The 461,373-nt window shown below is 40.3% G+C and carries 385 protein-coding genes, 2 tRNA genes and 1 riboswitch (1 of these 388 cut by a window edge); of the genes, 208 read left to right on the top strand and 179 right to left on the bottom strand.

The features are described 5' to 3' along the window. Positions 1-225 precede the first annotated feature (225 nt). The 6 genes from htpG to AC570I_RS11475 all read right to left on the bottom strand — a co-directional run bounded on the left by htpG (position 226) and on the right by AC570I_RS11475 (position 9,170). The gene (gene htpG, locus AC570I_RS11500; RefSeq protein ID WP_497405540.1) at positions 226-2,112 is read right to left on the bottom strand and encodes a molecular chaperone HtpG; all 1,887 of its coding nucleotides are present in this window, start codon (positions 2,110-2,112) and stop codon (positions 226-228) included. Between the two features lie 157 nt (positions 2,113-2,269). Beyond that, on the bottom strand, positions 2,270-2,659 hold the full coding sequence (locus AC570I_RS11495) for a response regulator (protein WP_047798845.1): 390 nt from the start codon (positions 2,657-2,659) through the stop codon (positions 2,270-2,272). Positions 2,660-2,767: 108 nt separating this feature from the next. Next, the gene (locus AC570I_RS11490; protein WP_497405539.1) at positions 2,768-3,631 is read right to left on the bottom strand and encodes an N-acetylglucosamine kinase; all 864 of its coding nucleotides are present in this window, start codon (positions 3,629-3,631) and stop codon (positions 2,768-2,770) included. A 16-nt stretch (positions 3,632-3,647) separates the two neighbouring features. Beyond that, positions 3,648-4,970 carry a TolC family protein gene (locus tag AC570I_RS11485; protein WP_497405538.1) on the bottom strand — a complete coding sequence of 441 codons (1,323 nt, stop codon included), beginning with the start codon at positions 4,968-4,970 and terminating at the stop codon, positions 3,648-3,650. Continuing rightward, a complete protein-coding gene (locus tag AC570I_RS11480) occupies positions 4,960-8,070 on the bottom strand; it encodes an efflux RND transporter permease subunit (RefSeq protein ID WP_497405537.1) in 3,111 nt (1,036 codons plus the stop codon). Before AC570I_RS11480 ends, AC570I_RS11485 begins: the two co-directional genes overlap by 11 nt. A gap of 2 nt (positions 8,071-8,072) precedes the next feature. Then, positions 8,073-9,170 carry an efflux RND transporter periplasmic adaptor subunit gene (locus AC570I_RS11475; RefSeq protein WP_497405536.1) on the bottom strand — a complete coding sequence of 366 codons (1,098 nt, stop codon included), beginning with the start codon at positions 9,168-9,170 and terminating at the stop codon, positions 8,073-8,075. A 287-nt stretch (positions 9,171-9,457) separates the two neighbouring features. Here AC570I_RS11475 and AC570I_RS11470 point away from each other — a divergent pair, with 287 nt between their 5' ends. After that, the gene (locus tag AC570I_RS11470) at positions 9,458-11,239 is read left to right on the top strand and encodes a M61 family metallopeptidase (RefSeq protein ID WP_497405535.1); all 1,782 of its coding nucleotides are present in this window, start codon (positions 9,458-9,460) and stop codon (positions 11,237-11,239) included. 563 nt (positions 11,240-11,802) lie between these two features. Here AC570I_RS11470 and AC570I_RS11465 read toward each other — a convergent pair. Further along, entirely contained in the window at positions 11,803-12,267 is a 465-nt protein-coding gene (locus AC570I_RS11465) for a hypothetical protein (protein WP_047798840.1), read from the bottom strand. Between the two features lie 254 nt (positions 12,268-12,521). On the opposite strand from AC570I_RS11465, the gene AC570I_RS11460 reads away from it, so the two are divergent. From AC570I_RS11460 to AC570I_RS11450, 3 genes are all read left to right on the top strand, one after another. After that, entirely contained in the window at positions 12,522-14,297 is a 1,776-nt protein-coding gene (locus tag AC570I_RS11460; RefSeq protein ID WP_497405534.1) for an AMP-dependent synthetase/ligase, read from the top strand. Then, positions 14,269-15,990 (top strand): gamma-glutamyltransferase, encoded by a 1,722-nt coding sequence (gene ggt, locus AC570I_RS11455; protein WP_497405533.1) that lies wholly within the window; start codon positions 14,269-14,271, stop codon positions 15,988-15,990. The genes AC570I_RS11460 and ggt overlap by 29 nt, the downstream gene beginning before the upstream one ends. A gap of 119 nt (positions 15,991-16,109) precedes the next feature. Then, positions 16,110-17,432 carry a DUF6089 family protein gene (locus tag AC570I_RS11450; RefSeq protein ID WP_497405532.1) on the top strand — a complete coding sequence of 441 codons (1,323 nt, stop codon included), beginning with the start codon at positions 16,110-16,112 and terminating at the stop codon, positions 17,430-17,432. A 104-nt stretch (positions 17,433-17,536) separates the two neighbouring features. Here AC570I_RS11450 and AC570I_RS11445 read toward each other — a convergent pair whose 3' ends face one another. After that, complete coding sequence (locus AC570I_RS11445; RefSeq protein ID WP_497405531.1) at positions 17,537-18,505, bottom strand: hypothetical protein; 969 nt, start codon at positions 18,503-18,505, stop codon at positions 17,537-17,539. A 122-nt stretch (positions 18,506-18,627) separates the two neighbouring features. Here AC570I_RS11445 and AC570I_RS11440 point away from each other — a divergent pair, with 122 nt between their 5' ends. From AC570I_RS11440 to AC570I_RS11415, 6 genes are all read left to right on the top strand, one after another. Continuing rightward, a complete protein-coding gene (locus tag AC570I_RS11440; protein WP_497405530.1) occupies positions 18,628-19,062 on the top strand; it encodes a MarR family winged helix-turn-helix transcriptional regulator in 435 nt (144 codons plus the stop codon). 1 nt (position 19,063) lies between these two features. Beyond that, positions 19,064-21,469, top strand: a complete 2,406-nt coding sequence (locus tag AC570I_RS11435; protein WP_497405529.1) for a 3-hydroxyacyl-CoA dehydrogenase/enoyl-CoA hydratase family protein — start codon at positions 19,064-19,066, stop codon at positions 21,467-21,469. A 127-nt stretch (positions 21,470-21,596) separates the two neighbouring features. Then, complete coding sequence (locus AC570I_RS11430; protein WP_497405528.1) at positions 21,597-22,772, top strand: acetyl-CoA C-acyltransferase; 1,176 nt, start codon at positions 21,597-21,599, stop codon at positions 22,770-22,772. A gap of 65 nt (positions 22,773-22,837) precedes the next feature. Next, entirely contained in the window at positions 22,838-24,631 is a 1,794-nt protein-coding gene (locus AC570I_RS11425; RefSeq protein WP_497405527.1) for an acyl-CoA dehydrogenase FadE, read from the top strand. A gap of 242 nt (positions 24,632-24,873) precedes the next feature. Beyond that, complete coding sequence (locus AC570I_RS11420) at positions 24,874-25,320, top strand: FKBP-type peptidyl-prolyl cis-trans isomerase (RefSeq protein WP_047798831.1); 447 nt, start codon at positions 24,874-24,876, stop codon at positions 25,318-25,320. 181 nt (positions 25,321-25,501) lie between these two features. Further along, complete coding sequence (locus AC570I_RS11415) at positions 25,502-26,428, top strand: FKBP-type peptidyl-prolyl cis-trans isomerase (protein WP_497405526.1); 927 nt, start codon at positions 25,502-25,504, stop codon at positions 26,426-26,428. Here AC570I_RS11415 and AC570I_RS11410 read toward each other — a convergent pair. From AC570I_RS11410 to AC570I_RS11400, 3 genes are all read right to left on the bottom strand, one after another. Beyond that, positions 26,418-27,719: a cryptochrome/photolyase family protein gene (locus AC570I_RS11410; protein WP_497405525.1), complete on the bottom strand. Its 1,302-nt coding sequence runs from the start codon at positions 27,717-27,719 to the stop codon at positions 26,418-26,420. The two genes, AC570I_RS11415 and AC570I_RS11410, sit on opposite strands and share 11 nt — an antisense overlap. 26 nt (positions 27,720-27,745) lie before the next feature. Next, entirely contained in the window at positions 27,746-28,648 is a 903-nt protein-coding gene (locus tag AC570I_RS11405) for a TIGR01777 family oxidoreductase (protein WP_497405524.1), read from the bottom strand. 133 nt (positions 28,649-28,781) lie between these two features. Further along, positions 28,782-30,416 (bottom strand): DUF4139 domain-containing protein, encoded by a 1,635-nt coding sequence (locus AC570I_RS11400; RefSeq protein ID WP_497405523.1) that lies wholly within the window; start codon positions 30,414-30,416, stop codon positions 28,782-28,784. Positions 30,417-30,597: 181 nt separating this feature from the next. Between AC570I_RS11400 and AC570I_RS11395 the strand changes: the two genes are divergently transcribed. The 3 genes from AC570I_RS11395 to odhB all read left to right on the top strand — a co-directional run bounded on the left by AC570I_RS11395 (position 30,598) and on the right by odhB (position 36,162). Then, positions 30,598-31,872: a DASH family cryptochrome gene (locus AC570I_RS11395; RefSeq protein ID WP_047798827.1), complete on the top strand. Its 1,275-nt coding sequence runs from the start codon at positions 30,598-30,600 to the stop codon at positions 31,870-31,872. Positions 31,873-32,083: 211 nt separating this feature from the next. Beyond that, positions 32,084-34,882: a 2-oxoglutarate dehydrogenase E1 component gene (locus AC570I_RS11390; protein WP_497405522.1), complete on the top strand. Its 2,799-nt coding sequence runs from the start codon at positions 32,084-32,086 to the stop codon at positions 34,880-34,882. Between the two features lie 50 nt (positions 34,883-34,932). Continuing rightward, positions 34,933-36,162, top strand: a complete 1,230-nt coding sequence (gene odhB / locus AC570I_RS11385) for a 2-oxoglutarate dehydrogenase complex dihydrolipoyllysine-residue succinyltransferase (protein ID WP_497405521.1) — start codon at positions 34,933-34,935, stop codon at positions 36,160-36,162. 163 nt (positions 36,163-36,325) lie between these two features. Here the strand turns inward: odhB and AC570I_RS11380 are convergent, their stop codons facing one another. Genes AC570I_RS11380 through ileS form a run of 3 tightly spaced genes read right to left on the bottom strand, consistent with a single transcriptional unit; the run spans position 36,326 to position 40,743 of the window. Next, positions 36,326-36,928 carry a lipoprotein signal peptidase gene (locus AC570I_RS11380; RefSeq protein WP_497405520.1) on the bottom strand — a complete coding sequence of 201 codons (603 nt, stop codon included), beginning with the start codon at positions 36,926-36,928 and terminating at the stop codon, positions 36,326-36,328. Continuing rightward, positions 36,928-37,311, bottom strand: a complete 384-nt coding sequence (locus tag AC570I_RS11375; RefSeq protein WP_047798823.1) for a TraR/DksA family transcriptional regulator — start codon at positions 37,309-37,311, stop codon at positions 36,928-36,930. The genes AC570I_RS11380 and AC570I_RS11375 overlap by 1 nt, the downstream gene beginning before the upstream one ends. A gap of 30 nt (positions 37,312-37,341) precedes the next feature. Then, entirely contained in the window at positions 37,342-40,743 is a 3,402-nt protein-coding gene (ileS, locus tag AC570I_RS11370; RefSeq protein ID WP_497405519.1) for an isoleucine--tRNA ligase, read from the bottom strand. Between the two features lie 266 nt (positions 40,744-41,009). Between ileS and AC570I_RS11365 the strand changes: the two genes are divergently transcribed. Next, positions 41,010-41,276 (top strand): isoleucyl-tRNA synthetase, encoded by a 267-nt coding sequence (locus tag AC570I_RS11365; RefSeq protein WP_497405518.1) that lies wholly within the window; start codon positions 41,010-41,012, stop codon positions 41,274-41,276. An 84-nt stretch (positions 41,277-41,360) separates the two neighbouring features. Here the strand turns inward: AC570I_RS11365 and AC570I_RS11360 are convergent, their stop codons facing one another. Next, a complete protein-coding gene (locus tag AC570I_RS11360; protein ID WP_497405517.1) occupies positions 41,361-43,712 on the bottom strand; it encodes an efflux RND transporter permease subunit in 2,352 nt (783 codons plus the stop codon). Between the two features lie 117 nt (positions 43,713-43,829). On the opposite strand from AC570I_RS11360, the gene recO reads away from it, so the two are divergent. The 5 genes from recO (at position 43,830) to AC570I_RS11335 (ending at position 47,381) form a co-directional block, all read left to right on the top strand. Continuing rightward, a complete protein-coding gene (gene recO / locus AC570I_RS11355) occupies positions 43,830-44,555 on the top strand; it encodes a DNA repair protein RecO (protein WP_497405516.1) in 726 nt (241 codons plus the stop codon). A 63-nt stretch (positions 44,556-44,618) separates the two neighbouring features. Beyond that, a tRNA-Val gene (locus AC570I_RS11350) sits at positions 44,619-44,693 on the top strand. Between the two features lie 103 nt (positions 44,694-44,796). Beyond that, positions 44,797-45,708, top strand: a complete 912-nt coding sequence (locus AC570I_RS11345; protein ID WP_497405515.1) for a UbiA prenyltransferase family protein — start codon at positions 44,797-44,799, stop codon at positions 45,706-45,708. An 81-nt stretch (positions 45,709-45,789) separates the two neighbouring features. Next, positions 45,790-46,416 carry a class I SAM-dependent methyltransferase gene (locus tag AC570I_RS11340; RefSeq protein ID WP_497405514.1) on the top strand — a complete coding sequence of 209 codons (627 nt, stop codon included), beginning with the start codon at positions 45,790-45,792 and terminating at the stop codon, positions 46,414-46,416. Between the two features lie 68 nt (positions 46,417-46,484). Next, positions 46,485-47,381: an NAD(P)/FAD-dependent oxidoreductase gene (locus tag AC570I_RS11335; RefSeq protein ID WP_497405513.1), complete on the top strand. Its 897-nt coding sequence runs from the start codon at positions 46,485-46,487 to the stop codon at positions 47,379-47,381. A gap of 13 nt (positions 47,382-47,394) precedes the next feature. Here AC570I_RS11335 and AC570I_RS11330 read toward each other — a convergent pair whose 3' ends face one another. Next, the gene (locus AC570I_RS11330) at positions 47,395-47,562 is read right to left on the bottom strand and encodes a hypothetical protein (protein WP_156166703.1); all 168 of its coding nucleotides are present in this window, start codon (positions 47,560-47,562) and stop codon (positions 47,395-47,397) included. 205 nt (positions 47,563-47,767) lie between these two features. Continuing rightward, a complete protein-coding gene (locus AC570I_RS11325) occupies positions 47,768-49,222 on the bottom strand; it encodes an amino acid permease (RefSeq protein WP_497405512.1) in 1,455 nt (484 codons plus the stop codon). 324 nt (positions 49,223-49,546) lie between these two features. Between AC570I_RS11325 and AC570I_RS11320 the strand changes: the two genes are divergently transcribed. The 3 genes from AC570I_RS11320 to AC570I_RS11310 all read left to right on the top strand — a co-directional run bounded on the left by AC570I_RS11320 (position 49,547) and on the right by AC570I_RS11310 (position 54,048). Then, entirely contained in the window at positions 49,547-49,882 is a 336-nt protein-coding gene (locus AC570I_RS11320; RefSeq protein WP_047798814.1) for a PadR family transcriptional regulator, read from the top strand. A gap of 12 nt (positions 49,883-49,894) precedes the next feature. Beyond that, entirely contained in the window at positions 49,895-51,514 is a 1,620-nt protein-coding gene (locus AC570I_RS11315; protein WP_497405511.1) for a PspC domain-containing protein, read from the top strand. Between the two features lie 83 nt (positions 51,515-51,597). Then, entirely contained in the window at positions 51,598-54,048 is a 2,451-nt protein-coding gene (locus AC570I_RS11310; RefSeq protein WP_497405510.1) for a TonB-dependent receptor domain-containing protein, read from the top strand. 107 nt (positions 54,049-54,155) lie between these two features. On the opposite strand, the gene AC570I_RS11305 is transcribed toward AC570I_RS11310, so the two are convergent. Both AC570I_RS11305 and AC570I_RS11300 read right to left on the bottom strand, forming a co-directional pair. Continuing rightward, entirely contained in the window at positions 54,156-55,205 is a 1,050-nt protein-coding gene (locus AC570I_RS11305) for a glycoside hydrolase family 43 protein (RefSeq protein WP_497405509.1), read from the bottom strand. Between the two features lie 115 nt (positions 55,206-55,320). Beyond that, positions 55,321-56,586 (bottom strand): peroxiredoxin family protein, encoded by a 1,266-nt coding sequence (locus tag AC570I_RS11300; protein ID WP_497405508.1) that lies wholly within the window; start codon positions 56,584-56,586, stop codon positions 55,321-55,323. A 133-nt stretch (positions 56,587-56,719) separates the two neighbouring features. Next, positions 56,720-56,824: riboswitch (SAM riboswitch) on the top strand. Between the two features lie 352 nt (positions 56,825-57,176). Here AC570I_RS11300 and AC570I_RS11295 point away from each other — a divergent pair. The 6 genes from AC570I_RS11295 to AC570I_RS11270 all read left to right on the top strand — a co-directional run bounded on the left by AC570I_RS11295 (position 57,177) and on the right by AC570I_RS11270 (position 66,886). Next, entirely contained in the window at positions 57,177-60,350 is a 3,174-nt protein-coding gene (locus AC570I_RS11295; protein WP_497405507.1) for a SusC/RagA family TonB-linked outer membrane protein, read from the top strand. A 10-nt stretch (positions 60,351-60,360) separates the two neighbouring features. Beyond that, positions 60,361-61,794 (top strand): SusD/RagB family nutrient-binding outer membrane lipoprotein, encoded by a 1,434-nt coding sequence (locus AC570I_RS11290; protein WP_497405506.1) that lies wholly within the window; start codon positions 60,361-60,363, stop codon positions 61,792-61,794. 140 nt (positions 61,795-61,934) lie between these two features. Further along, positions 61,935-62,594, top strand: a complete 660-nt coding sequence (locus AC570I_RS11285) for a GDSL-type esterase/lipase family protein (protein WP_497405505.1) — start codon at positions 61,935-61,937, stop codon at positions 62,592-62,594. Between the two features lie 134 nt (positions 62,595-62,728). Beyond that, on the top strand, positions 62,729-65,053 hold the full coding sequence (locus AC570I_RS11280; protein ID WP_497405504.1) for a TonB-dependent receptor: 2,325 nt from the start codon (positions 62,729-62,731) through the stop codon (positions 65,051-65,053). A gap of 3 nt (positions 65,054-65,056) precedes the next feature. Beyond that, positions 65,057-65,854: a DUF4249 domain-containing protein gene (locus AC570I_RS11275; protein ID WP_497405503.1), complete on the top strand. Its 798-nt coding sequence runs from the start codon at positions 65,057-65,059 to the stop codon at positions 65,852-65,854. A gap of 72 nt (positions 65,855-65,926) precedes the next feature. Then, positions 65,927-66,886, top strand: a complete 960-nt coding sequence (locus AC570I_RS11270) for a 2-hydroxyacid dehydrogenase (RefSeq protein ID WP_497405502.1) — start codon at positions 65,927-65,929, stop codon at positions 66,884-66,886. Positions 66,887-66,974: 88 nt separating this feature from the next. On the opposite strand, the gene AC570I_RS11265 is transcribed toward AC570I_RS11270, so the two are convergent. The 6 genes from AC570I_RS11265 to mutL form a co-directional block, all read right to left on the bottom strand. Beyond that, positions 66,975-69,698: a carboxypeptidase regulatory-like domain-containing protein gene (locus AC570I_RS11265; protein WP_497405501.1), complete on the bottom strand. Its 2,724-nt coding sequence runs from the start codon at positions 69,696-69,698 to the stop codon at positions 66,975-66,977. Between the two features lie 180 nt (positions 69,699-69,878). Continuing rightward, positions 69,879-70,511 (bottom strand): nitroreductase family protein, encoded by a 633-nt coding sequence (locus AC570I_RS11260; RefSeq protein WP_497405500.1) that lies wholly within the window; start codon positions 70,509-70,511, stop codon positions 69,879-69,881. A gap of 124 nt (positions 70,512-70,635) precedes the next feature. Further along, positions 70,636-71,745 (bottom strand): endonuclease/exonuclease/phosphatase family protein, encoded by a 1,110-nt coding sequence (locus tag AC570I_RS11255; protein WP_047798803.1) that lies wholly within the window; start codon positions 71,743-71,745, stop codon positions 70,636-70,638. Beyond that, positions 71,745-72,599: a rhomboid family intramembrane serine protease gene (locus AC570I_RS11250; protein WP_497405499.1), complete on the bottom strand. Its 855-nt coding sequence runs from the start codon at positions 72,597-72,599 to the stop codon at positions 71,745-71,747. Before AC570I_RS11250 ends, AC570I_RS11255 begins: the two co-directional genes overlap by 1 nt. After that, positions 72,592-73,311: a rhomboid family intramembrane serine protease gene (locus AC570I_RS11245; RefSeq protein WP_497405498.1), complete on the bottom strand. Its 720-nt coding sequence runs from the start codon at positions 73,309-73,311 to the stop codon at positions 72,592-72,594. Before AC570I_RS11245 ends, AC570I_RS11250 begins: the two co-directional genes overlap by 8 nt. 6 nt (positions 73,312-73,317) lie before the next feature. Then, positions 73,318-75,153, bottom strand: a complete 1,836-nt coding sequence (gene mutL / locus AC570I_RS11240) for a DNA mismatch repair endonuclease MutL (protein ID WP_497405497.1) — start codon at positions 75,151-75,153, stop codon at positions 73,318-73,320. Positions 75,154-75,258: 105 nt separating this feature from the next. Here mutL and AC570I_RS11235 point away from each other — a divergent pair, with 105 nt between their 5' ends. Beyond that, positions 75,259-76,893, top strand: a complete 1,635-nt coding sequence (locus AC570I_RS11235; RefSeq protein WP_497405496.1) for an amidohydrolase — start codon at positions 75,259-75,261, stop codon at positions 76,891-76,893. Beyond that, entirely contained in the window at positions 76,865-78,697 is a 1,833-nt protein-coding gene (locus AC570I_RS11230; protein WP_497405495.1) for a serine hydrolase domain-containing protein, read from the top strand. Before AC570I_RS11235 ends, AC570I_RS11230 begins: the two co-directional genes overlap by 29 nt. 75 nt (positions 78,698-78,772) lie before the next feature. Here AC570I_RS11230 and AC570I_RS11225 read toward each other — a convergent pair whose 3' ends face one another. Next, entirely contained in the window at positions 78,773-79,735 is a 963-nt protein-coding gene (locus AC570I_RS11225; protein WP_497405494.1) for an isopenicillin N synthase family dioxygenase, read from the bottom strand. 253 nt (positions 79,736-79,988) lie between these two features. Between AC570I_RS11225 and msrA (AC570I_RS11220) the strand changes: the two genes are divergently transcribed. Both msrA (AC570I_RS11220) and AC570I_RS11215 read left to right on the top strand, forming a co-directional pair. Next, positions 79,989-80,588, top strand: coding sequence for a peptide-methionine (S)-S-oxide reductase MsrA (gene msrA / locus AC570I_RS11220; protein WP_497405493.1), 600 nt, complete (start codon positions 79,989-79,991; stop codon positions 80,586-80,588). A gap of 209 nt (positions 80,589-80,797) precedes the next feature. Then, complete coding sequence (locus tag AC570I_RS11215; protein WP_497405492.1) at positions 80,798-82,300, top strand: malate:quinone oxidoreductase; 1,503 nt, start codon at positions 80,798-80,800, stop codon at positions 82,298-82,300. Positions 82,301-82,389: 89 nt separating this feature from the next. On the opposite strand, the gene ytxJ is transcribed toward AC570I_RS11215, so the two are convergent. From ytxJ to AC570I_RS11190, 5 genes are all read right to left on the bottom strand, one after another. Then, entirely contained in the window at positions 82,390-82,722 is a 333-nt protein-coding gene (gene ytxJ / locus AC570I_RS11210) for a bacillithiol system redox-active protein YtxJ (RefSeq protein ID WP_047798795.1), read from the bottom strand. Positions 82,723-82,808: 86 nt separating this feature from the next. Further along, positions 82,809-82,931 carry a hypothetical protein gene (locus AC570I_RS11205; RefSeq protein WP_497405491.1) on the bottom strand — a complete coding sequence of 41 codons (123 nt, stop codon included), beginning with the start codon at positions 82,929-82,931 and terminating at the stop codon, positions 82,809-82,811. Positions 82,932-82,987: 56 nt separating this feature from the next. Then, positions 82,988-83,479, bottom strand: coding sequence for a 6,7-dimethyl-8-ribityllumazine synthase (gene ribH, locus AC570I_RS11200; RefSeq protein WP_497405490.1), 492 nt, complete (start codon positions 83,477-83,479; stop codon positions 82,988-82,990). 131 nt (positions 83,480-83,610) lie between these two features. Then, positions 83,611-84,285, bottom strand: coding sequence for a LytR/AlgR family response regulator transcription factor (locus AC570I_RS11195; protein ID WP_497405489.1), 675 nt, complete (start codon positions 84,283-84,285; stop codon positions 83,611-83,613). Between the two features lie 58 nt (positions 84,286-84,343). Beyond that, positions 84,344-85,852, bottom strand: a complete 1,509-nt coding sequence (locus AC570I_RS11190; RefSeq protein ID WP_497405488.1) for a sensor histidine kinase — start codon at positions 85,850-85,852, stop codon at positions 84,344-84,346. A 162-nt stretch (positions 85,853-86,014) separates the two neighbouring features. Here AC570I_RS11190 and AC570I_RS11185 point away from each other — a divergent pair, with 162 nt between their 5' ends. The 10 genes from AC570I_RS11185 to AC570I_RS11140 all read left to right on the top strand — a co-directional run bounded on the left by AC570I_RS11185 (position 86,015) and on the right by AC570I_RS11140 (position 94,311). Next, the gene (locus AC570I_RS11185; protein ID WP_497405487.1) at positions 86,015-86,362 is read left to right on the top strand and encodes a Spx/MgsR family RNA polymerase-binding regulatory protein; all 348 of its coding nucleotides are present in this window, start codon (positions 86,015-86,017) and stop codon (positions 86,360-86,362) included. Positions 86,363-86,430: 68 nt separating this feature from the next. After that, a complete protein-coding gene (locus AC570I_RS11180) occupies positions 86,431-87,171 on the top strand; it encodes a carboxypeptidase-like regulatory domain-containing protein (RefSeq protein WP_047798790.1) in 741 nt (246 codons plus the stop codon). Positions 87,172-87,268: 97 nt separating this feature from the next. After that, entirely contained in the window at positions 87,269-89,254 is a 1,986-nt protein-coding gene (locus tag AC570I_RS11175) for a M1 family metallopeptidase (RefSeq protein ID WP_497405486.1), read from the top strand. Positions 89,255-89,366: 112 nt separating this feature from the next. Then, the gene (locus AC570I_RS11170) at positions 89,367-89,588 is read left to right on the top strand and encodes a VF530 family protein (RefSeq protein WP_047798789.1); all 222 of its coding nucleotides are present in this window, start codon (positions 89,367-89,369) and stop codon (positions 89,586-89,588) included. Between the two features lie 446 nt (positions 89,589-90,034). Further along, the gene (gene rpsL / locus AC570I_RS11165) at positions 90,035-90,448 is read left to right on the top strand and encodes a 30S ribosomal protein S12 (protein WP_012780770.1); all 414 of its coding nucleotides are present in this window, start codon (positions 90,035-90,037) and stop codon (positions 90,446-90,448) included. Between the two features lie 17 nt (positions 90,449-90,465). Next, positions 90,466-90,933, top strand: a complete 468-nt coding sequence (gene rpsG, locus AC570I_RS11160; protein ID WP_047798788.1) for a 30S ribosomal protein S7 — start codon at positions 90,466-90,468, stop codon at positions 90,931-90,933. A gap of 130 nt (positions 90,934-91,063) precedes the next feature. Next, a complete protein-coding gene (fusA, locus tag AC570I_RS11155; protein ID WP_497405485.1) occupies positions 91,064-93,178 on the top strand; it encodes an elongation factor G in 2,115 nt (704 codons plus the stop codon). Positions 93,179-93,314: 136 nt separating this feature from the next. Beyond that, positions 93,315-93,620, top strand: coding sequence for a 30S ribosomal protein S10 (gene rpsJ / locus AC570I_RS11150; RefSeq protein ID WP_008244591.1), 306 nt, complete (start codon positions 93,315-93,317; stop codon positions 93,618-93,620). 96 nt (positions 93,621-93,716) lie between these two features. Next, the gene (locus AC570I_RS11145) at positions 93,717-93,947 is read left to right on the top strand and encodes a hypothetical protein (protein WP_497405484.1); all 231 of its coding nucleotides are present in this window, start codon (positions 93,717-93,719) and stop codon (positions 93,945-93,947) included. A gap of 121 nt (positions 93,948-94,068) precedes the next feature. Then, positions 94,069-94,311 (top strand): hypothetical protein, encoded by a 243-nt coding sequence (locus tag AC570I_RS11140; RefSeq protein ID WP_497405483.1) that lies wholly within the window; start codon positions 94,069-94,071, stop codon positions 94,309-94,311. 343 nt (positions 94,312-94,654) lie between these two features. On the opposite strand, the gene AC570I_RS11135 is transcribed toward AC570I_RS11140, so the two are convergent. Continuing rightward, positions 94,655-95,020, bottom strand: coding sequence for a hypothetical protein (locus tag AC570I_RS11135; RefSeq protein WP_047798784.1), 366 nt, complete (start codon positions 95,018-95,020; stop codon positions 94,655-94,657). Positions 95,021-95,176: 156 nt separating this feature from the next. Here AC570I_RS11135 and dgt point away from each other — a divergent pair, with 156 nt between their 5' ends. The 4 genes from dgt (at position 95,177) to AC570I_RS11115 (ending at position 100,396) form a co-directional block, all read left to right on the top strand. Continuing rightward, positions 95,177-96,520, top strand: coding sequence for a dGTP triphosphohydrolase (gene dgt / locus AC570I_RS11130; RefSeq protein ID WP_497405482.1), 1,344 nt, complete (start codon positions 95,177-95,179; stop codon positions 96,518-96,520). A gap of 241 nt (positions 96,521-96,761) precedes the next feature. Further along, the gene (locus AC570I_RS11125; protein WP_497405481.1) at positions 96,762-98,990 is read left to right on the top strand and encodes a beta strand repeat-containing protein; all 2,229 of its coding nucleotides are present in this window, start codon (positions 96,762-96,764) and stop codon (positions 98,988-98,990) included. A gap of 4 nt (positions 98,991-98,994) precedes the next feature. After that, a complete protein-coding gene (locus AC570I_RS11120; protein ID WP_497405480.1) occupies positions 98,995-99,501 on the top strand; it encodes a T9SS type B sorting domain-containing protein in 507 nt (168 codons plus the stop codon). Positions 99,502-99,505: 4 nt separating this feature from the next. Then, entirely contained in the window at positions 99,506-100,396 is an 891-nt protein-coding gene (locus AC570I_RS11115) for a PorP/SprF family type IX secretion system membrane protein (protein WP_497405479.1), read from the top strand. An 87-nt stretch (positions 100,397-100,483) separates the two neighbouring features. On the opposite strand, the gene AC570I_RS11110 is transcribed toward AC570I_RS11115, so the two are convergent. Continuing rightward, complete coding sequence (locus AC570I_RS11110) at positions 100,484-101,095, bottom strand: hypothetical protein (protein WP_047798779.1); 612 nt, start codon at positions 101,093-101,095, stop codon at positions 100,484-100,486. A gap of 171 nt (positions 101,096-101,266) precedes the next feature. Between AC570I_RS11110 and AC570I_RS11105 the strand changes: the two genes are divergently transcribed. The 33 genes from AC570I_RS11105 to AC570I_RS10945 all read left to right on the top strand — a co-directional run bounded on the left by AC570I_RS11105 (position 101,267) and on the right by AC570I_RS10945 (position 122,307). Beyond that, on the top strand, positions 101,267-102,523 hold the full coding sequence (locus AC570I_RS11105) for an NAD(P)-binding domain-containing protein (protein ID WP_497405478.1): 1,257 nt from the start codon (positions 101,267-101,269) through the stop codon (positions 102,521-102,523). Between the two features lie 77 nt (positions 102,524-102,600). Continuing rightward, complete coding sequence (locus tag AC570I_RS11100; RefSeq protein WP_047798777.1) at positions 102,601-103,434, top strand: sulfite exporter TauE/SafE family protein; 834 nt, start codon at positions 102,601-102,603, stop codon at positions 103,432-103,434. 3 nt (positions 103,435-103,437) lie between these two features. Beyond that, a complete protein-coding gene (locus AC570I_RS11095) occupies positions 103,438-103,827 on the top strand; it encodes a DUF1634 domain-containing protein (RefSeq protein WP_047798776.1) in 390 nt (129 codons plus the stop codon). A 173-nt stretch (positions 103,828-104,000) separates the two neighbouring features. Continuing rightward, complete coding sequence (gene rplC / locus AC570I_RS11090; RefSeq protein ID WP_047799068.1) at positions 104,001-104,618, top strand: 50S ribosomal protein L3; 618 nt, start codon at positions 104,001-104,003, stop codon at positions 104,616-104,618. A gap of 4 nt (positions 104,619-104,622) precedes the next feature. After that, the gene (gene rplD, locus AC570I_RS11085; protein ID WP_010599909.1) at positions 104,623-105,252 is read left to right on the top strand and encodes a 50S ribosomal protein L4; all 630 of its coding nucleotides are present in this window, start codon (positions 104,623-104,625) and stop codon (positions 105,250-105,252) included. Position 105,253: 1 nt separating this feature from the next. Then, positions 105,254-105,544 (top strand): 50S ribosomal protein L23, encoded by a 291-nt coding sequence (gene rplW, locus AC570I_RS11080; protein ID WP_047798775.1) that lies wholly within the window; start codon positions 105,254-105,256, stop codon positions 105,542-105,544. A gap of 20 nt (positions 105,545-105,564) precedes the next feature. Then, entirely contained in the window at positions 105,565-106,389 is an 825-nt protein-coding gene (gene rplB, locus AC570I_RS11075) for a 50S ribosomal protein L2 (protein ID WP_047798774.1), read from the top strand. After that, positions 106,389-106,655 carry a 30S ribosomal protein S19 gene (gene rpsS, locus AC570I_RS11070; RefSeq protein WP_010599906.1) on the top strand — a complete coding sequence of 89 codons (267 nt, stop codon included), beginning with the start codon at positions 106,389-106,391 and terminating at the stop codon, positions 106,653-106,655. The genes rplB and rpsS overlap by 1 nt, the downstream gene beginning before the upstream one ends. Before the next feature lie 7 nt (positions 106,656-106,662). Further along, entirely contained in the window at positions 106,663-107,022 is a 360-nt protein-coding gene (gene rplV, locus AC570I_RS11065; RefSeq protein ID WP_047798773.1) for a 50S ribosomal protein L22, read from the top strand. A 7-nt stretch (positions 107,023-107,029) separates the two neighbouring features. After that, on the top strand, positions 107,030-107,875 hold the full coding sequence (gene rpsC / locus AC570I_RS11060; RefSeq protein ID WP_047798772.1) for a 30S ribosomal protein S3: 846 nt from the start codon (positions 107,030-107,032) through the stop codon (positions 107,873-107,875). A 40-nt stretch (positions 107,876-107,915) separates the two neighbouring features. Continuing rightward, positions 107,916-108,338, top strand: coding sequence for a 50S ribosomal protein L16 (gene rplP / locus AC570I_RS11055; RefSeq protein ID WP_010599903.1), 423 nt, complete (start codon positions 107,916-107,918; stop codon positions 108,336-108,338). A 72-nt stretch (positions 108,339-108,410) separates the two neighbouring features. Next, positions 108,411-108,623, top strand: a complete 213-nt coding sequence (gene rpmC / locus AC570I_RS11050; protein WP_047798771.1) for a 50S ribosomal protein L29 — start codon at positions 108,411-108,413, stop codon at positions 108,621-108,623. A 13-nt stretch (positions 108,624-108,636) separates the two neighbouring features. Continuing rightward, entirely contained in the window at positions 108,637-108,891 is a 255-nt protein-coding gene (rpsQ, locus tag AC570I_RS11045) for a 30S ribosomal protein S17 (protein WP_010599901.1), read from the top strand. 1 nt (position 108,892) lies between these two features. Next, positions 108,893-109,261: a 50S ribosomal protein L14 gene (rplN, locus tag AC570I_RS11040; protein WP_010599900.1), complete on the top strand. Its 369-nt coding sequence runs from the start codon at positions 108,893-108,895 to the stop codon at positions 109,259-109,261. A gap of 1 nt (position 109,262) precedes the next feature. Beyond that, positions 109,263-109,601, top strand: coding sequence for a 50S ribosomal protein L24 (gene rplX / locus AC570I_RS11035; RefSeq protein WP_047798770.1), 339 nt, complete (start codon positions 109,263-109,265; stop codon positions 109,599-109,601). Then, positions 109,601-110,167, top strand: a complete 567-nt coding sequence (gene rplE / locus AC570I_RS11030; RefSeq protein WP_047798769.1) for a 50S ribosomal protein L5 — start codon at positions 109,601-109,603, stop codon at positions 110,165-110,167. The genes rplX and rplE overlap by 1 nt, the downstream gene beginning before the upstream one ends. Beyond that, positions 110,167-110,436, top strand: coding sequence for a 30S ribosomal protein S14 (gene rpsN, locus AC570I_RS11025; protein ID WP_010599897.1), 270 nt, complete (start codon positions 110,167-110,169; stop codon positions 110,434-110,436). Before rplE ends, rpsN begins: the two co-directional genes overlap by 1 nt. A gap of 153 nt (positions 110,437-110,589) precedes the next feature. Next, positions 110,590-110,988: a 30S ribosomal protein S8 gene (gene rpsH / locus AC570I_RS11020; protein WP_047798768.1), complete on the top strand. Its 399-nt coding sequence runs from the start codon at positions 110,590-110,592 to the stop codon at positions 110,986-110,988. Positions 110,989-111,007: 19 nt separating this feature from the next. Continuing rightward, complete coding sequence (gene rplF, locus AC570I_RS11015; protein WP_497405477.1) at positions 111,008-111,565, top strand: 50S ribosomal protein L6; 558 nt, start codon at positions 111,008-111,010, stop codon at positions 111,563-111,565. A gap of 5 nt (positions 111,566-111,570) precedes the next feature. Beyond that, positions 111,571-111,924, top strand: a complete 354-nt coding sequence (gene rplR, locus AC570I_RS11010; protein WP_047798766.1) for a 50S ribosomal protein L18 — start codon at positions 111,571-111,573, stop codon at positions 111,922-111,924. Between the two features lie 17 nt (positions 111,925-111,941). After that, a complete protein-coding gene (gene rpsE, locus AC570I_RS11005) occupies positions 111,942-112,460 on the top strand; it encodes a 30S ribosomal protein S5 (RefSeq protein ID WP_010599893.1) in 519 nt (172 codons plus the stop codon). Between the two features lie 4 nt (positions 112,461-112,464). Continuing rightward, entirely contained in the window at positions 112,465-112,644 is a 180-nt protein-coding gene (rpmD, locus tag AC570I_RS11000) for a 50S ribosomal protein L30 (protein ID WP_010599892.1), read from the top strand. 102 nt (positions 112,645-112,746) lie between these two features. Then, positions 112,747-113,193, top strand: a complete 447-nt coding sequence (rplO, locus tag AC570I_RS10995; protein ID WP_497405476.1) for a 50S ribosomal protein L15 — start codon at positions 112,747-112,749, stop codon at positions 113,191-113,193. Positions 113,194-113,200: 7 nt separating this feature from the next. Then, the gene (gene secY / locus AC570I_RS10990) at positions 113,201-114,541 is read left to right on the top strand and encodes a preprotein translocase subunit SecY (RefSeq protein WP_047798765.1); all 1,341 of its coding nucleotides are present in this window, start codon (positions 113,201-113,203) and stop codon (positions 114,539-114,541) included. Between the two features lie 88 nt (positions 114,542-114,629). Next, positions 114,630-115,415 (top strand): type I methionyl aminopeptidase, encoded by a 786-nt coding sequence (map, locus tag AC570I_RS10985; protein ID WP_497405683.1) that lies wholly within the window; start codon positions 114,630-114,632, stop codon positions 115,413-115,415. 71 nt (positions 115,416-115,486) lie between these two features. Continuing rightward, the gene (gene infA, locus AC570I_RS10980; protein WP_010599888.1) at positions 115,487-115,705 is read left to right on the top strand and encodes a translation initiation factor IF-1; all 219 of its coding nucleotides are present in this window, start codon (positions 115,487-115,489) and stop codon (positions 115,703-115,705) included. A 1-nt stretch (position 115,706) separates the two neighbouring features. Further along, positions 115,707-115,823, top strand: a complete 117-nt coding sequence (gene rpmJ / locus AC570I_RS10975) for a 50S ribosomal protein L36 (protein ID WP_010599887.1) — start codon at positions 115,707-115,709, stop codon at positions 115,821-115,823. Between the two features lie 70 nt (positions 115,824-115,893). Then, entirely contained in the window at positions 115,894-116,271 is a 378-nt protein-coding gene (rpsM, locus tag AC570I_RS10970) for a 30S ribosomal protein S13 (protein WP_010599886.1), read from the top strand. A gap of 155 nt (positions 116,272-116,426) precedes the next feature. Continuing rightward, positions 116,427-116,816 (top strand): 30S ribosomal protein S11, encoded by a 390-nt coding sequence (gene rpsK / locus AC570I_RS10965; RefSeq protein ID WP_010599885.1) that lies wholly within the window; start codon positions 116,427-116,429, stop codon positions 116,814-116,816. Positions 116,817-116,877: 61 nt separating this feature from the next. Then, a complete protein-coding gene (rpsD, locus tag AC570I_RS10960; protein WP_010599884.1) occupies positions 116,878-117,486 on the top strand; it encodes a 30S ribosomal protein S4 in 609 nt (202 codons plus the stop codon). A gap of 85 nt (positions 117,487-117,571) precedes the next feature. Then, positions 117,572-118,564, top strand: a complete 993-nt coding sequence (locus AC570I_RS10955; protein ID WP_047798763.1) for a DNA-directed RNA polymerase subunit alpha — start codon at positions 117,572-117,574, stop codon at positions 118,562-118,564. A 95-nt stretch (positions 118,565-118,659) separates the two neighbouring features. Then, positions 118,660-119,172, top strand: a complete 513-nt coding sequence (gene rplQ / locus AC570I_RS10950) for a 50S ribosomal protein L17 (RefSeq protein WP_497405475.1) — start codon at positions 118,660-118,662, stop codon at positions 119,170-119,172. A gap of 174 nt (positions 119,173-119,346) precedes the next feature. Beyond that, positions 119,347-122,307 (top strand): glycoside hydrolase domain-containing protein, encoded by a 2,961-nt coding sequence (locus AC570I_RS10945; RefSeq protein ID WP_497405474.1) that lies wholly within the window; start codon positions 119,347-119,349, stop codon positions 122,305-122,307. A gap of 106 nt (positions 122,308-122,413) precedes the next feature. Here AC570I_RS10945 and AC570I_RS10940 read toward each other — a convergent pair whose 3' ends face one another. Together AC570I_RS10940 and AC570I_RS10935 are read right to left on the bottom strand one after the other, a co-directional pair. Further along, entirely contained in the window at positions 122,414-123,046 is a 633-nt protein-coding gene (locus AC570I_RS10940; protein ID WP_497405473.1) for a gluconate 2-dehydrogenase subunit 3 family protein, read from the bottom strand. A 1-nt stretch (position 123,047) separates the two neighbouring features. Next, positions 123,048-124,784, bottom strand: coding sequence for a GMC family oxidoreductase (locus AC570I_RS10935; protein WP_047798759.1), 1,737 nt, complete (start codon positions 124,782-124,784; stop codon positions 123,048-123,050). 267 nt (positions 124,785-125,051) lie between these two features. On the opposite strand from AC570I_RS10935, the gene AC570I_RS10930 reads away from it, so the two are divergent. Further along, positions 125,052-126,254, top strand: a complete 1,203-nt coding sequence (locus AC570I_RS10930) for a class I SAM-dependent methyltransferase (RefSeq protein WP_497405472.1) — start codon at positions 125,052-125,054, stop codon at positions 126,252-126,254. Between the two features lie 69 nt (positions 126,255-126,323). On the opposite strand, the gene AC570I_RS10925 is transcribed toward AC570I_RS10930, so the two are convergent. Further along, complete coding sequence (locus tag AC570I_RS10925; protein ID WP_497405471.1) at positions 126,324-126,683, bottom strand: DUF1304 domain-containing protein; 360 nt, start codon at positions 126,681-126,683, stop codon at positions 126,324-126,326. A 305-nt stretch (positions 126,684-126,988) separates the two neighbouring features. On the opposite strand from AC570I_RS10925, the gene dnaK reads away from it, so the two are divergent. Beyond that, complete coding sequence (dnaK, locus tag AC570I_RS10920; RefSeq protein ID WP_497405470.1) at positions 126,989-128,893, top strand: molecular chaperone DnaK; 1,905 nt, start codon at positions 126,989-126,991, stop codon at positions 128,891-128,893. A gap of 199 nt (positions 128,894-129,092) precedes the next feature. Here the strand turns inward: dnaK and AC570I_RS10915 are convergent, their stop codons facing one another. The 7 genes from AC570I_RS10915 to AC570I_RS10885 all read right to left on the bottom strand — a co-directional run bounded on the left by AC570I_RS10915 (position 129,093) and on the right by AC570I_RS10885 (position 137,177). Continuing rightward, positions 129,093-130,169, bottom strand: a complete 1,077-nt coding sequence (locus AC570I_RS10915) for a phosphotransferase enzyme family protein (protein ID WP_497405469.1) — start codon at positions 130,167-130,169, stop codon at positions 129,093-129,095. Then, on the bottom strand, positions 130,160-131,059 hold the full coding sequence (locus AC570I_RS10910; protein ID WP_497405468.1) for a nucleotidyltransferase family protein: 900 nt from the start codon (positions 131,057-131,059) through the stop codon (positions 130,160-130,162). Before AC570I_RS10910 ends, AC570I_RS10915 begins: the two co-directional genes overlap by 10 nt. A gap of 135 nt (positions 131,060-131,194) precedes the next feature. Then, a complete protein-coding gene (locus AC570I_RS10905; RefSeq protein WP_497405467.1) occupies positions 131,195-132,766 on the bottom strand; it encodes a helicase HerA-like domain-containing protein in 1,572 nt (523 codons plus the stop codon). 95 nt (positions 132,767-132,861) lie between these two features. Further along, positions 132,862-133,167, bottom strand: coding sequence for a chaperone modulator CbpM (locus tag AC570I_RS10900; protein WP_497405466.1), 306 nt, complete (start codon positions 133,165-133,167; stop codon positions 132,862-132,864). A gap of 5 nt (positions 133,168-133,172) precedes the next feature. Then, entirely contained in the window at positions 133,173-134,069 is an 897-nt protein-coding gene (locus AC570I_RS10895; RefSeq protein ID WP_497405465.1) for a DnaJ C-terminal domain-containing protein, read from the bottom strand. Between the two features lie 151 nt (positions 134,070-134,220). Then, positions 134,221-136,638, bottom strand: coding sequence for an alpha/beta hydrolase family protein (locus AC570I_RS10890; RefSeq protein WP_497405464.1), 2,418 nt, complete (start codon positions 136,636-136,638; stop codon positions 134,221-134,223). A 122-nt stretch (positions 136,639-136,760) separates the two neighbouring features. Continuing rightward, positions 136,761-137,177, bottom strand: coding sequence for a DUF1801 domain-containing protein (locus tag AC570I_RS10885; protein WP_497405463.1), 417 nt, complete (start codon positions 137,175-137,177; stop codon positions 136,761-136,763). A gap of 333 nt (positions 137,178-137,510) precedes the next feature. Here AC570I_RS10885 and AC570I_RS10880 point away from each other — a divergent pair, with 333 nt between their 5' ends. The 3 genes from AC570I_RS10880 to AC570I_RS10870 all read left to right on the top strand — a co-directional run bounded on the left by AC570I_RS10880 (position 137,511) and on the right by AC570I_RS10870 (position 139,919). Next, positions 137,511-138,587, top strand: a complete 1,077-nt coding sequence (locus tag AC570I_RS10880; RefSeq protein WP_497405462.1) for a PAS domain-containing sensor histidine kinase — start codon at positions 137,511-137,513, stop codon at positions 138,585-138,587. A gap of 39 nt (positions 138,588-138,626) precedes the next feature. After that, a complete protein-coding gene (locus AC570I_RS10875; protein WP_047798749.1) occupies positions 138,627-139,277 on the top strand; it encodes a response regulator transcription factor in 651 nt (216 codons plus the stop codon). A gap of 123 nt (positions 139,278-139,400) precedes the next feature. After that, positions 139,401-139,919: an RNA polymerase sigma factor gene (locus AC570I_RS10870; RefSeq protein ID WP_047798748.1), complete on the top strand. Its 519-nt coding sequence runs from the start codon at positions 139,401-139,403 to the stop codon at positions 139,917-139,919. Positions 139,920-140,079: 160 nt separating this feature from the next. On the opposite strand, the gene AC570I_RS10865 is transcribed toward AC570I_RS10870, so the two are convergent. Continuing rightward, entirely contained in the window at positions 140,080-140,583 is a 504-nt protein-coding gene (locus AC570I_RS10865; RefSeq protein ID WP_053058330.1) for a hypothetical protein, read from the bottom strand. Continuing rightward, the gene (locus AC570I_RS10860) at positions 140,573-141,016 is read right to left on the bottom strand and encodes a hypothetical protein (RefSeq protein ID WP_497405461.1); all 444 of its coding nucleotides are present in this window, start codon (positions 141,014-141,016) and stop codon (positions 140,573-140,575) included. Before AC570I_RS10860 ends, AC570I_RS10865 begins: the two co-directional genes overlap by 11 nt. Positions 141,017-141,161: 145 nt before the next feature. On the opposite strand from AC570I_RS10860, the gene xth reads away from it, so the two are divergent. Next, entirely contained in the window at positions 141,162-141,935 is a 774-nt protein-coding gene (xth, locus tag AC570I_RS10855) for an exodeoxyribonuclease III (protein WP_497405460.1), read from the top strand. A 51-nt stretch (positions 141,936-141,986) separates the two neighbouring features. Here xth and gpmA read toward each other — a convergent pair whose 3' ends face one another. The 6 genes from gpmA to AC570I_RS10825 all read right to left on the bottom strand — a co-directional run bounded on the left by gpmA (position 141,987) and on the right by AC570I_RS10825 (position 147,453). Then, a complete protein-coding gene (gene gpmA / locus AC570I_RS10850; RefSeq protein WP_497405459.1) occupies positions 141,987-142,676 on the bottom strand; it encodes a 2,3-diphosphoglycerate-dependent phosphoglycerate mutase in 690 nt (229 codons plus the stop codon). Between the two features lie 99 nt (positions 142,677-142,775). Further along, entirely contained in the window at positions 142,776-143,051 is a 276-nt protein-coding gene (locus tag AC570I_RS10845) for a hypothetical protein (protein WP_047798744.1), read from the bottom strand. Further along, the gene (locus AC570I_RS10840; protein ID WP_047798743.1) at positions 143,051-144,166 is read right to left on the bottom strand and encodes a M42 family metallopeptidase; all 1,116 of its coding nucleotides are present in this window, start codon (positions 144,164-144,166) and stop codon (positions 143,051-143,053) included. Before AC570I_RS10840 ends, AC570I_RS10845 begins: the two co-directional genes overlap by 1 nt. Positions 144,167-144,207: 41 nt before the next feature. Next, positions 144,208-144,675 carry a GNAT family N-acetyltransferase gene (locus AC570I_RS10835; protein WP_497405458.1) on the bottom strand — a complete coding sequence of 156 codons (468 nt, stop codon included), beginning with the start codon at positions 144,673-144,675 and terminating at the stop codon, positions 144,208-144,210. After that, complete coding sequence (locus AC570I_RS10830; protein ID WP_497405457.1) at positions 144,659-145,828, bottom strand: MFS transporter; 1,170 nt, start codon at positions 145,826-145,828, stop codon at positions 144,659-144,661. The genes AC570I_RS10835 and AC570I_RS10830 overlap by 17 nt, the downstream gene beginning before the upstream one ends. 83 nt (positions 145,829-145,911) lie before the next feature. Beyond that, a complete protein-coding gene (locus tag AC570I_RS10825) occupies positions 145,912-147,453 on the bottom strand; it encodes an acyl-CoA carboxylase subunit beta (protein ID WP_497405456.1) in 1,542 nt (513 codons plus the stop codon). A 265-nt stretch (positions 147,454-147,718) separates the two neighbouring features. On the opposite strand from AC570I_RS10825, the gene AC570I_RS10820 reads away from it, so the two are divergent. Further along, entirely contained in the window at positions 147,719-148,063 is a 345-nt protein-coding gene (locus AC570I_RS10820) for a hypothetical protein (RefSeq protein WP_497405455.1), read from the top strand. Positions 148,064-148,188: 125 nt separating this feature from the next. Beyond that, the gene (locus tag AC570I_RS10815; protein WP_497405454.1) at positions 148,189-149,793 is read left to right on the top strand and encodes a SulP family inorganic anion transporter; all 1,605 of its coding nucleotides are present in this window, start codon (positions 148,189-148,191) and stop codon (positions 149,791-149,793) included. A 134-nt stretch (positions 149,794-149,927) separates the two neighbouring features. Here the strand turns inward: AC570I_RS10815 and AC570I_RS10810 are convergent, their stop codons facing one another. The 3 genes from AC570I_RS10810 to AC570I_RS10800 all read right to left on the bottom strand — a co-directional run bounded on the left by AC570I_RS10810 (position 149,928) and on the right by AC570I_RS10800 (position 153,246). Next, positions 149,928-150,179, bottom strand: coding sequence for a hypothetical protein (locus AC570I_RS10810; RefSeq protein WP_047798737.1), 252 nt, complete (start codon positions 150,177-150,179; stop codon positions 149,928-149,930). A 203-nt stretch (positions 150,180-150,382) separates the two neighbouring features. Then, positions 150,383-152,017: an L-glutamate gamma-semialdehyde dehydrogenase gene (gene pruA, locus AC570I_RS10805; RefSeq protein ID WP_497405453.1), complete on the bottom strand. Its 1,635-nt coding sequence runs from the start codon at positions 152,015-152,017 to the stop codon at positions 150,383-150,385. 89 nt (positions 152,018-152,106) lie between these two features. After that, the gene (locus AC570I_RS10800) at positions 152,107-153,246 is read right to left on the bottom strand and encodes a sterol desaturase family protein (RefSeq protein WP_497405452.1); all 1,140 of its coding nucleotides are present in this window, start codon (positions 153,244-153,246) and stop codon (positions 152,107-152,109) included. 196 nt (positions 153,247-153,442) lie between these two features. Here AC570I_RS10800 and lpxK point away from each other — a divergent pair, with 196 nt between their 5' ends. The 3 genes from lpxK to AC570I_RS10785 are packed head-to-tail and all read left to right on the top strand — an operon-like array spanning position 153,443 to position 157,299. Continuing rightward, complete coding sequence (gene lpxK, locus AC570I_RS10795; RefSeq protein WP_047798734.1) at positions 153,443-154,507, top strand: tetraacyldisaccharide 4'-kinase; 1,065 nt, start codon at positions 153,443-153,445, stop codon at positions 154,505-154,507. Beyond that, positions 154,479-155,294, top strand: a complete 816-nt coding sequence (locus tag AC570I_RS10790) for a purine-nucleoside phosphorylase (protein ID WP_497405451.1) — start codon at positions 154,479-154,481, stop codon at positions 155,292-155,294. The genes lpxK and AC570I_RS10790 overlap by 29 nt, the downstream gene beginning before the upstream one ends. Before the next feature lies 1 nt (position 155,295). Then, a complete protein-coding gene (locus tag AC570I_RS10785) occupies positions 155,296-157,299 on the top strand; it encodes a putative porin (RefSeq protein WP_497405450.1) in 2,004 nt (667 codons plus the stop codon). A gap of 63 nt (positions 157,300-157,362) precedes the next feature. Here the strand turns inward: AC570I_RS10785 and AC570I_RS10780 are convergent, their stop codons facing one another. Together AC570I_RS10780 and AC570I_RS10775 are read right to left on the bottom strand one after the other, a co-directional pair. After that, positions 157,363-158,100 carry an outer membrane beta-barrel protein gene (locus AC570I_RS10780; protein WP_497405449.1) on the bottom strand — a complete coding sequence of 246 codons (738 nt, stop codon included), beginning with the start codon at positions 158,098-158,100 and terminating at the stop codon, positions 157,363-157,365. Positions 158,101-158,345: 245 nt separating this feature from the next. Then, on the bottom strand, positions 158,346-159,527 hold the full coding sequence (locus AC570I_RS10775) for an asparagine synthetase B (RefSeq protein ID WP_497405448.1): 1,182 nt from the start codon (positions 159,525-159,527) through the stop codon (positions 158,346-158,348). Between the two features lie 236 nt (positions 159,528-159,763). Between AC570I_RS10775 and AC570I_RS10770 the strand changes: the two genes are divergently transcribed. Beyond that, on the top strand, positions 159,764-160,222 hold the full coding sequence (locus tag AC570I_RS10770) for a peptidylprolyl isomerase (protein WP_047798729.1): 459 nt from the start codon (positions 159,764-159,766) through the stop codon (positions 160,220-160,222). Between the two features lie 148 nt (positions 160,223-160,370). Next, entirely contained in the window at positions 160,371-160,910 is a 540-nt protein-coding gene (locus AC570I_RS10765; protein ID WP_047798728.1) for a DUF5606 family protein, read from the top strand. A gap of 235 nt (positions 160,911-161,145) precedes the next feature. On the opposite strand, the gene rlmH is transcribed toward AC570I_RS10765, so the two are convergent. Continuing rightward, complete coding sequence (gene rlmH, locus AC570I_RS10760) at positions 161,146-161,619, bottom strand: 23S rRNA (pseudouridine(1915)-N(3))-methyltransferase RlmH (protein ID WP_316799930.1); 474 nt, start codon at positions 161,617-161,619, stop codon at positions 161,146-161,148. Positions 161,620-161,808: 189 nt separating this feature from the next. On the opposite strand from rlmH, the gene AC570I_RS10755 reads away from it, so the two are divergent. Then, positions 161,809-163,623 (top strand): MutS-related protein, encoded by a 1,815-nt coding sequence (locus tag AC570I_RS10755; protein ID WP_497405447.1) that lies wholly within the window; start codon positions 161,809-161,811, stop codon positions 163,621-163,623. Here the strand turns inward: AC570I_RS10755 and AC570I_RS10750 are convergent, their stop codons facing one another. Further along, positions 163,624-166,164 carry a PKD domain-containing protein gene (locus AC570I_RS10750; RefSeq protein ID WP_497405446.1) on the bottom strand — a complete coding sequence of 847 codons (2,541 nt, stop codon included), beginning with the start codon at positions 166,162-166,164 and terminating at the stop codon, positions 163,624-163,626. It lies immediately after the preceding gene. A gap of 98 nt (positions 166,165-166,262) precedes the next feature. On the opposite strand from AC570I_RS10750, the gene AC570I_RS10745 reads away from it, so the two are divergent. The 3 genes from AC570I_RS10745 (at position 166,263) to AC570I_RS10735 (ending at position 168,129) form a co-directional block, all read left to right on the top strand. After that, positions 166,263-167,600 carry a GH1 family beta-glucosidase gene (locus AC570I_RS10745; protein ID WP_497405445.1) on the top strand — a complete coding sequence of 446 codons (1,338 nt, stop codon included), beginning with the start codon at positions 166,263-166,265 and terminating at the stop codon, positions 167,598-167,600. A gap of 89 nt (positions 167,601-167,689) precedes the next feature. Continuing rightward, the gene (locus AC570I_RS10740; protein ID WP_497405444.1) at positions 167,690-167,863 is read left to right on the top strand and encodes a putative signal transducing protein; all 174 of its coding nucleotides are present in this window, start codon (positions 167,690-167,692) and stop codon (positions 167,861-167,863) included. Further along, on the top strand, positions 167,860-168,129 hold the full coding sequence (locus AC570I_RS10735; protein ID WP_497405443.1) for a hypothetical protein: 270 nt from the start codon (positions 167,860-167,862) through the stop codon (positions 168,127-168,129). The genes AC570I_RS10740 and AC570I_RS10735 overlap by 4 nt, the downstream gene beginning before the upstream one ends. A gap of 93 nt (positions 168,130-168,222) precedes the next feature. On the opposite strand, the gene AC570I_RS10730 is transcribed toward AC570I_RS10735, so the two are convergent. From AC570I_RS10730 to AC570I_RS10720, 3 genes are all read right to left on the bottom strand, one after another. Further along, positions 168,223-170,502 carry an aconitate hydratase gene (locus AC570I_RS10730; RefSeq protein ID WP_497405442.1) on the bottom strand — a complete coding sequence of 760 codons (2,280 nt, stop codon included), beginning with the start codon at positions 170,500-170,502 and terminating at the stop codon, positions 168,223-168,225. A gap of 53 nt (positions 170,503-170,555) precedes the next feature. Next, positions 170,556-173,321 carry a bifunctional aconitate hydratase 2/2-methylisocitrate dehydratase gene (locus AC570I_RS10725; protein ID WP_497405441.1) on the bottom strand — a complete coding sequence of 922 codons (2,766 nt, stop codon included), beginning with the start codon at positions 173,319-173,321 and terminating at the stop codon, positions 170,556-170,558. 404 nt (positions 173,322-173,725) lie between these two features. Continuing rightward, positions 173,726-174,382, bottom strand: coding sequence for a polysaccharide deacetylase family protein (locus tag AC570I_RS10720; protein ID WP_497405440.1), 657 nt, complete (start codon positions 174,380-174,382; stop codon positions 173,726-173,728). Between the two features lie 19 nt (positions 174,383-174,401). Between AC570I_RS10720 and AC570I_RS10715 the strand changes: the two genes are divergently transcribed. The 3 genes from AC570I_RS10715 to AC570I_RS10705 all read left to right on the top strand — a co-directional run bounded on the left by AC570I_RS10715 (position 174,402) and on the right by AC570I_RS10705 (position 178,486). Continuing rightward, the gene (locus AC570I_RS10715) at positions 174,402-175,895 is read left to right on the top strand and encodes a TolC family protein (protein WP_497405439.1); all 1,494 of its coding nucleotides are present in this window, start codon (positions 174,402-174,404) and stop codon (positions 175,893-175,895) included. A 77-nt stretch (positions 175,896-175,972) separates the two neighbouring features. Then, entirely contained in the window at positions 175,973-177,310 is a 1,338-nt protein-coding gene (locus AC570I_RS10710) for an efflux RND transporter periplasmic adaptor subunit (RefSeq protein ID WP_497405438.1), read from the top strand. A gap of 177 nt (positions 177,311-177,487) precedes the next feature. Continuing rightward, positions 177,488-178,486, top strand: coding sequence for an NAD(P)H-dependent glycerol-3-phosphate dehydrogenase (locus AC570I_RS10705; protein WP_047798719.1), 999 nt, complete (start codon positions 177,488-177,490; stop codon positions 178,484-178,486). Here the strand turns inward: AC570I_RS10705 and AC570I_RS10700 are convergent. Then, a complete protein-coding gene (locus AC570I_RS10700) occupies positions 178,478-178,606 on the bottom strand; it encodes a hypothetical protein (protein ID WP_255352146.1) in 129 nt (42 codons plus the stop codon). The genes AC570I_RS10705 and AC570I_RS10700 overlap by 9 nt on opposite strands. On the opposite strand from AC570I_RS10700, the gene AC570I_RS10695 reads away from it, so the two are divergent. Further along, positions 178,605-178,949 (top strand): hypothetical protein, encoded by a 345-nt coding sequence (locus AC570I_RS10695; protein WP_047798718.1) that lies wholly within the window; start codon positions 178,605-178,607, stop codon positions 178,947-178,949. The two genes, AC570I_RS10700 and AC570I_RS10695, sit on opposite strands and share 2 nt — an antisense overlap. Positions 178,950-178,991: 42 nt before the next feature. Here the strand turns inward: AC570I_RS10695 and rimO are convergent, their stop codons facing one another. The 5 genes from rimO to rpmB all read right to left on the bottom strand — a co-directional run bounded on the left by rimO (position 178,992) and on the right by rpmB (position 182,119). After that, positions 178,992-180,323 carry a 30S ribosomal protein S12 methylthiotransferase RimO gene (rimO, locus tag AC570I_RS10690; protein WP_497405437.1) on the bottom strand — a complete coding sequence of 444 codons (1,332 nt, stop codon included), beginning with the start codon at positions 180,321-180,323 and terminating at the stop codon, positions 178,992-178,994. A 27-nt stretch (positions 180,324-180,350) separates the two neighbouring features. Further along, positions 180,351-181,313: a signal recognition particle-docking protein FtsY gene (ftsY, locus tag AC570I_RS10685; RefSeq protein ID WP_497405436.1), complete on the bottom strand. Its 963-nt coding sequence runs from the start codon at positions 181,311-181,313 to the stop codon at positions 180,351-180,353. A gap of 106 nt (positions 181,314-181,419) precedes the next feature. After that, positions 181,420-181,575 (bottom strand): DUF4295 domain-containing protein, encoded by a 156-nt coding sequence (locus AC570I_RS10680; RefSeq protein WP_010599808.1) that lies wholly within the window; start codon positions 181,573-181,575, stop codon positions 181,420-181,422. An 84-nt stretch (positions 181,576-181,659) separates the two neighbouring features. After that, positions 181,660-181,842, bottom strand: a complete 183-nt coding sequence (gene rpmG / locus AC570I_RS10675) for a 50S ribosomal protein L33 (protein ID WP_010599807.1) — start codon at positions 181,840-181,842, stop codon at positions 181,660-181,662. 43 nt (positions 181,843-181,885) lie between these two features. Beyond that, a complete protein-coding gene (gene rpmB / locus AC570I_RS10670; protein ID WP_010599806.1) occupies positions 181,886-182,119 on the bottom strand; it encodes a 50S ribosomal protein L28 in 234 nt (77 codons plus the stop codon). Between the two features lie 213 nt (positions 182,120-182,332). On the opposite strand from rpmB, the gene acs reads away from it, so the two are divergent. Together acs and AC570I_RS10660 are read left to right on the top strand one after the other, a co-directional pair. Then, positions 182,333-184,228, top strand: a complete 1,896-nt coding sequence (gene acs / locus AC570I_RS10665; RefSeq protein ID WP_497405435.1) for an acetate--CoA ligase — start codon at positions 182,333-182,335, stop codon at positions 184,226-184,228. 428 nt (positions 184,229-184,656) lie between these two features. Further along, a complete protein-coding gene (locus AC570I_RS10660) occupies positions 184,657-185,388 on the top strand; it encodes a M57 family metalloprotease (RefSeq protein ID WP_497405434.1) in 732 nt (243 codons plus the stop codon). Positions 185,389-185,708: 320 nt separating this feature from the next. On the opposite strand, the gene AC570I_RS10655 is transcribed toward AC570I_RS10660, so the two are convergent. Together AC570I_RS10655 and AC570I_RS10650 are read right to left on the bottom strand one after the other, a co-directional pair. Further along, the gene (locus AC570I_RS10655; protein ID WP_497405433.1) at positions 185,709-187,076 is read right to left on the bottom strand and encodes a RagB/SusD family nutrient uptake outer membrane protein; all 1,368 of its coding nucleotides are present in this window, start codon (positions 187,074-187,076) and stop codon (positions 185,709-185,711) included. A 17-nt stretch (positions 187,077-187,093) separates the two neighbouring features. Further along, positions 187,094-190,186, bottom strand: coding sequence for a SusC/RagA family TonB-linked outer membrane protein (locus AC570I_RS10650; protein ID WP_497405432.1), 3,093 nt, complete (start codon positions 190,184-190,186; stop codon positions 187,094-187,096). 196 nt (positions 190,187-190,382) lie between these two features. Here AC570I_RS10650 and AC570I_RS10645 point away from each other — a divergent pair, with 196 nt between their 5' ends. Continuing rightward, positions 190,383-190,568 carry a CsbD family protein gene (locus AC570I_RS10645; RefSeq protein WP_047798712.1) on the top strand — a complete coding sequence of 62 codons (186 nt, stop codon included), beginning with the start codon at positions 190,383-190,385 and terminating at the stop codon, positions 190,566-190,568. Positions 190,569-190,628: 60 nt separating this feature from the next. Then, positions 190,629-191,678, top strand: a complete 1,050-nt coding sequence (locus tag AC570I_RS10640; protein ID WP_497405431.1) for a glycoside hydrolase family 130 protein — start codon at positions 190,629-190,631, stop codon at positions 191,676-191,678. Positions 191,679-191,829: 151 nt separating this feature from the next. Here the strand turns inward: AC570I_RS10640 and AC570I_RS10635 are convergent, their stop codons facing one another. Beyond that, positions 191,830-194,763 (bottom strand): M16 family metallopeptidase, encoded by a 2,934-nt coding sequence (locus AC570I_RS10635; protein ID WP_497405430.1) that lies wholly within the window; start codon positions 194,761-194,763, stop codon positions 191,830-191,832. A gap of 439 nt (positions 194,764-195,202) precedes the next feature. Between AC570I_RS10635 and surE the strand changes: the two genes are divergently transcribed. From surE to AC570I_RS10520, 23 genes are all read left to right on the top strand, one after another. Next, positions 195,203-196,045 (top strand): 5'/3'-nucleotidase SurE, encoded by an 843-nt coding sequence (gene surE / locus AC570I_RS10630; protein ID WP_047798709.1) that lies wholly within the window; start codon positions 195,203-195,205, stop codon positions 196,043-196,045. Between the two features lie 3 nt (positions 196,046-196,048). Then, a complete protein-coding gene (locus AC570I_RS10625; protein WP_497405429.1) occupies positions 196,049-196,321 on the top strand; it encodes a stationary phase survival protein SurE in 273 nt (90 codons plus the stop codon). Positions 196,322-196,371: 50 nt separating this feature from the next. Then, entirely contained in the window at positions 196,372-197,481 is a 1,110-nt protein-coding gene (gene lpxB / locus AC570I_RS10620) for a lipid-A-disaccharide synthase (protein ID WP_497405428.1), read from the top strand. Positions 197,482-197,664: 183 nt separating this feature from the next. Beyond that, positions 197,665-200,844: a SusC/RagA family TonB-linked outer membrane protein gene (locus AC570I_RS10615; protein ID WP_497405427.1), complete on the top strand. Its 3,180-nt coding sequence runs from the start codon at positions 197,665-197,667 to the stop codon at positions 200,842-200,844. A 10-nt stretch (positions 200,845-200,854) separates the two neighbouring features. Beyond that, positions 200,855-202,525 carry a RagB/SusD family nutrient uptake outer membrane protein gene (locus tag AC570I_RS10610; protein ID WP_047798706.1) on the top strand — a complete coding sequence of 557 codons (1,671 nt, stop codon included), beginning with the start codon at positions 200,855-200,857 and terminating at the stop codon, positions 202,523-202,525. Positions 202,526-202,712: 187 nt separating this feature from the next. Further along, the gene (locus AC570I_RS10605; RefSeq protein WP_497405426.1) at positions 202,713-203,717 is read left to right on the top strand and encodes a LacI family DNA-binding transcriptional regulator; all 1,005 of its coding nucleotides are present in this window, start codon (positions 202,713-202,715) and stop codon (positions 203,715-203,717) included. 214 nt (positions 203,718-203,931) lie between these two features. After that, positions 203,932-206,376, top strand: a complete 2,445-nt coding sequence (locus AC570I_RS10600; protein WP_497405425.1) for a glutaminase family protein — start codon at positions 203,932-203,934, stop codon at positions 206,374-206,376. A gap of 117 nt (positions 206,377-206,493) precedes the next feature. Then, positions 206,494-208,761, top strand: coding sequence for a GH92 family glycosyl hydrolase (locus tag AC570I_RS10595; RefSeq protein WP_497405424.1), 2,268 nt, complete (start codon positions 206,494-206,496; stop codon positions 208,759-208,761). Positions 208,762-208,831: 70 nt separating this feature from the next. Beyond that, positions 208,832-209,707, top strand: coding sequence for an ROK family protein (locus tag AC570I_RS10590; protein WP_497405423.1), 876 nt, complete (start codon positions 208,832-208,834; stop codon positions 209,705-209,707). Positions 209,708-210,177: 470 nt separating this feature from the next. After that, positions 210,178-210,738, top strand: coding sequence for a discoidin domain-containing protein (locus AC570I_RS10585; RefSeq protein WP_047798702.1), 561 nt, complete (start codon positions 210,178-210,180; stop codon positions 210,736-210,738). A 125-nt stretch (positions 210,739-210,863) separates the two neighbouring features. Then, a complete protein-coding gene (locus tag AC570I_RS10580; RefSeq protein ID WP_497405422.1) occupies positions 210,864-214,064 on the top strand; it encodes a SusC/RagA family TonB-linked outer membrane protein in 3,201 nt (1,066 codons plus the stop codon). A 10-nt stretch (positions 214,065-214,074) separates the two neighbouring features. Beyond that, the gene (locus AC570I_RS10575; RefSeq protein ID WP_047798701.1) at positions 214,075-215,910 is read left to right on the top strand and encodes a RagB/SusD family nutrient uptake outer membrane protein; all 1,836 of its coding nucleotides are present in this window, start codon (positions 214,075-214,077) and stop codon (positions 215,908-215,910) included. Positions 215,911-215,969: 59 nt separating this feature from the next. Then, positions 215,970-216,941: a hypothetical protein gene (locus AC570I_RS10570; protein ID WP_497405421.1), complete on the top strand. Its 972-nt coding sequence runs from the start codon at positions 215,970-215,972 to the stop codon at positions 216,939-216,941. Positions 216,942-217,012: 71 nt separating this feature from the next. Next, complete coding sequence (locus AC570I_RS10565) at positions 217,013-217,993, top strand: basic secretory protein-like protein (protein WP_497405420.1); 981 nt, start codon at positions 217,013-217,015, stop codon at positions 217,991-217,993. 166 nt (positions 217,994-218,159) lie between these two features. Then, positions 218,160-218,828: a basic secretory protein-like protein gene (locus AC570I_RS10560; protein ID WP_047798700.1), complete on the top strand. Its 669-nt coding sequence runs from the start codon at positions 218,160-218,162 to the stop codon at positions 218,826-218,828. 20 nt (positions 218,829-218,848) lie between these two features. Then, positions 218,849-221,137, top strand: coding sequence for a GH92 family glycosyl hydrolase (locus AC570I_RS10555; protein WP_047798699.1), 2,289 nt, complete (start codon positions 218,849-218,851; stop codon positions 221,135-221,137). 80 nt (positions 221,138-221,217) lie between these two features. Next, the gene (locus AC570I_RS10550; RefSeq protein WP_497405419.1) at positions 221,218-222,627 is read left to right on the top strand and encodes a 3-keto-disaccharide hydrolase; all 1,410 of its coding nucleotides are present in this window, start codon (positions 221,218-221,220) and stop codon (positions 222,625-222,627) included. An 11-nt stretch (positions 222,628-222,638) separates the two neighbouring features. After that, positions 222,639-224,606 (top strand): hypothetical protein, encoded by a 1,968-nt coding sequence (locus AC570I_RS10545; RefSeq protein ID WP_497405418.1) that lies wholly within the window; start codon positions 222,639-222,641, stop codon positions 224,604-224,606. A 65-nt stretch (positions 224,607-224,671) separates the two neighbouring features. Further along, the gene (locus AC570I_RS10540; protein ID WP_497405417.1) at positions 224,672-227,020 is read left to right on the top strand and encodes a TonB-dependent receptor; all 2,349 of its coding nucleotides are present in this window, start codon (positions 224,672-224,674) and stop codon (positions 227,018-227,020) included. 170 nt (positions 227,021-227,190) lie between these two features. Further along, the gene (gene rpiA / locus AC570I_RS10535; protein WP_497405416.1) at positions 227,191-227,880 is read left to right on the top strand and encodes a ribose-5-phosphate isomerase RpiA; all 690 of its coding nucleotides are present in this window, start codon (positions 227,191-227,193) and stop codon (positions 227,878-227,880) included. 128 nt (positions 227,881-228,008) lie between these two features. Continuing rightward, the gene (locus AC570I_RS10530) at positions 228,009-228,392 is read left to right on the top strand and encodes a LiaF transmembrane domain-containing protein (RefSeq protein ID WP_047798694.1); all 384 of its coding nucleotides are present in this window, start codon (positions 228,009-228,011) and stop codon (positions 228,390-228,392) included. Between the two features lie 358 nt (positions 228,393-228,750). Further along, on the top strand, positions 228,751-230,070 hold the full coding sequence (locus AC570I_RS10525; protein ID WP_047798693.1) for an alpha/beta hydrolase: 1,320 nt from the start codon (positions 228,751-228,753) through the stop codon (positions 230,068-230,070). Positions 230,071-230,345: 275 nt separating this feature from the next. Next, positions 230,346-231,320: a YihY/virulence factor BrkB family protein gene (locus tag AC570I_RS10520; protein ID WP_497405415.1), complete on the top strand. Its 975-nt coding sequence runs from the start codon at positions 230,346-230,348 to the stop codon at positions 231,318-231,320. A 4-nt stretch (positions 231,321-231,324) separates the two neighbouring features. On the opposite strand, the gene AC570I_RS10515 is transcribed toward AC570I_RS10520, so the two are convergent. The 9 genes from AC570I_RS10515 to AC570I_RS10475 all read right to left on the bottom strand — a co-directional run bounded on the left by AC570I_RS10515 (position 231,325) and on the right by AC570I_RS10475 (position 240,146). Then, a complete protein-coding gene (locus tag AC570I_RS10515) occupies positions 231,325-231,747 on the bottom strand; it encodes a secondary thiamine-phosphate synthase enzyme YjbQ (RefSeq protein ID WP_497405414.1) in 423 nt (140 codons plus the stop codon). Position 231,748: 1 nt separating this feature from the next. Continuing rightward, complete coding sequence (locus tag AC570I_RS10510; protein ID WP_497405413.1) at positions 231,749-232,783, bottom strand: DUF2157 domain-containing protein; 1,035 nt, start codon at positions 232,781-232,783, stop codon at positions 231,749-231,751. A gap of 42 nt (positions 232,784-232,825) precedes the next feature. Further along, positions 232,826-235,039: a monovalent cation:proton antiporter family protein gene (locus AC570I_RS10505; protein WP_497405412.1), complete on the bottom strand. Its 2,214-nt coding sequence runs from the start codon at positions 235,037-235,039 to the stop codon at positions 232,826-232,828. Positions 235,040-235,549: 510 nt separating this feature from the next. Continuing rightward, a complete protein-coding gene (locus AC570I_RS10500; RefSeq protein WP_497405411.1) occupies positions 235,550-236,542 on the bottom strand; it encodes a bifunctional riboflavin kinase/FAD synthetase in 993 nt (330 codons plus the stop codon). 11 nt (positions 236,543-236,553) lie between these two features. After that, positions 236,554-237,414 carry a YitT family protein gene (locus AC570I_RS10495; protein ID WP_047798686.1) on the bottom strand — a complete coding sequence of 287 codons (861 nt, stop codon included), beginning with the start codon at positions 237,412-237,414 and terminating at the stop codon, positions 236,554-236,556. After that, positions 237,411-238,142 carry a tRNA pseudouridine(55) synthase TruB gene (gene truB / locus AC570I_RS10490; RefSeq protein WP_497405410.1) on the bottom strand — a complete coding sequence of 244 codons (732 nt, stop codon included), beginning with the start codon at positions 238,140-238,142 and terminating at the stop codon, positions 237,411-237,413. The genes AC570I_RS10495 and truB overlap by 4 nt, the downstream gene beginning before the upstream one ends. A 26-nt stretch (positions 238,143-238,168) precedes the next feature. Then, a complete protein-coding gene (locus AC570I_RS10485; RefSeq protein ID WP_497405409.1) occupies positions 238,169-238,963 on the bottom strand; it encodes an undecaprenyl-diphosphate phosphatase in 795 nt (264 codons plus the stop codon). 74 nt (positions 238,964-239,037) lie between these two features. Continuing rightward, positions 239,038-239,268 carry a DUF3098 domain-containing protein gene (locus AC570I_RS10480; protein WP_316799977.1) on the bottom strand — a complete coding sequence of 77 codons (231 nt, stop codon included), beginning with the start codon at positions 239,266-239,268 and terminating at the stop codon, positions 239,038-239,040. Further along, positions 239,268-240,146, bottom strand: coding sequence for a cell division protein FtsX (locus AC570I_RS10475; protein ID WP_497405408.1), 879 nt, complete (start codon positions 240,144-240,146; stop codon positions 239,268-239,270). Before AC570I_RS10475 ends, AC570I_RS10480 begins: the two co-directional genes overlap by 1 nt. 201 nt (positions 240,147-240,347) lie before the next feature. On the opposite strand from AC570I_RS10475, the gene AC570I_RS10470 reads away from it, so the two are divergent. Both AC570I_RS10470 and leuS read left to right on the top strand, forming a co-directional pair. After that, on the top strand, positions 240,348-240,773 hold the full coding sequence (locus AC570I_RS10470) for a lipocalin family protein (protein ID WP_047798682.1): 426 nt from the start codon (positions 240,348-240,350) through the stop codon (positions 240,771-240,773). A 122-nt stretch (positions 240,774-240,895) separates the two neighbouring features. After that, the gene (gene leuS / locus AC570I_RS10465; protein ID WP_497405407.1) at positions 240,896-243,682 is read left to right on the top strand and encodes a leucine--tRNA ligase; all 2,787 of its coding nucleotides are present in this window, start codon (positions 240,896-240,898) and stop codon (positions 243,680-243,682) included. 83 nt (positions 243,683-243,765) lie between these two features. On the opposite strand, the gene AC570I_RS10460 is transcribed toward leuS, so the two are convergent. Beyond that, a complete protein-coding gene (locus AC570I_RS10460; protein ID WP_497405406.1) occupies positions 243,766-245,073 on the bottom strand; it encodes a DEAD/DEAH box helicase in 1,308 nt (435 codons plus the stop codon). Between the two features lie 489 nt (positions 245,074-245,562). Between AC570I_RS10460 and AC570I_RS10455 the strand changes: the two genes are divergently transcribed. Together AC570I_RS10455 and AC570I_RS10450 are read left to right on the top strand one after the other, a co-directional pair. After that, positions 245,563-248,790: a SusC/RagA family TonB-linked outer membrane protein gene (locus AC570I_RS10455; RefSeq protein ID WP_497405405.1), complete on the top strand. Its 3,228-nt coding sequence runs from the start codon at positions 245,563-245,565 to the stop codon at positions 248,788-248,790. Positions 248,791-248,803: 13 nt separating this feature from the next. Next, positions 248,804-250,519, top strand: a complete 1,716-nt coding sequence (locus tag AC570I_RS10450; RefSeq protein ID WP_497405404.1) for a RagB/SusD family nutrient uptake outer membrane protein — start codon at positions 248,804-248,806, stop codon at positions 250,517-250,519. Positions 250,520-250,567: 48 nt separating this feature from the next. Here the strand turns inward: AC570I_RS10450 and AC570I_RS10445 are convergent, their stop codons facing one another. Both AC570I_RS10445 and AC570I_RS10440 read right to left on the bottom strand, forming a co-directional pair. Further along, positions 250,568-251,902 (bottom strand): MFS transporter, encoded by a 1,335-nt coding sequence (locus tag AC570I_RS10445; protein WP_497405403.1) that lies wholly within the window; start codon positions 251,900-251,902, stop codon positions 250,568-250,570. Between the two features lie 69 nt (positions 251,903-251,971). Then, positions 251,972-253,309 carry an APC family permease gene (locus tag AC570I_RS10440; protein ID WP_497405402.1) on the bottom strand — a complete coding sequence of 446 codons (1,338 nt, stop codon included), beginning with the start codon at positions 253,307-253,309 and terminating at the stop codon, positions 251,972-251,974. Between the two features lie 327 nt (positions 253,310-253,636). Here AC570I_RS10440 and AC570I_RS10435 point away from each other — a divergent pair, with 327 nt between their 5' ends. Both AC570I_RS10435 and AC570I_RS10430 read left to right on the top strand, forming a co-directional pair. Continuing rightward, positions 253,637-255,505, top strand: a complete 1,869-nt coding sequence (locus tag AC570I_RS10435) for a DNA topoisomerase IV subunit B (RefSeq protein ID WP_047798676.1) — start codon at positions 253,637-253,639, stop codon at positions 255,503-255,505. A 40-nt stretch (positions 255,506-255,545) separates the two neighbouring features. Continuing rightward, positions 255,546-257,684 (top strand): ATP-binding protein, encoded by a 2,139-nt coding sequence (locus AC570I_RS10430; protein WP_497405401.1) that lies wholly within the window; start codon positions 255,546-255,548, stop codon positions 257,682-257,684. 44 nt (positions 257,685-257,728) lie between these two features. On the opposite strand, the gene AC570I_RS10425 is transcribed toward AC570I_RS10430, so the two are convergent. The 3 genes from AC570I_RS10425 to AC570I_RS10415 are packed head-to-tail and all read right to left on the bottom strand — an operon-like array spanning position 257,729 to position 266,047. Then, complete coding sequence (locus tag AC570I_RS10425; RefSeq protein WP_497405400.1) at positions 257,729-258,757, bottom strand: YihY/virulence factor BrkB family protein; 1,029 nt, start codon at positions 258,755-258,757, stop codon at positions 257,729-257,731. 8 nt (positions 258,758-258,765) lie between these two features. Next, on the bottom strand, positions 258,766-261,066 hold the full coding sequence (gene tamL / locus AC570I_RS10420; RefSeq protein WP_497405399.1) for a translocation and assembly module lipoprotein TamL: 2,301 nt from the start codon (positions 261,064-261,066) through the stop codon (positions 258,766-258,768). Further along, the gene (locus tag AC570I_RS10415; protein ID WP_497405398.1) at positions 261,050-266,047 is read right to left on the bottom strand and encodes a translocation/assembly module TamB domain-containing protein; all 4,998 of its coding nucleotides are present in this window, start codon (positions 266,045-266,047) and stop codon (positions 261,050-261,052) included. The genes tamL and AC570I_RS10415 overlap by 17 nt, the downstream gene beginning before the upstream one ends. 145 nt (positions 266,048-266,192) lie before the next feature. On the opposite strand from AC570I_RS10415, the gene AC570I_RS10410 reads away from it, so the two are divergent. The 4 genes from AC570I_RS10410 to AC570I_RS10395 all read left to right on the top strand — a co-directional run bounded on the left by AC570I_RS10410 (position 266,193) and on the right by AC570I_RS10395 (position 271,788). Continuing rightward, positions 266,193-266,681 carry a cytidine deaminase gene (locus AC570I_RS10410; RefSeq protein WP_497405397.1) on the top strand — a complete coding sequence of 163 codons (489 nt, stop codon included), beginning with the start codon at positions 266,193-266,195 and terminating at the stop codon, positions 266,679-266,681. A gap of 92 nt (positions 266,682-266,773) precedes the next feature. Then, on the top strand, positions 266,774-269,647 hold the full coding sequence (locus AC570I_RS10405; protein ID WP_497405396.1) for a DNA gyrase/topoisomerase IV subunit A: 2,874 nt from the start codon (positions 266,774-266,776) through the stop codon (positions 269,645-269,647). 383 nt (positions 269,648-270,030) lie between these two features. After that, positions 270,031-270,654 (top strand): nicotinamide riboside transporter PnuC, encoded by a 624-nt coding sequence (gene pnuC / locus AC570I_RS10400; protein WP_497405395.1) that lies wholly within the window; start codon positions 270,031-270,033, stop codon positions 270,652-270,654. Between the two features lie 48 nt (positions 270,655-270,702). After that, the gene (locus tag AC570I_RS10395; protein ID WP_497405394.1) at positions 270,703-271,788 is read left to right on the top strand and encodes an acyl-CoA dehydrogenase family protein; all 1,086 of its coding nucleotides are present in this window, start codon (positions 270,703-270,705) and stop codon (positions 271,786-271,788) included. A gap of 26 nt (positions 271,789-271,814) precedes the next feature. On the opposite strand, the gene msrA (AC570I_RS10390) is transcribed toward AC570I_RS10395, so the two are convergent. The 5 genes from msrA (AC570I_RS10390) to AC570I_RS10370 all read right to left on the bottom strand — a co-directional run bounded on the left by msrA (AC570I_RS10390) (position 271,815) and on the right by AC570I_RS10370 (position 276,452). Further along, complete coding sequence (gene msrA, locus AC570I_RS10390; protein WP_497405393.1) at positions 271,815-272,357, bottom strand: peptide-methionine (S)-S-oxide reductase MsrA; 543 nt, start codon at positions 272,355-272,357, stop codon at positions 271,815-271,817. Positions 272,358-272,899: 542 nt separating this feature from the next. Further along, positions 272,900-273,949, bottom strand: a complete 1,050-nt coding sequence (locus AC570I_RS10385) for a hypothetical protein (RefSeq protein WP_497405392.1) — start codon at positions 273,947-273,949, stop codon at positions 272,900-272,902. Between the two features lie 98 nt (positions 273,950-274,047). Further along, the gene (locus AC570I_RS10380) at positions 274,048-274,929 is read right to left on the bottom strand and encodes an RsmD family RNA methyltransferase (protein WP_047798666.1); all 882 of its coding nucleotides are present in this window, start codon (positions 274,927-274,929) and stop codon (positions 274,048-274,050) included. 36 nt (positions 274,930-274,965) lie between these two features. Further along, positions 274,966-275,718 carry an ABC transporter ATP-binding protein gene (locus AC570I_RS10375; RefSeq protein WP_497405391.1) on the bottom strand — a complete coding sequence of 251 codons (753 nt, stop codon included), beginning with the start codon at positions 275,716-275,718 and terminating at the stop codon, positions 274,966-274,968. Continuing rightward, positions 275,718-276,452, bottom strand: coding sequence for an MlaE family ABC transporter permease (locus AC570I_RS10370; protein ID WP_047798664.1), 735 nt, complete (start codon positions 276,450-276,452; stop codon positions 275,718-275,720). Before AC570I_RS10370 ends, AC570I_RS10375 begins: the two co-directional genes overlap by 1 nt. Positions 276,453-276,597: 145 nt before the next feature. Between AC570I_RS10370 and AC570I_RS10365 the strand changes: the two genes are divergently transcribed. The 6 genes from AC570I_RS10365 to AC570I_RS10340 all read left to right on the top strand — a co-directional run bounded on the left by AC570I_RS10365 (position 276,598) and on the right by AC570I_RS10340 (position 282,924). Next, positions 276,598-277,287 carry an SDR family NAD(P)-dependent oxidoreductase gene (locus AC570I_RS10365; protein ID WP_497405390.1) on the top strand — a complete coding sequence of 230 codons (690 nt, stop codon included), beginning with the start codon at positions 276,598-276,600 and terminating at the stop codon, positions 277,285-277,287. Between the two features lie 21 nt (positions 277,288-277,308). Continuing rightward, a complete protein-coding gene (locus AC570I_RS10360) occupies positions 277,309-277,989 on the top strand; it encodes a PspC domain-containing protein (RefSeq protein ID WP_047798662.1) in 681 nt (226 codons plus the stop codon). 6 nt (positions 277,990-277,995) lie between these two features. Next, positions 277,996-278,961, top strand: coding sequence for a toast rack family protein (locus AC570I_RS10355; protein WP_047798661.1), 966 nt, complete (start codon positions 277,996-277,998; stop codon positions 278,959-278,961). Positions 278,962-278,971: 10 nt separating this feature from the next. Beyond that, positions 278,972-279,592: an RDD family protein gene (locus AC570I_RS10350; protein WP_497405389.1), complete on the top strand. Its 621-nt coding sequence runs from the start codon at positions 278,972-278,974 to the stop codon at positions 279,590-279,592. Between the two features lie 65 nt (positions 279,593-279,657). Then, positions 279,658-281,640 carry a (E)-4-hydroxy-3-methylbut-2-enyl-diphosphate synthase gene (gene ispG / locus AC570I_RS10345; RefSeq protein ID WP_497405388.1) on the top strand — a complete coding sequence of 661 codons (1,983 nt, stop codon included), beginning with the start codon at positions 279,658-279,660 and terminating at the stop codon, positions 281,638-281,640. A 12-nt stretch (positions 281,641-281,652) separates the two neighbouring features. Continuing rightward, positions 281,653-282,924, top strand: a complete 1,272-nt coding sequence (locus AC570I_RS10340) for a mechanosensitive ion channel family protein (RefSeq protein WP_047798658.1) — start codon at positions 281,653-281,655, stop codon at positions 282,922-282,924. A 36-nt stretch (positions 282,925-282,960) separates the two neighbouring features. On the opposite strand, the gene AC570I_RS10335 is transcribed toward AC570I_RS10340, so the two are convergent. Further along, entirely contained in the window at positions 282,961-283,785 is an 825-nt protein-coding gene (locus AC570I_RS10335) for an alpha/beta hydrolase family protein (protein WP_497405387.1), read from the bottom strand. Positions 283,786-284,014: 229 nt separating this feature from the next. Between AC570I_RS10335 and hemA the strand changes: the two genes are divergently transcribed. The 14 genes from hemA (at position 284,015) to AC570I_RS10265 (ending at position 298,281) form a co-directional block, all read left to right on the top strand. After that, positions 284,015-285,241 (top strand): glutamyl-tRNA reductase, encoded by a 1,227-nt coding sequence (gene hemA, locus AC570I_RS10330; protein WP_497405386.1) that lies wholly within the window; start codon positions 284,015-284,017, stop codon positions 285,239-285,241. A gap of 233 nt (positions 285,242-285,474) precedes the next feature. After that, positions 285,475-287,055 (top strand): hydroxymethylbilane synthase, encoded by a 1,581-nt coding sequence (hemC, locus tag AC570I_RS10325; RefSeq protein WP_197082376.1) that lies wholly within the window; start codon positions 285,475-285,477, stop codon positions 287,053-287,055. 105 nt (positions 287,056-287,160) lie between these two features. Then, positions 287,161-288,129, top strand: coding sequence for a porphobilinogen synthase (gene hemB, locus AC570I_RS10320; protein ID WP_047798654.1), 969 nt, complete (start codon positions 287,161-287,163; stop codon positions 288,127-288,129). A gap of 76 nt (positions 288,130-288,205) precedes the next feature. Further along, a complete protein-coding gene (gene hemL / locus AC570I_RS10315) occupies positions 288,206-289,576 on the top strand; it encodes a glutamate-1-semialdehyde 2,1-aminomutase (protein WP_497405385.1) in 1,371 nt (456 codons plus the stop codon). A gap of 45 nt (positions 289,577-289,621) precedes the next feature. Continuing rightward, a complete protein-coding gene (locus AC570I_RS10310) occupies positions 289,622-290,488 on the top strand; it encodes a sensor histidine kinase (RefSeq protein WP_047798653.1) in 867 nt (288 codons plus the stop codon). Between the two features lie 8 nt (positions 290,489-290,496). Then, a complete protein-coding gene (locus tag AC570I_RS10305; RefSeq protein ID WP_047798652.1) occupies positions 290,497-291,201 on the top strand; it encodes a response regulator transcription factor in 705 nt (234 codons plus the stop codon). Next, complete coding sequence (locus AC570I_RS10300) at positions 291,201-291,716, top strand: hypothetical protein (RefSeq protein ID WP_497405384.1); 516 nt, start codon at positions 291,201-291,203, stop codon at positions 291,714-291,716. Before AC570I_RS10305 ends, AC570I_RS10300 begins: the two co-directional genes overlap by 1 nt. Positions 291,717-291,863: 147 nt before the next feature. After that, complete coding sequence (gene hemE / locus AC570I_RS10295; RefSeq protein ID WP_047799051.1) at positions 291,864-292,889, top strand: uroporphyrinogen decarboxylase; 1,026 nt, start codon at positions 291,864-291,866, stop codon at positions 292,887-292,889. Between the two features lie 13 nt (positions 292,890-292,902). Beyond that, positions 292,903-293,457 (top strand): CopD family protein, encoded by a 555-nt coding sequence (locus AC570I_RS10290; RefSeq protein ID WP_497405383.1) that lies wholly within the window; start codon positions 292,903-292,905, stop codon positions 293,455-293,457. A 142-nt stretch (positions 293,458-293,599) separates the two neighbouring features. Then, the gene (locus tag AC570I_RS10285) at positions 293,600-294,757 is read left to right on the top strand and encodes a lipid A deacylase (protein ID WP_497405382.1); all 1,158 of its coding nucleotides are present in this window, start codon (positions 293,600-293,602) and stop codon (positions 294,755-294,757) included. A 201-nt stretch (positions 294,758-294,958) separates the two neighbouring features. Next, positions 294,959-295,528 (top strand): RNA polymerase sigma factor, encoded by a 570-nt coding sequence (locus AC570I_RS10280; protein WP_316800010.1) that lies wholly within the window; start codon positions 294,959-294,961, stop codon positions 295,526-295,528. Beyond that, positions 295,509-296,261 (top strand): hypothetical protein, encoded by a 753-nt coding sequence (locus AC570I_RS10275; protein ID WP_497405381.1) that lies wholly within the window; start codon positions 295,509-295,511, stop codon positions 296,259-296,261. Before AC570I_RS10280 ends, AC570I_RS10275 begins: the two co-directional genes overlap by 20 nt. 48 nt (positions 296,262-296,309) lie before the next feature. Further along, positions 296,310-297,122 (top strand): outer membrane beta-barrel protein, encoded by an 813-nt coding sequence (locus AC570I_RS10270; RefSeq protein ID WP_497405380.1) that lies wholly within the window; start codon positions 296,310-296,312, stop codon positions 297,120-297,122. Between the two features lie 166 nt (positions 297,123-297,288). After that, positions 297,289-298,281 (top strand): ABC transporter ATP-binding protein, encoded by a 993-nt coding sequence (locus AC570I_RS10265; RefSeq protein ID WP_497405379.1) that lies wholly within the window; start codon positions 297,289-297,291, stop codon positions 298,279-298,281. Between the two features lie 3 nt (positions 298,282-298,284). Here AC570I_RS10265 and AC570I_RS10260 read toward each other — a convergent pair whose 3' ends face one another. Beyond that, positions 298,285-298,698, bottom strand: a complete 414-nt coding sequence (locus AC570I_RS10260) for a hypothetical protein (protein ID WP_497405378.1) — start codon at positions 298,696-298,698, stop codon at positions 298,285-298,287. A gap of 135 nt (positions 298,699-298,833) precedes the next feature. On the opposite strand from AC570I_RS10260, the gene AC570I_RS10255 reads away from it, so the two are divergent. Next, the gene (locus tag AC570I_RS10255; protein ID WP_497405377.1) at positions 298,834-299,394 is read left to right on the top strand and encodes a DUF4230 domain-containing protein; all 561 of its coding nucleotides are present in this window, start codon (positions 298,834-298,836) and stop codon (positions 299,392-299,394) included. Positions 299,395-299,472: 78 nt separating this feature from the next. Here AC570I_RS10255 and AC570I_RS10250 read toward each other — a convergent pair whose 3' ends face one another. The 18 genes from AC570I_RS10250 to AC570I_RS10165 all read right to left on the bottom strand — a co-directional run bounded on the left by AC570I_RS10250 (position 299,473) and on the right by AC570I_RS10165 (position 318,811). Next, the gene (locus AC570I_RS10250; RefSeq protein WP_497405376.1) at positions 299,473-299,820 is read right to left on the bottom strand and encodes a cupin domain-containing protein; all 348 of its coding nucleotides are present in this window, start codon (positions 299,818-299,820) and stop codon (positions 299,473-299,475) included. Positions 299,821-299,865: 45 nt separating this feature from the next. Next, positions 299,866-301,116, bottom strand: coding sequence for a threonine ammonia-lyase IlvA (gene ilvA, locus AC570I_RS10245; RefSeq protein ID WP_497405375.1), 1,251 nt, complete (start codon positions 301,114-301,116; stop codon positions 299,866-299,868). Positions 301,117-301,214: 98 nt separating this feature from the next. Then, positions 301,215-302,375 carry a 2-isopropylmalate synthase gene (locus AC570I_RS10240; RefSeq protein ID WP_082120612.1) on the bottom strand — a complete coding sequence of 387 codons (1,161 nt, stop codon included), beginning with the start codon at positions 302,373-302,375 and terminating at the stop codon, positions 301,215-301,217. Positions 302,376-302,385: 10 nt separating this feature from the next. Beyond that, positions 302,386-303,477 (bottom strand): 3-isopropylmalate dehydrogenase, encoded by a 1,092-nt coding sequence (gene leuB / locus AC570I_RS10235; protein WP_497405374.1) that lies wholly within the window; start codon positions 303,475-303,477, stop codon positions 302,386-302,388. 95 nt (positions 303,478-303,572) lie between these two features. Next, on the bottom strand, positions 303,573-305,042 hold the full coding sequence (locus AC570I_RS10230) for an ATP-binding cassette domain-containing protein (protein ID WP_497405373.1): 1,470 nt from the start codon (positions 305,040-305,042) through the stop codon (positions 303,573-303,575). Positions 305,043-305,140: 98 nt separating this feature from the next. Next, the gene (gene leuD / locus AC570I_RS10225) at positions 305,141-305,722 is read right to left on the bottom strand and encodes a 3-isopropylmalate dehydratase small subunit (protein ID WP_047799048.1); all 582 of its coding nucleotides are present in this window, start codon (positions 305,720-305,722) and stop codon (positions 305,141-305,143) included. A gap of 59 nt (positions 305,723-305,781) precedes the next feature. Then, positions 305,782-306,468, bottom strand: a complete 687-nt coding sequence (locus AC570I_RS10220) for a class I SAM-dependent methyltransferase (RefSeq protein WP_497405372.1) — start codon at positions 306,466-306,468, stop codon at positions 305,782-305,784. A gap of 17 nt (positions 306,469-306,485) precedes the next feature. Then, positions 306,486-306,779: an antibiotic biosynthesis monooxygenase family protein gene (locus tag AC570I_RS10215; RefSeq protein ID WP_497405371.1), complete on the bottom strand. Its 294-nt coding sequence runs from the start codon at positions 306,777-306,779 to the stop codon at positions 306,486-306,488. Positions 306,780-306,854: 75 nt separating this feature from the next. Continuing rightward, entirely contained in the window at positions 306,855-308,261 is a 1,407-nt protein-coding gene (gene leuC, locus AC570I_RS10210; RefSeq protein ID WP_497405370.1) for a 3-isopropylmalate dehydratase large subunit, read from the bottom strand. A gap of 56 nt (positions 308,262-308,317) precedes the next feature. Further along, positions 308,318-309,799: a ketol-acid reductoisomerase gene (gene ilvC, locus AC570I_RS10205; RefSeq protein WP_497405369.1), complete on the bottom strand. Its 1,482-nt coding sequence runs from the start codon at positions 309,797-309,799 to the stop codon at positions 308,318-308,320. A 45-nt stretch (positions 309,800-309,844) separates the two neighbouring features. Beyond that, positions 309,845-310,306, bottom strand: coding sequence for a DinB family protein (locus tag AC570I_RS10200; RefSeq protein WP_047798635.1), 462 nt, complete (start codon positions 310,304-310,306; stop codon positions 309,845-309,847). Positions 310,307-310,315: 9 nt separating this feature from the next. Continuing rightward, positions 310,316-310,954 carry an acetolactate synthase small subunit gene (ilvN, locus tag AC570I_RS10195; RefSeq protein WP_047798634.1) on the bottom strand — a complete coding sequence of 213 codons (639 nt, stop codon included), beginning with the start codon at positions 310,952-310,954 and terminating at the stop codon, positions 310,316-310,318. Positions 310,955-310,984: 30 nt separating this feature from the next. Continuing rightward, positions 310,985-312,733, bottom strand: coding sequence for a biosynthetic-type acetolactate synthase large subunit (gene ilvB / locus AC570I_RS10190; protein WP_497405368.1), 1,749 nt, complete (start codon positions 312,731-312,733; stop codon positions 310,985-310,987). A gap of 152 nt (positions 312,734-312,885) precedes the next feature. Beyond that, entirely contained in the window at positions 312,886-314,568 is a 1,683-nt protein-coding gene (gene ilvD, locus AC570I_RS10185) for a dihydroxy-acid dehydratase (protein WP_047798632.1), read from the bottom strand. Positions 314,569-314,667: 99 nt separating this feature from the next. Beyond that, positions 314,668-315,558, bottom strand: a complete 891-nt coding sequence (gene ilvE / locus AC570I_RS10180) for a branched-chain-amino-acid transaminase (protein WP_047798631.1) — start codon at positions 315,556-315,558, stop codon at positions 314,668-314,670. A gap of 696 nt (positions 315,559-316,254) precedes the next feature. Beyond that, a complete protein-coding gene (gene atpC, locus AC570I_RS10175; protein WP_047798630.1) occupies positions 316,255-316,500 on the bottom strand; it encodes an ATP synthase F1 subunit epsilon in 246 nt (81 codons plus the stop codon). A gap of 86 nt (positions 316,501-316,586) precedes the next feature. Beyond that, entirely contained in the window at positions 316,587-318,089 is a 1,503-nt protein-coding gene (gene atpD, locus AC570I_RS10170) for a F0F1 ATP synthase subunit beta (RefSeq protein WP_047798629.1), read from the bottom strand. A 203-nt stretch (positions 318,090-318,292) separates the two neighbouring features. Further along, positions 318,293-318,811, bottom strand: coding sequence for a hypothetical protein (locus AC570I_RS10165; RefSeq protein ID WP_497405367.1), 519 nt, complete (start codon positions 318,809-318,811; stop codon positions 318,293-318,295). An 88-nt stretch (positions 318,812-318,899) separates the two neighbouring features. On the opposite strand from AC570I_RS10165, the gene AC570I_RS10160 reads away from it, so the two are divergent. The 3 genes from AC570I_RS10160 to AC570I_RS10150 all read left to right on the top strand — a co-directional run bounded on the left by AC570I_RS10160 (position 318,900) and on the right by AC570I_RS10150 (position 320,477). Continuing rightward, positions 318,900-319,814, top strand: a complete 915-nt coding sequence (locus AC570I_RS10160; protein WP_497405366.1) for an SDR family oxidoreductase — start codon at positions 318,900-318,902, stop codon at positions 319,812-319,814. A gap of 25 nt (positions 319,815-319,839) precedes the next feature. Beyond that, on the top strand, positions 319,840-320,304 hold the full coding sequence (locus AC570I_RS10155; RefSeq protein ID WP_497405365.1) for a redoxin domain-containing protein: 465 nt from the start codon (positions 319,840-319,842) through the stop codon (positions 320,302-320,304). Between the two features lie 99 nt (positions 320,305-320,403). After that, positions 320,404-320,477: transfer RNA gene (locus tag AC570I_RS10150), tRNA-Arg, on the top strand. Between the two features lie 105 nt (positions 320,478-320,582). Here the strand turns inward: AC570I_RS10150 and AC570I_RS10145 are convergent. Beyond that, positions 320,583-321,167 (bottom strand): Crp/Fnr family transcriptional regulator, encoded by a 585-nt coding sequence (locus tag AC570I_RS10145; RefSeq protein ID WP_497405364.1) that lies wholly within the window; start codon positions 321,165-321,167, stop codon positions 320,583-320,585. Positions 321,168-321,344: 177 nt separating this feature from the next. Between AC570I_RS10145 and AC570I_RS10140 the strand changes: the two genes are divergently transcribed. The 3 genes from AC570I_RS10140 to obgE all read left to right on the top strand — a co-directional run bounded on the left by AC570I_RS10140 (position 321,345) and on the right by obgE (position 324,257). Continuing rightward, a complete protein-coding gene (locus AC570I_RS10140) occupies positions 321,345-322,412 on the top strand; it encodes an SDR family oxidoreductase (protein WP_497405363.1) in 1,068 nt (355 codons plus the stop codon). Positions 322,413-322,616: 204 nt separating this feature from the next. Next, the gene (locus tag AC570I_RS10135) at positions 322,617-323,186 is read left to right on the top strand and encodes an adenylate kinase (protein WP_047798619.1); all 570 of its coding nucleotides are present in this window, start codon (positions 322,617-322,619) and stop codon (positions 323,184-323,186) included. A 75-nt stretch (positions 323,187-323,261) separates the two neighbouring features. Next, positions 323,262-324,257: a GTPase ObgE gene (gene obgE / locus AC570I_RS10130; RefSeq protein ID WP_497405362.1), complete on the top strand. Its 996-nt coding sequence runs from the start codon at positions 323,262-323,264 to the stop codon at positions 324,255-324,257. A gap of 17 nt (positions 324,258-324,274) precedes the next feature. On the opposite strand, the gene AC570I_RS10125 is transcribed toward obgE, so the two are convergent. Together AC570I_RS10125 and AC570I_RS10120 are read right to left on the bottom strand one after the other, a co-directional pair. Further along, positions 324,275-324,988, bottom strand: a complete 714-nt coding sequence (locus AC570I_RS10125) for a YdcF family protein (protein WP_497405361.1) — start codon at positions 324,986-324,988, stop codon at positions 324,275-324,277. A gap of 68 nt (positions 324,989-325,056) precedes the next feature. Beyond that, complete coding sequence (locus tag AC570I_RS10120) at positions 325,057-325,422, bottom strand: YtxH domain-containing protein (RefSeq protein WP_053058321.1); 366 nt, start codon at positions 325,420-325,422, stop codon at positions 325,057-325,059. A 138-nt stretch (positions 325,423-325,560) separates the two neighbouring features. On the opposite strand from AC570I_RS10120, the gene AC570I_RS10115 reads away from it, so the two are divergent. The 4 genes from AC570I_RS10115 to AC570I_RS10100 all read left to right on the top strand — a co-directional run bounded on the left by AC570I_RS10115 (position 325,561) and on the right by AC570I_RS10100 (position 330,218). Then, a complete protein-coding gene (locus tag AC570I_RS10115) occupies positions 325,561-325,941 on the top strand; it encodes an OsmC family protein (RefSeq protein ID WP_231582641.1) in 381 nt (126 codons plus the stop codon). Positions 325,942-326,026: 85 nt separating this feature from the next. Further along, positions 326,027-327,280, top strand: a complete 1,254-nt coding sequence (locus tag AC570I_RS10110; RefSeq protein ID WP_497405360.1) for a DUF2130 domain-containing protein — start codon at positions 326,027-326,029, stop codon at positions 327,278-327,280. A gap of 22 nt (positions 327,281-327,302) precedes the next feature. After that, entirely contained in the window at positions 327,303-329,456 is a 2,154-nt protein-coding gene (locus AC570I_RS10105) for a glycoside hydrolase family 97 protein (protein WP_497405359.1), read from the top strand. Positions 329,457-329,741: 285 nt separating this feature from the next. Further along, positions 329,742-330,218, top strand: a complete 477-nt coding sequence (locus tag AC570I_RS10100) for an acyl-CoA thioesterase (RefSeq protein ID WP_047798613.1) — start codon at positions 329,742-329,744, stop codon at positions 330,216-330,218. Between the two features lie 41 nt (positions 330,219-330,259). Here AC570I_RS10100 and AC570I_RS10095 read toward each other — a convergent pair whose 3' ends face one another. Then, positions 330,260-330,781, bottom strand: coding sequence for an NADPH-dependent FMN reductase (locus AC570I_RS10095; RefSeq protein ID WP_047798612.1), 522 nt, complete (start codon positions 330,779-330,781; stop codon positions 330,260-330,262). Positions 330,782-330,963: 182 nt separating this feature from the next. Here AC570I_RS10095 and AC570I_RS10090 point away from each other — a divergent pair, with 182 nt between their 5' ends. The 9 genes from AC570I_RS10090 to AC570I_RS10050 all read left to right on the top strand — a co-directional run bounded on the left by AC570I_RS10090 (position 330,964) and on the right by AC570I_RS10050 (position 343,305). Further along, positions 330,964-331,767, top strand: a complete 804-nt coding sequence (locus tag AC570I_RS10090; RefSeq protein ID WP_047798611.1) for a ParA family protein — start codon at positions 330,964-330,966, stop codon at positions 331,765-331,767. A 7-nt stretch (positions 331,768-331,774) separates the two neighbouring features. Continuing rightward, positions 331,775-332,683 carry a ParB/RepB/Spo0J family partition protein gene (locus tag AC570I_RS10085; RefSeq protein ID WP_047798610.1) on the top strand — a complete coding sequence of 303 codons (909 nt, stop codon included), beginning with the start codon at positions 331,775-331,777 and terminating at the stop codon, positions 332,681-332,683. Beyond that, positions 332,683-333,414 carry a DUF5683 domain-containing protein gene (locus tag AC570I_RS10080; RefSeq protein WP_053058320.1) on the top strand — a complete coding sequence of 244 codons (732 nt, stop codon included), beginning with the start codon at positions 332,683-332,685 and terminating at the stop codon, positions 333,412-333,414. Before AC570I_RS10085 ends, AC570I_RS10080 begins: the two co-directional genes overlap by 1 nt. Positions 333,415-333,418: 4 nt before the next feature. Beyond that, positions 333,419-334,153 carry a 4-hydroxy-tetrahydrodipicolinate reductase gene (gene dapB / locus AC570I_RS10075; protein WP_497405358.1) on the top strand — a complete coding sequence of 245 codons (735 nt, stop codon included), beginning with the start codon at positions 333,419-333,421 and terminating at the stop codon, positions 334,151-334,153. Positions 334,154-334,254: 101 nt separating this feature from the next. Further along, positions 334,255-335,451, top strand: a complete 1,197-nt coding sequence (gene lepB / locus AC570I_RS10070; RefSeq protein WP_497405357.1) for a signal peptidase I — start codon at positions 334,255-334,257, stop codon at positions 335,449-335,451. Positions 335,452-335,605: 154 nt separating this feature from the next. After that, a complete protein-coding gene (locus AC570I_RS10065) occupies positions 335,606-336,796 on the top strand; it encodes an ROK family protein (RefSeq protein WP_497405356.1) in 1,191 nt (396 codons plus the stop codon). Between the two features lie 111 nt (positions 336,797-336,907). Then, positions 336,908-340,174, top strand: a complete 3,267-nt coding sequence (locus tag AC570I_RS10060) for a SusC/RagA family TonB-linked outer membrane protein (RefSeq protein WP_497405355.1) — start codon at positions 336,908-336,910, stop codon at positions 340,172-340,174. 43 nt (positions 340,175-340,217) lie between these two features. Continuing rightward, a complete protein-coding gene (locus tag AC570I_RS10055) occupies positions 340,218-341,825 on the top strand; it encodes a SusD/RagB family nutrient-binding outer membrane lipoprotein (protein WP_497405354.1) in 1,608 nt (535 codons plus the stop codon). Positions 341,826-341,880: 55 nt separating this feature from the next. Beyond that, entirely contained in the window at positions 341,881-343,305 is a 1,425-nt protein-coding gene (locus tag AC570I_RS10050) for an alpha-L-fucosidase (protein ID WP_497405353.1), read from the top strand. Positions 343,306-343,369: 64 nt separating this feature from the next. Here the strand turns inward: AC570I_RS10050 and AC570I_RS10045 are convergent, their stop codons facing one another. The 4 genes from AC570I_RS10045 to AC570I_RS10030 form a co-directional block, all read right to left on the bottom strand. After that, a complete protein-coding gene (locus tag AC570I_RS10045) occupies positions 343,370-344,464 on the bottom strand; it encodes an Ldh family oxidoreductase (protein WP_497405352.1) in 1,095 nt (364 codons plus the stop codon). Positions 344,465-344,545: 81 nt separating this feature from the next. Further along, positions 344,546-346,132 (bottom strand): bacillithiol biosynthesis cysteine-adding enzyme BshC, encoded by a 1,587-nt coding sequence (gene bshC, locus AC570I_RS10040; protein ID WP_497405351.1) that lies wholly within the window; start codon positions 346,130-346,132, stop codon positions 344,546-344,548. Positions 346,133-346,466: 334 nt separating this feature from the next. Continuing rightward, positions 346,467-348,371, bottom strand: coding sequence for a DEAD/DEAH box helicase (locus AC570I_RS10035; RefSeq protein WP_047798601.1), 1,905 nt, complete (start codon positions 348,369-348,371; stop codon positions 346,467-346,469). A 140-nt stretch (positions 348,372-348,511) separates the two neighbouring features. Then, entirely contained in the window at positions 348,512-348,979 is a 468-nt protein-coding gene (locus AC570I_RS10030; protein ID WP_316800052.1) for a DUF4293 domain-containing protein, read from the bottom strand. 85 nt (positions 348,980-349,064) lie between these two features. Between AC570I_RS10030 and truA the strand changes: the two genes are divergently transcribed. From truA to AC570I_RS10015, 3 genes are read left to right on the top strand one after another with little or no spacing between them, the layout of a single operon-like run. Beyond that, positions 349,065-349,817, top strand: a complete 753-nt coding sequence (gene truA / locus AC570I_RS10025) for a tRNA pseudouridine(38-40) synthase TruA (protein ID WP_497405350.1) — start codon at positions 349,065-349,067, stop codon at positions 349,815-349,817. Between the two features lie 44 nt (positions 349,818-349,861). Then, entirely contained in the window at positions 349,862-351,625 is a 1,764-nt protein-coding gene (locus AC570I_RS10020; protein WP_497405349.1) for an ABC transporter ATP-binding protein, read from the top strand. A gap of 50 nt (positions 351,626-351,675) precedes the next feature. After that, complete coding sequence (locus AC570I_RS10015; RefSeq protein WP_497405348.1) at positions 351,676-352,701, top strand: isoaspartyl peptidase/L-asparaginase family protein; 1,026 nt, start codon at positions 351,676-351,678, stop codon at positions 352,699-352,701. Positions 352,702-352,748: 47 nt separating this feature from the next. Here the strand turns inward: AC570I_RS10015 and AC570I_RS10010 are convergent, their stop codons facing one another. The 3 genes from AC570I_RS10010 to AC570I_RS10000 form a co-directional block, all read right to left on the bottom strand. Continuing rightward, complete coding sequence (locus AC570I_RS10010) at positions 352,749-354,293, bottom strand: RagB/SusD family nutrient uptake outer membrane protein (protein WP_497405347.1); 1,545 nt, start codon at positions 354,291-354,293, stop codon at positions 352,749-352,751. Positions 354,294-354,303: 10 nt separating this feature from the next. Then, positions 354,304-357,711 carry a TonB-dependent receptor gene (locus tag AC570I_RS10005; protein ID WP_497405346.1) on the bottom strand — a complete coding sequence of 1,136 codons (3,408 nt, stop codon included), beginning with the start codon at positions 357,709-357,711 and terminating at the stop codon, positions 354,304-354,306. A 164-nt stretch (positions 357,712-357,875) separates the two neighbouring features. Then, entirely contained in the window at positions 357,876-359,066 is a 1,191-nt protein-coding gene (locus tag AC570I_RS10000) for a FecR family protein (protein ID WP_497405345.1), read from the bottom strand. Between the two features lie 151 nt (positions 359,067-359,217). Here AC570I_RS10000 and AC570I_RS09995 point away from each other — a divergent pair, with 151 nt between their 5' ends. Then, the gene (locus tag AC570I_RS09995; RefSeq protein ID WP_497405344.1) at positions 359,218-360,207 is read left to right on the top strand and encodes a hypothetical protein; all 990 of its coding nucleotides are present in this window, start codon (positions 359,218-359,220) and stop codon (positions 360,205-360,207) included. 2 nt (positions 360,208-360,209) lie between these two features. Here AC570I_RS09995 and AC570I_RS09990 read toward each other — a convergent pair whose 3' ends face one another. Beyond that, complete coding sequence (locus tag AC570I_RS09990; protein ID WP_497405343.1) at positions 360,210-360,806, bottom strand: RNA polymerase sigma factor; 597 nt, start codon at positions 360,804-360,806, stop codon at positions 360,210-360,212. A 186-nt stretch (positions 360,807-360,992) separates the two neighbouring features. Here AC570I_RS09990 and dctA point away from each other — a divergent pair, with 186 nt between their 5' ends. The 12 genes from dctA (at position 360,993) to fabG (ending at position 373,323) form a co-directional block, all read left to right on the top strand. Continuing rightward, positions 360,993-362,228: a C4-dicarboxylate transporter DctA gene (dctA, locus tag AC570I_RS09985; RefSeq protein ID WP_047798593.1), complete on the top strand. Its 1,236-nt coding sequence runs from the start codon at positions 360,993-360,995 to the stop codon at positions 362,226-362,228. 53 nt (positions 362,229-362,281) lie between these two features. Then, entirely contained in the window at positions 362,282-363,247 is a 966-nt protein-coding gene (rlmF, locus tag AC570I_RS09980) for a 23S rRNA (adenine(1618)-N(6))-methyltransferase RlmF (protein WP_497405342.1), read from the top strand. Positions 363,248-363,366: 119 nt separating this feature from the next. Next, complete coding sequence (sucD, locus tag AC570I_RS09975) at positions 363,367-364,239, top strand: succinate--CoA ligase subunit alpha (protein WP_047798591.1); 873 nt, start codon at positions 363,367-363,369, stop codon at positions 364,237-364,239. A gap of 148 nt (positions 364,240-364,387) precedes the next feature. Then, entirely contained in the window at positions 364,388-364,780 is a 393-nt protein-coding gene (locus AC570I_RS09970; protein ID WP_497405341.1) for a GxxExxY protein, read from the top strand. Positions 364,781-364,950: 170 nt separating this feature from the next. Continuing rightward, positions 364,951-365,454, top strand: a complete 504-nt coding sequence (locus AC570I_RS09965; protein WP_497405340.1) for a methionine-R-sulfoxide reductase — start codon at positions 364,951-364,953, stop codon at positions 365,452-365,454. 144 nt (positions 365,455-365,598) lie between these two features. Continuing rightward, the gene (locus AC570I_RS09960) at positions 365,599-365,979 is read left to right on the top strand and encodes a septal ring lytic transglycosylase RlpA family protein (RefSeq protein ID WP_497405339.1); all 381 of its coding nucleotides are present in this window, start codon (positions 365,599-365,601) and stop codon (positions 365,977-365,979) included. A 451-nt stretch (positions 365,980-366,430) separates the two neighbouring features. Next, positions 366,431-367,402, top strand: coding sequence for a ribonucleoside-diphosphate reductase small subunit (locus AC570I_RS09955; RefSeq protein ID WP_047799040.1), 972 nt, complete (start codon positions 366,431-366,433; stop codon positions 367,400-367,402). A gap of 146 nt (positions 367,403-367,548) precedes the next feature. Next, on the top strand, positions 367,549-369,933 hold the full coding sequence (locus AC570I_RS09950; protein WP_047798588.1) for a ribonucleoside-diphosphate reductase subunit alpha: 2,385 nt from the start codon (positions 367,549-367,551) through the stop codon (positions 369,931-369,933). A gap of 128 nt (positions 369,934-370,061) precedes the next feature. Further along, positions 370,062-370,283, top strand: coding sequence for a cysteine-rich CWC family protein (locus AC570I_RS09945; protein WP_082120610.1), 222 nt, complete (start codon positions 370,062-370,064; stop codon positions 370,281-370,283). Between the two features lie 235 nt (positions 370,284-370,518). Then, positions 370,519-371,394, top strand: a complete 876-nt coding sequence (locus AC570I_RS09940; RefSeq protein WP_497405338.1) for a carbon-nitrogen hydrolase — start codon at positions 370,519-370,521, stop codon at positions 371,392-371,394. A 12-nt stretch (positions 371,395-371,406) separates the two neighbouring features. Further along, positions 371,407-372,483 carry an agmatine deiminase family protein gene (locus AC570I_RS09935; RefSeq protein WP_497405337.1) on the top strand — a complete coding sequence of 359 codons (1,077 nt, stop codon included), beginning with the start codon at positions 371,407-371,409 and terminating at the stop codon, positions 372,481-372,483. Positions 372,484-372,579: 96 nt separating this feature from the next. Then, the gene (gene fabG, locus AC570I_RS09930; protein WP_497405336.1) at positions 372,580-373,323 is read left to right on the top strand and encodes a 3-oxoacyl-[acyl-carrier-protein] reductase; all 744 of its coding nucleotides are present in this window, start codon (positions 372,580-372,582) and stop codon (positions 373,321-373,323) included. A 55-nt stretch (positions 373,324-373,378) separates the two neighbouring features. Here the strand turns inward: fabG and AC570I_RS09925 are convergent, their stop codons facing one another. After that, positions 373,379-374,113, bottom strand: a complete 735-nt coding sequence (locus tag AC570I_RS09925; protein WP_497405335.1) for a L,D-transpeptidase family protein — start codon at positions 374,111-374,113, stop codon at positions 373,379-373,381. Between the two features lie 150 nt (positions 374,114-374,263). Here AC570I_RS09925 and AC570I_RS09920 point away from each other — a divergent pair, with 150 nt between their 5' ends. Both AC570I_RS09920 and AC570I_RS09915 read left to right on the top strand, forming a co-directional pair. Continuing rightward, positions 374,264-376,348 (top strand): hypothetical protein, encoded by a 2,085-nt coding sequence (locus AC570I_RS09920; RefSeq protein ID WP_497405334.1) that lies wholly within the window; start codon positions 374,264-374,266, stop codon positions 376,346-376,348. After that, on the top strand, positions 376,335-376,955 hold the full coding sequence (locus AC570I_RS09915; protein ID WP_497405333.1) for a trimeric intracellular cation channel family protein: 621 nt from the start codon (positions 376,335-376,337) through the stop codon (positions 376,953-376,955). Before AC570I_RS09920 ends, AC570I_RS09915 begins: the two co-directional genes overlap by 14 nt. Here the strand turns inward: AC570I_RS09915 and AC570I_RS09910 are convergent, their stop codons facing one another. The 5 genes from AC570I_RS09910 to AC570I_RS09890 all read right to left on the bottom strand — a co-directional run bounded on the left by AC570I_RS09910 (position 376,956) and on the right by AC570I_RS09890 (position 382,401). Further along, entirely contained in the window at positions 376,956-377,255 is a 300-nt protein-coding gene (locus AC570I_RS09910; RefSeq protein ID WP_047798583.1) for an FtsB family cell division protein, read from the bottom strand. It abuts the gene before it with no gap. 203 nt (positions 377,256-377,458) lie between these two features. Beyond that, positions 377,459-378,754 (bottom strand): phosphopyruvate hydratase, encoded by a 1,296-nt coding sequence (eno, locus tag AC570I_RS09905; protein ID WP_047798582.1) that lies wholly within the window; start codon positions 378,752-378,754, stop codon positions 377,459-377,461. 250 nt (positions 378,755-379,004) lie between these two features. Next, on the bottom strand, positions 379,005-379,838 hold the full coding sequence (locus AC570I_RS09900) for an alpha/beta hydrolase (protein ID WP_497405332.1): 834 nt from the start codon (positions 379,836-379,838) through the stop codon (positions 379,005-379,007). Positions 379,839-379,934: 96 nt separating this feature from the next. Next, on the bottom strand, positions 379,935-381,338 hold the full coding sequence (gene dacB / locus AC570I_RS09895) for a D-alanyl-D-alanine carboxypeptidase/D-alanyl-D-alanine endopeptidase (protein WP_497405331.1): 1,404 nt from the start codon (positions 381,336-381,338) through the stop codon (positions 379,935-379,937). 73 nt (positions 381,339-381,411) lie between these two features. Beyond that, complete coding sequence (locus tag AC570I_RS09890) at positions 381,412-382,401, bottom strand: aspartate-semialdehyde dehydrogenase (protein WP_047798580.1); 990 nt, start codon at positions 382,399-382,401, stop codon at positions 381,412-381,414. A gap of 49 nt (positions 382,402-382,450) precedes the next feature. On the opposite strand from AC570I_RS09890, the gene AC570I_RS09885 reads away from it, so the two are divergent. Then, positions 382,451-383,458, top strand: a complete 1,008-nt coding sequence (locus tag AC570I_RS09885; RefSeq protein ID WP_497405330.1) for a lamin tail domain-containing protein — start codon at positions 382,451-382,453, stop codon at positions 383,456-383,458. Positions 383,459-383,527: 69 nt separating this feature from the next. Here the strand turns inward: AC570I_RS09885 and AC570I_RS09880 are convergent, their stop codons facing one another. From AC570I_RS09880 to AC570I_RS09810, 15 genes are all read right to left on the bottom strand, one after another. Continuing rightward, entirely contained in the window at positions 383,528-384,397 is an 870-nt protein-coding gene (locus AC570I_RS09880) for a sugar phosphate isomerase/epimerase family protein (protein WP_497405329.1), read from the bottom strand. 5 nt (positions 384,398-384,402) lie between these two features. Beyond that, entirely contained in the window at positions 384,403-385,275 is an 873-nt protein-coding gene (locus AC570I_RS09875) for a sugar phosphate isomerase/epimerase family protein (protein ID WP_497405328.1), read from the bottom strand. Between the two features lie 10 nt (positions 385,276-385,285). Continuing rightward, positions 385,286-386,170, bottom strand: coding sequence for a hydroxypyruvate isomerase family protein (locus AC570I_RS09870; RefSeq protein WP_497405327.1), 885 nt, complete (start codon positions 386,168-386,170; stop codon positions 385,286-385,288). 3 nt (positions 386,171-386,173) lie between these two features. Next, positions 386,174-387,409 (bottom strand): nucleoside permease, encoded by a 1,236-nt coding sequence (locus AC570I_RS09865; RefSeq protein ID WP_497405326.1) that lies wholly within the window; start codon positions 387,407-387,409, stop codon positions 386,174-386,176. Between the two features lie 53 nt (positions 387,410-387,462). After that, positions 387,463-388,143, bottom strand: a complete 681-nt coding sequence (locus AC570I_RS09860; protein WP_497405325.1) for a 3-keto-disaccharide hydrolase — start codon at positions 388,141-388,143, stop codon at positions 387,463-387,465. Positions 388,144-388,227: 84 nt separating this feature from the next. Beyond that, positions 388,228-389,685 (bottom strand): Gfo/Idh/MocA family protein, encoded by a 1,458-nt coding sequence (locus AC570I_RS09855; RefSeq protein WP_047798573.1) that lies wholly within the window; start codon positions 389,683-389,685, stop codon positions 388,228-388,230. Positions 389,686-389,717: 32 nt separating this feature from the next. Then, on the bottom strand, positions 389,718-390,101 hold the full coding sequence (locus tag AC570I_RS09850; protein ID WP_497405324.1) for a c-type cytochrome: 384 nt from the start codon (positions 390,099-390,101) through the stop codon (positions 389,718-389,720). 31 nt (positions 390,102-390,132) lie between these two features. Further along, entirely contained in the window at positions 390,133-391,185 is a 1,053-nt protein-coding gene (locus AC570I_RS09845) for a sugar phosphate isomerase/epimerase family protein (protein WP_047798571.1), read from the bottom strand. Between the two features lie 6 nt (positions 391,186-391,191). Next, the gene (locus AC570I_RS09840) at positions 391,192-392,349 is read right to left on the bottom strand and encodes a Gfo/Idh/MocA family protein (RefSeq protein ID WP_497405323.1); all 1,158 of its coding nucleotides are present in this window, start codon (positions 392,347-392,349) and stop codon (positions 391,192-391,194) included. Between the two features lie 84 nt (positions 392,350-392,433). Beyond that, entirely contained in the window at positions 392,434-394,134 is a 1,701-nt protein-coding gene (locus AC570I_RS09835; RefSeq protein ID WP_197082374.1) for a GMC oxidoreductase, read from the bottom strand. Between the two features lie 26 nt (positions 394,135-394,160). Further along, positions 394,161-394,745: a gluconate 2-dehydrogenase subunit 3 family protein gene (locus AC570I_RS09830; RefSeq protein WP_047798568.1), complete on the bottom strand. Its 585-nt coding sequence runs from the start codon at positions 394,743-394,745 to the stop codon at positions 394,161-394,163. Positions 394,746-395,006: 261 nt separating this feature from the next. Then, on the bottom strand, positions 395,007-395,915 hold the full coding sequence (locus AC570I_RS09825) for a TIM barrel protein (protein ID WP_497405322.1): 909 nt from the start codon (positions 395,913-395,915) through the stop codon (positions 395,007-395,009). A gap of 44 nt (positions 395,916-395,959) precedes the next feature. After that, positions 395,960-398,890, bottom strand: a complete 2,931-nt coding sequence (locus AC570I_RS09820) for a TonB-dependent receptor (RefSeq protein ID WP_497405321.1) — start codon at positions 398,888-398,890, stop codon at positions 395,960-395,962. Between the two features lie 199 nt (positions 398,891-399,089). Further along, positions 399,090-400,103, bottom strand: a complete 1,014-nt coding sequence (locus AC570I_RS09815; protein WP_497405320.1) for a FecR family protein — start codon at positions 400,101-400,103, stop codon at positions 399,090-399,092. Positions 400,104-400,208: 105 nt separating this feature from the next. Next, positions 400,209-400,769, bottom strand: a complete 561-nt coding sequence (locus AC570I_RS09810; protein ID WP_497405319.1) for a sigma-70 family RNA polymerase sigma factor — start codon at positions 400,767-400,769, stop codon at positions 400,209-400,211. A gap of 200 nt (positions 400,770-400,969) precedes the next feature. On the opposite strand from AC570I_RS09810, the gene AC570I_RS09805 reads away from it, so the two are divergent. Beyond that, positions 400,970-401,917: an NAD-dependent epimerase/dehydratase family protein gene (locus AC570I_RS09805; protein ID WP_497405318.1), complete on the top strand. Its 948-nt coding sequence runs from the start codon at positions 400,970-400,972 to the stop codon at positions 401,915-401,917. A 131-nt stretch (positions 401,918-402,048) separates the two neighbouring features. After that, on the top strand, positions 402,049-402,777 hold the full coding sequence (locus AC570I_RS09800) for a YebC/PmpR family DNA-binding transcriptional regulator (protein WP_047799035.1): 729 nt from the start codon (positions 402,049-402,051) through the stop codon (positions 402,775-402,777). Between the two features lie 44 nt (positions 402,778-402,821). Here the strand turns inward: AC570I_RS09800 and AC570I_RS09795 are convergent, their stop codons facing one another. From AC570I_RS09795 to AC570I_RS09750, 10 genes are all read right to left on the bottom strand, one after another. Continuing rightward, positions 402,822-403,601 carry a carboxylesterase family protein gene (locus AC570I_RS09795; protein WP_497405317.1) on the bottom strand — a complete coding sequence of 260 codons (780 nt, stop codon included), beginning with the start codon at positions 403,599-403,601 and terminating at the stop codon, positions 402,822-402,824. A gap of 78 nt (positions 403,602-403,679) precedes the next feature. Then, positions 403,680-405,977 carry a beta-glucosidase BglX gene (gene bglX / locus AC570I_RS09790; protein ID WP_497405316.1) on the bottom strand — a complete coding sequence of 766 codons (2,298 nt, stop codon included), beginning with the start codon at positions 405,975-405,977 and terminating at the stop codon, positions 403,680-403,682. Positions 405,978-406,008: 31 nt separating this feature from the next. Then, a complete protein-coding gene (locus AC570I_RS09785; RefSeq protein ID WP_497405315.1) occupies positions 406,009-407,754 on the bottom strand; it encodes a discoidin domain-containing protein in 1,746 nt (581 codons plus the stop codon). 77 nt (positions 407,755-407,831) lie between these two features. Beyond that, entirely contained in the window at positions 407,832-409,199 is a 1,368-nt protein-coding gene (locus tag AC570I_RS09780) for a glucoamylase family protein (RefSeq protein ID WP_497405314.1), read from the bottom strand. A 13-nt stretch (positions 409,200-409,212) separates the two neighbouring features. Then, entirely contained in the window at positions 409,213-410,877 is a 1,665-nt protein-coding gene (locus tag AC570I_RS09775; RefSeq protein ID WP_497405313.1) for a glucoamylase family protein, read from the bottom strand. Between the two features lie 60 nt (positions 410,878-410,937). Then, positions 410,938-412,416 (bottom strand): RagB/SusD family nutrient uptake outer membrane protein, encoded by a 1,479-nt coding sequence (locus tag AC570I_RS09770; protein ID WP_497405312.1) that lies wholly within the window; start codon positions 412,414-412,416, stop codon positions 410,938-410,940. Between the two features lie 10 nt (positions 412,417-412,426). Then, a complete protein-coding gene (locus tag AC570I_RS09765; protein ID WP_497405311.1) occupies positions 412,427-415,468 on the bottom strand; it encodes a SusC/RagA family TonB-linked outer membrane protein in 3,042 nt (1,013 codons plus the stop codon). Between the two features lie 378 nt (positions 415,469-415,846). Beyond that, positions 415,847-418,732 (bottom strand): triple tyrosine motif-containing protein, encoded by a 2,886-nt coding sequence (locus AC570I_RS09760; RefSeq protein ID WP_497405310.1) that lies wholly within the window; start codon positions 418,730-418,732, stop codon positions 415,847-415,849. Between the two features lie 57 nt (positions 418,733-418,789). Beyond that, positions 418,790-419,722, bottom strand: a complete 933-nt coding sequence (gene trhO, locus AC570I_RS09755) for an oxygen-dependent tRNA uridine(34) hydroxylase TrhO (protein WP_047798557.1) — start codon at positions 419,720-419,722, stop codon at positions 418,790-418,792. Between the two features lie 105 nt (positions 419,723-419,827). Then, on the bottom strand, positions 419,828-422,272 hold the full coding sequence (locus tag AC570I_RS09750; protein WP_497405309.1) for a DUF5686 and carboxypeptidase regulatory-like domain-containing protein: 2,445 nt from the start codon (positions 422,270-422,272) through the stop codon (positions 419,828-419,830). Positions 422,273-422,484: 212 nt separating this feature from the next. On the opposite strand from AC570I_RS09750, the gene kbl reads away from it, so the two are divergent. From kbl to AC570I_RS09730, 4 genes are all read left to right on the top strand, one after another. Continuing rightward, the gene (gene kbl, locus AC570I_RS09745) at positions 422,485-423,672 is read left to right on the top strand and encodes a glycine C-acetyltransferase (RefSeq protein WP_047798555.1); all 1,188 of its coding nucleotides are present in this window, start codon (positions 422,485-422,487) and stop codon (positions 423,670-423,672) included. 148 nt (positions 423,673-423,820) lie between these two features. Continuing rightward, complete coding sequence (gene pheS, locus AC570I_RS09740; RefSeq protein WP_316800094.1) at positions 423,821-424,861, top strand: phenylalanine--tRNA ligase subunit alpha; 1,041 nt, start codon at positions 423,821-423,823, stop codon at positions 424,859-424,861. A gap of 1 nt (position 424,862) precedes the next feature. Beyond that, positions 424,863-425,270 (top strand): Rieske (2Fe-2S) protein, encoded by a 408-nt coding sequence (locus AC570I_RS09735; protein ID WP_497405308.1) that lies wholly within the window; start codon positions 424,863-424,865, stop codon positions 425,268-425,270. 1 nt (position 425,271) lies between these two features. After that, positions 425,272-425,847, top strand: a complete 576-nt coding sequence (locus AC570I_RS09730) for a TetR/AcrR family transcriptional regulator (protein WP_047798552.1) — start codon at positions 425,272-425,274, stop codon at positions 425,845-425,847. Positions 425,848-425,854: 7 nt separating this feature from the next. On the opposite strand, the gene AC570I_RS09725 is transcribed toward AC570I_RS09730, so the two are convergent. The 5 genes from AC570I_RS09725 to carA form a co-directional block, all read right to left on the bottom strand. Further along, the gene (locus AC570I_RS09725) at positions 425,855-426,286 is read right to left on the bottom strand and encodes an XAC2610-related protein (protein ID WP_497405307.1); all 432 of its coding nucleotides are present in this window, start codon (positions 426,284-426,286) and stop codon (positions 425,855-425,857) included. Then, positions 426,256-426,540: a hypothetical protein gene (locus tag AC570I_RS09720; RefSeq protein ID WP_497405306.1), complete on the bottom strand. Its 285-nt coding sequence runs from the start codon at positions 426,538-426,540 to the stop codon at positions 426,256-426,258. Before AC570I_RS09720 ends, AC570I_RS09725 begins: the two co-directional genes overlap by 31 nt. Positions 426,541-426,611: 71 nt before the next feature. Beyond that, the gene (locus tag AC570I_RS09715; RefSeq protein WP_497405305.1) at positions 426,612-427,721 is read right to left on the bottom strand and encodes an ABC transporter permease; all 1,110 of its coding nucleotides are present in this window, start codon (positions 427,719-427,721) and stop codon (positions 426,612-426,614) included. A 70-nt stretch (positions 427,722-427,791) separates the two neighbouring features. Then, positions 427,792-428,556 (bottom strand): ABC transporter ATP-binding protein, encoded by a 765-nt coding sequence (locus AC570I_RS09710; protein ID WP_497405304.1) that lies wholly within the window; start codon positions 428,554-428,556, stop codon positions 427,792-427,794. Positions 428,557-428,743: 187 nt separating this feature from the next. Then, on the bottom strand, positions 428,744-429,856 hold the full coding sequence (carA, locus tag AC570I_RS09705) for a glutamine-hydrolyzing carbamoyl-phosphate synthase small subunit (RefSeq protein WP_497405303.1): 1,113 nt from the start codon (positions 429,854-429,856) through the stop codon (positions 428,744-428,746). Between the two features lie 266 nt (positions 429,857-430,122). Here carA and panB point away from each other — a divergent pair, with 266 nt between their 5' ends. Beyond that, positions 430,123-430,938: a 3-methyl-2-oxobutanoate hydroxymethyltransferase gene (gene panB / locus AC570I_RS09700; protein WP_497405302.1), complete on the top strand. Its 816-nt coding sequence runs from the start codon at positions 430,123-430,125 to the stop codon at positions 430,936-430,938. Positions 430,939-430,990: 52 nt separating this feature from the next. Beyond that, complete coding sequence (locus AC570I_RS09695; protein ID WP_497405301.1) at positions 430,991-431,677, top strand: RluA family pseudouridine synthase; 687 nt, start codon at positions 430,991-430,993, stop codon at positions 431,675-431,677. 24 nt (positions 431,678-431,701) lie between these two features. On the opposite strand, the gene AC570I_RS09690 is transcribed toward AC570I_RS09695, so the two are convergent. The 17 genes from AC570I_RS09690 to AC570I_RS09610 form a co-directional block, all read right to left on the bottom strand. Then, complete coding sequence (locus tag AC570I_RS09690) at positions 431,702-432,178, bottom strand: hypothetical protein (protein ID WP_497405300.1); 477 nt, start codon at positions 432,176-432,178, stop codon at positions 431,702-431,704. A gap of 138 nt (positions 432,179-432,316) precedes the next feature. After that, positions 432,317-433,810, bottom strand: coding sequence for a glycoside hydrolase family 30 protein (locus tag AC570I_RS09685; RefSeq protein WP_497405299.1), 1,494 nt, complete (start codon positions 433,808-433,810; stop codon positions 432,317-432,319). A 68-nt stretch (positions 433,811-433,878) separates the two neighbouring features. Next, a complete protein-coding gene (locus tag AC570I_RS09680) occupies positions 433,879-435,294 on the bottom strand; it encodes a RagB/SusD family nutrient uptake outer membrane protein (RefSeq protein ID WP_497405298.1) in 1,416 nt (471 codons plus the stop codon). 10 nt (positions 435,295-435,304) lie between these two features. Beyond that, positions 435,305-438,217 carry a SusC/RagA family TonB-linked outer membrane protein gene (locus tag AC570I_RS09675; RefSeq protein ID WP_497405297.1) on the bottom strand — a complete coding sequence of 971 codons (2,913 nt, stop codon included), beginning with the start codon at positions 438,215-438,217 and terminating at the stop codon, positions 435,305-435,307. Positions 438,218-438,507: 290 nt separating this feature from the next. Further along, the gene (locus AC570I_RS09670; RefSeq protein ID WP_497405296.1) at positions 438,508-440,391 is read right to left on the bottom strand and encodes a 7TM diverse intracellular signaling domain-containing protein; all 1,884 of its coding nucleotides are present in this window, start codon (positions 440,389-440,391) and stop codon (positions 438,508-438,510) included. Between the two features lie 78 nt (positions 440,392-440,469). After that, the gene (locus tag AC570I_RS09665) at positions 440,470-441,774 is read right to left on the bottom strand and encodes a sensor histidine kinase (RefSeq protein ID WP_497405295.1); all 1,305 of its coding nucleotides are present in this window, start codon (positions 441,772-441,774) and stop codon (positions 440,470-440,472) included. Between the two features lie 54 nt (positions 441,775-441,828). Then, the gene (locus AC570I_RS09660; RefSeq protein ID WP_497405294.1) at positions 441,829-442,506 is read right to left on the bottom strand and encodes a response regulator transcription factor; all 678 of its coding nucleotides are present in this window, start codon (positions 442,504-442,506) and stop codon (positions 441,829-441,831) included. A 54-nt stretch (positions 442,507-442,560) separates the two neighbouring features. After that, positions 442,561-443,754 carry an aspartate aminotransferase family protein gene (locus AC570I_RS09655; RefSeq protein ID WP_497405293.1) on the bottom strand — a complete coding sequence of 398 codons (1,194 nt, stop codon included), beginning with the start codon at positions 443,752-443,754 and terminating at the stop codon, positions 442,561-442,563. A 69-nt stretch (positions 443,755-443,823) separates the two neighbouring features. Next, positions 443,824-444,261: a hypothetical protein gene (locus AC570I_RS09650; RefSeq protein ID WP_497405292.1), complete on the bottom strand. Its 438-nt coding sequence runs from the start codon at positions 444,259-444,261 to the stop codon at positions 443,824-443,826. Positions 444,262-444,265: 4 nt separating this feature from the next. Next, a complete protein-coding gene (locus AC570I_RS09645) occupies positions 444,266-444,916 on the bottom strand; it encodes a hypothetical protein (RefSeq protein ID WP_047798539.1) in 651 nt (216 codons plus the stop codon). A 33-nt stretch (positions 444,917-444,949) separates the two neighbouring features. Then, the gene (locus AC570I_RS09640) at positions 444,950-445,510 is read right to left on the bottom strand and encodes an RNA polymerase sigma factor (RefSeq protein WP_047798538.1); all 561 of its coding nucleotides are present in this window, start codon (positions 445,508-445,510) and stop codon (positions 444,950-444,952) included. 90 nt (positions 445,511-445,600) lie between these two features. Beyond that, complete coding sequence (locus tag AC570I_RS09635; RefSeq protein ID WP_047798537.1) at positions 445,601-446,557, bottom strand: transketolase family protein; 957 nt, start codon at positions 446,555-446,557, stop codon at positions 445,601-445,603. A 71-nt stretch (positions 446,558-446,628) separates the two neighbouring features. Further along, the gene (locus tag AC570I_RS09630) at positions 446,629-447,474 is read right to left on the bottom strand and encodes a transketolase (RefSeq protein WP_497405291.1); all 846 of its coding nucleotides are present in this window, start codon (positions 447,472-447,474) and stop codon (positions 446,629-446,631) included. Positions 447,475-447,531: 57 nt separating this feature from the next. Beyond that, complete coding sequence (gene bcp / locus AC570I_RS09625) at positions 447,532-447,996, bottom strand: thioredoxin-dependent thiol peroxidase (RefSeq protein ID WP_047798535.1); 465 nt, start codon at positions 447,994-447,996, stop codon at positions 447,532-447,534. 152 nt (positions 447,997-448,148) lie between these two features. Next, entirely contained in the window at positions 448,149-449,882 is a 1,734-nt protein-coding gene (locus AC570I_RS09620; protein ID WP_497405290.1) for a M23 family metallopeptidase, read from the bottom strand. A 3-nt stretch (positions 449,883-449,885) separates the two neighbouring features. Then, the gene (locus tag AC570I_RS09615) at positions 449,886-450,497 is read right to left on the bottom strand and encodes a fumarylacetoacetate hydrolase family protein (RefSeq protein ID WP_497405289.1); all 612 of its coding nucleotides are present in this window, start codon (positions 450,495-450,497) and stop codon (positions 449,886-449,888) included. Positions 450,498-450,569: 72 nt separating this feature from the next. Further along, on the bottom strand, positions 450,570-451,100 hold the full coding sequence (locus AC570I_RS09610) for a T9SS type A sorting domain-containing protein (RefSeq protein ID WP_082120609.1): 531 nt from the start codon (positions 451,098-451,100) through the stop codon (positions 450,570-450,572). A 177-nt stretch (positions 451,101-451,277) separates the two neighbouring features. On the opposite strand from AC570I_RS09610, the gene AC570I_RS09605 reads away from it, so the two are divergent. Together AC570I_RS09605 and AC570I_RS09600 are read left to right on the top strand one after the other, a co-directional pair. Continuing rightward, complete coding sequence (locus AC570I_RS09605; protein ID WP_497405288.1) at positions 451,278-453,236, top strand: KUP/HAK/KT family potassium transporter; 1,959 nt, start codon at positions 451,278-451,280, stop codon at positions 453,234-453,236. A 2-nt stretch (positions 453,237-453,238) separates the two neighbouring features. Beyond that, positions 453,239-453,388 (top strand): hypothetical protein, encoded by a 150-nt coding sequence (locus AC570I_RS09600; RefSeq protein ID WP_156166696.1) that lies wholly within the window; start codon positions 453,239-453,241, stop codon positions 453,386-453,388. A gap of 548 nt (positions 453,389-453,936) precedes the next feature. On the opposite strand, the gene AC570I_RS09595 is transcribed toward AC570I_RS09600, so the two are convergent. Then, complete coding sequence (locus tag AC570I_RS09595) at positions 453,937-455,883, bottom strand: amino acid permease (protein ID WP_497405287.1); 1,947 nt, start codon at positions 455,881-455,883, stop codon at positions 453,937-453,939. 270 nt (positions 455,884-456,153) lie between these two features. Between AC570I_RS09595 and AC570I_RS09590 the strand changes: the two genes are divergently transcribed. After that, positions 456,154-457,374, top strand: a complete 1,221-nt coding sequence (locus AC570I_RS09590) for an MFS transporter (protein ID WP_497405286.1) — start codon at positions 456,154-456,156, stop codon at positions 457,372-457,374. 125 nt (positions 457,375-457,499) lie between these two features. Here the strand turns inward: AC570I_RS09590 and AC570I_RS09585 are convergent, their stop codons facing one another. Genes AC570I_RS09585 through yihA form a run of 3 tightly spaced genes read right to left on the bottom strand, consistent with a single transcriptional unit; the run spans position 457,500 to position 460,705 of the window. After that, positions 457,500-459,203 carry a M3 family oligoendopeptidase gene (locus tag AC570I_RS09585; RefSeq protein WP_497405285.1) on the bottom strand — a complete coding sequence of 568 codons (1,704 nt, stop codon included), beginning with the start codon at positions 459,201-459,203 and terminating at the stop codon, positions 457,500-457,502. Between the two features lie 6 nt (positions 459,204-459,209). Continuing rightward, positions 459,210-460,067, bottom strand: a complete 858-nt coding sequence (locus AC570I_RS09580; protein WP_497405284.1) for a UbiA-like polyprenyltransferase — start codon at positions 460,065-460,067, stop codon at positions 459,210-459,212. A gap of 14 nt (positions 460,068-460,081) precedes the next feature. Beyond that, positions 460,082-460,705, bottom strand: a complete 624-nt coding sequence (yihA, locus tag AC570I_RS09575; RefSeq protein ID WP_047798529.1) for a ribosome biogenesis GTP-binding protein YihA/YsxC — start codon at positions 460,703-460,705, stop codon at positions 460,082-460,084. Positions 460,706-460,839: 134 nt separating this feature from the next. Between yihA and ubiE the strand changes: the two genes are divergently transcribed. Next, a protein-coding gene (gene ubiE, locus AC570I_RS09570) for a bifunctional demethylmenaquinone methyltransferase/2-methoxy-6-polyprenyl-1,4-benzoquinol methylase UbiE (protein WP_497405283.1) crosses the window boundary here: on the top strand, positions 460,840-461,373 show its 5' portion. 198 nt of this gene lie beyond the right edge of the window; only the first 534 of its 732 coding nucleotides appear in the window; its start codon is at positions 460,840-460,842; the stop codon falls past the right edge of the window.

Here is a 461,373-nt window from a genome sequence, read left to right as displayed (position 1 = left end):
TACGGCATTTGGGTTTTAATCACCATCTCAGGTTTCTGAGTCTGCGCTACACATTTTCTTTTCTATCAACACCTAAGGCACCTTAGCTTACCTGAGTTAAGGAATAGTAATTAATATTATGAAACTAAGTGTTCGTTGTCTAAGGTGATAAATTGATGTACTCATGCCGTAAAACAAAAAAAGAGAAGCGCTAGCTTCTCTTTCTTATGTTAAAAGTAGATTGGTTTAAATCAACTCTACGCTTCTGCTTACAAATGCTGTTAGCTCTGCACCTGTTAGCATTCCCTGAGCCAATAAAGCTAAATCAACAGCTTGCTTAGCCAGGTTGCTTTGTTCCTCGCCTTCAGTTTTCAAAATTTTGCTTACCAGCTTATGGTTTCCGTTAATCGCAACTTTATAACTATCTGGCATCTGACCATAGAAGCCCATACCGCCACCCATAGCAGCCATGTCTTTCATCCGGCGCATGAATTCATCCATGGTAATTGTTACCGGTAATTCGTCGGGGTTTAAGGCAACTACCTCTACCTGCATACCTGGTTTGGTAATGGCTTTTTCGAAAATAGTGGTTACTTCTTTTACCTGGTCCTCACTTAACACATGTTCATTAACTTCGTCTTTATCAATCAGCTTATCCGCAACACTAGAATCTACACGCTTAATAGTCGTTTTCTCTAGTTTTTGCTCCAGCTGATTAATGAAGTGATTGTCGATAGGAGAATCCAGCACCAGTACATCGTAATCCTTTTTATTGGCCGATTGGATGAAGGCATCTTGTTTCGAGGCATCATTAGAGTATAGGTAAACAACTGTTCCATTCTTGTCGGTTTGCAACGGTGCTACTTTCTCTTTGTATTCATTTAAAGTAAACAGCTCACTTTTGGTATTTCCAACCAAAGCGAAGTCTTTAGCTTTGTCATAGAATTTCTCCTCGCTGATCATACCATACTTTACAAACAAACCAATGTCTTTCCATTTATCTTCGAAAGATTTACGGTCTTGTTTAAAAAGTTCAGAAAGCTTGTCTGCTACTTTTTTGGTGATGTAGTTATTGATTTTCTTTACATTGCTATCAGCCTGTAAGAAACTACGTGATACGTTAAGTGGAATATCTGGTGAATCAATCACTCCATGAAGTAACATCAGGAATTCCGGAACGATGTCTTTTACCTCATCGGTAATGAATACCTGGCGTGAATACAACTTGATTTTGTTGCGCTGCATTTCAAAGTCGTTTTTCAACTTAGGGAAATACAAAACACCAGTTAGGTTGAATGGATAATCTACATTCAGGTGGATCCAGAACAACGGCTCTTCGCTGAACGGATATAATTCCCGGTAGAAGGTTAAGTAATCTTCGTCTGACAAATCTGCAGGTGCCTTTGTCCAGATCGGGTTTGTAGTATTGATGATGTTATCAACTTCTACATCTTTATATTGTTTTTTTCCTTCTGAATCTTCACCATCTTCTACCGATTCGGTTTTTGTACCAAACTGGATAGGCACAGGTAAGAATTTAGCGTACTTATCCAGGATTTCCTGAAGCTTCGAGGCTTCCAGAAACTCTTCAGAATCTTTGTTTACGTGTAGGATGATATCAGTTCCGCGGGTGGTTCTGTTACCTTCTGTAATTTCAAATTCAGTGCTTCCATCACAAACCCAACGGGCAGGTTCAGAACCTTCCTGGAAAGATAGTGTTTGAATCTCTACCAGATCTGCAACCATGAATGCTGAGTAAAAGCCTAAACCGAATTTACCAATGATTTCGTTGGCGTCTTTAGCATCTTTAAACTTTTCAACAAATTCGCTGGCGCCTGAAAATGCTACCTGGTTGATGTATTTTTTGATCTCCTCGGCAGTCATACCCAATCCATTATCGCTGATGGTAATGGTTTTAGCGTCTTTATCAACCGCAACCTTTACGAGTGGCTGGCCAACTTCGCCATTAAACTGACCTAATGACCCAAGTCTTTTAATTTTCTGTACAGCATCAACAGCATTAGAAACCAGCTCGCGAAGAAAAATCTCGTTATCCGAGTATAAAAACTTTTTAATTATCGGGAAAATATTCTCAGTGTGAATCGAAATATTTCCTTTTTCCTGTATGCTCATATGTAAATAATTATTTAATCTACACTTGCATATCAATGCCTGTTCCAAACAGTGTTATTTGTCAAAATGACAGAAAGCGGAAGGGAAACATAAACAGGGTAAATAAAAAAGCCAGGTAAACACTTTGGTTTCCTGGCTTTGTGATAATATATATGAACTAATTCAGTAAATGACTCTGGTCTTGTTCCAGTGAGAGGATTTTTGCTATTTTTTTCAAAAGCACATCCATTTGGAAAGGTTTTGAAAGGAAATCATCCTGTCCATAATTCAGTGTAGTAAAATCTTTCTGATCATATAAACCAGATATCAGCAGAATTGGGATTTTAGACGTACTTTCAATGGATTTTAATTGTTCACATAACACACGTCCGTCAATGTGGCCCAGGGAAATGTCCAGTAAAATGAGATCTGGATTAAAGCTTTCAATGCGGTTAAATACTTCTTCACCGTCATTAAGTGCGGAAACTTTAAATCCACCAATTTCAAGTATCAATTGAATAGTTTCTAAAACTTCAATATCATCGTCCACTACTAATATTCTCTTCATATGTTCTGCGCAATTGTTCTGCTTCCAAAATTATAACAAAATGTATGTGCTTATGTTTAAAATCTTAAGAATATTTTAACAATAAGTTTATACCCCAAAAACAGGTACCTAGCTGGCTTGCTTAATAATACCTTCTTTTTCGAGAATGAAGTTAAAAAGCTCATCTATGGGCTTCTGAAGTATTTTTCCGGGCTCGATCTTGTTTTCTTTCAAAACAGCAATAAGTTCATCCTGATAATAGTAGGCAATAGAACCTACAAAATGACAAGGAACATTTTTGTATTTAGGATAGTCTTTCACATTGGTATCTACAAATTCCTGGAAACCCGTTCTCAGTATTTCCTGGATAAAAGGATGATCCTTATGATTCGCCATAAAGCGGCTGAAGCCGGCAAGGTAAATATTAGGGAAAGACTTCTGGTACACATTGGTAATAATCTGCTCTTTATCTGCAGGGAATGCTTTTTTAAATTCAGCAGCCAGCAAAGCGGGCATTTTATTATATAAATAAGCCAATAATACCTTCTTACCAAAGAAAGTTCCTGATCCTTCATCTCCCAACACATAACCTAAGCCATGGTGCCCGTCGTGAATCTTCTTTCCATCAAAATAGCAGATGTTTGAGCCTGTGCCCAGGATGCAATTTAAACCTTCACTGCTGCCACAGGTAGCATATACAGATCCAAGTAAGTCATGGTCTACCGAGATGAATGATTTGGTAAATACAGCCGAAAGTCCGTTTGAAACTACTTCATGTTTATCGGGAGATGAACAGCCTGCCCCAAAAAAGTAAATTTCCTTCACCTGATCGGCGTATTGAACAACAGTTTCATTTTTCAAAATCAGCTTGCTGATGTCTTGCTCATTTAAAAAATAAGGATTTATTCCAGGGGTATTGAACTTAATGGTCTCACCATCAAGATAGCCCATCCAATCGGTTTTTGATGAGCCACTATCTGCAACAAGTATCATGCACTAAATATAGAGATTAATTGGATAAATCTATATTTCCACTGATTTCTTTCAATGTAGTTTCCGCAATTTTTGCCTGGTACTGCATTTCGATGAACCTGTTTTGCGCATCAATGGCATTGCGTTGTGCCTCTCTCAATTCCAGCGGAGCAATACTTCCCAGCCTGTATTTGGCCAGGGTAATGTCGAGATTCTCTTTTGCATTATCTACGTTACGCTGCTCCAGCTTAATTAAATCGAGATAGGTACTGTAATTCTGATAGGCTGTAAGCAGTTGTGCATTCACATCAAGCTTTGTTTTATTCAGGTTTAAACCCGCCGTTTCTATTTCAATTTTTGCATTTCTTTCCTGTTGCCTTTGCAAAAAACCGTTAAAAAGATTCAGGCTGGCGGTAACACCGTAGGTAAATCCATTCGCTGCGAATTTCTGGTTAAAGCCGGTAGGGGTGGTACTGTTAGACCGGCTATAACCCGAATTAAGGCTGATTGCGGGATATCTCGCCCCCCTGATTGATTTTAGATTTAATGCCGCGATGCGCTGATTGATGAAAGCGTACTGCACATTGGGATTTTGCTTTTCTGCCAGCTCGGCCTGGCTGGTGAATAAAATTCCTTTATCTACTTCTATGCTGTTGGCAACTGCAAAATTGGTGCTGATGTCTCTCACCATAATTTGATTCAGACGGACTTTTGCAACCTGTAAAGCATTTTTAACCTGAAGATAGTTTGAGGTATCGGTGTTGTAATCAACCTGGGCTGTTAACACATCTAATTTTGAACCTCTGCCCAGCTGAAGTTTCGTTTTAGCAATGTTAGTGCGCAATACTGAAACATCCATTGCACTATCGGCAGCAATTAACAGCTGCTGTTGCCTTACAATATCGTAGTAGGCGGTAACCACATCGGCAACCGTTGTTAATATGGCTAACCGTGAAGTAGCCTCACCCTGCTTTTGTAACTCCTTCAAGCGGTCGTAATTCGCAAACATGCTAAAGCCATCAAATACAGTCCAGTTTAAATCGGCCCCCAGATCGTTATTGGTACTCCTCGCACCGGTAATGACCCTTTCTGCACCAGTTGCCGGCGACTGCCGCGTATTTTGAATACTTCCTCCGTTTGAATATGTTCCGGTCAAGGTTGGCAACATCCCGGCATTGCCGATATTAGCATTATTCTTAGCTATCAAAACTTCATTTTTGCTTATTTTGATATCGTAGTTATTTTGCAGCGCGATACTAATTGCGTCATGCAGGCTAAGTTTCTCCTGAGCAAAACCCGAAAGGGATAAGCTTAAAATGAAAAGAAACATGCTTAATCTTTTACCCATCTTATTCTTCATTGTGTAAAGCCTCCTGTTCAAAGCGGTGTGCATCTTTCAATTGTTTGTTAGGTTTGTAAGGTTTTGCCCAGTAAGAGTAAATGGCAGGAATGACAAATAAAGTTAGTACGAGGGAAAACATGGTTCCACCCACAATCACAGTTCCCATACTCATTCTGCTTTTTGCGGCTGCGCCTAGCGCAAGTGCGATGGGTAGCGCGCCAATGGCAATCGCCAAACTGGTCATCAATATCGGCCGCAAACGTGAAACAGCTGCTTCCCTAATGGCTTCAGGGATGGGAATTCCTTTCTCCTTAAGCTGGTTGGCAAATTCAACAATTAAAATTCCGTTTTTAGTTACCAGACCAATTAACATAATGGTACCAATCTGGCTAAAGATATTCCAGCTTTGACCACATAACCATAAAGATAAAAAGGCACCGGCTACAGCCATCGGCACAGTTAAAATGATGATGATCGGATCTTTAAAGCTTTCAAATTGCGCTGATAAAATCAGGTAAACCAATAGTAGTGCCAAACCAAATGCAAACACTGTATTCGAAGAGCTCTCTTTAAAATCCCTTGATTCCCCGCTTAGATCGGTTGAGAAAGTTTCATCCAATACTTTTTTAGAAATGGCATCCATGGCATCAATTCCCTCACCGATACTTTTTCCTGGTGCCAGGCCTGCCGAAACTGTTGCAGCAATGAAACGGTTGTTCCGGTATAACTGAGGAGGACTGCTTTCTTCTTTTGCAGTAACCAGATTGTCGAGCTGAATCAGCTCCCCTTTATCATTACGTACATACACAGAACTCAAATCAAGCGGATCTTTTCTATCGGTCCGGTCGAACTGACCAATTACCTGATATTGTTTTCCGTTCATGAAAAAATACGAAAACCGCTGTCCGCTCAGGCCAAGATTTAAAGTCTGCGCAATATCAGCTATCGATACACCCAGATTTTTTGCTTTATCCCGGTTGATGGTCAGGTTAATTTCAGGTTTGTTAAATTTCAGGTTTACATCCGATACGGTGAAGGTAGGATTTTTCGCTACCTCGTCCATAAACAGAGGAACCTTCTCCCTAAGTTTTTCGAAGTTCTGCGCCTGAATGATATAACTTATCGGCAAACCACCGCGCCTGCCTACTGAGATTGTAGGTTGCTGATTTACGATTACTTTTCCTTCGGTATATTTTTTTGTGGCTTTGGTAAGCATATCAGCAATATCCTTCTGCGTGCGTTCCCTGTCTTCCGGATTAATTAATCCCATTCTTACGAAACCGGAGTTGGTAGAGCCTGCGCCACCAAAACCAGGGGAGGTAATCGTGATATTCACATTTTTCTCAGGAACGGAATCTATCACCAGCTGGTTCAGTTTCATGATAAACTGATCCGTTGATGTGAAAGAAGCACCCTCTGGCAATGTCGCATTAATGTTAATGGCACTCCTGTCATCATAAGGAGCGGTTTCCTTTGGTAATATTTTCCAGAACAGGAATATCAGTCCTACACAAATCACAATGATGGGAATGGAAAGCCATCTTTTGTCTAAAAACTTATTGAGGTTGGATTCGTAAGCATCGTTCAGTTTTACGAAATAAGGTTCAGTCCAGTTGTAAAACCTGGAAGGCTTATGTCCGCCTGGTTTCATTAAATAGGCATTGAGCATAGGGGTTAAGGTGAGCGACACAAACGCAGAAATTAATACCGCTGCACCGATTACAATCCCAAATTCCCTGAATAAACGCCCAACAAATCCCTGAAGGAAAATTACGGGAAGGAATACTGCGGCCAAGGTAATGGATATGGAAATTACCGCGAAGAAAATCTCATTTGAACCTTTAATTGCGGCCTCAAAGGGCGACATACCTTCTTCAACTTTCTTAAATATATTTTCAGTAACCACGATACCATCATCTACTACCAGTCCGGTAGCCAGTACGATGGCCAGCAGGCTGAGTACGTTAATGGAAAAACCAAAAGCATACATGATAAAAAATGTAAATACCAGTGACACCGGGATATCAATTAAAGGCCGGAATGCAATGGCCCAATCCCTGAAAAACAGGTAAATGATCAGAATTACCAGTACCAGTGATAAACCAATGGTTTCGGCTACTTCTGTAACCGATCGTTTAATAAATAAGGTATTATCTAAAGAAACATTTAGTTTAATGTCTTTAGGCATATCAGCCTTCAGCTTGTCAAAACGTTTGTAAAACTCTTTGCTGATGTCGAGGTAATTAGCTCCAGGCTGAGGAATAATGGCTACAGCAACCATGGGGCGGCCCGACTCCCTCAAAATTGTTTCTTCGTTCTCAGATCCCAGAACTGCATAGCCAACATCTTTCAGCTGTACCACCTGGTTGCTGTCGGATTTGAGAATCAGATTGTTAAATTCATCCTCATTGGTTAGTTTTCCGAGGGTTTTAACCGTTAGCTCAGTAGTTTGGCCAGTGATTTTACCAGATGGAAGTTCAACGTTTTCATTATCCAGTGCGGTAACAATATCCTGTGAAGTTAAACCGTAAGCACTTAGCTTATTGGGGTCCATCCAGATCCGCATCGAATATTTTCGCTGGCCCTGAATCTGTACACTACTCACCCCGGGGATAGTCTGGATCCGGTCGGCGATCACATTTTCAGCAAAATCACTCAGCTCAAGGGTATTTCTTTTATCGCTTTGGATGGTCATGGAAACGATAGGGTCGGAGTTTGCATCCGCTTTACTTACTGTCGGCAAGCCATCAATGTCTTTTGGAAGTGTTCTGGCGGCCTGCGAAACTTTATCTCTTACGTCGTTCGCAGCCTCCTCAATATTTTTATCCAGATTAAATTCGATTGTAATGTTGCTGGTACCCTGATTACTGGATGAGGATATATTCCGGATTCCATCAATAGAATTGATTGATTTTTCCAGTGGTTCGGTAATCTGCGATTCGATAATGTCGGCATTTGCACCCGGATAGGATGTTCTTACGGAAACTACTGTCGGATCGATAGACGGATATTCGCGAACACCAAGAAAGGTATAACCGATAATCCCGAAAAGGACAATCAGCAGGTTCATTACAATCGCTAGAACCGGTCTTTTAATACTGGTGGTGGAAATACTCATCTTTAATTTTTAACTAAATTAACTTTTACCGGAGCATCCTTTTTTAAAGCCATAGAACCCGTGGTTAAAACGGTGTCGCCAACTTTTAATCCCGATGTGATTACGATATTTTCGTCAGTACGTGTTCCGGCTTCCACCTTTACCTCCTGAGCTTTTCCATTCTTCTGAATATACACAATCTTGCCTTTTAAAACAGGAATAATGGCCTGATTAGGAATTAAAATGGCATTGGGTAAAGTATTCAGCGCTAGTTTTATTTTGGCAAATGCACCAGGAAGAAGCTTATTGTCGGCATTGGGCGCCAGTGCTCTGATTTGTAAAGTTCTCGTTGCTGCATTAATTCCCGGTTCGATAGCATAAACCTTTCCGGTATTCTGTTTAGAGACACCATCGGTAGTAAAATTAATTGATGAACCCATTTTAATCTGACCAGCATATTTTTCCGGAACAGAGAAAGTAATCTTGATGGGGTTTGTACTTACCAGATTGGCAATTACTGTTGCAGGGGTTAAATATGTACCTGCAGAAATACTCCTTAAGCCAATTCTTCCTGAAAAGGGTGCTCTGATGGTTGTTTTCGCCAGCTGTGCCCTGATGAGCTGGGATTGCGCCTGAAGCGACTTGAGGTCGGCAAGCGAGGTGTCATATTCTTCCTGACTTATGGCACCTTTTTCCAAAAGTTGTTTTGCCCTGTTTTCATTTGTGCCTGATAGCTTCTGTTTAGTCAATGCTTCCTGAAGTTGCGCCTGGATGTCTCGATCGTTCACTTTTACCAGAACACTGCCTTTGGATACATTTGTTCCCTCAGTGAAAAAGATTCCGGTAACCAAACCTGAAACTTCGCTTTTTAATACCACAGATTCGTTGGCTTCGATCACGCCGGTTACTTCCAGGTCGGTGTCGAAAGAAGTAGTTTTTACCACCATTCCATCTACCACCATGGGTGCAGGGCCACTTCCTTTTCCTTTATCGGCACCCTTACCTTGTCCGGATGAAGCACCGCCCTTGCCTTCTAATTTTTTATTCGCGTTAATTCTGTAGTATACTAAATAGGCGAGGCCTAAAGCCAAAACTGTATAAATGATATACCTTTTCTTCATGTTTATATTTGAGTTCTGCTTATCTGTGCATTAAAACTAAATTAACGCTACAGAATAGAGTGTAAAAATATCCAAATAGTTTAGTCCAAAATTTGTTGTATTTAAGATGTTACCATCCGGGATGGTACATGAAGCTGCATCGGGTCCTGAGCGAAACAACTATTTTACACCATAAGTATTAATTTTATGCTAAATCATCTTCAATAAATCTAAATTTGTGGCAAAGCACATTCAATATGTTTAATGAAAAATCAGTTTTAAGTTTAGTTTTACTACTAACGTGTATTATGGGAGCACAAGCACAGGTGAAAATTGGCTTCGAGGTTTCATTTAAGGAGCCGCAAGCGCATTATGCAGAAGTTCAGATGAATATTTCGGGCCTGACCAAAGATTACGTTGATGTTAAGATGCCGGTTTGGACTCCCGGATCGTATTTAGTGCGTGAATTTGAGAAAAGTGTTGAAGAATTCAAGGCTACTGCCGGCGGAAAAATTGCCAGAGTAGAAAAAGTAAGGAAAAATACCTGGAGAATTTTCTCAGCAAAGGCATCAAATATTCAGATCAATTACCGGGTTTATGCATTCGAAATTTCAGTGCGTACCGCTTTTATTGATGAATCGCATGCCTTCTTATCGCCAACAGGTATTTTTATGCATCCTGACGGGATGATCAAATCACCCAGTACGGTTAAGATTATACCATTTAATACCTGGAGTAAAGTTTCTACAGGTTTAGAGTCGGTTTCAGGTCAGGCTTTCACCTATAAAGCATCAGACTTTGATATTTTATACGATAGCCCTATAGAAGTTGGCAATCAGGATGTATTTGAGTTTACTGCTGCGGGTGTCCGTCATGAAGTGGCCATGTATGGTGGTGGAAATTACGATAAGGAAAAGCTAAAAGTAGATATGGCTAAAATTGTGGAAGAGCCCACTTCAGTATATGGCGAAAACCCAAATAAGCATTACGTTTTTATCGTGCATAACTTTCAACGTGGCGGGGGCGGTTTGGAGCATTTAAACTCTACAACCCTTGGCGCTTCCAGAAATGCCTATTCAACTGAAGCAGGTTACAAAGGCTTTTTGGCATTGGTAGCCCACGAATATCATCACCTGTGGAATGTAAAGCGCCTGCGTCCGGTAGCTTTAGGCCCTTTTGATTATGATAATGAGAATTATACAACCAATCTTTGGGTAGCGGAGGGTTTTACTTCCTACTATGAGAATAAATATATGCACAGGGCAGGTTTTAATGATGAAGCGACATTTGTAACTGATTTGGCGGGTGCAATAGGCACCGTGTTAAATACACCGGGTGCAAAATACCAGTCGGCTGCATCTTCCAGTTATGATGCGTGGATTATCGGCTATCGTCCGAATGAGAATTCAAAAAACAATTCTATCTCTTACTACAATAAGGGTGAGGTGATCGGGATTTTAATGGACCTGGAAATTATCAATGCCACCAAGGGTGCAAAAAGTCTGGATGATGTAATGAAGGCGATGTACTGGCAATGTAAAACCCTTAAACGTGGCTATACTGATGCTGAATTTAAAGCAATGGTTGAAAAGGTTTCAGGCATTAGTTTTACCAGTTTCTGGGCCAAGTATGTAAATGGTGTTGACGATGCAGAATATGTAAAATACTTTGGTTACGCCGGAGTAGATGTGACTACGGAAAATGCCACTCCAGGCAAACCCGTTACCGGAGCTGCGGGTCAGTTGAACAACAATGGCGCAATCACTGTAACGTCAATTACCCGGAATTCTGCGGCATGGGTTGCAGGTTTAAATGTGAACGATGAGATTGTGTCGGTAGATGACGTAACGATAAGCGATGCGCTGTCGACTGTAAAACTGAAAAGTCCGATGCTATCGTTAGAAACCCTACCATTGGTTGGAAAGAAAAACATCGGCGACGTACTAAAGCTTAAAATTAAACGGGATGGTTTAGACAAAGAGATATCGTTAAACCTGAAAGAAAATCCAAGTGTACGGTTGAAAGCCACTATCAATACCAATGCAACGCCTGCACAAAAAGCTGTTTTTGCAAAGTGGCTGGGGAAATAGGTATTCCATAAACAATAATTCAAAACCGTCAGTTTACCTGGCGGTTTTTTTGTTTAACCTTCTGAATTGATCCAATGGTGGAAATCCGGATGACAGCATAGGTGAATAAGCATTATCGTGTGTTATTCAGCTAGTTATTTAGTTTTACACCAGACAACTCCGGGACAACATTTAGGCAAGTTCGCCTAAACTTCGGGTAGGGTTCGTCTTTTGCTTTGGTCTCACCCGATGGCTGGCAGAACATTTCCCGAACTTGTCCAGAACTTTTCTGCATGTTGTCTGGGAGAATTCCCGAGGGCTTCCCGACCACTTCCCGACCACTTCCCGAACGCTTCCCGAACACTTCCCGAAGCTCAGTCGAGCGTTTCCCGAACAAACAAGGGGTTTTCCCGAACACTTCCCGAAGAGCTCCCGAACAACGGCTCAACGAAACAAATTTCATATGGATTTGTTAGTATCAGCCGATATCGGCTTTTATAATGCTTGCAAGGGCATTCCTAACCCTCAGAACAAAAAAAAACCGCTGCCTGAAAGGCAACGGTTCTAAATTATATTACTATTTCTTAAAAAGTATATCTGAAACCTAAGCCGAATCTTCCGGCGTTAAAGTCGCTGTCGTTATCGCCAATATAAAGTCTTGGTCTCCAGTCAAGAGCTAACGCCAAAGGCGCTCCTGAAAATTTATAATCGAGACCTACCATTGGTACAAGATAGAAACTTGATCCTCCGTCATACAGTTGAATTGATGGACCACCACCTAAATACCAGTCTAATCCTTTTGCTCCCGGAATAGCCGAATTGTATTGTAAGAACCCTTGAATAATGGTTGAGTTTCCGCCGAACAATACATCACCCTGAATGGCTGCTTTCGGACTGAAGTGGTGTCTGATTGAAGGACCTACCAATGTAGCGCCATCGCCAAAGTCAATTCCTAATCCTAGCCCAGTTTTGTAATTCTGCGCTTTAACTGTTGTAGCTGTTAATGCAAATAACGCGATGCATCCAAAAATTGTAAATAACTTTTTCATAATTTAAATGTTTTTGTAAATATCATCAGCCTAACAACTTTAATGCCGTTTCTGTTTTTTGGGTAAAAAGTTAATGAGATGAAAAAACAATGCTTGCATAGTAATTTTGTTATTGGTAAGTTTATTGCTGTAACTAAAAGACCTGCAAAAATTTTGGTGTTGGTTACCCTTACATCATTTTTAAATTAAAAAACATCAGGATCAGTACATCTTAATGTTGGATTTTTTAACTTAACCAAATATTATATCATCATATGGCGGCAGAAATTACAAGGGTTTTCGATTTATTGAAACACAACCTGGAAAAACCGAAGCAAGCGTTTATTAACGGAAAAATTAATGGCAAATGGGTTAACTACAGTACAGCTGATTTTTGTGTGAGTGTAGATAATTTAAGTCGCGGATTAATAAATGCCGGAATAGGCAAGGGCGGCCGTGTGGCAGTGATGTCGCATAACCGGCCGGAGTGGAATATTGCAGATTTCGCTGCCAATCAGATTGGTGCCTATCAGATCCCGCTATATCCTACACTCGCTGAACATGATATCCAGTTTATACTCAAAGATGCTGAAATCGCCATCATCTTTGTCGCTGATGAGGATTTATATAAAAAGATTAAACCTTGTGTAGATGAAGTAAACCCGGCTATCAAAATTTACAGTTTTAATACCATAGAAAATGTAGATTGCTGGACGGTACTTACCGAGAACGGAAAGCAAAGTAAAAATATTAATCTTGACGATCACCGGTCGAAGGTTACGCCGGAGGACATTTTAACAATCATTTATACCTCAGGCACTACAGGTACACCGAAAGGCGTAATGCTTACCCATCATAACCTGGTGGCTAACTTTATAAATTCTGCCGTGGTTATGCCCGGGGGTGTGAATAAAGGTTTAAGCTTCCTGCCGCTGTCGCATATTTTTGAACGCATGATTATTTATCTGTACCTGTTCAACAGGATGGAGATTTACTATGCCGAAAGCATGGAAACTATCGTAGCCGATATACAACATGTGAAACCAAATGCATTTTCGACGGTCCCCCGGCTGCTTGAAAAAGTCTATGATAAGATAATGGAGAAAGGTAAGGCGCTTACCGGGATTAAAAAGGGTATCTTCTTCTGGTCGCTGGCCGTTGCAGAGAGATATACTACTGATGCCGGTGCCTGGTATAACCTGAAGCTTGGAATTGCCAGGAAATTGGTCTTCAAGAAATGGCAGGAGGCCCTCGGTGGAGAAATTGTGGTGATTGTTTCTGGCGGTGCAGCTTTAAACCCGCGCCTGGCCAGAATTTTCTGGGCGGCGGGGATGCCCGTTTTTGAAGGTTACGGTTTGACTGAAACCTCGCCGGTGATTACGGTAAATCATTTTGGCGGAACCATGTTTGGTACCGTAGGTGAGGTGATTAAAGGTGTGGAAGTAAAAATTGCAACTGATGGGGAGGTATTAACACGAGGTCATCAGGTGATGAAAGGTTACTATAACCGGCCTGACCTTACTACAGAAGCCGTAGATGCGGATGGCTGGTTTCATACAGGTGATATTGGTGAGTTGATTGACGGCCGCTTCCTGAAGATAACCGACCGTAAGAAAGAGATGTTTAAAACGGCGGGAGGTAAGTATGTGGCGCCGCAAATGCTGGAGAACAAATATAAGGAATCTATATTCATTGAGCAGATCATGGTTTTGGGTGAAAACCGGAAATTTCCATCAGCGCTGATTGTGCCGAATTTTGAAACACTGAAAACCTGGGCCGGCCGAAAGGGAATTAGTTTTACCAGCAATGAAGAGATAATTAAAGATGCGCAGGTGCAGGCGAAATATAATGAGGTTATAGAGGCCGCCAATGTGGACTTCGGTAAGTGGGAGCAGGTAAAGCGATTTGCCTTATTGCCTAAAGAGTGGAGTATTGATGGCGGGGAGTTAACACCTAAACTAAGTTTGAAACGAAAAATTATAACGGAGAAAAATAACGATATCATAGAAAAAATATATAAAGATGCAGAAAACTATAAGGCCCCTAACTGATTTTAAAATTACCTCGATACTGATTGCGATAACTATTTTTTTTGCTGCTTGTGCCGGCGGACAGCTTGGTAAGAATAATAGCGGAGAATATAAAAACGGAATGGTCGTTTCGGCCCATCCGGAAGCATCGGAAGTTGGGGTGGAAATTTTAAAAAAAGGAGGGAATGCAGTTGACGCAGCGGTAGCTGTTCAGTTTGCATTGGCAGTAGTTTATCCGAATGCCGGAAATATAGGGGGCGGCGGATTTATGGTTTTCCGCTCGGCATCTGGCGAAATTAATGCCCTGGATTTTAGGGAAAAAGCTGCTGCGGGAGCCAGCAGGGATATGTATCTGGATGCTTCTGGCAACCCGATTGTATCGAAGAGTTTATATGGACATTTAGCCGCGGGGGTACCCGGATCGGTTGATGGCATGGTTGAGGCCCATCAGAAATATGGTAAACTGACCTGGGCACAGGTATTGCAACCTGCAGTTGAGCTTGCTCAAAACGGATTTAAAATTACTAAACGTCAGGCTACTGAATTAAACGGACTACATCGAAAGTTCATGGATTTTAACCCCAACGGTACGGCCTTTGTTAACCTGGAAAGTACCTGGAAAGAAAATGACTTACTGGTACAAAAAGAACTGGCCAATACATTAAAACTGATTCAGGAAAAAGGAAGGGCAGGATTTTACGAAGGTGCAGTAGCCGATTCGCTGGTTGCAGAAATGCAGCGTGGAAAAGGCTTGATTACCAGAGAAGATTTGAGGAACTATCACTCTGCCTGGAGAAAGCCCATTACAGGGAACTACAGAGGTTACAAAATCATCACCATGCCACCAACATCAAGTGGTGGTATTGCACTCGTTCAGCTGCTTCAATCGGTAGAGTCCTATCCTTTAAAAAGATGGGGGCATAATGCCGATTCTACAGTTCAGGTGATCGTGGAAGCTGAGCGCAGGGTATACGCCGACCGTGCAACGCATTTAGGCGATCCTGATTTTTACGCGGTTCCACAACCAGGTTTGCTGCATGCTGCTTACAATAAGGGTCGGATGGCAAATTTTAACTGGAATGCAGCTACACCAAGCAGCATGATTATGGCAGGAGAGGTTAAAGGCAAGGAACACGAAGAAACTACTCACTTTTCTATCGTTGATCATGATGGCAATGCCGTTTCAATTACTACCACACTGAACGGTTCTTATGGATCGCTTGTAGCGGTTAAGGGTGCCGGATTTTTACTGAACAATGAAATGGACGACTTTTCAGTGAAACCGGGTGCACCAAATATGTATGGTCTGGTTGGAGGAGAAGCCAATGCCATTGCGCCAAACAAAAGAATGTTAAGTTCAATGACGCCTACGATTATAGAGAAAGATGCAAAACTTTTCATGGTTGTGGGTACGCCAGGTGGATCTACCATCATTACTTCCGTTTTCCAAACCATTATCAACGTGATTGATTTTGATATGGGGATGCAACCTGCTGTTGCAGCCAAAAAATTTCATCATCAATGGCTGCCGGATGAAGTGTATATTGAAAAAGATGCAATCGACAGCATTGCTGTTGAGAAGTTGAAGGCAAAAGGCTACAAAATCGTTCCTCGTGGAGCTATTGGAAGAGTAGATGCCATTTTAAAAACTAAGTGGGGTTATTATCAAGGTGGTGCTGATCCAAGGGGAGACGATAAAGCAGTTGGTTATTAGATTTCGTTGGACAAATAAAAGCTTTCCACCGCTGTGGAAAAACTATTGAAGGGCCTTAATATTTTTGGTATAACAATTGTATATTGTGGATGACGCTTTTTCAACGTTATACAAAAATTATGAAAGTAAGTTTATTCAAAGCACTGCCAGTTGCACTAGCTGGTTTGTTTATGGGATCGGCCGCTTTAGCGCAGGAAACACCTTCTGCCACTACGGCTGCAAAATTCAGAACCTGGTCTATCGGTGTTAATGCCGGAGTTCTAACACCTGTTTCACCGCTGGGTGGCAGAAACGATTTTAGCAATAACAAATACAATTTTGGTTATGGCTTGTATATCAAAAAACAATTTACTCCATACTTCTCACTTCGTTTAGATGGAGTTAGAGGTAAATTAAGTGGTGATAATACGGAAGCTTTCGGAAGTGGCGCAGCAAATAATTCAGCTGTGAGGTCTTTTGAAACCCAGTTAGAGTACTCGGCTACTTTAAATGCAGTAGTAAACATGTTTAACATCGACATGTTTAAAAAAGAGAATGCTTTACAGCTTTATGCATTAGCCGGAGCTGGTTTCGCAGGTTATCAGCCAACCATTACTACCGCTAGCGGAACTACTGCTTTTGGTGGTGGAAAAACAATCAATGAATTGATTATTCCTGTAGGTTTAGGTGCTAAGTTTAAGATTTCTGATGCTGTAAATTTTGATTTAGGATGGACGTTCAATTATGTTGATGGTGATAATTTAGATGGTGTTTACAGAAACGGAAACGACAAATACAGCTATGCACATGCTGGTTTAGAGTTTGCTTTAGGTACTGGTAAACAACTTGCTTTCCACAACCCTGTTGCTGCAACTTACGATGAAGCAGTAGCGGCAAAAAACACAGCAAATGCCTTAAAATCTGATTTAGATGCGCAAAAAGCAGAAAATGCAAAATTGCGCTCAGAGATGGCTGATATATTAAAAGATACAGATGGTGACGGTGTTGCTGATAAATTAGATAAATGCCCTGGAACACCAGCTGGTACTGTAGTAGATGGTTCAGGTTGTCCATTGAAAACTCCTGAAAAAGTGGTAGAAAGAATCATCACTGAAGAAGATCGTAAAGTAGTTAAAGATGCGATTTCCAATTTAGAGTTTGATTTGGGTAAAGCTACCATCCGTTCTAAATCGTTTGCTACTTTAAATCGTGTTGCTGCTCTATTGATCCAGAAAAACTTCAGTTTGAAATTAGCTGGTCATACTGATATCACTGGTTCAAGAGAATTAAATTTACGTTTATCAAAAGAAAGAGCTGAATCAGTAAAGGCTTATCTGGTAACACAAGGTGCGAATGCATCCCGTATCGAAGCTACTGGTTACGGACCTGATCAGCCGATTGCAACCAATAAAACTGCAGCTGGTCGTCAACAAAACCGTCGTGTAGAGTTTACGCTTTACTAGGCATATCGAATTATCATTTTAAGCGAAAGCGCCCTGGCTGTTACCGGGGCGCTTTCGTTTTTTAGTGACGCCTGAATAGTTTTGTTCAGGGTACTTTTATATTTTTATTGGTTCGAGGCAATAGACTTGATTACCTGTTTAATTTTGTTCAGGTCGTTCATCTCCACATCAGGTTTTCCTGGTGATAACATCTGATAAATGATCTGGTTGTCTTTACTGTCGTATATACTGATTATTTTGTCGTTGTTACGCCTGGTATAGATCAGATATTTTAAACTGGATTGAGGTGCCAGTATTAGGCTGTCGAGTTGCTCACTGGTTACAAATTTGAGTTTGTAGTTATAAGGTTCCAGTTTTTCATCTGCGGGGGAGCTTGCCGTTTGCTGCGCAGAAAAAAGCTGACGGATGTATTCAGGGACATACAATGTTTCTTTGGTAAGCTCCGGAACACGGATCTTATTGTAAAACTGAAAATCGAGTGAGCGGCTTTGTCCAAATAAGAGGCCATCATTGATTTGTTTTAAATAGCCTGCTAAAAATCCTGGAGACCAGTTAAAAAATATAGATGAGTTATAAAAATCTCCAATCAGATTTCTTTTTACTGTTCTTGAGATTTCTTCCTTACCGCCACTTCGCTGTTGTGCATTTATGCCTGTATATAAATCTGGTGAAAGGGTAAGATAGGCCAGAGTATAGATATTTTTCTTTTTGGGTACATCAGAGGGGGTAACCAAAGCCAAAGAATAAATGATGTTGCTGGTCAGGACCTCGTCCATTTTAGTATTGAAAATATCAAAAGAAAAGAAGGAATACTGCTCAGCCGTTTGATATTTTGAAAGCTCTTCGGGCTTAATAATTTTATATGGGGTTACTGTCCATACTTTTTTGATGGCCTCATCGAATTGCTGCAGGTCCTGGTAGTTTTTGTATTGGAGGGTAAACAGCGTTGTTGTTTGTTGAAGTACCTGGAGTTTCTGACTGTTGAACAATTCCTTTCCATAGTAGGTCACCTGAGCTTTGGGAGCCATACCAAATGTTAATACCAGGGCCAGAAGGAGCCATAGTTTTCTCATAATCATCGTGATTTGTGTGTGGCTCAATATTAATAATCTTTTAACAATTATTTTCTTTTTTTCTATTGCAATAACAAAATACATTCATTAGCTTTGTTATGCAAGCATAATAAATTAACAAAATGAAACAACAGCAAACATTAGATTATCACGTGAAGTTTGCATGGCAGAACATGTTTAATAAATATAACCAGATGGCTGCCAGTTTTGGCATTACACAGGCTATCGGGTACATGTTGATTAACATTAATGATGATGAAGGAACTGCTGTTTCTAACCTGGCTGGGCTACTTGGCGTAAAAGCGACAAGTTTGTCGCGTATGCTGAATAATATGGAGGAGGCGGGACTGATTTATCGTGAAACCTCTGTAGGTGATAAACGTTCGGTAAAAGTGTTTCTAACCGATTTTGGTAAGGAGAAAAAACATTTGGCCAAAGGTGTTGTTCGAAAATTTAATGAATATCTCGACGAGCATTTTTCTAAAAAGGAAAAGGAGACATTCATTAATTTATTAATTAAACTAAATGATATAACTGTAGCATATACTGTTGATTAACATGAAAAGAAGCATAAACAAGGTTGCCGTTCTCGGCTCGGGGATTATGGGTTCGCGTATTGCATGCCACTTCGCCAATATTGGTGTAGAGGTTTTGCTATTGGATATTGCGCCAAAAGAACTGACTCCCGAAGAGCAGGCAAAAGGATTGACGCTGGATAAACCAGTAGTAAAAAACAGGATCGTAGATGCAGCTTTGCAAAGTGCTGTAAAAACAAATCCCTCTCCGGTTTATTCTAAAAAAGTATTGAACAAGATTAAAACCGGAAACTTCGACGATGATATGTCGAAAATTGCAGGTTTTGACTGGGTGATTGAGGTGGTGGTAGAAAATCTGGATATTAAGAAAAAGGTTTTTGAACAGGTAGAGCAGTTCCGTAAACCCGGAACGTTAATTACATCCAACACCTCTGGTATCCCTATTCATTTAATGGCGGAAGGCAGGAGTGAGGATTTCAAGGCAAATTTCTGTGGAACACACTTTTTTAATCCTCCACGTTACCTGAAGTTGCTGGAGATTATTCCAACACCACATACCAGGCCCGAAATTGTTGATTTCCTGATGCACTATGGTGATAAATTTTTAGGTAAAACAACCGTTTTGTGTAAAGATACGCCGGCATTTATTGCAAACCGGGTTGGGGTATATTCAATTATGGCACTGTTGCATCTGGTAGAAAAGCTTGACCTGACAGTAGAGGAGGTAGATAAATTTACCGGACCGGCATTGGGCAGACCAAAGTCAGCTACCTTCCGCACTTCTGATGTGGTTGGTCTGGATACCATGATCAAGGTGGCAAAAGGACTTTATGACAATTGCCCTGAGGATAAAGCACACGAGCTGTTTAAGCTTCCTGCATATGTGCAAAAAATGGAAGAAAATAAATGGCTGGGTGATAAAACCAAACAGGGTTTCTATAAAAAAACTAAAACGGCCGAAGGTAAAACGGAAATCCTTGCGCTGGATTTAAAAACGCTTGAGTATAAACCACAACAAAAGGTAAAATCTTCTACCCTGGAGATGACCAAGCCTGTTGAGAATCTACGTGAGCGAATGAAGATTTTTGCCAAAGGAAAAGATAAAGCTGGTGAATTGTTCCGCCATTCCTCTTTTGGATTATTCGAATATGTTTCAGACCGGATTCCGGAGATTTCAGATGAATTGTATCGCATTGATGATGCGATGCGTGCAGGTTTCGGATGGGAGTTAGGACCTTTTGAGCTTTGGGATGCTGTTGGTGTTAAGGAAGGGATTGAAGGCATGGAGCAGTATGGAAATAAAGCGGCTCCATGGGTTCAGGAAATGCTTGATGCAGGCCATACCACATTTTACAAAGTGGAATCCGGGATTAAAAAATATTATGATATCCCTAGCAAATCCTATAAAGCGCTGCCGGGTACAGACGAGTTTATAATTTTAGATAACATCCGTGAAAACAAAACGCTGTGGAAAAACTCCGGCGTTTCGATTATCGATCTGGGTGATGGCATCTTGAATGTAGAATTCCATACTAAAATGAATACCATCGGTGGAGATGTGATCTCGGGTATCAATAAGGCAATTGATATGGCCGAGAAAGATTACCGCGGTTTGGTTATTGGTAACGATGGCGCAAATTTTTCTGCCGGTGCAAATGTAGGGATGATTTTCATGATGGCTGTAGAGCAGGAGTGGGACGAATTAAATATGGCCATCCGCATGTTTCAGAATACTTCTATGCGCATTCGTTATTCATCCATTCCGGTTGTGGTTGCGCCGCATAATTTAACACTTGGTGGTGGCTGCGAGTTCAGCTTACACGCTGATCATGTGCAGCTTTCTGCGGAAACTTACATGGGGCTAGTAGAATTCGGTGTAGGTGTTATTCCTGGTGGTGGCGGAACAAAAGAGTTTGCTTTACGGGCCTCTGATGAATATAAAGACGATCAGATTGTACAAAATGCACTGAAGGAACGCTTCCTGACAATCGGTATGGCAAAGGTGTCGACTTCGGGTTATGAAGCTTACGAACTGGGTTATCTGCAGAAAGATAAGTTCTCGATTTCGATGAACAGAAACAGGTTACTGGCGGATGCGAAAGCGAAAGCCATTGAGCTGGCAGAGGCAGGATATACTAAACCTGTTCAGCGTACAGATATTAAAGTGCTGGGTAAACAGGGGCTGGGGATTGTGTACGCAGGGGCAAACAGCATGTATGCCGGACACTTCATTTCTGAACACGATAAGAAAATCTCAGAAAAACTGGGTTATGTAATGTGTGGCGGTGATTTATCCTACCCAACTGAAGTGAGTGAACAATATTTACTGGATTTGGAAAGGGAGGCATTTTTGTCACTGGCCGGAGAAAGAAAATCATTGGAAAGGATCCAGTCGATTATTACTAAAGGAAAACCGTTGAGGAATTAGAAGTTAGTACAAGGATACGACTATTAAGGTATGAGTATCGGGATTACTAACAGATTTAAAAAAAAAATGGCGATTTCAAGCTGAGCTTTGTCTTGATAATTGATACTCGCTACTAGATACAAAAACAATGGAAGCATATATTATAGCCGGATATCGTACAGCAGTGGGCAAGGCTCCACGTGGCGTATTTCGTTTTACAAGAGCTGATGATTTGGCTGCAGAAGTAATCAGAGCATTGGTTGCCTCGGTTCCAAATCTGGATAAGGAACAGATTGATGATGTAATTGTGGGTAATGCTACACCAGAAGCAGAGCAAGGTTTGAATATTGCCAGGATGATTTCGCTGATGGGCCTGGATACGGATAAAGTGCCTGGCGTTACGGTAAACCGTTATTGTGCCTCTGGTTTGGATACCATTGCTACCGCGGTTGCGAAAATTAAAGCGGGTATGGCCGATTGCATTATTGCCGGTGGAGTGGAAGTAATGAGTGGAATGCCCTTTGGTGGCTGGAAACTTGTACCCAATGCTGAGGTTGCCAAAAATAATCCCGACTGGTATTGGGGCATGGGATTAACGGCCGAGGCAGTTGCAAAAGAGTACAATGTAAGCCGTGAAGACCAGGATGCATTTTCTTTGAAATCTCATGAGAAAGCCATTCAGGCCATTAAAAACGGTCACCTTAAAGACGGGATTTTGCCTATCACCGTCAATGAAAGTTACCTGGACGAGAACCTGAAGAAGAAAACCCGTTCTTACGTGGTAGATACCGATGAGGGGCCCCGGGCAGATACAACACTGGAAAAGCTGGCTAAGCTTAAGCCTGTGTTCGATGCTGTCGGCAGTGTAACTGCCGGTAACTCTTCGCAGACCTCAGATGGTGCAGCATTTGTTTTGGTGGTTTCTGAAAAGAAAATGAAAGAGCTGAACGCAGAGCCGATTGCACGATTAGTGAGTTACGGCGTTGCTGGCGTGCCACCGAGAATTATGGGCATTGGACCAATTGAGGCTATTCCAAAAGCATTAAAGCAAGCGGGTTTAAAACAAAGCGATATCGATCTGATCGAACTGAATGAGGCATTTGCTTCTCAATCTTTAGCGATCATCAGAACTCTGGATTTGAATCCTGATATCATCAATGTAAACGGTGGAGCAATTGCATTGGGTCATCCACTGGGTTGTACAGGCGCAAAGCTTTCTGTGCAGATGTTAAATGAGTTGAAGAGGCAGGATAAAAAATATGGAATGGTTACCATGTGTGTAGGTACGGGACAGGGTGCAGCTGGAATATTTGAACTGCTATAGCCATACCGTACTGATTAAGTTTAAAATAAAGCGACTTTCAATACTCGCTATTAGATATTATAAAAATGGAAACAACTGCAAAAAAAACAATTAAAGGCGGAGAATTCTTAATCAAGGAAACCGTATATCAGGATGTATTTATCCCTGAAGAATTTGATGAAGAGCAACAGATGATTGCACAGACTTGTCGCGATTTTCTGGAAGCTGAAGTGTATCCTAACTTAGATAAAATAGACAAGCAGGAAGATCCTGAATTGATGCCGACACTTTTGACAAAAGCGGGTGAGCTGGGAATTTTGGGTGTTTCTGTACCGGAAGAATACGGAGGTTTTGGTAAAAATTTCAATACCTCGATGCTTGTGGCTGATGTGATCGGTGCCGGGCATTCATTTGCGGTAGCGCTTTCCGCCCATACAGGAATTGGTACTTTGCCTATCCTGTATTACGGTAACGAAGAGCAGAAAGCAAAATATATCCCTAAACTGGGTTCAGGAGAATGGAAAGCTGCTTACTGCCTGACAGAACCAAACTCAGGATCGGATGCTAATTCCGGAAAGACAAAAGCAAAGTTGAGTGATGATGGCAAACATTATATCATCAACGGACAGAAGATGTGGATTACCAATGGTGGTTTTGCGGATATCTTTATCGTTTTCGCTAAAATAGACGATGATAAAAACCTTACAGCCTTTATTGTAGAGAAAGATTTCGGTGGAATTACCATGAATCCTGAAGAGCATAAGATGGGTATTAAAGGTTCTTCTACCCGTCAGGTTTTCTTTAACGACTGTCAGGTTCCTGTAGAGAACATGTTAAGCGATAGAGAAAATGGTTTTAAAATTGCCGTAAATATTCTGAATATCGGCCGTATTAAACTTTCGGCTGCGGCAATTGGTGCATCAAAGGCAACACTTAATACTGCCATTAATTATTCAAATGAACGCAGTCAGTTTGGCCGTCCGATTTCAAAATACGGAGCTATCCGCTTTAAAATTGCAGAAATTGCTTCAAAACTCTATGCTGTTGATGCCGCTAACTACCGTGCCGGGCAGAATATTGACGATACTTATGATGGCTTGGTTGCAGGTGGAATGGAATCCGGCAAGGCAAGGCTGAAATCAGTTGAGCAGTTTGCCGTGGAGTGTGCCATTTTGAAAGTGTGGGGCTCAGAGGCTTTGGATTATACCGTTGATGAAGGCGTTCAGATTTATGGTGGAATGGGTTTTAGTGCTGATGCACCGATGGACCGGGCCTACCGTGATGCCCGGATCAACAGGATTTTTGAAGGCACGAATGAGATCAACCGTTTGCTTACCGTTGATATGATGTTGAAACGCGCCATGAAAGGTGAACTGGACTTAATGACTCCGGCAACTGCGGTTGCTGCGGAATTAATGAGTATTCCTGATTTTGGCGAGGAGGATACAACCTTATTTGCTGCCGAGAAAAAAGTGCTGGCTAACTTGAAGAAAGCGACTTTAATGGTGGCAGGGGCTGCGGTTCAAAAACTGATGATGACCTTAAGTAAGGAACAGGAGATTTTAATGAACATCGCCGATATGGCTGGTTATGTTTACGTATTGGAATCGGCTTTGTTGAGAACAGAGAAACTGGTAGCAACAAAAGGAGAGGATGCAACAGCGGGTCAGCTGGATTTATTAAGGATTTATATGGTTGAGGCTGTGGATGGGGTTGCGAAAGCCGGTAAAGAAGCACTATGGGCTTTTGCTGAAGGTGATGAGCAACGCATGATGTTGGTTGGCCTTCGCCGCTTTACCAAATTAGAGCCATTTAATGTTAAGGATGCCCGTCAACGTGTTGCACAACAGTTGATTGAAGCCAATAAATATATTTTTTAGGTTTTTGAAGTGAGGTTTTGTGGTTCAGGGATGGGTTTTATCAGCCTCTTCCCTGGACCTTTTTTTGTTTATGGCCTCAGTTGATTATTTTAACATATAAGACATTTAAGGCAAAATAAGGTTTGAATCAAAAATGTAACTTACATTCCTGATATGGTTGAACCTCACCCGCTTGAATAAAAAATAGTTATTTAGCAGTTTTGTAATGAAATTAATGTTTTTTAAAATCCTACTTTTGCGGCATGAATAAGTTTAAACTACTAACTGTTATCCTATTGTTTACAGCGACTTTTACAGCTTGTAAAAAAGATAAAGATACCGAAAAGCAGATTGCTGATTTTATTGCAGAAAATAATATCAATGCAACGAAAGACAACTCCGGATTGTATTACCAGATCATCAAACCTGGTAGCGGTACTTTCACCTATCCTGCAAATACCAGAATTACGATTAAATATGAAGGTAGATTACTGGATGGTAGTGTTTTCGATAACGGGGGCGGTAAAGAACAAACCTTCAATCTTGCTGATTTGATTCAAGGCTGGAGAATAGGTATACCCAAAATCCAAAAGGGAGGAGAAATCCGTTTGATTGTACCACCAAGCCTGGGTTACGGAAGCAGTTCTGCAGGACCAATTCCTGGAAACTCTGTACTTGATTTTACTATTCAGCTTTCGAATACACAATAAGCTTAAACACTAAGGTGAAAGCCTGGTGTAAAACGTTTCAGCTATAACTTGTTGATTTAGCTTTTTTGTTAAAATAGGTTAAAAATTGTAGCATCCGTATTAAAAGCTTATTTTTGCAGGTAATGTCTCTGCCAATTTAATACTCGATTTTACAATTACACTTACAGACGTACAATAATAAATGAACAATTTTACCAAACTTAGCCTCCTAACACTTATTGTGGCTTCAACAATTTTCAGCTCATGTAAAAAGGAGTATGATTCGATACAGACTGTTGATGATTCGGCTATAGCGGCTTATATATCCAAGAATAAACTGACTTCGATGGTACCTGATTCGCTCAAAACAGGTTTCTACTATCAGGTTACTAATCCGACTACTGGTTCATTGTTTGCAAATAGAGATTCGATATTATATGATGTTACAATCAAATCGATGAGCAGCGGAACACAGTACTTACAGTCGCCAACCTACGCTAATTTAGGGACGTATGTAGGATATCTTAACAGCTTTTATCAGTCATCATTGCTTGCCCCTGGTCAAAATACCGCGAGCGCCTGGAATATACCAGCTTTCCGCACGGCAGCATTGAAATTGAAACCAGGTGGTTCTGCACGCATTTTATTGCCTTCGTATTTAGCATTTGGCAGAAACGGAGCGGGAAGCATTCCATCAAACGAAAATCTTGATATTACCTTAACGAGTTATGCTTACGCAAAACAATGGCAGTTTGATGATTATAAAATAACAAATTATTTGACCACTAAAGGTTTAACGGCGACTAAGGATGTGTCGAGGGTATATTACATTACTACGACTACAGGAACTGGAGTGGATCCTATTAGCGAATCGAGTTCACTAGTTGTTAAATATACCGGGAGATTTATTGACGGAACTGTTTTTGACTCTTCTACAGACGGTACATACACGACTACCTTAGCTGAGGTGATTCTGGGTTGGGGGAAAATCATACCTAAGTTCACTGCAGGAGCCAAATTCAGAATGTTTATTCCATCTGATTTAGGTTATGGTACATCAGGTAGCGGCAGTGTTCCGCCCAATGCTATACTTGATTTCGACATCGAAATCGTAAGTGTTACGAACTAGACAAAGCTTCTTTAAAAACTTTAAGCACTCTTTCACGTGCAAATGTATGCTCAACCAATGGTTGGGCATATTTTTTTGTGCCATATTCCGGTACCCATTTTTTGATGTATTCAAATTTAGGATCAAAACGTTTGGTTTGCAGCTCCGGATTGAATACCCTGAAATATGGGGCGGCATCATTGCCTGATCCGGCTGCCCATTGCCAGCCCCCTACATTACTGGCCATTTCGTAATCCAGCAACTTTTCTGCGAAATAGGCTTCACCCCAGCGCCAGTCGATCAACAGGTGCTTCGATAGGAAGCTAGCCACCACCATACGCACGCGGTTGTGCATCCAGCCGGTTTCGTTTAGCTGTCTCATTCCGGCATCAACTATTGGGTAGCCTGTATTGCCCGAACACCAGGCTTTGAATTCCTTTTCATTGTTGCGCCACTTGATTTTATCATACTGCTTTTTATATGAATCAAATGCCGCATAGGGGAAATGCCAAAGGATCATCATGTAAAATTCTCTCCAGGCCAGTTCCGAAAGCCATACATTCGATTTAGCATCCAGCGCATCTTCTACAGCCTTTCGGATACTTAATGTGCCAAAACGCAGGTGTAATCCGATGTGGGTTGTTGAATCTAAAGCAGGAAAATCACGCTCTTTGGCATAGTCATCTAATTTATCTTTGTAGCTCAGTTTGGGAAACCTTAGCTTGCTTTCTTCGAAACCCATTTCGGCTAAGGCTGGGATAGGCAGGTGTTTTGTTTTCAATAAGTTGCTAAAATATTTTCTAGTGGGATAGGGTTTGGTATAAAAATCATTCAATTTAGCATGCCACTGCTTGTAAAATGGGGTAAATACTGTATAGGGTGTTTTATCTGCTTTAAGAATCTCTCTTTTTTCGAATATCACCTGATCCTTAAAAGTGTTGAACGAAATTTTTTCACTGGTCAGAAACTCAGCCATATTATCATCACGTTCACGGGCGTAAGGCTCATAATCGTGATTGGTGTAAACTTCTTTAACCTCGTAATCTTTCAGAATCTCTGCCCATACTTTTTCAGGTTTACCGTATTTAACCAACAAATCCGATCCATGTTTCTGAAGATCTTCTTTCAAATCCTGAATCGTTTGATAAATGAAGGTTACGCGGGCATCGTCTTTAGGAAGTTTGTCGAGTATATTTTTATCAAAAATAAAAACAGGCAAAACAGGATTTTCGCCTTTTAAAGCGCGGTATAAGGCAGCATTGTCTTCTAAACGTAAATCGCGGCGGAACCAAAAAATGGAAATGGTTTTCATAAGGAAAGGGTGATTTTTTTGAGCGGTTACCGATACAAATCGGCAAGTGCATCATTCAAATGGGTAAACTTAAATTTGAATCCGGCATCTAAAATTTTCTGCGCAGAGGTATTACTACTCATGAGTACGGCTTCGGCCCTTTGGCCCATTAGTAATTCAATGGCTTTTTTTGGAACTTTTAACGGCCAAAACGGTCGGTGAAGCTGTTTCGCAATTGCCCTGGTTAATGCTTCGTTAGTTTGCGGGAATGGGGCACAGGCGTTATAGGCACCTTCCATTTTTAAGTTGCTAATGGCTTCGATATACATGTCTACCATATCATCGATATGCAACCATGGCGTCCATTGTTTCCCGGTTCCCAAAGATGATCCCAAAAATAAACGCACTGATTGATCCAGCTGTGGTAAAGCACCGCCCTTGGTACTTAATAAAATACCTGTACGCAATTTTACAATACGCAGGCCCAACTTTTTACCTTCATCAACGGCATTTTCCCATAGTTTGCAGCATTCTGCCAGGAAGCCAAAACCAGCACGACTCTCTTCTGTTAAAATTTCATCACCACAATTACCATAATAACCAACTGCTGATGCGGATATGAAAGATTTAATCTGATGGTTGGGGTTGCCTTTGATGGTATTGAAAATTAATTCGGTGGATTTTACCCGGCTATCAATGATTTGCTGCTTTCGTTCGTCCGTCCATTTTTTTTCTGCAACAGGCTCTCCCGCCAGGTGAATGATCGCCTCTATACCATTAATGCACCCTGCATCTATTGTGCCTTTGTAAACATCCCAAACAAAATTATTTGGGTCGTTGCTTTGTTTTCGGGATAGTGTATTAACCTCGTAACCTTGCTTGAGAAGTATCTTCTTAAGTTCGGTACCCACAAGGCCGGTTGCACCAGTAATCAAAATCTTTCTTGCCATGCTAATTAAACAGTAAAGATAGGTTTTTGTTGGCAACCGTGTGGCTTATACTTCATATCTTAGCATGAAGTATAAGCACTGAGGTTTCAGTAATATCGCCACTTCAAGCACCAATAGCTGGGTTATTTACTTTTTACAAACCTGTTATAATTTTGCTTTTTGGCGCTTTAACTGAGTAGCTGAGTTTAATGGTTTTGGTTTCATTTGGTGCAATTTTTAGCTGCCAGGTGAGCATGCCAGTTTCCCTGTTTACCGTTGCTCCACTGTTTTCCAGTAGTTCGGTTTCGATGTCGCTATCACTTGACAAGGGATATTGATCTTTCAAATTCAGCTCAATGCTTTCTTTTTTGGTATTTCTGATCTTGATTAAGTAGGTGAAAACCTGTTTTTTATTGGAGCCTATCAGTTTACTACTGCTAAAATCTTCCTGTTTTTCTCTGGTAACGATGATCTTTTTATCCTTTCCCATGCTGAGATTTAAGGTGTCTGTGAGATTGGCCGGGTTGATATACGATTTACCGGTATACGTGCCTTCGAATATGATGTTCGCATCGCCTGCCTGGAGGTTTAATTTTTCCCAGTTTACCACTTCGGCAAGAAGATACGCTTCCCGGGTTAATTTTGGAGCGGCATAATATTTATAGCTTGCAGGTACCTCGTACTCTTTAAAAGCTACGGTGTGTGGCTTATTGTCGCTATTCACATCATATGGTATGTCGATATCGAAAGTTACACCAAGTTGCGTTTCATTAACGCTGGTGTAATTATTAATGGTTGATGGGGCAGCTGGCTTTTCTCTTTTTGCCTTTTCGTAACCCGTTACAACCACTTCTTTCAGCATTTTGTCTTGAGCCATGGACGATATTCCCCTAATTTGTATTCCTGCCGCTTTACCTGCCAGCGCCTGTTGAACAGGATTGTATACAGAAACAAACCAGGGATTTAAATTTGGTGCAGTAATTTTGTAATTTGGATTTCCAGTTGATAGAGAGAGTTTCACTTTTTTCCAGTCTAAACCCGTATTCTGTGTAATCTCAGCTTTGTAAATCATCGCCAGGGGTTGAGTTGTACTGGACGATTTGATATCATAATTTGCCAACCAGCCTGCGTTGGGTGTAACATAGTTAATGCTGTATTGGGCATCAGTATTTTCCTTCGACATCACCTGGATCACCAATTGTCCAAGTTGTTGATTGGGGTTATTTCTAAATTCTGCCAGTTGCTGCTGCAACTGGTTTAATTTCTGACTTTGTTTATCTTCAGTTTGGGCCAATAGCGCTATGGCGTTGCGAACTTCAGTATTTTTTGCCCTGTAGTATTCGGCAAGTTTCATCAGTTCAGTTACATTGGTGCCGGTTGTTGTTCCGCCCGATTTCCGGTTCTCATCCAGCAATACCAGGGTTTGTTCTTCGATGGTTTTGGCATTACGGGTTTTAATGAGCAGGCTGTTTATAAAGTTAATGCTGTCATTAAGCTTTTTAGTTTCCGGATTTGCTGCATCTGTATTCAGAAAATCGCGGTTAAACTGTACGGCCAGAATGGTAACGCCAGTGGATACGCCAACCTGGATAGAGCTTTCGTTTACACGGCCGGAAATATTATTAATGGTAATTTCTGAAGTACCTGCTGGCAAGGCAACCTTTCCTGAGTGAGAAAGCTGTGCGCCGTTGTTGTAAACCGTTACACTTTCCAACATGGCCTTTGATTTAATTTGTTGCTGGGCGAGGAGGGTGAAGGGGAGAAATAATGCGATCAGGAGAAGTTTCATGTTATCAGTTTAATGGTTTTTTATAATCTATAATTAAAATGAGGATGATCGGTTATTCCTGATTCCATAATCCACATTGTTTTTGTTGCCTGTTTGTAAAGAATTTATCATGTTTATGATGCCGAAGAAAAATAAGGTAAATTTGTTCTTCGCGTTCTTGATACCCTTTTCCGAATAAAACATGTCCAAAAAAATTTTAGTCTGGTTTAGAAATGACCTTCGTTTGCATGACAATGAAATGCTTGTTGAGGCAATTGCTAAGTCGGATTCGATTTTACCTGTTTATATTTTAGACCCCCGCCAGTTTGTAGAAACGAAATATGGTACACTAAAAACAGGCAGCATCAGAGCACAGTTCACCCTTGAAAGTGTTTTAGGGCTTCGTCATTCTCTGAAACAGATAGGCGGAAACTTACTGATTGTTACCGGTAGTCCGGAAGATATCGTTCCACAGCTGGTGCAGGAATATGAAATTACTGAAGTATATCACCACAGGGAAGTAGCCCGGGAGGAAACACATGTATCCGCATTAGTAGAGAATGCCTTGTGGAAACTTCGTATTAATCTGAAACATTTTATTGGCCATACGTTATATAACAAGGAAGATTTACCTTTCCCTATTAAAGATATACCAGATGCTTTTAATCAGTTTAAAAAGAAGATTGAGCGTGATTCAATTATAAAACCTTGTTTTGCTGCTCCCGATCGCATTAATGTTGCGGAGGTGATTGATTGGGGTACTTTACCCGAACTTGCGGACCTTAACCTTTTGCAGCAGGCACAGGATAAGCGTTCGGATCTTGAATTTTTAGGGGGTGAGGCTGAAGGGCTGGCGCATTTGCAAAAGGTAATTTTACTGATGCAGCAGGCGGCAACTTCCAAGAACCTTATTCTGGCATCTAAACTTTCTGCCTGGCTTGCGATGGGGTGCTTATCACCACGTAAGGTATATTGGGAAATTAAAAAGATGGAAGGGGTGCCTAACACCAAGGCGATGTTCAATCATATTTTACTTGGATTGCTTTGGCGGGATTATTTCCGTTTCATGTTCAAAAAATACGGCAATACCTTCTTCAGTCCGAATGGTTTTGGCAGTCAGGGATTGGTGGACGTGGAAAATGAACAGGAGAATTTTAGTAAGTGGAAGAATGCACAAACCGGGTTTGCTGTGGTTGATGCAGTGATGACGGAGCTGAACACCACCGGATTTATTTCAAATGTTGCCCGCCAAACGGCAGCTCTTTATCTGATCAATAATCTGGAAGTAAGCTGGGTTTTCGGTGCAGCATATTTTGAAGAAAAACTGATTGATTATAACCCTGCAAGTAACTGGGGCAATTGGGCAAATGTTGCTGGTGTGGGCAATGACCAGAAGTCGAAAAGCGTATTTGATCTGGATAAGAATATCAAGAATCTGGATCCAAAAGGAAATTACGCCTTAACCTGGAGTTCTTAGATTTACTCATTCACACTTTCTATAATTTCTTCAATTACTGGCTTGCATTTTGCTTTGTTTGTTTGCAAAGCTTTCTCCTGCATTCATTCAATTATTTGTACTGAATGTCAGAATGTTTCTAAATATATTTTTTTGTGCAATTAATCCAGTTTTTTACCATTTATATAAGGTAAAATTCTAATTTTGTAGGGCTTATAGTAAACAGTAAATAATGGATAGTTTATCTTATATTAACGGCGCAAACGCCGAATACATAGATTCTTTATATCAGTCGTATCAGCAAGATCCTGAATCAGTTGAGTTTGGTTGGCAAAAGTTTTTTGAGGGTTTCGATTTTGGAAGAAGTTCTGAAGCCCCGTCAGTAACAGTAGAAACTCCTGAACAATTTTTAAAAGAGGTTAATGTTCTCAACCTGATTGACGGCTATCGTAGTCGCGGTCACTTGTTTACACATACCAATCCCGTTCGTGAGCGGCGTAAACATTTACCGACTTTAGATCTTGCAAATTTCGGGCTATCGGATGCTGATCTGGAGACCGTTTTTAACTCTGGAGTTGAAATTGGTATTGGTGCAGCAAAGCTGAAAGATATTCTTGCTGTTTTGAAACAAACTTATGCTGGCTCTATCGGAGCAGAATATAAATTTTTACGTACCCCTGAAGTGCTGAACTGGATTCAGCAGAAAATGGAAAGTACACGCAATACGCCGAACTTTTCTATTGACGAGAAAAAACGTATCCTTAAGAAATTAAATGAGGCGGTAAGTTTTGAAAACTTCCTTGGTACGAAATTTTTAGGCCAAAAACGTTTCTCATTAGAGGGTGCTGAGGCACTGATTCCGGCTTTAGATTCGGTAATTGAAAAAGGTGCTGAATTAGGAATTGAAGAATTTGTTATTGGTATGGCTCACCGCGGTCGTTTGAACGTGCTGGCTAATATCATGCAAAAAACCTATAAGGACATATTTACTGAGTTTGAAGGTAAAAGCTACAATCCGGATACACCTTTTGGTGGTGATGTTAAGTATCACCTGGGTTACTCTACAGATGTGAGTACCATTTCAGGTAAAAATGTTCACTTAAGTCTTTGCCCAAATCCTTCGCACTTAGAAACTGTTGATGGTGTGGTTGAAGGCATGAGCCGTTCTAAAATCGATTTTAAATACGGTGGTGACAACAGCCGTTTAGCGCCGATTTTGATTCATGGTGATGCATCTGTTGCAGGACAGGGTATTGTTTATGAAGTGATTCAGATGGCAGGACTTGAAGGTTATAAAACCGGTGGTACCATCCACCTGGTAATTAATAATCAGATTGGTTTTACCACAAACTATAAAGATGCACGTACCAGTACTTACTGTACTGATATTGCTAAGGTAACTTTATCACCTGTATTCCACGTGAATGGTGATGATCCTGAAGCTTTGGTTTACGCCATCAACCTAGCAATGGAATACCGTCAGAAATATAAAAATGACGTATTCATTGATATTTTATGCTATCGTCGTTTTGGACATAATGAGTCTGATGAGCCTAAATTCACTCAGCCTTTGTTGTACAAAACAATTGAAAAACACCCTAATCCAAGGGAAATTTATATTGAGCAGTTAACTAAAGAAGGTAAGCTGGAAGCAGGTCTTGCTAAGGAAATGGAAAAAGATTTCCGTGGTATTTTGCAAGAACGCCTGAATGAGGCTAAAGAATTTGTAGCTGGAAATAATGAAATTAAATTTGGTGGTGCTTGGGCTGATTTGCGTTTAGCAACGCCTCAGGATTTCGAAACATCACCTGTTACGGCGGTAAAAAAATCTACTTTACTGGAGATTGGTAAACGCATTACAACTTTACCGTCGAATAAAAAGTTCTTCAAAAAAATTGAGAAGTTATTTTCAGAGCGGACCAAAATGGTTAATGAAACCAATGTGTTCGACTGGGCTATGGGTGAGCAACTGGCTTATGGTACCTTGTTATCGGAAGGCAAAAGGGTTCGTTTAAGCGGTCAGGATGTTGAACGTGGTACTTTCTCTCACCGCCATGCGGTACTTACACTCGAGGATAGTGAGGAAGAATATGTTCCTCTGGCAAACATTTCAGATCAGCAGGCTCCTTTTGATATTTACAATTCTCACTTATCAGAGTATGGTGTTCTAGGTTTTGAATATGGATATGCAATGGCTAATCCGAATGCCTTAACCATTTGGGAAGCGCAGTTTGGTGATTTCTTCAACGGTGCCCAGATTGTGGTTGATCAGTATATCGCCAGTGCAGAAACGAAATGGCAGCGTGAAAACGGTTTGGTGATGCTGTTGCCACACGGTTACGAAGGTCAGGGCCCTGAGCACTCGTCTGCACGTATTGAACGTTTTATGGAACTTTGTGCAGATTACAACATGCAGGTTGTGAATTGTACAACTCCGGCAAACTTTTTCCACGTATTGCGTCGTCAGTTTAAACGCGATTTCCGTAAACCGCTTGTAGTTTTCTCTCCTAAAAGTTTATTACGTCATCCCGCCTGTGTTTCTCCATTAGATGAATTTACTGAAGGTGGTTTCAAAGAGGTGATTGAGGATGTAAATGTTAAGGTTGATGATGTTACAAGAGTGGTATTCTGTAGTGGTAAAATTTACTATGAGTTGCTTGAAAAACAACAGGCTGATCAGGTAAAACACGTTGCAATAGTTCGTGTTGAACAATTGTATCCTACCCCTGTTGATCAGATGGAAGCGATCACCGCTAAATATACAAATGCTACAGAAATTTTCTGGGTACAGGAAGAACCGGAAAATATGGGTGCATGGCCTTATTTATTCCGCAAATTATATAAAACCGGCTTAAAAGGTATTGATGTAATTTCAAGAAAAGAGAGCAGCAGTACTGCAACAGGTTTTGCGAAACAACACGCCAATCAGCAGGCTTATATTCTGGCTAAAGCACTTGAGCTTCCCGTTAAAGAGTCAGAAGTGCAAGCGGAAACCAAGAAAGCAAGCAAGAAACTTGCAGCGGCCGACTAATACAAAACGATAAAGAAATTAGAAGCTAATAAAGACATATATTAAACATTATGAGTTTAGAAATAAAAGTTCCACCAGTTGGTGAGTCGATAACGGAAGTTGTTTTATCACAGTGGTTAAAACAGGATGGTGATGTTGTTGAAATGGATGAGGTTATTGCTGAATTAGAATCAGACAAGGCTACTTTCGAATTAACCGCTGAACAAGCCGGAACTTTAAGAACCATAGCTGCTGAAGGTGATACTTTAGCGATCGGCGCGGTAGTTTGTAAAATTGAGGATGGTGGCGCAGCACCTGCAAAAGCTGATGCTCCAAAAACAGAAGAAAAGGCAGTTGTTGCTGAGGATAAAGCTTCTGCTCCTGTTGCCGAGAAATCTGGCGATAGTTATGCTACAGGCACTCCATCGCCTGCGGCAGGAAAAATTCTTGCAGAAAAAGGTATCGATGCCGGAGCCGTAAAAGGTACAGGTATTGATGGACGCATTACTAAAGATGATGCTGTAAAAGCTGAAGCTGCTAAAAAAGCAGAAGCACCAAAAGCTGCTGCTGCACCTGCGGCGCCTGCAGCTCCTGCAGGTCCACGTTCTGAGCGTCGTGAAAAGATGTCGCCATTGCGTAAAACCGTTGCTAAACGTTTGGTTGCTGTAAAAAACGAAACGGCTATGTTAACTACTTTCAATGAGGTTAACATGAAACCGGTTATGGATCTACGTAGCAAATACAAAGACTCATTCAAAGATAAACATGGTGTGGGATTAGGTTTCATGAGTTTCTTCACTAAAGCGGTAACTGAAGCCTTAAAAGATTTCCCGGCTGTTAATGCACGTATAGAAGGAGAAGAAATTGTTTACAACAACTTTGCTGATGTATCTATTGCAGTATCTGCACCGAAAGGTCTGGTTGTTCCTGTGATTCGTAATGCAGAAAGCATGAGCCTGGCGGAGATTGAAAAATCAGTTCTGGCTTTGGCTTTAAAAGCACGTGATGGTAAATTAACCATCGAAGAAATGACAGGTGGAACCTTTACCATTACCAATGGTGGTGTATTTGGTTCAATGATGTCGACACCAATCATCAATGCACCTCAATCGGCTATTTTAGGCATGCACAATATTGTTGAGCGTCCGGTAGCAGAAAAAGGAGAAGTGGTGATTCGTCCGATGATGTATGTTGCATTATCTTATGATCACCGAATCATTGACGGACGTGAGTCTGTTGGATTCCTGGTTCGTGTTAAACAACTATTAGAAGATCCAGCCAGATTATTGTTAGGCGTTTAGGTCTTATTAAAATAATATTTGAAAGAAGTCAGGCATTAAAGTCTGACTTTTTTTTGTGCCTGGAATTTAATTTTCATAGAAGGGTTTCAAAAAAAGCGGCTACAAAAAAGCCCGTCTCAAACAGAAACGAGCTTTGGTACTGTAATATGATTTTGGTTGGAGGTTAATCCTCAACAATTTCACTGTTGATGCTTACTTCATCCTTTACATCTTCTTTAAAGTAGTTTTTCTGGAAAATGAGGATGAGTATCACGCCTACCGAAATAGCGGCGTCGGCAAGGTTAAAAACCGGTCTGAAGAATACAAACTCATCACCGCCCCATATTGGAATCCAGCTTGGGAAGTGTCCTTCGGCAATCGGGAAGTAAAGCATATCTACCACGCGGCCGTGAAACCAGGTTTCGTAACCATAAATCTTTCCATAGAATACCGAATCAATGATGTTCCCTAATGCCCCAGCAAAAATTAAGGCAACGTTCAGGATTAACCCGCGATGATATTTGTGCTTAATGAGATAATGTAATCCGTAACCAATTCCACCAACGGCAATGATGCGAAATAAGGATAGTGCCAGCTTTCCAAATTCCCCGCCAAACTCCATGCCGAAGGCCATACCATTATTTTCGGTAAAGTGAATGATAAACCATTTACCGATAATGTTAAACTCCTGACCAAGGTACATGTGGGTTTTGATCCACGTTTTTAATACCTGGTCGGCAAGTAAAACCAAAAAGATGACTAATAAAGGTTTTGTGTATCCTTTCATTAACTCTGCTTTAGTTTTGCTTCCATGCTTAAAGTAGCGTGAGGAACGGCACGTAAACGCTCTTTCTGGATTAACTTACCTGTTTCGCGGCAAATACCATAAGTTTTGTTTTCAATGCGTACCAATGCATTTTCAAGATTGTCGATAAATTTGCGCTGACGGGCAGCGAGTTGGTTAATCTGCTCTTTTTCCATTGTTGCAGAACCATCTTCCAATGTTTTGTAGGCACCCGAAGTATCTTCAGTACCATTTGCGTTAGGGCTACTTAATGAAGCGGTTAAAGAGTTTAACTCTTCTTTTGCCATGCGCAATTTATCTTGAATTAATACTTTAAATTCCTGAAGTTCACTGTCTGAGTAGCGTGTTTTGTTACTATTTTCCATGCTTTTAATTTAGTTTTCTAATATATGGATTTATATTTTAGTTACTGAAATGCTTAACTCAACATCGTCGATAACGATTTTGTTTGCATTTATTACAGCATCTTTTAATTCTAGTTCATCTGCTAAAATTTCTGCGCAAATGTAGGCCTTGTTATGGTTAACTGCAGTAGCAACAAAGTTATCATTTTGTAAAGCCACCTTAATCCTATCCGTTACTTCAAAGTTTAATTCCTTACGGAGATTTTGTATCCTGTTAACGAGTTCACGGGAGATACCTTCCTGCTTCAGGCCTTCGGATATAGTCACATCCAGTGCAACGGTTAAGCTACCTAAATTTGTTACCTGCCATCCCGGAATATCTTCAGCAAAGACTTCAACATCTCCATCCAGGTCTATTACATATTGAGCATCGTTGTTGCCTGATACGTTAATATGACCATCGTTTTCGAGGCGTTGGATATCATCCTGATTCAGGTTTTCCAAAGCTTCTTTAATCAGGCTCATATCCTTACCTACTTTTTTACCCAACGATTTAAAGTTTGGTTTTAACTTTTTCTTCACGATGCCATGCGTATCGGTGATGAACTCGATATGTTTAACATTTGTTTCTGAAAGGATATAATCGGCAACCTTCGAGATTTTTTGCTCGAAATCGCCATTCAGGGAAGGGATCAGGATTTTTTCTAAAGGCTGGCGGACATTGATACCTGATTTTTTACGCAATGATAATACCATTGAAGAGATATCCTGTGCGTAAACCATGCGTTCGTTCAAGTCAGTGTCGATTAAGCTTTGGTCTGCTGCTGTCCATAAGGTAAGGTGAACAGACTGCTCGGCATTTTTATCGTTTACGCTTAAGTTTCTGTATAACCAATCGGCAAAGAATGGCGCTACCGGACTCATCAGCTGTGCCAGGGTTTCCAGACAGGTATAAAGTGTTTCGTAAGCAGCACGTTTATCGGCAGTCATTTCGCCTTTCCAGAAACGGCGGCGGCTTAACCTGATGTACCAGTTACTTAAGTGTTCATCAACAAATGCCTGAATTGCACGGGTGGCTTTAGTGGGCTCGTAACTGTTGTAGCTTTCGTCCACTTCGTTAATTAAGGTTTGCAGTAAGGATAATATCCAGCGGTCAAGCTCCGTTCTTTCTTCAACTTTGCTTAAGTTATTTTTGTCGATTTCAAACTTATCAATGTTGGCATATAGCGCGAAGAATGCATAAGTGTTGTAAAGTGTTCCGAAAAATTTACGGCGAACTTCTGCAATACCCTCAATGTCGAATTTTAAGTTATCCCATGGATTTGCATTAGAGATCATGTACCAACGCGTTGCGTCGGCGCCATATTCGTTAATGGTTTGGAACGGGTCTGCAGCATTGCCCAGACGTTTGGACATTTTCTGTCCGTTTTTGTCCAGCACCAATCCATTTGACACTACGTTTTTGTAGGCTATTTTATCGAATACAAGAGTAGAGATGGCGTGCAAAGTATAAAACCAACCACGGGTCTGGTCTACACCTTCAGCAATAAAATCTGCCGGGAAGTCTTGATTTGCATCAATCGTTTCCTTGTTTTCAAAAGGGTAGTGCCATTGTGCATATGGCATAGCACCCGAATCAAACCATACATCAATTAAATCGCTTTCACGGCTCATTGGTTTGCCTGATGGAGATACTAAAGTGATCTGATCGACAACATTTTTATGCAGGTCTATCAGCTCGTAATTTTCTTCAGACATGTTTCCAATTTCAAACCCTTTAAACGGATTTTCCTTCTGGAAGCCTGCTGCTATAGATTCTTCAATGGCATTGTATAGTTCTTCGACAGAACCTATCAAAACTTCTTCTTTTTTATCTTCCGTTCTCCAGATTGGTAGTGGAATTCCCCAATACCTTGAACGTGATAAATTCCAGTCGTTGGCATTCTTTAGCCAATTGCCAAAACGACCCTCTCCAGTAGATTTGGGTTTCCAGTTGATGGTTTCATTAAGGTCGAACATTCTGTCTTTAACATCTGTTACTTTAATGAACCAGGAATCTAGCGGGTAATATAATAGTGGCTCATCAGTTCTCCAGCTGTGCGGATAACTGTGAACGTATTTTTCTACTTTGAAAGCTTTGTTCTCTTCTTTTAGTAAAATTGCAATTTCTACATCAACCGATTTTTCAGGTGCTTCACCAGCAGTGTAGTATTCATTTTTTACATACTTGCCTGCAAACGGGCCAACATGTTTTGTGAATTTACCTTGTAAATCGACCAGAGGAACCAGGATGTCGTTGTCATCCAGTACCAGCATAGGCGGGATCTCTGGAACAGCCTCTTTGGATACCTTCGCATCATCTGCCCCAAAGGTTGGCGCAGTATGCACAATTCCGGTACCATCTTCTGTAGTCACGAAATCTCCTGAGATCACTCTGAAGGCGTTCTCAGGGTTGTTGAAAGGTAAAGCGTAGGTTAAAAGTTGCTCATATCTGATTCCAACCAATTCCGTTCCTTTGCATTCGGCAAGGATTTGATAAGGTATTTTTTTATCTCCAGCTTTAAAATTTGTAAAATCTTCAGCTTCATTACTCTCAAAGAAAACTTTGCTGAATTGTTTACCAACCAGGTTTTTTGCCAGGATGACGTTTGTTGGAAGAAATGTATACTGATTAAAAGTTCTTACTAAGACATAGTCGATTTTAGGTCCGACAGTCAAAGCCGTGTTTGAGGGTAAAGTCCACGGTGTGGTAGTCCATGCCAATAAATACAGCTCACCAAACCCCTCTAGGAAGGATGGGAGTGTATCTGCAAGCGCCTTAAACTGTGCAACGATTGTGGTATCGGTAACATCGCGATAAGCACCAGGCTGGTTTACTTCGTGTGAGCTTAAACCAGTTCCTGCTTTTGGTGAATAGGGCTGGATGGTATAGCCTTTATAGATTAACCCTTTATCGTAAATCTGCTTCAAAAGCCACCAAACCGACTCCATGTATTTTGGTTTGTAGGTAATATACGGATCATCCATATCTACCCAATAGCCCATCTTTTCAGTCAGGTCGTTCCACACATCGGTGTACCGCATAACTGTTTTTTTGCAGGCTTCGTTATAGTCTTCAATAGAAATTGTTCTACCGATATCTTCTTTGGTAATGCCTAATTCTTTTTCCGTACCCAATTCAACAGGAAGGCCATGCGTATCCCAACCCGCTTTTCTCTTTACCTGGTAGCCTTTAATTGTTTTGTAGCGGCAAAAAATATCTTTAATAGCACGCGCCATTACGTGGTGAATACCTGGCATCCCATTTGCGGATGGCGGGCCCTCGTAAAAAGTAAACGGGTTAGATTTCGGACGGGATGAAATGCTTTTCTCAAAGATGTCTTCTTCTTTCCAAAAATCGAGTATTTCTTGCCCTATTTTGGCAAGGTCTAATTGTTTAAATTCGCTATACATCAATTCAGTACCTCAAAAAATTAAGGTTGCAAAGTTAAAGTATTTCGCTCAATATTGGTAGTTTTGATGTAAATACTTTGAGGTGAAATTATTTAATATAGGGCTTTTGCTCATGGTGATGGCAGTGGTTGTATTGCCCGTTGTTGCGTTGCTAAAACCTGCTAACGAGCATTTTGTGTTGTATTCATTTTATTTCTGCGGCCTGCTCGAACTAATTGGACTCGTCTTTGTTTTAGTACATATTGTCAAACTAAAAAATAAGGCCCATGATTAAGTTACTAAAGTTGCAAAAAGCAGTGCTGGTACTTGTTGCTGGAGTGCTCTCTTACGTTTTATATCTGATATTAGATGCTAATCATGTTGATGGTGCGCGCTATCTTCAAATGCTTGCCGGGGTGCTGGTGATGGTGGGTGCGTTATGGTTTCTGTATCCTATTCTTTTTGCCAAGGTTGATGGTGAGGGAAAAGCCGAGATTATTACTGATCCGACTGTGGAACTGCCTGAGGATGATGAAAAACCGGTTGTGCAATAGATACCCATATAAGGAAATTAAGCATTAAGTTATTAGGGAATATCTTTCTTAAATGCCTTATATGGTATCAGTATTTTATATTTTTTAATGGTCAAATTCATTGGCATTTCTTGCCGACTCTTCATCTGAAATAATGGTTCTCACCTTCTTTTTATCCAGCCACAAAACCAGTGCAGGCAACAATGTAAGGTTGAAAATCAGCGCGACAAATAATGTAATTGAAAGGAGTAAGCCTAACACTACTGTTCCTCCAAATGTTGACGCTGTGAATATGCCAAAGCCAAAGAACAGGATTAAGGCAATGTGCGTCATGCTTACACCCGTTTCGGTGATGGTGTCGGTAATCACCTTCGGGATACTGAAATTCGTTAGCGTGAGTTCTTGTTGATATCGGGTGAGGAAATATATGGTCTGGTCTGAGGCCAAACCAAATGCTATTGTGAAAATCAAAATGGTTGACGGTTTTAATGAAATCCCGAAATAACCCATAATTCCTGCTGTGATTATAAGAGGCACGATGTTCGGCAATAATGAGATGAACATAATGCCCAGACTTTTAAATTGTGCGAGTCTCAAAAGGGAGATCAGCACAATGGCCAGTCCGATGCTTTCAAACAGGTGTTCGAGCATATAATCGGTACCTTTTGAGAAGATAACGCTCGATCCGGTCAGTTCCACGTTAAATTTGTCTGGAGGCAGTATACTATCGATGCGGGGTTTTAATTCTGCCATGATTGCATCCAGGCGTTTTGAACCTACATCTGCCATTTGAAAGCTCATTCTGGTGCTTTGATTGCCTTTGCTGATGAAATTAGTTAGCAGACTGGAATTTCCTTTTCCTCCATTTGCAATATAGGCCAGAATAAAGTTTTTCTCCATATTATCAGGTAAGCGGAAAAAGCTCGTATCGTTGTTGTAGAAAGCCTGAGTTGCATATTTTAATCCCATATTAACGGAAATAGAACGCGAAAATTCCGGGTATGCAGCAATCATTTTCTCCATTTTCTCCATCCGCTTCAGGTTAGTTAAGTTAAAAACGCCATTCTTTTTCTTGGTGTCAACACTTACTTCGAGCGGCAGTATTCCCTCGAAATTTTTCTCGAAGAATTTGAGGTCAGTCAGGATTTCGGAGTTTTTGGGTAAGTCGTCTACAACATAGCCGTTTACATTAATCTTCATTACCCCAATAAAAGCGATAATTGAAATGATCAGCGTACCAACATAAATCAAACCGCTTTTTTGCTGAACCAGCTTATCTGTTTTAACCAGTAGTTTGTGTAGAAATCCTTCTTCAACGTGGGTTTGTGCTTTTAGTTTCGGAGCTGGCAAATAGCTGAAAATGATGGGGATCAGGCACAAACACATAAGCCAGGTAATCATTACATTGATTGACGCCACGCTTCCAAACTGCATCAAAAGCTCACTGCCAGTAAAATAAAGCACACCAAATCCTATTGCAGCTGTAATATTAGCGATTAATGTGGTTACCGCAATGCGTTCTATTGTTACGCTTAAGGCCCTTTGCTTATCACCGTCTTTCCTGAGTTCATTCTGGTATTTGTTGAGTAAGAGAATGCTGTTAGGGATACCAATGATAACGATGAGTGGAGGGATTAACCCCGTTAAAATAGTAAGTTCAAAACCAAATAGCACCAGGATTCCGATGCTCCAGATTACCCCCATAATCACCACCAGAATAGGGAAGAAAACGGCATAAAACTTTCTGAAGAAGATTAGAAGAATAAATGCTGAAACTAATATCGATAAGCCAAGGAACAGCACAAACTCATTACTAACCAGCTTGCTCACAGCCGTGCGTATATAAGGCAGTCCCGAAATATGGACCTGAATTTTGGATTTTTTCTGAAACGCTCTTGCCTTCTCTTCGATTTGTTTTAGTATCGGGTTTCTGGCAGCTGAATTCAGGATCTTCGTATCAAAAGTGATGGCCATTAACGTTGCATTTTTTCTGTTGAAAACCAATCCCTCGAAAAATGGGGTATTGTATAAAGCATTCTTAATTGAATCCATGGCTGCATTCGTTTGCACTACGCCATTTGGAATGGGCTTTAAAATAAACTTTTGCTCAACTGTATCTTTTTCCAGCTGAAAAATTCTGCCGGTTGAAAGTACTTGTTTTATACCTTTGAGTTGTTGGATGTCGTTTGACAGTTTCACCCATTCATTGTAAACTTCTTTCTTAAAAATGTCAGGCGATTGGATTCCAATGACCATTACGCTTCCATCCTCGCCAAATGTTTTCTTAAAATTGTTGTATTTTACGAAGGCGCTGTCCGTAACCGGAAGAATTTTGCTTCCTGTGTAAGAGAGTTTTACGTTTTTAGCCTGATAGGCCATGAAAATGGTGCCGAGTACGAAGAAAACGATAATGGCAATACGGTTCTGAAGAATAAACCTTGATAGCTTTACCCACATGTGTAATCTAGTTTTAAATGATAATGGCAAAACTAAACTTATTTATAAATGAGAATGTCTTTTTGCTCAAATAAATTTGCACAATTAACCTACTTTTGAAAAAATTGTTTTAGCGATATGTTGCACAAGGTCAGGGGAATTGTTTTAAAAACAACCAGTTACAGCGAGAGCAGTGTGGTGGTACAGGTTTTGACAGATAAATTTGGGATGCAATCGTATCTGATTAACGGTGTGAAAAAGCCACGGGCAAAGGTTAAGATGAACATGTTGCAGTCGTTGCATCTTTTGGATATGATTGTTTACCATAAGGCAAATACGAATATTCAGCGCATTTCAGAAGTCAGGCAAACACCGGTGTTCAAAACGATTCCTTATGATATTGTAAAGTCGAGCATCATTATTTTTTTAAACGAAGTACTCTACAAAAGTATCCGGCAGCAGTCTTCAGATGAAAGCTTATTTGATTATATATACAACTCGGTAGCCTGGTTTGATGAGAACGATGAATTGAATCCGAACTTCCATTTGTCTTTCTTGCTGAAGCTTACCCGTTTTTTAGGTTTTGCCCCTAATGAAAAAAGGAGAGGAGATCAGGTTTATTTTGATCTACAGGAAGGAGGATTTGTTTCAAGGGTACCCATCCATTCAAATTATCTCCAGCTGGATGATGCTTTATGCTTTATTTCCCTTTTTGAAACCTCTTTGGAAAAAATTTCTGAAATAAAAATGAGTAATGTGCAACGGAGATTTTTGCTGGATAAAATATTGGTTTTCTATACCTTACATACGGCGTCCTTTGGTGAGGTTCAATCTCATAAAATACTGGAAGTGCTCCTGAGCTGAAAAAAAATAAAAAATATTTGCGAAACAAGATTATAGCGCTATATTTGCATTCCCAAACGGAAAGGGAAATTAGCTCAGCTGGTTCAGAGCACCTCGTTTACACCGAGGGGGTCGGGGGTTCGAACCCCTCATTTCCCACACTAAGCCTTTCAGGAAACTGAGAGGCTTTTTTGTTAAAAAATATTTTACACCTATATCTAAATTTTAAACGCGAAATTGTCCCGGTATTATTTGAGTTAAAATGGTCAGTAAGATTATTCGCTTCATCTTCTTTGGGAACTACTTCGTGGGTATACTGGCGGTTGCACTAACTTTAGAAGCTACAATCCAGTTGCGTCTGCCGTTCAATTCAGTCAACTATTTTCTGTTATTGTTCCTGGCGCCGACCATTTACTATACCTATGCTTACAGTAAGGTTTCTACCCAACCGTCTGCAACAAACCCAAGAACACAGTGGTATTTTGAACATCAGAAACTGATCGGTTTTAGTCAGCTCATTTTATCTGTATTGTGTGCAATACTGGCGGTAAGCCTATTGTATGCTAATTTTTACCACATCTTAAATTTGCCACTGCTTTATTGGGTAGCCATTGGAGTTATACTGATTGCAGCTATACTTTACTATGGTTTACTGCCACGCTCTTTTCTGAATATTAACCTTCGGAATACCGGCTGGTTTAAGGCATTCGTAATCGGCTTTGTGTGGGCTTGTTGCGCCAATGTATTGCCCCTCATTATGCTGAAAATCGAGACGGGTATTAATTATCACGACTCGGTTTTGTGGACATGGTTGTTTATTAAAAATTGGATGTTCTGTACTGTTAACGCAATTATTTTTGACATCAAAGATTATCCAACCGATGCCAATAAGCACCTGCGGACTTTTGTTGTGCGTTATGGATTACGTAAAACCATATTTAATATATTAATTCCTTTACTCATTATTGGCCTGGTTTCTCTGGGGATTTTTGCCAGTTATAAAGGTTTTGGAATTCCGCAGGTATTGTGTAACGTACTACCATTTGTAGCAACCATTTATATCGCGTACTCCATGCACAAACGCCAGAATATCCTTTACTATCTGATGGTTATTGATGGCTTAATATTATTTAAGGCAGTCTGTGGTATCATTGGAATGCAGTTTGTTCAATGATTTGTTTTCAACCTGCAACAACACATGATATTCATTAACTTAGATAGAACATCATATTCCTGACCATTAAAACTACAAGTTTTGTTAAATGATTATAGTAAGATAGCTTCCCGATACGATTTTTTGAGTCGTTTGGTATTTTCCCGGTCACAAGTCAATGCACAGATCAATCAGTTAAAACAAATTCCGGACAATTCAACAGTGCTTATTGCCGGGGGAGGGACTGGCTGGATCCTGGAGGAAATAGCTAAGATACACCCTTCGGGACTGCACATCACCTATGTTGAGATCTCATCAACAATGCTTGTACTTTCTAAAAAAAGAAATTGTGGCGTAAATAACGTCGATTTTATCCACTCGGCAATAGAAGTATACATTGCAGATCATGTTTTCGATGTGATTATTACCCCGTTTCTATTTGATAACTTTTCTTTGCAACGAGCGGAGATTGTTTTTAATAAACTACATCAGCAACTAATAAATGGTGGTTTCTGGTTTATGGTCGATTTCAGTCTGCAACAAAAGCAAGGTATCTGGTGGAAGAAAATTTTCCTTAAGCTGATGTATACTTTTTTTAACATCATTAGTCATGTTGAGGCTAAAAGGCTGATTGATATGTCGGGTTATTTTCTAAGAGCCAATTACACTACTGTTGAAGATCAATTTTATTATGGAAAGTTTATCAGGGCCACCATTTATCAAAAATGACAATTATATAATGCAACTATATTGCATTTGTTCAATTAGTTTATGAATTTTACATCAAAAAAAATGATATGGATTTTGATGTAATAATAATCGGTGGAAGTTATACTGGTTTATCAGCTGCGCTAGCGCTTGGACGGGCAAGAAGGAATGTGCTCGTGATTGATGCCGGAAAACCCTGTAACAGACAAACGCCACACGCTCATAATTTTTTAACACACGATGGGGAGTCGCCAGCAAACATATCAGCGAAAGCTAAAGCCGACGTTTTAAAATATCCAACGATTAGATTTCTTGAAGGAATGGTCAGCTCAACTAAGAAAGAGCAGAATCATTTTTCCGTTCAATTGGAAAGTGGGAGGAGTTTCCAGGCGCGCAAACTGCTTATTGCTACAGGTTTAAAGGATGTTCTACCCGATATTGAAGGTTTTGCAGATTGCTGGGCCATATCTGTTATCCATTGTCCATATTGCCATGGATATGAATTTAAAGATGAGAAAATTGGACTGTTCATGAATGGGGACCATGCTTTTGAAATGGCACGTACACTATGGAACTGGAATAAAGACCTTAAACTGCTCACCAATGGAATATCTCAGTTAACGGTTGAGCAGACAGAAAGATTAAAGTCCAGGTCAATCCCTATAATTGAAGACGAGATTGTAGCTTTTGAGCATGAAAACGGTATGTTGAAAAGTGTAGTCTTCAGGGGTAATAAGAGATTGCCCTTAAAGGCGGTTTACGCCAGAGGGGAAATTATGCAGCATCTTGATTTCGAAACCCAATTAGGACTGTCGATAACAAACTTGAATACAATTAAGGTAGATGAGCAACAAAGGACTAATGTTGACGGTATTTATGCGGCAGGAGATTGCACCACGCTCATGAGAACGCTGTCTGTAGCGGCAGCATCAGGTACGCTTGCCGGAGTCATGATCAATAAGGAATTGACTGGAGAAGATTTTTGATCGATCACAGCAATTAGAATACTATTGCTGCTGCAATTGTTGCGATAAACATCGTTGCCATTACTATTCTATCGGCCGTTATCCACTGCTCTTTGGTTAAAGGAGTTACTGTTTTCTTTGTCGTTGTTTCCGCCTTCGGTCTTACCAGTCTGATTGCAGATATATCCAATTTAATAATCATATGAAAAGTTTTTATAGGTTACTTTTCACAAAACAAATCCTAAGCCAAAGCACTTAGGATTTGTTCAAATGTTGATAACTTGTATTTTTTTGTTAATTATTTGATATTTATACGGTTATAAACCACATCGCTTAATCGTAACAAGTTTTAAAGCTGTATGTTTATTCGAACAATCTGCTGTCCTATCGTTTTATTTATGAGTACATTAGCCCGGCGTTTCCTCTTGTGCAACACGGTTTAATTTACTGTTTTTCCTGCCGTATCCAAAATAAATGGCTAAACCAATAATCAGCCATACTGCTAACCTTAACCAGGTTTCCCAGGGTAGAAAAACCATCATGGCAATACATGTTAAAATACCAAGAATAGGTATCAGTGGTACAAAGGGAACTTTAAACGGCCGTTCTGCTTCCGGATTGGTTTTTCTCAGAATTAAAATTCCGGCACAAACCATCAAAAAGGCAAGTAGTGTACCGATGCTCGTCATTTCTCCTACAACATTCATCGGAACAAATGCTGCAAATAGGCCTATGAAAATGCAAAGGATTATGTTTGATTTCCATGGTGTTTTAAACTTGCTGTGCACATCGGAAAACATTTTTGGCAGTAACCCATCCTTACTAATGGAGTAAAACATTCTTGACTGCGCCATCAAGTCAATCAGAATAACCGAAGTGTAGCCGATGAGAATAGCGAGGATGATTGCCTGGCTCAGCCAGCCGTAGGGCGTTTTCTCTATTGCAATCGCAACAGGCGCGCCACTGTTTGCAAATTCTTTATAGTTTGCTAAACCCGTCATCACATGGCCAAACAACCCAAATAAAACTGTGCAAACTAAAAGGGATCCAATAATGCCGATGGGTAAATCCCGGGCTGGGTTTTTTGTCTCCTGAGCTGAAGCGGCTACCGCATCAAAACCTATAAACACGAAAAATACCAGTCCGGCACCACGTAAAACACCACTCCAGCCGAACTGACCGAACGTACCAGTATTTTCAGGGATATAAGGATGGTAATTTGCAGGGTTAATGTATTTCCAGCCTAACGCGATAAATACCAGTACTACGCCAACCTTTAGGAAAACAATGATGCCATTTACAATGGCCGATCCTTTGGTTCCGCGAATCAATATTGCTGTCATTAATACCACAACTAAAGCCGCGGGAATGTTAATCATACCGTGAACAACTGATCCATCAGCAAGTTTCCCTGTTTCAAAAGGAGATAAAGTAAGTTGTGGAGGTAGGTAAATTCCGAGGCTTCCCAGAAATTTTGTTAAATATTGCGACCAGCTAATGGCTACCGTTGCGCAGCCAACTGAATATTCCAAAACTAAATCCCATCCGATGATCCAGGCAAATAGCTCACCCATTGTGGCGTAAGAATAGGTATAGGCACTTCCTGCAACCGGGATCATGGATGCAAATTCTGCATAACATAATGCTGCAAAACCACAACCGAGGGCAGCAATTACAAATGAAAGCGTTACCGCCGGGCCAGAATGGTTTGCTGCCGCTAAACCAGTAATGGAGAACAGCCCTGCACCAAGCGTTAAACCAACCCCTATTAAAATGAGGTTTACCGGACCTAGTGTTCTTTTAAGTGTCCCTTCGCCACTTTGATTTGCCTCTGCAACAATGCTAACTATAGATTTTTTCATGAAAATAAGTTATGACGATGCAAAATTATCAAAATATATTAAATCTATCGTATTTATATGGTGGGGTTGTGTGGTGGTCTAACAAATAATCCTGATCCCGAAGGCGGTCGTCATCAAAGCATTTACACCCTGATTGTATAGTGTGATGCCAAAGGCCAAGTCAGGTAAATTCATCAATTCCTGGCTTTTTTTAAGGCTATTAAAGACCATCTAAATTTTATATATAAAATTAATTGCCTGTATAATAGTTAGTTATTCATTATTATTCATTTGATACAGTACTATGTATTGCATAGTACATTATAAAACATATATCTTTGTATTATGATAGCAGAAAATACGCAAACGCAAATGCGGAAGGGAATTCTGGAATACTGTGTTTTATCAATCATTTCGAGAGGAGAAATTTATGCCTCAGATATTATTGCCGAATTACGTGCGGCAAAATTATTAATCGTTGAGGGTACACTATATCCATTATTAACCAGGCTTAAGAACAATGGTTTATTAAGCTATAACTGGGTAGAATCTACCTCAGGCCCACCACGCAAATATTATGTCTTGACAGAAGAAGGCAGAGAAATATTATCAAAATTAGATCAAACCTGGCAGGAACTGGCTTATGCTGTGGGTGTATCTCAAACCGGAGCCAGCTCATAATAAGTAAACGAAATGGAAAAGACCATCATCATAAATATAGGAAACACCATCATTCATATTGAGGAAAGTGCCTACGAACTCTTAAAAGCCTACTTAAATGAGGTAAAGCAATATTTTGCCAATCATGCCGACGATCTCGAAATCGTAACCGACATTGAGAACAGAATTGCCGAATTACTAACAGAACAACTGGAAGCCCAGAAGAAACAGGTAGTTGACTCCGCAGATGTGAATGCTGTTATTGCTCAAATGGGAAAAGTCAGAGATTTTGATGCTACCGAAGATGCTGAGGAAGAGCCTGTTCAGGAAAGCAATTACCAGCATCAGTACACCGAAAAGAAATTGTACCGTGACATGGATGATCGTGTAGTGGCAGGTGTTAGTTCAGGCATTGCACATTATATCAATACTGAAGCACGATGGATCAGACTGGCCATGCTGTTGCTTACTTTTCTGGGCGGAACCGGGATATTACTTTATGTATTATTGTGGATCATTATGCCTAAGGCAAAGTCGCGGGTTGAGAGAATGGAGATGAAAGGAGAGACGGCTAACCTCGAAGGGTTTCAACGAAACCTGGATGAAGAATTGGAAGCGATTAAACGCGGGATGTCTTATGCAGGAAACCACACCGGTTCTATCTTTGCCAGAATAGGAATTTTTATAGGGGAATTTTTTGAATGGCTGGGTCGGTTCATATCCGGAACCGGAAAGGTAATTTTCAAGGTAATTGCAGGATTCATCATCCTCTTCGGGATACTTTTTTTGCTTGGTTTAATTATTGGTGTCGCTGCTTTTCAAGGTTTCCTCGATGCCAGCATTTACGAATATTTTCCTTTCTCCATCATCGATGAGAGCAATAGAGGTGTAATTCTGTTTTCGGCATTCATCGTAATGTTTATCCCGATACTGGCTCTTGTTCTCTTTTCAATCAGGGTTGCTTTTAATAAACAGGCCATTAACAAAACACTTTCTTTTGCATTACTGATTGTGTGGCTGGCCGGAGTAGCCACCGCTTGTTATCATGCAGCTAGAATTTCTTCTGAGTTTAAGCAACATGCAGAATTAACCGAAACTGTTGATCTGGAAATTACGCCTACTTACGTAATTGATATCGATAAAAGTAAGTATTTCAGTCATGAAGATAGTGTTTCCTACCACATTACCAATGGTAACCGCAACCAAATCGTAACTGATGATTTTGAAAACGGCCCTTTTGTATCGCCTAACAACATCAGAATTAACATTGAAAAAAGCGAAACGGGTACAGCGCGATTAATTAAAAAATACGAATCGCAGGGGAAAAACTTTCCAACAGCACTTCAGAACGCACAAAACATAAACTATACCTATGATTTAAAAGATTCGCTTTTTGTATTCAACCCACGATTTGAACTGAGAAAGGGTACCATCTGGAGAAATCAGGAAGTAACCTTAATCTTCGAAATTCCGGTGGGCACAAGGCTTATTTTAAAAGAAGATGCCTATAGGTATATCAATAACTATTGGGCATGGAGCTGTAATGATCATGAAGATGACCACAACAACTACAGCGTCTGGATCATGACCGAAGAAGGTTTGAAATGTAAGTATGATTTAGACCACCCTGAAGAGAATACAGAAAACCAATAACATGTTTTAAATATCGTCCCGATTCGCAGATTATCGAACCGGGACGATTGCCACCCATTAGTTTAAACCACACCTACCAGACCATGAAAAAATTGCTAATGCTTATGGCATGCCTGATGGCATGTGGGGTTTCCTTTGCCCAAAAATTACATCACCTATCGGGGAAAATTATCGATGAAAAGTCCGCCGGCGTGCCATTTGCAGTAGTAAGTCTGCATAAAATCGCTGATACCAGTCTGGTGAAGCGCATATCTTCCAACATCGATGGTCGTTTCGAATTTACTCAGTTAAAAGAGGGTAATTACATGATCTCAGTTTCAATAGTTGGCTTTAAACGAAAAACTACCAATCCGTTTTTGCTGGGTGAAGATGTAGAGTTACCCGCCATTGCGATCGAAAGCTTAACGAAGCAGTTAAATGAAGTAAATGTTTCCGGAAAGAAACCATTTATCGAGCACCAGATCGATAAAACAGTTTTAAATGTCGAAAACAGCATCACCGCGTCAGGGGGAACGGCATTGGAGGTTTTGGAAAAGGCTCCAGGCGTGCAGATCGACCGTCAAAGTGACCAGATCAAGCTGAATAACAAATCCGGGGTATTAGTCATGATTGATGGTAAGACAAACTTCCTATCGGGCGCCGATGTAACTGCCCTGCTCAGTAACATGAGTGCAGAACAGATTTCTACGATTGAACTCATTACCAATCCATCTTCAAAATATGATGCAGCAGGAAACGCAGGAATCATTAATATTAAGCTTAAAAGGAATAAAGCCTATGGGACTAACGGCACGGCTTCACTTAATACCGGTCAAGCCTTCATGCCCGATTCACCTAAAGACTTATACCGGGTTGGAATTAACGTTAACCTCAATCATCGTGAGGGAAAATGGAATGTTTTTGGAAATGGTGCTATAGCTACAAAATCAACATTTAATAACACCTATCTGGACCGGACAACATCGGCCAATGGTGTTGCCAGTCTGCTTACCCAGAATTTTGATCGTAAAAATAAAGGAACTGGTTTTCAAGGCAAATTAGGCGCTGATTATTACGCATCAGAAAAAACGGTATTTGGGGTAATGGTTGATGCCAATACAGTGAGTACAAAGCTTACTAATTTCAGTAATACCAATATTAGTGCCGTTCAAAACGGGATAGCTAACCTGAGTTCGATTCTTCAGGATGCCAATTCAACTTCGCCGGTAAGTAGCATCACCGCAAACTTTAATATCAAGCATGATTTTGATAAAAAGGGTAAAAGTTTAACCTTCGACGTGGATTATTCCGGTTTCGGAAACGAGAAAGATGAGTACTTTTTGGCCAGTTATTTAAACAGTGGGCGGGTTTTGACCAATCAAACTAATTTAAGGAATAATACAGATGCACAGATCAATGTTTACGCTGCTAAAACAGATTTAACATTGCCCTTATCAAAAACAGTTAAAGTTGAAACCGGGTTGAAAAGCAGCTATGTTGTTACGAATAACGATTTTCTTTCGGAGCAACTGATTAATGGCACCTGGCAGAATGATATTGGCAAGTCGAATAAATTTATTTACAAAGAAAATATCAATGCTGCTTATGTAAATTTTGGTAAAGAATGGAAGGTTTGGCAAGTACAACTCGGTTTAAGAGCAGAGCATACTCACTCGAACGGCAACTCGATTACAGAAAACAAGGAAGTCGACCGCAATTATCTCTCGCTTTTCCCAACAGCTTTTGTGAACCAGAAAATCACTGAAAACCATAATATCCGTTATTCGTATAGCCGAAGAGTAGATCGTCCGAATTATCAGCAGTTGAACCCTTTTGTTTTCTATTTGGATCCGCTGGCTGTAGATCAGGGTAATCCTTATCTTAAACCGCAGTTTACCAACAATTACGAAATCAGTTATAGTTATAAAGAGAATTCACTGTCGCTCAATTATTCCGATACGCGCGACATGATCACACAGGTTAGTCAGCAGGACGATGCCACTCGTGTTATCAGTGTAATCCGCCAGAATCTTGGTCGTTTTCAAAACTATTCCGCTGCAATCAGTGTGCCGGTTAAAATTGCTAAATGGTGGAATTTCCAAAATAATTTCAGTGTTTATTACAGTAAATTCAACGATCCGAATCTCGAAGGTGCAGCTTACAGTGCAGGCAAGGTTGCTTTTAATGTGTATAGCTCAAGTTCTTTTACTTTGCCTAAGGATTTTTCTTTTGAAATAAATTTTTGGTTGAATAGCCCGCGGATATCTGGTGTAGAAAGAACAACCATTACACAATACGCGCTAAATGCCGGAATGCAGAAATCCATGTTAGATAAAAAACTTAAACTGAGATTGAGTATGGATGATATTTTCTTAACCAATTACTGGGCAGGAAGCCTGGTGTACCAGAATGTTAATATGAATGTCGTTAACCATTATACCAGCCGACGAGCGAACCTGAGCATTAGCTACAATTTCGGAAACCAAAATGTGAAATCAGCAAGATCCAGAAGCACCGCAACCGATGATATCAAAAACAGGGCAGGAGGGAATTGATATCATGGTTATCTGAGGGTTAAATGATAATGGAAGGAATAGGCAAAAAGCTTACGGAGAAATAACATCATTCAGGTGGAAGATAATCAAAGCCTGAATTAATACCCTTATTTCCAGTAATCCGCAAGTTTTTCAGCCTCTTTTTTAGTTAAATGGATTACTGCTCCATGCTTTGGCGAGGGGAAATTTGTAGACCTCATTACTCCTTCGTTAAAACGACCCAGATTTTTGAAGTTAACAAAATCAGCTGTTTCGCTGAAGCCAAAATTGTGAGGGTTAATCCGGTAAATGTCGTAAATCAGCAACCATTTTTGCTGACCGATAATTTTATACACCGTAGGTGCTTCGCAGCCTTTGTCCTCCGGATCGTACCATTTATCGTCATATTGATAACCCGAATTGATTGTGCTGGAAACGGCCTGTTTCACCCCTGAAGTTCCATCATGAGGAACATAAAACATATGATACTTATTGCCAACTTTGGTAATGTCGGCATCGATGTAAGAGACATCTTTCGGATAGCTGAACAACAATTTAGGTGGAGTATCCAAACCTTTAAAATCCTTATTCATGTAAGAATAGTACACTTTATCTTTTCCGTTGCCAAAACGCATGGTGAAGTAAATCATCATTTTTTTCTGAGCTTCATCATAAATAAGCTCAGGCGCCCATGCGCAGCCAATATCAGCAAGTTCAGGAAAGGCCTGGTCTACTCTTAGAACCTGATGAGTCCAATGAATGAGGTCTTTTGACTTCATTAAAACCAAGCCACGGTTATTTCCCCAGCCGTATTTCTTTCCATCACGTTCCCATTCGGTACTTCTGTAGCCTTGCTTTTGAGCATATATGTGAAGGTCGGTTAGAGCCAGATAAAACATGCCATCCGGTCCGCGGCAGATGTAGGGATCGCGTATGCCCTTTTGCTCGGCAATGGTATCTCCGGCAATAATAGGCTTCGCCTGGTTAATATCGGTAAAACTATAACCGTCTTTACTTAGTGCCATGTAAAGGCCATGCGTATCGTCCTTGAAATAGACCATCAGATAGGCTGACATATCTTTTTCTGTAGGAATCTTTTGCTTTTTCTGTGCCTTTGCCATGGCGAAAAAGAAAATCATCAAGGAGGAGATAAATATTAATTTATACTGAAACTTCATTTGGTTCTATGTTGGTTAGAAATTGAAGTCCAAAATAACCAATAATCGTCAATTCAACGATTATTGGTCAGGAATATTTTATGTTAACCTTTACAGACGGGAACTTTAATGCAGGCTATTGTTTTAATAAGGCATCTATTTCCCCGTTAAATTCCTTTACAAATTCGGTATAGTACTTTCCGGTAGCCGGGCCACTGTATCCGGTATGGATCTGAGCAACCTCACCTTTTTTATTAATGATAATGGTAGTTGGAAATGATAAAAAGTTCTTTAAGGCGGGCAATGATTCTGCAACAAGTTGTTTATCCGGTTTCCCCGCGATAACCTGATCATATTCAATTCCAAACTTTTCACGAAACCGGCTTAAAGCTGTACGGACATATGCCGAATCGAGTTGTCTCTCATAGTGAATGCCTATAATTTCGACACCACGTTTACGGTTTTCTTTATACCAGGGTGCCAGGAAAGTTGCCTCGTCAACACAGTTGGGGCACCAGGTACCTGTTATGGTCAAAATCACAACTTTATTCTTGAACTTTTCATCATTAAGCGATATTTTTTTTCCATTCACATCAGGCAAAGAGAAATTAAGGGTTTTGTAACCATCTTTCAAAAATGTCAGTTTAGTTGCATCCGGTAAAGCCGCATTTTCATTTTTTATACCGTCAAAGGGTACGTTGCCACGTGCCGTAACAATCTCCCCATTGATGCTGCCCTCCTTTGTAAAAGTACCTTTGTAAAATGAGGGTCCCGATCCGATAAAGCTGGATAAATAAAATTTGTCGCCATCCACAACACCCTCCAGGTAACGCGAATCGCCTGTGATACGTAGAAATGTCCCGGTAAGTTTATTGCCTTGTTGTTTAAACAGGCCTACAACCTTTTCAGGATCTCCATTTGGCGATTTAAATGTCACATCGTAAGTTCCGGAAAAATCACCCGAGGCAGGTTTTCCGTCTGTTTTAAAACGATAGTTTTCACCCTTCCTGGCCGCTAAGACCGTCGGTTTCCCTGTACGATCTTGTTTTCTCAACACTCCGATCAACGAATCACCTTCCAGTTTTAACGCAAATTCGTTATCAAACTGGTTTAATTTAACCAAAACAGAATCTCCGGTCTGTGTTACAACACCTCCTTCGAAATGCTCGTCGGCATTTAAAAATACGAGATGTGCAGGGCCGCCATTTTTTGAACTGATCTCAAAATTAAAGGGTACCTCTACATCAGGCTTAATCTTAAAAACGCCCCTCCATTTGCCTGGTAATGAAAAAGTATTTGATTTTACACTTTTAGCATCCTTTTTTATACTGGTTTGTGCCTTTATAAGGCTTGCTGAGGATAAAAGAGATAAGGATAGAAATGCAACAGTTTTAATATTCATAATCGTGGGTGAATCTAAGGATTCAGGGCAAAGGTAACGATCTCAAGAGCTAAGAAGAAATTTTTTAAATAAATTCTAGGGATTTTATAGTCTATTCAATTATTGTACTATCTTTGCGCCAGTTATTTTAAAATACTTATCAAGAAAGGTGGAGGGAATGGCCCCGTGAAACCTTAGCAACCCGCCGTAGCTGGAAAAGGTGCTAATTCCATCCCAAAGTTTTTGGGGTAGTTAAGTCAGTTGATTGCAAATATGTATGATAATATATTGTAGCACTTCTGATTTAAGGAAGTGCTTTTTCATTTGGCAGTATTGCAATGTTGAGCGGTATTAAATCACAATAAAAAAGAAACGATGAAAAAAACTAACGAGCAGGCACCCTATCAAATTACCCACTTTAAAAAATACCTAAAGCTATCGCGAATGTGTAGCAGCGGTTGCTGAGACGCTAAAAAAGAAACGTAATCAGCGTTTCCTGTCTCAAATTAAATGTCATTTATTATTGTGTTAAAATTCGCCCAAAAGCGAAGTGGAATGGCTTTGCCCGGATTTTGACAATTTTTAAACTAATCATTAATCATATCTTATTTATGTTCAAGAAAATTAAGCTGTCTGCAATACTTTTTTTGCTACTGCTTTCACAGATCTCCCGTGCACAAAATATCACGGTTTCGGGTATTGTAAAAAGTGCATCAGGTCAAACATTGCCTGGGGTATCAGTTGTGGTAAAAGGAGCCAAAGAAGCGGCTACGACCAATAACAACGGATCATTTACCATTTCTGCAAATCCGAAAAGTATATTGTTAATCTCTTACATTGGATTTGATACCAAAGAGGTTGAGATCACAGAAAACACAAAAAATTTAGCAATTATTTTAACTGAAAGCAGTAACGCGCTGGATGAGGTAGTGGTCACTGCCCTGGGTATTTCGCGTGAAAAAAAATCTCTGGGTTATGCCGTTCAGGAGCTAAAGGGACAGAGCCTTACTGAAGCCCGGGAAAGTAATCTCGTAAATGCGCTGGCCGGAAAAGTAGCAGGGGTCAGGATCACGAATAGCCAGGGTGATATGGGTTCTTCCAGAGTAGTTATCCGTGGGGAAACATCCATCTCCGGAAATAACCAGCCATTGTTTGTAGTTGATGGCATTCCGGTGGATAATTCACAGTTAAGCGGTGCCGGCGCGAGGGATTATGCCAATACCATTTCTGATATCAACTCAAATGATATTGAGTCGATCAGTGTGTTAAAGGGCCCCAATGCTGCGGCACTATACGGCTCGCGGGCTGCGGCGGGAGTGATTATCATTAAAACAAAAACCGGAAAATCGAAAAAAGGATTGGGTGTTACCTTCAATTCAAATGCAGTAATCGAAACCTTATTAACCTTACCTAAGTATCAGGATGTTTTCGGACAAGGGTCTGAGGGTAGGTTCAGTTATGTTGATGGTAAAGGTGCAGGGATTAATGATGGAGTAGATGAGAGTTGGGGACCTAGAATGGATGGCCGGCTGATTCCTCAGTTTTTCTCTAAGGGGGTAGCCGTACCCTTCGAAGCGCATCCAGACAATGTTCGCGATTTCTTTGAAACCGGTTATTCGCTTTCAAATGGTATTGCTGTAGAAGATGCAAGTGAGAAATTTAACTATCGCCTGTCTTACAATAACCTGAAGCAGGTTGGTGTAATCCCGAATTCAGGACAAGGCAAAAACTCACTTACGTTAAATACTACCCTAAATATCACACCTAAACTTAGCCTTACCGGAAATGTAAACTACAATATGTTGAATGCAGATAATTTGCCTGGAACCGGCGGCTCACGATCAACCAGTACCATGTTGCAGTTTACCTGGTTCGGCAGGCAGGTTGATATCAACCGCCTGAAAAATTACCTGGATGAAAATGGAAATACATTCAACTGGAACAACAGCTATTATAGTAATCCGTATTGGGTTGCCTACGAAAATACCGTATCACAACGTAGAAATAGAATTATCGGAAGTGTGGGCTTAAAATATGCCATTATAGATGGTTTGAATTTTAACTTCCGGTCAGGAACAGATTATTATAACGATCGCCGTAAAGTCAAAATCGCTTACGGTACAAATGGTACACCTTTCGGATCTTATACAGAAAGCGCATACACGGTTAGTGAAAGCAATACGGATGCTACCCTTAGTTATGATAAAAAACTTAATGATGATTTCAGCATTGAAACCCTCGTAGGTACCAATATTCGGTCGAGATTTACCGAACAGAATGATCAGAGTGCGCCCAGGCTGGCGGTAGCTGGTTTATACACCCTTTCTAATTCTCGTGATCCCCTAACTTCTTCAAACAGTTATACAGATTTTAAAACCTATGGCATTTACGGATCTGCCCAGGTTGCATTCAGAAATTACCTGTTTGTAAATGCAACTGCAAGAAATGACTGGTCGTCTACGCTTCCGACACAAAACAGGTCTTACTTTTATCCTTCATTCAACGGAAGTTTATTGCTCACTGAAGCTTTTGATATTAAAAGTGACTTATTAGACTACGCCAAAATCCGCGGGGGATGGTCTAAAGTGGGTAAAGATGCTTCGCCATACCTACTAATAAATACGTATACTTTTGGGGCTCCTTTCGGTACAAGTCCTCAACTCATTCCATCAGCAACAGATTTGAACCCGGATTTAAAGCCAGAAACTACTTCTTCATCAGAGCTTGGCTTAGAGGCGGTATTATTCAACAAACGCCTGCGCTTTGATTTAGGCGTATATAATAGTAACAGTTTCAACCAGATTTTAAGCGTAGATGTAAGTGCGAGTACCGGTTTCAGATCTAAATTACTTAATGCAGGGAAGATCAATAACAAAGGGATTGAAGTGCAGCTGGGGGTAACGCCAGTGAAGAAAGCTTTTACCTGGGATATTGATGTAAATTACGCTGCGAACAGAAGTAAGGTCATTGAACTTGATCAAAGCGGATTGTTGCAAACCTATGTTGTGGCAACAAACTCTGCTCAGGTTATTGCTGCGGTAGGTCAGCCGTATGGTGCACTGTTTGGTAATGCTTTCCTGAGAGATGGAAATGGCAATATCGTAGTAAATGCCACGGGCGCACCGCAAACCGATCCAACTAAAAAGGTTTTAGGTAAGTACACTCCTGACTGGATAGGGGGAATTTCGAATACCTTCAGCTATAAGGGCTTTAGTTTGGGCGTATTAATTGATGCCAGTTTTGGTGGATCAATTTATAACGGTACCTATGCAACCGGAACGTACACTGGTGTACTTGCTTCTACTTTGCCAGGTAGGGCAGCAGAATTTGGCGGGATTTCATATTACTATCCCGGCAACCTTAAAGCCAATGGAACTGTTAGGCTGGCAGCAGGCACTGCTGCACCTGCAGGTGTAACGGTTTACGATGATGGAATCATCTTCGATGGTGTTACTGCTGACGGAAAGAAAAATGAAAAAATACTTCCTGCCCAAACTTATTACAAATCGTTTAGAACCATTGATGAAGCCAATATTTTCGACGCATCATACGTAAAGCTTCGTGAAATTAAACTTACCTATAACCTGCCTGCGAAATGGCTTCGTCCATTGAGCCTGCAAGGTGTATCTGTCGCTTTAGTTGGAAGAAACCTGGCTATACTGCACCGAAATGTAACGGATATCGATCCGGAGGTGGCATTCAATACGGGTAACGGACAAGGTTTGGAAAGTTTATCTAACCCAACAACCCGTACTTACGGTATCAACCTAAACATTAAATTTTAATTACCCTGTTATGAAAAAGAATATCCTATATATACTGGCTTTAACAGCAATTTCATTTTCTTCGTGCAATAAAGAGCTCGATGATGTGAATACAAACCCCAATACCACAGAAAACGCTCAACCCGATTATCTGCTTACCGGAGCAATAAAAAATGGCGCTGACGCTTATTGGGGAACAACAAATAACATGAATTCCAGTCTGCTGTTTGTGCAGCAGTGGGCCAAGGTCCAGTACACAGAAGAAGATCGCTTCATTTATTCTAACAGCAGCTTCACTTCCCTGTGGTCAACATTGTATGCAACAACCATCACCAGTTTAAATAAAATCATAGAAATAGGAAATACAACAGGTAATTCCAATTACAGGGGTGTAGCCTTGACTTTAAGATCCTGGTCATTCCTCTTGCTTACTGATGCTTATGGAGATATCCCATACACCCAGGCGGGAAAACTTAGCCAGTTTATTACCCCTGCATACGACAAGCAAAAAGACGTTTACTACGGTTTGCTTGATGATTTGAAATCAGCAAAAAATGCCCTTGATCCTTCGGGCAAGAGCATTGCCGGCGATATTATATACAGCGGCGACATCAATAAATGGAAAAAGCTTGCCAATTCATTGCGATTGAGGATAGCATTGCGTATTGTCGACAAAGAGCCGGCAAAAGCAAAACAAGTTCTTGACGAAATAAAAGCTGATGGCGATTTGTTTATTGCCGACAACAGTGAAATTGCACAGCTGATATACTCCATTTCGCCTCAGCAAAATCCGGTGAGTGCACAGTTCGATACCAGAGATGATTATAGAATCAGTAAAACGATAGTGGATAAGCTTTTCAGTCTCAACGATCCGCGTTTGCCTGTTTATGCCAGCAAAACACAAACTGCAACACCCGAAGAATACATCGGTTTGCCTAATGGCCTGACCAATTCGGAAGCCAGTAACCTGGGTTTTGCCAAAACATCAAAACCAGGTACTTATTTTCTCGCACCTCAATCTCCGGCTGTATTTTTTAGCTACGCTGAGTTGCTGTTCGATAGGGCAGAGGCTGCTGCAAGAGGATTGACCACAGAGAATGCTGCTGATTTATACAAACAGGCAGTGATCGCTTCACTCAAACAATTCGGTATCAGTGATGCTGCAGCTACAGCTTACGCGGGCCAAAGTGCTGTTCAATACGATGCAGGCAATTACAAGAAGTCGATTGGTGAACAAAAATGGCTTGCACTTTTCGGGCAGGGTTTAGAAGCCTGGGCAGAAAGACGCAGATTGGATTATCCCCAGTTAACGGCATCAGTTAATACGGTGTTAAACGGACAAATTCCAGTGCGTTTTATCTATCCCGGTACCGAACAATCCTTAAACGGGCAAAGCTATAAAAGTGCCGTGGCCAATCAGGGTCCAGATCTATTGACTACTAAGTTGTGGTTTGACCAATACTAACTTTATTTAAAACAGGGCGGTGTTAGGAACATGTCTGCCCTGTTTAATTTAAAACGGAGCTTGTAATAAATTCGTTTGGTTGAGGGTAAAAATGGAGATAATGGTAACTTGCAGGCCATTTATCAATTTTAATACGAGCCATGAAGAAATCAGTTCTTACCCTTATCATATTTCAATTTTTGGTGCTGAGCACTTTTGCACAAAAGAAAGCACCTTTTTGGGATGATGTACAAGTGATTAAGAAATATGATATGATGTATAAAGCACCCGCTCATCCGGTATTGTTTGTCGGAAGCTCATCGATTAGAAAATGGGATGATCTCACGCAGACTTTCGCCGCATACAATGCCTTAAACAGGGGAATCGGTGGTGCAGTCATTAATGATATCACCTACTACTTAAACGATGTGGTATTTCCATATCAACCGAAACAAATTGTGCTGTATGTAGGCGAAAACGACCTTCCAAATGATACAGTTACTCCCGATACCGTCTTAAACCGAACAGTCCGGTTATATCAGGCCATCCGGGCCAAATTACCAGCTACTCCAATCGTATACATTTCTATTAAACCCAGCCCCAGCAGGGAAAAGTTTAAAGCAAAGGCTGAAGCTTCAAATGCCCTTCTCCAGAAGTTTTTCGCAAAGGAAACCAATACCACTTTTGTAAACATTTATCCGTTAATGTTATCTAAAACCGGCGAAATGAGAAGAGAATTATTCCTTGATGATATGTTACACATGAATGCACAAGGATATGCTATCTGGAAAAAGGCAATAGAGAAATACCTGATGAAGTAAAGCCATACGTATTGTGTAGACCGTAATGCAATTATGCATTTGTTCTCCTGCCCGATATTTATCTGCTAAACTCAGATAAAGCTAAGCTTGTTTTTGTACATTTGGCTTCCATCTTCAAAATAAGATAGATAAGTATGCCCATCAGATACAGCTTAGCCATAATTTTCCTTTTTGCCCTCAACATTTCTGTTTTTGCCCAAAACAAATTTACCCTTAGTGGAACCATTCGTGATGCCAGCTCCGGGGAAACCCTCATCGGCGCAACTGTACGCCTAACAGGGTCATCCTCAGCTGCAACCCTTACCAATGCATATGGCTACTTTGCACTTACTCAAGCCGAAGGAACCTACACCCTTACCATTAGCTATACCGGTTACGCAAACCAGGTTAAAACGATTGTCCTGACTAAAAACCTGAAGATAAATGAAGAGCTAAAAGCAGCCAATGATTTAGCTGAAGTAACCGTTAGTGCCAATAACCGCAGAAACGAAAATGTAAAGAGTGCACAAATGGGACTGGAGAAAATCGACATGCAGTCTTTGAATAGCATTCCGGTGTTATTGGGTGAAAAAGATGTGCTCAAAACCATTCAGTTGCTTCCAGGTGTTAAATCCGGAGGAGAAGGCAATACCGGATTCTATGTACGCGGTGGTGCAGCAGATCAGAATCTTATTTTGCTGGACGAAGCGGTAGTTTATAATTCTTCTCACCTTTTGGGCTTCTTTTCAACTTTCAATGCAGATGCCATCAAGGATGTAAGTTTATATAAAGGGGGAATGCCTGCTCAATATGGCGGCCGTTTGTCTTCCGTTTTAGATGTTAAAATGGACGATGGAAACAATAAGGAATTTAAGTTTCAGGGTGGAATAGGCTTAATTGCATCACGTTTAAAAGCCGAAGGACCGATTGTAAAAGACAAAGGTTCTTTTATGGTGAGTTTCAGGCGTACCTATATCGATCTTTTCCTGCGGGCTTCGCCGGATTCTTCCATCAATGGAAGTACATTGAATTTTTACGACATCAATGCGAAAGCAAATTATAAAATCGACGACAAAAACACGATTTATATTTCCGGCTATTTTGGGAAAGATAACATCGGCGTAAAAGATCTTTTTGAGAATAACTGGGGAAATGTAACCACTACTTTCAGGTTAAACCATATTTTTAATAGTCGATTGTTTTCCAATACTTCTTTAATTTACAACAACTACAACTATACCGTTCAGCTGCTTAATGATGCGACTAACTTTAAAGCAACTTCTCTGGTACGCGATTTCAATTTAAAAGAAGACTTTCAATACTTCAGCAATAAACACACATTGAGGTTCGGCCTCAATTTAACCCAGCATCGCATATCGCCCATTGATATTACTACTTCGCAGGAATCGCAGGTTAATCCGCTTACGCAGGAGAAAAGGTATGGACTGGAATCTGCAGCGTATGTTTCTGATGAATGGGCGGTTACAGAAAAGCTAAACCTGCTCTATGGAATTCGCCTGGCAGCCTTTTCCCTCATGGGACCAGGGAATTTTAGTACATATGATGCATCAGGCAATGTTATATCCACTCGAAATATCGCCAGCGGTAAGTTCTACAAAAATTACCTTAATCTTGAACCGCGTTTTTCGGTAAGTTATTTATTTAATGAGCAAAATTCGGTAAAGGCATCTTATAACCGGAATACACAAAATATCCATATTTTGACCAACGCAACATCGAGTTCACCAACCGATCAATATGTATTAAGCAGCAATAATATCAAGCCAGAAATTGCAGACCAGGTAGCCCTGGGTTACTTCAAAAACCTGGAAGAGAACAATTATGAGTTTTCCGGAGAGATTTACTACAAGTGGTTGCAAAATCAGATCGATTATAAAAACGCAGCCCAGTTACTGGCCAACAGTAATGTAGAGTCTGAATTGCTTTACGGTGTGGGAAGGGCATATGGCTTGGAATTGTTTTTTAAAAAGAAAACCGGCAAGCTCAATGGCTGGATTGGTTATACCTTATCCAGAACCGAACGCAAGTTTGCCGAGCTAAACAATGGGAATTATTTTCCGTCGAGGCAAGATCGTACGCATGATGTTTCAGTGGTTGGTATCTACAACATGAATAAAAGGTGGACTTTCTCTTCGAGTTTCATTTACAGTACCGGCAACGCGGTTACCTTTCCGGCAGGAAAATATACCATTAGCGGTCAAACCATGTATTATTATACCCAGCGTAATGCGGGCAGAATGCCTTATATCATGCGTCTGGATTTAAGTGCAACTTTAGAGGGTAAAAATAAAGGGAAATATCAATCGAGCTGGACATTTGGCGTTTATAATGCCCTTGCACGGAAAAACCCTTATTCGATTGAGTTTATTAATGATCCGGCCAACCCGTCTAAAACTGTCGCCGAACAAACATCATTGTTTGGAATGATCCCCTCGGTAACCTGGAATTTTAAATTTTAAGCCATGAAACAACTTATATTTATCTTATGCATGGTAGTCTGCTTTTCTTCTTGTAAGAAGATAATAAGCATCGATACCGAAAACGCTCCTCCGCAGATTGTAATTGAAGCTAAAATTAATGACAGGCTGATTGACCAGCAAATCAGGATCACTAAAACAGTAGGCTATACTGATGCAAGTATTTATCCAACAGTATCAGGGGCAACGGTGAGCGTTTCAGATAGCCGGGGAAACAACTACGTATTCAGGGAAACCGCTGCAGGTGTATATACCAACAGGATGCGGGGTGTTTATGGTGTCACTTACACCATGAATGTTGTTGCTGAAGGTAAAACCTATACGGCAAGCTCGAAAATGCCAAACTTAGTCAGGATGGACTCGATTGGTATTATCAGCAATACATTTTTTGGAAATGAACGAAAAACAACTGCCGCATATCTGGCAGATCCGGCTAATGAAAATAATTTCTACCGCTTTACACTCAATAGAAACGGCATTAATTCCAATCGTATATATGTGAGCAACGACAGGCTTACCAATGGTAATAAATTGCGGATTCAGTTGTATTTTAATGCAGAGGATGATGAAGATGAAGACCTGTTAAGTGGCGATAAAGTGGCCGTAGAAATGGAAGGCATTGATTCCAATGTATTTGACTATTGGTATGCACTGAGTTCACAATCGGGCAGGGGGCCGAATCAGGGCACAACACCGGCCAATCCAACTTCGAATATATCAAACGATGCATTGGGCTATTTCAGCGCCAATACTTATCAGAAGATTACGGCGACAGTAAAATAGTCATATCAAAGAAATAAGGCGATAAATTCATGGTCTTAAAAAACAGAATTCAGGCTTTCCGGTTAATAAAACATGAATGTATTTATAAGTGGTAATATCGCTTCAGATGCACTGCAGGCACTGGAAGAAAATAACATCTCTTTTACACAATGGAAAGAGGAACGGCAAATTAGTGCTGAAGAACTGATAGAGGCCTGTAAAGATCAGGATGCGCTCATCAGTGTTGGTCCCAATAAAATCAATGCTGCGTTTTTAAATGCCTGCAAGCACCTGAAAGTAATTGCACTACATTCCGTAGGCTTCGATCAGGTGGATGTTGCAGAAGCTAAAAAGCTGGGTATAAAAATCGGGAATACTCCCGGGGTGCTCAGTGCCGCTACCGCAGATACCGCTTTTCTGTTGATGCTGGCCGTATCCCGCAAAGCCTTTTATCTCCACAAAAAAATCATCAACGGCGAATGGAAAAACTATGAGCCGACACCTGAGCTTGGAATAGAAGTGACCGGCAAAACTCTTGGTGTTTTTGGTATGGGGAAAATTGGTATTGAGCTGGCCAAAAAATGTGCTGCTGCCTATGGGATGAAAGTGATTTACCATAACAGATCAAGAAATGAAGCTGCTGAGCAGGAATTAAATGCCACCTATGTTTCTTTTGAAGAGTTACTGGCACAAAGCGATGTACTGTCTGTTCATACAGCGTTAACCAGCGAAACAAAAGGTAAGTTTACCATTGATGTTTTCAAACAAATGAAGCCCAATGCTATTTTTATCAATACCGCGCGGGGAGGCATTCACAATGAGGATGATTTGATACAGGCTTTAAAAGATAAACTGATTTGGGGAGCTGGGTTAGACGTAACGAATCCTGAACCTATGGAAAATAATAATCCTTTGCTGAGTATGGAAAGCGTTGCTGTTCTCCCGCACATTGGCTCCGCTACAGAAGAAACACGTGCAGCAATGTCGAGGTTAATTGGTGAAAATATTATTGCAGGGTTAAAGGGGGAAGATTTACCCTATCCCGTTGATTAATATCCATTCCTGAATTTTTTGTTGATATTAAAACAAAAAAGCTGACCAGTTCCAACCGGTCAGCTTTTTTGCTTTCTATATTTTCCTCTTATTTTACTGTGTATCTGAAGATCGATCTTCCCAGATTACCATTTGCATCAATACCTTCAACCGTAACTTTGTATTGTCCGCGGCCATCTGCATTGTAGAATTCAAATGAAGCATTTCCGGCAGCATCTGTTACCACTTTCGGATTCCAGTAAATGGTAGTACGCAAATCACTGCGGTTCATGCTCGCAGGTGCTTCGTATTTTGGAGAGTAGAATTGTTTTTCCTTATCATAACCTTGTGGAGAGAAAGTTAGTTCATAATATTTAGGTAACATATCCATCAATTGTGCTTTGGATATTTTCTGTCCCTTAGGTGCTTTTTTCTGGTTAAATACCAGTACACCGTTCACGTTATTAGCTCTGTTTACCAGGCCAAGTTCATCTCTTAAAAAGATTTCTACCGATTCAAGCTGGTTAACATCAATTGTATTGATCTGGTTCACATCAACATTCATCCCGTTAATGAAAATACCCATTGGCGTTCTGTTTCCCGAATTATAATCCCTGCTTACGTAAAAGTTACCGTCAGCATAGGTTACCCCGGCAAGCATTCCCTGTAAACAATTGATTAGCATGCCGCATCCTTTTAACCTGTCGCCTGTAATCTCGTGGTCAGCCATCTGACTTAAGCCTGTTAAAGCTGGATAGTCCTTGTGGCTAACCTTTGGAATAATAGCCGCTTTAACGGTAATGTCTTTCAGGGTATGTAAATAGGCATACTGACGTTTGCTATTGTCCAGGTAAGTCGTTAGTGCGCTATCAATATTCAAAACTTCTTCTGCAGCACTGAAATTTCTGGTCAAACTTGGTACCGGCGATCCGTTCATCTGTAAGGTCATGTTCTTATAGAGCGGATTGTACTTTGCTGTAATAGTAACTTTTGATGAATCATTGAAAACCAAATTTTTAAACCTGAAATTACCCACCGGATCTGTAGTCCCTTCAAGGTTAAAGCGTTTGTCAGGAATGCTTAATAATAGCGCTCCTTTCCTCACCGGAATACCGTTGTTCATCCTTAAAATCCCCGAAAGTTCTATACCCTGCTCAGGTAAGAACTGGATCTTTGGAAGCTGGTTGGCAATGATATCTGAATATTTAAAGCTTCTATATCCCTGCGTCAGTAACAATACATCCAGGTCTGCATTTTTCTTCGCATCAGGTGCATTAAAGTAATAGTTCGCTTTTTCTATGTAGCCCTTCACATCGCTGCTTAATAATAATCCAGTCAGGATGGTACTGGTAGCATCTTCACTTGAGGGTACCTTGGTTTCATCCACTACAGATACCGAGAAACTTCCCTCCACAGGCGCACCGTCTTTTTTTGCGGCCATGTTTATCTTAACTTTCTTTTTTACACCGTATGTAGTTACCGGGCTGGAAACAGCTACAGCCATATTGTTTTTGTGCTGAACAAAAACCAGACGCTCGCTTAGTGGTTTACCCGACTCATTAAAAAGGGTGAGCTGGGCGATACCAGTAGGGAATTTTGATTTTAGAACAGTGGTATTATACTCTTTATTAGATAGTGCAGTTTGTGCACCATAACAAATCACGCCTTTGCTTTGTGCAATGATGTAGAATTTTTTTCCCTGATTATCATTAAAAAAAGGATCGTTCGACAGAATCTTAATCGCAATGTTATCTGCAGAAGTGTTATCGATATTAAGCGTTATTCCGGCAGCGGTTACAGCAGGCAGGTTGTAGCTTTCACTAGTTCCATCTGCATAATTCACAGTGGCTTTGTAAGTTTTTCCGGCTTCGGCCAACACGTTAAAACTACCCATGCCCAGGTGCTGCGCTGAAAAAACAGCAACCTGCTTACCATCGCTATCGGTTACAACCCCTTTGGATGCAATTCCCAAACCATCACTTTTTACCGCCTTGAAGGCGACCTTGGTTGTTAAGCCCGCTATCAGGTTGCCACCCTCAGGGAAAAACTGGAAGTCTTTACTTAAAATTGCATTCCTCAGAGAGAAACTACTGTTGGCAACGTCCTTATCGGTCGTGTTAATCGCGGTAACCAGTTGTCCGTTTTTTAATTGATACTCGGCTTTCTGCGCATTACTCATGGCGATGGTCAGATAGCCATTGGCATCTGTTGTACCCCTGCCTTTAGCGATAACCGTATAGGTTGTTACCACCTGCCAGCTTACGTTTCTGTTTGCATACGGCTTGTTGTTCGCGTCTTTAAACTGCACCCGGGCATCTATTTTTTCCAGTTTATCTGTAGAAGTATTTTTATAGGAAATATGTGTTTTCACCTCCTTGTCTATCGCTTCCCCAACATAAAATGTTTTACTAAAAAAAGCAGGCTCATCACTGTTCAGCATCCACATGGTATAGGCCCTGATGTGGTAATTTCCCTGTTTGTAGTTAATCTGATCTAAGGGGAAACTGCCGTAAGCAAAGCCACCCGTGATTGGAAGTTTTAGTGTTTGAATAAGTGAATCGCTTTGGTTGATGACATCAACATAAATGATTTTACTTAGCGTAGAAAGGAAATTCTGATTTTCAGTTACATAAGCCTTAAACCAAACGGTATCTGCAACAGCGTAGTAAGGTTTGTCAAAATGCAGGTATATTTTTTCAGCAGGATAATCATTTAAAACTTTGTTTGTTTTGGTGATAATGGTATTGATTCCAATAGTATCGGTTTGGGCAAACAAAGAAAAGTGGAGTGAAAATAAAATTGAAAATATAAACGCTATTCTAAAAATCTTCATGTATTGGAAATTTATTACTAAGAGTGTAAATATATCCAATTAAACATACAGCACCTAAAGCGAATTGATGTTTAACATTTTTTTACATATTGCTGCTTATCAAGCGTGAAACAGAAAGGTTTGTAACAAAACAGGCTGCCAAATGGCAGCCTGCAATGCTTACTTAAAAATACATTTATGTTATTTATACTCGATAACAAACTCGTTCAATGGCGTGCGAACCTTTTTAAGGTTAACCAACCAGTCTCCGGCCTCATCTCTGTTGCCTAATGGCAATAGGGTTACGCTTTTCAATCCTTTATCATTAAGCCCTAAAAGCTCATCTACCGCAGGGCCGTTAAAACCTTCCATTGGAGTGGAATCTACCTTCAATAAAGCCGCTTCAGCTATTGCAATCCCAAAAGCAATATAAGCCTGACGGGCAGCATGATTGAAGTTTTCTTCTGCAGATCTGGATAAGATCATTCCTTTCAACTGTGTTTTGTAAGCATCAGTAGCATCTAAAGGTAAACCACGTTCCGTATTCATTCTGTTAAATACAGCATCAATGCCTTCTTCAGTATAGTTTTCCTGAGCAGCAAAAACCAGTAGGTGCGAAGAATCAATTACCTGAGCCTGACCGTATGCAATAGGGGCAATTTTTTCTTTTAATTCCTGGTTAGTCACTACAATTACTTTGAATGGCTGCAGGCCTGAAGAGGTTGGTGCAAGCAGAGCAGCCTGAATAATCTGATCGACTTTCTCCTGCTCTACAGGCTGACCATTCATTTTTTTAACGGCGTAACGCCATTTTAGGGCATCTAATAAACTCATAATATAGTTAATTTATTTTTATCAATTTAATGAGACAAATATCAAGATAAAGATCATATAGATTGTTGATGTATGGTAAGAAAGCAAGCTGCTATCTAAAAGAATACTGGCTTAGATTTGGCGTTTAAGGTTTTAATTTAATATCACTCCGAACAGGGAAATGATCTGATAACCTGGCTTCGGTGATTTTGTAATTTAACACTTCAATATCTTTTGAAGTGGCTATGTAATCAATCTGGAAATTAGGGAATTTGCCATTGTAGGTTTTGCCAAAGCCTGATCCCTTTTTAATAAAACTGTTATTAAGACTGTCAGTGATCTGTGTTACTACATAAGAAGCGGGGGTATCATTGAAATCACCGGCAATTAAATAGGGTAATTTACAAGAAGCCATTTCCTTTTTCATCATGTCTACCTGGCTACTTCGTTTCAAAAATGCACTTTTAAGCATCCTCAAAATGCGTTTTGAGGGTTGCAGTTCAGTATCCATTTTTTTTACTTTATCCAGGTACTCATAATCCTGTTTTTCGAAGGATATAGACTGGAAGTGAACATTGTAAATTCTTAACGCTTTCCCTTTAACATTTAAGTCAGCATAAATGCACATGTTGCCGGGATATCCTTCATTGAAGTGAATTTCTCCCTTATCCTTTATCGGGTAGCGGGAAAATATGGCGAGTCCGATCGCTTCGTAATCGTTTTTGTTTGTTGGTACAAAATAGTAATATTTGGCGTTCAGCAAGGCTTTTAAACTGTCAATGGTATCGAAATTACCTTTATATCGGGTATAAAACTCCTGAAAGCAAACCACATCGGGATTCTGGTCTTTAACTACCTGAAGCATCTTCTCCTTAACCTGTTCATCGTTATCGCCTCCGTAAAGCTTAAAGTTATGAACGTTGTAGGTCATCATCCTCACACTGTTCTCTGGTTTCTCAGCACCTCCCTCATCTCCTCCAATGGCAAACGTAGCTTTTAGCGTTTTAAAGCCTATGGCAATTACCACAATGGTCACCAGCGCGAATATCCATTTTTTGCTGATCAGCCACCAGGCAATAAATATAATATTAATGACTAAAACAAACGGGTAAGCCAATCCGAAAAAAGCGATAATCGCATGTTTTCTGGGGTCCATACTTCCTGCAAGTGTGCCCAGTAGCAAAAATATTGCTACCACTACAGCAACAGGCAATATCAATTTATCCAGGAAACTATACTTTTTAGTCTTCGCCATTAATCCTTACTCGCTTTAAATAACTTTTCTTTTTCTGATGCAGTTAATTTATCGTACCCGGAAGTTGATATTTTGTCTAAAATAGAATCTATTTCCTGTTGAGAAACCCCTTTAAAGTCTTGTTTTTTTACCGGAGGCTTTTCATTCTTCACCACCCTTAATTTAGGTTTTTTTTCGAATACTTTACTCCAGTCGCGACCACTTTGCAAACTTTTGATAAACAGGAAACCCAGGAGTGCGCCACCGATATGGGCCAGGCTGCCACCTGCATTTATGGAGCCCACTGCCAGGAAATCAAGAAAAAAATAAACCAGTGCAATCCATTTAATTTTTACCTCACCCAGAAAAAGCAGCATGAGGCTATAATTCGGAACAAGTGTTGCTGCTGCAAAAATGATGGCATTTACTGCAGCCGATGCGCCAACAATGCTCACCATAGCTAATCCGCCCGAATACACAGGGAAAATATTTAAAACTGCTACAGCAAAAAGTCCCCCGAATATACCACCGGTAAGGTAAACGAAATGAAACTGCCGGCTGTTCAGGAAGTTCATAAAAATACTGCCGAACCAGAATAAACCCAACATGTTGAACAAAACATGTAAAATCCCGTCATGGAAAAACATATAAGTGAGCACCGTGTAGAAACGCTCAGGCAGGCGCGATATACTGGCTGGCAAACCTATGTACTGGTTAATAAATTGATCCATGCTAAAGCCCGACTGGCCTAAGAATATGAATACGCCAATGATGGACGTGATTAAAAAAATAATCACATTGATTCCGATATAAAAAAACAGTGGATTTCCAGATTGGAAAATCTTAAATTTTAAGTCTCTAACTGTATTATTCATAAAGCGTATAAAATGTATCGTTTTTATCTTTCCAGATTTTTACCAGGATAAAACCTATTAAAGCACCTCCAAGGTGGGCATAGTGTGCAACTGAATCGCCGGCAATACTTGCTACCCCCAATGATAGTTCGATTAATATATATACGGGTATAATGTATTTTGCTTTAACTGGTATAGGGATGAACATAATTAAAAGTTCTGCATTCGGATACAACATGCCAAAGGCTACAAGCAATCCGAAGATGGCTCCAGATGCACCTAGCATCCCACCAAAATATATACCGAAAAGCGTCTTAACCTGCGCCGGAGAGGCGTCTGTAGCGTTATAAAGATCACTTAAATTTAGTTTACCGCTGGCAGTAATACTTCCGACGATTTGATGAACTTCAAAAGCCTGAACTGCCCACTGTAAAAACAAAGCCCCTAATCCGGTGATGAAGTAAAAGATTAAAAATTTCTTCGGGCCCCAACGTTGCTCCAGGATACTTCCGAAGCTATACAATGCGAACATATTGAAAAATATGTGTGCCAGGCCTCCATGCATAAACATGTAACTAATCGGCTGCCAGATTTCAAACTTGGGTGAATCGAAATAGTAAACAGCCAGCAGGTCGTCTAAGTGCAGTTGTGGAAGCAGGTAAGTAGCTGCGAAAAACAGTATGTTGATGATTAGGAGGTTTTTGACAACCGGGGGTATATATATGTTATTCATTGCTTTTTATTTCTCAAACTTTTTATCCAGCTCTGTTAAAGTAATGGTTTGAATAATTGGTTTTCCACTCACGCTAAAATTAGGTGTTTTACAGGCAAAAAGCTCATCAATCAAGGTATTCATTTCTTCCTGGCCTAAAGCCGTTCCTGCTTTTATTGCACTGTTTTTTGCCAGTGTTCTGGCTAAACTGTCACGTTTAGTTAACTTCAATTCTTGCTGAGAGTTTTTAAAACCTTCAATTAATTGTTCAAGGAGCTGTGTTTCATTAATATTACTGCTGCCCAAATCTACCGGAACACCCTCTACAACCAACGTGTTTTTCCCGAATTCCCTTATATCAAAACCTAAACTTTTAATGTCATCCAGCAAACTTTTCGCCAGCTCGAAGTCATTGGCGTTTAGTGTGATCGTTTGTGGAAACAAGCTTTGTTGTGAAGCCCCTTTCCGGTCATCTAAATGTACGAGAAAACGTTCGTAAAGGATGCGTTCATGTGCCATTTGCTGATCAATAACCATCAAACCCGATTTAATCTGGGAAACAATGTATCGGTTATGCAACTGCATATACTGCTTCTGTTTTGTCTCCAGCATTGGTTCTTCCTGATAAAAGGAAGTTTGCTCTACGATGGGCTGATCAACTACTTCGTATAGCGAACCCCAGTTTTTAGTACTGGGCTTTGCATCATAATTTCTTGGTGAAGACGCGTAACCTGAAGTAGAGGTAACGTCGCTTGCAAAAGGATTGAAATCCGGATTGAAATTGATGCTTGGTGGTACAATATCCTCAACAGCTTTTTGAGTAATCATATTGCTGAAACCAGTTTCCTGATCAAAATCTAATGTAGGAGCAATGTTATATCTTCCTATGGAACGTTTCACTGCCGATTTCAGAATCGCATAGATTGATTTCTCATCAAGGTACTTGATTTCTGTTTTGGTAGGATGAACATTGACATCGATTTTAGAAGGATCAATCTCAATAAATAACACATATAATGGAAAACTATCATCAGGCAACAGATCTTCAAAGGCAGAGCTCACTGCATGATTTAAATAAGAATCTTTGATAAAACGGTTATTAACAAAGAAAAATTGTTCTCCCCGGGTTTTCTTGGCAAAAGCAGGCTTGCCAATGTAACCTTTAAGGTTAATAATGGTAGTTTCTTCTTCAACAGGCACTAAACGCTCATTGTAATTGTTCCCAAAAAGGTGAACCACACGTTGCTTCAGGTTTCCTTTTGGAAGATTAAAAATTTCTGTTCCGTCATGATGCAAACTGAAGAAAATAGCGGGATGTGCCAATGCTACACGTTGAAATTCATCAATGATGTGGCGCATTTCTACAGGATTACTCTTTAAAAAATTACGTCGTGCAGGGGTATTGTAAAACAGATTTTTTATCGCAATTTGGGTCCCTGCAGGGGTAGCCACGGGTTCCTGTGCTGTTACTTCAGAACCTTCGACCGAGATACAGGTGCCGATTTCATCTTCATGTCTGCGGGTTTTCATTTCCACCTGGGCAATAGCCGCAATAGAGGCCATAGCTTCGCCGCGGAAGCCCATAGTACGGATAGCAAATAAGTCTTCAGCCTTTCTCACCTTTGATGTGGCATGGCGCTCAAAACACATCCTGGCATCCGTAACACTCATTCCGCACCCATTATCCACGATCTGAATCAATGCTTTACCAGCATCTTTTATCACCAGTTGAATTTTGTCGGCGCCCGCATCAATGGAGTTTTCGAGCAACTCCTTTACCGCAGAGGCAGGTCGTTGAACAACTTCTCCGGCAGCAATTTGATTGGCAACAGCATCAGGCAATAAATGGATTATATCAGTCATGTATTAAGACAAAGTGAATTCGCTAAATTATGGAAAATAAGCGTAAGGATTCGGATTTGTTTAAAACTCAACATGTAAATGACGCCATTTTTCTATCTTTAAAAGATGAAAACATCCCTGTGTGCTTTGATGGTGGCCATGCTGCTTTTTTCCTGCAAAAAACGGCAGGACGTAGATACCATTGTTTTTAATGGAAAGGTGTATACTGTTAATAGTGGCTTTGAAACAGTGGAAGCATTCGCTGTAAACGATGGTAAAATTGTCGAACTCGGATCTACTGAAGATATTAAAAGCAAATATACCGCTAAACAACAAGTCGACGTTTCCGGCAAAACGGTGTATCCTGGTTTTATTGATGCACATGCCCATTTTTATGGATACGGACAAAGTTTGCAGGCTGCAGATTTACGTGATACGAAATCATGGGATGAGATTTTGCAGCGTTTATCGGCTTTTGCTAAAACTCACCCGGATGGTTGGCTGATCGGAAACGGTTGGGATCAGAACGATTGGGCAGATAAAGCTTTTCCAACAAATGAAAAGCTCACGTCACTCTTTCCTAACCGCCCTGTATTTCTTAACCGCATTGATGGTCATGCGGCTATTGCGAACCAAAAAGCGCTTGACGATGCAGGTATTAGAGGAAAGCAAGAGCTAACAGGGGGAGACATGCTTAGTATGAACGGAAAACTTACAGGAGTGCTGATTGATAATGCAGTAACGTTAGTCGAAAATAAAATCCCCTCGCCAGATGCAAAGCTTGCAGAAAAGATATTCACCGACGCCCAAAAAAACTGTTTCGCAGCAGGCCTGACCACAATTGATGATTGTGGCTTAGGTTATCTCGCCGTAGAATTTATTGAGAAACTGCAGAAGGAAAATAAACTCAAAATGCGTTTATATGTGATGCTCTCCGATCAGGAGGATAATTACAAATATCTTTTCGCCAGGGGAGCTGTGAAAACTGATCGTTTAAATGTGAGGGCCTTTAAAGTTTATGCCGATGGTGCCTTAGGATCCCGGGGTGCTTGCCTCTTACACCAATACAGTGATATGCCAGGGAAAACCGGTTTTTTATTGAGTAATCCAAAACACTATGAAGACGTTGCCAGGAAAATTGCGGCTAACAACTTTCAGATGTGTACGCATGCCATTGGTGACTCTGCAAACAGAACCATTCTTAAAATCTATAACAAGATTCTCAAAGGAAAGAATGATAAAAGGTGGAGAATTGAGCACGCTCAGGTGGTAAACCCAAACGATTTTGATCTGTTCGGTCAAGCGAGTGTTATACCTTCAGTGCAGCCTACTCATGCAACTTCTGATATGTATTGGGCTGGCCAGCGCCTGGGGGCTGAACGCCTCAAAAGCGCCTATGCGTATAAACAACTATTAAAGCAAAATGGATGGATTCCTTTGGGTACAGATTTTCCGGTAGAAAACATTAATCCATTATTAACGTTTTATGCTGCAACGGTAAGAGAAGATGCAAAAGGTTTTCCGAAAGGAGGCTTTCAAATGGAAAATGCCCTGACCCCTGAAGAGGCATTGCGTGGGATGACCATTTGGGCAGCAAAGGCCAATTTCGAGGAAAACGAAAAAGGAAGTTTGGAAAAGGGCAAGTTTGCAGATTTTGTGATTCTCGACCGCGATATTTTAAAATCATCACCACAGCATATTTTAAAAACCAAAGTATTAAAAACCTATCTGAATGGAGAAAAAGTATATGAAGCGAAATAGATTGTTTATTCTGGCTGCGGCGAGTTTTTTTAATGTTTTATGTTTAATGGCATGCGCCCAGGAGCATTCCACAAACGAAAAGAAGCTTTCTGTTGCAAATTCAATTACCCAAAGTACAGTTGTATTAAATAATCAGGACTCCATTATACCGCTGAAGTCGCTCGATAAAAAAAACATAGCATCCGTGAGTCTTGGCTTTTCTTACAGCCTGGTATTTGATAGCCTGGCCAATAAATACGATAAGGTATCTTCATTTTCTGCCAGTTCTTATAAAGACAGTGTCAACCTGAATGATCTGGAAGATGATTTAAAATATTTCAACACGATTTTAATTTCCATTGATGACCAGCATGCCAGTCAGGCAAAATATGTCAACTTCATCAACAGCATTAGCAAAACAAAAAAAGTAATACTGGCAGTATTTGGAAACGGGATTGCCTTAAGGGCATTCGACGCACTGCAAAGTCCGATTGTATGGACGGCCCAAAACAGCACAGATGCTGCGGCAATCGTTCCGCAGTATATTTTCGGGGGAATTGCTGCGGGCAATAAACTTACCACTGCTTTTTCTCCACGTTATACAATTGGATCGGGCTTTGTTACGGTAAAAACGAGATTAAAATATACTGTGCCTGAAGATGCAGGATTGAACTCAAATGATTTGAAAGGCATCGATGCCATTGCGGCAGAAGCAATTGGACAGAAAGCTACTCCGGGGTTGGTGGTGTTGGTTGCTAAGGATGGCAAAGTGATTTTCAATAAAGCTTATGGAACACATACTTATGATACCAATGTGCCTGATAAGGTAACCGATATTTTCGACCTGGCATCAGTAACCAAGGTTACTGCTACAACTCCTTCAGTAATGCGCTTGTTTGAAGAAGGGAAATTAAAGTTAGATACCAATATCGGAGCCTATATTCCTAAAGCCCGCACCACGCCAATGAACAATATTCAGGTGCGTGAGGTGATGTTGCATCAGGCTGGTTTTATTCCCTACATTCCATTTCACGACTATGTAAAAACAGGCGATTATAGCAGAGATTCATCGGCAGCTTTCCCTACGAAGGTGGCGGACAACTATTTCATCAAAAAAGGCTTTTTTCAGGATTTTATGTGGCCAAAAATGCTGAATTCTCCAATTAGGACGAGAGGAAAATATGTTTACAGTGACATTAGTATGTATGTCATGAAAGATATAGTCGAGCACATCAGTGAGGAACCACTTAACGTTTATACATATGAGAATTTTTATAAGCCATTAGGGATGCAAACGGCCGGGTTTTTACCTCGAAACCGTTTTAAACCCGAACAGATTATCCCGACAGAACAGGATACCTATTTTAGAAAAACCTTGCTGGTTGGCTATGTACACGATCAGGGCGCTGCCCTGGCTGGTGGGGTATCCGGGCATGCCGGTCTATTTGCGAGTGCAAACGACCTGGCCATTATTTACCAGATGTTGCTTAACCGGGGAACTTATGGCGGACATGAATACTTTAAGCCGCAGACTGTTGATATGTTTACTTCAAAGCAATCGAATGTTAGTCGCCGTGGTTTAGGTTTCGACCGCTGGGATCCGGATACCAGCAAACATTACCCTTCAGACTTAGCCTCGACCCAAACTTACGGACATACAGGCTATACCGGTACCTGCGTTTGGGTTGATCCTTCCCGTGGACTGGTGTACGTATTTTTATCAAACCGGGTTAATCCTACTGTTACAGATAAACTATCCAATATGAAAATACGAGGAAGGATACAGGACGTGGTGAATAAGGCGATCGATGAATCTGGAAAGTAGCATCGTTATGAACGAAAAAAGCACCGGCAGTTTAACCGGTGCTTTTTTTAGGGAGGTTATCTGATCTTTGGCCAATTACATCTTCAATCCAATCTCTCTAAGTCTTTCATCCAGATATTCACCTGCAGTCATATCGCTATATGCTTTAGGGTGTTCTGCATCAATAGTAGAAGGCAGGCTGGTTAAATCCATATTGCTGCGGGGATGGAGGAAAAACGGAACCGAAAAACGTGAAGTTTTCATCAGTTCGCGTGGAGGGTTCACTACCCTGTGTGTAGTCGATTTTAGCTTATTATTAGTCAAGCGTTGCAGCATATCACCCACATTTACCACAATATCAGTATGGTGCGCCTTAATCGGCAACCACTCATTACCTCTGGTTAAAACCTCCAGTCCATCGGCACTGGCACCAATCAGTAAGGTAATCAGGTTAATATCTTCATGGGCACCTGCGCGTACAGCGTCATCAGCAATTAATTCCGGGTTTTCAATAGGGAAGTAGTGTATCCCTCTTAAAATCGAGTTTCCATTGTGAACATGCTTATCGAAATAATCTACAGGAAGCTCCAGATAAGTTGCAATAGCCCTTAATAAGTGAGTTCCGTTTTCCTGTAACTTTCTATAGATCTCACCTGTTATCGGATTAAATTCAGGTAGCTCCTCCAATATTTCATTATCAGGATATTCATTTTTTACAGGATCACCGTCGGTAACTTCCTGTCCGATTTGCCAGAACTCTTTTAAATCCGGTGTTTTGGCTCCCTTCGCAGTTTCTTTACCAGCACTTGTATAGCCACGCTGACCGGCTAACTCAGGTTTCTCATATTTTCTTTTAATTTCAACAGGCAGCGAAAAAGCGGCCTTAATATTTTCGTAAAGCTTATCAATTAATTCCTGACTTAACCCATGATTGGTAATCGTTACAAAACCTGAGTCGTTGAAGGCGCGGCCTAATTCATCAGAAAATTTTTTGCGTTCTTCTTCAGTACCGTTGATGTACGAGCCTAAATCCAAACAAGGAATATACGGTGTAGACATGTCTCTGTTTTTTATGTTCTTACGAATTTAGAAAAAGAATTGTTAATAAGTGTGATTATGGATGTAGAATAACAATTAAAATGCTGATATCTTTATGTTTAAGTTATTAACAATCCATTCGAAATTTAACTGAATTTGAGTTTGTCATCCGAAATCCATTATTGAATGGTCTGAAACTTTAACCACTTTATTTTCGTAATATATGATGAAGCTAAACCATATGGAAAGCTTTTTATTAACGTAAATACACAACATGAAAAAACTAATTTTGATATTATTGTCCGTTTTATCCCTAAGCCAGGCGAATGCTCAGGGTAAAAAAACGGAGAAAGCAACATTCGGTATGGGATGTTTCTGGTGTACTGAAGCAATCTTTCAGCGACTGAAAGGGGTGACTTCAGTAAAATCGGGGTACGAAGGTGGTACATTAAGTAATCCAACCTATGAGGAGGTTTGTACAGGAGCCACCGGTCATGCAGAAGTTCTTGAAATTAACTATAACCCATCGGTGATTTCTTACGAAGATTTGCTGGAGGTATTTTGGAAAAGCCACGACCCTACAACCCCGAACAGGCAGGGTGCAGATTCAGGAACCCAATACCGCTCAGTTGTTTTTTATCACAATGCAGAGCAAAAAGCCCTGGCGGAGAAATATAAAACAGAATTAAATAAAACCAATGCCTTTGGTAAGAAGGTGGTAACAGCAATAGAAGCGGCAAAGCCCTTTTACGTTGCTGAAAATTACCATCAGGATTACTACCTCAAAAATGGTAGTGAACCCTATTGCCGGTTAGTAATTCTTCCCAAAATGCAAAAGCTGGAAAAGGTTTTTAAAGCCAAACTGAAAAATTAAAAAGAAGATCCTGCGCATCAAGCGTGGGATTTTTTATTTAATAGCTAACCATCTTAACGGTTTTGCAATTTTTGGTCTGTTCTTTGTTAAAATCATAGAATAGATTTGACTATTTTTTCATTTCTTATCAATTTTTTTATAGTTTTAAGCACCTAAAAAAGAAGCGTTTTTGCGACGCCTTTTTAAGGGATGTAACTCCTTTAATTCAAATGACTAAAAAGAAAAAGACAGTTGGTAAAACTGACGCAGATGTAATTCTAATTGGCGCTGGTATTATGAGCGCAACACTTGGAGTTTTGTTAAAGCAATTAGAACCCGGTTTAAGTATCGAAATTTACGAACGTCTGGACGTAGCAGCAGCTGAAAGTTCTGATGCATGGAATAATGCTGGTACAGGGCACTCTGCTTTTTGTGAATTGAATTACACGCCAGAGAAAAAGGATGGGTCTGTCGAAATAAAAAAAGCTATTCAAATCGCTGAGAATTTCGAAGTATCCAAGCAGTTCTGGGCTTACCTGGTAGAGAAAGGTTTGGTTTCAATTCCTGAGAACTTTATTCGTAAAATTCCACATATGAGTTTTGTATGGGGTAAAAAGAATGTCGACTACCTAAAAAAACGCTATGATGCACTTACAAGTTGCGACCTTTTTAGCGAAATGCAATATACTGAAGATGTAGATACGGTTAAATCCTGGGCGCCACTTATTATCGATGGACGTAAGAAAGGCGAAAAACTGGCTGCAACTAAAATGGATCTGGGTACAGATGTAAACTTCGGCACATTAACGCGTGATATGTTTAACAATCTGAAAAATCAGAGTGATGTTAACCTTTATTTTAATCACGAAATACGTGACTTAAAGAAAAATAAAGATGGTAACTGGATTGTAAAAGTTAAAGATTTAGCTACTAATGAGAAACGTAAACGCGTAGCCAAATTTGTTTTCATTGGTGCCGGCGGTGGCTCTCTTCCTTTGTTAGAGAAATCAGATATACCGGAAGGCAAAGGCTTCGGGGGATTTCCTGTAAGTGGACAATGGTTAAAATGTACCAACGAGGAGATTATTAAACAGCACCATGCCAAGGTTTATGGTAAAGCCGCAGTAGGTGCTCCACCAATGTCGGTACCACATTTAGATACCAGAATGATTAACGGCAAGCAGGCGTTACTGTTTGGTCCTTACGCAGGTTTTTCAACTAAATTCCTGAAAAACGGATCGTTTCTCGATTTGCCTAAATCTATAAAGTTTAATAATATTCGTCCGATGATTTCGGCCGGTTTGCATAACCTTGATCTGACCAAATACCTTATTGATCAGGTAAGACAATCACCTGAAGATCGTTTAGAAGCACTTAAGGAATATCTCCCAACTGCAGAATTAAAAGACTGGGAGCTGGAATATGCAGGGCAGCGCGTTCAGGTGATCAAAAAAGATGAGAAGAAAGGTGGTGTACTGGAATTCGGAACAGAGGTGGTGAGTGCTGCCGATGGTTCAATTGCCGCATTATTGGGTGCCTCTCCGGGTGCATCCACTGCCGTTTCTATTATGCTTGAGCTGCTTGCGAGGTGTTTCAAAGAAGATCTGGCTACGGATGAGTGGCAGGCTAAAATTAAAGACATGATTCCAACCTACGGTAAGGAACTGGCTAAAGACGCTGCGCTTTGTAAACAAACCAGAGAAAGAACTACAGCGGTACTAAAGATTGGTTAAGTAGGATAAGCTGAAAGTATCCAATGCTGATCACCACAAATCGAGATATCAACAACAAAAAAGCCGAATCAATGATTCGGCTTTTTTTATTATGCTGCGATTACCTCGGCAACCTCTTCTGCTGAAATGTCGCTGTGCGAAGCTTCCAGAACGCAATCACCGTTTTTGATTAGTAAAATCTGCGGCGATTGATGTGTTACCTGAAACAGACTTGCAACTTCGTTGGAAATGTCACGATAACTGATCAAATCAAGGAAATAGAGCTTTGTATCTTCAGGAATAACATCCCAGCTAAATTCGAAATTTCTTTTCGCCATCATACTGATGGAGCAGCGTGTACTATGTTTGAAAATAAGATTATAGCCACTGTCGGCTTTTATCTCATTCAGTTGATCTAATGAGGTTAAATTTACCCAGGTCATGATATGAATTGTTTTACAGCTTTAACAAATGCAAAAGAATAAAGTTCTGCAAATGACCTGCAAATGAAAAAGCAAGAATAGTTAGATTAGTTTCTTCTGCGTTTGCCTTCAGGATATGATCCGTAAGCAGGGCAAAGCTTGTTTGAACAAGATTCTAAAATGGTAATGGTGCTGAACACCGCCAATAATAATATGGCTACTTTTTTCATCTGATGAAGTATATTTTAATAAGCTAAGATACAAATAGTATTATGAATAAGCAATTTTAAATATTGGCTGAAAAATCGGCCATTTTTATAGCAGTAATTGCTGCCTCATCACCTTTGTTGCCATGTTTTCCTCCTGCACGATCTTGTGCCTGTTCCAGGTTATTGGTTGTCAATACGCCAAATATTACAGGTTTGCTGTACTTGATCCCCACATTTGTAGTGCCTTGAGCCACAGCATCACAAATAAAATCAAAATGTTTGGTATCCCCCTGAATTACACAACCCAAACAAATAACCGCATCTATGTCGCTTCTTTTGCTCAGTAAAATTTCCGCACCTCCGGTTAATTCGAAACTTCCAGGTACAGGTAAAGAGATAATGTTCTCTTCTTTTACGCCATTTTCCAGGAGTGTTTTCAAGGCACCGTTGTATAATGCGCCTGTAATTTCAGCATTCCACTCGGCGACAATAATTCCAATTTTATAGTTAGCACCACTTGGAACTGTAGTATGCGAGAAGTCGGATAGATTTTTTAATTGTGTTGACATACGGCAAAGATAAGTCTAAGTGTTGAATCTTTGAAATAGAAATGTTTACAGCTTGCAACATTTATGGTAGTCGATTTTTAAAACCAAGCCCCCTAACGCATGATTTTGCAGCTGGAAACAATATTCACGGCTCAAATCAATTGTAAATTCTGGTAAGTTGCCCCTATAGGAATAATCTTTTCGCCAATCCAGATCTGATTCCGGTCGAATTTGCTGATCTTTTTTTTTGGAACAATAAATGCCCTGTGGCACCTAATAAAATCGCTTTTCGGAAGCAGTTCCGCTAAATCGTTAATGGTAATGCGCGAGCTAATCAGTTTGCTGTCGGTTTGTATTTGGGTATAATTTCCAGAGGCTTCCACATATTGTATATCACTTAATTCAACCCGGATTTGTTCATAACCATCTTTTACAAATATATAGCCTAATGAGGTTTCCTGCCGCTGATTTCGCAGATCAAATAACTCCTGGGCTTTATTGCAGGCCTTTAAAAAACGGGAAAGTGAAAAAGGTTTTAACAAATAATCAATAGCATCGAGTTCAAAACTTTGCACAGCGTGTTCAGTGTAAGCCGTAGTAAAAATAACCATCGGTGCATTGGTTAAACTCTTCAGAAAATCTATACCACTGATATCCGGCATTTTAATATCAAGAAATATCAGGTCTGCTTTATTTTGCTGCAGATAGGTTGTCGCCAGAAAAGCATCTGTGAAAACCTGCTTCAAATCAATGAACGGAACTTTTGAAGCATGCGATTGAATGATTTCAAGGGCAATCGGTTCATCATCTATAGCAATAGCGGTCATGATAGTTGTATCGTCAGTTAATAAAATTCAATCTTTTGCGCTGCGGCTTAGCAAAATACTAATCCAGCTGCAATGTCAAATGTACAAAAAACTCACTGGCGCTTTCACGGATAATCAGTTCGTGTTTTCCAATATAAAGCATCGCTAAACGTTTTTTTACATTTTCAAGTCCAATGCCACTTTTCAGCTTTTCCGGATCGTTATCCGCTTTAATATATATGCTGTTGCTTACGTCAAAATATAAAGTGCTTTCTTTGGTTTGAAGGCTTATCTTAATGTATGAAGGTTGCTGTAAACTGATCCCGTGCTTAAAGGCATTCTCCACAAAGGGGATTAAAAGCATCGGAGTGATCTGCAAATTGCCAAACTGCTCTTCAATATGTGTTTCAATCCTGATGTCTGCCGAGCGGGAGGTTCTTAGCTTTTGCAAATCAATGTAGTTGCTCAGGTATTCTACTTCACGTGTCAAAGAGATTTTATCAAGGGTATTCTCATGTAACATAAAACGCATCATATCTCCCAGCTTCTGTATTCCTTCTCCGGTACGGTCGGCATTTTCTTGTAATGCAGTGCCATATAATGTATTTAGGGCATTAAACAGAAAGTGCGGATTGATCTGCGATTGCAGGAAACTCAGGCTCGCATCCGATTTGCCAAGCTCCGTTTTCAAAGTGTTTAATTCAGCATCGTTAGAGATTCTCTTTTTATACAAATACCAGCACAGTGGCGCGCTTAAAAGTAATTGCGTTGGAATATTAAACAGAAAAACAATCAGGGCACCTTCTACACGGCCGTTGAATACTAAAAGTCCAATCAGCGATACAGGAACAGAAAGCAGTAAACTTGCCAGCAATATACTGAAGAGGTATTTACGGAATTTTTTGCCACTTAAAGCTAGTTTTGGAATCAGGTAGTAAAGGGAGTAGACGCCTATACCTATGGCGCTGAAAATCACCAGCGTCCATATGGTACACACCTCATAAGGGGCATCAGTTATCAATAATAGCAGCATTCCGATTAGCCAGAAGGCCAGGCCGGAAGCAATATCCGCCTTAACTTTGTTTTGCTTACTGCCAAGCTCATCATCTGAATTAATCAGGCTGATGATAAGCGATTTGATCAGGATGTAAACCGTAATGATAATGACAATCAAAAAGGAATTATAGAAACTTTTGAAGAAGATATGGTTATAGGCTTGTTGTATGGTGTTATAGGTCACAAGTTCGTAGGCCAAACTATAGGTACGGCAAATGCCGATGGCCATGGTTGTAACCCAAATCAGAAAAACAATGGAAAGGTAATGCCATACCGGTTTCTCTTTCTTAATTACCGAAGGGATGATATAAAAATTTAACAGCAGAAAGTTGAGGTACAAAACTGTTATGATGACCACCTCAGGAATAAAATAGTTAGTAAAGCTGGAATAGGAAATGTGTTCATCGTAAAAGCGCGACCAGTTTTCGTTGTGGTGCTGATCGACAGTATTGGATATCAATCTGATGAACAAACACAGGTAAATGATGCCTGATACCCAAAACTCTACTTTGTTTAAATCTTTAAGTTTCATACTGAAATATTTGATAATACAATGTTAGCAAGCCAGAGGCACTATATTCATAAAATGTGATGGATGACCAAAAAAAAGTGACAGATGATTTAAATTGTAAGAACTTACCAGTTTATTACCTTTGCAACAATCCAATTAATCACAAATCCAAACACCACGAACATGATCGTTTACGGAATTCCTAACTGCAATACAGTGAAAAAATCACTCGACTGGCTAAAATCACACCAGATAGAATTTGAATTTCATGATTTTAGAAGGAAAGGCATCACTGCAGAAAAGCTTAAGGAGTGGTTCAAGGTTTTTGGATGGGAGACAGTTCTAAACAAAAAGGGGCTTACCTGGAAAAAGTTATCTAAAGAAGAGCAGGCTGCAATTGATAATGAGGATAAGGTAATTGTATACCTGATCGACAATACCAGTGCGATAAAACGTCCGGTTATTGAGAAAGATGGTTACGCCATTTTAATTTCTTTTGACGAAAACCAATACGCTAAAACACTTGTCTAGACCAGTTGTTGTATTGTTAAAGTTTGTTAAAAGCAAACATTGGATGTTTAACTAAGTTACTTTTGAATATGTATAAGCTGATCGTTTTTATTTTACTGGCATTGCCATTTGGCGCCCTTGCGCAATCCGTTACTACCGGAACAGTTTTCGACTATTCAAAAAAAACACTTTCCCTGCCGGGTGTTACCATTCGTAACTTAAACAGTAAAAAAACATCTTCTACCAATAAGGAAGGGAAATATACGATTGCAGCAAACGTTGGTGATTTAATAGAGTTCTCTGCTGTCGGTTATCACACTGATACATTATACCTCACCAATCTTTTAAACAGAACTATTTATTTACCAGTTAAATCTACTAACCTTGCCGACGTAAACGTGGAGGCCGTTCGCATGAACAGTCAGATTACTGATGCTAAAGATCCGCTTGCAGAAAAATATACTTTGTTAAGTACTGGAGGGAACCTGAACCGTAAAAGAATGACGGATAAGGTAGGGGGCTTGAACCTTAATTTAGGCTATGGAAAATATAAAAGAGAACAGCGTAAAGAAGCAGATTTGCAGGAAAAGGAAATGTACCAGCAGGAGATTGATGAAAACTTCAGTGAGAAAGCCATTACCGATTTGACTAAGTTACAGGGGACAGAACTTAAAAACTTCATGATTCTTTACCGTCCCTCGGTAGAGGCTGTAAAAGCAGACCGCCCATATCGTTATGCTTTTCATATTTCAAGAGCATTTGTTGCGTGGCAAAAGCTAACACCTGAGCAAAGAAAGCTTCAGGATTTGCCAAAGCTAAAAACCAACTAATCATCACACACTCCTTAAAACAGGTAACAATATAACCACATTTCTTTACTGAATGTGGTTTTTTTTATATTTACAGCCTGTAAACCTTATTATTATCATGAAAATTACTAACCTCATAGGTTTGTGTTTGTCGTGTTGTGTATTTGCTTTTTCGGCAAATGCTCAACAAGCCGCACAACCTGTAACAACTCCAACAAATTATAATCCCGCAGAAGCGTTCGGTCCATTGTTTTATACTCAGAATGGCAATGAGTTTCGTTCTGCTATTGGTGCTCCTGGGCCTAAATACTGGCAAAACAGAGTAGACTATAATATAACCGCTAACCTGGACGACACCAAAAGTCTGGTGACAGGTACGGTAACCATTACCTATAAAAACAATAGTCCTGATAAATTGCCATACTTATGGCTGCAACTTGATCAGAATACTTTTAAGGAAGATTCGCGGGGTAAAATGATTACACCTGCCCGTAGCCGATACGGTGCGCAAGGCGAAAAGTTTGATGGCGGATACAAAATCGGTACAATCAGTGTTGCACAGAAAGCTGCAGCAGTAAAATTTACCTCATTAATTGAAGATACACGCATGCAAATCCGCCTGGATCAGCCCCTTGCGGCTAATGGCGATGTTGTAACTATCAAACTGGACTATTCTTATACCGTTCCAAAAGAGGGATCGGACAGAACAGGACACTTAACGACCAAAAACGGAGAAATCTTCGCTATCGCACAATGGTTTCCGCGGATGTGTGTTTATGATGATGTTATAGGTTGGAACACTTTGCCATATTGGGGCGGAGGAGAGTTTTATTGCGAATATGGCGATATCAATTTTGCCATCACCGCTCCGGCGAGTCATATCGTGATGGGCTCCGGCGAATTATTGAATCCACAGGAGGTTTTCACTGCCACGCAACTGCAGCGCTGGAATGCTGCAAAAGCAAGCGATGCCACTGTGCATATCAGAACAGAAAGCGAAGTAACTGACCCGTCTTCCCGACCCTCAAAAGATAAACTGACCTGGAAATTTAAAATATTAAATGCCCGTGATGCAGCCTGGGCTTCATCAAAATCCTTTGTTTTGGATGCTGCACGTATCAATTTGCCAAGTGGTAAAAAATCGCTTGCAGTGTCGGCCCAACCAGTAGAAAGTAATGGTGCTGATGGTTATGGCCGTGGCGTAGAATATGTAAAATCAACGATCGAACATTATTCCACTAAATGGTTCGAGTATCCATATCCTATGGCAGTGAATGTGGCCACAAATATTGGAGGGATGGAATATCCGGGTATCGTATTTTGTGGATGGAAAGCGAAAAATGGCAGTGCATGGGGAGTTATCGATCATGAGTTTGGCCATACCTGGTTCCCGATGATTGTTGGATCTAATGAAAGAAAATACGGTTGGATGGATGAAGGTTTTAATACTTTCATTAACGGTATATCATCTAAAAACTTCAATAAAGGGGAATATGCTGAACGTCCTGCTGATATGAACCGAATCGGTAAATCAGTAATTGGTAACCCGGTTTACGAAAATATTATGCAAATGCCTGATGGAATGATTGAGAGAAATATTGGCGTTAATCTTTACAGCAAACCAGGATGGGGGCTAGATCTTCTAAGAGACCAGATTTTGGGTGAAGATCGTTTTGATTATGCATTCCGCCAGTATATCAAAAACTGGGCATTTAAACACCCAACCCCGTTCGACTTCTTCCGCTCAATGGAAAACGGTGCCGGAGAGGATTTAGCATGGTTCTGGAGAAGCTGGTTCTTAAACAGCTGGAAAATGGATCAGGCAATTTCTAAAGTTGATGTGGTTAAAAACAATGATGCCATCAATGGTTACAACATCACTGTGGCCAATCTGGAGAAAATGCCAATGCCAATTATCCTTCAGGTAAAAACCAAAAGTGGTAAAACAGATATCATTAAAATACCTGTAGATGTTTGGATGAAAAATACCACCTGGTTGGTGCGCTATCCAACAACAGAAGAAGTGGTTTCAGTTACTTTAGACCCGAATAAGGTTTTGCCTGACTCAAATCCGGATAACAATACCTGGACAGCAGGAAACTAGAAACAAGAATGTTAATTTAGCCGCAGATGATCAGATTTAATCAAAGTCTGGCAATCTGCGGTTTTTTATTGTTTGTAATCAAATTCCAACCAGTTTAATTTAACTTTGCACCATGGCCGAGCAGCAGAAAAACAATCCACTTCACGGAATTACACTGGAAAAGATCGTTACCGATTTACATGTTCATTATGGATGGGAAAAACTGGGAAGCCTGATCCGGATAGATTGTTTCAACAGTAACCCGACTATAAAATCAAGTCTTAAATTTTTACGCAGAATGCCCTGGGCCAGGAAAAAGGTAGAGGATTTGTTCTTAGATACTTTTCATTCGTAAATTTCCAGTTAGATTAATACTTCAGAAAACCACTAAATTCAGTTCGGTCTATCCGGTAGATTCGTAGTATCGTAGTAGTACCGTCGCAGGGCACTCGCTTGGGTTTTCCCTGCACTTTCTTTGCACATTCCTTGCATCATGTTTGGGTAAATGCATGGAAAACCCATTAGAAACGCATTTAAACCCCCTTTTTATTGGTAAAACCCCCTTAAACCCGCCGCGAGAGGACTTTTTTAAAATGGCATAACTGCAAAAAGTCATCCTGGAGCCATGAATATGGAAAATTACTGCACATGATTTATCTTAAAACGACCTGCTCCAAAATTTTTCTCCTAACCCCTTGATTTATAAAAAGAATTGTTCTACTTTTGCAGTCCGTTTTATAGGCTATCTGAAAGGAAGCCGGGGGAGCGGTAAATTTTTAATAAAAAACATAAAAAAGCACAATGCCAACTATTCAACAATTAGTTAGAAAAGGTAGAGTAGCACTGGAGTTCAAGAGTAAGTCTCCAGCGTTGGACAGCTGTCCACAGCGAAGAGGTGTATGTACACGTGTGTACACCACTACCCCTAAAAAACCAAACTCAGCAATGCGTAAAGTAGCCCGTGTTCGTTTAACGAACGGTAAAGAGGTGAATGCTTACATTCCTGGAGAAGGTCACAACTTACAAGAACACTCAATCGTTTTGATTCGTGGTGGTCGTGTTAAAGATTTACCAGGTGTACGTTACCACATCATCCGTGGTGCATTAGATACATCAGGCGTTGCTGGTCGTAACCAACGTCGTTCGAAATATGGTACTAAACGTCCTAAACCAGGTCAAGTTGCTGCTGCACCTGCAAAAGGAAAGAAAAAATAATCGGGAGGAAATAAGAAATGAGAAAGTCAAAACCAAAAAAGAGAATTATCCTTCCTGATCCTAAATTTAACGATGTTCAGGTAACCCGTTTTGTAAACAATATGATGTACGATGGAAAAAAATCTATCGCTTACGCAATTTTTTATGATGCTGTTGAAATCGCTGAAAAAAAAGCTGGTGAAAACGGATTAGAAATCTTCAAACGTGCTTTAACTAACATTATGCCAGCTGTAGAGGTTAAATCTCGCCGTGTTGGTGGTGCTAACTTCCAGGTTCCAACTGAGGTTAGACCAGAGCGTAAAACAGCTCTAGGTATGAAATGGTTAATTTTATACGCTCGTCGTCGTGGTGAAAAAACCATGAAAGAGAAATTAGCTGGTGAAATTGTAGCTGCTGCTAAAGGTGAAGGTGCTGCTGTTAAGAAGAAAGAAGATACGCACAAAATGGCTGAGGCTAACAAAGCGTTCTCTCACTTCAGATTCTAGTCTTAGGATTAACAGATTAGTAAGATTACACAGATTTAATTAGAAGATTATACTGATTAGATAAATTGCACCGATTTGTTTTTACATAATCGGTGTAATCATTTAAGATCAGAAAAATCAAAAAAATAACATGGCAAGAGATTTAAAATTTACAAGAAATATCGGAATCGCTGCTCACATTGATGCAGGTAAAACTACAACAACTGAGCGTATCCTTTATTATGCTGGTGTAAGTCATAAAATTGGTGAAGTGCACGAAGGTGCAGCAACAATGGACTGGATGGCACAAGAGCAAGAGCGTGGTATCACGATCACTTCTGCTGCAACTACGGTTGAGTGGAAATACAGAGGTCAGGCTTACCACATGAACATCATCGACACACCAGGACACGTTGATTTTACCGTAGAGGTAAACCGTTCTTTGCGTGTATTAGATGGTTTAGTGTTCTTGTTTTCTGCAGTTGATGGTGTAGAGCCTCAATCTGAAACCAACTGGCGTTTGGCTAACAACTATAATGTTGCCCGTATCGGTTTCGTTAATAAAATGGATCGTTCCGGAGCAGACTTCTTAAAAGTTGTTAAACAAGTTAAAGATATGTTAGGTAGCAATGCAGTTCCTTTGCAATTACCTATCGGTTCTGAAGATGCATTTAAAGGTGTAGTTGATTTAATTAACAACCGTGGTATCGTTTGGAATGAGCACGATAAAGGTATGACCTTTACCGAAGTGCCAATCCCTGAAGATATGTTAGATGAGGTTGCTGAGTGGAGAGAAAAATTACTAGAATCAGTTGCTGATTATGATGAGTCTTTAATGGAGAAATTCTTTGAAGATCCAAACTCAATTACTGAGCGTGAAATTTTAGATGCTTTACGTGCAGCTGTTTTAGATGCTAAAATCGTTCCTATGGTATGTGGTTCATCTTTCAAAAACAAAGGTGTTCAAACCATGTTGGATTATGTGATGGAATTATTGCCTTCGCCTCTTGATTCAGAAGGCGTAACAGGTACAAATCCAGAGACAGGTGCTGAAGTGTTATTAAAACCAAGTATCAATGAGCCATTTGCGGCATTAGCATTTAAAATTGCAACTGACCCATTTGTAGGCCGTTTATGTTTTATCCGTGTTTACTCGGGTAACTTAGAAGCTGGTTCTTACGTTTATAACACACGTTCAGAAAGTAAAGAGCGTATTTCACGTATTTTCCAGATGCATGCTAACAAGCAAAATCCTGTGCCTAATGTGGCTGCTGGTGATATTGCTGCGGTAGTAGGATTTAAAGATATCAAAACTGGTGATACTCTTTGTGAAGAGAAAAACCCAATCGTTCTTGAGTCTATGAACTTCCCTGAGCCGGTTATCGGATTGGCTATTGAGCCTAAAACTCAAGCTGATGTTGATAAATTAGGTATGGGATTATCTAAATTAGCTGAAGAAGATCCTACGTTCAGAGTGCAAACAGATCAGGAAACTGGTCAAACTGTAATCTCTGGTATGGGTGAGCTTCACTTAGATATCCTGATCGACCGTTTAAAACGTGAGTTTAAAGTTGAAGTTAACCAGGGTGCACCACAAGTGGCTTATAAAGAAGCAATATTCGGTACAACTGAACACCGTGAGGTTTATAAAAAACAATCTGGTGGTCGTGGTAAATTCGCTGATATCAAAGTTGTGGTTTCTCCAATTGATGCCGATTTTGAAAAAGGCGGTTTGCAATTCGTAAACGAAATTGTAGGTGGTTCAATTCCTCGTGAATTCATCCCTTCAGTTGAGAAAGGTTTTGCATCTGCAATGTCCAACGGTGTATTAGCTGGTTATCCACTTCCTGATATGAAAGTACGTTTGATTGATGGTTCATTCCACGCAGTCGATTCAGATGCTTTATCATTCGAGCTTGCAGGCCGTATGGCATACCGTGAAGCTTTACCTAAATGTAAACCTGCATTGATGGAGCCAATTATGAAAATCGAAATCTTAACCCCTGAAGAAAACATGGGTGATGTTATCGGTGACATGAACCGCCGTCGTGGTCAGTTACAAGGTATGGATACACGTAACGGATCTCAGGTAATCAAAGCATTGGTTCCACTTTCCGAAATGTTCGGTTATGTAACTCAGTTACGTACCATTACTTCAGGTCGTGCAACTTCTACAATGGAATTTGATCACTACGAGCCAGCGCCTAAAAACGTTCAGGACGAAGTAATTGCTAAATCAAAAGGTAGAATTAAGTCAGAAGACTAATTCAGGTATAAGGTAAAAGGCGTGAGGTTAAAGGTTTTAAACCCCAAGCCTTACACCTTAAACCATCAACCTTTTTAAAGATAAATCCGGTTCCTGTTGTTAATAGCTCTAACAGGGAATCACAATTAAAAATAAGATGAGCCAAAGAATCAGAATTAAATTAAAATCTTACGATTACAACTTGGTAGATAAATCTGCTGAGAAAATCGTAAAAACTGTTAAGCCTACGGGTGCAGTTGTAAGTGGACCAATTCCACTTCCTACAGAGAAAAAAATCTTTACTGTATTGCGTTCTCCACACGTAAACAAAAAAGCCAGAGAGCAGTTTCAATTGTGCGCTTACAAACGCCTATTAGATATCTATAGCTCTAACTCTAAAACAGTTGATGCTTTAATGAAACTTGAATTACCTAGCGGTGTTGAAGTTGAAATCAAAGTGTAACTTGATTTAAATGAATTGAAAAGTCCTGGTGAAAGCCGGGACTTTTTTTGTGCCTTAATTTTAGAAACAAAAAACCTTTTCCGGCGTTTGATTGGTATGACAGATAACGAAAATTTACCAGTGAAAGGACAGGATTTTGCCGATAATGAGAAGGAAGAAAACAAAAAACCTTCATCACATGGGGAGGTAGCAAACCAGAAAGGAAGCGATTTCTCGGAACTTGAAGAAAGCAGAATGGAAAATCCACCCCGAAAAAGGGATGATAATGGCTCAAGCAAGGAAAATGTAGATAGTACCAATGGCGTGGATCAGGAGAAAGGAATCTAGTTAGAAATGTATTATTTCTCCCTTATTTTTGTTATTCCTTTGGTATCCTTCCGAATAATATTAGAAACATTTTTAATCAATTTACTGTTTAGTAAACAGATAGCACTGAAAAAATACTGATATGAATAAGGATAATGTTAATGAGCAACATACAAATGATGGAATAGAATGGGATAATGGAGAGGCTACTTATGGACATAAGTTACCTGAAGTTAAACGCAAAGATGAGCCTGAAACCGATCCATCAGAAAAAGCTGAGGATAATGTTAATCAACACCTAAAAAATAAAAACCTCAGTCAGGATGAAGATATTGCCAATCGAAGCAGAGATGAAAATCGTGGTATTGGGGGTAAAAGTCTTTAATATATTAAACAGGTAATGTCGGTAATCAACATTACCTGTTTAACGAGTAATGAATTTCCGGTAGATGGAAATGGATCAGAATTCCACAACCTGTTTTTTAAGTGAGTAGCGAATGCCCTCAAATCGTTTAGTTATGATGAACTGTGGTTAATTTTTTGTCGCGTATTCTGATTTGATCACAAAAATCGAAAAATAAATTGCAAATCACTCAACTCGTGCCGATATATTTATTGATTTATGTCAAATGATCATGTCTGTCAGGACAGTTATCTTATTCATTACAAATCATGCGCGCGGGTATTATTGGAGGTCAGATTGAAGAACCTTATATTGGCTTATCTACTTAAATTCCCGTATCAAGCGCATGATTTTCATCTTGCTCATTTATTTTGGTTGTCGGATTTTTAAAATCATCACTTGAACTTCCAGTGTGACTTTCGGCACTTTCAACAGTAGGATGTTGGTCTTCACTATTGTATGCGTCATCGCTTAATGAGTCTTTTCCCTGGGTTCCAGAGTTGTCATAACCATCCCGTGCAGCTTTATTACCTTCAATGAGCTGACTTGGATCTTTACCAAAAGAGTTCACTTCATCAGAATCATTTCCGGTTTCATAAGCCTTTTGAACATCAGATTTTGCCTCATCCCTTTTTCCGTTGTTTACATAGCCCTCTAAATGCTCATCTTTATTATATACACTCGTTTTCATAGTAGCTTTTTTTATTTATAACAGTATAGTTATGAAATGGTTTCTGATTAATATCGGGTTCAGTACCAAAATACCTCATGGTATCCATAAATAATTGTCCTGCATTTTTATCGCTTTTGCTTAACTTGGCAGCAGATTTAATACAGTGATATACAAATGGAGTGGAAATATTTGCTTTCAAATAAGAGGTTTGGTCAGGAAAGTTGGACAGGTGACCGCGACAGGGCAAGGTCTGATTTTCAACGAGATTACGACCGCCTGATTTTTTCTTCTCCTTTCAGGCGTTTGCAAAATAAAACCCAGGTGTTCCCATTGCCGGGAAGTGTATTTGTGCACAACCGGTTAACACATAGTCTGGAAGTGGCAAGTGTTGCACGTTCTATGGCAAATATTTTTTTAAACACAGTCGAAGAAAAAGACCCTGCGCTCATTCTATCAGTTCCTTTAATAAGTGAAGTTGGCAATATTGTGGCAGCAGCGGCATTGGCCCATGATTTGGGCAACCCTGCGTTCGGACACTCGGGTGAAGCCGCTATTTCACGTTATTTTACTGATGGTGATGGAAAAGCGTACCAGCACGATATGACAGAATCGCAATGGCACGACCTGATTAATTTTGAAGGGAATGCAAATGCAATCCGGATACTGACTCACCCTCTCAAAGGCAAAGGAAATGATGCTTATGCCCTCACATACTCTACATTAGCCTCGATAGCGAAATATCCCTGCGCATCAATTGCTGGTAAGCAAAAGGGTATTTTACATCGTAAAAAATATGGCTTTTTTCAGTCGGAAGAAGAGACGTTTAAGAAAATAGCTGAAGAGCTTCATATCGATAGGGAAGAGCATGAATATTTGATCTATAAACGACATCCCTTAGTTTATTTAGTAGAGGCTGCTGATGATATTTGCTACAGCATTATAGACCTTGAAGATGCACATCGCTTAAAAATTTTATCTTTTGAAGAAGTTAAAAATTATCTTCTGCCTTTTGCTAATTCAAATACAATTGAAGACAGGTTAAAAAATGATTATGAAGATGATGATGCAAAGGTTGGTTTACTTAGGGCCAAAGCAATAAACACCCTCACTAACATTTGTGCTGGTATTTTTTATAGGGAACAGGAAAGTTTATTAAAAGGTGATCTGAACAACAGCCTTACGGATCTAATTCCCGAACCCTACCATGCAGCCTGGAAGGCCATAGAGAAAGTGTCGATCGAGCGTATTTATAATTTTTCTTCAGTGATTCAGAAAGAAGTGGCAGGTTATAAAATTATGGCAGGTTTGCTCGAAGAATTTGTCCCGGCACTGATTCATAATAATACGCATTATTATAAAAAGTTAGTCAAACTCATTCCTAAACAGTATCATACTGACTTGCGTGATATCTATGCAAGGACTCAAAGTGTGTTGGATTTCGTATCGGGTATGACAGACCTTTACGCCGTGGATTTATATAGAAATATTAAAGGAATATCATTTCCATCGGAGACTTAAGAAGGATCTTTATCGCTTGGATTGTTTATAATTATTCTATTGATAAATGTCACTTTGTGTAAAATTAATGAAATGAATTGTTTTGCATGTTTCTGATTTTAAACTAATTAATTTGTAATAGTATAATAAATTAGCGCTTTCGTGTAAAAGGAATGTGCAGGGATATACTAATTATTAGATTTGGGAGTTGTGGCTTGCCAGGATGAATCAGGCTGCAGCACTTTAGATCTTATCCCTATTCATGAAAAAACTTTTATTTATTACTTTGCTAAGTATGGGCTTGGCAATGTTCGTTCGGGCCCAGGCTCCTCAACAATTCAATTATCAGGGTGCTGCCAGAAATGCCAACGGCACTCCCTTAGTCAATAAAAATATTGCTGTCCGTTTAAGCATTCTTGATGCCTCGGCGACCGGAACTGTCCAATATGTCGAGGTGAGAACGGTTACCACAAATACAGTCGGACTTTATGCTATTGCTATTGGTGGCGCTGGCGCTTCTTCAGTTACAGGTACTATAGCAGGAGTTACATGGGGAACAGGCCTAAAATATATTAAAGTTGAAGTTGATCCTGACAACGGAACCAACTTCACTATAGCCGGAACCGCTCAGTTATTGAGTGTACCCTATGCGCTGTACGCAGCGAACGGCCCAACAGGGCAAAAGGGCGATACTGGTGCAACTGGCCCAGTTGGTCCGCAAGGTGTTGCTGGTGTTGCCGGCGCTACAGGAGCTACAGGTCCGCAAGGTTTGAAAGGAGATATTGGTGCAACTGGCCCGGTTGGTCCACAAGGTGTTGCCGGGATTGCCGGCGCTACAGGTGCAACCGGGGCGCAGGGTCCGCAGGGTGATATAGGCGCAACAGGACCTCAGGGTATACCAGGTACAGCAGGTGCGAAGGGTGATAAAGGTGATAAGGGAGATACAGGTCCGGTGGGACCATCGACGGGTGTAGCTGGTGGCGATTTAACAGGTAACTATCCTAATCCAACTATTGCCAGCTTACAGGGCATCACTTTATCCGCTGCTGCTCCATCAGCCAATCAGGTTCTTGTATTTAATGGAACCACATGGCGACCGGTAACCTTGGATGTGGCTCAGCTTGCAGGAGCAAAATCGCTGTCATCTACAGACTTAAGTATTAGTGGAAATGGTTCAACTGCTTTACTGAAAGATGTTGTTGTAGATATCAATTTAGGTGCAGTAACCACAGTCAAACTTGCGGATAATGCTGTAATTACTTCAAAACTGGCAGACGCCGCTGTTACTTCGATAAAAATTGGTAACAAGGAAATAAAAAATGTGAATATAGCTGATGCAGCAGTAAACACACTACAAATTGCTGATGCTGCTGTGAGTACACCTAAGTTAGCTGATGCATCAGTTACGCTGGCTAAATTAACAACAAATGGTGTAAGCGATGCAAACAAAGTGTATATCACAAACGCAACTACAGGAAAACCAGAGCTGATTAGCAGAACATTGTTCGCTAATGCAAATGCCTGGGCTTTAGGGGGTAATACAGGAAACGTTGACCAGACAAACAATTTTTTGGGTAATACCGATGACGTGGCAATTAACTTCATGGTGAACGGTCAAAAATCCGGCAGATTAGGTAACTCTTCTGAAAACAATATTTCCTACGGCTACAAAACGTTTACTTCAAATATTTCAGGATTTTACAATAGCGCATTCGGACGGGAAGCCCTGTCGTTAAATATATCGGGCTACGAGAACAGCGCGTTTGGATACATGGTTTTACAAAGGAGTTTCAGTGGAATTAACAATAGTGGTTTCGGTTCGCAGGCATTGTTAATCAATACTGTTGGCTCCAATAATTCCGCTTTTGGTACACATGCTTTAATGGCAAATGGTACCGGTGTGGCTAACACTGCGATTGGTAGTATAGCGCTGGAAGCAAGCAATGGCGATAATAATACCGCGTTAGGATATGCTGCCGGTTCAAAAAACAGCGGTAGTGGAAATGTATTTATTGGCAGCAATGCGGGAAACACGCTCACCGCTGCAAACAATACATTGGTGATTGCCAATTCAAATACGACCTATCCGCTAATACAAGGAACTTTTACAACAAACGGCGGTGCAATTGTGATTAATGGCTCTTCAGCCGCAAGCGCCACATCATATGCCCCCGCCAATACAAGTTCATTAAATATTAATGGCTCTGTTTCAGCGAGTATTTTAACGTATACTACTGCAGGTACATTAACCCTCGATGACAGTCATTACACTGTTCGGGTAAAAAATACAGCAGCTGCTGTTAATATTAATCTTCCTGCTGCCGCAACGTGCAAAGGGCGTATTTACATTATCGTAAAGGCTTTGTCATCGGGAAACATCACGTTTAACAATCCGGTTACTCTAAATGATGATACGAATATCACAACCTTAAACGGCAATAAAACCATAACGATTCAAAGTGATGGGACTTCGTGGATTTCTATAAACTAACGATATGAGAAACATCAGTTATTTGTTTATTATTCCGTTTGTATGGGGATGCCTCGCTACAGAAGTGAAGGCGCAAAGCCTACCATATACAATAAATGCCGCTAATGGTTCTGCTAAAATCAGCAATCAGTTTTACGATTTTAGCGTTGGGGAAATGGTATTGGTGCAAACCTTTCAAACTGGTTCCGTTAGCTTAACACAGGGATTTCTTCAACCTTTCCTAGTTATCGAAACCGCTGCCAACATAGCAATAATGAACAATATTCTAACGCCCAATGGTGATGGTAAAAACGATTATTTTGTGGTGAAGGGAATTGAAAACTATCCTTCAGCCAGGCTCAGTATTTTTGATAGGGGTGGGCGCTTACTTTATGTAACTACCGGTTACCAGAACAATTGGGATGGATATGTAAATGGAAACCCGCTAGCTGAAGATACCTACTATTACCTTCTTGATTTGGGTGCGGGCGGCACCATCAAAGGTTTTATATCAATTTTATATAAAAAATAACAACGTGAAAAAGATCAATATATTTTTAGGCGGGATGTTGTTATTGTTTTCACCATCAGCCATTGCTCAGCTTAATCCGATGGGCAGTATCTATTACCAGAATCAGTTTTTGCCGAATCCTGCAATGGCAGGCTTAGAAAATAACCTTAACCTAAATGCAGCCTTAAAAGCCCAATGGGTTGGAATGGATGGAGCACCCAGGATGCAATACCTTACAGCGGATTATGGCTTGCCTAACAATAAGGTTGGTTTAGGCGCATTAATCTATAATGAAACAGCCGGAGTAATTAACAGATTTCGCGCCACGGTTAGTTATGCTTATCACTTGCCTCTTGGCGCTCAGTCCAGCTACCTCGACTTTGGTTTATCTGCCGGGGTAATGAACGAAAATGTAAACATCAGTAAAGCGCAAGGCGACCTCAGTGACGATGTACTTAATAGTTTTAACGACCGCAGGCTTTATTTGGATGGCGACTTCGGTATGGCTTATCGAAACACCAATTTAACCCTTCAGGGAGCCTTACCAAACCTTAAACGTTTGTTTAAAAGAGATGTGATCAGAAATGTAGTAGACCGGTCGATATATTTTTTCGCGGCCGGATATAAATTTACTACCGATAAAGTATTGAGTTCAGTAGAACCTAAGTTGGTTTATCGCGGTGTACAAAACTACAATGGAATTTTTGATGCTGGTGTTAATTTCCAGTTTCTGGAAGATAAAATCATGTTCAATGGGGTTTATCATAGCACCAACAGCTTTACCGGCGGTTTTGGGATAAACTACCAAAAACAATTTTCATTGTTACTGCAGTATACCACCAATACATCCAAAATGCAAAACTATAGTAACGGGGAGTTTGAGGTAGGGTTAAAGTATAGTTTCAAAACGCAGTAGCATTATCATACAAAAAAGCTTGTCGTATGCCTGTTTGATATTGGGGCTTTCCGACAAGCTTTTTAAAATTAATGGCCTTAACAATTTTTATCTTCCACGGGCATCATCCCATTTATTGCGCTCATCCTGAAGCTCACGCGCCAGTTTCATTTCTTTGTCTTTAGCTTTTACTTTATGGGCCTGAAACTCGTCAGCAACTTCCTGGTAAAGCTGAGTCCGGTAAGTAGCTTCCTTCCTGAATTTTCCTGACTGAATGATTACAACCGCAAGGCCAATGGCTAATAATATGATCAATGCCCAAACTATGGTGTTATAGGTACCTTTATTAAATGAAATGCCCAGAAAACTAATTTCGTTTACGGATGCATTCGCGCTGGCCAGTGAATTTTCTTTTCCGGAAACTTCGCCTTTTAAACTGGCGATGTTATCTGTCTGGGTTTTAATTTCTTTTCTGGCTACCTGAAGTTCTCTGCGTTCTTTTCTCAAAGTATCATTCACACTTTTCCATAAAGATGATAATCGGGTAGGATTGATCAGCCTTGCGCCATATAAACTTTTCGATTTTCTTAACATGAATTCATACTGTCCATTTAGAGAAGGGTCAGTGTTTTTCGATGTGTCTTGCTTAGCTTGTCCAAACGCAACGTTTAAAATCAGCATAGCCCCTAAAAACAAAAGGGTAGGTTTAAGTTTCTGCATAGTTTAAATATAGGTGTTAAATTGTAAAACTACATTTTTATCCAATCCTCAACTAATCTAATTTGGTAAATTCATTATCAAATTGATAAAAATGATTTCATATAATCTATAGATTAACACTTTTATATAACTTTTATTATAAATTAATTCACGATAGATTACATTTGCCTCATGCAAATAGGAATTATCGGTTTAGGCGACATGGGCAAGTTGTATGCCCTTTCGTTCGTAAATGCTGGCTATAGTGTATGTGGGGCAGACATGCCATTGCGTTTTAGTGATCTGAAAAATGAACTGGAACCAAAAGGTATTGAAGTATTAATCGATGGACATGAGGTTGCGAGAAAATCAGACTTTATCATCTATTGTGTTGAGGCTGAAAAAATTGATGAAGTGGTGGCCAATTTCGCCCGTTCAACGAAGTTTGGTGCCATTGTTTCCGGGCAAACTTCTGTTAAACATCCTGAAATTGCTGCATTTGAAAAACATCTTCCACAGGATACACAGATCGTTACTTGTCATTCATTGCATGGTCCGGCTTTCAGTCCCGAGGGACAAACTTTGGTAGTGGTACGCCACAGGGCAACCGATGATGTGTACATTAGGGCGTTAGAAGTTTACAAGTCTCTCAAATCAAATATTATTGAAATGGATGATTATAGGGAGCATGATAAGATTGTAGCCGATACACAGGCCGTTACGCACATGGGGTTCGAGAGTATGGGATCAGCCTGGAAGAATGCCGGGTTTTTTCCCTGGGATAATCCTGCTTACGCCGGGGGAATAGATAATGTAAAAATTCTAACTACACTAAGGATTTTTAGTTATAAATCGCATATCTATGCCGGTCTCGCCATTTTAAATCCTTATGCACAGAAGCAGGTGAAGTATTATGCGCAGGCAGAATCAGAGTTATTCAAGCTGATGATTTGTGAAAATGAAACTGCGTTCCGCGAGAAGATATATGCTGCAAGGGATTTTGTTTTTCACGAAAGTCGCCAGCTGCTATTACTTGATGATAACATCATGAAAGAATTTAGCCTGTCTGACGCCAATCATAAGCTCAAACCAAATTCTCATCTCAGTTTATTGAGCATGGTTTATGCATGGTATAAAATGGGGGTTAATCCATATGATAACATGATTTGTCAAACTCCGCCTTTTAAATTGAGATTAGGCATTGCAGAATATCTTTTTAAAAATGAATCTATGCTTGAAGAGTCGATAACCACTGCACTTTATGATAAATCTATCAGAGGGGATGATTTGGAATTTCATACTGCAGTTCATGAGTGGGCATCGATTATAGGTTATGGAGATTTGAATGGTTACAAGGCTCATTTCGAAGCAGCAAAGTCTTTCTTTGCCAATCGTTTAAATGACGGAAGGGATTTAAGTGCCGAAATGATCAAAAGGTTAGGGAAATAGATAAGCCTCATATACGTACGTGATTTTATTCAGATAATCGTTCGTTTACCCCAAACACGTATCTTATATTTGCCCGTATGTCGGTGTTGCTGTTTACCCTTATCGTTTTGTTAGGCTCTCTGCTAGCCGGTTTAGTGGGTTCTCTTACCGGTTTGGGAGGCGGGGTTATTATTATTCCCTTACTTACCCTTGTTTTGGGTGTCGATATACACTACGCAATAGGAGCATCAATTGTCTCGGTAATCGCTACCTCATCCGGATCGGCAGCAGCATATGTTAAAGAGGGAATTACGAATATCAGAATAGGGATGTTTCTTGAAATTGCAACTACTGTTGGCGCAGTTTGCGGTGCAATTGTAGCAGTTTATCTGAATGCAAGCTACATCGCCATCATTTTTGGTTGCATACTTATCTTCTCGGCAATTATGGCCCTCAGGAAAAAAACAGATCACAGTACACTGGACAGAAGCGACAGGTGGGCAAATTTCTTCAATCTCAATGGAACTTATCCGGATAAAGGGATTATGCATGAATATGCGGTAAAACATATACCTGCGGGCTTTTCGATGATGTTACTTGCAGGAACACTATCCGGGTTATTGGGGATTGGGAGCGGAGCATTAAAGGTTATTGCAATGGATAATATCATGCGCCTCCCTTTCAAGGTATCTACCACAACCAGCAATTTTATGATGGGCGTAACAGCAGCTGCCAGTGCAGTCGTATATCTGCACAGAGGACAAATTGATCCGGGTATTGCCATGCCTGTTTGTATCGGTGTACTAACCGGGGCTACTTTGGGCTCAAAGCTGTTGCTAAAAGTTAAGACCGGTAAACTTAAAATTGTTTTTGCGGTGGTGGTTACCTTTCTTGCTCTGCAAATGATTTATAAAGGAATTAGCGGATTATAATTGATGAGGCACAATAAAAATTCAGGTGATAAAGATATTCAGGTCATTTTAGGTATCATGCTTCGTGCCGGAGTAGTGATATCCATGACCATTGTGCTGGTTGGAGGTTTTATTTTTCTATTTCACAAGAAAGGCTCAGTTACCGATTATAGGGTATTTAAGCCTGAGCTTGCGAAGTTTTCTTCTATTATTAAAATAGTTAAAGGAATTCCTTCCCTGGAGGGGGATGCCATCATTCAGTTTGGTATATTGATGCTGATTTTCACACCGATAGCTCGAATTATCTTTGCCATTATTAGCTTTTTTATAGAGAAAGACTACCTGTATGTGCTTATCGGGTTTATCATTTTAACCATCATAACCATAAGTTTAGGTGGTGGATTGGCACATTAATCTGTTAATTAATCTTAAACTCCATCATATCAGCAATTTATTTGAAAAAATATTTCGCTAACTATTTGAAAATTAATAATTCTTGTCTATCTTTGCCGTCCCTTTCGGGGGATTGAACAACCACCTTGAACGAAGCCCTACTGCTTCGATGGGTGTTAAAAAGAAAAGATAAAATGTCAGGAATTATTGGAAAAAAAGTAGGAATGACCAGTATTTTCGATGCAGAAGGAAGAAACATTCCTTGTACTGTAATCGAAGCTGGGCCTTGTGTAGTTACACAGGTAAAAACCGAAGAAAAAGACGGTTATTCATCTATCCAGTTAGGATACGATGAGGCTAAAGAGAAAAACACAACTCAACCGTTAAAAGGCCATTTCGCTAAAGCGAACACAACTCCAAAACGCAAACTGGTAGAATTTGATTCATTTACAGCTTCACTTAATTTAGGTGATGTAGTAACTGTTGATGCATTCGCAGAAGGTGATTTTGTTGATGTTGTAGGTACCTCTAAAGGTAAAGGTTTTCAAGGTGTTGTGAAACGCCACGGATTTAGTGGTGTTGGTATGCAGACTCACGGTCAGCACAACCGTTTACGTGCGCCAGGTTCACTGGGTGCGTCATCATTCCCTTCACGTGTATTCAAAGGAATGCGCATGGCTGGAAGAACAGGTGGAGACAGAGTAAAAATTCAGAATTTACAAATTTTGAAAGTTTATGCTGATCAAAACTTATTAGTAGTTAGTGGTTCCGTTCCAGGAGCTAAAGGTTCTTACGTAATCTTAGACAAGTAATCAAATGGAAGTTAAAGTATTAAACATTTCAGGTAAAGAAACAGGTGCCAAGGTGCAACTTCCTGAATCGGTATTTGGTATCGAGCCTAACGACCACGCGATTTATTTAGATGTAAAACAGTATTTGGCTAATCAACGTCAGGGTACTCACAAATCTAAACAACGTAATGAGATTGCTGGTTCTACCCGTAAACTATACAAACAAAAAGGTACAGGTGGTGCACGTGCCGGAAGCATTAAATCTCCGTTGTTTAACGGTGGTGGTCGTGTTTTTGGTCCTCAGCCACGTGATTATAGCTTTAAATTGAACAAGAAATTAAAATCATTAGCACGTAAATCTGCTCTAGCTTATAAAGCAAAAGATAACAGTGTGGTGGTTTTAGAAGATTTCAACTTCGATACTGCTAAAACTAAAAACTATACAAGTTTATTGGCTGCGTTAAACGTAGGTACTCAAAAAACTTTGTTGGTTTTACCTGCACAAAATAATAATATCTATTTATCAAGCAGAAACGTTCAGAAAACCAAAGTAATCTCGGCAGCAGATTTAAATACTTATGATGTATTAAATGCTGGTGTACTTGTGTTAACTGCAGATTCTGTTAAAACTTTGGAGGAGGCATTTGCCAAGTAATATGGAAATTTTAAAAAAACCAATATTAACCGAAAAAGCTTCAGCTTTAACTGAGAAATCTAACCGTTTCACATTCGCTGTTAATCACAAGGCTAACAAAATCCAGATTAAAGCGGCTATTGAGAAATTGTACGGTGTAACCATTGTTGCAGTTAACACAATGGTTGTTGATGGAAAAGCGAAATCTCGTTACACTAAAGCAGGTTTTGTTTCAGGCCGTAGCCCGAAATTCAAAAAAGCAATCGTAACGTTAAAAGACGGCGAAACAATAGATTATTACGCAACTCTTTAATTTAATAATTAATTATAACTATGGGCTTAAGAAAATTTAAACCAGTTACTCCAGGTACCCGCTTCAGAGTTGGTGCTAGTTTTACGGAGATTACAGCAACCAAGCCCGAAAAATCATTGGTTGTATCATCAAAAAAGTCTGGTGGACGTAACAATACAGGTAAAATGACTATGCGCTACATGGGTGGTGGTCATAAAAAATCGTATCGTTTAATCGACTTCAAACGCGATAAATTCGATATTCCTGCAACAGTAGCTACTGTTGAATACGATCCAAACCGTACTGCCCGCATCGCATTATTACACTATGCTGATGGCGAGAAGCGTTATATCATTGCTCCAGAAGGTTTGCAAGTTGGTTCGGTAATTCTATCGGGCGATAAAGCTGCACCTGAAGTAGGTAACACTTTAAAATTATCGAACATTCCATTAGGTTCAATTATCCACAACGTGGAGATTCACCCTGGAAAAGGAGCACAATTGGCTCGTAGTGCAGGTGCTTACGCACAATTAGCTGCCCGCGATGGTAAATATGCTACTTTGAAAATGCCTTCAGGCGAAACCCGTTTAATCCTGACTACTTGTCTTGCTACTATCGGTGCTGTATCTAACTCAGATCACGCTAACGAAGTATTAGGTAAAGCAGGTCGTAAGCGTTGGTTGGGCCGTCGTCCGAGAACCAGACCGGTAGCGATGAACCCAGTAGATCACCCAATGGGTGGTGGTGAAGGTAGATCATCAGGTGGTCACCCACGTTCAAGAAATGGTGTTTTAGCTAAAGGCTTTAAAACCAGAGAACTTAAAAAATATTCTAATCGTTACATCATAGAGAGAAGGAAGAAATAATGGCTCGTTCGATAAAAAAAGGACCTTATATTGACCATAACGTAGAGAAAAAAGTAAACTCTATGAATGATTCAGGCAAAAAGTCTGTAATCAAAACTTGGTCTCGCAGATCAATGATATCACCAGATTTTGTGAATCATACATTTGCAGTACACAATGGAAATAAGTTCATCCCTGTGTACGTTACAGAAAACATGGTTGGTCACAAGTTGGGAGAATTTGCTCCAACCAGAACATTCAGAGGACACGCTGAAAAGAAAAAATAATTAGACAATGGAAGCAATAGCAAAATTAAACAATTGTCCAACCTCACCGCGTAAGATGCGTTTGGTTGTAGATCTTATCAGAGGTGAACGTGTAGAAAAAGCATTAAGTGTTTTAAAGTTTACCAACAAAGAAGCAGCGATAAGGGTTGAGAAATTATTATTATCTGCAATTAACAACTGGGAAGCAAAAAATGGCAAAACTTCTGATGGAAGCGAGTTATTTGTTAAAACAATTATGGTAGATGGTGGTCGTCAACTTAAACGTTTACGTCCGGCACCTCAAGGTCGTGGATATAGAATTCGTAAGCGTTCTAACCACGTTACGCTGATTGTAGATAGTAAAATAACAGAAACAACTCAAAACTAATTAGGAAATGGGACAAAAAGCAAATCCAATAGGTGCCAGGTTAGGAATTATCAAAGGATGGGATTCTAACTGGTTCGGTGGCAACAACTACTCCGATAAATTAGTTGAAGATGAGAAAATAAGAAAATACCTTTCTGCCCGTATCGCTAAAGGTGGTGTTGCTAAAGTTGTTATCGAGCGTACGTTAAAACGTATCACCGTAACAATTCACACAGCACGTCCAGGTATTGTAATCGGTAAAGCAGGTGCTGAGGTAGATAAAATCAAAGAAGAGTTAAAGAAACTGACTAAAAAGGAAATTCAAATTAACATCTTTGAAATTAAACGCCCTGAACTTGATGCACAATTAGTTGCAGAAGGTGTTGCTAAACAATTAGAAGCAAGGATCTCATTCCGTAGAGCAATGAAATCTTCTATCGCATCGACCATGCGTATGGGTGCTGAAGGTATCAAAATCATGACTTCTGGTCGTTTAGGTGGTGCTGAAATGGCACGTACTGAGCAGTACAAAGAAGGAAGAGTGCCTTTGCATACATTCCGTGCTGATATCGACTATGCTTTAGCTGAAGCTTTAACCACTTATGGTAAAATCGGCGTTAAAGTATGGATCTGTAAAGGTGAGGTTTATGGAAAACGTGATTTGTCTCCAAACATTGGTTCAACAAACAACGGTCCAAAAGGCGCATCAGATAAACCAGCATTCGGTGGAAGAGATAACCGCGGTGGCGGAAGAGATAACCGTGGCGGTGGTAACGACAGACGTGGTGGAAACCAAGGCGGCGGTCGTGGTCCTGGCCAGGGTGGTCCAAACAGAGGTGGTGGCGCAGGCGCTAACAGAGGTCCTCGTAAATAATTGATTTATTAACATCGTTTAACGATTAGAACAAAATAAAATGTTACAGCCAAAAAGAACGAAGTTCAGGAAGATGCAAAAAGGCAGAATGAAAGGTTTAGCTTCTCGTGGAGCTGAATTAGCATTCGGATCTTTCGGTATCAAATCTTTAGAAGCTACTTGGATTACAAGTCGCCAGATAGAGGCTGCCCGTATCGCCGTAACACGTTTCATGAAACGTGAAGGTCAGGTATGGATCAGAATTTTCCCGGACAAACCGGTAACTAAAAAACCTGCTGAGGTACGTATGGGTAAAGGTAAAGGTGCTCCTGAATACTGGGTAGCAGTTGTTAGACCTGGACGTGTAATTTTCGAAGCTGAAGGTGTGCCTTTAGAAGTTGCTAAAGAAGCATTACGTTTAGCAGCTCAGAAATTACCAATCCAAACCAAATTCGTAGTACGTAGGGATTACGTAGAAGCATAGTAAAGTGTTGAGGTGAATGTTGTAAATACTTGTTTATTATAACCGCTACACTCAACGTAAAAGAAAAGAAAAATGAAAAATTCAGAAATCACAGGGCTTTCAAAAGAAGAATTAGTAGCTAAGATTGCGGAAGAAACAGAGAACTTGTCAAAATTAAAGTTCGCTCACACTATTTCAGCTATCGAAAATCCTTCGCGCATTGCAAAAGTAAGGAAAGACATAGCCCGTTTAAACACGCAGTTGACTCAAGTGAAAAACACTGAAGTAGCTACTGAAACTAAATAATTTGATAGTCGACATGGAAAGACAATTAAGAAAAACAAGAACTGGGTTAGTGGTAAGCAACAAGATGGATAAATCTGTTGTGGTGAGCGTTGAGCGTAAAGTAAAACACCCAATTTATGGTAAGTTCGTGAAGAAAACTACCAAATTTATGGCTCACGACGAGAAAAATGAGTGTGGTATCGGTGATACGGTATTGATTATGGAAACTCGTCCTTTGAGTAAAAACAAGAACTGGAGATTGGTACAAATTTTAGAAAGAGCTAAATAAGATGGTACAACAGGAATCAAGATTAAACGTTGCTGATAACAGCGGCGCAAAAGAAGTATTGGTAATTCGCGTGCTAGGTGGAACCGGCAAACGTTATGCTTCAATTGGAGATAAAGTAGTTGTTACCGTGAAAAGCGCTTTACCGTCAGGTAACATTAAAAAAGGTACAGTTTCTAAAGCAGTTGTTGTAAGAACAAAAAAAGAAATCCGTCGTAAAGATGGTTCTTATATCCGTTTTGACGATAATGCTGCTGTATTATTGAACGCACAGGATGAGCCAAGAGGTACACGTATCTTTGGCCCGGTTGCGAGAGAACTACGTGAAAAACAATTCATGAAAATTGTATCATTAGCACCGGAGGTATTATAAAATGGGAAACAAAGTAAATACACCAAAACTTAAAATCCGCACTGGAGATTTAGTTAAAGTAATTGCTGGCGATTCAAAAGGTCAACAAGGAAAAGTACTTTCAGTACAAATAGATAAAAACAGAGCCATTGTAGAAGGCATTAACTTAGTATCTAAACATACTAAACCAAATGCTGCAAATCCGAACGGTGGTATTATTAAAAAAGAGGCTGCTCTTCACATTTCTAACCTGATGTTGGTTGATCCAAAATCTGGTAAAGCTACACGCGTTGGTCGTAAACTAAACGCTGATGGTAAAATAGTTAGAGTGGCTAAAATTTCAGGGGAGGAAATTAAATAATGGCTACTACACCAAGATTAAAAAGCAAATACAAAGAAGAAGTTGTAAATGCATTGAAAGAAAAATTTCAGTACAAAACTGTAATGCAGGTTCCAAAGTTGGAGAAAATCTGTATCAATCAGGGTGTTGGTCGTTTTTCTGTTACTGACAAAAAGATTATGGATACCACTATCGTTGAGTTGACTACCATCACTGGTCAGCAAGCGGTTCCGGCACAGTCTAAAAAAGATATCTCAAACTTTAAATTACGTAAAGGTATGCCTGTAGGTGTACGTGTAACATTACGTGATAATAACATGTATGAGTTCTTAGATCGTTTAATTTCAGTAGCTTTGCCACGTATTCGTGATTTCAAAGGTATCAATGATAAAGGATTTGACGGAAAAGGTAACTACACTTTAGGTGTTACTGAGCAAATCATTTTCCCTGAGATTAATATCGATAAAATCAATAAAATTTTAGGGATGGATATAACTTTCGTAACTTCGGCAAAATCTGATGTTGAGGCGCTTGAGTTATTGAAACAATTCGGCTTACCATTTAAAAATCAAAAAACTGCAGAATAATGGCAAAAGAAGGTGTAAAAGCACGCGAAGTTAAGCGCCAAAAATTGGTGGCTAGATACGCTGAAAAACGTGCAGCTTTAAAGGCTGCAGGAGATTTCGAGGGTTTAGATAAATTACCTAAAAACTCATCTCCGGTACGTTTGCACAACCGTTGTAAATTAACTGGTCGTCCACGTGGTTATATGCGTACCTTTGGTATTTCAAGGGTAACATTCCGCCAAATGGCACTAGACGGTAAAATTCCAGGTGTTAAAAAAGCATCTTGGTAATATAAAGTAACTAGTACAGAGTATCAAGTATCAAGACCAATTGGTTTCCTGATACTTGATACTTATGTCTATGTACGCTAAAAAAGAATTTTAACCGATAGCAGGTCCCACAGCTGGGTAGCAGAAGGAAACCACTATCAAAAACAATAAATAATGAATACAGATCCAATAGCAGATTATTTAACAAGAGTAAGGAATGCCATTAAGGCCAACCACCGTGTTGTAGAAATTCCTGCATCAAACCTTAAAAAAGAAATTACAAAAGTTCTTTTCGATAAAGGTTACATCGCGAACTACAAGTTTGAAGATAACACAGTTCAGGGCACTATTAAAATCGCTTTGAAATATAATCCGATTACTAAAGTTCCTGCTATTCGTACTTTAGTGCGAGTAAGTAAACCAGGTTTGAGAAACTATGCTGGTGTTGAAAATATGCCAAGAGTATTAAACGGTTTAGGTATCGCAATCTTATCTACTTCTAAAGGTGTAATGACTGATAAAGAAGCAGCCAAATTAAATATTGGTGGTGAGGTATTGTGTCACGTTTATTAATATTTAGGAGAACAGCACAATGTCAAGAATAGGAAAAGCCCCAATTACAATCCCAGCAGGTGTTACAATTACCGTATCAAATGATAACGTAGTAACTGTAAAAGGTCCTAAAGGAGAATTAACTCAAACAGTAGATTCAGATATCACTGTTAGTCAGGAAGATGGAATTTTGTCAGTTCAACGTCCATCAGAACAAAAGAAACACAAAGCCTTACACGGTTTATATCGTTCATTGCTTAACAATATGGTTGTTGGTGTTACAGAAGGTTACAAATTAACTCAGGAATTAGTAGGTGTAGGTTACCGTGCTACAAACACAGGTAATACATTAGATTTAGTTTTGGGTTATTCTCACCACTATGTATTTCAATTACCAGCGGAAATCACCGTTACTACTCAATCAGAAAAAGGTCAGACTCCTAAAATTATTTTAGAAAGTATCGACAAACAATTGATTGGTCAGGTAGCAGCGAAAATCCGTTCATTACGTGCACCAGAGCCTTACAAAGGTAAAGGTATCAAGTTTGTAGGTGAAGTGTTAAGAAGAAAAGCAGGTAAATCAGCATCTAAAAAATAGTAATCATGGCAGGTAAAAAATTATCAAGAAGAGATCGTATTAAAAAAGGGATCAGAAAAAGACTTACCGGTTCGGAAGAGCGTCCAAGGTTATCTGTATTTAGAAGCAATAAAGGAATTTATGCGCAGGTAATTAACGATGTAACCGGTCAAACAATAGTTTCAGCATCATCATTATCTAAAGATTTTGCAGGTACTGGAAGCAAAAGCGACCAATCAATTGCAGTAGGTAAATTAGTTGCCGAAAAAGCAATTGCAGCTGGTGTTAAACAAGTTGTTTTCGATAGAAATGGCTATTTATACCACGGTCGTGTAAAATCGTTGGCAGAGGGTGCCCGCGAAGCTGGTTTAGTATTTTAATCTGAAGAAAAAGTAAGATGTCAACTATTAATATAAAAAGAGTAAAAACCACCGATATCGAATTAAAGGATCGTTTGGTTAGTATACAACGTGTTGCCAAAGTAACCAAAGGTGGTCGTACTTTCAGCTTCTCAGCAATTGTTGTTGTGGGTGATGAGAACGGTGTTGTTGGTTTCGGTTTAGGTAAGGCGAAAGAGGTAACTGAAGCAATCGCTAAAGGTGTGGATGATGCCAAAAAGAATTTGGTTAAAGTTCCAATCTTAAATGGTACCGTTCCTCACGAACAAATTGGTAAGTTCTCAGGTGGTTTTGTATTAATCAAACCAGCTGCAGTAGGTACCGGAGTAATTGCTGGTGGTGCGATGCGTGCTGTATTAGAAAGTGCTGGGGTTCATAACGTATTGGCAAAGTCTAAAGGCTCATCAAACCCGCACAACGTGGTAAAAGCAACTGTTGATGCATTAACTAAAATGCGTGATGCTTATACAGTAGCTCAAACTCGTGGTATTGATTTAAACAAAGTTTTTAACGGATAATATCATGGCTAAGATCAAAATAACACAAGTAAAAAGCGTTATCGACAGAAGCGAGCGCCAAAAAAGAACCGTTCAGGCTTTGGGTTTATCTAAAATGAACCAAAGTGTTGAGGTTGAAGCTACACCACAGATTATCGGTATGGTTCGCAAAGTGAATCATTTGGTAGCTATCGAAGCAATTTAATAAAATTTTAAAGCTAGTTCGGGATAAACCTGTACTAGCTTTATATATGTTTAATCGTTGTACCTGTTTAGTGAAAGCGAAGGGCAACACAAATTCAAAAAAATGAATTTAAATACTTTAAAACCTGCAAAAGGTTCTACAAAAAACAGCAAAAGAATTGGTCGTGGTACAGGTTCTGGTCGTGGTGGTACTTCAACCCGTGGTCACAAAGGTGCGGGTTCTCGTTCTGGTCACTCAACCAAAATCGGTTTTGAAGGTGGTCAAATGCCTTTACAACGTCGTGTGCCTAAAGTTGGTTTCAAACCGATTAACCGTACTGAATACGTAGGTGTAAATTTAGATGTACTTCAGGAATTAGCTGAGAAACATAACTTAACAACTATCGATTTCGCAGCGTTACAAGCACATGGTTTAGCTTCGAAAAACGACCTGGTTAAAATTTTAGGTCGTGGTGAAGTTAAAGCAAAATTAGACGTTACTGCACATGCATTTTCTGCAACCGCACAAAAAGCTATCGAAGCTGCAGGTGGTTCCATTGTAAAATTGTAATTATTAAATGAAGAAGCTATTTACTACTTTAAGTAATATCTGGAAAATTCAAGAATTAAAAGAGCGTATTTTATTTACGCTCTTAATTCTTTTGGTATACCGTTTTGTATCTCACGTGGTTTTACCAGGTGTAGATCCGACTGCTTTAGGCGCTAACGAAAAATCAGGACTATTAGGCTTACTGGATATGTTTGCCGGTGGTTCGTTCTCTCGTGTGTCTATCCTAGCATTAGGCGTAATGCCTTATATCTCTGCATCTATTGTGGTGCAACTATTGGGTATTGCTGTTCCTTCTTTTCAAAAAATGCAGAAAGAGGGCGAAAGTGGTAGAAAGAAAATGAACCAGATTACCCGTTACCTAACGGTAGCGATCACAATCGTTCAATCTGTAGGTTACGTTAAAACGCAAGTTCCGGCAGAGGCAATTTTGTTACCAAACACGTTATTTTTAGTTTTATCTACGTTTGTATTAACGGCAGGTACCTTATTTGTGATGTGGTTAGGTGAAAAGATTACCGATAAAGGTATTGGAAACGGTACTTCACTAATCATTATGGTTGGTATTATCGCCCGTTTACCAGTTGCTATTTCTCAGGAGTTTAGCGCCCGTGTTGGTTCTGCCAGTGAAGGTGGAGGTCCGGTAGCGTTAGTGCTGGAAATCGTTGCATTATTTGCAGTTGTAATGTTTACCATTTTAATTGTTCAGGGTGTACGTAAAGTACCTGTGCAGTATGCAAAGAAAATTGTTGGTAACCGTCAGTTCGGTGGTGTTCGTCAGTATATCCCTTTAAAGGTAAATGCTGCCGGTGTTATGCCGATCATCTTCGCACAGGCCTTGATGTTTATCCCTGGTGCTTTAATGCAATTTGTTCCATCATTGCAAGGTTCATGGTTAATTCAGTTTAGTAATACAACTTCGTTGGCCTATAGCTTAACGTTTGCATTTTTAATTATCGCGTTTACTTTCTTTTATACTGCTATTACAGTAAATCCAACTCAAATGAGTGATGATATGAAGAAGAACGGCGGTTTTATTCCAGGCGTTAAACCGGGTTTTGCAACATCAAGTTTTATTGATGATGTAATCTCTAAAATTACCTTTCCAGGAGCGGTTTTTTTAGCAATTATTGCTATTTTACCTTCTTTGGCAGTTAAATTTGGTATTAAACAAGAATTTGCACATTTCTTTGGTGGTACTTCATTGTTGATTTTGGTTGGTGTGGTATTAGATACTTTACAGCAAATTGAAAGTTATCTTTTAATGCGTCACTACGATGGCTTAATGAAGACTGGTAGAGTTACTGGCAGAACCGGCGTTCCTGCTGCAAGCAGCAATGCTGCACTATAGTGGCAATAATTATGTTGGATGATAAATCGGGCGATAGAAGCCATTAGATAGCTACTCTCTCTCAATTGACGCATTCAAAACTTAAATGATGTCCAAAATTTATTACAAGTCTCTTGACGAGATTGAATTAATAAGAGAAAGTTCCATGCTTGTTTCAAAAACTTTAGCTGAAGTGGCAAAAGTAATAAAGGCAGGCATGACTACTTTAACACTGGACAAGCTGGCTTACGAATTCATTAATGATCATGGGGCGATCCCTGCATTTCTAAATTACAATGGTTTTCCAAACTCTCTTTGCATATCCCCGAATGAACAAGTTGTTCATGGGTTTCCAAGTGGTTATGTGATACAAGATGGTGATTTGGTTTCTGTTGATTGTGGTGTAGTTAAGAATAACTATTTCGGTGATTCTGCATATACATTTGCTATCGGGGAAATTGATGCTGAAAAACAAAAGCTTTTAGAAGTAACAAGGCGCTGTCTTGATCTGGGAATAGAAAAAGCTGTTGCTGGCATGCGTGTTGGAGATATCGGTTTTGCCGTTCAACAATTTGCTGAGCTTAACGGTTTTTCTGTTGTAAGAGAGCTTGTTGGGCATGGTGTAGGTATTAACCTTCATGAGAAACCCGAGGTTCCCAATTATGGCAAACGTGGCGCTGGACCAAAACTTGAAGAAGGAATGGTTATCGCGATAGAGCCCATGATTAATGCAGGGGTTGCAGGTGTTAAGTTCCATAAAGATGGGTGGACGGTAACTACGAATGATAATAAACCATCAGCACATTTTGAACATACTGTTGCTGTTAAAAAGGGTAAAGCAGATGTTTTATCAACCTTTTCTATCATAGAAGAAGTTTTACAACAAAATAAATAAATAATTAAAAATTTTTATTTAATTTTGCAACCCTGTTTAGAAGCAGCTAATTAAGTAACAATCAATAAAATATGGCTAAACAAGCCTCAATTGAACAAGACGGAGTAATAAGGGAAGCATTATCAAATGCGATGTTCCGGGTAGAACTTGAGAACGGACACGAGATTATTGCCCACATTTCAGGAAAGATGCGGATGCACTACATCAAAATTCTTCCTGGTGACAAAGTAAAACTAGAGATGTCTCCTTATGATTTAACAAAGGGACGCATCACTTATAGATACAAATAAAATGAAAGTTAGATCATCAATTAAAAAACGTAGCGCTGATTGTAAGATTATTCGCCGTAAAGGTAAACTTTACGTTATCAACAAGAAAAATCCTAAGTATAAGCAACGTCAGGGGTAATTAAAAAATATTGTAATGTACCGTACAACGGTGGCCCGCCGTTCGGAATTACTTAAAAAAATAAAGAAATATGGCAAGGATTTCAGGTATTGATTTACCAAGAAACAAAAGAGGAGAGATTGGTTTAACTTATATCTATGGTATTGGTAGAACTACTGCACAACGTATTTTAACTACTGCAGGTATCGATCTAAACAAAAAAGTACAGGACTGGTCTGATGATGAGTTATCAGCAATCCGTACAATGATCAATGATGAAATTAAAGTAGAAGGTGCTTTAAGATCAGAGGTTCAGTTAAACATCAAGCGTTTAATGGATATTGGTTGTTACCGTGGTTTACGTCACAGAAAAGGTTTACCTTCTCGTGGTCAGCGTACTAAAAATAACTCACGTACTCGTAAGGGTAAGAGAAAAACAGTTGCTAACAAGAAAAAAGCTACTAAGTAATAATTGATAGATATGAGATGTGAGATTCAAGATGTGGGAACCATGTCTTTATCATCTGCTCAAATCTGGAATAAAAGAGAAAAAGTAGGATACTGAGTATCGGGATAGAGAAAGTCTCATATCTCAAGTCTCATATCTAAAATCTAAAAGATAAAATGGCTAAGAGTAAAAAAGTAACAAAAAAACGTATCGTTGTAATTGAGCCTGTCGGTCAGGCGCATATCAATGCTACTTTCAACAACATCATCGTTACATTAACCAATAACAACGGACAGACTATTTCATGGTCGTCTGCTGGTAAAATGGGCTTTAAAGGTTCTAAAAAGAACACGCCGTATGCAGCTGGTCAAGCAGCTTCAGATTGCGGTAAAGTTGCGTTTGACTTAGGTTTACGTAAAGTTGAGGTTTTTGTAAAAGGTCCTGGTTCAGGTCGTGAATCTGCAATCAGAACTTTGCAAGTAGCAGGTATCGAAGTAACATCTATCAAAGATATTACGCCGCTTCCTCACAACGGATGTCGTCCTCCTAAAAAGAGAAGAGTTTAATTAATTTTAAAGCTAAGAATCTCCAGCTACAGGTTGGATGATACTTTAAAAACAGAAAAAAATGGCAAGATATACAGGCCCCAAATCAAAAATTGCCCGTAAATTCAGAGAACCAATCTTCGGTCCTGATAAGGTATTAGACAGAAAAAATTATCCTCCTGGACAACACGGTGTGTCTAAAAGAAGAGGAAAACAATCTGAGTATGCAATCCAGTTAATGGAGAAACAAAAAGTAAAATATACTTATGGTGTATTAGAAAAGCAGTTCAGTAACTTGTTTAAAAAAGCTTCTTCACGTGCTGGTATCACAGGTGATAACTTACTTCAATTGTTAGAAGCACGTTTAGATAATACAGTTTACCGTTTAGGTATTGCAACAACCCGTTCTGGTGCACGCCAGTTAGTTAGCCATAAACACGTTACTGTGAATGGCGAAGTTGTAAATATCCCTTCATACCAGTTAAAAGCAGGTGATGTTGTGGCGGTTCGTGAAAAATCTAAATCTTTAGAATCAATTAGTAACTCTGTTGCAGGCAGAACAATCAATAAGTTTGCCTGGTTAGAATGGAATGCTAGCGAGTTAACTGGTAAGTTCTTAACTTATCCTCAGCGCGACGAGATTCCTGAAAACATTAAGGAAAACTTAATCATCGAGTTATACTCAAAGTAATAAATAAGATAGTTAATTACCTCGAAAGGGTAATTAACTTTTTTCTTGTTACTATATATTCAATAACGAATTTAAAAAAATATAAATGGCAATTTTAGCATTTCAGAAACCAGACAAAGTGATCATGCAGAAATCAACTGATTTCGATGGCACATTTGAATTTCGTCCTTTAGAGCCCGGTTTCGGTGTAACAATTGGTAATGCCTTAAGAAGAATTTTACTTTCTTCATTAGAAGGTTATGCTATTACTACTATTCGTTTTTCAGGCGTTTCTCACGAATTTTCTACCATAAAAGGTGTTGTGGAAGATTTAACTGATATCATTTTGAACTTAAAACAAGTGCGTTTTAAGAAAACTGGTGATTCTGGTGATGCTGAGAAAGTTTTCATCATTGTAAACGGTCAGGATCAGTTTAAAGCCGGTGATATTACTAAATTCTCTAACAACTTTACAGTTTTAAACCCTGAGCATGTTATTTGCAATATGGATAAATCTGTTACTTTGGAAGTTGAATTAACGATCAATAAAGGTCGTGGTTATGTTCCTGCTGAAGAAAATAAAGTTGCTGATGCTGTGGTAGGTGTAATCGCTATCGATTCGATCTACACACCAATGAAAAACGTGAAATATACCATTGAAAATTTCCGTGTTGAACAAAAAACGGATTATGAGAAATTGGTATTAGACATTTCAACTGATGGTTCTATCCACCCAGAGGAAGCGTTAAAAGAGGCAGCTAAGATTCTTATCCAGCACTTTATGCTATTCTCGGATGAGAATTTAGTATTAGAGTCGCAGGCAAAAGAAGAAACTAAAGAAGTTGACGAGGAAATTTTACACATGCGTAAAATCCTTAAAACTGAATTAGTGGATATGGATCTTTCAGTTAGGGCATTAAACTGCTTAAAAGCTGCTGACATCCGTACTTTAGCTGATTTAGTTTCTTATGATGTGGCTGATATGTTAAAATTCAGAAACTTCGGTAAAAAATCTTTAACAGAGATTCAGGAATTAGTAAAATCAAAAGGTTTGTCATTTGGTATGAACCTGTCTAAATTTAAGTTAGACGAAGAATAAACGTTGGGCGCCTAGCGCCAAACGTTAAATAAATAATTTTTAACAGTGTATAATTCCCTCTGAGACAGAGACGGTATGCACTTAATCAAAGAACAATGAGACACGGTAAAAAAGTTAATCACTTAGGCAGAACCGACAGCCACAGAAAAGCAATGTTAGCTAACATGGCTACTTCACTTATTAAAGCAAAAAGAATCGTTACTACTTTAGCTAAAGCGAAAGCTTTACGTAGTTATGTGGAGCCAATTATCACTAAATCTAAAAGTGATACTACCCACTCACGTCGTATTGTATTTTCTTATCTACAAGATAAAGAGGTGGTAACAATTTTGTTTCGTGAAATTGCTGAAAAGGTTGCAAATCGTCCAGGTGGTTACACTCGTATCATTAAATTAAACAACCGTTTAGGTGATAACGCTGAGATGGCTTTAATCGAATTGGTAGATTATAACGAAGTTTACGGTAAAGAATCGGAAGCTAAAGAAGAGAAGAAAACTACTCGTCGTGGAAGAAGCAAAACTGCTGCTCCTAAAGCTGAAGCTACCGAAGAAGCTGCAACTGAAGCACCTGCTGCTGAGGAAGCTACTGAAGAAGCAAAAGGAGAATAAATTTATTCACCTTATAATGAAAGGTCCTGTTCGAAAGAGCAGGACTTTTTTTTTGGGTCTATGCTTTAGGCCTGTTCCGTTTAATCAAAAGTCAGACAAACGTTTGCTTCATTTTTTCATTACATAGCAGTAATTCGACTATGTATCTATAAATTAGCTTAAAATACTATTGCAATGAAATTTAAGCTTTTTCTTCTTTTCCTTTTTTTTTCTTCACTGTCTGTTAGCGCCCAGATTTTAAAATATACCAATGGAAATGGTGCCTGGAATCCTGACTCGTTGGGTAACCACCGCGTTGTAATCTTTTTCAAGGGGGTAGGCAAAGTAGCGCATACTAGAATTCTTTGGCGCCGTCGTGATGAGCACCCCGGGTTAAAGGGAATGATTGTGCAGAATGAAAAAGGAAAAAACGTTAGGGTATTAGGAACTGAAAATTTCAGCAGGGAAAGTGCTGATATCTATTTTGAGGCTCCTGATCATGGTAAGTATTATGTTTACTATCTGCCGTATAAGAACGAAGGGCGAAGTAACTATCCTAAAGGTACATATCTTAAGGCAAACAACATCAAACTGTCTGGGAGCGATAAGGTTGCAATTAACGCCAGCCCCTTAGAAATTCAGTCAATTGATTCATTCAATAGCTTTTACCCTATGGAGGTTATCGCAACTGCAAAGGAAACAGCTGCTCTCGTATCCAGGTATCCTAATAAGCCCTTTCTGGTGTTTCCTGAGGACAGAATGTTTCCTGTTAAGATGCAGAGGGATTTGCCTTACCGCTGGATACATCAGGGGCCGTCAAAAGTTTTTGTAGGTTCGGCAAGTAGGGGTGAAAATTATTCTTTTCAGTTAGGCATTTACGCGTTAAAACAATTAACAGATGTAAAAGTTAGTTTCGGCGATTTGAGGTCTGCCAAAGGCAATAGCATTTCCTCAAAGTATATTACTTGTATAAACACTAATGGAACAGGTTATGACAGCAAGCCTTTAACAAATGTTGTGACTGTAAATAAGGGAAATGTTCAGCCACTTTGGATTACGGTTAACATTCCGAAAAACATGCCTGCCGGAGTTTACAAAGGTAAGTTCACGGTAAAGTCTAATGGTGCCGCTAAGATAATCGATATACAATTAAATGTTGCTAATAACCTTTTGGCAGATGCTGGGATAGGAACGCCTGAGAAACAGACCCGTTTAACGTGGCTGAATTCTACACTTGCACAGGCCAATACCGTTGTGGCACCCTATACTTCTTTAAAAGTTAACGGAAATGTAATTTGCCTGCTGGGCAGGAAATTTGAAATTAATGCAGATGGTTTTCCAAAACAAATCCAGACGTATTTCAATTCCGAAATGACGGATTATACAGATAAACCCAATAATATTTTATACGAGCCGATACACTTTCATTTTTATACCACTCCTAAAACACAGGAGAAATTTACCACTGCTGGCCTGCAAATTACTACTAAGGAAGATGGAATAGTTAAATGGGTAGCCGGTAATACTTCAGAAAACCTGAAGATGAATATTGAAGCATCGCTGGAATTTGATGGTTATGTTCATTATAGCGTTAAAGTTGAAGCTCTAAAAGATGTTAGCTTTTCTAATATTAATTTCCATATCCCTTTCGATAAGAATTCTACAAACTACTTGATGGGCCTGGGTGAAAAAGGCGGATTAAGGCCCGATACTGTACAGTGGAAGTGGGATGTTGGACACAAAAATCAAGATGCTGTATGGATAGGAAATGTAAATGTGGGCCTATATTACAACTTAAGGGATGAAAACTACGTGAGGCCCTTGAACACCAATTTTTATCTTCAGAAGCCTTTAGTATTACCTAAATCATGGGGTAATGAGAATAAAGGAGGAATTCAGATTAATGTAAAAGGAAGTTCGATGCTGGCAGATAATTTTACCGGAGCGAGAACAATGAAAAAAGGGGAGGTGCTGTATTATAATTTTAATCTGCTCATTACCCCATTCCATTTACTCGATACCGATTTTCAGTGGGATAACCGTTTTTACCATAAATACGGCGATCTTGATTCGATTAAAGCAACTGGTGCAACCGTAGTAAATATACATCATGCCACACCGGTTAACCCCTGGATAAACTATCCGTTTATTGAATGGAAAAAAATGAAATCGTACGTTAATGAAGCACATCAGAAAGGATTAAAAGTTAAGATTTACAATACGGTTCGCGAGCTTTCCAATCATGCCTATGAATGGCCCGCCTTGAGAAGTTTGGGAACCGAGGTTTATTCGCCAGGTAAAGGTGGCGGTTTTAGCTGGTTGCAGGAACATTTGGATTCAAACTACATTGCTGCCTGGTTTGTACCGGAGATCAAGGATGCTGCGATCATAAACAGTGGCATGAACCGCTGGCATAACTATTACGTTGAGGGAATGAACTGGCTGGTTAATAATGTTGCTATCGATGGCGTTTATCTTGATGACGTAGCATTCGACCGTATTACCATGAAACGGATTAAACGTGTCCTGACTCAAAATAATCACCCAGGTATTATTGATCTGCATTCTGCTAATCAATATAATAAAAGCGACGGTTTTAATAACAGTGCCATCCTTTACATGGAACATTTTCCATATTTAAACCGGTTGTGGTTTGGAGAATATTTCGATTATGAAAAAAATAAACCCGATTTCTTTTTGACCGAAATAAGCGGTATTCCATTTGGCTTGATGGGCGAAATGCTACAGGACGATGGCAACCCCTGGCGCGGAATGATTTACGGTATGACAAACCGGTTGGGTTGGTCTGATAAAAGTGACCCCAGGCCATTGTGGAAGGTCTGGGATGATTTTGGAATTAAAGGTTCGGCAATGATAGGCTATTGGAGTGATAATTGCCCGGTAAAAACAGATAATCCAAAAGTTTTGGCAACGGTATATAAACAGAAAAATAAAACAATGGTTGCACTGGCGAGTTGGGATGAGGCAGATACAAAAGTTAATCTGACAATTGATTGGGGTAAGCTGGGATTAGATGCTGCGAAGGTAAAAATTTCCGCCCCGAATATTGATAAATTTCAGCCTTCAGGAAGTTATCCAGAAGGAAAATCTATTCCTGTTGAAAAAGGGAAGGGTATGATTTTGATTCTGGAGTAGTTTACACTCCTCTATTCATCATGCGAAGAGCGGCGGCAAAGCAATCTTATTTGTGTTAAGACTGCTTCGCCAGCTGATAAAGCCACTCTGTAATGATGGTTTGTTATTATATTTTAATATTCTCCATTCCGTATTGTTTTAGTACATCAGCAGGAACACCTTCCCATTGGTTAGGCGCATTTCCTGCATACCCAATATCTTTTACCCCAATTTCTGTTGTGTAAAAACCTGATGCAGTTAAATCACGCATCCTGTTAAAAAAAGTTACTCCAGGCTGAACCTCAGGTTTGGCCCTGTTCGGATAGGCTATTTCATCTATAATGGAAATGCGCTGGCTTTCTGAAGCTTCGACAAATGATTTTTCAAATTTGTTAAATGAATAAATATCAAGCCACTTTAGTCCGCCCCGCATTGGTACTTTATGCTCAGGAATATCCTTAACAATAAATTCAATAAATTCCGGAACCTTCGCATCAGAAGCGCTTCCTGAAATCTCATCTTTAGGTATAATAATGTCTGCAAGAATGGTGATGGTTGCCATTTCATGCTCATCGAAATATTTTTCAGCTTTTAGTTTTTTATCACGGTCTGTTTCCCATTGTTCTCTGCCCGTTTCTGCTTTCGGTTCTTCGGGAATAGGTTTGTCGGCAGTATTTTCAGGTTGTTTGCAGGCTTCAACAAGTACAGTTGTACTTATGGCGGTTAAACCTAAAGCCTTTATGGAATCTCGTCTGTTCATGTTAAATGTTCTGTTTTTTCTTTTGAGCTAAAATATATTCTGCAGTTCGCATGGATAATGCGAGGATAGTCCAGGTAGCATTTTTATCTCCCTGTTGTACAAACGGTCCGGCATCTACCACAAATAGGTTTTTACAGTCGTGTGCCTGGCAGTATTTGTTCAGGGCAGATTTTTTGGGATCATCGCCCATGCGGATGGTTCCAACTTCGTGAATAATCTTGCCTGGATTCAGGAGACCATAATTAGTGTCGGCACCGTGAATTTCGGAGGTAACTATAGCACCCATTTCTTTCATAATGGAAAGAAAGGTTTCCTGCATGTGTTTGGCCTGAAGAATTTCCTCTTTAGCCCATGTGTAATTAAATCTTAAAACGGGAATGCCATATTTGTCAACCATATTGGGGTCTATTTCACAATAATTATCCTTCCTTGCAATCGCTGTTCCGCGACCTGCCATGCCTACACTTGTTCCGTAGAAGCGGCGATAGTCGTCTTTTAATGACTTTCCGTACCCTCCAGCCTCCTTTGTTTTACCGTTTCTATCCGGTACTAAGCCATTTATTTTGGCAACCCCACCTCCAAACCCGTAAGATGGCATACCCATTCCACCTCCGTATTCTATATGGTATCCCCGGGGAAAATCAAGCTTTTTATTATCCAGCCACCATGGCGAATAAATATGAACACTTCCCAATCCATCTTCGTTATAGCGTTTTCGGTCCATTAGCTGCGGAAGAAAACCATAAACGCCCGCACCTGTAGAATCATGTAAATATTTCCCTACAACACCACTGCTATTCGCCAAGCCGCCAGGATGTGCTGACGATTTCGAATTCAAGAGTATCCGGGCAGATTCACACGCGCTGGCGCCCAAGATGACCAACTTTCCAGTTACCTGATACTCCTGAAGATCTTTTCGGTTTACATAAGAAACACCTTTGGCCGTACCATCTTTATCTGTAATTACTTCTCTAACCATCGCATCTGTAATCACAGTTAAATTACCGGTTTTAACTGCGGGAATTACCAGGCACGAGGAAGCTGAAAAATCGCCATAAACTTTACAACTCCGTCCGCATTGACCACAATAGAAGCAAGGTGCACGGTCGTTATTACCTTTTATCGATTCGGTCATCACTGCTCCGCGGCCTGTAATTACTTTTACACCTGCTTTTTCGGCACCTTTTTTTATAAACAATTCATTCAATCTTGGTTTCGGTGGTTTCATGAATATTCCATCTGGCTCACTTTCTATACCTTCTACAGAGCCATAAATTCCAATCATTCTGTCAACTTTATCATAGAAAGGCTTAACATCATCATAAGTTATCGGCCATGAATCAGTTAATCCATCGGTAGGCTTAAAGTCCTGTGGCCCCATTCTTAGTGAGATTCTACCCCAATGATTGGTACGACCACCCAGCATACGCGAGCGGAACCATTCAAATTCGGTCTTGTTTTTTTGAGTATAAGGCTCACCTTCAAGCTCCCAACCTCCGTAAGAGGCATCAAAATCGCCAAAAGGACGCACCGTTCCTGCGCCACGGCGAGGGGATTCCCATGGCCACTTCAATTGATGAGAGTCTAATCTTGGGTCAAAATACTGGCCCGCCTCTAACATTAAAACTTTCTGACCTGCGTTGGCAAGTACATACGCTGCCATGCCTCCTCCAGCTCCCGATCCAACAACAATGGCATCGTAAACTGTAGGTGATTTTTTAATCTGGAAATCGTTCATGAAATTATGCTGTGATGTTTTGTTTATCCTAATTTATCTTTTTTTTCTTAAATCTAAAAGATAAGACTGTTTTTGGAATTATTACAGATAATCTATTCTCCGTAATTCCTAAATCGTATTACCTCTATTGAAGTTCTGTGGCGTTTACAGCCATTGTTTGTCAGTTTAAGGATATTGTACTTTTTAAAAAGTCGCTCAATTGTTACAATCCTTTAACTTAGTTTTTCTGCAAGGAATTTGGGCTATCTTTGTATTTTAAATTTTCGTATGGCTTTTTCGACACATATTCAAACATTCATTACTGCTTTTCAGAATAGCTTAGCAACCGGGAACTTTGTTAAGATTTCGTTGGGAAATTATAAGGGAACAGAAGATTCACTAAAACAGGTATTGGTGAGGAGGGTTTTGATTAAGAATCAAGAAAAGCTAGCCATCACGTTTCGTTACAAAACCAAAGATATTATAAAGAATTACCTGGCTACTGACGGAATAGACCTGATTGCCGGCTATATTTCCAACGGGTTTAAGATAGCTACTTTGTTTACTACCCGAAGAGATTTAATTATTGAAGAATTGAATAATGGAAAAGTTGTTTTAAGAGAAACGAGTGCGTCTGTCAAAGAGCTTCCAGCAACAGATCATGATAAGGAGAAATCCAGGTTGATCAAATCTGATGCTAAATCTTACTTAACGGACTTGAAGATAACAGATGCAGATGGAAAGGTTTTCAAAAATGCACAGGACAAGTTCAGGCAGATTAATCATTATGTTGAGATTCTAAGTTCTTTAATCAAAGAGTTACCAGAAGGTACGATAAAAAAGGTCGCTGATATGGGCTCGGGGAAAGGTTACCTTACTTTTGCATTATATGATTACCTACATTCAGTTTTGAAATTAGATTCGGCGGTGACAGGCGTTGAATATCGCAGGGATATGGTTGATTTATGTAATGATGTGGCCAGTAAATCTTCTTTTAATAAACTGGATTTTATTCAGGGTACTATTGAGGATTATAACGCTGAAGGTATCAACTTACTAATTGCGCTCCATGCTTGTGATACTGCAACTGACGATGCCATTTTTAAAGGTATCAAAGCCAATGCCGAGTTAATTGTTGTTGCCCCTTGTTGCCACAAGCAGATCAGAAAGGAAATTGAACACAATAAAGTGAATAACGACGTTACTTTTTTGACAAAATATGGGATTTTCCTGGAACGGCAGGCTGAAATGGTGACCGATGGAATCCGGGCTTTAATTTTAGAGTATTTTGGTTATAAAACAAAGGTTTTTGAGTTTATCTCTGATGCACATACACCAAAAAATGTGCTCGTTGTTGGTACTAAAAGGACAGAAAATTTAAATACGAAGACTGAAAAGGGGAGGCAGGAAGAAATTAAAGATAAAATTAAGGCAAGCAAAGCATACTTCGGAATTGGTTATCATCATCTTGAAAGATTATTAGAGTTGTAAAAGTGATCCTTTGAGTTAGTGGAAACCTTTAATCACAAATAAAACTCATGTTCAGGATTTTGCCCTGAATTACAAATGGAGCAAAATCAGCGCTACCAATGCGGGAATAGACTGCACGTAAAGTATTCGTTTGCTCGCTGTCGCTGCACCATAAATTCCCGCAATAATCACACAGGTTAGAAAAAATATTGCAACATAAAATTTCCAGTGATGATCGGTTATACAGAGCGACCAAATTAATCCGCCAGCAAGAAATCCATTATATAGCCCTTGGTTTGCAGCCAATGTCTTGGTTGGCTCAAATAAATCTTTTGGTATGGTTTTGAAAACTTTTGGTGCTTTCGTTGTCCATGCAAACATTTCCAGCCAAAGGATATAAATATGGATAATGGCAATGATTCCGATAAGAATTTGAGCTGCAAGTTGCATAGGTTTGAGTTTGGTATTTAAAGATAGAAACTTTAGTTATATATTAATTGGTATTTTTCTTCCCTGATTTAACAAAGTCTTTTTTTACCCGATTCAACGGGTTTCCAACTATCGTTTTCGAATTGTCTGTTAAAGCTTAAGCGTTTACATATTCCACTTTCTGTCATGCTGTCAGTAATATGAGCTTTGTTTTTTAACATTTTATCAGTCTTTTAAGCTTATTCTCTGCCAAAAACCAATTGGCACAAGCATTGTTTAACAGGAGTAGAAATTATAATACTTTAAAAAGAGAAAATAAAAATACAATGGGAAAGATTATTGGAATAGACTTAGGAACAACAAACTCTTGCGTAAGCGTAATGGAGGGCAATGAGCCTGTAGTTATCGCAAACAGTGAGGGTAAACGTACTACACCGTCTATTGTTGCTTTTGCAGAAAACGGTGAGCGTAAAGTTGGCGAGCCTGCTAAACGTCAGGCTATTACCAACCCAACAAAAACGATATATTCGATCAAACGCTTTATGGGTAACAGCTACGACGAAAGTGCGAAAGAAGCTGGACGTGTACCTTATAAAGTTGTTAAAGGTGATAACAATACACCTCGCGTTGAAATCGATGACAGAAAATATACTCCACAGGAGATTTCTGCAATGATTCTTCAAAAAATGAAAAAAACTGCTGAAGATTTCCTTGGTCAGGAAGTTACCGAAGCAGTTATTACTGTGCCTGCTTACTTTAACGACGCACAGCGTCAGGCTACAAAAGAAGCTGGCGAAATTGCAGGTTTATCTGTAAAACGTATCATTAACGAGCCCACTGCAGCTGCTTTAGCTTATGGTTTAGATAAAGCACACAAAGACATGAAAATAGTTGTTTTTGATTGTGGTGGTGGTACACATGATGTTTCTGTTCTAGAATTAGGTGACGGTGTATTCGAAGTGAAATCCACTGATGGTGATACGCACTTAGGTGGTGATGACTTTGACCATATTATTATTGACTGGTTAACAGAAGAGTTTAAATCAGAAAACAGCATGGATCTTGCAAAAGATCCGATGGCTTTACAACGTTTAAAGGAAGCTGCTGAAAAAGCTAAAATTGAGTTATCTAGCACAACTTCTACTGAAATTAACTTACCGTACATTACTGCTGATGCGAGTGGCCCTAAACACTTGGTACGTACATTATCTCGTGCTAAATTTGAGCAATTGGCTGATAGCTTAATTAAACGTACTATCGAGCCTTGTAAATCTGCTTTGAAAAACGCTGGTTTAAGCACAAGCGATATCGATGAAATTATCTTGGTAGGGGGTTCAACCCGTATTCCTGCAATTCAGGACGCTGTTAAAGCTTTCTTCGGTAAAGAGCCAAGTAAAGGTGTTAACCCTGATGAGGTTGTAGCAATTGGTGCGGCTATTCAAGGTGGTGTATTAACTGGTGATGTGAAAGATGTATTGTTATTAGACGTTACACCTTTATCATTAGGTATCGAAACTATGGGTGGTGTAATGACTAAATTAATTGAGTCAAACACAACTATCCCAACTAAAAAATCGGAGACTTTCTCAACTGCAGCTGATAACCAGCCATCAGTGGAAATCCATATTTTACAAGGTGAGCGCCCAATGGCTGGTCAAAACCGTACAATTGGTCGTTTCATTTTAGATGGTATTCCACCAGCACCTCGTGGTGTGCCTCAGGTAGAAGTATCTTTCGATATTGATGCGAACGGTATCTTACACGTAAGTGCGAAAGATAAAGCAACTGGCAAAGAGCAAAAAATCCGTATCGAAGCATCTTCAGGTTTAACCGATGCTGAGATCAAAAAAATGAAAGAAGAAGCTGAAGCTAATGCTGCGGATGATGCTAAGCAAAAAGAAGAAGCTGATAAAATCAACGGAGCTGACGCTTTAATCTTCTCTACTGAAAAACAATTAAAAGAGTTTGGCGATAAATTATCTGCTGATAAAAAAGCGCCAATAGAAGCTGGTTTAGAGAAATTGAAAGCAGCACACTTATCACGTAACTTTGCAGATATTGATGCAGCTTCTGCTGAATTACAAGCGGCGTGGAATGTAGCTTCTGAAGAAATGTACAAAGATGGCGGACAGCCTCAAGGTGGCGAACAACCACAAGCTGATGGTCAGCCTCAAGGTGGCGGCGATAACGTAACTGATGTTGATTTCGAAGAAGTGAAAGAAGAGAAATAAATCTTTTCATCTGATGCTTACCGGTTGCAAGACCATAAATAAAAAAGCGTTTCTGATTAGTTTCAGAAACGCTTTTGTCGTTTACAGCAATCTGTTATGTCACACTTTTCGACCAAATAAGATGTGCTTTGTGTTTGAAAAATATAATGCGAACTAAACTTTTAACCTCAATATTCATTTCGGTTTATGTTTTATTCAGTTAATCTAAATGCATTTCGATGATATCCTGTAGCTCTTTTTCCCTCGAAGTGAGATCACTCAATAACCTGAACTGATTTTTTGCACGATTCAGGTTTTGTATCAGATAGGTGGTAGGATAATATTTATCTCCATTTAAAAAATCAGTCAGAAATCGTAAGGCCTGCATGTAGATAATATACTTGCCGGAGAATAATATTAACTCTTTTTCGGTTGGAGTAAGAATGTGTTTCATTTCAGATAAATATCCCTCAATTGTTGCCTCAAAATATGGCAGACGGATTTTTATTTTATTTAAATCAGTTTCATTTTCACTGAATGCACAAAGATATGTCCGCATCATGTCGCCCAAATCCGATATAAATTTACCCGGCATTATGGTATCCAAATCAATTACGCAAACTCCCTCATTATTTTGAGCATTTAAAAGTACATTACTAATTTTAGTATCATGGTGCATTACCCTGTCGGGGAAGTCAGAACGAAGAATGTAGGTCTGGAAATAATCAAGAATATAACGATGAGTAATTGCATCATTAATCTCGTTTTGAGCCTGCTGTTTTAGACTCTCTGAGCTTGTATTTAAAGCCGTTTGAAATTGTTCATATCGCAATTCAAGGTCGTGAAATCCTTCGATTGTAGGCTCAAGTTTAGAAGCGTCAAACTGGTCAAGCAGCCGACTTAATTTACCAAATTGTTTAGCGGCTTCGTAAGCTTGTTGGGGTTCGGTTAATACATCCAGGGAAACAGTTTCCTGAACATATGGTAACATTCTCCAGTACTCATTCTGGAAAAAGAACATTTCCTCCCCATTTAATGTAGGAATTGGTTTTATAAAAAGATAATCAGGATACGCCGTTAAAAGGTAGTTCGCTATTAATCTGAGATTATCCGCAATAGCCTGCGGATTTTTAAAAACGAGTGTGTTAATATTCTGAAGAATGTATTTTTTCTCCGAAATACCTTGTGAAAGCAAATAAGTACGGTTGATTAAGCCCGTACCTATTTGTATAATATTCAGATCCTCATTATTGAATCCGTATGCGTTTAAAACTTCAGAGTCTAAGTTTAGCTCCATAATTTTTCCGGATATGCCCCATTCTTGATCAGTTGATCAATACTATCCTGAACATAAGGCTTGTCTTCTTTATATGTTACACCAAACCATTTATTAGATGTGGGCACAACTTTGAAGCTTGCTTCACCAGTTCGCACTAAATTTTCGCCAATTAACGGAATAAAAAATTCAGCTTTCGGTTTGTCCTGATTTGCCAATGCAAATTCAAAAAACAGCTTTTCAGTAATTTTAAATACCGAAGGTGTAAATCCCCAAAAGTTCATGGATACTGGTGTTTCAAAACTCAATGGAAACTCTTCGCCACCTTCCTCATAAAAAATCTTATCTTCCTTTGGATAAACTTTTGTACGCTCTACAATTTCTTCCAGATTGCCTGACGCATCTACTTTACATACTCCACGAGAAACAGCTCCAAATTCAGATAGCGTTTTTCCAATCTGATACCCTATAATTGAATAATTGCTATCTGAAACTTCGGTGGTTAAAAAGTCAACCATTTTTTTAAATGCATCGTAACCATAATAGTCATCCGCATTGATTACGCAAAAAGGCTCTTTAATCACATTTCTTCCAGATAGAATGGCATGTGCAGTTCCCCAGGGTTTCTCACGATAAATCTCCTGATCAATTCCGAATTGCTTCAAATCAAAGTTTTGAAAAACGTATTCCGTTTCAATTCTGCCATTAAGTTTGGGTTCGAATATAGATTTAAAATTATCTACAAATTCTTCCTTGATGATAAATACAACTTTGCCAAAGCCGGCATTAATTGCATCGTATATTGAGTAGTCGATAATGGTTTCTCCGTTAGGGCCGAAGCCATCAATCTGTTTCATGCTTCCATAACGGCTGGCCATTCCTGCAGCCAAAATCAATAAAGTTGGTTTCATTTACTGTTAATTTACTTGTAAAGATGACAATGCTGATGATAAACATTTATCACCTTACATTCATATTGCGAAAATAGTATTTTAAGAATTAATTATCGTATAGGTATTTTGCACTATTGAAATTGCAAAACACGTTTACAATCCAAACAGGCCACCGCCACTTTTTGTTCTGGTTTTTTTACCTGTGAGCATGCCAAAAATGCCTCTAACAATCTCTTTCCCGATCTGACGGGTAATTGTAGCACCCATCACTTCTTCGATCAGGCTTTTCCCTCCTTTTTCTTTACTCGCTTGTTGTTCTTGTTTTTGAGTTTCAATCTGGGCTTTTTGTTGTTCGGCTTCAAGGGTCTGCTCATTTATTCTCTTCGTGAGAATATCATAGGCACTTTCAGGATCGAGCGTATCTTTATATTTTGCGAATCGGGGGCTCGCGTGAACCAATTGATCAAATTCATCTACAGTTAAAGGCCCCATTACTGCACGCGGAGGCGTCAGCATGGTAGCAGAAACTTCTGTGGGGATCCCTTTCTCATTGAGTACTGTGATCAAAGCCTGACCAGTTCCTAATGAGGTTAATACTTTATCAATCTCATAAAACTCAGAATTTGGATAAGTATTTACTGTTTTTTTCAGTGCGTCAACGTCATTTGGCGTAAAAGCTCTTAAAGCATGTTGAATTCGGTTTCCAAGCTGGCCCAGAACGCTTTCAGGTACATCTGTCGGCGCCTGCGTGCAAAAGAATACCCCGATTCCCTTCGACCTTATTAACCTGATTATGGTTTCAATCTGCTCAAGAAACGCTTTCGAAGAATTTTTAAATAAAAGATGTGCTTCATCAAAAAAGAAAACAAATTTCGGTTTATCCAAATCACCAACCTCGGGCATTGTATTAAATAATTCGGCCAAAAGGCTCAGTAAAAATGTTGAATACAAAACGGGTTGATTTTGCACATCTGCAATATTTAGTAAACTGATTGTTCCTTTTCCATCAATTCTTTCAAACAAATCCTCAACATCAAATGATTTCTCGCCAAACATTCCACCTAAGCCTTGCTGTTCTATTGCAACAATTTTTCTAAGCATTGTTCCTGATGTCGCACTTGAAATGGCTCCGTAGCTTTCTTTGATTTCTTTTGCACCTGCACCGTCTGATAAGTATGATAATAGTTTTTTTAGATCATTTAAGTCGATAACAGGCAATTTATTGTCATCAGCATACTTAAATATAACCGTCATTACACCAGCCTGGGTATCGTTTAAATCTAAAATCTTTGATAAGAGAGTCGGTCCAAATTCAAGAACAGTAGCACGCATTTGTACCCCGTTTTTACCTGATAAAGAATAAATTTCCACTGGAAATCCCGATGCATTGAAGGATTTGTTCAGTTGTTGAGATCTCTCTTCAATTTTTGGATTTACGGCGCCAGCCTGATGCAGCCCTGATAAATCACCCTTAACATCAAGCATGAAAACGGGAACACCAGCATCAGAAAGTTGTTCAGCAAGTAACTGTAAGGTTCTGGTTTTTCCAGTTCCTGTTGCACCGGCAATTAAGCCATGTCTGTTCATCATTTTCAACGAGAGGTTTACTTCAGCATCACTGTAAACCTGCCCTTCCAAAATTCCGGCACCTAAATAAATAGATGAGCCTGTAGGGGCATAGGATGATTTTATTTTTTCGATGAATTTTGAAGACAAATCGCTCATATTTTAGAAATTAGAACGCCAATTTAAGAAACAAATCTTTAATTAATTGTGTATTGAGGTTAAGTAATTGCCTAAATTATTGCACAAACGATTGTTTAATCTAACCTGTACATCTGCTTATAATAGTTTAATTCGTTCCTAAGCGCATTCATTTCATTTTCCACATGGCCAATTTGATCTAACAGGTGCGATATCGCATGTAGGCCTTCCATATTAATACCTAAATCATTGGTCAAACGAAGATAATGTTCAAGTTTAGAAAGCTCAGATGATGCTAAACAGGCAACTTTCTTCACAACAATAGTTTGGATCAATCCAAAATCCTCCAGTGATTCAATGTATTTAATTTCGATATGGTGATGTGCGCATATTTCGTCAATTGCAATGAAGTGGGTTTCCATGGTACTTACATTTTAGAAAGTTTTTCAATTAATTCTTTCTGCTCAGCGTTAAGATCAGTAGGTATTTTGATCTGCCATTTTATATACAGGTCGCCAAATACATTGTCTTTCTTATAAACAGGAAATCCCTTCCCCTTAAGTCTTAGGTTGGTGTCAGGTTGAGTACCCTCCGGGATTTTAAGTTTAACTTTTCCATTCAAGGTTTCAACAATCTTTTCACCACCCAAAATAGCTGTGTAAAGATCAATTTCCTCTAAAATATAAATGTCGTTTCCTTTTCTTTTGAACCTGGGGTGATCAGTAATATTAAATTTGATATATAAATCTCCTGGAGGACCATTGTTTACTCCTGCGGCTCCATAACCTGGTAATTTAATCTTTTGGCCATTTTCAACGCCTGCTGGGATCGTAATCCGAACCTGTTTGCCATTTACCGTTAAGGTTTGTTTGTGCGTTTTATAGGCATCCAGAATATTAAGCTGTAAGTCGGCATTTAAATCCTGTCCTTTAAATGGTGAGTTTTTACTACTTCGTCCTCTTGTTCCACCAAACATTGATGAAAAGAAATCTGAAAAGTCTTCACCTCCAAATCCCCCTGAATAGTCATTTCCTGTATATCCGCTACCGCCTGTACGATATTGTCTGCCCTGTTGTTCCTGCGCATCCAGCTGGTCGGCCCGCTGCCAGTCTTTACCATATTTGTCGTATTTCTTGCGTTTTTCCGGATCGCTTAATACTTCATTTGCTTCATTGATTTGCTGGAACTTCTTGTTAGCCTCTTCATTGTTAGGATTCAGGTCGGGGTGGTGTTTACGGGCTAACTTTCTATACGCTTTTTTGATATCGTCGGTAGTTGCATCTTTCTTTAAATCGAGAATTTTATAGTAATCGATGTAGTCCATATCTCAATAACAAATTATAATAACCAATGTTCAGTAATGATGGCTTAAAAGTACTTAAAAGGAACCTATTCCAATCTTCTTTTAATCAATTGATATCATTAATAAAAAAAAATGCCCCTTCAAGGGGCATTATGTTGCGCAGCAATGTTCGTTATTTTTTATTTTTTACATATTTCTCCAACCATTGGTCTTGTTCCCAAAGGGTATGAAGAATGTTCTCTTTACCACGGTATCCATGTGCTTCGTATGGTAAAAAAACAAACCTTACAGTTCCGCCTGCCCCCTTAATTGCAGCAAATAAACGCTCACTGTTGATAGGATATGTTCCGGTGTTGTCATCAGAGTCGCCATGAATCAATAATAACGGAGTTTTGATTTTATCGGCATAACTAAATGGACTCATTTCATAATAAAGCTGAGGAACCTGCCAGTAGGTACGGTCTTCATTCTGAAAGCCGAAAGGAGTTAATGTACGGTTATATGCTCCGCTGCGGGCAATTCCTGCTGCAAATAAATTAGTATGCGCTAATAAATTTGCAGTCATAAATGCTCCGTAGCTATGCCCTCCAACCGCCATTCTTTTTTTATCACCTACTCCTAAATCAGAAAGTTTATTTATTGCAGCCTCTGCATTTAAGCTCAATTGCTCGACGAAGGTATCATTTGGTTTCTTACCATCTTTGGCAACAATTGGCATTTCTGCATTGTCCAATACAGCATATCCTCTGGTTACCCAGTAAATCGGAGAACCCCAGGAGATGGCGGTAAACTTATCTTTGGATCCCCGGATTTGTGCCGCATCTGCTGCTGAATTAAATTCGCGTGGATAAGCCCATATTAGCGTTGGCAATGGGCCGTCTTTATCTTTATTATACCCTTTAGGTAAATATAAATCACCAGTTAAGTCGACTCCATCGGCACGTTTGTACGATATTTTTTCTTTACTTATTCCATCCAGAGAGGGGTAGGGATTTGGAAAGCTGGTAATGGGCTGGTCAGCAATCCTCAGTACCAGATTTTTAATATAGTAATTTGGAACAAGTTTTTGACTTTCTTTACGTGTTAATAAAACCAGCTTTTGCGGATCAATTACATCACTAACGTATTCGTAAGTCCCTTCAGCACTTCTCCAGATGATTTCATTCTTTTTGGAATTAAGGTCAAATTTTGCCAGAAAAGGTAAATCACCTTTCTCTGATGAACCGACTATATTGTTCATTAATAGTTTTGTACCGTTGTCTACAGTATGCACAACTTGCCGGCCGTATTTGTTTCTTGTCGTCACTGGCGATCCCGGATTTCCATAGGCATCGGTTTGGTTGCGGCTGTAAAGTTCTTCAATATCGCCAGTAGATGGATTGTACCTGCTCACCTTACTTGTTTGCTTGCTGCGTAAACCTTCAGTTATCAGTGCAAGATTGGCGTCTCCCCACTGTATCCCCCTGAAACGTGTTTGAGTTTTAAATATTTCCTTTTCCGTGCCCGTAAACGGTGCACTTAAAGAATATACAGCATCATGAAAAGGAACATTATTTTTAATCAGACCGCTATCTAAAGGTTTTGACCATATTAATGTTGCTGGTTCATCATCTCTCCAGTCAAATGCTCTGGCAATATTTTGTAAATTGTCATATCCGGATGGAGATACCTCCGATGAAGGTAATTCTGCAATGGTTTTAACGATTTTACCATTCAAATCGGTAACAGTAACTGTGGATGGAAATCCGTATGCGGTAACCAGGTAAGAAAAAGGTTTGCGAATGGTTTCCACCATCATGTGGCTTTTATCTGGAGATAGGGTTACTCTGGCATAAATAGCGGGCTTGCCGATCAAACTTTCTACGCCATTTGTATTTTTTACAAGCTGTGAAGTGGCAAAGAATTCAAAAAGCTCCTCATCAAAAGGAGATTTAATCAAATCCTGATAAGTTACGCTTGGAGATGCTTTGCCAAGATTTTGTTGTATGGTTGGCCCTTTAGGTGCCAGTGGTCTTTTGGGGGCTGTACTGGCAGGTTTTGTTACAGCGCGATAAATAATCGTTTGATCGTTCAACCAGGTTAAACCACTTCCCATTACCGTGTTTAAGTAAGCCTTATTGATTTTTGTTGCTTTTTTAGTTGCAATATCAATAATGTAAAGATCAACACCCTTCTGTGTTGTGTTTGTAAAAGCAATCTTGTTTTCTGATGGATTCCAAATGAGATTTCCTGCATAAAGCGGGGATGGCAAGCCTGCCACCTGAAAAGTCTGGCTGGATTTAATATTCTTTAAACTGAAATTATTAATAAAATTCTGCCTGCTCGGAGAATAATTGTTAGGATTTAATCTTAACCCTGCAATACGGTATTCTGGCATGGCCAGCTCTTCAACAGAGGGGTAAGAGTTGCGCTCACTAAATAGCACCCACTCAGCCTTACCATCAATGCTAACACTAGGGGTAGGTTTTGCAAGAAGCAATTCCGAGATTTCTTTCGGTGGACTTTGATAATTGATAGCATCCTGTGCAGATGTATTCATAGATACAAGTGCACCTGCTACAAATAGATAGAGGTGAAGTTTTTTAATCATTTCCGGTTTGTTTGATAATTAACTGTCAAATATTGCAAAATTTGCATACTCGAAGGGTAACTTCTTGTTTACAAGTGAAAAATTCTGAGATACAACATAAAATTTAGCTGGCTTTTCGTCATTTAACTATAGGTACTCCGTATGCTTTCTACAGAGTTGGTAATCATTTGTTTTAAAACCCCTAAGTCATTATCATAAAGTTTTTGAATGTATACACAGGATTTTCCCGTTTTGTGTTTTCCAAATCTGCCTAAAAGCTGATCACGGTCTTTAAACTCAGGCGACAAATAAAGAACAATAGCATTTTTTCTGGGCGAAAAACCAATTAGCGGCGCATCACCAGCTCCACCACTCTCGTATATGTAGTGGTAGCTTCCATAACCAATAATAGCATTTCCACACATTTTTGCTTCTAATCCGGTTACATCAGCTATTATTGCCGATAACTCAAAGCAATCAGCCCTCTTTAAATCATCAGAAACTGCGTTTAAAAAATCCTCAACACTGCTATCGTTTTCCGTTGTTCTGTTTTTTGCCATATTAGTGGTGCCAAAAGCTAATTTAATTGAGGTTTTTAATCACTAAAAGCAAACAAAAATAGCCATCACACAGATGGCTATTTTTGTTTAAAAGAATAACTCTTTTTATGGTGTGCCTGCCCTCCGCGGATGTCCCGCTCACAGGACTTTTTTATCGTCCTTTTACGGTAAACAATTTAGTGAATCCTTGGTTTTAACGTGTGAGATAATTTTAAACATTTTCAAATAAATGTTAATATCTTAAAATTAGAAACAAGAAGAAGCAATTTTTGCATGAATTTTAGCTTTTTCTACATAAAAGCAGGCTTCTGAACATTTAAATCATCACTCTATATGTCTAAACTAAATTACGATCTGTTTTTTCAGCTTGGTTCAATATCTTCAATGGGCTATTTTATTTATCATGTAGATGAGCGTAAATTTTCTTATCTCAATAAATCCTTTTCCGAAATTCTGGAAATTGAACAAAGCGACCTGAAGTCGTTACCTCAGCAAATATTGCATCAGGTACATCCTGAAGACCGTGAGCATGCGATGTTTTGTTTCGAAGAGTGTTTACTGGATAATGAAGAAAAAATGTACGAGGTGAGGTTAAAGATAAGTGGAAGGGAAAAGTATATCAGAGTGGTTGTTTCCCCCTTGCATCGAAGGGATAATATCGACTTAGTTGGCACTGTGGAAGATACCACCATCATGCGGCATAATAAAATTCATATAGAACAGATTAATTCCCGCAAGAACATTACCCTGGAAGTATTGGCTCATGATCTTAAAGAACCTCTTGGGATGATGAAGTTAGCCGCTTCGTCTATTGAACAGGGACTTGCAAAAAATGAAGATGCAGAAATCTTAAGTGGTATCGCGTTTATCAAAAACATGTGCGAAAGAAACCTTTTATTAATCCGGAGTATGATCAATAAAGAGTTCTTAAAATCTTCAGAGGTAGAAATAGGAAAAGAGAGAACCGATATTGTGCTCGAACTGCGCGATGTAATCCGGTTTTTCAAGCGTTCCAAGATTGGAAAAACAAGAACATTTGTTTTCGAAGCCTCAGCAAACAAAATTTATCTGCAGTTAGATAGCATGAAATTTCTACAGGTAATTAACAACTTAATTTCAAATTCGCTAAAATTCACTGATGATAATGGAATTATCCGGCTTCATGTTCAGGAATTGGAAAACAGTGTTTTGCTTACTGTTGCCGATAATGGGATTGGAATACCCGAGCCCTTGCAGCCTGGCCTCTTTACCCGTTTGCCCCAAACGCTGCGGTCAGGATTGAGAGGTGAGGAATCCGGAGGTTTCGGAATGAGCATTATCAAGGCAATTGTTGATTTACATCAAGGAAAAATATGGTTCGAGAGCAAAGTTGGTCTCGGAACAACCTTTTACATTGAGCTCCCTAAGTAGGTTTTTTAAAATTAAATGAACGTAAGTTATATTTGAGTTATGATTAACATTATTCTTGCGGACGATCATAACATTATCCGGACTTCTCTAAAAGCGCTTATCGAAAAGCATGAAGGCATTAAAGTTGTAGCAGAAGTATCAGATGGTTCAGCCGTATTAGAACTCCTTGAAAAAGGATTAAAAGCCGACATCATACTTTCAGATATTTTAATGCCACAGTTAGATGGAATCAGTTTAACAAGCCAGATTAAAGCGCGTGGATACGAAACCAAAGTCGTTGTTTTATCAATTCTCGACGATGAAAAATACGCATCAAATGCCTTTGTGTCAGGTGCTTTCGCTTACCTCTCAAAAGACATTGAAGAGGATGAATTATTGTTCTGTTTACAACATGTAATGAAGGGAAAACGCTACCTTTCTTCCAATTTATGCATCTCTATTTTAGAACGTTTTAACACTCAGTTAAACATGCTTGCCCAAAAAAGCAGTAATAAAATAAATTTTACGGAGCGTGAAATAAATGTATTAACACTCATTTCAGAAGGCCTGACTAACCAGGAAATTGCTGACAAATTATACCTGAGCAGACGCACTGTAGAAAGTCAAAGGGAAGCTCTGATCAGTAAAACCGGCACAAAAAATTCAGCATCATTAGTGCGTTTTGCAATGATAAATGGCTACGTATTATAATAAATCAGCCCCTTTTATGCTTCAAATTAAGGCGATTTGAATAAAACGTAAAAAATCGGGTATTTCTACAAATAACATCCCAGCAGCCGGGTTTGTTACTTTAAAACATTATCCCGGTTTACTATGGAAACACTAAATTTTGAGTGCGATATTTACAAGTATAAACAACCTCTGTTTGATAAGGCACTATCCTATACACGTGATGAAGATGAAGCCGCCGACCTGGTTCAGGATACTTTCATGAAAGCTTTTCGGTTCTCGGCAAAATTCGAACTCGGTAGTAATGTTAGAGCCTGGTTATTTACCATACTGAAGAATACGTTTTTAAACCATTATCATAAAGTAAAAAGAAAGAATGACTTGGTTCAACAAGAGGAGAATCTTTCTTCGGCACAGTTAGTGACCAGCGCAACAATCAATGCAGGTGCTGGTAAGTTTATGATGGAAGATATTCAAAAGGCCTTACTAATGTTACCAGAGGATAGCAGATACTGTTTTTGCAGATATTTTGAAGGATACAAGTACCATGAAATTTCCGATGAACTCAATATTCCACTTGGCACGGTAAAAACCAAAATTCATATTGCCAGGGGGCTCCTTAAAAAAATGCTAAAAAACTATAAAGACAGGACCGCCGCGTAAATAATGTCGCCGTAAATAGGTTATGTAGATAATTAATCCCTTGCAAATGAAACAATAATTTGTGCACAATTGTTATTTTTGTTCACTCTTTCATGTTTGAGCACATGTTTGGGTTTAGATATGGGATAGGTTGGGGAACCTATCCCTTTTTTTATAAACCTTAACGGTTTTCCGCTTTGATTTGTCTCATTTCGGTTTTAAGCATTTCGAGTTGCTCTTTGGCTTGTTTACTTTCCAGATAAAAATAAATTGCTGTAGCCAAAAATATTTTTCCCAAAATAAATACTGCCGCAAAAACCCATCGCCAGGCTTTGTGTATTCGCATTTGGTTCGATTCAGACTCGACTTCGATGTACCGCTCGCGGGTATTTTTATCCTGACTGTCTTTTTCGAAATCCTCGTAGTAAGGACGATTTGTTAAACCCCGTTCCCGAAGTTGTATTTCATTTACTTCGTCTTCAATTTTCTTGAAAAGTCCACTTGGAGGTTCAATAGCCATCCCTTGAGCTAATAACTCCATATCATATTCCAGCTGGTCAAGGGCATCTCCAAATTCCGGGCTTTGCTTTTTAAGAAGCAATACTTGCGCTGTTTCTTCCGCAGTTGCAACACCCATTACGTAGGTTTCCAGCAAACCGCTGTTTATTATTTCTTTAATTTCCACGTACCCTCCTCATTTTATCTACGGATAACCTTAGCTGATTCCGAATTTCATCTTCGTTTTTTTTAAGCGTAACAGCCAGGTAAGCAATAGATCTGCCACTGTAGTAAACAGCACAAAAAATTTCCTTTTCCAACTCGCTTAGTACCTCAAGGTTTTTGGTTTGTCGGGGCTTAATACACATGGGTATTGTTTGTGCTGCAAGCTTCCGCTGTGCATACTGCCTCAATTGAAACCAAATATTAAGATTATTGCTTTCCTGAACATTAAATTCCTTCGCAAAAGATGTGAGTATGAATGCCATCTGATCTTCTGCCTTTTGATGATCCTGTACAATTCCATTGATATAGCCTAACAACATGGCGGCATATTTATTATAAAACCAACGGATATCCATCGGTTCGGCAGACGGGACGTTTAAAACTGCGTTGAACATTGATATGAATTGATCTTAATCAGTTGCAAGATAAGGGCAAATTTTTAAAACTGACTAAAAATTGCCATAAATATTTACATAGATTAACAGCTTACGAAACTTAATTTTTGTTTTATAACTGATTTAATTTCTTCAAATTTACCTTATGAAAATTGCAACATATAACGTCAACGGAATTAATGGTCGCTTACCTGTTTTATTAAAATGGCTGGAAGAAACCCAACCCGACGTAGTGTGTTTACAGGAGTTAAAGGCACCCGATGAAAAATTTCCCCTTGAAGCAATTAATGATGCGGGTTATAATGCCATCTGGCACGGGCAGAAAAGTTGGAATGGAGTAGCTATTCTGGCTAAGGGGTTAGAAATTAAAGAATTAAAAAGAGGGTTGGATGGCGACCCCGGCGACTTACATAGCCGGTATATAGAGGCAGAAATTAACGGTATTGTTATTGGATGCCTCTACCTTCCGAACGGAAATCCTGCACCAGGGCCAAAATTTGATTATAAGTTATTGTGGTTTGAACGGTTCACTAAACATGCAGCCAGGTTATTAAGCTACAATATTCCGGTGGTTCTCGCAGGTGATTATAATGTTATCCCAACGGAAAAAGACGCATATAAGCCTGAAAGGTGGGTCGAGGATGCGCTTTTCCGACCAGAAACCCGTCGTGCTTTTGAAAACTTGCTCGCTCAGGGATGGACTGATGCCATTCGGAAATTATATCCTGATGATACCATTTATACTTTCTGGGATTATTTCCGCAATGCCTATGGCAGAAATGCCGGATTAAGAATAGACCATTTTTTATTAAGCCCGCAAATGAATGATAGGTTGAAAGCGGCAGGCGTCGATCGGGAAGTAAGGGGATGGGGAAAAACAAGTGATCACGGGCCGGTTTGGATAGAGGTTGAAATTTAAATCTCTACATTTATCATGTTCACATCGTATGAAGTAACGTTACCTCGTCGGTCATTCCAGATAATAATGCCTGATTTTCTGTAAATTTTCATCAAGTTCATAAACGAGCGGTTTCGCGGTCGGTATTTCTAACGCGGTTACTTCATCATTGCTCAAGCGATCAATATATTTTATTAAGGCCCTTAGGCTATTGCCGTGTGCAACAATAATTACCTTTTCATTTTTGCTGATGGCTGGAACGATTGATTCGTTCCAGTAAGGCAGTACACGTGCAATTGTGTCACCAAGATTTTCAGTTTTCGGAATTTCTTCGGCACTTAAATATTGGTACCGGCAATCATGCGCGGGGTAGCGATCATCACTTGCATCTACCGCGGGAGGTTCCTCATCAGGATCTCTTCGCCATTTCTGTACCTGATCAAATCCATATTTCCCGGCGGTATCTTGTTTATTTAAACCCTGTAAAGCACCATAAAAACGTTCGTTTAAATGCCAGCTTTTATATTCCGGGATCCATAAGTGATCTAAATCTTCTAAAATAATATGTAAAGTTTTAATAGCCCGTTTCAATACAGAGGTAAAGGCAATATCAAAATTATAATCATGCTTCTTAAGAATTTCTCCGGCCTTCTTTGCTTCTTCATGGCCATTGGCTGATAAATCTACATCAGTCCATCCTGTAAAACGGTTTTCCAGATTGTAAACACTTTCCCCATGACGAACGAGTACGATTTTTTTCATAATATATTGATAGCAAACTAATCGGCAGATTGTTTATCAGAAATATGTTAAATATCTCCTTAAAGCAAAAGGCTTGAATCGGTAATTCAAGCCTTTAATCTATTGGTTTTCGTTAAGCTCCTGCTGTTTTTTTAATGCTTCTTTTTGATCACTCAGATCTTTGTAAAAAAAATACGCGCCAAAGCCAACTATCAAAATAATGTTACTAGGCTTAAAACTATGGTCAAGCCAATAACTGAATGACGGTATATGTCCACTTAAACTTGCTTTTATGCTTGGCCAGGAATTCAATGTAAAAATGATAACAATCATTAATAAAACCCTTATAAAGGTGTTAATAGCAATTTTACCATAGTTTATCTTTTCAACCTCCATTATTTAAATTCTCTAAAATCCTGCCCGTCTTTAATGTTCAGCAAGCTTTCGTAAATTAAGCTGATTACATTATCCACATCTTCCTTATGTACCATCTCTACAGTAGTGTGCATGTAACGCAGGGGTAGGGAAATTAATGCCGATGGAACACCTCCATTCGAGTAGGCAAAGGCATCAGTATCGGTTCCGGTTGAACGCGACGAAGCCTGGCGCTGAAACGGAATTTCGTTTTTCTCTGCCGTTTTAATTAACAGTTTATTCAGGTTGGTTTGAACAGCCGGAGCATACGATACTACTGGACCTTTCCCTGCCGATAAATCGCCCTGGGTATTTTTGTTAATCATCGGTGTAGTTGTATCATGGGTTACATCCGTAATAATGGCAACATTTGGTTTAATACGCTGAGCTATCATTTCTGCACCACGTAAACCAATTTCTTCCTGTACTGAGTTAACAATGTATAAACCGAAAGGAAGTTTTTTCTTGTTTTCTTTTAACAAACGGGCCACCTCAGCAATCATGAAGCCACCTACGCGATTATCTAAGGCACGGCCAACATAATAACGGTCGTTCAGAATCATGAATTCATCTTCATAGGTAATAACACATCCAACGTGAATACCCAGTTGTTCTACTTCTTCTTTTGATGTACAGCCGCAGTCAAGAAAAATATTTTTAAGCTCAGGGGCTTGCTCTTTTTCTCCATGGCGGGTGTGGATTGCAGGCCAGCCGAATACAGCTTTTACCAGTCCTTTTTCAGTATGAATATTTACACGCTTCGAAGGCGCAATCTGATGGTCTGAACCTCCGTTGCGAATAACATAAATCAGTCCGTCATTGGTAATATAATTTACATACCATGATATTTCATCAGCATGTGCTTCAATCACTACCTTATAAGCTGCCTTTGGGTTAATAACTCCAACAGCAGTACCATAGTTGTCTACAAAATGCTCGTCAATATATGGCTTCAGGTAATTCAACCACAATTTTTGACCTTCCCATTCGTAGCCGGTAGGGGCAGGGTTATTAATATATTCTTCTAAAAACTGAAGTGATTTTTTGGTCACCACAGCAACGTGTTTTTTCTTTTCGTCGTCTTTTTTCTTAGCCATGTGATATTGGTTTTACCAGCAGGATACAAAAAACATAAAATTTATATTTCTTCGTGCTTCTGTGGTTCTTCGTTATTTAATGTTAATTCCATTACTACAAAATCGTACCCGTCTTTAAAGAAGGTTTTTCCTGTTTCATGAAAGCCAAATTTATAATAAAATTCTTTAGCATTTACCCTGGCATTGCACCATAACTTAGATGCTTTCTGAATTTTACAAAAATCCAGCAGATATTCCATTAGCCTGCTTCCCAGTCCCGATTTCTGAAAATTACTGGATATGGCCAGTTTTCTGAATTGGTATACATCTCCTTTATTGAATAAGGAAACCACGCCTGTAAGCTTATGGTCAAGGTAAAGTCCGAAATGTATTCCTTCAAAATCATCATCAAGTTTCACACTGTCGAAAGGTAGTTCGGGGTACATTACTTCATGGCGGATACGCCAGGTGAGGGAAGGGAATATTTGTTCAATCTGGATGGTGGGTGCAAGATCAGCTGGTTTTACCATAAAATTTATAAACTAATATATTCAAAATGATAATGGCCGTCAATCCATAGCAAAAGAAATTCCAGCCACCTTTATCCCACAAAAGCAAACCTAAAGCGGAACCACAGCTGGCACCGATAAAGCTAACGGACATGAAAATAGTATTCAAACGGTTCCTGGCTTCCGGAATTAAGGTGTAAATCCGTGTTTGATTGGTTACGTGTATGGCCTGCTGCCCGATATCGATCAAAACAATTCCAATTACAAATAAGTACAAATGGTTGCCAGTAAAATAGAAAAGCGCAACACTCACAATCTGTAAAATAAACCCAATCATCAGGTTCTTTCTCGGATTATTTCCATCGCTTAATTTGCCCACAAGCGGGGCGGCGAGGGCACCTGCTGCACCGGCAATTCCAAACAACCCAATTTGCAGCGTCTGGAAATTAAAAGGAGGATTAGCAAGAAACAGCACCATGGTTGTCCAGAAGGCACTGATAATGGCAAAGGCCAAAAAGTTAATGATTGATGTCTCCCTCAATACGGGTTGTGTTTTAATGTAGCTGAACATAGAAGTCATCAGCTGGCGATACCCGCCCTTAAAAGACGGATAGCTTTGAGGAAAACGTTTTGCCATTAAACCAATCAGCAACAAACATATTCCCGCTGCAATGTAGTAAACGGCTCTCCATCCCAGCCAAAAGCCTATACTACCGCTTACCGCTCTGGAAGCCAAAATACCAACCAGTAATCCACTCATAATTGAGCCTATATTGGCTCCACGATTTTCATCGGTACTTAAATTAGCGGCAAGCGGTAAAATAAGCTGAGGCACTATAGAGCAGCAGCCAATTAACAGTGAGGCAATCTCGAGTAAAAAAAAAGTATGTGAAACGGCGGCAACAAGTAAGGCTAAAATGGCCAAACCGGTTATAAATAGTATTTGCTTCTTGCGCTCAAACATATCGCCAAGCGGTACTAACAGGAATAAACCCAGCGCATAGCCAATCTGGGTGATGTAGGTGATGCGCCCTGCGTAGGTTTCCGATAAGTTGAAATCTTTTGCAATCAGGATTACCAGTGGCTGGCAGTAATAAATGTTTGCAACTATCAAACCCGTGCAAAAGGCCATCAGTAATATATCAATCCGTGATAATTTTGTAGTAATCTGCATAATTGTCTTAATTCACTGGTCACCGCTCACGAGTTCCATATACATTTTTTGTGTATTTGTTGAATGATGACGGTTGACAGTTTTTACAAAGGTATATTTCCGTGTTTCTTTCTGGGGTTATTTACTACTTTATTCTCCAGCATTTTAAAAGCTTTGATCAGTTTAATGCGCGTTTGCGCTGGTTCTATTACTTCATCAATAAACCCACGTTCTGCGGCGCGGTAAGGATTCGCAAAAAATTCTGAATACAGTTTTTCTTTCTCCAGCCATTTCTCTTCCGGGTTCTCAGCCATTGAAATCTCTTTCTTGAAAATAATTTCTGCCGCTCCTTTAGCACCCATTACGGCAATTTCTGCACTAGGCCAGGCATAATTCATATCCGCACCGATATGTTTGCTGTTCATTACATCATATGCCCCGCCATAAGCTTTTCGGGTTATTACAGTGATACGTGGTACCGTGGCTTCGCTAAATGCGTATAATAATTTAGCTCCGTTCGATATAATACCATTCCATTCCTGATCGGTACCAGGGAGAAAACCAGGAACGTCCTCAAAAACCAATAGCGGTATATTAAAACAATCGCAAAAACGTACAAACCTCGCGGCTTTAACTGAAGAATTACTGTCAAGAACACCAGCAAGATAGGCGGGCTGGTTGGCTACAATCCCTATGCTTCTGCCTGCAAGGCGCGCAAAGCCGACAACAATATTCTCGGCAAAATCTTTATGCACTTCCAAAAAAGAACCGCTATCACTTACAGCAGATATTACCTCCTGCATGTCGTACGGCTGAGATATATTTTCGGGTAAGAGTTGGTCTAACAGCGCCCTGCTTTCATCAGCCAAATCATAGGGAAGTGAAGCTGGTATTTCCTCACAATTCTGAGGCATGTAACTCAAGAGTTTTTTTACATGGCTTATTGCCTCTATTTCATTGGCACAGGCAAAATGTGTTACACCGGATTTGGTAGCGTGGGTAGTTGCCCCCCCTAGTTCCTCTGAAGTGACTTCTTCATGGGTTACTGTTTTTACCACGTTTGGACCAGTAACAAACATATACGAAGTATGCTCAACCATCAAAATAAAATCGGTTATTGCAGGAGAATACACCGCACCACCGGCACATGGCCCCATAATCGCCGATAGCTGCGGGATCACGCCCGATGCCTGAACGTTCTTGTAAAAAATATCAGCATAGCCGCCCAATGAAACTACCCCTTCCTGTATTCGCGCACCTCCACTATCATTCAGGCCAATCAGGGGAGCCCCGTTTTTCATGGCCATATCCATTATCTTACAGATTTTTTCGGCGTGAGTTTCAGACAAGGATCCCCCAAACACAGTAAAGTCCTGAGAAAAAATGTAGGTTAACCGGCCGTTTATGGTGCCGTAACCGGTAACTACGCCATCTCCAGGATATTGCTCACGCTCCATTCCAAAGTCTGTGCTGCGGTGGGTTACCAGCATACCTATCTCTTCAAAACTACCTTCATCCATTAAAAAGTGAATACGCTCACGCGCTGTTAACTTTCCTTTTTGATGCTGACTGTCAATCCGTAGCTGGCCACCGCCAAGCTGAGCCTGTTTTATTTTATCCTGAAGTAGTGCTATCTTTTTATCCATAAACCGCAATTAACAGAATCTAAATTTAAAAATTAGTCCTGTGAATGCAAGTACATAATTAACCTTTGTTTTTGATTGTAAGTAAAGATAGAAAGTACCGCTGTATCACCGGGTAGCAAATCAAAACACTGGCGGCTTTGAAATTCAATCGCTTAGTGTTTTGAGATTATGTGTCAATCCGATAATTTTTTTTCAGATATACATTGAAAAACCAATTAAGCGTTTACTTTTGTACAACACATTAGAATAAGATTAGAGAACCATCATGCTTTTCAGAAAGTATAAATACCTCATCGTAACAGCATTTATGCTCATCTTTGTTGCAAAGATGGGGATTTCTGGAGCGCCGGTATTTTTTTCAAGCATTGATAAAGACATGATGAAGGCTGTAATTATGCAGATTGAGCTTGAACATGACGGTGGAAAAGATACTTCTAAAGATACAGCCAAGTGTACTGATTTTAAGCTGGTGGAACTAAACCACCCAATTTTATCGTACGAGTTTTCTTCCAGTCATTTCATTTTGAGGAGTAGTTTCATAGAGCATTTCCGCCGCTATGCCGATCCGTATCATCCAACGGTTCCAACACCTCCCCCAAACCTTATTTAATATCCCCTTCTTAATCTAAATTCTTTCAGCAAAGCTGTATGCTGCTGCGCGCTGGTGTTTACATCCGCCAAGGCAAGTACCTACGGAATTGTTCATTTTTCAGCGTACCAGATATTAATATCGTTATGAAACAGTCAGATCATTCGTCATCAGGCATAGATATAAAAAAGTATTTTCTCAAAAAGAATCTTAAAAAGGATCTCCCATCAAGTATTGTGGTTTTTTTGGTGGCCTTGCCACTTTGTTTAGGTATTGCACTTGCTTCTGGTGCTCCGTTATTTGCTGGTCTGGTAACTGGTATTATCGGCGGGATAGTTGTAGCCTCTGTTAGTGGTTCACAACTAAGTGTAAGCGGCCCGGCGGCTGGGTTAACCGTAATTGTACTGGGAGCTATAACTTCACTCGGCAATTATCCTACTTTCTTACTTGCTGTAGTTTTAGCAGGGGTTCTTCAGCTAATTCTGGGCCTGGTTAAGGCTGGTACAATAGGCAATTACTTTCCTTCTAGCGTTATCGAAGGAATGCTTGCGGCCATCGGACTCATTTTAATACTCAAACAGCTTCCGCACGCTTTAGGGGTTGATACTGATTTTACAGGTGATGAAGGATTTTTTCAGCAAGATCATGAGAATACGTTTTCGGCTATTTCCGCCGCTATTGGTCATTTTAGTCTGGGTGCTGTAGTAATTAGTCTCCTGTCAATAGCTATTCTGCTTTTCTGGCCTAAGTTTACGAAGCTCGCCATTGTGCCAGCACCGCTATTAGTGGTTATCCTTGGTGTAGCTGGTACCGTATTTTTCGCGCAAACAGGACATCCGCTCCGGCCAGATCAAATGGTGAAAATACCCGTAGTAGGAGGGTTCAGTGAATTTTTAGGTCTGTTTACCATACCCGATTTTTCTCAACTAGGCAACAAAAATGTTTACATCGTTGCGATAACAATAGCCGTTGTGGCAAGTTTGGAAACGCTGTTGAGCATTGAAGCTATTGATAAAATCGATCCCATCAAAAGGGTTTCTCCAACGAACAGAGAATTGATGGCACAAGGTATTGGCAATATCGCCAGCGGTATGGTCGGCGGTTTACCCTTAACCTCTGTAATCGTCAGAAGTTCCGCAAATGTAAATGCCGGTGGAAGAACCAAAATGTCAGCTATTTTCCATGGAGGGTGGTTATTATTGTCACTGTTGTTCATTCCACAAGTCATTAACATGATTCCGTTATCCTGTTTAGCGGCAATCCTCCTTGTAACAGGTTATAAACTTACCAGGTTGAGCCTCTTTAAGCATATGTATCATAAGGGCTGGGATCAGTTTGTGCCATTTGTGGTAACCATCGTTGCTGTTCTATTCTCCGACTTGCTTAAAGGAGTCGCTGTGGGTATGCTCGTTTCGATTTTTTATCTGTTGCGCACCAACATGCGTAACCCTTACTTTTATAGAATTACTAATGATGGCGATCAAAAAAATGTGAGGATCAAACTGGCGGAAGAAGTGTCATTTTTAAATAAGGCAGCAATTCAGGTTGTACTAACCAATATTCCAAGAGAAACCAACGTCATTATAGATGGCTCAAATGCACGATATATTGATCCTGATGTACTGGAAACTATTTTTAATTACAAACACAATGCTTATACAAAGGGCATCATTGTCACCCTCGAAAACATCCGGAAGCATTACACTGTTCCCAAATTAACCAATCAGGTTTTAGAAGATATAAATAAATAAGGTTACAGGTTTACAACCTAACAAGCCACATCATTATAAATATGATGGTAGCCTGTAACTATCTCCATAATGCAGCACCAGCATTCAATTAAGCTAATTAGTATATTCTTCAGGCCCCGGTTATTCCCGGGGCTTTATTCTGCTGCAGAGTTTGGCATATTCCCTGCATGCCCTTTGTTTCCTTTTTCCGCATCTTCACGGGCTTCTTCCGAACCAAAGTCCCCTCTGCCAAAATTTCTTCCAAGGTTACCAGCATCAGATTTTACTTTGTTTTTATCACTGTTTTCATCACTATGGTGACGTGGTACAAGCTGATCAGGCATGTTGCTTTTATCGGCACTGTTATCTGCGTTTTTGTCCTTCAAATTGTCATTCTCGTTTTTCATAATGTCTAGCTTTGATCTATTTAGAACAGCAGAAAGCTGTGATAGTTTGATGAGAATGATCCGATACTAAATAAAAATCCACCGCAATGTGCGATTGTAGTCATTGCAGTAATCTTTTAGAAAAAGAAAAACCCTCGATTGCTCAAGGGTTTTAGATATAAATAATAATATAATTTATGGTATCCTGTTCAGAATATTTGTAATTAATCTTCTGCTAAAAACGGATAACGATAATCGGTTGGAGACTCGAAAACCTCTTTAATCGTACGTGGAGAAACCCAACGTAGCAGGTTAATCATCGAACCTGCTTTGTCATTTGTACCAGAACCTCTGGCACCACCAAATGGTTGCTGTCCCACCACTGCACCGGTACATTTATCATTGATGTAAAAATTACCTGCAGAGTTACGCAAAGCATGGCTGGCCTTTTCAATCGCATAACGATCTTGTGCAATGAAAGCACCAGTCAAAGCATATGGAGATGTGGTATCAATTACTTCTAGAATAGAATCGAAGTCTTTATCAGCATAAACATAAACCGTTAAAACAGGTCCGAATAGTTCTTCACACATTGTAGTGTATTTCGGATCCTCAACCACTAAAACAGTTGGCTCAATAAAATAACCTTTGCTCTTATCATAATTACCACCGGCAATTATTTCAACACCTTTGTCCTGCTTAGCCTGGTCAATGTATTTCGCCAGTTTATCGAATGAACGCTCGTCGATAACCGCATTAATAAAATTGGTGAAGTCTTCAGTACCGCCCATTTTAAATGAAGCGATATCACGCAGCATTTGCGATTTAATTTCAGGCCATAAACTTTCTGCTATATACACACGACTGGCAGCAGAACATTTCTGTCCCTGATATTCGAAAGCGCCGCGTACAATTGCCGTGCTTGCAATGTCAGTTTGTGCCGAAGGGTGAACAAGGATAAAATCTTTACCACCTGTTTCGCCAACAATACGTGGGTAAGATCTGTACTTATGGATATTTGTTCCAATCGTTTTCCAGATTTCCTGGAATACTTTAGTGGACCCTGTAAAGTGAATGCCTGCAAAATCAGGGTGATTGAAAATCACTTCACCTGTTTCAGGGCCATCTGCGTAAACTAAGTTGACTACACCATCTGGTAAACCAGCCTCGCGGAAAATTTCCATTAAAAGATTGGCTGCGTAAACCTGCGTATCAGCAGGTTTCCAAACCACAACATTACCCATCATAGCTGCAGACGCCGGTAAGTTAGCTGCAATAGCTGTAAAGTTGAACGGCGTTAAAGCGAAAACAAAACCTTCTAACGGGCGTTGCTCAACACGGTTCCAGCTGCCACGAGGAGATACTGGCGGCTGTTGCTTGTAAATTTCAGACATATAACTTACGTTGAAACGTAGAAAGTCAATCAGCTCACAAGCTGCATCAATCTCTGCCTGGTAAGCATTTTTGCTTTGACCCAGCATAGTTGCTGCATTTAATTTATAACGGTATTTTCCGGCAATTAAATCAGCAGCTTTTAAAAAGATCGCCGCTCTGTGTTCCCAAGCCAGGTTTTCCCAATCCTTTTTTGCCGCTAAAGCCGCATCAATTGCCTGGGTAATATGAGTTTTATCCCCAATGCTAAACTGGGCAAGAATGTGTTGATGATCATGTGGAGGAACGACCTTACCTTTTTTGGCTGTATGTACAGGTTTGCCACCAATATACATCGGAATGTCTTGCTGGTGTGAACGGGCTTCAGCAAGTGCTTCTTTCAAAAGGGCACGTTCTTTACTGCCAGGGCCGTAGTTTAATATAGGTTCGTTTACCGGAGTGGGTACGTTAAAAAATCCTTTAAGCATAGTGTATTTTTTATGAGTTGCGCAAAGATAGGGCTTTTTAACAGATGCAATTCTATTATTCTGTAAAGAAAATAAAGCAAACGTTTGTGTTACCTGTCACTGCGTTCTTCCATATTTAAATTCGTATCAAAGGGGCTTTTCGTAAACGGATATATCGTTTGTTTAACAAAGCCTTTTGGATATTCCGCCTCATGTACTCCGGTACCTGCAGGCCACTCTTTGCCGGGCAGATAGTACGTGCCGAACATCATGTCTATAAAAGGAAAGATCGATGCGAAATTATGTCCATAATATTTAGGATCCTCGCAATGATGCCAATGATGGTACTGTGGAGTAGTGAAAATATATTTCAGAAAACCAAAATTGATTCGGGTATTGGCATGGATTAATACAGCATGGATCGCAATGAATATGATGTAAATGTTAAATACCGTTGAAGAAAAACCCAGAATATACAATGGAATGAAGGTCATTGCACGCGTAAAAAAGATGTCGATAAAATGCGTTCGGCTGCCCGCCAGCCAGTCCATGTTTTGTGTAGAATGATGGATGGAGTGAAAGCGCCATAGCGAAACGCGGGTATGAAAAAACCGGTGCGCCCAATATTGAAATAAATCTGTCGTAAAAAAAGCTAAAAACAAAGCAACAATAAATGGTAACCCCTGTACCCATGTATGAAGCTTATCGAGTCCCATCCAGCCAAAAAATAAAACGGCCGGCTTTTGGGTAATAATTCCAAAAAACTGAATAAATAAATGGCTGATTACAAAATAGGTTAAATCGGTTCGCCACTCTTCATGGAATTTAGTCTGACTATCATTTTTCGGGAAAAATAGTTCAAGCGGTACAAAAATCGCTACCATTAACAGTAAGTCCAAAATCATCCAGTCCAAACCAAAATGCCAGGAAGATTTTGCAACATCCCTGCCTTCTACACTCAATGCGCCTAAAACAACAGCAAGTGCTGCCAGTGCAAAACCAGGCCATCCCCATTTTAGTTTTTTGCTAAGAATAATACTCAATGCAGCGAAGAAAAATGAAGCAATCACTCCGCCAAGCATAAGCGCTTCCATACTCTCTTTGGTATAAACCTCCCGGAATTCAGGTGTGGTCAACTTTTCCGGATAATGGAAACACAAAATCCCAAGTAATGCTAAAACAGCTAAAAAAATGGATATGTAGCCGCTTATCTGGCCCTGGCCAACTATTAAACGCTTGTTAGGAGACATAAGATAGAGTTTTGTTAATCAGCAATTATACCAAAAAACTTCCTTTGATTAACCCACTTAATTAAAAAACTACTCCACTTCAAAATCTTGAGATAATCAGACAAACATTTCCTATTGGATGAGGGTTGCTTTATAGGGCATCCCACTGGGCAATGCTTTTTTTTTAAATAATCTGTACTTTTGAAAACAACGAATTATGTTCCTTAATTATTTACGCCTTTTATTACTTCCTTTCTCGTTAATTTACGGCCTGGCCATTACCCTTCGTAAAAAGCTTTACGATTGGGGCCTGATGCGTTCAGTCAAATTCGATTTACCTGTAATATGTGTCGGCAACCTGGCTGTCGGCGGATCAGGAAAAACACCAACAACAGAATACCTGGTCAGGCTTCTTGCCAGTTATAAAATTGCAATTCTAAGCAGGGGATATGGTCGTACGACAAAGGGATTTGTTCTTGCCGATCACAATGCAACCGCCCTGACGATTGGCGATGAGCCTCTGCAATACTACCAGAAGTTCGATAATGTTACCGTCGCTGTTTGCGAAGACAGGGTAGCAGGCATTGAAAGGTTAAAAGAAAACCATGATTTGGTTATTCTGGACGATGCATTTCAGCATCGCGCAGTTCGGGCTGGGTTAAATATTTTACTTTTTGAATTCAGGAAACTGGGTACGCTACAGTTTTTACTTCCTGCAGGAAATTTAAGAGATGTTTTCTCTTCAAGGAAAAGAGCCGATGTATTACTGGTAACCAAATCCCCGGTTCCATTATTACATGTTGCCCAACAGGCATCAATAAATGAATTGCAACCCAACAATACACAAAAGGTATTACATTCCTACCTGAAATATGCCGATTTGCAGCACCTATATAACGAAGAGGAGAGTCTTCCACTCGATACAATCAAGGACTATGAAATTTTTCTGTTAACCGGAATTGCCAATCCTGCGCCACTTATCGAAGAACTTCAAAAGTATTCCGAAACCATTCATCATGAAGAATTTCCTGATCATTATGCATTTAAATCTGAAGACATAAAGCGGTTTAAAAAAGCATTTGAATCGGGTATCAAAAAAGAAAAAATCATCATCACAACAGAAAAGGATAGTAAGCGTTTAAAAGCTGCGGGATTTAAAGATTTACTGGTAAATTTACCCGTATATTTTTTACCCATCGAGGTTGAATTATTTGAAGAAGATAAGATTACCTTTGATGAACTTATTTTAAACTATGTTAAGAGCAATAGAAGAAACAGTTGAATATATTAAACGTAAAACCGAAAACTTCAAACCAGAAATAGGTATCATCCTGGGCACCGGCTTGGGTGGCTTGGTAAAAGAAATTGAAGTAGAGCATCAGTTGATGTATTCAAATATTCCCAATTTTCCAATCTCAACACTGGAATTTCATAGCGGTAAGTTGATTTTTGGCACCTTAAATGGAAAAAAGATTGTGGCCATGCAGGGTCGCCTCCATTATTACGAAGGCTATAGTATGCAGCAAATAACGTTTCCGATTAGGGTAATGAAGGGATTAGGAATTGAAAATCTGATTGTTTCCAATGCAGCAGGCTCATTAAATCACGAATTTAAAAAAGGCGATTTAATGATTATAGAAGATCACATCAATCTTCAGCCCGATAACCCCTTGAGAGGCTTAATTGAAAGTGAACTTGGCCCACGTTTTCCGGACATGAGTCAGCCTTACAAACGTGATATCATTTCTAAAGCACTGGAGATTGCTAAAAGTGTTGATGTGAAATGTCACAAGGGCGTTTACGTTGCGGTATCTGGTCCTAATTTAGAAACAAAGGCAGAATATAAGTATTTGCGTTTGATAGGCGCAGATGCTGTAGGCATGAGTACAGTTCCTGAAGTAATCGTAGCCAACCATGCAGGCCTTCCGGTATTTGCAATTTCTGTATTAACCGATGAAGGTTTTCCCGAAGATTTGCAACCATTTAACCTGGAAGAAATTTTAGAAGCAGCAGCCAGGGCAGAACCTAAAATGACTGAAATTTTAACCCGCCTAATTGCCGAATTGTAAAATGGGTAAGTGTTTTCAAATCTTATTTATAATCCTCTTACTTTCAGGTATACAGAAAACTTTTGCCCAGGATTTAAAAACTGATGTAGGAACGAACAAAGAGCTAGACTCTGTCCGCAAAAAATTAGACGGAGGAAAAGACTCTGTGGTATTTACAGCAAAATACATTCGTTTTACTAAACTCTCCCTTAGCAAAGACAGCATAGTATTACTTCCCCTTGACACCTCAACGGTAAATATTCAAAATTATAGTCCGCTACTACAGCCACTCCATCCAACCATAAACAATGGAAATATGGGCCTTGCGGCAAGGCCACTCTTGTATGAGCCAAGTAAACGGATAGGTTTCGACGCTGGGTTTCATTCATTTGATTATTATGCACTAACTCCTGAAGATATCATTTACTATCAGGCGCGTACGCCGTTTACAAGTCTGTATTTTATAAGTGCAGGACAAAAGGAGCAACTCTTCAGGGCCATCCATACACAGAATATAAAGAAGAACTGGAATGTCGGATTAAACTTCAATCGCGCTGATTCCCGTGGGTTTTATTCCCGGCAAAGGGGCGACAACCTAAATGTAGCAGTGTTCTCCTGGTATGAATCGCCAAATAAACGCTATAACATGTGGGCATCTGCTATCTTCAATACTATGAGAGGATATGAAAACGGATCTACACAAAAGACGACCATTTTTAATGATGACTATACCAAAATCAGCAGAGATGCAGAACCGGTTAGGTTATCCGATGCCCGCAACCTGTATAGGAAAAATACATTATTCCTAAAACAGACGTATTACGTAGGCAGAATAGACAGCACATCCAGCCAAATGAGCAGTGCTTTGCCAACAAATAAAATAACTTACACTTTAGAATACAATAATGATAGCTACGATTTCTATAAGACCGATGCGGATACCAGTCACGTGTTGCCACCGGGAATAAACAGCAATACCTATACCAACGATTCCACCCATGTTCAGCATTTAAAAAATGAATTCATTTATAGCTTCTTCCTCCGATCTAAAAATTCTGCAGTAATTAAGAACGAATTAAAAATTGATGCAGGGATTAGGCACGAATATTTTAAGCATCAGTTTATGGGAATTAAATCTGATGGAAACAATTATGAACAAAGCAATTTCGTTTATCAAAATGTAACCATCCTGGGGAATGCAGGCTATAGATTCAGTAGCAATGTTGATTTCAATCTGAATTTGCAACAGATTTTACAGGGAGAAAATGCAGGAGATTACCTTTATGAGGCTAAATCAAAAATCTTACTGAGCAAAGCAATTGGTCGGATTGAATTAGGCGCCTATACACAAAATCAATCACCTGCTGCCATCTATAACTATTACCATGGCAATCATTATCAATGGAATTACCAGGATTTTAAAAATACTAAAGTAAGCAACCTTTCTTTCAATTATGTAAATGACAGGATCGGACTTAATGCAGGGGCGAAATATTTCTTAACCAGTAATTACCTCTATTTTGCTTTAGATAATTCTGCTGGCTACAACTCAATTCTGCCAAAACAAGAAGGTATAGATATTAGCCTGATCAGAATTGATCTGCAAAAAAAATGGCGCTTCGGGCGGTTTGGATTGGAAAATTACATCGCTTATCAGAAAACGGACAATGAGGTCCTAAGAACTCCCGAATTTTATACCTACAATAGTTTATACTTCGAAAATACCTTTTTTAAAGTCCTCAAAGCCAACTTTGGATTTGATGTAAGGTACAACTCGGAATATGCCAACTATTATTATTCACCGGCGACATCACAATTTTATATCGATACCAATAATGCTACAGTACTAAGCTCCAAGCCTATTGTCGATGTTTTCTTCAAGGCGAACTTAAAACGGGCAAATATTTTTGTGAAATATGATTTTATTAACCAGGGACTTTTTCAAAAAGGATACTACACCGTCAACCGTTATCCGATGCAGGATGCACTCCTGAAATTTGGTGTAACATGGAACTTTTACGACTAATACCTCAAAAAAAAGCGCCGTTTTGATCGAATCAAAACGGCGCTTTTTAATGTCAGGACAGGACTAGAAAGAATATCCAACTGTAAATCCTAATACGCGGTTTGTTAATTTACCATCTCCCGATCTTGAGTCTTTAGGAACTAAGTTAGATAAGCCTAAACCGTAGTTCGCACCAACCAGAAAGCCAGAAGTTGTACGGTAAGCTAAACCAAAATTAGCACCAAATTCTGTACCACTGTAATTTTTATCTGTTTCTGTACCAAATGATAAATCATCCTCACTCGATGAATTTGTTACCGCAGAGGTATTGTTCGTATTATTACGAACGGTAGTAGTAGATTCTAACTTATTTTTACCCGACACATTAAACCCAACATATGGTCCTGCAGAAATTTGAACTGCACCAGCATCACCTGTAGGTATTCTGAACACTGCATTAACAGGCACTTCAATAGTCATTAAACTAGTCTTATTTGCAGATACAACTGTTGTGGTAGTATTACCAACTGTTAAAGCATTAGTGCTCTCAAACTTTGCACCCTTATTCTGCAATGATACTCCAGGTTGGATAAAGAAATTATTTCCTACACCGAAATCAGCAAACGCAGTCACGTTAAAACCAACGTTATCTTTCACGTTATCATTGAAAGCAGAGCTTCCATCAAAATCCGATGCATGGAATCTCGCTAAGTTTACCCCTGCTTTAATCCCAAATCTTGCATCAGAACCCGACATGGTATTTTGTGCAAAAGCACCTGTTGCTAATAAAATAACTGACGCACTTAATAATAACTTTTTCATAATATTTTTCTCTTAGGTAAAGAATCTTGTTTTTAAATTTCAGACTTCATGCCTGATTGTTAATTACAAGGCCTATATCCAAAAGCTGTGCCAAAGTATCATGTGTGTTACAATTAAAGTGTTTAAGCTGTTGATTTCCAGTATGGTTTTTAATGCTTTAACATTTTTTAACCATTCCCTTATCATTACCAGAAAAAGAATTTTTATTGTATAGTTATTAGGAATGCTACACGAAAAATCAAACACTAAGTCTTTTGAGGTTTCTTTTTGGCAGCTGGAAACAATACGTTATTTAAAATTAAACGGTAGCCGGGAGAATTCGGATGCAGGTTTAAATCCGTTGGAGGATCGCCTACTGCGTGTTGATAATCCTCTGGATCATGGCCCCCGTAAAAAGTAAACTGCCCTTTTCCAATCTCTCCATGCAGATACCTCACCTCGGCAGCACCTTTATTTTCTCCTAATACAGTAACACTCGTTTTAACCAGGCTCTTTTTAAATGCAGTGGTTTGTCCCATAAAGCCTTTAATCACCTTGTCGTGGTTTTGCGTAAGCATCGTCGGAACAAGGTCCCACTTCGCTGAGAAATCAAACAGCGTAAAGTAATCGTTGCTTTGATTTAAGCTCCTGAACTGTGTTACATCAATATCTGAAAATTCATAATTCATAGGATTATTATCCAGCTTAAAATTTTGAAAAGCCAGTGTTTTACCAAAATCCAGTTTAGACTGCGCGTTTGGGTCAGCGGCATCACCGTCAAACATCTGTGCACAGATATCCACACCTTCTGCAGCTAATGCAATATCAAAACTGTCGGTGCCTGAGCACATAGCAAACATAAAGCCCCCGCCAGCGCAATATTCTTTTATATGTTTAGCTACCGCGAGTTTCATTTCCGAAACCTTTTTATAGCCCATTTTCTTTGCCAAAGCCTCCTGGTTTTTCACATCCTCCTGATACCAGGTCGCATACCTGAAATTAGCCCAAAAGCGACCGTATTGACCTGTAAAATCTTCATGGTGTAAATGCAGCCAATCATATTTTATTAATTTGTCCTGTAAAATGTCGTCATCATAGATCACATCATAAGGAATTTCCGCATAGGTTAATACAAGGGTTACCGCATCATCCCACGGTAACTTACTTTTTGGCGAGTAAACCGCAATCTTAGGAATCTTTTCGAGTTTAACCATCTCCATATTTACCGATGGATCGCTGATCTCATTCAACAGGTTCACCACCTTTCCATCCGCCATTACCTCATACGAAACACCCCTGATCTTCAATTCGTCTTCGACAGTTTTGTTATATTTCACCAGAAAACTACCTCCCCGGTAATTTAACAGCCAATCTACTTCTGCCTGTTTACCTATTGCCCAATAAGCAATGCCATAGGCTTTAAGGTGATTCTTCTGATCCTCATCCATATAAATCAATAGAGATGAAGCACGGAGACCCAGCGAGCATAGCAAACAAAAAATAAGGATATAATATTTCTTTATCAAAATGGTAAATGCTTAAAGTACTAAAATACCGTATTTAAACTATTTAGAAAAATTTAAAGATGTTATAAGTTATACAATTTTGCTATTTTTGCCCTCTACTTTTTGAAATATACAATTGACATTGAGTAGAAATAATTTAATACCATTTAAAAATAGATATGAGTAAAGCAATAATAAAAACCGAAAAAGGTGATATGACTGTTGAGTTCTTCGAACAAGATGCTCCAAAAGCAGTTGCAAACTTTAAAAAATTAGCAAAAGAAGGATTTTATGATGGTGTAACTTTTCACCGTGTAATCCCTAATTTTATGGTACAGACTGGTTGCCCTAATTCGAAGGATGGCGCAACAGGAATGCCAGGAACAGGTGGCCCAGGTTATAAAATCGATTGCGAATTAGATGGTGAAAACCAATTTCACGATCGTGGTGTATTATCAATGGCACATGCTGGCCGTAATACAGGGGGATCACAGTTTTTCATTTGCCATAGCAGAGCAAATACGGCTCACTTAGATCGCAACCACACTGTTTTTGGTAAAGCAGTAGAAAATGTTGATCTTGTAGACGATATCCGTCAGGGTGATAAAATTTTAACAGTAGAGATTTTAGAAGACTAGAAGCAAGAAAGGGGAGGTGAGACCTAAACTTGAGCATTCAGCTGTAAGTTTAAAGTGCTTACTCACACAAATAATTAAAATAATAGATTTAGATGGCTGATGTGGGCATTGCTTATGGTCAGTTATAAAATCTCATATCTCAAAGCATATGAACTTAAGAGGAATTGTTGCCGTATCTGGCAGACCAGGTTTATTCAAACTGGTAGGACAAAATAAAGTAGGGTATATTTTAGAGAGCTTAGATGCTCAGAAAACTAAAATCGTAGCCAATATCACCAACACGAAGTTAGCTTCACTTGAAGACATTACCGTATATGGTGAAGAAGAAGAGATTAAATTGGCAAATATTTTCGAAAATATTACAGCTAAAGGTTCTACTCCCGATTTGAAAGAAAATTTACGTCCTTACTTCCTGGAAGTAGCACCTGGCCATGATCAGGAAAAAGTATATGCCTCTGATATGAAAAAAATCATTAGCTGGTATAACTTATTAAAAGAGTTACCTCTTTTTACTGAAGAAACGCCAGAAACTCCTGGAACACCGGCTGAAGTTAAATTATCAGAAGAAAAAGCTGCGGCAGATAAAAAGCCTAAGTCTTCTGCAACAAAAGCAGCAGGAGCAAAAGCAACAACAAAAACGTCTGCGCCAGCTAAAAAAGCAAGCATGACCAGTAAAAAAGGCGTTTAGGCTTATTCTACCGACAACAAACAACACCAGGCATCAGTCTGGTGTTTTTTGTTTTAAAAGAAATAGTAAATAACTGCTCCTACCCCTAGGGCAAGGATGATACTAATCCATAGAACTTTGTTGTTCCCGCTCTGATTACTTTTAAATCTGTAATCCCTTTTATATTTATTTAACATCGCTTTTCTATTTATGATGATTGATGGATCACAATTCCATACTTATTTAAAAACCAATGCTACGCATGATGATAGGGCTCACCTTTCAAAATACTAAAGCCTCTGTATAATTGCTCAACAAAAAACAACCGGATCATCTGATGAGAAAAAGTCATGTCAGATAAGGAAATCAAACCATTGGCCCTTTTATAAATACTTTCATCAAACCCATAAGGTCCGCCAATAATGAAGATCAAATGTTGAACACTTCCAATCATCTGTTTATTCAGATAATTGGAAAAATCTACTGAACTATATTTTTTCCCCTTTTCATCCAGTAAAATCACAACATCACCATTATTGATTTGTTTGTGTAACAATTCAGCCTCCTTAGCTTTCTGTTGTGCTTCACTTAAGTTTTTTACATTTTTAACATCTGGAATCGCTAAAAAACTAAAATTGATGTAATGCTTTAATCGGTTCAGATATTTATCAATCCCCTCTATTAAATACTTATCTTCGGTTTTCCCGATTGCAATCAAACTAATCCTCATCTGGTTGTCGATTTAAGAACTTCAAACTTAGAGAAAATCTGTTGTTTTCTTAAAATAAAAATGCGTGCCACCTAAAACCTTTCGTCTCTTTGCTATTTCGCGTTCACCTCCCCACTATCATTTACACCGCGAAAAATATCTTTTTAAATACCCATTGTTCTTATACCTTTGGGAATATTCCAGGAGAAAATGCCAATAACTAAATCAGAAATCATCACTGGTTACGAAGCTAAAATAAAAGCTGTCCAAACACAGATTATACAAACAAGGAAGCTGATTGACAATCTTTCACTAATCAGAATAGCTTTGTTTCTTTCCGAAATTTTCTTCTTCGTACTGCTGCTTAATTCGGCAGACAACATATGGCGTACATTCATTCAGATATTACTGCTCATTCCAGTGTTCATTTTTGTTTATGTTGTTCGAAAGCAAAGCATATTGGATAAAGAAATTGAGTATCAAAAACAATTACTCTGGATTTATCAAAACGAATTCAATATACTCAATAGTGGAATCAATGGGTATGATAGTGGAACCCAGTATGAATCTGAAACCCACCCGTACACCTCAGATTTGGATATCTTTGGCAAATCGTCCCTTTTTGCTTTGCTCAATCGGTGCAGCACCAAAATTGGGAACCATATTTTGGCTCAGAAACTCTCTGTTAAAAACAGGCCCGATGAAATTTTACAGCGCCAGGAAGCGATACAAGAGGTGAAGGAGAAAATTGAAAGTACTTTCAGCTTTAGGGCAAATCTCCATGGTCACGATGTAAATAAAATAGAAGAAATCAAAACGCAGTTAAAAAATAAACTTGGCGAACAGCTTAACTTTGTTCACAAAAGGGGCATAAACATTTATGTGGCATTAGTTCCCTATATTTCAGGGCTTCTAATCCTTGCGGCTATATTTCTGGGTAGCATTTTCTGGAAGCTGTTTGTGTTGCTGCTAATTGTCCACACAGGAGTAAATGTAATCCTGGGGGCCAAAGTAAACCTGGTCTTCTATAGTTTTGGAGGAGGCGCCAATCTGCTAAACAGCTATGCCAGTGCCATTCTTTGGACAGAAAACCAGCAGTGGAAAAGTCCCTATATCTCAAAACTCCTCAATTTAAAAACACCCGTAAGTCAGGAAATCAGAAGCCTATCCAAAGTAATTCAGCGTTTCGATGCACGATTAAATCTCATTGTCGGCGGAGTTCTAAACGGATTATTCTTATGGGATCTCAGATGTTGCATTAGCCTGCAGAAATGGCACCAGTCATCTTCTGGCGACGTTATTGACGCACTAAATCATTTAGGCGAATTTGAAGAATTGATTTCTTTTGCCACCACCGTTTATAATCATCCGGATTGGAGTTTTCCTGAAATAACAAACGAGTTTGCCCTTGAAGCAGAAAACATTGGCCATCCGTTAATCCCCGAAAATCTTAGGGTGGACAATGATTTCGCTGTAGATTCCCACTCTACAGTTGATATCATTACCGGATCCAATATGGCAGGCAAAAGTACATTCCTCCGTACGTTGGGAATAAATATGGTGTTAGCCTATTCGGGCGCGCCTGTTTGTGCTGCGAAAATGAAGTTGTACGTGTTTTCAATCGTTACTTACATGCGTATCAAAGACTCGCTCAATGAGAGCACGTCAACTTTTAAAGCTGAGCTAAACAGGTTAAAAATGATCCTGGAAAATGTAGTGACAGATAACGACACTTTCGTATTAATAGATGAGATGTTAAGAGGCACTAATAGCCGTGATAAATATCTGGGATCAAAGGTCTTTGTTGAAAAATTAATGGAACAGAAAACACCTGCACTCTTTGCCACCCACGATTTGCAGCTTGCCGATTTAAAAGAAAAACATCATCCCGACCTGAGAAATTTTCATTTTGATATCTCTTTTACAAACGGTGAAATGAAGTTCGATTATAAACTTAAACACGGCCCTTGTACTACCTTTAATGCCGCCATCTTGTTAAAGCAAATTGGATTGTCACTGGATTAGTTATCTGATCAGTGTAACAGAACCCGAAAATCTAACTGCAGTTCCATTTAAATTGATACCGTTGATAAGATAATAGTAAACACCAACTGGTAATGGGTTCCCTTTATAGTCGCCTTTCCAATTATCAAAGATGCTATCTGCAGAAAATACCTGGGTACCCATTCGGTTATAAATTTGTAAATGATACTTCTTTAGATTCGTGATGCCCACATTCAACTCATCATTTATACCGTCTCCGTTTGGCGAAAAAGCATTCGGAACGAATATAGAAGCTGATCCTTTGATCGTTAAATCACCTTGCGTTACCGAATCAAAACATCCGTTATTCGAATAGGCAGTAAGAGTAATTCTATAAGTTCCTTCAGCCTGATAAATGTGATTTGGATTTTCACTCGTCGAATGGAAGCCATCCCCAAAATCCCATAAATAATAGTCGCTATAGCTCGAGCTGTTTTTAAATCTGATTTCTGCTGGCACCGCAAATTTCACATTGAAACCCGGCTCAGTAGTAAAACTGGCGACCGGAATCCTGGCAATCGCCGGAATAGTAATACTCGCAGGAATGGAAATGCAACTCCCTGATGTAAGGGTCACTTCGTACAAGCCCGCCACATTAAAATTATTAACAGGTATGGAAATGCTACTAGTGCTATCGGCAAAATTATTCGGGCCTGTCCATCTGTAAACAATACCCTCCAGTTTAGGTACTGACAACCTAATGGTATCATTTAGGCAAAATGCTTCCTGATTAGAAATGATTTCAGGTTTTTCCGGCCTCTGCTCAACCATAACCTCTTGGGAAATTATGGATGTACATCCGTTGTTACTTTCTGCGGTAAGCGTAATGATCTTTTTCCCTGTCGAAAGAAATGAAATCTCCCTTCCGTCATTGGAAAGGTTTACGTTACTTTTTATTTCGGAACCCAGATCCCATTTTAGCCTGGCATATCCGGTAGATTGGTTAGTAAATGTATAACTCTGGCCCGGTTCGCATCTGTTGTTAACGGTAATTGAAAATGCAGCCTTCGGGAGTAAATCAACAGATAAAACTTCAACAAAGTTGGTTTCACTGATACAATCACCAACCTGAACATAAAGTTCATATTTTCCGATATTTGCAGCACCAGTCATCGGGAGCATTGGATTTTGTTCCATGGAGTTAAATCCATTTGGTCCCGACCAGTGGTACGTGGCCAGATCCAGAAAGGGGGTTGAAAGTTGCAATGTATCTCCTTCGCATAGCGTTAAATCACTAGCTGAGATGACTGGTTTATCCGGTGTTTTGGCCACAATGATTGTTTCAGTCGTGATGACATTACATTTGTTAAAACCCTCAGCTTCTAAAATTACCGTTTTTTGTCCTGGTGTATTATAAGTAATCGTAAATGGTCCTTCTCCTGTAGCACTTTGTAAGCTGGCACCTTCACCAAATGACCATTTTAACGTTTTATAGTTGCTTGCCTGTCCGCTGAAAATGTAAGACTGGTTATCAGTACATGGCCTCAGCTTTTCAACCTGTATGTGGGCAGCCGGACCTGCAAAATCTGCACTGCCGCCAAACTCCACTGTAAAGCCATTATTTCCGGGAGAAAAATTGTCAATAAGCAACGCGTAAGTATGTCCCTCAATCAAATCAACGTACTTTACCAAACCATTCTGTCCCGGCACACATCCTGCAGATTCACTTAAGTCAGTTTCTGTCATGCTTAGTCCGGTTTTGTAATAAGAAGGACTACAATTCGTCCCACTTCCCGATGCGCACCGAATGGCATTGGAAGCGTTTACCTTGCTGCAATCACCGTCCACACCCAAATCATAAAATATCCAGTCAATATCATTTGAAGTAACAGTAGGGGTAATCAAAAACGTAAAGTCTCCACCTTTAGAGGCTTTAAACATATACCAGGCAGAGTTTGATTCCTGGCCCAAACATGTGCCTGCAGATTCAGTATTGTTTAACCCGGCACCGCTTACATTTAATTGCGTAAAGGTTTCCTTCGAGCACAACAGGGAAAAAGTCCCACAGTCCTGCCCGGGTTGAATAGGTGCCGTATAGTTATCCAGACAGAGCTTAAAGGTTCCTGTATTGTTATTCAGGGCACTTACCCTAACATAATAAACATGATTTAGCTTTAGCGTGCCCACGTACAAAGAGGTTACGTTACTCGAGGTCGCCACTGTACCCGGTGTTTCCAGGAGGTTTTGATTTAACTCGTCTTCAGTGTAAAGAGCTACCAAAGGGCCGCTCAAAGTATTTGGACTTGTAGTGTTAACCTGTCCGCTTACGCTGATATTTACAGCATATTTAGTAGCAGTAAATTTAAACCATACATCATTTCCTGTAGCCGCCCAGTTCATCGAACGCTGCTGAAAGCTGGGAGTCGCCTCCATGTTGTTATATGCTGCATCTCCACTGCAATAACCACTTGTATTGGATATAGTCATTGCATTTGCCAATTCATCATTAACTGGCGGAGCAAGTCTGGCACATACGGCTAAACCACTTGTTACGATCAGAAGGAAAAAAAACAGAAAGCGCATAAAGTAAATCTATAAAAAAATGCTTTACGGTAAGTAATTTTCTTTGTTAATGATTTGTTAATAGTAAACTTGCAACTTACGCTCTATCAATTAATAAAATGATTAAATCAAGCGATTTTGGAGACGAATTTCTATGGGGAGTTGCTGTTGCCGCTACCCAGATAGAGGGTGCCGCGGCTGAACAGGGTAAAGGCCCTTCCATTTGGGATAGCTTTGCTGCCAAAAGTGGCAAAATAAAAAAAGGACATAAGCTGGATATCACCTGCGATTTCTATCATAAGTATGTAGAGGATATTGCATTGGTTAAACTGCTTGGATTTAAGGTATTCCGCTTCTCCATCTCATGGTCAAGAATTTTACCCCTTGGTAAAGGGGAAACCAACCCGCTTGGAATCAGATTTTATCATAACGTAATCGATGAGTGCTTATCGCAAGGGATTGTACCGTATATCACCTTATACCATTGGGATTTGCCTCAGGCTTTGGAAAACGAGGGCGGTTGGACAAGCTTTAGCATCAATGCCGCATTTAACGCCTTTGTTAGTATATGTGCACTCGAATATGGCGATAAAGTTAAAAACTGGATTGTTTTGAACGAACCTTTCGGGTATACATCTCTCGGTTATATGCTCGGCGTACATGCCCCGGGCAAAACAGGCTTAAGCAACTTTTTTCCCGCAGTTCTACATACCGCACTTGCCCAGGCCGAGGGCGGTAAAATTCTCCGCGCCGAAGTAAGCAATGCCAACATTGGTACAACATATTCCTGTTCAGAAATTGTTCCCTATACACAAAGTGAGAATGATATACTCGCGGCCAAACGGGTAGATTGTTTAATGAACCGCCTGTTTATCGAACCTGCACAAGGTTTGGGTTTTCCGACAGCCGGTTGGGATGTGCTCGAGAAATTTCAGCTGGAGTACGGTACCTGGCGTTTGCAGGAAAGAATGAAATTCGACTTTGACTTTATTGGACTTCAGAATTACTTCCCGCTAACGGTTAAATATAATGCTTTCATTCCAGTGATACAGGCATGGGAAGTAAAAGCTAAAAGCCAGCGGAAACCACATACCGCAATGGGCTGGGAAATAAATGCCGAAAGCTTTTATAACATCATTAAACAGTTTGCTGCATATCCTAATGTTAAAAATATTATGGTAACCGAAAACGGCGCAGCTTACCACGATAAATTGGTTAATGGCCATGTGGTCGATGCAGAACGCATCGAATATTTTAAGCTTTACCTAAATGCGCTGTTAAAGGCAAAACAAGAAGGAATTAATATTACCGGCTACATGGCATGGACATTAATGGACAACTTTGAATGGGCCGAAGGTTTCAACGCACGCTTTGGCCTGGTACACACCGATTTCAAAACACTCGAACGGACCATAAAATATTCAGGCTACTGGTGGCAGGAATTCCTTAAAAACTAATTGATGAGTTTCCAATCCGGAACTAAAGTTTTATATTACATATCGAATAGCCAAAGCCAGCGATTCAATACCTTTAATGAAATTTAATTATGAGCTCTTCTCAACCGGCCTCCGACAGGACAACAGTTTACAGCACCTATTACAATCCAATAGAAGCAAATATTATCAGGGCCCGCCTGGAAGATTCCGGTTTCGCATGCTTCCTTGCTGATGAAAACGTGGCAACAATCAATCCTTTGTACAATCAGGCTATAGGAGGGTGAAATTGATTGTTTTCGAAAAAGACGTGGATGAAATCAATCAGCTTCTTGGTACGGATGAGGTGTTTTACATTGATCAGGAGAATAAAATACCCGAATCTTCAGGTCAAACAACTTGCAGCAATTGCGGATCTTCAGATGTAGGCTACGGTATGGCCACAAAGAAGAAATTCAACTGGTGGGTCAAACTGCTTGCACTGCTTACCATTACGCACCCTATTAAAGCCAATAAATGTAATCATTGCTACAACTGCGGTCATGAATTTTAATAGCATCGTTTCTGAACCAACTCACATAAACAAAAATCCCGTTCTGATTTCAATCGAAACGGGATTTTTGATATAAATTAACGAACTTCCTGACTAGTTACCGGCTTTTGCAGCAGCTTCAGCTCTGATGATGTTTAGCGCACCACCTGCTTTAAACCAGTCGATTTGTTGAGCATTGTAACTATGATTAACCGGGAAAGAATCTTCAGAACCATCTGAATGGTGCAATACCAGGGTCAATGGTTTATCTGGCGCAAACTCAGTTAAACCTAAAATGTCCACAGTATCATCTTCCAGGATTTTATCGTAATCATCTTTATCAGCAAAAGTCAAACCGAGCATACCTTGTTTTTTAAGGTTGGTTTCGTGTATACGCGCAAAGGATTTTACCAGTACAGCCCTAACGCCTAAATGGCGTGGCTCCATAGCGGCATGCTCACGTGATGAGCCTTCGCCGTAGTTTTCGTCGCCAATTACTATCGAACCAAAACCTGCGGCCTTGTAAGCGCGCTGTGTTGCCGGAACAGGACCGTATTCACCTGTGATTTCATTCTTAACATTATCTGTTTTATCGTTGAAGTAGTTCACTGCACCGATCAGCATATTATTTGAGATATTATCTAAGTGACCGCGGAACTTTAACCAAGGGCCTGCCATAGAAATATGATCCGTTGTACACTTACCTTTAGCCTTGATTAACAGTTTTAAACCTTTTAAATCTGTACCTTCCCATGGAGTAAAAGGATCCAGTAGCTGCAAACGGTGAGAAGTAGGTGAAACCAAAACCTGAACCGAAGAACCATCAGCAGCCGGAGCCTGATATCCTGCATCCTCTACAGCAAAACCTTTGGTAGGTAATTCAAAACCAGAAGGTGGATCTAATTTGATTTGTTCGCCTTTATCATTCGTTAGCGTATCCGTCAAAGGATTGAAACCCAAATCACCCGCAATAGCAATCGCAGCTACCATTTCTGGCGAGGCTACAAATGCAAATGTATTAGGATTACCATCGGCACGCTTAGCAAAGTTTCTGTTAAATGAATGTACAATGGTATTCTTCTCCGCTTTCTCAGCACCTGTCCTGTCCCACATACCAATACATGGTCCGCAGGCATTGGTAAAGATAGTAGCATTTAGATCCTCGAAAGTTTTCAAATAACCATCACGATTCGCAGTATAACGTACCTGTTCCGAACCCGGATTAATTCCAAACTCCGCTTTGGTAACCAAACCTTTCGCAATAGCCTGATTGGCAATTGATGCTGCTCTCGATAAATCTTCATAAGAAGAGTTTGTACAAGAACCGATTAAACCCCATTCCACTTTCAATGGCCATCCGTTTTTCTCTGCCTCAGTTTTCATTTGCGAAACAGGAGTAGCTAAATCTGGTGTAAACGGACCGTTCAAATACGGTTCAAGGGTGTCGAGGTCAATTTCAATAACCTGATCAAAATATTGTTCAGGATCTGCGTAAACTTCAGCATCACCTGTTAAGTATTCCTTAATTTTATTAGCTTCGTCAGCAACCTCATTCCGGTCAGTAGAGCGCAAATAACGCTCCATACTTTCATCGTAACCGAAGGTTGAGGTAGTCGCACCAATCTCAGCACCCATGTTACAAATGGTACCTTTACCGGTACAGCTTAAGTTGATCGCGCCATCACCGAAATATTCAACAATTGCACCAGTACCACCTTTTACGGTTAAAATACCTGCAACTTTCAAAATTACATCTTTAGCAGCAGTCCAGCCATTCAGTTTACCAGTCAATTTAACACCAATTAACTTAGGAAATTTAAGCTCCCAGGGTAAACCAGCCATCACATCACAGGCATCAGCACCACCAACACCAATTGCAACCATACCCAAACCACCTGCATTTACAGTGTGTGAGTCGGTTCCGATCATCATCCCGCCTGGAAATGCATAGTTTTCTAATACTACCTGGTGAATGATACCCGCACCTGGTTTCCAGAAACCAATACCATATTTATTTGATACAGACGATAAGAAATCAAAAACTTCCGCACTTTCTGTTCTCGCATGAGGTAAATCTATTGATGCACCTTCTTTTGCAGTGATCAGGTGATCGCAGTGAACGGTAGAAGGAACGGCAACCTGTGGACGGCCAGCTTGCATAAATTGCAAAAGAGCCATCTGAGCAGTCGCATCCTGCATCGCAACACGGTCTGGTGCAAAATCTACATAATCCGTTCCGCGCGAAAATGCTTTCTTAGGATCGCCATCCCAAAGGTGAGCGTATAAAATCTTTTCTGAAAGTGTTAAAGGCCTGCCAACAATTTTGCGGGCCGCATCAACGCGACTGCCAAAATTTGCATAAACCTTTTTGATCATTTCTATATCAAAAGCCATACTGCTTAAATTTAATTGTTATTAATTGTGTGTTTTAAACAAGGTATACTCCTTTATTGTTTTGTTGAAATAGGGGTAAACTTGGTCAAGTTAATTCCTTCAACCGCTTCTTTGTATTCTGCAATATTTGGAATGCGGCCTAAAATAGCAGATAAGACAACAACTGGTGTCGATGCTAATAAAGATTCGCCTTTTTTACCATCTCTGTCTTCCACCACACGACCTTGAAACAATCGGGTAGATGTAGCCATTACAGTATCGCCTTTTGCTGCCTTTTCCTGGTTACCCATGCACAAATTACAACCCGGACGCTCCAGATACATAATATTTTCATACTCCGTCCTCGCAGTGCTTTTTGGCAGGGCATCACTGAATTCAAAGCCAGAATATTTTTGTAAATATTCCCAGTCACCTTCAGCTTTCAATTCATCAATGATGTTGTAAGTCGGCGCTGCAACTACTAGTGGTGCCTTAAATTCTACTTTACCAGTTTTGGTTTCAACGTTTTTCAACATCTGTGAAACGATTTTCAAATCATCTTTGTGCACCATACAAGATCCTACGAAACTAAGATCTACTTTTTTATCACCACCATAGAAAGTTAAATCCCTAATGGTATCGTGGGTATAACGTTTTGAAACATCTGCGTTATTTACATCCGGATCGGCAATCATTGGCTCATTGATTAGATCAAGGTCAATTACTACTTCAGCATAATACTTCGCATTCTGATCAGGCATTAAAGCCGGCTTGATACCCGTTTTAATTTCCTCAATTCGTTTGTTCGCTTTATTAATTAATCCCTGAAGTACCTGGTTATGGTTATCCATACCCTTGTCAATCATGATCTGAATACGGCCTTTGGCTATTTCCAGTGATTGAATCAAAGTATCGTCTTGTGAAATACAGATTGAGGCTTTTGCCTTCATCTCTGCTGTCCAGTCTGTAAACGTGAATGCCTGATCTGCTAATAAAGTACCAATATGCACCTCTATGATACGGCCCTGGAATACGTTTTCGCCATCGAACTGCTGTAACATCTGCAATTGTGTAGCATGGACCACATCGCGGAAATCCATGTGCTCTTTCATCGAGCCTTTGAAGGTAACTTTTACCGACTCAGGGATTGGCATAGATGCCTCACCAGTGGCCAGTGCCAACGCTACGGTACCTGAGTCTGCTCCAAAAGCTACACCTTTTGACATACGCGTATGTGAGTCACCACCAATAATGATCGCCCATTCGTCAATGGTGATGTCGTTCAGTACTTTGTGAATTACGTCAGTCATTGCATGATATTCACCTTTCGGGTCACGTGCAGTTATAACGCCAAATTCATTCATAAACTTCATTAGTTTAGGAATGTTTGCCTGTGCTTTTTTGTCCCAAACAGAAGCGGTATGGCAACCTGATTGGTAAGCTCCGTCAACAATTGGAGAAATTACTGTAGCAGCCATTGCCTCCAGCTCCTGAGCAGTCATTAACCCTGTAGTATCCTGCGAGCCTACAATGTTTACTTCTACACGAACATCAGAACCTGCATGTAGTACCTTGCCTGGTGTTAATCCTACAGCGTTCCTGTTAAAGATTTTTTCTACAGCAGTTAAGCCTTGGCCTTCAATGGAAACCTCTTTAGCCGGAGCGAAAACAAGTGGTGCCTCGATACCTAAGGTTCTCGCTGCAAAAGTTTGAATCTTCTTTCCGAAAACGATGGCGTACGAGCCTCCAGCTTTCATAAACTCCATTTTTTGTGGAGTTAAAGCCTTCGAAATATCAATCAGCTCCTGATCGCCATTATACAGTTTTTTAGTTCTTGTGTTGATCGTAAGTACCGTGCCGGTTTCTATCGAATAAACTTCTTCCAGAATCGGTTCGTCTTTTTCATTACGGATTACATTTCCGTTTTCATCTGTTTTCTTAACCCAGTTTTTAAGGTCGATACCAATACCGCCAGTTACATCAACTGTAGTTAGGAAAATCGGCGAAATTCCGTTGGTGCCGCCTACGATTGGAGCGATGTTAACAAAAGGAACATAAGGACTGGAACGTTTACCTGTCCAGAGTGCAACATTGTTTACTCCCGACATACGCGACGAACCTACACCCATGGTGCCTTTTTCAGCTACCAGCATCACGCTTTTGTCCGGATGTTGTGCCTGCAGCGCCTGGATTTCCTCCTGCGCTTCAGGTGTAATCATACACTTACCATGCAACTCACGATCCGAGCGGGAGTGAGCCTGGTTGCCTGGAGACAATAAGTCAGTGGAAATATCACCAACACCGGCAATAAAAGTAACAACCTTAATCTCCTCTGCAACAGAAGGTAGCGAGGTGAAAAATTCAGCTCTCGCATAACTTTCTAATATTTCTTTAGCAATTTCATTGCCATTATGATAGGCCTCTTTCAAACGCTCTGTATCCGCATCGTACAAGAAAACCTGTGTTTTAAGCACCTCAGCCGCTTTTTTAGCCTTATCTCCATTGTCAGTTAAGGCAATGTCTAATAAAACTTTGATGGAGGCTCCACCCTTCATGTGAGATAACAATTCAAAAGCAAAGTCGGGTGTAATTTCCGGAACAACCGTTTCACCTGATATAATCTCTTTTAAGAAAGCTGCTTTTACACTCGCCGCACCGGTAGTGCCCGGTAACGTATTATATATGAAAAAATTTACAGATTCTGCTCTGTTAAAGTTATTTACATTTCTGATTTGAGTGATGATTTCACTCAATAACTCTGCTCCGTCAATAGGTTTAGGGTGAAGACCTTGGATTTTTCTGTCTTCAATCTCCTGGATATAATCGTTATAAATACTCATCTTGATTTTTTATTCTTTTTGCTGTAAGCTCGCGCAGCAAAACATACACCTCACTTTTCACAAAAAGAATATTGTTATTGTGTATTAATTTGTCTTGGTGACTAAAAACTCGTTTTTTTGGTCAAAACAAAAATAGTAAAAAACAACCTTTAAATGCAATTTAGGCAGGCGGTTAAGCAATTTGGAATTGTTCTAAACTACAGAAAATTGCTGTAATTAGCAGTCATAATAGCTTCATAAAGCAGAGAAAATAAAAACTAAACTAGTGCTTGCTGCAGATTAAATGTCCGGTAACGAACGATAATGTTCAGTTACGAACACCCATATTAGCATAATCCTGTTTAATATTGCTTCCTTGCTGCTTCAGCGCACTTTTTTGAACCTGGCACAGCAATCGCTTACCGCTAAAGCGTTGCAAAAGCAAAACCTTTTTCAGCAAAATATTTTAAAACCCGTGGTAATGTGTATTCAAGCCGGTCAAAAGCTTTTAAGCTATCATGAAAAACGATAATAGAACCGTTCTCCGTATGTTTGATCACGTTTTGATAGCATTTCTCAGGAGCGAGGTTGATGTCAAAATCACCGCTGAGCACATCCCACATTATGATTTGGAGATTTGAATCCGTACCATTAATCTGCGAACCAAAAGCCCGATTAAGCAACATGGATTTTAGGCTACGGATCTGAGACTTCTTAATCCGGCCGTAAGGGGGTCGAAAAAGATTGGTCTGCGTCAACTTCTGACATTTTATTGTATTTTGGAGATAGGTTTCATTGTCGGTTTTCCAACCTTTTAAATGATTGAAAGTATGGTTACCTATTGCATGTCCTTCATTTTTAACACGGTTAAAAACTTCGGGATGCTTTTGTATATTATCGCCAATGCAAAAAAATGTAGCTTTAGCATTGAAAGCTTTCAAAGTTTTTAATACAAAGTCTGTAACATTGGGTATAGGTCCATCGTCAAAGGTCAGATAAATGACTTTTTCCGAGCGGGATTTATTCCATACCAGGGATGGATAATACCATTTTAGCAGAAGCGGTGATTTGATCAGGTACATTTTGCATCAAAGTTAGTAAATGCCTGTACAGATTGAAATTATTAAAGTTGTTTATATAGATTTGAAACAAATTATGAAGATGTTTACCAAAAATAAAGTTTTTTCGGGCCTTGCTCTCGCCCTTACATTAGTTTTTGTAGAATCTGCTAGCGCTCAACAGGTTTTAACCATTCAGCAGGCAGTAGATAATACGTTAAAAAATAATTTGCAAATCAAACAGGCCGCTTTCAGCGCTGCACTAACTGCTGAAGATTTAACGCAATCTAAAAATGCATTATTGCCCTCACTTAACGGTTCCGCAAATTACAACAAGAACTTTGGACGTAGCATTGATCCATCAACCAATCAGTATATCAGTCAGCAGTTTTCTTCTGCCAGCGGAAGTTTAACAGCCAGTGCCGATCTCTTCCAGGGCTTTCAAAAAATAAACCAGATCCGACAAAATAAGCTCCTCCTTTCTGCAGATAAAACCAATGTAGAGAAAATTAAAAATGATTTAATTCTGCAGGTAGTAACGGCCTACATGCAGATCCTCTATAATAAGGACTTATTGGCAGCTTCCCAGCAACAGCTGGATGTGGCCAAACAAACCTTGAAAAGAGAACAGGCATTACTTGATGCCGGAAACAAAACCCTTGCCGATATTTCCCAGGCAAAGTCTCAGGTGGCTACAGCAGAATTAAATACCACTAATGCACAAAACACGCTATCAATATCTTATTTAACACTTAATCAGCTCATGGAAATGCAGCCGGAAAACCGTTTTGAGGTTCAGGCGCCTGCAGTTGCAGATAATTATTCTTTGCAAAACAACTTCGACATCAGCACGATCTTTGGTACAGCGGTAAATAGTTTCCCCGATATCAAACTTGCTTCTTTGCGTACCCAGGCAGCATTAAAAGGAGTTGATATTGCCAAATCTTCCTACTATCCACGCCTCTCAATTGGCGGGGGATTAGGATCTAACTTTTCAAGCGGCAGAAGTAAGGTATTATCCATTACACCTAACGGGTTTTCTGAAATAGGTAGAACACAGCTAACTAACGAGGCAGTCGTAACACCGGATTTTGTAACCGTATTAGGCAAACAAACATTCTCTTCTCAAATCGAAGATAACTTCAATCAGTACATCGGTCTAAACCTTTCTATACCTATTTTTAATGGCTTTCTTGCCCGCACAAATGTGAGAAAGGCAAAAATTAATTATCAGAATACACAGGTTCAGGAACAATTAGCAAGAAACAACCTGAGCAAGGTAATCTCACAGGCAGTTTACGACCTTAAAGCAGCCGAAAGCAGATATACTTCAACTCAGAATGCATTTAATGCACAAAAGGATGCCTTTTATGTGGTCGAACAACGCTATAATGTGGGGCTCGTAAATTCACTCGATTACAGCACTGCCCAAACGAATAGAAATAAAGCTGAAATAGACTTTATACAGGCTAAATACGACATAATTTTCAGAGCCAAGGTCATTGATTATTACTTAGGCAAACAAATCACATTTTAATAACCCGTGTAATAACTCATCAGCATAATTAAATTAACACGAACAACCGGTGTAATCACCACAATAAATAAACTATTATGAAACTGAAACACATTCTAATTACCCTTGGTGTTATCATAGCCATTCTAATCGGCTTAAAAGTAGCTGGAGTAATTGGTGGCGAAAAAACCGAGAAGGTAACTACAGAAAAGGCATCCGATAAAACTGTTATTGAAACAGTAACCGCAAGCGGGAAAATACAACCCGAAACAGAAGTTAAATTGAGTTCAGAGGTTTCAGGAGAAGTTGTAGAATTAAAAGTTAAAGAAGGTGATATTGTTAAAGCTGGTCAGTTACTGTGTAAAGTCCGTCCTGATGTTCTTCAATCTGGTTACGAGCGTACTGTGGCTACCTATAATGCACAAAAAGCAAGTGTTGCCGGAGCGCAGCAGCAGCTGGCACAAAACCAGGCAAATTTTATCAATGCAGAGGCTACCTATAAACGTAACGTTGAGCTTTTTGCAAAAAAAGTAATATCAGCATCCGAATTCGATTCAGCCAAAGCTGCCTACCTTAGTGCAAAGGCTACACTGGAAAGCGCTAAAGAAAATGTTGTAGGCGCTAAATTCACCCTGGAACAAACTGGTGCCAATGTTAAAGAAGCAGGTGCCAATTTAGCCAAAACTACCATTTATGCACCTGTAGATGGAGTAGTGTCAAAACTATCAATCGAATTGGGAGATCGTATCCTGGGAACTTCGCAAATGGCAGGTACCGAAATCATGCGCATTTCAAACCTTTCATCAATGGAAGTGAATGTTGATGTAAATGAAAATGATATAACCAGAGTTAAAGTTGGTGATAAAGCGTCAATAGAAGTTGATGCATTCTCTGATAAAAAATTCAGGGGAGTGGTTACAGAAATAGCAAGTTCATCAACCGCGGTTGGTACCACCACCACAAGTTCTGTAGATCAGGTAACAAACTTCTCCGTGAAAATACGGATTACTGAAGAAATGGAAGGTAAACAACAATCGATATTCCGCCCGGGTATGTCGGCAACGGTAGATATAGAAAGTGAAACAGTAAATGGTTTGGCTATCCCGATTCAGGCTGTATTTACTGATGCCGGAAAGTCTGCAGAAGGAGCAAGCAGCGGAGATCAGGGAAGTGCCGATAAACAAAAGTCAAAACTTTCAGATAAGAAAATAAAGCAGTTTATATATACCTACGACGCGAAAACCAAGAAGGTTAAGAAAACCGAAGTCACTACAGGTATCCAAAACGACCAGTTTATCATCGTAAAATCAGGTATTAAAGCCGGCAATGAAGTGGTTACAGGCCCTTACTCAGCCATCCAAAACAAGCTTAAAGATGGTATGCTTGTAGAAAAAACAGCTAAAGACCAACTGTTTAGCAAAGACGGTAAGAAGTAAGCTATAATTATTCGCAAGAAATAGTAACTTGCGAAAGTTTAAGGCGTATTACAAGGTTTTCGGGGTGTAAGATTTAAGGTTCAGACAAATGGTCTCCACCTTAAATCTTACACCTTTTGCCTTAAACCTTTTTTTAAAGGCCAGCCTTACACCTTTTACTTTTAACCTTTTATACACATGGTACCTAAAATAGCAATGATAGGGGGCGGTAGCTGGGCAACTGCCATTGTAAAAATGCTATCAGATAATTTATCTGAAAAGGAAATATATTGGTGGATGCGCAACGAAGTTGCCATTGAGCATATTAAAAAATTCAAACATAACCCACACTATCTAAGTTCAGTAGAGCTGAAGCTTGCGACAGATAAAATTTCATCAGATATCAACTGCATTTTGAAATCAGCAGATTTCGTTATTTTAAACGTCCCTGCTGCATTTTTGAAAGAAACCCTGGCCGGTGTAACTCCCGAAGATTTAAAAGGAAAAAAAATTGTCTCAGCAATAAAAGGAATTGTACCTGAAGATAACCTGATCATTGGTGAATTTATGCACCAAAAATACGATATTCCTTATCAGGACATATTAGTGGTAAGTGGACCTTGTCATGCAGAAGAAGTTGCTTTCGAAAAGCTTTCCTACCTCACTATTGCTTGTACCGAAATAGAAACCGCATCATCTTTTTCCTCGCTTTTAAATAACCGTTATATCAAAACCAATGTATCTGATGATATCTTTGGAACGGAATACGCTGCGGTACTAAAAAATATTTATGCCGTAGCCAGTGGAATTTGTCATGGCATCGGCTATGGCGATAATTTCCAGGCAGTATTGATTAGCAATGCCATAAGGGAAATTAAACGCTTTGTAGACGTTGTACATCCGATAAATCGTGATATTATGGAATCTGCCTATCTGGGCGATTTACTCGTTACCGCTTACTCACAATTTAGTCGTAACCGTACATTTGGAAACATGGTAGGGAAGGGCTACACCGTGAAGTCTGCACAGTTAGAAATGAACATGGTTGCCGAAGGCTATTATGCAGCAAAATGCATGCATATTCAGAATCTGGCTTTTGGGGTGGATATGCCAATATGTAAGGCTGTACATAGCATCCTGTACGAAAAGCGTTCTCCTCAGATAGAAATGAAACTACTTGCCGAAAAACTAAGTTAAAGCGGAGGCCGATTGTAACTCAATACCCAACAAGTCTTTAACAATCAGCGAAATGCCCGTGGTCGAAACAAAACGGCAGCCTCTAATGTTACTGGTATAAATAATAATAATATCGGTCATGAAAAAGAAATTTGCAATAGGGCTATTAGCAATCGCATTAGTTGGCGGTGCTGGCTTAAGTGTTAACGCACAGGAAAAAAAGAAAACAGAGGTTGGTAAAGCTTTAGATCACACAGGTAAAGCAATTGATAAAGGAGCTAAATCAGTGGGTAATAAAACAGCAGAAGTTGCGGTAAAAGGCGAAGCAAAAGTTTCAGATAAAACCTGGAAAGGTAAAATGGCACCAGATGGCTCTAACGTTTACATAAACTCCAAAAATGAAAAATATTATGTAAATGCTAAAGGGGCTAAAATCTGGTTAAAACCTAGTCAGATTAAAACCAGGCCTGCATCAAAAAATTAATAAAAAAATCCCGGACCATAAGTCCGGGATTAATATATTTCTCTAAACGATTGTTCCGTATAAATCAAAGTCTTCCGCCCGGTCAATCATAATCTGAACAAAGCTTCCATTTGCAGCATAATCTGTTGATGCATCAATCAAAACCTCATTGTCAACTTCCGGTGAGTCAAACTCAGTTCTTCCCACAAAAAAATCACCCTCCTTTTTGTCAACCAATACCTTGAAGGTTTGGCCAACTTTTTCCTGATTAATGTCGAACGAAATACCCTGTTGTATTTCCATGATATCATCAACCCTTTGTTGTTTTACTTCCTCAGGAACATCATCTACCAAAGTGTGTGCATGAGTTTTCTCTTCGTGCGAATACGTAAAACAACCCAAACGGTCAAATTTAGTATCTTCAACCCATTGTGCCATTTCTTCAAAGTCGCGTTGCGTTTCACCTGGATAACCGCAAATTAAAGTCGTACGCATAGCAATGTTTGGCACCTTATCCCTGATCTGATTAACCAGGTCTATCGTTTTTTGCTTCGTTGTACCACGTCTCATCGATTTTAGCATGTTATCTGTAATGTGCTGTAATGGCATATCCAGATATTTGCAGATGTTTTCACGCTCATTCATGGCATCCAGGATCTCCATCGGAAATCCACTTGGGTAAGCATATTGTAAGCGAATCCATTCGATCCCCGGTACATCAGATATACGGCGCATCAGTTCATCAAGCTTACGGGTACCATACAGATCCAAACCATAATAAGTAAGATCCTGTGCAATTAGAATCAATTCTTTAGTGCCATTTGCAGCAAGGATTTTAGCCTCGTTAACCAATTCTTCCATCGGTTTACTCATATGCTTGCCACGCATAAGCGGAATGGCACAGAATGAACATGGCCGGTTACATCCTTCCGCAATTTTGAAATAAGCAAAATGAGATGGGGTAGTTAATAACCGTTCACCGATAAGTTCGTGCTTATAATTAGCACCCAGTTCATGGAGGATGTTTTGTAAATCGTTAGTGCCAAAAAAAGCATCAACATTAGTAATTTCTGCCTCAAGTTCAGGTTTGTATCGTTCAGATAAGCAACCGGTCACAACAACCTTTCCGATTTTACCAGCCTCTTTCAATTCACTGAACTGAAGAATGGTATCGATAGATTCTTGTTTGGCGTTGTCAATAAAACCACAGGTATTGATCACTACAATATCGTCTTTACCCATTTTGTCAGATTCGTGACTAACATTTAAATTGTTGCCACGTAACTGCCCCATCAATACTTCCGAATCATATATGTTCTTTGAACAACCCAGCGTAATAACATTTATTTTAGGTTGCTTAATGGAGGTTTTACTTCTTGCTATTTTGGTATTCATCTTTTACACTTAATCTTTACTATAATATTATTTAAACAAGCTATTCACAAACTCTTTTTTATCAAAAAGCTGTAAATCGCCGATTTTTTCGCCTACGCCAATATATTTAACAGGTATTTTAAACTGATCCGAAATGCCAATCACCACACCACCCTTGGCTGTACCATCAAGCTTCGTGATAGCAAGTGCGTTCACATCTGTAGCTTCGGTAAATTGTTTGCATTGTTCGAAAGCGTTCTGCCCGGTCGAAGCATCTAAAACCAATAAAATTTCATGTGGCGCATTGGGTACAACTTTTTGCATCACCTGCTTAATCTTACCTAATTCATTCATTAAGCCTACTTTGTTGTGCAACCTGCCTGCAGTATCAATAATCACTACATCCTCACCATTTGCAACTGCCGATTGAAGCGTATCAAAAGCTACAGATGCCGGATCAGAACCCATGGCCTGAGCAACAACCCTTACACCAACACGCTCACCCCAAAGCTTAATTTGGTCAACTGCTGCAGCGCGAAAAGTATCTGCAGCACCTAGCACAACTTTTAATCCCGATTCCTTAAGCTTATGCGAAAGTTTTCCTATTGTTGTTGTTTTACCTACTCCATTAACGCCAACAACCATAATTACATAGGGTTTATGGTCACCGTACTCAAACTGACGGAAGTCGTTACTGTTGTTTTCCGACAAGAGCAATTGGATCTCATCTCTTAAAATGAAATTCAGTTCCGAAGTATTCAGGTACTTATCTTTAGAAACACGTTCTTCAATCCGTTTAATGATTTTTAATGTAGTGCCAACACCAACGTCCGAAGTAACAAGTACTTCTTCAAGATTATCCAGAACTTCATCATCAACCGTCGATTTACCCGCAACAGCTTTGGTAATCTTATTGAAGAAACCGTCTTTCGTTTTCTCCAGTCCCTTGTCTAAGGCTTCCTGTGCTTCAGGAGCGGTTTCTTTTTTTTTGAAAAAATCAAATAAGCCCATTAGTATTATTGTTTAGAAATTATTCCCAACCGTAATTTGCTATAACAAAAAAAGCCCTCCCGGTTAAACGGAACGGCCTTTAATATTTTATTGAAAAATATTAACCTTATTTAGATGCAATAGCATCTTTTACGTGGTCGTTATGTACGATAAGCTCTTTGAATGAGTAAGCACCAGTTTTTGGTGATTTTACCATCGTAATTACTTTCGAATATTCTTTACCTGTACCGGTTTTAAGGGTTGCAACTACTTTCTTTGCCATGTTCTTATAATTTTAATGATTGAATGATAGATTGATAGAATGGGGGTTGCTCACCCTAAGCCTTCTACCTTAAAACCATCAACCTTATTTAATTTCTTTGTGTACGGTTACTTTTCTCAATACTGGGTTGAATTTTTTCAACTCTAAACGCTCAGTAGTGTTTTTACGGTTTTTCGTAGAAATATATCTAGACATACCTGGCATGCCACTTTCTTTGTGCTCAGTACATTCTAAAATAACCTGAACTCTGTTACCTTTTTTTGCCATTTTAATATTAAGTTAAACTGTTAATCTCAACAGTTAATGTTTTTTACAAAAATCCTTTTTTTACAAAACGATTGATCGCTTCGCTAATACCCACTTTATTGATGGTTTTAATCGCTGAAGTAGAAACTTTCAACGTAATCCAACGGTCTTCTTCAGGGATATAAAATTTCTGAAGTTTCAAATTAGGATAAAATTTGCGCTTGGTTTTAACGTTCGAGTGTGAAACGTTATTACCTTTCATTGCCATTTTTCCTGTTAAATCACAAACTCTTGACATGACTTGTAAATATAGTTGTTAAATATCGTCGCTTAATTTTTTTAAGAGTGTGCAAATATCTGAATAATAATTGTAAACAGCAAGAGTACAGGTAAATATTTTCATATATTTTTTAAAACATCCCAGGTATATTCAATTTGATACGATTTCAATATTTACCCTTATTATTATTTAATTAAATTAGCCGCTACTAACAAAATATATAACAGCGCCATGCAAATTACATCTTTTAAGCAATACGAAGAAGATTATAAAAAAAGTATAGAGAATCCCGAACAGTTTTGGGGCGAAGTAGCTCAGAATTTTCAATGGCGCAAGCCCTGGTTCAAAGTGCTCTCATGGAACTTTAACGAGCCCCAAATTAAATGGTTCGAAGGCGCGAAACTCAATATCACCGAGAATTGCCTCGATCGCCATCTCGAAAAAAATGGTGATAAACCCGCAATTATCTGGGAACCCAATAACCCTGAAGAAGAAAGCGTAACCCTTACCTATAAAATGCTCCACGAACGGGTTTGCCGTTTTGCCAACGTGTTAAAACGTAACGGTGCAAAAAAAGGCGATCGCATTTGTATATATATGCCAATGGTACCCGAGTTGGCAATCGCAGTTTTAGCCTGCGCCCGTATCGGAGCCGTACACTCTGTGATTTTTGGCGGGTTCTCCGCTAAGTCTATTGCCGATCGCATTAACGACTCGCAATGCAAACTGGTCATCACTGCCGATGGCTCTTATCGGGGAAATAAGCAAATTCCTTTAAAAGATGTGATTGACGACGCACTGATTGGTTGTCCAACAGTAGAGAAATGTATCGTATTAACGCACGTTCGTACCCCTGTTTCCATGCTCAAAGGCCGCGATGTCTGGTGGGAAGATGAAGTAAAACACGTAAATGATGTTTGCGAAGCCGAAGAAATGGATGCTGAAGACATGTTGTTCATTCTATATACATCAGGATCAACCGGAAAACCGAAAGGTGTGGTACATACCTGCGGGGGATATATGGTTTATGCAGGATATACTTTCTCCAATGTATTCAATTACCAGTCAAACGAGGTTTATTTCTGTACTGCCGATATCGGTTGGATTACCGGCCACTCTTATATCGTTTACGGACCGCTATCTCAAGGTGCAACTTCAGTATTGTTCGAAGGCATTCCAACCTACCCAAGCCCCTCACGGTTTTGGGATATTGTAGAAAAACATAAAATTAACACATTATACACAGCTCCTACAGCCATTCGTTCTTTGATGAGTTTTGGAGAAGATCCGCTACAGGGAAAAGATCTGAGTAGCATTCGCGTATTGGGATCTGTAGGGGAACCAATCAATGAGGAAGCATGGCATTGGTTTGATGAAAAAATCGGACACAGCCAGGCGCCAATTGTCGATACCTGGTGGCAAACAGAAACAGGTGGAATCATGATCTCACCCATCGCTACAGTCACCCCAACCAAGCCAGGTTATGCAACGTTGCCACTACCAGGCATACAGCCCATACTGGTGGATGAAAACGGAAATGAAATCACAGGAAATGGCGTAAGCGGAAATCTTTGTATAAAGTTCCCCTGGCCAGGCATGCTGAGAACAACCTACGGCGACCACGAACGGTGCAAACAAACCTACTTTTCAACCTACGAGAATCTGTATTTCACCGGTGATGGCTGTCTGAGAGATGAAGACGGTTACTATAGAATTACCGGGCGTGTAGACGATGTATTAAATGTTTCCGGCCATAGAATCGGAACCGCCGAAGTAGAGAATGCAATTAATATGCATGCCGGTGTAGTAGAAAGTGCTGTTGTAGGTTATCCGCACGATGTAAAAGGACAGGGTATTTACGCCTTCGTGATCTATCCGGAAATGCATGGAGAAGCGGAACTTTCAAAGAAAGATATTCTTCAAACCGTTACCCGCGTCATTGGGGCAATTGCTAAACCTGATAAAATCCTTTTCGTAACAGGATTGCCTAAAACCCGTTCGGGTAAGATTATGCGCAGAATATTAAGGAAAATAGCCGAGGGTGATACCGCCAACCTGGGCGATACTTCTACCTTACTTGATCCGGGAGTAGTGGAAGAGATTATTGAAGCAGCGAAGAGTGTGTAAATTCTTATTTTATTTTATTAAATGCTCCATAACATTTAACTTATGGGGCATTTTCCGTTTATTTCTTAATTGCCGGTTAATTCTTACTCTGATTTAGCAAATGGCAATTACCTATAAGTTATACAGATTTTAATTTGGGTCTCACTCCTTTTTGCTATATTTAAATTGTTGATTTTAAATCATATGCAATTTATTTATCTATTAACTAAATCAAAAACTATGAAAGTAAACCAAATTAAAAATCTATTTTATTTTTTATTGTTATTAGCAATCGTATCTTCTTGTAAAAAGGATATTAACGATGTGCAAATTACTGATGAGAAAAAAGAGGTACTTCAGTACATAAAAGTTTAGGTTATTCTGAAGCATCAATTAAGGATCTTGGAAAAGAGTATATAGTGCAGGGAGATATTTCCTTCCCAAAGGATATGGAAATACCCACAAGCAGAAGTCTAAAAATAGAAAACGTGGCTCCTTCAGTTGTACAGGATAAGTTGATGAGTTCATCTTCCATAACTGTTGGCTCAAAAATTAGTCAGACGTATACTGGGTATCTAGTTAGTCTAACCAATCGAATAAATGTGAAGGTGTATATTGATCCTTCTGTAACTAATCTTACAAATGAAATAAATTATGCGATTGGCCTTTGGAATAGTATACAAGAGTCCGGTATAAATTTTAGTATAGTTAATAGTGGTTCATATGATATTGCAATTATTAACCAGGTTATTAATGGTTACGGTGTTGCCCGTTTTCCACTTAGTGGAAGTGCTGGTAGTCTAGTTAGAATAAATGCGCAAAGTATGATCAATGATGGATTGACCTCTAATGAAATGGGAACTGTAATCGCGCACGAGATTGGACATTGTATTGGTTTTAGACATACAGATTGGTCTGGTATAGGTGAATCGGTTAGCGCGACAGATGATGTAGGGGCTTCCGCAGATGCTATAGACGTACCTAATGCCGGCGGCACAGATGTGGCTTCCATCATGAATAGTGGAGCGAATAATACTTTATCGGGGGTTTTATCTAACAAGGATATAATAGCATTGTTAAATCTTTATCCACTGGGGAATCCTTCAATTAGCGGACCAGGTATTATCAGATCAACAGAAGTTACACTTATAACTTATCTTACATATGGCCTTCATCAATAATTGATTGGAGTATAAATGGTAAGCCCGCCAGTATTTCTGTTACGCAGGGACAGGGTACAGGACACTTACATTAAATGTTAATAACAACGTAGGTGAATATTCAGAAGACTTAGAATTGTTGGCTCGAATGACTAATAGCAGTGGACAATATATTATCCTATCTAAGTCTTTCATATTACAAGGAAGTAAATACAAGTAAAAAAGAAAGATAACATTTTCTAACCTGCTAAGTTCTAAACTGAGAATGAATTCATAATGATCGGTATTTGTTGATAAGTATTAAAGCAACCAAAATGCCCCGCATTGACGGGGCATTTTGGTTAATAATATCCTGGGTTTTGAACAAGGTTTTTGTTCGCATCAATTTCTCGTTGAGGAATTGGGAAAACCAGGTTATTAGCATTCCATGCTATTGATCCAATATTGGTTTGAGTGCGCTTTGCGTCGTGTAATGAGAAGCCTTCAAAGGCCAGCTCCAGTTTACGTTCATTCAGTACATTAGCAAGAGTTGCAGTAGTGGTTGTCAAACCGGCTCTGCTCCTCACAACTGATAAATCCTGTAAGGGCGTTTGGCCTCCAATAGGTGCACTAGGTGCTAAACGAACATTACACTCTGCTCTGATTAAATACATTTCAGCTAAACGGATGATTGAAACATTTCCGTAAGGGTTTGCAAACTTTGAAGTGTACATGTCCCCATCATCATAAAAAGCATTTATCCGGTCATCCGAGGTGTCATAAGTGTTATCAATCCAGTCTTGAGAAATGACAGCATCTCCACGGCCGCCGTATGTCGATGAGCCATAGAACTCATTATAGCCATTAAAACCTGTTAAAGTTGTTACCTGGATGGAAAAAACATCCTCCGTAGTGTTCACACCTGGACTGGATCCCATGACTGGAAAGGCAGCTATGTAAGATGATGTTAACGAATAGTTTCCTGAGGATATTACTCTACTGGCTGCTGCGCCTGCAGCTGCATAATTGCCCATCTGTAAATACAATCTTGCCAGCATCCCAGCCGCAGAATATTTTGTAGCAAAGAAACCATTTGTTGCAGGTAATTTTGCTTCTGCATCGGTTAAATCGGCTATGGCTTGTGCATATACGGCAGCAACTGTTGCCCGGCTTACATAACTTCCATCAGTAACTGCCGAAGTTGGTGTAAGTACAATTGGCACCCCTAAATTTGACGATGGAGAACCATCATTGTAAGCTTTACTGAATAACCTTACAAGGTCAAAATATACTGAGCCTCTAATAAATTTAGCTTCGCCCTCAACTTTATTTTTCTTTGCTGCATCAACCTTTCCAATTGCTGCAATTACATTGTTTGCATCGTTTATTGCTGTATAACTGTCCGCCCATACGTTATTTACAAAGGTATTGGTCTTAAAAATAGATTTGTTTATCGTTTGTGTTAGTTCTTCATAAGTTCCATACCATTCGATAGCATCTGTATTAGCTAGAAAATCAGCCATTAAGAATGGTCTGCCGCCGTATAAATTTCTGCTTCCAAGTGCAGAGTAGGTGCCAACTAATGCTACCTCAACATCTTTTGAGGTAAGTAAAGCTTTGTCTTGTTCTATGGTATCTACCGGAGAAATATCAAGTGCCTTTTTGCATGATACTGCGCCGGTCAACAGTATAGAACCCAGCAACAGATGATATATATATGTTTTTTTCATGTTGATTCTTCTTTAAATTATAATCCGATATTGATACCAAATGAAATTACACGAGGTTGTGGAGCAGAATAAAAGTCAACCCCTTGATTAATATTTGTGGATTGATAATCTGCATTAACTTCGGGATCCCAACCTTTGTAACCGGTAATAGTCGCCAGATTCTGAGCAGTTGCATATAATCTCAACTTACTTAATTTAAGTTTGCTTAAAACCGTTGTAGGAAAGGTATAACCCAATGTCACTGTTTTAAGTCTGAGATACGATCCATCCGATAGATACCTGGTAGAATTGCCTACTCCATTACCATAAAATAACCTTGGCTCAGGTATATCGGTTACATCACCAGGCTTATCCCAGTAATTCATTTGATCTGCAGTTTGGTTATCGTATCCGTTTGATCCATTTGCACTCATGTATTGCCCTCCCGCATTAAAAATTTTGTTTCCGGATTCACCTTGAAAAAATATGGCCAGGTCAAAGTTCTGATAGGAAAAGGTGTTGTTTAATCCGAATGTGTATTTCGGATTAGGGTTGCCGGCAAATATACGCTGTGCTTCGTTAATGTCATTTGTTGTACCTCTATTGATGATACCAGATTCATTGGTCGTATTCAGATAGTAAAGTGCATCGCCATTAGCGGGATTAACACCTGCATACTCTGGTAAATAGAAAACACCTATTGGTTGTCCGGCTATTGCTGCATTGATCTCGTTACTGTTTAATATCTGGCCACCCAAATTCGTAATTTTATTATTATTTATAGCGGCAGTAATACCAGTAGACCACTTGAAAGCGCCGATAAAGTTTTCGGTATTAATCCCTAACTCGAAACCAGTATTTTTCAATGTCCCTAAATTTTGAGTAATTGTAGAAAAACCTGTTGTTTCAGGAATGGGAACATCTAATAATAAATCAGTGGTATTCTTTTGATAGAAGTCAAAACTACCTGATATCCTGTTTTTCAGAATCCCGAAGTCTAACCCTAAGTCGAGCTGCTTTGTCTTTTCCCATGTCAAATCCGGATTTGCAATTCTCGACGGTATCTGTCCAGCAAGACCTCCATATGCACCTGTTCCACTGAATAATCCACGCGCGGAGTAATTTCCAATTTCAGCATTTCCTGTTAAACCATAACTTGCCCTGATTTTTAAAAGGCTAATGGCTTCCATGTTTTTAAGGAAACTTTCTTCAGATGCAATCCATGCTAACGATCCTGCTGGAAAATAACCATATCGGTTATTAGCTCCAAACCTTGATGAACCATCTGCCCTAACGCTAAAGCCAACTAAGTATCGATCGTTGTATTTGTAATTTGCCCTAACAAAATAGGAAAGAAAGCTAAATGCACTCTCATTGCTACTAGCCACAACTTTTGTGGCGGCTGATCCTAACTTAATATAGGCATCACTTGGAAAATCCTGACCTTCTATAGTACTGTATTTCGTAGTTGATTTTTGATAACTGGTTCCAAGTATCGCATCAAAACTGCTTTTGCCTTGAGTAACACTATAGCTAAAGAAATTGTTAGTATTTGCATTGATAACAAAAGTAGAGATGTTTTGTCCATCTCCGTTCGATGTTCCCGTATTTCTGAATGTCAAAGATCCGTAGTAACTCTCTTCATTTTGATTTAAGTTGTCAATAGAAAAATCAGTGCTGAATTTTAACCCCTTTGCAATGTTAATATTTGCAAATGCTTTACCAATCGTACGGTAAACCGTCGCCTTATATGCTGCGTTTTCAACTCCAACAAATGGATTATAATAAACAGGATAATTGGATGCTGCACCAGGTAAAGTTCCGCTAATTAGTCCTGATCTGGGATCGATAAATGGGGTAATAGGGGATAAAGCAACAGCTTGTAAAGGTGATGAAAACGCATTATCGTTCGAAAGTCTGTTATTAATACTATTTGAAAAATTAAGATTTACCCCTACTTCTAAAAAGTCTGTCACTTTGTTCGTCAGATTTAATCTTCCACTGTAACGTTTGTAGCTGTTTCCAACAATAATACCTTGTTGATCCAGTGCCTGGCCACCAATATAAAACTTGGTTTTTTCATTACCCCCTGTTAAATTTAAATCATATTGCTGGGTAACCGGATTGTTTTGGAAGGCTTCAGCTTCCCAGTTTGTATTCACTTTATAGGTTTGATAATCGTCATTTCCGGCCGAGTATCTGTTCATTCTGCTTTCAATCAGATCAGAATAATCACTGAGTGCATCTGCTAACGTAGCGTAATCACCATTAGCGAAGTCTTGTGTTGCTGCGCCAACACCAGCTCTTCTCATCAACTGGACATACTGTTCTGCATTTAAAAATTCTCTGTGATTTGATGGAGTACTAATTCCACCTAAAGCATTGAACTGAATAAGTGTTTTACCAATCTTACCCTGTTTTGTTGTAATAATCACAACACCATTTGATGCCCGGGCACCATATATAGCTGATGCAGATGCGTCTTTCAGTACTTCAATAGATTCAATGTCATTGGTGTTTAAATCTGCCAATGCACTGGTCGGTGCGCTCGTACTAGATAAATCTCCTGATGTAATCGGAATCCCATCCACAATGTAAAGGGGCTCACTTCCGGCTGTAACTGAAGCAGCACCCCTAACCCTCACAGTAATTCCCTGTCCCAGTTTACCGTTTTGTGCTGAAATCTGAACGCCTGCGGCCTTCCCTTGCAAAGCTTGTTCAAAACTCGTTACCGGTAGATTTTCCAGGTCTTTTGATTTTACAGAAGCTACAGAACCTGTAACATCTCTTTTTATTTGCGTACCATACCCCACCACTACAACATCCGATAATGTATTACTATCTTCCTGTAAATTAGCATTAACTGCCGTTCCGGTAATTGGCACTTCCAAAGTCTTATACCCGATAAAGCTAAAAACAAGTGTCTTTGCATCTTCCGACACATTCAGCTTGTAGCTACCCGTTGCATCTGTTTGAGTGCCATTTGCCGGCAGCCCTTTTACGTAAACGCTCACGCCGGGTACCGGACCCGAAGTGCCTGAAGTGACTTTCCCACTAATTACTTTGCTTTGTGCGAAAGCAAACGAAATAAGTGTGAAAGAAAAAATCATACATAGTAGTAGTTTTTTCATCAAATTATAGGTTTTAGTTAACAATAACGCCCTTGCTCGAATGACGTTTTTATAATTTAATCAAAAGAAAGGATGAAACATAAAAAACTTTGCATACGTGATGTTTTTTTGATTCAACGGCGAAAAAATAAAACAAAAAACAATGATTTATGTTAAATAATCATATTAATTACGTACAAATCTTAATAATCAGGTCATGGACAAATTAGAAATAAAAGGAAAGTGGAACGAGTTAAAAGGAAAGGTTAAACAAGCTTACGCTGATTTAACAGACGACGATTTAAAACACGAAGAAGGGCAGGATGATGAGTTGTTGGGAAGACTTCAACAGAAAACAGGAAAAGGCAGAGATGAACTGGTGAAATGGATCAACTCCTTATAGTGAAAACATATTCGGTAACAGACAATCAAATTGATTGTCTGTTTTTTTATAAACAGTACTATGAAAGACTTAGCTCATCGGTTCGAAGAAAATCCAATACTAAAGCCAACGGATTTAACGCCAAGTCATCCGGGTCTTGAAATTTCTTGCCTTTTAAATCCGGGTGTATTCCGCTTTAACGAAAAAACATGGATGCTGATAAGAGTCGCTGAACGACCAATACAGCAAGAGGGTATCATTTCTTTTCCGGTATTGGATGGAGAAGGAATACAGATCCTTGCGATCGCCGAAAATGATCCCGAGCTAACAGCAACCGACCCACGTATATTAAATTATAAAGGGAAAGATTACCTTACAACATTGTCTCATCTCCGCCTGGTATGCAGCGAGGATGGTGTAAGTTTTTACCAGCCTGAAGGCTATCCAATGCTGATGGGTGAAGGGCCAAATGAAACTTTTGGAATAGAGGATTGTCGGGTGGCACAAATTGATGATACCTACTATCTTACCTTTACGGCTGTTTCTGCACACGGGGTTGGGGTAGGAATGAGAACCACCAAAGACTGGAAAACTTTTGTGAAACATGGAATGATTATCCCTCCTCATAATAAAGATTGTGCAATTTTCGAAGAAACCATCAACAATATATATTACGCTCTTCATCGGCCGAGTAGCGTCGCCCTCGGTGGAAACTACATTTGGCTGTCAGAGTCACCCGATGGCGTACATTGGGGAAATCATAAATTGGTTTTAAAAACCAGAAAAGGTAAATGGGACGGCGAAAGGGTAGGGGCAGGAGCAGCTCCGATTAAAACCGATCAGGGCTGGCTCGAAATTTACCATGGCGCTAACGAAAACCACCAATATGGGCTCGGCGCAATTTTATTAGATCTTCACAACCCGGCTCAGGTAATTGCACAAACTGACGACCCGATCATGATCCCAACCGAAGACTATGAAATAAACGGTTTTTTCGGAGAAGTGGTATTCACCAATGGTCACATCGTAGATGGAGATCAGTTAACAATCTACTACGGAGCCGCTGACGAATTTGTGTGTGGCGCAACGTTCTCAATCAGCGAAATTATATCAGCCCTCGTCTGGCTGTAAATTTATCTTCCAGCCTTACCCCATAACAATACCTTCCTCAGGTGTCCTGAGGTTTCTAGGGTGGTAAAATAAAATTAGCTTTCTGCGCTGGTCAAAAAAAAACGGTCCCCTTTTCCGGGAACCGCTTTCAGCTTTTTGCTTTAACCGTTAATTAGTAACCAAAAATCTCAGTTAAACTCAATTTTTTAACCGGACCGAATTTTGCTAAATCATCCATACTGATTTTCTTCTCGGAAGCAACAATACAATAGTTGTATGGCTTTTTAGAAAGATTCGTATCGTGGAATGACTTCACATCAGCGAAAGTTAATGGTTTCAGATTTGCATACTCATCAGCTCTCGAATCGTGGTCAAATCCTAATTTCTTGTCAGCTAAATAACTGTATATAATTCCGTCTTTAGTAATGCGGCTCGTTTCAATGCCATTAAGTGAATTACCTTTAGAAAGGGCAAACGACTTGTCCGATTCAGGTAATACATTCAATAACTCATTCATACCAGCTACCGCCTCATTCATTTTGTCGGCTTGAGTACCAACGTAGGCAACAACAGTGTTCTCTTTTTCCTTACTGTTTGGAGAAGAATAAACGGCGAAAGTGGAATAAGCCAACGCCTTCGATTCACGGATAGTCTGGAATACTATAGAACCCATACCACCACCAAAATAATTATTGAACAAAGCAATCTTGGCAGCATTTGCCGGATCATACAATCCTCCGTTACGTACCCAGCGAATCTCTGCCTGAACCATATCATAGTCTGCAAAGTAAACTTTGTTTGAATCAGTTTTCGTGTAAACAAACTTCTTCATTGGAGCAGCATCCGTAAATTCTTTTCCAAGTGGATGTGCTTTAACAATATCAGCCGAAAAAGCAGCCAGCGTCTTCGGACCAAAATAAGTAATGGTGTGTTTGTAGTTCGTTAAATTGTGTAAAAGATAAATCAGATCAGATGATTTCATGTTTTTGATCTCATCATTGGTAACTCCATAATTGAATGGATTATCTTTTCCATATTGTGCATAACTCATTAAGCCGCCCAAGATCGAAGATTTATTCAGCTTAGCGTTTTCCCGTGTCTTTAATAAACGGCCTTTTAAATCTTCCAAAGCCTTTTCATTCGGTTTACAATTGGCCAATACATCTTCCAATAAAGCAACTGCCTTATCAAAATTCTCCTGCAAACCACTCAATGAAACCGTAGTTAAATCCGTTCCTACATTAATATTATAGCTACAAGCAAGGTTATAAAATGCTTTGCTAATGTCTTCCGCCGAATATTTATCCGTACTCAAGAAAGATAAATACTGCGCTGCATAGGGTAAAAGCTTATAATTATATGATCCCATGTCAAATCGATAGCCCATACGGAAAATAGCATTCTCTGTATTTTGAACCGCAATTACATCTGCAATTGCTGCCTTCCCAAACTGAAGATCTTTAGTATAATCTAAAAACTTAGGCGCAATTGGCGCTACCTTGGCATCAATAATGGTTTTGGTAAAAGGAGAAACCTCGTTGGCATTTGTTTTCACCGCAGTGATGGTCGGTTTTTCTACTTTTAAAATGCTTTTATCTTCACCCTTGTGTTTAAGTAGTACAACGTAATCATCAACAAAGAATTTGTTGGCGAAATCAACGATTTCTTTTTTAGTTACTTTCGCCATGTTATCGGTAGAGGATAACATTTTATCCCATTCCGTACCACGGTTTTGAATAAAAGCATTCATTGTTGCATCAGCACGAACATCATTATTATCGTAAGCCTGCAGTTCTGCAAGTTTAATATTTGCGACAGTAGCTTTGATCAGGCTCTCATCAAACTCACCCTTTTTAAGCAAATCAACTTGCTCCAGCATAATCTTTTGTGCCTCTTCCAGACTTTGTCCGGCTTTAGGCGAACCCGATAGGATAAAAACGCCATAATCCTTCATCTGGTTGTAACCCGCACTTGCCCTTAACATCTTTTGTTGCTTGTTAATGTTGATGTCCATTAAACCTGCTTTGCCATTCGCCAGAATACTTCCGATTAAATCCAGTAATAAACTCTGGTGGGTATTCTGTGCAAAACCCCGGTATGCTACATACAAGTTTTCAGCACTTGGTCCGTAAATATCAACTTTCTGGATTTGAGTTAGCGGCTTTTCCGGAGCCGGATTGTAAAGGGCTAATGGCTTCGAAACCATGTATGCAAAATCCTTATCAATCTTTTTAATCAAGGCATCATAATTAATATCACCCGACATGATCAGGGCCATATTATTTGGCACATAATATTTGTTATAATATTTTCTGATTTCAACTAATGATGGATTTTTTAAATGTTCAATGGTACCAATGGTGGTTTGTTGTCCGTAGTTGTGTGTTGGAAATAATGCATACAACATTTTTTCATACATTTTGCGGCCATCGTTATCCATACCGATGTTTTTTTCTTCATATACAGCCTCCAACTCCGTGTGGAAAATACGGAATACAGGTGCGCGGAAACGCTCTGCCTGAACAGCCAGGAACTTGTCGATAGCATTTGATGGAAGATCTTCCTCGTAAACCGTTTCCTCAACCGAAGTGTGGGCATTGGTAGATCCGCTACCAATTGCTTTCATCATTTTATCGTACTCATTCGCGATAGAAAAGTTTGAAGCTTCACCCGAGGTTTTATCTATCTGCGCATAAATTTCTTTACGTTTCGCCGGATCGGTTGTTTTGTTATAAGTTTCATAAAGGGCTTCAATCATATCCAGAAGAGGTTTCTCCTTTGCATAATTTAAAGTTCCGAATTTATCCGTCCCTTTAAATAAAAGGTGTTCTAAATAATGGGCCAAACCGGTGTTCGTTCTTGGGTCAGTATTACTTCCTGCCCTTACAGCCATTTTGTAGGTAATATTTGGCTCCTTGTTATTTTGTGATAGAATAACAGTTAATCCGTTTTTCAGCGTGTAAAAGCGTGTTTTGGTAGGGTCATTAGTTACATATTTATATGTGTAACCCCCTGATGTTCCCGTTTTCCACTGATAGGTACTTTGTGCCTGCGCTAAAGACCCGGTAATGAGAAAACAAGCCAATGTAAATAGTTTGATTTTCATTGAAATGATTTTGGTTTATGGTAATGAGTTAGAATTCAGATAAGCGGCCTCATCCGTGCCGTTTTCCTGTAAATAAGTTAATTATCCAAATATATAGCCTTTAACTTATCTAATGAAATGCTTTTGAGAATATCAAACAGTTTACATAAAAATAGCCCCCTTGCATAGCACAGTTTGATGGCCTTCTTAGCTACCCCTTAGCCATGGTTCCCTGCCCTCAACAACACTGCTAGTACACAGTAAGTCCGCACTCGTGTAAAAAAATGACTCATTTAAAAGCTTGCAGAATAACATTACATCAGGTCGGTCACCTGAATCGGGGATTGGAATAAAATAAGCTTTGGTAATTTTCTAATTTACATCATTTTGGTTAAACCTGAAAATTATCCTGAAACTTTCCTCAGGTACTATTAGTAAAATAATCTGTATTTTTACCAGCATGACAAAGCAGAATACAAAACCCAATATCCTGGTTGTAAATGATGATGGTATAACCGCTACAGGCATTAAAAACCTGATGGAGGTGATGCAGGAAATAGGAAATGTGGTAGTAGTAGCGCCAGATAGTCCACAAAGCGGAATGGGACACGCCATCACAATAGGGAAACCTATCCGCTTCGATAAAGTCGATTTATATGATGGCGTGGAAATGTATAAATGCAGCGGAACGCCTGTAGACTGTGTAAAACTCGGTGTAAATAAGATATTTAAAGGTAAAAAGCCCGATTTGTGTGTATCTGGAATTAACCATGGCTTAAACAATTCCATTAACGTATTATACTCAGGCACCATGTCCGCTGCGGTGGAAGGTGCCATTGAGAAAATTCCTTCAATAGGCTTTTCTATGGATGACTTTGCCGCAGATGCGGATTTCAGCCATACCAAAAAATACATCAAAAGTATTTGCGAACAGGTGCTGGCCAACGGACTACCTGAAGGGACATTGCTTAACGTTAATTTTCCCAAAGGTGATAAATTGAAGGGCATTAAAATCTGCCGCCAGGCCAACGCCAAATGGATGGAAGAATTCGAAGAACGTACCGATCCTTATAAACGGCCTTATTATTGGTTAACCGGAGTATTCGAAAACTTTGATAACGGACAGGATACAGATGTCTGGGCACTCGAAAATAACTATGTTTCCATTGTGCCTGTTCAATTCGACCTCACAGCGCATCATGCCATTCAAACCCTAAATAGCTGGGATTTTGGTATCGATCATTCGGTGAAGAAAACTGCTGCAAACAAAATTGCAGCACCAGATGGATTAAACCTCGGTTAACACATGAATGATAGAATAAGAAAACTGGATAATTCAGTTTGGTGGGGATTAGGAATTGGGTTAATTGTTCCTTTAATATTATGCTCCCTGGCCTACTACGTTATTCATCACGTGGGTGCCTTACGTAAAGCGGATTTGTTGTACATAGGTGGAATTGCGCCAAATGCTTACACCATGCAATATTTTTTTGGATACAATAAGGAAAACATCGGTAGGGGGATTCTCGCTGCAACCTTTCTGTGTGCTTTTATATTTTTTGCTTATAAAGTTTTCTAAAATCCCCGAACCAATAGCTACATTCTCATATCTCACATCATAATCCTAACATGAAATACTACCTGATAGCTGGTGAAGCATCTGGCGATTTACACGGCGCCAACTTAATGAAGGCCCTGAAGGAAGAGGATGATCAGCCTGTATTTCGATATTTCGGAGGGGATAAAATGAAAGTTGAAGGCGGCGAGCTGGTGAAGCATTATGAAGATATGGCCTTTATGGGCTTTACAGAAGTCGTACTCAACTTAAGAGCAATCTTTAAAAATCTTAAAACAGCTAAGGATGATATTCTTTCCTGGAGACCCGATGTTTTAATATTAATCGATTTCCCCGGCTTCAACTTAAAAATTGCCGAATTTGCAAAGGCAAACGGTATAAAGGTCTGTTATTACATCTCACCTAAGGTTTGGGCCTGGAACCAGAAAAGAGTGCTGAAAATAAAGCGTGTAGTCGACCACATGTTTTGTATTCTACCCTTTGAAGTAGATTTTTATAAAGAATGGGGAATGCATGTCGATTATGTGGGTAATCCATTACTTGATGAAATTGCCCAGTTTACTCCTGATCCGCAATTTCGTGAAAACCATCAGCTCGGTAATCAGAAAATCATTGCCCTGCTTCCTGGAAGCAGAAAGCAGGAAATTGAAAGGCTGCTCCCTGTCATGTTAAGCGTCACAGAGCAGTTTCCCGAATATACTTTCGCGATTGCGGCTGCACCTACATTTACCGAAACCTACTATCAGCAATATATTGGCAATAAAAACGTAAAACTGTTGTTCAGCAGCACCTATGATTTGTTGCACGTCGCACATGCCGCCATAGTTGCTTCCGGAACCGCTACCCTGGAAACCGCACTGTTCGAAGTTCCCCAGGTGGTGGTATATAAAGGTGGCACTATTTCCATCGCAATCGCCAGATTACTGGTAAAAATCAGATTCATTTCACTCGTCAATCTCATCGTCGATAAAAAGATTGTAACTGAACTTATTCAGGAAGATTGTAATACGCAGAAAGTATCTCAGGAACTCAACCTGATCACAAAAGGTAATGGCAGAACTCAAATGCTTGCCGAATATAAAACACTCCTCAAACGCATGGGAAATCCAGGTGCCTCTGAAAAAACTGCACGCTTGATTTTTAAATATACCCAGTCAAAATAGTTTTGTAATTGCGTAACATTTTAGGTACGATTTGATTTTTTCTAAAACAATAATGCCTTAAAGGCGTTACTAAATCGTTTTGCGGAAATCCAGGTCGTATTAAATTAATCATTTACGCTCCATTAATTATTGCATCATTGGCCGCAAAATGTAACTAATTATAAACTAAACGAGTGAGTGCCAATGAAAAACATTCTACCCAGGTTGTCAGGTATCCTATGCCTGATCCTAATTTCAAGCCCCCAGTTGTTTGCAAAATTAAAGAGCAATAAAAACAATTACAGCCTCTATTATTTTCAGCAAGACACAACTAAACGAGACACAACAAAAAAAACACCTGTTGCCAAACCTGCCGATTCTGTCAAAGTACCGATTAACCCTTTAGGTGGCGCGAGCCCGGCAACTTCCCCAACACCAGCTCCGGCTCCTACGCCAGCAACGGCAAGCCCGGCCGCGCCTGCAGCAGCAGCCGGACAGAAAACAATAACCGGTACGGTAGTCGATGAACAGAAACTCGGCCTTCCCGGTGTTGGCATTAAAATCCAGGGTAAAACCGGTGGTACAGTAACGCAGGAAAACGGTAAGTTTAGCATTGCGGTTTCAGCACCTACAGATGTTTTGGTGTTCAGTTACATCGGTTATCAGTCTAAATCAATGCCAGCTGGAAATGGTGCAACACCATTAACAGTTAGTCTGGTACCTTCCGGTGCTCAGAACCTTAACGATGTAGTGGTAGTGGGTTACGGTACCCTCAAAACGAAGGAGGTGACGTCATCCGTTGCCCACGTAGATACGGCCCAGTTCCGACAAAGTGGTGCACGAAATCCCCTCGATCTGATTCAGGGAAAGGTTGCCGGACTTAACTTAACCCGAACGAGTGGTTCCAATCCAAATTCTGGTGTCAACGTTCAATTAAGGGGAGCAGTAACCGTAACCGGAAGCTCAAGCCCTTTATTTGTGATAGATGGTATTCCAGGTGGTAACCCTGATCTTCTGCAACAGGATGACATTCTTTCTGTCGATGTACTGAAAGACGGTTCAGGTGCTGCCATCTATGGTACAAGTGCTAATGCTGGGGTTATTTTAATTACAACTAAAAAAGGCAAACCAGGCGCACCTCAGTTCAACTATTCAACATATTTTAGAAAGGAATATATCCAGAACAGACTGGATTTCTTAACAGCTGATGAATTCAGACAAAAGATCGCAGCTAAGCTTATCGATGCCCCGGATTACGGAGGAAACGAAGATTTATACGGTAGCCTGATTAATAAAGACAATCTGTCTCAAAATCACAACTTATCCCTTTCAGGAGGATCAAACAATACAAACTACAGAGCAAGTTTGAACTACCGTGATCTACAGGGTATTGGTCTGGAAAACGGCCGCAAAGAATATACTGCAAGGTTAAATGTAAATCAGAAAGGATTTAATGATAAGCTGAATGTACAGATGAACCTGGCTTCTAACTTCAACAATGCCAACACACTTGGTGGTAGCGGATGGGAAGAAGAATTGGTAAAAAATCCTACCAAAAGGATATATAACCCTAATGGTAGTTTCTATTTCGATAACCAAAGCACAAATCAATATGCACGCCTTCAGCAGGAAAGAAGTAAAAGACAACAGCAAACCAGTTCCGCAGATATCAAGGCAGATATAGACCTTTTTAAAGGACTTAAAGGATCTGTGTTTGGATCGGTACAGAGAGATAGCTATACTGATGGTGCCTGGGCATCTATTTTTTCTGAACGATCAGTAGAAGATTCCGATTATCCTGGTGGCGGTTACGCCAGCAAAGGCAATTTCCTTTCTCAGGCATTTGCATTCGAGCCAACCTTGCAATACAACACGGTAATTAAAGAAAAACACTCACTGGCTGCAGTAGCCGGATATAGTTATCGTTATAACGTAGAAGAAGGCCAGTCTGCGAGTAACCGTGGTTTTATCAATGATCAGTTTCATGAAGATAATTTAACCACAGGTGTTGCTTTAACAGATGGCAGGGCAACAGCCACAAGTTTCAAAAATGATAACACCTTGATCGCTTTCTTTGGAAGAATTAATTATGCATTCGATAACAAATATCTGCTTCAGTTAATCTTAAGACGGGAAGGATCCTCACGCTTCGGTGTGAATAATAAATGGGGAAACTTTCCGGCGGTTTCCGCAGGTTGGAACATCTCTGATGAGAATTTCATGAAAAATGTAAAATGGGTGAATTACCTTAAACTTCGCGCAGGTTATGGGGTAACAGGTAATTCCGGCTTCTCTAATAATGCGTCAAGAGTGGTATTGGGAGGCGGCGGCAGGTACATTTACCCTGACGGTGCGTACAGAGAAACCTATGGACCAACTACCAACGTTAACCCAGATCTGAAATGGGAAAGCAAACGCGAGTTAAATATCGGAGCAGACTTCACTTTGTTTAATAGCAAGTTAAAAGGAGCGCTGGATGTTTTTGATCGTACGACTAAAGACCTGCTGGATCTTTATACTACACCGCAGCCCCCTTACGTTCTTGCCAATATTTATGCCAATGTAGGTACCATTTCATCAAAGGGTATCGAGCTGGCGCTAAGTTACGAAGCCATCAAAACTAAAGACCTAACCTTTAGCATGGACTTTACCGGTAGTACATTAAGCAATAAACTGGTGAGCTATTCAAATGATATTTTCGATGTGAAATACAAAACTTTTGGTGGAATTGGCGGTTCAGGCGATCTTGGTGATGCTATCACAACCTACGAAGGTTCACCACTTGGCGAATTCTGGGGTAAACGTTTCGCAGGTTTTGATGCCGAAGGGAAATGGCTGTTTTTTAACAGGAACGGAGAAGCTGTTCGTAACGACAAAATCAACAATTCAAAAGATCCGAACGTGACCGATTTAGCCAGAATTGGCAATGCTATCCCAAAATATTACGCATCTTTTACTGCTAATCTTTCTTATAAAAACTGGGACTTCAGAATGTTTATTAGAGGTAAGTTCGATTATGATATTTTGAACACTACTGAACTCTCTTATGGAAATCCTTCCATCAAGGGAAGCAACTACTTGCGGACAGCCTTCGAAAAGAATAGTCAGATCAATGATACTTACATGTATTCTGACTACTATCTTGAAGATGGAACAAATCTGAAGATTGATGAAATTACCATCGGCTATAACTTCAAATTAAAAAACAAGCTGATCAGAAACCTAAGGGTATATGCTACTGGTCAGAATTTAATCACACTTACAGGTTATACCGGTAATGATCCTGATTTCGTACTGGATTCTGGCTTAGGCCCGGGTGTGGATAACAGAAATGCTTACCCAAGTACCAGATCCTTCCTGTTCGGTTTAAATCTTGGCTTCTAAACTTATTATCATGAAAAGTAATTTAAAATATATCGCATTAATCATGTTTTCAGTACTCAGCTTCGCGTGTACGAAACTGGATGAAAACGCCTACGATCAGATTCCAGCTGACGTATTCTATACCAATAAAAACGAAGTGCTTTCTGCTGTGTTACGCCCATATACGCACGCCAACGCATGGGTGGCTCCGGCAGGACAAAACGGATGGTGGCGCATGGCCGAACTATCTGCAGATCAGCTGGCCTGGCCAACAAAGGGGCCTCACGGAGAAGATGGCGGTCAGTGGAAAAGATTGCACTATCATACCTGGACAGTCGACGAATCTGGTTATAACAACGCCTGGAACCTCATGTATTGGGGAATGGGGCTCTGCAACAGCCCGATACAGAATCTGGAAAGCAGAAGTATTGCTGATATGGGAATCACACAAGCTGAAAAAGATGCATACATCGCCGAACTTAAACTGCTACGGGCATTCCACTATCTTAAATTGATGGATTTGTTTGGTAACATTCCAATAAGCCTTACCGTACCAACCGGAAGCGTGCCAACTAGTGAATATCCTGCAACCTCAACCAGAAAACAGGTGTTTGATTTTATTGAAAAAGAAATCAAAGAAAATATTGAAAAAACACCTAAACTCTCCAGAGCAATGCTGGGAAGGATGAGCCAGGCTGGTGGTTACGCCATGTTGGTCGAACTCTACTTAAATGCTGAAGTATGGACAGGTACACCAAGATGGGACGATTGTATAGCCGCTGCCGATATGTTGATTAAAAATCAAGGGGGTGGACAAAATGGGGCAATGGCTTTAGATCCTAATATTCTGGATCAGTTCAAAAATACCAACGACTTATCAAAAGAAGTTATTTTTTCCATTGCATACGATTACAAAAGAGCAAACTTTGAACCAGGCTTTGCAGCCGATTTCTTTCACTTCGCTCAAAGAGATATCTATGGTGGCGGAAGAAATGGTAACGATGGCGTTGTGGTAATTCCAGGCGTTTATGATACTTATGATAATGACGACTTGAGGAAAAAAGAATGGTTGTTAATCGGTCCACAGTATAAATTTTCAAACCCTAAAGTTCCGGTAGAAGGTACAGTAGAATATGCTGGTAAGCCACTTGTGTTTGTAGATAACATTCGCAAAAACGTAACCGGTTCAACAACCAGTAACATGAGTGAGGGAGAAGAAAACAGTGGGGTGAGGTTCAATAAATACCGACTGGGTAATTCCATTGCCGGCTTTATTGTAAACGGTACCGACACAACTGCTGTACAGCCAGATCCAAATTATAATAACACAGACTGGAATATATATCGCCTGACATGGATTTACTTCGCTAAAGCTGAAGCCATCATGCGTAAAAACGGTGGTGCAGCTACGGCAGAAGCAGTAACACTAGTCAATACCTGCAAGCAACGTGCTTATACTGCTGCCACATGGCCAAGCCATGCTTATACCACTGCTACGTTAACTTTAGATAGCTTATTGGCAGAGCGCGGAAGAGAATTCATCTTTGAGGGGTTCCGCAGAGATGACTTAATCAGGTTCGGTAAATTTGCAACAGGAACATGGTGGGATCACACACCTTCTACCGCAACCCGGACACTGTTTCCCATCCCTCAGCAACAACGTGATTTAAACTCAAAACTCACCCAAAATCCAGGATATTAATCTTCACAAAAGGGCGCCGCAAGGCGCCCTTTTGTATTTAAAACTGAATTGAAATCATTCAAGTATAAACGTTTCTAAAACGATTAATATAAAAAATGTTAAATTGCGTTTTTATAACCCGTTAAAATTTGAAAGCTGCATTTTTTATTTAGCTTTGAGTTTAACTACCAAATAGAACTGAAGCCAAATGAAATCGCTTTCTATAAAAGATATTGCTACTAAAGCAAACGTATCAATTACTACTGTTTCATTTATTATAAATGGTAAAGCCAAAGAAAAATCAATAAGCGAAGCCGTAATCGATAAAGTGCAGAAAATAATTGAAGAAAGTGGTTATAAACCCAATCAAATTGCACGTAGTTTACGAACCGGTAACTCTAATATTATCGGCCTGATCATTGAAGACATCTCAAACTCCTTCTTCTCTCGTATCGCACGTTTAATAGAAGACAAGGCCTATAAAAAAGGCTATAAAATTATTTACTCCAGCACCGAGAATAGCGTTGATAAAGCAAAAGAACTCATTAATATGTTCAAATCGCGTAAAGTTGATGCTTATATCATTTCTCCTATAAAAGGAATAGAGGAAGATATTCAGATGCTCATCAATGATGGAAACCCCGTTATCTTTTTCGACAGGAACCTGCCCGAGATTAGTACAAGTTATGTTGGTGCCGATCATTTTAATGCCTCTTATCAATCAATAGAAAGTTTTATCAATCAAGGGAAGAAAAATATATCCCTGGTTACAACCGATATTAATGTTCCGCAAATCAACGAACGTTACGACGGATACAGAAAAGCGCTCGAAGATCATAACATTCCATACAACGATGACCTTGTTTTAAAAATACATTTCAATCAGGAAGAGGATGAAACCATCGGACAAATTAAAGAGCTTTTCAATGATAAAAATATCGATGCAGTATTGTTTGCTACCAATTATTTAGCCATTAGTGGCTTAAAAGTATTGAAGAAAATTAACAAAAAAATTGGTGAAGACTTTGCCGTGATTGCCTATGATGATCACGAAGCATTTGAATTGCATACCCCTGGCATTTCAACCGTTCAGCAGCCGTTAGAAGAAATTGCAGAAAACGTAATTATGCTAATCCTTAAGCAATTATCCTCAAAAACCAAATTGGAAGATCAGCAAATCATTATTCCTGCCAAACTCATTATAAGGGAATAATCTTGTAATGAAAAAATTACATCCCATAGTTTCAATATGGTTTAAAATTCTCTAATATTGAAATAGTAAAACGTTTTACTTTTAGCTTGATTAAAAGGGCTTAATCAAGCTGTAATCATCTTAACAGAAAATTCAGAATTGGTGCAGAATCCCGAACTGGCTCTTAGATGAAGTAAATCGATTTATTCTTAAACACCTTGAACCAAATATAACGATGAGAAAACTTTCCCTACTGGCACTATGTGCGTTCTTTATTTGCACACTGAATGCTCAGGACAAAGCACCGGCTTATCCCCTAATCACCCACGACAGCTATTTCAGTATATGGTCATTTGGTGATGGGCTCAATCAGTCGGTTACCAAACACTGGACAGGCAAAGAACAATCCCTGATAGGATTGATTAAAGTAGATGATAAGTATTACCGGTTCCTGGGTAATGAACCGAAGAACTATAAACAACTACTTCCGGCAACCGACGAATCCCGCTATCAGGCAAAGTACACTTTTAGTCAGCCAAATAAAGGATGGGAAAATATAAGCTACAATGATGCCTCCTGGAAAAGTGCGGAAGCACCCTTCGGAGACGATCAGAGAGCAAAAACAAAATGGAACACAGATGATCTTTATTTCAGGAGAAAATTTACTTTAACTAATCTATCTCCAGGGAAAAAAGTGCTGAAACTTAATCACGACGATCATGTAATGGTTTACGTCAATGATAAATTAATTTATAAAAAGAATGATTACGTTTCTGATTATATTTATATTCCTATCCCTGACGGTCTGCTCAAAACGGGCGAAAACTTACTGGCAATCCATGTAAAAAATACTGCCGGCGGGAGGCACCTCGATGCCGGAATTGTAGAAGAAGAGGAAACAAAGCTTCCAATACAAATAGCCAAACAAACGAACGTAAATGTACAGGCTACTACTACAGCATTTACCTTTAAATGCGGTGGTGTCGACCTGCAGGTAAATTTTACTTCTCCACTTTTGCTAAACGATATTCAATTAACCGCACGACCGCTTAGTTATGTGAGTTATGCCGTAAAATCAAATGATGCTAAGGCTCACAATGTTGATGTTTATCTCAGCGCGTCATCAAATATTGCTGTCAACGCTCCCGCCCAGCCGGTATCTGCCTGGAGCAAAAAGTCGGGTGGCCAGGCCATACTCAAAGCCGGAACAGTAGAACAACCTGTCTTGAAAAAAAGGGGTGATGATGTTCGAATCGATTGGGGGTATCTGTATGTCGCAGTACCTGAAAAGTTTGGTGCAAAACAATTTTTATCCCCACAGGGAGCCAGCTTGAGCGCATTTGTAAAAGGTGATTATCCTGCACAAAAGCAAATACTAAATAGTAAAAACATAAATCTAGGCACTGTAATTCCTTTTGGTTTGATCAATGGGACTGCCGTAGAGAAATACGTTATGCTCGGCTATGATGATGTCAGGCCGGTTGAGTATTTCAAAACACAGCTATTACCGGTTTGGAACAAATCGGGCAAGCAGAACTTTGAAGATCAGCTGAAGCAGGCCAGTACCGATTATGCATTGCTTAAAAATAAATGTGCTGCTTTTGATAACCAGTTATACACTGATGCAGTTAAATCAGGGGGTAAAGAATATGCCGACCTCTGCAAGCTGGCTTATCGCCAGAGCATAGCCGCACATAAAATTGTTTATGCTCCAAATGGCGACATCCTTTTCTTGTCTAAAGAAAACTTCAGTAATGGTTCAATAAACACCGTTGATGTTACCTATCCGTCTGCTCCGCAATACCTCCTTTACAGCCCGGAATTGTTGAAAGGAATGTTAAACGGCATTTTCTATTATTCGGAAAGCGGAAAGTGGAAAAAGCCTTTTCCCGCTCATGACTTAGGTACATATCCCATCGCAAACGGGCAAACATATGGTGAAGATATGCCAGTTGAAGAAGCTGGAAATATGATCATCCTCACCGCTGCTATTACTAAAGCAGAAGGCAATACCGGCTACGCAGCCAAACACTGGGAAGTCATGTCAGTATGGGCCGATTATTTATTACGGGAAGGCTTCGATCCTGCAAACCAATTGTGTACAGATGATTTTGCCGGTCACCTGGCCAGAAATTCAAATCTTTCTGTTAAAGCCATTGTTGCCCTTGGCGGATATGCACAGATGGCGCAGCAACTCGGTAAAACGGACGAAGCTAAAAAATACAGGAATGCAGCACTTAAGATGGCACAAGACTGGATGAAGCTCGCTGATGATGGCGACCACTATGCGCTTACGTTCAATGATAAAAATACCTGGAGCCAAAAGTATAACCTGATCTGGGATAAGTTGCTGAAACTCGACCTTTTTCCGGTTGCCGTTTATAACAAGGAAATTGCTTTCTATCTAAAAAAACAAAAGGAGTTTGGCCTGCCATTGGATAGCCGCAGAACCTATACCAAGTCCGACTGGATCATGTGGACCGCAACGTTAACCGATAACAAAGTCGATTTCGAAAAGTTTATCCATCCGGTTTACCGTTACGCTACAGAAACGGAAAGTAAAGTGCCATTAAGCGACTGGCATGAAACAACAGACGGAAGAATGAGTGGCTTTCAGGCAAGGAGTGTTGTTGGCGGCTATTTCATCAAAATGCTTGCCGATAAATGGGGTATTCAATAAAATATAAATCAGCCTTGCTTGCTTTTTCTACCTATGCAGGCAAGCGCTGATTTTAACAAACATTCGATATGGTGTAGGGCTAGCACATCATTGAACCAATAAACACAAACAAACTAAATGAAACCTAAATTAATTTTGTCCATCCTGCTTTGCCTGGCTGCCAAAGGCTCGTTCGCGCAGCAGAAAGACTGGGTAAGCTATGTAAATACTTTACAAGGCACCAACTCCAAGCATGAACTCACGCGCGGAAATACTTATCCTACAACAGCCTTGCCATTCGGCATGCACACCTGGACACCACAAACCGGAAGAAATGGCGATGGCTGGAAATATCAGTATTTTAAAGACAAAATCCGCGGCTTCCAGCAGGCCCATCAATGTAGTTCGTGGACCCGGGATTATGCAGTTTTCTCGTTAATGCCGGTAGTTGATGATCTGGTAGTAGATGAAAATAAACGTGAAACCACATTTAGTCATAACGATGAAATTGCAAAGCCCAATTACTACAAGGTTACTTTCGAAAACGAAATTACAACCGAAATCTCACCATCAGAAAGAGGTGCACATTTACGCTTCTCTTATCCTAAAGGAAGAAGAAGCTTTCTGGTACTCGATGGCTATACCCGTTTAAGTGCGGTAAAAATTTTTCCAAAGGAAAATAAGATTACAGGCTGGGTAAATAATGGCGAAGGCTTTAGAAATGGCTGGAGAAGTTATTTTGTTGTTCAGTTTGATCAGCCCATAAAATCTTTCGGAACCTGGGAAAATAAAAAAAACACAGTTCTTATAGACTCGGTTTCTGCTGAAGGCCTCGGAAAGGGAGCATTTGTTCAGTTTGCCGATGGGGTAAAAGTTCAGGCTAAAACAGCATCATCTTACATCAGCCTTCAACAGGCTGAACTCAATTTAACACGAGAGCTAGGCGCTGATAAAACACTGGAACAAACGAAAGCAAAGGCTGCTGCTGTATGGAATAAATCTTTAGGAAAAGTTGAAGTTGAAGGCGGAACTAAAGCGGACATGGAGACATTTTATTCCTGCTTTTTTCGTGCCAGCTTGTTTTCGAGAAAGTTTTATGAATTAAATGAATCCGGACAACCTTATTACTTTAGTCCTTACGATGGTAAAGTGCATGAGGGCTATATGTTTACTGATACTGGTTTTTGGGATACATTCCGTGCTCAGTTTCCTTTAAACACTTTAATACATCCAGAAATGCACGGACGTTACATGCAGGCCTTGCTTGCTGCTCAGGAACAATGTGGTTGGCTTCCATCATGGTCTTTCCCGAGCGAAGCAGGAAGTATGATTGGAAACCATGCCATTTCACTACTAGCTGATGCCTGGGCAAAGGGCATCAGAACTTTCGATCCGCAAAAAGCACTTGACGCTTATTACCATGAGGCCATGAACAAAGGCCCGTGGGGTCCTGCTAATGGAAGAGATGGGGTAAAAGAGTACAACCAGCTCGGATATGTTCCATATCCAAAATATCGCGAAGCAACCGCCAAAACGCTCGAATATGCTTACGACGATTACTGCGCCTACCATCTGGCGCAAATGACCGGAAATAAACATTACATGGAAGCTTTCGAAAAGCCGATGTATAACTACAAAAATGTATATGACGCTGGTACCCGTTTTATGAGGGGAAAAGACGCTCTGGGCAACTGGACACCAAAATTCGATCCCACAGAATGGGGCGGCCCTTTTACTGAAGGCAATGCATGGCATTGGCAATGGTCAGTATTCCACGACACAAAGGGTTTAATCAATCTGATGGGAGGTGAAAAAAACTTCAATGCTAAGTTAGACTCGGTATTTAGCGAGCCAAATAAAGTCAATGTAGGTTCCTATGGAGGCATGATACACGAAATGACTGAAATGGTAATGGCCAATATGGGTCAGTACGCACATGGAAACCAACCTATTCAGCACATGGTTTATTTGTATAACTATGCCAAAGAGCCATGGAAATCGCAGTTTCGTGCACGGGAGGTGATGAAAAAATTATATGATGCCTCCGAGAACGGTTATCCCGGCGATGAAGATCAGGGCCAAACATCTTCCTGGTATGTATTAAGTGCATTAGGTTTCTATAGTGTAACACCTGGAACCGGTGAGTATGTCTTTGGAAGTCCCGTGTTTAAAAAAACAACAATAAACCTGGAAAATGGAAAGAAATTCGTAATTGAAGCCCCTGCTAATGATGCTTCCCATGTTTATATTAAGTCAGCCACACTAAATGGAAAGCCGTACAGTAAAAACTTTCTCAACCATACAGATTTGCTAAATGGTGGTATATTAAAACTACAAATGGATGTTAAACCTTCGTTAAAAAGAGGGATATTGGACGAAGATAAACCGTTTTCTCTCAGTTTATAAAAACGTTTTACTACTTTTGGCCAATTTTGTTGAAAAACACAAAGATTAATTTAAGAAATAAAGATATACAATGGAAAAACCTGTTGCATTAGGTGTAGATATTGGCGGTTCACATATTACAGCCGCATTAGTGGATTTAGAAACACGTACATTAGTTAACGATTCCATTAAACGTAGCCCTGTGAATTCACAGGAGAAAAAAGAAGTCATTTTATCTGCATGGTGCGATATTATCGAAAAGGCTTTCAAAAACATTACAAATGGTTCCAGGTATGTCGGTATAGCCATGCCAGGCCCTTTTAATTATGAGGAAGGCATTTCCTTAATTAAGGATCAGGATAAATTTAAATCCCTTTACAGCATAAATGTCAAGCAGGAACTGGCCTTAAGACTGGATATTCCTGCTGATCATATTCATTTTATAAATGACGCCGCAGGATTCCTGCAAGGTGAAGTATACGCGGGAGCTGCCAAAGGTAATGCCAACGTCTTAGGATTAACCCTGGGTACTGGTTTAGGATCTTCGTTATGCATCGATAGTAAAGCCATTGATGCCGACTTGTGGTGCTCTCCTTTTTTGGATGGCATCGCAGAGGATTACCTGTCCACCCGATGGTTCGTAAAGCGATATAAGCAGCTTACGGGCAACGAAGTCGATGGTGTAAAAGAACTGGTTGCTATAGTAGAAAGCGATCATGCTGCAACACGCGTATTTATGGAGTTTGGCTACAACCTTGCGCAATTCTTAATTCCGGTGATCAATAAACATAAAATTGATACCGTAATTATAGGCGGAAACATTGCACAATCTTTTAGTGCCTTTGCTCCGGAATTAACTGCAACACTAAAAGGAAATCAAATAGATGCAGACATCAAAATCTCCGAACTCAAAGAAAATGCTGCTTTAATCGGCGCGGCAAGCTGCTGCGATGAAAATGCCGGGTAAAATTTCCCTTAAAACATTAAATACGGCGATGTAGAAGCAACATCGCCTTTTTTTATCAAAAATAATCGTGATTTTGGAGATAATTTGGTCTATAAATGCTTGGAATTCATAGCTTTCTTGGTGTTTAATCTGGTGTTTTTCCTATAAATAGTGCAAATCTATTGGTAATGCATATTTTTTTTTGATAGTTTAAATAAAATTGTGAATTTATTCCTATTATTGTGTTATAAAACGTTTTAGCAAGCCCTAAGGGGGATGAGAGTAATGTTATAAGTTCTGAGCATGCAGGACTTTTTTAAAGCGTCGTTTGATAAAACGTTTTAGTTTTAATCTAAAGGGCAAATAACAAATAATATGGAGGGAATTATATGACATAAAGCTACTAAGAAACTGTCCACGTGTCTAGCGATTAGCTCATGGGCCAACAAACATTCCACAATCAACAACCAACAACTATTTAACTAATTATTATGAATTGTTTTAAAATTACCAGAAGGGTAGCCGTACTCTTCTGTGTGCTTGCATTGCTATCGGGGTGCACGAAGGAAGAATATCCGGCAGTAGATTTATTTACATGGAAAGCAAAAGTTGATGTCACTTCTAAAGCAACACTTTCTGTAAATATTGAAAGTTCCGGTGGTTCATCAGGAGCAGAAGGGTCTGCAAAAGTTGTCGACAATGATCTTACAACAAAATTTTTAATCAATCCTTACGCGAATAACTTTTATATGCAGTTGAGTTTTGCTACTCCTCAACAAGTTGCCTCTTATACACTGACTTCCGGTAACGATGCTCCAGGTAGAGATCCTAAGGATTGGAAGTTCAGCGGATCTTTGGATGGGACCACTTGGGTGGACCTCGATACGCGTACCGGAGAAACCTTTTCCGGAAGGAACATGGTTAAAACCTACAGTTTTAAAAATAAAATTGCTTACAAATTTTACCGCATTAGCATCACAGCAATCGGAAGTGGTTCGCTGTTTCAGTTGTCTGAATGGCGTTTGATCGAAGTTCCGGAAGAGCAACAATAATCCGTATAAATAGCCAAATATATAGTACAATTTTTTATACCATCGGTAGTCGCCGATAGGTACTGGAAATCTATTGTAACTAAAAGCAGGCTTAGTAACAGTTACTATCAACAAACAAACTTATCATGATAAAAAGAATTACAAATTTAACGGAGGGCAGGCTCAGGTTTAAAGATTGTGCATTTAAGGCTATCGCTCTCTCATTAGTCTTGAATGGCAGTTTATACTCGTCCGCTCATGCAACTGCTGTTAACATAACCAGTTCAGAGTTCATTAACCAAACAAAAGCTGACATTGTGGTACGCGGTATCGTAAAGGATGAAACAGGTGCACCACTTCCCGGAGCAGGTATCAAGGTAAAAGGCTCATCTACAACTGCCGCTGCAGATGTAAATGGAGCATTTACCATAACGGTTCCGGATCAAAACGCAATATTGATTATTTCTTATGTGGGGTATGATTCACAAGAAATTACAATTGGAACTAAAACAACGATTGAAGTAAAACTCAAAGAAACTGCAGGGTCTAACTTAGAAGAGGTTGCTATTGTAGGTTTCGGAGTTCAGAAAAAAGAAAGTTTGGTTGGTGCACAGTCATCTGTGAAAGCAGATGAATTAAAACAGCCAGTTTCGAGTATGAGTCAACTCCTGGCAGGCCGTATCCCAGGTGTGATTAATGTAAGTAGAAATGGTGAGCCCGGTGCTACAGGCTCAGATATTTTTATTCGTGGCATTTCTTCCCTAACATCGGGCGACAGGGGACCTTTAGTAATTATTGATGGTGTGCCAAACCGAAGTCTGAACGACATTAGCGTTTATGATGTAGAAAATTTTACGGTATTGAAAGATGCCGCAGCCACAGCAGTCTATGGTATCCGTGGTGCAAATGGTGTAATACTTATTAATACCAAACAGGGAAAGACTGGTTCGCCAAGAATCAATGTGGAATATTGGGAAGGTGTAAGTAGCTTCACTAATCGACCACAATTGATCGATGGTGTTGATTATATGAATCTTGCTAATGAGGCCAAGTATTCAGATTATCTAAGGGGCGGAGCTGCAGGTGCATTTGCGCCGGCATATTCTATTGATGCTGTACAAAAAACGGCTGCAGGAACAGACCCCATCTTATACCCTAATGTAAACTGGTTCGACGCTATATATAAAGATTTTGGGAGAAACAGGTCGGCTATTACAAATCTTTCCGGTGGGGTAACCAACGCAAAGTATTACGTCTCAATCGGATATTATGGTGAAGACGGTTTGTTTAAAACGGATGAGGCTGTAAATTCAGCGGTCAAACAAAATTTTAGCCGATACAATATCAACACCAATTTAAATCTTGATATTACCGGGACAACCAAACTGGACTTGGGTATTAAAGGTATTTTAGCACAAACCAACTACCCTAGTAATTTAGGAGCACAGGATATTTTTAGTCAGGCATTTTTAATTAATCCGACTTCATTTCCGGTTCTTTATCCCAACGGCAGTTTACCAGGTATAAGTGCACAGGCCGATCAACGTAACCCATATGGAGATATCACTAGAAATGGGTATAGAATTGGTTACAGTACTCAATTGTATTCAAACTTACGTTTAACACAAGACTTGAAAGAAGTTACGCCAGGTTTATCGGTTACTTCCATGTACTCTTTCGACATCAACAATAACAGTGCAATTTTCAGAACCAAGAGAGAGAGTTTATATAGAATTGATCCCCTTAACCCTTACAATGTGGCCGGCAACCCTGCCTCAGGTTATAAATATGGCTTGGTGCTACAAGGTCAAGACTTTTTAAACTTCGGAAGTGCAAATGGCGGTGACAAGAAAATGTATTTTGAGGCAGCAATAAATTATAATCGCACTTTTGGTAAGCATGCGGTAAGTGGATTATTACTTTATAACCAAAACGACAACTCTACATCGTTTGCTCCAAATTTAACGCAATCTTTGCCTTATAGATTACAGGGTATCGCCAGTCGTGCAACCTATGCATATGACAATAAATATTTCTTCGAATTTAACATGGGTTATAATGGTTCAGAAAACTTTGCACCTGATAAACGGTATGGTTTCTTCCCTGCTATTGGTATAGGTTATTTATTATCGAGCGAGAAGTTCTTTGAACCGTTAAAGGATGCTATTCAAATGGTTAAATTCAGGTATTCTGATGGTATTGTTGGCAGCGGCGGTAGTGGTGGTAATGGTTATGTCCAAACAGAGGGCGAACGTTTTTATTATTTAACAAAAGTAGGCAGCGCCAGTGGTTACACATACGGTTTAAATGGTAATGCCGGCGTTGGTGGTTTAGGTGTAACAGCCTATGGAGTAGATGTTACCTGGGCGGAAACACGCAAACAGGATTTGGGCTTTGAGATGAAAACCCTAAATAATAATCTCTCATTAATTGTTGATTTTTTTAAAGAAAGAAGAAAAAATCAATTCATAACCCGAGGAACTGTACCGAACTATATCGGCTTAGCCAACACACCTATCGGAAACCTTGGTATTGTGGAAAATAAAGGTATCGATGGTACTATTCAATATGATGCACAGTTGAGCAAGGATTGGTCGCTGAATTTAAGAGCTAACTTTACCTATAACAAAGACAAGGTTATTGAAAATGATGAAGCACCAAAAGCCTATCCTTGGTTGGAGCGTAGAGGGCTTAATATTTTATCTCGTTTTGGATATGTAGCTGAAAAATTATTTGATACCCAGGCAGAAATTAATGCAAGCCCAACACAATTTGGTACGTTAATGCCAGGAGATATTAAATACAAGGATTTAAATGGTGATGGTAAAATCGATTCGTTTGACCAAACGGTGATTGGTAGAGGAGATATTCCAAGCACAACATATGGTTTCGGTTTTTCATTGACCTATAAAAACTTCGATTTTGGCATGTTCTTCCAGGGACAGGATAATGCAGATATCAATATAAATATTCCGTCTTTTGCTAATTCCGGCGGTTTAGGAAATATGTTAGCGGTAGCTGCTGACCGCTGGACGGTTGCAAATCCACGTCAGGATGCTGTTTATCCTCGATTATCATATGGTGGTACCAACAACAATAATTATCAAACCAGTACTTGGTGGACACGCGACGTCAGCTTTTTAAGGTTGAAAAATGCCGATTTAGGTTACACGTTAAAAGAAGGTATCAAAAAACTAGGCATTAAACGATTGAGAATTTATGGAACTGGTTATAACGTATTTACCATCAGTAAATTTAAGCTTTGGGATCCGGAATTGCTAACTACCAATGGTACCAGATACCCATTAACCTCTAACTATTCTTTAGGTCTTACAGCTAATTTCTAAAATTAAAAGCATGAAAAAATTATTGATATATACAGCTGGCGTATTGCTATTAATGGGCAATAACGGTTGTAAAAAATTCTTGAATCAGGTACCTGACGACAGACTAACTTTTGATCAGATGTACGAGAGAAAGTCAACAGTTGATCAGGCGTTAGCAAATATTTACTCAACCCTGCCAGACCAAAACTATGATCGCTCAGCTTCAGGGCTTGGTAATATTGGTCCATGGACAGCTGCTTCCGATGAAGCTGATTATACGCTACCCAACTTCACGGAAAGTGTAAATACAGGAGCATGGGATGCTACTACCGGACAGGTAAACTACCATTGGCAAAATTATTACAGGGGTATTCAGGCAGCGAGTTCATTTATGGCTAATGTGACAAGATGTACAGATTGTAATATTGGTGGTATAGACATCATAAACCGGTATTATAATGAAGCTAAAGCACTAAGAGCTATTTATTATTACTATCTAATCAGGCAATATGGTCCGGTGGTTTTATTAGGTAATGATCCAATCGCATCTGATGCTCCACTTGAAGCAATAAGTAAACCTCGTAGCTCAATGGATGAGTGTGTCGATTATATCGTTTCAGAATTAGATGCGGTGATTGCAAAGCTTCCAGCTACACCGCAGGCTAGTGAAGACTATGGTCACATCAATGCCTCCGTTGCAGAAGCCTATAAAATTAAGACCTTATTGACTGCTGCGCGTCCATTATTCAATGGAAATACAGACTATGCGGCCCTTAAAAACAGTGATGGCAAGCAGCTTATCAACCAGACTTACAGTGTAGCAAAATGGACCAGATTAGCTACTGCGGCCAAAGCATTTTTAAATAACCCAAATTATGCCAACTACGCCCTGTACACCGTATCTTCAGTTCCAACCAGTAACCCTGTTACACCAAATACACCATTTAACAGGGCCTTTATTGCTACGAGGGATGTGTTTTTAAATGGATGGAATTCTGAAATTATTTTCGGGAGGGGTGGTGATGTTACCTTTTATCAATATTCCTTGGCTCCTAATCACAATGGTGCCACAGGTGGGGATAAAGGGGGCTCATTTTTATCGCCTTCTCAACAACTGGTAGATGCTTACTTCACTGCTAATGGCTTACCTATAGAAAATGACCCGACCTATTCAGCCTCTGGAACATCAAATTATCAGGCGCCTGACCCAAATGATCAGGGTACTCCAAGGTCTATCAGCAACATGTATGTAAACAGAGAACCTCGGTTTTATGCGAATATTACTTACTCAGGCCGTAAATGGATCAACACTTCATCAAATATCGTCACTAGTTTCGAATTTAACGGAAACGCAGGTAAATCTGCCATTTCAAACACCGATTATTCTAAAACAGGATACACGTCCAGAAAGCACCTGACTGTTGCAGGATGGTCAGCTGGCCGGTCTATTTTTACTATGATCAGATTAGCAGAAATTTATTTAGATTATATCGAAGCACTTCAGGAATCTAATCCATCAGACCCTGATATTTTAATATACTTAAATCGCATCAGAAGTAGAGCAGGCATCCCTGTTTATGGAAGCGGAGGTATTGCAGTGCCATCCAACATGAGAGATGCAATCCGTCGCGAACGCCGTGTTGAGTTAGCTTTCGAATTAGATCGTTATTTTTACACAAGAGAGTGGAAAATTGCAGAAACTACGGATACTCAAATTCGTGGTTTAAATATCACTCAAAATGCACCAGGTTTTTATACTCCGGTAGTAATCGAAAATAGGGTTTTTCAAAAGAAACACTATTTGTGGCCTATTCCAAACGGAGAAATCCAAAAAGTGCCTGTAATTGTTCAAAATACAGGCTGGTAAAATTGTTTGGCACCGGGTTTAAGCCCGGTGCTTTTTTTTAAAACCAAGTTATTTAAACCATGAAAAACATACTCACTTTATCTGTCATTTCATTATTCACTTTGCTAGCTTGTAATGGGAAGAAATCGCCAGTTGAAACGGTTACCCCTGCACCACCCTTAGTGGAGGCTGTAGACCCCCCTAATGCGCCATCAAAAACCTGGAAGGAACATTGGTTCGAACACGTACAGTTGCTTAATCGTATTTCCTACGATACAAGTGTAGTAGTTTATTACGATGGCGATGTAAAGCCAACCGTCGTATGGCCTAAAACATACATGGCCGAAGCCTGGAATTATACGAAAAGAACGTACGGTAAATTTGGTGATGATAGCCGATTGTTTGTCATTTATCATGCTGGTAAATACAGTGGTGGTCACCCCGGCACGTATCTTGATGCCGGCCATGATTACAGAAATGTAACAGACTGCGGAGCAAGCAGCCTTGATGCATGGACCACGGGTATTGATAATGATATTGATTTGTCAACCCATGAAATTGGTCATATTGTTGAAGGCGCTTCCAAAGGAGTTAAAGAATCTCCCGCATTTGATATCTGGCATGATAGTAAATGGATGGAAATTTATCAGTATGATGTCTATTTGGGACTCAACAGAACTGCCGATGCTCAACGCTGGTCAGCAAAAATGATGACCACAACAGATACCTATCCAAAAGCAGGTACACAATGGTTTAAGAACTGGTTTCTTCCTATTTATGAAAATTATGGTAAGGCGAAAGTTTTAAATGGATTCTTTACTTTATTATCCCAGCATTTTCCAAAACAGTCAATTTCAGTACAAGGCAAAACTTACCAGCAATACACCAGAAAAATGAACTTCGGAGAATTTATACACTTTTGGAGTGGTGCCGCAAAGGCTGATCTTTCCACTCTTGCCCTAACAGCATTTGGTCCGAAAGACGAAAAAGGAGCGGATTGGGCACCAATGCTGACAAAAGCAAAAACCGACTTCCCAGAAATTACTTATTAACGATATCCTTAATATACTTTACCAAATGGTTTTGCGTTCGGCAAAATCATTTTTATTTTGTACACAAAACCATGAACAGAAATTTTTTAATCGTCATTATAGCACTACTTTTTGCATTTAACACTTACGGACAAAATGAAAACCGAAAAGGCTATCAAGTTTCATTCAATGACCCTTCCAACCAGTTAAATCAGGAAACAAAAAACAAAATTACCGCAGCTTTCTACAATACGTACCCCTTTTTCGCATCCGCGGATGGTTACCGAACGAAACGTGAAGCAATAGTAACGCTCGATGGAAATGAAAACACAACAATCAAAGCCAAAGCTGGAGAAATAAAAATTAACAATTCCTGGCTACAAGGAAAGTCACAGCGCAAAATAGAAAAAGAGCTCCGCACCGCATTTACTAAAAACTGGTCCTTCTATAGTCAGGATAAGAAAAAAGGATACTCACTAACCTTCATCAGTAAAGACCCAAACCTGGATCCAAAGGTTCGCCAGAATTTGATTGATACCTATTTTGAAATATATCCTACGTTAGTGAAAACGTTCAATAATAAGTCTACACATAATGTTCTATTTGTGGTAGATACGGCCTATAAAGCAGTAGCCGAAGCCAGTGGAAACAGAATATTATTCAGCGCCGGCTATATGAAAGCACATCCAACGGATATCGATGTAGTCACACACGAAACGATGCATATCGTTCAGGGATATGGTTACAGTGCTGGTCCGGTATGGCTAACAGAAGGTATTGCCGATTATGTTCGGTATAAATACGGGGTTGATAATGTATGGTCGAAATGGAGCTTACCCGCATTCAACGAAAAACAAAGCTATAAAAACAGCTATAGAATCACTGCAAGGTTTTTTGCTTGGTTAGAACAAAATGTAAAGGAGGGTTTAATCGCCCAGCTCGATTCCCAACTCCGGGCACATAAATACACCGAGGAGTCATGGGTTGAACTGACAGGAAAAAATATCGATCAGCTTTGGGGTGATTACAGCAAAAATCCAGATCAGGTAGCCCTTAAATATAGCAGTAAATAGTGTTTGAGAAATTAGAGGTGGTCGCCTTAGGCGGCTGGAAATATGATGCCAGAAATAAAAAATAAATATTTATCGTAAAATTTTGATGATTTACTAAAACGTTTTACATATTATTTTTATTTTGCACTGCTAATCATGCTAACCAAAATCACCTATTAATAATCAAATGAATAAAAAATCTATTTTTCTTGTCTTTGCAGTAATCTGTTTAATCTTCAACAGTAAGCTTTCGGCGCAGGAAGTGATCAAAAAGAACGGATATACACTATCGTTCGAAAGCAACTTTCCGGCACTTGACCCTGCATTAAAAAAACGGCTTATCAAGACATTCTTCGAAGTATACCCGAAACTGGCTAAGGAATACAATCCGTCTACCCTAAAGAACGTAAAGTTTTTTGTCGATACAACTTACGATGGTGTCGCCGCAACCGCAGATGGTAAAGTAACCTATAGCTCGATATGGATGGTTAAACATCCTGAAGATATCGATGTTGTTACCCACGAAGTCATGCATATCGTTCAGGATTACGGAAGGAGTGTAGGTCCAGGATGGTTAACGGAAGGAATAGCCGATTATGCCCGTTATAAATTTGGTGTTGATAATGCAGGAGCAAAATGGATATTGCCAGCTCTAAAGCCCGAACACTCCTACAAAAACAGCTACAGAATTACGGCCAGGTTTTTTGCATGGTTAGAAAAATCTAAACCAGGTACTATCAAAACTGTAGATGCTTCATTGAGAGATCACACCTATACACCTGCAATCTGGACAAGGCTAACAGGTAAAGATTTGGATGCACTTTGGAGTGATTACGTTAAGAATCCTGAAATTTAGAAATCATAATAAACACACAAATGAAAAAACTATTTATCGCCCTATTGAGTGTTGCAGCCTCAACCAGCTTTGCACAAACAGTAGGCAAAATCACCGATCCGGTCGACTGGATAAACCCCCTGATGGGAACGCAATCCAAGCCAGATCTTTCAAATGGAAATACTTACCCGGCAATTGGTTTGCCATGGGGAATGAACATGTGGTCGCCACAAACAGGTAAAAACGGCGATGGATGGGCATATGTTTATGATGCCGACAAAATCCGTGGTTTTAAGCAAACGCACCAGCCATCCCCATGGATGAATGACTATGGCGCTTTTTCAATCATGCCCGTTACAGGTAAACTGAGATATAAGGACGAAAACCGCGCAAGCTGGTTTAGCCATAAAGCAGAAGTTTCCAAGCCATATTACTATAGTGTATACCTGGCAGATGCTGATGTGACTACTGAAATCACGCCTACAGAACGTGCAGCTCAGTTTAGGTTTACCTTTCCAAAAACAGATAGCTCTTTTGTAGTTGTAGATGCTCAGAACAGAGGCTCATATATTAAAATAATCCCTGCGGAGAGGAAGATCATCGGATATACTTCAAAATATGCCCGCGGACCACTCCCTAAAAATTTCAAGAATTATTTTGTTATCTATTTCAACAAAGATTTCAAGCTGGCTAAAACATGGGATGATAAAAAACTTAACGACAATGAACTGGAACTTACTGCTGACCATACCGGTGCTGTAATTGGTTTTGCCACACAAAAGGGCGAACAGGTAGTGGCTAAAGTAGCTTCCTCATTCATCAGTTTCGAACAGGCCGACCTTAACTTAAAAAGAGAGTTAGCCAACGATGGCTTCGATGCAACAAAAGCTAAAGGCAGAGCGGTTTGGAACAAAACCCTGAGCAAAATTGCAGTTGAAGGCGGATCTATTGATCAAACCCGCACTTTCTATTCTTGCTTGTACCGCACGCTGTTTTTCCCAAATAAACTGTATGAGTTGGATGCGCAAAATCAGGTCGTTCACTACAGCCCATATAACGGACAGGTTTTACCAGGTTACATGTTTGCAGGAACAGGTTTCTGGGATACTTTCAGAGCACTTTATCCTTTCCTGAACTTAGTTTATCCTTCAATAAACAAAGAAATGCAGCAAGGCTTAATCAATGACTATAAAGAAGGAGGTTGGTTACCAGAGTGGAGCAGCCCGGGTTATGCTAATATTATGGTGGGTAACAATTCCGCTTCGGTAGTATCTGATGCCTACATTAAAGGAATGCGTGGTTACGATATCCAGACTTTATGGGAAGCTTTGAAACATGGAGCCAACAACGAAGGTCCGATGGAAGCAGTTGGACGTGATGGCGTTAAATACTACAATGAACTGGGTTATGTTCCGTTTGATGTAAAGAAAAACGAAAATGCTGCCAAAACTTTAGAATATTCATATGATGATTTTACCATTTACCAGTTAGGCAGGGCCTTAGGTAAACCAGCGTCAGAAATCGATATCTACAAGAAAAGAGCCATGAATTATAAAAATCTTTTCGATCCGGCATCTGGTTTAATGCGTGGTAAAAATCAGGATGGTACCTTTCAAAGTCCGTTTAGTCCATTTAAATGGGGTGGAGCGTTTACTGAAGGTAACAGCTGGCACTATACCTGGTCAGTATTTCAGGATGTAGATGGTTTAGCAAAATTAATGGGGGGACATGATAAGTTTGTAACCAAACTGGATTCAGTATTCTCTATGCCTCCGGTATTTGATGAAAGTGCTTATGGCGGCGTAATTCATGAAATTCGTGAAATGCAAATTGCCAATATGGGTCAGTATGCCCATGGAAATCAGCCTATTCAACACATGATTTATTTATATAACTATGGTGGCGCACCTTATAAAACTCAATATTGGGTAAGGGAAACCATGAACAGGATGTATAAAGCAACACCTGATGGCTATTGTGGTGATGAAGATAATGGACAAACCTCAGCATGGTATGTATTTTCAGCAATGGGATTCTACCCGGTTACACCGGCAGTAGATCAATACGTACTGGGTGCGCCATTATTTAAAAAGGTAACCATTACTCTGGAAAATGGTAAAACCGTTGCCATCAATGCTCCTGCTAATAGCGATAACAACCGTTACGTGCAGTCATTGTCAATGAATGGGAAACCGTATTCTAAAAACTGGATCAGCCATAGCGGTTTACAAAAAGGTGCGGTATTAAACTTTAACATGAGTGCAATGCCAAACAAAACCAGAGGTTCAAACCCTGTTGATTTCCCTTACTCGTTATCAACTGAAAAATAATTACTATTTACCGGTTGGGCAAAAAATGCTCAACCGGTAATAAAAAATACAGGCTTAACCGGCCAAACAAAAAACCAAATATGAAACCTAACGCTTTAAAGGCGGGTTTTGCGGCCATACTTTGGCTAAGCGGAGCCTTGCTGGCCCACGGCCAACAAATTAATCTAACTGATCTTTCTGCTTTTAAAAACCCTGCAAATTCGTGGTCGCTGGCTGCGAATGTCATGGCAGATCTCAACGTAGAAAATGTTTTAAAAACAGCTAAAGGAACCGGTATTCTAGTCAATCAATCCACTGCTAAAAAAGCAGGTTCCGACTTATATACCCTTTCTGAATATGGAGATGTTTCAGTTGAACTAGACTATCTTACGGCAAAAGGAACAAACTCCGGTATCTACTTACAGGGGAACTATGAAATACAAATTGACGATGCATGGGGATTAAGAAGCGCAAGCTCATCCAATAATGGAGGTATTTATCAGCGTTGGGACGATTCAAAACCCGAAAATGAAAAAGGCTTTGGAGGTATTGCTCCCCGGCAAAATGTAAGTAAAGCTCCGGGATTATGGCAACACATCAAAATTGTTTTTCAGGCACCGAAATTCGATGCATCAGGAAACAAAACAGACAATGCCCGTATGGTAAGTATCATGCTAAATGGTGTTACTATCCATGAAAATGTAGAACTATTCGGACCTACAAGGGGTGCGGCAAGTGCCGAAAAAGCGAAAGGCCCCTTACGTTTACAGGGCGACCATGGATCGGTAGCGTTCAGGAACATCAGCATTACCCCACTTACAGAAGTTCCGAAGCCCGCACAAAATGGTGGGGCAGATCCAATCTACATCGATGCAAACAGCAATAATATGATCAGGAGTTTCGTTGATGTAGCCCCCGGCGTTCGTTCTGTACATGCCATATCAGTAGGCGGACCTGAGAAAATAGGTTTCAGCTATGATTTCGACAACGGAACGCTATTGCAAGGCTGGCATGGAGATTTTATTGATGCGACGCCAATGTGGGATGGTCGCGGTAACGGTACTTCACGCCCGTTAGGTAGTGTAACTCCTTTTACAGCAAAACCGGTGTTGGCAATCGGAAAATTGATAACCGGCCAGAATAAATGGCTAGCTGATACAGCAGGAACAGATTTCAAAACAAAGGGGTACATTGTGGATAAACAGGATCGCCCCGAATTCAAATATCAGATTTATGGTGCGAAAGTGACAGACGCCATTAAGATAATGGAAAGCGGACAGGGATTAACCAGAACAATTACCTTAGACAAACCTTCAAAAGATCTTTATTTTTTACTGGCAAGTGCTCCAAATCTGGAAGAAGTTTCCAAAGGGTTATATCTGATACGTGATAAATCCTATTATGTAAAACTTGCCGATGGGACGCCTAAACCTTTGGTGAGAGAGGTTGATGGGCAATGGCAGCTTTTGGTTGCCTTAGATGATACTTTACACTATACCATTTTGTTTTAATTATATTAACGATGAGAAACACATTAAAAAAATTAGCAATACTGGCGTTAGGTTTTAGCTTTTCTGCAGTTTTTGCACAGGAAACACCGAAAGAAGAAGACTTTTTCAGGATAAATAAAGTACGCGTGCCCGAAGGCCCGATATTAGAAGTGGGCGGACTGGTGACCATGCCAAATGGCGATCTGGCCATCTCCACCAGAAGAGGTGAGGTTTTTATTGTTGAAAATCCTACAAGCGCCAGGCCTTACTGGCGCAGGTTTGCCTATGGCCTGCATGAAATTTTGGGTATCGCGTACAAAAACGGCGCACTTTATGTTGCCCAACGTGGCGAATTAACCAAACTAACCGACAAAGATCAGGATGGCAAAGCCGACGTTTATGAAACAGTTTACGCCTGGCCTTTGAGCGGTCACTATCACGAATATAGCTTTGGCCCCAAATTAATGCCCGACGGGACATTTATGGTAACCGGCAACGTAGCTTTTGGCGATGAAGAATGGTGGCGTGCAGAAAGTCGCGTACCCATGCGCGGGTGGGCAATGAATATTACCGAAGATGGTAAAATGATCCCTTATGCTGCGGGATTTCGTTCGCCTGCAGGAATTGGAACAATAGACGGACAGTTTTACTTCACCGAAAATCAGGGCGATTGGGTAGGCTCAGGGGGTTTATGGAAAGTGAATAAAGGCGATTTTATGGGCCATCCGGCGAGTTTAAGGTGGACGAACATGCCTAACTCTCCCGTCAAACTTCAATCAGATTTCTTTTATTCGAAAATGGACGAGAGAAGGATAAAAAATGATGAAGGCAGGTATATTAAACCAGAGAACAGGGTGGACGAAACTTTTAAAACGCTGTTCGATATGAAAAAAACCTTTCCGGAGTTAAGATTGCCATCAGTTTGGTTGCCTTATGGTATTCTCGGAATATCTTCCGCAGAACCTGTTAAAATTCCAGTCAATACCTTCGGCCCGTTTGAAGGCCAGATTTTAGTTGGTGATCAGGGAATGAGTATCATTTCGAGGATTTTCATGGAAACGGTCAAAGGCGAAGAACAAGGGGCAGCCTTCCTCTTCCGCAAGGGTTTCCGTTCAGGTGTACTGAGGTTGGCCTGGGGAACAGATGGTTCTTTATTTGTGGGTGAAACCAATCGTGGCTGGGGATCAGCAGGAGATGCAAATGAAGGTTTGGAAAGGTTAGTCTACAATAACAAAACACCTTTCGAAATGAAAGCCGTAAGGGCAATGCCTGATGGTTTTGAAATTGAATTTACCATGCCGGTCGACCGTAAATCAGCTGAAGACCTGGCATCATACAATGCAGAAAGCTTCATCTATAAATATCAGCCTGTTTATGGCTCACCTCCTGTAAATACAGAAAAATTAAAAATATCAGGGGTTAAGGTTTCTGCCGATGGTTTAAGAGCCAGGATTATTGTTCCCAATCTGCGTCAGTATTATATCCATACGCTAACGCTCGATGGAATCAGATCGCAGCAAGGATTTTATTCTTTGATTCATCCGGTAGCTTATTACACCCTGAATCAGATTCCGGATGGAAATAAACTATCATTAAGCGAAGTAAGCAGGAGAAATTCTGAAGTTGCGGCGGCAACACCAGTTAAAAAAACGGCTATACCAAAAGCAGGGGCTGGTAAAATGCCTGAATCAAAAGGAGCCCCAGCAGCAGCCAAACCCGCTGCTGCAATTCCCGCTAAAGTCCCTACATTTAAAGAAGTGGAAGGTTTGTTAACCAAAAATACCTGCCTGGCCTGCCACAACCAAACAAAACGACAGATCGGTCCGCCGTTTGTTGAAATCGCAAAACGTAAATATTCAGCCGAAAAAATTTTCCAGCTTATTCATAACCCACAGCCTCAAAACTGGCCTGGCTATTCAACCGAAATGCCACCAATGCCTCAGGTTACCAAAGCCGAAGCACTGAAAATTGCAGCCTGGATCAACTCACTGAATAAATAAGGCTACTAGTTAAAGCGGCTGGTGGCAGCACCAGCCGCTTTATTTACATAAATTATAATCTATAAATGAAGAAACTTACACTGCTGATCAGCTTTTTCCTGTTAGCCACTTTTGCTTTGCATGCACAGCAGAACAACATTTCAGGAACAGTTAAAGCAAATGAAAATACAGTAATTGCCGGTGCAACAGTACAGGTGTTAAATACCAATCTGGTAACCAAAACAGATGAGGAAGGATATTTCGAGATAAAAAATGTGAGGCAGGGAAAAATAAGCCTTATGGTATCCGCCATGGGTTTTGCCACAGAAATTAAAGTGCTTGCAGGCGGTGATAAAATCCACATTACGTTAAAGAATAAAAACAATTCTTTGGATGATGTAACAGTTACGGCACAAAAAAGGGAGGAGCGTTTACTGGAGATACCAATAGCTATAACGGCTTTTTCAGCATCAAAAGTTAACGATTTCCGTATTCAAAATTTAAAGGACCTGGCAACAGTCGTTCCCAACCTATATAGCAGTAATCCTGGAGACGGCAGAAATGTAACCAGTATTCGCGGGATAGGTACCACATCTTATGATCCGGCAGTAGCCACATATATAGATGGCGTAAATCAATTCGGGTTGGATACTTACATCGCATCCTTATTCGATATAGAACGTATTGAAGTTTTACGTGGCCCGCAGGGAACACTGTATGGCAGAAATGCAATGGGAGGGGTAATTAACATCATTACGAAACAACCAGAAAATTCCACCACAGGTTTCGCAGGCGTTGATATAGGTAATTTTGGTCAGCAACGCTATAGTGCTGGTATCCGAACAGCACTGGTTAAAAATAAACTGTTTTTTGGTGCTGCCGGCCTGTTCAACAAACAGGATGGTTTTTATACCAATGAATTTAATAACAGTAGCTTTGATAAGCTTAAGGGATATCTTGGCAATTATTACCTGAAGTTCTTAGCAACAGCTAACTTTGCACTAACGCTAAATGTGAAGCATAATGAAAACAGAAACAACGGAACCTTTCCTTTGGCTGGTTCAGTTGAGGAAGCTCTAAATAATCCTTTTAAACTGAATCAGAATTCGGTAGCCGAGATGGCCGACAACTTGTTCAATGCATCTTTATCCGGAAATTATTCAGGCAACGATTTCAACTTCACCTTTCAAACCGCCTACCAGTCAAATTATCGCTATTATAAACAACCTATCGACGGTGATTTTTCACCCCTGGATATGGTTTCCATTGTAAACAATTATGGGAACAACTGGAATAAAGTCCAGGTTTTTACTCAGGAAATTAAATTCAGTTCACCGGCAAACCGGTTATCTAAACTTAAATGGCTTGCAGGTTTATACAGCTTCTATCAGAAAAATCCGGTTAAGCAAGGTACTTATTTCGGTGCCAACGGCGATTTGTATGGCGCAGTACCCAATACAACAGCCGTAAATGTGAACAATGGAAAGGGTTTGGGATGGGCTGCTTTTGGTCAGCTTTCTTATGCCATCACTGATCGTCTGGAAGCAACCGCCGGATTGAGGTACGATTATGAACACAAGCAAGTCAGTGCAAGTGGTGAGTATCTTATTCCTGGCTACGAACCAATAATTACACAGGCTGATACTATCGGGAAAGCTAATTTTAATGCCCTGTCGCCAAAGATAAGCTTAGCCTATAAACTTGCTGATGAGAACGGTGTTTATGCATCTTATAGCCGTGGTTATAAGGCCGGAGGGATTACCCAGCTAGCTTCCGATCCTACAGCTAAGCCGCTCGATGCTTACAAGCCAGAGTATAGTAACAACTTTGAAATAGGTTCAAAAAACACCTTTTTAAACCAGCGTTTAAGTGTGAATTTCGCCGCATTTTACGTGAATATTACAGATGCACAGGTCCCGGTTTTGGTATTGCCAGATGCATTAACCAGTACACGAAATGCAGGCAAATTAAGCAGTAAAGGTTTGGAATTTGAACTTGCTGCCATCCCGGTAAAAGGTTTGAGTGTCGACTATAATTTCGGATACACACACGCCAAATACAAAACTTCATCAACAGACAATGGAACGGAAACCATTGGATTAAATGGTAAAAGACAGATTTACACGCCTCAAACAACCTCGATGCTCGCTTTGCAGTACAGTCATAAGGTCGATCAAAGCTCAGGGTTAAATGTCCTTGCCCGGGGTGAATGGTTATTTACCGGAAATCAGTTTTTTGATTTAAGTAACCAAATTCAGCAAAAAGGCTTTAACGTGTATAATGCTAAAATTGGTTTAACTCAAAAAAGATTTGATTTATTTCTCTGGGGAAGAAACCTTGCCAACAAAACATATATCGACTATGCATATGATTTTGGAGCAGCTCACTTAGGGAATCCAAAGACCTATGGAGTAAGCTTAACAGGTAAATTCTAATCAACCTTAAAAAGAAATGGGGATTCCACTATTGCAGAATCCCCATCATCTAAATTAACGCTCTCATAAACATAAACGCTGTAAAACCTAATTATTGTGCTGCTGGTTATTTTTTTCTTTTTTTCTGATGATCATTCGCTCTTCACTTATTTTAGCTTTAATTTTACTTTATGGCTTCAATAGATCTAACCCTTCAAAATGCTGAAAAATTAGCTGCCGCACTCGCTGCGGTAAAATTCGTTAATGATGGCGATATTGTTGGCCTGGGCACCGGGTCTACCGCTACCATTGCAATTGAGCAACTCGGAAAAAAGGTAAGGGAAGGTCTAAAAATTAAAGCCGTAGCCAGTTCGGTCCGCACAGAACAGTTGGCAAAGTCATTCGGGATTGAAGTTCTCGATCCGGGAAGCTTAAGTTTAATTGACATTAGTATCGATGGGGCAGATGAGTTCACAGAATCTCTAGATCTGATAAAAGGTGGAGGAGGAGCTTTGTTTCGGGAAAAGATTATGGCTACCCTCAGTAAAAACACCATTATCGTTACCGATGCTTCCAAGAAAGTGAAAAAACTAGGCGCATTCACCGTACCAGTGGAAGTGATCCCACTCGCTTATCAGTACGTTTACAATGAAATTTCAAAACTTGGCGGAAAAGGTGTTTTACGAAAAGCAGAATCGAAACAATACATTACCGATAATGGAAATTATATTATTGATGCAGACTTTGGACTGATTGAAAACCCTGGCGAGTTAAATTTTTCTTTAAACCAGATTAATGGTGTGCTAACGAGTGGACTGTTCGTTGGGATTACGTCTAAAGTAATCATGAGCCAGGGTAACGACATCATTATTTTTGAATGATAGCATTGAATCTTTGAATCTTTCACCGGTGAAATCAATTCACTCACCGATAAAATAAAGTTACTCAGGGAAGAACCATTCTTTAGCCTTTGTTTTCGTGATACATTTGAATATAAAAACAAACGGTCATGGAAAATTTCATCAAAAACAATCAGTCAGATAAACAATTAGGTTTAGGTATTTTAATCGTAGTCATCGGCTCCGTATTCTTATTGAGAAATTCAGGATTAGCGATCCCTCACTGGATTTTAAGCTGGCATACGATTATGTTAGGCGCAGGAATCTGGTTAGGCTACCGCAAAAACTTTCAGGGAAGCGGTTGGCTGGCATTAACCATTATCGGCGGAATTTTCACTTTCAAAGATTTGGTGTTTTTTGATTTCTCAAGAGTTACAGGCGCAGTGGCACTGATAGCCGTGGGATTATATCTGATCTTGAAGCCTAAGAAGATTACCGCCTTTGATCAGTATAAAGCAGAAAAGACAGCAGACTTTTCGGACTTAAATAAATAAAATCCGCACCTCCATCATATATTCAAAAAGGGATATTTTTTAAGAGATATCCTTTTTTTCTATGTAAAAAAGAAACGGGGATTCCGCCTTTTGGCAGCATCCCCGTCATCTAAATTAACGCTCTCATATACATAAACGCTAAAATCCGGATTTATTATATGAAAGATTCATTTTTTAATAAAACTTTGAAACCACAGCTCCGGTATATGTATTCAATCAGAGTTGATGATCAGCAGACTGAAAACTCAAACGATTCAATTGTTAAAAATAGTTAAAACTAAAAAGACCGTTCATTTAAGATATTTTGAGTGGCAAATAATGTTAACTTTGGTTTTAAAGAACAACCAAACATCCTTAAATGAAAAAAAGTATTTTAATTATAGTTGCATTGCTATTTACAACCACTGCATTTTCTCAGAATGTAGTTCAACTATTCAATGGCGCAAACGATTTTTTTAAGTTTTTGCAAGATGGTAAGTATACCGAAGCACACGCCTTTTTTGATGATACCTTAAAATCCAAGCTTTCTCAAGATGCCCTCAAAAAACTATGGGGCGATATTGGTGAAAAATTTGGTAAGGCCGAATCCCTCGATGCCATCCAGAGTAAGGCGCAGGGTGAATTTTTTGCTGTGACTGTTGAAGGGCATTTCGAAAAAGGTGATCAGAATTTTATCCTCGGTTTTAATAAAGCACAAAAAATCGTCGGTATATATCTCGGTCAGGTGAAAAAAGCCAATGCTTACATTAAACCCGCTTACGTAGATACCAGCTCGTATACAGAAAAGTCTACTTACATAGGCCCGCCTAAAAGGCAGCTCGCGGCAATTATCACTTCACCGAAAAACACCAAAAACTTTCCTATAGTGGTATTTGTGCACGGTTCGGGCCCGGGTGATATGGATGAAACTGTGGGTGCAAACAAACCATTTAAAGATATCGCCGCCGGTTTAGCGTCTAAAGGCATCGGATCCATCAGGTACGTTAAACGTACGCTGGTTTACCCAAATGAATTTGCTACGCCTTATACAGTAAAAGAAGAAGTTCTTGACGATGCCACAGCAGCAATAGCATTGGCAAGAACTGTAGTAGGGGCCGATCCTAAGAATATATTTGTTTTTGGACATAGCCTTGGTGGAATGCTAGCACCAAAAATGGCCTTAACATCTCCTGACCTTGCAGGATTAATATTAGCTGCCGCGCCTGCAAGAAAGCTGACTGATATCATCATAGATCAGAATAAATACATGTTTGAGTTATCTGGTGATACAACAGCGGTGATGAAGCAACAACTTGCTGCTGCCGTTACCGAGATCAATAAAAGCAGAATTTCGCAACTGGGCACAACGATTAAGCCTGATTCTGTAATATTGGGCTTGCCTGCAAAATACTGGGCAGATCTCAATGCATATAACCAGGTTACCGTGGCAAAGGGTTTGGTAAAACAACGGATCTTTGTGGTTCAGGGTGGTAATGATTTCCAGGTGAGTAAAACAGACTATGATCTTTGGAATTCGGCATTAAGCCAGAAGAAGAACGTAAAACTGAAATTTTATCCCGATCTGAATCACCTCCTCAGCCCGCAAATGGTAAAAGGTACTACAAATCAATACCAGCTCCCTGTAAGCGTTTCAGAAACTTTGGTCGATGATGTCGCTGCATGGATAAAAGGTAAATAATTCATAAATTTCCTGTTAAAGAGGGTGGCCAAAAAAATGGCCACCCTCTTTTTCGTTTAGTATATCCCCCCTTTGATTTCGAGTGAATTTCGTAGTTAAGTCACTGTTCAGTCGGGCTTTGGTCGGGGATTGGTCGGGCTTGTGACAATTGTAGCCGACCAAAGTGCGACCAAAGTGTATACAAACTGTCACGGAACCTCGAACCAGGTAAACTGGATACTTCCAAAACAATTAGAGCTATAAGGGGTTTAAAAGAAGGATACTAAATAATCGATATGGCAAAGCAGAAGATAACATTTAAGGGAATTTGGGGTGTATTAAAAGCATCGTTTACAGGTTTTTCTGATCATAAGGTTACCAAGCTCAGTGGCTCGCTTGCTTATTATACAGTATTTTCTATGGCGCCACTACTGGTGGTGATCATTTCCCTTTGCGGTATCTTTTTAGGAAGGGAAATTGCCGAAGGGCAGGTATATGCCCAACTCGAAGGTTTTTTAGGGCGGGAGTCGGCAACTTCACTGCAGGAATTAATTAAAAATGCCTATCTGGAAGATAAAAGTACCATCGCCCTGATCATTGGTATAGTTACTCTGCTCATCGGATCTACTACGATTTTTGGCGATATTCAGGACTCGATTAATACCATCTGGGGCCTAAAACCAAAGCCTAAGCGCGGATGGGTGAAGATGCTTCAAAACCGGTTTCTTTCTTTCTCTGTAATCATCAGTTTAGGCTTTGTATTACTGGTATCCTTAGCTGTTACTGCAGTCTTAGATACATTTAGCAAGAATTTACAGCTTCGATTCGCAGAGGTTTCAGTTGTTGTCTTCTATATCATTAATCAGGTGGTTACCCTTGCGGTCATATCATTGATTTTTGGGGTAATATTTAAAGTACTTCCGGATGCCATCATTAAATGGAAAGACGTTGCCCTGGGTGCGATCGTTACTGCAGTGCTTTTTATGATTGGTAAATTTGCAATATCCATATATATCGGACAAAGCGATGTAGGCGGCACTTACGGGGCGACAGGTTCACTTGTAGTCGTTTTATTATGGACCTACTATTCGTCGATTATTCTATACTTTGGAGCTGAGTTTACAAAGGCCTACGCCGTTGCTTACGGCTCAGAAATTTATCCTTCACATTATGCCGTTGTTACTAAAGAGGTTGAAGTAGAATCCGGTTCCGCATCTATCCAGGATAATCATCCAGAAATTAAAGAAACCGTGAAAGAAGCAGAGAAATAATTTGTTATTCGCCCCAGGCAGTTACAATCAGTCTGCGGTTACCACCGTTATTACGATGCTCACACAAGTATATGCCTTGCCAGGTGCCTAGTGCCAATCTTCCATCACGGATAGGTATCGTTACTGAACTTCCTAAAATGGATGATTTTAAATGTGCGGGCATATCGTCTGATCCTTCATAATCATGTTCATAAGCCGGATCGTTTTCTTTAACTGTTTTATTAAAAAACATCTCGAAATCCATCCGAACCGTTGGGTCGGCATTTTCATTTATGGTTAATGAAGCAGAAGTATGCTGGATAAAAACCTGGCAAATACCGGTTTCAATTTCCTCAATTTGGGGTAACGCTATCTCGATGTCGTCGGTGATGAGGTGAAAACCCCGTCTCTTTGCTCTTAATGTAAGTGCCTGTTGAAATATTTTCATATTACTTTAAAAACTCTACGTTCCAGATTTTTTCCGCTTTCCGGCCAATTAGCCAAAACGAGGCAGCCAGAACAGAAAAGAACAGTGCTTTGTGCCAGCTATCCCAAAAATATTCGAAATAACGAGTGTAAAGATTGATGAATAAAAATGTAATACCAAACTCGCGGGCAATATCGTCATGGTATTTCAACCCGAAAACAGTGCTGATTACACATATAGTGGCAGAGATTAATGCCCAGTAAAATAAACTCAGCTGCCTCACCGTGTACCACTCCTCCAGACTCGCAAAATTCCCGAAAACAGATAGCGCCCACAGTGATATGAAGAGGTATACCATTCCGGCAATATAGGTGACCTGAAAGAAGTGTTTTGTTTTAGGAATTACCTTTATACCGAACGATGCTGCTGTCAAAACAGCTCCAAATACAACAAATCTTAACGGGTAATTCATACCCAGGAAATAGTAGTTCCAGCGGCTTAAGTAGCCGGTTTCAGTCCCAAACCAGGCACCCAATGAGATCAGCGCAAAAATCCAGATCAGCCTCGAGTTGAAAACATAGGCTAGCCCACCATAAATGAAAACAGAGATAAGGATCAGGATGGAAAAATTTCCGGATCCATTATCAAAGGCTTTTCCAAAATAGGCGATCGCATTTGCGGTTAAAAGTATTGCAGAAAAAATGATGGCTTCATTACTAAACTTCAAATGTGAAAGCTTTTTCTTTCTGCGGAATCCCAGAATGTATAGCCATCCTGCAATTATACCGGAAACAATTGCAATCACGATATTAGGGGTGTTGTAAACACGCTTAAGGTAATCCAGAATGGAGTTGTCTATTAAAAGGGATCCTAATGCTATAAATCCGCAGGCCAGGGCAACCCAGAAAGCATACTGCGCCAAACGTAGCCAATCGAAATTTTTGGCTTCATAGCTTTTGCGAAGTTTGTTGCCTGTTTCTTCGTTAATTAAGCCGTCATTTTGCCACTGCTCAATCATGTCATCAAGAAACTCACTCTTTTCTCTGTCAACTTTCATAGTTTGGGTTGTATACGAAGATATAAAAAATGAGAAGGATCTTTATATCACCTCCCTTATCTTCTTATTATTTCCTACAATCCAGATCACATCTCCATTGTCGAATATAAAATCTGAGGAGGGGTTTAAGATTTTGTCGGTTCCGCGTTCAATGCCTACAATCAGTGCCTGTGCCTTTTCCCTTATCCCTGCATTTCTGATACTCAGGCCATAAACGGGAGATTCTGTGTTAACTACCACTTTTTGTAAGGTCATCTCCTTGTCCGGGAAACTCTTCTCCTGCTCGGTCTCGGGAATATCAACCTCCAGAATAGATTTTACAGCGGCCAGCTGGTCATCTGCACCGATTAGCAAAAGTTTATCATTGGGATATAATCGCTCATCACGTCCAGGGGTAGGAATGTTATTTCGCCCACGTTCAATCATCGCAATATTTACACCATACTTTTCCCGGATCATTAAACTGGCCAGTGTCATTCCAACAACTTCCGATTCAGGCGATACTGTTAATTCTGCCAGGTGGGTATCCCAGGGTAAAATGGCAGGCTTTTGATTTTCGCGGGCATTCAGGTTCAGCATGAACCGCTTTTCCAGCTTATCATAGAAAGACTGCAGTCTCCGGGCAAATATGATCATCCCTAATACAATTAAGCCCAGTGCAATTCCTGCAGCAACCCAGGTATCGAAAAATTCGTACATCAGAAATCCAACAAAGAAAATTCCCAGCGCAATCCTGAATACCTCAATGGCAATCAGAGGACCTCGGGTATACTTTTTGTTTAACCAAAGATGCGAGTAGGCCGTTCTCTGGATTCTGCGGATAGACAGTGCCCATAAAAATGGAGACATCAGAATAAATGATACCACAACACTGATGATAATCGAGGTCAGACTGTTGGCAATATTTTTAACGATGAATGGCTGTACATACCGGTAAGCCAGAAAGATGATGGCAATGATAATGACGGAGTGTATAATCGTGTTGAAAATATAGGAGCGCAAAAGAATTTTCCAGTCGCTTAATGTTGTAATGCCTGCAGTACTTGAACTGTACCTTTCTATGCCATCTAACCATCGCTGTGGTAGTTTCCGCTTAAGAAGCTGATAAAAGGGCTCAGATAGCTTAATCAGGTATGGCGTGGTGAAAGTAGTAATGGCCGCTGCTGCAACTGCTATGGGATAAAGGAAATCGCTGGTAACTTTTAACGTTAAACCCAGAGAGGCAATAATGAATGAGAATTCACCAATCTGAGCCAGACTCATACCCGATTGCACAGATGTTTTTAAAGGCTGCCCGGATAGTAATGCGCCTAGAATTGTAAACAGTATTTTTCCAACGATGATCACAAACGTAGAGATAAGAATTGGAACAGCATACTTCACCAGCATCGATGGGTCGATCAGCATGCCTACAGAAACAAAGAAAACTGCGGCAAATAAATCCTTTACCGATTTGGTAAGGTGTTCTATTCGTTCTGCTTGCGTCGTTTCTGCCAGGATAGAACCCATAATAAAGGCACCAAGGGCAGGCGAGAAGCCTACCTTATCTGCCAGCAAAACCATCACCAGGCAAAGTGCCAGCGACACCACCAGCATGGTTTCATCATTCATTAATTTTTTGGTCGCTTTCAGGAAGGATGGGATTAAAAATATTCCCCCTAAAAACCAGAGTACAAGGAAGAATGCCAGCTTCAGGATGGATAAAAGCATCTCTGTACCTGCCGATTGCTGACTTACAGCGAGGGTTGAAAAGAGTACCAGTATTAAAATGGCAACCAGATCTTCAACAATCAAAACCCCAAAAACAAGTCCGGCAAACTTTTTATGTTTCAAACCAAGTTCTTCGAAGGCCTTAATCGTAATCATGGTCGATGAAATAGATAATATCCCACCAAAAAACAGGCTATCCATACTCGACCAACCCATTGCCCTTCCTACGAGATAACCAGCAAGGATGATAAAAACCACTTTTACAATTGCTGTAATTGAAGCAGAGCCGCCAACTTTGACCAGTTTTTTGAAACTAAACTCCAGCCCCAGACTGAAAAGAAGGAAAATCACACCTATTTCTCCCCAGATGTTAATACTTTTTGTATCGGTAACGGAAGGGAAAAAACTGAGGTGGGAGCCAACCAATAGCCCGGCTAAAATGTAGCCCAGAACCAGGGGTTGCTTTATCTTTTTAAATATAAGTGTGGTAATCCCTGCTGCTGCAAGGATTAACCCTAAATCGGCAATTAAGTCAGGTAAATGCATTTATGAAAAATTGGTAATAGTAAAATATACAAAATGTATAGCCTAGGCTATGAAAAGAAATCCAGAATTGCCCGCATCTCTGCGGTATCATCTGTTACTTACCAGAAAATGTGTTTCAAATAAAGTTGTTTAAACAGGCAGCAGTAGTTAAGCCTTAACCTGTTTATCCTGGCTTTTTTATCGGGGATACTTATTTTCAGTAGGCAACAGTAGAATAATACCAGCAATAAAAATGTGCTGCAAAAGGTTTTGACTAGTGGACTGGAAATAAAATCCCTTTGCAGGCTTTCACTGTCCTGGCCAAAATCTGAAAGAAATTTCGTTTGTTTTTTGCCGGATATAAAACTGATTTTGAAACTTTTTTCAGAGGCAATATCATTTTTCCGCTGCGAAGAATGGCAAGCAAAACTAACAGAGAATATAGTAAAAATGATGATGTAAAAAAGCCTCATTGCCGCCAATATAACGAAAATAAGGCTTTTTTGAAAGGGAAAACACCAATAAAGTTGTTTATAAAATGGATTGAAAATATTCCAGGGTGGCTTCTTTATCTTTTTGAAGCTGTACGGTAAGGGCCTCTAATCCGGTAAACTTTACATCGTGACGTAAAAACTTTAAGAAATTCATTTTGATATCCTGGCCATATATTTCCTGATCAAAATTAAAGATATTGACCTCGATGTTGCGTGTCATTCCATTTATGGTTGGTCGCTGACCGATGTAGGCCATCCCTTGATAAGTCCGAATACCGGAATCTGTGGTATGGTTTTCAGGTGCCAGTTCCTGATCGGTTTCAAACGCAGGGTCCATGTCTACAGTGACGGCATAAATACCATCACCGGGAATCAGTTTATAAGTTTCCTCCACGAAGATGTTTGCTGTTGGGAAGCCGATTGTCCTTCCTATTTTATCACCTTTAATAACTCTTCCGAAAATGGAAAACGGGTAACCCAGATAATCTGAAGCCAAGCCAACATCGCCAGCCAGAAGCGCTTCTCTTATTTTAGTAGAACTCACCGCTACATCGTGAATGTCCTGTTCCATAATTTCTTCCACAGTAAAGCCATAATGAAGTCCGGCAGCTTTTAAATCCGACAGGTTTCCCGTACGGTCTTTTCCAAAACGATGATCGTAGCCAATAATAATATGTCTGGTACCAATGTTCTCTACCAGTGTATTGCTGATGTAGTCGTCAGGCAGTTGATTAGAGAAATCGCGTGTAAATGGGGTGATGATCAGATGATCTACACCCAGTGCTTTTAAGATTTCAGCTTTTTCATTGATGGTGTTGATCATTTTCAAATCCTGATTTTCAGGGTCGATAATCATTCTGGGGTGTGGAAAAAAGGTTAAGATTACACTTTCCCCTCCATCTTGTTTAGCTTTTTCTACAAGCTGTTTGATAATTTTCTGGTGACCAAAATGCACCCCGTCGAAGGTGCCTATAGTAACAACGGCGTTTTCTAATTTCGAAAATTCTGAAAGATGATTATATATTTTCAAGTGACAGGGTATTAATGTAATGCGTGGCGTTTAACCACGCCGCCTTTTAAATCAGCAATTTGTTGTTGTATCACAAAAGCATCTGCATCTATCTGCCTGATAGCAGTTTGCAGCTTGCTCATTTCAAGTTTGGTCACTACGGTGAATATGATGTCGATATCTTTCTTCTCCCCGTAGCCACCTTCGCCTTTGTAAATGGTAACTCCCCGTTTCATTTCTCTGATGATAAAGTCTTTTATGGCTTCCTGATGTTCGGAAATGACGGTTACACCTGTATATTGCTCAATACCATTTACAATGAAATCGATGGTGTAGGAGGCGGAAAGGTAAGTAAGTATGGCATAAAGTGCTGTTTCGATGTTTAGGAAATACGCAGCAAATGCAAAAATAATGATATTTAAAATCAGGATAATGTTACCCACGGTGAGTATACTGTTTTTGCTAATGTACAGTGCCAATACCTCGGTTCCATCAATCACGCAACCACCGCGCATCGCCAGTCCAATTCCACCGCCTAAAAACAAACCACCAAAAAAGGCGATGAGTAACTTATCATGGGTAATGGGTTGAAAGGGTAAAATAACCAACGCTACGGAAAGCGCGGCAATGGCTACCGCAGTCCTTAGTGCAAAGCCTTTACCGATTTGCCTGAATCCCAGAATTACGAAAGGGATATTGATAATCGCTATGAGATACGAAAGGTTCCAGCCTGTAAGTGTACTTACCAGAAGTGAAATTCCTGTAACACCGCCATCAATGAAATGACTGGGCATTAAAAAACTTTTTAAACCAAAACAAGCAGAAGTTACCCCGCAAACAATAAGAAATATTTCTTTTATTAAACGGCTGTTCTTGTTTTTCAGGTAGTTCATGCTTCACTTTGTGATTTAGCTTCTTCTTTCTTGCTACGAATATAATTAACAAGCTCTAAAACCTCAAACGAATTAGCGAGCAAAAAGTTTCCGCTTCTGGTTCTGGTCAGTTTAGAAAGATATGCACCACTATTCAATGCCTTACCAAAATCTGATACCAGCGAACGGATATATGTTCCTTTACTACAAACGATTCTGAAATCAATCTCTGGGAGTTCAATTCTTGTGATTTCAAATTCAGGAACGGTTACGAAGCGTTTACGAAGTTCAACTTCTTCTCCTAAACGGGCCTTAACATATAATCGCTCGCCATTTATTTTTACCGCAGAATGAGCAGGAGGGTACTGTTCAATATCTCCGGTAAATTGGGCAGTAGCGGCATAGATCTGATCATTTGAAACCTGGCTGATGTCGAAAGTTTCATCTACTTCCGTCTCCATATCGAATGATGGGGTAGTGGCCCCCAAAATCATGGTGCCGGTATATTCCTTTTCTTCTGCCTGAAAGGTATCTATTTGCTTGGTGAGCTTTCCTGTACAGATAATGAGTAAGCCTGTTGCAAGCGGATCAAGCGTACCCGCGTGGCCTACTTTAAGTTTTAAAGGCTTTAACGAATTGCGGATTTTTCCAACCACATCAAATGATGTCCATTTATAGGGCTTGTTAATCAGCAGCAATTCACCTTCTGCAAAGTTGAAATTTTTAAATTTTGAATTTTCTGTACTCACAAATCTTTTTTGTGCAAAGATACAGATTATATAATTTGTAAGTTATGGCCGCTTAATAATAAGATGATGATGATTAGTCCTGCTGCGATTCTATACCATCCGAAGGCTTTAAATCCATGTTTGTTCAGAAAACCAATAAAGCTTTTAATCGCCAACAATGCAACAACAAAAGCCACTATATTACCAATAACCAAAAGGTTAACCTGTTCGTGGGTAATGGTATTACCTTCCTTATAGAAATCGTAAAGCTTTTTTGCAGTTGCGGCAAACATGGTTGGTACCGCTAAAAAGAATGAGAATTCGGCAGCCACCTTTCTGCTTAATTTCTGGCTCATACCGCCAACAATGGTAGCGCCGGAACGGGATACTCCCGGAATCATCGCAATACATTGAAATAAACCGATTTTTAGAGCAGTCAGGTAACTTACATTTTCCTCTTCATCTATTGTAGGTTGGTTAAACCACTTATCAACAAATAATAGTATAATTCCTCCAACCAGGAGCGATACGCCAACGGCTAAGGGACTTTCCAAAAGCTCATCAATTTTTTTGCTTAACAATAATCCGAAAACTGCTGCAGGAACAAATGCAACGAGTAGTTTGATGTAAAAATTTATCGTCTTAAAAAATCTTTTAAAATATAAAACCACCACCGATAAGATGGCCCCGAGCTGGATAGCGACGGTAAAAAGTTTAACGAAAGGATCACTGGCGATGCCCATAAAGGAAGAACCTATAATCATGTGCCCAGTGCTTGACACTGGTAAAAATTCAGTTAAGCCCTCGATAATAGCAAGGATTAACGCTTCAAAATAATTCATATTTTTTGATGGTAAATAGCAAAAACGCCCGGTTGTAAATCAGGCGTTTCCAAAGATAATCCTTTACGGAAAAATTATTTTTTTAGAATGGCATAAACTCCAAAGGCAAAACCGGAAAGGACCACCAGGGGCGCCAGTAATGTTCTTCTAAAATCGTAAATATCGCCAGTTGTGCCCATCATCAGGATGAATCCAACAGCTACAATAGCTATGCTGATTAATAACAACTGATAGTTTTTTTTGGTGAAAACCAATTCACTTTTAACGTCCTTTGCAACCGGACTTGTTTTCTTTTCTAATGCCATTATCTGTATAGATGATAAGATTTTAAACGTAAATATCTGCTTACCGCGAACCAGGTACTGATGCCTGTAATAAAAATGCCAATGATGATCAGACTGATAAATACAAATCCAAATTCTTTGTAGTTGTTCAGAATAATAATTTCAGGAACTTCTTTACGCGCATAAATTAATGTAGCCAGCAAAATAATGATCGCAATAAAGGCTGCAATTAAACCATGTAATGCGGCATACAGTAAGAAAGGACGTCGGATAAAATTTTTCGTTGCACCAACAAGCTGCATACTTTTAATTAAAAAACGCTGAGAGTAAATGGCTAAGCGTATAGTGTTGTTTATCAGTGCAATGGATATAATCAAAAGTAGCGCTGCAAATGCCAGAATAATCAGGCTGATGGTGCTGATGTTCTTGTTTACCATGTCAATCAGGGAACTTTGATAAACCACTTCCTTAACAACAGGATTTTTAGAAATGCTTGCTTTCAGCGCATCGATACTTTTATTATTCGCATATTCTGCTTTCAGGTACACATCGAACGTAGATGTCAAAGGGTTATATCCTAAAAAGTTAACAAAATCTTCGCCTAAATCCTGAGTCAGGTTTCTTGCTGCAAGTTCCTTATTTACGTATTGTGTTTGTTTAACGGCAGGGTTGTTATTCAACTCTTTTTGAAAAGCTAAAACGTCCGTTTCTTTCGCGGCCTCATCAACAATGATATTTAAAACGATATTTTCCTTCACATAGTTGGAAAGGTTTTTGGCGTGTACGAGCACCAAACCAAGCAGACCCAGCATTAACAAAACCAATGCAATACTGATAATAGTAGAAATATATACGGTTTTGGTTTTTTTAGATGCGTCACTTACCTCAAATTCTTCCATGTATTTCATTTTTGTTTCTGCGAAAATATAAATTATACCTGATAAACTCCAATAATCATCCAGCTTAAATGGTCTTTAACGTAAGATGTAAACAATTAGTTTAGTGTGGAAATTGTTTTGGAAAATCTGTCTTTTGTAAAAATACGGTACGAAATTTGTTAAAACGCCGTTAATGATGATATCCTATAACTAAAATTTACTATGAAAAAACGAATTACATTACTGAGCCTTCTTTTTTTAGTCGCGACGACAATTATTTCATGCAAAAAAGATACAACTTCATTGAAAGCCCGTATGATGGGCAAATGGATGATCAGTAAAATCGAAACCACAGGCTACACCGCTGCTGAAACACTTAATGACCCAACAAAATTGAATGGAACTGTAACATATGGATCAACTGCAGATTATATCGACTTCAAATCTAATAACGATGATCAGGTGGAATTAAGTTTGAAAGGAAATCGTACTATCGGTACTTATACCATCACTTATGAGGATCAGTTTACTATGGATCTAAACGACGGACTAAACTATGCTGCGGTAAACAGCATTACCACTACGCAGTTTCAGTTTACCTCAACCATCAATAACCGCATTAAAAAGGTATACTACCTGACTAAATAAAATTACTATTTCAATAATTGACAAACGCCATTGGTTAATGACCAATGGCGCTTTTTTTTATATGTTTCACTAAAACCCCTTAATTTCCGTAATTTCGCTGCTTTAAAAAAATATAACCTGCAATGGATTACCAATTCAAAGAAATAGAGCAAAAGTGGCAGAAGTTTTGGGCCGACAATCAAACATTTAAAGCCGAAAGTAATTCTGAAAAACCAAAATATTATGTATTAGACATGTTTCCTTATCCATCAGGCGCAGGTTTACATGTTGGTCATCCACTGGGTTATATTGCATCCGATATTTTTTCGAGATATAAACGTCTTAAGGGATTCAACGTTCTGCATCCAATGGGATATGATTCCTTCGGTTTACCTGCAGAGCAATATGCTATTCAAACCGGGCAGCATCCGGCTATTACTACCGAGGCTAACATTGCAACATACCGCCGCCAGTTGGATCAGATTGGTTTTTCTTTCGACTGGAGCCGTGAAGTGCGTACCAGTGAGTCATCTTATTACAAATGGACTCAATGGATTTTCATGCAATTATTTAATTCATGGTATAATATAGAAAATGACAGGGCAGAAGACATTACCACCTTAATTGAGAAATTTAACGCATCTGGTACGGCAGATGTTAAGGCTGTTTGCGATGAGGATGTGAAATCTTTTCTTCCAAGTGATTGGGCAACTTTTTCTGATGAGGAAAAACAGGTAGAATTATTAAAATACCGGATGACTTACCTTCGGGAAAGTACCGTAAACTGGTGTCCTGCCTTAGGAACAGTACTGGCAAATGATGAGGTAAAGGATGGTTTTTCTGAGCGTGGTGGATTTCCGGTTGAACAGAAGAAAATGATGCAGTGGAGCATGAGAATTACTGCATATTCCGACAGGCTTTTGCAAGGTTTAGATACCATCGACTGGCCGGAGCCGATTAAGGAAATGCAGCGCAACTGGATAGGTAAAAGTGTTGGTGCGTCAGTTAAGTTTCAGGTAGAAGGAAGCGACAAACAAATTGAAGTGTTCACTACCCGTGTAGATACAATCTTCGGAGTGTCCTATCTTGTATTGGCACCTGAGCACGAATGGGTGGCAGAATTGACTACATCAGAACAAAAGCAGGATATCAGCAATTACATCTCACAAACTAAAAAGAAATCGGAATTAGACCGCATGGCGGATACCAAAACCGTTTCAGGTGCCTTTACAGGTACCTATGTTATTAACCCGGTAAGTGGTGAGCGGGTTCCGTTGTGGATTGCTGATTACGTGCTTGCGGGATATGGAACTGGTGCGGTAATGGGTGTGCCAAGTGGCGACCAGCGCGACTGGTTGTTCGCAACGCATTTCAATTTGCCGATTATCCAGATTCTGGACGGTCAGAAAGACATCGAAATACAGGCTGATCCAACTAAGGAAGGTAGATACATCAATTCCGGGTTCATCAACGGATTGACGTATAAAGAAGCAGTAGATTTTCTGAATAACTGGCTTGAAGTAGAAAAAGTGGGTAAAGCAAAAGTTAACTTCCGTCAGCGGGATGCGATTTTTGGCCGCCAGCGTTACTGGGGAGAGCCCATTCCGGTATACTTTAAAGATGGATTGCCTTATTTGGTGAAAGAGGACGAATTACCGTTGATACTGCCAGAAATTGATAAATATTTACCTACCGAAACCGGAGAGCCACCTTTAGCAAGAGCTGAAAACTGGGCGCCAAAGGAAGGCGGGACATACGAGCTTAGCACCATGCCAGGCTGGGCCGGCAGTAGCTGGTACTGGTACCGTTACATGGATGCAAACAACAATGCTGAATTTGCTTCTCCACAAGCTATTGAGTATTGGAAAGATGTGGATTTGTATATTGGTGGTTCTGAACACGCAACCGGCCACTTATTATACAGTCGTTTCTGGAATAAATTTTTGAAAGATTTGGGATACACCAAAGAAGAGGAACCTTTCAAAAAACTGATTAATCAGGGAATGATTCAGGGCAGAAGTAATTTCGTTTATAGAATGAATGATGCCGATGGCAAGCCTACAAATACCTATGTTTCCGCGGGTTTAAGGAAAGAATATAAAACATCGGCATTACACGTGGATGTAAATATTGTTGAAAACGATACATTAGACATTAATAAATTTAAGGCGTGGAGAGAAGAGTTTGCCACTGCCGAATTTATTCTTGAGGGTGGAAAATACATTTGTGGTGTTGAGGTAGAAAAAATGTCGAAATCAAAGTTTAACGTGGTTAATCCGGATGATTTGATTGAGCGATATGGTGCGGATACCCTTCGTATGTATGAAATGTTTTTAGGGCCGCTGGAGCAAAGCAAACCATGGAATACCAATGGTATTGAGGGGGTGTTTAAGTTTTTGCGTAAATTCTGGCGATTATTCCACAACGAAGCCTGGGAATTCAACGTGTCTGACGCGGAACCAACTAAGGCAGAATTGAAGGCACTGCACAAAATCATTAAAAAAGTGCAGGATGATATTGAGCGTTTCTCATTCAATACATCTGTTTCGAGCTTTATGATCGCAGTGAATGAACTAACAGATTTGAAATGCAATAAACGCAGTATTTTACAGGATATGGTCATTATCCTTTCTCCATATGCGCCACATATTTGCGAGGAACTTTGGGTTCAGCTAGGTAATGAAGCCGGAACTTTATCTTATACAGCCTTCCCTGTTTTCAATCCTGAACACCTGGTAGAAGATGAGTTCGCATATCCTGTTTCCATCAATGGAAAAATGAAAATGAATTTAAACCTCAGCTTAAACCTGTCTCAACCAGAAGTAGAAGCAATTTTACTTGCTGATGAACACTTTAATAAGTTCCTGGATGGTAAACCAGCCAAGAAAATTATTTTCGTAAAAGGTAAGATTATAAACGTTGTAATTTAATACTGAGCACAAAAAAACCGGGTTGTATCAACAACCCGGTTTTTGCTATTTACAGCAGATGTTTATTGTTACTGCTTTAGTTTTTATGCTTTCTTAGCTTTACTTCTGTTTCCACCAAACCTTCTGTTGTTGCTGGCATTACGGGGCTTTCCGCTCATGTTTCCATCGCCGCCTCCTTTTCTGCCTCCACCACCGCCTTTCGATTGTGCCTGAGGTTTGCGTTTAACCTGATTTTTTGCCAGCATGCTCTCCCAGGTCAACGGGTAAGGATGATCATCAACCACAGGTAAAGTAATTTTGATCAGTTTCTGGATATCCAGTAAATATTCATTTTCTTCCGCATCGCAAAAGGAAATAGCTATTCCGTTTGCACCCGCACGACCAGTACGGCCAATCCTATGTACATAAGATTCAGGAATGTTTGGCAACTCGTAATTGAATACGTGTGATAACTGGTCTATATCAATACCGCGGGCAGCAATATCTGTAGCCACAAGCACCCGGATTTTACGGTCTTTAAAATCAGTTAAGGCACGTTGGCGGGCATTTTGGGATTTATTTCCGTGAATAGCCGCTGCTTTAATACCGGCGTGCGCTAAATCCTTCACTATTCTGTCTGCGCCATGTTTCGTACGCGTAAATACCAGAGCGGTCTGGATATCTTTATCCTCCAGCAAGTGGATTAAAAGTTTCTTTTTATCCGGCTTATCAACAAAATAAACGGACTGTACAATCGTTTCTGCGGTTGAGGAAATTGGGGTAACCTCAACTTTTGTCGGATTGGAAAGAATGGTATTCGCCAGTTTCTGGATTTCATCCGGCATCGTAGCCGAGAAAAACAAGGTTTGACGGATGGCAGGTAATTTAGCAACCGTTCTTTTTACATCGTGGATAAATCCCATATCCAGCATCCTGTCTGCTTCATCCAGTACGAAAACCTCAATCGTATTTAAATTGATAAAGCCCTGGTTCATTAGATCCAGTAAACGCCCCGGGGTGGCTACCAGGATATCGACCCCTTTTTTCAGGGCTTCAACCTGTGAGTGTTGGTTTACTCCACCAAAAATTACCAGATGACGCAGGTTTAAATGACGGCCATAGGCTTTAAAGCTTTCTTCGATTTGAATGGCAAGCTCGCGCGTTGGTGTTAAAACCAAAGCCTTAATATTTTTATTGGCTTTAGTGTTAATGTGTTTTTCGTGCAGTAACTGCAACATCGGGATGGCAAAGGCAGCAGTTTTACCCGTTCCTGTTTGCGCGCAACCCAGTAAATCTTTACCTTTTAATATCGTTGGAATGGATTGCTCCTGTATAGGCGTTGGTTGCGTATAACCTTCATTCTCAAGCGCCTTTAATATAGGCTCTATGAGGTTTAATTCTTTGAATAACATGTATTTTTCTTTGTAATATTTATCGAAGAAGCTAGAACAATCAATTGTTGAAGGACTAACTTGCGGAGAGAATATGCCATTTGGAATGGCAAGCCCTTATTCCTGCTTCGGTGCAAAGGTAAGCTTTATAAAGTGAACAAAAAAATATTGATCAGCTTTGAATGGTAATTGGGCAATATGGCCTGCAATCCGTATAGTCCTGTACAATTTTATTTTTTGTGTAGGATTTTACTTTATTATTTTGTAGGTTTAATTTGTAATTGTATTAATCTAACCAAATATACACTTCCAGTTATGAAAAATAATCTACTTTTCCTTGTAGGCTTTATTTCCTATTTCTTAAATATTTCCCGGATAAATGAACTGTTTTTTAGCAAGCTGAAGCCTCACTCTCAGAGCGGCTGCCCCTGATGTATGCTGAACGGAAAAATAAACTGTGGTTGCAGGTTTTGTAACCAGCTCTATTTCCTTAACTAATCAATTAATCTTATGAATCAAAACCAATCTTTTGTTCAGAGGAAACTTTTCCTCTGGCTACTGGCCTTGCTATTTGCGGTCGGTGCCAATGCCCAGACCAAAATCACGGGTAAGGTAATTGCAAGCGACGATAAACAGCCTGTTGTCGGAGCGACTATTAAAATCAAAAACGGAGTGGGGGGAGCCAGCACCGATGCAAACGGAAGCTTTACATTGAGTGCGAAATCCAGTGATGTGCTCGTCGTATCTTTCATTGGCTATACCGCTAAAGAAGTAACTGTAGGCAACCAGACCAACCTTGCCATTGTTTTGAATGCAGAGAATAACGATTTAACGGAAATCGTTGTTACCGGTTATTCTTCACAACGCAAAAAGGATTTAACGGGTGCGGTTGCTGTGGTGGATATGGGCTTATTAAAAGCACAACCAGCAGCGAGTGCCGTTGAAGCCTTGCAGGGGAAAGCTACAGGTGTCTCCATCATAAATGATGGTGCCCCAGGATCCACCCCCCAAATCAGGATTCGTGGAACGAGTACCATTAACAACAATGAGCCACTTTACGTGATTGATGGAGTTCCATTTGAAGGCAAACTTTCCTGGCTCAACCAGAATGATATTGAAAGTTTGCAAGTGCTGAAAGATGCTTCTTCAGCATCAATATATGGCTCGCGGGCAAATAATGGTGTAGTGATCATTACAACCAAAAAAGGAATTTCAGGTGTTCCGAAAATTTCGGTTGATTCATATTATGGCACTCAAGCACCGCGCAAAGGTAGCTTCCCGGAAATGATGAATCCACAACAATACGCCCAGTATGTTTTTGATAGTTATACCAATGCAGGTAAAGCAATTGCAGCGGGACGTAATTATGGTTCAGGAACAACTCCGGTATTGCCAGAGTACCTGGTTGCGGGTTCAGTTTTGGGCCAGGATGTTACTGCCGCAGATGCCGATCCTTCTAAATATAACTATAGCAGAGACCCTTCTTTATTTTACCAGATTACCCGGGCCAATAAAGCAGGAACCAACTGGTTCGATGAGATTACCAAAGCTGCACCGATTCAAAATTATCAGCTGGGTGCTACCGGCGGATCTGATAATGCCACCTACTCCCTTTCGGCTGGTTATCTTAACCAGAAAGGTACAATCGAGTATACTGGCTTTAAACGATATAACTTCAGGTCAAATACAACTGTCAACGCTTTCAATAAACGCGTACGGTTTGGAGAAAATGCACAGTACAGCTATTCAGAAGGTTACGGTTTTGGAGTAAATCCAAACACACCTGGAAGTTACCAGGATCAGGGTAGTGCACTTGGCTGGGCTTATCGTATACCGACCATTATACCTGTTTACGACATTAATGGAAATTTCGCAGGCAGCCGGGGAAGCCAGCTGGGTAATGCGGAGAATCCACTGGCGGTACTGTACCGGGCTAAAGACAATGTGAATAAGAATAATTTTTTCTTCGGAAATATTTTTGCCGAAGGTGACATTATAAAAGGCCTCGTATTGAGAACAAATTTCGGGATACGGTACGAAAACTATAACGGTTTATCGATGCGTTATCCAAATCTCGAATTTTCCGAAGGAAATAATTCAAATAACCTCAGCGAATACCAGGGTTACAATACAGAGTGGACATGGACAAATACACTAAACTATACCGCTACATTTGCTGAAAAACATCGTTTAACCGTATTAGCTGGTACCGAGGCCATCCGCTCGAGGTCGAGACAACTGAATGCAGCAAGAAATGATTTCTTTTTATTGGGTGATCTGGATTACTACTACCTGAATACAGGTTCTTCGAATATCAGTAATTCCAGTACCGGCTCGATAGGTTCTCTTTTCTCGCTGTTTACAAAAGTAGATTACTCCTTTAACGATCGCTACCTGGCCAGTTTTACGCTCCGTAGAGATGGTTCCTCAAACTTTGGCCCATCAAATAAATATGGATTCTATCCTGCTGGAAGTGTAGCCTGGAGACTTTCTGAGGAAGCCTTTCTGAAAAACGCCAAATGGGTGAGTGATTTGAAACTTCGTGTAGGCTATGGCCAAACCGGAAACCAGCGAATACCACCTTATCAATATATCAACAGATATCAGAGTTCCATCATTAATGCCGCCTATGCAGTTGGCGGAGGAAACACCTTAACCACTGGGGTTTGGCAAAATGCCTATCAAAATGCTGACGTAAAATGGGAATCTTTAAAGGCATTAAATGTTGGTTTGGATTTCACTATTCTTGATGGCAGATTTGATGGATCAATCGATGCGTATAGTAAAAAAACAACAGACATGCTATATAATCTCCCTCTGCCGGTAAGTGTTGTTGGCGGTGGCAGTGCACCCTTTGTAAATATTGGTGACATGAGTAACAAGGGGATTGAATTTAATGTCGCTTATCATCACGGACGTAAAGCAGATTCACCCTTGAAATTTGATGTAGGTTTAAATTTTTCAAGGAACATTAATAAAATCGACAGACTTGCACCCGGTATCTTTAATCAGGTATATGGTAACTACAGAAGTTTACAAACGAGTGTATTACAGGAAGGAGCAGCTTTCGGTTCTTTCTACGGGTATAAAACGAACGGCATTTATCAAAGTATAGCAGAAGTTACGGCCGGGCCGTCTTATGCTGGTGCCCGTGTAGGTGGATTACGCTACCTGGATGTTAACGGCGATGGTATCATTGATCCTAAAGACCGAACGATTATTGGCGACCCGAATCCCGACTTTAACTATGGGGTTAACCTCAACGCATCTTATAAAAATTTCGATATCTCGGCATTTATATATGGTGTACAGGGTAATGACATATTCGAGGCGACACGTTATTTCACCGACTTTCCGTCCTTTGATGGTGCAAAGAGTACCCGCTTGTTAGATGCATGGAGCCCTACCAACAGGTCGAGTAATATCCCATCTGCCTATGCTGGTGCTTCTGATGTGGAGTTTGCTTCTTCAAGCTACTATATTCAGAATGGCAGTTTCGTGAGGCTTAAAAATGTACAGTTAGGCTACACGATCCCGTCTAAAGTTTTTGGAACAAAATCAGGAATAAGCCGTTTCAGAATTTATGCTTCTGCCAGTAACTTATTTACCATCACAAAATATACCGGCTTAGATCCTGAAGTTACACAAATCACAGATACTTTCACCGCTCCTGGTGTTGATCAGGGCGTATATCCATCGCCGAGACAATTTTTATTAGGTATTAATGTTGGATTTTAATCAAAGAGACAAGATGAAACATATCAAAAATACTTTCCTGTTCCTGCTGATACTGAGCTTTGTATCCTGCAAGAAAGATTTCCTTTCGCTCAACCCGCAAGCCGAACTCACAGCAGAGCAATTGACTACCCAGGATGGGGTAGAGGGCTTACTGGTTGGTGCATACGGATTGCTCAATGGCAATATTAATGGCACCTGGGGTAACTATGGCGCTGCACCAAGTCAATGGCTTTTCGGTGAGGTGGCTTCGGATAATGCGCATAAGGGCAGTAGCGTAGGTGATCAGCCCAATATGAATGCTATCGAGCAGCATTCCCCAACCAGTACAAATGATAACCTTTCCAATCTCTACAACAGATGTTTTGAAGGGGTTCAACGTTGCAACAATACCCTTAAAATCCTGGCCGACTTACAATCTGGCAAGGGGGGGAGCAAATTTGCCGATGCAAGGGCAAAAGAGATCCAGGGAGAAGCGAGGTTGCTACGGGCACATTATTACTTTTTTCTGGTTAGGGTATTTAAGGTGGTTCCTTATGTTACAGAAGCCACTGCAGGTACCTTTGTCCCAAATGACAAAGATATTTATCCGAACATCATTGAAGATTTACAGTTTGCCGTTGCCAACCTGAGTACAACCAAACCGAAGAATCAAAAAGGGCGTATGGATAAATATGCAGCCCAGGCCTATCTGGGAAAAGTGCTGCTTTATCAGAAGCGTTATGCAGAAGCCTATACTCTACTGAATGCAGTCATTCTGGCTAAACCAGATCTGACAACGCTGCCCTATAGCGATAATTTCGACATCACTAAAGAAGACGGTCCGGAATCTATTGTAGTAGTGGAGCACTCTGTTGGTACCGATGGTACCGGGGGTGAAAACGGAAATGTGGGCGATATGTTAAACTTTCCTTATGGAAGCGTTACACCAATCAACTGCTGCGGATTTTTTCAGCCTACAATCGACTTAGCCAATGCATTTAAAGTTAATGCTGCGGGGCTTCCGTTACTAGACGGCAGCTACCGTACCAACCCTTATCTTTCTGATTTTGGTTTAACAGCTACGCAAAAAACAAACTATCAGGTCGACAAAACTTTGGCGCTTGATCCCAGGATTGAATCAACCATCGGCAGACGGGGTGTCCCTTACCGCGACTGGGGAATCATGGCTGGAGACAGCTGGATCAGAGATGTGAGTAGCGGCGGTCCGTTTGTGGCGGTTAAAAATTCTATTGAGGCGGCACAGATTGCCTCGGGTACAGGACCGGGAATGACGAATGTTACCGGATTAAATGTTAACCTGATACGCCTGGGTGATATTTACCTGATGGCTGCGGAATGCGCCGTGGAAACAGGTGATTTGCCAAGGGCCTTAACCCTGGTGAATGCCGTTCGGCAGCGTGCCGCAAAAATAACCCCGGCAACGATTAACGGAACTCCTGCAGCGGCATATAAAGTAAGCCCTTATCCCTCTTTTCCAAATGCCGACTATGCACGTACCGCTGTTCGTTTTGAGCGTAGGCTGGAGCTGGCTATGGAAGGACACCGCTTTTTTGACTTAGTACGCTGGGGTGTGGCTAAACAAACACTTGAAAGCTACTTTGGATTTGAAGGTAATTATTTTGACTACCTGAAGGGACTTGTTATCGAAACGAGAGATGAACATTTTCCGCTTCCTCAGGATCAGATTGACAGGAGCAACGGAACTTTAAAACAAAGTCCGGGCTACTAAATCAACCATGATGTTAATCAGGCAGAACCTTTACGGGTTCTGCCTTTTTTATTGCTCTTCTTTAAATCTGCTGAAAAATAAAAGGGCTATGATGCAGAGTGAAAAACCCACGATGCCGTTTAGCCTTAAACCATAATCGTTTCCCGGATCTTTACCATAAATGGTGAGCATGGCAAAAACAGCTATGCCAATTGTTTGACCTAGTTTCACGAACAAATATTTGACTGCGAAAAACATTCCTTCGTGGTTTTCTCCACTTTCTAAAGTGTCTTTTTGTGCAATATCAGCTAAAATCGCATTCGGAAGAATACCGAGTGCCGCTAACGGAAACGAAGCGAAGACAACCAGAATATACATCTGGTTAGCAGGTGCGAAAGGTAATTTGCCTAAAAAGAATATGGTCACGAAAATCAGACTTAATATTCCGAAGGCGAAAAGTACAAGTCGCTTTTTACCAAATTTCTTTGAGCCGTAATTGATAAAAGGATAAAATAAAAGCGACAATAAAACCATTAAGCCCATAAATTTACCCCCGTCAGAATCGGGTAAGCCAAGCAGTACGGTTACAAAATATAAAAGTCCGCTCGACATGATGCTTAATGCGGTGTAGTACGTAAAATCCGAAATCAGGTAATATTTAAAATTCGAGTTGCGAAAAGTGCTTTTTATGGCTGGTAACAACGGAATATGTGAAGGTTTAGTTTTTACATACTCCCGCTCATTGATAAGTAAAATTGGCATAATCATCACTAAGCCTGAGAAAACACTTAAGGCGATGATGGTGTATTGCAAGGCCTCGAAGCGACTGGCCACATGAAATCCACTTTGAATCAAATCCGCGAAGTTATTGATCAGGGCACCCAGGATCATCCCCATTACAAAGCCCACCTGTTGCAGAGTCGAAAGCTTTACTTTTTCTTCGGTTGTATGTGTTAGTTCAGCCAGCAATGCATTGTAAGGGATAATATAGGTCGTAACTGATATGAAAAAGCCTGCCAGGGCCACTGTAAGCCACCAGGCATTATGTACACTTTCGCCCTTTACCCAGGGATGGAATACCAGGCAGCAGCACACCACTGCAGGCAGAATCGCCCACTTCATAATAGGGAAACGTCTTCCTTTGGGATTATTACTTCTATCACTTACTGAAGCAATAAACGGATCGTATATTGCATCAATAAGCCTTCCTGAAGCAGCAATAATAGAGAGTAAGTTGAAAGCACCAAATAACAACAGTTGTGGTACAAGTGGAGTTAGGCCGGAATTGTTTGGCGGCAGGTAGAAATAGGGTAACATCACGATGATAATATTCGTCATGATACTCCAGCCCATCATTCCTGCGGCGTAAGCTATCTTTTGTTTTCCTGAGAGTGTTTTGTTCATTGATGATCTCACTAATTAAACTAAAAAGCATTACACCATAAAGTATAGTGTTGCTTTTCAGTCTTTAAATTATTTCTTTTTAAACAATTTCGCAATGAAATAGATTAACAGAAACCCAATAAATATATATAATCCATTTAATGCTGCATTTGGGTCATCGGCATAAATACTAAAAGCAACAAAAGTGTAGGCAGCAATAAATATGATTGGCAATATAGGGTATAACGGAACCGTATAAATTGTTTTTTTATCAAGATGGGCAGTGCGTTTTCTCAAAATGAAAATAGTTGCTGCCGAACTTGCCATGCTAATGCTTTCGAGAAAAATAGTGTAGTTCAAAATCTTGTCAAAGGTTTTGGCAAAGAAAATGATAACTACGGCTACGATTGCAAAAACGGTTAAACTCCAGGTAATCACCTCGGTTTTTGTGTTCATTTTACTGAAGATTTTCGGAAGCGCTCCTTCTTCACCCATGGCGAACATCGCCCTGGGGTTACTTAGCAGATTAACATTTACGTATCCCATCACTGAAATGAAGATGATGACCGAAAGCATGTTAAACCCGGCGGGACCGAAGATTTTTGAGGCGAGAATCGCCGCAATGCTTTCGGCAGTTTTCAACTCTTCGAAGCCAATTACCTTTACATACACATAATTAAGTACCATGTATAGCGCTACGATAATGGTAAGTCCGATAATAATGGAACGTGGAATAACCTTCTTAGCTTCTTTAACCTCTCCGCCAAAGTTAATGGTTTGGGCGTAGCCGGCATAAGAGAATGAAACGGCAATTAAACATAAGCCCAGGGCTTTTCCATAATCGGCCCATCCCGGCAATAAACCGTTTGTGGTTTTAAAGACAGGGGTGTCTGACTGAGCCTGTCCCGCGAAAAATACTGCACAGATCAACGTTAATATCAGGACAATTTTAATGATGGTGAGCACATTCTGTGTTTTCGAACTGGCCTTTAATCCCAGCAGGTTGATGAAATAAAAGATCAGAATAGTTGAAATGGCTATGATGACTCGATAGGTCTCATTCTGCATTGCTGCCGGAAGAATAATTTTACTAAGGTATTCTGCACCGATGATTGAGATGGCGGCGACTGAGGCTGCACTTGAAATTAGAACGATACAATTTATCGCAAAAGCGATAGAAGGGTGGTAGGCCTTTGAGAAAATTTTATAGTATCCACCGGTGACCGGGTAACGCGAGCCAATTTCAGCATAAGTAAGTGCGCCACAAAATGCAACAAACCCACCGATGAACCAGGCCAGATAAAACAACTCAGGGATTTTTGCTTTTGCAGCCACATTAACCGGAGTGCGGAATATACCCATTCCAATGACCAGGCTAACTACAATCATAGACAAATCAAATAGCGAAAGTTGCTTTTTCTGTTGCATTAAACGTGAATTTCAAATAAAGGTTGAAGATAGCTAAAATATAGAAAATGTGAGATGCGGCTGTGCTTCCATCTGGAATTTGTTACCGGTTCATTTTTGTTGAAATTTTCATTTGCTAGCCTCGCAGAATAAATCTATTATTGTATAATAATTTTTTGCTATTAGGTAATTCGGATCATAATTTAAATGTTTTCTGGATTTTCAATAACAAATCATCCCTAAATACTTGTCATGTTGATCGTTAAAGCTTTCCCCGAACATCCCTCGGTACAGCTGCTTTGTGTGAAAACCGGAGTTCAATCAACCTGACAGCAAATAACAAAATTTATGGCAGAAGTAATTTATAACGACGACAGTATTCGATCATTAGACTGGAAAGAACACATCAGACTACGTCCCGGTATGTATATCGGTAAACTTGGTGATGGGTCGGCCCAGGATGATGGTATTTATGTTTTGTTAAAGGAAATTGTAGATAACTCTATCGATGAGTTTGTGATGGGCACTGGAAAAACCATCGAAATTACTGTTTCTGAACAAAAGATAAATGTTCGCGATTATGGTCGCGGGATACCTTTAGGAAAAGTTATTGATTGCGTAAGTAAAATAAATACAGGTGGTAAATACGATAGTAATGCCTTTCAGAAATCAGTAGGACTGAATGGTGTGGGTACAAAAGCAGTAAATGCGCTATCCACCAGTTTTACTGTACAATCTTATCGTGATGGTAAAACAAAAAAGGTAGAGTTTTCAAAAGGAGAGATTGTAAATGAGCAACCTGTTATTGATACTACACAGCGAAATGGTACAGCCATTACTTTTTATCCCGACGAAACGATTTTCAGAAACTACCATTACATTCCGGATTTTGTAGAAAGTATGGTGTGGAATTATGTTTTCCTGAATACCGGACTGACCGTAAATTTTAATAACCAGAAATATTTCTCGGAAAGGGGTTTATACGACCTGCTTTCCAAATTTAACAAGCCTGAAGAAATTCGTTACCCGATCATACACATGATTGGTAGTGACATTGAAATTGCCATGACTCACGGTCAGCAATATGGTGAAGACTACCACTCATTTGTTAACGGACAGCATACCACCCAGGGAGGAACTCACCAGGCAGCGTTCAGGGCTGCAGTGGTAAAAACTGTACGCGAATTTTTTAAGAAGGAGTTTGATGCTTCGGATGTACGTTCATCCATCATCGCAGCGATCTCAGTTCGCGTTCAGGAACCTGTATTTGAATCGCAGACCAAAACCAAGCTCGGCTCCCAGAATATGGGTCCGGACGGGCCGTCAGTTGCCACATTTATCAATGATTTCGTGAAGAAAGAACTTGATGATTACCTGCATAAAAACCCTGATGTTGCAGATGCACTGTTAAAAAGGATCATGCAATCCGAGCGTGAGCGTAAAGATATTGCCGGCATTAAAAAACTGGCTAACGACAGGGCAAAAAAGGCATCGTTGCATAACAAAAAGCTGCGCGACTGTAAAGTTCATTTCAATTCTACCCACGAGAAACGTTATGAAACAACTTTGTTTATTACTGAAGGTGATTCTGCATCTGGTTCCATTACCAAATCACGTGATGTAGATTGCCAGGCAGTTTTCAGCTTAAAGGGTAAGCCGCTTAACTGTTATGAACTTACTAAAAAGGTGGTGTATGAAAACGAAGAATTTAACCTTTTACAACATGCATTAAACATCGAAGATGGCCTGGATGGCCTGCATTACAATAACATTGTGATTGCGACGGATGCAGACGTTGATGGGATGCACATTAGATTGCTGATGATGACATTCTTTCTGCAGTTTTTTCCTGATTTAGTAAAAGCAGGACATGTTTACATTTTACAAACACCCTTATTCAGGGTTAGAAATAAGAAAGAAACCATTTATTGTTATAGTGATGAAGAACGCCGGAATGCTATCGAGAAATTAGGGAACAAACCTGAAATTACTCGTTTTAAGGGGTTAGGGGAAATATCTCCGGATGAATTTGGTTTGTTTATCGGAAAAGATATCAGGCTCGATCCTGTTATTTTAAAAGATCAGACCATTAAAGGTTTGCTGGAATACTATATGGGAAAAAACACACCCGACAGACAGCAGCACATTATCAAAAACCTCCGAATTGAAAAAGACGAAGTGAATGAAGAACCTAAAATTATTGATGAAGTAGCCTAAAATCCGGCGTTGATGTAATCCGAAAATTAAATCAACACCTTTGAAATCCACAAAAAGTTCTGCAGCAAAGTATTTACTGATCGTATTTTTAATATTGGCCACCTTTGGAATAACCGCAGGGTTATTCATTAACTTCTCTAAAATACCAATATTAAAATCAGCAACCAGGATTGTCCATGTTCAGAATGACTTTACCAGACTTGACAGCTGCATTTTTAAACTTTATAACGCAGAGAATAGCTGCAGAATGTATGTGGTAAGTGCAAAGAGGATTTACTATAATCAGTTTGTTGATGAGATCAGAGCAGTGTCTTTGATTATGGATTCAATTGAACATGATAATCTAAAGGAAAGTGCTCTTTCTCCAGACAACTTTGCTGCACTGATCAAACAGAAGAAAATCAGGACAGCCCAGTTCATATTTTTAAGGAAGTTATCGGATAGCCTGATTAACTTTTCTGCCCATATTAATCAGGATGTAACTAAAACAGAGCCAAAGGGAAGAATATTTACCGCAAGACAATTTAAGAGCATTGTTAAAATCGATACCATTAAGGCCGGCAAAGCCGGACAGGCCCGAAAGAAGATTTTCGCCAGGATTTTTGATGCCATTAATGCCAGGGATGTAAAAGGAGTAGACAGTTCGAGGTCAACTCTGGTCAAGACAGCTATTTCTGCCGATACCTCTTCTTTGAATGTGGCTTACAATAATTTACAACTCAAAACCATCAATGCTTACTATCTAAGGCTCTACAAACTCAATCAACAGCTCAAGGATAAAGAAAAAGAATTGCTTGATGTAAATCATCGCCTCATCACCTCCATTGTAAATGGCCTCAAACAGTACAGGTTAAATGAGCAAGAATACTATTCCACCATTCAGCAACTCATTAACGAAAATACCTACGGTACTGTTGAAAACCTTGACCGGTTTACGCTGGCATTACTGGCCCTGGCTGTTGGTTTACTCGCTTTCGTATTTTATATGGTGTTTCATCTCTACAGGAACGAAAAAGCCCTCGTGAATTATAGCAATAAGGCTGCACTGTATGCACTTTCGAAAAGCAGATTTCTCGCGAATATGAGCCACGAAATACGCACACCATTAAATTCAATTGTCGGGTTCTCAGAACAGCTAACGCAAACAGAGCTGAAAGCTGTACAAAAGGAGCAGGTAGGCGCCATTAGGAATTCATCTGTCATGCTGCTCGATGTAGTAAACGATATTCTCGACTTTTCGAAATATGAAACGGGGAAAGTTATTCTGGAGCAAATTCCATTTTCTCCATACCACGCCATTAAGGATGTTTTTGATAGCATGAGAATACAGGTTGTTAAGAAAAAACTAGAGTTCACCATGAATCTGGACATAGATAGTGACGTTTATGTTATCGGAGACCCGCTCAGGCTTAAGCAAGTGGTGATGAATCTTTTGAGCAACGCAATCAAGTTTACGGGCAAAGGCAGCATAAGTCTTAGCGGCCGTTTATTTTTAAACGAATACAACGAGGCACAACTTAAAGTAAGTATTGCTGACACCGGCATTGGTATAAACCCATTAGATCAGCGGATTATTTTTGATGAGTTTGCACAGGTTTACTACTCTTCCACCAAAGAGAAACAGCAGGGGACGGGGCTCGGTCTGGCGATTTGTAAAAAGATTATCGAATTTCAAGGAGGAAACATTAGTGTTGAAAGTGCTGAAAAAAAAGGATCTACATTTTCTTTTGAAGTCACTTATCAGAAGACGAAGAAACCGGAAACCGAACAATCAGGTGCTCTAAAGACAGGTGATGAGGAACAAATTTTAGCTGGCAGAAAGATTCTCCTGGCAGATGACAATGCACTAAATATTTTACTGGCAAGCACCATTTTGAAGAAACATAAAATTGCTTTCGATGTTGCCTATAATGGAAAAGAAGCGCTGGATCTTTTTAACGAAAATGAATATGATCTCGTCCTTACGGATATCCAGATGCCGGAAATGGGTGGAATGGAGTTGACTCAAAAAATCCGGAATTCTGCTAAGTTGGCTAAACGGAATGTCCCGGTTCTGGGTGTTACCGCCAATGTAATGCAGGAAGACCGGGAAAGGTATCTGGCATCAGGAATGAATGAGCTGGTGCTAAAGCCATTCCTTGAACAAGAACTCTTAGAAAAGATATCACGGTTTATATAGTAAAAACATTACGGGAGTTGCTTTTATTAATTTCTGCCAATAATTTATGCTTCACCTTTAGGTGCATGAATAGTATCTTCCGGATGTTGAGGTGGTAGTACATCTACCTTTTTTTCTACGATAGTGATCTTAGTAAATACAGCATATTTGCTTGGAGATATGCCTCCATCGTATTTTTCAGCATAGGCCTGGGTAAATTCCGCTCCAAAGTATAGAATAATGGAGGTATAATAAATCCACAGGAGAATCACGATAATTGAGCTGGCGGCTCCAAATGCAGACCCCGGATTGCCCTTTTCGATATAAATTCCAATCAGGTACTTGCCCAGACTAAATAGTACAGCAGTGAAAAGCGCGCCCAGGATTGCTGATTTCCATTTGATATTTACATCAGGTAATACTTTAAAAATGACGGTAAATACAGCGGTAACTGCAGCGAGGGTAATGACATTATTTAGAATATAGATAATCAGGGCCATTGTATCGTCGGCCACCGGGACGACCTTATCGATTTCAGTTTTTGATAAAAGTGCTATCAGTTTATCGCCCAAACCCACCACAAGGCTATTGACCACCAAAGAAACCAATAACAAAAAACCCATTGAAACGATAAGGGAAAAGGATAGAAGCCGGTTGGTCAGCATTTTCAACCAGCCTTTTTTAGGAATGGCCTTAACTTTCCAGATCATGTTGATACTATCCTGAATTTCAATAAATATGGCGGTAGATCCGATAATCAGTGTTGCAATACCGATAATTAAACCGATAGTTGACTGACCGGATTTGTTGGCATGGTCTACAAATCCCTGAAGTTGAGTGGTGGCATCCGGACCCACCATATCATTTACCTGAGCAAAAAATTTGTTTCTAGTATCATGATTCATCTTATCTCCGAAAAACAATGTGGCGGCTGATAAAACAATTACGATGAGTGGGGTAAGAGAGAAAATGGTATAGTAAGCGAGTGAAGCACTGAGTTTTGTAATCCTGTCTTCTGCAAAGCCTTTACCAGCCGCTAAAAAGAGGTGGTAAAGGGCTATAAAGAAATTCTTGACCTTATTGATTAACTTCATTAACAGTTTTAGAAAGGGTATCCGATACCAATATTAAAAATTAAATTCTCTTTTCTCCAGTCTTTATTGCCAAAGGCGATATTGTCGAACACCCAGCGTTGTCCTTCAGGGAGATATGGTTTACGTACAGGGAAGGCAACATCCAGGCGGATTACAAAAATGGTGGCATCTACACGAACGCCGGCACCTGTACCTACAGCCAACTCATTCAGGGCATTTTTTAATTTAAATTCTGAACCTGGTCTTCCGGTATTGGATGTACCCGGTATTCCTGTATCTTCCTTACGTAACCAAACGTTTCCGGCATCTACAAACAAGGCTCCATATAAAATACTTACTATTTTGAATCGTAGTTCTGAGTTGAGCATCAGTTTGATATCTCCGCCCTGATCGGCAAAAATAGCATTGTCAGGTACTTTGTAGGTACCAGGGCCCAAAGTTCTTGCCGGAAAGGCGCGGATGTCGTTACTTCCTCCTGCAAAGAACTGCCTTACAAATGGCAGTGAGGTACTGTTTCCATACGCGTAGCCATAGCCAAGGTTTAAGCGGTTGGCCCAGGTTACATTTCTGGTAATTTTGTAGTAATCTCTTAAGTCCGCTTCCAGTCGTACAAACTGTGATAAGGGAACATTGAAGATAGACTTTTGACCATTATCATCCTTTGGCACAAACGTACCCCATAAATTTCCACCAGTTTCAACCGCACCATAGAAGTAAGTATTGTTTCTTCGATTGGTTTCCATTTGGTTGGTAAAGGTGAAGTTATAGCTACTGCCGATGATAAGCTGATTTTCTAAAGTTGTTCTAAGTAGAGGATTCACCTCGTATAAACTATCTCTGACAGTTGAATCGGGAAAGCCAGTCGAAATATAGCTTACCGAAATCGGGTTGAAATTATGCTCTTTATACTGGTTTTCTTTGAAGTTATATCCAAACTCTCCTTTAAAAGCATGTAAGGTGTACTCTGAGCCCCGATTCAGCATTTGGTAGGATAGTGATGCAATTGTTTTAGGTATAAATGCGTTTGTGCTGTTTGGCTTGTAGAATGGAACAATAAACCTAGGGAAAGTCAGCTTTCCTTCTGCCGTTAATGAAAGAGAGTTTTTACCCAAAGAGGTACCTCTGGTTTGTGTTTCAAAACCGCCGCTAACACTTACGTCCAGTTGTTCGGCTCCCCTAAAAAGATTTCTGGTGGTTTGAGTTACTTTAACTTCCGAACCTACAAAATTATTTGACTTGCTGGTTCCGGTAACAGAAAATGTAAGGGAATTCTTTTTTAAAGGTGTGAGGTAGATATTTAGATCTAGTTGATTGTTCCTGAAACTGTCAACAGGTAAGAATTCTGCCCGTACATCCTGAAAGGCGCCCACGTTTACCATTCTGTTTAGGGATTGGTTGTGGTCTTTACGGTTATATAGTTCTCCTTTTTGGAAGAAAACCAGGCGGTCGAACAGTCTGGGTTTAAAAGTATTGCGATCATCGTAGATATTGAAATCATGGTATTGTAGTGGTTTCAGTCCACGTAGCGTACTGTCCCTTCTAATTGAATAGTTGGGGTAGATATTGATATTTTTGATGGTGTAAGGCTTCAACCCTGCATCAGGAGCAATGTCTTTGACTTTGATGGTCACATTTACCAGATTTTTACCAATCGTACTGTCAACCTGCATAATTAAGTAATCAGGGCTGAAATAAAAGTATCCGCTTTCTTTTAAATCATTATCAATCCTGATCCGCTCATTTTTATAAACGTCCAGATCGTAAAAATCGCCCACCTTTAATAAGGTTTTATCTTTATTGGTATTGATGATCCGGGTTAGTACACCTGAATCGGGTGGGAAGGTTACCTTATTGATTTTATATCTTTCGCCGGTAACAGCCGTGTATATGGCTTTACCTTTCTTATCCTTCACTACCGTATCGCCAGTTACCGCAGCCTGCAGATAACCCTCACTAAGCAGATAGCTGGTCAGCACGTCATTGTTATACTTCAGTTTCACTTCACTTAAAAGCACAGGGGCTTCACCTTTTTTCCTGATCCAGTTCCTCAAACCTTTTGGTTTTTTAGGTTCTCCGGCAAAGTTGTAAATGGCCAGCTTCAGTTTGTTGTTGGGGCGAGGCCTGGTTTTGCTTTTCAAATCAGCTTTAACTTGTTTCTCATCATCAATTTTACCCGAAGAGTCGGGATTAATTTTAACCTCAGCGCCGGTGTACAATATTTGCCCTGGTTTCAGGGATTTCGTACTGCTACAGCCCGCGTAAACTAAACAGGCCAATACAAATAAAATAGGTCTAATTAGTTTTCTCATTTTGTGCTTTCTGTTCAATGTTTCTCGTTCTTCTGTTTCGTTTTTTCTGAAATATCTCTCTGAATTTGTTGTAATCTACAACGAGGGTAAATCCTAAACCGGTTTCAATAATTTGTCCCTGTACAATTACGTCGTTTTGGTTTCTCCTGTAGGCCCTTAACCGGTACCTTCCATCAGATGATAATGCATATTCTACATTTACATTTCCTGCAATATCAGTCGATTTCTCGCCGGGAGCCTGTGGGCCTTCTAAAGCAAATGAGCTTCCCACTGTCACAGTTAGCCTGTCATTCAATAATTTTTTAGATAACCCAACTTCAAGATCTGTTTTTTGCTGTAATGATCCGGTAGAGTAATCTTCAGATGAATTTACCCCAAAATTCAGGTCAACACCCTGGATTAAATCTGAGGTGAGGTTATTGAGCTGTTCAGTCAATAACTTACTCACACTTGAACGGGCGAGTGTCGAAACGCCTCCGCCACCTCCGGATAAACTTTCGAATGGGTTATTGGCAATGAAGCGGTTTAAAGCTAATAAAGCAAACACCTGCTTGTTCAGTTCACTTTCATCACGGTTAACATTTTGTAAGCGGGTATAGGCCAAACTTCCGATCTCTGTAGCCCTTTCGTTTTCCGGTAAATCTATTTTAAAGGAAATAATTGGTTTTAGCAATTCGCCTTTCATCATCAGGTATACCTGAAATGGCATTTTTGTTTTTGCCTGTACAAGATCTGGTTGGTTCAGTAAGTCTATAGGCGCAGCGTTAACCTCATACATTGCCGATAGGTTTACATTAGCTTCTGTAGGTTCACCTGTCCAGATAATCGTACTACCTTTTACAATTTTGAATGCCTTTTTACCTAGCGGACCAACAGACAGGTTATAGGAGCCATCAACCACTTCGTAGCGACCTGTTAAACTGATCTTCCCGCTTGGATCCATCGTAGCATTCAGGTCTGCATCCCCCTTGATGTTCAATGCATCACCATTAGCAGGATCTACCACTACATTTAATTCAGCTTCAGGATCGATTTTTACAGCTGCTACCAGATTGATTCCTTTAACAGGTGACTTACTAATACTGTCAACTTTTAGCGCCTTCTGGCCATTAAACGGAGGTGCATCTGCATCAATAAACTGAACAATTCCTTCCTGATCAATCACCGCCGGATCATTCGCTGGCAAGGCAAAGAAAAACTTCGTTCCTTTATTCACATTGATGCTCATATTCACATCCGGCTGGTTCAAATCTCCTCTAACTTTGATGTTACTGGTTAAAAACACCGTTCCGTAAATCATTTCATTGTCTGCAGCAGTAGAGTTTATCGCCCGGAAATTATTCATGTTGACATCCAGCCCAAAGCGGTAGTTTTTAAAATCAGTAGTGTAAACCTTGCCATTGATGGTAGCTTTTTGATTTAAAGAGTCAATTAAAGTGAAATTATTAAAACTGATTCCCTCATTGGTAAATGAAATTTTCTCGTTGGGCATCCGGAAGTATGAGTTTACGTAGGCCACTTTAATACCTGCGTTATTGAAAGTCAGGTCGCCCAATATTTTCGGTGCAGTCAAAGCACCTTTCACACTCAAAGCTCCCGTAAGGGTGCCCGTACCATTTTTAAGTTGGCCCTGCGACAGGCTCTCAATATTTTTCATCTCGATTTTGTCAATATTGACTGTCAAATCGAGTGCACTTTGCGGTGCGGTATAATAAAACCCATTTACCCTCAATTCGTGCACACCACTTAACGCAACATTTACTTCAAAGGCATTTTCAGTATTGTTATTAACGGCCAAACGTAAGGTGCCCAGTTCATCTTTCTGGTAGCGGAGCTGATCAATGGTCAAATTGGCTTCAAACTTTGGTGTACTGGCCAGATCTTTAACATTGGCAGTACCATTTAAACGGCCCCCAACCAGGGTTGTATCTGTTTCCGCAAACTTCGTTAACGTTTCCAGTTGAAAATCCTTAAACTCAACGCTTAAAGGTGAATTGGGTTGCGAAGGATTACTGTTGATGGACAGAGACTGACCGCTGTTACTGATCTGGAACTGATTTACCAGTATTCCGGATTGCCCGAACTGGATATAGTTATCCTGTGAAACTACCCATTTCTGATAATCAAGCAGAAGTTTCTGAGGATCCAGGCTAAACTTAAAATCTTTGTTTATAGATTGGAATGTACCGCCAATAACGTATTTGTCCTTACGTTGTCTGTCACGAAGAAAAACATTCACACCCAATACATTGTTGGCCGCATCACCACTAATCTCTGTATTAAACAGCGCAATGGAAGGGCTCTGCAAACTTTTAACGGTTAGCCCGTAAGCAAGCTTGTTGTTATCATTGTTGATATTCAAAACAGTGGTATCCACTTTAAAATCTCCGTAAACCACTTGTGGGAAATTACCTTTAATCTGCAGGCTGTCTTTTTGTGTGTCGATTAACCCGTAAAATTGTGATGATTTAAAAACAGTTAATTCAGGCACAAATTGTTTCAGCAATTTTGAATCATACACCTGTACAAAGAACCTCATTCGCTGATCTGGAATCTTTTCTACCGTTCCAAAGGCATAATACTTATTAATTTCGTTGATGATGGCACTTCCAACTTTCGTTAACTGATATTTACCATCAATTTTAGCAGATAGAATTTCTGATTTTAAGGTGAGTTCATTTTCAGTAGCAGTAGATTTTGCGCGTACAGAGATGGTATCCACATTTATTCTCTGGGCATCTTTCACCAATTGCAAGCCTGTAATATCAACCGAACCATTCAGATAGTCAGCATCAGCAGTTGTTAAGTCAGCCTTTATTACCCCTGCCGCACTTAAAACAGTGGGGCTAAAATTTAAGGCTTGCAAATTCAGTTGTTTCAGGTTTAAATCGGCTTTAACTGCAGGGTATTTACCGGCGAGACTGGCTTTGGCATCTAGACTGAAATTTGCATTGCTATCTGGCATGTTACCTTTGATGGCAACATTCTGGTTGGCATAAGTACCGGAAAGGTTTAAATTCCGGTAAGTGTATTTATTGTAGTATGCACTCAAAACCCGTGCATTGAATTTGGCATTTATTGTCTTCGGATCCAGACCCGTTCCTGCGACGTTGGCTTTAACAGATATACGGCCTAACTTCGGCTGCATTTTCAATAACCGGCCAACGTTGAAATTATTCAAAGTTACGTCTGCTTTGTAGCTTTCTTTACCTTTCGGACCTTTCATTGCAGCATTTAAAACAGCTCCACCCATATCCGTCTGGATATTCATGTTGGTATTGAAATCGGTCATTGAGCCTTTAAACTTTCCTTTTGCGTTAATTACATTAGGAAGTTCAATGCTTGGCGGTAATGATTTCCTGGGCACAGCCACCAGAATATCGCTTTTGGTAACGTAGAGTTTTTTAATGTTCAGATCGAGGAAAGTCTTATCGACGTCAGGCAAACCTTTTGCCGTACCACTAATGTCGATCTGCGTATTTTTTAAACCGTTGATTTGCAGACGGGGGATGTTCAGATTGTTTAAATACCCATTTAATTCTGCATTAATTTTAATCTTCTCATTTCGGTAATTTGCCGGAACGGCATCACTAAAATAGCCTGCATCTTTCAAGCCTATCGTAGTGTTTTTTAAACTTAGTGCAAGCTTCACGCGTTCAGGATGTTTTGTTAAATCATCCATGGATGTGAAATTCAGCTCTGTAGCGTTCTCTATAGTTGTATTTGGTGTTTTTAAAACGAAATTCGTCAGCTTAATCTGTTTATCATTATAAATGGCATTTCCTTTTAACTCATTCAAAGCAAAACCACTTTTTTCTTTAAGTGAACCATTTTTTACGATCGCTTTTATTCCTGCAGCGCTATAACTTACATCTCCGGCACCAAAGTTCAGTTCTGTAATCTTTAAATGATTGAAATCCATTCCTTTTGGAGCAGCCTTTGCTCCAAGGTTATCGAATTGCACATTGTTGTCTGCCAGGCTGATGTTTTTGATCACTAATCCCAAAGACGACTGTTCTGGAACGACTGTATCCTTAACTTTCTTTAAATCATTACTGGGTGCTGGTTTAAAGGCAAAAAGAATATTTGATTTATTCAGCTTGGCGTCATCAACCGTATATTTACTGTTGGTTAAATCTACTTTTAAGTTTACTACACCAAGTTCATTTACATCGGCAATGGCTTTTGTCGTTGAAACCTGATCATCGTAATTAACCTTCACGTTATTGAAGGCAAAGTTCTCGACTTCGATCAATGGTAGTTTGCCTGTTTCTTTCTGGCTACTGTCTACACTGTTAGTAACATGCTGAACGAGTTCTACCAATGGCTTTTGCTGGAGATATTTAAGGGAGGTGTTGTTTAATGCCAGTTCCTTAATCACGTAATGCTGATTTGCTAAATCAAATGTTTTCAATTTAGTTTTAAAGGCGCCAATGTATACCTTCACATTGTTGCCTGCTACATCATCACGGTAGGTGAGGCCTATGTCTTCGAAGGATATTTTATCAATAGAAAATTTCAGTGTTGAGGTAGTGTCTTTATCCACTTTCTCTTCTGGCTTTTTCTGTTCGCTCATAAAGGCGTTCATGAGAAAAGAAAAGTTAAAAGTGGTATCTGGAGTTATACGCTTAACATTTGCCCTTATGTTTTTCAGTTCAATATTGTTAACTTCAACCGTATTCTTAAGCAACTTAAACAGGCTAATGTCTACAGCGAGTTTTTCTGCATACAGCAGGGTATCGCCCTTTAAATCTTCAATATAAAATTTGTTTAAGACAACGTCTTTTGGTAGGGCAATTTTGATGCTTTCCAGGCTTATTTCCGTCTTAGTTTTTGTTTTAAGATAGTTTATTGCTTTGTTTTTAACAAAGTTTTGCACTGCCGGAATGTTCAATGAGAGGGCAACACCCACTACTAAGATGATGATGGAGGCGATAATCCAGAGTAGAATTTTTAAACCTTTACGTACGTATCTATTCAAAGCTGATCATGTTTGGTGGTTGTAAAATGCCAAATGCATGCCACTAAATAATTTTAGGGCAGATTTTATAATTAATACAAAAAATAACCTAAATTGTTCGCCCGCCATAGAAATTTAACTTTAGCGGTTTTAGAAAATATTCAAAATGAAAGTATTAGATCTTAATATAAGCTTCGAACAATATAATGATATAGCTGAACTCAATGACAAAGACCGGTCTCTATGCGAACAATCTGAACAGGCTTTGTCAGGATCCTACTCTCCTTATTCGAAGTTTAGGGTCGGTACGGCCATCCGGCTAAAATCAGGACAAGTCATTTTGGGAAGTAACCAGGAAAATCTGGCCTATCCATCCGGCCTATGCGCCGAACGTGTTGCGCTTTTTTCTATTGGCGCAACTTATCCCGAAGCAGTTATCGAAAGCATGGCCATTACAGCACAAACAGATCATTTTGAAATTCTGAAGCCCGTAACCTCTTGCGGAGGTTGTTTGCAGGTAATGGTCGAGTTTGAAAGGAAGCAGTCATCGCCAATTGAGGTTATTTTTTATTGCCTGAACGGAGAAATTTTAAAGGTGCCCAGCGTAAAAAGTTTATTGCCGTTTGCATTTGTGGAAGATCGGTTGGAGCGTTAAATATCATTTATTAGGGTTTAAATGTGAATAACCTGTTTTTACAGTGTGGCTTCATTTTTATTATATTTACAGCTGCCAATTTTTGTAAATAGATGAGTGAAGAAATAGACCAAAACCTAAACGGAGAACAAAAGCACACTATCACACCTATCAATGGATTGTATGAAAACTGGTTCCTCGATTATGCGTCTTATGTAATTCTGGATCGTGCCGTTCCTCACATTAATGACGGACTAAAGCCTGTTCAGCGGAGGATTATGCATTCTCTTAAAGAGATGGATGATGGCCGTTTCAACAAAGCAGCAAACGTGATTGGTAATACGATGAAGTACCACCCACATGGGGATGCTTCAATTGGGGATGCGATGGTTCAGATAGGCCAGAAAGATTTGCTGATCGATATGCAGGGAAACTGGGGCGATCCCATCACTGGCGACAGTGCAGCTGCTCCACGTTATATTGAAGCCCGCTTATCAAAGTTTGCAAATGAGGTTGTGTTTAATCCTGATACTACAGAGTGGCAGCTGAGTTATGACGGGCGGAATAATGAGCCAATTACCTTACCCGTAAAGTTTCCACTATTACTGGCGCAGGGAGCAGAGGGTATTGCCGTTGGTTTGGCAACGAAAGTAATGCCCCATAACTTTATAGAACTTTTAGATGCGTCGATTGAGGTGCTAAAAGGCAGACGCCCGAATATTTTACCCGATTTCTTTACCGGAGGCGCTGCCGACTTCTCAAATTATAATGAGGGACAGCGGGGAGGCAAAATCCGTGTTCGTGCTAAAATCACCGAAAAAGATAAAAAGACTTTGGTGATTACAGAAGTTCCTTACAGCACCACTACCAGCTCTGTTATCGACAGCATTCTGGCTGCTAACGACAAGGGCAAAATCAAAATTAAAAAAATTGAGGATAGCACTGCAGCAAGTGTCGAAATTATAGTGCATCTGGCACCAGGTATTTCGCCCGATGTAACCATCGATGCCTTGTATGCTTTTACAGCCTGTGAGGTTTCTATTTCTCCAAATACTTGTATTATCCAGGGCGATAAACCACACTTTATGAGTGTTAACGATATCCTGATTGAAAATACAAAGCATACCAAAGCATTATTAAAAAAAGAACTGGAGATTCGTTTACACGAGTTACAGGAAAAGATTTTCTTCAGTTCCCTTTTAAAAATATTTATTCAGGAGGGAATGTATAAAAATCCTGAATATGAAAACTCAGCCAATTTCGATACCGTAGTAGAGGTTTTACATTTATTATTCGAACCTTTTAAACCAACACTCTATCGCGAAATACTTCCTGAAGATTTCAAGAAACTGATCGATAAGCCGATGAGTAGCATTACCCGCTTTGATGTAAAGAAGGCTGATGAACAAATGAAAAACCTGGAAGATGAAATCAAGGTAGTGAAAAATCACCTGAAGCATCTAACGGATTATGCTATCGCCTGGTATCAGAAGCTGAAAGATAAATATGGTAAGGGGAGAGAGCGTAGAACCGAGATCAGGCTATTTGACAGGGTTGAAGCTTCTAAAGTGGCATTGGCAAACGTTAAGCTATATGTTAACCGGGAAGATGGTTTCATCGGCACGGGGTTGAGAAAAGACGAATTCATTGCCGATTGCTCTGATATTGATGAGGTAATTGTTTTCCGCGAGGATGGTAAATGCATGATTACAAAAGTAGCTGATAAAACCTTTGTAGGTAAGGGTATCATCCACGCACAGGTATTTAAGAAAAACGATGAGCGCACCATTTACAATATGATTTATAAAGACGGCGCTTCCGGAACAGCCTATATCAAACGCTTTGCTGTGGTGGGAGTAACCCGTGACAAAGAATATGACTTGACTAAGGGATCTAAAGGTTCCAAGGTACTATACTTCACTGCCAATCCAAATGGAGAGGCAGAAGTGGTAAATGTGGCATTAAAACCGCATTCGAAGTTACGTAAACTGCAATTCGACCAGGATTTTGCAGAAGTTGCCATTAAGGGACGCGGTTCGCAGGGTAATATCATTTCGAAGTATCCGGTGAAGAAAATTATCTTAAAGACTAAAGGTGTATCTACACTTTCGGGACTTAAAATCTGGTATGATGAGTTATTGAAGCGCCTGAATGTTGATGGACGAGGTAAATACCTTGGTGAATTTGACGGTGATGACCGGATATTACAGGTTCATAAAGATGGTTACTACGAACTAAGTTCATTTGAGTTAAGCAATCACTTTGACGATAATTTACTGCTGATTCAGAAGTTCGATCCCGAGAAAACCTTTGCCGCAGTTCATTTCGACGGAAAAGCCCAGAATTATTTTATTAAACGCTTCGTTTTTGAACTTCAGTCAAACGGCAAAAAGGTGATTTTTATCAGTGAAGAAGCTAAATCGAAACTACTTTTCCTAACAGCCAATCCTTTGGCAAAAGTGATAGTTGATGTATTAAAAGGTAAAACTCAAACTCCTGAAACGCTTGATCTCGTTTTGGCTGAACTGATTGATGTGAAAGGTTTGAAAGCAAACGGTAACCGTTTATCGCCTCACGACGTACAAAAGGTTGTACTCGAGGAACCGGAAATAGAAGACACAGGAGATGTAGAAGGTAACGATGGCGGAGAAGAAAGTGGCACCTTAGATGAAGCAGATGGTATAGGAACGGAGGAAAACCTCGAAGCGCCTGCTGAAGCTCCTATAGCCACCGGGAAGACCGAAGTACATGTTGAAGAAAAGTCAAAGCCTAAGTTTGAACGTAAGAATGAAGTTTTGCCAGAGGACAAGTTACCGGTGAAACAAGAATCAGCAGCTGAACCTGTATCCAAAACTGTAAAAAAAGAAGTTCCTAAAGAGGAGGCAAAAGCAAAAACCGCCGATACTGTTGTTAAGAAGGTTGATTTTGAAATTACCAATCCGGATGATATCGAGATTGATGACAAAGGTCAGTTAGGCTTGTTTTAAAAGCTTTGCATTGTGAGACACCGTTTGTTCCAGCCATCTGGAAACAGAACTGTGTCTCACCGTGCCATAGCAAGACAATCAATTTGAATAAAAATTAAAATCTTTCAATTTAAAAACTATATTTGCCTCACTCAAAGGGGTGCTTTTCAAATCCGCAATTTCTGTTGCAATCGAAAGGCTGAGATTATACCCATTTTAAGGTAAATGTAGAACATTAGGATGGCAGAGGGTTCCCTCTCCACCCAACAAATCTGCCTCTTTCAACCTTGAATGCACCTGATCCGGATAATGCCGGCGGAGGGAAGAGGTTAAATTTACAATACTGTTTCGCCCTGAAAGCAGGTTTCAATTATTTTTTATTGGCTTTAAGGTATTTATTGTAAATGAATTTTCAAGATTGGTTCGGGCTTTTTAAGGAACAAATTCTGCATACCTCGCTGGTAGAATGGCTGGCGGTTGGCTTCGGCGTTTCTGAGGTTTTACTGGCAAAGAAAAACAGCATCTGGTTATATCCTACCGGAATTGTTTCTATTCTATTATCTATGTTTTTGCTGCTAAATGTAAAACTTTATGCAGAGATGTTATTGAGTATTTATTATCTGGTAATGAGTGTTTACGGCTGGATAATCTGGAAGAAACGTAAGCTAGACGGCGAAAACCAGGTAGCATGGAGTACAAATAATGAACTGCTGATTGCGATATTGATCTCAGTTATAGGTTTTTTTGTATTCTACTTTGTACTCAGAAACCATACTGATTCTGATGTACCGCTACTGGATGCGTTCGTTTCATCAACAGCGTGGGCAGGTATGTGGCTTCTTGCAAAACGTAAAATTGAAAACTGGATTTTTCTGAATGTTTCAAATATTGTTGCCATTCCGTTATTGTTTCATAAAAAGCTTCCCCTAATGGCTTGCCTGACTACATTTTTATTTATTGTAGCCATTTTTGGCTTTTTAGACTGGAAGAAAATTGTAGGTAAAAGAGAATTACGAAAGTTTAATTAACGTTTCTATAGCTTTTTAATCCGCACCACTGCGGTATAAGATGATCATATGCAAAACACCATCACAAAAACCTGGCAGGAAACTGTAGCTCAGTTTGCTTCAGAATCAGAACAAATGGGCGAATTACATCCGGAAATTTTAGAACTGGCCTATCAGGAAAACTGGTTTAAGCTTTTTGTTCCTGAAGTTTATGGGGGGGCAGGTAAAAAGCTTCCGGAAATTTTACGCCTTGAAGAAGAGCTGGCAGAAGCTGATGGCAGCCTGGGCTGGACGGTTACGCTTTGTGCCGGTGCCGCCTGGTTTGCTGGTTTTTTAAACCCCGATCTGGCAAAAGAAGTGTTTGCTGATAGAGCGGTATGCTTTGCAGGGAGCGGAGCAATAGGCGGAACAGCGATTGAAACCACTAATGGGTATTTAATAAACGGGCATTGGAAATATGCCAGCGGCGCATTGCATGCAACCATATTTACAGCAAACTGCAGCCTTAAAAACACCGATGGTACCGATATACTTGATGAAGATGGAAATCCGAAAGTGATGTCATTTATTTTGAAAAAAAATGAAGTAAATATCCTTTCGGGCTGGTCATATTTTGGATTAATCGCTACTGGAAGTCATGCCTTTGAAGTAAGTAACCTGGAAGTACCCCTTAATCGTACATTCAGGATAAACAATACCATCGAGGTTGCCGACGAGGGATTTGATTATCCTTTTCTACAGCTGGCAGAAACCACATTGGCTGTAAATAGTTTGGGGATGTCTAATCACTTCATCAGGTTGGTGGAGCAGTCATTCTTCTCAAGGTCAGGATTAAAAAGATATAACGAGGAACAGATCAGGTATTTCGAAAATGAGTTAAATCGGTGCAAGAGCGAAGTGAAGGAACTGAAGAAAGCATTCTACCATTGTTTCGACGATTCCTGGGAACAGTTAGTATCTGGTAAATCGATATCGGAATCCAGTCTGGACGAAGTGAGCCGCTCAAGCCGAAAGCTTGCGCATGCTTGCAGAAGCGCGTGCGATTTTTTATTTCCTTTTTGTGGTCTTGAAGCCGCCAGAAAAGAAACAGAAATAAACCGCGTTTGGAGAGATATTCATACTGCAAGTCAGCATGCGCTTTTAACGTTCGAATAACGGTTTTCCGGAAAAGCTGTAGCCTGTTAGCTGGATAGCTCAGGTTTAATTTTCTGCCGGAATTGTTCTGCCAGTTTGTTTAGCTTGGGTTGAATAACAAAAGCACAGTAAGGCTTGCCATGATTCTTATTGAAATAATTCTGGTGATAGTCTTCGGCCTCATAAAACGCTTCGGCAGGCGCAATCTGTGTTATAATGGGCTTATCAAAAACATGTTCCCTGGTTAATTCCACTATGAGTTTTTCTGCCTCGTTTTTCTGGGCCTCATTCTCATAAAAAATTATGGATCGGTATTGCGTTCCGATATCATTCCCCTGCCTGTTTAACAGCGTTGGATTGTGGGTTCTAAAAAAAATCAATAGCAACTCATTGAATGAGATAAGCTTGTCGTGAAAAGATATTTTAACCACCTCCGCATGTCCTGTACCACCATTTGAAATTTCCATATAGGTTGGATGCTTTAGTTCACCGCCCATATAACCTGAAATTACCTGTTCTACACCCTTCAGGCTTTGAAATATTGCTTCCGTGCACCAAAAGCACCCACCTCCAAAAATTGCTGTTTGCATAATAGCTATTATACGAAAGTTATGCCATTGTAGATTCCTGGTGGAAGGAATGCTGAATAAAACCGTGTGTTTAAAAAGTCCGTTTTACATTATGGATATTACAGGAGGCTTGTATCATTAATAGCGTTTGTTATGAAATGCATCTTAGAGTTTTTGGCAATTGATCGGGTTTCGGCTGAGACAAATCCGAGACAAAGTTTAGAAAAGTTTGGGTAATGTTTGGGATGGGCTCGCCTGTTGTTCGGCTTTTACCCAAAGAAAAGCCAAACACTTCCCGAATTTGAGGCGATGTTTATACGAACTTTTCCGGGAGAAATCCCGATCAGGAGACGAAGCTTTCCCAAACGCTTCCCGAACGCTTCCCGAACCCTTCCCGAACACTTCCCGAAGAAATGGGGTGTTTTCCCGAACACTTCCCGAACAGTACCCGAAGAAATGTCTCAACGAAATAAATGAAAGGTAGATTTGTTTATTTCAGCCAACAGGGCATTTAGGTGATTTTATAAGCAAAAAGGGTGCCTGAAGACACCCTTTTTAATATGCTACTGATACTGAATATATATGGGTTTTGGAGTAAGCTTAAGTAGCTCCTCGGGAGTTAGCAATTTATTTGGTGCTTTCTTCAGGTCATTCTTGTAAAATAGCTTGAAGCCGGTAAACTGAACGGGCTCACCATAAACAAAGTGGCGATAGGTACCCTTTTTCAATTCTGGTTCACCCCATCCATCCATGTGTACAACAACCTGTACTTCAGGGCGTAATTTAATGTTTGGAGAGTTGGTAACCATTTTCTTTGTAAAACGGTGTAATACAAAAACTTTTGGAGGCAGGTTATGCTTCTTAACAATGTCTGCTAAATATCCTGTAACGTAGTTTACATCTGCTGCATCATATGTCCCGATTTTTCTACCTGGCAAAGAGCCGTCCTTCATAGAGAATTCCGGATCAATACCCAAATGTACATAAGGTAGCTCAAGATATTTTTCAATGTGAGGAAGCTCAGCTTTAATCGTGCTTAGTGCAACCTGAAGGTCGAGAAACACAATCGTATTTGGTTGCATTTTCGCAATCTTCAATACCGAATCAATCTGCTTGTTTCCCATGCGGTTAATGTACTTACCATCTTTGCCAGGAGTTCCGCTGGCCACTGCAGCAATATAATGTAAACCTGGCTGTACAGGTGTGGAAGGATCGGCCTTTTCCCAATGTTTAACCTCGGCATTCAAACGCTGCCACATTTCTTTAGGCGCATATTCGCCCAAAGCCCCCATTTTTTTGGAGTGAAGGTTTCCATAGTAAACCACGATACGTTTAAATGGTAAAATTGCACCTGCTAAAGGATATGGCTGGTTTTTTACCGGCCATTTACCCGTAGTATCGCCATTGGCAAGTTTTTTTGTAAGCGAATCATATAATTTCGGATCAACAGGCTTCATTACATTCACTGTTGAATCTGTTTTCTTTTTAGTGGTGTCTGATGTGAAGATTTTGCTTACGCCGTTACTGCCTTTACCATCGGAGTTACAGTTGGCAAACAGGCTGATGGCGGCAAAACCCAGTATAAGGGTACCAGCTAATTGAGGTAATTTCATAGATGTATTATAGAATTAAATTTTAGATTTTTTTTCCGGATCTGATGGATATGAAAATAGGGGGTAAATGGTATAGTTTAAAATAAAGTAATTAACATTTACACATTGCAGAATTTACCAAATACACCTAGTGGTAATTTGATGCCGGCAGTGGCTTGTAAATATAACTCACCAGTTTCCAAATTTTTAACACCTGGAAATGAGGTACGAATCAGATTTTCGACAATTACGGAAGAAAAGCCAAGTGAATAGGTATTCAGGATCAAAAAATGTTCCTTTTCATCTAGCAGCTGCACAACATCCTGCATCATTTCCTGAATGTGATCTTCCAGTTTCCATTTTTCTCCGTTAGGGCCATGGCCATATGCCGGTGGATCGAGGATAATTCCATTGTATTTTTTACCACGCTTAAGTTCTTTTTTTACGAACTTTAATGCATCTTCTACCATCCAGCGGGTGTCTTTCAACCCAGAAAGTTCCTGGTTTTCATTGGCCCAGGTCACTACCTGCTTGATCGAATCAACATGTGTGGTATCGGCACCGGCAGCATTGGCAACCATAGATGCTGCACCGGTATAAGCAAAAAGATTGAGTACTTTAGGCTGTGGAGTTTTAAATTTCTTAATGGACGATGATATATAATCCCAGTTAACCGCCTGTTCCGGGAAAACGCCCACATGCTTAAATGAAGTTAAACCCAGGCGAAGTTTGATGGAAACATCATCATTTTTATATTCCACATGCCAGCGGTCGGGCGTTGCAGGGTTTTTCTTTACCCATTCGCCAGAAGTGGCTGAGCGACCCCGGAAGGTGATGTTGGCTGTTTTTTTCCACTCTTGCTCTGTCAATGTTTTCTTCCACACTGCCTGAGGTTCAGGACGGATCAGGGTCACGTTTCCAAAGCGTTCTAATTTCTCAAAATCCCCGCAATCAATCAGTTCGTAATCTTTCCAATGGGTGGGGGCAAGTAATTGTATCATGTATTATTTTATGTTCCCCGCAGGGAGGGTTGTTATCTAAAACTTGTCTTTTGCAGCTTTCATGAAGCGACTGGCGAAAACAAAATCGTTGAGTTCCTTGATATCGGTATGTGCGATTTCTTTATTACTGCCTTCCCAGAATTTCTTTCCTTCGTGCAAAAATAAAATGTAATCTCCGATGCCCATTACAGAGTTCATGTCATGTGTTACCACTATCGTGGTAGTTTTAAACTCTTCTGTAAGTTCCTGAATCAACTCATCGATCACAATAGATGTTTTAGGATCCAAACCGGAGTTAGGCTCATCACAGAATAAATATTTTGGATTCATTGAAATGGCACGGGCAATACCCACACGCTTTTTCATTCCACCTGAAAGCTCGGCCGGGAATAGCTTGTTTTTTCCGGCGAGATTAACGCGTTCCAGACAAAAGTTGACCCTCTCAATTTTTTCTTTCCTGCTCTGATCGGTGAACATATTTAAAGGAAACATAATATTGTCCTCAACGGTCATGCTGTCAAACAACGCTGAGCCCTGGAACAGCATGCCTATTTCTTTACGCACTTCGATACGCTCTTCGTAAGTCATAGGGGTAAAATCGCGTCCATCGTAAAGTACAGATCCTGAATCGGGCTGGTGCAAACCAACCATACATTTCAACAAAGTTGTTTTTCCTGACCCTGAGCCGCCAATGATCAAGTTGGTAACCCCTTCTTCAAACTTTCCGGAAATACCCTTTAAAACTTCATTTCCCGAAAATGACTTGTATATATCTTTAATCTCGATCATTATAATAACAATTGGGTAACTAAATAATCGCAAACCAAAATGGATATACAACTGATTACAACGGCTCTTGTACTTGCCTGAGAAACCTCTAAAGCACCACCCCTAACATAGAAACCTTCGTAGGCGGGTACAGTAGTAATGATAAATCCAAATACGAAGGCTTTAACAAGTGCAACTACAATCGTATATGGGTTAAAATCGGTTGTAATCCCCTGTATGTATTCAGCAGGCGTAACTGCACCAGAAATAGATCCGCCGATGTATCCTCCGGAAATGCTCAAAAACATTGAAATAATAACCAGCATGGGTACCATGGTAATACCTGCCAACACTTTTGGAAGAATAAGATAACCCGGCGCATTGATGCCCATAATCTCCAATGCATCGATTTGCTCGGTAACACGCATTGATCCGATTTCTGATGAAATTGCTGATCCTATTTTACCTGCAAGCACGATGGCGCTGATGGTTGGACTCAGTTCCAGGATACTCGAATCCCGGTTAACAGATCCAATAATGGTTTTTGGGATAAAGTCGCTTACCAGCTGGAATGCAATTTGCAGCGTCATTACAGCACCGATAAATGTAGAAATAATGGCTATTAAACCCAATGACCCTACGCCGATGTAGTCCATTTGTTTGGCTATTTCTTTTAAGTATATTTTTAGTTTTTCCGGCCTTCTAAATACAGATTTTAGAAGCAGGATGTATCTGCCGAAATTGGTAAAATTCATTCTTTATGTGTTGCTTAATTTAAATGAACATATATAATACTACAAAGAAACGATAAAAAAGTTGTTGGTCTTTGATAATTACAAAATTATTCGTGGTTTTGATTTTAAATATGGTTTTTTGTCAACAAATATTAATCCACAAAAAATGAAAGCTGTAATTACGGGCGCTACTAAAGGAATTGGGAAGGCTATAGCTGTTAAACTTTATGAAAATGGTTATGATTTAGTCATAGCAGCAAGAAACCTAAAGGATCTGGAAGAAATGAGAACCTGTTTAATTAAGCCCGGAAGGAAAATAGATGTTTATCCGGTAGATTTTTCCATTAAAGATGACGTATATCATTTTCTGGATGAGGTAGAAAAAACTGCAGGTTTTGCAGATGTTCTGGTTAATAATGTAGGGACGTATTTGCCGGGAAGTTTATTAGATGAAGAGGATGAAGCTTTCGAAAATCAGCAACACCTAAATGTGAATGCCTGCTATTATATCAGTAAGTTTTTTGCAAAAAAGATGCGTTTAGAGCGGCGTGGACACATTTTTAACATTTGCTCAGTAGCCAGCAACTCACCCGTAAAAAATGGCGGCAGTTACAGTGTAACAAAAGCAGCGATGTTAAGTCTTAATCATGTATTGCGGCAGGAATTAGCGCCACACCATGTAAAGGTTACAGCTTTTTTGCCAGGTTCTACAAAAACATCATCCTGGGAGGGAACTGAGATTCCTGACGAGAAGTTTGTGCAACCTGAAGACATCGCAGAAACACTTTACACCATTTTACAGCTGAGCGCTGGAGTAAATGTGGATGAGGTTTTAATGACGCCGCTTGATTTTTAGTTTACATTTAAAAGTAAGGTTATGGAAAAGAAGCTTTTTAGAAATGAACACGATAAGATGGTTGCAGGGGTGGCTTCTGGACTTGCTGAATATTTGCAGGTTGAAGTTACCATTGTGAGGCTACTCTTTGCTCTGTCTGTCTTTTTTCTGTTTGGGACAGGAATTGTTGCCTACATTATCCTATGGATCGTTGTTCCGGTGAATAACGACCCGGCACGAAGGTTTTCAAAATTTAATGATTATTTTAATAAAAACGCTGCCCCATTTGACTCAGCGAATCCGTTTACCGGGCCAGTTGGTACAGGAAACACAAACTGGACACAACCTGTAAATGATCAGCAAAAGAAACCTTTTGAAACACAGCCGGAATTTAATAAATTCAATAAACCAAATGATACTGGCAGAACTGTAGCCGGCTTGCTGATGCTGGTAATGGGCTGTTTCTTTTTGATGCATCAGCTGGATTTTATACCCAACTGGTTCACATTCCGCAACTTCTTTAAATTCATGTGGCCAATGGTGTTTATTGCATTGGGAATCAGTATTATCGCGAAATCAAAAAGAAAGAACGACTGGGCTAACTTTCAAAATCAGCAAAACCAGGAACAAGACAAAAAAGCAGCTGATTTTTCTGAAACGGTAATAGTGGAGGAAAAACAACCTGAAGAAAATAATTCTACATCAACAAACCCTCAATCATAATTACATATGAAATTAGATAGATTAATATGGGGTATTATATTGCTTTTTATTGGCGGTGTACTCCTTTTGGAAAACTTTGGAATCATAGATTTTTACTGGCGTAATGTTTGGGGATTCTGGCCAATATTTTTGATTATAGGTGGTTTAAATATTTTATTTAACCGGAACAATTCGCAAACCGGAAGCATTATTTCCATAGCCGTACTGGTGATTTCTCTTTCATTTCTGTTTTTTAAAGGTCAGCAAGAACCGCAAAGAGGAAACTGGTGGGGTAATAATTTCAAAAAAGATATAGATGTTAACATTGATGATGACCATAACGACGATCAGGATACGGCATTTAATATGTTGAATTTATCGGAGCCTTTTGTTGACACCGACAGCGCTAAAAAAACAGTTTTAAATATTTCAGGAGGCGGACTTTCATTCAACCTGGATGGTGAAACATCATCTTTAATCAATGCTGATGTGAAGAAACGTCATGGTAATTTCTCTTTGAAGAAATTGGTTACAGATTCTGCAACTGTGCTCACCTTTAGTATGGACGATCGTAAAAGTAAATGGAAGTTTGGCGACAACGGCAATGATGTCGGATTCAAGCTTAACAAGGCTGCCAAATGGGATATCCTGATGAAATTAGGAGCAGGGGAGGCGAACTTCGATTTTACTGATTACAAAGTTCGCACTTTCCGTTTTGATGGCGGGGCAGCTGCGCTGGATATTAAGTTTGGCGATTTGCTACCCATTACCGATGTGGTTGTTAAATCGGGGGTAGCCAATGTCGAAATTAAGATTCCTGAAACCTCTGGTTGCAGGATCAAAACCAAAACAGGTTTATCTGCAAAGGACTTTGAAGGATTTGAAAAACTGAGTGAAGGCGTATATGAAACTTCAAACTATAAAACCTCAACTAAAAAAATCTTTATCAATTTAGATGGCGGATTAAGTAACTTTGAGGTAAGCAGATATTAAATCACAATCCTTGAATCCTACAAATCCTGATCAGTACACAGTTGTGGTTAACGGTAAGCCACAAGGTCCTTACAGTTTAGCTGAACTGAAAGATTTAAACATAAAGCCAAATACATTTGTCCGCAAACCGGGTATGGATGATTATAAGGAAGCTCACGCAATGGAAGAATTGCGTGAGCTTCTGGGTTTTACTTATCAGAAAACTGCACCTCAGTACTTTGCCTCATTTGATCAGCGACTGCTTGCTTCCGTTATTGATCACTTCCTGATATTCGGAATCTATATCGTGATCGTTTTAACCAGCTTTATTTTTATTGAGGGCAAGGAACAAAGGATGCTGGCAATTACAGCCCCTTTCCCGATGATATTCATTGTAAAGATTATATACAGCATTTTTGCTGAATCATCACTAAGGCAAGGCACTCTCGGAAAAAGAATATTGAGTATTAAGGTTACTGACCTTGAAGGAAGCAGGATTTCATTTGGTAAATCTCTTGCCAGGAACATCTGCCGGATGTTTTCCGTACTACCTCTTTTCTTTGGTTATTTATATTGTTTTCTAAATAAGAAAAACCAATGCTGGCACGATATAGCTGCTGAGACCTTAGTTGTAAAAGACAGGTTGATATAGCTTTTTGGGCATTCTCTCATCCAAAATTCTCTCATTCGAAATTCTATCTATATCTTTGCAATCGCATGGAAAATATATTGGCACAGCATGAATTAAGTGGTGGATATTGTAACAGTTTAACACGGTATTCGAGGTTTTTAACCCGTGAGGTGAAGATTGGTGATATTGCCTTAGGCGGTCATAATCCGATCCGCATTCAATCGATGACGACGACTGATACGATGGACACCATTGGCACAGTAGAGCAGACCATCCGCATGGTTGAGTCGGGCTGTGAATATGTACGGATTACTGCTCCGAGCATTAAGGAGGCAGAAAATTTAGCCAATATTAAAAAAGAACTGCGCTTTCGTGGCTACGATGTTCCGCTCATTGCCGACATACATTTTACACCCAATGCTGCGGAAATGGCAGCGAGAATTGTAGAAAAAGTTCGTGTTAACCCCGGTAATTATGCCGATAAAAAGAAATTCGAAAACCTGGAATATACACAGGATGCCTATAGCGCCGAGCTTGAGCGGATTAACAAAAAGTTTATTCCGCTAATTAAAATCTGCAAGGAATACGGTACGGCTATGCGTATCGGAACCAATCATGGTTCGCTCTCTGACCGGATCATGAGTCATTATGGAGATACGCCACGTGGGATGGTTGAATCGGCAATGGAGTTCATCCGGATGTGTGAAGCAGAGAATTACTATAACCTGGTCATTTCCATGAAAGCCAGTAACACACAAGTGATGGTGCAGGCCTATCGTTTGCTAGTTGAAACCATGGTTAAAGAAGGAATGAATTACCCTCTGCACCTGGGGGTAACTGAGGCCGGAGATGGGGAAGATGGAAGGATTAAGTCAGCTGTTGGCATAGGTACTTTGCTGGAAGACGGATTGGGCGATACCATACGTGTTTCTTTAACTGAAGATCCTGAATTTGAAGCACCGGTAGCCAAAGCACTTGCAGACCGTTACGCTGTTAGAAAATCAGGTCCGGAGGCATTAATCCAGGAATCTGGTTTTACCTCACCAGTTTTGCCGCTCACCTCATCTGTTAAGACTTATTCTCCATATGCTTACTCGCGAAGGATTACTGAAGCTGTTCAGCACATAGGTGGGCACCACCATCCTTCGGTGATGATTGATGTTTCTGGTGAAAACCTTAAAGATCCCTATTTCCTAAGTTCGGTTGGTTACCATTACAGCGCTATTCTGGATAAATATAATCTTGCTGATCAGGCTTTTGATTTAGCATTTCTTGGTGATCATCTGCCTTCATTTTCATTTCCCGGAAACCTGAAGCAGATTTACAATTATAAAACCTGGCTTAAATTAAAAGACAAAAACAACTGTCATCCGTTGTTTTCGTTAGCGGAATTTGACGAAACGGATATGAAGGATGAGTTTTTGAACTTTCTTGAAATTGATGCCAGCCAGTTAAAAGACTTAAAAATTAATCAGTTCACCAATGTTGTTCTGATTCTTAAAACTGGAGCATTGCATGGAATGGCGGAGCAAAGGGCATTTTTTGTAGGATTGCAGGAACGAAATATTCAAGTTCCGGTTATCATAAAAAGAAGCTATAATAGCCTTGATGCGGATACCTTAACATTGTATGCCGCCACAGATATCGGTGCGCTATTTACCGACGGATTTGGAGATGGAATATGGATAGATGCCCGTGGACATGATTTATCGCTTGTTAATTCCACCAGCTTTGGTATTCTACAGGCAACAAGGACAAGAATCAGTAAAACAGAATATATTTCCTGCCCCAGTTGTGGGCGAACACTTTTTGATCTGCAGGAAACCACTCAGCTAATCCGCTCACGTACAGATCATTTAAAAGGTTTAAAAATAGGAATAATGGGCTGTATTGTGAATGGCCCGGGTGAAATGGCGGATGCAGATTATGGTTATGTTGGTACAGGACCTGATAAGATTACACTTTACCGCGGACAGGAAGTGGTTAAGAAAAATGTAACTACTGCCTTTGCTTTGGATGAATTGATTAATATTATCAAGGATGATGGTAATTGGGTGGAAAAAGTTTAAAAACATTCCTTCATGAAAATCCTCCAATTTCCAACAATATTTAGTGAATTACGCCGCCTCTTGACGGAGCAAGGGCTAACTGGCGGAGAGCTGGTATATTCCTATTTTTTGCTGGGATTTATCGGGGTAACACTATTTTTGTTCGTTACAATTTTCGTTACCAGACAGGCGTTTATTGCAGCTGTTAAAAGCGCAAAGACTAAACCTGACTGGCAAAAAGCATTGTTCGAATTTAGGGTGTTCAGGGCATTTGCACTCATTTTCGGTGCTTATATTATTTACAATGCAGTTCCCTATGTATTTCTGGACTTCAAAAACTGGCTGTTTTATGCGTTAATTATTTCCAGGATTTATGTGGTTTTAGCAATTATGTTCGCCATAAATGCTTTCCTGAATGCCCTCGTTTCCATTATGGAGTCTTCCAGGAAATACGCAGATAAGCCTGTGAGGAGTTATAAGCAGGTTGCAAAAATTATCATTTATATATTAGGATTTGTTTTGATTCTTTCGATTATCCTGAATGAATCACCCCTATACATTTTTGGAGGTTTTGGTGCTGTTACTGCGGTTTTTATCCTTGTTTTTCGCGATCCGATTTTAGGTTTCGTCGCTTCAGTACAAATGAGCGCTATCGATTTGGTTCGGGTGGGCGACTGGATTACAGTTGAAAAATATGGCGCTGACGGGGAGGTAACAGAGATAAATTTAACCACTATTAAGGTGAGGAATTGGGACAAAACTGTAACCATTGTACCAAGTTATGCTATTGTTAGTGAGTCGTTTAAGAACTGGCGGGCAATGGAAGAAAGTGAGGGGAGAAGGATAAAGCGACATATCAATATTAAAATTTCCAGCATTAAGTTTTGCGATGATGAGCTTATTGACCGTCTAAAAACCATTGATTTTTTAAAGGAATATCTGAGCGAAACCCAGAAACACATCGAATTATATAATAAGGAAAACACGGTCGATCCATCGAACCTGGTAAATGGGAGGCATATGACTAATATCGGCACTTTCCGCGTCTACGCAGAAAAATACCTCCAAAGTAATCCTTATATCAATACCGACCTGACTTTTATGGTTCGCCAGTTACAAGCAACAGAAAACGGACTTCCAATAGAAATTTACGTATTCTCTAAAGAAAAAGGGCTGAAAAAATTTGAAGAGGTTGCTGCTGATATTTTTGACCATTTACTTGCTGCTGTTCCATATTTCGACCTGGAAATTTTTCAAAGTCCGAGCGGAAGTGATATGCGTGGATTTGTAAGAGGAGGGAACTGAGTTTCATGATCTGCAATTCCCTTTTTAATGGGTGGTTTATTCGCTCAAAAAAATCAACACTTTTTCACATACTTTAAATAAAAGTGGCGGCAAGGTTTCGCTTTTATATGGATGCGATGCACCATATACATGATTTGCACCTTCAATTTTTTTGAGCCTGCTGTTTGGATTGGCATCTGCCAGCTTTTGTGCATTTTCGTAAGGAACGTTAACATCATCGTCGCCCTGCACAATTAACCATGGAATACTGATTCTCTTTGCGGCCTCCATGATATTTAATGCTTCGTTGTTGCTCTCAAAGTCTTCAAGCAATGCAACATGTAAAGGCATTTGTTCTTTCGTTCTTGCATTGGTTACAAAGATCTTCCCATTTTTCTTCCAATCTGACTCCTGCTCTTTTTTCCAAAGACTATCAAATGCAGATATAGCACTCCAGGTAATTAATTTTTTAATTCGCAGATCATTTGATGCTTCAATGATTGCTAATCCACCGCCCCTGCTGTGTCCGATTAAATTAACTTCGGCATCTTTTCCATACGCTTTTTCGATGAAATCCAGAACAGCATTCACGTCAAAAAGTTCCTTTGATACGGTGTTATTGGCAAAACTTTCTAAATCTGTAACATCTGCCGGATGCTCAGCAGGAACGCCGCTGTGTGATAAATTGAATTTGATATAACGATAGCCGTTGGCCGCAAAATACCGTGCAACCAGGTTATGGGCACCCCAATCTTTAAAACCTTTGAAGCCGTGAACGAAGAGTACAATTGGCGTATTTGGGTTTTTATCATCGAAAGTAATGTCGCCGATAATTAATTTTCCATCTGAACCGCTAAGGCTAAAATCATTTTGTGTAATCATAGTTTAAGGAGTTGATATAGCATATAAACCTAATAAAGGTGATTTTGTTATTGTAGTAGTGTGAGTAGCTCAGCTTTTTAAATGTTTATTGCATCATTGACTGTGCTATTGTCAGGGTTAAGCTTCTATTTAAAACCGTTCTAAATTAATGTAAATTACAGATTAATGACGGTGACATGCACCAACCGTATTACTTTTGTATCCCGATAATAGTTAATAACGGAAGCACTTGGAATATTTAAAAGTAATAGCTTTTACGCATCACCACATCGACCTGAAGTCTTTAGGGAAGTTAGTTATTTGTGACCAGAGTTTAGACAGCAGATTGAAAAATATTCAAGCTGAACTTCCTGTTAGCGAAATTTTTTATATCGGTACCTGTAACCGGGTAGAGTTTGTTTTTCTGACTAAAGAAAAAACAAACAAAGAATTCGTAACGAAATTCCTCACTGTTCTGGATATGGGTTTGCCTCCTGAGTTTATGGAGCGTTTTCTTGATAACGTTACCGTATATGAGAATGAAGAGGCCTTTAATCACTTGTTGAGAACATCGTGCTCTTTAGAGAGTCTGGTTGTTGGCGAAAAAGAAATCCTTGCTCAGATACGCAGAGCCTATGAAAATTGCCGCGATGCTGGTTTCACTGGCGACTACATGCGCATGATTATGGATAGGGTTGTAAAAACGGCGAAGGAAGTTTATACGCACACTAACATTTCAAAAAATCCTGTTTCTGTAGTTTCGCTGGCCTATCGTAAGCTGAAAGAACTGAACATGTGTGGTAACTCACGTGTCTTAATTATTGGTGCAGGTGAAACCAATCAAAATATTGCCAAATACCTGAATAAACATAAATATTCAAACTTTTCTATTTTCAACCGTACGCTTTCCAAAGCAGAAACACTTGCTGAAGAGTTGAATGGTAAAGCCTATCCTTTAGAAGCTTTAGAACATTTTGATGAGGGCTTTGATGTAATCATCACCTGTACAGGATCAACCGAAGCCATTATCAGCGAGACGCTTTATGCAAAATTGCTGAATGGCGATACTGGCAAAAAAGTCATTGTAGATCTGGCTATTCCTAACGATGTTGCCCCTGCGGTAATTCATAACAACCCTGTTCATTACATCGAGGTAGAATCTTTAAAAGAGGTTGCCCGTAAAAATATTCAGGAGCGCTACAACGAGCTTGTGCATGCTGAAGATATCATCAGCAATAATATCGCTGATTTTTTCACAGTTTTAAAACAACGCCGCATTGAATTGGCCATGCAGGAAGTGCCCCGTAAAATTAAAGAAATTAAAAATACGGCATTAAATGGTGTGTTTGCTGACGAAATTAGTCAGATGGATGATGCTTCACGCGAAGTTCTGGAACGTGTGATGAATTACATGGAAAAAAAATGCATCAGCGTTCCAATGATCATGGCTAAAGAAATTCTGGTTAATCAATCTTAGTTCTTCCGTGCTTATATTGATATAGTCTGTCTTTATCATATTATTATTTTCAATTCTGCCTTTAAATTCCGGTTATGTGATTGCCTGGATATTCTGTGTTTACATAAATCAGGATACCTGTGTCATAGAAATGCCTGGAATGATCTCATCTGTAACCTCACTGTCTCATTTTTAAACAATTCATAGGATAAAGCACTATTTAATTTAAATTTGCAGTTCATTAAAAGTTTATAGTGAAGAAATTAACCATCGGAACACGCGGTAGCGAACTTGCTTTATGGCAGGCAAATCATATTCAGTCAGAATTGACTGCTATAGGAATAGAGTCGGAAATCAAAATCATAAAAACTCAGGGTGACAAAATTCTGAACTTAAGATTAGATAAATTAGAAGGAAAAGGTTTTTTTACAAAGGAACTTGAAGAGGAGCTTTTAGGGGGTACAATCGATCTTGCTGTACATTGCTTAAAAGATTTGCCCACTACACACCCCGCCGGGTTAACTATAGCCGCTATTCCTCCTCGTGAAGAAGCTACTGAATATCTTCTAATTTTGAAAGATTGTGTAGATATTTCGCAGAAGATGTCGTTAAAAAAAGGGGCGATGGTTGGAACCTCATCCAATAGGAGGAAGGCACAGCTTTTGGGTTTACGTGCCGATCTGGAGATTGAAGATCTGCGTGGCAATGTTCCCACTCGTATTCAAAAACTTCGTGACGAAAACTACGACGCCATTATGCTGGCTAAGGCAGGCATTAAACGTTTGGGTTTAGATGTTAGTGAATTTCATGTTGAAGAACTGGAGCCTACTGAATTTGTTCCTGCTCCTGCTCAGGGTGCTTTGGCCATTCAAATCAGGGAGAATGATACTGAACTGTTTGACGCCCTACAAAAACTTCATCACCCTGAAACGGCTGAAGAAGTTGGCGTGGAACGGAAAGTCCTAAATCTTTTTGAAGGGGGCTGTCACATGCCTTTAGGTTGCTATTGCAAAAAAGAAGATGGTTTATTCGAAGTTTGGACGTCAAAAGCTGAAACGGCTGATGATTTCCCGGAACGTTTATTTATCCGCTCGGAAACTACCAATGGATTAGCAGAGAAGATTGTTGCCAAGTTTGATCAGGATAGAAAAAAACCGTCAAAGGTTTTTATCTCCCGCGACATTGGTGAACATAGTTATTTCCGCAAAGCGCTGGAAAGTAACAATATTGAAATTGAAGGCCGTTCATTAATCCGGACTTTCCCGATCGTAACAGTTTTAGATCAGTTCATATTAAAAAATATTGATTGGATTTTCTTCAGTAGCAGAAACAGTGTGGAGTATTTCTTCAACCTGAAACCTCAATTACCCAAGAAAACTAAGTTTGGTGTGGTTGGGCGGGGATCGGAAGACGCTTTACGTAAATTCAACCACTTTGCCGATTTCGTTGGTTCAAGTGGCGACATTACAGAGGTTGCCGAGGATTTCGCGAAACTGGTTTCAGGTAAAAATATACTCTTCCCAAGAGCTCAGGATTCTTTGCAGTCGATTCAAAAATCTTTGCCAGCAGATGCAAAAGTGATCGATTTACCCATTTATGAAACCGTAATTGAAGAAAATATCGATCAGAGTTATGCCGAAGTACTGATCTTTACCAGTCCATCAAATGTTGATGCTTATTTCGCGGATAATTTACTGGAGCCCGGACAACAGGTAATTGCCATTGGAAATTCTACTGGTAAGAAATTTGATGAAATGGGTGTTAAGTACACTTTACCATATTCGCCAGATGAGATTGGATTAGCAGAAGCTGTTTTTGGAATAGATATGAAATAGAGATAGTGGCTGGAAAACCGCATTCTCACTGCTGAGCAAAAATAATTTGAGTTCAATAATAAGTTGATCAGCTCTCGAAAATAAATACTTGATATTAATTAGAATATGTTACATCGTCCGAGAAGATTGAGGAAAAATCCACTGGTGAGAGAGATGGTAGCCGAAACCCGGCTATCTAAAGATATGTTTGTTTACCCCTATTTTGTGGTACCAGGAACGGGTGTTACACATGCTATTGATGCGATGCCGGGCGTCAACCATTATTCGGTTGATACGCTTGTAAAGGATGTAGAAGCAGGATTAAAGAGAGGCCTGAACAAGGTGATGATTTTTGGCGTGGGAGATGAAAAGTCAGCTGATGCAAAATCAGCTTATCATGATCACTCATTGGTACCAACCGCCGTTCGTGAACTGAAGAAACAATTTGGTGAAGATTTGTATGTGATTACTGACGTATGCGTTTGTTCTTACACCACTCACGGACATTGTGGGATCATGGAAAACGATTATGTTCAAAATGATAAAACTGTTGATGTAATTGCTAAAATGGCCTTAACACATGCCCAGGCTGGTGCTGATATGTTTGCACCTTCGGATATGATGGATGGTAGAATTGAGGCGATGCGGAATTTGCTGGATGATAATGGATTTGTAAATGCAGCGATTATGAGCCATGCTACCAAATTTGCTTCTGCGTACTATGGACCGTTTAGAGAAGCGGCCGACTGTACCCCAAGTAAAGGAGATCGTAAAGCCTATCAGATGGATTTTAGAAACCCATTGGAGGCCCTACGTGAAGCTCAACTGGACGAACAGGAAGGTGCAGATGTGTTAATGGTTAAACCTGGGTTAGCTTATCTCGACATAATTCAGCGGTTAAAGCAGGATACTAACTTACCTATAGCTGTTTACAATGTTTCCGGAGAGTATTCTATGGTAAAAGCCGCTGCTCAACGCGGTTGGATTGACGAACAGAAAGTAGTAATGGAAACCATGCATGCTTTTGCCAGAGCGGGTGCCAGTATAATTACCACCTACCATATTAAAGATATTTTAAACAATGAGTGGCTTTAAGGGTTAAGCCTGAATGATTTCGGGTTTGAATCCCGGACTTTTTGCCTTCTACCTTGCAGCCTCCAACCATAAAAAGATGTTAGATTCAATAAAAAAAATGTTTTCAGGCAACGAAGCCGATATCCCTGTAAATACCGGGAGTAAACCTGATATTTCCCGAGTAAAATCAGCTGAACTGTATGAGAAGTCTAAAACATATTTCCCTGGTGGAGTGAACTCACCGGTAAGGGCTTTTAAATCTGTTTATGGAACACCACTTTTCATTGAGAAGGGGGATGGTTGCTACATTTGGGATGCTGATGGTAATCAGTTTATTGACTTTTGTGGGAGCTGGGGACCTTTGATCCTTGGACATAACAACCCAAAAATCAGAGAGAAAGTTACAGAGGTGATGCAGAACGGAATGAGTTTTGGTGCGCCAACAGCTTTGGAAAATGAAATTGCGGAGTTGATCATTAAAAATAATCGCTTTGTAGAAAAAATCCGTTTTACAAGTTCGGGTACAGAAGCCGTAATGTCGGCTATTCGCTTAGCAAGAGGCTTTACAGGCAGGGATAAAATATTGAAGTTTGAAGGATGCTACCATGGTCATAGTGATTCACTTTTGGTGAAGGCTGGTTCAGGACTGGTTACATTCGGAGAAACATCGTCTGCCGGCGTTCCAAAGTCTTTTGCAGAAGAAACTATTGTCATCCCACTAAATGATACCGCTGCAATTGAACAGGCTTTTTCACAGTTTAAAGACCAGATTGCTGCAGTAATAATTGAAGGCATTCCTGCAAACAATGGTTTGATTATTCAGGATGAAGATTACATTCACTTCTTGCGTAAAATTTGTACAGATAATAATTCTCTTTTGATTTTTGATGAGGTGATTACAGGTTTTCGGGTTGGTTTTGAAGGTGCAGCAGCATATTATGGTATTACGCCGGATATAGTTACCTACGGAAAGATTATCGGTGGCGGACTCCCTGTTGGTATGTATGGTGCTTCGGCGGAAATTATGGCGCATATTTCTCCTGATGGCGGCGTTTATCAGGCGGGTACCTTGTCTGGTAATCCGGTTGCAATGGCTGCAGGTATTGCCACGCTAACTGAGCTCAGTAAATCTGGTTTTTACAAAGATCTGAACGCTAAAGCGCAGGAGTTTGTTGCCAGCATACAACGCTTTGCAACAGCCAGAAACTATAAGTTTAAGGTTTTTACTGTTGGCTCTATCTTTTGGTTTGCCTTCACTGATAAGGATAAAATTCAATCGGCTGATGATATTGATGCCAATGGCATGGAGAAATTTAAAATCATGCACCGCGAGTTACTAAACAGAGGCATATACCTGGGGCCATCCGGATATGAAGTAGGTTTTGTATCTTCAGCACATACTAAAATAGAGCTGGAAAAAGCAAAAAGGGCAATTTTTGAAGCACTTGATTTTGTGTTCAAAAAATAATGTTCAAATGAGTATCAATAACCTAACCGGCCTCAACCCGAAATAATGAAAAAATCAATTATCATATTTTATGCGTTATTGCTTTATGCCCTGGTTCAGCTCATTTCCTGGGGCACTTTAGTAGTGCGTTTACAACCTAGCCGCATGACAATGATTATGGGTGAGGGTTCAGTGTTTTTGTTTTTGCTTTGTATAGGGGGATATTTCTTGCATCAATCATTAAAACGCGAGGATAAATTAAGAGAACAGCAGCAGAATTTCCTCATGTCAATTACGCATGAATTGAAATCACCGTTAGCAGCAATCAAACTTTCTATCCAGACCATTGTTAAAAGAGATTTAGATAAAGCACGTCAGGTTTCTTTGTTAAATAATTCGCTAAAAGATATTGAACGCTTAGATGATCTGGTTGAAAACATGTTATTGGCAACTAAAATTGAAAACCGGTCATATACCTTCCCTAAAGAAGAATTTAACTTCTCTGAGCTGGTTTATAAAATAACAGATCGGTTGCAGGTCCATTCCTGCGGAAATGAGCAATTGATAAACGCCCAGATTCAGCCAAATTTGCAGATTATGGGTGACAAGTTTGCCTTATCGTCAGTTGTTACAAATTTGATAGAAAATGCAGTTAAATACTCAAGTCCCTGTGATGAGATAAATGTGCTTTTAGATAAAGTAGATGGGCATATTCAGTTAAGTGTAATCGATAAAGGTCCGGGTATTTCAGATCCCGAAAAAATGTTGATATTTGATAAGTTTTACCGCGTTGGTAATGAGAATGTCAGGAAAGCGAAAGGAACAGGTTTAGGCTTGTTTATTGTGAAAGAGGTTTTACAATACCATGATGCAGATATTACTGTAAAAGACAATTTGCCTCAGGGGAGTATTTTTGAAGTAACATTTAGTTAATCTCAATTATGTCACAAAAATTAAGAATTCTATTGGTAGAAGACGAGGACCACTTGTTAGATGCTATCAAATTAAACCTCGAACTTGAGGGTTATAAAGTTCACGCCGTTAAAGATGGCAAAACCGCTCTTAAAGTATTTAAAGAAGAACGTTTCAATCTGATCGTTTTAGATGTTATGCTTCCTGAAATGGATGGTTTTCAGGTTTGTGAGACAATCCGCTTAGAGAATGCTGAAGTGCCTATTATGTTTTTAACCGCAAAGAATACATCGGAAGACCGGGTATTAGGATTGAAGAAGGGGGCTGATGATTATTTGGTTAAACCTTTCAACCTCGAAGAACTTATCCTTCGTGTGGGGATTCTGGTTAAACGCAGCTTGAAAGCTGATGATCTGAAAGAACTGAACTCTTATAAAATTGGTGATAAAACCATTTATTTCAACTCTTTTGAACTTAAACATGATGACGGTACCATCACCCCGTTAACCAAAAAGGAAACCATGTTGCTGAAGCTTTTAATTGAGCGTAAAAATGAAGCAGTCTCCCGCGAGCAAATTCTGGAGACAGTTTGGAACTATGATGTTTATCCGTCGACGAGAACGATTGACAATTTCATTTTAACATTCCGTAAGTATTTTGAACCGGATCAAAAAAATCCTGTTTACTTTCATTCCATTCGTGGTGTCGGTTATAAATTTACTGATATTCATTAATGTATAATAATAAGGGTAGGTATGCTTTAATGGCTGTTTTTATTGCAGCTGCTTTGGTTTGCCTTTATTACGAACACTACCAGCTGGCTGCTTTGGCAGCCTTCTTGTTTGGATTTACCATCTGGAGCCACTTCAGGCACAGCTCTGTATTAATGGCTTCCAAACACTTCAAAAATAATGAATTTGGTAAAGCGCAATTGCTGCTTGATGAAGTAAGGAGCCCGGAAAGACTGGCTAAAAGCCGCAGAGGCTATTATGAATTTATGAAAGGCAATATGGCCTTGAAAGAGGAAGAATGGGACAAAGCTGAATATCACTTTCAGCTGGCAAGCCGTTTTCCTGTTGGGGGCAAAACTCAGAAGGGATATGTGCTGATTCACCTGGCAAATCTGGCTTTGCGTAAAAAAGATAAAGAAAGGGCAGAGGCTTATGTTAAGCTCGCAAAAGAGCTTGTTGAAACAGCCCGTTCAAAAGATATCATCGTTAAGATCGAAAAGGAATTAAACAGATTATAATATTCAAATTGTCATTTTGAAAAACGAAGTACCGGTTTAGGAATAAAAAGGTATTTCGTTTTTTTTTATTTTATACCTTTGCGGAATTACAATTTTAAGAATTAAGTAGCTAAGGACTTAAAGCCCTTGATGCCCGAAATACAAATCATGAAGAATAATTTATTTTTAGACGCAGCATTTTCGAAACAAACAGAGCGTCCGCCGGTATGGATGATGCGTCAGGCTGGTCGTTTTATGCCACAATACTGGGAGATCAAAAACAAGTACTCTTTCTTAGAGATGTGCAAAACTCCTGAAATTGCCGCTGATGTAACGATGCTGCCTGTTGATTTATTGGGTATCGATGCTGCCATTTTATTCTGTGATATCCTGGTAACCGGCGAGGCTATGGGTGGCGATTTGAGTTTTACCCAGGGCGTTGGTCCGAAGTTCGCGAATCCTGTCCGCAACGCTCAGGACATTGAAAACCTGAATGTAGATTGTTTAGACGAATTACAATATGTTGCCGATGCAATTAAGGTAATTCAGCAACGTTTGGATGGAAGCATCCCTTTAATTGGTTTTGCCGGTGCACCTTTTACGGTAATGAGCTACCTGATTGAAGGTGGTTCTTCTAAAGATTTCAAACTAACAAAGCTATTTATCCATAATCAACCTGAACTTGCACACAAGCTTCTGGCTAAAATTGCGAAAGTGACCGCTGATTATCTAAACCTTCAGATTGCAGCTGGTGTAAATGCCGTTCAGATTTTTGATAGCTGGGCACTGGCCTTATCATGGAACGACTATCAGGAATTTTCTCACCGTTACATTCAGGAGATTATCGCTAACCTCAACAGAAAGGATGTTCCTGTAATTTCTTTCTGTAAAGGAAGCTCAGTTTTTGCACCGGTAATGGCAGAGGCAAAACCCGATGTAATTTCGGTAGACTGGAATGCTGATTTACTAAACATTAAAAACGCTTTGCCAGCTGGTATTGCTGTTCAGGGGAATTTAGATCCACATATTCTATACGCAGATCAAAGTGTAATTAAGGCACAAATTCATAAATTATTTGAACGTATGCGTGGAACAGAAGGGTTTATATTCAATTTGGGCCATGGAATTATGCCTGATATCCCTTTTGATAACGTGAAGTATGCGATTGAGGTAGTGAAAGAGTTTAGATATTAATTTCTAACATAGGATGATAGATATTTTACTGCCATATTACCAGTATTTCAAAGCCGTTCACATCGTATTTGTAATAAGCTGGATGGCGGGTCTTTTCTATATCTTAAGCCTTTTTATTTACCACACAGAAGCCAACGATAAATCAGAACCAGAAAAAAGTATCCTCCTTAAACAATTTGTTAAAATGGAGGCTACTTTATGGAAAATTATTTGCCAGCCTGCAATGATTATTACATTTGTGGCAGGAGTAGGGATGCTCAACCTAAACAACAGTCTTTTACAAATGGACTGGATGTGGGTAAAACTCGGCTTCGTGTTTGGTTTGCTGATTTACCATTTCATCTGCGGAAATATTGTTAAACAACTCCAAAACAATCAATTCAAAATGACGAGCTTTCAGCTGAGGTTATGGAGGGAACTGGCCACCATTTTTATGATTGCCATTGTTTTCGTCGTGATTCTAAAAAATGCATTAAACTGGATCTACGGCTTAATTGGGATCATGGGTGTTGCGTTGGCGATTATGATTGCTGTCAAACTGTATAAAAATTACAGGTTGAAGAAGTAGGCTCAAATACTAAAGCAAGATATATACATACACTTCTTTGTTTCCTTTGCGTAAACTTATATTCAGTTCCGGATACTTGATGCTTGCTAGTTTATACTTTACGAAAAAACTATCCTAAATTTGAGCCTTAAAATCCAAACTCATGTTTATAAAAACGGGTCTGAAGAAGACCTTACTGCTAATATCCCTTCTTTGTATTTCCTTGGCTGCTTTCTCCCAGTTCGATCAGTCTGCACTGGAAAACAGGATTCGTCCGGATAGCAGTCTGACAAACGAAGTTCATTTTAATCTCTACAACTTCAATTACGTTCGAAACTACGAGTATACCAACGATTTCCATGATGGCTATACTTTGTATGGCACCCAGTTGCAACCTCAGATTGTTTACTATGCACATCCTAATTTAGCCATTACTGCAGGTGCTTTTATCCGCAAAGATTTTGGCCGGAACGGTGTTACTGATGCGAAGCCACTTTTTAGCCTTAAATATCATAAGCGGAATTTAACACTCATTTTCGGTAGTCTTGAAGGTGGAATTCAGCACAAGTACATTGAGCCACTTTACGATTTTGAAAGAACAATTACCAATCCAGTTGAATATGGAACCCAGTTGTTAATCGAGCGCAAAAAATTTAACCTGGATGCATGGATTGCGTGGCAGAAAATGATTTACACCGGTGAAGCAGCCAAAGAAGAGATTGTAGGTGGTTTATCTACTGAAACCACCATCTCTGAGAATAATGGCTGGAAGTTCAGTTTTCCTGCTCAGTTTCTGGCTTTCCACCAGGGTGGGCAAATCGATATGCTGAAAGAAATCCCGATCAGTACGGTTTTCAATGGCGCCACTGGACTAAAATTGCACAAAGAGATTAATACCAATATTAAACAGGTTTATACAGACAATTACATCGCTGTTTATAAAGACTTTTCACCCGATAAACGGAGGGCCTATCAGGGTGGTTTCGGTATGTGGTTAAATGCGGGTGTAGAAAGTAAATGGGGAAGCCTGGTAGCGTCATATTGGAAGGGGAATAACTTCATTTCGATCAAGGGAATGCCCTTGTATGAATCTGTTTCCGGTAATTTATACACGAATGGCTTAAAGCAAAGTGCGAGGAACATTGTTTCATTACGCTATGCTTATCAGAAAGAACTAATCCCTAACCTATATCTTGATGTTCGCTTCGAACCACATATTGATCTGGATAATACAGATAAACAACTACAGTTTAACCATTCATTTTTTCTAACTTATAAACAGGATTTTAAATTGTTTAAAGTTAAAAAATCAGAAAAATAAAGGCTAAGGTGCAAAGCCACGCCTGACAAACCCCATAATTTTAAAAAAATTATGGGGTTTTAGTTTAATATATCGTATTCTTATTTATTATATCTTTCTGATAATCATTTGTTAACGTGGTTTTCATCATTTATTTAACTTTTTTTTACACCTCATGCAACCATTGTTTGTAATCTGCCATCTTCTATATACAAACACACAATGAAATTGACGCGAAGCTATACGATAGACGATTTGATGGAGGGCTGCAAAGCTGGCGACCGGAAGATGCAGGAGATGCTCTACAGGCAAACTGCAACGAAAATGCTGGCTGTTTGTATGCGCTACGCCAAAGATAGAATGGAAGCCGAAGATGTTTTGCAAATGGGCTACATCAAAATCTTTCAGAAGATTAAAGATTACAGAGGGGAAGGTTCTTTTGAAGGATGGATCAGAAGGGTAATGGTAAATACGGCAATTGAAAGTTACCGTAAAAATTTAAGGAGCTTGAGTGTAGTCGAAATAGACGAAGCTTACGAACAGCCTTCAACCGGATTTGATTTTAGCCGTTTGGGGATGCAGGATTTGATGAAAGTGATTCAAAAACTGGCCGATGGTTACCGGGTGGTGTTCAATATGTATGCAATTGAAGGCTATTCACATAAAGAGATCGGAGAGGCATTGGGTATTTCTGAAGGCGCCAGCAAATCCCAGCTGTCAAGAGCAAGGGCAATTTTAAAAGAAGAAATTATAAAAATGGAGGGATTTGGTTATGCAACCTATACGGGATAAGGATTTAGATAAGCTATTTAAAAATGCTTTCGAAGATGCTGAAATCATACCGTCGAGAGACTTGTGGAGCAGCATAGAAAGTGAAATTGATACAAAGAAGAAAAGGGTAGTTCCATTGTATTGGTTATCGGCAGCAGCCGTGCTTTTAGTAGCCACAGTCTGCTTTTTGATCTATCAGCAACAAGATGTTAAGCCCAAACAACTGGCAGCTCATGTTGAGCCTAAATCAGTTATACCAGCTGTCGAAACGAAACCTGTTGTAGGCACAGAAAAGGACCTGGATGCTCGTTCAGTAAATCAGGGTCAGGTTTTGACTAGTGCTTCAAAATCATCTCAATCAACTGCGAAAACTACCATCAAAGAAAAAGTTAAAACAACAGAAAAACAACAGGTCATTACAGCCCCTGAAATGCAAAAGCAGGAAACCATGATTGCAAAAGTTGCGGAGCCTCAGAAAGATTTAAAAACAAAGATTGACGAAGCAATTCTACAGCCAAAGCAAGATCTGGTTTTAGCGCAGAATGAAAACATTGTTAAAACTGCTGATGAGGTAACTGGTGATGATAGTGAAAACAAAGGAATCCGTAATGTTGGCGATGTTGTGAACCTGATTGTTAACAAAGTAGACAGACGGAAAGAAAAGTTTATCCAGTTCCGTACAGATGACGATGATTCTTCTATTTCGTCTATTAATATCGGCCCGTTTAGATTTGGAAAGAAAAATAAAAAATAAACCAGCAATACCTCCTTAATAGTTCAAAGAAACAAACACACACAACATATGAAACGTTTAATTTATACAGCATTATTGGTAAGCGGACTTGCCGGTGCTATTACTCCAGGTGCTTTTGCACAACAAGATACTGTTGCCAAAGACACAGTAATAAAAAAGAAAAATAAATACATGGTGAGAATTGGTGGCGGTACGCTGGTTACAAAAATGGACGACTCCACAAAAAAAGCTCCGAAAAGCAAATTTGTAGGCGGGATAACCTTTACCAGAGTTGATTTGGGTTTCTCCAGATTAATTGATAACGGCGATTTCAATTTATCTCCTACAAACGATTTTCTTGATTACAAAGGGGGCAAAACAAGTACTTTCTCATTTGATGTACTGCAGTTCGGATATCGTTTCAGCTCAAACTTTAAAATTTATGTTGCTGGTGGTTTCGACTGGACGCTGATCAGATTAAGGGATAATATCACCATCCAAAAGAATCAGCCAACGCTAACTTACACCAACGATAATGTGGCTTATTCGAAAAATCGTTTCTCCAGCAGTTATGTGCATATACCGTTAAACTTTGAATTCCGCACGGCAGAAAGCAAGAAAGGTAAAAGATTTTATTTTGTCCTCGGACCTGAAGTGAGCTTCTTGTTGAACGGAAAAGTAAAGCAAATCAGCGATGAATTTGGAAAAGTAAAGCAATATGATAATTATCACTTCCAGTCGGTTCGTTACGGTGGTACAGTTAGATTCGGTTACGGAGGTTTAGGTTTATTCACCAAATACTATTTCAATGATATGTTTGCAACCCCTGCACAAGCTGGTTTGAAAAACATGAGTTTCGGTGTAACTTTCGGCTTAAACTAAGGCTTAATATCTTTCAGTTTCAAGGCCAGTTAACTAATCGTCTCTGAACTGATAAATGATTATTATACACACAAAATGAAATCCTGTTTCGGTTAGGCGGAACAGGATTTTTTATTTATTGAACATTAAGCTTTAGCCTTTCTTCTTTAAGCTTTATATTTACCCCGTGAGCAATACCATAATCAGCGTTAAAAATTTAACCAAACAATATCAGGCCGAACAATCTGGCGGAATTAAAGATGTCAGTTTTGAGATTACCCGGGGCGATGTTGTAGCCATTATCGGCGAAAGCGGGAGTGGAAAATCTACCCTCCTGAAATCGATTTATGGATTATTAAAAAGCGATAGTGGTGATGTTTTTTTTGACGATAAGCGGGTTTTAGGTCCCGACGAGCAGCTAATCCCCGGCCATAAGCAAATGAAAATGGTTACCCAGGATTTCTCTTTAAACACTTACGCAAAGGTTTACGATAATATCGCTTCACAACTATCAAATACTGATCTGAAAACCAAAGCTGAGAAAACGCTGGCCATAATGGAGCATTTGCGTATCCTTCCACTACAAAATAAAAAAATTATTGAACTGAGTGGCGGAGAACAACAGCGTGTAGCAATTGCCAGGGCAATGGTTTCCGACACCCAGGTTCTACTGATGGACGAGCCATTCAGCCAGGTTGATGCCTTGTTGAAAAACCAGTTAAGAGCTGATATCAAGCGGGTGGCTGCCGAAACCGGAGTAACAGTTATTCTGGTGTCTCATGATCCGGCTGATGGCTTGTTTCTGGCAGACCAAATGATCATTTTAAGGAATGGCGAGTTGTTACAAACAGGTAAACCTACCGAAATCTATCAGCAACCTAAACATATCTACACGGCTCAGATTTTGGGCAATGCAGTTGTGTTGTCTCGTGGCGATGCCGAGAAACTTGGCATTAAAACTTTTGCTGCATCAGTGGTTTTCTATCCGGAGTGGGCTGAAATCAATAGCAGCTGGAATAGCAGGCGTTTTGAGGTTAAGGATGTTTACTATAAAGGATTTTATGATGAATTGCTCCTGGAAAGAAATGGCGTTTCCGTAAGGGCTTTACAACTGAACAGGGGAGAGCATAAAAAAAACGACTATGTTCAATTGAACATAAGTCGTTTCTTAGAATTTTAAAATCTAGTTTGATGATGATGCTACGAGAACAATTCTTGCTCCAATGCTTGCAGATGGCGCCAGCGGAGAACTATTTCTATTGTCCCTATTTTGTAGATACACCCTAATTCTGCCTGGAAATGAACTGTAGCTATAAGAGTCAACACCATAGGTAAAAGGAAGTGCATCATAGCCGTCATCGTTGAAACGAGCGAATGACAAGATAATACCGTCATCTTCATATTCTTCAATGCGAGGATCTGTGATATCTACGTATAAATAGGATCCTATACCATTTTCGCTCTTGGCCACCCAACTACCTGGCTGAATAGTCTTATACAACGTTAAGTTCGGAGTGTTTTCAATGATTGGATCTTTCTTGCAGGATGCCAGACCTAGTGTGGCAATGCAAAGCATTAGGATGGTTAGCTTTTTCATGTGATTAGTTTTATTTGTGTGTGTACTCCGCGTAATACAAAATAACTGCCAAAAAAATCTAAGCACACAATATGGATTAATAATTGTTTATAGCATTACGCACATCAATGAGTTTTGAACACATAACATCCTGTAATGAGAATATTTTTTAGAGTTTTACCCTGGTTGATCTTGATCGTAGCCGGATACTTTTTCATCTCAAAAAAGTTCAGTATAAATACAACAGTGGAAAGTAAACACCAGCTTCTGGTTGAAAAGATTGAGGCTATTGGCAAATTAGAGCTGGTTCGTTATCAGATTAGCGATGTATTGGAACATAAAAATAAAACTGATTTCTTACCAGAAGCCAGTGTATTGCTCATTGTAAAAGCAGACGCTGTTGGCTGCATCGACTTAACCAAAATTACCCGTGAAGATATTACAGTAGATGCGGACACTGCTGTAGTAAATTTACCACAGCCTGAGATTTGCTATGTCAAAATTGACCATAAAAATTCAAGGGTTTATGATACAAAGATGGCTTACTTCAGAGAAGCAAAATTAGTAGATGAAGCATATAAATCAGCCGAACAGAAAATACTGGCTGAGGTGAAAAAATCGAATATTCTGGCTCAAACCAAAACCAATGCGCTTAGTGTTTTAAAACCGATTGTTGAAGGTTTGGGGTATAAGAATGTGAGGCTGACTTTTGAGTAACAAGCTTTAATGTATCAGGTACCAGATATCAAACATTAGTTGCAAGATGCTTAGTGCCGAGTGCTGAAAAGATATAATCTATAAAAAATCTGCCCGATGGGGATTAAAAACGTCAATTAACAAACCGTCTTCTAAACACACAACCCCATGAAATACAAGAGTTGGAGCAAAGAAAACATCACCTTCGTTTAAAACTTTCTTATCCTCACCCATTGTTACTTCAAAACTGCCTCTGGCTACATAACTTAACTGTAAATGTGGGTGATTGTGAATAGTTCCTACAGCCCCCCTTTCAAACTCAACTTTAACCAGCATCAGGTTATCATCATAAGCCATAATTTTACGTCTTACGCCGTTGCCTAAAACTTCCCAATCAATATCAGAGTCGGCAATTAGTGTCTTATTAGTTAAATCTTTGAAGTTCATATTTCTGGTTGTTTGCTGTATTGTACGTTTTTGTGAAATGGAAAATTAAACCAGATACTCAAATAAAGTCTGGTCCTGGTTCAATTCAATTATCTCAAATTTGAAATCCTTCATCCGCTGTAATAAGCTCGCATAGTCATCTTTATTTGTTAATTCAATACCCACTAGTGCAGGGCCGTTTTCCTTATTTGTTTTCTTAATAAACTCAAAACGGGTAATGTCGTCATGTGGGCCTAAAACCTCGTTCACAAACAATTTTAAGGCCCCCGGACGTTGTGGAAAGCGAACAATGAAATAATGCTTCAGGCCTTCGAAAAGTAAAGATTTCTCTTTGATTTCCTGCATACGCTCTATATCGTTGTTACCTCCGCTTACTACACAAACTACTGTTTTGCCTGCAATCTGTTCTTTTACCTGCTCCAAAGCAGCAACAGATAAAGCCCCGGCAGGTTCTACAACAATTGCATCTTCGTTGTAAAGCTTTAGTATGGTGGTGCATATTTGCCCTTCGGGGATCAAATATGTTGAACTTAGCAGTTCCTTGCAATACTGATATGTAATCCAGCCCATTCTTTTAACAGCAGCACCATCTACAAAACGTTCAATGTTTTCAACAGTTACCGGTCCACCGTTTTTTAGTGCTTCACTTAATGATGGTGCACCCATTGGCTCCACACCAAAAATTTTCACATCCGGTTTTACGGTTTGTAAGTAGGCGCTTACACCAGAGGCCAAGCCACCGCCTCCAACGGGTACTATGATGGCATCCAAATCAGGCAGATCTTCAAAAATCTCCACCGCTACGGTTGCTTGTCCTTCAATTACTTTATCATCATCAAACGGAGGAATAAATGTTGATGCTTTTTCTTCGCAATAAATCAAGGCTTCTTTTAAGCAATCATCAAAAGTATCGCCAACCAATATGATTTCAATATTGTCGCCACCAAACATATTTACCTGTTTGATCTTTTGTTTAGGCGTAATTTCAGGCATAAAGATAACCCCTTTGATACCTAATTTTTTGCATGAATAAGCCACACCCTGTGCATGATTACCCGCACTGGCACACACTACGCCATTAACCAGAGCGGCTTCTGGCAGCTGACTAATCTTATTGTAGGCCCCACGTAATTTGTACGACCGTACAATCTGCAAATCCTCTCTTTTTAAATAAATATTGGCATTGTACTGGGCAGAAAGTCCGGCATTAAACTCTAATGGAGTACGTTTTACCACGCCTTTGAGCCGTTGCGATGCAGAATTAAAATCGAGTGTATATGGGGTTGTTGTATTCATTTCTTATTTATGTGGAAACGGTTAACAGGCGATGAAACTTGTCAACCGTTTATATTGTGTCTCAAAAAGCAAATTGCAATGCTTTTCGCTTATTGTGGTTAAGCCAGGTGCAAGGCAACCAACTGGTTCAAATCAGTATCGTTAATGCCCTGTTTGCTGTCGGCTAAAACCAGGAACTGTTTATAAACGATATCTAAGTTATCTTTATTTAAATCGTGCCCTAAACGAACCAAATGATGTTTTAAGGCATGGCGACCGCTTCTTGCTGTTAAAACGATGCTTGCATCAGGGAAACCCACATCTTCAGGTTTAATAATTTCATAATTTTCACGGTTTTTCAAGAATCCATCCTGATGAATACCAGAACTGTGCGAAAAGGCATTTCCACCTACAATGGCTTTGTTTGGCTGAACAGGCATATTCATCTGGTTTCTTACCATGTGGCTGATATCATAAAACTGGGTAGCATCAATACTGGTATTTAAACCTAAAACCTTATGCGTTTTTAGGATCATTACCACTTCTTCCATCGAGGTATTTCCAGCACGCTCTCCAATACCGTTAATGGTACATTCTACCTGACGGGCACCATTTTGTAAGCCTGCAATGGAATTAGCTGTTGCTAAACCTAAATCATTGTGGCAGTGAACAGATATAATGGCGTTATCAATATTTTTTACATTCTCTTTCAGATAAAGGATTTTCGAACCGTATTGATCTGGCAGGCAATAGCCATTAGTATCTGGAATGTTCACTACTGTTGCACCTGCTGCGATCACGGCCTCCACCATTTTGGCTAAAAACTCAATATCGGCACGACCGGCATCTTCTGCATAAAACTCAATATCTTCAACATACTTTTTGGCATATTTAACCGCGTCAACGGCACGTTCTAAGATCTCCTCGCGGGTAGAGTTGAATTTATGCTTAATGTGGAAATCGGAAGAACCTATCCCTGTATGGATACGGGGTCTTTTGGCGTAACGTAAAGCATCGGCAGCAACATCGATATCGTTTTTATTTGCACGGGTTAAAGCACAGATAATAGGATGATTAACTGCTTTCGATAGTTCTATTACACTGTTGAAGTCGCCCGGACTTGAAACAGGGAAGCCGGCCTCAATCACATCAACACCTAAAAGCTCGAGTGATTTAGCGATTTCAATTTTCTGTTTTGTATCTAACTGGCAGCCTGGTACCTGCTCACCGTCACGTAAGGTCGTGTCGAAAATATAAACTTTGTTCGGATCGTGAATCATAATCTGTTATTTAGGATTGATTAATTTTTTGACTTAAGAATTTTAATACCAATTTACCCATTTCGGCAGTGCCTAAAACTTTAAAACGGTTAGTGCTTTGGTCAGCAATATCATGGGTTCTGAAACCATCTTTCAACACAGCATCTACCGTGTCAACCAATAATTTGGCTTCTTCCTGCAATCCAAAACCAATTTCCAGCATCAATGCTGCTGATAGGATAGAGGCTAATGGATTAGCCAGGTCTTTTCCTGTAATATCATGTGCAGAACCGTGAATAGGCTCAAAGAAACCTGTGCTTTCACCAACTGATGCGGATGCTAACATACCCATTGAACCAGCAATCTGAGAAGCCTCGTCGGTAAGAATGTCGCCAAAGAGATTGGCTGTTAAAACCACATCAAATTTCTTTGGATTTTTGATTAGCTGCATCGCCGCATTATCGATAAACATATGCTCTGTTTCCACATCAGGATATTGCTTTGCAATTTCCTGAACGGTTTCACGCCATAAGCGCGAACTTTCCAGAACATTTGCCTTATCTACAGAACATAATCTTTTACTGCGTTGTTGAGCAGCCTGATAAGCTTTGTGTGCAATACGCTCCACTTCGTAACGGTGGTAGATCATCAGATCGGATGCTGTATTTCTATCGTCTGAGCGTGATTTTTCGCCGAAGTAAACATCGCCTGTTAATTCGCGAAAGAACAGAATATCGGTTCCTCTTAAAATTTCGGGTTTAATGCTGGATGCCTGAAGAAGTTCATCAAATAGTAATATTGGGCGGAGATTGGCAAATAAACCAAGTTCCTTGCGGATTTTTAATAAACCTTGTTCCGGTCTAACTTTCAAACTTGGATCATTGTCATATTTGGCATGGCCGATAGCACCAAAAAGGATGGCATCGCTCTTTCTTGCTTTTTCCAGGGTCTCATCTGGTAGGGGCTCGCCGGTAACTTCAATGGCTGCATGGCCCATTAAAGCTTCGTCAAACGTAAATTCGTGTCCGAAAATTTCGGCAATTTTCTCTAATGCTGCTTTTCCCCATGTGGTAACTTCAGGGCCGATACCGTCGCCAGGTATTACTAAAATGTTCTTCTTCATTGTAATCTATTGTTTTTCAGCTAATCATTTGCCACGGAAACTCAGAAATTAGGAAAAATTTATTCCGTGTATTTTGTGCTTTCGTGGCTGTTTTGTTAGCTTACTATTTCTATATTTAAACTTTCGACGACTTTTACCTCGCCTTTTTCTAATAATATTCTTTTTTCTATGCAGGTTGGCAGCTGCGATTCAAAATGGCCAACGTAAATTAAAGTCATACCGTTGCCGCAAAGCTCATCAATCAGCTGGTTGAAGTATTGTGTTTGCTGTTGGTCTAATCCCTGGCAGGGCTCGTCAAGAATGAGCAATTCAGGATTTTTAATAATTGTCCTTGCCAATAAAACCAGGCGCTGTTTTCCCAATGGGAGTGAGGTTAGCAGCTCATTTTTGTTTGCCGTTAAGCCAAAATATTCTATCAGTTCATCAACCTGTTCGCTTTTTGAATAGGGCAACTGTTGAAATAATCCTACCGTATCATAAAAGCCAGATGCAATACTTTGCCAAACCGTTGCTGAGGCATCAAAATACCAGTGAAATTCTGGTGAAATTAAACCGATATGTTGTTTGATATCCCAAATGCTTTCGCCACTTCCCCTCCTGTTTCCAAACAGATAAAGTTCGTTGGCATAAGATTGTGGATGATCTCCGTTTACAAGGCTTAACAAAGTTGATTTACCTGAACCGTTATGGCCCTCCAGCAACCATTTTTCACCGGCATTAACTTCCCAGTTGATATTTTTTAATACCTGTTTCTCCCCATAGCTGATGTTGACATCAACCATTTTAACAATATTCGTTGATGAATAAACCGGAGATTCTTTCAGGAAATCAGGAATTTCTTTTGAAGGTCTTTCAACAACAGCTGGCAAGCGTTCCTTGTAATCAGAAACGACCATCTGTCCGTTTTTTATTTCGGCATATCGGTTAATAAGTGATGGTAGTTCATCGTCGTTGCTAATTAAGATCAGCTGAACACCTTCTTCCGAAATTTTGTTTAAAAGATGGTTTAGATTTTTGCGGGATGATACATCTAAGCCGGTATAGGGCTGGTCGATGATTAACAATTGTGGCTTTAACCACAAAGCTTTTACCAGTTGTAATTTTTTATGCTCGCCGCTAGACAATTCGATTAACTGCGAACTTGCGAAAGATGAAAACTTTAAAGCTTCGAGTATAGGTTCAACCTGATCGAAATGAAGCCCTTTTTCTTTTCCATAACTCACTAACTCGGCATGGACAGTAAGGGTATCTTTAGCCTGCTGGCTGGTGTATCGTTGCTGGTAATAAAAGTTGGCTACACCTTCAAGGTTTTTGAACTGGTACCAGCTTTCAACAAATAAAACTTCGGCAGGCAAATGGCTACCGGCGGCATATTTGATTTCTACCTGACCAGCTGCACTTTGTAAGCCTGCTATTATTTTTGCCAGTGATGTTTTTCCGCTACCGCTTTCACCAAATAAAACATATTGCTCGCCTGCATTTACAGACCAGTTCAAATCACTTAACACCGGTTTCTCACGGTATTTTAGGTTTAAATGTTTTATGCTGACGAAACTCTCTTTCATTTGTTTTTTTACCACCTTAGGAACCTTAATACATGTAAGCTGGATTGTTTTTAAATCATTGTTATGGCTTTTTACCGAAGGCTTTCACCCTTTAATCTTTAGTTTTTTTCGAATTCCTCAATTAATTTGGTTTGCGCCAAAATAAAATCAATGTCATCGTAACCATTAATCAAACAAGATTTTTTATATGGATTAATTTCAAAAGCCTCCTGTTTTCCGGTTTCAACAATAGTAACGGTCTGGTTTTCCAGGTCAACTTCTAAAGGAGAGTTAGCATTGGCTTCAACGGCTTTAAAGATCTGAGCTAAAAACTCATCACTCACCTGAATCGGTAATAAACCATTGTTTAATGCATTACCTTTAAAAATATCAGCAAAGAAACTACTGATTACAACATCAAATCCGGCATCCTGAATGGCCCATGCTGCGTGCTCACGGCTACTTCCACAACCGAAGTTTTTACCCGCAACCAGTACTTTTCCGCTATAGGTTGGGTTATTCAGTACAAACTCTTGTTTTGGCGTGTTATCACCATTATAACGCCAGTCGCGAAAAAGATTCTCACCGAAACCCTCACGCGTTGTCGCTTTTAAAAACCGTGCAGGAATAATCTGATCGGTATCGATGTTCTCTATGTTTAAAGGCACTACTGCCGATGTTAATTTTGTGAACTTTCTCATTTTAATTAGTATCAATTAGCGGTTATCAGGTATCAACAACCATTATACCGCCTTATTTTTTATTTATTTGCAGCAAAAACTACGAAATTGTAATACTGGTAATAGCAGTTTGCATTTTGTAGCCCTGCACTTTCAAGCCATTCCAATTGAAGTTTCAGTGGAGCCATAATGTCTACTTTGATCCGCTCAAAGGCACTTTGTTTTTCTTCTTCTGTTAAATTCGGATTCTGCTGCACATGATTTTTCCAGTTTTCCGTATAAATCTTTTCTGCTAATTCCGTTTGGCCCAATACCTGGTCGGCATTGATGAACCAGCCGCCCGGTTTAAGTGTCTTCATAATTTTGCGAAAAAGCTGTTGTTTCAATTCGTTCGGCAGATGATGAATCGCTAACCCTGAAACTACCAGGTCATAATGATTTTCAGGTAAATCAACATTAGCAAAGTCTGCATTCAAAAAGCTGATATTTTCATTTCCTTCAAAACGTTCCTCTGCTTTTTTTAGCATTGCCGAAGAAATATCAACCAGTGTGATTTGGGCATGAGGATATTTCTCATTAAAAAACGCACTCATTAAACCTGTTCCGGCACCTACATCCAAAATGGTTCTTACATCAGAAACCTCTTGCGATAAGGTTAGTGCAGCGGCATAAAAGTCGTTGAAGCAAGGGATAAGAAAACGCCTTTGCCTGTCGTATTTTTCTGATACTGCATTAAACTGATTTTGTATTTCCTGTAATGTTTCCATTTCGTCTGTTTACATTTTTAACCTTCTACCGAGACATAATGTTCAACAACGGGAAAAGGTTCATAAAAATGATGTAGTAAGCTTTTCCAGTTTTGGTATTCTGCGGAATCTCTAAAGCCTTCCGTATGCGCTTGGAGTGTTTCCCAATTTACTAGCAGGATATACTTATCAACTTCTTCCATACATTTTTTCAACTCATGAGAAATATATCCATCCATCGAAGAAATGATTTTTTGCGCCTCGTTAAAAGCGATTTCAAAATCGGCCGATAATCCTTTTTTAATATTTAATACTGCAACTTCTAAAACCATATTTAATGTCCCTCATTGCGAGGCACGAAGCAATCTTCGCAATGGATTGTTTCGTGCCTCGCAATAAAGGTTTACTTAAACTTTTTCCAATAATTCCCTTACATCTGTAATTCTACCTGTAACGGCAGCAGCAGCTGCGGTTAACGGACTTGCAAGCATCGTACGTGCATTAGGGCCTTGTCGTCCTTCAAAGTTTCTGTTTGATGTAGAAACACAATATTTTCCTGCCGGAATTTTATCCTCGTTCATGCCCAAGCAAGCACTACAACCTGGTTCGCGGAGCTGAAAACCTGAAGCTTCGAATACTTTATCCAGGCCTTCGGCTTTAGCTTGCGCTTCAACTTGTTTAGAGCCAGGTACAATCCAAACTTCAACACCAGTTGCTTTTTGTTTGCCTTTTACAAAATCGGCAACGGCACGTAAATCTTCAATCCTTGAGTTCGTACAGCTTCCGATAAATACATAGTCAACTGGTTTGCCCAATAAACTTTCATCGTCGTTGAAACCCATGTAATCCAGTGCTTTCTTATATGAAACCTGTTCTGTTGTTGGTTGAGCCAATGTTGCAGGTACTTTATCAGCAATACCGATACCCATTCCAGGGTTAGTTCCATAGGTAATCATGGGGGCAATATCAGTCGCATCGAAAGTTAATACTGAATCGAATTTAGCATCTTCATCACTATACAATGTTTTCCAGTAGGCAAGGGCTTGATCCCATTCTTCACCCTTCGGAGCAAACTGCCGTCCTTTAATGTATTCGAAAGTGGTTTGATCAGGGGCAATTAAGCCACCACGTGCACCCATTTCAATACTCATGTTACAAACTGTCATTCGGGCTTCCATGCTTAAGCTACGGATTGCCGAACCTGCAAATTCTACGAAATAACCTGTACCTCCGGCAGCAGAAATCTGGGCAATGATGTATAAAATAATATCCTTTGCACCAACACCTTTTCCAAGTTCCCCATTTACTTCAATTTTCATGGTTTTAGGTTTCGATTGCAATAAGCATTGCGTTGCAAAAACCTGCTCTACCTGCGATGTTCCGATACCGAAAGCAATAGCGCCCAGAGCCCCGTGTGTTGAAGTATGGCTATCACCGCAAACCATGGTTTTTCCTGGTAGCGTGATACCCAGTTCAGGGCCGATTACGTGAACAATTCCCTGAAAAGGATGCCCTAAGCCGTAAAGTTCTATACCAAATTCTGCACAGTTTTTGGTTAGCATATCTACCTGATAGCGTGAAAGTTCCTCCTTGATTGGAAGTAGCTGGTTCAGCGTTGGTACGTTATGATCGGCAGTTGCAACCGTTTGCTGCGGGCGGAAAACAGGTAATCCGCGTTTACGTAAACCATCAAAAGCCTGCGGAGAAGTTACTTCGTGTATTAAGTGCGTATCAATGTATAAAATATCAGGAAATCCTTCTTCACTTTTTACAACGTGTGCATCCCAAATTTTTTCTACTAATGTTTTTGACATTTTGTTATGTTTAATAAGACCCCGCAGGTTTAAAACCTGCGGAGTTTGTAAGTGTATTATGCAGTTTTAATTGCCTTCATTGCAGTCATGGCTTTACGTAAAGTAGCACCAATCTGCTCTACTTCATGCGAACGGATTGCTTCGTTAACATCAATTAACTTTCTGTTATCTACTGCGCCATCTTTACCTTCGTTAAAGTTTTTACCCACTAAGTCGGTATCCACTTTGGTCATGAAATTAGCTAATAAAGGTTTACATGCCTGGTCAAATAAGTAACAGCCATACTCAGCAGTATCAGAAATTACACGGTTCATTTCGAACAGTTTTTTACGGGCAATGGTGTTTGCAATAAGTGGCGTTTCGTGTAGCGACTCGTAATAAGCAGACTCTGGTTTGATACCCGCCTGAACCATAGTTTCGAAAGCCAGCTCAACACCTGCACGTACAAAAGCAACCATTAAAAGGTAGTTGTCAAAATACTCTTGCTCTCCGATTTTAACGTCACCTGCAGGCGTTTTTTCAAAAGCAGTTTCACCGGTTTCAGCTCTCCATTTTAACAGGTTTTTATCACCGGCAGCCCAATCTTCCATCATGGTACGGCTAAATTCACCGCTCATAATATCATCCTGATGTTTTTGGAATAACGGACGCATAATGTCTTTTAATTCTTCCGAGATTTCGAAGGCTTTAATTTTAGCCACGTTGCTTAAGCGATCCATCATTGCCGTGATACCACCTTGCTTTAAAGCTTCAGTAATTACCTCAACACCATATTGAACCAGTTTAGAAGCATAGCCTGCATCGATTCCTTTTTCAACCATTTTATCAAAAGACAGGATCGAACCTGTTTGCAATAATCCGCAAAGGATAGTTTGCTCGCCCATTAAATCTGATTTAACCTCAGCCACAAAAGATGATTTCAATACACCTGCTCTGTGACCCCCTGTACCTACGCAATAAGCTTTTGCTTGTGCCAGTCCTTTACCTTGAGGATCATTTTCAGGGTGAACAGCAATTAATGTTGGTACACCAAAACCGCGAACATATTCAGCTCTCACTTCACTTCCCGGGCATTTAGGCGCAACCATAATTACCGTCAAATCTTTACGGATCTGCATGCCTTCTTCCACAATATTAAATCCGTGAGAGTATAATAATGTAGCGCCTTCTTTCATTAAAGGCATAATGGCATTTACAACTGTGGTGTGTTGCTTATCTGGTGTAAGGTTAATTACCACATCAGCACCAGGAATTAATTCTTCGTAAGTGCCAACATTGAAGTTGTTTTCGGTTGCATTTTTCCACGAATCCCTTTTACCTTCAATCGCCTCTTTGCGCAACGTGTAGCTTACATCTAAACCACTATCTCTTAAATTTAAACCCTGGTTTAAGCCTTGCGCGCCGCAACCTACAATTACCAGTTTTTTGCCTTTTAGTGCGCTAACGCCGTCTAAAAATTCATTGCTGTCCATGAAATCGCAAACACCAAGCTGGTTTAATTTTTCTCTAAGAGGTAATGTGTTAAAATAATTTGACATCGTTTTTATTGGTTAATTTCTATTTATTATCGGTTTATGTTTTATTTATATTACTTTTTTTAGTGCCCATGCATAGCCATAATGCACATTGTCATGCCCAACAGTGGTGATCAGCACTTCTTCTATGCTTTTCATCTCCACACCATAGGTTGAGGTAGAAAAAGGAGTAATCGCCTTGAATACCCCTGCTGCATAGTCTTCTTTTATCTGGTCGATACTTTGCAGGGCTATTGCTTTTAGCTCAGCCACTTCTGTTTCAGTAACTGTGTATGTAGGTCGGGTATCTTTTTTGTAAAACTCATTGAACTTTACATTACTGGCATCAGCTACAAGCCCGGTACGAACATAACATAGCGTTTGAGTACTCACTACAATGTGACCAAAATTCCAGATGATGTTGTTGTTAAAACCATCGGGTATCGTATTCAGTTGCCCGATAGTCAAACCATCGATCAGTTGTATAAATGCCTTACGTGAATTGATGATAAATTCAAATATCTCGTCCATGCTGTTTGCTTACATCGTAAAAATCTTCTCGCCTTTGTCTAAAAACTCATTTTCTATAAGTTCTTCTCCCGGTTCAAAAGCTTCAAATTCTTTTAGTTTTTCGTGGAAACCTGCACTATCTTTAATAATGGCCACTCTTGCTGAGCGAACAAATTCAATCAGTTCATATGGCTCAAGCGCTTTAACCAATGCATCTGTCTCTTCTCGGTGTCCGGTAACTGCAAACACCGTATAATCTTTACGGATCACTACGGCACTGGCACCATACTGTCTCAGTAAGCGTTCTACAGTAACTTTTTCAGCAATTTCGTCTGTCGACACTTTGTAGAGGGCAAGTTCCTGCCAGATGATTTCCTCGTTGGTGTTGAAATATACCTTTAAAACCTCAACCTGCTTCTCGATCTGGCGGGCCAATTTTCTCACCACATCGTAACTTTCGGTTATCACGATGTTGAAACGGTGGATGCCATCAATTTCTGATGGAGAGGTATTTAAACTCTCGATATTGATTTTTCTTTTTGAAAAGATAATCGCGATTCTGTTTAATAAACCAATGCGGTTTTCAGCATATACCGTAATGGTATATTCCTGCTTACCTTCGAAATCGGCTTTTGCTATTTTATGTTCTAATGTGTTTTCAGTACTCATGATAATTTCTTTTGGCTTTAATCTTTCAGCTTACTTCAACCTGATCTCGCTTACGCTCATTCCCTGAGGAACCATTGGAAAAACATTGTTTTCTCTGCCTACCATCACCTCGAGTAAATAAGAACCTTCGTGGTTGATCATCGTTTCTAATGCATTTCTCAAATTAGCACGTTCATCAACTTTACTTGCTTCGATATAGTAAGATTTTGCTAAAGCGACGAAATCAGGACTTGTGATGTTAACAAACGAGTAACGTTTATCATGGAACAACTGCTGCCACTGGCGAACCATCCCTAAGAAACGGTTATTTAAAATCAGAATTTTAACAGCCGCACCAAACTGCATAATCGTGCCTAATTCCTGCGGGGTCATCTGGAAACCGCCGTCACCAATGATCGCGATAACCGTTTTATTTGGCGCTCCGTATTTGGCACCAATTGCTGCAGGCAAACCAAAACCCATTGTGCCTAATCCACCCGAAGTAATATTGCTACGGGTATTATTAAATTTGGCATAACGGCAGGCTACCATCTGGTGCTGACCAACATCAGTAACAATTACAGCATCGCCGCCGCAGATTTCGTTAATGTTGCGTAACACTTCGCCCATGGTCATTTCATCACCTTCAGGATAAAGTTCCGGTGTAATCACCTGATCAATTTCCTGCTGATTGTAATCTCTGAATTTGGCAAGCCAATCCTCATGCGTAGCGGCATTAACCAGATTGGTTAGCAATGGAAGTGTTTCTTTGCAATCTCCCCATACGCCGACATCTGCCTTAACATTTTTATCAATTTCGGCGGGGTCAATATCCAGGTGAATCACTTTCGCCTGTTTTGCGTATTTGTCTAAACGACCGGTAACACGGTCATCGAAACGCATCCCGATCGCAATTAAAACATCACACTCGTTGGTTAATACATTTGGGCCATAGTTACCATGCATGCCGAGCATACCCACGTTCAGGGGGTGTGAAGTTGGTATCGCACCATCACCCATAATTGTCCAGGCAGCTGGAATGCCACTTTTTTCTATAAAGTTTTTAAATTCCTGTTCAGCGCTGCCCAAAACAACACCTTGTCCGAATAATACGAAAGGTTTTTTTGCAGAATTGATTAATTCTGCAGCTTGCTGAATATATTCTACCCTAACTTTTGGTTTCGGGCGATAGGAGCGGATATGGTTACACTTAACGTATTCAGGAAATTCCTCAACCTGTAGCTGCGCATTTTTTGTGATATCAATTAAAACCGGACCCGGTCTACCGCTTTTGGCAATGTAGAAGGCCTTGGCTAAAACCTCAGGGATTTCTTTAGCATCTGTCACCTGATAATTCCATTTGGTTACTGGTGTGGTAATATTAATGACATCAGTTTCCTGGAAGGCATCGGTACCCAGCAAGTGGGCAAAAACCTGACCAGTGATACAAACCAAAGGCGTGCTGTCGATTTGTGCATCAGCTAAACCTGTAACCAGATTCGTTGCACCAGGCCCACTGGTAGCAAAACAAACACCTACTTTACCACTTGTACGTGCAAAGCCTTGGGCAGCATGAATGCCACCTTGCTCATGGCGAACCAAAATGTGCTCTAATTTGTCTGCATAATCGTATAATGCATCGTAAATCGGCATGATTGCACCGCCAGGATAACCGAAGATGGTGGTTACTCCTTCTTCAATTAATCCATTCAAAAGAACCTGTGAACCGGTTCCTTTGAATAATGTTTTAGAGGTTTCTGCTAGTGCCTCCGCTTGAATTGTATCTTGTGCAGTTTCCATAGTTATTTTTTTGCGGTTCCTTATTCTTTTATTTTAAACCCAATCCGCTCCCGATCATCCCTTTTCATATCATCACAATTTGCGATGATGGATTAATTTCCTAATATGACTTTTTAAGTTGTGACTTCATATCTAAAAATCACATTGGTACACTAATATTCATCGGTTACACAGCCGCTTGCAGCGTCTGATACCGTTTTAGCATATTTATACAAAACGCCTTTAGAAACTTTTAGTGCTGGCTGAACATATTTCGCTCTGCGCTCTGCAATTACTTCTTCGCTTACCTGTAAGCTGATGATGTTGTTCACCGCATCGATTAAAATAGGATCATTGTCTTCAACCAAACCAATTAGGCCGCCTTTATAAGATTCTGGAGTAATATGTCCCACTACAAAACCGTGTGTACCACCCGAAAAACGTCCATCAGTAATCAAGGCAACTGATTTTCCTAAACCTGCACCGATAATCGCCGAGGTTGGCTTTAACATTTCAGGCATACCGGGTGCACCAACAGGGCCAGAGTTTTTGATTACAATTACATCGCCAGGTTGAACACGACCGCTTGAGATACCAGCAATTAAATCATGCTCACCATCAAATACCCGCGCAGGGCCTTCAAATTTCTCACCTTCCTTACCGCTGATTTTCGCAACAGAACCTTTCTCTGCTAAATTTCCATAAAGAATTTGCAAGTGACCCGTTGCTTTGATCGGTTCACTTAATTTTTGAACAATTTTCTGATCGTAATCCATAATCGATTTCACATCAGCCAGGTTTTCAGCAACTGTTTTTCCGGTTACGGTTAAGCAATCGCCATGTAATAAACCTTCGTTCAATAAAAATTTCAATACTGCCGGAATACCTCCATATTGGTGTAAATCCTGCATTAAATATTTTCCGCTTGGTTTAAAATCAGCTAAAACAGGCGTTACATCACTCATTCTCTGGAAATCATCCTGTGTAATTTCAACACCGATTGCTTTACCCATCGCGATGAAGTGCAGCACCGCATTGGTACTTCCGCCTAATATAATAATCGAACGAATAGCATTCTCAAATGCTTTTCTCGTCATGATATCAGAGGGCTTAATATCTTTCTCTAATAAAACTTTGATGTATTTGCCGGCATCCAAACACTCTTGTTTTTTCTCCGGACTTACCGCAGGATTAGAAGATGAGTAAGGTAAACTCATGCCTAAAGCCTCAATTGCCGATGCCATTGTATTGGCGGTGTACATCCCACCACAGGCGCCGGCGCCCGGACAAGTATGTTTAATAATGCCCTGATAATCTTCTTCTGATAAATTACCACAGATTTTTTGACCCAAAGCCTCGAACGCCGAAACAATGTTTAATTCTTCTCCTTTATAATGTCCGGGAGCAATTGTACCGCCGTAAACCATAATCGATGGACGGTCTAATCTGGCCATCGCCATAATGGCTCCGGGCATATTTTTATCACAGCCGGGAATAGAGATAATCCCATCATAATATTGTCCGCCGCAGATGGTTTCAATACTATCTGCAATTACATCACGGCTTACCAAAGAATAGCGCATACCGTCAGTACCGTTGCTCATTCCATCACTTACGCCAATGGTGTTAAAAACCAAGCCCACTAAATCATTTTTCCAGACCCCCGCTTTAACGTCTTTTGCAAGGTCGTTAAGGTGCATGTTGCAGGTGTTGCCATCGTAACCCATACTTGCAATACCAACCTGTGCTTTTGCCATATCTGCATCAGTTAATCCAATTCCGTAAAGCATCGCTTGCGCGGCGGGTTGAGTAGGGTCTTGTGTAAATGTCTTACTGTACTTGTTTAATTCGCTCATTGTTTAAAATGTATATTCTGGTTCTGTTAGTTGTTGTTATTGACTGTGTAATCCTTCTTCTGATTCTCGCCGCTCAGTAACTGATAATTTTTTCTGATACTAAATAATCACTTCATAATTCACCTTTTCAAGCACCAGGTTTTTGTAAGCCCGTTGAATGGTGTAACCGATGGATTCCCGCCATAGAGAGCGAAAGATAATATCATCAATCGATGCAATCCCTGCGATTTCAGTGGCCGTTCCACATAAGAAAGCACTGTCGGCTTGCCTTAAATCTTCTACGGTCAGTTTTTTCTCAATGCACTCGATATCCAGTATCGTACACAATTCTTTTACCGTAGCCCTTGTAATGCCTGGCAGTATGTTGCCTAATGATGGCGTATATAATTTTCCGTCTTTTTCAATAAAGATATTCGCGCCAGATGCTTCTGCCACAAATCCATGCATGTCTAAAAGCAATGCCTCATCGTAACCTTTAATGTTGGCTGCGGTAGTTGCCAAAATGGAATTCACATAGCTTCCGCTTAATTTAGCCTCCATCGGAACAGATTTAGGATTTGGCCTTTCGTAGTCTGAAATCGTTAACTTCAACAGCTTATTTCCTGAATAGGCATCCCAGTCCCAGGCACAGATTAGAATGGAAACACCACTTGGCTCATTCAATTTCATATTTGGGTGACAAAATACCAGTGGGCGGATATAGGCATCTTTAAGCTTATTTAATGTGAGCAGCTTATAAGTTTCCTTAATCAGTTCCTGTTTGTCCCATGGGAATGGGATGTTGGCCAGCTGACAAGAACGCTCTAAGCGATCAAAATGCGCAGCAGCTTTGAATATCCGGTTTCCGTTATGGGTTTTATACGCCCTTATACCTTCAAACGCAGCGTATCCGTAATGTAATGACTGGCCATATAAATCCGTGCTGCTATCAACCGCTTTTTCAAACCGTCCGTCAAGATAAATAATCGTATTAGAATTATAGTATTTCATAATACACTGTTTTGTTATTTAAAAAAAGCGTCCTGTTTGTATCAGGACGCTTTAGGTATATTTAGTTTTTAATATCTATTTAAATTGCGTCCGCTGTTTGCCCCATAAAATCAGGAGTAGTAGGTTCAGGATAATGACAGATAACAACACAACATTTCCAGCTGCAATTGCAGAAGTGTTGTTTAAAAAAGTGTTGTTTTGAATTGTCATTATTTTTCGTTGCTTTATAAATACCAATTTAGTTTTTGGTTCATTAATATGCAAGAGAAATCAGAAAAAAGTGAATTAAGAACATTATTTGTTTTTTGTGATTACATTCAGAATTATATTCTTATTGAGAGTGGAATTAGTGATTTAATGCCGATGGCCGTAGACCAAATATCAAAACGGTATACGGTATGTTTGTTATGCGTGCATTGTAAATTTTATGTTTTTCTTCCTGAAATCCGATTCCGGGACTGAAAATTTAAAATTATGGCTGTTTTTTGGCGCTGAATCATTACGTCATGGATATACCTTTTAATCGCTGTGATGCCTATCCTGTTCTCACACAATCGCTATAGCTGGCCACGAAAATTTCCTTCAACACTACACTCTCCTCCTTTTTGATAAATTGCTAATACATTCAGCAGGTTGGTAAACAAAAAAGCCTTTCCGAAATTATCGAAAAGGCTTATTATTAGTCTTTTATTTATTTTAAGCAATACCTTCTGCTAAAACAACAATCTTGTTATGAATGGCTTCAACTACACCACCTTTAATAAACAGGCGTTGTTCATCAGCTTTTCCTGCTTTGATAATAACTTCTCCATCTTCTAAAGTAGAGATGATAGGGGCGTGGTCTTTTAAGATCTGAAACGAACCTAAAGTACCAGGAACCGTAACTGCTGTTACTTCACCCTCGAAAACTTTTTTATCTGGAGTTAATATTTCTAAATTCATTCTTTTTAGATTTCAGTATCAAGTAGCTGGTATCAAGTATCAGGATTACATTTTCAACCTTGATACCTGATACTCAAATCTCAATACTAGTTCGCTTCTGCTAATAATTTTTTACCTTTTTCGATTGCATCTTCAATGCTACCAACTAAGTTAAATGCAGCTTCAGGATACTCATCAACCTCACCATCCATGATCATGTTAAATCCTTTGATGGTATCTTTAATGTCAACCAATACACCTTTTAAGCCTGTAAATTGTTCAGCAACGTGGAAAGGTTGAGATAAGAAACGTTGTACACGACGCGCTCTTGATACCACCAATTTATCTTCCTCAGATAATTCGTCCATACCTAAGATCGCAATGATATCCTGTAATTCTTTATAACGTTGTAAAGTTTCTTTCACACGTTGTGCAGTATTATAGTGCTCATCACCCAAAACAGCAGGAGAAAGGATACGTGAAGTAGAATCCAATGGATCTACCGCAGGGTAAATACCTAACTCAGCAATTTTACGCGAAAGTACAGTAGTTGCATCTAAGTGGGCAAATGTTGTTGCCGGTGCAGGGTCAGTTAAATCATCCGCAGGAACATAAACTGCCTGTACTGATGTAATTGATCCACGTTTGGTTGAAGTAATACGCTCTTGCATTAAACCCATTTCAGTTGCCAGTGTTGGTTGGTAACCTACTGCTGACGGCATACGACCTAATAAAGCTGATACTTCAGAACCTGCCTGAGTAAAACGGAAGATATTATCAACGAAGAAAAGGATATCTTTTCCGGCGCCTTCACCATCACCGTCACGGAAATATTCTGCAACCGTTAACCCTGATAGTGCTACACGTGCACGTGCACCAGGAGGCTCGTTCATCTGACCGAAAACCAATGTTGCTTTTGATTCTTTTAATTTTTCAGTATCAACTGCTTTCAAATCCCATCCACCTTTTTCCATTGAGTGTAAGAAATCGTCACCATAGTTGATTACACCTGACTCGATAAACTCACGAAGTAAATCGTTACCCTCACGAGTACGCTCACCAACACCCGCAAATACTGATAAACCAGCATAAGCTTTGGCGATGTTGTTTACCAGCTCCATGATTAATACCGTTTTACCTACACCAGCACCGCCGAATAAACCAATTTTACCACCTTTTGCATAAGGCTCTAATAAATCAATTACTTTAATACCTGTAAAAAGTACTTCAGTTTCAGTAGATAAATCTTCGAACTTAGGAGGAGTTGCATGGATAGGGCGACCGTCTGTTTTATCAACTGCGTTGATACCGTCAATCGCTTCTCCAACTACATTAAATAAACGACCTTTAATCTGGTCGCCAACTGGCATTTTTATCGCAGCACCAGTGTCAACTACGTCCATTCCACGAACTAAACCGTCTGTAGAGTCCATCGAGATTGCACGAACGCGATCCTCACCTAAGTGTTGTTGAACTTCTAAAACAATTTTTTGTCCATTTTCTTTCGTTATCTCTAACGCATCGAAAATTTTAGGTAGATGGGCATCATTAGCAAAGCTAACGTCAACCACAGGGCCGATAATTTGTGCTATTTTTCCTAAGTTAGGCATATCTGTTGTGAGTATATTTATTATAGTCAATGAATTAAAGCTGTTTAAAGGGGGCTCAATTCGGTTGGCAAAGTTAAGTTATTATTAGTAAATTTTAAATATATATTATAAGTTTTTTTAAGGGGATTTTATGTGGTGGTTTAGCCTCAAAAAACACCCTTAAAATTTCAGTTTCTAAAGCATTTAAAACACATTATTCGGAATTAAAAAGTGTAACCAATTCCAATGCCTAAAGTCAGCAACGAATCTTCACCGGTGAATAACAACAATCCTGTTCTATACATTAATCCTCCCGTTGGTTTTTGATGCCTGAAGCCTGCCCTCACAATAAGCGGAGTATTAACCGCTTCATTTTTGAAATCATAATCGTAACCATTAATGGTGAGCAGCTGACCGGAAAAACCACTAAGGGGTTTTAATATCGTTACGCCCAAACCACCTTCAAAGAAATTTTTAGAAGTCCTGCTCCCGCTGATCAATAAGTTCGCTTCAACCGGGACAATAATTACATTTTGGAGCGTAGAGAAACCAACCCTTGGCGCAATTTTTAAATGATTGTTTAATTGAAAAATCCTGTCGTAGTTAATGGAATAAACACCACCATTCCCAAGTAATTCGGCATAGACACTATTTCGCTTCATGCCTGTTTCGGCCGATGATGTCTCCTGGGCTGACCCTGCCAGGCTTAAAAGTAAAAAAAATGAGAGGAGTGTTAACTTCATGATTATATTTGGCTATACTATATGAGAGAATTATCTCGTCACAAAGCTATTACAATTAACCATTTCATCATACTTAAATTTTAATTTTTTGAAAACAATTTTGGTAACCGGAAGCAATGGTTTACTCGGGCAGAAAATAACTGAAAAAGTTATAGCCGGGGGAAGAGTTAAGCTTGTCGCCACATCCAAAGGTAAAAATCGCTTTCCATCCAGTACAGGATATCAGTATGCTGAAATGGATATTTTAAATCCTGAACAGGTAAAAAATGTTATAACACTTTATCAGCCCGATGCCATCATCCATACCGCTGCGATGACAAACGTCGATACCGCTCAGGCCAATCAGGAAAGCTGTTATCAGTTAAATGTTGTGGCCGTTAATACATTAATATCGGTTTGCGAAGCCAACAATATACAGCTGATACACCTAAGTACCGATTTCGTGTTCGATGGCGATGCTGGTCCATATAAAGAAAATGATCAAGTCAATCCGCTCAGCTATTATGGTGAGTCGAAAGTTTTAGCTGAACAGGCGCTTAAAAAGTCTAACATTCACTGGACAATCATCAGAACGATTCTCGTTTATGGAATTACAAATGATATGAGCAGGAGCAATATCGTGCTTTGGGCAAAAGGTGCTTTGGAAAAAAGACTGCCTGTAAATGTGGTAAGCGACCAGTGGCGCATGCCCACATTAGCTGAAGATCTGGCCGAAGCATGCCTGCTGGCTGCAGAACAAAGCGCCGGAGGGGTTTACCACATCTCGGGTAAAGATTACATGAGTATTGCTGATATTGTGCGAAAAGTTGCCGATTATTGGACTCTGGATCATTCAATCGTTACAGAAGTCAGCTCGCAGACTTTGAATCAATCTGCCACGCGCCCGATGCGAACAGGTTTTGTGCTGGATAAGGCGGTTGCTGATTTAGGCTATAGTCCGCATAGTTTCGAAGAGGGGTTGAAGATGCTCGATGACCAAATGAAAGGCAGGCAGCAGGTTTAATAATAAAACAATTAATAATAAATATATGTCACTACAAATTGGCGATCAGGCCCCGGATTTTAAATTATACAGTTCAGATTTAACTGAAGTTTCGTTATCTGCTTTCAAAGGCAAAAAAGTAATTATACACTTCTTTCCAATGGCCTTTACAGGAACCTGCACGGAGCAGCTATGCACCATGCGCGATAATTTCAGTTATTACGAAGGTATCAATGCGCAGGTTTTAGGTATTTCTGTCGATTCTCCATTTTCTCTGGCTAAATTTAAAGAAGTACAGCATTATCAGTTCCCACTGTTATCTGATTTCAATAAAGATGTATCTGAAGTTTATGATGCTTTATATCCAGAATTCGTGTTCGGATTGAAGGGTGTTTCTAAAAGAGCTGCTTTCGTGATTGATGAAGAAGGAAAAATTATTTATGCAGAAGTTTTAGAAGACGCAAAAGAATTGCCTGACTTCAAGCAGATTAACCAGGTTCTGGCCAATTAACTTGTGTACTGCGAAATAAAAACTGTTATTTTTTTTAAAATTTAATTGGAAATTTAAAACTCAGTTTATACCTTTGCAGTCCGTTAACGATACGGAAATGCATTTGTAGCTCAATTGGATAGAGCATCTCACTACGGATGAGAAGGTTTGGGGTTCGAATCCCTACAAGTGCACATCAAAAGGACTTCAATTGAAGTCCTTTTTTTATATCTTCTGATTTTAATACCATCAACTTCTCAAAGCGATAACCTTCCACGCTTATCGGGATATCAACCTGATTACCTGTTTTTTGAAAGCAGGTTTTTTTTAATCCTGCTAAGTGTTTCCGGAGCAATTCCCAGATAAGAAGCAATTAAGTTTTGTGGAATCCTTTCGGTAATTTGTGGGCTCGACTCCAGCAATTGCAGATAACGTTCTTCTGCATTATGTGTGATGGTGCTCATCAACCGGCGTTCTTTCGTTACCAGGCTGTTCTGGTATAAAATTCTGAAGTAACGATCCATAATCGGTACAGCCAGTGTGAGGGACTCATAATCATTTCTCGAAAGCGTCAGCAATTCTGAATCCTCAATGGCATCAATGTTAAAAACTGCTGGCTGGCCGGTAAGAAAACTGTTGAAATCTGATAGCCACCATCCTTCCCAGCCAAAAATACTCATGTGTTCGCTGCCCTTATCATCGATGTTGTAGGTTCTGAGTAAACCTTTCGCCACGAAAACAAGATTTTTACAAATCTCACCTTCCTGCAACAGGTACTGTCTTTTTCTTAGTTTCTTGGGCGAAAAGAAGCCCGCTATCAGCACCTTGTCTTCGTTGCTAAGGGAAACTTTTTCTTCAATGTGACTGAAGAGTACGTTGATCATTTTTGAAATGTTTTTATGCAAATATAAGTTTTCATTCATCTAATAGGCGATTGATCCATGTCATCTGTATTTGTTGACACAGGTCAAGTGCCGTCTGCACTGGCAGCGTTATTTTTGTATACAAATCTTTAACAAGGCAACCTGCTCAGGCAGGGGTGGCAATTAAGTAAAAATAGTATGGATAAAATAGCATTAGTAGTAGGTGCAAGTGGTATCGCAGGTAGTAACCTGGCCATAAAACTCATTTCACAAGGATGGAATACCTATGGGTTAGCGCGTACACCAAATCTGGAAATAGAGGGGCTGCAACCTGTTGCGGCCGACCTCCTGGATCCTGAAGGTTTAAAAAATAGCCTGGCAGATATCAAACCCACTCATGTGTACATCACCACCTGGATGCGCAATGATACCGAGGCAGAAAACATCAGGGTTAACAGCATGATGGTCCGTAACCTGCTTGATGTTTTGTCGGTGCACCAATCTGTACAGCATGTGGCATTGGTAACCGGACTGAAACATTATTTAGGCCCTTTTGAAGCCTATGCTCAGGATGGTTTCCTGCCGGAAACGCCTTTAAGGGAGGAACATCCACGATTAGAAATCGAAAACTTCTATTACGCCCAGGAAGATGAAGTGTATGCCGCTGCTGCACGCGATGGTTTCACCTGGAGTATTCACAGGCCACACACTGTAATTGGCCAGGCCGTTGGTAATGCCATGAATCTCGGTACCACGCTGGCTGTTTATGCAACCATTTGTAAAGAAACAGGGCGACAGTTCAGGTGGCCTGGCTCTTCAGCACAATGGAATGGCCTGTCAGATGTAACCGACGTCAATGTGCTGGCAGATCAACTAATCTGGGCTTCAACTACCGAAAGAGCAAAAAATGAAGCTTTCAATGTAGTGAATGGCGATGTGTTCCGTTGGAGCAGGCTATGGAACAAGCTGGCCGCATATTTCGGGGTAACGGCGGTTGGTTTCGAAGGTACCATTAAACCGCTCGAAATAGAGATGGCCAATGATGGAGAAATCTGGAAAAGCATTGCACGCAAATACAATCTCAAAGAAACAGAATTAAAACGACTGGCTTCTGCATGGCATACCGACCTTGATCTGGGTAGACCCATCGAAGTCATGACCGACATGTCGAAAAGTAGAAAACTTGGATTCCTGGTTTTCAAGGATACAGAAGAAGCATTTTACCAGCTATTCGATCAGTTACGCCGATCAAATTTAATACCTTAAGCAAATACGGAAAGAGAATCAGTTTATGATTCTCTTTTCTTTAAAACTGCCCGGTTTTCAAATAAATTGTCAATTATAAAACTCATCTAAATTAATAATTATATATTTGCAGCCTTGAAAGGCAACACATTGTGTGATTTTCTATTTAGTTAAAGCCATAGGAATAAGGCTTTTTTAATTTTAAAGACAACCTAAACCACGTTAATGCTTAATTTAGTTCTCTTTGGCCCTCCAGGGGCGGGTAAAGGCACCCAATCTGAAAAACTGATCGAAAAATATCAGTTAGTACATGTTTCAACAGGCGATCTTTTTAGAGCACACGTTAAAGGCGAAACAGAATTAGGAAAAAAAGTTAGTCAATTGTTAGCTGATGGTGAATTGGTACCTGACGCCATTACAATCGCAATGCTTGAAGAAGAAGTAGATAAAAACCCTGAAGCAAAAGGATTTGTATTCGATGGTTTTCCGCGTACTGTTCCTCAGGCAAAAGAACTTGATTTATTTTTAGAGCGTAAAGGCAGTAACATCGCCGGTGTAATTGCACTGGATGTAGATCAGGACGAACTGACTAAACGCATCGCTGAACGTCACAAAGTAAGTGGCCGTCCGGATGATGATGCGGAGAAGTTGAAAAAACGTATTTCAGAATACTTTGATAAAACAATCCATGTATTGCCTTATTATGAGGAGCAAGGGAAGTTGAAAAAAGTGAATGGAATTGGTGAAATAGAAAAAGTTTATAGTGATCTTTGCGCTGTAATCGATCAATTCTAAATAATTGAATTTTTGTTTAATGGCGGAAAAGATTTAGATTTTTTTCCGCCATTTTTTATTTTATAATTAAGTAATATGTCTCAGGGTTCGAATTTCGTAGATTATGTAAAGATTTGTTGCCGTTCTGGCAAGGGCGGGGCAGGTTCTGCACATTTACACCGTGATATTTTAACATCTATGGGTGGACCTGATGGTGGTGATGGCGGTCGCGGCGGTCACATCATTGTGAAAGGCAGTATTCATATCTGGACATTATTACATTTAAAATACCGCAAGCACATTATTGCCCAGGATGGTGGCGCCGGAGGAAGTTCACATAAATCGGGTAAGCAGGGAGAGGATGAAATTCTCGAAGTGCCACTAGGCACTATTGCCAAAGATGCCGAAACCGGTGAAGTTCTTTTTGAAATCACCAAAGATGGCGAAACCAAAGTGCTAACTGCCGGTGGTCGTGGCGGACTGGGGAATGCCCACTTCAAAAATTCAGTACAGCAAACCCCTCGTTTTGCACAGCCAGGAGAACCCGGTAAAGAAATCTGGAATATCCTTGAACTGAAAGTTTTAGCTGACGTAGGTCTGGTAGGATTTCCGAATGCAGGCAAATCTACCTTGCTTTCCGTAGTTTCTGCCGCAAAACCCGAAATTGCAGATTATCCGTTTACCACCATCGTACCCAACTTGGGGATTGTCAGTTACCGTGGAGGCAAATCTTTCGTAATGGCCGATATTCCCGGAATTATTGAAGGTGCCTCGAAAGGTAAGGGTTTAGGATATCGCTTTTTAAGGCATATTGAACGTAATTCTGTATTGTTGTTCATGGTTCCTGCCGATACCAGCCGTAGCATAAAAGAAGAATACGAAATTTTAAAACGTGAATTGCAATCCTATAATCCCGAGCTGATGCAGAAGCCTCATGTGCTGGCCATTACCAAATCTGATATGCTTGATGAAGAGCTGATGACAGAAATGAAACAGGATCTGCCTGCCGTTCCTTCAATTTTTATATCGTCGGTAGCGCAAAAAAATCTCTCAGAATTAAAAGACATGCTTTGGAAGGCTATTGAAGGATAGTGAGCTATTCTCAAAGATTAACTTCGTAAACGGTCTACTGCCAGTCCTATCCACTCCTTGAATATCATTTCCCAGCCACCAAGCGCAGAGGCGCTGGGTATAAAGAAGTCGCCGAAATCAATCTGATCCGGTCCGGCAAAGTTTGTTGGATAGTATTCGATCTTATGTTTTGATTGCCTGTCGAAAATCATCTTCGCCCGGGGGATATGCCAGGCGCTTGTAATCACCAGTATTTTCGCGTCAGGTTTTACTTTCCCAATTAGCCCGATGCTGTTTCTGGCATTTTCCAAAGTATTCCTGCTTTGATTTTCAACTAATAAAGCCGAATCAGGTATACCAATCAGTTTTAAGTAATTGATTACGAGATCGGCTTCTTTGACTTCGTTATCTAATAGGTTCGCATTACCGCTGGCCACTAATATTTTATCTATCTGTTTACTTTTAAAAAGCGAAACGGCCTGAAACAATCTGTCGCCGGATTCCGAAAAAGCAATTTTATTGTTCCGTTTGTTAAGCCCCGAAAAGCCCCCCAGCACAATGCCAACATCGTAATGCCTTCTCTCAGGATATCCTGCTTCATAGGCATTCATCACCGTGCCAAGCAGCGCCCCATTCGAAAAAAAGAGCAGTAAACCAACAGCAGCATAAAGAATTTGTTGCTTATGTTTCTTCGATAATGCTGCCCAGATTAAAAGTGCAACTACCCATATAATGGGTTTGATGAGAAACATTAAAATTTTAGACAGGATAAAGATCATTTAAAGATATTATCCTGTAAAATTAAAAAAATGTTTCAATCTTATCCCTGACCCTCCTGAACCTGACCATTTTCATGCGCATGCTCCAGAATCTCTTTAATATCCGATTTAGGTTTTTTCGCTACCTTATGCTTGAAATGAGGGATCTCCTGCGCTACAATATCTTCCTCAAAAGCCTCAACTCCGAAGACCTTCTCTCTTAAAAGGTTGTATTTGTCTTGAAAACCATATCCAAGGTTTCTGGCGCCTTTTGCTATTTTCCCTCTTGTGCCACTACCGCTGTCTGGCGCAAATAATACACTGATTACTGCACCTGCTGCTAAACCTGCTACCAGGGCAAGCGCAACCTGAACGTTATTATCCGACTTCTGCGTTAAATATTTTCCGATTAACTTTCTGTACTTCATGATCTTGTATTTTATAAGTGCAACAACCCGGGGGATAGAAAGTTTTATTATACACCTACCGAATTTCAAAAAAGATAGGGATGTTACCCAAAATGTGACGATAAACCACAATATTTGGAACTATAAAAATTAATGATAATGGTAAAAGCAACAATCAATAAAGAACACTATGCCTGTTCAGTTACAAATGGTTCACATGAAATCATCGTGGATGAGCCTGTAGAATTAGGCGGCACCCACAAAGGATTTGCACCCAAGGGCCTTTTGATGGCTTCTTTAGCATCATGTGTAGCCATTACGTTAAGAATGTATGCCGACCGTAAAGAATGGCCGGTTGATAAAATTGAGGTTGAGGTAAATATTGGTACAGAAAATAATGAAACCGTTTTTTTTGAAGAAATTACCTGTACAGGCCAGTTAACCGATGAACAAAAAACAAGATTGGAAGACATTGCTTCAAAATGCCCGGTGAGTAAACTTTTAACGGTTGGACATGAAGTTCGTTCGAAGGTTTTGTAAAAGGTGCAAAACTCGTCTGTGCAATCCTGAAAAGCTTTAATATCTTTGTATTTAATTCAGTTTTTTGCTGAAGCTAACACTATTTATGGCCACTGAAATTAAATGTCCGAACTGTTCCCATATTTTTCCAATGGAAGAAGCCATGGCTGAAGATTATAAAAAAGAGCTGAGAGAAAAGGCTGCTGCCTATGCCAGGCAGAAGGACGAAGAGTATCAGCGCAAACTTCAGGTTTTTGAAGCAGATAAACAGCAGCAACATAAAGCTTTTGAAGCCAGACTTGTTGAGGAAAAAAATAAGCTGAAAGGCGATTTAGAAGAGAATCTGCGTAAAAGTATCGCTTCAGATTATGAAAATAAACTGCAAATGCTTGAAGGCTCTGCCAAAGACAACGCAGAAAAGTTAAGGCTTGCCCGCGAAAAAGAATTACAGTTTTTAAAACGGGAAGAAAGTTTACTGTTAAAAGAACAGGAGCTTGAGTTGTCCATGCAACGTAAAATGCAGGAGCAACGGAATGAACTGGTAGAACAGATCCGAAAACAGGAAGCCGAGAAAAACAGCATAAAAGATACAGAACACCAGTTGCGTTTAAAGGAACTGGAAAAACAGCTCGATGACCAGAAAAAACTGGCGGAGGAGATGAAGCGAAAAGCGGAGCAAGGCAGCATGCAGTTGCAGGGAGAGGTACAGGAGCTGATTCTGGAAGAACTGCTTCGCAGTAATTTTCCCTTCGATGTAATAGAAGAAGTAGGCAAGGGCGTTCGCGGGGCCGATTGTGTGCAGGTTGTACGCAACCAGTTTGGGCAGGAGTGCGGAAAAATCATTTACGAGAGCAAACGCACAAAAGACTTTGGCGGCGACTGGATTGAGAAACTCAAAAAAGACATGCGCAGCATGGGCGTTGATGTTGCTGTAATTGTTAGTCAGTGTTACCCCAAAGGCATGGATTGCTTTGGGCAGAAAGATGGCGTTTGGATTTGTTCGTTTGAAGAAGTAAACGCAGTTGCATACGTGTTGCGTGATGGTATTCTGCGTTTATCGACTGCCATGAAATCGCAGGAAAACCGTGGGGATAAAATGCACATGCTTTACGACTATTTAACAGGAGCAGAATTCTCCGAGCAATGGAAAGCCATCCGCGAAGGTTTTATGAGCATGAAACTATCTATTCAACGCGAACGCGATGCCATGGAGCGCCTTTGGAAAGCACGCGAGAAGCAGCTGGAAAAAGTTTTACTCAACGCCACCCATATCCGTGGCTCCATTGAGGGAATTGCCGGAAGCGACAGCATTCAGCTCAGCTTAACTGATGATGATGATGAAACTTTGCTCCTCGATTAATAATGATAGCTATAATAAAAGAATGATACCTAAATTATATAAAGTGAATAAAAACAATAACCAAGTGCTTAACCTCTCTAACCTTCTGGCATTCATTTGCCTTTTGCTTATTTCCGGGAACGTTTCCGGTCAGCAATTAAAATCACCGGATGCCAACCTGATCGCTAATTTTTCTTTAGCAGAAGGCGGTGTGCCAACGTACAGTTTGAAGTATAAAGGTAAAGATGTTATCAAAACCAGTAAGCTTGGTTTGGAGCTCAAAGATGGAAAAAATTTAACCAACGGTTTTACCATCAGCGATACTAAAACCACCGCTTTTAACGAAACCTGGAAGCCGGTTTGGGGAGAAGTAAAGGAAATTGTAAACCATTACAATGAACTGGCGGTAACCCTTACACAAAAAGCAAGCAATCGCTATATCATTGTTCGTTTACGATTGTTCAACGACGGTTTAGGCTTCAGGTATGAATTTCCTGAGCAGAAAAACCTTGATTACTTCGTTATTAAAGAAGAAAAAACACAGTTTGCCTTAGCTGGCGATCATAAAGCATTCTGGTTGCCAGGTGATTATGATACGCAGGAGTACAGCACTACAACCTCAAATTTATCTGAAGTGCGGGGTAAAATGAAAGATGCCGTAACGCCCAACGCATCGCAAACAACTTTCTCGCCAACAGGTTTGCAAACCCCTTTGATGATGAAAAGCAAAGATGGTTTGTATATCAACATCCACGAAGCTGCGCTGATCAACTATTCTTTAATGTCGCTAAACCTTGATGATAAAAACATGGTATTAGAATCCTGGTTAACACCCGATGCAATAGGGGATAAGGGTTATATGCAGGCGCCGTGTTTATCGCCCTGGAGAACCATCATCGTAAGCGATAAGGCTGGTGATATCTTAACGTCAAAGCTGACATACAATCTTAACGAACCTACCCGGTTTAAAGATGTATCGTGGATCAAACCAACAAAATACGTAGGGGTTTGGTGGGAAATGATTACCGGCAAAAGCACCTGGGCCTACAATGATTTAACCAGTGTTCAGTTAGGGGTAACTGATTATTCGAAAACAAAGCCAAATGGTAAGCACGCTGCCAATACTGCACATGTAAAAGAGTATATTGACTTTGCCGCCAAAAACGGACTGGATGCTGTTTTGGTTGAAGGCTGGAATGAAGGCTGGGAAGACTGGTTTGGCAAAACAAAAGATTATGTTTTTGATTTCGTAACGCCTTATCCTGATTTTGATGTGCAGGAATTACACCGCTACGCGGCGAGCAAAGGCATCAAAATGATCATGCACCACGAAACTTCTTCGTCGGTACGTAATTATGAGCGGCACCTGGATACGGCTTATAAGTTTATGAAAGCAAATGGTTATGATGCGGTTAAAAGCGGTTATGTAGGAAACATGATTCCCCGTGGCGAGCATCACTATGGCCAGTGGTTAAACAACCATTATCTGTATGCCATACAGAAAGCTGCTGAATATAAAATTATGGTGAACGCCCACGAAGCTGTTCGCCCAACAGGTTTGGCCCGCACCTACCCGAATTTAATAGGCAATGAGTCTGCCCGTGGTACAGAATATGAGGCTTTTGGCGGCAACAATACCGATCATACCACCATTCTGCCTTTCACCAGGCTAATTGGCGGTCCGATGGATTATACCCCCGGGATTTTCGAAACCAGGGTGAGTGCTTACAATCCCGACAATAATTCTTTTGTGCACAGTACACTGGCGCGTCAGCTGGCCCTGTATGTTACGATGTACAGCCCTTTACAAATGGCTGCAGATTTACCGGAAACCTATAATAAATACATGGATGCTTTTCAGTTTATTAAAGATGTTGCGGTGGATTGGGATGATACCAAAGTTCTAGAAGCTGAACCTGGTGATTATATCACTTTTGCCCGTAAAGCCAAGGGAAAAAATAACTGGTTCGTTGGTCGCACGAATGATGAAATTGCCCGTACCTCGAAAATCGACTTCAGCTTTTTAGATGCCGGAAAAAAATATACGGCAACCATTTATGCGGATGCGAAGGATGCGCACTACGAAACGAATCCCAAAGCCTATACCATCCGCAAAATGGAAGTGACCAGCAAAACAAAATTAACACTTAATTGCGCCCCTGGCGGAGGTTACGCGATCAGCATTATAGCAAAATAGTATCTATATCCCGCAGATTACGCTAGTTCCGTAGCTTTCTGTATGATGAAAAAAAATTGCATGCCGCCGTCACCAAAATAATCTGCGTAAATCACTTTAATCTGCGGGAGTTATAAAATAAGTTTATGCCCCGCAGATTACGCCAATTCCGCAGATTTCTGTATGATGAAAAAAATCATTCAGGTAAGGGTAAATAAACTGTTTCAATAAAAATGATAATTTTTGCATATTGCTGTCAGGAAAATACTCTGTGTAAATCACCTTAATCTGCGGGAATCAACAATCATGGCAAAACCAAAAAATCATATCGAACTACAGTTCTTAAGCGAACCTTCCGATGTCAATTATGGGGGCAAGGTGCATGGCGGGATGATGATGAAATGGATTGATCAGGCAGCTTTTGCCTGTGCCCTGCAATGGAGCAACTCCTACTGTGTAACGATTTATGTCGGCGGGATCCGGTTTTTTAAACCCGTACACATCGGGCACCTCGTAAAAATGGAAGCGCGCATCATTTACACCGGCAAAACCAGTATGCACATCGCTGTGGATGCCTACTCCAAGCCTGTTGGCCAGTCAGAATTTGTTAAAAATACCCATTGTATTATTGTATTTGTTGCCGTAGATGATAACGGACAGCCCAAAACCATTCCTGCGTTTAAGCCTAAAACGGAGAAAGAGCTCGCCATGCATGGCTATGCCATTAAGCTGATGGAGCTACGCAAAAGCATCGACAAAGAAATGGAACCCTATATCGTTTAAGCGAAAGGGGATTTACAGCTCATTCAGGCATGTGCCTCATCCTAAAACCTGATGAACTTTTCGATCTGTTCGTTTGTAAATTGGATGGTATCTTCTTTAATCAGGTTCCCACTGGCGTCCAATTCAGTTTTGATGTTGGGAATGTGCAGGCGCAGCGGTAAAACATGCAAATGGATATAATGACAAACGCCGGTAAAATGATCTACACCACGAATATTTCCATACTTTCCTGAAGAAATGCCTACAAGTGCGGCTTTTTTATCGTAAAAACTATCAGGATAATTGCAGGCGTCAATCAGCACCTTTAAAACGCCCGGATAGCTTCCGTTATATTCAGGCATTATGAAAAGAAACTTATCTGTTTCTGAAATCATATCCTGGATTTTCTGGAACGCCTCAGAGCGTTTACCGAACATATCGGTATTTAAAACATCTGCAGGGAGGTGCTCTAAGTTGAATACTCCTGCTTCTACACCTTTATTTTTAAGCTGCTGCTGGTAATATTTAGCAATTTTTAGCGTATTGCTATTGGGTCTGTTGGTCGCGGCTATTATTGTTATCATTTGATAATTGTTAATAAGATGTTTAAAACGCAAATACCCTTATTGCTGATATTGCCATTTAGTTTGTATCTTAGCTGATTGAGAAAAAGGGCGTAAACAGCGCAAAAATAGGACTTTTTGCCGATAAAAAGGCATAAACCAATAACGCCCTTACAAACGTTTAGTAAATTTCGGATAGATAGATGAGCAAAATTATTGCATTAGCAAATCAAAAAGGTGGTGTTGGTAAAACAACTTCATCTATAAACCTGGCTGCGAGTTTAGCCGTACTTGAATACAAAACTTTACTGGTAGATGCTGATCCTCAGGCTAATTCAACTTCAGGCATTGGCTTCGATCCCCGCAATATTAAAGATAGTATCTATGAATGTATCATCAACGATATAGACCCCTTACAGGCTATTCAGAAAACAGATACGCCCAACCTTGATTTACTGCCCGCACACATTGATTTAGTTGGTGCCGAAATTGAGATGATCAACCTCAATAACCGTGAATATAAAATGAAAGCGGTTTTAGAAAAGATCAAAGACCAATACGATTTCATTATCATCGATTGTTCTCCATCCCTGGGTTTAATTACGATAAATGCCTTAACGGCAGCCGATTCTGTTATCATTCCTGTCCAGTGCGAGTATTTCGCTTTAGAAGGGCTAGGGAAATTGTTAAATACGATTAAGATTGTTCAGAATCGTTTAAATCCTGAACTGGAAATAGAGGGAATTTTGTTAACCATGTACGATGTGCGTTTACGCTTGTCTAACCAGGTGGTTGAAGAAGTAAAAACCCATTTTCACGAGCTGGTTTTCGAAACCATCATTCAGCGTAATACCCGTTTAAGTGAGGCACCAAGTTATGGCGTTTCGGTAATTATGCACGATGCAAACTGCAAGGGAGCCATCAATTACCTGAATCTTGCGCGCGAAATCGTTAAGAAAAACGGCTTGTTGAGAGAAGAAGAAAATATAGGAACAGCAACATTATAATTTATAGATGACATCTTTTCAGCGAAAAACAGGTTTAGGTAGAGGTTTAAGTGCGCTTTTAGATGATAGCGAATCTACTCATCCACCAAAGCAAACTGTAAATGCAGTGAGCGAAACTGAGCAGATTGGTAATATCAGTCATGTAAGTTTAAATGAGGTTGAAACCAATCCATATCAGCCAAGAACAGAGTTTGACCAGGTTGCTTTAAATGAGCTGGCCGATTCAATCAAAGTTCAGGGGCTTATCCAACCCATCACAGTTAGAAAACTGGGTGCTAATAAATATCAGTTAATATCGGGCGAACGGAGATTCAGGGCTTCAAGGCTGGCTGGTTTAACGCAAATACCGGCTTATATCCGGAGTGCTAACGACCAGCAAATGCTGGAAATGGCACTGATTGAGAACATTCAACGAGAAAACCTGAATGCAATCGAGGTCGCTTTAAGTTTTCAGCGAATGATCGATGAGGTAGGCCTGAAACAAGAACAACTTGGAGAGCGCGTTGGCAAAAACAGAACAACTGTAACTAACTACCTTCGTTTGTTAAAACTTCCGCCTGCGATTCAGGCATCCATCCGCGATCAGCGGATTTCAATGGGACATGCACGCGCCTTAATCAACGTGGATGGTGTAGACAAACAATTGTTTATTCACCAGGAAATCCTGGAGAAAGGTTTATCTGTAAGAAAAGTGGAAGAACTGGTACGTAATTTACAACATGCACCAGTTAAAACCGATGATAAACCGAAGTCTGCCGGAGTATCTTTCCAATACCAAAAACTACAGGATGATTTAGCTTCTAAATTCGCTACCCGCGTAAAGCTAAAAGTAACGCAGAATGGCAAAGGCGCAATTGAAATTCCTTTTATGAGCGATGATGACCTGAACAGGATTTTAGAGCTATTGGATTGGTAATGCAGAGGATTAAGCTTTTAGTACTGGTTTCGTTATTTACATGTATTGGTGTAAATCTGGCATTTGCTCAGGTAAAGGATACTGTATTGAAAAGCGCAGATACCACCAGGTTAAAGCGTAACTCTTCTTCAGAGATTGCTAAGCCAGCAAAACCAATGTCACGCCAGGATTCAATGAAGGCAAAGTACGTTAATCCGGGTAAGGTTGCCGGAAGAAAGGCTGTTTTCAGATCCATGATCATTCCCGGCTGGGGGCAGTTGTACAACATTCAGATTCTGAATGATGGTTACGGAACCCGGGCAGGCAAAAGTCAGTTCTGGCAGAAGGTGTACACAGGCGGGAAAATCGCTGCAATTTATGGAGGGGCAACTGTGTTAACCTTATCGTATATTCAGAATCGTAAGGATTACAAAATGTATTTGCAGGAAGCACAAGCCAGGGAAATTCTCGCCGCAGGAGGACCAAATAATACCAATCCTTCACTCGCCGGTTTTTCCAGCGCCGGTATTCTATCTGCCAAAAGCACCACTAAGCGGAACTCACAGATTGTACTATTTTCTTACGGATTGCTATATGCAGCCAATATTATTGATGCCTACGTTTCTGCACGTTTGCATTATTTTAACATTGATGATAACCTCACCTTCAGGGTGATGCCATCAATGATCAATTCTAACAGTATGTATGGTTTTAATGCTACACCAGCTTTAAAACTTTCCTTAACATTTTAATATTATGAAAATTGCGCTTTTAGGTTATGGCAAAATGGGGCAGATTATTGAGAAATTTGCACTTGAACGCGGCCATGAAATCGTTTTAAAAATATCAATTGATAACCGGGAAGAGTTAACCCGGCAAAACTTAAAGTCTGCCGATGTGGCCATAGACTTTAGTACACCGGATTCTGTTTTAAGTAATATCGATGCTTGTTTTGATGCCAATGTTCCCGTTGTTGTAGGTACAACCGGCTGGTATGGAAAACTTCAGGAAGTGAAGAATGATTGCGACAGCAGTAACAATACCCTGCTTTACGGGTCTAACTTCAGTATTGGCGTTAATTTATTCTTCAAACTGAACCAGACACTGGCGAAGCTGATGAATAAATATCCGGCCTATGAGGTACAGGTAGAAGAAATTCACCACACCCAAAAGCTCGATTCGCCAAGTGGTACAGCAATTACGCTGGCCGAAGGCATACTTGATAACGTGGAGCGTAAATCGGAATGGTTAAATGAAGAGGTTGGCAAAGATGTAGAGGTGTTCCCGAAAACAGAACAGCTATTAATCGAATCGCATAGGATTGAGAACATCCCGGGTACGCATACCGTAATTTACAGCAGCGAAGTGGATGATATTGAAATTAAGCATACCGCACACAGCAGGGCCGGATTTGCATTAGGCGCAGTAGTTGCCGCAGAATGGGTGAAAGACAAAAAAGGATTTTTCAGTATTACTGATATATTTGAATAAGAAGGACATTCATTACCCGTTAACCGGTTAACGAATATACCAGTTAACCATAACATACAGATAATAGTTACCGGATTTACCGTTAACCAACAAATAAAAATATGAATTACAAATTCTGGCAAAGGAAGAAAGACACTCCTAAAAAGAAAAAAACCAAAACCCGTGAGTGGGTAGACGCAATTGTTTTTGCGGTTGTTGCTGCCACTATTATCAGGGTGTTTTTTATCGAGGCTTACACAATTCCTTCGGGATCAATGGAGCGTTCGCTTCTAATCGGCGATTTCCTGTTCGTAAGTAAGGTAAATTACGGTGCACGTATACCAATGACACCTGTAGCTTTTCCTTTTGCACATCACACCATGCCCCTTACCACTTCCACTAAAGCCTATTGGGATGGCGTGCAATGGAAATACCATCGCTTGCCAGGATTATCGAAAATTAAAAGAAATGATGTAGTGGTATTTAACTTCCCTGAAGGAGATACCGTTGCAGTAGAAAATCAGGAAGACAGCTATTATAACCTGGTGCGCAACCTGGGTCGCGAGCAGGTAAGAAGTACCTTCACCATTGTCGACCGGCCAGTGGATAAACGGGAGAATTTTATCAAAAGGTGTATCGCCATTCCGGGAGATGTCATTTCCATGAGCAATGGTGTTGCAGCAGTAAACAGCAAGCCCGAGCCACTTAAAAATACAGGGATGATGCCTTATCGCATTACTTTCAAATCAACTGAATTTAATATCAATATGCTTACTGATATAGGACTGGAAACAGGAACAATGCAGCAGGCAGGCGATGCGAACAGTTACATCGCCAATGCTTCACCAGAGATGGTCGAAAAATTAAAGGCATTAGACTTTGTTGCATCGGTTGAATTAAGTCCCGATCCGGTAGGGCCGGAACCAGGAGGTGTATTCCCTCATGATCCTAAGCGCGCCTGGAACAGAGATAACTTCGGACCTATTAAAGTGCCGTCGAAAGGATGGACAGTTAATATTGACAGTACCACCATGCCCTTATATTATAGAGCAATCAGGACCTATGAGGGAAACAAGGTAGAACAGGTAAATGGTGTTTGGTATATCAATGATAAGCCAGCTACTACCTACACTTTCAAGATGGATTATTACTGGATGATGGGAGATAACCGTCACAATTCAGCCGATTCACGTTACTGGGGTTTCGTACCTGAAGACCATATCGTGGGTAAAGCTCTTTTCGTATGGATGAGCTGGGATAGCACTGCTTCTTTCCTGCATAAAATCAGGTGGAGCAGGCTTTTCATGGGCATTCACTAAGAAAATACTATAAAAAATTACGAAAAGGCGAATAATCGAAAGATTATTCGCCTTTCTTATTTCATAACATTGCATAAATTATCTTTTATAAAAAATTAAAAAGTTTATTGATGTTTTAAATTAAATTATTAAGTTTGATTAATCAACAAACTTTATGTCCATCATTGTAGAAAAAAGTCAGCGGCTCAAAGCTGACATTATCAAGTATTTGTACTACAAAAAGGTGCTGTCATTTACTGATCTGAGTAAGCTGACGCATAAAAGTTTGCCATTGGTCACCTCCGTGGTGAATAGTCTGATTGCTGATGGGTATGTTATGGAGCAGGGCTTAGCGCCTTCAACAGGCGGACGACGTCCTTTAATGTTTCTGATCAATCCCGATTTAAAGAAATACATTATTGCCATTGCGATGGATCAGCTAACCACCAGGTTAACAATTTATAATCTGTCGCATAAAATGATCATGCCAGTTCAGCTGTTGGAATTTGACATGACAGCCGAGACAAGCAATGCTGGTGACCTGGTAGCGTTTATTAAGGAATGCATCGTTAAATCGGGTGTAGAAAAAGAAGCTATTCTTGGCGTTGGCATCGGAATGCCTGGATTTGTAAATGCCGATGAAGGGGTGAATCACACGTACCTGAAAGTGGGCGATGGGCTAACCATCCAGCAGTACCTGCAAAATGGGATTGAGCTGCCGGTCTACATCGATAACGACTCCAGTTTAATTGCCCTGGCTGAGTTAAACTTTGGCGAGGCCCAAAACATGACTGATGTACTCATTGTAAATATCGGGTGGGGAACAGGTTTGGGCATGATCCTGAATGGTAAGTTGTATCGCGGGAGCGGAGGGAACGCCGGTGAATTCAGCCATATTCCATTATCTGAAAGCAATAACCTGTGTTCATGTGGTAAAAGAGGCTGTATACAACTGGATACCTCGCTTTTGGTAATGACACAGAAAGCAGAGCAGGCCGTTGCGCAAGGTATTGAGTCGAGTCTGAAAAAATTATTTGCAGATAAAACCAAACATGCCAGTGATCATTTCCTTGAGGCTGTTAGTCAGCAGGATCCTGCTGCGGTTTCTATACTTGCAAAGGCGGCTTTCCAAATGGGGAAAGGATTGGCAACGCTCATCCATATCCTTAACCCGGAGTGTATAGTACTAAGCGGAAGAGGCGCAAAGGCCGGAAGAATGCTTTTGCCACCTATACAACAGGCTATCAATGAATTCTGTATTGCAAGGATAGCCGAGCAAACCGAAATCAAAGTTTCTACGCTCACTGATGGCGCCGAATTGCTTGCCGCTGCAAGTTTAATGATGGAACATCTTCAAATGGATTAACAAAGAAACAATATAAACCAAACCAAAATACCCAGATATGAGCGTATAAAGTCAACTAAAAATCTTAACATCTCCCAACAACATAACCTTTTACAAAACAACTAAACAATCATGAAAAAAGTCTACATGAGATGTTTAAGCTTGCTATTACTAACCGTATTAACAGTAGCAGCTTATGCACAACAAACCATCACGGGTACCGTGAAAGACGCTTCCGGCATTCTGCCCGGAGTAAGCGTATCGGTTAAGGGAACTACGAAAGTTACCCAAACCGACGGCTCTGGTAAATTTTCAATCGCAGCAAACCCAACGGATGTGTTGGTATTTTCAGCTATTGGGTATACCAGGCAGGAATTGCCGGTTGCAGGTAAAACAACCCTGACAGTTACTTTAGCTGAAAGTGCGAACAACCTTCAGGAAGTGAGCGTAGTCAGTACAGCTTTAGGCATTAAAAGACAGGAAAAGTCTTTAGGATATGCGGTGAGTACCGTAACGGCGAAACAATTAACCGAAGCCGGTAATACGAACTTTGCATCTGCGCTGTATGGTAAAGCTGCAGGGGTAAAAATTACGACGGCACCTGGCGGTGCGAGTAGTGCGGTAAACGTGCAGATCCGTGGCGTAAACTCTATTAGTTACAATCAACAACCATTATATGTTGTGGATGGGGTAATGATCAGAAATGATGGGCAAAACGGTGCAGCTGGAGCAAATAATAATGATTATTGGGGTGATCAGCGTATTCGCGGTAATGGTATTCTGGATATCAACCCGGCGGATATTGAATCCATGACTATACTGAAAGGAGCAAGTGCTTCAGCATTATATGGTTCAGATGCCGGTAGTGGTGTTGTTGTAATTACTACTAAAAAAGGTTCGAAAGCAAAAGGCCTTGGTATTGATTTCAATTATCAGGGATCAATGGACGAGGTAGCCTTCCTGCCAAATTTTCAGAACACTTATGGTCCTGGTTATGACAGGGCTACAAACGTAGCCAACGGGGCAACGGAAGAAGGGTGGATTGCTGATGCAACATCCCCATCAGGATATCGTCCTTATTTCAGGGCTTACGCTAACTTCGGTCCGAAAATGGAAGGGCAACAAGTAAGATGGTGGGATGGATCTATCCGGTCATATTCTCCCCAACCAGATAACTATAAAGATGTTTATCAAACTGGTTATACTTCAAATGCAAACATTGCCATTTCAAACCAGAATGAATTTGTCAACTATCGTTTTTCAGCGTCGAGATTAGATTATAAAGGTACGCAACCTGGAAATACTGGCGCTAAGAATAGCTTCAATCTGAATTCTACCATTAAGTTAGCTCCGAGATTATCTGCTGATGTGATTGTAAGTTATGTGAATACCATTACCAATAACAGACCATATCAACTGGGACAGGTATTAGGTTCGTTCAGCGGGTTTTTTAGTCGTGCAGAAGATATGAGCTTGATGAAGGAAAAGTTCCAGACTAGCAATGGATATAAATATGCAACCTACGATCAAACGACTCGTCCCGAGCCTTTCTTATACAACATTAGGGCAACAAACTTGCTCGACTTTTATTGGCAACAGCTTAAAAATACTTATGTTGAAAATGAAAACAGGTTGATGTCCAGTTTTACCCTGAACTATGATGTAGCGAAAAATCTGAAGTTCAGAGGCCGTATTGGAAATGATTATACCGGACTACGTACAGAAAATAATCAATACAATGAATACCCGATTGCACTGAATGGAACAACCAGTAGTGGAGGGTATACAACCACACAAGGACAATATGCTATCTTATATGGAGATGCATTGTTAACTTATTCAAACAAAATTGGCAAAGACTTCGCATTATCACTGAGTGGTGGCTATCAAGGCAGACAAGAAAAATATAAAGATCAAAGATCTAATACTAAAGACGGATTAGTTTCTGAAAACTGGTTCTCATTAAGTAACTCTTTTGGGGTAGTAGAAACTACAGATACACGTAAAGAGCAATTAAAATATGCTTACTTGGGTATTCTGAACTTATCATATAAAGATTTCTTATTTTTAGAAGGAACAGGTCGTCAGGAATACGTGTCTACTCTACCGATTGAAAATAACAAATATTCTTATTTCTCATTAAATGGTGGTTTTGTGTTTAGTGATTTGTGGAAACTACCAAGTTTTTGGGACTATGGTAAATTGAGAGCTTCTTACGGTGTGGTAGGTAATGCCCCTCCAATTTACGAAGCTAACGTGGTGTATACACAAAGCTCATTACAAACCATTAATGGTTCAGTTCCGTCCTTATTAACCGCCAGTGCGTTCGGAAACAACTCGCTTATGCCGGAGAAAAAGCACGAAGCAGAATTTGGTTTGGAAACACGCTTCCTGAAAGGAAGATTAGGTTTGGACGTAAGTTACTATGATAACAAGGTTAGAAATCAAATTGTTCCGTTAACGGTTAGCAGCAGTGTTGGTGCAAAAAGCCAGATTGTAAATGTAGGAGAAATTGGAAGCAGAGGTTTTGAATTAGCGATAAACGCTGTCCCTATTACTGGTAAATTTCGCTGGGATACCCGATTCAATTTTTCGTCTAATAAATCAAGGGTGATTTCGTTGATGGAAGGAATGACCGAAATCAACTTCTACCAATCAGATCAATCAACTGCTAAAATAGTTGCTAAGGCGGGCGAGGAGCTTGGTAATATTTACATCCGACCTCGTAAAACCGATGCGAGTGGTAACTACCTGATCAATGATGACGGATATTATGTGATGGACAATACTACATACGTAAAGGCAGGGAATATCATGCCTAAGTTGATAGGTGGGTTTTCTAATACCTTCAGCTATGGTAATTTTGCTTTAGATTTTACGATCGATTATAGAATTGGTGGCAGTATGATCGCACCGAATTTGAAATATATGCGTGGCGCAGGTATGCTCGAAAATTCAATGGAGTTTAGAGATGCTGCAAGCGGCGGCTTGACCTACACCTCTGGTGGGAAAACATACAATGATGGCGTACTGTTAACGGGGGTAAATGAAACTACCGGTGCAACGAATACAAAAGTGATTTCAGCTGCTGATTATTATCTGACTACCTATAACTGGGGCGAGGGATCACTTACTGAAGCTGAAATCTTTAAAAATAATTATGTGAAGATGAGGGAAGTTGTTTTGAGTTATAAAATTCCTGCATCTTTCACCAAAAAATTAAGCATCACCAACATGAGGTTTTCTTTGATTGGACGTAATTTATTCTACATCTACCGTACACTTAAGGATTTAGATCCTGAAGCACCTCTAGGTAACAAATGGTGGTCGCAAGGTGTAGATGTGGGCTCAACAGCTGCCTCAAGAAACTTCGGATTCTCTTTAACCGCTAATTTCTAATTGTTTGAAAATTTAAGTTTTCAATATTATAAAAGATATTCAGATGAAAAAAATATTCATAAATGTTAGTTTTTTCCTAGTGGCTTTTACAATGATTACAGCTTGTAAAAAGTCGTTGGATGAACAATATATAAATCCTGAAAAAGCAAAAGATGCAAGTGTTGCAGGGTTGTTCACAGGTATGCTCAACAATGATAGGGTTGCCGCTAAATATTGGAATGTTCGTACGTTCCTGAGTCAGATGCCAGGCGTGTACGCCCAAACCTCTTACTTTGCAAACAGCAACACCGTTTATCAGCAAAGCGACTCTTATTCGCAGCAATACTGGGATGATTTCTACTCTACAGGAGGAAATGGTAGCGGAGTGATGGCGCTGTATAGAGCTATGGAAGTAAAATTCAATTCTTTGCCAACAGCAGATCAGGCCGCCCAGAAGATCATTACGCAGGCTGCCAAAGTAGTGCTTATTGAGCAGGCGGCTAAAATGGTCGATTTATGGGGTGATATCCCGTATTCGGAAGCTGGAAGTCTGGAAGTAAGCAATACAATCAAATTGCCAAAGTATGATGAACAAAAGGCGCTTTATACTTCTTTTATTGCAGATCTTGCAACCTTGGGCACTTATTTCAAATCTACAGCAACAAATGCTGCTTTTTCGAAAGCCGATATTTTGCTTCAGGGAAATACGAGCAGATGGGCGGCATATGCCAACTCATTGCGTTTGCGGTTGTTGATGCGTATTTCCAAAACAGATGAGGCAACTGCGAGAACTGCTGTCTTGGCCATGCTCGCTGATGGAACTAATTTCCCTTTGGTAGATGGTGAAAATACGGTAACGTATGCTCCAAATACCTCCGATATTTTACTTCAGCCACTAACAAATAGTACGAGCACGTTAAAGGATGCATTTCTTGAAGGATCATGGTATGCAACAGATTATATGTTGAACACATTAATGCTTCCTGCAAATGACCCTCGGATTCCCGTTATTTATGATAAGTATGGTCGTACGGTAAAACGGAACAACCAGGATGTGTTTGTTCCTAATACAACCTATAAGGCGATGCCTGTTACCTTCACCACTGCTCAACAGGAAGCGAATTTTGCCGATTATTCAGTTTTAGACTCTGCAACATTTTTAATCAACCCAAAATTGCCCGGTATTTTGATTACTTCGTCAGAAGTAAATTTCCTTAAAGCCGAAGCCTACGAGAGATGGGGAACATCGGCTAATGCAAAAATAGCCTATGATAAAGCGTTAAGGCAGTCAGTAGTTTTTTATCACTACCTGAATAATTTGAATCAGGGAAATGGTTATGTAAATGTTGCGGTTCCACCTACTTCGGAGATTGATACCTGGGTAAATACATCTTCTGCAACATATACAGGTTCAGCTGCGAACAAGCTTTCACTAATTTATAATCAGAAGTGGCTCCACTTTGGTGTTCTTCAGTCGACTGAAGCATGGTCCGAGTACAGACGCACCGGATATCCGGTTTTAACTTTCCCTTCTGATGGAAAACTTAGTGGGTATTCGACCCCACCAGTTAGGTTAATCTATCCTTCGGCTGAAAAAACCTACAATGCAGCCAACTACCAGGCAGTACAATCGAAAGATACAAGGACTACAAAACTATTCTGGATGCCATAAGCATCAATACTTAAATCCCGGCCTGAAAACCCGGGATTTTTATTATTATTAGCACATGAAAATCCGCATTTTACTCTTACTTCTATTTATCAGCTGCTCGCAAACCCTATTCGCCCAAAGAGACGATATCATTCAACAATCCTCAAAGTATGAGGCACCGACCGATCCGCTGGTAAAAGCAAAGCTGGACACCTGGCAGGATAAAAAATTCGGGATGATTTTACACTGGGGCCTGTATGCCATTCCCGGTATTATAGAATCCTGGTCGATCTGTTCGGAAGACTGGATTGAACGCGATACGACCATTAAATATGATGATTATAAGAAATGGTACTGGGGTTTAAGTGAAAAATTCAATCCGGTAAAGTTTAGCCCTGAGCAATGGGCCAAAGCAGGTAAGTCCGCCGGTATGAAATACATGGTTTTCACTACAAAACATCACGATGGTTTCGCCATGTTCGATACCAAAGAAAGTGATTTCAGCATAGCCAAAGGTCCCTTTTCCGGTAATTCTAAACGCGATGTGGCCAAATATGTATTTGATGCTTTCCGCAAAGAAAACTTTATGATTGGTGCTTATTTCTCCAAACCAGATTGGCATACGCAATATTACTGGTGGGATAAATACGCTACACCCAACAGAAATAACAATTACGACATTGACAAGTATAGATGGCGCTGGAACATGTTCAAGAAATATACCTACAACCAGATAGGGGAATTGATGAACAACTATGGCAGTGTTGATATTTTATGGCTCGATGGCGGCTGGGTACGTCCGCTGTCCTCTGTAAATGAAGAAGTACTTTCATGGGGGGCGCCAATCCCGAAATGGAGCCAGGATATCGATATGCCTAAAATTGCAGAGATGGCCCGGAAGGCACAGCCGGGTTTAATCATGGTCGACAGAACGGTTCATGGTCAGTACGAGAACTACCAGACACCGGAACAGAAAATACCCGAGAAGCAATTAGACTATCCATGGGAAAGCTGCCTCACCTTAAACGGAAACTGGGGCTGGGTACCAAACGATCCCTATAAACCTGCCAAAGAAGTGGTACATAAATTGGTTGAGGTGGTTGCCAAAGGCGGTAGCTTACTGCTGGGTGTTGGGCCGAAACCCGACGGTACCCTGGATGAAGGTGCTGTTGCCCGGTTGAATGAAATTGGAAAGTGGACCAGTGTAAACGGGGAATCCATTTATAATACCCGCATCACTAAAAACTACCACGACGGCAATACTTGGTTTACCCAAAGCAAAGATGGAAATACCATTTATGGTATTTTTCTGATCGATAGTAAACAGCCGAAACAAATCAGCTGGAAAGGAAATGCGCCTAAAAAAGGTACTGTAATAACCCTGTTGAACGGTAAGCGTAAACTGAAGTGGACCACAACAGGTGATGTAACCACTATCGATTTACCAGGCAATGAGGAACAAGTTGCATGGGCATTTTCCTTCGCCGCCGGAAAAAAATAATATTGATTAAAAAATAACGGATGAATCGTTGCAGCTTGCAGCTATTCATCCGTTAATTCATAGTTCAGGCAGATGCCTGTAAGCTATCAATCCCTAAACGTGCAGCCAGGTCATTCAGATCGTTGACTACAACATCGATTAAAGGTATGCCGCTCGCTTTCCTTTCCTGCTCAAACTGATGTTCCGGTTCTCCGGGGATGATAACCGTTTTATCTGCATCTACAGTTTTGGCGCTTTTAAAGCGTTCTATCCAATTATCAAGGTGATTCTTAAAGTCTTGTGCCGGTCGGAAGCCGTCTACCCTCATTGCCCCTAAAAAGTGCCCTAAACCTTCACCTACCGGATTGGCTGAAGGTTCCAGGAAAGCCACAAAAGGGGGTGCCCATGGACCGTAATTTGCGCCGGAGAGTACTGCCGATAAAATGTCGACTGTTGCACTTAAGCCATAGCCCTTATGGCTTCCATGGTCTTTGTCGCTGCCCAAAGGAAGCAGTGATCCTCCGTTTTTCAATTCATTCGGGTCTGTTGAACTTTCTCCGTTTTTATCCTGTACCCAGCCATCCGGGATACTTTTGTTTGCTCTTTGTGCAATTTCAAGTTTTCCATTTGCTGCCGCTGCCGTAGCCATATCTACAATCACCGGAGGATATTTTCCTGCAGGGAAAGCATAACACATTGGGTTAGTGCCCAATAGTCTTTCATTGGCATAGGTTGGCGCAACCAGCGGACTGGCATTTGTCATGCTGATGCCAATCATATCTTTTTCAACCGCCATTAAAGCATGATAACCGGCAATGCCAAAGTGGTTTGAATTCTTTACCGAAACCCATCCGCTACCGTACTGCTCTGCCTTTTCTATGGCAATCTGCATGGCGAAGGGAGCAACTACAAGTCCTAACCCAGCATCTCCGTCAACTGTTGCGGTCGTTGGTGTTTCATGAACAATTCTGATGTCTGGTGTAGCATTGATGCGTTGCTTTTCCCACAAGCGGATATAGCCGCTTAAACGGGCCACTCCATGAGAGTCGATACCCCTCAAATCGGAGCGAACCAATACATCGGTTGCTAAATCTGCATGCTCATCAGAACAGCCCATTTTTTTAAATACGTTACGGGTAAATGCTCTGAGTTCGGATTCGGTAAAGGTGATGAAGTTCATTTTATATTATTTGTTGTCATTGCGAGGCACGAAGCAATCTCTCTAAATTAGATTGCTTCGTGCCTCGCAATGACGTGTTATTTAAGGTAAAAGCAGCGTAAAATCGCCACCTAATGGTTCAAACTTTTCAATACAGGTCGACAGGAAGTCCTCGCCATAATTCACATACATCGGCGCAATGTTCATTGTCCTTTCCTGCATAGTTCCATTAGGGAAAAGGCGCTTTTTAACGTTTTCAATTTGTATTAGCGCGGTTTCGTGCTTGCGTTTTTCTGCCCTGAACAATTTCTTTTCCAGGTTGGCCAGCAGGTGATTCGTTTTTTGCTTTGCCGTATCTGTTGAAACCGAAAGTGTTTTGTCGATCTTATAGGCATTCAGTTTAATCTGATCGAAAATGCTGTTAATTGCCCTAGTTTCATCTGCCAGCAGAAGCTGGGCGGTAGAATTTTTGCGGATCCAGAGATTTTTCAATTCTTCAACAGGCAGGAAGATGTCTTCCAGACAAAAACCCAGGCTGTAGAGGTTTTGCGCACTGCGTTTATCGATTAATAAGGCCGAATTCCGAAGCAGTAAAACAGGGAAGTCGACCTGATAATGGTCGAAATTTGCTTTCAATTGCATCCAGTAGGAAACTTCAGCTCCACCACCTATATAGGCAATGTTGGGTAGTATCACTTCCTCATACATCGGGCGCATCACCACATTCGGACTAAAACGCTCCGGATGTAACTGAATTTCTGCCTTAAGCTCCGTTTCAGTGAAAGAAATATCAGTGTGGTTTACCGTATACTTTCCGTTTTCAAAAATTAAACGTTCCCGTAAATTCTCCTTCAGATAAAAGAAATTAATATCCCTGCCGTTAACTTGTGTTTTATAGCCAAGCTTTTCCAGCTCCCCGGAGCTTTGCTCAATGTTTTTTGCGCTGTTATGCTCAATAATATCGGCTTCTATAATCGGTGCAAAAAGCTTTTTAAGTGATGGCTCATCGGCATTTACAATAACCAGCCCGTATTTTTCGAATAATTTATTAACCAGGTACCGTGTGGCATCAGCCAGGTTATCGTGTTCGAGATAAGCTTTTTCTACAAGTTTAGCGATGTGCTTGCCATTCTTCGAAATCCCTAAATAACCTTTGTAAGCGGTAACGGCTGCAGCTACAGTTTTGGTGCTTAGCCTTCCGGTAGCGCCATTCGTGCTTTGTATCCAGCTGATATTTTTTTCATCTACGCTAACGTGATTGATTTCTTCAAAATCATGATCCTCAGTAGCCATCCAGTAAACCGGTACAAAGTTTTTATCAGGGTGGGCTATTTTCAGCTCAATGGCCAGGTTTATCGCCGTAACAATTTTATAAATGAAGTACAACGGACCAGTAAAAAGATTTAGCTGGTGACCGGTTGTAACGGTAAAGGTATTATGGTCCAGCAGCAGCTCAATATTTCGGGTTACCGATTTATTTGGTTGCAGATGTTGGTATTGATTTCTCAGCACTGATACCAGAATATTACGATCGCCTAAGAAATTTCTTTTTTCAATTGCTTCCGCCAGGCCGTCCATATCCGGACGATAACTATAAAATGCCTTCAGGGCTTCTTCGTTATTAATATAATCAAGAACGAGTTTTGAAAAAGAACCGGTTTCCTGATAGGAGATGTATTTTGCCTGCATAATTAGCGAAAGTAGTGCAATTTACAGATAATAATAAAGCCGGCATACTATTTTACAATTGTTAAATAAATATGAAGTCTTGTTATTCGGTCGTGGCTTAGTCTGATCGGCAGTATCCTTCTGTCTATACCCACTGCTTACCCAGTGCTCACCCAGTGCTTACCCAGTAGTTACCCAGTCGTTGACTGATTAAAGACTGGGTAACTTTTGGCTAAATTATGGCCAAGTTCACCGTAACGTAGCCCGTAATCTGGCGGAGTTACTATTGTATGCAAATAAAAAAGCCGCTTCTGAATAAACAGAAACGGCTTCTAAAAATATTTGGTTTAGTGATTTACCATTTTTTGCGGCGTTCGCCACCTTCACGGCTTCCGCCTTCTCTGCGGCTTCCGCTTCCACCTTTATCCTCACGGCTACGTCCTGAGAAATCTCTGAAACCACCGCCAGCACTTCCGCCTTCACGACTTCCGCCTTCGCGTCTGCCGCTACCGCCAGATGATCTTCTGTCGCCGCCACGGAAACCACCGCCACCGCCGCTTCTGCGTTCACCGCCGAAACCACCGCTACGTCTTTCTCCGCCACCGCGTCTTTCGCCAGCGCCTTCACCACGACCACCGTCTCCGCTTTTCTCAATACGAACCTGACGGCCATTGAATTCTACAGATTTAAACCCTTCGAAAACTTTATCAGCAACATCATCTTCTACTTCAAAGAAAGAGAAAACACCTTTTAAGTCGATTTTACCAACGCTTTTGCCAGCAATTTTTCCGTTGTTACAGATAAATGATAACATATCGCCGCGGGTAAATTCATCTACTGAACCCAAGTTGATGAATAAACGGGTGTAACCTTCGCTACCACGTCCGCGTCTTTCACCACGCTCACCTCTTTCGCCACGATCATCGCCAACAGCTGCATTTAAATCAGGTGCTTTAGAATAGTAGTCTAAGAAACGGTTAAACTCTAATGAAGCAAAACGTTTAATTACATCCTCTTTAGATAAATCTTTAAATTCATCCATAATGCGGGGAATGTATTGATCAATTTGCTCCACATTAACTTCTACATTATGTACTTTGTGTACCAATGAGAATAATTGTTTTTCACAAACATCAAATCCTGTTGGAAGCTCAGCTTTGGTAAATTGTTTACCAATGATACGCTCTAACTGACGGATTTTTCCTAATTCTTTAGAGTTGATGATACAGATCGAGATACCGGTTTTACCAGCACGGCCGGTACGGCCAGAACGGTGGGTATAACTTTCAATTTCATCAGGTAAAGAATAGTTTACTACGTGTGTTACGTTGTTTACATCAATACCACGTGCAGCAACATCTGTAGCAATTAATAACTGCATGTTACGCTCACGGAAACGTTGCATCACCTTATCACGTTGTTGCTGCGATAAATCGCCGTGTAAAGCATCAGCATTGTAACCATCTTTGATTAAGTGCTCAGCAACATCCTGTGTATCCAGTTTGGTTTTACAGAATACTACTGCAAAAATTTCAGGGTTGAAATCTACAATACGTTTTAAGGCCGCATATTTATCGCGGGCACGAACAATATAATATTCGTGTTCGATGTTTACGTTACCAGTGTTTTTAGTGCCCATGGTTAATTCAACAGGCTCGTTCATGTATTTTTTAGCAATACGGCGAACTTCTGCCGGCATGGTTGCCGAGAATAACCAGGTTTTTTTGTCATCAGGTGTAGTTGATAAAATGTCGTTGATGTCATCCTGGAAACCCATGTTTAACATCTCGTCAGCTTCATCAAGCACAACATATTTGACATTAGAGAAATCAATAGCTTTACGGCCAATGATGTCTAACATACGGCCGGGCGTGGCCACTACGATTTGAACGCCTTGGCGTATTTCACGTAGCTGTTGCATAATGTTCGCGCCACCATAAACGGCAACAACGTGGGCATTAGCAACGTTTTTAGAAAAGTTTTTAAGGTCGTTAGCGATCTGCAAGCATAACTCACGTGTAGGGCATAAAATCAATGCCTGTGGTTTGTTTACTTTAAAATCGATTAGTTCTAACAGCGGCAAACCAAATGCGGCTGTTTTTCCTGTTCCTGTTTGGGCCAAACCAACAAAATCATTAGTGCCTTCTAACAGTACAGGAATACTTTGCTCCTGAATAGGCGTTGGATTTTCGAATCCAAGGTCCTTTACGGCATTAACGACGTCATCACTTATCCCCAATAATTGAAATGGGTTTGTCATTCGTCTTTTTATTTTTTAATTGAGCCGCAAAGGTAAGGTTAATAATCGGTATTTTACAGATTATCAAGTAAATAGTTTTTTCTGTTAATTGGTTGACAATAAGCATTGTTCGCTTTTAGAGCCCACCGCGTGATCCTCATTTACCTTAATCTTTCTGCAGAACGAATCAACCTTTCGTCTTTATTGATCCCGAAAATGGCCAGAACAATGAACAATATGGCCACCGCCGGAAGATATGCCCCAATACCAAAACTTGCACCCTCAATACCTTCAGGCAGTTTTTTGGCGTAAACACTGCACCAGAAAGCAAAGCCTGTAACCAACACAATCGACACAATGGCAATACGTTTCTGAAAGCTTCTTTTTCTGAAGTTGAAGATGTTGAAAAAACAGATGATAATTACCGCAAAATTGGTAATCAGTAAGGGTAAAAAAGATTCGATTTTAGTGTTTTCTGCACCCTTTGCAACTGCAGTTTGATATAAACCTGATGTATATATGCCGGTTTCAGTACCTGCTACCTCTTTGGTTGCGATGGGTAAAAACAGCATTAATATCAGAACTATTGTTGCTAAAAAAAGCCAGATGGATTGTATTCTTTGTATCATGTTAACTTAATAAATTGTACAAATATATATTTAATTCCATTTTACAGTCTTATCTAATAAAAGGAAAAAGTATTTTTGCATCGCTTTGAGTAAAAAAAGGTATTTCATACAAATCGCTTACGATGGCAGTCTATATCATGGCTGGCAAATTCAACCCAATGCAGTTACGGTACAGGAACTGCTGGATAAAGCCATGTCTACCTACTACCGTCAGCCGGTAGAAACACTGGGCTGCGGCAGAACCGATACGGGCGTGCATGCTACAGATTTTTATGCCCATTTTGATGTGGTAGACATTCCGGAAGAGAAAGTGCTTTTGGCTGTAGCGGGGATCAATGCCATGCTCCCTTATCAGATTGCCGCAAAAAGCATTATTCCTGTCGCCGATGATGCACATGCACGTTTTGACGCCACATCAAGGGCTTATAAATATTATGTACATTTTGAAAAAGACCCTTTTGAACTTAACCGTTCCTGGTTGGTGAAGGACAGACTTGATGTTGATTTGATGAACCAGGCAGCAGCCTTATTGTTTGATTATACAGATTTTTCGTGTTTCAGTAAATCCAATACCCAAACCTTTACCAATAACTGCAAAATCATGCAGGCATCTTTCGAAGAAAAGGATGGCAGTTTAATTTTTACCATACAGGCCGATCGTTTTTTACGCAATATGGTCAGGGCAATAATGGGAACGCTGGTTCGGATAGGGAAGCATGAAATCGGGCTGGAAGATTTTAAAACAATCATCGAAAGCAGAAACCGCAGCAATGCAGGACAATCGGTACCCGCCTGCGGTTTGTATCTGGTAAAGGTTGAATACCCGTATATAACGTGATTGAATGATAGATTTTAAGATTCACGCATTCAAAACTAAAAAACATGGCAGTAACAGGCGACGTATATAATTCAGGATTGCTTAAACGTATTTTCAAATATGTGAAGCCTTATCGTGCCGTATTTATCTGGTCGGTTATTTTAACGATCCTCCTTGCTGCGGTATCGCCCATCCGTCCATTTTTGATTGGCTATACGCTTGATAAGTTTATTTTTACCAACGACTATGATGGTTTGTTGCGCATGACTTTTTTGATGGGCTTCGTACTGATCTTGCAAACCCTGATTCAATACAGTCAAACCCTACTAACCAATACGCTTGGACAATCGGTTATTCGTGATTTGCGGATCAGTGTATTTAACCACATTACAAGACTGAGGTTAAAATATTTCGATAAAACGCCAATCGGTCAACTGATCACCAGAACGGTATCTGATCTGGAGACCATAGCTGATATATTTTCTGAAGGGTTAATATCCATGATTGGTGATTCACTTCAGGTAGTAGCTGTTGTCGGCTGGATGTTATATATCGACTGGAAAGTAACGCTGGTGGTGCTTATTCCGGTTCCCTTACTCGTTATTGCCACCAGGAAGTTTCAGAAATCCATAAAGGTTGCTTTCCAGGAAGTGAGGAGTGAGGTAACCAACCTGAACACCTTTTTACAGGAGCACATTACAGGGGTTTCCATTGTTCAGTATTTCGCCAGAGAGCGCCAGGAATACAAGAAATTCTATAATATCAATAAGCGCTACCGTGATGCCAATATTCGCTCAAACTGGTATTACTCCATATTTTTTCCGGTAGTGGAACTGATCTCTGCCATGTCGCTTGCGCTATTGATCTGGTATGGGGGGAAGAGTATTTTCAGCAGTTCCATCACACCTGGGCTGATTAATCAGTTTATCCTGTACCTGGCTATGGTATATACGCCCATTCGTCAGCTGGCCGATAAGTTTAATACCCTGCAAATGGGAATGGTTGGTGCTGAACGCGTCTTTAAAGTATTGGATACGGATGAAACCACTATTAACGAGGGCACCGAAAAGCCAGTAAGGCTGGAAGGAAACATCGATTTCAAAAATGTGTGGTTTGCCTATAACGACGATCAGTATGTTTTGAAGGATTTGACTTTTCATGTGAATGCCGGTGAAACGGTTGCGCTGGTTGGGGCTACGGGAGCGGGAAAATCTTCAACCATTAATATTCTCAATCGCTTTTATGAAGTGGAAAAAGGTGATATCACCGTAGATAAGATTGCGATAAAAAATTTCGATCTGGATTATCTGCGGAGCAATATTGCTACTGTTTTGCAGGATGTGTTTTTGTTTTCTGATACCATTCTGAATAACATTACTTTAAATAATCCGGAGATAGGTATAGAACAAGTGGTAGACGCTGCCAAAAAGGTTGGTGCTCATGATTTTATTGAACGTTTACCCGGAGGTTACCAGTACAATGTGATGGAAAGAGGCGCAACGTTGTCGGCCGGACAGGCGCAGCTGATTTCTTTCATTCGTGCTTTAGTACATAATCCGGCTATTTTGGTTTTAGATGAGGCCACTTCTTCTGTAGACACGGAGACAGAATTGCTGATTCAAAAAGCCATCGACAACCTGATGGACGGACGCACTTCAATTGTAATTGCACACCGGTTGTCGACCATTCAAAAAGCCAACCAGATCATTGTGCTCGATAAGGGCGAGATTAAAGAGAAAGGCACCCATCAGGAATTGCTGAAGCTTGATGGCTATTACAAGAAACTTTACGACCTTCAGTTTTCTTCTGAAGGAATTGCCAAAGCGTAATCCTGTTTATCCGGCAGATTTTCTTAATTTAACATCTTCAAACAATGAAGATGAAAACACTTAAACTATTTGTCCTGATCCTGATCTCCCTGTATGCACGAAACCTTTCTGCACAACAGCAAAAATACGTGATGGTGATTCATGGTGGTGCGGGTACCATTCTAAAAAAGAACATGACCCCTGAAAAGGAAGCGACCTATATCGCGGTACTCACACAGGCACTTCAGGAAGGTTATGCAAAGATTAAGGCTGGAAAAAATAGTCTGGATGCAGTTGAAGCCACTATTCACGTTCTTGAAAATGATCCGCACTTCAACGCGGGTAAAGGCGCCGTATTCACTCATGATGGAAGAAACGAACTTGATGCTGCAATAATGGATGGAAAAACGCTGATGGCCGGATCGGTCGCAGGCGTTACCACCATTAAAAATCCGATATCAGCTGCAAGGGCGGTAATGGAGAAATCTGAACATGTGATGATGGTAGGAACGGGTGCGGAACAATTTGCCAAAGAAGTCGGCCTGGAGATTGTCGACCCTAAATATTTCTGGACCAAAGATCGCTGGGAAGGTTTGCAGAAAGCCATCAAAGAAGATTCGGTTAAGGCAGTATTGGATCATGGCAGTAAAAAATCTGAACTTTTTGGTACTAAAAATCACGATTACAAATTTGGTACTGTGGGTTGTGTAGCGCTGGATAAAGCGGGTAACCTGGCGGCTGGTACCTCAACTGGCGGTATGACCAACAAAAAATATGGCAGGGTGGGTGATGCCCCGATTATTGGTGCAGGTACTTACTGCAACAATGAAACCGCAGGAATATCCTGCACGGGCTGGGGCGAATTTTATATCCGCAATGTGGTGGCCAAAACCATTTCCGACCTGATGGAATATAAAAACTTGTCTGTAGCGGAGGCCTCGAAAATTGCGCTGGATAAGGTAGGGGAAATGGGAGGAGATGGTGGCTTAATTGCGCTGGATGCCAAAGGGAATATGACCATGCCCTTTAATACAGAAGGCATGTACCGCGGAGCGGTTACTGCTGATGGTAGAATTGAGGTGAGTATTTATAAATAGTAAACTAACCTAACAGGCTGCCAGGGCGGCCTGTTAGGTTAGGGATATTATGGATTCTGATCTTCAGGTCCGATGACTTTGTTAACGTCAATTTCATCTTGCGGAATTTTGTATTCCCAAAGATTGTTTTGAGATGCGCGGGCTTTAAACAAGGTATAAGCAATATCGGTATAGGTTACTGAGGTACTCACCCTTGGGTTGTCCATGCCATTTCTATCCATATCGCTATCCGTACGTTTCAAATCGTAAAAACGGAAGCCTTCACCCCATAATTCTATCCGGCGTTGTACCATGATGTCTTCAATCAAAGCCGAACCGGTTTTTGTAGATAATACGTAAGCAGGGTTTCTGTTTACAGCTAAAGGGTACAGGGCTGCAGCTGCAGCAGCGTTCTGTCCGCTCCGTGCTAACGCTTCAGCCTCAATCAGGTACATTTCGGCAACCCTCATAAATGGAATATCTCCTGCCCGGCTGGTAACATCCTGTACCTTGAATTTCCTGTGCATGTATTTGATAACTTTAACACCTGATGCAGCAGTACCTGTAGCAGCATCAATAGCACCAGGAAAGTTTGCTTTATCTGCAGTGGTACCATCCCACCACAATTTTTTACGGATATCAGTAGCCGCAATTTTGGCATACAACACCGAATTAATCATTTTAGGTTCAAGTCTGTTCCATGATGAATTGAAATTTCCTGATACGTACGAATAGAAAGACCCATAAGTCGGCACCTGATCGGCGAGCTGGTTAGCTCCCCACATCCATTCTGCATTTGAGATAACCGTAAAACCACTTAGGTAATCGCTGTTTGTCATGAGTGAAAATCCTGTTCTGGCTTCTTTTGCATATTTAATCGCAGTGGTATAGTTTTGCATGGTGAGCGCTACCCTTGCTTTAAAACCCTTCGCAACGTTCACATTCACATGTGTTTTTGCCGATCTCGCCGTTGCGGTTTCCAATAAAGACACAGACTCGTCAAGGTCTTTGTTGATCTGACCATATACTGCTTCTACACTAGACCTGGGTTGATCCACACCATCTGTTGAAATGATGATGGGGATACCTGGCTGGGTATTTTGTTTTCCTGCCTCGTAACGTTTGCCATAAAGCTGAACAAGATTGAAGTGGCACCAGGCTCTCACTGCTAAACATTCCCCTTTAATGGCGGCCTTATCGTTAGCCGCACCATCTATTTTGTCAATGTTATCGATAATCATATTCGCATTACTGTTGATTCTGTAATACAGGATGTATGGGAATGATGATAATGCACTCGATGCACTTCGGTGATCTACCCACCTCAAAGCAGGTTTAAAGTAGGTATAAGTATTTCCTGACCATACAAAATCCTCACCCATTGCATCCATATTGAGCATCATGGCACCATGAGCATCCTGCGACTGGTTGGAGATTTGCAGATACATTAATCGGTACATTCCGTTTACTGCGAGTTTTGCATTGGCAATCGATTCAAAAGCTGTGGTTTGCGCTACCTGATCGGTAGGGAAAGTTTCAAGGAAATCTTTTTTGCATGAAGTAAACAATGCTATGATAAGCATGAATACTGAAGTTATTTTACAATTTTTCATGTTTATTTTTTTAAAGCGTTACGTTTAAACCTAAGGAGATCACACGGTTTGGTGCATAAGTATAGCTCGAGTTTCCATTGTAGGCCTGTGAGGGGTCAAAGCCTTTACGGTACGACTTCATAAAAAGGTTTTCACCGGTAGCAAAAATCCGCGCATTGGTTATGGATAGCTTTTTAGTGAAGGCTTTTGGAAGATTATAATTGAAGTTTGCCGCCCTTAGATAGAGATAAGACGCGTCAACTAGCCAGCGGTCACTGTCGTACATGGTACCCCCAATCGTTCTTCTGGGTACATCGGTCACGTCGCCGGGGTTTTGCCAGCGGTTCAGGGCATCCACATGTAAAGCTCTGCCATATGTTCCATTGTACATTAATGATTGATAATCGCCGTCGAATGATTTGCCGCCAACCTGATAGATAAACCTGAAATCCAGTGAGAAGTTTTTATAGGTTAAGGTATTGTTGATGGATCCATAAAAGTCGGGAATGGACGAGCCAGCATAGTGGTAAAGTGCACTGCTTCCGCTGGTGGTTACCACAGTTCCGTCGGACATTGTTTTGGTGCTTGTTGCGGCCGGACCAGCCACGAACAGTTCAGCACCGGTATCCGGATCAACCCCATAATAATCCCGCAACCAATAGTCGTAACGCGACTGGCCAACCATATATTTCTTTGTGCCATCGATAAATTCATCGTAAGGCAGTTTTGAAATTTTGTTGGTAAAGGTGGTCCAGTTTATACCCACATTCCATTTAAAGTTTTTCGATTTGATTGGTGTTCCGTCCAGCTGAATTTCAACACCGCGATTGTATAAGCTACCGAAATTCTGGTTCTGTGAGGTTAAGCCTGATGATAAGGCCAGCTGAACATTAAATAATAAATTATCAGTATAACGGTTGAAATATTCAATGTTACCAGAAATACGGTTTTTTAAGAAACCAAACTCAAGAGCAATATCCATGCTGTTGGTTGATTCCCATTGTATATCCTGATTTCCCAATATCAATGATTGTTTGATTCCTGCCTCATTTCCGTTTTTGAAACCTGTATCATAGAAAGTCTGATAAAGATAATAGCTTCCCAGATCATCTGAACCAACCTGTCCGTAAGATGCACGTAACTTCAAATTATCAACCCAGCTTACTTTGAAGAATTTTTCTTTACTGATTTGCCAACCTGCACCTACCGACCAGAAACTGCCCCAACGGTTCGCAGGTGAGAATTTTGAAGAACCATCAGTACGGTAGGATGCGGATGCAAAATATCTTCCATCATAGTCATATTGCAGCCTTCCAAAATATGATTCGATACTGTAATTATCCTGATAGGAAGTGAGAGATAGGATATTGGCAAAATTTTTCAGCTCCGTAGAACCTGAAACAATCTGTCCGGCAGCACTGCCAAAGTTATAGTCGTAGCGGCGCTGGTAGGCTTCGTGACCTCCCAGCACATCGACATTATGATCTCCAAAAGACCGGTTATAGTTCAGGAGCTGATTGATATTGATCGTTCTTGTTGTCGAATTGGTACGGTTGCTTCTTCCATTGGAGGTTAATCCGTCGCCAATTATCGGACTATCAAACGCGTTAAACTTGTAATTATTTAAGTCTAAACTGAAGTTTGTTGTGAATTTAAAGTTTTTTAAAAAAGAAATTTCTGCAAACGTTCTTCCACTTAAAAAGTTACGTTCGGTAAAGTTTTCATTATATTCAGTTTCTGCAAGTACATTTCTTCCGGGTGCAATAGGCCTTGTATATCCTTCATCATAAACCTGGTTTCCTAAGGCATCTAAAATATAGCTTCCATCTGTATTGTGTTTATGCACAGCATAAATTGGCGCAAAAATCAGGTCGGTGTAAAACGGATTTTCCCAGATGCCGCTCGATTCGTTGCCAACTTTTGTTTTCTGTACAGAACCGGAGAGGTTGATTCCTGTTTTAATCCATTTTTTAACTTGCGTATTCATATTTACCCTTCCGCTATACCGGTTAAAATCAGTTAAAACAGAATAACCCTCATCTTTCAGATAGGCCAGTGATCCGAAAAAATCACTTTTGTTGCTTGCGCCGCTATAGTTTACATTGTACTCACTTCTTAGTCCGGTTCGTCGTAATTGCTCTTTCCAGTCGAGATCTTCGGGATATATCAGCGATGCTGCAGGGTTTATCGTTCCGTTAGTGAGTACAACCTGGTTATCAGGCACATTAAAAGGATTGGAAATCAGCGAACCCACAATGTTATTCGATGCCTGTGTATTCGCGGCATCAAGGGTTGCACCTCCCGAAACGAGGCTGTTACGCATGGATTCCCATAAGAGCGGATAATATTGGTAAGCGTCAACTTTTTCGTAGTCAGAAAGTCCTCTGGAGTTTAATCCTTGTGTAGTTTTGAAGCTTAATTTGGCTGCACCATCTTTACCTTTTTTGGTGGTGATAAGGATGACGCCGTTTGCGGCTCTGGCGCCATATAGGGCCGACGCAGAAGCATCTTTGAGTATGGAAATACTCTCCACATCATCAGGATTGAGGTTATTTAAAGCGCCTTCATACGGTGCGCCGTCTACAACATATAAAGGATCGGAACCACCGTTTATAGTACCAAAGCCGCGAACTCTAACGCTTGGACCGGCACCTGGCTGGCCACTTCCGGTTGTGGTTTGAATACCCGGAGCAGCACCTACAAGTGCCGTAGCCAGATTTGAAATTGGTCTGGATTCCAGCTCTTTGGCACTGATTGTAGAAACCGCATTGGTTAGTGCACCTTTTCTTACCGTTCCATAAGCCTGTACAACAACCTCTTCGAGCTGTTTATTTTCTACTGCTAATTGTACATTTAAAGTGCTGTTTGTACTAACTGTAACTTCTTTTGTGGTGTATCCCAGATATGAAAAAACCAGTATGTTTTCACCCTCTGGTAAATTGATGCTGTATTTACCATCTGAATTTGTAATCACGCCGGTTACTTTCCCCTTCACACGCACTGAAACACCCGGCAGCGTGGTGTTGTCGTCGGCACTACTCACCACACCGGTAATTATCCGATCCTCCCGAAGTACCGTAGAGGTGGTTTTTAAACTGATCACAATGGTCTTGTCTTCAATTGAATAGCTGAGTGGTTGTTTGCTGAAGATCTCTTTTAACAAATCTTCCAATTGCTTATCTTTCACATTCACATTTACCAGTTTCGATTCTTCAAGTACCTCATTGCTGTAGATGAAGAAGTAGCCTGTCTGCTTTCTGATTTCCTTAAAAATAGTTTTTAAGGAAGCATTATTGGCCGTAAGGGTGATTTTTTGTGCCATCGTTCTTCCACTAACCTGCAGTGCTAAGCAAAAAATGATTATCGCAGTAAGTTTCATGATCAAAAAAGCTCTAAACGCATAACTTGTTCTTTCTAGTTTTGTAATTGGTTTGGGCATGGGGGTGCCCGTTTGAGATTGTAGACAATCTTTCATAAGTTTGTTTTGGTTTTGGTTTATTGATAAGTTGATAAATTTTTGTAGCCCAAAACTGCTGCTTGCAGCTTTAACGAATCTTCCCGGCTGCAACCGGGTAGATTTTTTGCTATCTGAGTCTCTTGTATCTATTTCATTTTCGCCTGCTGATTAGTCTTTACTTCTATTGTTTTGTTGTTGATGTTAAATTCTATATTCCCTGCTGCCCGCAGAAATTTCAATAATTTTGAGACATTGTTGTTGCGGCTTACTATACCATTGAATTTTATTGCAGGGACTTTGCCGACGTATTTAACATCTACATCATACCATCTTTCCACCTGCCGCATCACTTCGGTAATATTTGCATCCTCGAATATAAACAGGCCGTTTTTCCAGTCAACGACATTTTCAGTATCAACATTTCTAAGTTGAATCTGACTTCCGTTTGCTTCGAAAACTGCTTGTTGTCCAGGCTGGAGCATCCTTGAACTGTGGTTGTTTTTTAATCTTACAGATCCCTCAAGCAGCGTGACTGCTGACTGAACCTCATTTGGATAAACATTAACATTGAAATGAGTACCCAGAACTTCAACGGTAGTATTTTGATTTTCTACCATAAAGGGTTTGGATTTATCTTTAGACACTTCGAAGTAAACCTCGCCGGTAACGGACACTTTCCGGTACTGACCGGTAAAAGCAGTGGGGAAAGTAATGGATGATTGGGCATTAAGCCACACCTGGCTATGATCCGGTAATTCCAGGCGATATTGCCCTCCGCGTGGGGTTGTCAGTACATTTGTAAATACCCTGGTTTCTTTACGCTCATTAGCGGCATAAGAAATTAATCCCTCATTCTCCTTATTGATAACCGATGAGCCCTGCTGTGACAGTTTTCCGTTTTGGGCATCATTCAAAATGATTTCTGTACCATCTCCCAACTTTAATATTGCTTTATTCCCTCCTGGTGCTAAATCAGCTTTAACCGTTTTACCTGTGGTTTGCTGGATGCTTTTACCCAGATAGGTATGGTATGCAATATAACCCACGGCAACTAATGATGCTGCGATGGTTATTTTTTTCGCAAAGTCAATTACAATAGCTGTTCTTGACTTTTCTTTTTTGTCTACAATATTATTATACATGTGTTGCCAGTCCACATGGTGAACATCTGCATCAGGAAGTGTAAGCTTGTCTGAATGTTTCATGTAATCATCCAGAACATGTTTGTATTCATCTTTGCTGATGTATTGAAACAATTCTATAAAATCATCTTCTCCGATGGTTTTATGAACATATTTATCGAGCAACTCGTTAATTCGATCGTTTTTATCAGGCATGTTTGGTTACGGCATAAAATGCGCCTTTAAAACATAGACCAAAATGCGGAAGCGTAGGACCGCATTTATCAAAAAAATATTTTTTAACGGTCCTTGTCTGTAAACGAATAGTCTATTGTCAAAACCCAGACCCAAAAAGATGTACAAAAAAATGACATACCTCATTGTTTGCTTGTTCGCTATTGCCTCAATAAACCAGTCGGCGAAAGCATTACCTACGTTAAGCGTTCAAGACACCATTTTACGGTATGTACCCGGACAGCGTTACATATTTAAAGTTTCCGATTCCAGTGGAGCCTATGCAACGGCAATTGAGTATATTCCCGGCGATTCAAAGTCTAAATTGATACTAACTTCTCCGCATGGCGGTAATTTAAAACCTGAATTTATCCGTACACGAACCAAAGACTATGTCGCAACACAGGATGAAAAAGACTATGGCGATACAGAAAGCTTCTCAGCAGTGTCAGATAGTAAAACCCTGGAGCTTACAATGGAACTTGCTGATGAAATAAAACGCTTAACAGGTTTGAGACCGCATGTCGTTTTAAACCATTTACACCGCAGTAAACTCGATGCCAACAGGGGTATGTCACTGGCGGCTCAAGGCGACCGCAACGCGGAACTGGCATGGAAAGCTTTCCACCAGTATATTGATGCAGCCCGCGTTCTGGTATTAAAAAATGGTGAGGGACTTTTGCTTGATATACATGGAAATGCGCACAGGCCGCAAAGAACTGAGGTAGGGTTATTGCTTAAGGCTAAGGATTTCTTATCAGATAACCTGGAACAGTATGCTGATCAGTCTAGTGTAAAAGCACTGGTGAAGGGTGGCAAAGCAACAATGACTGATTTGGTTAAAGGCAAATATGCGCTTGGTACACTGCTTAGTGATGAGCAAATATTGGCCGTTCCGGGCAAATCTATACCGAATCCGACTGACAAAACGGTCTTTCCGGATGGTAAATATTTTAACGGAGGCTATAACACGGCAAGGCATGGCTCTAAATTCGGAGGACTGCTTTCGGCTATCCAGCTTGAATTTAATTCAGATGTAAGAATGGATGATCGTAAACGGCCTGAGTATGTGAAGCACATAGCCAAGGGTATTCATCAATTCATGGATAAATATTATAAATAATATCAGGAAAGCAAGTAGCCCAGGAAGCCTGCCAAAGTGATCTTTAGCGTGTGCTTCGAAAGGTAGTGGCGAAGGTATTTTAGGATATCCACAATAAGGTTTTTTACCCTGCTTTTTGACAAGCCCATCTCTTGTGCAATTTCTTCATGGCTCAGACCATCTACACGGCTCATTTTGAAAATCTGTTGCTTTTGCAATGATAGATTAGCCAAGCCATTTTTAATAAGAAGCTCACTATCTTTAAAATTAGTGAGCTCTTCAACCGGATTGCTTTCGGTTTGCATATTGGCCCAGATCTGTGAAAGGTTTTTTTGATTTTTCGCCGCCTGGTTCAGATAGTCGTAGGTTTTGTTTCTAACGATGGTGTAAATATAATTTCTTGGGTGTTCGATATTAGGCAGCATTTCTTTTTTTTGCCATATTGTAAAGAATGTATCCTGAACAATTTCTTCGGCGTCAGCTTTAGAATGCACAAATTTGACCACAAAACAGTAAATTTTGTTTTTGTATAACTCAAAAACGTGTTTAAACGCTAATTCATCTCCATCAGCAATTTTTTGCAGCAATATTTTTTCCGCTGTGAGGCTATAAACTGACATTAGGGATGAATTGGCTTGTTTGGGTTGGCTAAATATATGAATTACTGTATAATAAAGCGAGGTTTGAAAAAAAATGGTAAAAAACGTGTTTGATCTCGATCAACATTTTGATCATGATGAACCTTTTAGTCGAAATTAAAGCGCAAAACGAAAAAATGTTTTATATTTCATTTCCAAAACAGTAAGATGAAATCACTCTTTAGCAATTTAACGTTCCAGGTATTAGTAGCGATTACCATTGGTATAATCGTTGGCGCGTATTTTCCGGGCTTTGCACCTTCAGCTAAACTTATTAGTCAGGGTTTTATCAACCTCATTAGTATGCTCATCGCCCCGATCATTTTCTTCACCATTGTGTTGGGGATTGCACATATGGGGGATATGAAGAAGGTGGGAAGAGTTGGAGGTAAAGCACTTCTGTATTTTGAAATTGTGAGCACCGTAGCCATTGCCATTGGATTACTGGTGGCCAATGTGCTAAAACCAGGAGCGGGGATGATTACCCAAGGAGGTGACGCAACAAAAGTTGCCGGCTACGCTGAACAGGCCAAAGAAATGAACTGGGCTGAATTCTTTCTGCACATCATTCCGCATAATGTGATCGCCGCCTTCGCCGAAGGAAATATTCTGCAGATTTTACTCTTCGCCATTCTTTTTGGCTATGGTCTGAACAAACTGGGAGGGGAAGGTGCATCTGTCCTGAATGCTTTTGATAAAATTTCGAAAGTGCTGTTCAAAATTATGAAAGTGATTATGCGTCTGGCGCCAATAGGCGCATTCGGTGGAATGGCATTTAGTATTGGTACGCATGGCTTAAGCAGTATTCTGGGTATGGCCAAGCTTATGGGCTCAGTTTACCTTACCTGCATTCTTTTCATTTTTGTCGTCCTGAACGGCATTTGCCGATACTATCATTTCAGTTTATGGAAGTATCTGAAATTTATTCGCCAGGAAATTTTGATTGTTTTGGGGACTTCTTCGTCAGAATCAGCGCTGCCGAGTATGATGCAGAAAATGGAAGCTTTTGGTTGCGAAAAATCGGTAGTGGGCCTGGTGATTCCAACCGGGTATTCTTTTAACCTTGATGGAACGGCAATCTATCTGGCCATGGCTGTAATTTTTCTCTGCCAGGTTTTTCATGTTGATTTATCATTGGGCCAGCAAATCACAGTATTAGGTGTATTGATGGTGACTTCAAAAGGAGCAGCAGGGGTAACGGGAAGCGGATTTATTGTATTGGTATCTACCCTTACCGCACTGAAAATTATGCCCATTGAGCATATTTCAATTTTAATTGGGGTAGACCGTTTTATGAGCGAAGCAAGGGCAATAACGAATGTTATCGGCAATGGTATTGCTACAATCGTTATCGCCAAAAGTGAAAACCAGTTTGATGAAGCGAAGTATTCACAGATTATTTAACTTACCTTTGCAGGGAAACGTACACACAGTACGTTTACTTAATCCAGATCACATTGGCTCAAGAAGAACAAAATAACCGCAAGGAAAAAAGCGAGTTACACCCCCGCAACAAACACAGGTCGCGTTATAATTTTAAACAACTTACCGCATCATCGAAAGAACTAAAACGTTTTGTTTTTAAAAACGAACACAACGACGATTCGATTGATTTCGCTGATCAGAATGCTGTGAAAGCATTGAACCGCGCTTTGTTAAAACAATTTTACGATATTTCCCAATGGGATATTCCCCAGGATTTTCTTTGTCCCCCTATCCCGGGACGGGCAGACTATATCCACTATGTTGCTGATCTTTTAGGATCGAGTAATAAGGGTAAAAACCCGAAAGGAGCCAACGTAAATGTGCTGGATATTGGTGTGGGTGCTAACTGCATTTATCCCATTATCGGTCACCAGGAATACGGCTGGCATTTTGTAGGGTCTGAAATCGATCCGCTTTCTGTGGAGTCGGCGAAACGTATTGTGGATGCCAATAAACCCTTGCAGGGTGCAATAGAAATCCGTCAGCAATCTTCCAAAATGGGTATCTTTAGAGGTATTGTAGGACGGAGCGAGCGTTTTGATGCTGTGGTTTGCAATCCTCCTTTCCATGCTTCGTTAAAAGAGGCAGAGCAAGGAACCCGACAAAAATGGCGCAATCTGGGCGGAAATGAAAAAGAAGTAAAGCATGTATTAAACTTTGGTGGTAATAAGGCTGAGCTTTGGTGTCCGGGTGGTGAACGTGCCTTTGTTGAGCAGATGATCATCCAGAGTGCACAGATAAAAAATCAGGTACTTTGGTTTACATCTTTGGTTTCGAAAAGTGCCAACTTAAAAAGCATTTATAACGCATTGGTGAAATCAAATGCTTTTGAGGTGCGGACGGTACAAATGAGTCAGGGACAAAAAATAAGCCGTTTTGTGGCGTGGACCTATCAGGATGACCAGGCACAGGCCGAGTGGGCAAAAGGATGGAAATAAGCTGTTGTTCTTAAGAAGTATTTAAAATAACATTTTCGTGAAAAATCGCCCTAAATAATATGCTTTTAGGTTTGACTTTCCACTCAATAATATTAGCTTTGCACAAAAAAAATTGATACATGAGCGTTTTAGTTAACAAAGATTCTAAGGTTATCGTTCAGGGTTTTACCGGAAACGAAGGAACTTACCACGCTGAGCAGATGCTGGCATATGGTACAAACGTAGTTGGTGGTGTAACTCCTGGCAAAGGTGGGCAATTACATTTAGATAAGCCTGTTTTTAATACTGTTAAAGATGCCGTTGATCAAACGGGAGCAAATGTATCTATCATTTTCGTTCCACCGGCGTTTGCTGCTGATGCGATTATGGAAGCTGCTGAAGGCGGAATTAAAGTGATCGTTTGTATCACTGAAGGTATTCCAACTAAAGATATGATTCAGGTTAAAGAATATATCTCTGACCGTGATGTGACGTTAATTGGTCCGAACTGTCCGGGTATCATTACTGCTGATGAAGCTAAAATTGGTATCATGCCAGGGTTTATCTTCAAGAAAGGCAACGTAGGTGTAGTTTCCAAATCAGGAACTTTAACTTATGAAGCAGTAGATCAGGTAGTAAAAGCTGGTTTAGGTATTACAACTGCTATCGGTATCGGTGGCGACCCGATCATTGGCACACCAACTGTTGAAGCTGTAAAATTATTAATGAACGATCCGGAAACTCACGGTATCATCATGATTGGTGAAATTGGTGGTGGTATGGAAGCTGAAGCTGCGCGCTGGATTAAAGAACACGGTACTAAACCTGTTGTTGGTTTCATCGCTGGTCAAACTGCGCCTCCGGGACGTAGAATGGGTCACGCAGGTGCTATTGTAGGTGGTGCTGATGATACTGCTGCTGCTAAAATGAAAATCATGGCAGAATGTGGTATTCGCGTTGTAGAGAGCCCGGCTGAAATCGGTGCTGCAATGGCAGAAGAACTGGCAAAGTAAGACTTTAAAATTTACATAAATGAAAGCGTTCCGAATATTCGGGGCGCTTTTTTGTTGTCGGAGTTTTTTTTGCCACGGAAACACAGAAGACACGGAAATAAATGGGGAAAAAAGAGAAATTTGATTAGATTAGTTTAAAATTTTCTATATGGATTATCAAATAAGACAAGATAATCTTCCCTATAAAAATGAAACTGATTTAATTATTAACGCCGCAATTGAAGTTCATAAGAATTTGGGTTGCGGTTTTCTTGAAATTGTTTACAAGGATGCGCTTTGTATCGAATTTGATAGCCGGGGATATTGCTACGAAAGAGAAAAATATTATCCTGTTTATTATAAAGACAATCTGTTGCCGCATAGCTTTTATGCAGACTTTATTGTTTTTGATTCGGTAATTTTAGAAATTAAAGGTAAAAGCGGAATAGCAAATGAAGATTTAGCTCAAACGATTAACTATTTAAAATGCTCAGAATGTAAGGTTGGTTTGGTGCTAAATTTCGGTAAACCAACTTTAGAAATTAGGTGCGTTATTCTATAATATCAATTCCGTGTATTCTGTGTTTCTGTGGCAACTATGCGATAGGCATTTAAGTTGAACTAATTTCAGTTTGTTCCTTCTGCTTCAATGAGAATATCATCCCTTTGTAAACACTAGACCAAACAATAGCTTCTACAAACCAAAACAAAATTTACAGCGTATATGGTTATATGAAAACGATGTTAAATAAACTATTTTTGGTCTCTGCTGTTCTTCTTATAACAGGTTTATCTGCTTGTGCACAAAAGCAGGATAAGAAAGAAAAGAAACAGGCAGAGCAATCGGAAAATATCATACCAAAGAAAAAGATGAACTGGAATCCATTAACACCCGAAGAAGAAAGAGTAATTGTAAATAAAGGCACTGAGTATCCTGGTACAGGTAAATATGAACACACTACAGAAAAGGGTACATATACCTGTAAACGCTGTAATGCCGCGCTATACAGATCGGAAAGTAAGTTTGATGCGCATTGCGGATGGCCGGCTTTCGATGATGAAATTAAAGGCGCTGTAAAACGCATTCCTGATGCAGATGGTTCACGTACAGAAATTGTTTGCGCCAATTGCGGAGCACACTTAGGACACGTATTTTTAGGAGAAGGGTTTACGAATAAAGACACCCGTCACTGCGTAAATTCTATCTCTATGAATTTCGTTCCGGATAAGAAATAAGGTGGATATAGTTGGGTTAGGTTTGGGCGTACGACAGCATGTTGTACGCCCTTTTTATTGCCTGCAATTTAACTGTTTTTCCACAAATTGCTGATTATAAACTAAATGCTTATATTTGCAGGCGCAATAAAGAAATGTTAGCCTATGAAGTATCTGTTGTTATTAAGTTTTTGTTTCCTGTTTTTACAAGGTAAAGCACAAAAGTCCGACTCATCAAATGAGCCGGATAGTATCAAAAAAACAGTTCTCGCAACTTACTACCACAGAAAATTCGAAGGCCGCCGAACCACAAGCGGCGCAAAATACAGAGCCAAGAAATTTACTGCAGCTCACCGCACTTTACCCATGGGTACGCTAGTTACCGTAACCAATCCCGACAATGGAAAATCTGTTATTGTAAAGGTGAACGACCGGGGTCCTTATTCCAAAAAACTGGCCATTGATCTGTCAGAAAGTGCTGCCAAAGAGATTGGTATATACCACAAAGGGATTGCGAAAGTTAGTCTCGCTTACACGGTAGAGTAGTATTCCATTTCGCTATAATCTGCCCTTCGTATTCCCCTCAAATTTAAGTTATTAACACTTTTTTCAGTTCGTTAAGCGCTCCAAAACAATCGATTAGCTTTTTTTTCACTTGAAAATGATATTGTGCTGATCGTTTTTCCCCAGTTATGGGTTAGGGTGTTAACAACTTTGATTCACAAAAAAGGCCTGCCGTATCTATATTTGTTATAACAAAGTTCTTTAACTTCCTGCGTTCGAAAACAAATATAAAAGCTTAGTTTTTAGTAGTTTAATGGTGCATCTCTCAGATCACTTTTCAAATTTTTATCACTAAAAACCCGGTAGTTCTTTAACGTTGGGGTTAGCACTTTCACTAGAGTTTCAATACATCACATTTCAATCGCCTGTTAACACCGGCGGTTGCGGGGTTTTGTCGGCTCTGATTAGAACAATAAAAAATAAAGTATCAGCTATGGAACAGGAATTATTACTACAAGAAAACAAAGACAGATTTGTGCTTTTGCCAATCAAATATCCGGCAATCTGGGAAATGTATAAAAAGACCGAAGCTAGTTTCTGGACGGCAGAAGAGATCGATCTTTCTGACGACCAAAAACACTGGGATAATTTGAACGATGGAGAAAGACATTTTATTTCTCATATCCTTGCTTTCTTTTCTGCTAGTGATGGTATTGTTAATGAAAACCTGGCTGTAAATTTCATGAGTGAAGTACAGTTGCCGGAAGCGCGTTGTTTCTATGGTTTCCAGATTATGATGGAAAATATACATGCTGAAACCTATGCGTTATTGATCGATACTTATATTAAAGACCCTGAAGAAAAGGATCGCCTTTTCCATGCCATTGATACCGTTCCAGCTGTGAAAAGAAAAGCAGAATGGGCACTGAGGTGGATCGAGAACGGGACTTTTGCCGAACGGTTGGTGGCATTTGCTGCTGTTGAAGGTATTTTCTTTAGCGGAAGCTTCTGCTCTATATTCTGGTTAAAAAAGCGTGGCTTAATGCCGGGCCTCACCTTTAGCAATGAGCTGATTTCAAGGGACGAGGGCTCACACTGTGAATTTGCATGTTTGTTGTACAGCATGTTGAGTAACAAACTGAGCGAAGAGCAGGTTCATTCGATCATCAGCGATGCAGTAGAAATTGAAAAAGAATTCGTTACTGATGCTCTGCCAGTTGCCTTAATTGGGATGAATGCGAAGTTAATGAGTCAGTACATCGAATTCGTGGCCGACAGATGGTTACAGGAATTGGGCTACAAAAAGATCTACAATGCCACAAACCCATTCGATTTCATGGAGATGATTTCATTGCAGGGTAAAACTAACTTCTTCGAAAAACGTGTTGGTGATTATCAGAAAAGCGGTGTGTTAACATCGGCAGATAATAAAGCACAGGCATTTTCATTGGATGAAGACTTTTAAGGTAGAAGGATAAAAGGTTGAAGGAATAAGGTCTTGATATCTGATACTTACAACTTGATACTAGAATAAACAGAAATTATAAACGCGACACTCAAGTCTTGATATTTGATGCTCGCTATTGATACTAAAAATTAATCTCATAAAATATGTTCGTACTAAAAAGAGATGGCCGGAAAGAGCCGGTGCAATTTGACAAGATTACAGCTCGTATTCAAAAGTTATGCTACAGTTTGAATTCCGACCTTGTAGATCCGATAGACGTTGCCAAAAAGGTAATCGAAGGATTATATGATGGCGTTACCACGTCGGAACTGGATAACCTTGCAGCAGAGACTGCTGCGTCGCTCACTACAAAGCACCCTGATTATGCTTTGCTGGCTTCGCGTATAGCGGTATCCAACCTGCATAAAAATACAACCAAGTCATTCTCGGGTACAATGAAAATGTTGTACGAATATTTTGACCCGAAAGCACAGAAAGCGGCACCGCTTATTGCTGATGATGTTTATGAGATCATTGAAAAAAACAAGGATATTTTAGATAGTTCGATCATTTACGATCGGGATTTCGGCTTTGATTACTTCGGTTTCAAAACGCTGGAAAAATCATATCTGTTAAAAGTCAACGGTGCAATTGTAGAGCGCCCACAGCACTTATTCATGCGTGTATCGGTTGGTATCCATAAAGAAGATATTGAAAGTGCAATCAAAACCTATAATTTAATGAGTGAGCGTTGGTTTACACATGCTACACCAACATTATTTAACGCTGCCACACCGAAACCACAAATGTCTTCATGCTTCCTTTTAACCATGCAGGATGACAGCATTGAAGGTATTTATGATACGCTAAAACAAACTGCCAAAATCTCTCAGAGTGCCGGTGGTATTGGTTTAAGTATTCACAATATCCGTGCAACTGGTTCATACATCGGTGGTACAAACGGAACAAGTAATGGTATCATCCCAATGTTACGTGTATTTAACGATACGGCACGTTACGTAGATCAGGGTGGAGGTAAACGTAAAGGTGCTTTTGCAATTTATTTAGAGCCTTGGCATGCTGATGTTTTCGAGTTCCTTGATTTACGTAAAAACCACGGTAAAGAAGAGATGCGTGCCCGCGATTTATTCTATGCACTCTGGATCAATGATTTGTTTATGCAACGTGTTAAAGATAATGGCGACTGGACATTATTCTGCCCGCATGAAGCACCAGGTTTAGCAGATTGTTTCGGTAAGGAGTTTGAAGCGCTTTATGCTAAATATGAAGCAGAAGGCCGCGGAAGAAAGACCGTTAAAGCCCAGGAACTTTGGTTTGCAATATTAGATTCGCAAATTGAAACAGGTACGCCTTACATGTTGTTTAAAGATGCAGCGAACAGCAAATCGAATCAGCAGAATTTAGGAACCATTAAAAGTTCTAACTTGTGTACTGAAATTATCGAGTATACATCTAAAGACGAAGTAGCAGTTTGTAACCTGGCTTCGTTAGCACTTCCACGCTTTGTAATTAACGGCGCTTTTGACCACCAGAAATTATATGATGTAACTTATCAGGCTACTTTAAACCTGAATAAAATCATCGATCATAACTATTATCCGGTTCAGGAAGCAGAAAACTCTAATATGCGCCACCGTCCGGTTGGTTTAGGTGTACAGGGTTTAGCTGATGCCTTTATTTTATTGCGTTTACCATTTGAAAGTGATGAAGCAAAACGTTTAAACAAAGACATCTTCGAAACGATTTATTTCGCATCGATGACAGCTTCACATGATCTGGCAGTGAAAAACGGCCCTTACCAGACTTTCAAAGGATCGCCTTTATCTAAAGGTCAGTTCCAGTTTGATTTATGGAACGTAACGCCTGATAGTGGTCGTTGGGACTGGGATGCATTACGTAAAAAAGTAGTTAAAGATGGTGTATACAATTCTCTGTTGGTAGCACCAATGCCAACAGCATCTACGTCTCAAATTTTGGGTAATAACGAATGCTTTGAGCCATACACCTCTAACATCTATACCCGCCGTGTATTGAGTGGAGAATTCGTAGTGGTAAACAAACATCTATTGAAAGACCTGGTAGCACTGGGTTTATGGAATAATGATATGAAAAATCAGATCATTCTGGCTAACGGTTCAATCCAGGCTATTCCATCCATTCCTGATTATATCAAAGAACTATACAAAACGGTTTGGGAAATTAAGATGCGTAATATCATCGATATGGCTGCCGACCGTGGTGCTTACATTTGCCAGTCGCAATCATTAAACTTGTTCGTAAATGCGCCAAATACTTCAAAACTAACTTCAATGCACTTTTATGCATGGGAAAAAGGATTGAAAACAGGTATGTACTATCTACGTACTCAAGCTGCATCTCAGGCTGTTAAATTTACAGTTGAAAATCAGGGTGGTAAAGCCATTGAAGCGGTTATCCCTGCTCAGATGACACCAGATCAGGTTGCAGAAGAAATTGTAGACGGACCAGTTTGTTCAATGGAGGAAGGCTGTATCAGCTGTTCAGGTTAAACCCCCTGAATGCTGAAGGCAACTTTGGAAACGCAATAATATCGTAAGGTTTTGGGCTAGCGCTCAAAACCTTATTTTTTGTTCCTATTTTTGTAATGCAATTGGACTATCCTTAAGCATTATACCTTATGCCTTCAATCTTAAAACATAGCAAACACGAAATCATTCCCTGCGAAAGATGCGGAACAGCTATTGAATGCAAAGCAAATTCGTACACTAAATGCCAGTGCAGTGTGGTGCAACTCAGCATTAATGAAGTTCAGTACATCTCCGAGCTATTTGATGGATGTCTTTGTGCCAAATGCTTATTTGAACTCCAGCAGGAGTACCGAGAAGAAATCAGCATGTAGGTCTTCACCATACGAGCTCTTCCGGAGTAAGATCATTTCTGATTTCTAATCGAAATAATATCGCACAGCAGACAAACCAGTCAGCAAAAACATTTACACAATTATGCCCTTGTCTTTTTTGTAAAATAGTAACTTTGCGCATTAATTTCGAATAAGTGAATTTTGAGTGAATGAGTTTGTATTGCGTAATAAACATTCAATTAGTCACCGATTTATTAATCTATCATTTGAAGACATGAAGAAAGTAAAAGTTGGTCTGGTACAAATGACTTGTACTAGAGATAAGCAGGAAAATTTAAATAAAGCGATTGTGAAGGTGAGAGAAGCAGCGGCAAAAGGCGCACAGATTGTGTGTTTGCAGGAGCTTTTTACCTCTTTGTATTTCTGTGATGTTGAGGATTACGATAATTTTGAATTGGCCGAAGCTATTCCCGGACCTTCAACTGATGCCTTGCAGGTGGTGGCCAAAGAACTTGGCGTTGTCATCATTGCTTCCTTATTTGAGAAGCGCACTGCTGGTTTATACCATAATACTACGGCAGTTTTGGACGCAGATGGATCGTATCTAGGTAAATACCGCAAAATGCATATTCCTGACGATCCGGCTTTTTACGAAAAATTCTATTTTACTCCCGGTGATCTGGGCTATAAAGTTTTTGAAACGAAGTTTGCCAAAATCGGGATTTTGATTTGCTGGGATCAATGGTATCCTGAAGCATCCCGCATCACGGCCTTAATGGGTGCAGACATTATGTTCTACCCAACAGCCATTGGCTGGGCAACCGATCAGGATGAAGAAACCAATCAGGATCAATACAATGCATGGCAAACCATTCAACGCTCGCATTCCGTTGCTAATGGCGTTCCCGTAGTAAGTGTAAACCGCGTGGGTTTCGAACAGGATGGCGCTATGAAATTCTGGGGCGGAAGTTTTGCCACTAACGCTCAGGGTAAGCTGCTTTACCTGGCTTCTCACGATCAGGAAGAAACTGAAGTGGTGGAACTGGATCTGGATCAAAGCGATTTTATGCGTAAGCACTGGCCTTTCCTGAGAGACAGACGAATTGATTCTTACCAGCCGATTACCAAAAGATTTATTGATAACGACTAAGCAGGTAAACCCATGTCAAATTTTCCTCCTAAAGAAAACTCAAATATCAATCAGTTTGATTATTCCCCTAAGAAACAGGGATATTCCTTTCCTGCAGAATGGGCAAAACATGAAGCCACATGGTTAAGCTGGCCGCATAAAGAGGCAAGCTGGCCTGGAAAAATTGAAACCATTTATGAGCCTTATTGCCAGTTTATTAAAGCAGTGGCCGAAGGTGAAAAAGTGCGCATCAATGTTAAGGATGAAGCCATGAAGGCTTTCGCAACTTCAGAGTTGACGAAGGTTGATGCCGATCTATCGCAGATTGAATTTTACTTCAATGAAACCAATGATGCCTGGTGCCGCGACCACGGACCGGCTTTTTTACTGAAAGGTAATGAAAAGACTGTGGTTGACTGGGGTTATAATGCGTGGGGGGGTAAATACCCACCGTTCGACCTGGATGATGTAGTACCCACTAAAATCGCGAAGGAGTTTAATTTGCCTTTGTTTAACCCCGACATTGTAATGGAAGGTGGATCGGTAGAGTTCAATGGTGCCGGGACAATTTTAACTACTACGGCATGTTTACTGAACGAGAACCGGAACCCACATTTAAGCAAAGAACAAATTGAAAAGTATTTACTGGAGTATTACGGACAGGAACAGGTGTTATGGTTGGGCGATGGAATTGTAGGTGACGATACGGATGGGCACATAGACGATATTACGCGTTTTGTTAATGAAGATACCGTTTTGACTGTAGTTGAAAGTAATCCATTAGATGAGAACTATCTCCTGTTACAGGAAAATCTGGAAGCCTTAAAAGCCATGAAACTGAAAGACGGACGCTCATTGAATATCGTTGAACTGCCGATGCCATCACCGGTAATTTTCGACGACACCCGTTTACCAGCTTCTTATGCTAACTTTTATATCGCTAACGCAGCGGTAATTGTTCCTGTTTTCAATGATGTGAATGATCAGAAAGCTTTAGATATTATTCAGCAATGTTTTCCGGATCGAAAAGTGATCGGTATCAATTCGGTAGATATTATCTGGGGATTGGGAAGCTTCCATTGCCTGAGTCAGCAGGAGCCTGCCATTTAATTCTGAGCCGGAAGTCATGGAAACAATTTAACGATATCTTCACGAGAGTTGTTAACTTTACAACATTAAAATATTTCAACTTTACAACATTTCATAATGAAATTATTAGAAGGAAAAACAGCATTGATTACGGGTGCTTCAAAAGGGATCGGTCGTAAAATAGCTGAAAAATTTGCTGAGCAAGGGGCTAATGTGGCTTTTACATACTTATCATCAGTAGAAAAGGGCGAAGCATTGGAACAGGAACTGCAAAGCTTCGGAACAAAGGTTAAAGGCTATCGTTCTGATGCATCGAAATTCGATCAGGCAGAGCAGTTAATCAATGATATTGTGGCCGAGTTCGGAACGATTGACATCGTTGTCAATAATGCTGGTATTACCAAAGACGGTTTGCTTATGCGTATGAGTGAAGAAAACTGGGATGATGTAATCAATATCAACCTGAAGTCGATCTTCAACGTAACCAAAGCGGCTTCAAAAGTAATGATGAAGGCCCGTAAAGGCGTATTTATCAATATGAGTTCGGTTGTTGGTGTGCAGGGCAACGCTGGTCAGGCCAATTATGCTGCTTCAAAAGCCGGAATTATTGGTTTTACTAAATCAGTGGCGAAGGAATTGGGTTCAAGAAATATCCGCGCCAATGTGGTTGCACCTGGTTTCATCCGTACTGAAATGACTAAGGTTTTAGACCCTGCGGTTGTTGCCGGATGGGAAAAGGATATTCCTTTAAAACGTGCTGGTGAAACTGAAGATATTGCGAATGTTTGTGTGTTCCTGGCTTCAGATATGAGTGCTTATGTAACCGGACAAACCTTATCCGTTTGCGGCGGAATGCTATAGGTAAGACTAAATATAAAAATTTAAATCCTGCGGGTTGAAAAGCCAGCAGGATTTTTTATTTGATAACATATTTGCCTTTAAATTCTTTAATATCGGGGAGACTTCTGTCCCTTTCAAACCATCTGTACCCCTTTTGCAGCGTTTTCCAGAAGTTGAGCTGCATAGGGTATTGCCGAGAATAATTCTTCAGGTTTTTATTGGTCATTCTGAAAGGGTAGATGTTTACCGCTATTTGTTCCTGTCCTGCATTTCTTGCTTCTACGCTAAGTATATAAACCTCTTTGATCTTTTCATCCGTTAAAGGGATACAGCCAACGGTAACACAATTGCCATGGATGTAGATATCATTACCTGGCTTTCTGTCTTTACCTGTCCGCTCCAGATCCACTGAATTGGGATAGTTTATACCGAGCGACAAGTGATAACTACTCATCGGATTAAAGGCATTGAGGTAATAAAATCCTTCAGGGGTTTGTTTATCTCCTTCCATTACCTTTGGGCCCAGTGTACCTGAATGCGCACAAAAGTCGTACGTTTTGAATAGGGAATATTTTTTATCTGCCTTTCCGCTTAACCATACCTCCAGTTTTCCTTCTGATTTGTAGGCGTTAATGATCATCGAAAAACCATCATCCAAACCAGCAGCCTTTAAGAATTTCTCCAATGTTTCCCATTTTTCAGCATAGGCCTTTTCAACCCGCTCAAATTTAGTTTGTGTTGTCCTGAAGGTATTTTGCGGGTGAGCCATTATACTGATGAAAAGAAGTATGGTTAAACAGGTTAATTTCATGATGTTTGGTTTAGATAAAGCTAATCATTTCAAGTAAATTTTGGTATGGAAAACATGGTATCTCTTTTGTATGTTTAAGTGCTTCTGCCGCAAATTTAAATCTACTGCGGCCTTTGCGGTTAATCGTCAAAATTAGCATCTTTATAAAATATGAACAGCTTTTTTGCCGGTACTTCTATTTTGTATTTTCTATGTTGCCTTGCTTTAGGGATTCTTTATGCCTGGTTGCTGTACCGGGGCAATAATAATCTTGACAGAAAGCTCCATTATGGCTTAACGGCGCTTAGGGTGCTGGCTGTTACCGCAGTTGCCTGGCTGTTGTTCTCGCCGCTGATTAAAACACTGACTTATACGCTCGATAAACCTGTAATCATTATTGGTCAGGATAATTCCCTTTCTGTTGGTCAGGTTAAAGCACAAGGTTTCGACCAAATATTGTTTGAGCGAAACCTAAAAATCCTGCAGGATAAACTGTCCGATAAATACGAGGTGAAAACCTACAATTTTGGTGATTCGGTTGCCGAAGGTTTTAATTTTGGTTATCAGGGCAAACTTACTAACGGTGCTGCTTTCTTTCAGAAGATCAGAGATGAATATACCAACAGGAATGTTGGGGCAATTGTTCTGGCAACCGATGGTATTTTTAATGGTGGGGGAAACCCTTTATATAGCATCAATCAGATCAATGCTCCGGTTTATACGGTAGCTTTGGGCGATAGTGTTCCAAAGCGTGATGTTTTGATTTCGAATGTAAACTACAACAACATTGTTTATCTGGATGATGACTTTACCATTGAAGTACAGGTTCAGGCTTTTCAAAGTGATGGGGAGCAGACCGCTTTAACAGTTAGTGCAAACGGGACTAAAGTGGCACAGCAAACTGTAGCCATCAATGCGAATGCTTTTATAAAAACCATTCCCGTGAAGCTGCACGCTGGCAAAACCGGCGTTCAGCAATACACGATTCAATTGGGTAAGCTTCAAAACGAAATTACCACCAGAAATAATGCGTATACCTTTTATGTAGAGGTCATCGACGGAAGACAAAACGTATTGCTGGCTGCCGCGGGCCCACATCCTGATTTGGGCATATTGAAAGACGCTATAGCGATGAATAAGCATTATGAAGCTAAGCTGGTCCTGGCAGATGATTTGAGCTCCGTAGAGCCTTCAAAGTTTGATCTGATCGTACTTTATCAGTTGCCGGATGCTCAGCAAACTTCCGCTCCATTTTTGCAGAAAGTGATTTCCGCTAAAAAGCCTTTATGGTATATTTTGGGTTCGCAAAGCAATCCCAATGCGTTTAATCAAATTCAAAATCAGGTTAACTTATCTTCGGCAAATGGTTCCACTCAGGAAGTTTATGCTGATATTTCAAATGGCTTCACCAGTTTTAATATTGCTGAAGAAGACAAAAAGCAGTTTACCTCATTTGATCCCTTGATCTGCCCATTTGGGAGGCTCACCGTTAATGCCAGCGTTGCAGCCATTTTTAACCAGCGTGTTGGTAAAGTAAGTACCCAGCAGCCATTAATGTTTTTTGCAAATGAAAATGGGTTAAAAACAGGTTATTTGATGGGAGAGGGACTTTGGCGCTGGAAGTTATCAGAACCTGAAAGCCAGAACGAGCAATCAGCGGTAAATGATTTAATTTCAAAAACCATTCAGTATCTGTCGGTAAAGGATGATAGAAGAAGATTTAAAGTGTTTACCTCAAAACCCGCTTACGATGAAAATGAATCCATTCAGTTCAATGGAACGCTTTATAATGAAAGTTACCAGCCCGTAAACGAACCGGAGGTTAATCTTCAGGTGAAAAACGGTGCAGGAAAAGTATTTAACTATGTTTTCTCTAAAACTGAAAATGCCTATCAGTTGGATGCAGGGATTATGCCGGGGGGAAATTATTCATACGTTGCCAGCACATCAATGGGTGGGCAGAAATTTACTGCTACAGGTAGTTTTTACGTGAATGCTTTAATTGCGGAATTTCAGCAAACCACCGCGAATCATCAGTTACTGAATACAATTGCCAGACAAACTAATGGAAAGCTGTTCATGCCTGCAGACCTATTAAAAATTGCTGATGAGATTCTCAGGAATGATAACATCAAAACCATTAGCTACGAAGACCGTAAATATAGTGAGCTGATTAACATGAAGTGGTTATTTGCAGTTATTATGCTGTTGTTAAGCATGGAATGGTTTTTACGTAAACGAAATGGTGAACTTTAACATTTCTACATCTGAAGTCATTGAGGTTTTGGGTACTATTGCCTTCGCCATTTCCGGTACGTTTACTGCAATGCAACGTAAGCTCGACCCGTTTGGGGTGCTAATTATTGCCTTTGTTACAGCCATAGGTGGCGGAACGGTTCGTGATTTATTAATAGGGGATACCCCTGTCTCCTGGATGCGGGATATGCAAACCTGTTTGCTGATTTTATTTACGGCACTGATTACGATGTTTTTTAAAACCCACGTACAGAAAATGAAGATTACACTTTTTCTGTTCGATAGCCTGGGACTGGGCTTATTCACGATGGTTGGATTGTTAAAAGGAATTGCTTTCGGTTTGAATCCGGGAATTTGTATTACACTGGGTACAATTACCGGTTGCTTTGGTGGAATCATCAGAGATACCCTACTAAACACCATTCCCCTGGTTTTTAGAAGAGAGATATATGCATCTGCCTGTATTTTGGGCGGTATGCTTTATTACCTGCTCATTAAAATTAATGTTGAGAGTGTGGTAGCGAAACTTGCTGTCGTGGCTTTTATATTCGTGTTCAGGATTATTGCCGTTAAGTTTAAACTTTCACTGCCAAAGTTTGAGTACTGATTAGTCTTTTTTCTCTTCCCTGATAATTACAAAAACGTCTTCATTATCTTTTTTCATGAAGTATTTCTCGCGGGCAAACTTTTCTGCTGTGTTCAGGTTAGTGCTGAGTTCGTTTAAATCTTTTTTAACCTGGGCGGTTTCTTTTTCAAAGTATTCCTTTTCTTCCTGTAATTTATTGGCCTGACTGCGGTATTCGTATTGCGACATCATATCGTTTTTATCGAAAAACAGCATCCATACAGCAAAGGCAGCGGTTGCAAGAAAATATTTGTTCCGGAAAAGGTCTATTAAACGTTTCATGGTTTGTTCTCAAAATCGTCATTGCGAGGTACGAAGCAATCTTACCTAAAAAATTGCTTCGTACCTCGCAATGACGTAAATGTATAAAAAAACATCCGAAGATTTTAAATCTCCGGATGTTCTTCAAATAAGTTTTTCAACTTATTAACACGCAGGGCAAAAATACTGCCTTGGGTCTCTTAATTCCTTTAAAGGAATAAGATTTATTTTTTAGCGTATTTGAATTTAGAACCGATAAAACGTGCGTTCTCACCTAATTCTTCTTCGATACGTAATAATTGATTGTATTTTGCAATCCTGTCTGAACGTGAAGCAGAACCTGTTTTAATCTGACCGCAGTTTAAGGCAACAGCTAAATCAGCGATGGTTACATCTTCAGTTTCGCCAGAACGGTGACTCATTACCGAAGTATAACCACTGTTTTGAGCTAAAGTAACCGCATTGATGGTTTCAGTTAATGAACCGATCTGGTTTACTTTTACTAAGATAGAGTTTGCTGTGTCTTCGTCGATACCACGTTGTAAACGGGTTACATTGGTTACGAATAAATCATCACCCACTAATTGAACGTGATCGCCAATTTTGTCGGTTAAGCTTTTCCAGCCAGTCCAGTCGTTTTCATCCATACCATCTTCAATAGAGATGATCGGATATTTTGCAGAAAGGTCAGCCAGATATTGAGCTTGTTCTTCGCTTGAACGAATCACGCCGGTAGCACCTTCAAATTTAGTGTAATCGTATTTGCCATCTTTATAGAACTCAGATGAAGCACAGTCTAATGCCAAACAAATTTGTGAACCTGGTTTGTAACCTGCAGTTTCGATTGCTTTTAAAACAGTTTCAATTGCATCTTCAGTGCCATCGAAAGTAGGTGCGAAACCACCTTCATCACCAACAGCAGTTGATAAGCCCCGGTCGTGAAGGATTTTCTTTAAGCTATGGAAAACTTCGGTTCCCCAACGCAAAGCCTCAGAAAATGAAGGTGCACCAACTGGCATGATCATAAACTCCTGGAATGCGATAGGCGCATCAGAGTGAGAACCACCATTGATGATGTTCATCATTGGAATTGGTAAAGTGTTGGCATTTACACCACCGATATAACGGTATAAAGGTTGACCGATTTCATCGGCAGCCGCTTTAGCAACCGCTAAAGAAACACCTAAAATTGCGTTTGCACCTAAGTTACCTTTGTTTTCAGTACCATCAAGTTCTAACATTAATTTATCGATTGCGTTTTGCTCAAAAACATCAATACCTCTTAAAGCCTCAGCGATTTTGGTATTTACATTTTCAACAGCTTTTAAAACGCCTTTACCTAAATATGTAGATTTATCTCCGTCACGTAATTCAACAGCCTCATATTGTCCGGTAGATGCACCGCTTGGTACAGCTGCACGGCCAAAAGCGCCTGCTTCTGTAACTACTTCTACTTCTACTGTTGGATTACCTCTTGAATCGAGGATTTGTCTTGCATGGACATTAACAATTATGCTCATTTTTATTTGATTTTTTGTTGATTTTTTAACCTGCTTAGTGTATAAAATACAATTACTAAGCGCAACATCAAAGTTAGTATTATTTTTAAATAAATAAAGCGTTTTGAGCGTTAATGTTAGGATAGTGGTCTTGCTTAATTATACATTAACTTTAAATTAATACAGAAGGGTTTTGATCACCGGAAACAAGTAACCATAATGGATCGAATACGTCTTGATCTGTTTTTGTAACCGGTGGGTCAGGATGAATTTATTGTGCAATAAACTGATAGAAAGTAACGAACTCCCGGTGCCAAAACCATTCAGTATGTTTGCCGTCTTCTTTTTCAATAAATACAATATTGGGGTTGGTGGTAGCATCGTGGCTCAATAGATTATAGGCTTTTCTGATATTATCAATCATTTTTGCCCCTTCCTTATCTCCGGCGACAAAAAAGATTTTGCTGTTTTTAAGAGCAGTTAAATGATCCTTAACGTCGTTGAAGATATCAGGTGCCGCCCAAAATGAAGGGCTGAAAATACCTGCAGCGCCAAATATTCCCGGGTAAGCTGATATGGTATACATGGATATCAATCCACCCATTGAGCTGCCCGCAATAGCGGTATTTTTGACATCTGTTAGGGTTCTGTAGGTTGAATCAATATAGGGTTTTAATGTTTCAGCAATGAATTGAGCATAAGCTTTTCCTTCTCCTTTTCCATGCTCACTATCATATGGGTTGTATTCATTCATCCTGTCCTGGTCTCCGTGATCAATCCCTACAACAATCATTTCCTTTTCCCCATCCCGAATAAGGCCATCTATTACTGAATCTACTGCCCACTCATCGTTTCTGGGAGGTGTAGCATGGAACAGGTTTTGCCCGTCGTGCATATAAAGCACAGGGTATTTTTTGCTGGAATGTTTGTAGCTTTTTGGTAGGTAGATCCAGATTTTTCGGTGCTTACCAAGCTGTGGCATAAAAAAGGCGTCGTCAACAACATGGACGTGATCGCCAAATGTATATGTCACATTATCCTCTTTAGATTGGTTGTTTTGCTTCGATACGGTAATATTCATGGTAATATCAACATCTAAATTCAAAATTCTGTTTGCAATGGTTTTACAATTAGATTTTTTTGAATGAAAACTTCCCTGTATAGGTTCAGTTTTTAATTGGTTCAGGACCGAAACATCAATTTATTTCAACTCATCTAAAACTTTGAACAGCTTTTTGTTAATGCCGCTTCCACTGTAATTGTTGATGTTAATTACCATTATATATTTATTACCTGATGCATCTGTATAATAACCTGCAAATGCAGATACATCGTTTATCGTTCCACTTTTAATCTTCATCCCATTGTATTCGGGTAAGGCTTTGTAGAAATTAGGAAACCAGGTTTCTTTCTGAACCTGAAATAAAACCGCTGCCATTGCTGAAGTGGTGATGCGGTCTCCTGGTGATAATCCACTACCATCAATGATATTCAAAGCCGATTTATCAATGCCTTTATCTGCCCAGAAGTTTATTTCAGTTTCGGCGCCTTTGGCCGTTGTTGCGGGCTTGCCGGATTTTAAAGCGATAGTTTTAAGCAGGCTTTCTCCGTAAAGATTGATACTCTTTTTTAGAAACCAATAAGCAATTTCACTTAAAGGGGGAGAGGTGATGGTACTGATTTTCTGAGTGACTGATGGGATAGGCAGTTTTTTTAAGCTCATCAATCTGATGGTTGTAGGCTCCTGGCTTACGGAAACGCCGAGCCTTTTCAATGTATCCTGTAAGCGGTAGGCACAATCATAGGCAGGATCAGGAAGAGCGACGGAGATGCCTGATTTGCCAATACCCATACCCCAGCTGCCACGCAGGTAAGCAACATTGCTGTAGGGAGGGAGGAAAGCATATGTTCTGTCGCCTGTTCCCGATGCCCCGGTTTTTAGCTCATTTACAATTTGTATGTATGGGGTTTGAGGTACAGACTTGATAATTTTAACCTCTTGAGCGGTGTCTGAACCTGGTTTCAGGTGTATGTCAAACTGATTCTCTCTCCAGGCCAGGCCTGATGTGCCCGCGCCATAATAATTACCAATGTCTTGCCATACCCAACCCTCAGGGGTCGTCTGCGTACCAAAAATGCGGTCGTCGCCAATGATGGCGCCTTCTATTTTTGTTATGCCGGCAGATTTAATTGCTGAAACCCATTGCGTTAAAACATTGTTTTCTTTGTTTTGATAGCGCCATGATCCCAGAGTGGGGTCGCCGCTCCCGATGACGATCAGGTTTCCGTTTAAAATTCCGCCTGTAATGGTACCTGTATAGGCAAGGGTAGTCTGGTACTGGAAATCTTTTCCTAAAATGCTGAACGCCGTCGCTGCAGTAATTGTTTTAAGCGTTGAGGCTGTAGCCAGACCAATCTGCTCATTTTTCGCAAAAAGGGTTTTGCCGGTATTGGCATCTAACACACATAGCGAAGTGATGGCATGCCTCGCCTGATCATCAGCTAATAAAATGTTGAAGGCTTTTTCCAGGTTTTGAATTTTGCTTTGTGCATTCGCTGTGGCAAAAGAAAAGACACAGAGGACTAATAGATTGAAAAATTTCATTTCGTAATTGACTTCATTTTGGAGAGCGCATAAAAAAGCCCTTCAATTTTAATTTGAAGGGCTCTTGTTTATTTTAAACTAACTCTTTTTGAATTAAGTATTCAGCAATCTGAACTGCGTTTGTTGCAGCGCCTTTACGCAAATTGTCGGCTACAATCCAAAGATTTAAAGCTTTAGGTGCAGATTCATCCCTGCGGATTCGACCTACAAATACTTCATCTTTTTCATGTGCATCTTTCGGCATCGGGTATTTTAAGTTGGCAACATCATCTACTACGATTACACCCGGTGCTTTTTCTAAAATACTACGCACTTCTGCCAGGTCGAAATCATTCTCGAATTCAATGTTTACTGATTCAGAGTGACCACCCATTACCGGAATACGAACGGTAGTTGCAGTAACCTTAATGCTGTTATCGCTCATAATTTTGTTCGTTTCCTTCACCATTTTCATTTCCTCTTTCGTGTAACCGTTATCCATGAAAACATCGATATGGGGAAGGACATTCAGATCAATTTCGTACGGATAAGCTTTAGGTCCATCAATACCTGCACGCTCGTTCATTAACTGATCAACAGCCTTAACGCCTGTTCCTGTAACGGATTGATAAGTAGATACCACCACACGTTTGATTTTGTATTTGTCGTGTAAAGGTTTTAAAACCACCACCATCTGGATGGTAGAACAGTTTGGGTTTGCGATAATCTTATTGTCAATCGACAGCTCGTGTGCATTCACTTCCGGAACGATAAGTTTAACTGCAGGATCCATTCTCCAGGCAGATGAATTATCAATTACCGTTGTTCCAGCTTCTTTAAAGCGTGGTGCATGTTCCAATGAAGTATTTCCACCGGCAGAAAACAATGCGATATCAGGTTTCATGCCAATTGCAGTGTCCATGCTAACGATTGGGAACTTCTTACCCTTAAAAGTAATTTCCTTACCAACACTCTTTTCTGATGCTACGGGAATCAACTCTGTCAAAGGGAAATTTCTTTCCTCCAATACTTTTAACATTACGGTACCAACCAATCCGGTTGCACCTACTACTGCTACTTTCATTTTAAATTTTAATTATTATATTTATTAAACATTTGATATAAGTCCAAATATGGTAAAAATTAAGCTTATATCCCTATTGTTACATGTTAATTTTGCTTTAAATATTCTCAATCCTGTTTCTGCTAACGAACAGGAGGATAGAATGATCCGGCCACCCATCCCAGAAAAGCTGGTCCACAGAAGCCGCCTGAAGCCTGATATTCCCCTGCGGATAATCAGTAAAGGCGATATTCTGATTTCTGAAGTATTGTTTAATCCGCGGCCCGGTGGGGTTGATTTTGTCGAGATATACAACAATTCCAGTCATGAAATAGATTTGAAGGATCTTCAGCTGGCCAACATAAATTCTGCAGGTGAACCAGCGAGCATTAAAAATGTTTCTGCAGTTAAGCTGATGATCCCGGCAGGAAGTTATTATGTGATTACTAGTAATCAGGCCAATATCAAAGAAAATTACCATGCCAGATTTCCTGCTCAGTTTGTACAAATTGGTAGTCTGCCTGCTTTTAGTAACGATAAGGGCTCGGTAGTGCTCTTAAGTAACAATGTGATTATCGACCGGTTAAACTACAGTGCAAAGGTTCATCATCCCCTTATTCAGGATGAAGACGGAATATCGATAGAACGGGTGTCTTTTAGTGTGGATACTAATGACCCTTCAAATTTTAAATCTGCAGCTGCGGTAGCAGGTTTCGCTACACCGACTTACAAAAATTCTCAGGAAACATCGGGAGAAGAAAACTTTGTACGGTTAGCGCGTAAAACCTTTTCTCCCGATGAAGATGGTTATGACGACATCCTAAACCTGGATTATCAGTTTGCAGAAAATTCGATGCTGGCAACAGTCAACATTTACACCGACAGAGGGAGGCTGATCCGTAAATTGTTGAAAAATCAAACGATAGGTACCAGCGGAACTTTGAGCTGGGATGGACTTGATGATAGCGGAATGAAAGCCGGCATCGGAATCTATGTTGTGGTATTTGACGTTTTTGACCTGAACGGTTTCACAAAACGTTTTAAAAATACCTGTGTACTGGCGGGGAAGCTAAACTAGTTGAGCGTATTATATTTCCGCAAATCAAAAGCACCGGTCCTAAACTTTAGCTAAGACCAGTGCTTTTTACTATATCAGATTGGCTTTAATGTAGGCACAACTTGTGGTAATCGACCTGATCTGATCTGGCTGATAATTGTTCTCGTGCTCAACAAAAAAGTTTTGCATTCCTGATAATTTAGCCTGCGCAAATATTTTTTTGAAATCGATAGAACCTTTACCAACTTCTGTATTTAATTCTGGCTTAGCTTTATCCATATCTTTCACATGCCACATTGGGAAGCGGCCAGGATATTTCTTAAACAATGCCAGTGGATCGTTGCCAGATAGGACTACCCAGTACAAATCCATTTCGAAGCTCACCAGGTTTTTATCCGTTTCCTGAAGGTAAACATCGTATCCTGTAGTATCTCCCAGCTTTTTGAACTCGAAATCGTGGTTGTGATAGGCAAATTTTAAGCCTGAAGCTTTTGCAATTTCTGCAACCTTATTGAAGTCAGCAGCAGTTTTCTTAAAGCCATCTGCACCCTTCGTCATATCCACATGAGCCCCTGCAATGGTAAAATATTTGCCTCCAAGAGCAGCTGAAGATTCAATGTCTGCTTTTATTTTATCGGTACTGCCTGTTTTCACAAAATCGTCCATTCCGTAATGACCGCTTGGTGCTTTTAAGCCATTGGCATCTAATAATGATTTAAATTCCTTAGTGGTTAAATTCCAGAATTTTCCGTTCGAGAAACCGTAAGTTTCAACTTCTTTATAACCTGCCTGCGCAACTTTTTCAATTACACCTGTTACATCTTTAGGCAGAAGGTCTCTTAATGTATACAATTGCAAGCCAACATTTTTACTCGCTCTATTGAATGCAAAAGAGGGGATAAGCAAAGCAGCACCAGCGGCAAAGCTTGCCTGCTTAATAAAGTTTCTTCTAGAATTCATAGTATTTAAATTAATTCTTTTTTAACGTATGCGCAGCTTGCTGCTACAGATTCCATAGGATTTGGCTTATAATTACTCTCGTGCTCTATAAAAAAGTGTTTCATGCCAGAAAGTTTTGCATCCGCAAAAATGGGCTTAAAATCAATCGAGCCGGTTCCAACCTCAGCATTTAAAGCCGGATCTGTTTTGTCCATGTCTTTGACATGCCACATGGTGAAACGTCCCGGGTTTTCTTTAAATAATTTAAGCGGGTCGTTACCAGAACGAACCACCCAGTATAAATCCAGTTCAAAGTCTACCAGATTTTTGTCTGTTTCACTTAGCAAAATCTGATACCCGGTGGTATCACCTTGTTTATCGAACTCGAAATTGTGGTTATGATAGGCTACCCTTAATCCGGCATCTTTACACATTTTACCGGCAAGGTTTAAGCGTTTAGCTAATGTCTTATAATCATCTGCATTTTTACGGATACTTTCTTCAAGCCAGGGCACTGTAACGTAGTCGCTTCCCAACACTTTAGCCGCAGCAATAGCATCTTCCAGTTCTTCGGTTTTACCTTCTGATAAAAAACTGGTTAAGCTGTAATGACCGCTTGGCATGGTTAGGTTATTCGCTTCCAGCAATTTTTTAAAGTCTACCGGCGATAAGCCCCAGAATTGATCCTTAATGGAAAAACCGTATGATTCTATTTGAGTGAACCCAGCTTTTGCAACTTTTTCAATCGTTCCTTTAACATCTTTTGGTAGCTCATCCCTTAGCGACCAGAGCTGTAATCCTACGTTTTTCTTTTCACCTGAGCAGGCAAAAGACGGGATTACTAATGCTGCTGCGGCAGCCATACTGCTACTTAGTATAAAACTTCTTCTTGTTAACATAATGCCAGACTTAAATATCGCAGATGGCTATGGCCTTTTTTAATGAGCCCAGTTTATCTGCATTTTTTGGTATAAATTCCTGCGCCACATAACCTTTGAAACCGGTTTCGGCAATTGCTTTCATTATCGCCGGGTAATAAATCTCCTGACTTTCATCGATCTCATTCCTTCCCGGAACCCCAGCGGTATGGTAGTGGGCAATGTACTGATGGTTTTCTTTTATTGTCCTGATCAAATCACCTTCATCAATTTGCATGTGATAGATATCGTAAAGCAGTTTGAAGTTTTCAGACCCCAGACGTTTACAAAGTTCAACTCCCCAGGCGGTTTTATCACACTGGTAATCTTTATGATTTATTTTGCTGTTGAGCAATTCCATAACCAACACCACCCCATGTTTTTCTGCCAATGGCATCAATTGTTTCAGGCCTTCAACGCAATTATTCCATCCAGTTTCATCGTCTTTTCCCCTTCTGTTTCCACTAAAACAAATTAGGTTTTTATACCCGGCTTGTGCTACCAGTGGAATCATTGCAGAATAGTTTTTAATCAGCGTTTCATGAAATTGCTTGTCGTTAAAACCATCAACTAAATTGATTTCTGCGCCGTTGCACATGGTGGATACCAAGCCATGTTTTTTAAGTATCGGCCAGTCTTTAGGACCAACCAGATCAATGCCTTTGATGCCGATGTTTTTAGCTTCAGTACATAGCGTTTCCACATCCCAAGTGCTAAAACACCAGCGGCATACAGCATGATTGATATTTCCTTTCAAAGCTTTGGTTTTATTGACATCTGGCTGTTCTGCCGCTAAAGCAGTTAAACCGGAAGAAACACCAATTGCAGCAGTTCCTGCAATGATGTTCTTTAATGCATTTCTTCTGTTCAGGCTCATGGATTATGCAGCTACCGTTTCCGATTTACTTCTATCATTAAACAATACAGCAAATAGCAGGAATACAACTGCGGCAATTCCAGCTGGAATGATCCAAACCATTTTCCAGTCCATTACACCCTCTGCTGATTTATAGGCGTCCGATATTTTACCCGCAACAGCAAAACCAATTAACATACCAACACCATAAGTTGCCAGTGTGATTAGTCCCTGTGCAGCGCTTTTAAACTTTTCGCCTGCCTTAGAGTTGGTGTAAATCTGACCAGAAACGAAGAAGAAATCGTAACATACCCCGTGTAAAGCAATACCAATAAGCAGCATAAAACTTAAATCACCGGCATTTCCAAAGGCGAACAAAACGTATCGGATAGCCCAGGCCAGCATACCTACCAAAATGGTTTTTTTGAAACCGTATTTTGAAAAGAATACCGGGATAGCCAACAAAAATAAGGCTTCTGAAACCTGGCCAATTGCCATTTTTCCTGTTGGATTTTCTACCTTGATATCAGCCAGGAATAAACCGGCGTTCTGGTAATAAAAGGCCAGTGGAATACAAATTAAAATAGAAGAAATGAAAAAGACTGCAAAGTTTTTATCCTTCAATAGTTTCAGCGCATCTAAACCCAGGATGTCGCTTACTTTTATTTTCTCACCTTTAGCCACTTTTGGTGGTGTAGCAGGTAGTGTGAAACTAAATAGCCCTAAGCCTAGTGAAACAATTCCTGCCATCAGGAATGTGCTTTTTAGTAAGCCTGATTGAATACCTTCCGGTGAATCCCAATGGAATGCATAGCTGATGAGCAAGCCAGCAACGATCCAGCCGATTGTTCCAAACACCCTGATATTCGCAAATTCCTTTTCAGGATCCTGCATCTGATTAAAAGAAACCGAGTTCACCAATGCAAGTGTTGGCATGAAAAGAATCATGTAGGCCAGTACATATGGGTAGAATACGCTAACATCCGTTGCATTATACATTTGATACATCAGAATGGCACCAATGATATGTAGCACGCCTAATATTTTTTCCGCATTGAAATATCGGTCGGCAATTAACCCGATGATGAAAGGCGCAATAATAGCTCCCCATGATTGGGTAGAAAATACAGCGCCTGTTTCGGCGCCTGTAGCTTTCAGGTTGTTGGCTAAAAATGTGCCCAGGGTTACAAACCATGCACCCCAGATAAAAAATTCCAGGAACATCATGGTGGAGAGTTTGAAACGTGTGATGGTATTCATTTGGCTAGTAATTATTATTTTATGTAAGATGGTTAAGGTACAAAATCAATGATTTAAAGTTCTTTTATAGAGATGTTTTTATACCACACTTCATCGCCATGATCTTGCAAAGCAATTTTACCGGTTTTGAAAGTACCCCAGTCTTTCCAGGTGGCAAACTTACTTCCTGCAACAATCGTTTTCCAGTTTGCATCCCATAGGGTAGTTTCCACAACGGTTACACCATTTAAAATTAAAGTCAATTTACCTTTTTTACTGATAATTTCCGCTTTGTTCCAATCGCCTACAGGCTTAACCGGTTCAGATTTACTTTTTACCAGATCGTACAAATCACCGGCACGGTGTTTAGGGAACTTTCCATCAGCATGACCATCATTGTCAATCACCTGCATTTCCAGTCCTGTAGAATAGGTAGCGTGATATTGAGGATCTTCATGAACGTAAAAAATGACTCCGCTATTTGCTTTAGGTGCAACCTTCCAGTCGTATTTTAAATGGAAATCACCATATTCTTTATCCGTAACCAGGTCGCCACCGCCATCATTTCCTTTTGTCGCCAGATCGAGATGCAGCGCGCCATCATGAACTTGCCATGCACTTCCTACACCTGTTTTGTTATAAGTGTGCCATCCCTTAGTGGTTTTGCCATCAAATAATGGCTTAAACCCTTTCTGAGCCTGTGCGATTTGCGTAACCGCTAAAAGGATACAAGCTGATATGAAGATTTTTTTCATTGTATAATCAAGTTATCGTCGTTGCGAGGTACGAAGCAATCTTATTAGTGAGATTGCTTCGTACCTCGTAATGACGGAATTATTTTAAAGAGTTAAATTATTCCAGCCTTTACGGTATTCGCGTTTTACGAACTGATTGGCTTCATCGAAATTGGTGATTTTCATATTGTTGTTATCCCAAAGCATTTTCATATAGCGGCCCGGATAGGTTGTTTTATTATTCACTGTTTTTTGAATATCAAAACTTCTGATTGCCAGGTTCGCCATCAATAAGGCCTCTGTTAAGGGACCGGCGATTTCAAAGGGTGAACTCACTTCCTGTTTGCCATATCCGGCAATGGCAGCTTCTACCCACTGTTTATAATGCCCGTTGGCACCGTCGGGAACGCGCTTGTATTTCTGTGCTACCTTAATGTCTTTATTGCGACTGAGTGGCAATAATTTTGGGTTTGCACTATAGGTTTCGGACATCATCTTACCTTTTGTACCGATAAATAAGGTTCCGTTTCCTCCGTCACCAAATGTTTCATTTGCTTCAAGTTCTTCAGGACGTTCCGGTTGAATGCCGCCATCCATCCAATGTAAGGTAACATCACCTTTGGTTTTATCAGTTTTAGGAAATTTCAAGGTCACATGGCTTGAAGGAGGGCAGCTTTCAGGGAAATATCCGCGTTTAAATTCATCCACATAAACAGAGCCAACACTTGCTTCCACTTCTTTAGCATACTTCAGATTCAATACGCTGAATGGAGCCTCGATCAGGTGGCAACCCATATCGCCTAATGCACCTGTTCCATAATCCCACCAGCCACGCCAGTTGAAAGGAACCAGTTTATCCACATAATCCTGATCAGGTGCGGTACCTAGCCATAAGTTCCAGTCCAGTTCTTTCGGAATTTCTGCTTTCTTATCCGGCCATGGAATCCCCTGAGGCCAGACAGGGCGGTTTGTCCAGGCGTATACGGTATGTACATCACCGATCAATCCGGCTTCGTACCATTCTTTCATCTGGCGCGGACCGTCGTTGGATGCGCCCTGGTTACCCATCTGCGTAACTACTTTATATTTTTTAGCAGCAGCTGTCAGAATACGGGCTTCATGTATGTCGTGTGTTAATGGCTTTTGAACATACACATGTTTTCCCAGCTGCATAGCTGCCAAAGCCTGGATAGCATGATTATGATCGGGTGTAGACACGGATACGGCATCAAAGTTTTTATGCTCTTTGTCCAGCATCTCACGCCAGTCTTTGTAATATTTTGCTTTTGGGAAAGCCTTTACGCTGTTAGCAGCCCGGCGATCATCTACATCACAAAGGAAAGCGATGTCTGCCTTTCCGCTCTTGTAGAACATGTCAATATCGCTCTGGCCTTTTCCGCCAACACCAATACCAGCTATCAGTAAACGATCGCTTGGCGCTAAATATCCTGGTCCACCCAGTACGTGGCGGGGAACAATCATAAACGCAGCAGCCGCAATGGCTGAAGTTTTAATAAAATCACGGCGGTTACTCGTGTTTTTATCGTTTTGCTCTGTTTTCATAGTAAGTAAATCGATTTGCTAATTAGGTTTGATTATTTTTTCTTTAAAGATAAGATATACTTCACCATTAATTTCGCATCATCTTTCTTCAACGAAGCATGTGCGGTCATTGGCATCGAACCCCAAACACCTGTTCCTCCTTTGATGATTTTATCTGCCAGTAAGTTGATGTTTTTTTCAGTTGCCGGGTATTTTTTGGCGATATCTACGTAAGCAGGGCCAATGATTTTATTAAGCTTGTTATGGCAACCGATACAGTCTGATTTATTGATCAGCTTTTCGCCCGCGCTCACTTGCATTTCGTGGTTAGCCACTGTTGCCGTTGCAACAATTGTTTTCTCTCTCTCCAGATCGGCCTTTGAAAAAGACGCCATAAATATCACTACCGCGCCTAAAATTAAAAATGTTTTTTTCATGTGTTTATTGTTTTACTTGTGTGTGTTAATCTTATAGTCCCAATATTTTTTTATTGAAGTTGCTGTCACTTCCTGATGCTGCAAAATCGTCAAAAGCTTTTTCCGTTACGTTGATAATGTTTTTCTTGATAAATTCTGCACCTTCTCTGGCACCATCTTCCTGGTTCTTAATGCAGCATTCCCATTCCATTACTGCCCAACCTTTAAAATCGTACTGAGCCAATTTACTAAAAATGGTTTTAAAATCAACCTGGCCATCACCCGGTGAACGGTATCTACCTGCACGGTTGGCCCAGCTTTGATAACCTCCAAAAGTACCCTGCTTGCCGGTTGGATTAAATTCAGCATCTTTAACATGGAAAGCTTTTATGCGCTCGTGGTAAAAATCAATATACTGAATATAATCCAGTTGCTGTAATACAAAGTGCGACGGATCATAAAGCAGACAGGCACGAGGATGATTATTAACGGCTTTTAAAAACATTTCATATGTCTCCCCGTCGAATAAATCTTCCCCCGGATGAATTTCATAGCATACATCCACACCGCATTGATCAAATTCATTTAAGATAGGTGTCCAGCGTTTAGCCAGTTCTGCAAAGCCTTCTTCTACCAATCCGGCAGGGCGTTGGGGCCATGGATGGAAATATTGCCATAAAAGGGAGCCGCTAAAAGTAGCGTGGGCATTTAAACCCAGGTTTTCAGAAGCTTTTGCTGCAAACTTTAATTGTTGAACTGCCCATTCTGTTCTCGCTTTTGGGTTTTTATGTAATTCTTTCGGTGCGAAGGCATCAAACAAATCGTCGTAGGCCGGGTGTACGGCTACCAGCTGACCCTGAAGGTGGGTGGAAAGTTCAGTAATCTCTAAACCGTACGAAGCGATTTTGCCTTTTAACTCATCTGCATAGGTTTTACTTTCCGCAGCTTTCTGCAAATCAATAAAGCGTGTATCAAGGGTAGGCATTTGAATACCTTTAAAACCTAAGCCCTTTGCCCATTCGCAGATGTTCTCGAGCGAATTAAATGGTGCTTCATCACTGATAAACTGAGCTAAGAATACAGCAGGCCCTTTAATCGTAGTCATATCTGATTATATTTTAAAGTCTAACCATTTTTCAGTCGATGCACTCGATTCCACGACGTTTTCAATAAATGCCATCCCGCGGATGCCATCGTTAACGGTTGGAAAATCTAGCATCTCTGCTGTAGGTGTTTCATGATTTAATTTCGCACTAACGGTAAGGGCGAAGTTGCGGTAAATGTTGGCGAAAGCTTCCAGATAACCTTCAGGATGCCCCCCAGGGGTACGTGTATTGTGAGCTGCCGTGGTACTTAGATAACCATTTCCGGCACGGTAAATCTGAGCAGGTGCAGTTTGCCATTTCGCAATCAGGGTATTCGGCTCCATCTGGTGCCATTCCAAACCTCCTTTTTCACCGTAAATTTTAATTTTTAATGCGTTCTCTTCTCCTGCTGCAATTTGTGAGGCAATTAATACGCCGTTTGCTCCATTGTCGAATTTCAACAGCACATTACCATCATCGTCGATCTGGCGTCCCTCTACTACAATGTTTAAATCGGCACAAACCTTTGAAATCTGCAAGCCGGAAATATATTCAGCTAATTGAGCAGCATGGGTGCCAATGTCGCCCATTGAACCGCTTTTGCCAGATTTTTTTGGATCAGTACGCCATGCGGCCTGTGCATTGCCTTCTCTTTCGGAAAGCGTACTTAACCAGCCTTGCGGATACTCTACCATGATTTTTCTGATTTTACCTAAAGCACCATCTTTAACCATCTGACGGGCTTGCTTCACCATCGGGTAACCCGAATAGGTATGGGTTAAGCACAAAGTTAAACCGGTTTCATCAACCTTTTGCTTCAGCTGTTTAGCTTCTTCAAGGGTTAAAGTAATCGGTTTTTCTATCACTACATTGAAACCATAATCAAGTGCCGTCATTGCAGGTGCAAAGTGCGCAAAATTAGGGGTTACAATGGTTACGAAATCTATTTTCTGATCTGCAGGAAGTTCACTTTCTGCTTTCAACATTTCCTCATAGTTGAGGTACGTACGGTTTTCTGCTAAAAAAAGAATCTTTCCTGATTCAATTGCAGTTTCCGGGTTTACGCTAAGCGCCCCGGCAACCAATTCAATTAAACCGTCCATATTGGCTGCCAGGCGGTGAACAGCGCCTATAAAAGCGTCTTTTCCACCACCAATCATGCCCATTCTAAGTTTTCTGTTCATGCTAAAGGGATAGGGTTTAAGGCAAGAGGTATAAGGTTATGGATGATTACATCCTAAACCTTATACCTCACACTTGTAACCTTTTTAAATATTGTTTTTCTTCAGTTCTTTTACTGCATAATCTGCAGCACGGGCAGTTAATGCCATAAATGTTAACGAAGGATTCTGGCAGGCAATAGAAGGCATGCACGAACCGTCGGTTACGAAAACATTGCTCACCTCATGCATTTGGTTCCACTTGTTCAATACTGAAGTTTTTGGATCTTTACCCATTCTAGCAGTACCCATTTCATGGATAGCCATACCAGGATAGCAGCCATTATCGTATGTTTTGATATTTTTCATGCCGGCTTTCTCTAACATTTCAGCTGCATCATTCATCATATCCACACGCATTTTTTTCTCATTTTCCTTGTATTCGCAATCAATAGCCAACACCGGTTGTCCCCATTTATCTTTTTTGGTTTTGTCGATGTACACTTTGTTTTCATAGTAAGGCAGCATCTCTCCAAAACCACCAAGACCCATGGTCCATTTACCAGGTTTGGTCATCTTTTCTTTCAGGCCTGAACCAAAAGAAAGTTCTGCTACATCACTTTGCCAGTTGGCCCGGCTTGCACCGCCCTGGTAACCAAAGCCACGCAGATAATCGCGTTTATCATTGCCAATATTCTGGTATCTTGGAACATAAATACCATTGGCACGGCGCCCGTAAGTATATTTATCATCAAAACCTTCTGCTTCGCCCGATGCGCCGCAACGGAAGTGGTGATCCATCAGGTTGTGACCTAATTGTCCGCTACCATTACCCAATCCATTTGGATGTGCTTCTGAAGTGGAGTTTAATAGGATGAAAGTAGAACCTAGTGTCGAACCGTTAACAAATACAATTTTGGCATAAAACTCCATTGTTTTGTTTGTTTCCGCATCGATTACCATTACACCTTTGGCTTTTTTGGTGTCCTTATCATAAATGATGTGGTTCACAATAGAGTAAGGTCTTACCGTTAAGCGTTTGGTAGCCATTGCCGCTGGCAGGGTAGATGACTGTGTACTAAAATACGCACCAAACGGACATCCGCGGCTGCAGAGGTTACGGTACTGGCAGTTTCCACGGCCTTTGTGGGGAACAGTCAAATTGGCAACGCGGCCAATCATCATAATCCGCTCTCTTTTATAGTGCTCTTCTATACGGGCTTTAACCGATTTTTCAACAATGTTTAAATCCATTGGAGGCAAGAATTGCCCGTCAGGACAAGTCGACCAGTTTTCTTTTGAACCACTGATCCCTGCAAACCGCTCAGCATAGTCATACCATGGAGAAAGTTCTGCATAGCGAACAGGCCAGTCTGCCCCATGACCGTCCTTTGCGTTATCTTCAAAGTTATGGTCACTCAGGCGATAACTTTGGCGGCCCCACATCAATGATTTACCACCTACGTGGAAACCGCGGTACCAGTCAAATCTTTTATCTTCCGTATAAGGGCAGTCTAAATCATTCACCCACCATTTTTCGTTTGCTTCCTGATAAGGATAATCTCTCTTTTGAACTGGGTGAGTTCGTTTCTGCTCTTCTGTTAAACGGCCGGCATGCTGAAATTCCCATGGACTTTTCATTGCGGTTTCGTAACCGGTGATGTGTTCGATATTCATACCTCTTTCGAGCATCAGAACACGTAAGCCTTTTTCAGTCAGTTCTTTTGCAGCCCAGCCGCCACTGATACCCGATCCTATAACGATAGCATCGTAGGTATTCTCCTCTTTTAAATTTGTATTTAAATTCATGATGTTTTGTCGTTGTATTTTAGAAATTAGGTTGCCCAGGATTTTTGACCTGGTTTCAGTTTTGCATTGCCGTCATATCTGCCTGGAACAAGCACATATTCGCGGGCTTTTGTGCATCCTATTTCCGAAGAATAATAACCCAGTAAAGTAAGGTCTCTTGCGGTGATAAAGAAGTACTCCAGGTCTTTGTTCTCCGGCAACTTACTTTCTTTCGGTGCAATTGCCATTAATCGTAAATCTACCATGAGCTTGGTTCTTTCCGGAACGGTTAGCGCCAGGTACGACTTTCCGAAATCTTTCATTGATTTATCCTGAAGTGCGGTAAAGCCTTTAGCGAATGAGCTTTGCATTTCCTTTGGATAACAGTCCTGAATCATCATCGGGATAAACTTACCTAAGCCTGCAGCTTTGGCTCCGGCAGATGTTTTGGTGGTTGGTACAATGATGTCAGCAAATTCTGCGAAAATCTTTTCATCTCCGGCAGCAAATGATACGAAGTTCTTCTCGTTCTCAGGGAGCGTGAAACTTTCGAATAAAACGCCCATCGTACTCGCTGAGATTGCTCCCCCCAGTAAAAATGCAACGTTTTTGAGTGCTTCTCTTCTGTGCATTGTTTTATGATTTTATATTTTGGTTACTTATGTGTTGAATGAGTAATATTAGAAAATATATGTGGTAAAAATGAATATTGATCCCCCAAAATAAGGTCTGCAATGCGATTGTTACCACGTAGAATTATTCTAAATAAAGCAGTTTTATGCGTCTTAATAACGTTTAAATAATGTTTTTTATCCCAAAATACTTCGTGTAAAAAGTACATTTACTAACCAGGAATTTATCCATCACAAATTCTTCATTTGTCGTTTTCTGACTTAAACCAAATGATTTTTGATATAATTATAGCTTTCGGTTACGCTTTCAAAAGGTTCCTTTTTAATCAAATCCTGTTCTGCGAATAAGTATTCCAAACCTGCTGTTTTGGAAGCAGCAAAAATTTCCTTGAAATTGATTACACCTGTTCCTACTTCGGTGAAAACAGATTTGTCCTGCTTATCCATATCCTTCACATGAAACATTTTGTACCGTCCGGGATTTTTCTTAAACATTTCTACCGGATTCAAACCTGCGTTCACCGCCCAGAAGATATCAAGTTCAAAGCCCACCAGTTTCGCATCTGTTTCATTCAGCAGAATATCATAGCCTGTGGCGCCGTTTCCCTGGTCCTTAAATTCGAAGTTATGATTGTGATAGGCCAGTTTCATACCTGCATCCTTACACCATTCTGCCGCGGTATTGAACTTTGCCGCCATTTTTTTATAATCATCCAGAGATCCGTTTGTTCTCACATCCGTAGGTAATGCAGGGATCACGAAGTATTTCTGACCAACACTGTTTGCCACCTCGATATGGGTCTTTAAAACTTTGTCATTGCCCATTGATAAGAATTCGGTTGTATTATAATGTCCGCTTGGCGAGGTAAGTTGGTTGGCTTTAAGCAAAGCATTGAAGTCTTTTGCTTCCAGTCCCCAAAAACCTTTTACCTCATATTTGCCAGGGTAACCATAATAAGTTTCTACCTGGTTGTAGCCAATTTTTGCTACATGTTCAATAGTGGCTTTTACGTCGGCTGTTAGTTGCTCCCTTAGCGTGAAAAGTCCAAGGCCAATTTTCGAAACTTTGGGATACTGTGCCAGCGCTGAGGTAATTACCGATGGACTTAATAAGACAGCAGCACTTGCTAAACCTGCTTTCTGTAAAAATGATCTTCTTGTTGTCATCATGTTTTTTAAATTAAAAAGCCGGAGCATAACCCCGGCTTTTTTTGTTAAAATGAATAGGCCAATGATCCCCAGAAAGTACGTTGAAGTAAAGTTCTGCCAATCATCAGTTGACCAGGAGTTACAGTCGAGAAGTTTCTGAACTGATCTCCGCGTACATCACCCTCGGTCAGCACCTTTGCATTTAACAAGTTGTCTGCCCAAAATCTTAATGCTATTTTTTTAGTGAAGTTGTAACCTGCTCCGGCTTTCATCACTACATAAGCCGGTAATTCATAACTGTCGCTTGGAGAAGTATAACGACTACCCACATAATTAGCAGCAACGTATAAATTGAAGTTTTTATATTCATAATTAGCGCCTAGTTCAGTATTCAGAACTGGTACCCTTTCGGTTCTGTTACCAGTAAAGCTATAAATGCGGTTGCCGAATTCTGCGGCAACGGCAGCGTTTCCGGCGGTGTTGGCTTCGTAATCTGTATATTTTGAGTCTTGTAGGGTACCAGTAAGCCTTAAACTTAACGGCTTGGCAATTTTGTATGAAACCTCGTATTCAGCACTCCAGGTACGGGTTGAGCCGAATGCAACCAAAGCTTGCAGACCCGCTGCTGTTGTAGGGACATTGATGGTTAATGAGGTATTTTTGATAGCTGAATAACTGCCTGATGCAAAAATAGCCAGATTGTTCTTCGCATATTTGAAGCCGATTTCACCTAAGTATACGGGACGTTTCTTAATGTTGGCCGCATTGTAGGCAGAAGCATTATAGTCGCCAATGTTAGGTGCGTTGTAAGCTTTTGTCGCACGGGCAAAAACACTTGAAGTATTACTGATCTTATAGTTTGCACCAACTGAAGCTGCCCAATTGGTTAAAGTTTCATCATAAGCTGTATAACCCAGAATATTCGGCGTGGCGGAGGCTGTGATGTTTACTGTACCATTTGCATTTAACGCATAATAAGGTCTGTCGCCTTTCACATTCTGGTTGTCGATGCGTGCACCGATATCCAAACGGAATTTCTCTGAGATTTTGATCTCATCACCTGCATACAAGGAAAGTGTCCGGGTATCACCAATGAAAGTGTTTTTAGTCTGAATAGTTCTTTCTAAGGCGGTAGGTGACTGCAGAATGATGCTTGGATGTTCTTTAAATTCTGTATAGGAACGGAAAGCATAACGTTGATCGTCACGGTTATACTGATGTATTCCGGCACCTATATTTAAACTATGGTTTCTGATGGTTTTTCTCAAATCAAGGTAATCAACTACCTGAACATCCTTATTGATCTGTCCTTGTGCATTAGAGGTAATCACATAGTCTCCCGCAACAAAAGGCGCTACTGCACCACCCGGATAATAATACGGGGTAGCCGCTGTTCTGGCTGCAATTCCTGCGGCAGCAGTGTAAGTAGAATTGGTATGCGTGTTCTGATAACGGAAGTTGTTTACAATTTGCCATCCGCCATCGGTGGTGTAGTTGAACTGAAATCCAGCTGAACCTAATTTGGTATGTATACCATCAGTTAAACTGAAATTATGGGCACCTGTTACCGGATCGTTATAACTCCATTCGGTTTGAACGGGAACGATTGATTGCGTGGCCATATTGTAATCGCGGTAGGTTGTTGGTTTGCCCGTTCCATCGTATGGATAATAGCTGGTTAATAAAAACTGAACCTTGTCATTTAAATATTTGCCATACACCCGAAAGAAACCTTTGTTATTCTTAAAATTAAAAGTCATGTTGCCTTTAATCTGCCCGCCCTGGTTTGCCGGATTGAAGCCCTGGTCAACCACACCATTATCGGTACGGTAAAATCCTCCTATGTTATACTTAATATTATTGCTAATCTTTCCTCCGGTATTGCCGTCGAAACGGTATAGACCCTGTGAGAAACCGGTTGTGAACTTGAACTGCCCATATTGCTTGTCGGCGCCCACATAACTGATGTTGTTTACCACAGCACCCGGTGTATTGGCCTGAACAATAGATGCATTTCCTCCTCTTATCGCTTCAATATTCTGAATCGTTAAATCGGTTTTGTAATATTGATCAACCGATGGGTTGGTATTGAAGCCGGTAGGCAATAAGGGTAAACCATCCTCCTGAATACCCAGGAATATGTATCCGCCTTGCTGCGGAAATCCACGCACCCAAACGTTACCCGGACCGTCGCCACCTGTACTTTCAACTGTTAAGCCCGGTATGGCTTTCAATAAATCAGTACTGTTTAACGGAGCCCTGTTAGTGATGTCTTTGTTGCTTACCGAAGTTAAGGCCACACTGCTTTCCAGTTTTTTCTTCGGATTACCCCCGGTAACCATTACACTTTCCAGCTGAAGATTATCTTCAGATAAGCTTATATTCAGGTTTTCATCAGCATTGCCTGGCGAAAGGGTAATTTCTTTGGAAATAAAGCCCACAAACCTCACTACCAAAACACGGCTGTCGACAGTTAAGCCTTTGAGGGAAAAGTTACCGTTCGCATCAGTGGTTGTACCAATGGTTTTGCCTTTTACGGTAACAGATACTCCCGGAATAGCCTCACCTTTACTGTCGGTTACCTTACCGGTTACAATACCTTCAAAAGCCTTCAAAAGTTCCAGGTTGTTATTTGCAGGAATAGAATAGAGCAGTATCTGGTCCTTTACTATCCTATATCCTACATCATAACGTTTTAGCGAATTCTCAAGAAAGTATTTAAGTTTTTGATTAACGACGTTAATCGATATTTTTCTATCTGAGTTGATTAGTTGCGGACTATAAACAAACTTCACGTTTGCCAGTAGTTCCGTTTTTTCTATAATTGATTTAATATCGGTTTGATCAGCCTTGATCGATATGGATTTATTCAAAAATTCCTGAGCGTCGACATTTTTAGCAAATGCGCCACAGGTAAAAATTACTATTGCAAGTATTTGGTAAATCGAAACTTTCATTGCATATATCGCCAGTGAAATAAGTTGATTTTTTTTCATAAATTTGGTTATTGTTCATTAAATGATTGGATTTATTGGACATAGGAATACCATGAATACATTTCAATGTATTTAACTCGCCGGCAATGCCCCACATTGTCGGCTTTGTTTTTAGAAAAGTAATATGGAAAGTGCAGCCGCGGCTATGGACTGTGGTGGTAGTTTTTTCTCTTCATAATTTTTATATATTTTGGTTAGTTTACTTAGAAACCAATATCATGGTTCCCTGTATGGTATATTTGCTGGAAAGTGTGCCACAAATAAGATCCAGCTGCTCATAGAGCCCTTTTTTACTTAAATCTCCTGTGAAAGTATACTGTAAAATCTGCTCATCATCAGATTTTATTTCAATTCCATAAGCATCTGTTAGGGTTTTGAAAATCTTCTCAACGCTTTCTTCTTTAAAATTGTAACTTAAGCTCGATGGCACATGGTAAGCCTCTGCCAGGGGAATAGGCTTACTTACGAGTGTTTTGTTGAGGTTATGACTGCTAAAAATGCCTTTTTGATTGGGTGTGAGCAGTATAGGGGTAGCCAGTTTTTCCTCAGTGCTAAATAACGAGCTATTTTTATTCTCAGCCACCTGAACCTTTCCTGTTCTCACCGCAACCTGCGCAGGTAGTACATTTGTAGATGATTTAACCCAAAAGCTGGTGCCTAAAACCCGTACCACAAGATTTTGATTATACACATAAAAAGGCCGCTTTGCATTTTTGCTTACTGTAAAGAAGGCAGCACCTTTAAGGTAAACCATTCTCTTCTTCGCAGCAAAAACTTTAGGATATAGAATATTGGCTTTTGGTTTTAACATCACGGTACTGTTGTCACTCAACGACAGTGTAATCAGACTATCAGTTTCATTTGTTTTACTGATCAGTTCCAAGTCCCCATTATCACTTATAAAGGATTGCTCGCTGGCATTGTAGTTGAGCAAGTATAAACCTCCTAGTAAAAATGCTATGATAACTGAAGCGGCAATGGCAAACTTCGGCCACATTTTTCTGATTTTGAATTTGTTCTCGGCTACTGGCTTTGTTTGATTGATTTTCAACCAGATCTGATCCTGCATTTCTTCTAGTTCTTTTGAAGAAAGATCGGTGATGTTTTTATGATTTAAATTATGATACCACTTATCAACCCAAAGCATTTCTGCTTCAGTGCAACGCCCGGTTTGGTAACGGGATAACAAATCGTTGAGTAACTGTTGATTCATAAGAAAAATATTTGGCTCTATAATATACAAGTAACGCAAGCAGGGCTAACCCCTAAAGAGAAGTGCTTTAAAATTTAAAAATATTTTTAAGTCGTTGATATTCAACTACAAAAAGATGTAAAAATTCTTAATGTATTCTTTAATTCTCTTGATTGAACGGGTAATGTGGTACTCAACCGCTTTTTCAGAGATGTTGAGTTCGGCAGCGATGTCTTTGGTGGAATGGTGTTGATAGCGGCTTAGCCTGAATACTTCCTGTGTTTTTTCCGGCAATGAATTAATGCTTTTTTCGATAATGGATGTCAGGTCATGCAAGTCGACCAGGTTGCTGGTCTCTTCATGATGCTCAGAATAGGTCAAAGTTTGGTACTCCATGTACTTATTTGCGCTTACCAGGCTTCTGATGTGATTAATCACGCTCAGCTTTAATGCGCCGAACAGCCAGGCATTAAGGTTGTTGATTTCCAGCTCTGCATGTTTCTGCCAAAGCGAAATAAAAATGTTTTGAACGAGCTCCTCTGCAACTACCTTATCACCAGTTTTCCTGTATGCCGTAATAAGTAATGCTTTTGAAAAAGAGAAATAAATTTGTTCGTACGCCAGCTTATCGCCTCGCTTAAGACGCTCCACTAAATCTATTGACTTTTCAGGCGCTAGAGGAGTCATTTATTTATTTGGTTATCAGGGTGACTGACTGTAAAAGTAATAAAATATTTTATTCTCAACTGTTAACGTAGCAAAATACCCAACACCGCAGGTGTTTAAATGTTGAGGTTGAAAAAATATAGTTAAAGCTACGTACTTAGCTTAAATATTTTATAGCCCTTTTCTATCAAATTTTTACCTTTGCGAAATCTATAAACATTATGCAAGAAAAAATTATTGTTTTAGGTTCCAACGGACAAATCGGTACCGAGTTGGTGACCACACTACGCAAGATATATGGTGAAGATCATGTTGTGGCCTGCGACATCCGCAGACCAGATTACGACATCAAAAATTCTGCGCCATTCGAGTTTGTGAACGTGCTTGACAAGGAAATGATTAATGGCATTTTCAAAAAGTACAAACCCACTCAGGTTTATCTGTTGGCCGCATTGTTATCTGCAACAGGAGAGCAAAATCCTAAACTGGCATGGGACCTGAATATGAACGGTCTTTTGAACGTTTTGGATTTAGCACTGGAATATAAGGTAGCCAAAGTGTATTGGCCAAGCTCAATCGCCGTTTTCGGACCTAATTCTCCAAAAGATAATACCTCACAATATTGTGTGATGGATCCAAATACTGTTTATGGCATCAGTAAGCTTGCCGGCGAACGCTGGTGTGAATATTATAACCAAAAGTACGGACTGGACGTTCGGAGCATTCGGTATCCGGGATTAATCAGCTGGAAAGCTGCACCTGGTGGGGGAACAACAGATTATGCTATCCATATTTTTCACGAAGCATTGAAAAAAGGCAGTTACCAAAGCTTTCTTAGTGCGGGAACCGAACTTCCTATGATGTATATGGATGATGCCATCCGTGGTACGATCGAGTTAATGGATGCTCCTGCAGATCAGATTTCAGTGAGAAGCAGTTATAACTTCGGCGGAGTGAGCTTCACTCCGGAAGTACTGGCGGCAGAAATTAGAAAACATATTCCCGATTTTAAGTTAACTTACGCCGATAATGATCCCCGTCAGCAAATTGCAAACAGCTGGCCAAGATCAATTGATGATCAGTTCGCCGCGATAGACTGGGGGTGGAAACCAGAATTCGATTTATCGAAAATGACAACAGATATGTTAAATAATTTAAAAAAGAGCTAAAAACTAAAGCAAAATAATAAAGCTGAAACAATAAAGCGGAATAGAAAATAAATAAAATTGATCGTGTTTTTCAGGCATACATTTCTTGATGTCTGATACAAATGCCTGATATAAAATATTTCATACTAACAATGGGAAGAGCATTCGAATTTAGAAAAGAGAGAAAATTTAAGCGTTGGGCCAAAATGGCTGTTCAGTTTACGCGTATTGGAAAAGATATTGTAATGGCCGTTAAGGAATCGGGACCTCATCCTGAAACGAACTCGCGCCTGCGTACGGCTATGCAAAACGCTAAAGCAGTAAACATGCCAAAAGATAGGGTGGAGGCTGCGATCAAGCGTGCCTCTGATAAATCTATGGCCAATTATGAAGAGATTGTTTACGAAGGTTACGCACCTCACGGTGTTGCAGTACTTATCGAAACAGCCACAGATAATACCAATCGTACGGTGGCAAACGTGCGTAGCTATTTCAACAAAACTGATGGCTCACTAGGTAAAACCGGTTCATTAGACTTTGTTTTCAATCGTAAGTCTATTTTTCGTTTCGTACCTGCAGAAGGACTGGATCTGGAAGAACTGGAGTTTGAATTGATCGATGCAGGTTTGGAAGAACTCTATGTAGAGGCCGATGAAGAAGGAAATGATGTTGCTGTTGCACAAGGTGCTTTCGAAAATTTCGGATCTCTGCAAAAAGCATTGGAAGAAAAAGGTATTGAACTGAAAAGCTCAAAATTAGAGCGTATCGCATTGTCACATCACGAGGTTACTGAAGAGCAGGCAGCTGACGTACTGAAACTGATCGACAAATTAGAAGAGGACGATGACGTACAGGCGGTTTATCATAATATGGCCGAATAAATCACAATAAAAAACCTCAGCTTACATAAGCTGAGGTTTTTTTATTACTTCTTGTGGCTAAATAACCAGGGCAATAAGCCCGGCTCTGCAAAGGCACTATCCCAGCTGTTGTGATTTGCATTCGGATAAAGCGTAAACTTGACTTCCTGTCCAACCATCTTCAAACGTTCTGAAATGGCAATAGAATAAGCCGGATCTACAACATCATCTTTCGCTCCGTGAAAAATCCATAAGGGCACCGTTTCATACTTTTTAATGTTATTGGTATTATCACCCCCGCAAATGGCAAACGCTGCGGCGAAGGTTCGCCGTTGCCTCCTTAATAATTCATAAGTGCCCATTCCACCCATGGATAACCCTCCAACATAAACCTGTTGTTTGTTTACAAAAGGCTTCTTTAAAAAGTCTTTTACCATTCGCTGTAAGGCATGCATGGCCTTTGTTGGTTTACCTCCCTCAACAAAGCTGAAATTTCTTTTGCCTTTGTCATTAGTGGTAATGTTTACATTGGCCCAGTAATCATTTGCTGCACACTGGGGGAAAATCACGATGGCCGGGAAGGTCTTCCTGACATCAGCAGTCAAAAAAAGTTTAGCCCCATGCGTTAACTGTTTCTCGTTGTCACTGCCACTCTCTCCACGACCATGAAGTACAAATAACACCGGATATTTTTGTTTTGGGTCGAACTGCTCGGCGAAAAGGATTCTATAGTAAATGGAATCTGTCCCCTTCACATAGCTCCCCCTATCATATTTCTTAAAATCCTGAGCGTTAAGAGCGTTTGCTGTAATCAGCAGGCAGATGGCCAGAAAAATCTTTTTCATACAACAAAAATAGAAAACCCTGACTATTTTACAATAGCACAGGGTTCCATAACACTAACCTAACAATTTGTGAATTGATTATTTTAAAGCAAATGCCGCTTCTTTAACATCTCTTGAATTGGTACCAATAAACACCTGGAAATCTCCAGGCTCGGCAACAAATTTTAAATCTGAATTATAAAATTTAAGGTCATTTTCTGAAATATTGAAAGTAATGGTCTTGCTTTCGCCAGCCTTCAGGCTTACTTTCTGAAAACCTTTTAATTCTTTTACCGGGCGGGTTATGCTGCCAACCAAATCGCGGAGATATAATTGTACAACTTCTTTACCATCGTATTTTCCACTGTTGGTCAACGTAACCGAAGCCGTAATTGATTTACCTTTGGTTAAGGTATTTGAGCTCAGTTTAACATCGCTGTAGGTAAATGTAGTGTAGCTTAAACCGAAACCGAAAGGATACAACGGATCATTGCTTACATCTAAATAATTGGAGCGGAACTTTTCAAACCATTTGCCCTCTGCCAGGGGACGGCCGGTATTCTTGTGTGCGTAGTATAATGGCACCTGACCAACGTTTTGGGGGAAGGTTGCACTCAGTTTACCTGAAGGATTTACCTTTCCAAAAAGCACGTCGGCAATGGAATTCCCAGCTTCGCTTCCAGGGAACCATACATTTAAAATGGCTGGTATGTTTTCCGACTCCCACTTCAATGCCAGCGGACGTCCGGTGAACAATACCAATACAATCGGTTTTCCGGTTTTAGCCAAAGCCTTTAGCAGGTTTTTTTGCGTTTCAGGAATCTGTATGTCAGTTACACTGCTGCTTTCGCCTGTAAATTCTGAGCCTTCACCTAAAGTAGTCACGATGACATCCGATTTCTCTGCTACTTTTAAGGCTTCTTTGATCAGCTCTTCCTCCGACCTTGAATCGCGTTTGTAAGTAGGATTGTGAACGTTAACATAGCGATGCTCTAAGGCTGAATCTGCCAGAAAATTTGAACCACGGGCGGTTAATATTTTAACATCACTGCCTGCTGCATTTTTTAATCCCTGTAACACGGTTACCGATTTGTCGAACAAAGCTGCAACACTCCAGGTACCGTACATATTAGCAGTATTGTCGGCCAAGGGACCGATTAAACCAATTGTTCCGCTTTTTTTAAGGGGAAGAAGGTTGTTGTTGTTTTTAAGCAAAACAAAGCTTTCTGCCGAAATCTCTCTGGCTGCCTGGCGGTTTTCTGCATTGAATACTTCCTTTTCCGCACGTTGGGCATCACAGAATTTATAGGGGTCTGTAAATAAACCTAATTTGTATTTTGCCTGAAGCACAAGGCGACAAGCTCTGTTGATCTCATTAACCGATACTTTCTTTTCTGCTAATGATTTTTTTAGCGTACCTAAGAAACCTTCGCCCACCATATCCATATCAACACCTGCGTTCATGGCGAGGGCAGAGACGGTCTGTAAATCGCCCATACCATGTGCGATCATTTCAGGAATACCTGTGTAGTCTGTAACCACAAAGCCTTTAAAGCCCCATTGATTACGCAAAACTTCTGTCATTAACCATTTACTGCCTGTCGCCGGAATTCCGTCTACCTCGTTAAAGGAAGCCATAATGCTGGCTGCACCTGCATCAACAGCAGCTTTATAAGGCGGAAAATACTCATTATACATGCGTACTTTGCCCATGTCTGTGGTATTGTAATCCCTGCCAGCTTCAGCGGCTCCATACAAAGCATAGTGTTTAACACAGGCCAGGATCTCGTTGTTGGCCTGTAGTTTTCCCTGATAACCTTTAACCATAGCCGCTGCAATCTGCGATCCCAGGTACGGATCCTCACCATTTCCTTCTGAAATACGTCCCCAGCGCGGATCACGCGAAATGTCTACCATTGGAGAGAAGGTCCAGTTGATACCGCTGGCACTCGCCTCAATAGCAGCCACCCTTGCTGATTTCTGAACTGCTGCCATATCCCATGTACAGCTCATTCCCAGCGGAATTGGAAATACAGTATTGTAGCCGTGGATGACATCCATTCCAAATAACAAGGGGATTTTCATCCGGCTTTCTTCTATCGCCACCTTCTGTACGGCTCTGATTTTTTCAACACCCTTAATGTTGAACAAGCCACCTACCTGACCATCCTTTATCTTCTTGCCAATATCGCTGCTGTTTGCCTGTCCGGTAGTAATATCTCCCGAACTTGGTAAATTCAGCTGCCCGATTTTTTCATCAACCGTCATTTTCGACATGAGGTTATCGATAAACGTATTCATTTTTGCATCTGCCGCAGATACAGGTTTTTTGGTTTGTGCCGAAACATTCAACACCAGGGTTGTTAATAAAACAACAAGGATTCTCGCTCTGTTCATTATATATATGTGTGTTTAATTCATTTAAAATTTATTCAACTTTTTTAACTGCGGTTCTGGCCGATACCCCATTCTCATTGATTGATTCAATAGAGAAATAATAAGTTTTCTGACTGTCCATTGCTTTAAACCAGTGTTCATTGAAGTCGTGGATCATGATGCAGTTATAAAGCTTATCGGGAGCCGTTCCGTAATAAAGATTATAGGCAAAAGCATTATCAACTGGCTGCCATTTAATATAAGCACTGCGTTTATCTTTCTCAGTCCTCAGTACAATCAGGTTTTTTACTTCGGCGGGCTTTTGGCCATTCCCATTACCGAAAATCCGTAAACCGCTAATGGCAAACTTTCCGGTAGGCATATGGATATTCACCATTTTGATAAATCTGGTTTTAACTGGTTTCTCAAGTTCAATATAATCGTGAGGTACATCAGTTTTGTTTTTACTTTTATCAACCAGCATAGTCCACTTTTTGCCGTCTGTGGATGACAATAATTTATACTGGTGATAAATTCCCGTCTGCTTTCCGATAAATTCAGCGTCCTGATCGGCATAGTTAATCTGTATGGCATTTACAGTAGCGAGGCTTCCTAGGTCAGTCTGGATCCATTCGCCACTATTTGACGTTTTTGCACTCCAGTAGGTTTTAATGCTTTCATCAACTGCGTTGTTGGCGTGAAAACTACCGAGGGTGGAAGAAACGGTTACTGGCTTTTTATAGTTAATCAGCATCCATCCCGGACCTGCAGGGCCGCCTTCTTTACGTTCCGAAGGGAGGTATAGCGGGTAATCGCCGAAAGCAGTATTGGTCCACATCACATCATCCTTATCGAAACCTGTTGGCCAGATGCCCATTCTGCGTTCCCAGGTGTTTTTTACACAGATGATGCTGGTCGAAATGTGCCAGTAGTTACTGCTTTTATCCATGAAGGTTGCACCATGGCCTGCGCCCCGCGAGAAACCGCCACCTTTATAGCTGAGCGGGTCAGACTGCGGAATAGCCTCCGGCCCATCAAACAAAGGTTTGCTGCCTACCACAACGCCATCCGAATAGCCACTAAACTCTGTTCCTGGTGCCCCATACTGGAAATAATATTTGCCGTTGTGCTTGGTCATCCATGCCCCTTCAGCAAAGGCATCCAGAAAGGTATTGTCCATATGCTCTCCAAACCTTTGCCAGCCATAGCGCCAGCCTTGTAACAGGTACATTGGGGTGCGTGTGCCAATGGGTTTAAATGTTTTACGATTCAGTTCTATTCCATACATCGGATATACATTGCTGCTGCCGTTGTACATGTAAAACCTCCCGTCATCATCTGTGAAGAATGCCGGATCCCAGCCCCCTATTTCTAATGAATCTACCAGGGGAAACCATTTGTTTCCCAATGGATCAGTGCTTCCCCATAAGGTAAAATTCTTCGTATATGTACTTCCGAAAACCACTACAGTATCCCCGATAATTCCCACTCCAGGTGCACAAAGCTCATCTTTCGTTTTGTTCCAGGGACGGAGAAATTTACGCTCAATAAATTTCCAGTTCAGCATATCCGAACTGTGCCAGTAACCCCATTGGTTGGTGCTGAATAGCAGAAATTCCCCTTTGTAATTTACAATTACGGGATCAGCTGTAGCACGGTGCTTTCCCCATTCAGTAAACGACTCGAAAGGCGTATATCCGTAATCAACATTGATGGGATTACAGTATGTTTTTTGCCTCTGGGCATGCAGCACCAGAAACGAGGTCAAAATGAAAAGGGTAAGTATGATTTTTCTCATATGGTAAACTTTACACATTCATTGCCGGGGCGCAGCCATCTCATTTAAGATCATCTCCATGCCTCACATTAGGTCAATTATTTTATCTCCGTACTTTTAAAACCTAACTTGCTAAGCCCTTTTTGTACATCTTTATTACTCATAAACAGTTTCCACAGCAAGCCGGAACGGTAGTTTTCAATCATCACCACCATCGGACCCTGATCAATGCCTAAATACCTTTTCGGGTACCAGTTATCCGTTTCTGAAAAAGCGTCATAAAATCCATATTTACCCCAAACCTTTTCTCCCAGGTTTTCATATAAATACCTGATCACTTTCATAGATTCTTTTGGTGTATATGGAATTGAAGAGATTGCTGCGGTAGGGGATATCACGCCGAAGTCTTCCTGAGGATTGTGTGCCGCGTATCCTTTAACCGAATAACTTGCAGTTAACCCCCAGCTGTTCTCACTATAGCCTTTAAAGCCTTTTGGGTTGGCAACACAATAATCGTGAATGGCCAGTGTATGATTTACATTGTTTTCCCAATAATTTGCATACTGATCTTTTAAGCCTTTTGGATTTAAACCGAGATAAGAATAATGTGCCCAGAACAATGGTCCTACAGATCCTTTCTGACCTTGGTAGTCGAGTGTAAAAGGATGGCCGTACACTTCGAAGCTGGTTTTGATTTCTCCTTTACGGGCCCAACCTTCGTGGTAAACTGACGCGGGTACAGTATGTGTAGGAGAAGAAGCAGCCAGCACGTACATAATCAAACATTCGTTATAGCCTTTTACGGGAAAATTCATTTCCCAATGGTACTCAGGGGACCAGTGCCAGTAAAGTACATTTTGCCCGCCGTTTCGGTACCAGTTGAAATCGATGCCTCTCCATAATTCATCTGCTTTTTTTGCCAAAGCTTTTTCCTCGGCTGATCCGTTTTGATAGTAGGCATTGATGCAGATTAACGACTGGGCAATAAACGATGTTTCTACCAGATCACCACCGTTATCCTTTTTGCCAAAGGGCCGTACTTTTCCGGTTTCACCATATAGCCAGTGTGGCCAGGCACCATGAAAACGATCTGCTTTCTCCAGAAAATTAAGGATTTTATTCAGGCGCTTCAAGCCATCCGCTTTAGATACGTAGCCCCTGTCGATACCACTCAGAATTGCCATTAAACCAAATCCTGTCGCACCTGTAGCAACCGTGCTTTTGTCATTTTCAGGATAAATATTGTCAACGTGAAAACGCTCCCGGCCTGCACCTGAAACAGGCTCTGCTCCATCCCAGAAATATTGAAAGGTTTGCTTTTGTACCAGATTGAGCAACTGCTCATCGGTTAAATTCTTTTTAATGCTTAACTCCGGATGATAAGGTTTTTTAGCCTGTTGCGCAAAAGAAGAGAAGGATAATGTGAGTGGGATAAAAATTAGTATTTTTCGGAACGTAGCTTTCATATCGGGAATAGATTTAAAGGTTAGGGCTGCTAAAACCTAAGTTTTTCATAGTGGTTCTTACTTCTGGTGCACTCATAAAAAGGTTCCAGATTAATTTCGTTCTGTAATTTTCGATCATCACTACGATAGGCCCCTGATCAATAGCCAGCGTTGATGATGCAAACCAGGCGTCTTTCAGGGTGAAGGCGTCGTAGAATCCGTAATCTCCCCACATTTTATTTCCTAACTTGTAATAAAAATATCTTAGAGCCTGCATCGATTCCGCAGGTGTGTAGGCTATTGAGCTGATGGCTGCCGTGGGGGCTATTGTTCCAACATCATTGGTCGTTGAACTAGCCGTATAGCCATTTTGAATGTCGCTGGCAGTCAATCCCCAGCAGTTCTCGCCATATCCATAGTTACCAGCCGGGTTGGCCTTGCAGTAGTTGTAATTAATCAGTGTATGCGCTTTTGTTTGTGTCTCGTAATTGGCGTAAGCATCACTTAATCCGATGGGGTTAATACCCATAAAAGAGTAATGGGAGAAAAATAACGGTCCTCCGCCAGCAGTTCCGAGGGGAAGCTGAACATCATAGTAAGTATTGCCATTTTTCATTGCTCCATTCTTTGCCCAGCCAGTATCATAAACTGTTTTCGGAATAGCATAAGGAGAGGATGCAGCGGCCAGCACATACGTGATCAAACACTCATTCCAACCCGTGATGGGCAGGTTCATATCCCAGTTGTATGTAGGGCTCCAGTGCCAGTATAATGTGTTACTGTTATCTTTTCTGTACCAGTTCCATTCTACTGCATTATAAATGGTATTGATATCGCTCCTTAATGTGGTTTCGTCTGCATCTGTACCATTGAAATATTGCCTGGCAGTGAGTAAGCCTGCCATGAGGTAAGAAGTTTCTACCAGATCGCCTCCATTATCTTTTGTGCTGAAAGGAATAACTTTGCCTGTACTTCCGTCCAGCCAGTGGGGATAAGCACCGTGGAAACGGTCGGCGGTTTTTAGAAATGATACCATCTTCCGGATACGGGCAAGGCCTTCAGCACGGCTAATAAAATTGCGGCTGATGCCAGTGATTAAAGCCATCACCCCGAATCCTGAACCACCGGAAGTAACGATATTCCCGGATGAATTCCTTTCTCTGGCCAAACCACTAACAGGGTGCCCAAACTCCCAGAAATATTTAAAGGTTTGCTTTTGAACCAGGGTTAAAAGATCATCATCACTGATCCGGGAAAATTTATCAGTATCATCCGGGGCAGTAGTGAGATTAACCACTACGCTGCTTTGGAGTTTACTTCCTGTTTTGGAAAGTAATCCAGGATTCACCGTTAATGTATATTTTGTAATCGGTTGTAGCGCAGATGGCGTAACTACAACGGTATTATCGTTGTTCTCTAATATCGAAGTATAAGATATGGCGTTGCCGGCCTGATCTTTTAATATGATGTTTCCATCAATAGAGGAGCTGTTAATTTTAGATAAGAAGGTTAATTTCAATACAGGTAAAGTATTCAGGCCATAGTAGGAGAGTCCGTTGTAACTGCCATTTACCGTTAGTGAGGAGAAAGCATAAGTCGACGGTATTGTAGACGGATTTGTAGCATCAGCCGTTTCGCTTTTTTTACAGGATAAAAAGCTGAATAGGAATAAGCAGGAAATCATCCAGTATTTTGTCATGAGGAGATATTAAAATAAAGGCCGCCACCATGGGCAGCCCTTATTTTTATTTATGTTGTTTTAGTAACCTGGGTTTTGCGTTAATAAACCGCCACTGATATCGATTTCTGTTTGTGGGATTGGCCAAACTTCATTTTTATTTGCTTTCCAGCCTTTAACACCGAAAACAGCTGTTCCACGTCCCTGACGGATCACATCGAAATAACGATCATACTCCATGGCCAATTCTACCTGGCGCTCTTTCCAGATCGCATTACGTAGTGTAGTTTGATCGGTAGAAGTAACTTTAGGAAGAATTGCTGCATTACCCTGGCGTGCTCTTGCTCTAACGATTTCAAGTGAACTAATAGCCTGAGCACTGTTTCCTAATTCGTTGGCAGCTTCAGCATTCATCAATAAGATATCCGAATAACGCAATACCCTGAAGTTTTGCTGACAACCCTCATTGAAACCACTTACATACATGCTGAAAGGAACATATGATTTTTGGTTGTACATTGGGTTATCACCAGTTGCTGCTATCACATCACCTTGTGGGGTAGTTTCACCTCTGAAAATTATTGTCGCATCCCTGCGGGGATCTCCTGTTTCGAATGCCGCTGCTAATGCTGACGTAGGTACATTAAAGCCCCATCCGCCACCAGTGACGCCGCGTACACCCTGAACCTGAGAATATTGTGAGTTAGAAGCAGCTGCATTTCCAGGAATTAAAGCTGCCTGAATTTCAAACACTGATTCAACGCCATTTTCAGCTGCAACACGGAAAACATTATCATAAACAGGAAGCAACGAATAACCTAAGGTCATTACGGAATTCGTGTAAGAAAGTACATCGCTCCATTTCTTTTGATACATGGCAACTTTAGCGTGAAGGCCTAATGCCGCACCTTTTGTGGCTCTTCCCAAATCTGTAGCCAGATAGCTTTGAGGCAGAACTGCAGCTGCATCATTTAAATCCGACTCGATTAAAGCATAAACCTGTGCTTTTGGAGATTTCGCAATATTGTATTCACTTGCATCGGCAGCAACAGTTGTTCTTAAAGGAATGTCTCCAAAAGCTCTCACTAACCTAAAATAAGATAATGCACGAATAAACTTAGCCTCTGCTAAATACCTGCTTTTAAGCGCTGCATCCATCGAAATTTTTGGAACATTGGTCAACACCTGATTAGCAAGAAAGATATTTTGATATTGTGCATTCCAGAAGCCAGATAATTGCCCGTCAGCCGGATTTACACTAAAGGTATCGTAGTCATTGAAATATGTTGCATCGGTAGGGCTACTTCCTTTTTCTGCCTCATCTGCACCCATGCTTTCCACAGCTATAGCCGGGAAAGCGGTATTACCCCAAGCCCTTAAATTTGCATAAATTGAATTTACTCCTTTAGCTGCGTCATTCTGATCTACCCAAAAGGTGCCGGATGCTTGTTCTGCCTGAGTTGGAACGTCTAAAAAGCTTTTTTTACAGCCAGGCGTAATAGTTACTAAGCCTAAAAGGCCTATTCCTAAAACAGCATTTTTATATATTATATTTTTCATTGTTTTAGTTTTAGAAAGTTACGTTAATACCAAAGTTGTATGTAGCAAATAATGGATACACATTAGCGTCGATACCAGCATTCAGTGATGATGGACTATTTTGAGTTGTCGAGGCTACAATCTCCGGGCTAAATCCTTTATATCCGAAAATGTTAAGTGCATTCTGCGCATTGGCGTAAAAACGAACTTTTTGCATTTTTAATTTTTCAGTGATTGCTTTTGGCAAGGTATAACCCAATTGAGCATTACGGATTCTAAAATATGAACCACTTTCTACAAAGAATGAATTTGGCGCAGAGTTGGCTGATCCGCCCACGTTTGCTGATGGATAGGTATTTGATGTCCCAGCACCATGCCATCTGTTATCATAAAAATCTTTTGTGAAGTTCTCGTTTCCGTAACGGAATGCAATGTTGGCATTATAAACCTCAACACCTGCTACACCCTGGAAATCCAAAGCAAGGTCGAAATTTTTGTATTCAAAACTAGTGTTGAAACCATAGGTGAATCTAGGGTTAGGATTTCCCAGAACAACCTTATCATTTGCATTGATAATGCCATCTCCATTAACATCCTGATATTTAAAGCCGCCTGGAGCAGCGTTCGACTGCGTTGGTGATGATGCAATTTCTGCTGCAGTCTGGAAAATTCCAACTACCTGATAGCCGTAAAATTGTCCCACTGGTTGACCTGCAACTGTTCTTGTTGCCAGATACCCGTTGGTAATCCCAGTACTTCCTGCGTAAATTGGATTTGCACCTGAAACTACATTGGTAACCTTATTGGCATTATATGCCACGTTCCCACTAAGTGAGTATCCGAAGCCACCCTCCGAACGATCTCTCCATGTTGCCGAAAATTCAAAGCCTTTGTTCTCCAGATCCGCCTGATTTCCTAAGATTTGAGGATCTTTTGAACCTAAACTACCCAAAATTGGTAAATTGAATATCGACTGTGAAGTTTTTCGTAGATAGTAGTCGGCTTCTATTGACAACCTGCTTTTAAGTAATGAGGCCTCAAAACCAATGTTTGTACCCACTCCACGTTCCCAGGAAATTGTTGGTGGAACATAAGAGAAAACGTTTGCACCCGTATAAGTTAAATCATTACCGAAAACTGCAGTAAGATCTGGTGTTTGAGTGATGTTTAACTGAGTTGGATTTCTTGGAACTGCTGCGTTTCCAATCTTACCCCAGCTACCACGGATTTTTAGTGAGTTAAAGATCTGTTGGTCTTTCATAAAACCTTCCTCCGTTACTACCCAGCCTAAACCTACGGATGGGAAATAACCCCAGGTATCAGATCCAAAAAACTGAGAGGCCCCGTCTGCACGAACGGATGCATTCAAAAGGTATTTGTTTTTGAAACTGTAGTTTGCTCTGGTAAAATATGATGCAAACTTATAAAGTGAGCCTCCATCAACAATTGTTCTGCTGGCTAAGTCACCTAGTGTTAAATATAAGTCTGCCTCAGTGTTGAACGGAACATTTTGAGCGGTACCTGTTAAGTTGTAACTTTTGTTCTGTTGTGCAGATTGTCCAACTAATACTGTCAGGTTATGATCCTTTGCGATCGTATTATTATAAGTCAGGGTATTTTCAATTAACCAGTTTCTGGTTTCTGTTCTTCCCAGGGTTAAAGTACTTATGTTACTTTGTTGAGCCAGGGTAGCATAGTATTTTGGCACATATGCTCTTGTCTCAATTTGTCCGAATTCTCCACCCAAACTTGTCTTGAATGTGAAATGCTTTGCAAATTTTAATTCAGCATATACATTTCCTGTAACCCTGTTGTTTTTTGATTGTGAATTGAAAAAATCTAAAGTTGCCTGTGGATTGAAGTTAGCACCATCACCTAAATTCTGACTTTTGGGATCGCCATAGCTACCGTCTGCATTGAATACCGGTACTGTTGGAGAAGCTGCAAATAATTGATGATAAATACTCGATGGGTTGTCTTTAGTGTTTCCCATCACTCCTGTAACAGTATAGCCAACTTTCAATGGTTTGAAAATTTGGATATCATTTGACAAGCGGGCAGTGTATCTTTTATAATTATTGGTTTTAATAATACCATCCTGATTCAGATAACCGAGCGATAAATTGTAATTAGATTTTTCTGAACCACCCATTATCGAAACCTGATGGTTGGTCACAAGCGCGTTTCTCAAAGCCTGATCGTACCAGTTTGTTCCTTCCCCAAGGTTGGTATTACTGAATAATGCAGCATTGCCATTTGATGTATACAACTCATTTATAATGGTTGCATATTCTGATGCATTTGCCATTTCAACCTGATTGGTCACTTTTTGGAAACCAACATAGCCATCATAATTAATAGTAGTTGGAGTATTGGTACGCCCTTTTTTAGTCGTTACCAGAACAACTCCGTTCGCGGCACGAATACCGAAAATTGACTGTGCTGAGGCATCTTTCAAAATACTGATATTTTCAATGTCGCCGGGATTTAAAAAGTTGATATCGTCATACCAAACACCGTCAACTACGTATAAAGGGTTTGCAGAACCATAAATAGTTCCCTGGCCTCTGATTTTGATTTGAGGGGAACTTCCCGGACTACCTGCGTTTGTAATTGTTACCCCAGCTACTTTTCCTTGCAATGCACTCACAGGATTTGTCGACGCCTGTTTCGAGATCTCTTCTCCTTTTACACTCGCCACCGATCCTGTTACATCAATCTTTCTTTGCGTGCCGTAACCCACCACTACAACTTGCTCGAGTTGTTGCGTACTGGAAAGTAATGCTACATTAATAGAGGTGCGGTTAGCTACTGCCTGCTCTTGTGCAGTATAACCAACGAAGTTAAATACCAGTGTTGCTGTTGATGGTACACTGATCGAATAGTTTCCATCGGCATCTGTTTGCGTGCCTCCTTGTGCGCCTTTAATTGTAATGGTTACGCCTGGCAAAGATGACTTGTCACCTCCGTCAGTTACCTTACCTTTTACGGTAATGTTTTGCGCAATTGCTACGTTAATGGTTAGCAAGCAAAGTGCAGCGAGAACAGAAATTCTTGTAAAGATTCTTTTCATGCTATTATTATAATTTAGTTTAATTGTTATGTTAAAGTTGAGGTTGTTTTTCTGCTTGTGCAAGTGCCAAGACCTATACATTATTACATCAAATGTTAAATTGTTGTTTTGTGTAAGAGGATACCGAACGCGATTTTGGCCTAAAAACGCACTTTTTGATGCAAGAGAATGTTAAAATGCATAGTCTAAGTGTATTTTTTACACAAAGGGTGTTGTAGGGTATAAAAAACCGCCCTGAGCAGGTAATGATGTAGTGATGTCAACCACTATTTAACGCGCAGTTTACAAAAAACGGTTATTAATCAAAACCGGATCAAGCGCTTTCCGTAATACTTTCGAACAAATCGGAAGGAAACGAAAGCCACCTGAGCATTGATATTACAACTCCATCAAAAACTCAGTTAAGTTTTTATCATGCGCCACTTCAAGCTTTTTCCTTAATCTGTACCGGCGTATTTCAACGCCCCGGACACTAATATTAAGCAGCGATGACATCTCTTTACTGCTCATGTTCATCCTCAGGTAAGCACATAACTTAAGGTCGTTCGGAACAAGGTCCGGGTGTTGTGCTTTTAGCTTTTTGAAGAAACTTTCATGGGCCTCATTGAAACTGTTTTCAAATAAGTGCCAATCCCGCTCATCATTCATACCATCGTTAATCACTTTCTGAATTTTTCTGGTCTGGTCGTCCGAAAGTTTTTTCCCGTTCTCATCTTTGAGCTTCATGATTTCGTCACTTAGCTTTTGAAGCAACTCATTTTTATATACCAAAGTCATGGCAGAGTTTGCCAGTTCCCTGTTTTTCGAGGCAAGCTCCGTTTGAAGCTTCTCCGTTTGAAGCTTGTGGATCTGTTTTTCGTTAATCTCCGCTTCCTGACGTAAAACTTCCTCCTTTTCAGCCTGTAACCTGTCACTTATTTTTTTACTGTCTCTTGTTAGCTTCTTTTCATAAACCTGTTTGCCAGCCCTTAATATGAATGCCAGAAGAATAATATATATCAGAATGGCCCAGTTATTCAAATACCATGGTCTCAATACCTCAAACTCAAAGTTAGTTATGTCGCTAACCGAATTGTCGTTGATCTTTGCCCTTACTTTGAATACATAGGTGCCACTGCCTAAATTGGTGAAGTCTTTTTGGGAAGCAAAGTTCCAGTCAGACCAGTCTTTTGAATAGCCTTCCAGGAAGAATTGATATTTAACCTTTGCCTGGCGGTAATAGGGTAGCGAAAATGAAATGCGGATATTATTCCTGCTGTATGGAATCTCAATATCACGCTCGTTGTTGCCAGTTTCACTAATGGTATGGTATTTATCCGTAATATCGTCCAGTCTTCTGATCAGTACCTTAGGCAGTTTCCGGTTTACATTGCTCTGGTTCTGGGTAGTGTTATAAATCACAAAGCCATCGTCAACACTGATCAGATAAATGGCATTGCTGATTTTACTGATGTTCTCATAATACTGCACCATTCGCCCATCCAGCAAACTAAACTGATTAGAATCGATTTCCAGCTTACCAGGTTCACTAAAATTAACCAGGGCTGTTTTACCGTGATTGATAAACCAGTATTTTTTATTGCCGGCATTGATAATTTTATTCGACGTTTCGAACGAGCCCAGTTTTTTATTCAGGACATCGTATTTTGTGAACTTGTTGCTGAGTTCATCATACGTGTAAAAGCCAGCGTCAGAAGAAAAAACGATCCTGTTTTCGAGGTTGAAGATGTTGATATTATAGTTGCCAGGTAATCCGTTTTTCTCATCAAAGTATCGCGTAGCCGTTACTTTAGAGTAATCGCTACTCAACGTAAGTTTATACAAACCTTTATAGGCGTGGCTTACCCAAACATCACCTTTAGCATCCTGCTCAATGAATCTCGATGGTGCATCAAAGCCGCCGATCTTCCTTTCAAACTTCAACGCTGATCCGGCCGTTTTACTGAAGAGGGTTAGCCCTACATAGGTTCCCTGTATCAGATAGCCAGGATTTGAATTTAGTTTTTTAATGGTCCACCCACCACCGGTTCGGGACAGCCATTGAATCTCGTCGCCCAGCACTTTGAATGTTCCGCTATTGTGGCCGCAAATTAACTCATTATCAATTACGGTAAGCTCCCACACCTGTCCCTGGGAATTCGGAATCAGACGAAAGTTAAAGGAGTTTAGCTCACTTTCCGGATTCCAGTTACTGTAAAAAAGTCCCTGGTTGGTGCCAAGGTAAATCTTACCATTGAAAATAATACTTGAGTATACTGTCCCAAACTGCCCTGTTTTATCGAAGTAGAAATACAAAGGGGAATTTAACTCAATCCGGTCGATTCCATTATCCAGGCCCGTCCACAGGTTTTGCTCGTCATCAGCAAATAAACTTAATACGGTATTGTTTTGTAAACCACTCGATTTGTTGATCTGCTGCACAACGCGTCCATTTTCATCAATAATAATCAGGCCGTTTAATATGGTTCCATAGACAAAGTATTTGCCCATCAGTACAGCCCCGTTGTTCAGCTGGTAGGTTTTCAGATAGCTGTTGGCAAGGGTATTCAGCGGACTAAAGGTTTTCCCATCGTAGGTGAAAAGACCGTTCTTGCTTGTTCCTATAATAAAACCACCATTTTTATAAGGTAAAATGGACAGGATACCCTCTTTGCCCAGTATCTCACTTCCCGGTATTGGCCTGAGCTTATTGCCAATGAGTTCAAATAAACCCTTTTCCAGCACCTCTACCAGATATCTTTTGTTTACCTTATGCAGAAACAGGAATGAAGAAGGCGATTTTACCACTTCGATTCTGTTATTTTTATAGATAAATATCCTGGAGAATGACTGGAAAATTACGCGGTCCTGATCGGTGTAAATTTTCCAGATTTCGTCGGTAACCGTAATTCCCTTCGGAAGCAGTTTCGTTAACGAGCTATAAATTAAACGATTATTTTTGAGGCTCCAGTAACCAAATTCCCCGAAACTGCCAGTATATATTTTTCCTTTGTTATCGGTTGCAACAGCGCGAACGATTTGGCGGTTAGGCATTTTGTATTTCTGCCAGTAACGCCCGTCGAACGTAAGCAATCCCTCCGCGTTTCCAAAATACATTACACCATTCTGATCTTTGGCGATGCTCCAATTTTGATTCCCCGATGCGTAAACAGATTTAGGGTAATTTTCTATGTACGGAACACCTATACTTTTTATATCAGATGCATGCAAATGGAGAGAAAGAGCAGCTAAAAGAAAAAGGGGATAGTACAGATATTTTAGCATAAATTGATTCGGCCAGGCTATTAGTCCGCAAAATAAGCAAAAATTGCACAATTGGCCTTACTTAGCTCCAACGGGCTGCGGTACTTTGACATAATATCCGGTTCCGTCGTATTGACGTTTACGCGGATTTGTGGTACAGGCAACGGAGCAACATCCTTCCAGTTGTTCACCGCAGGCATCGCATTGGGTGATGTGTTCATTACACTCCGGATTGGCACAGTTGATCATCTTAGGCGTTGTGGTGCCACAATTAAAGCAAACTGAAACGACCTTTGGATTCACCTGGTTAACATCCACTGCAATCCGATTGTCGAAAACATAACACTTCCCTTCAAAATCTTTGCCTCCGGCTTCTTTACCATACTTAATAATTCCGCCGTGTAACTGGTAAACATCATTGAATCCGTGGTGCAGAAGCAAAGCTGAAGCTTTCTCGCATTTGATTCCACCGGTGCAGTACGTTAGGATTTTTTTATCCTTGTATTGTGCCAACTGATTGATTTGCTCCGGGAAGTCGCGGAAGTTCTCAATATCCAGGGTCACTGCATTTTTGAATCTTCCCAGGTTGTGCTCGTAATTAGAGCGTACGTCCAGGATGATCACATCTTCGTCGTCTTTCATTTTCATGAAATCTACAGGCTCGAGGTGCTTCCCTGTTTTTTCATTGGGATTGATGATGGTGGTATCGCGTAAGCCGGAATGAACAATCTCAGACTTATAACGGCAGTGCATCTTAATGAAAGACGGTTCTTCCACATCATCGATTTTAAACTCAGTTTTGGCAAACCTTTCATCTGAATGAATGGCTTGCATATATGCTTCGCAGGCTTCAGGAGTTCCCGAAACGGTGCCGTTTAAACCTTCATCGGCAACGATAATACGGCCAACAAGGTCTAATGATTTACAAAATTTAAGGTGATCGGCAGCAAATTGCTCTGCCTCTGCTATGTAACTATAGCAATAGTAAAGTAGTGTTTGATATTTTTTCATGATGCACTGATACCGCTGCAAACGGCGTTAAAGCAGCGCAAAGATAATGCTTTTAGCTTAAATGCCAAACAGCAAGCTTAGTCCATTCCACATTCGCTTTTAAGTTTAAAATCCATAGCTTATTCTAAAGCCCTGATTAATTTTCTTTGCGCCATCATAAGCAAAACCATAGCTGGCCCTTAAAACCAGGCGCTGGATACCGAAGTAAAATTCTTTATAATTCCGTTTCTCAGGTGAAGATAAATAGCCTCCGCCCACCAGCTCTTCCAGCTTTAGCTTACGCAACAATGGAATCTTATTCATGAAGAATCCTGCGAAGTTATGTTCAAGATGTGCTTCAAAATACTGCTCCTTGGTGCTGAACTGGTAGAAGTCAAGATATTGAAACTTCCTCAAGTTGGGAGGGAAGATGGTTGAAATATTACCTGAAAAATGTTTGAAGTCAGGATAATACATTTTGGCATTATTAAGGAATTTCCCTACTCCGACTAAAAATGAAGTATGTCCCCATAATCCAAGTCCAATCCGGTCTTCAAAAATCTCAGCTTTCACAAAATCATAATCTACATCGCTTCCCAAAACATTATTCAGCCCCTTTTTATAAAGCAAAGTAATTTTTGGATATTTCGACTCCGTATAAAATTTGCCGTCAGGCCGGGTAATGTATTTTTGTCCGATGGTATAAGTCAAGCTTGCAGTTACACTTAACGAGCTGTAATCAGGGAATAACGGTACTTCTGCTTCCGGAACAAAAGGGTTGTTGGAAGTAAATTCTCTGTCCTTCGCATCGAAAAACTTAAATGTAGAATTGTTAGCTAAAGCTTTGTTATGACTGTAATCGGCGCTTAAATTCGCCTGAAGGCCCGTAGCCAGCTCTCTGGTGGTATATAAACTCACAAAATCCTTATAGTAATACTTCGGGAAGTTCTTTTCGTAAAGCAAGGAGTTAATTGTATTGCCCAGCGGCGTCATCGAACCCAGATTATTCAGATCGAAAATGCCGTTTCCGAATGAACCACCATAGCTGGCCCGTTTGAGTGGGTTGTAAAAATAATTTCCTGTAATACTGCCTGTTAATTTCCGGTTGGCAAATCCATAGCGCACTTCAGGACGGATAGAGTAAAACCTTCTGTTTTCATACTCCTGGCGATAAGTGACGCCATACTTGATGGCCAATCCTTCCACGGTATTGTAAAATATAGCTCTCCAAACCGGGTCGAAGCTTAACGAATGTTTATCATACCGGTCATTCTGGCTATAGCCCCTCAAAATTAATTTACCGATGCTGAATTTGTTATTGTCTTTTTCCAGTGAATCAAGATAATGCTTGGACTCTTTTAGCTTCGCAACACTATCTTTCTTGATGTAATTGATTTTCTCATCAGCCGTAAGCGGAATTGGTCTGTTTTCAACCCAGTACAAGGAATCTTTTTTGTTAACCATTTCAGTAACCTTCAAGATTTCACCTGTAAAAAGGTTTTTTGGAAAATTAGGATTTACGTTATAATTGCTATATACCCCCAGGTAGTAACCGGCTATTTTGAAGCCCAGAACATTTCCGGTAAACTGAAAGTTGATACCGGTTGGCATATATACATCTTTAACTTTTGTAAACTGCTGGTTAATATTTAGTGTATCAATGAAATTAATACCCGCCTGTTTGGTTAAGTATAAATCGGTATTATAAATGCGCCAGCTCTCATCCATGATGTAAATAATGCCCCTGAAAACCGGATCATTTACCCTGCGTGGGCTCACCTCTATTTTATGAATCAACTGGCCGTTTTCTGTACTTTCTCCCAGTAGTTTGTATTTATAGTAAAAAAGGGCATTATCAGCAATAGGGGAAATAAAGCCTCGTGAACTCAGCGTATTTTCCAGCAGATAGTTGTCATAGAAATTAATGATCAGGTCGGATGCTTTATTAAAACTGAATGCATTATTTCTTCCTGCAACTTTAGAGGAAATCATTTCTTCATGCACGTCATTCGGCCTTCTGAAGCTAAATTTACTTTGCGATTCGGATAGGTAAATAATGCCTTTCCGGTTAGTATCAAGCTCCAGGGTTTTCTGTATATCCCTGCCAAAAAATTTCTTTGGCGCACCCTTCAGCCGCTGAACGCCTTTAATGTACACATCACAACTAAATGCCTTTACCTCCTCAAGGTGAGTTTTTCTCTGCGCGATCGTTTTCCTGATAATTTCATAAGCCGGATCTTCTGCATTGGCCCTGATGTTTACATTATCAAGGGTATAACTTTCTGAGGCCAGCGTAATATTTAATGTTATATCACGGTCTAAATTGACAATGTGGTCCTGTTGTTTATAACCCACCGCCCTGAAGCTAATGGTTTGCTGACCTCTTTTCAGCTTCATCTCATATTTCCCGTCAACGTTTGCTGATGTTCCTGTTGTGGTGTTTTTTAAATACACAGAAGTGAAAGGGATCGGCTGTCCGTTATTATCCTTTATTGTGCCACTAATCAAATGTTGAGCAAAAGCCAGGCTTGTAGTAAAGCAAAAGAAAATAAGGGCGTAGATTTTTCTCATGTGTAACGATTAGTGATCTATAAATATCGAATAAGTTTTAACACTATACACATTTGTTGGTGTTAAAGTTTGTTAAGGAACAAAATATATTGTTGTAGACGCTAATTTGATTTGTTCAGTTGCAGGAAAAATGCTTTTTTTCAATGAAGCGCTCTACAATAGCTTTCATTAACAGTTTTTTATAACTTTGAACCAAAATCTTCTTAAGCAAAATGTACAAAACACTACAACCGGTTCTTCAAAAAGAACTCGAAGAAATAGAAAACGCAGGTTTATATAAACGCGAAAGGATCATTGTAACACCACAAGGTGCTGATATCAAAGTAAGCGGCGGTGCAGAAGTAATTAATTTCTGTGCAAATAACTATCTGGGCTTATCCTCTCACCCTAAAGTGATCGAAGCAGCCAAAAAAGCAATCGATGATCATGGTTATGGTATGTCGTCTGTACGCTTTATTTGCGGAACGCAGGATGTTCATAAAGAACTGGAAGCAAAGATTTCCCAATTCCTCGGAACGGAAGATACAATCCTGTATGCCGCGGCATTTGATGCAAATGGTGGTGTTTTCGAACCTTTGTTTAATGCCGAAGATGCAATTATTTCTGATGAGCTGAATCATGCTTCAATCATTGATGGCGTTAGGTTATGTAAAGCGCAGCGTTTCCGTTACAAAAATGCCGATATGGAAGACCTGGAAAAGCAACTTATTGCAGCTAAAGATTGCCGTCACAGGATTATTGTTACCGATGGTGCCTTCTCAATGGACGGGTCTGTTGCACCTTTAGATAAAATTGCTGACCTGGCTGATAAATATGAGGCCCTGATCATGATTGATGAATCTCACTGTACGGGTTTTATTGGTAAGAACGGACGCGGCACACACGAACATTTTGACGTGATGGACCGCATTGACATCATTACAGGCACTTTGGGTAAGGCTCTGGGTGGTGCATCTGGTGGTTTTACCTCCGGCAAGAAAGAAATTATTGATATGTTGCGCCAGCGCTCACGTCCGTATTTATTTTCGAATACCCTGGCGCCAGCCATTGCCGGTGCTTCCATTGCTGTTCTGGATATGCTGAGCGAAACCACTGCTTTAAGGGATAAACTGGAAAGCAATACTAAATATTTCCGTGAGAAAATGACTGCTGCCGGTTTTGATATCAAGCCTGGCTTTCACCCCATCGTTCCGGTAATGCTGTACGATGCTAAAATAGCGCAAAACTTTGCTGCTAAAATGCTTGAGGAAGGAATCTATGTGATCGGATTTTTCTATCCTGTTGTGCCACAGGGAAAAGCAAGAATTCGTGTGCAATTGTCGGCAGGTCATGAGCAACATCACCTCGACAAAGCCATTGCTGCATTTACCAAAGTGGGCAAGGATTTAGGGGTAATCTAGTACATGATAAAATATACAAACAACAAAAGCCGCTTCATCGCGGCTTTTGTTGTTTTGAGTCTATTTTCCTATATAATGCTATTGTAAACAGATTTTTTGAACCCGGATGGTGTAAGTTTTTAAGATAATTTGCCGTATATTTGAAGCCATGTTACAGGACAAAATAACACAATACTCGGAAAAAATCAACGCTTTCGTAACCGAAAAAGCAGATGAGTTGGAGCAATTCCGTATTAAATATTTAGGAAGCAAAGGAATTATCAAGGAAATCTTTGAAGAATTTAAAACCGTTTCCACAGATGAAAAAAGATCACTTGGTAAAGTCTTAAATGAATTTAAGCAACTTGCTGAGTCAAAATATCAAACTTTAAAAGAAGCAACTGAAGCAACACAGTCTCAGGCAAGCGCGAACGAGCAAGACTTAACCCTGCCGGGCGAAGGCTTCGAAATCGGTTCACGACATCCCTTGGCTTTGGTTAGGCGTGAAATTGTTGAAATTTTTGCCAAACTTGGCTTTACCGTTGCTGAAGGTCCGGAGATTGAAGACGATTGGCATAACTTTTCCGCTTTAAACTTCCCTGAAGAACACCCTGCCCGTGATATGCAGGATACTTTCTTCATTAAAAAAGGCGGTGAAAAGGGTGATATCGCACTGCGTACACACACCTCTTCCGTTCAGGTGAGAATGATGGAGCAGGGGCAGCCGCCTTTCAGGGCCATTATGCCCGGACGTGTTTACCGCAATGAAGCCATCTCCGCAAGGGCACACTGCTTTTTTCATCAGGTTGAAGGATTATATGTAGACGAAAATGTATCCTTTGCAGATTTAAAACAAACCTTATTTTACTTTGTTCAGGAGTTGTATGGCGAAGGTACAAAAGTGCGTTTCCGCCCGTCATATTTCCCATTTACAGAGCCATCTGCAGAAATGGATATTTCCTGTACCATTTGTAAAGGTGCGGGTTGTCCCTTATGTAAATATAGTGGCTGGGTAGAAATTTTAGGTTGCGGTATGGTAGATCCGAATGTATTGGAAAACTGCGGTATCGACTCAAAAAAATACAGCGGGTTTGCTTTCGGAATGGGTATCGAACGCATCACCAATCTGAAATATGAAATTAAAGACTTGCGCCTGTTCTCTGAGAACGATGTTCGTTTCTTAAAACAATACAAGTCGGCATTAATCTAATATGAAATATATTTACGGCATAATCGTCCTATTGGTGCTCTCTACCGGCTGTGGAAAAGAAGAGAACTATATTCCCGATGTTGCTGTAAATTATAATGTCACATTAGCTGAATTTAGTATAAAATCAACAAACAATGTATTGTTGGTGCCCAATTACGGCGTAGGAGGTTTAGTGATCGTTAAAACACCTTTGGGTAGTTTTGTCGCGTTCGACAGGTGTAGCACCGTTAATCCGGAAAAGGTATGTAAAATAGTGCCCGATGAAAGTGGTTTAACTGCTACTGACCCGTGCTCTGGTGCCAAGTTTTCATTACTTGATGGCAGCCCGCAAAAGGCCCCTGCCGAAAGAAGCCTGAAAACCTATACCATCACACTCCAGGGCAGCACACTGTTACATGTAAGCAATTAAGATGGAAGCTGAAAAAATAAAGGATACAGTTAAAAAGGCTGCCAAAGAACTTTTTAGAAAATACGGATATCATAAAACAAGTGTAAATGAAATTGCTAAAAAGGCACGTATTGCTAAAGCAACCATTTACAAATATTTCGAAAGTAAAGAACAGGTTTTGGATAGTATCCTGATGGACTATCTGGATCAGAATTTATATGAAATATTAAATAACAAAATCAGTTATGCCAGCGAGGAAGAGCATTTAAAGGCCCTCGTAATGAAAACCAGCCGCCTTTCTTTTACGGCCTGTAATGAATTTATCGGATGGGATTTCGTTCGTGAGAATGCCAATTCACAGGAGTTCCTGAAACACCTTTCTGATCAGCTGGAAGCCCTTTTGTTAGCTGCTTACCTGCAACTTGATAACTTTAAAAATAATCCGGCACGGAGGGAAGGACTGGCTTTTCTGCTAAAGGCCAGTAAAAGCATCGTTTTCTCTTTCGCTTTTACTTCTGTAAGTGATTCCGACGTACGTAAGAACTTTGTGAGTTTTCAGAAAGAGATTTTGCCATTTCTGGTAAAAGCAGCGCTTTAGTCAAAGTCTACTGTTCGCTATAGTATTCTTTTGCCTTAAACTTTTCTACTTTCTTTTGCATCTTTCCATCAACCAGCTTTCTGGTGATGACGGTAACATCATCACCAATCGAAGAATCCTCAATAACTGAGGATACTTCTGATGGTATATCTTTCGTTGTTACCTTATAAGTGATCCGCTGCTGATAACAACAGCCGCTTTTCAGGTGGATGGTGAGCTCCTTTGTTTTTCTGTCTACTTCAAACATCCCAAGGTTTTCACTGGCAAGTTTGGTAAACTCTGGATTTATGATGAACTTTTGATTTGCCGAGCCGAGGTAAACATCGAAGGAGGGACTTGAATAGGCGCCATTGTTTCCATTTCTGATCGCCATATCTTCAAAGCCATCAAAGTTAAAGTCGCCAAATATTAACGGACTCTGGTATTTGCCCAACTCCACCCAGCCCAGTCGGGCATTTGTTTATCCGTCAGATTAAAGTCTAAATCTAAGGAGTGAAAGGGTTCCAGTTCCTTTCCTGTGATTTTATCGGAAAGCACTAAAGTTGCCTTTCCTCCGCAGTTACCACCCTCACAGCTGGCTACGAAAACCTTTACATTGTATTGCCCTGAACAGTTGTTGGCTAAAAATGTATATTGTGCCTGTGCAAATAAGCCCGCCAATACCAACAGGCTCATCATGACTAGTCTTTTCATGTGTAGAAATTTCTACAAAACTAATTTAATATATCCGGCTTAAAAGTTAAAAAAAGTTAACGTTTCAAAGGTTATTCCCACTTAAATACTTTTACGGCAACTGCGTAAATCCCTATTCCCCAGATCACGAGAATCATAATCTGAAATTTAACATCCCACAATCCCATTCCTTCAAATGCCACTTTTCTCATTGCGTCGTTTAAGTAAGTAAGAGGTAGGGCACGGCTAATGGGTTGCAACCAGGTTGGGAAAGCCTCAATAGAGAAAAAAGTGCCCGACAATAAAAACTGCGGCAAGGTTACAATATTGGAAATGGGTGGCACCATGCTTTCACTTTTAGCAAGACCTGAAATGATAAAACCGAAGCCCATAAACACGATAATACCCATCGTGGCAAGCAGTAGCATATTGACCACCGTGACGACTCCATGGACCAGTGTGAAATGGAAAAAGAAATGTCCGATTAAGATGATAAATAAAGCACCTATCAGTGCAAAACCTATCCTGGCAATACCTTCTCCGATTACTATGCTCGATCGCCGTACGGGCGTGGCGAAAAATCGTTTAATCACCAGGGTTTGGCGTAAACTCAAAAACACGAATGCAGTGCCAAATACCCCTGTACTCAACAAGGAAAAACCCAGCTGCCCGGGCAGAATAAAATCGATTGTTCTATACTCGCGGCCAACAATGGTACTTTCTTTAATTTCTGCCACCGATGGTTTTAGTGTCTTGTTGTAAAATGCATTGTTCAACACAGATTTTAAAATGCCACCTTTATCTCTTGAAGCTGAAGTATAAACAACGTTTACGGAATAGGCACTCGAATTCACTTTTCTGTGTACATCAATCATGGCATCTACATTGCCTTTTTCCAGTAGTTTATCAAAATCAGCTTTTGATTTGTCTTTCACCAGCCTGATCATGCCGGTTTGTTCAAGCATGCCCATCACGGGATTGTCGACATCCGAACCTGGTGTTACACCCACATCAATTCGCATTCCGCCGCCACCCAGAAAACCAAACACCAATATGAAGATTAATGGAAAGGCCAGTGTAAAAACTACAGCCGAAGGGCTCCGCATAATCGAGCGAAAACTTGCCTTAGCCAAAGCCAACGTTGCCGTCAGGTTGCTGTAGGTGTCAGTACCTGAAGCGTTGACCGAATTTTGATCGTTCATATCTGTTTTATATTGGATTAATTTTATAATTACTTACTGAGATTCTGTATGCTTGCCGACAAAACCCGGATTATTCACGCCACTCTTTTCCGGTCAGGTTGATGAAAACATCTTCCAGATTCGCTTTTTTAACTTCTTTTTTCCGTTCAAAGCCACTATTTACTAATTCATCGATCAAGTTGTCAGGTGTATCGAGTGCGATGATCTGTCCACGTTCAACAAAAGCCACGCGATCGCAAAGCTGCTCCGCTTCATCCATATAGTGGGTAGTGATTACTACTGTAGTTCCTGCTTTACGTATTTCGATAATCAGGTCCCATAAGTTCCGCCTGGCCTGGGGATCGAGGCCGGTAGTGGGTTCGTCGAGGAAGATAATCTTTGGCTGATTGATCAATGTTGTGGCAATAGAGAAACGCTGTTTTTGTCCGCCTGATAAAGCTTTATATTTTGCTTTCGCTTTATCCTGTAGGTTCACCTTTTCCAACATCTCCATTGGTTTAATATTGGCGCCATACAGTCCTGCGAAAAGCTCAATAAGTTCTACGAGGTTTAAATTCGGATAGTAGCCTGCAGCCTGTAGCTGAACGCCGATAATCTGCTTAATTTTATGTGGATCTTGGTCAACTGAAAAGCCATCTACTATGATCTCTCCCGAAGTTTTATCCCTCAGGGTTTCGATAATTTCGAGGGTAGTTGTTTTTCCCGCACCGTTTGGTCCAAGCAATCCAAAAATCTCATGCTCATAAACATCGAAAGTTAAGCCCTGAACGGCCACGAAATCGTCATACTTTTTTACCAGATTTTTAACACTGATAATGGCTTTAATTGTTTCCATATGCGAATGTAAGCAGCTTTAAATGAATAGAAAATGAATTTGGTTATAAATCAATAAAATGTCGGTCAGATGATGGAGGCAGCTGGATAACATCCTTTTAAACAAAATCTGCGAATCTGCGGCAATGTATGCCGTTGATTCGCAGATGGGAGTATATTTTAACTGAGCTTAAAACAGTAGTTGAGTGCTACCAGGCTAAGTCGCCTTTAATTACATCAACAAAGTCATCAAACAGGTAACGTGAATCGTGTGGACCTGGAGAAGATTCCGGGTGGTATTGTACCGAGAATGCTTTTTTTCCTTTCACACGAATTCCTTCAATTGATTTGTCATTCAGGTTAACGTGTGTGATTTCCACTTTGTCTGAATTTCTCACTTCATCAGGTATTACACCGAAACCATGATTTTGTGAAGTAACTTCACAGTGGTTTTTAATGATGTTTTTTACCGGGTGGTTTAAACCACGGTGACCGTTAAACATTTTCATGGTACCAATGCCGTTAGCTTCTGCCAATAACTGGTGTCCTAAACAAATACCGAATAATGGTTTATCTGCCGCAAGGATTTCTTTGATCGTGTCAACAGCATAGGGCATTACCGATGGATCGCCAGGGCCGTTGGAAATGAAATATCCATCCGGACTGAATCTTTCCATTTCTGCAAAGGTTGTTTTAGCAGGGAAAACCTGTACATAAATATCACGATCTTCAAAATTACGAAGAATATTCTTCTTGATTCCTAAATCCAGTGCCGCCACTTTTAAGCTTGCATCCGGCTTACCGTAAAAATAAGGCTCTTTGGTGCTCACTTTTGATGAAAGCTCAAGTCCCTCCATTGAAGGTACGTTGGCTAACTTTTGTTTTAATTCTTCCAAATCCGTAATTTCCGAAGAAATAATGGCGTTCATCGCGCCTTTATCCCTGATGTGACGAACCAAAGCACGGGTGTCAATATCAGATATCGATACCAGATTATCATTCTGGAAATAATCCTGAATAGATTCTTTAGCTTGTTTACGGCTATAAATGATATTGTAGTTCTTACAAACCAAACCAGCAATCTTGATTGAACCTGATTCGATCTCATCAGCATGGATACCATAGTTTCCAATGTGCGAGTTTGTAGTAACCATGATTTGGCCGAAATAACTTGGATCGGTGAAAATCTCCTGGTAACCTGTCATCCCGGTATTAAAACAAATTTCGCCGGTAGTGGTTCCGATTTTTCCGGCAGCTTTGCCGTGAAAAACAGTGCCATCGGCAAGTAATAAAATCGCAGGTAACTTGGTGTAGTTAGTCATGGTAATTACAATATGGATTTTGATTAAAAAAAGAATGGAAAAAAGAGAGGTGATCAGCAGTTATGCTGTTTTTGCAGGTAGCAAAAAACGATGAATATATCCCTTTCATTTCGGGGTACAAAGATAGGATTTAAGATTTATAATGTAAAGGAAAATATGAAATAAGGGAGGGGCTCATTCCTTTTAGTCATTTCGCTTTAAATCTTTACCTTTCGTGTTTCCTGTTAAAAATAAAACGATACTTTTGAGGCAACAAAACAAAAGCCATGTCGGTACACAAAGAAATAAAAAGAGTAACCACGCATATTTTACAGGAAATGAAGCAGCGTGGCGAAAAAATATCCATGCTAACTGCTTACGATTATTCAATGGCCACCATTTTAGACGATGCGGGATTGGATGTTTTGTTGGTTGGCGATTCTGCTTCAAATGTAATGGCGGGTCACGAAACCACATTGCCCATTACCCTTGATCAAATGATTTATCACGCGGCTTCGGTAATCAGAGCGGTGAAACGAGCCTTTGTTGTAGTCGACCTGCCTTTTGGTTCTTATCAGGGGAATTCTAAAGAAGCCTTAAATTCGGCCATCCGGATCATGAAAGAATCCGGTGCACATGGGGTAAAACTTGAGGGTGGGGAAGAAATCATTGAATCTGTTCAGCGGATTATTACAGCAGGTATACCGGTAATGGGCCATTTGGGCTTAACACCACAATCCATATATAAATTCGGAACCTATACTGTTCGTGCAAAAGAGGAGGAAGAGGCTAATAAACTTAAAAGTGATGTATTGGCTTTACAGGCAGCAGGCTGCTTTTCCATTGTCCTGGAGAAAATCCCTGCAGTTTTAGGTAAAGAAGTTTCTGAAAGCCTTCATATCCCGACAATCGGGATCGGTGCAGGTCAGCACTGCGATGGACAGGTACTGGTGGTAAATGACATGATTGGGTTAACCAAAGGCTTTAAACCCCGTTTTCTTCGTCAGTATATCAATTTGTACGAAGAAATTCTGGGCGCTGCACAATCTTATATCCGTGATGTTAAAGGGAAAGATTTTCCGAGTGAAAAAGAACAGTATTAATTTTTCTTAAGCGCAAGTTCATCCGATTTAATCATTAAAATAGTAATATCCGGTGCCAATTACAGATAAAGACATCCTTTTTGAAGATAATCACCTGATTGCCATTAACAAAAGGGCAGGCGATATTGTGCAGGTCGATGAGACCGGCGATGAGCCCCTTGATGAGCAGGTAAAAAAATATATTGCAAATAAATACAACAAACCAAATGGTGCCTTTTTAGGGGTGGTACATCGCCTGGACAGGCCTGTAAGTGGGGTAATTCTTTTTGCGAAAACCAGTAAGGCACTGGAAAGGATGAATGCAGCATTCAAGAACAGGGAAGTAAAGAAAACCTATTGGGCAGTGGCTAAAAACCGTCCACCAAAAGAGGCCGATACCCTGGTACACTGGCTGGTTAAAAATCCACAGAAAAACGTTGTTACCTATTATAAAACCGAGATTACCGGTAGCCAGAGAGCAGAGCTGTCTTATCGTTTAATCGGACAGCTTGGAGATTATTTCCTGATCGAAGTCGATCCTTTAACCGGAAGATCCCATCAGATCCGCGTTCAGTTATCATCCATGGGTTGCCCGATTGTTGGCGACAACAAATATGGTTATCCGCGTGGGAGCAGGAAAGGCAGCATTTGTTTACATGCACGCAGGCTGCGTTTTTTACACCCCGTAAAAAAGGAACCGGTAGATATTTTCGCAAAATTGCCAGTAGATGGCTTTTGGGAAAGATTTGAAAATATGTAAAGGGAGCGCATCAGCGCTCCTTTTTTATTTACATGTAGTTTTAGTGAATACCATAGCATCCCCAAAGGTCAGCTTATTGATATCTTTGAACTTTGTTTTGCCATTAACATCCTGCACGTCGCCAAATCCTTCCACCAATGTTTCACCCTTCTTTAACCATACCACCTCCCGTACAGAGCTTTTTCCTTCTGATTGAAAGGTATAGTCGGCCACAATGGTATCACCTTTTACCAAACCGCTAATGGTTCCTGCATTTTTATCTTTTTCGTACAGGTTATAGCCCAAAGAACCACTAATGGTATTTCCATCCTGTTTAAAAGATAATGTAGCAGTATCGCGCTTATTAATATACTGATAGCAATATGACGAGTCTTGAACTGTCTCTGCACTGCTCACAATGGTTGAGTCGATTTTGGCCTGGGTTTTTTTAGCTGTTCCGCCCTGGCAGGAAGCAAAAAGGCCTGTAGCAATGATGGCGAATGCCGGGATGATATTTTTCATGTTGATGTAGATTGATTAGCCGTATACCACAAACAGTTTGCCAAGTTTATCATCCTCTCAAAGTACCTGGAACTCCGACGCTTTAAACGTAGAAAGCCCCGCTTGCGGCAGGGCTGACTAAACAATTAAACAAATTCTTTACCAGATAAAAGTACCTACGGCACCTTTGTCTAAACTGGTGCTGATGATCTTTCCGTTGTATTTAATATTAAATGGAGTTTCAACATTATTGTTGTTGCAAACAATCAGTACGTTTTTCCCTTCAGGGGTTTTAAAAGCCACATTTTGTAAGTTGCCAACCACGTTTGATGCGATGCGTACCGAGCCTGTTTTAACAAATTTAGAGGCATGTGCAATCACATAGTAGGCTACATTCCTGCTTACAGCCGGGGCAATGGTCAATGCGCCTAAGCACGAAGTACAACCTCCCTGATCGGTATGCGGGTTGTAGTTCTGGTCGGCTGCCAAATTCCATTCCAGTACGTTTCTGCTCCAGTTTCTGGTGGCACCAATAATGAGTGTCGATACGTGCCACTTCAGGTCTTCTGCAAAATTGCTTGGCCCCCCAACCCATTGTTCAGTGAAATACACATGCTTGTCGGGATGCGCATTATGAACCTGCGTAAGGGCTGAAATCGGGCCGGCATATAAATGAAATGCCGAACCGTCAATATATTGCTTTGCATCAGGATCATTCAATACGGTAATCGGATATTCTGGCTTATCTGCATTGTGGTCATAGATAATGATCTTGGTGCTGATTCCATTACTTTTAAATACCGGTCCAAGGGCAGTTTTAATAAACCTGGCCTGATCTAGTGCCGCCATATACATACTTGGGTTGTTCCCAGGGTGTAACGGCTCATTTTGCGGCGTAATCGCATCAATAGTGATGCCCTGGCTTTTCATAGACTGGATGTACTTCGCCAGGTATTGAGCGTAAACCGTATAATACTCCGGTTTCAGGCTCCCGCCTATATAGCTCCCGTTTGTTTTCATCCAGGTAGGCGCAGTCCACGGAGAACCCAATATCTTGATCGACGGATTAATCGCCACAATTCTTTTCAGAACCGGAATCAGGTCGGCCTGTTCTTTTTCAATTGAAAATTTAGCCAGCTGCTCATCTGTCTCACCTTTTGCCAGGTCATTATAGGTAAAAGGTGTCGCACTTAAGTCTGAACCCCCAATACTGATCCTGATGTAGTTTACCCCGATGGCATTTTCCGATGAACCGAATAACTCCTTTAATAACTTGTCTTTTTCAGTTTCTGAAAGTTTGTTGATCAGGGTAGCGCTTCCTCCGGTTAGGGTATAACCGAAACCATCGATAGATTGAAATGTGGTTTTAGGATCCACTTCAATCGTTGGATTGGCATTTTTAGCGTTTGAGAAGTTCAACGCCACGCTTTGTTTCCTAAGGAGCTGTGATTTGTCGCCTTTGGTTAGCCAGAATTCAACTTCTGTTTTTAAAGGCGCTCCAGTGCCTGCTGCATTTGGGGTCGTTTCGTTATAGGTATCCGGACCTTTGCTGCAGGCGCAGGCCACAATCAGTAAGCATAATGCTGTACCTAAAGTGTAAAGCGGTTTTATCAGTACAGTTCCGGCCCTGAATTTTAGCATATTGTTCCTCATATAGATTGATAATTGGGAAATGATGATAAAACAAAGGCGACCATAGCCGCCTTTGTTTCCAGAATGTTTTATTTTACGTTTGGATTTTTATCCAGCTCATCCTGAGGGATGGGGAAATACAATTTTGATGCAGTCAGGTTATAGTTCAGATTTGCACCTGCTCCATCTACCTGAGCATTCATCACCGGAATTACACGGTTTGTTCTCAGCAAATCGAACCAGCGGTGTCCTTCAAAAGCCAGTTCTAAACGGCGTTCATTTTCTATCGCTAAACGCATAGAGGCCTGGTCGGTTGCTGTTATGGCAGAAAGGCCCACGCGGGTGCGAATCTGGTTAACCAGTGGTGCCGCTGCCGACCATCCTGATGCACTTAATTCATTCAGCGCTTCCGCTTTTAATAAAATCAGGTCTGCTAATCTTAAGATATAGTTGTCAGATTTATCATCGGCGCGATACTTATTGATATAAGGATAGCTCGTTTTAGACCAGTAGGAATCGCTCCAGCCTTCAGAAACTACATTATTAAACTTAATGCTCGAGGCCTTACGTACTGCATCACCAGCATCATCAAATGCTTTAGATAAGCTATTGGTCGGCGTGTTGAAACGTTTCCAGCCTGTTCCCACCAACACACTTGGCATCCAGTTACCATGTAGACCACCGTAACCATCATATTGCATTTCCCAAATGGCCTCAGTATTGTTTTTATGATTGGAATCCCAAAGAAAATCGTAATTCGAAACCAGTGAATATCCGCCACCAATTACGGCATCTGCGTAAGTGCTTACTTTAGTCCAGTCGGGAGTAGCCTTCGATGCATATACTTTTGCCAGTAAAGCGTTAGCGACACCTTTCGTCATGATGCCTTTGTTTGGAGCCGTTGTACGGGCATTAGCAGCACCGTATTCCAGATCGGCAACAATCTGGGCGTAGATGGCGTCGACAGTTGCCCTAGCCGGATAAAACTCAGCATCAGTAGTAGGTACTTTTACCACCAGCGGTACAGATCCCCAGGTTCTCACCAGGTTAAAATACATATAGGCGCGAAGGATACTGGCTTCAGCAAGAATTTGCTTTCTTCTGTCGCCGGCATCCAGCTTCGGATCCTGGATATTCGGTACATTGGTCAGGATTAAGTTACAGTTTTTGATATCGCTGTAAAGCGCATTCCAGTCTCTGCCTACGTTCCCGTTGGTTGAATTTACCGTGAACAGGTCAAGCTGAATATTCGCAGGATTATCTCCGCCTGCGTAAGCATTGTCTGATCGTACATCACCGTTGGTCATATAATCCCAGATATGGAAATCATTGTACATGCCGTCGTAAGCACCCTGTATAAGTTTTTCTGCTGCCGCAGCATCAGCAAAAGCCACGTCAGGCCCAACCTGAGTAAGCGGACTTTGTTCTAAAAAGTCTTTTTTGCAGCTGCTTAATGCCATTGCAATGGTGCCTGCTGCGATTAATGAATATATCTTAAGTTTCATTTTGTTTAAATTAAAAGCCTACATTAACACCAAATAAGAAAGTTCTCGACTGTGGATAAGTTCCATAATCAATACCCATTGCCGGTCCGTTAGCAGAATTTACATTTACTTCCGGATCGAAGCCACTATACTTCGTAAAAGTCAACAGGTTATAGGCAGAAGCATATAGCATCACTTTGCTCATTTTAAGTTTTCCTAAAGTAGCCGCACCAAAGTTGTAAGAAAAAGTAGTCGTTTTCAAACGCAGGTACGATCCGTCTTCAACAAAACGGCTTGATGTAAGCGTATTATTGGTGTTATCTTTAATGGCTTTTGGAACATCCGTAATCTGTCCCGGTGTAGTCCATCTGTTCAGTACCACTGCCGATTGGTTTTTCGAGTCATTCATGCCTTCAAGCTCCATTCTGGAAGCATTGAACATTTGATTACCCTGTACACCCTGGAACAAAAAGTTCAGGCCAAAGTTTCCGAATGTAAATGTGTTGTTAACGCCGTAAGTGAATTTAGGTTGTGCCGAACCAATAAAAGTTCTGTCGTCCGCATTGATCTGTTTGTCGCCGTTTAAATCCTGATACACAATGTTTCCGGTTTGTGGATCAACACCGTTTGAAACATAGCCATAAAAGCTTCCCAACGGGCGGCCTGTTACCACTCTGATGGCGGCATCACGCTCGTAGATTCCACCGAAAGTGATGGAGCTTACCTTATTACCTAAACTGGTTACCTTATTGCGGTTGAGCGAGAAGTTCAGGTCGGTAGTCCAGGTGAATCTGTCTTTTACAAAGTTCTTGGTGGTTAGTACAAACTCCAAACCTTTATTTTCCATATCCCCAACGTTAGAAGCAATGCTTCCGAAACCAATGGAGTTAGGCAATGGCTGGTTGATCAGTAAATCTTTCGTTTTTTTCAGGTAAGCATCGGCAGTAAAAATTAAACGGCTGTTGAACATGGTCAAATCCAAACCGATATTGGTTTGTGTTGTTTCTTCCCATTTCAACCCTGGATTAGGGAGTTGAGAAAATACATATGAGCCCTGAGTTGTTGGTGTATACAGTTCTAAGTACGAATAATCTCCAATGCCTTCATCATTACCTACCTTACCCCAGCTCGCTCTTAGTTTTAAATCATTAATGGATTTAACCTCTTTTAAAAAGTTCTCGCCCGAAATTCTCCACCCAACAGATGCCGAAGGGAAATAACCATACCTGTTTTCAGGTCCGAAACGGGATGAACCATCTGCCCTGAAATTGGTGCTGAATAAATATTTGCTATCGTAAGCATAAGTTAAACGGGCTAAATATGAACGTTTGCTCCATTGCGAAGCTGTTGGAAGCTGAACAGGAATAGAAGTTCCCCTATCTAAAAGCTGTCCGTTTGTTCCGATAAAGTTTTGTTCATTATAGCCTAAATAGTAGTATTTAGATTCCTGCAGCGTCATACCACCTGTTGCAGTGAAAGCATTTTTACCCCAGTTTTTGGTGTAGTTAAAAATGTTCTCATTCAACCAAACATGGTCTGTACTAAAGTTTGCATTTCTGATCCCCTTCTGTGTTCTGCCGTAATCGGTGGAGTAGGGGTCTAAGAAATAAGAATAACGGTTGTCATTGTTATTGGTACTGATACTCGATTTAAAAGAGAAATCCTGCGTAAACTTAATTTCAGCGGCAAAAGCACCAAGGAAACGGAAGTTTCTGTTGCTGTTTTTTGCTGCGAAAGCATTGGCAACAGGATTTTCTGAACCACCTTTATAAGGGTTAAAGGCATAAGTTCCGTTAGCTGCATAAACACCGATGGTTGGTGGCGTAGTAAGGGCAGATAAGATTGTTCCCCCTCTCGCCACGTTATTATTATCACTTACATCAACAGAATTGCTTTGCGTTAATGCGGCATTTCCGGTCAGTTTTAACCATTTGGTGATGTTTTGAGAACCGTTGAAATGCAAGGTATATTTATCCAGTTTAGCTGGCGCAACCACACCTTTGTCTTGCTGATATCCGGTAGAAAGTGAATATTGTCCGCCTTGAATACCGCCAGAAATAGATGCCTGATAGCTGTTTTGTACGCCTGTTCCGAAAGTTAAATCCTGCCAGTCGGTATTTTCGTTTCCTAAACCATTGGTGTCGTAACCCAGTTCTTTCATTAAGGAGATATACTGGTCTTTGTTCAGTACATCCTGTTTTTGCCATAGATTAGAGAAACCTGTAAATGCATTAAAGGTTGCACGGATTTTATCAGATGAACCTTTCTTCGTGGTAATTAAGATTACCCCGTTTGCGCCACTGGAACCGTAAATAGCTGCTGCAGATGCATCTTTTAAGATCACCAGGTTTTCGATATCTGTAGGATTTAGGAAACTTGCATCACGTGAAGTAACCCCGTCAATTACGTATAGGGGACTGTTGGAGGCATTAATCGAAGTATTACCACGAATAGTAACCGATACTCCTGAACCTGGTTTACCTGACTGCGAAGTAATCTGTACCCCGGCTGCCTTACCCTGAATCGCCTGTAGCGGATTGGTCACCGGCTGGTTCTCAATATCTTTAGATGACAAGGAAACAACAGCAGTAGTTAAGTCTTTTTTTACTGTGGTACCATAACCAATTACAACCACTTCATTTAGCTGCTGGTTATCGTCGGTTAGTGTAACATTAATTGAAGTGCGGCCGCCAATGGTTTGTTCAATTGTTTTAAAGCCAATAAAGGCGAATTCCAATACCGCATTTTGAGGTGCACTAATGCTGTATGAACCGTTGTCGCCTGTAGAAGTACCCTGATTGGTTCCTTTCACTTTCACAGAAACGCCGGGCAAGGGTAAACCTTGGTTATCTTTTACCAAACCCTTTATGGTGATGTTTTGTGCCCATCCCCAGGAGGTGAGGCATAAAATACAAACCATAAGCAATGTAAACTTTTTTCTCATAATTTTTGCTCTGTTAATATTATAGGGTGTAAAGTTAGCATTGATTTAGTGTTAAAAACAAGTTTTCATCCGAAATAAAATTACGTAACTAATTGATATATAGTTTTTTATAACGATATTGATACGCTTTAATACCGCGATTGATAAAGCCCTTTTAAGCTTGATTATCAGGCTTTAATCAGGCTAAAGAAGCTGTGCTGCGGCAGTAGTTTGATACGCTTAGGTACCTGTTTGTTTTTCTTAAACAAATCGATAAATACAACAAGAATGTGACCTTATATGGTAGTGGTTTACTCGATTACCAGCTGACTCCAGCCGTTTTTACCCGTTTTGCTGAGAGTTTTCTTCCGGTCTTCCATCACTTTTTTAATGCGCGAACCAAAGGTCCAGCAAGTGCTTTGCCGGATTGATAGCAATTCAGAAAGCTTATGGGAGGAGATCTTTCCTTTAGATGAGTAGATCAGGAAGATCATGTAGAAGGCTTTATTGATGGGAATACGCGTGTTATGAAAGATCGTATACGTCGTAACCGATTCCTCATAACTGCATTTGCTACAGCGGCGGCTATAAAGAATGTGACCGTTAAAAAAGTGATCGTTATTGCATTTTCTGCAATGATACCCTTTACTCCATTTTAATTGTGAAAGAAATTCATAGCACGATTCTTTGTCCGGGTAAATTCTGCTGAACTCCTCAAAGTCAACATCCGTATTCATGACCCGATCTCGCGTTACCTTCTCTACACTGGTCTGCAATTCTTCATTATCGTGTTCGAGCAACACATTCATTCTTGAAATTTCCTCTGCCTGTTGTTGCAGCAGTGCATTGGCTTCTTCCAGGGCCTGATTTTTACTCTCGATAATCAGCGACTTATGATAAACTTCGCGGGTACGCTCCTCCACCTTGGTTTCCAGTTCCTGATTTAACGAATCTTTCAGTTTGACATTTACAGCCATTTGCCTGATCATCTTTTGCTGGGCCTTATCTTTTTTCAACTTCAGGATCCGGACTTTATCTCCAATGGCAAAGGATAAAAAGATCATCTCCAGCACAAAACAGAAGCTTAAACTGTAGTAGCTGATGGCACCAAAATTCAGCCAGCCAATTCCCAGCATGATTAAAAATTTCAGGGTAAAGCCTAGGAACAGAAAACTATAGCCCAGCACAAAAAAGCGCGCCGGCTGGTAGCCGTTTTTAAAGATGTAAATGCCGGTAAAAAAAGCCACAGAAAGCGGGATGGCCTCAATAAATTTATAGCTGAATAAAGTCTGATCGAACAGGTAGCAGTACACAAAAAAGACAAGCCGCAGTGTAATCACCGCGATAATCAGTTGATTAACTTTTGGTGCTTTCGCCTTCACATAAAGCAATTCGCGGGTAAAGAGTAAAGCAAAGATACTGGTTGCACATAATGCAAACGCATATGCCAGCTGGTTCCAGGCCGGGGCATGGGGCCACAAATACTGGTAAGCTATACCATCCGAACTCATTTCAAAGAAACCCACACTTAAGTTATACAGCACATAAAACAGGTATTGCTTCTGCTTGATTGCGATATACATGATGAGGTTGTAGAAACTAAAAACGAGGATCATTCCATAAAAAATGCCGAAATAGAAATATTCATCAAGGGCATAGGAAATAAACCATTCAGTGGTTCTGAGTACGATGATGATGTCTGCTATTTGTGAAGAACTGATCCTGAAATAATATGTCCTTTCCTGATTACCTTCGTTTTGTATTGGGATCTCAAAATTTTTATGGTGAATAAGCCGCTTTTCGAAGTTATTGGCATCACCCAGATTTTCCACCTTATAGTCTCCACTTGGTTGCGGAACATATGCCGTAATGTGATCGATTGTCTGATCAAAAAATTCCAGCACAAAAGGTTTCCTGGCCTGGGTATTGGTTTTGACCCTAATGCGAACCCAGTACGTTTTATTCAGTTCTTTTGTTTGTGGTGTACTCGTTAAACTCGCCTTAAAGTTGCCGTTAAACCGCTGGCTTTTAACTTCTTCAAAAGAAAACTTACTTTGCGTATCTTCGAAAACCTCTATTTCCTTAAAAGTGAATATATGCTGTGGAACGGTATCCCTAATTTCTACCGGCTTTTGCGCATAGCCGCAAAGGGTACAAAGAAGGAGGTAGAAGCATATAAGGAATAGATTTTTCAAGTGATGGCCAGAAATTGATTACAAAGATAATGAATTGAACCGAGCTGAATTCACTTGAAACATCAGTGAATTTTCATTTTAGAAAAGCAGCGAAATGCTGGTGCCCCTGGTTACTTCCGACTGGATATTAATTTTAATTTTGTGAAAGTTAGCAATACTTTGCACAATGGCCAGGCCCAGGCCAAAGCCATTTTCATCTGTATGGCCGCGTTCGAAACGATCAAAGGCATTTTCAACCAATTCTTTATCCATCCCTAAACCAGTATCGGCAATAGTTAACACATAGCCAGCTTCCGTTTTATTACCAGTAATGGATATGGAGCCACCGTTTACATTGTACTTGATGGCATTATTGATAATGTTAATCAATAGGGTATGTATGAGTGCCTTATTTCCTGTAAACAGCAAATCATCATCCAGCATGCACTTGTAAATGATGGCACGGTCTGCAATCCGGTCTTCCAGATCTTCGTATATATCTGAAATCTCCTGTTTCAGACTGATTTCCTCGGTTTTCAAATACTGATTGTTCTCCACCTTCGAGATCAGTAGCAAACTATTGATGATCACTTTTAAGCGGTTCAGTGTTTTCAGAGAAGCATAGATTTTATTCTCATGCTCTTCCGGAATGCCTGCCGTGTTAAGCATGTTCTCGAAACGGGTACTTAGTATAGAAATCGGCGTGAGCAGTTCGTGTGATACATTTGCAATAAACTGCTTTTCAAGTGCAAATAGTGTATTTATTTTCCTCATCAAGGAGTTCACGCTATTGTCGAGAATCTTAAAGTCGTCGGTGTTTGTAGGGATATTTTCGTAATTATAGTGAGAGGGATCATTTACCCTGTTAATCTTCTTATCAATGATCAGGTAAAAGGGTTTTAGCAAAAAATTTGAAAAGGTATAATCTGTTACGAGGGTAATCAGCAAGGCCGATACCAGAACAATAAGCATGTAAAAGCGGATTGAATTTTTAATCGACTGCAAAGTGGTCATGGTTTCCCCAATCTCGAGATTATACCAGTTAGTATGGTAGGAAAACTTATAATTGAGAATCCTGTAAACCTCTATATCCCCTTCAATTTCTCTTTTTTCAGTATAAACGGTCGCTATCGAATCCGTTTGACGATCGGGAATGTCGGTGAGGACGATGAATTCCTCTTTCAGGATGTTGTAATCGGTAAATGATTCACCTTTGTTTAACAGGCTGTCAATTTCATCATCGTTTAAGTGCTCAATGATTTTGTTTTTCTTTTTAATCAGGCGGCTATCAAGTTGGTTATAGGCCAGTTTATCCAATGAGAACAATATAATCGAACCCAGAAGCAGCACAATGGCTATTTTGGTGATTGCATTATACAAGGAAAATTTAACCTGCAACTTCATGATGGAAGGTGTTAGATGTTAAAGGATGATGTTTATTGGCAGACACGATCCGGATTAGCAGTTGATCCGGTATCCAATACTTCTCACCGTTTCAAACCAGTCGATAGGGGTAATGGCAGCAAGTTTCTTACGGAGGTTTTTTACGTGCACATCCACAAAGTTTGAGTCAGAATTAACTTCTAAAATATCACCCCAAACATGCTCGGTTAAACTCATGCGGGATACTACGCGGTTTTTATTTAGTACGAGGTAATTGAAGATTTCAAATTCCTTTTTAGTCAGGTTTAACCTTTCGTCTCCGAAAGAAACCGTTCTGTTCTGAATATTCAGCAGGAAATCGTGTACATTGACTTCGTTCTTTTCCAGTTTGTGTTTTCTTCTGGTGATGGCATGCATACGAGCCAGCAGCTCGTTGAGTGAAAAGGGCTTAGGCAGATAGTCATCGGCTCCCTCATCCAGGCCCTTAATCCGATCGTCTACCGCGCTGCGGGCAGTTAGAATGATTACCGCATCGTCCCGGTCTTTCAATGCCTTCAACTGTTTTAAAACTTCAAAGCCATCGCCATCCGGCAAGCCTAAATCCAGTAAAATGAAGTCATAATTATTGACGAAGATTTTCTCCTCAGCCGAAGTTTTTTTCCAGGCATGCTCTACAGTAAAACCCTCCTTGCTTAGAAATTCATCCATTTCCAGGGCCAGGCTTTTTTCATCTTCAACAATTAGTACGTTCATATAGAATTAAAGTTCTAGTATCAGGTAGTGAGGTATCAAGATTGTTTTTACTCTTTAGTCTTGAAGTACTAAATTAACATTTTTCAGAATGATTGCGCAGGCTTCTTCGATTTCTTCTTTACTAATGATCAGTGGAGGAGCGATACGCATGGAATTGCTGCAATGCAAAAACCAATCGGATAATACGCCGTCAAGAATACATGCGTCAATAATCTTTTTATTCGTCTCAAAACTCTCAAATTCTACAGCCAGCATTAATCCTTTACCCCTGATTTCTTTAATCGCAGGATGCTGCAGGAGCGTTTTGAATAACTCACCTTTTTGTTCTACTTCTTCCACTACTTTTTCATCAACCAGAAACCTGAGGGTGGCCAAACCAGCGGCGCAGCACACCGGGTGTCCGCCGAAAGTGGTCATGTGCCCCAATATAGGGGTATGTGATAATACCGACATGATTTCTAAAGAGCTGATAAAAGCACCAATAGGCATTCCGCCGCCAATTCCTTTGGCTAAAAGCAAAATGTCAGGAACAATATCATAATGCTCAAAGGCAAACATTTTACCACTCCGGCCAAATCCTGATTGTATCTCATCGAATATCAGAAGGGTTTTGGTTTCGTTACATCTGGCTCGCAAAGCTTTCATGTAGTTTAAGTCGGCCACCCTGATACCAGCCTCGCCTTGTATAGGTTCTATAAAAACAGCTGCAATATCTTCAGTAATCAGATCGAGATCAGCAAGTTTATTGTGGTCGATAAAACTGACATGGGGCAGGAAAGGCCCGTAACCTGAAGAATAAAAATCACTTTCCATTAAACTTTCAGCACCTTGGGTACTGCCATGGTAGGCATTCCTGCAGGCAATAAATCCTTTTCTGCCCGTGTAGCGTTTGGCGAGTTTCATTGCACCCTCCACGGCTTCAGTACCCGAGTTCAGGAAATAGGTGCAGCTTAGGGTTTCAGGCAGGATATCAGCCAGTGCTTTGGCAAAGTTAACCTGCGGCGTTTGAACATACTCACCATAAACCATCAGGTGCATATAGGTTTCGGCCTGCTCCTGAATAGCTTTTACTACCGCAGGATGGCAATGACCAACGTTGCTTACCCCAATCCCTGCGATTAAATCCAGGTGTTTTTTGTCTGCAGAATCATAGATGTAAACGCCTTTAGCCCTTACAAATTCGAGCATTAAAGGTTCGGGAGAGGTTTGCGCATTGTGTTGTAGAAACAACTGACGTTGTGTAAGCATGGGACAAAAATAAGGAAATTACATTAGTCCTTTAAACAAAAAGACCTGCATTCCTGCAAGTCTTCCCTTTTATCTTGGTCCGCCTTTGTAGCGGTTAAGCAATTCCCTTTTGAATCCTTCCTGTGCCCTGTAAAACTTTCCTACAACCTTAATCGGTAAACTCGACTTCAGTTTGTTATAATATTTTTTATCCAGGTTAAGGTCTCTTTGTTTAAAATCAAACTCGCTGATGATCAGGCTCTGAACCTGCGCATCGGTGAGGTCATCAATCTCGGTCGTTTTTCTGAAAGAGATCATTTTCTGCATGCGCTCTTTGCGTAAAGCATCCTGCTCTGTTTGCATGCTATTGTAAATAGGCCAGAATACTTTGGCTTCATCAGGGGAAAGATCCAGCTTCTGAGTAAAGTAGGCAATTTTTAGCGACTCAATTTCCTCGGCTTTAGGTCGCTGGGCCAGTAAAGTTGCCGGCAGTAACAGTATTAAAGCAACGAATAATAAATTCTTCATTTAATTAATTATTTAATGCATGAGTAAGATCGCTTGAAGAGAAATTACTCAATATGTAGTTTTCCACTTCTGTATCTGACGCAGAAGCATTATTTGATGATGTTTTCGTATCAGCCTCTAAGTGCTCAATTATCGTATTCTCATCAATATCATACAATAACTGTTCGTTTGCCAGATCAGATACATTAGTAGTGGCTAAAGGAACCGAAGTGTCATTCTGGTAAAAATATGCACCGAACGATGCCATCAGGATAAAACAGGCTGCGCTTGCATACTTTACGATGTTTCTTCTCCACAATGGAATTATCCTGGCCACTGGCTTAGGTTGCTCTGCCGCAATTCTGGAGGTGATTCTGTTTTGTAAAGAATCAAAGTAATTTTCAGGAACCTCAAAGGTATTCTGGGGCAGAGGAATTTCACTAAGCCTGATTTGCGTTTCAATACGCTCCGTTAACGCCTCGAAGTAATCCTGTGGAACCTCGAACCGGTTTTCAATGGTTTCCTGTTTCAGCCGATCTAAAAATATTGCCGATGCAACACTATCCTCTACGCTTTCGAAATAATGATCCGGAGTAATAAAAGGATTATTTTTTACCCTTGCAGCGAGGCTGGGGGCTTCCTTTCTCCAATCGTTATTATCAATATTTTCGTTCATCACAGATATATGATTTAATTTTTGGCAAAAGGTTTAAAAGTCAATTTCATCATTTGTGATAATTGCTTCAATTTTTTTTGCAGCAATATGAAATGATGCTTTAAGTGCACCTACGGATGTTCCCAAAACTTCCGAAATTTCTTCATACTTCATGTCATCAAAGTATTTCATGTTGAAGATAATGCGTTGTTTTTCGGGAAGGGTCAGGATCGCTTTCTGTAGTTTCAGCTCCAGCTTATCGCCGTTAAAATAGGAGGAAGCTACGAGGTTGTCGGCAAGTTCCGAAGAAACCTCATCCAGCGGGGTGTTGTTTTTTTGTTTTTGCTTGTTTAAAAAGGTGATGGATTCGTTTGTAGCGATACGGTATATCCAGGTGTACAATTGCGAATCGCTTCTGAATTTATCCAGGTTTTTCCAAACCTTTACAAACACTTCCTGGATCAGGTCGTCGCAATCGTCGTGGTTTAAAACCAGCCTTCTGATGTGCCAGTAAATTTTCTGCTGGTATTTTTTTAACAGCAGGTTAAAGGCCTCATTACGGGTCTTCTCGACAGCAAACATTGCAAGAATTTCTGAATCTTCAACTTGTTTCATCGAGGGAATTTATCTCATTTACCATAAAGGCACCAAGATCACCAGATTTCAATACCTGGTGTGCTTAGTGCCTTCGTGATTTAAAAATTATTATTTTTTTCTGCCGATTACTTTCTGTACAGCTTCAACAATGTTCACTGCATCTAAACCGTACTTAGACATTAACTGGTCTGGTGTACCGCTTTCTCCAAAAGTATCATTTGTAGCCACAAATTCTTGCGGAGTTGGCAATTCAGTTGTCAACAAACGTGCAACACTTTCACCTAAGCCACCAAATTTATTATGCTCTTCACAAGTCACCACGCATCCTGTTTTCTTAACCGACTTTAAAATCGCTTCGTCATCCAGCGGTTTGATGGTATGGATATTGATAATTTCTGCGTCAATACCAAGCTCAGCTAACTTTTCACCAGCTTCAATTGCTTTCCAAACCATGTGTCCGGTAGCAATAATGGTTACATCGGTACCCTCGTTTACCATCCAGGCTTTACCAATCTCGAATTTCTGATCAGGATCTGTAAATACAGGAATCACCGGGCGACCAAAACGTAAATAAACCGGTCCTTCGTACTCTGCAATCGCAATAGTAGCTGCTTTGGTTTGGTTGTAATCGCATGGGTTGATTACCACCATTCCAGGCAACATTTTCATTAAACCTATATCCTCTAAAATCTGGTGTGTTGCGCCATCTTCACCAAGCGTTAAGCCTGCATGTGATGCACAAATTTTAACGTTTTTGTTAGAATAAGCTACCGATTGACGAATCTGGTCGTAAACACGTCCTGTAGAGAAATTGGCAAATGTTCCTGTAAACGGAATTTTACCACCAATAGTCATTCCGGCGGCGATACCAATCATATTCGCCTCGGCAATCCCCACCTGAGTAAAACGCTCCGGGAAGTCTTTGATGAACGCCTCCATTTTAAGCGATCCAACTAAATCGGCACATAAAGCAACTACGTTTTCATTTTTCTTGCCTGCTTCATGTAAACCAGCACCGAATCCTGAACGTGTATCCTTTTTTTCTGTATATGTGTATTTTTTCATTATATATTCGATATGATATTTTAGATATTAGTTATGAAACTCAATCTCACAACCCTCATCTCCAATCTAAATTAGTAATCCCCTAAGGTTTCTGGTAACTGAGCCAAAGCAATAGCCAATTGCTCATCGTTCGGAGCAGTACCATGCCATTTATGTGTGCCCATCATAAAGTCTACACCAGCACCCATTTGCGTACTCATTAGGTTTAAAATAGGTTTGCCTTTTCCGGTTAGGGTTTTAGCATAATGTAAACCTTCAACAATCGCCTGCATATCGTTTCCGTCTGTATTGATTACATGCCATCCGAAAGCTTCGAATTTGGCCTGTAAATCATCCAGTGCCAATACTTTGTTCGTTGGTCCATCAATCTGCTGACCGTTATAATCCACAGAAGCAATCAGGTGGTCTACTTTATTGAATGGCGCAAACATTGCCGCCTCCCAGTTTTGTCCTTCCTGTAACTCGCCATCACCTAATAATGCGAAAACATAAGATTTATCGCCATTTAGTTTTTTAGCAAGGGCAGCACCAATGGCAACTGATAAACCTTGCCCGAGTGAGCCAGAGGCAATGCGGATTCCCGGTAAGTGTTCGTGTGTTGTAGGGTGTCCCTGCAATCTCGAATCCAACTTACGGAAAGTTGCCAGTTCACTTTTATCGAAATAACCTGCGTGTGCAAGTGTGCTGTACCATACTGGTGAGATATGTCCGTTGGAAAGGAAAAAAAGATCTTCTCCTGCACCTTCCATGGTAAAATCTGTTTTGTGGTTCAGTACTTCAAAGTATAATGCGGTAAAAAAGTCTGTACATCCAAGTGAAGCACCCGGGTGGCCAGACTGACATCCGTGAACCATTCTTACGATATCCCGTCTGATCTGTGAAGCAATATCTTCTAGCTCTTTAATTGTATGTTTCATTAAAATAAGAGGTTGTTGTTATCTAGCAAAGTTAATATTTTACTTGCTATATCATAATTAGTTATTGATTAATTCCAGTACTTGCTGAGAGGCGTTTTTGGTATCTACTTTCTTGATAATGTGAGCAATTTTGCCTGCTTCATCAATGATAAAAGTGGTCCTTACCGTGCCCATATATTTCTTGCCATACATGTTTTTTTCTGCCCATACGCCGTAGTCAGTTACAATTTTCTGATCGGTATCGGCCAGTAAGGTAAAAGGTAAATTATGCTTGGTTACAAACTTCTGGTGCGACTTTTCGTCATCAACACTTACCCCTAATACCACAATGCCTTTTGCCTGTAAACCCTGGTAATTATCCCTGAAATCACAAGCTTCTGCTGTGCATCCAGGTGTATCATCTTTTGGGTAGAAATATAAAATAACGGTTTTCCCGTTGAAATCGCTTAACGATACCGTGTTGCCGTTTTGATCTTTTGATGTAATATCAGGTGCCTGATCACCTTCCTTTAACTCTGCCATGTTTATAATGATTGAATTTTGAATGAGTAAATGATAGAATTTGCAAGGTAAACAGTTTAGCCGATAGTAGTGTTCAGTAAATGTTAAAAGATGATACTGAGACCACAGTTTCAAATTCCCCTGGAGTATGTATTTGTTTACCTTTTACCTGTCTATTTTGAAAAATTTACGGTATACCGTCTCACGTTGTCTTTTAAATCGCTTACCACTAACTCCAGTGTGTGTTTGCCGGCACCGGTTCTTTCATCAAAGCTGTGCCAAAGGGTGGCCGTTTTGGCATCAAACTCCATTAAAGCCCACTGGCCATCGATGTAACCGTTAAAGCTTTTAATTCCGGAAAGGTTGTCACTAATTTTAAACAGGATTTTTGATAAACCGGCCATGCTTTTCCCTTCGGAAATATTAACTGCAGTAATTCTTGGTGCAACGGTATCCGTTGAAATATAAAAATTGCCGAAATTTTTTGGCGTGGCTTTAATATACCCATCTTCAAAATATCCACCTTGTGCCGATCCGTTACTATTCACAATTAATGCCTTGTTACGCAAACCTTCAGGCAACTGATCAGCCTTGATCCATAAATTAAAGCCTACATGCAATGGCGTAAACCGGTTGTGAATCTGGTGTATTTCAGACCATGCATTGCCTGCAGGTTTTGGTAACTTTTTATAACTGAAGTTCAAATCACTGTATAAAGTTCCCTTTGGTAATACCACTTTTACACCCTCTACGGTAAATTCGTTCTCTTTGCCAAAAGCATAGATAGTCCCCCCTGGAACGATAGGGGTGACCGCTGGGGCTGACCCTGCGTTCACCGTAAAAGAGAGCGCAGATGCATTCCCTTTTGAGTCGGTGATGATATACCGAAGCTGGTGAGTTGCGCCATCATTAAAACTAATCCGGCCATTGTTGATCAGGCCACTATAAATTTTAAGTGGATTGCCCGGGTCGACAAAACTTTTCTGAATGCTCCTTTTTGTATTCAGATAAGTGGGATAATCAATGTGCGAATTGATCGCTTTGCTGTCTTCAAACGCAAAGCGCTCGAGTGCTGAAGTGTAAATCATTTTGCCATCAAGTTCCAGCTGGATGGAGTAAACGCCATTTGTGCCCGACATCCCGTTATGGCGATCAGTCGTAACTACTCCAAATCCAACCTCACCGGTTAAATTAACCGGAGCGCTAGCTTTATAAAGCCCTCCCGCACCCGTAATAGCTATGGCTTGTTTAGGTGTTGCTTCATTAAATGATTTTCCGTTCAAACGGTAAACATATAGTCCGTGGATTACAGGAGGTATATTATCCGGGATCACAATACCAAAGAACTGTGGATTGATGGTTTCTTCGGTTTTGGTGTCCCTGATTTCAAAGTGGAGGTGGGGGCCACCTGAGCTTCCCCGGTTTCCAGACCAGGCAATCACCTCACCCTTACGCACGGGTATAAGTGTTGCATCAGGAAATTCATCTATTTCAAAAGACTTTTTTTCGTACTCCAGATTTTTAACGATAGTAGCAATCTTGGGCGAAAAACGTTGCAGATGCCCGTAAACTGTTGTAAAACCGTTGGGATGATTGATGTAAAGTGCCTGGCCAAAGCCACTGTTCTGAACCCTCAGTCTGGATATATAGCCGTCGGCAACAGCATAAACCGGATATCCCTCCCTTTGATTAGTCCTGAAATCTATTCCTGAGTGGAAGTGGTTACCCCGTATTTCGCCAAATGAACCTGCCAGAGCGGGGGGCGTAATGTCTAATGGTTGCCGGAAATCCGTGATCGGGTATCTGTTGTTGGTGAAAATTTGTTGTGCACCAGACGGGTTGAATGTAAATAGAAGTAAAATGTAGATAAAAAACTTGGTGATATTCAAGATATGGGATTTAATCATGCTTTATTTTACATCAAAATTTAAAAGTTGTTTACCTTGCAGCCAGGCTTCGAGTTTATCGCCCTTGTTTGTTCTGCCAACGCCTTCCGGTGTTCCGGTGAAAATAAGATCACCTTTTTTAAGCGTAATGTATTGCGAAACAAAGCTGATTAGTTTCTCGAACGAGAACAATAAATCTTTAGTATGTCCCTGTTGACGGGTTTCACCATTTACTTTCAGCTCAAAATTTAGGTTATAAAGATCTTCAAAATCGCTTTTTGGTAAAAAGATGTTTACCGGCGCAGAATTGTCAAAGCCTTTGGCCAGTTCCCAGGGCAAACCTTTTTCCTTGTGTTTACTCTGAATATCGCGTGCAGTAAAGTCAATACCTAGTCCCACTTCATCGAAATAGTTTCCCGCAAATTTCTCTGCAATGTGTTTACCCTCTTTACATATCTTGAGCACCACTTCAAGTTCGAAATGGATATCGCTTGAAAAATCGGGTAAATAGAAAGGCTTGTTGTCTTTTAACAATGCCGTATCCGGCTTCATAAAGATTACGGGAGTGGTGGGAACCGGATTGTTCAGTTCTTTGGCATGTTCGGCATAATTGCGGCCTACGGCAATGATTTTCATTTTTGTAATATTAGGGTATAGCAATACAAACGGGACAAGCCCATGGTTTCAAAAATAGAAAAGAAAATGATGTTATAAAACAGAGATCCTTTTTACCTGGCTTTCCGAACCGGCAATTACCCTTAAAAAGTAAATGCCTGCGTTTACTCTGCTGGGAATAGTGAAACTTTTGGTCTGGTCGCCGGAATTTAATCTTTCGTTTAGAAGTGTAACCACTTCATTCCCTAAAAGGTCAATCACTTTGATGGTCGTCTGGGTATTGTCTTTTCCGATTGAAAGGATCACATTCAACTGATCTTCTACCGGGTTAGGGTAAATTTTAACGATTGTTAAAAGTTTATCTTTTGCAGCAACAGAAGTGTTTTTTGTGGTGTTGGAGTAAGTGTTAAACATAGCGGCTCCACCAATCGACATGTATAACGGCTTATAAGGTTGGATATTGGCCTTTATTTCAGGAACCCTGCTTACTTTCTTTGTTCTCCCTTTCAGGGTAATATGAATACTATCAACTTCTTGCGACCAGGAATTTACGCTACATAGCAAAACAATGCACAATGTGCACATCAATTTCGCGAGCAACGTTATCTTAGTGTAAAGTTTCATCAATAGTAGAACAAAGTTATTAATTTAATACAAAGAAATTAAACATTTTATTCAATAATCATAATTTAACACAATTTAACAATAAAAATTGTTTTTCAAAGTGTGAAAAATACACAATAATTTGGTTGTTAATTTGTTATAGTTTTTTACTTTTGCCCCACTTAAAAATATAATGACATGTCAAATCATAAAAATGTCAATGCGTTAACCGCCGGTGGGGTGCTGATTAGTCTGGGAATTGTGTTCGGTGATATCGGTACTTCTCCGCTCTATACCCTCAATGCAATCTTTACAACAATTCTGGGCGGCAGGCAAGATATCAATCCTGAAAATGTACTCGGAGTGCTCTCCTGCATCATCTGGACGCTGACATTACAAACGACAGTCAAATATGTGATCATTACTTTAAGGGCCGATAATAAGGGTGAAGGTGGTATTTTTTCTCTTTTTTCTCTGGTACGTAAAAAGGCCAAATGGCTCGTTGTTCCTGCAGTAGTAGGAGGGTGCGCTTTACTTGCCGATGGTATTATCACGCCCAGTATTACCGTAACGTCTGCAATTGAGGGGCTAACCAGAAAATTCGACATTCAGGTTATTCCAATTGTTCTGGTCATTCTCACCATACTTTTTATCATTCAGCAGTTCGGAACCAATCTGGTTGGGAAACTTTTTGGTCCGGTAATGTTCGTTTGGTTTGCTGTACTGGGAATTTTGGGCGTTTCCTATATTGTAAAAGACCTCAGTATTTTCAGTGCATTTAATCCCTATTGGGCTATACACCTCCTTGTCACCAACAAACTGGCATTTCTTATTCTGGGTGGCGTATTTTTATGTACAACGGGTGCGGAAGCCCTTTACTCTGATTTGGGCCATTGCGGACGAAATAACATCCGCATCAGCTGGATTTTCGTGAAGCTGATGCTGATCCTGAATTACCTTGGGCAGGGGGTGTGGGTGTTGCACAACAGCTCCACATATGTTCCGGGAGCCAAAATGAATCCTTTTTTTCAGATTGTTCCCGATCATTTTCAGATTCCGATGGTGATCCTGGCTACTATGGCCGCTGTAATTGCCAGTCAGGCGTTAATCAGCGGATCATTTACCTTAATCTCCGAGGCTGTACGTTTAAACCTCTGGCCAAAGATCAAGATCGTGTATCCATCAGTTTCAAAAGGCCAGTTGTATGTGCCATCAATTAACTGGATGCTATGGATTGGATGCTGCGGAATCGTGCTGTTGTTCAGAAAATCCGAAAGCATGGATGCCGCCTATGGCTTGTCTATTACCATAGCGATGTTAATGACCACGATTCTGGTGAGCTTTTACTTAAGAAGCAGGCGTTTTCCAAAATACCTGATTGCTATTTTCTTCTTCACTTATGCGATCATTGAAGGTACATTTTTAATCAGTAATTTAACTAAATTCCTTCATGGTGGCTGGGTAACTGTAATGATTGGTTCCTTTTTGTTCACTGTGATGTGGAGCTGGTTTGTGGCACGGAAAATTAAGAACCGTTTTGTAAAATACGTAGAAATAGAAGATTATTATCAGATTTTAAGTGAGTTAAGTGGTGATGAAAGTGTACCTAAATATTCGTCTCAGCTTGTTTATTTAACAAGTGCAAACTTCAAAACTGAAATTGAGTCGAAAATTATATATTCCATTATTCAGAAAGAGCCGAAACGTGCTGACGTATATTGGCTTGTTCACGTTGACGTAATGGACGAACCTTATACCCTGGATTATAAAGTTGAATTTCTCATTCCGGGTAAGCTGATCAGGATCGATTTCAGATTAGGCTTCAGAATTGAGCAACGGGTAAACCTGCTGTACCGTAAAGTGGTTGAAGAGCTTGTGAAAAACGGGGAGATCGATATTACCAGTCAATATACCTCGCTGAATAAACATAAAATTGCGGGCGATTTCCGTTTTGTAATCCTGGAGAAACACCTTTCGAAATTTACCAAGCTAAGTTTTTACGAGCGCACCATTATGGATTATTATTTCATATTGAAGAAACTCAGTTTATCTGAAGAACGGAGTTTTGGATTGGACAGCAGTTATGTTGATGTAGAAAAGGTTCCGCTTATCTTTGTTACGCCAGACGATATCGAGCTCCACCGATTGCCGGTTTAATCATGAGAACAGCAATTCTAATACTGGGCATATGCCTGTTTATAGCAGGCCCAGCCGCCAAGGTTTATCACCTCCCTTATGGTAATGTCTACATGATCGCATCGGGCATAGGCCTGGTGCTGATTACTGCGCTAGGCTTCATTAAGAAATAAACAATATCATATTTCATCATCAGCCCTTCAGTTTTATGAAGGGCTTTTTTGTGCCCATCTGTGTGGTTTCAGGATTCAATAGTGAACTAGGATTAATGGGGTGTTGACAGTGGTTTGGCAGGATGTTGACAGGGAATTGTCCCTATTAACCCCCTGCTAATCCCCTGTTAACCCCGCACTAAGCCCCTGTTAATCTGCCTTTCTGGCAGTTTTCGTTTTTTTAAATTATTTCCCGCAAATTGCGCAGATACTCGCAGAAACTAATCTGCGAAAATCAGCGAAATCAGCGGGAGAATTATATTTTCAATCATCAGGAGAATTATGTTTTAGTTAATTTTATTAAAATATTTCCCGCAGATTGCGCAGATACTCGCAGAAACTAATCTGCGAAAGTCAGCGAAATCAGCGGGAGAACTATGTTTTAGTTAATCTTTATTATTTCCCGCAGATTACGCAGATGGACGCAGAAATAATCAGCTAAAATCAAGGTCATAAAAAAGCCCATCAGTTACGATCAACTGACGGGCGTAAATTCTTTGTATTACAGATTAACTTTCTAAAGCCAGTTTGCTGTGTTTGTAGCCATACGCGAAATAAACCACTAAGCCAATAACAAGCCATATACCGAACCCAATCCAGTTTGAGATGCCAAGTTCACACATCATGTACAAACAGCTGATTAAGCCCAGAACAGGGATTAGCGAAAGATTTTTAGTGATGCAGTAGAAAGAGATGATTACACAAATGATGAGAAAAATCCACATCGGTATTTTATGCTTGAACAAGCCCCATCCACTTTCATATCTCTTTTCGGTGGAAATCTTCGATGCTGATATGAACTGCTCGTAGCGATCGCCCGGCAACGCGCTTAGATAAGATTCAGCATCTACTTTGTCGGCCAATATGATCTGTGGTGCCGCATCTTTAACGATTTCTTCCTTCACTATTTTCAACTCATCACCATTTAATGAGGTGAGGAAGTTTACCGTGGTAACGGTTTTTGGCGAGTTAAGGAAGAATGCCTTTGTTTCAGCACTATATTGTATAAAGGCAAAAGCGAGTGCCGCAATAAATGCAACAGGAACAATAAATTTGCTGTTTACATAAGGTATTTTAAATTTACCTCGTTGTACATCCGGACGGTTTTGCAATACCAGTACCCCTGCACATACCAATACGAAGGCAAACAAAGTTCCGATAGAACATAAGTCGGTTACAATCGTTAAATTCATGAATAACGATGGAACCGCCACTACAAAGCCCACAACAATAGTGGCAAATGAAGGTGTTTTATATTTGGGATGGATTTTGGAGAATGATTTTGGCAATAAACCATCGCGGCTCATGCTCATCCATATGCGGGGCTGACCCATCTGGAATACCAGCAGCACACTGGCCATCGCAAATACCGCACTTACGGCGATAATCCCACTCATCAGTTTAAGGTCGATCTGATCGAATACAAATGCAAGGGGATCACCCACAGCAAGCGTATCAGATTTTACAATTCCCGTTAATACCAGTGCTATGGCCACGTATAAGATGGTACATAAAATAATGGCCCACATCATTCCGCGGGGTAAATCTCTCTGCGGATTTTTACATTCTTCAGCAGTAGTTGAAATGGCATCAAAACCAATGTATGCAAAAAACACAGCTGATACACCTTTCAAAATTCCAGATACACCATTTGGAGCAAAGGGATCCCAGTTTTTGGTATCCACATAAAAGATACCAACAGCCAGAACCAGTAAAATGACTGCCAGTTTCACCACAACCATTGCATTACTGGCGTTGCGACTTTCCTTCATACCCCGGTAAATTAACCAGGTAATCAGGATGATGATACCCAGTGCAGGGAGATCGGCAACCAGGTGGAAACTGCCAATTTGCGGGGCAGTGAGCCATGCATTGTTGGCTAATGCTGTTGCGGCATCCAGGCCATTCAGGTTTTTGCCTGCAGCCAGTAGCGCTTCTGCATGTTTATGCCCGTTATAGGCGCTTAAGTAATCCATTGTTGCCCAATCAGGAACATGGATGCCATTGATGCCCAGAAAAGGTATTTTTATAGTGGAAAGCAGTCCTGTAAAATAGTCTGACCACGAGATGGCTACCGTAATGTTTCCTATGGAATATTCCATAATGAGCGACCAGCCAATGATCCAGGCCACCAGCTCGCCAAAGGCTACATAGGAATAGGTATAAGCACTACCTGAAACAGGAACCATAGAGGCAAATTCTGCATAGGCAAATGCTGCAAAGCTGCAGGCAACTGCAGTAAAAATAAACAAGAAAATTACTGCGGGACCACCATCTGCACTTGCTTTTCCAATGGTGCTGAAAATACCTGCACCGATAATTGCTGCTATACCAAATGCCGTTAAATCCCGTACACCTAAGGTTTTGTGAAGTGTATTTTCATGATCGCCATAACCGCTTGCTGCATCTTTTAATATCTTGGAAATAGATTTCTTTCTAAATAGCTTTTCGAACATTTCAGTTTGCTTGTTGTATTCTTCAAACTTAGGAAAATATCGGTTAAAAACGTTTAAAGCAGGATATTAATTTCTTTACACTGATATTCTAGCAAGTCTGAATGGCGAAAACAATGCAAATAATCTCTCTTTCGGCTAGTTTTCTGTGGTAAATGTCAAAACAGATTGTTAATGTAATCTGTATGTGTTTATTTAACGTGTTTGCGTGCCCGCAAGTCATAAAATACTACTTTTGCCACCTCCATAAGAAAGGCACAAATATTTGAATTTATGACGACACCATCGGGCTTAAAGGCATCTTACATCAAAGAGAAGAATCACGGAATAGCCACGTTACTTGCTTTTGCTTTGCTTCCGCTTTCGGGCTTTGCAACAGATATCTATATTCCATCACTGCCCAACATGGCGGGGGATATGAACGTGAGCAGTGTGCAGGTTCAGCTTACTTTGAGTATCTTCCTGATCAGTTACGGTGTGGCCCAATTATTTGTAGGCAGTTTACTCGATAGTTTTGGCCGATATAAAATTTGCCTTTATGCGTTGCTGATTTTTGCAGTAGCGAGTCTGGTGATTGCCGTTACGCATAATATTTATCTTATCTATCTGATGCGGGTTATTCACGGATTACCAGTTGGAGGGATTGTAGTGGCCAAACGGGCATATTTTGTTGATTTGTTTACAGGAGATAAACTGAAGCATTACCTGAGTCTGTTTTCCATTATCTGGTCAACCGGGCCCATTGTAGCTCCTTTTGTTGGTGGTTACCTGCAGGCGGCTTTTGGCTGGGAATCCAATTTCTATTTTCTAGCTGGTTTTGCCCTTGTTTTTGCCTTGCTGGAGCTGATTTACAGTGGTGAAACATTAAAGCACATTACCGAATTCCAGTTGAAAAAAATCATCGGGATTTATGTTCAAATGGTGAAAACCACGAGTTTTACTTTAGGAATTGTAATGTTGGGTTTAGCTTATTGTATGGTGATGGTGTATAATATGACCGGGCCATTCATTATCGAGCACCATCTTAATCTTTCACCTGTTATTGCAGGCTACAGTTCGTTAGTTTTGGGCTTTGCCTGGATGGTTGGCGGTTTTATCGGGAAGGCAACCATCAACCGTCCTTTTTTCAAACGGCTGGCTATTAACTCTCTTTTTCAACTGTTATTCGTGATACTGATGATTTTGAGCTTGAATTTCATCAGCAATTTATTCTCGCTGATCTTTTTTGCTTTCATTATCCACATTGGTGCAGGCTATACCTTTAACAATTATTTTACTTTTTGCCTGAGTAAGTTTCCAAAGAATGCAGGTATCGCAGGTGGTTTAACCGGTGGAATTACATATGTCATCGTTTCTTTTCTCAGTTATGGTGTAGTGAATTTCTTTCCCGCCAAAGATGAGCGCAACTTAAGTTTTAGCTACCTGGTTATGATTTTGCTTTCGGGCCTGGTGATGTTGTTGATTATGCGAACGAGGGGCAAAGAGGAGGGCTAGTTCGGCAAATGATTTTATAAAATTAAATATAATCTCCCGCTGATTTCGCTGATTTTCGCAGATTAGTTTCTGCGTGCATCTATGTAATCTGCGGGAGACATATTAATGAAATTTTTACTAAGCGGCTAACCCAATTTCTCCAGCTCTTCTTTAACAAACTGAGCCAGTTCTTTCACGTATTCTGCGCTGAAGTCGAATTTGATACCGGCAGTTTCATAAATCTCATTCATGGGTTTGGTATAACCTAATGATAGCGCAGCCAGATACTGGTCTAAAGCCTGCTGTGGATTTTCTTTGGAATTTTTCCACACGGCAATCGCTCCCAATTGTGCAATCGCATACTCAATATAATAGAATGGTACCTCGAATAAATGCAGCTGCTTTTGCCATACATTTCCAAATTGCTGCTCCAGGTCATCCCAATTGGCAAAACCGGCACCAAAGCGGTTGTAAATCTGTTTAAAGGTTTCCTCTCTGTCTGCCGCTGTATGTACCGGGTTGGTATATATCCAATGCTGAAACTGATCAATCACGGCTACCCATGGCAGCGTTTTCAATACATCGGCCAATTGTTCTTTTTTAGCACGGATCAGGTCTTCTTCATTGTCGAAATAAACATCCCATTTGTCCATTGAAATTAGCTCCATACTCATTGATGCGAGTTCAGCCACTTCAGAAGGACAGTGCTTGAAGTCGTTCAGCTCTAAATTTGCGGTTAGAAAAGTATGGATGGCATGGCCGCCTTCGTGAACCATAGTAGTTAAATCGCGAAGGGAGTTTGCTGAGTTCATGAAAATGAACGGAGCGCCGGTTTCTGCAAGTGGATAATTATAGCCTCCTGGTGCCTTACCTTTTCTGCTTTCCACATCGAACAGGCCGTTGGCCTTCATGGTTGCCAACTTAACCCCAAGTTTTTCATCTATGGCATTAAAACAGGCTATACTCTTGTCGATAAGTTCTTCGCCATTGTTGAATGGCTTTAAAGCAGGTTTACCACTTACGCTAACTTCCAGATCCCACGGTTTTAAGGTTTCAAGTCCCAATGCTTCGCGGCGTTTTTCTGCCTGCTCCTTTAAAATAGGAACAATTTCCTTTTCAATGGCATTTGCAAAGTCGTAGCAATCCTGTGGCGTATAGTCAAAACGACCTAATGCCTGAAACATGTAATCGCGGTAATTTTCGAAGCCTGCATTTAAGGCTACCTGGTTGCGCAATCCGATCAGCTCATCGAACAATACATTCAGATCGTCTTTATCAATCAGGCGGCGCTGCTGGATGGTTTTCCAGGCATTTTCGCGCACCTCGCGGTTCAGGTCTTTAATGAAGATTGATGCCTGCTCCAGTGTATATTCCTGCCCGTTAATTTCAACGCTCATGGCACCGGTGATGCCCTGATATTTCTGTTGCTTAACCTGCAATTGCGTAAATAATTCGATGTTTTCTTCACGGTATATTTCCAGTGCTTTCTTAATTGCCCTGCTGTATACAAAGAACTTCTCCTTGTCAAGATCATCCATAAAAGGACTCTCCACGAATTTTTTATTCAACTCGTTAGAAAGGGGAGAAATTTTTGGTTCAATTTCTTCTGCAAAGTACTGGAAGTTTTTAACCAGTTCCTCATTGGCTGTGTCGCAGCTCATTTTAATATAACGCCAGGCGAAATCTTCTTCCAGCGCAGCTTCCAATTCCGAACGGTCTTTTAACCATTGTTCCAGTTCATCAGCACTGTTAATTTCGCGGCGCTGCAACTCATTAAAAAGTGGTGCCAGGCTTTCCCAGGTAATGGATAATTCCTGTGGGATATATGTTCTGATCTTTTTTTCTATCATGATATGTTACTTAGTTCTCAAATAAGCATCAATTAAAAAGCAAATGGCAAATACCACTGATGCATATCCGTTTAGGGTTTGAAAAGCCCTGTTTACTTTACTGATGTCGTTTGGTTTTACGAGCAGGTGCTGGTAAACCAACATGGCGCAGAAGAATACAATTCCGATGTAATACACCCAGCTGAAAGTGGTGAAAAACACGGGAAGGATTACACAGGCCGCTGAAAACACATGCAGTAGTACTGATACGTTTAAAGCATTTTTAATGCCAAGTGCCGAAGGAATGGAATGTAAATTTTCTTCACGGTCGAAATCTTCGTCCTGCAAAGCATAGATGATGTCAAATCCACTTACCCAAAATAACACCGTTAATGAATACAACACCGGAACGAGGGCAAAGTGACCGGTTACAGCGATATATGCACCAATGGGAGCGAGGGACAAGCCTAAGCCAAGTACCAAATGGCACAATGCGGTGAACCTTTTGGTGTAGCTATAGAACAATACCACAAACAGGGCTACGGGCGACAAGTAAAAGCAAAGGGGATTAATAAAGTATGTCGTTGCTGCAAATAACAAGCAGTTGATGATCACAAATGTCAAAGCCTCGCCCGCAGAAACCTTACCGGCGGGAATATCACGCATTTTAGTGCGGGGGTTTTTTGCATCAATATTGCGGTCGAGATACCGGTTGAAAGCCATTGCCGAATTACGTGCGAAAACCATACAGAGCAATACCAGAATCAGTTTATACCAGGAGAAAGGATTCTCTGTGGTGGTAACCCCCAGGAAAAAGCCAATCATGGCAAAGGGTAATGCAAAAACAGAGTGAGCGAATAATACGAGTGAAAAGTATTTTTTCATTGAAACTAATAATTTTAAAACCTCTTATAATCTTTAGGGACAACGAAATCTTCATTTACTTCGGTGATAAAATTTAAGACTTCATCCTTTCCGTTTCCTTTTTCTGCCGAAGTAATAAAGGTTGCGGGGATTTCTTCAAAAAATTCGCCAAGCTTTTTCCTGAATGCAGCCACATTTTTTTGCGTAGTGGTCATGCCTTGTTTGTCTGCCTTTGTAAATATTAAAGAAAATGGAATTTGTTTTTCACCCAGCCAGTAGCAAAATTCGATATCAATTTGTTGTGGCTCCAGGCGACTATCGATCAATACAAAAACGCACTGTAAACTTTCTCTTTTGGTGATATAAGCCCGGATAAATTTTTCCCATTTTTCCCTGCTGGTTTTGGAAACCTTTGCATACCCATAACCTGGTAAATCGACAATATACCACGACTCATTAATCAGAAAATGGTTGATTAGCTGGGTTTTACCCGGGCGTTGAGAAGTTTTTGCCAATCCATGCTGGTTAACCAGCATATTGATCAATGAAGATTTGCCTACGTTTGAGCGGCCAATAAAAGCATACTCGGGCATTGTTGGTGCCGGTAAAGCCGAAATCTGGGTGTTGCTGCAAACAAATGTTGCCGTTTTGATAACCATGGTGCAAATGTAGCAATTTTGTAAGGATGGTTGCGCCTTTGATGTGTTTAAGGCGCTAACTGTTGCGCATTTGACAATTAACCGATTAAAACAATTTAAACAGTTCAACAATAAACTTATCTTTGCCATACATCATGAATCAGAATATCACTCCATATCAAATGCAGGATGCAGCCAAAAAAGAACAGGTTGCTACCATGTTTAATAATATTTCAGGTACCTACGATTTTTTAAATCATTTCCTATCTCTGGGAATTGATGTACTGTGGCGCAAAAAGGCCATTAAAGAATTGGTTTCCATTCATCCGCGTAATTTACTGGATGTTGCTACTGGTACAGGTGATTTTGCCTTTGAGGCCATTAAGAAACTTCAACCTGAGAAAGTGATCGGCGTTGATATTTCAGAAGGCATGCTAGAAGTGGCCAAAAAGAAAATCAATGAACGGAGTTTAAGTGAAACATTCTCTGTTCAGGTAGGGGATTCTGAAGGCCTGCATTTTGAAGACGATACCTTTGATGCCATTACATGTGCCTATGGCGTGCGTAACTTTGAAAATCTTGAAAAAGGTCTTACTGATATGTTCAGGGTATTAAAGCCCGAAGGAAAGATGGTGATTCTGGAATTTTCAAAGCCTAAAGTATTTCCGGTTAAACAGTTGTATAACTTT

It is taken from the genome of Pedobacter sp. A2324 (genome assembly GCF_059693705.1).
Note: the sequence above shows the minus strand (reverse complement) of the source record. Positions and strands in the feature narration are given on the sequence as shown.

Bases quoted from the DNA above. Each gene is read 5' to 3' on its own strand.
- pruA (WP_497405453.1), bottom strand. From the start codon at position 152,017: ATGCTTAAAGGATTTTTTAACGTACCCACTCCGGTAAACGAACCTATA.
- AC570I_RS10000 (WP_497405345.1), bottom strand. From the start codon at position 359,066: ATGCCTGATAAAAACGATCGAATTAACGAGTTGCTCGATAAATATGTT.
- AC570I_RS10410 (WP_497405397.1), top strand. From the start codon at position 266,193: ATGAAAGTATTAGATCTTAATATAAGCTTCGAACAATATAATGATATA.
- AC570I_RS11180 (WP_047798790.1), top strand. From the start codon at position 86,431: ATGTATAAGCTGATCGTTTTTATTTTACTGGCATTGCCATTTGGCGCC.
- pnuC (WP_497405395.1), top strand. From the start codon at position 270,031: ATGAATTTTCAAGATTGGTTCGGGCTTTTTAAGGAACAAATTCTGCAT.
- AC570I_RS11400 (WP_497405523.1), bottom strand. From the start codon at position 30,416: ATGAAACTTCTCCTGATCGCATTATTTCTCCCCTTCACCCTCCTCGCC.
- AC570I_RS09715 (WP_497405305.1), bottom strand. From the start codon at position 427,721: ATGAACGATCAAAATTCGGTCAACGCTTCAGGTACTGACACCTACAGC.
- leuD (WP_047799048.1), bottom strand. From the start codon at position 305,722: ATGAGAAAGTTCACAAAATTAACATCGGCAGTAGTGCCTTTAAACATA.
- rlmH (WP_316799930.1), bottom strand. From the start codon at position 161,619: ATGAGGATTAGTTTGATTGCAATCGGGAAAACCGAAGATAAGTATTTA.
- hemB (WP_047798654.1), top strand. From the start codon at position 287,161: ATGTTACATCGTCCGAGAAGATTGAGGAAAAATCCACTGGTGAGAGAG.
- rplX (WP_047798770.1), top strand. From the start codon at position 109,263: ATGGGAAACAAAGTAAATACACCAAAACTTAAAATCCGCACTGGAGAT.
- AC570I_RS10165 (WP_497405367.1), bottom strand. From the start codon at position 318,811: ATGAAGTTAACACTCCTCTCATTTTTTTTACTTTTAAGCCTGGCAGGG.
- sucD (WP_047798591.1), top strand. From the start codon at position 363,367: ATGAGCGTTTTAGTTAACAAAGATTCTAAGGTTATCGTTCAGGGTTTT.
- AC570I_RS09945 (WP_082120610.1), top strand. From the start codon at position 370,062: ATGCCTTCAATCTTAAAACATAGCAAACACGAAATCATTCCCTGCGAA.
- rpmB (WP_010599806.1), bottom strand. From the start codon at position 182,119: ATGTCAAGAGTTTGTGATTTAACAGGAAAAATGGCAATGAAAGGTAAT.
- AC570I_RS10200 (WP_047798635.1), bottom strand. From the start codon at position 310,306: ATGGACGAGATATTTGAATTTATCATCAATTCACGTAAGGCATTTATA.
- rpsE (WP_010599893.1), top strand. From the start codon at position 111,942: ATGTCAACTATTAATATAAAAAGAGTAAAAACCACCGATATCGAATTA.
- AC570I_RS10635 (WP_497405430.1), bottom strand. From the start codon at position 194,763: ATGAAAATCAAACTATTTACATTGGCTTGTTTTCTCATTACCGGGTCT.
- AC570I_RS11280 (WP_497405504.1), top strand. From the start codon at position 62,729: ATGCCCATCAGATACAGCTTAGCCATAATTTTCCTTTTTGCCCTCAAC.
- AC570I_RS09765 (WP_497405311.1), bottom strand. From the start codon at position 415,468: ATGAAAAGAATCTTTACAAGAATTTCTGTTCTCGCTGCACTTTGCTTG.
- AC570I_RS11475 (WP_497405536.1), bottom strand. From the start codon at position 9,170: ATGAAGAAAAGGTATATCATTTATACAGTTTTGGCTTTAGGCCTCGCC.
- AC570I_RS10790 (WP_497405451.1), top strand. From the start codon at position 154,479: ATGTTAAGAGCAATAGAAGAAACAGTTGAATATATTAAACGTAAAACC.
- rpiA (WP_497405416.1), top strand. From the start codon at position 227,191: ATGGCTTCAATAGATCTAACCCTTCAAAATGCTGAAAAATTAGCTGCC.
- AC570I_RS10125 (WP_497405361.1), bottom strand. From the start codon at position 324,988: ATGTTTCTCATCAAACCCATTATATGGGTAGTTGCACTTTTAATCTGG.
- AC570I_RS10375 (WP_497405391.1), bottom strand. From the start codon at position 275,718: ATGATCGAGATTAAAGATATATACAAGTCATTTTCGGGAAATGAAGTT.
- AC570I_RS09995 (WP_497405344.1), top strand. From the start codon at position 359,218: ATGACATACCTCATTGTTTGCTTGTTCGCTATTGCCTCAATAAACCAG.
- AC570I_RS10730 (WP_497405442.1), bottom strand. From the start codon at position 170,502: ATGGCTTTTGATATAGAAATGATCAAAAAGGTTTATGCAAATTTTGGC.
- AC570I_RS10870 (WP_047798748.1), top strand. From the start codon at position 139,401: ATGGAAACACTAAATTTTGAGTGCGATATTTACAAGTATAAACAACCT.
- AC570I_RS11360 (WP_497405517.1), bottom strand. From the start codon at position 43,712: ATGTGGGTAAAGCTATCAAGGTTTATTCTTCAGAACCGTATTGCCATT.
- AC570I_RS10015 (WP_497405348.1), top strand. From the start codon at position 351,676: ATGAAAACACTTAAACTATTTGTCCTGATCCTGATCTCCCTGTATGCA.
- AC570I_RS10385 (WP_497405392.1), bottom strand. From the start codon at position 273,949: ATGAAATTACCTCAATTAGCTGGTACCCTTATACTGGGTTTTGCCGCC.
- AC570I_RS11135 (WP_047798784.1), bottom strand. From the start codon at position 95,020: ATGAAAACGAGTGTATATAATAAAGATGAGCATTTAGAGGGCTATGTA.
- AC570I_RS10780 (WP_497405449.1), bottom strand. From the start codon at position 158,100: ATGAAAAAGTTATTATTAAGTGCGTCAGTTATTTTATTAGCAACAGGT.
- AC570I_RS09820 (WP_497405321.1), bottom strand. From the start codon at position 398,890: ATGAAAAAAAATCAACTTATTTCACTGGCGATATATGCAATGAAAGTT.
- AC570I_RS10045 (WP_497405352.1), bottom strand. From the start codon at position 344,464: ATGAACTTCATCACCTTTACCGAATCCGAACTCAGAGCATTTACCCGT.
- AC570I_RS10310 (WP_047798653.1), top strand. From the start codon at position 289,622: ATGAAAAAATCAATTATCATATTTTATGCGTTATTGCTTTATGCCCTG.
- AC570I_RS11345 (WP_497405515.1), top strand. From the start codon at position 44,797: ATGGTCAGTAAGATTATTCGCTTCATCTTCTTTGGGAACTACTTCGTG.
- rimO (WP_497405437.1), bottom strand. From the start codon at position 180,323: ATGAATACCAAAATAGCAAGAAGTAAAACCTCCATTAAGCAACCTAAA.
- AC570I_RS11125 (WP_497405481.1), top strand. From the start codon at position 96,762: ATGAAAAAACTTTTATTTATTACTTTGCTAAGTATGGGCTTGGCAATG.
- ggt (WP_497405533.1), top strand. From the start codon at position 14,269: ATGCAGAAAACTATAAGGCCCCTAACTGATTTTAAAATTACCTCGATA.
- AC570I_RS09675 (WP_497405297.1), bottom strand. From the start codon at position 438,217: ATGAGAAAAAAGTTTACATTGCTTATGGTTTGTATTTTATGCCTCACC.
- rpsM (WP_010599886.1), top strand. From the start codon at position 115,894: ATGGCAAGGATTTCAGGTATTGATTTACCAAGAAACAAAAGAGGAGAG.
- AC570I_RS10550 (WP_497405419.1), top strand. From the start codon at position 221,218: ATGAAACCTAACGCTTTAAAGGCGGGTTTTGCGGCCATACTTTGGCTA.
- AC570I_RS10475 (WP_497405408.1), bottom strand. From the start codon at position 240,146: ATGGAAGAATTTGAGGTAAGTGACGCATCTAAAAAAACCAAAACCGTA.
- AC570I_RS11225 (WP_497405494.1), bottom strand. From the start codon at position 79,735: ATGTCTACACCGTATATTCCTTGTTTGGATTTAGGCTCGTACATCAAC.
- AC570I_RS10440 (WP_497405402.1), bottom strand. From the start codon at position 253,309: ATGCAACAGAAAAAGCAACTTTCGCTATTTGATTTGTCTATGATTGTA.
- AC570I_RS10485 (WP_497405409.1), bottom strand. From the start codon at position 238,963: ATGAATTATTTTGAAGCGTTAATCCTTGCTATTATCGAGGGCTTAACT.
- lpxB (WP_497405428.1), top strand. From the start codon at position 196,372: ATGAAATACTACCTGATAGCTGGTGAAGCATCTGGCGATTTACACGGC.
- ilvN (WP_047798634.1), bottom strand. From the start codon at position 310,954: ATGAGTACTGAAAACACATTAGAACATAAAATAGCAAAAGCCGATTTC.
- AC570I_RS11260 (WP_497405500.1), bottom strand. From the start codon at position 70,511: ATGAGTTTATTAGATGCCCTAAAATGGCGTTACGCCGTTAAAAAAATG.
- rplP (WP_010599903.1), top strand. From the start codon at position 107,916: ATGTTACAGCCAAAAAGAACGAAGTTCAGGAAGATGCAAAAAGGCAGA.
- AC570I_RS10605 (WP_497405426.1), top strand. From the start codon at position 202,713: ATGAAATCGCTTTCTATAAAAGATATTGCTACTAAAGCAAACGTATCA.
- AC570I_RS10280 (WP_316800010.1), top strand. From the start codon at position 294,959: ATGAAATTGACGCGAAGCTATACGATAGACGATTTGATGGAGGGCTGC.
- AC570I_RS09645 (WP_047798539.1), bottom strand. From the start codon at position 444,916: ATGAACGAAAATATTGATAATAACGATTGGAGAAAGGAAGCCCCCAGC.
- AC570I_RS09750 (WP_497405309.1), bottom strand. From the start codon at position 422,272: ATGAGAAAAATCTACGCCCTTATTTTCTTTTGCTTTACTACAAGCCTG.
- AC570I_RS10030 (WP_316800052.1), bottom strand. From the start codon at position 348,979: ATGATACAAAGAATACAATCCATCTGGCTTTTTTTAGCAACAATAGTT.
- AC570I_RS09780 (WP_497405314.1), bottom strand. From the start codon at position 409,199: ATGAAAGCTACGTTCCGAAAAATACTAATTTTTATCCCACTCACATTA.
- AC570I_RS10240 (WP_082120612.1), bottom strand. From the start codon at position 302,375: ATGATTCACGATCCGAACAAAGTTTATATTTTCGACACGACCTTACGT.
- AC570I_RS10890 (WP_497405464.1), bottom strand. From the start codon at position 136,638: ATGATTAAAAAACTTCACCTCTATCTATTTGTAGCAGGTGCACTTGTA.
- hemE (WP_047799051.1), top strand. From the start codon at position 291,864: ATGAAGAATAATTTATTTTTAGACGCAGCATTTTCGAAACAAACAGAG.
- AC570I_RS09870 (WP_497405327.1), bottom strand. From the start codon at position 386,170: ATGAGCCTGAACAGAAGAAATGCATTAAAGAACATCATTGCAGGAACT.
- AC570I_RS11490 (WP_497405539.1), bottom strand. From the start codon at position 3,631: ATGATACTTGTTGCAGATAGTGGCTCATCAAAAACCGATTGGATGGGC.
- AC570I_RS09595 (WP_497405287.1), bottom strand. From the start codon at position 455,883: ATGTTCGAAAAGCTATTTAGAAAGAAATCTATTTCCAAGATATTAAAA.
- rplF (WP_497405477.1), top strand. From the start codon at position 111,008: ATGTCAAGAATAGGAAAAGCCCCAATTACAATCCCAGCAGGTGTTACA.
- rplR (WP_047798766.1), top strand. From the start codon at position 111,571: ATGGCAGGTAAAAAATTATCAAGAAGAGATCGTATTAAAAAAGGGATC.
- AC570I_RS10450 (WP_497405404.1), top strand. From the start codon at position 248,804: ATGAAACATATCAAAAATACTTTCCTGTTCCTGCTGATACTGAGCTTT.
- AC570I_RS09640 (WP_047798538.1), bottom strand. From the start codon at position 445,510: ATGAAACAAGTTGAAGATTCAGAAATTCTTGCAATGTTTGCTGTCGAG.
- rplQ (WP_497405475.1), top strand. From the start codon at position 118,660: ATGAGACACGGTAAAAAAGTTAATCACTTAGGCAGAACCGACAGCCAC.
- AC570I_RS09635 (WP_047798537.1), bottom strand. From the start codon at position 446,557: ATGAAAAAATACACATATACAGAAAAAAAGGATACACGTTCAGGATTC.
- AC570I_RS10290 (WP_497405383.1), top strand. From the start codon at position 292,903: ATGATAGATATTTTACTGCCATATTACCAGTATTTCAAAGCCGTTCAC.
- AC570I_RS10705 (WP_047798719.1), top strand. From the start codon at position 177,488: ATGGTACCTAAAATAGCAATGATAGGGGGCGGTAGCTGGGCAACTGCC.
- AC570I_RS11315 (WP_497405511.1), top strand. From the start codon at position 49,895: ATGGAAAAGACCATCATCATAAATATAGGAAACACCATCATTCATATT.
- AC570I_RS11105 (WP_497405478.1), top strand. From the start codon at position 101,267: ATGCAAATAGGAATTATCGGTTTAGGCGACATGGGCAAGTTGTATGCC.
- AC570I_RS10680 (WP_010599808.1), bottom strand. From the start codon at position 181,575: ATGGCAAAGAAAGTAGTTGCAACCCTTAAAACCGGTACAGGTAAAGAA.
- AC570I_RS09960 (WP_497405339.1), top strand. From the start codon at position 365,599: ATGAAGTATCTGTTGTTATTAAGTTTTTGTTTCCTGTTTTTACAAGGT.
- AC570I_RS09760 (WP_497405310.1), bottom strand. From the start codon at position 418,732: ATGCTAAAATATCTGTACTATCCCCTTTTTCTTTTAGCTGCTCTTTCT.
- msrA (WP_497405493.1), top strand. From the start codon at position 79,989: ATGAAAAAACTAATTTTGATATTATTGTCCGTTTTATCCCTAAGCCAG.
- AC570I_RS10750 (WP_497405446.1), bottom strand. From the start codon at position 166,164: ATGCGCTTTCTGTTTTTTTTCCTTCTGATCGTAACAAGTGGTTTAGCC.
- AC570I_RS10495 (WP_047798686.1), bottom strand. From the start codon at position 237,414: ATGAACTACCTGAAAAACAAGAACAGCCGTTTAATAAAAGAAATATTT.
- AC570I_RS10745 (WP_497405445.1), top strand. From the start codon at position 166,263: ATGATTAAATCAAGCGATTTTGGAGACGAATTTCTATGGGGAGTTGCT.
- rplE (WP_047798769.1), top strand. From the start codon at position 109,601: ATGGCTACTACACCAAGATTAAAAAGCAAATACAAAGAAGAAGTTGTA.
- AC570I_RS10455 (WP_497405405.1), top strand. From the start codon at position 245,563: ATGAATCAAAACCAATCTTTTGTTCAGAGGAAACTTTTCCTCTGGCTA.
- AC570I_RS10055 (WP_497405354.1), top strand. From the start codon at position 340,218: ATGAAAAAAATATTCATAAATGTTAGTTTTTTCCTAGTGGCTTTTACA.
- AC570I_RS10810 (WP_047798737.1), bottom strand. From the start codon at position 150,179: ATGAAAAACGAGAATGACAATTTGAAGGACAAAAACGCAGATAACAGT.
- AC570I_RS11495 (WP_047798845.1), bottom strand. From the start codon at position 2,659: ATGAAGAGAATATTAGTAGTGGACGATGATATTGAAGTTTTAGAAACT.
- AC570I_RS09885 (WP_497405330.1), top strand. From the start codon at position 382,451: ATGGTAAAAATTAAGCTTATATCCCTATTGTTACATGTTAATTTTGCT.
- AC570I_RS10940 (WP_497405473.1), bottom strand. From the start codon at position 123,046: ATGAACAGACGAGATTCCATAAAGGCTTTAGGTTTAACCGCCATAAGT.
- AC570I_RS10715 (WP_497405439.1), top strand. From the start codon at position 174,402: ATGCCTGTACAGATTGAAATTATTAAAGTTGTTTATATAGATTTGAAA.
- AC570I_RS10250 (WP_497405376.1), bottom strand. From the start codon at position 299,820: ATGAACTTCAAAGATTTAACTAATAAGACACTAATTGCCGACTCTGAT.
- AC570I_RS09630 (WP_497405291.1), bottom strand. From the start codon at position 447,474: ATGAAACATACAATTAAAGAGCTAGAAGATATTGCTTCACAGATCAGA.
- AC570I_RS11095 (WP_047798776.1), top strand. From the start codon at position 103,438: ATGAGGCACAATAAAAATTCAGGTGATAAAGATATTCAGGTCATTTTA.
- AC570I_RS10560 (WP_047798700.1), top strand. From the start codon at position 218,160: ATGAATAAAAAATCTATTTTTCTTGTCTTTGCAGTAATCTGTTTAATC.
- rplB (WP_047798774.1), top strand. From the start codon at position 105,565: ATGGGCTTAAGAAAATTTAAACCAGTTACTCCAGGTACCCGCTTCAGA.
- AC570I_RS09840 (WP_497405323.1), bottom strand. From the start codon at position 392,349: ATGAACAGAAAACTTAGAATGGGCATGATTGGTGGTGGAAAAGACGCT.
- AC570I_RS10925 (WP_497405471.1), bottom strand. From the start codon at position 126,683: ATGCAACTTGCAGCTCAAATTCTTATCGGAATCATTGCCATTATCCAT.
- AC570I_RS11145 (WP_497405484.1), top strand. From the start codon at position 93,717: ATGACAGATAACGAAAATTTACCAGTGAAAGGACAGGATTTTGCCGAT.
- AC570I_RS10695 (WP_047798718.1), top strand. From the start codon at position 178,605: ATGAAAAAGAAATTTGCAATAGGGCTATTAGCAATCGCATTAGTTGGC.
- AC570I_RS09660 (WP_497405294.1), bottom strand. From the start codon at position 442,506: ATGAACGTACTAATTGTTGAAGATGAAAAAAGCCTGGCCCTGGAAATG.
- AC570I_RS11190 (WP_497405488.1), bottom strand. From the start codon at position 85,852: ATGAAACTTAAAGATTTAAACAAAGTAGAGTTTTGGGTATCAGGCATC.
- leuC (WP_497405370.1), bottom strand. From the start codon at position 308,261: ATGTCAAAAACATTAGTAGAAAAAATTTGGGATGCACACGTTGTAAAA.
- AC570I_RS10300 (WP_497405384.1), top strand. From the start codon at position 291,201: ATGTATAATAATAAGGGTAGGTATGCTTTAATGGCTGTTTTTATTGCA.
- AC570I_RS10435 (WP_047798676.1), top strand. From the start codon at position 253,637: ATGGCAGAAGTAATTTATAACGACGACAGTATTCGATCATTAGACTGG.
- AC570I_RS10005 (WP_497405346.1), bottom strand. From the start codon at position 357,711: ATGCCCAAACCAATTACAAAACTAGAAAGAACAAGTTATGCGTTTAGA.
- ribH (WP_497405490.1), bottom strand. From the start codon at position 83,479: ATGTCAACACAATTAAAAAATCTATCCGACTTCTCGCATACTACAGTT.
- AC570I_RS10585 (WP_047798702.1), top strand. From the start codon at position 210,178: ATGAATTGTTTTAAAATTACCAGAAGGGTAGCCGTACTCTTCTGTGTG.
- AC570I_RS11430 (WP_497405528.1), top strand. From the start codon at position 21,597: ATGGAAGCATATATTATAGCCGGATATCGTACAGCAGTGGGCAAGGCT.
- AC570I_RS11295 (WP_497405507.1), top strand. From the start codon at position 57,177: ATGTTCAAGAAAATTAAGCTGTCTGCAATACTTTTTTTGCTACTGCTT.
- AC570I_RS11255 (WP_047798803.1), bottom strand. From the start codon at position 71,745: ATGGCGAAGACTAAAAAGTATAGTTTCCTGGATAAATTGATATTGCCT.
- AC570I_RS11395 (WP_047798827.1), top strand. From the start codon at position 30,598: ATGTCCAAAAAAATTTTAGTCTGGTTTAGAAATGACCTTCGTTTGCAT.
- rpsJ (WP_008244591.1), top strand. From the start codon at position 93,315: ATGAGCCAAAGAATCAGAATTAAATTAAAATCTTACGATTACAACTTG.
- AC570I_RS09850 (WP_497405324.1), bottom strand. From the start codon at position 390,101: ATGAAAAAAACATTTTTAATTTTAGGCGCGGTAGTGATATTTATGGCG.
- AC570I_RS10370 (WP_047798664.1), bottom strand. From the start codon at position 276,452: ATGAATTTTACCAATTTCGGCAGATACATCCTGCTTCTAAAATCTGTA.
- AC570I_RS11310 (WP_497405510.1), top strand. From the start codon at position 51,598: ATGAAAAAATTGCTAATGCTTATGGCATGCCTGATGGCATGTGGGGTT.
- gpmA (WP_497405459.1), bottom strand. From the start codon at position 142,676: ATGAAAAAAATCGTACTCGTTCGTCATGGGGAAAGTGTTTACAATCTG.
- rplN (WP_010599900.1), top strand. From the start codon at position 108,893: ATGGTACAACAGGAATCAAGATTAAACGTTGCTGATAACAGCGGCGCA.
- AC570I_RS10770 (WP_047798729.1), top strand. From the start codon at position 159,764: ATGAGTAAAGCAATAATAAAAACCGAAAAAGGTGATATGACTGTTGAG.
- AC570I_RS10480 (WP_316799977.1), bottom strand. From the start codon at position 239,268: ATGGCATTAGAAAAGAAAACAAGTCCGGTTGCAAAGGACGTTAAAAGT.
- AC570I_RS09610 (WP_082120609.1), bottom strand. From the start codon at position 451,100: ATGAAACTTTACACTAAGATAACGTTGCTCGCGAAATTGATGTGCACA.
- AC570I_RS10930 (WP_497405472.1), top strand. From the start codon at position 125,052: ATGGCTTTTTCGACACATATTCAAACATTCATTACTGCTTTTCAGAAT.
- AC570I_RS11100 (WP_047798777.1), top strand. From the start codon at position 102,601: ATGTCGGTGTTGCTGTTTACCCTTATCGTTTTGTTAGGCTCTCTGCTA.
- AC570I_RS10655 (WP_497405433.1), bottom strand. From the start codon at position 187,076: ATGAAAAAAACATATATATATCATCTGTTGCTGGGTTCTATACTGTTG.
- AC570I_RS11205 (WP_497405491.1), bottom strand. From the start codon at position 82,931: ATGAAAAAAGTAGCCATATTATTATTGGCGGTGTTCAGCACCATTACC.
- AC570I_RS10365 (WP_497405390.1), top strand. From the start codon at position 276,598: ATGAAAGCTGTAATTACGGGCGCTACTAAAGGAATTGGGAAGGCTATA.
- AC570I_RS09685 (WP_497405299.1), bottom strand. From the start codon at position 433,810: ATGAGGAACAATATGCTAAAATTCAGGGCCGGAACTGTACTGATAAAA.
- AC570I_RS09880 (WP_497405329.1), bottom strand. From the start codon at position 384,397: ATGAATTCTAGAAGAAACTTTATTAAGCAGGCAAGCTTTGCCGCTGGT.
- AC570I_RS10640 (WP_497405431.1), top strand. From the start codon at position 190,629: ATGAAAGACTTAGCTCATCGGTTCGAAGAAAATCCAATACTAAAGCCA.
- AC570I_RS11405 (WP_497405524.1), bottom strand. From the start codon at position 28,648: ATGGCAAGAAAGATTTTGATTACTGGTGCAACCGGCCTTGTGGGTACC.
- AC570I_RS09855 (WP_047798573.1), bottom strand. From the start codon at position 389,685: ATGAAAACAGAGCAAAACGATAAAAACACGAGTAACCGCCGTGATTTT.
- AC570I_RS11440 (WP_497405530.1), top strand. From the start codon at position 18,628: ATGAAACAACAGCAAACATTAGATTATCACGTGAAGTTTGCATGGCAG.
- rpmC (WP_047798771.1), top strand. From the start codon at position 108,411: ATGAAAAATTCAGAAATCACAGGGCTTTCAAAAGAAGAATTAGTAGCT.
- AC570I_RS11415 (WP_497405526.1), top strand. From the start codon at position 25,502: ATGAACAATTTTACCAAACTTAGCCTCCTAACACTTATTGTGGCTTCA.
- AC570I_RS11140 (WP_497405483.1), top strand. From the start codon at position 94,069: ATGAATAAGGATAATGTTAATGAGCAACATACAAATGATGGAATAGAA.
- AC570I_RS10755 (WP_497405447.1), top strand. From the start codon at position 161,809: ATGCCAATAACTAAATCAGAAATCATCACTGGTTACGAAGCTAAAATA.
- AC570I_RS10505 (WP_497405412.1), bottom strand. From the start codon at position 235,039: ATGCATTTACCTGACTTAATTGCCGATTTAGGGTTAATCCTTGCAGCA.
- lepB (WP_497405357.1), top strand. From the start codon at position 334,255: ATGAATTACAAATTCTGGCAAAGGAAGAAAGACACTCCTAAAAAGAAA.
- AC570I_RS10775 (WP_497405448.1), bottom strand. From the start codon at position 159,527: ATGGATGAGGATCAGAAGAATCACCTTAAAGCCTATGGCATTGCTTAT.
- AC570I_RS09690 (WP_497405300.1), bottom strand. From the start codon at position 432,178: ATGAAAAATATCATCCCGGCATTCGCCATCATTGCTACAGGCCTTTTT.
- AC570I_RS11325 (WP_497405512.1), bottom strand. From the start codon at position 49,222: ATGAAAAAATCTATAGTTAGCATTGTTGCAGAGGCAAATCAAAGTGGC.
- AC570I_RS10335 (WP_497405387.1), bottom strand. From the start codon at position 283,785: ATGATTACACAAAATGATTTTAGCCTTAGCGGTTCAGATGGAAAATTA.
- lpxK (WP_047798734.1), top strand. From the start codon at position 153,443: ATGTTCCTTAATTATTTACGCCTTTTATTACTTCCTTTCTCGTTAATT.
- AC570I_RS09875 (WP_497405328.1), bottom strand. From the start codon at position 385,275: ATGTTAACAAGAAGAAGTTTTATACTAAGTAGCAGTATGGCTGCCGCA.
- AC570I_RS09970 (WP_497405341.1), top strand. From the start codon at position 364,388: ATGGATTATCAAATAAGACAAGATAATCTTCCCTATAAAAATGAAACT.
- AC570I_RS10470 (WP_047798682.1), top strand. From the start codon at position 240,348: ATGAAAAAACGAATTACATTACTGAGCCTTCTTTTTTTAGTCGCGACG.
- AC570I_RS09950 (WP_047798588.1), top strand. From the start codon at position 367,549: ATGTTCGTACTAAAAAGAGATGGCCGGAAAGAGCCGGTGCAATTTGAC.
- AC570I_RS10405 (WP_497405396.1), top strand. From the start codon at position 266,774: ATGAGTGAAGAAATAGACCAAAACCTAAACGGAGAACAAAAGCACACT.
- AC570I_RS10725 (WP_497405441.1), bottom strand. From the start codon at position 173,321: ATGAGTATTTATAACGATTATATCCAGGAGATTGAAGACAGAAAAATC.
- AC570I_RS10095 (WP_047798612.1), bottom strand. From the start codon at position 330,781: ATGATAACAATAATAGCCGCGACCAACAGACCCAATAGCAATACGCTA.
- AC570I_RS09955 (WP_047799040.1), top strand. From the start codon at position 366,431: ATGGAACAGGAATTATTACTACAAGAAAACAAAGACAGATTTGTGCTT.
- AC570I_RS09925 (WP_497405335.1), bottom strand. From the start codon at position 374,113: ATGAAATTAACCTGTTTAACCATACTTCTTTTCATCAGTATAATGGCT.
- AC570I_RS10220 (WP_497405372.1), bottom strand. From the start codon at position 306,468: ATGGAAACATTACAGGAAATACAAAATCAGTTTAATGCAGTATCAGAA.
- AC570I_RS11425 (WP_497405527.1), top strand. From the start codon at position 22,838: ATGGAAACAACTGCAAAAAAAACAATTAAAGGCGGAGAATTCTTAATC.
- AC570I_RS10530 (WP_047798694.1), top strand. From the start codon at position 228,009: ATGGAAAATTTCATCAAAAACAATCAGTCAGATAAACAATTAGGTTTA.
- AC570I_RS10460 (WP_497405406.1), bottom strand. From the start codon at position 245,073: ATGTTATTCAAAGAATTAAACCTCATAGAGCCTATATTAAAGGCGCTT.
- dctA (WP_047798593.1), top strand. From the start codon at position 360,993: ATGAAATCACTCTTTAGCAATTTAACGTTCCAGGTATTAGTAGCGATT.
- AC570I_RS10515 (WP_497405414.1), bottom strand. From the start codon at position 231,747: ATGAAAATATTTCAACAGGCACTTACATTAAGAGCAAAGAGACGGGGT.
- AC570I_RS11305 (WP_497405509.1), bottom strand. From the start codon at position 55,205: ATGAAGTTTCAGTATAAATTAATATTTATCTCCTCCTTGATGATTTTC.
- rpsG (WP_047798788.1), top strand. From the start codon at position 90,466: ATGAGAAAGTCAAAACCAAAAAAGAGAATTATCCTTCCTGATCCTAAA.
- AC570I_RS10720 (WP_497405440.1), bottom strand. From the start codon at position 174,382: ATGTACCTGATCAAATCACCGCTTCTGCTAAAATGGTATTATCCATCC.
- AC570I_RS09990 (WP_497405343.1), bottom strand. From the start codon at position 360,806: ATGTCAGTTTATAGCCTCACAGCGGAAAAAATATTGCTGCAAAAAATT.
- AC570I_RS09735 (WP_497405308.1), top strand. From the start codon at position 424,863: ATGAAATATATTTACGGCATAATCGTCCTATTGGTGCTCTCTACCGGC.
- odhB (WP_497405521.1), top strand. From the start codon at position 34,933: ATGAGTTTAGAAATAAAAGTTCCACCAGTTGGTGAGTCGATAACGGAA.
- AC570I_RS10645 (WP_047798712.1), top strand. From the start codon at position 190,383: ATGGACAAATTAGAAATAAAAGGAAAGTGGAACGAGTTAAAAGGAAAG.
- AC570I_RS09600 (WP_156166696.1), top strand. From the start codon at position 453,239: ATGAGAACAGCAATTCTAATACTGGGCATATGCCTGTTTATAGCAGGC.
- secY (WP_047798765.1), top strand. From the start codon at position 113,201: ATGAAGAAGCTATTTACTACTTTAAGTAATATCTGGAAAATTCAAGAA.
- AC570I_RS10700 (WP_255352146.1), bottom strand. From the start codon at position 178,606: ATGACCGATATTATTATTATTTATACCAGTAACATTAGAGGCTGCCGT.
- AC570I_RS10145 (WP_497405364.1), bottom strand. From the start codon at position 321,167: ATGATCAACGTACTCTTCAGTCACATTGAAGAAAAAGTTTCCCTTAGC.
- AC570I_RS11120 (WP_497405480.1), top strand. From the start codon at position 98,995: ATGAGAAACATCAGTTATTTGTTTATTATTCCGTTTGTATGGGGATGC.
- rplD (WP_010599909.1), top strand. From the start codon at position 104,623: ATGGAAGTTAAAGTATTAAACATTTCAGGTAAAGAAACAGGTGCCAAG.
- AC570I_RS10835 (WP_497405458.1), bottom strand. From the start codon at position 144,675: ATGGTAAAACCAGCTGATCTTGCACCCACCATCCAGATTGAACAAATA.
- AC570I_RS10105 (WP_497405359.1), top strand. From the start codon at position 327,303: ATGATACCTAAATTATATAAAGTGAATAAAAACAATAACCAAGTGCTT.
- dacB (WP_497405331.1), bottom strand. From the start codon at position 381,338: ATGAAATTTTTCAATCTATTAGTCCTCTGTGTCTTTTCTTTTGCCACA.
- AC570I_RS09650 (WP_497405292.1), bottom strand. From the start codon at position 444,261: ATGAAGAATTTATTATTCGTTGCTTTAATACTGTTACTGCCGGCAACT.
- AC570I_RS11245 (WP_497405498.1), bottom strand. From the start codon at position 73,311: ATGAATAACATATATATACCCCCGGTTGTCAAAAACCTCCTAATCATC.
- AC570I_RS10135 (WP_047798619.1), top strand. From the start codon at position 322,617: ATGCTTAATTTAGTTCTCTTTGGCCCTCCAGGGGCGGGTAAAGGCACC.
- rpsH (WP_047798768.1), top strand. From the start codon at position 110,590: ATGAATACAGATCCAATAGCAGATTATTTAACAAGAGTAAGGAATGCC.
- AC570I_RS09860 (WP_497405325.1), bottom strand. From the start codon at position 388,143: ATGAAAAAAATCTTCATATCAGCTTGTATCCTTTTAGCGGTTACGCAA.
- AC570I_RS10445 (WP_497405403.1), bottom strand. From the start codon at position 251,902: ATGAACAAAACACTCTCAGGAAAACAAAAGATAGCTTACGCCGCAGGA.
- AC570I_RS10910 (WP_497405468.1), bottom strand. From the start codon at position 131,059: ATGAAACCAACTTTATTGATTTTGGCTGCAGGAATGGCCAGCCGTTAT.
- AC570I_RS10650 (WP_497405432.1), bottom strand. From the start codon at position 190,186: ATGAAAAAACTACTACTATGTATGATTTTTTCTTTCACACTTATTTCG.
- kbl (WP_047798555.1), top strand. From the start codon at position 422,485: ATGTACAAAACACTACAACCGGTTCTTCAAAAAGAACTCGAAGAAATA.
- rpsC (WP_047798772.1), top strand. From the start codon at position 107,030: ATGGGACAAAAAGCAAATCCAATAGGTGCCAGGTTAGGAATTATCAAA.
- AC570I_RS10545 (WP_497405418.1), top strand. From the start codon at position 222,639: ATGAGAAACACATTAAAAAAATTAGCAATACTGGCGTTAGGTTTTAGC.
- bglX (WP_497405316.1), bottom strand. From the start codon at position 405,977: ATGAACAGAGCGAGAATCCTTGTTGTTTTATTAACAACCCTGGTGTTG.
- AC570I_RS09585 (WP_497405285.1), bottom strand. From the start codon at position 459,203: ATGATAGAAAAAAAGATCAGAACATATATCCCACAGGAATTATCCATT.
- AC570I_RS09920 (WP_497405334.1), top strand. From the start codon at position 374,264: ATGAACAGCTTTTTTGCCGGTACTTCTATTTTGTATTTTCTATGTTGC.
- xth (WP_497405460.1), top strand. From the start codon at position 141,162: ATGAAAATTGCAACATATAACGTCAACGGAATTAATGGTCGCTTACCT.
- AC570I_RS09800 (WP_047799035.1), top strand. From the start codon at position 402,049: ATGGGAAGAGCATTCGAATTTAGAAAAGAGAGAAAATTTAAGCGTTGG.
- AC570I_RS11380 (WP_497405520.1), bottom strand. From the start codon at position 36,928: ATGAAAGGATACACAAAACCTTTATTAGTCATCTTTTTGGTTTTACTT.
- rpsQ (WP_010599901.1), top strand. From the start codon at position 108,637: ATGGAAAGACAATTAAGAAAAACAAGAACTGGGTTAGTGGTAAGCAAC.
- AC570I_RS10895 (WP_497405465.1), bottom strand. From the start codon at position 134,069: ATGGACTACATCGATTACTATAAAATTCTCGATTTAAAGAAAGATGCA.
- AC570I_RS09965 (WP_497405340.1), top strand. From the start codon at position 364,951: ATGAAAACGATGTTAAATAAACTATTTTTGGTCTCTGCTGTTCTTCTT.
- AC570I_RS11300 (WP_497405508.1), bottom strand. From the start codon at position 56,586: ATGAATATTAAAACTGTTGCATTTCTATCCTTATCTCTTTTATCCTCA.
- leuS (WP_497405407.1), top strand. From the start codon at position 240,896: ATGGATTACCAATTCAAAGAAATAGAGCAAAAGTGGCAGAAGTTTTGG.
- fusA (WP_497405485.1), top strand. From the start codon at position 91,064: ATGGCAAGAGATTTAAAATTTACAAGAAATATCGGAATCGCTGCTCAC.
- AC570I_RS11450 (WP_497405532.1), top strand. From the start codon at position 16,110: ATGAAAGTAAGTTTATTCAAAGCACTGCCAGTTGCACTAGCTGGTTTG.
- ytxJ (WP_047798795.1), bottom strand. From the start codon at position 82,722: ATGACCTGGGTAAATTTAACCTCATTAGATCAACTGAATGAGATAAAA.
- AC570I_RS09655 (WP_497405293.1), bottom strand. From the start codon at position 443,754: ATGCTTACACAACGTCAGTTGTTTCTACAACACAATGCGCAAACCTCT.
- AC570I_RS10155 (WP_497405365.1), top strand. From the start codon at position 319,840: ATGTCACTACAAATTGGCGATCAGGCCCCGGATTTTAAATTATACAGT.
- AC570I_RS10275 (WP_497405381.1), top strand. From the start codon at position 295,509: ATGCAACCTATACGGGATAAGGATTTAGATAAGCTATTTAAAAATGCT.
- AC570I_RS10830 (WP_497405457.1), bottom strand. From the start codon at position 145,828: ATGCAGATTACTACAAAATTATCACGGATTGATATATTACTGATGGCC.
- AC570I_RS10520 (WP_497405415.1), top strand. From the start codon at position 230,346: ATGGCAAAGCAGAAGATAACATTTAAGGGAATTTGGGGTGTATTAAAA.
- AC570I_RS10525 (WP_047798693.1), top strand. From the start codon at position 228,751: ATGAAAAAAAGTATTTTAATTATAGTTGCATTGCTATTTACAACCACT.
- AC570I_RS10540 (WP_497405417.1), top strand. From the start codon at position 224,672: ATGAAGAAACTTACACTGCTGATCAGCTTTTTCCTGTTAGCCACTTTT.
- carA (WP_497405303.1), bottom strand. From the start codon at position 429,856: ATGACTAACTACACCAAGTTACCTGCGATTTTATTACTTGCCGATGGC.
- AC570I_RS11390 (WP_497405522.1), top strand. From the start codon at position 32,084: ATGGATAGTTTATCTTATATTAACGGCGCAAACGCCGAATACATAGAT.
- AC570I_RS09935 (WP_497405337.1), top strand. From the start codon at position 371,407: ATGTCAAATTTTCCTCCTAAAGAAAACTCAAATATCAATCAGTTTGAT.
- AC570I_RS10020 (WP_497405349.1), top strand. From the start codon at position 349,862: ATGGCAGTAACAGGCGACGTATATAATTCAGGATTGCTTAAACGTATT.
- AC570I_RS11320 (WP_047798814.1), top strand. From the start codon at position 49,547: ATGATAGCAGAAAATACGCAAACGCAAATGCGGAAGGGAATTCTGGAA.
- infA (WP_010599888.1), top strand. From the start codon at position 115,487: ATGGCTAAACAAGCCTCAATTGAACAAGACGGAGTAATAAGGGAAGCA.
- AC570I_RS10100 (WP_047798613.1), top strand. From the start codon at position 329,742: ATGGCAAAACCAAAAAATCATATCGAACTACAGTTCTTAAGCGAACCT.
- AC570I_RS11480 (WP_497405537.1), bottom strand. From the start codon at position 8,070: ATGAGTATTTCCACCACCAGTATTAAAAGACCGGTTCTAGCGATTGTA.
- AC570I_RS10595 (WP_497405424.1), top strand. From the start codon at position 206,494: ATGAAACCTAAATTAATTTTGTCCATCCTGCTTTGCCTGGCTGCCAAA.
- AC570I_RS10305 (WP_047798652.1), top strand. From the start codon at position 290,497: ATGTCACAAAAATTAAGAATTCTATTGGTAGAAGACGAGGACCACTTG.
- recO (WP_497405516.1), top strand. From the start codon at position 43,830: ATGTTGCACAAGGTCAGGGGAATTGTTTTAAAAACAACCAGTTACAGC.
- AC570I_RS09825 (WP_497405322.1), bottom strand. From the start codon at position 395,915: ATGATGACAACAAGAAGATCATTTTTACAGAAAGCAGGTTTAGCAAGT.
- AC570I_RS10765 (WP_047798728.1), top strand. From the start codon at position 160,371: ATGAACTTAAGAGGAATTGTTGCCGTATCTGGCAGACCAGGTTTATTC.
- AC570I_RS10080 (WP_053058320.1), top strand. From the start codon at position 332,683: ATGCAGAGGATTAAGCTTTTAGTACTGGTTTCGTTATTTACATGTATT.
- AC570I_RS10625 (WP_497405429.1), top strand. From the start codon at position 196,049: ATGAATGATAGAATAAGAAAACTGGATAATTCAGTTTGGTGGGGATTA.
- AC570I_RS11285 (WP_497405505.1), top strand. From the start codon at position 61,935: ATGAAGAAATCAGTTCTTACCCTTATCATATTTCAATTTTTGGTGCTG.
- ilvD (WP_047798632.1), bottom strand. From the start codon at position 314,568: ATGAGCGAATTAAACAAGTACAGTAAGACATTTACACAAGACCCTACT.
- AC570I_RS10820 (WP_497405455.1), top strand. From the start codon at position 147,719: ATGCTTTTCAGAAAGTATAAATACCTCATCGTAACAGCATTTATGCTC.
- AC570I_RS10120 (WP_053058321.1), bottom strand. From the start codon at position 325,422: ATGAAGTACAGAAAGTTAATCGGAAAATATTTAACGCAGAAGTCGGAT.
- AC570I_RS10230 (WP_497405373.1), bottom strand. From the start codon at position 305,042: ATGAAAGAGAGTTTCGTCAGCATAAAACATTTAAACCTAAAATACCGT.
- AC570I_RS11270 (WP_497405502.1), top strand. From the start codon at position 65,927: ATGAATGTATTTATAAGTGGTAATATCGCTTCAGATGCACTGCAGGCA.
- AC570I_RS10785 (WP_497405450.1), top strand. From the start codon at position 155,296: ATGGGTAAGTGTTTTCAAATCTTATTTATAATCCTCTTACTTTCAGGT.
- rpmJ (WP_010599887.1), top strand. From the start codon at position 115,707: ATGAAAGTTAGATCATCAATTAAAAAACGTAGCGCTGATTGTAAGATT.
- rplV (WP_047798773.1), top strand. From the start codon at position 106,663: ATGGAAGCAATAGCAAAATTAAACAATTGTCCAACCTCACCGCGTAAG.
- AC570I_RS11420 (WP_047798831.1), top strand. From the start codon at position 24,874: ATGAATAAGTTTAAACTACTAACTGTTATCCTATTGTTTACAGCGACT.
- rplO (WP_497405476.1), top strand. From the start codon at position 112,747: ATGAATTTAAATACTTTAAAACCTGCAAAAGGTTCTACAAAAAACAGC.
- panB (WP_497405302.1), top strand. From the start codon at position 430,123: ATGTCGGTACACAAAGAAATAAAAAGAGTAACCACGCATATTTTACAG.
- AC570I_RS09590 (WP_497405286.1), top strand. From the start codon at position 456,154: ATGACGACACCATCGGGCTTAAAGGCATCTTACATCAAAGAGAAGAAT.
- ilvC (WP_497405369.1), bottom strand. From the start codon at position 309,799: ATGTCAAATTATTTTAACACATTACCTCTTAGAGAAAAATTAAACCAG.
- ilvE (WP_047798631.1), bottom strand. From the start codon at position 315,558: ATGAAATACTATAATTCTAATACGATTATTTATCTTGACGGACGGTTT.
- AC570I_RS10060 (WP_497405355.1), top strand. From the start codon at position 336,908: ATGAAAAAAGTCTACATGAGATGTTTAAGCTTGCTATTACTAACCGTA.
- fabG (WP_497405336.1), top strand. From the start codon at position 372,580: ATGAAATTATTAGAAGGAAAAACAGCATTGATTACGGGTGCTTCAAAA.
- AC570I_RS10610 (WP_047798706.1), top strand. From the start codon at position 200,855: ATGAAAAGTAATTTAAAATATATCGCATTAATCATGTTTTCAGTACTC.
- AC570I_RS10915 (WP_497405469.1), bottom strand. From the start codon at position 130,169: ATGGAGCTAAACTTAGACTCTGAAGTTTTAAACGCATACGGATTCAAT.
- AC570I_RS09730 (WP_047798552.1), top strand. From the start codon at position 425,272: ATGGAAGCTGAAAAAATAAAGGATACAGTTAAAAAGGCTGCCAAAGAA.
- leuB (WP_497405374.1), bottom strand. From the start codon at position 303,477: ATGAAGAAGAACATTTTAGTAATACCTGGCGACGGTATCGGCCCTGAA.
- AC570I_RS11250 (WP_497405499.1), bottom strand. From the start codon at position 72,599: ATGAATAATACAGTTAGAGACTTAAAATTTAAGATTTTCCAATCTGGA.
- AC570I_RS09710 (WP_497405304.1), bottom strand. From the start codon at position 428,556: ATGGAAACAATTAAAGCCATTATCAGTGTTAAAAATCTGGTAAAAAAG.
- AC570I_RS09830 (WP_047798568.1), bottom strand. From the start codon at position 394,745: ATGCACAGAAGAGAAGCACTCAAAAACGTTGCATTTTTACTGGGGGGA.
- AC570I_RS10710 (WP_497405438.1), top strand. From the start codon at position 175,973: ATGAAACTGAAACACATTCTAATTACCCTTGGTGTTATCATAGCCATT.
- AC570I_RS10380 (WP_047798666.1), bottom strand. From the start codon at position 274,929: ATGATACAATTACTTGCCCCCACCCATTGGAAAGATTACGAACTGATT.
- ileS (WP_497405519.1), bottom strand. From the start codon at position 40,743: ATGTATAGCGAATTTAAACAATTAGACCTTGCCAAAATAGGGCAAGAA.
- pheS (WP_316800094.1), top strand. From the start codon at position 423,821: ATGTTACAGGACAAAATAACACAATACTCGGAAAAAATCAACGCTTTC.
- AC570I_RS11230 (WP_497405495.1), top strand. From the start codon at position 76,865: ATGGAGAAAAAGTATATGAAGCGAAATAGATTGTTTATTCTGGCTGCG.
- AC570I_RS10935 (WP_047798759.1), bottom strand. From the start codon at position 124,784: ATGAACGATTTCCAGATTAAAAAATCACCTACAGTTTACGATGCCATT.
- rpsL (WP_012780770.1), top strand. From the start codon at position 90,035: ATGCCAACTATTCAACAATTAGTTAGAAAAGGTAGAGTAGCACTGGAG.
- AC570I_RS10800 (WP_497405452.1), bottom strand. From the start codon at position 153,246: ATGTCTCCTAACAAGCGTTTAATAGTTGGCCAGGGCCAGATAAGCGGC.
- AC570I_RS09720 (WP_497405306.1), bottom strand. From the start codon at position 426,540: ATGAAAAGACTAGTCATGATGAGCCTGTTGGTATTGGCGGGCTTATTT.
- AC570I_RS09845 (WP_047798571.1), bottom strand. From the start codon at position 391,185: ATGACTACGATTAAAGGGCCTGCTGTATTCTTAGCTCAGTTTATCAGT.
- AC570I_RS10555 (WP_047798699.1), top strand. From the start codon at position 218,849: ATGAAAAAACTATTTATCGCCCTATTGAGTGTTGCAGCCTCAACCAGC.
- AC570I_RS10740 (WP_497405444.1), top strand. From the start codon at position 167,690: ATGAGCTCTTCTCAACCGGCCTCCGACAGGACAACAGTTTACAGCACC.
- msrA (WP_497405393.1), bottom strand. From the start codon at position 272,357: ATGCAAACAGCAATTTTTGGAGGTGGGTGCTTTTGGTGCACGGAAGCA.
- tamL (WP_497405399.1), bottom strand. From the start codon at position 261,066: ATGAGAAAACTAATTAGACCTATTTTATTTGTATTGGCCTGTTTAGTT.
- AC570I_RS10885 (WP_497405463.1), bottom strand. From the start codon at position 137,177: ATGGCAAAAAACAGAACAACGGAAAACGATAGCAGTGTTGAGGATTTT.
- AC570I_RS10615 (WP_497405427.1), top strand. From the start codon at position 197,665: ATGAAAAACATTCTACCCAGGTTGTCAGGTATCCTATGCCTGATCCTA.
- rpmD (WP_010599892.1), top strand. From the start codon at position 112,465: ATGGCTAAGATCAAAATAACACAAGTAAAAAGCGTTATCGACAGAAGC.
- AC570I_RS11275 (WP_497405503.1), top strand. From the start codon at position 65,057: ATGAAACAACTTATATTTATCTTATGCATGGTAGTCTGCTTTTCTTCT.
- AC570I_RS09865 (WP_497405326.1), bottom strand. From the start codon at position 387,409: ATGAATACCATCACACGTTTCAAACTCTCCACCATGATGTTCCTGGAA.
- AC570I_RS11485 (WP_497405538.1), bottom strand. From the start codon at position 4,970: ATGAAGAATAAGATGGGTAAAAGATTAAGCATGTTTCTTTTCATTTTA.
- AC570I_RS09915 (WP_497405333.1), top strand. From the start codon at position 376,335: ATGGTGAACTTTAACATTTCTACATCTGAAGTCATTGAGGTTTTGGGT.
- dgt (WP_497405482.1), top strand. From the start codon at position 95,177: ATGGAGTGGAAATATTTGCTTTCAAATAAGAGGTTTGGTCAGGAAAGT.
- AC570I_RS10270 (WP_497405380.1), top strand. From the start codon at position 296,310: ATGAAACGTTTAATTTATACAGCATTATTGGTAAGCGGACTTGCCGGT.
- AC570I_RS10215 (WP_497405371.1), bottom strand. From the start codon at position 306,779: ATGGTTTTAGAAGTTGCAGTATTAAATATTAAAAAAGGATTATCGGCC.
- AC570I_RS10010 (WP_497405347.1), bottom strand. From the start codon at position 354,293: ATGAAAAATTGTAAAATAACTTCAGTATTCATGCTTATCATAGCATTG.
- hemL (WP_497405385.1), top strand. From the start codon at position 288,206: ATGTTAGATTCAATAAAAAAAATGTTTTCAGGCAACGAAGCCGATATC.
- AC570I_RS10140 (WP_497405363.1), top strand. From the start codon at position 321,345: ATGGATAAAATAGCATTAGTAGTAGGTGCAAGTGGTATCGCAGGTAGT.
- AC570I_RS09580 (WP_497405284.1), bottom strand. From the start codon at position 460,067: ATGAAAAAATACTTTTCACTCGTATTATTCGCTCACTCTGTTTTTGCA.
- rpsS (WP_010599906.1), top strand. From the start codon at position 106,389: ATGGCTCGTTCGATAAAAAAAGGACCTTATATTGACCATAACGTAGAG.
- surE (WP_047798709.1), top strand. From the start codon at position 195,203: ATGACAAAGCAGAATACAAAACCCAATATCCTGGTTGTAAATGATGAT.
- AC570I_RS09890 (WP_047798580.1), bottom strand. From the start codon at position 382,401: ATGAAAGTAGCAGTAGTAGGTGCAACCGGATTGGTTGGTACCGTAATG.
- atpC (WP_047798630.1), bottom strand. From the start codon at position 316,500: ATGAATTTAGAAATATTAACTCCAGATAAAAAAGTTTTCGAGGGTGAA.
- AC570I_RS11410 (WP_497405525.1), bottom strand. From the start codon at position 27,719: ATGAAAACCATTTCCATTTTTTGGTTCCGCCGCGATTTACGTTTAGAA.
- rplC (WP_047799068.1), top strand. From the start codon at position 104,001: ATGTCAGGAATTATTGGAAAAAAAGTAGGAATGACCAGTATTTTCGAT.
- ftsY (WP_497405436.1), bottom strand. From the start codon at position 181,313: ATGGGCTTATTTGATTTTTTCAAAAAAAAAGAAACCGCTCCTGAAGCA.
- eno (WP_047798582.1), bottom strand. From the start codon at position 378,754: ATGAGCATAATTGTTAATGTCCATGCAAGACAAATCCTCGATTCAAGA.
- AC570I_RS09775 (WP_497405313.1), bottom strand. From the start codon at position 410,877: ATGACAAAATACTGGATGATTTCCTGCTTATTCCTATTCAGCTTTTTA.
- AC570I_RS11265 (WP_497405501.1), bottom strand. From the start codon at position 69,698: ATGAAGATTTTTAGAATAGCGTTTATATTTTCAATTTTATTTTCACTC.
- dapB (WP_497405358.1), top strand. From the start codon at position 333,419: ATGAAAATTGCGCTTTTAGGTTATGGCAAAATGGGGCAGATTATTGAG.
- trhO (WP_047798557.1), bottom strand. From the start codon at position 419,722: ATGAAAAAATATCAAACACTACTTTACTATTGCTATAGTTACATAGCA.
- AC570I_RS09785 (WP_497405315.1), bottom strand. From the start codon at position 407,754: ATGAGAAAAATCATACTTACCCTTTTCATTTTGACCTCGTTTCTGGTG.
- AC570I_RS10360 (WP_047798662.1), top strand. From the start codon at position 277,309: ATGGAAAAGAAGCTTTTTAGAAATGAACACGATAAGATGGTTGCAGGG.
- rpsD (WP_010599884.1), top strand. From the start codon at position 116,878: ATGGCAAGATATACAGGCCCCAAATCAAAAATTGCCCGTAAATTCAGA.
- AC570I_RS09665 (WP_497405295.1), bottom strand. From the start codon at position 441,774: ATGAAGTTGCAGGTTAAATTTTCCTTGTATAATGCAATCACCAAAATA.
- AC570I_RS09815 (WP_497405320.1), bottom strand. From the start codon at position 400,103: ATGAATCAACAGTTACTCAACGATTTGTTATCCCGTTACCAAACCGGG.
- dnaK (WP_497405470.1), top strand. From the start codon at position 126,989: ATGGGAAAGATTATTGGAATAGACTTAGGAACAACAAACTCTTGCGTA.
- AC570I_RS11170 (WP_047798789.1), top strand. From the start codon at position 89,367: ATGGCCGAGCAGCAGAAAAACAATCCACTTCACGGAATTACACTGGAA.
- AC570I_RS10945 (WP_497405474.1), top strand. From the start codon at position 119,347: ATGAAATTTAAGCTTTTTCTTCTTTTCCTTTTTTTTTCTTCACTGTCT.
- AC570I_RS10285 (WP_497405382.1), top strand. From the start codon at position 293,600: ATGTTTATAAAAACGGGTCTGAAGAAGACCTTACTGCTAATATCCCTT.
- AC570I_RS11185 (WP_497405487.1), top strand. From the start codon at position 86,015: ATGATCGTTTACGGAATTCCTAACTGCAATACAGTGAAAAAATCACTC.
- ilvB (WP_497405368.1), bottom strand. From the start codon at position 312,733: ATGGAAACTGCACAAGATACAATTCAAGCGGAGGCACTAGCAGAAACC.
- AC570I_RS10260 (WP_497405378.1), bottom strand. From the start codon at position 298,698: ATGAAAAAGCTAACCATCCTAATGCTTTGCATTGCCACACTAGGTCTG.
- AC570I_RS10085 (WP_047798610.1), top strand. From the start codon at position 331,775: ATGACATCTTTTCAGCGAAAAACAGGTTTAGGTAGAGGTTTAAGTGCG.
- AC570I_RS10510 (WP_497405413.1), bottom strand. From the start codon at position 232,783: ATGAAAGTTGACAGAGAAAAGAGTGAGTTTCTTGATGACATGATTGAG.
- map (WP_497405683.1), top strand. From the start codon at position 114,630: ATGTCCAAAATTTATTACAAGTCTCTTGACGAGATTGAATTAATAAGA.
- ilvA (WP_497405375.1), bottom strand. From the start codon at position 301,116: ATGAATACAACAACCCCATATACACTCGATTTTAATTCTGCATCGCAA.
- AC570I_RS10570 (WP_497405421.1), top strand. From the start codon at position 215,970: ATGAAAAACATACTCACTTTATCTGTCATTTCATTATTCACTTTGCTA.
- bcp (WP_047798535.1), bottom strand. From the start codon at position 447,996: ATGGCAGAGTTAAAGGAAGGTGATCAGGCACCTGATATTACATCAAAA.
- AC570I_RS10905 (WP_497405467.1), bottom strand. From the start codon at position 132,766: ATGAGCGATTTGTCTTCAAAATTCATCGAAAAAATAAAATCATCCTAT.
- AC570I_RS10660 (WP_497405434.1), top strand. From the start codon at position 184,657: ATGGAAATACCCACAAGCAGAAGTCTAAAAATAGAAAACGTGGCTCCT.
- AC570I_RS11195 (WP_497405489.1), bottom strand. From the start codon at position 84,285: ATGACCGCTATTGCTATAGATGATGAACCGATTGCCCTTGAAATCATT.
- rpsK (WP_010599885.1), top strand. From the start codon at position 116,427: ATGGCTAAGAGTAAAAAAGTAACAAAAAAACGTATCGTTGTAATTGAG.
- AC570I_RS09810 (WP_497405319.1), bottom strand. From the start codon at position 400,769: ATGACTCCTCTAGCGCCTGAAAAGTCAATAGATTTAGTGGAGCGTCTT.
- AC570I_RS09795 (WP_497405317.1), bottom strand. From the start codon at position 403,601: ATGAAAAAGATTTTTCTGGCCATCTGCCTGCTGATTACAGCAAACGCT.
- AC570I_RS11235 (WP_497405496.1), top strand. From the start codon at position 75,259: ATGAAAACATCCCTGTGTGCTTTGATGGTGGCCATGCTGCTTTTTTCC.
- AC570I_RS10355 (WP_047798661.1), top strand. From the start codon at position 277,996: ATGAAATTAGATAGATTAATATGGGGTATTATATTGCTTTTTATTGGC.
- AC570I_RS10035 (WP_047798601.1), bottom strand. From the start codon at position 348,371: ATGACAAACCCATTTCAATTATTGGGGATAAGTGATGACGTCGTTAAT.
- AC570I_RS10590 (WP_497405423.1), top strand. From the start codon at position 208,832: ATGGAAAAACCTGTTGCATTAGGTGTAGATATTGGCGGTTCACATATT.
- AC570I_RS11465 (WP_047798840.1), bottom strand. From the start codon at position 12,267: ATGAAAAAGTTATTTACAATTTTTGGATGCATCGCGTTATTTGCATTA.
- AC570I_RS11470 (WP_497405535.1), top strand. From the start codon at position 9,458: ATGGGAGCACAAGCACAGGTGAAAATTGGCTTCGAGGTTTCATTTAAG.
- AC570I_RS09605 (WP_497405288.1), top strand. From the start codon at position 451,278: ATGTCAAATCATAAAAATGTCAATGCGTTAACCGCCGGTGGGGTGCTG.
- AC570I_RS09910 (WP_047798583.1), bottom strand. From the start codon at position 377,255: ATGAAACGTTTAATAGACCTTTTCCGGAACAAATATTTTCTTGCAACC.
- AC570I_RS10955 (WP_047798763.1), top strand. From the start codon at position 117,572: ATGGCAATTTTAGCATTTCAGAAACCAGACAAAGTGATCATGCAGAAA.
- AC570I_RS11445 (WP_497405531.1), bottom strand. From the start codon at position 18,505: ATGAGAAAACTATGGCTCCTTCTGGCCCTGGTATTAACATTTGGTATG.
- AC570I_RS10860 (WP_497405461.1), bottom strand. From the start codon at position 141,016: ATGTTCAACGCAGTTTTAAACGTCCCGTCTGCCGAACCGATGGATATC.
- AC570I_RS10840 (WP_047798743.1), bottom strand. From the start codon at position 144,166: ATGGCTAAGAAAAAAGACGACGAAAAGAAAAAACACGTTGCTGTGGTG.
- AC570I_RS09940 (WP_497405338.1), top strand. From the start codon at position 370,519: ATGAAGAAAGTAAAAGTTGGTCTGGTACAAATGACTTGTACTAGAGAT.
- AC570I_RS10575 (WP_047798701.1), top strand. From the start codon at position 214,075: ATGAAAAAATTATTGATATATACAGCTGGCGTATTGCTATTAATGGGC.
- bshC (WP_497405351.1), bottom strand. From the start codon at position 346,132: ATGCAGGCAAAATACATCTCCTATCAGGAAACCGGTTCTTTTTCAAAA.
- AC570I_RS10900 (WP_497405466.1), bottom strand. From the start codon at position 133,167: ATGGAAACCCACTTCATTGCAATTGACGAAATATGCGCACATCACCAT.
- AC570I_RS10340 (WP_047798658.1), top strand. From the start codon at position 281,653: ATGAAAATCCTCCAATTTCCAACAATATTTAGTGAATTACGCCGCCTC.
- htpG (WP_497405540.1), bottom strand. From the start codon at position 2,112: ATGAGCATACAGGAAAAAGGAAATATTTCGATTCACACTGAGAATATT.
- AC570I_RS11365 (WP_497405518.1), top strand. From the start codon at position 41,010: ATGATTAAGTTACTAAAGTTGCAAAAAGCAGTGCTGGTACTTGTTGCT.
- AC570I_RS09680 (WP_497405298.1), bottom strand. From the start codon at position 435,294: ATGAAACTTAAGATATATTCATTAATCGCAGCAGGCACCATTGCAATG.
- AC570I_RS10110 (WP_497405360.1), top strand. From the start codon at position 326,027: ATGGCCACTGAAATTAAATGTCCGAACTGTTCCCATATTTTTCCAATG.
- AC570I_RS11110 (WP_047798779.1), bottom strand. From the start codon at position 101,095: ATGCAGAAACTTAAACCTACCCTTTTGTTTTTAGGGGCTATGCTGATT.
- AC570I_RS10880 (WP_497405462.1), top strand. From the start codon at position 137,511: ATGTCTAAACTAAATTACGATCTGTTTTTTCAGCTTGGTTCAATATCT.
- AC570I_RS11460 (WP_497405534.1), top strand. From the start codon at position 12,522: ATGGCGGCAGAAATTACAAGGGTTTTCGATTTATTGAAACACAACCTG.
- mutL (WP_497405497.1), bottom strand. From the start codon at position 75,153: ATGACTGATATAATCCATTTATTGCCTGATGCTGTTGCCAATCAAATT.
- AC570I_RS11290 (WP_497405506.1), top strand. From the start codon at position 60,361: ATGAAAAAGAATATCCTATATATACTGGCTTTAACAGCAATTTCATTT.
- AC570I_RS11330 (WP_156166703.1), bottom strand. From the start codon at position 47,562: ATGATTATTAAATTGGATATATCTGCAATCAGACTGGTAAGACCGAAG.
- AC570I_RS10875 (WP_047798749.1), top strand. From the start codon at position 138,627: ATGATTAACATTATTCTTGCGGACGATCATAACATTATCCGGACTTCT.
- AC570I_RS10845 (WP_047798744.1), bottom strand. From the start codon at position 143,051: ATGGAGGTTGAAAAGATAAACTATGGTAAAATTGCTATTAACACCTTT.
- rpmG (WP_010599807.1), bottom strand. From the start codon at position 181,842: ATGGCAAAAAAAGGTAACAGAGTTCAGGTTATTTTAGAATGTACTGAG.
- AC570I_RS09615 (WP_497405289.1), bottom strand. From the start codon at position 450,497: ATGAAAATCATTGCCGTAGGCCGCAATTATGCCGAACATGCCAAAGAA.
- AC570I_RS10050 (WP_497405353.1), top strand. From the start codon at position 341,881: ATGAAAATCCGCATTTTACTCTTACTTCTATTTATCAGCTGCTCGCAA.
- ispG (WP_497405388.1), top strand. From the start codon at position 279,658: ATGGAAAATATATTGGCACAGCATGAATTAAGTGGTGGATATTGTAAC.
- AC570I_RS09770 (WP_497405312.1), bottom strand. From the start codon at position 412,416: ATGAAAAATATAATATATAAAAATGCTGTTTTAGGAATAGGCCTTTTA.
- AC570I_RS11435 (WP_497405529.1), top strand. From the start codon at position 19,064: ATGAAAAGAAGCATAAACAAGGTTGCCGTTCTCGGCTCGGGGATTATG.
- obgE (WP_497405362.1), top strand. From the start codon at position 323,262: ATGTCTCAGGGTTCGAATTTCGTAGATTATGTAAAGATTTGTTGCCGT.
- AC570I_RS11375 (WP_047798823.1), bottom strand. From the start codon at position 37,311: ATGGAAAATAGTAACAAAACACGCTACTCAGACAGTGAACTTCAGGAA.
- rplW (WP_047798775.1), top strand. From the start codon at position 105,254: ATGGAAATTTTAAAAAAACCAATATTAACCGAAAAAGCTTCAGCTTTA.
- AC570I_RS10425 (WP_497405400.1), bottom strand. From the start codon at position 258,757: ATGAAGTTAATCAATAAGGTCAAGAATTTCTTTATAGCCCTTTACCAC.
- AC570I_RS10580 (WP_497405422.1), top strand. From the start codon at position 210,864: ATGATAAAAAGAATTACAAATTTAACGGAGGGCAGGCTCAGGTTTAAA.
- AC570I_RS10065 (WP_497405356.1), top strand. From the start codon at position 335,606: ATGTCCATCATTGTAGAAAAAAGTCAGCGGCTCAAAGCTGACATTATC.
- AC570I_RS10115 (WP_231582641.1), top strand. From the start codon at position 325,561: ATGGTAAAAGCAACAATCAATAAAGAACACTATGCCTGTTCAGTTACA.
- AC570I_RS10395 (WP_497405394.1), top strand. From the start codon at position 270,703: ATGCAAAACACCATCACAAAAACCTGGCAGGAAACTGTAGCTCAGTTT.
- AC570I_RS10255 (WP_497405377.1), top strand. From the start codon at position 298,834: ATGAGAATATTTTTTAGAGTTTTACCCTGGTTGATCTTGATCGTAGCC.
- rpsN (WP_010599897.1), top strand. From the start codon at position 110,167: ATGGCAAAAGAAGGTGTAAAAGCACGCGAAGTTAAGCGCCAAAAATTG.
- AC570I_RS11335 (WP_497405513.1), top strand. From the start codon at position 46,485: ATGGATTTTGATGTAATAATAATCGGTGGAAGTTATACTGGTTTATCA.
- AC570I_RS11215 (WP_497405492.1), top strand. From the start codon at position 80,798: ATGACTAAAAAGAAAAAGACAGTTGGTAAAACTGACGCAGATGTAATT.
- AC570I_RS10090 (WP_047798611.1), top strand. From the start codon at position 330,964: ATGAGCAAAATTATTGCATTAGCAAATCAAAAAGGTGGTGTTGGTAAA.
- yihA (WP_047798529.1), bottom strand. From the start codon at position 460,705: ATGGTTATCAAAACGGCAACATTTGTTTGCAGCAACACCCAGATTTCG.
- atpD (WP_047798629.1), bottom strand. From the start codon at position 318,089: ATGCCTAACTTAGGAAAAATAGCACAAATTATCGGCCCTGTGGTTGAC.
- AC570I_RS10565 (WP_497405420.1), top strand. From the start codon at position 217,013: ATGAACAGAAATTTTTTAATCGTCATTATAGCACTACTTTTTGCATTT.
- acs (WP_497405435.1), top strand. From the start codon at position 182,333: ATGCAAATTACATCTTTTAAGCAATACGAAGAAGATTATAAAAAAAGT.
- AC570I_RS09620 (WP_497405290.1), bottom strand. From the start codon at position 449,882: ATGATTAAATCCCATATCTTGAATATCACCAAGTTTTTTATCTACATT.
- AC570I_RS09835 (WP_197082374.1), bottom strand. From the start codon at position 394,134: ATGAATTTAAATACAAATTTAAAAGAGGAGAATACCTACGATGCTATC.
- AC570I_RS10815 (WP_497405454.1), top strand. From the start codon at position 148,189: ATGAAACAGTCAGATCATTCGTCATCAGGCATAGATATAAAAAAGTAT.
- AC570I_RS10600 (WP_497405425.1), top strand. From the start codon at position 203,932: ATGAGAAAACTTTCCCTACTGGCACTATGTGCGTTCTTTATTTGCACA.
- AC570I_RS10825 (WP_497405456.1), bottom strand. From the start codon at position 147,453: ATGGATAAAAAGATAGCACTACTTCAGGATAAAATAAAACAGGCTCAG.
- AC570I_RS09805 (WP_497405318.1), top strand. From the start codon at position 400,970: ATGCAAGAAAAAATTATTGTTTTAGGTTCCAACGGACAAATCGGTACC.
- AC570I_RS11175 (WP_497405486.1), top strand. From the start codon at position 87,269: ATGAAAATTACTAACCTCATAGGTTTGTGTTTGTCGTGTTGTGTATTT.